Here is a 461373-nt window from a genome sequence, read left to right as displayed (position 1 = left end):
AGATTTATTCTTTCCTGGGTCACAAGATTATGTTGAAAAGTTAGATAAAGAAGGGCAAGTGGTTAATCAGTATTCTATTATTCGCCATATTCCAGTTATTGCTGTGCGTAAAGATAAAGTGGGGGATATTAAAACCCTAGAAGATCTTGCGAATAGTTCATTAAAACTAGGTATGGGTGATGCTAAAGCTATCGCATTAGGAAAAAGTGGCGAACAACTTATTGATGCATCAGGACAAGGCGATAAATTACGCGATAAAGTTGTGGTTCGCACTGCAACAATTAAACAATTGCTTATGTATTTATTAAATGGGGAAGTGGATGCTGCCATTATTGGATATGCAGATGCAATGAAAAATCAAGATAAGCTTGTTTTACTTCCAGTTCCTGAAGGTAGTCCAGAAGAAGTGGCAACACTTGCTGTTTTAAAAACATCAGCAAATCCAGAAGAAGCACAATTACTTGCTGATTATTTTACTCGCTCTGAAGGGATCAAGGCTTTTACTGATTATGGTTTTCTTCCTGTAATTTCGAAACCATAAATTTTTTCTCACATAAATTGTGTTTTTTGCCACCAACTCACTGGTGGCTTTTTTCATTATCACAATAAAATAAATATTTATCTTAAAAAAGGAAATAACGTGTTTCGATGGGCATTGATTCCACTCTTTTTATTGTTATTTCTGATCTTAGGATCACTAATTGCGCTGATATGCCAACTTTCTTATGTTGAATTGAGGCAAGTTATTATTGATCCTGAATTCCATTTTGCTATTGGTATGTCACTCAGTACAGCGCTAACTTCTTTATGTTTGGCAATTATCTTAGGTGTACCCGCCGCATGGGCAATGGCAAGAATTCCTTTTAAAGGGCATCGTTTCATTGATGCGTTATTAGATTTACCTTTGGTGACTCCTCCATTAGTTATCGGTATCGGATTATTATTGTTATTAGGAAATCAGGGGCCTTTAACAGGTATTTTTCCTGAGTTATCTCGCTCTCTTTTTTCACCATTGGGTATTATTATTGCTCAAACTTATGTTGCTAGCGCGATTATTATGAGAAACAGCCTTTCTGCTTTTAAGTCAGTTGATCCTGCTTATATTCAAACAGCACAAAATTTAGGATTAACACCAACAAAAACATTTTTCTTAATTGAAATACCACTTTGCTGGTCGGCGCTAATGAGCGGAAGCATTATTGCATTTTCTAGAGCCTTAGGTGAATTTGGCGCTACGTTAATGCTAGCTGGTGCAACAAGGTTAAAAACCGAAACGTTGCCTATGGCAATTTATCTAAATATCGCCAGTGGAGATTTCACTTTGGCAATAGGTTGTGCGCTCGTTCTTATCGCTATCGCGATTACTTTATTATTTGCGTTGCATCGTTTACAGCGAGAAAGGAAGGCATCATGTTAGAAATTCGTTCATTAACATCGGGCATATTAAAAGATGTCTCGTTAAAGGTAGAAAAAGGAACTTGCTTAGGAATAAGTGGTACATCAGGAAGCGGTAAAACTACACTTTTAAATGCGATTGCTGGATATACTTCGTACTCTGGAGATATCTATCTTGCAAATAAAAATATAAATGAACAGCCAGTGTGGTTGCGTTCTTGCCGATATTTAAATCAACGGCTTTATTTATTTCCGTTTATGACGGTGACACAAAATTTATGGCTAGCACAATATGGTGCAAAACAGAAAAGAAGTAAAGAAAGAGAAAAGGCGATATTAGAGCAAATGGGAATTGCACATCTTGCTGAACGTTATCCTTATCAAATATCAGGGGGCGAGCAACAACGTGTTGCATTGGCAAGAGCTCTTATTAGCCAACCCAAACTTTTACTACTGGATGAACCTTTTTCGAGTTTGGATTGGGAAACACGTTATCAACTTTGGGATTTAATGAGTTCCTTAAAATCTAAGGAGATAACGATGATCATGGTTACTCATGAGCCTCGTGAAATAAAAGCGCTAGCAGATAAAACGGTTTTATTGTCTAAAGGACAAGTTGTTACTGAAAATTCTATACTATGAAGTTATTGATTGCTTATTGATCACCAAGCCATTACTGACCAATGGATAATACGCCCCATAATTTTTACAGAACTTGTCTCCGCTGATTCATCAGGAAATTCGTCTTTATTATAACTACGTATAATCAATTTACCGCCTGGTTGACGATAGAGTAGTTTTATTCTAAACAAGGCATCTTGTTCGATAGCATAAATACCACCATCAACAATACGAGTATTGCCTGTATCGACAGTAACTGTTGAGCCATTTGGAATAACGGGTGACATACTGTCGCCATAAACAGAAAAGCAGATCACGTTCTGAGATGATGCGCCATAACGGCGTAATGTGCTTTTTGAAAATCTCAATTTATATCCATTATGATCTTCGTTAGTACAACAACCGTCACCTGCTGCGAGCTCGATACTTTTAAAATAGGGTATTTCTACTTCATCATCACCTAAAGGAGTATTACTGTCCCATTCACTTACAGGTTGCCATTCATTCTCTGGTGGAATTTCAGAAGTTGCATTGGTTTGTTCTTCACCTCCAAGTAGCCAAGCCAAATCACAATTTAACGCTTTTGCTAATTCAGGTAAAAAACGGGGACGTTTAGTTTTACCACTTTCTAGTTGTTCTATAGATTGCTGTGTCGTACTTGCTAAAGTGGCAAGTTCTGATTGTGTTAAACCTAACGCAATGCGTTTATCTTTGGTACGTTTCGCAATAGACATTAGTGACTCCTAATACGTGTCCTTACATATTCAAGTACAAAGAGTATATCGTAAAAAGAAAACAAATTAAATTGTATTTTACCTTAAGAATAAAATTAAGAATAGATTAATTACTTAATTTTGAAAACGTCATCTGCACTATCTGGTGGGGTGAGATAAGGATTTTCATCAGTGACTTCAGGATCTCTCAAGACTTCTCCACAGAAAATAATAAGGTCAGGTCTTTTTTGTTTTAAGTAGTTAAGTCGCGTTGTGCATTCATCTTTAGTATAAATTGTTTCTGTAACAGGAACAGCATCACAAGAATCATTTCCACAAGGACTTACCAACAATACATAACCGACCAGCATGAGCTGTGAAGTAAACATAAAATATCCTTTTAACTATTCATGTTTGGTCATCAAAATCAGACCGCTAGATTACCTATTTGTTGATAAAAAAGCAGTTTCTATTTGTCTTAAATAGCATTAATGATGCAAAAAAGTGTATTTGATCACAATTTTTCTAGTGTTTATTTGTATTTTTTTGTAATGTGTTATAGGCGAATAACCTAATCATCAGAGAATAATACGCTATTGATATATTGTGAAAACAAATAGAATTGTTTTTCAGTCTACTTACTTGTTGTAATATTGTTATTTGCATTATTTAAATTAATATTCCCATAAGATACTAATTTAAATAATGTTTATTAATTATATAAATTCAGTTAAAAAACAGATGTCTAGTATTTACTCAAGACTAAGTGTTTATTGGACAGAACTCGCCGTTATGACATGGTTAATAGAGAAGGGGCCTATTCCAAGAGAACTCGAAAATTAGATATACCATTTATTTCAGATAGAGAGCTTATTATTTCCAAATAACTTGATTAACACTGAAAATATTGTGTTTTATTTAGAACGAGAATAATTAATAATACATCCCACTTTCTAGTAATATAGAAAGTGGGAACTTTATTGTCGATTAACCTTTACCAGATTGAAAAGAGGAATAAAGTGTCATCCCTCCGTCAATAAAAATAGTCTGTCCTGTGATATAGGCTGATTGTTCAGATGCTAACCAAGCGGCTACATTAGCAACGACTTCTGGCTCAGCAGCATATCTCATGGGGATCATCTCTTCTAATTCTTCACGAAGCGTATCATCTTGCATTTTTTCTTTGTTGATGGGGGTATTTATTGCTCCGGGGCCAATTGAATTAATTTTAATACCCTGACTTGCATATTCAAGAGCGAGAGATTGAGTTAGCATTCTTACCCCACCTTTACTTGCTGCATAACTTGCAAAAGTGGGCCAAGGGATAATTTCATGAACTGAAGATATATTAATGATATTGCCTTGAATTTTATTTTCTACAAAATATCTTAGCGCAGAGCGGGCGGTAAGAAAGTAACTCGTTAAATTCACATCTATAATTTTACGCCAATCAGCTAAATCAACAGCATGGGAAGGTGTTTGTGTTTCAATACCAGCATTATTAATAAGAAGGTCGAGCTTGCCAAAATGATTGATGGCACAATAAATAAAATTATGGGCAACATCTTCGTTGCTAATATCACCCCCAAAAATAATGGCTTTACCTAAATTTAATTTATTTAAATCATTGGCAAGGGATTGAGCCTCTTTTTCGTCAGAATGATAATTAATCACGACATTCATTCCTTCAGCGACTAATCGTGACACAATAGCAGCACCAATTCCTCTTGATGACCCCGTAACGACAGCGACTTTTCCTTGAAGATCGTTGTACATACTTCCTCCGATATTCGATTTGAAAATTAAGCAAAAAGTAATATAAGAGATAAATAATATTATTTATCTAGCACTCTACTAAGCTTATGGTTAATATAGCCACTTATTTATTTTTCACTTCTCTTTAATTGTAGGTTGTTATTATGTAATACGCATTAAGGCACTGAAAAAATCGTGCAATTACAGAAAAATTAACTTACCAAGTTTATTTTAAAATTTGGTAGAACTTCTGTTACTTAATGAGTATTAAATAATGAATAATCAATCACAAAAATATGATAGAACTTATCACTATCCTTTTTCACCAGGCACAACAAACGACGATCGTATAAATGCGCAATGGTGGCAGGACATTTGTCAAATAAAACAACTTATCCATACAGAAAAACTAGATGGAGAAAATAATTGCCTAAATAAAATGGGGGTTTTTGCGCGTTCGCATGCAACTCCAACGCAATCAGCGTGGACATCTCAATTGCGTCAACGTTGGCAAATGATGAAAAATGATTTAGGTGAATTAGATATTTTCGGTGAAAATTTATATGCCATTCATTCTATTGAATATGCACACTTAGAAGAATATTTTTATGTGTTTGCGGTTCGTTATAAAGATAAATGGCTAGGTTGGGAAGAAGTGCAGTTTTATGCTTCTTTGTTTGATCTTCCTACTGTGCCAGAAATTAAATTGCCTGAATGTCAGGATAAAACAGAGTTTGAAAATATGATTGTTTCACAAGCTAAACAGGCAAGTTTTTTTCAATCTCAAGATGTTTTAACTCAAAAGCCAAGTCCAATGGAAGGTATTGTTACACGAGATGCACAGTCATTTTCTTTAAATGATTTTTCTCATCGTGTTTTTAAATATGTTAGAAAAGACCATGTTAAAACAGATGTTCATTGGAAAAAAAATTGGCGGCGAGCCTCTTTAATTTGGGAAAAAACACAGGAGTCTCAATGATGCTTCATAAAAAACTACACACTGAAATGTCATGGGAACACCTTTGTGAACTGTATGATGAAATAAATGATATGGCTGGTGTTATACAAGATCCTATTCATCATGCAGAAGGCGATGTGGCGATACATACACAAAGAGTAATCAATTCAGTGAAATCATTGCCAGAATATACGAGGCTAACTGAAAGAGAACAGCAAATTTTATGGATCTCGGCACTATTTCATGATGTAGAAAAACGTTCTACAACTCGGGAAGAAGAGGGACGTATTGTTTCACCAGGTCATGCACGTAAAGGTGAGCTAACAACGCGTCTTTTTCTGTATAAAAAAGTACCTTTAAGCTTTGCTGATAGAGAGCAGATCGCTGCTTTAGTTCGCTTTCACGGTTTACCGTTGTGGGTGATGGATAAACCTGATCCTAAAAAAGCTCTGCTTGCTGCATCACAGAGAGTAGATTGCTATTTATTAGCATTATTAGCTAAAGCTGATGTTTTAGGGCGAGACTGTGAAGATAAACCAGCTCTTTTTGATAAAATTGCGTTATTTACACTTTATTGTGAAGAGTTAAATTGTTGGCGTAGAGCTGCTCCATTTCCTTCAAATGATGCTCGTTTTCACTATTTTTATACAGACAGTAGTACGGATTGTAATTATGAGCCTTATCCTGAAAAAGGAAGTGAAGTGACAGTGTTATGTGGATTACCTGGTATGGGAAAAGATACCTTTATTCGCCAACATTGTGCAGATCTTCCGATTGTGAGTTTAGATGATCTCCGTCGCCAACATAATATTAAACCTGATAACAGAGATGCTAATGGTTGGATAGCACAGCAAGCAAAAGAACAAGCTCGTATATATTTACGAGAGCATAAACCTTTTGTTTGGAATGCCACCAATATTACAAGAAAAATGCGAGATCAACTTATCTCTTTGTTTTATCGTTATAATGCAAAAATTACGTTGGTATATATTGAAGTCCCTTATGCGCAATGGCAGAGGCAAAATAATGCAAGAAACGAAGCTGTGCCAGCTAAAGTAATGGAACGTATGTTGAATAAATTGGAAGTACCAACACCAGAAGAAGCACACAAAGTGATTTATTGGATTGAAGGTCAATCTCAGACCATATTTTAATTAATTGATTAATCTCGGTGAAATGTTAAGTCGGTTATAAAATAAATGAGGGTTACTTATAAAAATAAGTAACCCTTTTTTACTTATTGAGTAGGATTAATTCACAAGTAAAACAACGTACTCAATTTACTTTTTAACGTGATGGATAATATCGAAATAGACATTACGATCATCAGCATTTGGATAAATACGATAGGTGTACTCATCATCTTTAACTGTGATATTTTCTACATCACGGGAGAATAGTGTTTTACCTTCAGTATCTTTGGCAACTAAGGTGCGTATTTTGCCATCGTCTGACATTGACCAGTCACCTTGCATTTTTTGTTTACCTTCTGGCGTAAACATAATAAATGTGCCATTAGGGTAGTATTCTGCAAGCCCAAAATAGTTGCTAACTTGAGCATTATCTGGAGTTGTTTTATTTCCTTTTTCATCAATAGCGTCAGTTGTTATCCAAACTTTTTCTATCATGATTTTCTCATAATCGTTAAGTTCTTTTTGAGCCTGAATAACATCTTGAGTTTGAATATTAGTAGCAGTTGATGAACTTTCTGCAGCAAAGAGAGAAAAACTAGCGCTTAATAATGAGATTGCGATAAGTGATTTTATTTTCATTGATATATCCTTATTTTACGTTGTGCTTTTTGTCAGTAATTTATGTTATGTCTGACGGTATGAATAAATTTTAGTATAAAATGAGTGAAGTGCGAGGAAATAATTATGTCTAAATGTTTCTAAAAAAAGAATTTTTGACAAATCTAACTGGTTAAAAATATTCAATATACTATATTTATTGGCATTATTATCTCCATTTATTCTTATTGTAGATTTAATTGCTATAGGTGGCGTAATTAAAAAAAACAAATCATATTTATAGATAGCACAAAAAATAGATAAAAATCTTTCTTGATTTACAATATGAATTCAAAGATTGACTCATTGGTGAATTAAATAGACAAAGATGATGACGTTTTTATCTAACTAAATGTTACTTAGGTCACAAAAATGAAAGATGAAAACTGAGTGTGTTTTAAGCATTTCTTTTGCATTACTTAAGTAATTTACGTTCTCTGGTGAAAAGATAACATTTTCTTTGGTGTTTAATGATTAAAATGTCTTTATGGTAGATGTGTTTTAAAAATCAGAGATGATAAAAATAATTAATGCATTGCACGATTCAATTAGATTGTATTTTATTTAAGCATTATTACGGATAGTTTATAGTGATATAAAATGATTTCTTTTGTAATATCTTACATATAAAAATAAATTTTATTTTTATATGTAAATCAATAATATTATTTTCTGTATAAAAATAAAAAAACAATATTAAATTTATTTATATTAATAAGGTAAGACGACATTGTAAATTTACTCATTTTTTTCTAAAAAAAGTATAAGTTAAAAATTCATTTATTAAATTATCTTACTATTGTCATTGTTTATTTCTGTTTCTTTTTGTTTTTTATTTTTGTGTTTCTGCTTTTTTTTGCTTTTAATAAATAACATATGATTGTAATCACAATCCCATAACAACTAATAAACTAAAGTTGTTGCCATAGAGGTAACATTAAATGAAAGCAGAACGTCATAAAAAAATAATTAATCTGATTAAAGGTAATGGTGCAGTAAAAGTTTCTGTTTTGGCTAAAGAACTTGATGTTACCAAAGAAACAATACGATCAGATTTAAATACACTCGCAGAAAAAGGAATTATAAAAAGGTGCCATGGTGGTGCTTTTATAGAATTTGAAACATTAGATAAAGTTGCAAAAAAAGAAATTATACAATTTCTAGAATGTAATGATCAAATTGATAAAAACGATTTAGCAAACAAAACAGCAATAAATAAGGTGTGCGTACTGGGTTCATTTAATGTTGATATGATTAGTTATCTTCCTAGATTGCCAGAAGCCGGGGAATCCTTATTATCGAATAAATTTATCTTCTCACCAGGAGGTAAAGGTTGTAATCAAGCATTGGCGGCGAGTTATGCTGATGCACAGGTGCATTTTATAACTAAGATAGGTACTGATCAATTTAGTGATTATGCAGTTAATTTTATATCATCATCAAGAATAAAAACATCAACGATATATCAAACTGAAAATTATCAAACAGGAACTGCATCTATTTTTGTTTCTGAAGAGAGTGGGGAAAATATTATCTCTATTTATTCTGGCTCTAATATGGATATTACTGCTGATGAAGTAAAAATACAAAAAGATAAAATTATTGATGCGGATATAATTTTACTTCAATTAGAAACAAATATTGAGGCATTAAAAGAAATTATTGCTATTGGAAACGAAAATAATATACCTATTATTCTTAATCCAGCACCTTATAATAAAATAGTTAATGAATTACTTCCAATGATAGATGTATTAACACCTAATGAAACGGAAGCCAGTTTATTATCTGGAATAGAAGTACTCGATTTAGAATCTGCAAAAAATGCTGCAGTTTCTATTTATCAACAAGGCGTAAATAAAGTGGTTATTACGCTGGGTAGTAAAGGTTCGTTAGCTTATGACGGATATAAGTATATTTATTCGCCGGCATATCCGGCAGTTGTAAAAAATACAGCAGGGGCAGGTGATGCTTTTAATGGAGCGCTCGCTGCCTCGTTGGCAAAAGGAAAGCAGTTTTCTTATGCGTTACGCTATGCATCAGCTTTTTCATCATTAGCTGTTGAGACGAGTAATGCTTCAGAAATGCCTGAAGATATTAATGTCATGCATCGCATCAATCAAACAACATATTCACAGATTGTCACCCAATCCCCTGAATAAATAATCTTTTTTGAAAGAGGAATAAAAATGAAAATCTTATTTATTGGTGAGTCATGGCACATTCATATGATCCACTCTAAAGGCTACGACAGTTTCACTTCCAGCAAATATGAAGAAGGTTCTACGTTCTTATTAAGTTGTTTAAGAGAAAAAGGTGTTGAAGTTGATTATATGCCTGCTCATACCGTTCAGGTTGCATTTCCACAAACGGCTGAAGCATTGGCTAAATACGATGTCATTGTTATTAGTGATATTGGTGCAAATACGTTCCTTCTGCAAAACGATACGTTCTATAACATGAAAGTCATTCCTAACGCATTAGGATTAATTAAAGAGTTTGTAGTTAATGGCGGTGGCTTATTAATGATTGGTGGTTACCTGTCATTTATGGGTATTGAGGCTAAAGCAAACTACAAAAATACATTACTTGCAGAAGTTCTGCCTGTTGAAATGCTCGATGGCGACGATCGTGTAGAAGCGCCTGAAGGTGTATTTGCAAGTGCTGTAAATGCTGAGCATGCATCAGTAAAAGGCTTTGGTGAATGGCCTATGTTCCTTGGCTATAACAAAGTTTCAGCTAAAGAGAATACAGAAACCGTTTTAAATATTGGCGAAGATCCATTGCTGGTATTTGGTCAGTTCGAAAAAGGAAAAACAGGCTGCTTTATGAGTGATTGTTCTCCTCATTGGGGTAGCAAAGAGTTTTTAGCATGGCCTCATTATGCAGATATGTGGGTTAACATTCTTAAACAAATTGCCCGTTAATTTGAATTAAGAATAACTGTAATAAAAAGTAAAAAAGCGCAGAGTTGCCGCTCTGCGCTAATAAAACCGATTACTTGAAAAATAAAAAAAGAAATCACTCATAGCCAATAATCCAAAAGGAACATCTTATGAGTACAAAAAATTTATCAACACCATTGCTGATGTTAGCAACTGTGTTAGCAGGTATGCTATCACCAATGCAGTCTGCGGTGAATGGGCAGTTAGGGCATGTTTTAAAAGATGGTAACGCCAGTGCAGTTATCTCTTTTGCCAGTGGTTTAGTGGTGATGTTTTTTATCATTATGTCGAAAAAACAGTATCGCCAACAATTTGCTTCAATTCCAAGTTTAATTAAAACGCGCAAAATCCCATTATGGAACTGGTTTGCGGGCCTTTGTGGTGCAATGGTTGTTTTCTCTGAAGGAGCTTCTGCGAGCGCGTTAGGAATTGCAACATTCCAAACAGCATTAATTTCAGCACTGTTATTATCAGGTTTACTATGTGACCGCTTTGGTGTAGGTGTTGATGAGAAAAAATATTTCACACCATATCGTGTATTAGGTGCAATATTAGCTGTTGTTGCAACTTTATTTGTAGTTTCTCCACAATGGCACTCAACCTCATTTATTTATTTAGCAATCTTACCTTTTCTGGCTGGTTTATTAGCCGGTTGGCAGCCAGCAGGTAACGCTAAAGTTGCTGAAGCAACAGGTTCTATGATGGTGTCTATCACTTGGAACTTTATTGTCGGCTTCACTGTTTTAACGATTGCTCTTATTGTTCGCATGGCATTAGGTCATATCACTCTTGAATTACCAGGTACTTGGTGGATGTATTTAGGTGGTCCTTTAGGGCTTATGTCTATCGCATTAATGGCTATTTTAGTACGTGGTTTAGGCTTACTGATGTTAGGCGTTGCCTCAACAGCGGGTCAGTTGTTAGGTTCTGTATTAATTGACTTATTATTACCGTCATTAGGCAATACCGTTTATTTAGTGACAATCATTGGAACATTATTTGCGTTAGTGGGTGCGATTGTAACTACAATTCCTGAATTCAGAGCGACTAAGTCAGCAAAAGCGTAGGAGTATCGTAATGAAAGGTTATATTCAAACCGTAACTGGCCCCGTGAAAAAAGAAGATATGGGGCTAACATTGCCTCATGAACACCTTTTTAATGATCTCTCAGGTGTTGTTGATGAACCTTTTTATGAATTCTCGCATGTGTTAGTTGATAAGAAGGTGAGTGCAGATATTCAGTGGGGACTTAAATACGATCCATATTGCTGTTGCGATAATATGGATAAAAAGCCTATCGAAGATGTTATTTTTGAATTAAATAACTTCAAAGAGTTAGGAGGCAGAACAATTGTTGATGCAACAGGATCTTCATCAATTGGACGTGATATTAGAAAATTAAGACAAGTTGCAGAAATCACTGGTATTAACGTTGTTGCTTCTTCAGGACTTTATATTGAAAAGTTTGAAGGGAAGCGTTTGGCTGATGATATTGATGCAATGGCAAAAATCATTGATGATGAATTGAATGTAGGTATTGATGGTACTGATATTTGTGCTGGCATGATTGGCGAAATTGGCGTTTCTCCATTCTTTACTGATGGTGAAAAAAATAGCTTACGTGCTGCTGCTATTGCGCAAAATAGTAATCCTCATGTTTCAATGAATATTCATATGCCGGGTTGGCAACGTCGTGGCGATGAAGTTTTAGATATTCTATTAACTGAAATGGGATGTAACCCCGCTAAGATTTCATTGGCACATTCGGACCCATCAGGTAAAGATATTGATTATCAATGTAAAATGTTAGATCGCGGTGTTTGGCTTGAGTTTGATATGATTGGTCTGGATATCTCTTTCCCTAAAGAAGGGGCAGCACCAAGTGTTATGGATACCGTAGAAGCCGTCGCAACCTTAATTGAAAGAGGCTATGGTAGCCAAATCGTATTAAGCCATGATGTGTTCTTAAAACAGATGTGGGCGAAAAATGGGGGAAATGGTTGGGGATTTGTTCCTAATGTATTCCTTTCATTATTGGCTCAACGTGGCATTGATAAATCTATTATTAAAAAATTATGTGTAGATAATCCAGCTAATTTATTGGCTTAAATCTGAAGTAAATAACAATAAATATACCCCTTGAAGTAAATTTAGCGGCATCTTAATAAAGTGCCGCTTTTTTATGTTTCAAGGAAAAGAAGACAAAATGAAGCATTAACGTAAATGGAAATTTTCAATATAACGCAATGAATGCGTTGAACCATTAATGACTAAAGAGTGTGTTTGTAAGTATTGAGCTTGTTGATTAACACCAGATAAAAAATCACCTTTGGTAATTGCTGTTGCTGCAAACATAACATCTTGGTTACGTACTAATGTGTCTAATGACAATTTAATATTTACATCGGTACCCATTTTATGGCAACGAGCAATTTCAGAAACGGCATATTCTCTATTTTCCGCACTATTTCCTTTTGCAATATCTCGAGTAATCAAACGTGCTTGCATATCACCGCCTAATGCCTTCGCGATAGCCGCACTAATTACGCCCTCGGGTGCTCCACCAATACCATACATAACATCAATACTGTTATTAGGCATTGTGGCATATAAAGAAGCTAAAACATCACCATCAGGTAGTGTAATAATATTAATACCTTTAGCGCGAAGATCGTTAATAATATCGTGGTGACGCGGTTTATCTAAAATAGCGAGAGTTAACTGCTCAATAGATTTATTTAATGTTTGTGCGATAGCATCAAGGTTATATTCAAGGCAATGGTTAAGATCAATCACACCAGCAGCTTGTTTACCAACAATTAATTTCTCCATATACATGTCAGGAGCTTGTAAAAAACTGCCTTCAAAGCCAGCGGCTAAAATAGCTAGGGAATTATTTTCACCCATAGCGACCATGCGTGTACCGTCAATGGGGTCAACTGCAATTTCTATTTTATCGCCTTTCCCATTTCCTACTTTTTCGCCAATATAGAGCATAGGCGCTTCATCTATTTCACCTTCACCAATGACAATTTCACCATTGATATTTAGGTTATTTAAACGTTCACGCATGGCACTGACAGCAGCATCATCTGCTGCATTTTTATTTTGTTTTCCAATCCAAGGCATTGCTGCAATAGCTGCGGCTTCTGTTACAGAAGCGATAGCATTAGTTAATTCGTCATTTAATTTCATATTATGAGTGTGTTTTGCGATATAAATGGAAGATTAAGTTAGGTTACCGATCATACCTTTTTTTCGAAATTGTGTGCTAGGTTTAAATCAAGAGTTCTCGAAATAGATTATTTAGGAATAAACTAAGATAAATCTGTGAAAATTAAAGTATAACTAAGGGAAAGAGATTAAAACTATGTGATGCTTAACGCAAAAGGATTAGGTTTATGGACGACTTTTTGACGCTCATTGTTACAATATTTGTCGTGGTATCTTTGTATTGGCAATATCACGCTTATATAAATAGCAACTCATTGTTACATCGAATTAAACAGCTTGAAGAAAAGTTTACTGAGCAACAAGAGAAATTATTTAAGTTATTAAATAAAGATAACGCTGTGGATATTCGCACAGAGCTTGATACTCAGAAAAGTGAAGTTAAGGATTTATCTCGTGATATAAAAAGAGAGCCTCAACCAACGGGTTCAACTTATCAACCTAAAACAGTTGAATCTACTGACACAATAGAAAAGGTGCAAAATAAGGCGGAGAATAAAGGTACGCCTGTATATCAAGATGCACAAGTATCACAAGAAAAGGTATTTAATAAAGCTTTTCCTAAAGAAGAAAATCCAGTTGTTCAATCTTCTATGGTTAATAATATTAACCTTGAAAACAAACAACCTAATCAGCCCGAAATATCAACGATCCCTACACCTAAAGGATCTGAGCCTTATCAACCTAAGGTAGCAACAAGCCGTTTTGCTCATCGTTATCAACAAGAAGCAAAACAGACATCTGTTAAATCAACATCAGATCTGCTTGTAGAAAATAGAGCTAATGTTGCAAATGCAAGCCTTTCGGGATCTGAAACAGGTGATTTAGGAAATGCTACACCTCAAGTAAATAGACCTGCATCGCAATATAGACCTAATTTAAACCCTCGCCCAAAACGTCAACAAAAATCAATTTTAGGGCTTATTTGGAATTGGGTAGTAACAGGAAATCCGCTGGCTAAAATAGGGATGCTATTGCTCTTTTTTGGTCTGTCTTATTTACTTAAATATAGTATTGAGAATGAACTTGTCTCAGCATCAACACGTTTAATGATGGCGGGAACAGGATGTTTGGCCTTATTAGGTATTGGCTGGTGGCTTAGAAAGAAAAACCTGATTTACGCATTAATTTTACAAGGTGGCGGTATTGGTGGGCTCTACATTACTATTTTTGCTGCGACTAAAATTTATGATTTTGTTCCTATTGGCATTGCTTTAGCTATTATGGTCTTTATTTGTATTGTCAGTGTTATTTTAGCAGTTCTTCATCGAGCAATTAGTTTAGCTGTATTAGCTTCATTAGGAGGATATTTAGCGCCTGTATTATTGTCCACAGGAAGTGGCAATTATATTGCTTTGTTTAGTTATTATCTTATTCTTTCAATTGGCATTCTTATTATCAGCCATTGGCAAGTTTGGCGTTTATTAAATCTTATTGGTTTTGCTTTTACTTTTGGTATTGGTTTTATATGGGCGATACCAAATTATACTCATGCCGATTATTTACCTTGTCAGTTATTTCTAATTGCGAATTGGTTGATTTTTGGTGTTGCAACGGAACTTTCAACACTAAAAAATAAACTGAAACTTAATATTCCTTTTGATGCCACATTACTGTTTGGTACACCATTAATTGGTTTTATTTTCCAATATCGATTAGCCTCAGAATGGCCATATGGAGTTGCTATTGCTTCATCTCTTTATGGATTAGCTTATTTTATACTAAGTTGGTTTGCACTTAAGCGTTATCGTGAAGAGGGTAAATTGCTGGCAATTGCCTTCTTTATGCTCTCTGCCACCTTTGCCACTTTAGCCGTACCATTTGCATTCTCTGCTGAATGGACATCGATTGTATGGGCAATTGAAGGGATGATGATCCTTGCTTTTTCTGTTTTACAGCAGCAAAAGAAACCCGCTATTGCAGGGACTATTTTAGTTGCAGTTTCTTTTGTTTTATTATTTAACATGCCCGTTATCTCGTTGGGCGATTGGCTAATGCTGGTAACACAGGTAATCGTTGTATTTGCTGTCGCAGTACTGTGGTATCGAGCGCAATTTACTAATATTGATAATCGAGCTATTGGATATGTCACACTGTTTATTTCTGCTGTAAGCTGGGGATATAGTGTTTTACTTTTACAAGAATATGGTGAACATTGGCTCTCTCCAGAAGTAAAATCCATTACTTTTGCTTTTATTCTTATCAGCTGTTGGGGCATGTTCTTTGCAGGAAAGAAATCCCAATTTTTTGAGTTGGCAAGTTGCTCTATTTTATTATGGCCGATGTCAGCACTTATTATGTTGGTATATATCTATCTTGCAGGTTCGTTAATTGATAATTGGTTAAGTGCGATTATCTGGTTCGCAATTTTTGCTAGTGGTTTCTATTTACTTAAAGTAAATACATTATTGCCGAAACAAAGGATCAATAAAGCATTGCTCCACAATATACATCTTATCTTTATTGGTCTCTTCTTATTTACTGAAATTATTTGGTTAATGGATGTTACGTACCTTTATGTGAGTTTGCATTTTGCAAGCGTTATTTTTGTTATAAGTTTATTTATTGCAATAAGTTATATGCTAGCAATGAAAGTGAATTGGATAAAAGAGTACCAAGATGCTTATTGGGTAGTCACTTTACTTGCTTTGGGCTTACTGGCAATTTCTTTAATCTTTGCAAACTTTAATGATGGAACTGAAAGTGGTATTAAATTTATTCCATTATTTAATTTGATGGATCTAATGGGTATTATTGGAATATGGATTGGTTATCAATTTATTTCAGTAATAAAATACTCATCTAAATATCAAGCATTATTGCAAAATAACTGGCCTATATTGAATTACATTATTCCTGCGATGGTTTTCTGGTGGGCAAATGGTATTTTATTAAGAGGATTAGTCTTTGCAACAGATATTGATTGGTCGAGTTATACAATAATTAATTCCAAAGTTATCCAAACAGTATTAGCAATTATTTGGGCAATTACTGCATTAGTAACTATGGTGATGGCGACACGTAAGAAGTCACGTTCACAATGGTTTATTGGTGGTGTACTGTTGGCGGTGGTTATCGCTAAACTTTTCCTAATTGACACATCATTAAGTAGTGGATTACTCAGAGCATTGGCCTTTATTGGTGTTGCAATACTGATTTTATTAATCGGGTATTTCTCACCGTTACCACCGAAAAGGCAAAGTAACAATACAGGCGTGTAAGCAATATTTATGCTTGCATTGTGTTTATTTTATAAATTAAATCATGCATATAATCTTAAATGATTAATGCATGATTTAATGGAAAGGAGAACTATAATGCATCAAGGTCAATGTTTATGCGGTAAAGTTAAATTATCAACAACACAAGATATCTCTGCGCTCAGCGTTTGTCATTGCAGTATGTGTTTACGTTGGAATGGGGGGCCAGGTTTTTCAATTGATTGCAAATCAGATTTGAAGATTGAAGGTGAAGAATATATAACACGCTATGATTCATCTTCATGGGGTGAGCGAGCATTTTGTAAGCATTGTGGTTCTCATCTTTTTTACCTTCTAAAAGAAACTCATAATTACTATGTGTCAGCAGGATTATTTCCTGATGCGAAAGAAAGCAAACTGACAATGCAAATTTATATAGATAGCAAACCTCACTATTATAATTTTGTAGAAAAAACACCAATGCTAACAGAACAAGATATTATGAATATGTTCAATCAATAATATTTTATTTATTGATTTTTTTTATATTTTTTAAAAGGCTCTTTTCTATATGAGCCTTTTTTATTATAGTATAATAATTATGTTAAAATTTATGGAAAGTTGATTTAACATTCTTTGTTATATTTTAATTTAAAAGGAAAAAGTTATTGATAAATACATTGATAATAAGTCGAGTTGAAATATTTAGCTTGGGAATAAAAACACTTCTTAGTCAGATTAAAAAAATTAATGTTCGAAAGGTAATGAATGATGAAAGTGATGCATTCCGCTATTGCCGACAATTTTCGGTTAATCTTATTATTTTTTACTCATCACCTTCAGTCTCATTAATTGATTCTATAAAAAGAATAAAGCGTTCATCTTTATCAATTAAAATAATTATTATTTCACCAAAAACAGACTCTATATTATCAATAACACTTCTTCAATTGGGTATTGAAGGCTTTATTATTGTTGATACTTCTTGTGAAAATATTCTGCAAGCTATTCGACAGGTTTGTATCGGTCAACGGTATATAAGCCAAGAGTTAGCAATGGAAATCGCGCTAACAAAATTACAGCAAGAGTTAAATCCTTTACATCATCTGTCTGAAAGAGAATTGCAGATTATGTCGATGATCATCAGAGGGAAAAAAATCACACAAATCGCAAGTGAGTTGAATATTAATACAAAAACAGTAAATAGCTATCGTTACCGAATGTTTAGTAAACTTAAAATCTCAGGTGATGTAGAATTAACACATATAGCAATACGTTATGGGTTAATTGAGATAGAGAGTCATTTACAAAGTGGAAGACAAATTTGACGCCAAAGCATTCTTAAGCCGAATCACAGATAAACCGGGTGTGTATCGGATGTATGATGCGACAGACACAGTAATCTATGTAGGTAAAGCTAAGGATCTGAAAAAAAGGCTTTCTAGCTATTTTCGCACACAGGTAAATAGCCGTAAGACCGAAGCTTTAGTGAAGTGTATCGCAAATATTGATGTCACGATCACCCATACAGAAACGGAAGCTTTATTGCTTGAGCACAGCTACATCCAACGTTATCAACCTCGCTATAATGTATTGCTACGAGATGATAAATCTTATCCTTATATCTATTTAAGTGGTGATAAGCATCCCAGAATTGCTAGTTATCGAGGAGCCAAACATGCCAAAGGGGAATATTTTGGACCTTTCCCTAACTCTTTTGCAGTAAGAGAAACACTGGCATTAATGCAAAAATTGTTTCCTATTCGTCAATGCGAAGATAGTGTTTATCGCAATCGTTCAAGACCTTGTTTGCAATATCAAATTGGTCGTTGTCTTGCTCCTTGTGTAAAAGGCTATGTTTCTGATGAAGAATATGCCCAACAAGTTAATTATGTGCGACTTTTCCTTTCAGGTGATGATACGCAAGTTATTGACGGATTGGTTAAACGTATGGAAGAAGCAAGCCAAGAATTACGTTTTGAAGAGGCTGCTCGCATCCGAGATCAAATCCAAGCAGTAAGGCAAGTGACTGAAAAACAATTTGTTGCCAATATTGGTGATGATCTTGATGTGATAAGTGTTGCTTTTAATGGTGCGATTGCTTGTGTTTATGTTCTCTTTTTCCGTCAAGGTAAAGTGTTAGGAAGTCGGAGTTATTTTCCTAAAGTTCCTGCGAATACCTCAATTGATGAGGTTGTTCAGACTTTTATTGGTCAATTTTATTTACAAGGCAGTGCAATTCGTACTTTACCCACCGAAATTTTGCTTGATTTTAATTTAGAAGATAAAGTCATTCTTTCTGAATCTATATCTTCAATTGCAGGGCGAAAGATTCAAATTCAAACAAAACCGCGTGGCGATAGGGCGCGCTATTTGAAATTAGCTAGAACAAACGCAGCTACGGCATTGGCTTCAAAACAAGTCGAGCAATCGACAATTTCACAACGTTATACCTCTTTGATGTCTCTTCTTGATATGAAAGAGATAAAACGAATGGAATGTTTTGATATTAGTCACACTATGGGAGAGCAAACTGTGGCTTCATGTGTAGTATTTGACATGAATGGCCCATTAAAATCGGAATATAGGCGCTATAATATCAGTGGTATTACTCCTGGTGATGATTATGCGGCAATGAATCAAGTGCTCACTCGACGTTATGGTAAACCATTAGAAGACAGTAAGGTTCCAGATATTATCTTTATTGATGGTGGTAAAGGGCAATTAGCACAAGCAATAGAGGTATTTGATTCTCTTAATGTTGATTGGGACAAATCACACCCGAAATTAATTGGTGTTGCAAAAGGGAGTGACCGTAAGGCAGGGCTTGAAACCTTGTTTTTTGTGCCGGAGGGGGAAGGAATGGCGTTGCCTTCCGATTCACCTGCGTTACATTTGATTCAACATATTCGTGATGAATCGCATCGTCATGCGATAACTGGACATCGTCAACGTAGAGCCAAAGTAAAAAATACCAGTTCATTGGAGTCTATTGAAGGTGTCGGACCTAAGCGTCGTCAAATGTTGTTGAAATATATGGGGGGGCTACAAGCTTTACGAGATGCAAGTGTTGAAGAAATTGCGAAAGTTCCGACAATTTCGACTGCATTAGCAGAAAAAATTTTTAATGCGTTGAAACACTAAGTGTATTGATGCACCATATTAATAACTCTCACTTTTCTAGGTCGTGTAGAACGCTATGCAACTAAATATCCCAACTTGGCTAACTCTATTTCGTGTCGCTCTAATTCCATTCTTTGTTTTGGTGTTTTATTTACCATTCAAAGATGCTCCATTAGTCTGCGCTATTATTTTTATGGTAGCAGCTGCAACAGACTGGTTTGATGGCTATTTAGCACGTAGATGGAAACAAACTACCCGCTTTGGCGCTTTTCTCGACCCAGTAGCGGATAAAGTAATGGTTGCAACAGCACTTGTTTTAATTACTGAATACTATCATGAGTGGTGGATAACTTTACCAGCAGCAACAATGATTGCTCGTGAAATTATTATCTCTTCATTAAGGGAATGGATGGCTGAATTAGGAAAACGTAATAGTGTTGCTGTTTCTTGGATAGGAAAAGTGAAGACGACCGCACAAATGGGATCGTTGGTTGTGTTATTATGGCGTCCTACTATTGAAGCAGAGTGGTTTGGATTCGCTTTATTATATATCGCAACAGTGTTGACTTTCTGGTCAATGTTTCAATACTTGAGCGCTGCGTGGTCAGATTTGCGTGAAGGTTGATCGAAATGACTGAAAATTCACCGAACAGTCAAAAAGATGCAAATATAGTGTTGACTAGATTCAGGAAATCAGTAGAATGCAACGCATCGAAAGGCACAACGGTTTACGGAAATAAATAAGTAAATCAGCAAGTTCGGTAAAGCGGGAATAGCTCAGTTGGTAGAGCACAACCTTGCCAAGGTTGGGGTCGCGAGTTCGAGTCTCGTTTCCCGCTCCAATCTCTTATGAGATTGAGCAGTTGAGGCGCGTTGGCAGAGTGGTCATGCAGCGGATTGCAAATCCGTGTACCTCGGTTCGATTCCGGGACGCGCCTCCATTAATGCCCAGGTGGTGAAATCGGTAGACACAAGGGATTTAAAATCCCTCGGCTGTAAGGCTGTGCGGGTTCAAGTCCCGCCCTGGGCACCATCTCTTTAGATAAAGAGTTTGGTGCAAAAAAAAGTCCATTATAAATGGCAGTGAAGAATAAATAAGTCGTCCATACCAGTATCTTTCTTAGTAATAAGAATTTACGGGCGCACCACAGAATTTAGCCCAGGTGGTGAAATCGGTAGACACAAGGGATTTAAAATCCCTCGGCTGTAAGGCTGTGCGGGTTCAAGTCCCGCCCTGGGCACCATATAAATAGCGGACCTTAACTTAGGTCCGTTTTTTCTTCCTCTAGCGATAAGTTAGTGAGAAAAATCAAAAAACTGAAGTTAGTTGTTTTAGACATAACGTTTTAAATTTATTTGTTATTTAAATTGTATGATAAGTAAGTATTATGCGTAACAAGTAAATACAATTTAGCCCAGGTGGTGAAATCGGTAGACACAAGGGATTTAAAATCCCTCGGCTGTAAGGCTGTGCGGGTTCAAGTCCCGCCTTGGGCACCATATAAAAAACGGACCTCATTGAGGTCCTTTTTTTGATCATAAAAAATAAAAATCACCTTATCAGTTGTAGTAATAAGGTGATTTTCAGTTAATTATTGTTTTTTTAGTAATAGTCGATTAGTTATTTGTATCTAAAATAGTAACTCGATTTCTTAGTGCAATAAAACGAGTCAATACATCGTCTACCGTAAGAAGCCCTACAGTATCTTCAGGTGCTTTCAGTACTTCACTGGTAATATGCCATGGTCCCCAAAAATCAGCATCACTATTACCAAACATTGCTACTGTCGGCACACCAACACCGACTGAAATATGTAATGCACCACCATCGCTGGTTAGCATCTGATCACATAAAGACATACCCGCCATTAATTCTCGAAGATTTTGCGTAGGCACTGGCGTAATAGGGATATCTTTACATTGTTCGAGTATAAATTGTGCTTTTTCATCATCACCAGGATGCTGCTTATTATCATTGCTTCCTGGCGACCAAAAGAGAAGAACATGGCATTTTTCGCGTTGTGTTAATTGGTGTGCTAACGCGATAAATTTTTCTGCTTGCCAACGTTGTTGTGGTTTACGTGAGCTGATTTGTAAGCCGTAAACAGGAACATTTTCAGTTATTTTAATGCGTTGCCGAATTGTAGAGATCTCTTCGTCTTTAACATACAACTTCAAAGGGCCGGCTTTTTTCTCTATTCCAAGAGGATGAGCTAGTTGACAGAATAACTCAGCGATATGACCTTTGTTAGACGGTGTTGGAATGGGATCTGTCACTGCTGATGGCGCGTCATCACCAATAGCGATAATCCGTTTAGCACCAGATAATTTTGCCCATTGTAATGCTCTTTTGGCCCAATGATCGCGAGCAACAATTGCAATATCATAATGCTGACGACGCATATCAAAAATAATTTTTAAGCGACTTAGAATGAGCTTTAAGGACGATTGCCCTGATTTTTTATGATGTAACTTACTGTAAATATGTACATTTCCGACAGAAGGGTTACCTTCTAAGATTGCTTGATTGTAAGAATTTACGAGAAGATCAATTTTTGTATTGTATTCGTGGGCAAGAGCATCAATTAATGGTGTTGTAAGTATTAAATCACCAATGTTATCTCTTTGTATTATTAATATTTTGGTCATAATTAGATTTATTCATACTCGAATGAAAAAATAACACTGTAAGTAATAACTTAAGTGTTAATCATAATGTATGTTTATGATTATAAGCTATTCGATATGTTTAGGCATTACTATCAAAAAATTAATTATTTTTTTTGATTGGAAATGAGTAATTATTATGCTGACTTGTAGAAAGTAAGGTGATTATCTATAAATAATCACCTTACTTATGATACATTTTGATATGTAACTTGTTTTTAACAACTTACACAATAGTGATTTTTTAAAATCATCGTTAAAAACAAGCGTCTAAAATATTCAGGGCATTTTTTGTTGTTAATTTCCTATAGCCTTTATCAATAATTGTTATGAGTTGAGCAATACTTGGTAGCATCTCTCTTGTTGCTCCTAAGGCTTCTAATGATGTGATACGGCTATACTTCAACATAACCGTTTCGCCATAATGCGGTAATTCATCATTTAATTTAGCAAGAGAATTCTTTCCAAAATAAATAGTTGTCGGATTGTAGTAACAAAAATCGAATTACTGGTTTTGAGTTAATAATATTATTTTCTTAATCTCTTCAGATAGGCTCCATACGGTATAAAGTAATTAATATTGCAGTAGTTAAAATATTATAATGTATGAAATAAATTGTTGATAATTAATTGATTTTTTAATAAGGATTTTAGAAAGTAAACATGAAAAATAAGATAGGTAGTATTTAATAAATCACAGTTTTATCGGTTTATTATTTGTTGATTTCTCAGAAGTGAAAATAAATAGAACTGTATACCTCCGTAATAAAATGTAAAAAATAAAAAGAATCGTAATTCAGATTGAACCTGGTTTATTTTAACTATATATCTTAAAAAGAAATATTAAAAAGATATGGGTTATATGTGGGGTTTTATATGAAACAGATACTTATTATTACAGGAGGAGTGTTATCGCTGACTATTATGCTAGCTATTCTTGTCGCTATTTTAATAGAGTCTGTGATTAAAGAAAATACAGATGAGTTTTGGAGTGAAAGTCGTGAAGTGATTGAAAATTCGTCATCAACATTACGTGAAACTTTTTCTACCGTAGAAGCAAAACGCGATACGCTGATGGCTCTTTATCAATCTAAAAATAATAATGGAAGTTGCCAGCAGTTAGCCGAAAAACTAAACGATGTTGAAAAAGCGCTTTCTAATGGAAATTTAGTGCTGCCACGACCAGCAAAAGAACAAATTTCGACTATCAAAAATGCTTTTAATGGTTCAACATCACCTACGAAAAACATTGCTTGCGAACAAGCACTTCAAGTTATTAATGAATTAAGTCAGTAATCTCAATATCCTTTCTATTTTTATTTATCTTTTATTCAATAATAAGATTATTTTCGGTTATTAAATTAATATATCTTAACTTAATTCAATGAATACACGATATATTTTTTTTTAAAAGAGTAAATTTCTACTTTTCAATATAAAGTAATAACCGATCATTTATATCTACAGTTTTACTATTAGTAGATTATGTTAACGTTAAAAAGAAGTTGCTAAAGGGATTTAAAGTTGCGATGTGAATATGCTAAAATTAATAGCTGATTCGCTTTAGCAATGAAGTTTAGTGATAATTTTGTTTGTTTTTTATTTCTAATAAAATGTATTTTTATCTTTATGCTATTTTTTTATTTTCAATGTAATCAATCCATTTTAGCTCAAGTAAGAAAAGAAAATCAGACAAAACTTCTACAAAAAAACATGGTATATATATCAATATAATTTAAGAAAGTATCTATTAACTATGAATATCGCAACATCAAACGTAAATGAAGTTAGTCGTCAAACAGCGTGGATCAGAGTAATAATATTATCATTCGCGGCTTTCGTTTTTAATACAACAGAATTTGTTCCTGTTGCTCTGTTAAGTGATATTTCTGAAAGCTTCGGTATGCTCCCTGCCCAAACAGGTTTAATGATCACGATATATGCTTGGGTTGTTGCTTTAATGTCTCTGCCTTTAATGATAATGACAAGTAAAGTTGAGCGACGTAAGTTACTTATTATTTTATTTATACTTTTTATTTTAAGTCATATTTTATCTAGCGTAGCGTGGGATTTTAAATCACTGATAGTAGGGCGTATTGGTGTCGCTTTTTCTCATGCTGTATTTTGGTCTATTACCGCGTCACTGGCCATTAGAGTGGCGCCTGCTGGTAAACGTGCTCAGGCATTAGGCTTATTAGCAACAGGAACAGCACTTGCAACAGTATTGGGTTTACCCATTGGTCGAGTTGTTGGGCAGTGGTTAGGATGGCGTGCAACATTTATGGGTATTGGGATATTAGCCTTAATTACCATGTTTGCATTAATGCGCTATTTACCTTTATTACCAAGTGAGCATTCAGGGTCACTAAAAAGTGTGCCGATGTTATTAAAGCGTGGCCCGCTTATGGGGATCTTTCTATTAACGGTTATTGTCGTAACAGCGCATTTTACAGCGTATAGTTATATCGAGCCTTTTGTCGTTGATATCGTAAATTTGGATCAGAATTTTGCTACGTTAGTTTTATTGATTTTTGGTGGAGCAGGTATCATTGGTAGTGTGCTATTTAGCCGTTATAGTGCCAAAATGCCAACATCATTCTTACTTTCAGCCTTAATATTGCTTACTTTTTGTTTAGGCTTATTAATGATCAGTAGCCAGAATCTAACAGCATTTATTGTACTGATTATATTTTGGGGAATTGGATTTATGTGTATTGGGCTAGGAATGCAAGTTAAAGTGATTGATTTAGCCCCTGATGCAACAGATATCGCTATGTCTATTTATTCTGGTATTTTTAATATTGGTATTGGTGCTGGGGCATTGATTGGTAATCAGGTTATTTTACATGCCGGTATGACAAATATTGGCTATGCAGGAACAGTATTAAGTATTATTGCAGTGGTTTGGTGTGGTTTTATCTTTAATCGCTATCGTGTTTCTATGGGCGGGGAACCCCGTCAAAAAAACCAACTCCATCAACACTAAATAAGTATTCCCAAACTTCCATAATATAAAGGCACTTATTCAATAGAAAGAGTGCCTTTTTTATTTGTTGTAGATGAATATCCTTAATCTTGCTTGTGATAGAATTCACAAAATTGACTTTGTATAGGATTAAGACGAAAAAATGAATGGATTAACTTACCTAATGTTGGCAATTATATCTGAAGTCATTGCGACAACAATGCTGAAAGCTTCTGATGGTTTTAGCCGATTATATCCGTCTATTGTAGTCGTCATTGGTTACTGTTTTTCTTTTTGGGCACTTTCTCAAGTGGTAAAAGTTATGCCATTAGGCATTGCTTATGCAATATGGAGTGGATTAGGAATAGTTTTAGTTTCTGTTGCAGCGGTGTTTCTCTATCAACAAAAGCTCGATTTACCTGCCATTGTTGGTATGACTTTAATTATTGCTGGTGTTTTAGTTATAAATCTACTTTCAAAAAGTGCTTCACATTAATAGGAATAACTGGAAGAAATTAGGGTCTCTTTAATGCAAAAGAACTTTAAAATAGCTTGTTATCTATCTATGCTAACTAGCTTTGCTTTTATTGCAGGATGCAGTAATTCAGAACAGACACAACATCCATCTACACAAATAGTAAGTAAGAGTCGGACAATACCGATAACTAGTCCTGATATTCCCTTAGAAGAGTCAGCCAAGGCTACCTGTGTCTTTTCAGGTGGTGTGCCGTCTTTAAACTATGAATTGCATGGCGGTCAGACACCCGTGTGTCAGTTCGCTAATGGTAAGCGTTGTAGTGAACAAGCTTTAATAGAAGGGGCTTGTATTCCAGGTTAAAGTTTGTCTTTGGTTGAATATTTAATCGCTGTTTTTCTATTATAAAAATAGCCCTTAGTTTATCGCTAAAGGCTATTTTCTTTTTTATTCTTTTGTTTTAAAAGAACTTGTTATTTGGCTCACTAATACTAATAAACCTACAACAAAATAAGCAGAGAAAATAATAAGCATCCATTGTGGCATTTCTAAAGTTAAGAATTGCCATTGGCTGACAGAACAATCACCGGTTGCTTGGAATACAGCAGGGAACCAATCTTGCAAGGCAAACCAAGAAGGTAATGTGACAAAAAAGTCACAGGTTGCAAAAGGTGAGGGATTCAGAATAAGTTGTGTATGCTCCCAAGAGAGTTCAATTCCTCGGTATGCGGAATAAATCCATAAAAAACTACCGGCCATACGCATAAGTGTCATTTTAGGTGCGGATGCCCCAATCAATGCCGCAACTAAGATCCCTAATACCGCGATGCGTTGATAGACGCACATTACACAAGGCATTAATTCCATTCCGTACTGAAAATACAATGCAGCACCTTCAAGACCTATTGCAGTTAATGCAAGCAACAGCCATGAAAAACGGCTTTGGGACCAGTGACGAAGAGATGTCAGCATAATAATATCCATTTAAATATTAAATAAAATAAGTGTCTATTTTGCCCAAAAATCAAGCGCAAAAAAAGTTAAAATCCGTTATTTCACAAATATTTACATTGAAGCTTGTTTTTATGAAGAAAATAGGACTTTTATCGAATAAAAGTCCTATTTATGTGGTGTAACTGTGGAGCAATTGTTATGGAATAGCAACTAAACCAATGTCATAGAACCAATGTGTTGCAGGAACAAGCCAGAATTCAACCGCCAGTAAACCAAATAATGTCATCACAATAGTATATGGCAGTGCCATTATCACCATACGGCCATATGATAAGCGGATGAGTGGTGATAGTGCTGATGTTAATAAGAACAGGAATGCGGCTTGACCATTTGGAGTCGCAACAGAAGGTAAGTTTGTACCTGTATTAATAGCAACACCAATATGCTCATATTGTGATTGGCTAATTAACCCATCTTGCAACGCTGTTAAAGCTTCACTGATATAAACAGTACCCACAAACACGTTATCTGAAATAGCAGATAATAGGCCATTGAAGAGGTAAAAAAGAGACAGTTGTGAGGATTCTGAAGCTTGAAGAACAAACTGAATAATAGGGCCAAATAATTGTTGATCAATAATAACAGCAACAATAGAGAAGAAAACGGTCAATAATGCAGTGAAAGGCAAGGCCTCTTCAAATGCTTTACCAAGCGCATGTTCTTCTGTGATCCCACAAAATGCAGTGGCGAGAATAATAACAGATAAACCGATAATACCGACTTCTGCTAAATGGAGCGCTAAAGCAACAACCAACCAAATACCAATTAATGCTTGGATTATTAGTTGTGCTTTTTCTTGAGAAGTGCGTTTTTCACTGTTTTTCTTGTCGTATTCAGTTAGAACTTTACGAACCAAATCAGGTAATTCAGCGCCATAACCAAAGAGCTTAAAGCGTTCTACAAAGTAGCACACCGCAAGACCAGCAAAGAAGACTGGAATAGTCACAGGTGACATTCTGATAAAGAAAGTCACGAAATCCCATTCTAAATGTTTTGCAATAATCAGGTTTTGTGGTTCACCTACCATGGTCATTACGCCACCTAATGCAGTACCTACACCAGCATGCATCATTAAGCTACGTAAAAAGGCACGGAATTGTTCTAAAGTTTGTTTTTTTTCTGCGGTATCAATAAACCCATCATTACTTAATTCTGTACCTGATTGATTAGACGCAAAATTATGATAAATAGAGTAGAAACCGAGAGAGACACTGATTACAACCGCGATAACGGTTAAAGCATCTAAAAAGGCAGATAAAAATGCACTTGCAAAGCAAAAAGCAATAGATAACAGTCGTTTAGAACGAATAGATAACAGTAGTTTAGTAAAAGCAAACAGTAATAGTTGCTTCATAAAATAGATACCTGCAACCATAAAAACAAGAAGCAAAATCACTTCAAGGTTGTTGGCAATTTCATGACCAATCTGTTTTGGGCTAGTCATACCAATGATGACGGCCTCAATAGCAAGTAATCCTCCGGGTTGTAATGGATAACACTTTAGTGCCATGGACAGTGTAAAAATAAATTCTACAACTAATAGCCAGCCGGCAACAAAAGGGTCAACAAAGAAAAAAATCAGTGGGTTGATAATTAAAAAAGTAAGAATAGCAAGCTTATACCAATCTGGGGAGTTCCCCATAAAGTTCTTTAGTAGTGCTTGTCTTATACTCATATCCATTAGGTTTCTCATCCTCCAAAAAGAGATTTTTAGCGCAATATTATGCAATCTAACCATAGTACGCGCTAATCGCTGTGAAATTAAGCTCATTAGTCATAATTAATTAGTAAAACGACATCAAGTTTTATGATGCCATTCACTATTTAATGATGGTTGAGCTATATCAAAATTACGCATTCTGATATTATATTTTCCATTATTAGCAGAAAAGTCGCTTCGGAAGAAATAAAAATATGGTTATTAAGGCTCAAAGCCCCGCAGGTTTTGCGGAAGAGTATATTGTTGAAAGCATTTGGAATAATCGTTTTCCTCCTGGATCTATTCTTCCAGCGGAACGTGAGCTGTCTGAACTAATTGGCGTTACAAGAACTACATTAAGAGAAGTGTTACAACGCCTTGCTCGTGATGGTTGGTTAACTATTCAGCACGGAAAGCCAACGAAGGTAAACAATTTCTGGGAAACATCAGGCCTTAATATCCTTGAAACAGTCGCGCGCCTTGATCATGATCGAGTACCACAATTAATAGATAACTTATTGGCTGTCAGAACCAATATCTCTGCTATTTTTATACGTACAGCATTTAGAAATAGCCCTGAAAAATGTATTGAAGTTTTAAATCATGAACTTACTACTGAAAATAGTGCTGATGAGTTTAGTGAACTGGATTACAACATTTTTCGTGGATTGGCGTTTGCATCAGGTAACCCAATTTATGGTCTTATCTTAAACGGCTTAAAAGGGCTTTATACACGTGTAGGCCGTTATTATTTCTCAAATATTCAAGCCAAAGAACTCGCGTTAGCATTTTATAAAAAACTGGCTGTATTATGTGAGCAAAAAGATGTCGAGCATGTCATGGAATGTGTCCGCCAATATGGTAAAGACAGTGGTATTATCTGGCAAAGTTTACAGTCACCATTACCGAGTGACCTAGAAGAAGTAAAACGCTAATTAAGTTTGTTGTGTTATCACAATAAAAAACCAGTATTTACATAATTTGGGATACTGGTTTTTTTATGCATTTAAAAAAGTCCAACAGGTCATTTTTTTAGGCAATGCTTTAAATAGGTTATTTTTAGTAAAAAGAATAACCAAATCGAGTCAATTTAAGAATTAAAATCTGAAATATTGTTCAATATTAGATTTTAATAAAACTCTTATTTCCTTTCTCTACACATAAAACTTTCTTCAATTCAAAATAATTTATTAAGCAATATTTTTATAAATTATAGTGAAAATTATATCTTATTGATTTTACGTGTTAATTCAATATTTTTTTTTGAAAATTACTTATCGAATAACAATCAAGTGTGACTTAACTCTAAAATCTGTCTTTTTATTGGTCTAGATGATTATTCTATATTGGCTTTTTGTGTATGGAATATTATTCTTATGTTATATCAATGTAAATTATTGGAGTCTTGCCATGAAAGTGATCATCTTAGGTGGCGGCGTTATTGGTGTAACGAGTGCGTGGTATCTTGTGCAACAAGGCCATGAAGTCATTGTTGTTGATAGACAAAATAGTGCAGCAGAAGAGACTAGTGCAGGTAATGCAGGTCAAATATCTCCAGGATATGCAACGCCTTGGGGAGCACCAGGTATCCCATTAAAAGCAGTAAAATGGATGTTCCAAAAACACGCACCATTAGCGATTAAACCTGATGGCTCACTTTTCCAATTACGTTGGATGTGGCAAATGTTACGTAATTGTGATGCGTCACATTACACCATGAATAAAAGTCGTATGGTGCGTATTGCCGAATACAGTCGTGATTGCATTCGGCAATTACGCCAAGATACAGGTATTGAATACGAAGGTCGTCAAGGTGGTACTCTGCAACTGTTCCGAGATCAAAAGCAATTTGATAATGCAGCAAATGATATTGCTGTATTAAAGCAAGAGGGCGTTGCTTATGAATTGTTAACAGCCGATCAACTAAAATTAGCAGAACCCGCACTCGAGCATGTTAGTCACAAATTGACAGGTGGTTTACGTTTACCCAATGATGAAACGGGTGATTGCCAAATTTTTACGAAAAAACTCGCTAAAATGGCAGAAAATGCTGGTGTTACATTCTTGTTTAACAAAGAAATCAAACATTTGTTATTTGATGGTGATAAAGTAGCGGGCGTTCAATGTCATGATGGATTATTAACTGCTGATCATTATGTTGTGGCTATGGGCTCTTATTCAACAGAGTTTTTGAAAAACAAAGTCGCTATTCCAGTTTATCCCCTTAAAGGTTATTCGCTTACGATGCCGATTATTGACGCTTCACGAGCGCCAACATCTACTATTTTAGATGAAACTTACAAAATTGCGGTAACACGTTTTGATGAGCGAATTCGTGTCGGTGGAATGGCCGAGGTCGTTGGTTTTAATCTGAATATTTTAAAATCACGCTGTGAAACATTAAAAATGGTTGTACAAGATCTTTATCAAGGTGGTGGTGATATTGAGAAAGCCACATTCTGGACAGGTTTAAGGCCTATGACACCTGATGGTACACCTATTGTAGGACCTACGGCTTATCGCAATTTATCATTAAATACAGGGCATGGCACATTAGGTTGGACAATGGCATGTGGCTCCGGACAATTATTGGCTGATTTAATTTCAGGAAATAAACCTGCTATTGCTGCTGATGATTTATCTGTGTTTCGGTATATCGATGGCTTTAATACTAAATTGCTCTTACCAGGGCAAAAACTTGATGCGGCTTATTAATTGAGGAGAAACCATGTCCAGACCCACAAAAGTAACCATTAACCTCGATGCATTAAGTCATAATCTGTCTGTTATTAAAGAGAGAACTAAAGGCAGCAAAGTGTGGTCTGTTGTGAAAGCAGATGCTTATGGGCATGGCTTATCCTATGTTTGGCCTGCATTAAGTCATACTGATGGTTTTGCATTAATTGAGTTAGACAAAGCTATCATGTTAAGAGAGCAAGGATGGGTAGGACCTATCCTTTTGCTGGAAGGTTTTTTTAGGCCAGAAGATGTTTATTTATTAGAACGTTATTCTCTGACAACAACAGTACATTCTGATTGGCAATTTGATGCTATAGAAAATGCACAATTAGAAAAACCGATTAACATCTATCTTAAACTAAATAGTGGAATGAATCGGTTGGGTTACCGACCAGACACCTATAAACAAGCAATTGATCGTGCAAAAAGTATTAAAAATATTGGCTCTATCATCCAAATGTCGCATTTTGCTAATGCAGATACTGGCTTGAACATGGATGCACAAAAGACCACCATTAATCAGGCAATGGTAAATGAATTACCTCGATGTTTGGCAAATTCAGCTGCAACGTTATTTTATCCTGAAACTTATCAAGATTGGGTGCGCCCGGGCATTATTTTATATGGTGTTTCGCCTTCCGGTGTTTGGCAAGATATTGCTGATTTCGATTTACAACCCGTAATGACATTTAACAGTGAAATATTAGCTATTCAACAAGTTAAAAAAGGTGAGCAGATAGGTTATGGTAGCCGATATACCGCTGAGCGTGATATGCGGATTGGTGTTGTTGCCTGTGGTTATGCTGATGGTTATCCAAGACATGCACCAGATGGCACACCGGTTATTGTTAATGGACATAAAACACAATTGGTAGGGCGTATTTCTATGGATATGCTAACCATTGATGTTACGGATTTTCCTGATGTCAATTGCGGTAGCCCTGTTGAATTATGGGGGGAAGAACTTCCTATTGATGATGTTGCAACAGCATGTGGCACTATTGGTTATGAATTACTGTGTGCAATAGCACCAAGAGTAACTGTCGAAGTGATGATAAATTTACCTAATTCCACTTTTTCTGATCTAAATGAAAGTTGTTGATAATCACTAAACTAGAATAAGCTTAAATTTATTTTGATTTGGTGATCCTATGAGTAACGGCATTACATTGCGTGTGAAAGGAAAGGTTCAAGGCGTTGGGTTCCGCCCATTTGTTTGGCAATTAGCCTATCGTTTTGGTTTATTAGGGCAAGTAAGCAATGATAGTTTGGGTGTATTAGTACATTTAACGCTTTCACCTAAAAATTCACTCTTTATAGAAGCATTAAAAGCAGAGTGCCCACCATTAGCACACATTGAACGAATAGAAGAATCACCCTATCAATGGGAGCAGCTACCTACTGAGTTTATTATTGTAAAAAGCGGTGGTGGCGAAATGGATACACAAGTTGTTCCAGATGCAACGACTTGCCAAGCTTGTATTGATGAATTGTTTGATCCACAAAATCGTCGTTATCATTATCCATTTATTAACTGCACACATTGCGGTCCTCGTTTTACTATCATAAAAAAAATGCCTTATGACAGGCCTTTTACTTCAATGGCTGAATTCCCATTCTGTCCTGAATGTAAACACGAATATGAAGATCCTGCCGATAGACGGTTTCATGCCCAGCCTAATGCATGTCCTGTATGCGGCCCCCATATCTGGCTTGCAGATAATCAGGGTAAAGAATTAGCGACAAAAGAGCATGCATTAACTCAAGCCTGTGAAGCGTTACTTGCTGGAAAGATTATTGCAGTTAAAGGTATTGGTGGTTTTCATTTAGTGTGTGATGCACGTAATAATGAGAGTGTTGCATTATTGCGTGAACGCAAATACCGACCTGCGAAGCCATTAGCTGTGATGATCACAGGTATTGATCAAATCAAAGCAAATAAGCAAGATCCAGATTTTCTTCCAACAGCTATTCAAACATTACAAAGCACTGCTGCCCCAATTGTATTAGTCCCTAAAACTGTTGTCCCTAAACTTGCAGATCTTATTGCGCCAGGATTAACTGAAATAGGGGTAATGTTGCCAGCCAATCCTTTACAACATTTATTAGCGCGTGGTACGAATATTCCTCTTGTGATGACATCAGGAAATGCTTCTGGTCATACACCGGCATTAAGTAACGAAGAGGCCTTAACGCAATTGAAAGACATTGCGGACTTATTCTTAATGCATAACAGAGAAATCATACAAAGGGCTGATGATTCATTAGTTCGCATTGAGGGTAAACAGAGCGTTATGATCAGACGCTCTCGTGGTTATGTTCCTGATGCTATTTCATTACCTGACGATTTTGAACCACAACCCTCAGTGCTTGCCATGGGGGGCGATCTCAAAAATGTATTTTGTTTATTACGCCAACATCAAGCGATTATGGGGCCTCATTTAGGAGATCTTGATGATTTAAGCGTGAGACAACAGTTGGTAAAATCGTTGACTCTTTTCCAACAGATTTATCGGTTTACACCTAAAGCTATTGCAATAGATGCACATCCTAACTATATCAGCCATCAGTTGGGTAAGCAGTTTGCTCAAGAGCAAAATATTCCTGTTATTGAAGTCTCTCATCATCATGCACATATTGTTTCTTGCCTTGCTGAACATGGTCATACCCAGCGACAAGGTGCGGTCATTGGTATTGCTCTTGATGGATTAGGTTTTGGGCAAGATGGTACGTTATGGGGTGGAGAGTGTCTGCTGGTGGACTATAAAAGCTCAGAGCGGATCGGTGGACTTCCTGCTGTTGCGATGCCCGGAGGTAATCTTGCCTCTCTTCAACCTTGGCGAAACTGGTTCGCACATTTAGCTACTTTTTCTGAAGATTGGCAAGGTAGTCTGATTGCCCAAATGATGCCTAACCATGATTTACATATATTAAATAAGGCATTAGAACGTGGCTTAAACTCACCTAAAGCTTCTTCTTGTGGCCGTTTTTTTGATGCAGTTTCGGCATCATTAGGATTAGCTCCTAAAGAAATAAGCTGGGAAGGTGAAGCAGCCTGTTATCTACAAACTGCTGCATTAGCATGTCATAAAGAAAAACAGTCAGAAATAATTGAGCGATATGGGCATTTGATGCCTGTAAAAAATAGTGTGCTTGATTTGGGCGTTTTTTGGTCGCAATGGGAAAGTATAAAGCTTAATGTTAGTGAAAAGGCATGGCTATTTCATTATTTATTAGCTGAAAGTTTAGGCAATATCGCATTGCAATATGCCGATGAACATCAGATTGATACTGTTGTACTTACGGGTGGTGTGTTAAATAACACATTACTCAAACATATGTTTAAGAAAAAATTAAACAATAAAAAAGTACTAACCCCTATGATGTTACCCGTTGGAGACGGTGGTATTGCATTAGGGCAAGCACTGATTGCTACACATCTAGTGCAAAACTAAAATAATTATAGGTAAAATAATATCGGTTTTAGTTAATTGTGACTGAAATTGGTTTTTGGTTGCTACTTTATTAATGACAATATGGAAAATCATCGTGAGTAATAAGAAGATTATCATTTCTTTAGCCGTTATTGCAGGACTTAGCGCACCAGCAGCATTTGCTGGAGAATGGTCAATTGGTGGCTCGGTCTTAGCGCAAGTCACGCCTTATAAAGGGGCTAAATCAAAAGATTATTTATTACCCGTGCCACAAGTTAACTACCAATCAGAAAATTTCTATTTTGCGACATTAGCCGCAGGGTATTACTTGTGGAACACCCCTAAAGATCAACTTTCTGTTGATTTACACTATTATCCTCAAGCTTATAAACCAAGCGATAGTGACGACGAACAAATGAAAAAATTGAATCGTCGTCGTGACACAATGATGGGTGGCTTTACTTATAAACATCATGAATCATGGGGTAGCTTAAGAGCAATTGTATCGGGTGATATGCTAGGTAAAAGTAACGGTATTATTGCTGACGCTGCTTATTTATATCCTTTCAAATTTGGTAACTGGTCTTTACAACCAGGTGCAGGTGTTGTCTGGGAAAACAAAAAGCAAAACCGTTATGCTTATGGAATTAGCCACGCAGAATCACAACGCAGTGGTTTAGCAGAATATACGCCAAATGATAGTTGGAGACCTTATTTTGAAATCTCTGCTAACTATAAATTTGCAGAAAAATGGAATTTCTTTGCGATGGGACGTATTGACCATTTACCAAGTGAAGTGAAAGATAGTCCTATGGTGAATAAATCTGTGACTGCAATTATGTGGACTGGTGTGACTTACACATTCTAACTCACTAAAATTTAGTAAGATTTGCAATGATAAAAAAGCTTCGATTAAACTCGAAGCTTTTTATTGTGTAAGATACCAGTAATAATTTATTTTTCGGTTATATCTTTACGAACACGAACTACCAGAGATAAACGACCAGGATGAACGTTATCTGGTTTTAATGGTTGGTGAATACGAGCAGTTTCTACACAAGCCATTTTACGATAGCCACCTGCACTCATATCTTTCATTGAACTTGCAAGCTCTGCGCCGGGGTTCCAACAAACCACATCACTATGATGATAATGATGAACTTCAATTGTGCGATCCCAACCATCATCATGTATAAGGTTAAAATCCTCAGGCTCGGTATAAAGCCTGTCAGTGCGCCCATTAAAGCGCAATGAGGTTTCATCAGTGTAAACCTCTTTATCTGCCACTGTGTCAATGTAGTGGCTTCCTAGGCCGGTTACAGATACATTATCAATGTCACTCACATTAAAATAAGAGTGAAGGGCAGCTGTCGCTTCATAATCACCATAAGATTCTAATTCAACCTCACAGGTTGCTCCTAATTTAAAACGAGCAATAACAGTAAAGGGATGAGGCCAATATTTTTGTGTCTGCTGGCTCTCTTTTAATGTCATAGTGATGAGAACACCATCATCTTGTTCTGTATGGGCACTAAACTCCCAAGGAATAATTCGCGCAAATCCATGACTTGGTGTACCTGCTGAAGCAAACCAAGGCCAGCAAATAGGAATACCGCCACGAATGGCAACGCCAGGAGTGAAGAGAGAAGCTTCGCTTACCCAAAACACAGGATGTTCTTGTGCGGGTTGCCAAGCAATTAAATGCGCGCCTTGAAGACTGATAGCTGCGCGTACTTTAGGGTGTGAAATAACAAGGATAGAAAGCTCGCCTAATTGCCGACGACTTAAGTAAGGTGATATTTGTTCAATAATCGGCAAAGAAAAAATTTTCTCATTCATTATCTTATGACCTTATGTCACTGACTATTTCAATACAATAAACTGACTGGCTAGAAAATAAAAGAGCCACCGAAAGGTGGCTCTAAAAGAAATCGTGACTTTCTAAACTCTAATTATTTAGAGATGTGAGAAATCAGATCCAGAACTTTGTTTGAATAACCAACTTCGTTATCGTACCAAGCAACTAATTTAACAAAGTTATCGTTCAGAGCGATACCTGCTTTAGCATCAAATACTGAAGTCAGAACTTCACCATTGAAGTCAGTTGAAACAACTGCATCTTCAGTGTAACCCAGAACGCCTTTCAGTTCGCCTTCAGCTGCCGCTTTGATAGCGTCACAGATTTGAGCGTAAGTTGCTGGTTTTTCCAGACGTGCAGTCAGGTCAACAACAGAAACGTTAGGAGTAGGAACACGGAAAGACATACCAGTCAATTTGCCGTTCAGCTCAGGAATAACTTTACCTACAGCTTTAGCTGCACCAGTTGATGATGGGATGATGTTTTGAGAAGCACCACGACCACCACGCCAGTCTTTTGAAGATGGACCATCAACAGTACGTTGAGTTGCAGTTGTTGCGTGAACAGTAGTCATCAGACCTTCAACGATACCGAAGTTGTCGTTGATAACTTTAGCTAAAGGCGCTAAGCAGTTAGTAGTACAAGATGCGTTAGAAACGATGTCTTGGCCTGCGTATGATTTATGGTTTACGCCCATAACGAACATTGGAGTGCTGTCTTTTGATGGACCAGTCAGAACAACTTTTTTCGCACCAGCTTGGATGTGTTTACGAGCAGTTTCATCAGTTAAGAACAGACCAGTTGCTTCTGCAACAACGTCAGCACCGACTTCGTTCCATTTCAGATTTGCTGGATCTTTTTCTGAAGTTACGCGGATGGTTTTACCATTAACAACGAGGTGGCCATCTTTTACTTCAACAGTACCGTTGAAACGGCCATGAGTTGAATCGTATTTCAGCATGTATGCCATGTAGTCTGCGTCTAACAGATCGTTAATACCTACGATTTCGATATCTGAACGTTCTTGAGCAGCACGGAAAACGATGCGGCCGATACGACCAAAACCATTAATACCTACTTTGATAGTCATATGTATTCCACCAGCTTTAATTTAGTGAATTAAAAAGTTGATTCTAAAGTTACCAAAACCGCGCCAATCGTCAAGCGGAATCGTGTCAATAATTGCAAAAAATCAATTAAAAAAACACTTTTCGCTTAAAGATTGGTCGTTTTAGACAAATGTTACGCTGTGTATTATCGGGATCAATGCCGATAAATGAAGTTACCTTTGCTCTGTTATGTGAAACTCATCACATTTCAAAAACTAAAGATTACTCTTAGTGATTTTAGACTATATTTTTCAGATTTGTTGTTAAATCTTTGTTATTATTCACTGTTGTTTTAAAAAGCATTTTTCTGGGCAAGAGGTCTATATGGCAGATAATGAAAAGAAAGTGAATATTTCAAGTAATAACAATCACCTTGATTTATCAACACTCAACGAAATGCAACGTTATGTGACGCAACAACAAGGTACAGAGCCCCCATTTAGTGGTAAATTATTACACAATCGCGAAACAGGAATTTATCACTGTTTATGTTGTTCTGCTCCCTTGTTTTATTCAGATACCAAATTTGATGCAGGATGTGGTTGGCCTAGCTTTTATCAACCTGTTAGTGATAGTGCAATTCGCTATATTGATGATTTTTCTCATAATATAAAAAGAACGGAAATCCGTTGCCAACAATGTGATGCACATTTAGGTCATGTTTTTAATGATGGTCCTGCCCCAACTGGGGAGCGTTATTGTGTTAATTCAGCATCTCTTTCATTTACGAATAGTGAAACAGGCGAAAAACAAGCTGGTTAATTTAGCGAGTTAACAAAATAATAACAACTGAAAAAACGATTCAGCTATTTCAAGTGATTATTTAGCTTATGGAGCAATCAATGGAAGTTAATGAACTTATTTCGATGGTAACACCTGAAATATATCAGCGTATTTCAACCGCAGTTGAACTAGGTAAATGGCCTGATGGCGTTGCATTGACTGCTGAGCAAAAAGAGCATTGTATGCAGATTGTTTTATTATGGCAGGCGAAAAATAACCACACACCTGAGCATATGACAGTAGGCACTAATGGACAAATTACCATGAAGAGCAAACAAGAATTAAAAGCTCAGTTTCAATCTGAACGTTTAGCAACGTTAACGCCAATAGATGATGACTAAAACATGTGTTAAATGAATAGAATAGAGATAAAAAGGGGATATTTATTAATCAAGTTGGTTAATAGTATCTCCTTTTTCATTTTATGAGATAAAAAATAAAGAAACTACTGGACTACTGAACTACTGATTATTACGATTAAGCCAATGAGCTGAATCAATTAATGTTGCACCCTTTACTCGCATCTCTTCCAGTGCTTTTTCGCTATCGTCATTTTGAATATTTACACCGCGACAACCATCTGTAATGACTGAGACCTGATATCCTAATAACAGCGCATCTAGCACTGTAAATTTGACGCAGTAATCTGTAGCAATTCCTAAAATATAAAGATGTTTTATATTGAGCGTCTGTAAAAGGGTGTGTAAGCCGGTTTGATATTCATGGTCGTTATCAAAAAAAGCACTATAACTATCAATAAGGGGGTTTTGCCCTTTATAAATAATATGATTAATTAATGCTTGGTTTAATTCAGGATGAAATGCAGCACCATAAGAATGTTGTACGCAATGAACTGGCCACCAAACTTGTGGTAATCCATTAAGTGTACCGATTTCTCCCACAACAGTACCTGAATTTTCAGCAAAGCTAAGATGATTGGCTGGATGCCAATCTAAACTTGCAATAATCGGACTTTTAGTTTGCTTGAAACCATTAATAAGCTGATTGGCTGTTTGAATAACCCTCTCACTCTCGTTAACAGCTAAAGCTCCCCCTGTACAAAAATCGTTTTGTATATCAACCAGTAATAGCGCAGAGTTTTTCACTAAAGTTGCCCTTTTATTAAGCTTAGTCGTTATCGTTTAATGTCATTTCACCGCGAAGGTTTTGTTGCATTAAGCGACAAATTTCAGTGTAATTATATTGTTGGCTAAGGAGATAATGCAGTTTAGTTAATGTTGCCTCAAATGTCATATCATAACCACTAATAACACCGACTTCCGCTAATGCTTGGCCTGTTGCATAACCTTCCATATTCACTCGACCAGAAATACATTGTGTAAGATTAATAACCACAATGCCACGCTCTGTTGCTTCGCGCAGTGTAGAAAGTAAAGCAGGGTGTGATGGTGCATTACCGACACCATAAGAGCGCAATATTAAGGCTTTCACCGGTTGCATCAGAATATTTTTCACTACTACATCTGAAAGGCCAGGATAAATCGTGACAACACCGATAGGCTGAGGCGTAATATTATGTGCAATAAATTCCCCTTTCCCTTTGGGAAAGGAGTTAATTTTAAATTGTTTAATATTAATGCCCGCTTCTAACAATGGTGCGCTATTCGGTGACGCAAAGGCATTAAAGCCATCAGCATGTGCTTTTACTGTGCGGTTTCCTCGATACAACGTGTTATTGAAGAAAAGTGCTACTTCATTAATTGGATGATGTGCAGCGAGATAAAGTGCATTTAATAGGTTTGTTTGTCCATCAGACCGTAAGGCTTCTAAAGGAATTTGAGAGCCAGTAACGATAATAGGCTTGCTAAGATTCTCAAACATAAAAGAGAGTGCTGATGCGGTAAATGCCATGGTATCAGTACCATGAAGAATAACGAACCCATCATAGTTGTGATAATTTTCATTTATATCATCAGCGATAGATTGCCAATCTTCTGGGGTGATATTTGATGAATCAATTAAAGGAAGGTGCTCTTTGATTGTAAAATCGGGCATCTCTTCACGATGGAATTCTGGCATTTTAGCTAATTGGCGTTGTAAATGCCCTGATACAGGAATATAGCCATGTTCAGAATGTTGCATACCAATAGTACCGCCAGTATAAACAACGTAGATTGATTTTTTTTGCATCAGACAAAGCACTCTTATTCAGCTGTGAGAAATATCTGATTATAGGGAGTTTACAGAATAAAAAAAGGAAAGGATGCTAAAAAAATAAAATAGAGATTAATGAATATCCGCTTTAAATCATCGCGTTAAAAATATCATTGATAAGAATGAGTGAAAAATAATCGCCAGCATATTATGCCAAATAAAGTCAGAAATAAAAGAGAAAACACCCACCTTGAAAGGGTGGGTGTTGAGACTGAAAAGATTATTGAATATCCCCACAAGATAAACAATACGCATAGCGATTTAACGGGTCGTTCATATTGCGATAAAACTCTGTCTGGGTTTTAACTTCTTTTAAAACAGGTGCAGGTATATACGCTTGTAATGGATCAGGAAGGAGCGCTTTTGCATTAGACGATAAACTCATTATGATCTGCTCTGACAGGCTTAATTCAGGTTTCATCCAATCAACAACAGGCTGGTCAATTTTTGCCATTTTAGCCGCAGCATCAATAGCATCATCAAAATCACCAAACTCATCAACTAAACCCACATTCTTTGCATCTATTCCTACCCACACTCGACCTTGAGCAATACGGTCAATTTGAGCTGGCGTTTTTTTACGAGATTCTGCGACTAAATGAATAAACGTTTTATAACCACTTTCGATATTTAACTGTAAAAGTTCTGCAAACTCTTCAGGTAGTTTATTTGTGACAGATAATCCGGCTAAGGGTGAAGTTGTGACGCCATCAGTATAAACACCAATAGACTCTAAGCTGTTTTCAAAGGTATTAATAACGCCAAAGATGCCAATTGAGCCTGTTAATGTCGATGGGCTAGCAATAATCTTATTTGCAGGGGTTGAGATCCAATATCCACCTGATGCGGCTAAACCTCCCATTGAAACAACCACATGTTTTTTCTGTTGTTTAAAGGCGGCAACTTCACTGCGTATTTGCTCTGATGCAGAAACACTACCTCCAGGGCTATTTACACGTAATACAAGTGCCTTAATATTCGGATCTAAACGTGCTTGGCGAATTTGATTAGCAATAGTTGTCCCTCCTGCAGAACCCGGGATACTTTCACCATCAATAATGGCTCCTTGAACAACGACGACGGCAATATTCCCTTCATCATTTGCAGGTAATGATGAAGTTAATGTATCGGCATAATCATAAATGCTGATATTGTTAAATTGTTGGTTTTCTTTATCCCACTGGAAGGTCTCTGTCATATCTGCTTCAAATTGAGCGTATGAGCTTACAGAATCCACTAATTTACGATTTAGCGCGTAAGTTGCGTTATCGCCATCTGCATTGCGTAGCTGTGCAATCATCTCTTTTGCACCAGGGAAAACATCTTCTTTGGTAATGCTACGGTTTTCTGCAACTTGGGTTAAATAAGTAGACCATAGTGAATTAACTAAACGTAATGAAGCTTCCCGCGATTCTGCAGACATATCATTACGCATTAATGGTTCAACCGCGGATTTATACGTTCCTACGCGGAAAATATGAGTACTAACTTTTAAATTTTCTAACAGTGTTTTGTAATAGAGGTTTTGAAAGCCAAAACCATAAATGCCTACGGCACCTTGAGAAGTGAGGTAAATCTTATCTGCATAAGAAGCGAGATAATACTGTGGTTGACTGTAATAGCCACTTACTGCAAAAATCGGTTTGCCTGTCTTTTTAAATTCATTAAGTGCTTTACCAATATAATTTAGCGAAGGCTGGTCTGCGCCTGCAAATTCATCAAGTTTAAGCACCATACCTTTAATTTTGGGATCTTGAGTTGCTCGTCGTAACGTGTCGACAACTTCAAATAATGAATTTTCTTGAAGCTGACTACTAGAAACGCCTAAAAGCTCACGTCCAACTTCTCCTAAGGGATTTTGGGTTGCAGTTTGGTCAACAATGACACCTTTAAGGTCAACAAGAAGGGCACCTTCATAATCCATTGGTTTTTGTGCTTCCTTACTAATTAAGAAAATACCAATAACCATAAAGAGAAGGAAAAAGAAAATAACGTTTAAGATTAATTTCCTGATAAAGTTAATGGCTTGCCAACTGAATTTTAATATTGCGCCGATTAACTCCATAATTTTATTCATATTATCTCCACATCATGTAAAGCTAAAATTTAATCCTAAACAGTCATGCTAGAATTATTGGTAAGCAGGTTACATCCACATAATCTCATACTATTAAAACAAAGAATGTTGTTAGCAATAGAGAGAATAGCAATAACAATGAAGGAATATTCTAATATAGCTCTTATTGAATGTCTGTCATTGATTTTTAGGAAACCTCGAATGATAACTTTTTGCTTAAGATGTTATTAAGTAAAAAGTTATTTTACGTAAAAATAGCTAAATAAATTCACACAAAAAGGCATCAAACTAATATGAGAATCGTCGAATTAAAGATAAAAATAGACTTAAATTAACGGAGTAGGCTGATGTTAATCATTTTATGAACAATAATTTACGATTAAATAACCACATCGCTGACTTTTAGAAAAATTTCCGCCTAAATCTGTGGATGGTGGTAATATAACAGTTTGTTATACTGCGAATTGATAAGAACTGTCCATCCCCATAAGAATGGGATCTTGCTAAAATAAAATGCTGACAGGAGAATAAAAATGGATGCATTAACACTGCTTTTGAACCGCCGTTCAGCTTCCCGTCTGACTACACCAGCCCCTGATAGTGAAGCCCTCAATACTATTTTACAAGCTGGTATGCGCGCACCTGATCATGGTGCACTTAAGCCTTGGCATTTTGTTGTAATGCAAAATGAAGGTATTGAGCGTTTTAGCCAATTACTGCATAAAGCCGCGGTTGTGAGTAATTTAGGCCCCGAGGTTGAAGAAAAAGCAAAAAATGCACCTTTTCGTGCCCCATTGATCATCACCGTTATTGCGAAAGTGAAAGATCATCCTAAAGTGCCTGAATGGGAACAAGTTGTTGCAGCGGGGTGTTGCGTACAAGCAATGCAAATGGCCGCTGTTGCACAAGGATTTGGGGGAATTTGGCGTTCAGGATCTTGGACTCATGACGCAGTTGTAAGAGAAGGGCTTGGCTGTGCTGAACACGACCAGATTATTGGTTTCCTTTATTTAGGTACACCGGCTTTAAAAGCACCAATGACGGTTTCTCCTGCTGACTTAACTGATTTTGTGACTTATTTTTAAAAAAAAGGATGGCATGTTATGTCTGAAGCAATTCGTTTAACACAATACAGTCATGGTGCAGGTTGTGGTTGTAAAATCTCGCCAAAAGTTTTAGAAACCATTTTACACAGCGAACAAGCTAAATTTCATGATCCTCATTTACTTGTTGGTAATGAAACTAAAGATGATGCCGCTGTTTATGATTTAGGAAATGGTACAGGTATTATCAGCACCACTGATTTTTTTATGCCAATTGTTGATAACCCTTATGACTTTGGGCGTATCGCTGCAACAAATGCAATCAGCGATATCTTTGCAATGGGTGGAAAACCTATTATGGCGATTGCTATTTTAGGTTGGCCAATTAATAAACTGGCACCAGAAATTGCACGTGAAGTGATTGAAGGTGGTCGAGCTGCTTGTCAAGAAGCAGGAATTTCATTAGCTGGTGGTCACTCAATTGATGCACCAGAACCTATTTTTGGTCTTGCCGTAACGGGTGTAGTGCCTGTGAGTAAAGTGAAGAAAAACAGTGAAGCTAAAGCAGGATGTCAGCTTTTTTTAACTAAACCTTTGGGTATCGGTGTATTAACAACAGCTGAGAAGAAAGGTCTATTAAAACCAGAACACCAAGGTTTAGCGACAGAAATTATGTGTCGTATGAATAAAGCCGGTTCTGATTTTTCTGATATTGATGGTGTCACTGCAATGACTGATGTTACAGGGTTTGGTTTATTAGGGCACTTAAGTGAAATCTGTGATGGCTCTGGTGTACAAGCGACTATTCACTTCTCACAAGTACCAAGATTGCCAGAAGTCGAGTATTATATTGAACAAGGCTGTGTTCCGGGTGGTACAAGTCGTAACTTTGAAAGTTATGGTCATTTAATTGGTGAGATCACTGAAATGCAACGCAAATTACTCTGTGATCCACAAACATCAGGTGGCTTATTATTAGCAGTATTACCTGAAGCTGTGGAACAAGTTAAAGACGTCGCGGCTCGTTTTGATATTGAACTAACCTCTATCGGTGAGTTAACTAAGCCAGTGGCAGGAAAAGCGTTGATTGAAGTGATTAACTAACGTAATGAGATTATTTATTGCAGAAAAACCCAGCCTTGCTCGAGCTATTGCTGATGTATTGCCAAAACCTCATAAACGGGGCGATGGCTTTATTCTTTGTGGTGATAACCAGTATGTGACGTGGTGTGTTGGTCACTTACTTGAACAAGCTGAGCCGGATGCATACGACCCGCGGTACGCCCGCTGGTCGTTAGATGATTTGCCCATTATTCCTGAAAAATGGCAACTGAAACCCCGAGCTGATGTTAAGAAACAGCTGGAAACCATTAAAACACTGCTTAAGCAGGCACAAGAAGTGATCCACGCGGGAGACCCCGATCGTGAAGGTCAGCTTTTAGTAGATGAAGTGCTTAACTATTTAAATATTAGTGAAGAGCAAAGAAAACAGGCACGCCGTTGCTTAATTAATGACTTAAATCCCGCGGCTGTGACACGTGCTATTGATAAGCTACGGTATAACCATGAATTTGTACCATTATGTGTATCTGCTTTGGCACGAGCAAGAGCAGACTGGCTTTATGGTATCAACATGACGCGAGCCTATACACTCTTAGGCCAGCGCAATGGTTACCAAGGCGTATTATCTGTAGGGCGTGTACAAACGCCTGTATTAGGCTTAGTCGTTCGTCGTGATGAAGAAATTGAAAACTTCGTTCCTAAAGATTTCTTTGAAGTTAAAGCACACATTGTAACACCTGCGGATGAACGCTTTACTGCGATTTGGCAGCCAAGTGAACATTGTGAACCTTGGCAAGATGAAGAAGGGCGATTATTAAATCGTAAACTTGCAGAGCATGTTGTTGAGAGAATTAAAAACAAACCTGCGTATGTAACGGATTATCAAGATAAGCAAGAATCTGAAATAGCACCACTTCCTTTTTCACTTTCTGCATTACAAATTGAAGCGGCAAAACGTTTTGGTTTAAGCGCACAGCAAGTTTTAGATACATGCCAACGCCTATATGAAACACATAAGCTGATCACGTATCCGCGTTCTGACAGTCGTTATCTACCTGATGAACATTTTGCTGGTCGCCATGCTGTTATTAATGCGATTAGTACACATGATCCAAGCCTATTACCGCAAGCGACCCTAGATATTGATAAAAAGAATCGTTGCTGGGATGATAAAAAAGTTGATGCTCACCATGCGATTATTCCAACGGCAAAAACGAGTAATATCTCATTAAGTGAAAATGAGAAAAATATTTATTATCTCGTGGCTCGCCAATATCTAATGCAATTTATGCCTGATGCAGTTTATCGTAAATGCGTTATTGAACTTGATATTGAGAATGGCAAGTTTATTGCTAAAGCACGTTTTTTAGCGCAATCAGGATGGCGAGTATTACTAGGTGCGAAAGAGCAAGATGCTGAAAATGATGGTTCTGCATTGCCAATAGTGGCTAAAGGTGATGAGTTGCTGTGTGAAAAGGGTGAAATTGTTGAAAAGCAAACGCAGCCCCCAAGGCCTTTTACTGATGCAACATTGCTTTCAGCTATGACCGGAATTGCGCGCTTTGTTCAAGATAAAGAACTTAAGAAAATCCTAAGAGCAACAGATGGCTTAGGTACTGAAGCGACAAGGGCGGGGATTATTGAGCTATTATTTAAACGCGGTTTTTTGCAAAAAAAAGGGCGAGCCATTAATTCAACGCCGGCCGGTAGAGCATTAATTCATGTATTGCCCGATATGGCAACCTTACCGGATATGACCGCACACTGGGAATCGATACTCACGCAAATTAGTGAAAAGCAATTTAAATATCAAGATTTTATGATGCCATTAAATAACACCTTGATAGAGCTGATTACTCAAGCAAAACGTCGTCCGAATATTCAAGCTTTTAGAAATCTTCCTGCACCGGCGCATAACAAAAAGCGCAAGACAGCAACGAAAGGAAGTCATAAAGCAAGCGCCAAAAAAAATAAAGCGCAGAGTAAAGACGCAACAACTGAGAGTTAAGCACAAATAAAAAGCACTTTCTCTATATTTAGCGAAGTGCTTTTATTGAATTAAAATTTTATTTGATTAGATTTTAAATTCAGCCCATACAGGGGCATGATCAGATGGCTTTTCCATTCCACGAATATCGTAATCAATTCCTGTTGAAATACAATTATCCGCTAAACAACGACTGGCTAAGAGTAAATCGATACGTAGTCCACGATTGTCATCAAATCCTTTAGAACGATAATCAAACCACGAGAATTTATCATCTGCTTCAGGATGTTGTTGGCGGAAAGTATCTGTTAATCCCCAGCCCATCAATGTTGCCAGCCATTCCCGCTCTTCTGGTAAGAAAGAACATTTACCTGTTTTTAACCAGCGTTTCATATTATTTTCGCCAATACCAATATCTTTATCTGTTGGGCTAATATTTAAATCACCCATAATAAGTACTGGAGAGGTCGGTTTTAAGCTGGCAGTTAGGTAGTTTTGAAGGTCAGCATAAAATTTTTCTTTTGCTGGAAATTTAGTTTCATGATCACGGCTTTCACCTTGAGGGAAATAACCGTTCATCACTGTCAATAAACCCGCGGGTGTTTCGATATCAGCCATGATCATGCGGCGTTGAGCATCATCGTCATCACTAGGAAAGCCTTTACGTACTGCGACGGGTTTTTCCTTTGTGAGTAAGGCAACTCCATAATGCCCTTTTTGACCATGATAGAAAACATGATAACCCAAGGCACCCACTGTATCTAATGGAAACATATCATCATGAACTTTTGTTTCTTGAAGTCCAATAACATCTGGCTGATGTTTTTCTATGATAGCTTCAAGTTGGTGAGGACGAGCGCGTAAACCATTAATATTGAAAGAGACAAATTTCATGTGACTGTAACCATTTATATATTGAATAATAGGATGCCTTATACTAACAGGATCATAAAATGAATGTAAGCAAATCACTGAAATGATGGTACAACTTATCAAGAGAGAGATAAAATAAAGATTATTAAATAGAGTACGCCAATTTAATAAAAATAATTAATTACATAACAAAAAATATTAATTAAACAAACTAGAAACATAAACTAATCTTTGATAGAAGAATATAAGTATTATTATTCTTTATATGTGAAGAATGATGACATAATAAAAATAATATTGTAGTTATAAATTGTATTCATTAAAAGGAGGTAAAAGAATATTTATATAAAACTGCCTTTATATAAAATTAATTTTTAGATTAATTAATCACTATTTCATTTACATCAAATGAATTAATGAAATTATTTTATTCTACACAGCTAAGGAATGGTGAATTATGTTTTTTTCTCGTAAGTTAGAAGCCTTTATGGCCGTAGTCGAAAATGGCTCATTAAGTAAAGCTGCTCGGGTGATGAATCGCACAACGCCTCCCGTCGCTAAATCTATCAAAGACTTTGAAGCCGTATTAGGAAAGCGTTTATTTAAACGAGAGAAGTTTGGTATGAGTTTAACCCAAGAAGGGCTTGAGCTTTATAATGATTTGAAATCGCTCTATCTACAGGAAAAAGAGATAACTAAAAAACATATCTCGGGTATTATAAATAATAGCATTCATGTTTATTATGATTGGGGTAAAAGTCAATATTTAACTCAGCTTTATCAAGCAGCAAATAAAAATTATTCCCATATAAATATAATGCGATTCTCAAGAGAAAGCTTTGAAGAAATACCTGATTATGATGGTAATACATTAATATTAAGTTCTGATAAAATTATTAGTGAAAAATTTAGCCTTCTTCATAAAATAGAAAATAAACACTTGGGTATTTGTTGTCAAAAAACACTTGTAAATAGTGTAAATAATAATCTTGATAGACTTTTAAGTGAAAATATTTGGTTATGTGATCCGGCATTATACAAAACAACTAAGATAAAAAAATTAGAGAGTGAAATGGGGGATAAAGGAAAGACTGTGTGTGTCAGAATAATGGATGATCTTAATTGTTGTTTACGTTTTATTCAAACGCATAATTCTCTTTTATTAACAGATGAAAACCCATTGAAAGATGAGTATGAAGCAGACTTATGCTTTATACCATTAATTCAACCTAAGATACGATATAACTGTTACATCTATAAATCTAAGTATCACTCTAGTGTATTGAATCGATTTTTAGATTTAATTAATAAAATGGAATGAAAAGGATTTTTCTAGACTAAAAAGAAGAGGAGATGGTGGTGGGAGAAGGATTCGAACCTTCGAAGTCTGTGACGGCAGATTTACAGTCTGCTCCCTTTGGCCGCTTGGGTATCCCACCAACATTAAATTGTTTTGCTGTCCGTGACAGCGGGCGCAATAATACCAAATACCTGAGATCTGTAAAGCGCTATTTTACTAAAAAGAGTCTGACTGCTGTAAAAATGTGCGTATCGTTCAAGCTTTATGCGCTATCGTGTTGATTTTAATTAATATCATCTCTATTAATAAGGGATAAAAATAAACCGCGATATGCTTGATATCGCGGTTTACATTTAGATAGTCATGCTCGCGTTATTAGTGGCAGAAAACTTATAAAATGATTGTTCTGTTACCGTAAACGAATACACGTTGTGAAAGTACCCAATATAATGCATGACTAAGAACATTCTTTTCAACATCTCGACCCGCTCGCATCATATCTTCAGCAGAAAACGTATGGTCAACGTTGATCACATTTTGAGTGATGATTGGACCTTCATCTAAATTATCATTTACGTAGTGTGCTGTTGCCCCTATGATTTTAACACCGCGCTCATAAGCTTGATGGTAAGGACGTGCACCAATAAAGGCAGGTAAGAAGGAGTGGTGAATATTAATAATTTGATTTGGGAAGTTTTGTACAAATGCAGGTGTTAATACACGCATATATTTTGCGAGTACAACATAATCAGGTTTGTATTGATTAATTTGTGTAATTAACTTTTCATCATGTTGATCACGGGTTAAGCCTTCATGGCTAACAAGATGGAAAGGAATACCAAACTGTTCTACTAAATGTTTTAACGTGTCATGATTACCAATAACGGCGGCAATTTCAACATCCAAATCACCGAATGCACTTTTCATTAATAAGTCACCCAAGCAGTGTGCTTCTTTTGTCACCATAATGACGATGCGACGACGGCCTGCGGTATTTAATTCACGTTTTGAACCTTGTGGTAAGGCATCATCTAAATCGGCAAGAAAGGTTTCATCATTAAAGATACCTTCAAGCTCGGTACGCATAAAAAAACGACCTGTACGATGATCAACAAACTCACTATTTTGAACAATATTTAATTGATGTTTATAACAAATATTGGTGATTTTAGCGATAAGTCCTTTTGCATCAGGGCAAATAGTACGTAGTATTTTTTTTTGAATATTTTGGTGTTGCATGTATGGATAAATCCTTTCTTTTACTTCTGTGTTTGCAGTTATTTGATGTTATTTTCACAACATTTTTTGTATTTACGTCCTGAACCACAGGGGCAGGGATCGTTTCGTCCCACTTTCGGTTTCACACCGTCAATATAAAACCAACAGTCATCTATTTTTAGAAAACGAGAGCGTTCATGTAAGTACTGTTTATCATCGGCATTTCTTTCAATAAAGCAAGCTGAGAATTCAACATATGCCTCATTTTTATTTGTGCTCGCTTGCGATGAAATAACATTGAGTCCAAGCCATTGTGTATTTGGAAAGCCTGAAACTAATTCATCATGTAAGGATGCAACACGACAAGAGGGATGCCACGTTTTTATTAAGTAATCAGCATTATGCTTAACGAACGCGCTATAACGCGAACGCATCAATGCCTCTGCTGTTGGGGCGTTTTTTTGACCTAAATGGTAAGGCTCGCAACAATCAGAGTAGAATAATTGGCTATTGCAGGGGCATAAACTCGACAAAATAATGTCCTAACTCACGTTATCAGTATGACGATTTCCCATAGCGCGAAAAAAGTAACGATTGGGAATAGTTAACGTCAATGTTGAACTAAACTAATAATGTAGCGCTAATTTATCAGCATGTGAAACGATAGTTACCGGAGTCACCAATGAACAAAGCCTTAGTGGGTAAAAAAATTTTAATAATTGATGATGAGGTCGTTTTTCGCACAATGTTGACGGAATATTTCTCACATGAAAAAGCATGTGTCTATACAACAGATAACGGTAGCCAAGCATTATCTTTATTAGAAGGGGGATTGCTTCCTGATCTTATTTTATGTGATATCCGCATGCCGATAATGAATGGGCCCACTTTTTTGTATCATCTTGAACAACTTAAATTGGCTATTCCTGTTATTGCCATTTCATGTACAGATAATATGGCTGAAATAGATGATATGTTGCGTTTAGGAGCACAGGAGATTTTCCTTAAACCAATAATACATCTTGATAAATTAAAACAAAAAGTCATTGAAGTATTATGTCCTGGTTTTTTTGAATCAGTATTAATAGAAGGCATACACTTAAAACCACTTTGGAATAGCTTACAAAAAGATACTCATTATATTCAGTCGTTCATAAAACAGATGCAACCTCAGGTTAAGCAGGTTGTTGCGGGATATTGTGTTAATTATCGTCAATTAAATGATATAGCTAAGATGGGTTTATTATTTGACATTGCAGCTTTATCAGAAGATCAAATTATTTTCTATTGTGTTGATATATCGAGAGATGATGAAAATGGACTTTTAGTCGCTTTACTTTTACGGGTTGTTTTTAATGATGTATTAAAATCATCAGAAAAAGTACGATCTTTGCCAAGTATGTATAATATGTTGAATAAATTAAATAAAATGATTAATGAAATTGGGGTGAAAGGACAATTTCCTATTACAATTGGTTATTATCATACTCAGAAAAAAAATATCCTTTTAGCCTCAGCAGGCTTAAAAGCTGAAATAAAAACAGAAAGTAAAAAATTCAAATTAAATAGTGGTGTTCCCTTGGGCACCTTGCAACTTTTATATATTAATCAAATAAAATGTGAGGGAACAATTTGGCAATGTAAAATTTGGGATAACACAAATCAGATTAAATTAATGTTTTCTCCTATCTATAAAAGTTAAGTTTAGATTAAATAAAAATAGAATATCGTGCATATATTAAACATAAATGAAGAACTATCTCAATTAACGGGTAGGAGTCTGTTTATCCTTAGATATTAGCTGGTATACTCTGGCGATTATTTTTAATTGTACCCATTCACAATCTGAAAGTAGAACGGTACGAATTGCAGGAGAAATGTAATGTCATCAGCAGTGCGTAAAGTTAGAAAAGCGGTGATCCCTGTTGCTGGATTAGGAACAAGAATGCTACCTGCAACCAAGGCAATTCCAAAAGAGATGTTGCCAGTGGTTGATAAGCCTCTTATTCAATATGTAGTGAATGAGTGTATTGCAGCAGGTATTAATGAAATTGTACTTGTTACACATTCATCTAAAAATTCAATTGAAAACCATTTTGATACCAGTTTTGAATTAGAAGCAATTTTAGAAAAACGAGTTAAACGCCAGTTATTAGAAGAAGTACAAAGCATTTGTCCAAGCCATGTCACTATTATGCAAACTCGTCAGGGAATAGCAAAAGGATTAGGCCATGCTATTTTATGTGCTAAGCCATTAATTGGTGATGAACCTTTCGCTGTTATCCTGCCTGATGTCATTTTAGATAGATACAGTGCTGATTTAACCAAAGTTAACTTAAAAGAGATGCTTTCTCACTTTGAACATTCCGGCGCAAGCCAAATCCTTGTTGAACCTGTTCCTGAAGATGAAGTTTCTAATTATGGTATTGTTGATTGCATGGGCGAAAGCTTATGCCCAGGTGATAGCAAACCAATTACTCGTGTTGTTGAAAAACCTAAAAAAGAAGAAGCACCTTCGAATTTATCTATCGTAGGGCGTTATGTGTTATCTGAAAGTATTTGGCCACTCTTAGCGAAAACTGCACCAGGTGCTGGAGATGAAATTCAGTTAACTGATGCAATTGCAATGCTGATTGAAAAAGAAGCTGTTGAAGCTTATCACCTACAAGGGAAAAGCCACGATTGTGGTAATAAACTAGGGTATATGAAAGCTTTTGTAGAGTATGGAATACAGCACGAAGAGTTTGGCGAAGATTTTGCCCAATGGATAAAATCATTAAAAATACAATAAAATAAAGCTTATTAACCATCATTTATATAGTTAATTTCACTGTATAATTCCTGTCAATGTATAATGCATAATAAGTGATTATTTTGTGGGAAAAGCTAGATAAAGTGATTGTAGGAGATTAAGGTATGGCTCAATGCATATAGTATTGAGCCATGTTGATTTCTGTTATGTATGATGATGTTAAGCGTTATGATGTTTAATCGAGGTGATATTAAGTATGATAGCGTTGGCATAAAAATAAATTATTGGGCTATTTGAGTGATAATATGAAAATATTGGTAACAGGTGCGGCGGGTTTTATTGGCTATCATATGAGTCAGCGTTTAATCGAAATGGGTTATCATGTTGTTGGAATAGATAACCTGAATGATTATTATGATGTGCGCTTAAAAGAAGCTCGATTAGCTAAATTACAACAGCTAGAAAAATTCCATTTCGAAAAACTTGATATTGTTGATTCAGTAAAAGTGGCTCAATTATTTGCATCACACCAATTTGATCGAGTTATTCATTTAGCTGCTCAACCTGGGGTTCGTTATTCAATTGAAAACCCAATGGCATATATTGATGCGAATATTGTTGGTCATATTAATATATTAGAAGGATGCCGCCATAATAAAGTCGGACATCTTATCTACTCCTCATCAAGCTCTGTTTATGGTTTAAATCAGAAACAGCCTTTCTCAACAGAAGATAGTGTTGATCATCCTGTTTCATTATATGCGGCAACAAAGAAAGCCAATGAGTTAATGTCTCATAGCTATTCACATTTATATCAATTACCAACAACGGGATTACGTTTCTTTACGGTATATGGCCCTTGGGGGCGTCCTGATATGGCATTATTTAAATTCACCAAAGCAATGTTAGCTGGTGAACCTATTGATGTTTATAACGGCGGAAATATGACGCGTGATTTCACTTATGTTGATGATATCGTGGGATCAGTTGTTCGATTGGTTAATGTTATACCAGAAGCAGATGAAAACTGGACAGTAGAGAAAGGTGAAACATCTTCAAGTTCTGCTCCTTATAAAATCTATAATGTGGGTAATGGGCAACCAACTAAATTGATGGCATTTATTGAAGCGATAGAAAAATCATTAAATATTAAAGCTAAATTGAATTTAATGCCGATGCAAGATGGTGATGTTCTTTCTACTTGTGCCGATTGCCAAGACTTGTCTGAAACAATAGGTTTCTCACCGAATACAGAAGTAGAATATGGCGTAAAACAGTTTGTTGATTGGTATTTAAGTTATTATAAAAATTAATAATATTAGTTTCATTAAATCAAAGAAAAAGGGAGCGATAAAGCTCCTTTTTCATTATAAATAAAAATAAATAACGCAGTTATTACATTTTTTATTTTGTTTACCCTCATCGTTTACCCTCATCTAATACAAACAACATCAGCACATATTAAAATTAAACGCTTGTTTAATTAAATGGGATAAACAACAAAATACCCTTTTAAGTAATTAAAAGGGTATTTCAAATAGAGTATTGACTGTAAATTACAGCAGGAAATCTTCTAATGATTTGCCTTCTTCATCAATAGCACGTTTGATTACAGCTGGTGTACGACCTTGGCCTGTCCAAGTTTTAGTTTCACCATTATCATCAACGTAAGAATATTTAGCTGGGCGAGCTGCACGTTTAGCACGGCCAGTTTTATTAGTTGCACTTGCTTCAAGTAAGTCTGTTGGATCAATACCGGCTTCTTCTAACATTTCACGGTATTTTTGTAATTTCTGAACACGTTCTTCTTCAGCTGCTTTTTCTAATGAGAATTCTTCACGACGCTCATTAACGACAACTTCGAGTTTCTCCAGCATTTCTTCTAAAGTTTCTAAAGAAGTTTCTCTTGCCTGTGCGCGGAGAGTACGGATGTTATTTAATATTTTTAAAGATTCGCTCATTTTCCTGGTCTCAAATAAATGTTGTTGGCTGATGTAATACTAATAATAGATTGCTATTTAAATTTCTGCAATACCTAAATACAAACCTTACGTAAAATTTCTTTTTTTTAAACTAATATCTCAACGAAAAAAATAATAAAAGTTGAGGTATCTTTAGTCAATAAAGGAAATATTAGTAAGGAAATGCATCTTTTAAGTGATGATAGCGCTAATGCTAAAGAATAGAAAGCTTTGTTCATTTTTTTATAATAACTGACTTTTTTCTAAAAATGGAATCGGACTAACTTTCATACTTTAATAAAGGTATATCAAGGTGTGTTTTAATATGTTAAGTACTTATTAAAGCTATTTATTTTTTAAACAAAATTAGCATTAACAACAAACTTTATCTTTGGATGGTATATCTAGAATAGAAATAAAGGCTATAAATACTTGTTATAGATAACTTGTAGATTGTTTATGTTAGACTGTCGTTCGTGAAAATAAACACTATTTAAGGAGAGAGCTGATGGCTCAGCTTTACTTTTATTATTCAGCCATGAATGCTGGAAAATCAACATCTTTATTGCAATCCTCTTATAACTATAATGAACGAGGAATGCGCACATTGATTTTCACAGCGGCTATTGATACACGCTTTGCAAAGGGAAAGGTTAGCTCAAGAATAGGATTAAGTGCTGATGCATTACTCTTTAGTGATGATATGAATATTCGTGATGTTATTGTTGCTGAACATAACAAACAACCTATTCACTGTGTATTGATTGATGAATGCCAATTTTTAAGTAAGGCACATGTTGAACAACTTTGCGAAATAACGGATACCTATGATATTCCTGTTCTCACTTATGGATTAAGAACGGACTTTAGAGGTGAGTTATTTACTGGCAGTGCTTATTTATTAGCATGGGCTGATAAGCTTGTAGAGCTTAAAACAGTATGTTACTGCGGTAGAAAGGCAAATAAAGTACTACGCCTAGATGATAAAGGAAATGTTCTGAGTGATGGTGCTCAAGTTGAAATAGGTGGAAATGAAAAATATGTTTCAGTCTGTCGTAAGCATTATACGCAGGCAACGTTAAAAGGGTGTATTGAACAAGAGTAACTTTTTCAATTTCCCTCTTTTACTAATTTGTTAGGGTAAAAGAGGGGGATGAAATAAGAATTCAAATAAAGCGTTATATTATGTAATACCAAAAAATGTTTATACATTTTTAATTTTTAGCCAATTTGTTGGCTTTTTTTATATCAAAATGCGGTGAGTTTGATTTTCTTTTGTGAAGATATGTTATTTTTTTGACAGGAAAATTTATTTATTTCATCGATTTCATTATCATTAATCAAAAAAGATATAATCAAATATACGTAAGGTGTTTATTTTGTGATGTCGATATTGTTTTTTACAAATGATAAGAGAGAGGGACATTTGATTCATTTATATTGTTCATAGTTTAATAAAGTTGAATAAAGATAGGCGGAAAACACTAAAAGATATTTCGTTTATCTATGGTTAGTATAATGAAACGTTTATATCAGGTTTTATAGATGCTGATTATAGACTGTTTAAGTTATCATTGAATAAATAAAACACTTCATTTTGTAGCTGTTAATACGGATAAACAGGCTCTTCTCATACTCCTAAAGGAGTAAATTTCTAAGCGTAATGTACAAATAGCGACCTTTATTACGTTATTATTTCGGTAATAAGTTAATCAGCTTCATTCTGATAATACTTTATTGAAATTATATTTTTTATAAATCCAACGCGGTTAAAGATATAAAATATTTATATCTCCATATTTTAAACACAAATTAATAATCCAAATAATAAAGCCTATTTGTTTTATCGGATAAGAATGCAATTGTAAGAAAGCGTAAAGTAATCACGATGATTTCAAATAACATTTTGTTATCGTCATTATGTGAAGGATATAAGATAAGAGTGAAATGATTAAACTAACTAAATCAAAGAAGGGAGAGTTTGACGCGCCCTATAATCCACTATAAGGCATTTTTTATCATGTGGTAATACGTTGGTATGGCTTGAGTTATGAGTTGCTCAGCGTCTTTTCTAGAGCTAATTATGAATACATAAAGAAAGATGTTATTTTTAAAGTAAAAAGCAAACTTACAAACTAGGTATAACTACTTATATTTTATGGTTACATAGTGACTTATCACGCCTTATTCCTCAATATTAGAAAACAGTCGCAAATTATAGATAAGCAAATGAGAAGCCATAAAAAAACCCAGCCATAGTAGGGCTGGGTTTCTATTTAAGAATAAATAACCGAAATATTGAGGATCACACTAGTACAGTGTATTTCAATTATTTTTTACTGCTTTTTTTAGCTGGTTTTGTCTCTTCTTTTACTTCAACAACTGGATGTTCATTAAATTCACGACCATAGTAAGAATCTAATAACAGTTGTTTTAGTTCAGATATCAGTGGGTAACGTGGGTTAGCACCAGTACACTGATCGTCAAACGCATCTTCAGATAATTTATCAACCCTTGCTAAGAAATCACTTTCTTGGACACCCGCTTCACGAATAGAAGATGGAATTCCTAATGAAGATTTCATTTCCTCTAACCAAGCTAATAACTTCCCAATTTTAGCAGCAGTACGGTCACCCGGTGCTGAAAGTTCTAAGTGGTCAGCGATTTCTGCATAGCGACGGCGTGCTTGAGGGCGGTCGTATTGGCTAAATGCAGTTTGTTTTGTTGGGTTGTCATTAGCGTTATAACGAATAACGTTTGAAATTAATAACGCATTAGCTAAACCATGAGGAATATGGAACTCAGAGCCTAATTTATGCGCCATTGAGTGACAAACACCCAAGAATGCGTTAGCAAAAGCAATACCCGCAATAGTTGCCGCATTATGAACACGTTCACGAGCAACTGGGTTTTTAGCCCCTTCATGATAACTTGCTGGCAGATATTCTTTCAGTAACTTCAATGCTTGCAGTGCTTGTCCGTCAGAATATTCGTTAGCTAATACAGAAACATAAGCCTCTAATGCGTGAGTTACTGCGTCTAAACCACCAAATGCACACAATGATTTAGGCATATTCATAACAAGGTTTGCATCAACAATAGCCATATCTGGTGTTAATGCATAGTCTGCTAATGGGTATTTTTGACCGGTTTCATCATCAGTTACAACTGCAAATGGTGTTACTTCAGAGCCTGTACCTGATGTTGTTGTGATAGCAACCATTTGTGCTTTCACACCCATTTTCGGGAACTTATAAATACGTTTACGGATATCCATAAAACGTAATGCTAATTCTTCGAAGTGAGTTTCTGGGTGCTCATACATAACCCACATGATTTTTGCCGCATCCATCGGGGAACCACCACCTAATGCGATGATCACGTCAGGTTTAAAGCTGTTCATTTGTTCTGCGCCTTTGCGCACAACACTTAATGTTGGGTCTGCTTCAACTTCAAAGAAGACTTCTGTTTCAACGCCAAATTTTTTCAGTACACGAGTTACTTCATCAACATAACCATTGTTGAATAAGAAACCATCGGTCACGATAAAAGCACGTTTTTTACCATCTGTCGCAATTTCTTCCAGTGCGATAGGTAAACAACCACGGCGGAAGTAAATAGATTTAGGGAGTTTATGCCACAACATATTTTCTGCTCTTTTCGCCACGGTTTTAGTGTTGATAAGGTGTTTTGGCCCTACGTTTTCTGAAATGGAGTTACCACCCCATGAACCACAACCTAAAGTTAGAGAAGGAGCAAGTTTAAAGTTGTATAAATCACCAATACCACCTTGAGATGCTGGAGTATTGATTAAGATACGAGATGTTTTCATTTTATCGCCGAAATAGGCAACATGTTCAGGACAATTATCTTGGTCTGTATATAAGCAAGATGTATGACCGATACCACCCATTTCAACTAATTTTTCTGCTTTATGTACCGCATCTTCAAACGATTGAGCGTGGTACATTGCTAATAGTGGAGATAATTTTTCGTGAGCAAAGGGTTCTGCTTCTGTAGTTTCTTTTACTTCGCCAATTAAAATTTTGGTATTTACAGGTACTTCAATGCCAGCCATTTCAGCAATTTTTGTTGCTGGTTGACCTACAATAGCTGCGTTTAAGTTACCGTCTTTTAAGATGATATCTTGAACCGCTTTTAATTCTTTACCTGTTAGCATATAACCGCCGTGAGTTGAGAAACGCTCACGAACTTGTTTATAGATGCTATCAACAACGATAACAGATTGTTCTGACGCACAAATTACGCCGTTATCGAAAGTTTTAGACATTAAGATTGATGCTACAGCACGTTTAATATCTGCTGAGTCATCAATAACGACTGGCGTATTACCCGCACCAACACCGATAGCAGGTTTACCTGAACTATATGCTGCTTTAACCATGCCTGGACCACCTGTTGCTAAGATCAGGTTGATATCTTCATGGTGCATTAATGCGTTAGAGAGGGCGACTGATGGTTCATCAATCCAACCAATAATGTCTTTTGGCGCACCCGCGGCGATAGCTGCATTTAAAACAATTTCAGCAGCACGGTTTGTCGCTTCTTTTGCTCGAGGGTGTGGAGAGAAAATAATACCATTACGTGTTTTTAAGCTAATTAATGCTTTAAAAATCGCAGTAGAAGTTGGGTTAGTGGTCGGTACGATACCACAGATGATCCCAATAGGTTCAGCAATGGTTATTGTGCCGTAAGTGAGATCTTCAGATAAAATCCCGCAGGTTTTTTCGTCTTTATACGCATTGTAGATATACTCAGAAGCAAAGTGGTTTTTTATCACTTTATCTTCAACGATACCCATACCAGACTCTTTGACGGCCAATTTTGCAAGAGGAATACGAGCATCAGCGGCAGCTAATGCAGCAGCACGGAAAATAGCATCAACTTGTTCTTGAGAGAAATTAGCAAATTCACGTTGGGCTTTTTTTACACGAGCAACCAAATCATTGAGTTCAGTAACGTTAGTTACAGACATAAAGAGACTCCTGATAAAATGTTAAATTTTTTAAGCAAATTAGCCGTTTTCATCATAATTAATAAGAATAGCTTAGAAAGATGATAATGTGCTCAATTCGATAATAATTATTAGAGAGCATAATTTGCTTAAAAAACTTAAAAAAAACAATAATCAAGGAAAATATATTTTTGAAGTAACCCTCTTTCTTTGAATGATAACAGCTTACCATCTTTCTAATTAATTAACGTGATGTATATCACAAAATTTGCAAGCTGACACCTTTCAGCATGGCTTTTTATGAGAATGATTCTTATATGTAATAAATCTTCAACGATTTTTTTGTCGTACACTTGATTTCGATATAAAATTAAACCACTAGGTTTTAATCAGTTTACAATAGAATATTTTAGGTAAAAACTTGTTAACTAATAGAATTAACTGGTTTATTGATTTAAAGTAACGCGCATTTTTTGGAGTTAATCTATCCTTTCATAGATAATTCGCATGTTTATTAGCCAATAAGGGGCTTTTCATGGGGTCATTACTGGATTTATCCGGTTATATTAAATTTTTTGTCGGTCTTTTTGCGATTGTAAATCCAATTGGTATTTTGCCAGTCTTTATCAGTATGACGAGTTATCAAACTGATGCAGGGCGCAACAAAACAAACTTAATTGCGAATGGCTCTGTTGCAATTATTTTAGTCTCTTCTCTGTTAATCGGTGATTCTATACTGAATGTTTTCGGTATTTCTATCGACTCGTTTCGTATAGCTGGTGGGATACTGATTGTTACCATTGCCATGACGATGATTAATGGGCGTTTAGGGGAAGATAAACAAAACAACCAAGAACGAAACGAATCCTCGGTACGCAATAGTGTTGCTGTTGTGCCTTTAGCATTACCGTTAATGGCGGGACCCGGGGCAATCAGTTCCTGTATTGTGTGGAGCTCTCGCTGGGAAGGGTTTACTAATTTTATAGGACTAGCCGCAACCAGTATCTTTTTTGCCTTTTGCTGTTGGTTGCTGTTTCGCAGTGCAACACTATTAGTAAAATATTTAGGGCAAACTGGCATTAATGTGGTTACTCGTATAATGGGTTTATTATTAATGTCGTTAGGTATTGAATTTATTGTGACCGGATTGCGTTCTATTTTCCCTGGCTTATTAGTTTAAACACAGCGCAGAACAATTAAAAAGAGCAGTATTAATAATGCAATACTGCTCGGCTCTTTTCTTTTATTTATTCTCTTTTATCTCAATCGAGACGATGTATCCCTTTTGATAACGCCTCCCGATCATAATGTTGTGTTAGTTCACCATTTTCCATTAATGCGGCTCTATCCGACATATGTGCAATAACATCAGCATCATGGCTGACTAATAAATATGTCATATTATGCTCTTTTTTCAGGGTGTTAAGCAGATTTAAGATCTCGGCTTGTACTGACATATCTAGCGCTGAGGTTGGCTCGTCTAAAAGCAATAATTGAGGTTGTAATAAAAGAGCTCTGGCAATGGCGACGCGTTGACGCTGTCCACCCGAAAGTTGATGAGGATAACGACTTGTCACATCTGCAGGCAAACCAACTTGGGCCAATGCTTGCTTAATCGTATCTTTATCGAAAGGAATTTGATGGATTTTTAAAGGCTCGGAAAACGCACGCTCAATACGGTGTTGAGGGTGTAAAGAGGCGTAGGGATCTTGAAATACCATTTGTATATTACGGCGTAATGCGCCTTGAAAACGTTGTTGTGGTTTAATGGTTTGCCCTAAAAGTGACATGTTACCTTGCCAATGAGTTAATAATCCGGCAATCACTCGTAAAATAGTCGATTTTCCGCAACCAGAACGACCTATTAAGCTAAAAGTTTCACCTTGTTGAACATGTAAGTTGATCCCTTTTACAACGTGCTTTGCTTGTTTGCCTTGCTCAAATTGAACATGTAAATCATGAATGTCAATTAGCATGATGTAGCCCCTTGAAATTAAGCGTCCTATCTAATACCGGCAATTGCGTGCCATAAGTGCTTGCATTAGGTCTGCATGTCCAAAGTGTACGAGTATAAGGGTGCGTAGCTGTCGGTAGCGCTTTTGCATTGAGTTCATCCACTTGTTCGCCTTGGTACATCACCATTACACGTTCGCAATATTCGGCAACAAGAGGCAAATCATGGCTAATTAACAATAGGCCCATGTTGCGTTGTTCACATTGCATGGTGATCAGTTCAAGAATTTGATGACGCAACTGAGCATCAAGTGCTGATGTCGGCTCATCGGCAATTAAAATAGTAGGGTTATTGATTAGCGCAATAGCTATCATTGCTCGTTGCCCCATACCACCTGATAACTCTCCGGGATAGCGATAAATATTCTGTTCAGGTAAACCGACAGACAGTAGTGTATCGATGATAAGTTGACGTCTATCTTGGCGAGAAAGTTTTTGATGTTGTTTGACGGTTTCTTCTACTTGCTGATAAATGGTTTTTACCGGATTTAAGGCATAACGAGGATCTTGTAATACCATTGAAATCGTATTACCTCGGATGTTATTCCATTGGCGCGATGAGAAATCCAATAAATTATTTCCCTGCAAATTGAGTTTATCTGCACTGACTTTTCCCGGCTGACGAACTAATCCCATTAATGCACGAGCGGTCATTGATTTGCCTGAGCCTGATTCGCCAACAACCGCCAAACGCTCTTGACCTAAAGAGAAAGAAACATTATTGACAACTCTTGCTTTTGGGAAATCGATGCAGAGGTTATTGACCTCAATTAATGGTGTTTTATTCATGGGTATCTCCCAATACGTCGCGTAATCCATCACCCAATAAATTAAATGCCAGACTGCTGATTAAAATCGCTGTACCCGGAATAGCGGCTACCCACCATTGGTCAAAAATAACAGGCATACCTTCTGCGATCATTGCTCCCCATTCAGCCATAGGAGGGCGAGCACCTAATCCAAGAAAACCCAGACCTGCGGCAGCAAGAATAATCACCGCCAAATTAAGGGCTAAACGTACAATGGCTGACGGTAAGCATAGAGGTAAAATATGTCCCCATAAAAGTCGAATACCTTTAATTCCCATCATTTCGGCTGCAGCAAGATAATCACTATTACGCAAATGTTGAATTTCACTGCGAGATTGACGTGCATAAGCAGGCCATGCAGTTAAAGCCAGTGCTAATGCACCATTTAGCAGGCCAGGACCTAACATTGCGACAAAGGCAAAGGCGAGAATAAGAGAAGGCATCGACATTACAATATCGGTGATGCGCATTAAAATACGTTCAGTCCAACCGCCGTAATATCCAGATAAAATCCCGATCAACAATCCTAATGGTAAGGTGATAATAGCCACCAATCCCACCAAACCTAGCATTGGGCGAGTACCATAGATAAGGCGAGAAAGAATATCGCGTCCATAATTGTCTGTGCCTAGCCAATGTTCAGCATTGGGTGCTAACAAACGTTGGGCTGCATGTTGCCAATTGGGATCATAAGGGGCTAACCAAGGTGCAAAAATAGCAATGATTAACAGTAAAATAAGCAACGATAAACCGATAAATGCGGAAGGCGAACGCGCTATTTTTCTTAAAAATGAAGGTGACATTAGCGGAGCCTCGGATCAGTCAAACGAATAACGATATCGGTAATATTATTAATAAAGACAAAGCATAAACCGATAATTAAAGTACCACCCATAATAGCGGTGGTATCACCCGCAAAAAGTGCGGTTGTAAGATATCGACCGATTCCCGGCCAAGAAAAGACCGTTTCTGTTAATACCGCCCCTTCTAACATACCGGTATAAGATAGGGCGATAATAGTCATTAAAACACCACGAATATTGGGTAATACGTGATAAAAAAGAATACGTAACTCACCAATGCCTTTTGCTCTCGCTAGTGTGACATACTCTTTATTCATTTCGTTTAAACAGGCCGAACGAGTTAAACGAGTAATAGAAGCAAGGGCAAAATAAGCTAACAGAGAAACGGGCAAAATAAGGTGTGATAACGCGTTAAAAAAGGCATCTTTATCACCCGCTAATAAGGTATCGATTAACGCAAAGCCTGTTACGGGTTCAATCGTAAATTGATAGATATCGTCTAATCGTCCGGGGCCAGCAGTCCATTGTAATGTGGCATAGAAGATCAATAGCAAAATCAAACCTAACCAGAAAATAGGAACAGAGCTACCCAATAGCGTCAAAATGCGCAAAATAAAATCGAGAGGCGTTCCCACAAATCGCGCACATAAAACACCGAATAAAATACCGAGACTGGCACCAATCAGTAATGCAATCGTCGCTAATTCTAATGTCGCGGGGAATGTTGCTAACAAATCATCAAGCACTGGCTGGCCTGTTGATGTTGCTGTACCTAAATGCCCTTGTAGCAGTGCTTCCACATAGTGACAAAACTGCATATAGAGAGGTAAATCCAGCCCTAATTCATGTTTGACTTGGTTATAGGTTTCGAGGCTTGCATGATCACCAACAATTTGCAGAACAGGATCAACAGGGGAAAGTGCAGAAAGCGTGAAAGTAATTACAAGAAGCCCAAAAAGTGTAAGTACTAATGTCAATATTCCTTGAGCAAAAGTAATTAACTGACTTTTTAGACGAATAGGTAACGTCATAGCAGTATTCATACAGCAATAGCCTAGTGAAATGGCAAAAAATAGACCATCCACAATAACATGACTGTGGATGGTTTCAGGAGAAAATATTACTTAGTTACTTTGTCATAATAAACCATATCTGCATTTAGACCTTGGGCATAACCTTTAACATTATCGCGCATGACGATTTGGTTTTTACCTTGATCGATAAAGACATAAGGTGAACTACGTTGTAACTCTTTTTGCATTTCAGTATAGAGCGATTGACGTTTTGTTTTGTCTGCTTCATTAAGTGCAGCCAATGTTTGCTGGCTTAGTTCAGGAATTTTCCAACCATTTAACCAAGCAACAGTATTGGATTGTCCATCGTTATAAGCAAAGGCACTCGCATTTGAATGCGCATCAAAATAGTCTGGGATCCAAAAACGAATCGCGGCTTGGTGTTGTTTAGCGCGTACGCGGCTATACACTTGGCTACCTGCCGCTGGCAATAAATCTACTTGTACACCTGCTTGAGCAAAACTTGCCTGAATGGATTGTGCCACCGTAATATAAGGTACTTTGTTCTCAACATCTAATGTAAAGCGAGCATTGGTAATGCCTGCTTTGGCTAAAATTTCTTTGGCCTTCTTTGGATCAAAAGTGAATGGGTTATCTTTTAGTGCACCCGGTAAACCTACGGGTAAAAAACTTTGGTGAATAAAATACTGACCGCGCATTAGATCTTCAGTAATGCCTTTGTAGTCAACTAAATAACGAGACGCTTCCCAAAATGCAGGGTTACTCAGTGCAGGGTTTCCACTGGCAGTATTAAACGCCATATACACTTGTTCTGCAGAAGGGATATCTAAAATTTTGATCCCTGCTTTGCCTGCTAATGCGGCAGTTTGGTCAGTGCCCAGTTCACGTGCAATATCTGCATCACCTTTTTCAATCAATAAGCGACGTGATGCCGGATCGGGCACGTTTTTAATAATAATATTCGCCATTTTAGGCGCGCCAGTTGGTGAGAGAGGGTTTGCTTCTAACACTATGGCTTGACGTGGTTGATAAGCCCGCATTTTGTATGCGCCACTTCCGGCTGAGTTCATTTTCAGCCAGCTATTCCCAAAGTCATTATTTTTAATGTGAGCAGAAACTAGCTTTTCATCAACGATAGAAGCAATTGGGGTTGAGAGGATATTTAGCACAACATCAGGGCTGACATCCGCAGTCCAACGCACTTCTAATTCATTATCACTGACTTTTTTCAATAATGAAGTAATGTTTTCTGTTTTCCAACCTAAGACATTTAGAATAAAGGCTGGTGATTTATTCATGGTGATCGCACGCTGATAAGAGAAGATAATATCTTCAGGGCGAACGGTGTTACCAGATGCAAATTTTGCATCAGGTTTAATTTTGAATACGATAGATTTTTGTTCAGGATTTGCTTGCCAGCTTTCAACTAAAATTGGCTCATTAATCTCAGGATTATCACGATTAGGTTGAACAATACGCTGATATAAACTAGGCACAGTTTGAATACTAGACAGTTCATTACTTTCAGCTGGATCAAGGCTGACAATATCATCAAGCCCTTGTACCACAATTAATGTATTCGCAGGTGTTGCTGCAAATGCCGGTACGGAAAGGGCACCCACAACGAATAATGATAATAATTTTGCTTTCATGAGACGCTCCCTGAAATGGTGTAACTAAAGTCGTTATGTCAATAACTTATTACTTATTACTTTGTGAACTTAACTTAGGCAAAACGTGACCAATGCGCAAAGTTTTAATTACGCTTACATATAACCCTTCGTTATAAGTAGCCAAAATTAATTATGGTAGAAGAATAATTAACCGCAAGAATAGGGTGATGAAATATGTCTTTAGACGATCACTTTCCATTCAAATTAAACATTTAGATTAAATTTTAAAAACAAATAATAAAAGTGAATATTTAATAATCTATAAATATTTTTATATTAGAATTGTTATTCAGTTTAAAGATGAATTTATTGTTATTTTTAATTAATTTCAAAGAGAAATTCTTTACAAATAAAGCATCATAAAGTTCTGTAGGTTGAGTAAAACCCATCCTAATTATATTAAATTTGTGAGCTAAGTAGGTTTTCTATCTATAAAACTTGCATGATGTTAATTTAATGTTTATTTGTTGTTTTGTTCCTCTCGATATATATATTTTATTTTCTCAGGATAGAACTCTAGAGGGCTCAATAAAGTTAAGTGATAAGAATACCGCATTAATTGACAAAATTTACGATAAGTGTAAAAAAGAAGAGTGTTGGTATCATTTTTATCTCATAAATATCTTTAGAATCTTTAAGAGCCACAAATATTACAATCAAAATTTAACAACGATACATATCGTTAATTGAGCGACCCCGCTATAAATTATTGTTTATTAGGAGAGGTACCCATGAAAAATAAAGCCACGTTAAAAACAGTGTTCCCACTTAGTATTATGTCACTTGTATTAACCTCCTTTTTTTCTCATGCCATTACTCTTCCTGAAGGCACTACTCTGGCCAAACAACAGAATATTGTGATTAATAACGGTACTGAAGTTTCATCTCTTGACCCGCATAAAGTAGAAGGCGCACCAGAAACTAATATTATTTTAAATTTATTAGAAGGTCTGACTTATGTGGGGCCTAATGGCGAGAGTATGCCGGGCGTTGCACAACGCTGGGAAACGGATGATAACAAGGTGTGGACATTCTATTTGCGAGAAGATGCAAAGTGGAGTGATGGTACACCAGTGACCGCTGAAGACTTTGTTTATAGCTGGCGTCGAGTGGTCGATCCTAAAACAGGTTCACCTTATGCCAGTTATCTTGAATATGCTTATGTTGAAAATGTTGCAGATATTCTTAGTGGAAAAAAAACGCCTGAAGCACTAGGTGTGAAAGCGATAGATTCTCATACTTTGCAAATTAATTTAACCAAGCCAATTCCCTATTTAGTCGATATGGTCAGCCACACGCCATTAAAACCAGTTAAAAAAGAGGTTGTTGAAAAATATGGCGTGAATTGGACTCGTCCTGAAAATTTTGTCGGTAATGGTGCTTATGTTATTGAAAATTGGGTTGTGAATGAAAAGGTGACTTTAAAACGTAATCCACTTTATTGGGATAATAAAAACACCATTATTGAGCAAGCTACATTTTTACCAATTAGCTCAGAAACCAGCGATATTAATCGCTATCGTAGCGGTGAAATAGATATCACTAATAGCGCTATTCCTCCTGTTCTGTATAGAAAAATGAGGCAAGAACAGCCAGAGAATTTACATGTCACACCGTATTTATGTACTTTCTATTATGAATTAAATAATAAAAAAGCGCCTTTTGATGATCCTCGTGTTCGTGAAGCGGTGAAACTGACACTTGATAGAGAAGTTATTGCTGAAAAAATAATGGGACAAGGGCAAATACCCGCTTATTCTTTTACTCCCTCTTTTATTGGTAACGGTAATTTTAAAGCGCCTAAATGGGCTCATTGGACACAACAGCAACGTAATGAGAGGGCGCGTGAATTATTAAAAGAAGCGGGATTTGATGCTCAAAATCCTCTAACTTTTACTTTGCTCTACAATACGTCTGATCAAAATAAACAGCAGGCCATAGCTGCTGCATCAATGTGGAAAAAAAGTATTGGTGCAAATGTGACGTTGCAAAACCAAGAGTGGAAAACCGCATTAGAAAATCGTAATCAAGGAAATTATCAAGTTGCGAGAGCAACGTGGTGTGCAGATTACAATGAACCAACCTCGTTTTTAAATTCATTTCTTTCCACAAGTAGTCTTAATACAGTCTTTTATGAAAATAATGATTACGATGACGCATTAAATAATGCTTCAATTGCGGTTGATAAAGAGGCTCGACATCAACTCTATCAGCGCGCTGAAGCCTTGTTAGACAAGGACTCGGCGATAGTACCTGTTTATTATCGTGTCAGTGTTAGATTAGTTAGTCCAAAAGTAGGCGGATTTACAGGTAAAGACCCCTTTGATTATACGGACTTAAAGCGCTATTTTATAAAGGCAGATAACTAAAACTGGTAAATTATCGACATTCTATAGTTATGTGCGATTTAATTATTAAAAGTTATTTAAAAAGTAGTGAAACAATAAAAAACTACACAAAAAAGATAGCGGTATTAAAAAATTATAATGCTATCAGGCAATTAAGAACTGATGGCAAATAAGCAAAATTGATTTATTTTTTGTAAAAACAATAAGTTGTGTAAACCGTTCTAAAACACAACTGAACATCACAGAATGGTTGTCTAACAACCAGCTCACTAACTGGGAGTATTTTATAAGATGAGTAATTTAACTAAAAAGAGTGCGTTGGCGATTGCAATAAGCGCAATCTTTGGATTGTCAGCGCTAACAGCTAACGCTGCTGTTGTTCCTGACGGGGTGAAATTGGCTGAAAAACAAGTGCTGGTGCGTAATAATGGCTCTGAACCACAATCACTTGATCCTCATAAAATCGAAGGTGTACCCGAGTCTGCATTAGCGCGTGATCTTTTCGAAGGCATTACTATTGTTGGACCAGATGGTGAAATTTTACCAGGCTCCGCAACGAGTTGGGAAAATAAAGATTTTACTGTTTGGACATTTAAAATTCGTGAAGGCGCTAAATGGTCGAATGGCGAACCTGTTACAGCGCAAGATTTCGTTTATAGCTGGCAACGTTTAGCGGATCCTAACACTGCATCTCCTTATGAAAGTTATCTGCAATATGCGCATATCGTGAATATCGACGATATTATTGCAGGTAAGAAAAAAGCCACAGAATTAGGTGTTAAGGCATTAGATAACAATACATTAGAAATCACTTTATCTGAAGCTGTGCCTTATTTACCAAAATTATTAGCTCACTCTTCCATGTCGCCAGTTAACCAAAAAGTGATTGAAAAATTTGGTGAGAAATGGACGCAACCTGCTAACTTCGTCGGTAACGGCGCTTATCATTTAAAAGACTGGACAGTCAACGAACGTATTGTGTTAGAGCGTAGTCCAACTTATTGGGATAACAAAAATACTGTTATTGATCAAGTGACGTTCTTACCTATTTCATCAGAAGTCACTGATGTAAACCGCTATCGTGCGGGTGAAATCGACATGACATATAGCAATTTACCAATCGAATTTTTCCAAAAATTGAAAAAAGAGATCCCTGATGAATTGCGTATAAGCCCATATTTATGTACTTATTATTATGAAATTAATAATGAGAAGGCTCCGTTTAACGATCCTCGTGTTCGTGAAGCACTGAAACTGTCAATGGATAGAGATATCATTACTTATAAAGTGAAAAACCAAGGTGATATCCCAGCTTATGGCTTTACCCCTCCATTTACAGATGGAATTAAAGAGAGCAAACCTGAGTGGTTTGCGAGTTGGACTCAAGAACAACGTAATGAAAAAGCACGCCAATTATTAGAAGAGGCGGGCTATAACAAAGCAAACCCACTGAAATTTAAGCTTCTGTACAATACATCCGACTTACATAAAAAAGTCGCGATCGCCGCTTCTTCAATTTGGAAGAAAAACTTAGGTGCTGATGTTTCTCTTGAAAACCAAGAGTGGAAAACGTTCTTAGATACTCGTCACCAAGGAACTTATGATGTTGCTCGTGCCGGTTGGTGTGCAGATTATAATGAACCTTCTTCATTCCTGAACATGATGCTGTCTTACAGCAGTAACAACACTGTTCACTATAAAAACACAGAATTTGACGCATTACTCAAAGAGTCGTTACGTGTGAAATCTGATGATGAACGTGCCGCTATTTATCAAAAAGCTGAAGGTGTATTAGATAAAGATTCGGCCATTGTTCCACTTTACTATTATGTAAACACCCGTTTAGTTAAACCTTATGTGGGTGGTTATTCAGGTAAAGATCCATTAGATAATTTACATACTAAAGACTTGTATATTATTGCTAAATAATCGGGCGAGACCTTGTCTTATTAAGACGAGGTCTTTTTATCGTCACGCCTGAATAGGTTTGTATTATAGGAACGGGCAATGCTCAAATTTATTTTTCGTCGCTTTTTAGAAGCGATACCGACTCTATTTATTCTAATAACGATTTCGTTCTTTATGATGCGTTTAGCCCCGGGTAGTCCTTTTACGGGTGAAAGAAAACTCCCGCCTGAGGTTATGGCAAATATTGAAGCGAAATATCACTTAAATGATCCCATTTATAAGCAATACTTCGATTATTTAATTCAATTGTCGAAAGGGGATTTAGGGCCTTCTTTTAAATATAAAGACTACAGTGTAAACACCTTAGTCGGTAAAGCATTCCCTGTTTCAGCTAAATTAGGGCTGTCGGCATTTATTTTTGCTGTCATTTTAGGTGTGGGGGCAGGCGTGATAGCCGCACTGAATCAAAACACCAAATGGGATTATACCGTCATGACTTTTGCCATGACGGGGGTTGTAATACCGAGTTTTGTTGTCGCACCACTGCTAGTGCTTATTTTTGCGATTACCTTAAGGTGGTTGCCAGCAGGGGGCTGGAATGGCGGAGCGGTGCAATATATGTTGTTGCCAATGATCGCACTGTCGCTTTCTTACATTGCTAGTATCTCGCGTATTACCCGTAGTTCAATGATTGAAGTATTACACTCAAACTTTATTAGAACGGCAAAAGCGAAAGGCTTGCCGATGAAAAGAATTGTACTGCGTCATGCTTTAAAACCCGCGTTGCTACCTGTTATCTCTTATATGGGGCCTGCATTTGTCGGTATTATTACGGGCTCAATGGTTATTGAAACCATCTTTGGATTGCCGGGTATAGGACAATTATTCGTTAATGGTGCTTTAAACCGAGATTATTCATTGGTATTAAGCTTAACCATTATCGTTGGTGCATTAACGATCCTCTTTAATGCCATTGTCGATATTTTATATGCCGTTATTGATCCGAAAATTCGTTATTAATAGACACTGGAGCGCGTTATGTTATCACTGAAGGAAAACAGCGAAGCTCTGGGGAATTTCTCGGAGCAGCTAGATATTGAAGGTCGTAGTTTATGGCAAGATGCTCGTCGTCGTTTTATGCACAATAAAGCTGCGATCACGAGTCTTGTGTTACTTTTCTTTATTTTATTATTTGTTATTTTTGCCCCAATGTTATCGCCCTTTGTTTATGACGATACTGATTGGGAAATGATGTCGATGGCACCTGACTTTGCCTCTTCTCACTATTTTGGCACTGACTCATCAGGCCGTGACTTATTAGTACGGGTTGCGATTGGTGGTCGTATCTCATTAATGGTCGGTATCGCCGCCGCCTTTGTTGCTGTTATTGTTGGCACTCTTTATGGCGCAATGGCGGGTTATATTGGTGGGCGTGTTGATTCAATTATGATGCGTTTACTGGAAATATTAAACTCATTCCCATTTATGTTCTTTGTTATCTTACTGGTGACATTTTTCGGTCAAAATATCCTACTGATTTTCGTTGCGATTGGGATGGTATCTTGGCTCGATATGGCGCGTATTGTAAGAGGACAAACCTTAAGTCTAAAACGTAAAGAGTTTATTGAAGCTGCATTAGTTTGTGGTGTGTCATCACGCAATATCGTGTTAAGACATATCGTACCTAACGTACTCGGTGTGGTGGTGGTTTATGCCTCTTTATTAGTGCCTAGCATGATTTTATTTGAATCCTTCTTAAGCTTCTTAGGTTTAGGAACACAAGAGCCATTAAGTAGTTGGGGAGCACTATTAAGTGATGGTGCAAACTCAATGGAAGTTTCTCCTTGGTTGTTACTTTTCCCGGCTTCGTTCTTAGTTGTCACACTGTTTTGCTTTAACTTTATCGGTGATGGCTTACGTGACGCATTAGATCCGAAAGATCGTTAAGGAGAACAAAATGACAAATACAGCAAATAAGTCGTTATTAAGCGTTAAAGATCTCAGCGTCACTTTTAGTACCGCAGATGGTGATGTCACCGCAGTTAATAAACTCAATTTTGAATTAGCCGCAGGTGAAACTCTAGGCATTGTTGGTGAATCGGGTTCAGGTAAATCGCAAACAGCTTTCGCATTGATGGGATTATTAGCAAAAAATGGTCGCACAGCGGGTAGCGCAAACTTTAATGGTCGTGAGATCTTAAACCTTCGCCAAAGCGAATTAAATAAAATGCGTGCTGAAGAAATATCCATGATATTTCAAGATCCAATGACTTCATTAAATCCCTATATGAAAGTGGGTTCACAGCTTATTGAAGTCTTAATGCTTCATAAAGGCATGAGTAAAAACGATGCATATGCAGAATCTGTGCGTATGTTAGATGCCGTAAAAATGCCTGAAGCGCATAAACGAATGAGTATGTACCCTCATGAATTTTCAGGCGGGATGCGTCAACGTGTCATGATTGCAATGGCATTGCTGTGTAAGCCTAAACTATTAATTGCTGATGAGCCGACAACAGCGCTTGATGTGACGGTTCAAGCACAAATCATGACACTGTTAAATGAGCTTAAGAATGATTTAAACACCGCAATTATCATGATCACCCATGACTTAGGGGTTGTTGCAGGAATTTGCGATAAAGTATTGGTAATGTATGCAGGACGCACGATGGAATATGGAAATGCGCGTGATATTTTTTATCAACCATCACACCCTTATTCTATTGGGTTGCTACAAGCCGTTCCGCGTTTAGACGGTGAAGATGAGCGACTAGCGACCATTCCAGGAAATCCACCGAACTTATTGCGTTTACCAAAAGGCTGTCCATTCCAACCTCGTTGCCAGTATGCAACAGAGCAATGCTTAACGAGTGAACCTCAATTAGAGCAATTTGCACAAGGGCGATTACGTGCCTGTTTTAAAGCGGTGGAGGAATTGGTATGACTCAAGCCATGTTACAAGATAGAAAAGTTATTCTCGAAGTGAATGACTTAAAAGTTTATTTCGATGTTCAAGATAATAAACAGTGGTTCTGGCAACCTAAAAAAAGCCTCAAAGCCGTTGATGGTGTCACGCTGCGTTTATATGAAGGTGAAACATTAGGGGTTGTTGGTGAATCTGGTTGTGGTAAATCGACATTTGCGCGGGCCATTATTGGGTTAGTCAAAGCCTCTGGTGGAACAGTCACTTGGTTAGGTAATGATTTACTGGGAATGGGGAATAAGCAATGGCGCGATATTCGCCAAGATATCCAGATGATATTCCAAGATCCGCTGGCTTCTCTAAACCCAAGAATGACGATTGGCGATATCATTGCTGAACCATTAAAAACTTATCACCCTAAAATGAAACAGGCTGAAGTTGTTGAAAAAGTCAAAGCAATGATGATGCGAGTCGGATTATTGCCAAACTTAATCAACCGTTATCCTCATGAATTCTCTGGTGGGCAATGTCAGCGTATCGGTATTGCTCGCGCGTTAATTCTAGAGCCTAAATTAGTGATTTGTGATGAACCCGTTTCAGCATTAGATGTATCAATTCAGGCTCAAGTGGTTAACTTGCTGAAAGATATTCAAAAAGAGATGGGATTATCTTTAATCTTTATTGCGCATGATTTGGCAGTGGTAAAGCATATTTCAGATCGTGTTTTGGTGATGTATTTAGGGCATGCGGTAGAATTAGGAACCTATGATGAAGTTTATCATCACCCACTACATCCTTATACTAAAGCGTTGATGTCAGCAGTACCTATTCCTGATCCCGATAAAGAGCGTAATAAGCACATTGATTTATTAGAGGGGGAGTTGCCTTCTCCGATTAATCCACCATCAGGTTGTATTTTCCGTACACGTTGCCCGATGGCGGATGAAGAATGTGCAAAAACACGACCTTTATTAGAAGGAAGCTTCCGCCACGCAGTCTCTTGCTTAAAAGTGGATCCGCTTTAATACAATTGAATGATTTAATAACAAAGAAAATGCCCTTGATATTATTTTCAAGGGCATTGTTTCATTAATCAATAAGATAGATGTTGGATCAGATTAAATCCAATCTTTAGCTCTAAAGGCTTTTAATGTAGAAACGAAATAGCTCATCTCTTCGGGTGTGCCTAAAGTTAAACGGCTCCACCCCAAAGCAGGTGGAAATTCACGACCCACCATAATATTCGCGTCTTTCATTCTATTTTGATAGGTTTTTACATCGCCTTTAACTTTATGAAATATAAAGTTTGCATGAGAAGGTGCGTATTCAATATTCAGCTCTTTTAAGGCATCAACGACTATCTGACGTGAAACATCAATCGATTTACGACTATATTCCACATAAGCTTTATCTTTTAGTGAGGCTAATGCGGCAACTGCACCTGCAGTATTAGTATTATCAATAGAAACAAAGGAATCAATTTGTGAGATTACTTCTGGGACAGCAACGCCATAACCTACACGTAACCCAGCTAAGGCATAAATTTTTGAGAAAGTACGGGCGACAATCAGATTTTTATATCCTGCAGCAACTAACGAAATTGCACTGATAAATTCAGGTGTTGAAACAAACTCAGCGTAAGCTTCATCAATAATAAAAAAGACATTCTCTTTTGCTGATTTTACCCAGTTCGATAATTCTGCACTAGGGGTTAACATTGCTGTTGGATTATTCGGATTGCATAAATAGACCATACTGATACCGTCAAATTCTTGCGCTTTTTTCTGCATGGTTGTTAAATCGAAAGCTAGAGTATTATCAACGGGTACTTTAACGATTTTTACACCTAAAGGTTCAGCATAAAGCTCGGCATAGTTAAATGTCGGGTCAGGAACAATAAGTTGAACTGCTTTACCTTCTTTTTGTGCTTTGTTTGCCACAAATTGTACGGCTGCTTGAATTGTCTCAGATGAGCCATTTCCTAAGGTAATATGTTTATCTGAAAGTTTAAATTCTTTCCCTAATTCGCTAATTAATGCGCTACGTGCATCATCTGGATATCTGAAAGCATTGGGTAAAGCATCGATAATAGCCTGTTTCGCGTTTTGCGACATGCCAAGTGAATTTTCATTAAAATTGAGTAGTAACGGATTTTCTGCATTAAATACCAATTTATTTTTCAATGGTTCATTGGCATAAGCAGAGCTAACAAAGGAACTTAACGAAAGCCCCCCAATCACTAGGCTGGATGATGTTAAGAATGAACGACGATTCATGTGATGTTTTCCCAAGTAAATTATTTTATGTTTTATTAGTTCACATAGATTACTAAAAAGAAAACCAAAGTAAATAGTTATGTAATAAAAATAATTAAATATTCACTTTTTTCTTGCGTGGTTCTTTGGAAAACATTGTCTAACACGGTTCAATATAATAAAAAAGGGAAATCGTTTATCAGATTTCCCTTAGATATTAATGGCTATTTATAGCTTTTATTCAGGAAAAGTTAGTGTCGAGCCGGGTGCTTCACGACTAAGATGAATAAAGTTCAGGTGTTTTTCATATTGGTCTAAAATATCTGTAATAATTTGCTCTTTGGTGTAATCCATTAAGTCATTACCTTGTGTACCTTCCCATAAATAGGTCTCTAAACGGTAATAGTCTGATTTACCTCGACGAGCACGATAAGTAAATGCAGGTACTGAGTATTTCTGTGGCCAAATTTGATAAATAAAATTCTGCTCTTGCCCAAGATCGACCACAAGTTCTAAATGATGTAAGCGTTCATTATCTTCAATTGGGTAATAATTGAATTCAACTTTCGCTCCACGTAATAAAAGTTCTTTAGCCACATCTTGCATTGCTGGCATACAGGTTAAATCTAACATGCGTTGTGTATAGGTGGTTCCTGGAAAATTCATAACCCGCCCTAAACGCTGTTTCCAATTCATCGTCGTATTACCATAAAGTGGTGCCGGCGCATTGGTATTTAGCGAACTAACTCGTCTGAAATCTTCAACTTTTAATGACTTATAAAGTCCGGCCATAATAAAGAAAATAACAAAGCTAAAGGGCAATCCCATTATTATTGTTGTGTTTTGTAAGGCAGAAATACCATCTGCCATTAACATACCTAACGTTAATAAACCAATAGCAATAGACCAGAAAATGCGAAGCCAATTGGGTGCATCGTTATTAACATGGCTTAATTGAGAGGTGAAATTGCCTAATACTAATGAACCAGAGTCGGCAGAAGTGACATAAAATAATAATCCCGTAATTGTGGCGACAGAAGCTGTTAAACCAAAACCGGGATAGAGTTCTAATAAAGAATAGAATCCTTTTTCGGGGGCTTCTAATACGGTTTGTGCGAGTGCTTTATTGCCATGGATCACTTCATATAAAGCGCTATTACCAAAAATGGATAACCATAACAGTGTAAAAACAAAGGGAATAATTAAAGTACCTATGACGAATTGTCGAATTGTTCGTCCTCTTGAAATACGTGCTAAAAAGAGTCCAACAAAAGGTGACCATGCAACCCACCAAGCCCAGAAAAACAGCGTCCAGCTATTCATCCAATCTGTTGGTCTATCAAATGCAAAACTATTTAATGTCATGCTTAAAAAACGATTAGTGTAATCACCGACATTTAATACCAGCGCATTTAATAAAAACTCAGTATCCCCCGCAAATAAGATAAATAAAATAAGCCCCAATGCGAGTAATACGTTCAGTTCAGATAAAATCCTGATCCCTTTATTAACGCCCGATGTTGCCGAAATAACGGCCATAATAACGGATAATAGAATTAATCCGCCTTGGACGCCTAATCCTTGGGGCAAATCAAAAAGAACTTTTAAGCCATAATTAAGTTGTACAACACCAATACCTAACGTTGTTGCAATACCAAAAATGGTGCCTAACACCGCAGCAATATCAACTGTATGACCAATTGGGCCATAAATACGATTTCCAAAGATAGGATAAAGTGCAGAGCGTATGGTTAATGGCAAATTGTAACGATAGCTAAAATAACCGAGTGCAATACCAATAAGTGCATACATAGACCAGCCCGTCAGGCCATAGTGGAATAAAGTCCACACCATCGACTGACGGGCTGCTTCTATTGTTTCACCTTCGCCGGTTGGCGGTAACATATATTGTGTAATCGGCTCTGCTACAGAGAAAAACATCAAATCAATCCCAATACCGGCTGCAAATAACATCGCAGACCAACTTAAAACACTAAATTCAGGTTTCGATTGTTCAGGTCCTAATTTGATATTTCCAAAACGAGATGTGGCAACAAAAATAACAAAAACAATGTATAACGTGGCTGCCAATAGATAGTACCAACCAAAGGTTTTTGATACCCATCCCAGTGTTGCCACAATCCATGTATTTGCTGTTTCTGTCATCAAAATAGTGAAGAAAGAAAACGCTAAAATCAGCGTTGCTGAAGCGAAAAAAACGACAGAATTTAGCTTGTCTTTCTGTGGTTTTTTTGTGCTGTTAAGAGTTGTCATCAGAAATTCCAAAAATTTATTTATCTAAAAGTTAAAAGTTGCATTCTTTGTTAACTAATTGAATTAGTTGCAAAGATTCAAATTTTCACAATATCCTCCCATATAGAAATGTAAATTAATTGTGATAAACAATAGTTAATATTGATTGAATGTTCAATTAAAAAAACGTTTAATGAATGTGTTCAATGTATTTTTTAGGTCTTTAAAACATGCCGAAGATAGGAATGCAGTCGATACGTAAACAGCAATTAATCCAAGCGACGTTAGCAGTTATTAATGAGGTTGGAATGCAAGAGGCGAGCATCGCATTGATAGCTCGAAAAGCCGGTGTTTCTAACGGCATTATTAGCCACTACTTTCGTGATAAAAATGGATTGTTGGAAGCTGCCATGCGCCATATCCAGTATCAATTGGGTTTTGCGGTGGCGATACGTTTAAGAATGTTAAGCGATGCAACACCTAAGCTACGTATCCAAGCCATTGTTGAAGGTAACTTTGATACTACGCAAACCAGTGAAGCTGCCATGAAAACATGGCTAGCGTTTTGGGCGAGTAGTATGCATCAGCCTAATTTGAATCGTCTACAAAAGGTCAATGATAGAAGACTTTATTCCAATTTAAGTTACGAGTTTGGGCGTGTTCTTACTAAAGATCAAGCACGTTTGGCTGCGAAAGGTTTAGCCGCATTAATAGATGGTTTATGGCTACGAAGTGCATTAAGTAATGCACCATTTTCTCTTGAAGAGGCCAAAACCATTACTAATGAATATATCGATATGCAACTTACAAATCGGAGTCAAATAAAGACTTAAAAAACTAATAATAAAGGAGAAACTATGCCAAACCCACCGTTACATAAACTTTATATTCATGGTGGATATGTCGATTGTGCAGAGCCAGAGTGTGAACAATTTGATGCGATTAATCCTGCTAATGGCGAAGTGATTGCACATTTACAATCTGCAAGTGAAGAAGATATCAATTGGGCCGTCGAGAGTGCGAAGCAAGGGCAAAAAATTTGGCGTGCAATGACCGCGATGGAACGCTCTCGAATTTTACGACGGGCTGTTGATATTTTACGTGAACGTAATGATGAATTGGCTTATTTAGAAACCCTAGATACAGGCAAACCCCTATCTGAAACACGTTATGTCGATATTGTGACGGGCGCTGATGTTTTAGAGTATTACGCAGGTCTTATTCCTGCACTTGAAGGAGAGCAAATTCCACTAAGAGAAACGGCTTTTGCTTATACTCGCCGTGAACCATTGGGAATTGTTGCTGGTATCGGTGCTTGGAATTATCCGATTCAAATAGCGTTGTGGAAGTCTGCACCTGCACTTGCCGCAGGTAATGCCATGATCTTTAAACCAAGTGAGATGACTTCATTAACAGCATTAAAACTTGCCGAAATATACACTGAGGCAGGATTGCCAAAGGGCGTTTTTAATGTTGTTACAGGAAAAGCTAATGTGGGACAGTGGTTAACACAGCATCCTGATATCGCGAAAGTTTCTTTCACTGGTGGGATTGAAACGGGTAAAAAGGTGATGGCAAATGCTTCTGCTTCAAGTTTAAAAGAAGTAACCATGGAGCTTGGTGGAAAATCGCCTTTAATTATTTTTGATGATGCAGATTTAGATACCGCCGCTGATATTGCGATGATGGCGAATTTTTATAGTTCGGGGCAGGTGTGTACCAATGGCACTCGTGTTTTTGTTCCCGAAAGATTAAAGGCTGCATTTGAAGCGAAAATTATAGAGCGCGTATCACGTATTAGGATCGGCTCTCCTCTTGAGATGGACACCAATTTTGGTTCACTGGTCAGTTTTCCTCATCTTGAAAAAGTCTTGAATTATATTGAGTTAGGCAAAGCTCAAGGGGCAAGATTACTTTGTGGTGGTCATCGTTTGTTAGAAAGCAATTTTGTGCAAGGTGCTTATGTTGCACCGACGGTTTTCACTGATTGCACTGATGATATGAAAATTACGCAAGACGAAATATTTGGCCCAGTGATGAGTATTTTGAGTTATCAAACTGAAGATGAAGTGATTTCACGCGCAAATAATAGCGTTTATGGTTTAGCCGCAGGTCTTGTCACTAAAGATCTCACAACAGCTCATCGTGTTATTCACCAGTTGGAAGCTGGGATTTGTTGGATTAATACATGGGGCGAGTCTCCAGCAGAAATGCCAGTTGGTGGCTATAAACATTCTGGGGTGGGGCGTGAAAATGGTCTGGTTACATTACAAAATTACACGCAAATAAAATCTATTCAAGTTGAACTTGGGGAGTTTTCATCCGTTTTTTAATCCATTCTTTTTTTAATGACTGAAACAGAGGAGATAACAATGGTCTATGACTACATTATTATCGGTGCTGGTTCAGCCGGTAACGTTCTTGCTACCCGCTTGACAGAAGATCCTGAAGTTACTGTGCTGCTCCTTGAAGCTGGAGGTCCGGACTACAGGTTCGATTTTCGTACACAAATGCCAGCGGCATTAGCTTATCCGTTACAAGGCAGGCGATATAATTGGGCTTATGAAACAGAGCCTGAACCTTATATGAATAACCGACGCATGGAATGTGGTCGTGGGAAAGGGCTTGGTGGATCATCATTAATTAATGGTATGTGTTATATCCGTGGTAATGCGATGGACTTTGATGGTTGGGCAAAACTCCCCGGCCTTGAAGAGTGGGATTACTTAAGTTGTTTACCTTATTTTCGTAAGGCAGAAAGTCGCGATATTGGTGCCAATGATTATCATGGTGATAAAGGCCCTGTAAGTGTGACTACGCCGAAAAAAGGCAATAATATCTTATTTCAAGCAATGATTGAGGCGGGTGTACAAGCAGGATACCCAAGAACGATTGATCTTAACGGCTATCAGCAAGAGGGTTTTGGCCCGATGGATAGAACCGTCACACCTAAAGGCCGTCGAGCAAGCACAGCAAGAGGCTATCTTGATCAAGCGAAAGCACGCAAAAACTTAACGATCGAGACACATGCAACGACCGATATTATTGAGTTTGAAGGCAAAAAAGCCGTAGGCGTTCGCTATTTTTTAGGGAGAAATACCACTCCTCACCATGTAAAAGTCCGCCGAGAAGTATTGCTTTGCGCTGGTGCAATTGCTTCGCCCCAAATTTTGCAACGTTCTGGTGTTGGGCCTGAAAAAGTACTAAATGAATTTAATATTCAACCAGTACATGTATTACCTGGAGTTGGGGAAAATCTGCAAGATCACTTAGAAATGTATTTGCAGTATGAATGTAAAAAGCCTGTTTCACTTTATCCTGCTTTAAAATGGTATAACCAGCCTAAGATTGGTGCGCAATGGCTATTTCAAGGAACAGGGATTGGGGCAAGCAATCAATTTGAGGCGGGAGGGTTTATTCGCTCTAGCGAAAAGTTTGCTTGGCCTAATATTCAATTCCATTTTTTACCTGTTGCCATTAATTATAATGGCTCCAATGCGGTAGAAGTACATGGTTTCCAAGCGCATGTGGGCTCTATGCGTTCACCCAGTCGAGGGCGAGTAAAATTAGCATCTACAGATCCTCATCAACATCCCAATATTTTATTTAATTACATGTCCACAGAACAAGATTGGGAAGAGTTTCGTTCAGCTATCCGTATCACGCGAGAAATAATGGCTCAACCGGCATTAGATGCTTATCGTGGTGAAGAAATTAGTCCAGGCAAACATATCCAAAGTGATGAAGAGCTTGATGCTTTTGTTAGAGAACGTGCTGAAACAGCATTTCATCCTTGTGGCACGTGTAAAATGGGAACGGATGAAATGGCTGTTGTTGATGGTGAAGGTCGAGTACACGGCATGGAAAACTTAAGAGTTATTGATGCATCTATCATGCCACTAATAATCACTGGGAATTTGAATGCGACTACAATTATGATTGCAGAAAAGTTAGCTGATAAGGTGAGAGGGATTAAACCTTTACCTAAAAGTCAGGCAAAATACTATGTTGCAGATAATACTCCGGTGAGAAGGCGAAATTAAGCAAGTTATTTATAATATGCAAAAGAGGGATGAAAGTTCCTCTTTTGTGCGTTTATCAATAATTCCTTTTTATTGTTTTCAATTTAAATAAGAAATATTTATGTAAGTTGGGGTTTTCGAGAGAGGGAATGTGATTAATCTCTATCATAAATATTCCTAAATAAAATTACTTGATAAGTCGTATTCGAAATAACGAGATAAATTCAAGTAAAACAACGATTGTTCTGCCATTTCTGTGACGAATATCAACTCTCCATAAGTGAAGCATTCCATTAATTATAATAAACAGACGACGAAAACGTTTGCATAATATTTTTATGTAGATAGAATTCGTCAGATTTTTTTGGCCTGGTGAAATTAATAGGGGGTTAAAGTGTCTCAGGACAACAATTATAGTCAGGGCCCAGTGCCCATATCCGCAAGAAAGGGTGGATTAGCGTTAACCTTTGTGATGTTGGGATTAACGTTTTTTTCAGCCAGTATGTGGACTGGCGGCGCTCTTGGTACTGGTCTTTCCTTTAATGATTTCTTCCTCGCAGTTCTAATTGGTAATCTTCTTCTTGGTATCTACACCGCATTTCTTGGTTTTATTGGTTCAAAAACAGGTCTTACTACTCATCTTCTCGCGCGTTACTCTTTCGGTATTAAAGGTTCTTGGCTTCCCTCATTTTTACTCGGTGGTACTCAAGTTGGTTGGTTCGGTGTGGGTGTGGCAATGTTTGCCATCCCGGTAGGAAAAGCCACTGGTATTGATATTAATCTCCTCATCGCCGTTTCCGGCATTTTAATGACCATCACTGTATTTTTCGGCATTTCCGCTCTCACCGTTCTCTCTATCATTGCTGTTCCCGCTATTGCTATCCTTGGAAGTTACTCTGTTTATCTTGCCATACATGATATGGGCGGGCTTTCTACGTTAATGGCTGTTAAACCTACTCAGCCATTAGATTTTAATTTAGCGCTGGCGATGGTTGTCGGATCGTTTATTAGTGCGGGTACACTGACGGCTGATTTTGTCCGCTTTGGACGAAACCCTAAAGTCGCAGTGGTTGTTGCAATTGTCGCTTTCTTCTTAGGCAATACATTAATGTTTGTCTTTGGCGCAGCAGGCGCCGCTTCACTGGGAATGGCAGATATTTCTGATGTGATGATTGCGCAAGGATTATTGCTGCCGGCTATCGTGGTGCTAGGTTTAAATATCTGGACAACCAATGATAATGCGTTATATGCATCAGGATTGGGTTTTGCCAATATCACTGGTTTATCAAGTAAAAAACTTTCTGTAATAAACGGTATCATTGGTACGCTGTGTGCATTATGGCTTTATAATAACTTTGTTGGTTGGCTTACCTTTTTATCTGCAGCAATTCCACCAGTAGGAGGTGTTATTATTGCAGATTATCTGATGAATAAAGCACGCTATAACAGCTTTAATGTTGCTACAATGCAATCGGTTAACTGGGTTGCGTTACTCGCTGTTGCAATTGGTATTATCGCAGGGCACTGGTTACCGGGTATTGTGCCTGTTAATGCCGTGTTGGGGGGAGCAATAAGTTATGCTGTGTTAAATCCCATATTAAATCGTCGTACAGCTCGACAAGTGGAGATAAATCATGCTGGGTAAAAATATCGAACAAATTAACCATGCTCGTCTAGTTGGAAAAGAAGGTTTGTGGCGCATTACGCTAAAAAATAACAAAATTGAAGCGATAGAGCCTCAGCCTGAAAATAATTTTCATCTTGAGTCATTAGATGCGCAAGGTGGTTTAGTTCACGCTCCTTTTGTTGAACCTCATATTCATTTAGATACTACACAAACTGCAGGGCAACCGAATTGGAATCAATCAGGTACGTTATTTGAAGGTATCGAGCGCTGGGCAGAGCGAAAAGCATTGTTAACTCATGATGATGTTAAACAACGTGCATGGCAAACGCTTCAATGGCAAATTGCTAATGGTATTCAACATGTTAGAACTCATGTGGATGTTTCGGATGCATCGCTCACCGCATTAAAAGCGATGCTGGAAGTGAAAGAAGAAATTAAACCTTGGGTTGATTTACAAATCGTTGCTTTTCCACAAGAAGGTATTTTGTCTTACCCTAATGGTGAAGCTTTATTAGAAGAAGCATTAAAATTAGGTGCTGATGTTGTAGGTGCTATTCCACACTTTGAATTTACGCGTGAATATGGTGTTGAATCATTGCATAAAACCTTCGCATTAGCACAAAAATATGATCGTTTAATTGATGTTCATTGTGATGAAATTGATGATGAGCAATCTCGCTTCGTTGAAACCGTTGCCGCTTTAGCACATAAAGAAAATATGGGCTCAAGAGTTACTGCAAGTCATACAACCGCAATGCACTCTTATAATGGGGCCTATACTTCGCGCTTATTCCGTTTATTAAGAATGTCAGGCATTAACTTTGTGGCGAATCCTTTAGTGAATATTCACTTGCAGGGGCGTTTTGATACATATCCAAAACGTCGTGGTATTACTCGCGTAAAAGAGATGCTAGAAAGTAATATTAACGTCTGCTTTGGTCATGATGATGTTTTTGATCCGTGGTATCCATTAGGTACAGCAAATATGCTTCAAGTTTTACATATGGGGCTGCATGTTTGCCAATTAATGGGTTATGGTCAAATTGATAACGGATTACAGTTAATTAGCCACAACAGTGCAAAAACACTCGCTTTAACAGATTATGGTGTTGAAGTAGGAAATAGTGCAAACTTTATCATTCTACCCGCAGATAATGGATTTGATGCTTTACGTCGCCAAGTCCCAGTACGTTATTCCGTTCGTCAAGGTAAAGTGATCGCACAAACAGAACCCGCAAAAACAGAAATTATGTTAGACAAGCCAACGCAGGTTAATTATAAATAATCACATCATATTTTAGTGTAATAACAGAATAGGCTAAGGATGATCTTTATGGGTCATCCTTTTTTATTCTGTTTTATTAAGTTAAATTTCTAAAAATAAATAAAAAAGACACCTCTTATTTGATTAGTTGGAAATACGTAATTCTATCAATAAATTTAAATATATCTTATTTAAAACAGTAATCGTATTTTTGCCTAATTTAAAATTACTATTTTATCTATATACGATATATTATAAGGTTACATTCGTTAAATATTTTAAGTAACAAAACACTTTGCCACTAGACAAAATAATGGCGGTAGCATTACCAATACCATTAACAAAAAAATAACATCGGTGCATTTTTCAGACTGGTCGGCTGGTGAAAAATAGGCATAACAAAATGAAAATCAATTTATCTTTATTAAACGAGTTAAAAAAGGCATTAAATTTTACCTTATCAATTTATATTGAAAATAAGGCTTCTAAAGAAGAGATTGAGCATATTGTCAATGTAATTAGAAAAATAGAGCTCACGATTTTATTACAAGAAAAAGATATTTATGCGATTGGTGGAACTCAAGGTGCGGGTAAAACAACCTTGGTTAAGGAAATGTTAAATATATCAAATGACTGGCTAGAGGGTAATCCTGGGCGAGGTGAACAAGTCCCTTTATTTATTGAGCAAGTTGAAGATGAACAATTGACTGAACCTAAAGCAGTTTTTGTTTGTTTAGAAAAAGAAACAAGAAAAATTATAGAAAAAAACAATATAACCAAAGAAGAGTTAAAACAGGTATTGCAAGGTTGGAATGATTTCAATACTGAATTTAGTAATGAAAACTTAAGTATTCTCTACCCTAAATTATATATACCAAGTAAAAAAGCGTTTATTAAGGAAAAATTGAATTGGGTATTGTTGCCTGGCTATGAAAAAGAAAACTATAAAAATCATGTTTGGCAAAACCTGATGAAACATATTTTTGTAAATGCAAGTGGGATCATTATTGCGACAGATGGTGTTTTATTAGCTAACAATAACCAACAATATATTACACAAGATCTTTCCTGTTTTCTCTCTGAACGAAGCCCTATTATAGCGGTTACGAAAACCGAAAATATATCGCAAGAAGACAAAATACAATTAGCAAATACTGCATCGAGTGTTTTTAATAAAGAATATAATGAAAAAAATCATGAGATTAAAATAGACAATATCGTTTTAACAGGGAGTGGGAATAAAACGGAGTGGGCAACACAGCTAGAAAAAGCTATTAATAAATATATTCATTCGACTTCAAAAACAGAAACGCATCTACTTGACGCATTTCATACATTATTAGATGAAGATATCGAAAGAATATTATCCACAATTGATGATTTAAACAGCGATTGTAACCAAAAACATGATGGAAAATTAGGTATTGTTGAGGAACTTTTAAATGAATTTGATAAAAACGTCGAAAAATATAATACAAAATTACGCAAGAAACTAAAAGATAATATTCGTTATCATACACAATCAGCAATAAATGCATGCGAAGAAAAATATAAAGAGGAAGAAGAGGGCTTTTTTAATAATCTTAAAATTTTAGGACGAAGATTATCACTGCAAGGGCAAGATATTCAAAGAGAAAGGCTGAAAAGAGTTGAAGATGCTTGGAAAGATAAATACAGTAAAAAAAATATTAATATTATTACTGGTAATGTAATAACCCATTTAAATGGTACAGAATTTAGACTGAATGGATTTATTACCAGTAAAGTCGATGATCTTCTGATTGAAAATAGAACAACATCAGTTAATCAGCTTTTAAACTATAGTAATAATACTCTTGAAAATCTTCCTGTAAAAGAAATGCCTCTAAAAACATTAGAAAGTTTTCTATATGGGAAAAAGCAAGATTTAGATGAAATACAAGCACAAGATAAAAAACTTGCAATGGCATTAATACCCGTACTTGCCATGGAATTTATGCGTGGAAATTTAATTCGTTCAGAAAAAAATGAAACGGATACCATTTATCCAAATGAATGTAATCCTCAAACCTTTCTAGAAAAACTTTTTGATGGAACAGAACAAATCACACCAATCAAGAATTCAATAGCGGTATTGTTAGGGTTAGATCTGGCAGATGGTAAGTTAGATGGAAAATATGAACCTGAACCTGATACAAAATTTTCACCTATTGCTATTTTAGGAAAAGCTGCGGTAGCAATAACAGCTGCTTATACATTTTATCAATTAACATCTATTGTGAGAGAATCGGATCAAGTTCAAATTCAATTTATTAAAAGTACAATGCTTAATTTTGAAACCAGTTATATACAACATGTTGTTAGCATTTATGCAGATGCAATGGCTGATTTAAGAGAAATTATCGAAAATAATCTAAAGCAAATTTATGATATTCCTGATAATTTATCGTTAAAAAGTGATATGGCATTAGCCAGAATACGTTTAGAAAGCATTCAAAAAGCACTTCAGGAACATTTAATCGATGCAACAAACATTTTGGCATGATATTTATTCCGAACGCTTATTATGGGCCGAAAATGCGTATCAAAGTTTTATTGAAAAATTTGACTCTGATAGGTTAATAAATACGCATTTAAATAATAAAAAGCAAGCATCAATTATTATTTATGGCTCTACACAAGTAGGAAAAACAACGTTTATATTAACGTTGTTAGGTGTTGATGAAAATAAAATTTCTCAAGTTGATAAAGTATTAAGGGCAGGGCAAACATTAGGTAATTCTGCAACTTCACGTTCATCTCGCTATCGGCGCTCTGATGATCAATATTGGCATTTTAGTCATAGAAAAAAGGGCGAAGAGCAGTTTAATGACGAAGAAGCATTATTGATATTAAAAGAGTTACGAACTCAAGTCGAAAAGGGTAAAACGAAAGAAATATCAACAATAGATGTTTTTATTCCAAATATTTACTTTATACCCGATGCTAATCACGCCGTCGATCTGCTTATTCATGATCTACCAGGAATTAATGCACGAAACAAAAATGAAAATAGCTATGTAAAAGAGCTTGTTGGAAATTATATTAGCGCTGCGGATATGATCTTCCTGGTAGGAAAAATTGATGGTTTAGGTTTTTTGAAAAATGAAGAACTAGATAATCCATTGTTATCAGCTTGGTATTTTAATTCGACAGTTTATAAAGTTATTTTAACTCATAGTTTTTCTAATGCATCGATAAAAGATAAAATCATTAATAATGATATCAACTCATTAGAATCGTTCAATGATTATATATTTGAACAAATCAATACAATGGAATTGAGATTACCTCAAAGTATTAAAGAACAACTATATCCTATTGAATGTGGTCGCAGTTGGAATAGTCTTATAAAAGGTAATGATAAATTTACAGAGAGAAGCATTCAGTTAAGGAAAGTCATTTTAAATAAATTATACCAAGATATTGAAAATTCAATGAATCCTTTATCGCGTTTAAAAACAGGTTATATGTTGCCTGAATATTTAAAACAACAAAGAGAAAAAGAAATTGAAGAGTATAATATTTATATAGATAAATTAACCAAAGAGATAAATGAAATAGATGGAAAAATTGAAAATAAAAAAACGTATTATCGAAAAAATAAAAATAAAATTGAAGGAATAAAAAATGAACTTGATGATATCTCCAAATCGTTAAAAGAAAATAGAAAAAAGAAAAAAATACTTTCTTATGAAAATAAGAAACTTGAACCTATTTGTTTTCAATCCATTGGTTATCTCAGCAGTAGCAATAAATCAGTAGGAAATTTGAAAGCTTTTCTTTTAAATGAAAAGCAGAAGATAATTGATAGTTACAATGATTGGCTCGATTTTAATTATAAAATAATTGAAAGTGAGGATGATCCAAATAAATATTTAAATGATCCATTAGACTGTTTTTATTCTATATACCATAAGTTAGACGATTATACTATAGATCGCTATTTTTTTGATAGTAATTATGATAACGATGTTTCTTCAATACACTCCGCGATTAAGGAAGCACAAAAGGAATTATTTGAAGCAACCCAATCAGTTATAGATGCTTTTCTTAATAAACAGAAAAAGAAAAAGAAAATCGAAGAACGATCAATATCAAGAAAAATAGAGGAAAGTCAATATTTTATTACTAAAAATGAGCAGCATATTTTCGAAAAAAAAGAAGAATTGTCTTCCGTGAACGAAGTGTTTAAATTTAAATTGTTACAACTCGATGAAAAAATTTTAAATAGTCGTTTTTTCAATATTCATATCTATAACTCATATAAAAAAAGAGAACATGAATTAACTACTCTTTTTAAAAAGAGTGAAGGAAATAGAGAAAAACAACTTTCTTACCTTTTTTTAATCCGTATTTTAAGAAAAGATTTTTTATATATAAAAAATTTAGAACCTTTAATGTAATGAGATAAGTTTTCATGAAAAATAAAATTAAAGATAATAAAAAAGATTCATCAGAAAGAATGCTCGATGAACTTGTTCAAGATATTTTTGTTAGTTCTATTGAAGATAAATTCAAAGATAATTCAAATGTTTTGATGGAGAAGATTGATGAGTTAAGTTTTAATTTAAATGAAAATATAAAAGGAGTGAATAATAAAATTGGTTTACATAAAAAATCATTTGAAGCGTTAAATTCTACTACGGATGATATTAAATCATCACTCACACTTTTATCTCTTGAAGAGGAAACAAGACATCAATTCACCCAAGAGAATATAAATAACAAATTTGGTGAAACCAATAAACAGATAGATGAATTACAAGAAAATATTTTAGTTAAAAATAATGAAGTTATTAAAAAAATAAAAGAAAATGACTTTATACTGATTGAAAATAAAAAAGAGATTTTAGAAAAAATTGACGTTGTAAAAGGTTATCTTGATACCTGTTTTGATAAGACGCGTAAAGATCTTATTAATAAAGCTGATGGAATATCATCGGAGAATAATACTTTCTTTAGTAAAGAATTAACAAAATTTGCTGAAACTTTTAAAAATAGATTAGAAGAAGATAAACGCGCATTGAAATGTCATATTAATGATGGTGTTTATTTGCTTGAAGATAATTTACTCCAACACCTAAAAGAACATGATAAAAAAATAGATAAAACAGGTGATCAGCTTAACAAAAAAATAGAAGAGAAGAATCTCATTAATAAGAATGACTTTTTAAATTCTATTGAGGAGAGTAAGCGAGAAAGAGAAAATATCGTTGCTAAAATAGCTTATAATGATAAAAAGAGTAAAAATAGGTTTTTATGTTTAAGTATGTTCTTAGTTATTCAAACAGCTCTAATTATTTTTCTTATTCTAAAACAATATTGACTACTTAATTAAAAAGTCAATCTAACTGCCTATAAAGATAAAAAGTCAGGCTGTATTATTTAGTATCGAATTTAATTACTATCGTGTATTATACTCATTGTTAGACCCTCTCCGTATTACTGCGGCTGCTATCCCTTTAATCTGAGAGGTTTTTATGTCTACACAAAGAGATCGTGGTTGGCGCCAATGTGTTAACCGCAAAAATAAACATCAAGAAATGGGTTGTTCACGAGTGATGTTTAAACCAGAAAAAAAATGGTCTAATTTATATACTCGATCACTTAAAATGACCAGAGCTGCACAACTAGGAATTGAATACCCAAGAATTTCTCGTAGTCAGCGTCGATTAAATGCGTTATCTGATAGAGAGTAATAATGAATATCTTATTTATTTGCAGTAAAAACCAATGGCGAAGCCCAACCGCTGAACTATTGTTTGCAGATAGAGAAGGGATTAATACACTTTCAGCGGGTACGCGCAAAGATGCACAATGTGTTGTTGATAACGAATTGCTAAAATGGGCTGATTTAGTCCTTACTATGGAATCTAAACATTTAAATCGCTTATCTGCACATTTTCCTGCAACCATGCGCTATAAAAAAGCCCATGCATTGGGAATACCTGATAATTATCGCTTTAATGATCCGGCATTAATTGAACTCCTTGAACAGAAAGTTCAGCCTTATTTATCGATGGAAGCAAAGCTTTCAACTAAATAATTTATTTATCTTGATCAAAAACGCTCAGTTCAAAATATAAGACTGAGCGTTTTTTTATATTTGAAAGCCTTGAGTATAAAAAATAAGTTAAATTTTATTTGTTGTATTTATTGATTATTTTTTCTGATCAAGGCGGCTAATTTTGCAAGTTCTTCATCACTCGCTCGTTCAAAATCGTGAGATGAAAGATAACCTGGATATTTATCAAAGAAAATCTTCTGCTTATTTTCAATGGGTGTCCATTTAGTCATATCACCAGTGCCATGCATTGGACTAAGTTTACTGTGAACATGATCAACACCAAATCCTTCAAAAAACATGCCTGTACGGGAAACATCAGGGAATGTTTTATCTAAGATTTTTGCCACTTTTTTTGTGGCAATCACTAATAAAGCTAAGGCTTCATCACTAAGATCAAAAGCGTAACTTGGATAGTGTTTTTTAGGAATAACAACAGTAAAGCCTTTGGTGTTCGGAAATATAGACAGAAACGCAAGGTGGTGTTCGTCTTCCCAAATTTTATGGCAAGGTGCCTTTCCAGCAACGATTTGACAGAAAATACAATTATCCATAGTAACCTCATAGCCAAAAATGAGCTGATATCTCAGCAAAATTAATGTTGAAAAGATAGCCCTATGTGCAATTTATTTCAAAATTAAACTAAGTAATGACTAGAAAATCAAAATGATAAGAATAAAGGCAGTAGGCAAAAGAAAGAGGATATTACAAAGAAAAACCCTTAGCGAGTCATTTAACTTACTAAGGGTTTGTCATACTTGGCGAATTACAGTAGATTTCTTTCAGCTAAATCAAGTGCAAAGTAAGACAGAATTAAATCTGCTCCTGCACGTTTAATTGAACCTAAAGTTTCCATTACCACACGATCTTCATCGATTGCACCCGCTAATGCCGCAAATTTAATTTGCGCATATTCACCGCTGATTTGATAAGCGGCTAAAGGTAACAAAGTACGTTCACGCACATCGCGAATAATATCTAAATAAGCACCCGCTGGTTTTACCATCAGCATATCAGCGCCTTCTTGCTCATCAATTAATGATTCACGGATCGCTTCACGGCGGTTCATTGGATTCATTTGATAAGTTTTACGATCACCTATTAAGCGGGAGCCTGCTGCATCACGGAAAGGGCCATATAATGCGGAGGCAAATTTAGTCGAATAAGAGACAATGCCTGTGTCGCTAAATCCTGCTTTATCAAGCGCTGCGCGAATGGCTGCGACTTGGCCATCCATTGCCGCAGATGGAGCGATAAAATCGGCACCAGCTTGTGCTGCTGCAACAGCTTGAAGACCTAAATTATAGATAGTTTCATCATTATCAACATGTTCACCATGTAAAACGCCACAGTGACCATGTGAAGTGTATTCACAAAAACAGGTATCAGACATGACAATCATTTCTGGTACTGCATCTTTACAAATACGAGACATGCGAGAAACTAAGCCATCACTTTTCCAAGCATCACTCCCAGTTTCATCAAGATGATGGGATACCCCAAAAGTCATGACAGTTTTAATGCCAGCTTTGGCAATGCGTTCAATTTCATAAGCAAGACGCTTTTCAGGAATACGAACCACTCCCGGCATACTTTTAATAGGCTGATAATCATCAAGCCCTTCTTCAACAAAAATAGGCAAAGCGAGATCATTTTTAGTTAAGGTTGTTTCTTGAAAGAGAGCGCGCAGGTTTTCTGACTGGCGTAGTCTTCTTAAACGCTGGATGGATTGTTCGTTGCTCACAATATCTCCTTTTTATGGCCAGTACTAACAAGTATTTACCGAGGTATTATAAACCTTAATATTGATAGATAGATACTGCATAATTGATAATCGTTATATTTCAAGTTGTAGCGTTGTGATTATTCTTATTCACTTGTCGCCTAGCTATACCTTGAATTATCTAGAGTATGGAACGTTAGTTATAGAGAAAAAAGAGAAAGGAAAAATAAAAGGGAAGAAAAATAAGTGATGGAGAAGGCGAAATAAAAAAGAGCAGGATAATCTCTACTCTTTAAATTGATTTCTACCCACTTTTCATTGAGAAGATTATTTTTTTTGCTCTTCTAATGCAGAGATCATTTGAATTTTACAAGCGGCAACAATTTGAGTTAGGCCTTCTTGGAATTCTGCTCGAGAGCCAATTTCAGCTTTTGCGTCACGTAAAGAGTTAACAACTTCGATAGTGCCTTCAGTAAATTGAGCTTCAGTTGCTTCTAATTTTGCGAAATCAAATTTCTTTGCATTTAAAGAGGCTACTGCATCTTTGGCAATTTTCTCTGCTGGTTCTTTTGTATCATAAGCTTTAATTGAGATATCTTTAAAGGTATCGCAGTAATCATCAGCCATTTTTGTTGGGTTAGCAAAAGCAACTGCGGGCAATAATAGCAGAGATAAGAGAAGTGGTTTCATTTTAGCCTCATGTTTATTTTTTGGTACGTACTCATTGAGTGTAACATATAAATAGGAGTGACGATAAATCAGAATAAGTGTAAAAATATGAATAATTAATATTTTTAATCCTATTGATTTTAGCTATTTTGGTTATAATTGTGTTTAGGGACAATAAGCTAGCAATTTTTACTTAATAAAATTTAATTATTTACAATAAATAAATTAACTCAAAATATAATAATATTAGGATTTATCTTTATTTACATCTCATACAGCTATTTTTTATTTATGTTAAAAATAAAAATCTGCGCTTTAAATACAAAAATCAGAATAAAAAAGAGTTAAGTGAACATCAGCTATTGAAGGAATAAAAGAGAAAAAATCCCCTCTACAAGGATAGAGGGGTAGCTAAATGAATAAAGAATGGTTTATTTCGAGATTGAGTATATAGGAAGTTTTAAACCAACTTTTGTTTATTTGTGCAGCACAAAAAGTTTAGAAAATGGAATAAAAATATGTGCGAGTACTCTATTTGAAAATAAACATATTATTGACGATAGGCTGTTTTAATTTGGCTAATCGTATTACGGAAAGTCTCTGCTTGTTTTTCGTCATCAACTTCAGCAATAGCACGTTCAATATTTAAAATAACACGCCCAGCATCTGCTTGACCTAATGCTTTTAACATATAGGTGACTAGTGTTTTTAAGCAAGCCACTTCTTCTGCTAATGTTTCCACATCTGCTTGTGTTTTAAACTTCTCGTTCATTATTTACGTTCCTTTGTTTTCAATTTATAAATCATATCAAGCGAGATCATTAGAATAGCAAAGTCTCAGCAAGGTATGAATAGTGATAATGAAAGCATTTTATCATATTGAAATGGTTAGCATGATAAAGAGGCAAAATAGCCAGTGGCCCCATTTATTTGTTGAAATCACGCTATACTTTGAATGTTATGTTTTGAACGTTAATACAAACAGAATGTGGTAAAGCAATCATTGCAAGAAATCAGAAGAAATGCAGAAAAAACAGGGAGAATAATATGAATGAAGAACAACTATTACAGGCGATCACTCATTATCCCGCACTTTATCAGCGTAAATCAGGAAATACACATAAAGGGACATTTGGCACATTAGGCATTGTAGGTAGTGCGGAAGGAATGAGCGGTGCTATTGTGCTAGCAGGTAAAAGTGCATTAAAAGCAGGATGTGGAAAAGTATTTCTCGGTTTTGCTCAGCCACAACTTCCTCTCCCTTTTATTGATAGTGCACCAGAACTTATGCTTAAAACAGCACAAGAATTGATAAATCGGCAAGATATTTCTGCTTGGGCGATTGGCTGTGGATTGGGATTATCTGCAAATTCTGAAAAGATCTTATCAATAGCTTTAGCACAGCGTAATGAAAATAAACCTTATGTTTTTGATGCGGATGCATTAGTGTTAATGGCTAAATTTAAATCAGCACTCTCACTTAATCAGCACTGTGTTTTAACCCCACATCCTAAAGAAGCGTCTATTTTGCTTAATTGCACACTCAATGATATTCAAAATAATAGAGAAGAAGCGGCAAAAGAAATTGCGAAAACTTATCATTGTTGGGCCATTATTAAAGGTCAAAATACAGTTATTACTTCTCCTACAGGGGAGATAATAATTAATAGAACAGGCAACAGTGGATTATCAACAGCAGGGAGTGGTGATGTGCTAACAGGCGTGATGGGAAGTTTTTTAGCACAAGGGATGACAATGTCTGATGCGGTAAGAAGTGCAGTTTGGATACATGGAATGTCGGCGGATATCTTAGTTAAAAAAGGTATTGGTCCAATAGGATTAACTGCATCAGAATTGATTGATTCGATCCGCAATATTCGCAATCAAATATGGGCGGTAACACAGCAACATAATGCAAATTATTTTGAATAATCACTTTTATTTTTTATCTTAACATATTAATAATTAAAGTAGGTTTATATTAAGATTAGGTTGTTTTTAGTTAATTCACTCACAGTAATCTTTGGGTTATTGCGATAGGATTAAGGTAAATGGAGAGTTGAGAGGAGTTATTATGTATAAAACGATTTTAGTGCCTATTGATATTGTGGAAGAAGAGTTAACCAGTAAAGCGGTACGACATGCTGTGTATTTAGCAAAAGAAACAGGAGCTAATTTACATTTAATTCATGTTCTTCCTATCTCTTCAGCAATCATTAATGCTTATTCATTGGGTTATCCAGAAATCAAAGATAAAGCAACAGTAAAAGCAGAAAATGACATGCAAATATTGGTAGATTCGGTGGATTTGCCTGCTGAAAAGGTCGCTTATACGGTTACTTTTGGCTCGCCTCGTGATGAAATTTTAGTCACAGCAAAAGATATTCAAGCAGACTTAATTGTGATTGGCTCACGTAGACCTAATATTAGCACTCATTTATTAGGCTCTACAGCTGCGGGAGTTGTTCGCTATGCTGAAATTTCAGTTTTAGTTGTTCGTTAATATATTACTAATATGCTATGAGCATCCCTCATAGCATATTTTTTAGTTTTTTTGCGTAGCTTATCTTATTTATTTTATCAGCAGTTTATTGAATAAACAGTCTAGAAAGTGGATAAGAATGGAAAAATTTACCGAAGAACTTTTAAGGCTCGATCATTTTATTCTACGCATCTTACGCTATTATGTAATAGGCTCTATTTTCTTTTTTTTAGGATTATTACCAGGCGTATTAGGATTTTATTTAATTGAAGGGCATACCTTTATGGAATCTTCATTAAATGCAATCTCTATGTTAAGTGGTCAACCCGTAGAGCCAGCACCTGCAACCCCAACAGGACGCTTTTTTATTGCAATCTATGGTTTATTTCTTCAGTGTGTTTTTATTTTATCAATTGGGCTTGTAGTGACGCCTTTTATTCATCGACAATTGCATAAATGGCATCTTGAAGAAGATTAAATAAGCAAGCTGAGGGTTTAACGCTACAATAATAAACAGACAATAATCTGATAATGAGGAGTTGCTATGTACAAGACAATTCTAGTACCTGTTGATATTTCAGAAGATGAGTTAACGACTAAAGCCTTACAACATGCTGTTTATATTGCCAAATTAGAAGGTGCGAAACTGCATCTTTTCCATGCTATTCCTGATATTTCACGTTTCTCTATTAGTTATAGTTACCATTATGACATGCTCAGTTCTTTTGCAAATAAAGCACTTGAGCGAGTACAAGAACAACTGCAGGAATTAGCTAATAGTATTGATTTACCAAATGAACAAGTTGAATTTTCAGCTGTATTTGGTTCTGCAAGAGATAAGGTTTTAGAACTCGCTGAAAAAATTCATGCTGATTTGATTGTAATAGGCTCTCGTCGGCCAAGTATTTCAACACACCTATTGGGATCGAATGCATCAGGTATTGTCGCTTATGCTAAACAATCCGTGTTAGTTGTTCGCTAATATTTTTATAAAATTAGAAATTAGTACGCAACCCCTAAATCCCTATTTAGGGGTTTTTATTTTTGCATACAAGCATGGTTAATTTTAGATTGATTTGTGAATGTAATTGCTTAAGTTAGTTTATAAAGCACTTTGTATGAGTGTTTTTTATTAAACCAGTAATAGCTATTTGATTGAGCAAGTTAAAAATAAGAGAAGGTATTTTATCATTACACCGTACTTCTTATGTCAATATTTATAACCATCTATCTATAAAATTGATCTGCTTACTGCCTAAAATATTTTATTTGTTCATAATAGTAGTGAAAGATGATAGAGCGAGGAGCGGGCTATGCGATAAAGTTTATAGTCGTAATAGCTCGTTTTGATTAAAACTAAGGCATAGTATGGATAATGAGATAATGGCGGAGTGCACTGCCATTTCACAAGATAAACAGCGTGAAATTACTAAGTTATGTATTCAAACTGCGCTGTTGCTATTGCAACATGGTGCAGAAAGTATGTTGGTTGAACAGCTTTCAACTCGTCTAGGTTTAGCTTTAGGTGTACATCAAGTCGAAAGTGCAATTTCTGCTAATGCGGTTGTATTAACCACTATTGTTAACGGGCATTGCCAAACTTCAACACGAAAGATAGTCGACCGTGGCATTAATATGCATGTTGTGACAGAAGTTCAGCATATTGTTATTTTGGTCGAACATCACCTAGCAGATATTTATGAAGCAAGAAAACGATTTGAGCATATAAAACCATTACGTTATCCACGTTGGGCGATTATTTTTATGATTGCCTTATCATGTGGTTGTTTCTCTAAACTAAATGGTGGAAATTGGGATGGCTTTTTAGTTTCTGCTATTGGCGGTGGCCTTGGTATGTTTGTCCGCCAAGTATTAACACATCGTCAAATGAATCCATTAATTAATTTCTGTATTACGGCATTTGTAGCGACTTCAGTCTCAGGTCTATTATTAAAACTCTCTTATTTTCAAACTACGGCGACTATTTCAATGGCTGCCAGCGTCTTATTATTAGTTCCCGGATTTCCTTTAATTAATGCTGTTGCTGATATGTTTAAAGGGTACGTTAATACTGGCTTAGCGCGTTGGGCAATGGCAACAATGTTAACATTGGCAACCTGTTTAGGCGTTATTTTAGCTATGGCAGTATGGGGGTTAAGAGATTGGGCATAATAACGATAATCCTTACCTTGATTGAAGATATGGTTTTAGCAGCTATTCCTGCTGTGGGTTTTGCGATGGTATTTAATGTGCCTATAAGAGCATTAAAATATTGTGCACTATTAGGAGCAATAGGCCATGGCTCTCGTACTATATTAGTAATGAGTGGTATGAATATTGAATGGGCAAGTTTTTGTGCTGCTATTTTAGTGGGGTGCATTGGTATTCAGTGGTCACGCTGGTGGCTTGCACATCCTAAAGTCTTTACTGTTGCCGCTGTTATTCCGATGTTTCCCGGAATAAATGCATATATAGCGATGATCTCAGTGGTGAAGTTAACGCAAATTGGTTATAGCGCAGAAATTTTTGAAGCTTTAGTTACTAATTTCCTTAAAGCTTCATTTATTGTCGGTGCGCTTTCTATCGGGCTATCTTTGCCGGGATTATGGTTATATCGCAAGCGTCCGAGTGTATAATGACTTATATTGCGTGTTGCAGAGAGTTTAATGTAATATCCAATTCATTTTTATCGGAAATAATAATTTGAATTCGTAATTTATTTTCAGATTCTAAACTGGCATGTGCTTTAACATCTTCGTTATTCGCATGCTTTTTTGTTATTTCGACTAATTCATCCATCAAATTCAGCATATTCTCATTCATTTTTAAGTTTCTCCAAATCATTGATGGATTAAACCATAGCAAATCCCTTTTACGTTAATGTCGAGAATAACGGCTTTTTCTATCACCATTCACGCTTATTGTTTTATTTTTTATATAAAAAATAGCAAGAAAGATTGCCAAAAATAAATAAAAAAAAGGTAAGATTAGGCGAAATAAAAATAAGATTATCAGTTGGTTATTAAAGATAATTCTTATTGGGTTTAATAAAACAAAGAGTAAGGCAGATACCACTTTGAGAAAAATATTACACTATACCGCGATTGTGTTGGGTTTGTTTTTTATTACGCTAAATATTCAAGCACAGGCACCTGAAAATTTTACAAAAGCGAAAGAGATAGCAAAAGAACGTATTTATTATGATCAAAATCAAAAGTCACAAGGTACTATTTATTGTGGTTGTGATTGGAAATGGGTAGGTAAATCTGGAGGGCGTGTTGATTTAGCCAGTTGTGGCTATAAAGTCAGAACCCAGCAAACAAGAGCAGAACGTATAGAGTGGGAGCACATTGTACCTGCATGGGTTTTTGGTCATCAACGTCAATGTTGGCAAAATGGAGGCCGAACTAATTGTGTGAAAAACGATCCTATATTTGGCAAGATTGAAGCAGATTTACACAATTTGTCGCCATCTATTGGTGAAGTTAATGGTGATCGTAGCAATTTTAGTTTTGGGCAATTACCTGTACAAGCACCTTACCATTATGGTCAATGCCGTAGTCGCGTTGATTTTCCTTCACGAACCTTTGAACCTCGTAATGAAGTTAAAGGCCAAGTAGCAAGGGTTTATTTCTACTTACATGATCGCTATAACCTTTCTATGTCACGTCAGCAACAACAGTTATTAATGGCTTGGGATAAAGCTTATCCACCAACAGCATGGGAAAAAGAGCGTGATAATCGTATTGCTCGTATTGTTGGATATCATAATCCCTTTGTGACAGGTGAAATGAAATGGCAATTAGGGCATAAAAATAGTGGCGTCGGATTAGTTGCAACAAATAGCACGCAGACCACTAAAATTGAAACATCTAAACAAGTAAATGCATCACAATTTGAAGGTATTAAAGGTAATATAAATAGCAAGATCTACCATTTTGCACATTGCTCCGGTTATAAAACAATGTCAGATAAAAATGCGGTTTTGTTTAAAACGGAGAGTGAAGCAATTAAGGCTGGTTACCGTTTAGCTAATAACTGTAAACAACCCTAATCGTATTACATCCAACGACGAACGTGGCGACAATATTGTTGCCACGCTTGCGGAAATAACTCACTTAAGATTTTCTCTTCACGTACTATCGTATAGCGATCAGTAATAAAGTAAAACGCAATTGCTGCACCCAAAAATCCCCAATTACCAAAAATAAAAAACAACCCAATACTAATGTCTAAAAAGCCGAGATACATAGGATTGCGACTTATTTTATAAGGACCACTTGTTATTAATTGTCGGGGTGTGTGATTGGGATTAGGAGACGTTTTTTGTTTAATAAAAAATGAAAGACAATAAAAAAGCCAGATCCCAGAAGTCGTAATGGTGAGTAAACCGAGGTAAAAAAAGAAGCCCATTTTGAGAGAGCCAGAGTGAAGTTCAAAACCAATAAATGGAATTAGGTTAAGTAGTAACCAATAAATAAAAGGTAATCGCAAGAAATTCATTTACTCCCCCCTAAAATAACACTTATTGTTATTTTTATGTTAAGTTCATCTCGTTATAAATCATCTTAGTATTGAAAATATTTTTCTTTTGTCATTATACTGTCATAAAGCTTCGTTAATTTTCACTCTAACTCCATGATGGGGAATATGAATGACAGAAGCAATGGAAATATCTCGTTACTCACAGAAAACCGGCAACAACCGTTCATTGATGTTTAATGTTCAGGATTGTGACCGGTTTTTTTGTTTTCTGCGACTAGACAGAGTCTGAAGGGGACTCATCGGTAAGTGAATGGAATACAAACAGAGATGTCGATGACTTTTTGAAGACTAACAAGGGTAAATACCACTATGAGTAGACAAAAAGCAGCAACACGTTTACGCCGAGAAAATAAACGCACTTCACGTAAAGAACAACGTAATGGGGCATACCGAGATAATGTTATGGTTTTACCGGGATTTGGAGATATTGATACTATTGGCATGGCGAGAGAAAAACGTGATGAACGTGTGTTATCTCCTCGCAATGAAGTGCAGCGCCAATATATGAATGCAATAAAGCATCAGAATCTTATTTTTGCTACAGGGGAAGCCGGCTGTGGTAAAACGTTCCTCAGTGCTGCAATGGCTGCCGATGCTTTAATTCATAAAGAAATAGAACGTATCATTGTTACTCGACCTGTGTTGCAGGCTGATGAAGATCTCGGTTTCTTGCCTGGTGATATTGCTGAAAAGTTTGCACCCTATTTTCGTCCTGTCTACGACGTATTAGTGAAACGTTTAGGCGCTTCATTCTTACAATATTGTTTACGTCCTGAAATTGGAAAAGTTGAAATTGCACCTTTTGCTTATATGCGAGGCCGTACTTTTGAAAATGCATTTGTTATTTTAGATGAAGCACAGAATGTTACTGTGAATCAAATGAAGCTATTCTTAACTAGAATGGGTGAAAATGTCACTGTTGTGGTCAATGGAGATATTACACAGTGTGATTTACCTTCTGGTGTATCGTCTGGATTAGCGGATGCTCTTATTCGATTTGAGGCTAATAGTCGAGTAGGTGTGATTAAATTTATGCAAGAAGATTGTGTACGTTCTACATTATGCCAGCATGTATTAGCTGCTTATAATAATTAAATAGAACAGAAGAAATTTTATATTGAGTGAAAAAGACCACATTAATATGTGGTCTTTTTTATTGATTTTTTAGATTTTATTTTTATCTATTTTTTATTAACCAAGGAATAATTAATTCAAATAAATAATTCCAATGATGTTTTTTAGTATTTTTTTAGATTTGTTATTAATAAATTAACTGTTATTGTTTTTATATTTATTGTTTTTTGTGTTTATTATCTATGAATTTTGCAATGAAATTAAATTTTAATGTTTTATATGTTTGTAAAGAGTGGTTGCTAATTATATTTGACTTAAATCACAGTTTTTAAAAAATAAAAAATTTTATTTGTTGAGTTTTTAAAGTATGGCTAATATCAAATTGACTAGGGTATCCTTTCACACCTTTAGTTAATGATGGCAATAATAGAATCTTATTTTTGCTAATTAAATATTTATCTATTCTGGAGTTATATATGTTTAAAAATAAACTCCCACTGTCATTATTATCAGTGGCTATATTGTCGTCGTCGGCATTTGCTGCAACAAATAGCGCAGGGGGAATAATATCTTTCTCTGGTGCTATTAGTGATACCACTTGTACTATTAATGGAGGAAATAGTGCGGACTTTTCTATTCTATTAGATCCTATTACCGTAACGGATGCAGGAACAACAGCAAATACTGTTATTGCCAAAAATCAAAAAGAGTTTGCTTTGACATTCTCTGATTGCGCTCCAGCATCTACACCAAGTGGCAGTAATTTAAAGATACATTTCTCATCTGCAAATACTATTTCAACAAGTGGATTATATTTAGTTAATGATACTGCGAATGAAAATGATCCATTAGTTGCAAAGAATGTTGGCTTTAGTTTATCAACACCTGCTGCGCCAACAGTTGCTATACCTCTAAATGCAACTTTTGATACAGGTATTAAAGGCGATAAAACAGCGCCAGATTCAGATACTCTACGCTTAATTGCCAGTTACTATAAAACAAATGCAACAGCAGCTAAAACAGGACCCGTACACTCTAACGTTATTTATACAGTATCTTATTTATAATATAAAAAGCCAGACTCAATGGGTCTGGCTTTTTTGGGTGCTTATAATGAAAAAATTAATATTACTTTTAATTATCTTGATATTACCTTCAGCCGTATTAGCAAACATTATTATTAATGGTACCCGTGTTCTTTACTATGAAGGTGTTGATAGTGTTAATATCGAATTGACAAATAATGGTAATTTAGCTTCTTTGGTACAAAGTTGGATTGATGATGGAGATATAAACTCAACGCCTGAAGATGCGAACTCTCCTTTTTATTTATATCCACCGATTGTAAAAATTGCAGGAATGCAAGGGCAAACATTAAGAATAAAAAATTCCGATAAGATACCATCGGAAAATCTTGAAAAAGTATATTATTTAAATGTATTAGATATTCCAGAAAATGTGGAAGCATTAAAAGGAAAGAGTTATCTTCAATTAGCAATGAAAACAAGAATTAAAGTTTTTTATCGCCCCAAAGGACTTACTGATAACCCAGAGACTGTTAATGAAAAAATTACTTACCAATTAAATGGCAATAAAGTTCTAGTAAAAAATAACTCACAGTATCATTTCACAATAGCATCTATTTCTACACAAGAAACACCTCGTATTACGCTTGTTGATTCTGAAATGATCCCTCCGTTATCTTCTCGTGAGTTACCATTAATTAATACATTAAAAAGTAATTCCGTTGTTGTTATTTATGTTGATGATTTTGGTGTTTATAAATCACAAAATATTAAACTCTAATCGAGATAACATCGTGAATAATCCAAGATATCTCTCAATCCTTATTTTTTTAGGAATACAACATTACACTCAAAATCTGTACGCAGAGGGATTTGATACATCTTTGCTTGTTGGGAATTCAAAGAATGGAGATATTTCACGATTTTATATCGACGATAAAATCCCTGAAGGAAAACAACTTGTTGATGTTTATGTTAATCAAGAATGGAAAGGGCAATTTGAAATAAATGTAACGGGTGAACATGCAGAGGTTAGTTTTGAGCCAGTAGATGTAAATAAACTGGGCTTAAATTTATCTTTATCCGCAAAACAAAAACTTGTGCAACAAAAAACAATATTATCAAATGAATTGGCAAAAGGTGTGACATCGGTATTAGATATAAATAAATTGAGACTTGATATTAATGCTCCCCAAATTTCGGTGAAAAAATCAGAAGTCGGGTATGTTGATCCGAGTTATTGGCAACAAGGTATTTCTGCACTGATTTTGTCTTATAATTTAAATTACTATAACTATAAAGAAAAAAAAGGAAATAAAAGCAATAACGAAAATTTTTTTGCCAATATTCATTCAGGTATTAATTTAGGTGCGTGGCAGTTTAGAGATGAATCTAACTACTCTTATTATTCTCATGGTAACAGCCAATGGAAAAACAATACACGCTATGTTTATAAGGCGTTTAGTCAGATAACTTCGGGATTAACAATTGGTGATTTTTATACACCAGCAACACTTTTTACCAGTATTGCATTTAGAGGAGCATCGTTAGCAACAGAAATGGGAATGCTACCTAACTCAAGTCAAGGTTTTGCTCCAATTATTCGAGGTGTTGCACAAACAAACGCATTAGTTAGTGTTTATCAAAATGAAAATCTAGTTTTTCAAGAAAATGTACCTCCTGGGGAGTTTTCTTTTCGAGATATTCAACCCACAGCCGGTGGTGGTGATCTATTAGTGGTTGTTCAAGAAGCTGATGGTAGAAGAGAGTCATTTACGGTGCCATTTTCAGCCGTGCCCGACATGCTAAAAGAAGGTGTATATCGCTATAACGTGATACTGGGGGAATCACGGATTAATAATACTGATTACCGACCTAAATTTGCACAAGGTGAGTTTCATTATGGCTTAAGTAACCTTGTTACACTTTATGCTGGAGGCATTGCCAGTGAAGATTATTACTCTGCATTGATAGGAAGTGGCTGGAATTTTAGATTTGGGGCAATTTCAGCAGATATAACACATGCAAGTGCAGATTTACAGACGGGTAAAAAAACCGGACAAAGCTTTCGTCTCGCTTATAGTAAATATATGGATGCAACATTAACCAATTTAACATTGGCTGCTTATCGTTATTCTACTCGTGATTATTATAGCTTTGTAGATTCAATTTATGCCCATGACAACTATAAAGCTTGGAAAGATTATCAAAATGATATTGCTCAACAACAAAATAATAATGCAATATCTGATCTTGATTTATCAACGTTTGATGCACTACGAGGTTCTAGAGCAAAAAATACCTTTACTATAAATCTTAATCAATATTTGGGTGGACAACGTGGTGTTATTTTTCTTTCAGGGACACATCGAAACTATTGGAATACAGATGAGAGTAATCGCGAGTATCAGTTAGGCTATTCAAATAATTATAAGGATATTGCGTATAATCTTTCTGTCTCAAAGTTAAGAAATTACGATAATAAAGACGAGACTCGTTATTATTTTAATATTAGTGTGCCGATTTCATTTTTTGATAAAAGAGCCAATATTAATACTTCAATTTATGCGGCTGATTCACGTTACCAGCAATCTACAATTAGTATGAGTGGAACAGCAGGTAAAGATGACCTAGTTAATTATACTTTAACAGGTTCAAATCAAACGGGTGGAAATAATTTAGTCGGTGCAAATGTCAGTTATCGTCATCCATATAGCACATTATCTGCATCTTATACGGAAGCAAATAATTATCGCCAGGGGGGATTAGGTGCTCGAGGAACAGTTGTTGCCGTACCTAATCATATTGTTTTTTCAGGTAATACAGGGAATACCTATACTCTTATCGAAGCACCTATGGCCAATAATATGATGGTTAATGGAAATAAAGCCACATTAACCAATAATCAAGGAATAGTATTAGTGCCTAATAGTATCCCTTATCGTACAAATAATTATACTTTGACAAATACCGAAATGCCTTCAAATGCCGAGCTTGTTGGAAATACAACTCAGGTGGCTCCGTATTTAGGCGCAGTTAATTACCTCACATTAACAACGGATAAACGTAAGACATTTATTATTAAAGCATCTTTAGAAAATAATGAAAGTTTACCTTTCGGTACGGAAGTTTTAAATAGTAAAAAAGAGAGTATTGGTTATGTCGGACAATCAAGTGTGCTTTATTTAAAAAGTGATGAGTTACCTTCTTCACTCTTTATCAAATTAAATAAAGCTGAAAAGATGGAATGTGTTGTGGAGCATTTAATAAATACGATGGATAAAAATAGTAATATTTGTCGATAAAGGAAAGCGCTATGAAATCACCAGCTTTTATATTTATAATTTTATTAGGTGCGATAAGCCAACAGGCAATTGCTAATTGTAAACCTGAGGAAACTATTACGGCACCCAATATTAACTTTGATTTATCTGCAGATTTAAATGCAGCTTCAACAACTGTAACAAAAACGAGTAGAACAACATTTCCGGGTACCTTTAAATGTAATGCAAGAGGGGTATTATTTCCTAATACTGTGGGTATTGCCTCACCTTTTAATGATGGTCGAACGGGAACAATTGGTTTTAATGGTGGGAAGCAGTTTGTCTCTATTACATTAACGGCATTAGAAAAAGATAATGTAACGAATATTTCAGCGGGAACACACCCTGCATCAGATTTAGATACTAATTTCACCTTAAAATTTACGTTATTGAGTAGTAAACCCTCGACCAATTATAAAGAGGTGAGTGGAAATACAGCGGTTGTTAATCCTGTTATTTTAGCGTCAGATGCATCGAGTGTTGGGTTAGTTCAGTGGTTACTTAATATTGTTATTAAACTTGTGCAATTCTTATTAACGTGGCAATGGCCAGTTGATCAAAATGATATTTTCTTACAACCAATGCTAATTACTTATAATCCTGTCATGACAACCTGTAATTTTTCTAATGCGGGTTTAGTTGTTTCATTGCCATTAATCAGTGTAAAAGATGCAAAAACGGTAGATAAAGCAGGATACACGCCTTTTACATTAAATTTTACGTGCCAAGACTTTTTAAGTGGTTCAAAAGCGTCTAGAAATATTAAGATGTTTTTATCGAGCCAAAATTTATTGGCGACAGACAAAACTATATTAACTAATACAACAGCGCAAGGTGCGGGGGGGATCGGATTCCGTGTAGTAAAAAGTGATAATATCAATAGCCCCGTTATTTTTTCTGACAATATTAATTCTCAAGGCAGTGCGACCAGTATTTTCAGTGTTAATCAAGGTGGCAACTTATCCTCTGCATTTTCGATAAATATGGGGGCTTATTATTATCCTTATAGTGTTAATTCAGTTACTCAAGGGAAAATAACAAGCACTGCGACATTAGTGATGTCTTATGACTAAAGAGTGTATCTAATGAAAAAAATAATAAATGTTAGTTTTATTTTATTATTTACGCTTATAACATCCATAGCAAAGGCAAGTGTGGTACTTGAGCGTACACGTTTAATTTTCCCCATGGACAAATCAACACTATCATTGCAAATTTTTAATCGCAGTGAACAGCCAACATTAGTTCAATCTTGGATAGATGATGGTGATATTTCATCAACGCCTGAGACGACAACAGCACCTTTTATTGTAATTCCTCCTATAATGAAAGTCTCTGCTAATGGGGGAGCACAATTAAAAATACAACAATTAGAAAATAAATTGCCTCAAGATAGAGAATCTATTTTTTATCTTAATGTGCTTGATATTCCACCTAGACCTAACAGCAGCGAAAATGTCAATACGTTACAATTAGCATTACAAACTCGCATCAAGCTTTTCTATCGTCCTAAACAACTTGAATTAACCAGTAGCACTATTTTTAAACAGATTGAAATTATAAAGAAACAGCAGAATTTAGAGATTAATAATCCTTCAGCATATTTTTTTACGATTTCAAAAATGTATACACAAGAGAATATAGAGCAATCTTTAATTGAGCCCACCATGATAGCGCCTTTCTCAAAACAGGAAGTTGAATATAAAGGACGAATTAATACTAACCAAGTTATTACAGTCATCTATATAGATGATGATGGAAATTATCAGCAAGATAAGAAGAATATACATTAGTTATATTTTATAATAAAAAAGACTGCATATTACTGAAGAAGTTAATATGCAGTCCGTACAGCCAACGCTTAGTCTTTAATTATCGCTTAGCTTACGTCTTCGTTATCCATAACATGGTGACGTTCAGCGTGATAGCCTTCTTCGTCATAACCAAAACGCCAATAAGGAATAGCATAAATTAAGCTGCGATCGAAACCGTTATCACGGCGAATATGACGTCTTAATGCACGAATGATTTTGTCTTCACCAGCAATCCAAAATGCCACATCTTCAGTTGGTAATTTCCACGACGTAAATTCATTAATCAAGTTTTGAGTTTGTTCTTCAACAGAACCGATTAACCAGATTATCTCTAAGCCTTTAGGACGTTTAATTTCTTGGCGATGCGCTTCGTCCTCTACTCGTATAATGACTTTTCCTTGAACATTAGGTTGCATGGTTTCTATTAAAGCCATTAAAGCAGGTAATGAACTTGGATCAGCTGCCATATAGTAATGCGACGCTGGTGCTAATAAAGGAGCAGGTCCACCCGGATTAGTGATCCCAATATAGTCTCCTTGCTTAGCATTTAGTGCAAAATGAATAGCAGGGCCAGCATCGTCATGTATTGCAAATTCAATATCTAACTCTTTTTGTTCGGGGCGAATAGCACGAACACTGTAAGTACGTACAATCGATTTTGGTTCGCCTTCAGGCCATGTAGGGCCTTTCTCAGAAAAGCCTGGTACTGTTGGTTTAACTTGGCCTTCTAAAGGTAAGAATATTTTTAAATGTGCCCCCGCAGTATCTGCTGGGTAAGTATCTAAATCATCACTCGTAAAGGTGATACAGCGCATTCCTGGTGTAACATCAGTAATATGTTTTACTTGAACTAGGCGAGGAGGAGCGGGTTTATAAATGTTTTTTTCTTGAGATATTTTTGGGTTACTCACTTTTTTTTACCTGACTCATTTAATTTTTTATTGATGTAGATATTATCATTTTCAATTAATAATGATAGTCATTATCAATATTAATATTGATTTAGTAAAGGAATGCGTATTTTTTATTTATATAGTGTGATTAGGTTCAAATTAAAAATAAGAAGATAATAATCAATGTGATAAGTATGATTTGATAACGTTGAGGCATTAGCTAAAGAAGTTAAAGGTAAATAAAAATACGAAGCGCAATGTGGGATAAGATGAGTTGGTGTTATTTTCTTTAAAGAAAAGATGTTTTCAGATGGTCGTAATAAAGGCAGGAGAATAAATGAATACAGTGAGTAAACTTATTAGTAGGCACACTCACTGTATTGTTATATTAATTTAGTAATAGATTAAGCTTTAGGATCTGGGCCGAATCGGTTGTCACCTTTAGTACCTTCAAGGCACATAAAGACAAAAACAATTAATCCACCAACAGCAGGAATAAATGCAAGTAAGAACATCCAACCTGATTTATCTTGGTCGTGGAAACGACGAATAGTTACGGCAAGGCTAGGGATGATAATAGCTAAAGAGTAAATACCTAAAATGATACCAACAATTGAACCTAACCCACTCATTTCACCCGTATTCATGTCTATTGATGAAATCACAATAGCATATAGGATGGTAATAATAATGGTATTTACTAGAGTAAACATCCAATATTCTTTTCTACGAGCACGTCCTGAAAAGTTAGCATAATTATTTTTAATGACTTCCAAATACCAATTCATGATTTCATCCTTAATTTAGTAGCAACAATGAGTAAGCCTAGTGTAAGTGATCTTTCTTAGCAATTAAGATAAATCTAAATTATCAAAATATGTATTTTGAACAGAGATCATCTATTATCCACCCTTTTTAATAGGGAGTGGATTTAATTTTTGAATTAGTCATAAGGTATATCTAAATGACACATTTTTTGTGCCTTTATAGAATAATACAGATATGAACCTGCTAGGCGGCGATATCATAATTACTTTGAAAACTTAATTCAACATTCATTCCCGCTTATTTTTAGAAAAGATAGTTTTTACAGGATTTTCTATATTTTTATTTATCGAAAATGAATACATAAAAAAGATTTTATCTCTTATTATTAATCAAAAATGATGTAATTAAAGTGATTTTATCAAATAATTTGATTTAAATTTAGTTAATTATGGATAAATGAAAATATTTACTTTTGTGCCTTATTTTTATAACAAAAAACTTTATATAAAATAAGTTATTAAAAGATATTTAATAAGAATAGGTTAAGTTTTAATGACATGAAAGAGCAATCCACTATCTTAAATAAAGATAAAAGGGCCGAAGATAATTTCAGCCCTTTCTTTAATTTTATTTTATAGTTTACCGTATTCGGTGTTAATTATATGGCTGTATATACTTTACTTTTATTTGACTTTCATTCCGGCTAACGTCATTAAAAAGCGAAAGAGGGAAGAAACCGTGAATAAGGCTAAAACACTACAAAACCAAATAGTAATTAACCATCCCCATTTTTTTAATAATGAGGGTTTACTTTGTATTTGTGGATCAGTGATAACCTTCTTCATAATTTGTTTTTCCTCTGAAAACGTAATAACTCCAGAATGTGTAAACGAGAATAATAGGGATGATAAACAGCGCGCCAACTAACATAAATCCTTGGCTTTCTGGTGGAGCCGATGCATCTACAAAACTAATTGCAGGTGGAATAATGTTAGGCCAAATGCTTATCCCTAACCCAGCAAAACCCAAGAAAATTAAAGCGAGCGCGCCAAAAAAAGGAAGGTAATGCCCTTGTCTTTTCACTGAGCGCAAAATTAACCAAGTACTGTACAACACTAAAAGAGGAACGGGTAAAAAGAAGAAAAGGTTAGGCAATGTGAACCAACGTTCAGCAATTGCAGGTTGCGCTAATGGTGTCCATACACTGACGACCACAATAATGGCAAGCATAATGAGAGCAAGAGGTTTAGCAACCTTATATAGATTTTGTTGTAAATGATCTTCGGTTTTCATAATCAACCAGCCACATCCTAATAAGGAGTAGGCGACAACTAAACCAAAACCACAGAAAAGTGCAAAAGGCGACAGCCAATCAAAATAGCTACCTGCAAAGGCGCGATTAACAACCGGTAGACCTTGAACAACGCTACCAACGACAACACCTTGCATAAAGGTGGCTAAGATAGAGCCAAAGATAAATGATTTATCCCAAAAACCTTTGTGATTATTATCGGCTTTAAAACGAAATTCAAAGGCAACACCACGGAAAATTAGTGCGACAAGCATTAATGTTAAAGGCATTGCCAAAGCATCAAGAATAACCGCATAAGCTAATGGGAAGGCGCCAAATAATGCAGCTCCTCCTAGAACTAACCATGTTTCGTTACCATCCCATACAGGGGCAACAGTATTCATCATTACGTCACGATCTTGGTCACTTTTAATCAATGGATAAAGCATACCGATACCAAGATCGAAACCATCCATCACGATATACATTAGCGTACTAAATACAATAATGATGAACCAAATAACTGGTAAATCAATTCCCATGATGAACCTCCGGTGTACCTTTGCGGATCAGTTTTAACATATAGGCATATCCAACACCGAATACAGAGCTATAAACGACTAAGAAGATCAGCAGGCTTATACTCATATGCATTTCACCATGTGCAGATACAGCATCTCGTGTTCGCTGTATGCCATAAACAACCCAAGGTTGACGACCTACTTCCGTTGTAAACCAACCAGCAAGAATAGCGATAAGTCCCGAAGGCGCCATTAAAAACGTTAAGCGTAAGAAGGTCTTAGATTCATAAAGTTTCTTTTTATATCGCAGCCAAGTTCCCCAAACACCGACGAAAATCATTAATATGCCAAGGCCAACCATAATGCGGAAAGACCAGAAAACGATAAGTGAGTTAGGTCGATCTTCTTTAGGAAACTCTTTTAATGCTGGAACTTGTTTCTCTAAGCTATGAGTTAAGATCATGCTACCAAGATAAGGAATTTCTATTTTATATTTCGTTTCTTCGGCATCCATATCAGGTACACCAAAGAGAATTAACGGTGTCGCTTCTCCTGGTTCATTCTTCCAATGACCTTCAATAGCGGCAATTTTAGCGGGCTGATGTTTTAAGGTGTTTAAACCATGAACATCACCAATGAGTGCTTGAATTGGTGCTAAAATTAAAATCATCCATAAAGACATTGAAAGCATCTTTTTCATGGCTGATGTTTTATGGCCTTTGAGTAGATGCCATGAGGCAGATGCCGCAATAAAGAAGGCAGAGGCAAGGAAAGCGGCAACACCCATATGAGCAAGACGATAAGGGAACGATGGATTGAAAATAACGGCGATCCAATCTACTGGAACGACTTGGTTATTTATAATTTCAAACCCTTGCGGTGTTTGCATCCAGCTATTTGAAGCCAAGATCCAAAACGTAGACATTAATGTGCCTAATGCCACCATACAGGTTGCGAAAAAGTGAAGTTTTTCACCTACTTTATTCCAACCAAACAGCATCACGCCTAAGAAACCTGCTTCTAAGAAGAAAGCGGTAAGTACTTCATAAGTAAGTAGAGGGCCTGTAATTGACCCCGCAAAATCAGAGAAAAAACTCCAGTTGGTTCCAAATTGATAGGCCATGACCAAACCAGAGACAACGCCCATCGCAAAGTTAACAGCGAATATTTTTGACCAAAAATGAAATAGCGCTAAATAATCCTTATTGCGCGTTTTTAACCATAAACCTTCCAGTACGGCTAAAAAACTAGCCAGTCCGATAGTAATTGCGGGGAAGATAATATGAAAAGAAACTGTGAACGCAAACTGGATACGCGCCAAATCAAAGGCACTTAACCCAAGCATAAAAACCTCGTTTTATTGATATAAAAATGTAAATCGCAGGTAAATCGTGTGGATTAGTAGACCATATGACAGTAAGCTATAATAGTGACAATAAGTTTAAAAATAACTATAACAGTTTTGAGGTAAACAGTTTTATATGACTCGATATGAACAGCTTGCAGCGCAAATACGTCAACAAATTGAAGATAATATCTGGCAATCTGGCGACCGTTTACCTTCATTACGGGATACGGTGAAACAATCTGGTTTAAGTTTAATGACGGTTTTACAATCGTATCAGTTATTAGAAAGTCAAGGATGGATAGCAGCGCGACCACAATCAGGTTATTACGTTGCACATCGTAATAACCGTTTCGGTCAAGTGACAGCCAGCAAAGGGTTACACATGAGTGAAAATGTTGAAATAAGCACCTCTATTTTCAATGTACTTCAAGCGTGTAAAGATCCTGAGATTATTCCTTTTGGTTCCGCTTTCCCCGATCCCAGTTTATTTATTCAGCCTAAATTAAGTAGGGCGTTAGCTTCTGCTGCAAGACATTTAGCGCCGCAAAGTTCAGTGATCAATCTACCTCCGGGAAATGAAAAGTTACGCCGTAACATTGCACAACGTTATGCATCACAAGGAATTCATGTCTCTCCAGATGAAATTGTGATTACTGCCGGCGCAATGGAATCACTAAGTTTTAGTTTGCAAGCCGTTACTGAACCGGGTGATTGGGTTGTGATTGAATCACCTGCATTTTATGGTGCATTACAAGCAATAGAGCGTTTGCGATTAAAAGCGATTGCCATTAGAACAGATCCAGTAACAGGAATTTGTTTAGATGAACTCGAAAAAGTGGTTGAGCAATATGATATTAAAGCCTGTTGGTTGATGAGTCATTGTCAAAATCCATTAGGTGGAACAATGCCTGATGAAAATAAAATAAGGCTGGTGGGCATATTAGCGAAGAAACAGATAACGCTAATCGAAGATGATGTTTATGGTGAACTCTATAACAGCCAGAAAGCACCTATGCCAGTAAAAGGGTTTGATAAAACAAATAGCGTTTTACATTGTGCTTCTTTTTCTAAATGTCTTGCGCCGGGATTTCGTGTAGGTTGGGTTGCCGCTGGAAAACACGCAACAAAAATACAGCAGTTGCAAATGATGAGTACAGTATCTGCGAGTATGCCAACACAACAAGCTATTGCCGATTATTTGTCACAAGGTGGTTATGATACGCATCTTCGTCGATTAAGATCAGTATTAGAACAAAGACGTTATCGTATGTTACAGGCGATACAAACGTATTTACCAGAAGATGTAAAAGTAAATATTCCATCAGGAGGATATTTTCTTTGGTTAGAGTTTGAATCAACATTTGATGCGAATAAACTTTATCACTTTGCACTAGAAAGAGGTGTCAGTATTGCGCCTGGTTCAATGTTTTCCACTAGTTCCCAATTTGATCATGCATTTCGTTTAAATTCTTCTTTTCAATGGAATAGTCGTACTGAAAAAGGAATGGAAATAATTGGTGAAGGGTGCAAGAAATTACGACATAAATAGCTGACGTCAACGCACATTTTTAAAAGTTAACTATTGATTTATTGGCGGTAATCTCCAATGATTAATCCTTAACCTCATTATCAGACTGATAGCCAGATATTGCAGGAGGATACAATGAAGCTACGTTGTTTTGATCAACAAGAGTTACCGTTTATATCATGGAATAATCAAAAAGGCACAACGCAAGAAATTGTGTGCTGGCCAGTTAATAATGATTTTTCATGGCGAGCGTGTTTAACCTCTATCGAAGAAAATAGCTCATTAGGTCAGTTTCCTGATATTGAACGGCAAATAGTATTATTAGAAGGTAATGGTATCAATTTAATTAGTCCAGATTTTCTTAGTCATTCCGTTACAGACGCTTATCAGTCTTTTAATTTTTCAGGTGATACCTATGTTAAATCTGAACTTATTAAAGGCAGCGTAAAGTGCCTAAATATTATGGTGCGACGAACATGCTGGAAAGCAGAGACGACTTTAGTAACACAACCGCTTATTCTGCCTAGCTCTCATGCGGGGTTAATTTATGTCACTCAAGGTGAGTGGACTTTACTAGGCGCGACTTGCCAAAGTTTATCAAAAGGACAGGGGGCTTGGTGGCTGCCTGATATTCGAGAAGGTGAAATAAGACCGTTAACCGCAAATTGCCAATTATTATGGTCAGATATTCGACCACTTAAATAGAGGCATTCTCGTGGTCAAATACTGACTAGAATAATAAATAGTGCTTAGGATTAAGGCTAATTTAAAGCCAAATTAATTGCCGCAAAAGTGAGTAATCCACCTGCAATACCATCGTTATAGCGACGACGTTTTTCACTTAAACTGCCTTTTAAGCCAATATAAGCAAAAAAGGTGCCGAGTAGACCATAAATAATTAAACAAGTCGTGATAAATATCCCAGATAACAGCAATGATTGTGTTGCTATATCATTATGATGATCAATAAAGTTTGGTAAAATAGCGAGATAAACTAATAGCCCTTTAGGATTAAGAAAACTGGTTAAAAAACCTTTACGAAATAAGTGTGAGGTTTTTGAGGCATCGAGAGCTAATTGGCCTTTTTTGCAGGCGGATATCAACATTTTGACTGCAAGATAACTGATATAAAACACACCAACCCATTTAAGTAAATGAAATAAAATGGGGGATGCTGATACTAAGGCGGCAAGCCCTAATGCACTCAATAATGCATGAGTTAAATAGCCTGATATAACGCCAGTGTTGGCAATCCATGCTGATTTCATACCTCCGGATAGTCCTTGGGATGAGATAAAAAGAATATCGGGCCCAGGTGTACATATCAGCGGTAGAACAGTCAGTGCAAATAATAATAAAGTGTTAAATTCCATCGTTTCACCTGACAGAGATAGTTTAAGAGAAAGATCGTTTTTGCTGTGAAATTTAGCGGAAAGATTATATGATGTTTTCGAAAAAATCGGGTTGCTTTGTTGCTAACAAAAAGAATTAATTGGCAATAAAATTCCACAAATAGAATTAAGGTTAATCTTTGATGTCAATAAAATTAGATAAAATAGATAAACATATTTTGCAGGTGCTTCAGCGTGATGGCAAAATCCAGAACATTGAGCTAGCAAAAGAGGTTGGACTCTCACCTTCTCCTTGTCTTCGTCGCGTGCGTTTACTCGAAGAATCGGGTGTGATCACTCGTTATGTTGCTGTATTAGATGGTAGTAAGGTTGATGCGGGATTATCTTTATTTGCAAGAATTTGGTTTAGAGCTCAAGATGCTGAAACTATCGAAGAATTTGTAAAGGCGATCAAAGTATTACCTGAAGTGGTTGAGTGCCATTTAATGGCGGGTGAATGCGATGCTCTTATTCGAATAGTGACGAAAGATTTAGCAACATATCGTCGCTTTCATGCCGATTATTTAACGCAAATTCCAAGCATCCAAAGTATAAAAACAGAAGTACCAATGGAAACGGTAAAAGTGAGTTTTGCTTTACCACTTTAATTTTCTAATCATCTAGGTCTAGTTGATTTTTAATCATCACATAATATGTGAGTAGAGAAAGCCTCTAGTTCAAAATTGAACTGAGGCTTTTTTATAACTACTTTTTTGTAACTATAAGTTAAATAATCCCGCTTTAATAATGGAGCTAATAAATAGCTTTATTATTATATTTAATTTCTTGTTTAGATTATCAATAAAGAAATTTATTTTATTTGAGATGAATTGGCAAACTCTTTTGTGACAATTTCAGCAGCTTTAGCAATAATATCTTTACGGTATTTTGCATCTTTTTCTTGTTGTGTAAAATAGACGACTAAAATTAATGGCGCATGGTTTTCTGGCCAAATAACGGCAATATCGTTAGTTGTACCATAATCACCACTACCGGTTTTATCGCCAACAATCCAGTGTTTTGGTAAACCCGCTTTAATACTGTGATCACCTGTTGTATTACCTTTCAACCAAGTAACAAGTTGTTGGCGTTGAGATTGACCTAATGCGTCACCTAATGTTAATGCTTGAAGGCTTTTAGCCATGGCAATTGGAGAGGTGGTATCACGAGGATCACCATGAATGGCTGTATTTAATTCAGGCTCTTTGCGATCTAGGCGATAAGTTACATCATTAATTGAACGTGCAAATTGAGTAACGCTGGAAGGCCCTCCTAAATAATCTAGAATTTTATTCATTGCCGTATTATCGCTATATTGCAAGGTGGCTGCACTTAATTGAGCTAAAGACATTCCTGTTACTAAATGCTTTTCTGTAATAGGACTGTAAGCAACTAAGTCAGATTTTTTAATCGTAATGTTCTTATCTAATAATCCCGCTTGTTTTTCACTCTCTTTTAAAACAGCCGCAACAGCCATAACTTTACTTGTACTTGCCATCGCAAAACGTTCTTCACCACGGTATGTTATTTGTGGGTTATCTTCCGTGTTGATTAAAGCCACCCCTAAACGACCTTGATTGTATTTTTCAAGCTCACTTAATTGCGCTTCAATTGTATTATTGGTGTTAGCCCATAGAGTGGGGGAGGCCAATAGAGATATTAATGAAACTGCGATCGCAGCAGTTTGGTGAAATGTTTTTTTAAACATAGTTATTGTTGCTCATATTAATTTAATAAAGAAAATATCAATATAAATAGACAGTTATTGCGTAGATATAGAGTCGTTTATTTATACGGTGCAATATCCTATTTAATTGATTTATTGACAATCGATAATAAATCGCCTTAGCCTATAGAAAATCTAATGGCTTATAATATTATGCGAACACACCTTCCCCTCAATGCGCTACGCGCTTTTGAAGCATCCGCAAGACACCTTAATTTCACCAAAGCAGCATTAGAACTCTATGTCACCCAAGGCGCGGTGAGTCAACAGGTGAGAATGCTAGAAGAACGCTTGGGAGTGATGCTTTTTAAGCGTTTACCCCGTGGTTTGGAGATGACAGATGATGCACAGATCTTATTTTCGGTATTAACAACCGCGTTTAGTGATATTGAACGGGTGTTTAAACAGTTCGAGCGAGGAGAATACCGTGATGTTGTTTCGATTGCCGCTGTGGGAACATTTGCTGTTGGTTGGTTATTACCTAGATTGGTTGAATTCAGGCAACTCTATCCAAGGATAGAAGTAAATTTGAGAACCAATAATAATGTGGTTAATTTAGCTACCGAAGGATTGGATTTTGCTATTCGATTTGGTGAGGGGTTATGGCCATTGACACATAATAAGGCACTATTTCCTGCACCATTGACGGTGTTATGTTCATCAGATACAGCGAAGCGTTTACAACATCCGACTGACTTAATAAATGAAAATTTATATCGCTCATATCGAGAAGATGAGTGGTTAAAATGGTTTGAAAAAGCAGAAATATCACCGATAAAAATAACGGGTTCTATTTTTGACTCCTCACGTTTAATGATTGAAAGTGCAATTTATGAAGGGGGAGTTGCATTAGCCCCAGCAAAAATGTTTTCAAGAGAAATTAAGAATGGACAGTTAGTACAGCCCTTTAAAATAGAAGTTGAAATGGGTAAGTATTGGTTAACGTATTTAAAGTCAAAGCCAATGACTGCATCAATGGAAATATTTCAGCAGTGGCTAATAAATGAAGCACTAAAAGAGTGTTGTGAGTGATATAAAAAGCACTGATGAGTTTCAGTGCTATTTATTATTTTCACTCGCAGTATCTTCTTTCAATTACAAAGAAAAATGCTCTTTTACTATTTCTCGGCCTATTTCAATAGATGCCGTTGCTGCAGGTGATGGAGCATTACATACATGTAATGAACGTTTACCTTTCACAAAGTGGAAATCATCTACTAATTTCCCTTCACGAGTTAACGCTTGTGCTCGAACTCCCGCAGGGCCTGGATGAATATCTGCTTCACGTAAATCAGGAATGAGTTTTTGTGCATTTGCCGTAAATAGTTTTCGTGAATATGAGCGACGAAGCTCTGCCATTCCTTCACCTAAATAATTTCCAGCAATTTTCCAAAACCCTTTATAAGTGAGCACTTCAGCAAGATCTTTTAAGTTAATATCGCTTTTTTTATAACCTTCACGTTTAAATGCCAATACTGCATTAGGCCCAACATCGCGATGTCCGTTATACATACGCGTAAAATGTACACCTAAGAAGGGAAAGTCAGGGTTAGGAACGGGATAGATAAGATGGTTTACTAAGTAGTTTTTATTAGTATTAAGCATAAAATATTCACCACGGAATGGGACTATTTTCATACCTGTGTCATAGCCTGCCATTTTAGCAATACGATCGCTAAATAAACCGGCGCAATTAATCAACCATTTGCTTGTAAATTGATTATTGGATGTTGTGATGGTGACAGTATCATCGTTTTCATTAATGGCTGTAACCGCTTGTCCAAACGCAAATTTCCCACCTCGTGATTGAATAATTTCAACATGTTTCGCCGCAATTTCAGGGTAATTCACAATACCTGCATCCGGAACTAATAGAGCTGCAATACCATTGACATAAGGCTCTCTAACTTTAAGCTCAGCTTCCGTCATTTTGATCACTTCAAGCCCGTTTTCGATGCCACGTTGATAGATATTTTCTAATGCTTTTAACTCTGCTTCATTGGTAGCAACAATAACTTTGCCACAACGGTCATAATAGAGATTATGTTGTTGGCAAAACGCATATGTCGTAATATTGCCTTGTTTTGCTAACCTTGCTTTAAGGCTTCCTGGTGTGTAATAAATACCTGAATGAACAACATTACTGTTATGCCCACTTTGGTGAACAGCAGGGCCTGATTCTTTATCAATCACCAGTAATTTAAGTTCAGGTTGGCTTTCTTGTAATGCACTGGCAACGCCTAATCCAACTAATCCTGCACCGATGATAATAACGTCATAAGTCATAATATTATCCATTTTACAAAGAGTGAATTAACTGATTTTTTGTTGTAAACGCTTTAATTTGCCACGTACGTTGGTTAAATGAAGACGCATTCTATGGCTTGTTTCATCGTGATCTTGTTGGCGTATAGATTCAACAATTGCTTCATGTTCTGCAATAACACGTTCTGTTTCCATTTCTCGACCTTTATTTTGGCTTAATGAATACATTAATACCCCAAGATAAAGCTCATGCATGTTATCTAAAATCCGAACAAAAAAAGGATTATGGGAAGCGACCATAATAGATCGATGAAATTGATAATCTTCTTCATGACCAATATTTTTATTTTGCTTAGTTGCCAAAATAAAGGCTTGATGCGCGTTTTCAATAGTAAGTAATTCTTCAGGTGTCCGACGTAAAGCGGCAATAGCTGCCGCTTCATGTTCAATGACCTCACGCATTTCAAGCAAAGAATCTATCTCTTGAGGACGTGCAATTTCCATTACAATAGGTTCATATTTACTCAAGATAGAATGGTCTATAACACGTCGCCCTCCACCTTGACGAGAGGTAATAATTCCACTCGCTTCTAAGACACCTAATGCTTCTCTGATAGGGACTCGACTGACGCCAAAGGCGTCAGCAAGTACATTTTCAGAAGGTAACTTTTCACCAATAGGGTAAGTTCCGTTGCTAATATTTTGCTTTATCTGCTCAAGAATTTGATGCGACGCTTTTTGGCGTGAGATCTTTTGTATCATCTAGTTTTCTCCAGATACATGCCCCATATTGGTTAACTGTTTTTTAGACCGTAATAAATGGAATGTACCGGTTAATAGGATCAAGGCGACACCTAAAAGGTCGGTATATAAGCCTGGTTTAATCATTAGAATTGCCGCTGCTGCAAATGCAATACGCTCAAACCACGTTGTTTTAATCATCCAAAAGTTTGCTGTTGCGATACTGAGTGCATAAATTCCGACTAATGCAGTAATAATCATTAATCCAATGGAAAGTACACCTAAATTATCACCTTGCATCAGTAAAGCTGGGTTATAGACTAAAATAAACGGAATAATAAAACCGGGAAGTGCTAAGCGAACCGCATCCCATGATGTTTGCATTGGATCAGCTCTTGCAATACTCGCTGCGGTATAACTTGCTAATGCTACTGGTGGGGTAATATTGGATAAAGCACCAAACCAGAAAACAAAGAAGTGAGCCGCTAAAGGCATTACACCCGCTTTAATTAAAATAGGTGACACTGTAACGGCTACGACAATATATAACGCTGTTGAAGGTAAGCCCATACTTAATACGATACACACCAGCATAACGACTAACAAGATCATCCATAAGGTGTTATCTGTCATTGAAACAATATTAAAGGCGAGTGTTGCACCAATACCTGTCATCGTAACAACACAGATAATGACGCCAATGGCTGCACAAGCAACAGTCACTTGAACAGAACCACGAGCTGCTTCAGCTAAGGCGTCAGCCACTTTAGTTAATGTCATACGGACTGATTTATCAGGCGTTATCCAACTTGCAACAATAATGGTTAGAATACCTAAGAAACCGGCATAAATAGGTGTTTTCCCCACTAATAAGGTGCCAATAACAATAATTAAAGGTAGTAATAATAAACCTCGCGCTTTCAATACGGCTTTAACTTGTGGAATATTCTCTTTACTTAAACCTTTTAATCCTTGTTTTTTAGCTTCAATATCAATGGCCATAATTAAGGCTGCGTAATACAACAAGGCTGGAATAATTGCTGCAATAACAATGGTGGTATAAGAAATACCTAAAAATCCCGCCATAATAAATGCAGCAGCCCCCATAATAGGTGGCATTATCATACCGCCTGTTGATGCTGTCGCTTCTACGGCACCGGCAAAACGAGGTGTTAATCCAATGTTTTTCATTAAAGGAATGGTAAAAGTACCCGTTGTTGCGACGTTGGCGACAGCACTACCACTTAATGAACCGGTTAATGCGGATGAAATAACGGCAACTTGGGCAGGCCCTCCACGACGACGACCAGCCATAGCCAATGCTAAATCATTAAATAAAGCAGTAGCACCACTGACACTCAAGAATGAACCAAAGAGAATAAAGACCACAATAGCGGTGGAGGCCGTTGAAAGGGTAATACCAAAAATCCCTTCACTGGTCATAAATAAACGGTATAACAATCTTTCTACAGAAAATCCTGCATGACCGAAAATACCCATAAAATATTGACCAAATAAAGCATAGATAATGGCAAAAGTTGCAAGTCCTGGAATGAAATACCCAGTAGTTCTTCTTGCTGCTTCAAACAGTACAATAATTCCTAATATAGCCATGACATAATCGGTAGTATTTGGAATGCTTTTTCTCACAACGTGAAGATCAACGTAATTAAAGAAAAAGTAGCCATAACTGATTAATGTTAAAGCAATAAAAAGATAATCCCATCCATTAAATTTAGGCGTTGAAAAACGCTTGGAAAATGGAAACAAAATAAAGCCTAAAATTAAAATACCGCTAAGAAAAATCGTATTACGGTAAAATTCTTGAGTATTTGATAATGCGTTGGAATAAATAGCGTAAAGCGAAATTAATATTGCAAGAGTCGTGGTAATTTTCAGGTAAATACCTGCAAGTTGGCGATTGCCGGAGCTTGCTTCTTTATCTAATGCAGGTGGCTCTACCGGAGTTAGGTGGTCATTGTTAGTCATAACTCACTCCTGTTATTTATTATTAGTCTGCGTTTGAGCTTCTGGTGGAATAAGGTAATCAGGGATCTCTAACCCGATTTCTTTGTAGTAGCGGTAAGCCCCTAGATGTAATGGTACAGAAACACCTTTTAATGCATTTTCTGTGGTGATGTACTTAGCTGCACTATGAACTTGGTGAACCTCAGGAAGGTTCTCAAACATGGTTTTTGTCAACTCATAAACCAGAACGTCATCAATACTGGTTGTGGTCATTAAGATATTAGGTTGAGCAATCGTATTAACCATTTCAGTTTGACGAGGGTAGGTATTGGCGGGGATTTCAAAACGAAACCATGAATTCGCTACATGATTGATATCATCAAGCTGCTTATCTGTGACTTCGAGTAATTTTGCACTGACACCACTTGCGTACATATCAGTTACCGCAGAGGCGGGCACCCCAGCAGGTAATGCACCTCCATCAAGGCGACCATCTCGCATGGCAGAAACGGTATCGCCATATCCTAGATATTCAGGCGTGATATCTTTTTTAGTTAAATTAACGCCTTGAAGAATAATAATCGTGGATTGTTCAGTACCACTAGCTTGAGGGCCTACAGAAAAGCTAGTCGCACGAATATCGTCTAACGTGCCAGTTTTTACTTTGTTATCCATTAAAACAAAGTGTTCAACATTAGGCCATAGCATAGAAATTGAGCGCAGATCTTTTTCTGGTTTGCCTTCAAAATTACGCACGCCTTCATAAGCTTCTACGGCTAAAAGGCTTTGTAGTATTGAAAGTTGAGCTTCATTTTTCTGCATTAAATAGATATTTTCTATTGAGCCTGCAGAAGATTGTCCTGTGACTTGAACACCTCTATCCTTAAGATGTGTACTCCATACGTTTGCTAAACCTACTCCCATCGGATAATACGTTCCTCCTGTTGAAGCGGTTGCTACAGAGAGAAATTGTTTATTCGCATTCTCTTTTTTGCCGATTACTGCTAATGAGACAACAGCAATAACAGCAACAATACCGATGGCAAGCTTTGTTTTTCTTATTCTCATGATGTTGTTCCTGTACATAAAAACGCAGGTGAATGTTTCACACCAACTTGTATACAACATGACAACTTTTATAGAAATAAGGAACGTTAAGAAATTGTGAGGTGGGTTAATTAAATTGAAACAAAAAAATAACACTTTGTGATCAATATAGTAATTATGCAATTTTTAATCATAATTATGGTGATAATCATAAAATACAAAAGAAAATATTAATAACTTGCTAGCGAAACGATAAAATTAGCTAAAAAATAGCCTATTAATCGATAATAAAAAATAAAATGAAAAAATAGACGGATCAGAACATCGTTAAATCATCTGATAAAGAAAGGAGGAAAATAGGCTATTTTAGTGTTAAGAAAATAAGTAAAGTTTAGTAATAATTACAGACCTTATAGCGCAATGGAAAGTACACCTGTCGCAATCAGCACAAACATCGCTGACCAAATTAATGCAGAAATAGCACTGGTAATGTAAATACCGTATGTAGGTAGTTTTAGCAAACCGGCACTGAAAGGGGTTAAATAACGAAATACTGCAAGGAATCGAGAAATAAATAAAATGTAGTGAGTTTTATTTTTCAGTAGTTGCTGAACACGATTAATTTTTGCCTGATAACGCTTAACCCATGCTTTAAGTCGAGGAAATCGATAAATAGAACGACCTAATTCATAACTAATAATTGAGCCTAAAAGTGCGCCACAACTGGTTGCTAACCAAAGAAAAACGGGTGAATAAAAAGGTAAGCAGGCACTGAAAATAAAGATCAACATTAAAGATGCAGGAGGCAAGAATGAAGAAATACCAATAGTCGATTTTCCTGCGGTGATTAATATAATGGAAAGAAAAAGTGTAATAGGAGATAAATGACCCAATGAATTTAATAGAGAGTGAATAAGTTCCATTTTATTGTCTCCAACAAGAAAATAAACAACAACGAAGACTAGTAATAGATAAATAAATCTTAAGAGTATTATGAGTTAATTTGACGATTTTTATTCATTTCAACTAGCATTGTAGCCCATTCAATGGGAGAATTTTTAATCGGTAATTTTAACTTTTGGCTTAATGAGTATAGCGTAGGTGCAGGTATATCTGAAAGGGATTGCAGTGTTGAACTCATTAATACGCTTTCAGGGGAGCCATCAGCAATTAATTTGCCTGAAGATAAATGGATAATCCGCTGAAAATGACGCGCCGTAAAATCAAGATCATGGCTTATAGCAAGAACAGATGTGCCTAATGTTTTTTGTACCTGAAGCCAGTTCTCAAAGCATGTTAGCCAATATGCATCGAAATCACGAGTCGGTTCATCAAGCAGTAATATTTGAGGAGATAAAATACTCAAACTAGCGACGGCAACCATTCTGCGTTGACCTGCGTGTAAATCTAAAGGATGAACATCAGCAACATCACTTAAACCGCAAAGCATCAATGTTTCATCTAAACGTTTTTTAATCTCTTCTTTAGAAAATTTGCGTTGTTTTAGGCCAAATGAGACTTCTTTTTCTACCGTATTATGAAATATTTGTCGTTCAGGCTCTTGGAATAATACACCAATATATTGTGCACGTTGCTCAGCTTTCATTTGAGATAATGACTGATGGTTGAGTGTTACTTCACCTTCATTTGGCGTTAACAATCCTGCAATTAAACGTAATAAGGTTGATTTACCCGCACCATTATCACCAACGAGTGTTATCCATTCACCTTGATTTAACGTTAAAGATAATTGAGAAATACAGGGTGGAACATCCTCACTCCAACGATAAGTCACTTTATTAAGCTGTAACATAAAATTCCTTAAAAGCTTTAAGTAAAGCTTTATCGTTATGTACAATATTTTTATTCCAATGATGATTTTCAATTAACCAATTTAAAGCTAGCCAAGCATCAGGTGCATTAATTGTTGTAAATAAAAAAGGAAATATATCTTCTAAGGCGCCTGCTACTTTTGCTTTTCCTGCTTCTAACAATAAAAATTGTTCACTCAGTGTTATTGCTGGTAATAAATTACGTTCAAAAATAATCACACTACATTTGTGCTCTTGTGCATACTGTTTAATGCGTTGTTGCAATTGTTGTGTTGCATTCGGTGTTAAACGACTAAACGCTTCATCAAGTAATAATAATTTGGGGTGCATAGCAAGAGCGCTTGCAATCACAACACGCTGTGCCTCTCCACCAGAAAGAGTAGAAGGGGGGCGAAAACGAAGGTTGTCACATTGTGTTAACTTCATTGCTTCTTTTACACGAAATCGAACTTCATTATCACTTAGCCCTAAATTTTCAGGGCCAAAAGCAATCTCTTGCTCTACTGTAAAAGCACAACCTGAAAGTTGTAATTGAGGGGATTGTTGAACAAGTTGTCTTCCTGGGGCGAGTGATACTAACCGACTCTTATCTAGAGCAATGTTTTGTACAATACCCAAGCCTTGCACTGAGCCTGTTAATAAATCGGGATACCAACCTGCTAATAGCTGGGCAAGAAGGCTTTTTCCACTGCCATTTCCTCCCAAAACAACAAGCCATTCTCCTTGTTTTAGTTGCAGATCAATAGGGCCAAGAATAGGTTTTTCGTCGCCTTTGGGGGTAAAACTAAATTGCTGAAGATTTAATACCATAGCCAAATAACTCCTTCAACAAAGATAAGCAGTAAAATAAAATAGCGTAACATCTCTTGTAGTGGTGTATCGACAGGAGGAGAAAGCGTGGTGCGTTTTGCAATAATACGAAATCCTCGCATATCTAATGCTGCACTACGAATAGTCAAATCACTTAATACATGACTAATCAGTGGTAGGACAATGGCAGGTAATGTTATTAGACGTTGCCAGAATGAACCATCAAGAGGTACTCCTCGTGCTAATTGTGTTTCCCTTATATTGTGTAATTGTTGGCGTAGCTGTTCTACAAGTAACAAAGGACCTGCAAATAAATAGGAAAGGCTCATAGGTAGGCGGCTAGCAAATAAGGCTCTAATAAATTGTTCGGTTGTAGTGTACTGCAACCACAATTGAGCACCACTTATTATTGCTAATAATCTTAGCCATAGCGTTATTGCCATGGTTTGTTTACTGGTATCTAAAATGCCACCTGTTAACCAATAAGCAAGCCAACCGCTATGAACTAACCATAAACCTATCGCCATGGGGATCATCAGCCATGCAATAAGACGCCAACGCCAGCGAGAGGCTTTCCAAAGTAATAAGCCAATAAAAGTACCACTGCTGATAATCAACAGTGGTAAGCTTAGTGATAAGAAAAGCACACTGGCACTTAGCCAAAGCCATAGTGCCAGTGAGGTAAAAGGATGCATTATTAGCGAACCTTAGCCATTGCAGGAAAATTACGTTGTGTTCTTTGCGGTAATTGACGTACTAATAACCAAGCAATAATCGCTGATAATATTTTATCGGCAAGATTGGCACCTAATACAGTGATTGCAACGGATTCAATCAGCCCTTCACCAACCGCATGAAAATAAGCGACAAAGAAATCTGCACCACTACCTGTGGCACCACCAAATAAATAAGTACGAATTGGAACGGCAACGATCATTAATGCTAAAGTAATAATAGTGCCAGAGCCAATAACTCGAATTAATGAACGAAAACCGCCGGTACGCGCTAATAAACCTGCACTTAATCCTATCATCATGGCAACGGGTGCAAATGCAGCAGCGATTGGACCACTAATTAATCCCCATAATAAATTGGTCAATAATCCAGTAAATAATGCAACCCATGGGCCACCTAATAAGGCACAAATAAGTGTACCTATAGAGTCTAAAAAGATAGGAAGTTTGACCATTGAGGTGATTTGACCACCGATCATATTTATTGCAATAGAAACGACAATGAGTACAAGAGTGCGACTCGATATTTGAGGAGTTGTAGACATAGTTTAAAAACCTTTACAAAGGATAGTTATTATTGGTTTTATTATTTTGCGTCAATAAGGTTCTTTGTATAAAAAGACGATTAACGCGGTGTGATGACCAACTCCTCATAACCAGAGTATTCACAAGGCTGACGGCTAAAAGTCACTTGCTCTAACTCACCAATAACGAGTTCTAGCGTCGTGCGCACTGTACAACCTGGCATCATATGTCCACCACACATAATTCCATTTTCATCGGATACGGCTAAATGAAGATGCTCGCCGGTGGCATCTAATGTGCCAATCAGCGAAACAATTTCAAATTTACCTGTAAGATAGCGATTTTCTTCGCGTCCTGCAAAGCGCAATGCAACATCGGTTAGGCTACCTACACAACCTGCAATGTAAGACGATTGCAGTTGATTATCGGCGATTATCTGTCGTAATGCCACAATCACATCTTCACCTGGAATAAGGCGAACCGCAATAAAGCGGACATGAGAAGAGGAACGCTGTGTTTGAGACATGATGATTTACCTTATGATTAATTACACTGCATTAGTGAAGTTAGCTAATTCTAAAGGTTGTTATTATTAGGCGAGATAAGAGTAAATACAATTTATTCTGTTTATAAGATAGAAAAGGGCATATAACCTAATTTATCTTTAAACTCGATTTTGCAATATTACTCTCTATAATCGTTACCAGTACTATTGACTAAAGCTGTAGCATTCCAACATTTCATATTTACTATTGTATTGTACGGAATTTTGGCAAAGTGGATTTGCTTCCTGTTCTGTTGATAAGCAGATGGTTAGTGTGGTAACTATAAACGACAATGATTTTATAATATTTTAAAATCTTAATGTTGTTCCTTTTATTATAGCGTATTTGATTAATGATTTTTATAGTGTTTATGACATGAATATAAAACAGATTAAAACTATTTAATCTGTTTCGATATAATTATATAGGGGAACATCATGATTAACGCATCGCAACATTTAAAACCACATTCATCTAATAGTGCATCATCTGCGCCTGATTTGACACATAATAATCTATCTTTAAATAATACTTCTTTTCCAGGTAACTTATTAAGTTGTGAAATAAAAAATAAGGACATCATATTGAGTAATAGCAACAAAGGTTTTAAAAATAGAGAGTTCAAAGATATTAAATTTGATTTTTTAGTTTCTAACCTAAGTAATGTTAATTTTACAAATGACAATCTCGATGGTGTCGAACTTAATTCTAAAGCTAAATATTTTAATAAAACTGAAAGTGATTATCTCTTAAACGGAAAGTTAAGTGGTAATGCATTAAATAAATTAAATACAATAAGTGATAAATATAAAGAATTAAAAATAAAACTTGTAAAACAGATTATAGAATCAATAAATAATAGTGGTGAGATGAAGTTAGAATCATTTCCTATCGATTCAATAATTAATAATATAACGGCTAAAAAATATTATTTAGAAGATGGGGTTATTAAAGATTTCGCTAAGAAATTATTAGATATTAAGCACTTAAATGACGGCTTTAACATGTATTCTGATAAGCTCTCTTCTGGTACTTTATCCTTTATTTTAGATCTAATCAGTGAGCTTGGTAATGAAAAAATCAAAGAATACATGATGAAAAAAAATGGTTGTTTCATTAAATTGATGGCATTGACTGTTTATCATAATGACTTAGCTATTCAGGGAAAAGGAAGGTCCTTATACAATAAGTATCTTGAAATAGAAGAAATAAAAGGCTTTGCTAAAAAAGAAAACTTTGGGAATAATGAAAAAGTTTATTGGAGTGATAAGAAAAATAACAATTATATTATTGTAAGTGGTGATAAAACGATAGTTATTAGCCATGAAAATCTAGTAAATATGTTATTTCCTGATGAGATAGGGATGAATGCAAGTTGGAATAAGTTTCTTCTTTATATCAAAGGTGAAAGAAAACTTATTGAACAAACTAATTATTATGATTTATTTAATAAAGACTTTGAAATGTTTAAAGAAAGTTATAATGCACTCCACACAAAGTGAAGTTAGATAAGTTATTTTCGTTATTAAAATTAGAAGTTAGATATAATATTTAATCGACATATAACAATATATTGGACACGATTTAAATAAAAAATATTTTTAAATTGAGAATATGGCAGGAAGCCAAATATGAGTAGTTTTCGTTTGAAAAACACAAAGCTCATTTGTAGTGGGCTTTGTGTTTTGATTTTTGCTTTAATTCTTATTGGGGGCTTCTTTGTGATTAGTTCCGTATCATGCTAAATAATCAAATTATAATTTATATGTTCCATTAATTTAACGTTATCACAGTAATCGACGGGAATAGCAAGAACAGCAGGGCCATTAACAGCCATTGCTTCATGTAAAACGGTACGTAATTGAGAGGCACATTCAACAGAAAACCCTTTAGCTCCGAAGGATTCAGCATAACGTTTAAAATCAATTGCACCAAATTTTACGCCAGAATAACGACCATATTTTTCTTGCTCTTGCATTTCTACCATATTATAAGCGTTATCTACCCAGATAATATGCAAGATATTTGTATTTAAACGAACCGCAGTTTCTAATTCCATGGACGATTGCATAAAGCCACCATCACCAGAAACAGAAATAATTTTATCAGAAGGTCGAACAAAAGAAGCACCAATTCCCCAAGGTAATGCAACTCCCATAGTTTGTTGTCCATTAGAAATTAACATTTGTCTTGCTCTAAAGCTATAAAGATAACGTGCAAGCCATATATGAAAACTTCCCATATCAATACAGAGTGTTACATCGTTATCAATAATATTTTGCATCTCATGGATGATGGTTAAAGGGTGAATAGGGGAACCATGTCGAAAATAACTATTTTGTTGCAAAATTTCTCTTTGGTGACGAATTTTCTCTAAAATCTGACGAGTATTATTTGAGAGTGTAATTTGAGATGTAGATTGTTTAGCAAAATAATGAGTTAAATCATTAATTGTTAATTTGATATTACCTGTTAATTCTAAATCAGGACAGTAAGCTAAATCAATTTCAGCAGGGATCTCGTCTATATGAATAATATTGGCATTATTGTGGTTCCATAATGAGGGTTCATATTCTATAGGGCTATAACCCAAAGTAATCACTAAATCGGCATGAGATAATAACTCATCACCCGGTTGATTATTAAATAAGCCAATACGGCCAGCAAATAAAGGAAAATGGCGTTGAGCGATCGCACCTGCTGATTGATAAGTGCCTACAATCGGGAGCGGGCAAATATCGAGTAGTGATTGTAATGCTAATGCATTTTCAGGGTAACTAACTTGTAGTCCTAATAAAATAACGGGGCTTTTAGCATTCAGCAGTAATTTAACGGCTTCTTGGATAGCATCATTATTAGCGCCCCCCATATTAGATTTTGATTTTGGTACTAATATTGGGCTATCAACTTCATTATTTAAAATATCCATTGGAAAAGTTAAAAAAGCCGAACCAGGTCTTCCTGATTCTGCATGGCGAAAGGCATTAGCCATGGTTTCAGAAATAGATTTTGAAGAATCAATTTCTGCACAGAATTTAGTGATAGGATTAAACATGGTAACGGTATCCATGCTTTGATGAACTAGTTTTAATCTATCTGAGGATTTTACTGCTCCTCCCAATGCAACTAATGGATCGCCTTCTGATGTGGCTGTGGCGATGCCTGTCGCAAGATTAGAACATCCTGGCCCCGATGTTGCGATAGCGACTCCCGCTTTGCCTGTTAAACGGCCAACTGCGGCTGCCATAAAGGCAGCGTTAGCTTCATGACGAACCACGACTGTTTCAATAGTTGAATCAACAAGAGAATCAAATACACGATCTATTTTTGCACCCGGAATACCAAATACTTGTTTAATGCCATGTTGTTCTAATTGTTTGACAACTAAATCTGCACCACATTTCCAATGAGGAGTATTCATATAACCTTCTTTAATTTTGCAAGTGAATAAAAAATTAGATTGAGAATAAAATGAAGCGGCTTTTAAATTAATTTTCGGCTTGCTCTATTGCCTGGTGAAGATTATCTGGCATTAAGTTCGCTTGGAGGAAAGTTGAATGACAGGGTAAGTCAATAGTAAGGCGGGAAATAACACCGATTTGTAAGGTACCTTGTTTTAAATAATAATCAAGGACGTGACCACCACCTTGGCGTTGTTGATTAATATAATGTTCATGAAACCCTGCAACATTTATTCCTTGAGTAAATTGTGGTGAGCGAAATCCAGCAATAATTCCAGTCTCATTGTGAAATGTAAAAATAGGTTGATTTTCGATAGCCTCTAACATCGGAAGATAGGGTGGTGTTTGACGGGGGACGGTACGTGTTTTGACTAATTCAAATTCGCCTTCAATTTTGATCGCACAAAATAGATTGTCAGAAGGAACATACTGATTAATGATATTGTGTATCTCTTTTTGTGATGCACCATAAGAAAAGTGATGTTCAATATCACAATTAAAAAATGTCATTACAGCAAAAGGAGATTTTTGAGAATGCAAAGCTTCACGAGCACTACCATCAGAGCGTAATTGAAAAACATTATTGTCAAATGCAACGAGTTCGCCATCAAGTTGTTCAAATGTGCCTAAACCAAAATCACCATGCTTTAATAATTCAGCAATTGTGATATCACTATCATAAACACCTGCAATCAAGCTGCTCATTAATGAGTTTTGATAAACAGTACACTCAGGATGTTTATTAATATAATTATTTAAGTTTGTAATTATTTCTTGTCCACATTGACAATAATTATTTTTATTATTTTCTATATCACTATTATCTCGCATATTAGATTGAAAATTATTATTCATGGTAAATTCATTCCTTTCCTTTATTTAATAAACAATAATCATTAACTGATTATGAATTAAGTATTAGCCTTATTCATAAATATTTCAAATATTTTTTATTGTAATTAAATAAGAAGTGATAGTTATGATTTTGTAAATTAAATATAACTTAATCTTTATAATTAATTGTTTTTCAAAAGAAATTAATCAGTTGGATTTTATTAATAAGATAGAGTTATAATATATAATAAGTGAAAGAGCTAGCTAAAAAGAGTTAAATTAATAGTTTTATAGGTAGGTTACTAAAAAGGTAAGATAAATTATCTTTTGATGTCTAAAATATTCGCTTTGGATGATGAAAGTGTATGCGAATAGGTTCAGAAAAAGACGTGAATGTAATAGTGAGTATTGTCGTTTCTGTTTGTAATTATTAGTTAATGGAAGGAAATTTTTTTAATAATATTTAAATTAAAATGAAATATCGATAAAAAACCCACGAATTATTCGTGGGTTGAGATATGATGTTTAATATAAATAGCTATTACACATTAAATAAGAAGTTCATTACATCGCCGTCTTGAACGATATACTCTTTACCTTCTGCACGCATTTTACCTGCTTCTTTCGCGCCTTGTTCACCACCGTAAGTGATAAAATCGTTATAAGCGATAGTCTGAGCACGGATAAAACCTTTTTCAAAGTCAGTGTGGATTTTACCTGCGGCTTGTGGCGCGGTAGCTCCTACAGGGATTGTCCATGCACGTACTTCTTTAACGCCCGCAGTAAAGTAAGTCTGTAAGTTCAGTAATGCATAACCTGCACGGATAACACGGTTTAAACCAGGCTCTTCGATGCCCAAATCTTGCATAAACTCTTCACGTTCAGCATCTTCTAATTCAGCAATGTCGGCTTCAATCGCAGCACAAACAGGAACAACCACAGAGCCTTCTGCTTCTGCGATTTTGCGAACAGTTTCAAGATATGGGTTATTTTCAAAACCATCTTCATTAACGTTTGCAATATACATTGTTGGTTTTAACGTTAAGAAGCTTAAATAACGAATCGTTGCTTTTTCTTCTTCCGTTAAATCTAAAGCACGTAACATGCCAGCGTTTTCTAAATGCGGTAAGCATTTTTCTAACACTTCCATTTCTGCTTTAGCAATTTTATCGCCACCTTTTGCTTTTTTCTGATTACGGTGCATTGCACGTTCACAGGTATCTAAGTCAGAAAGTGCTAATTCAGTATTGATAGTCTCGATATCTTCAGCAGGATCAACTTTACCCGCAACGTGAATGATATTGTCATTTTCAAAACAACGAACGACATGACCAATCGCTTCAGTTTCACGGATGTTCGTTAGGAATTGGTTACCTAAACCTTCACCTTTAGATGCGCCTTTTACTAAGCCAGCAATATCAACAAATTCCATTGTTGTAGGTAAAATACGCTGTGGCTTAACAATTTCAGCGAGTTTATCTAAGCGAGGATCAGGCATTGGAACAACACCTGTGTTTGGCTCGATAGTACAGAATGGGAAGTTGGCTGCCTCAATACCTGCCTTAGTTAAGGCATTAAACAGTGTAGATTTCCCTACGTTAGGCAGACCGACGATACCACATTTAAATCCCATAAACGTTCACCTTGTCACATAAAAACAACAGAAGGGAGTATTCCTGTTGTGTGCTGTTAAAAAAAATTGGCGCTATTATAGAGCAAATCCCTGCTTGATTAAATCATCAGGAATTAATCGCACAAAAGAAGAGGGCATTTTACCCTCTGAATATTGAAACTGCTTAATTTATCAATGTAATGATTATGCTTTAAAACTATGCAAGCGGTTTATTGCTTTCTCATAACCATCACGCATTAAAATATCTGTGCACGAAAGTGCTTCATCGATAGCGTCATCAATTAATTTTTGTTCACTCATTGGTGGTTTGCCTAATACAAAGCCAACAACTTTATTTTTATCACCAGGGTGACCAATACCAATGCGCAAACGATAGAAATTTGGATTATTGCTAAACTTACTTTGAATATCTTTTAATCCGTTATGGCCGCCATTACCACCACCTAATTTCATTTTGACAACACCGGGCGGTAAATCGAGTTCATCATGTGCAACTAAAATTTCATCAAGTTCAATACGATAAAAATTCGCCATTGCTTGTACTGCTTTACCACTCAAATTCATAAAAGTGGTCGGAACCAATAAACGAACATCATTACCATTTAAATTAATGCGTGCGGTGTAACCAAAAAATTTGCTCTCTTCTTTTAGAGATTGCTGATGACGTTGAGCCAATAAATCTACATACCAAGCTCCCGCATTATGGCGAGTCTGGGCATAATCTGCACCGGGGTTTGCTAACCCGACGATAAGTTTAATTTTACTCACAATAGCCTTTCACTGTTATCGTCTTAAAAGAAAGACCATAGTTTACCCGTCTAAGCACAGAAGCACAAAATTGATTGCATAGAATGTTTTTTGAAATGATAGTCAGAGGGAATATCACTTCTTTGACTTAACAAAAAAAGCGAAAGTGACAAATTTGGCGCTATTTTCTTCTTTTGAAAGATAAAAACACATTTTTTGTTAAGAATTATCAATAAATTTCGGAGCGATGTGATCCCTTCGACAATAACTTCTTAGCATTTATGGCTATAATAACTACAAAGAATAAAAGGTTATTCGATGTATTTTGTTGTTGAATCGTCTGACGACGCGCTTGGAGGTGCAACATGAAATATAAACATGCATTTGCAGTTGGTAATTTATTTATGGCTACGGGGATGATAGTGATGCTCGGTAGTCTTGGTTATACGCTTCTTAGTCATATATTCCCATTAGGATTGCCTGAATTTTTAGCCGATATCTCTTTAATGGGGATCTTTATTGGTGCTCTGGTTTGGCTAGCAGGTGCCCGTATCGGGGGTAGAGAAACAATAGCAGAAAGATATTGGTGGTTACGTAATCATGATGAACGTTATCGTCGCCATGATAATCACCGTTATCCATAATGTTGTTATCACAAATAAATATCAGGACAGATAAAAAAACAAATAAGCTAAAACTGATATTAGGTGAATGAAAGTTGTCATTATGTGTTGTAATACACATCTATAGACCCGTTTAATAATAACGGGTTTTTTGTTGCCTAAAATTTTTAATCTAGAAAAAACAACAAAAAAACCCACTATAACAAACACTATAGTGGGTTTTTAGTTATCTCAAATTGCAATGAATGTTATAACAAATTAATGTTCAAACATCGCAGAGATTGACTCTTCATTGCTAATACGGCGAATTGCTTCAGCCAGCATGCCAGAAAGAGTCAATGAACGGACTTTATTTAATGCTTTGATTTCTGCTGATAACGGAATTGTATCGCAGACAACCACTTCATCAATAACAGAGCTTTTGATGTTCTCAACAGCATTACCAGAAAAGATTGGGTGAGTCGCGTAAGCAAATACGCGTTTCGCACCACGTTCTTTCAGCGCTTCAGCTGCTTTACACAATGTACCGCCTGTGTCGATCATATCGTCAACAAGGATACAGTCGCGGTTAGCAACATCACCAATAATATGCATAACTTGAGAAACGTTAGCACGAGGGCGACGTTTATCAATAATAGCCATATCAGTGTCGTTTAGCAGTTTAGCGATAGCACGAGCGCGAACAACACCGCCAATATCTGGAGAAACAACAATAGGGTTGTCCAAATCTTTTTGAAGCATATCTTCTAAAAGAATTGGGCTGCCGAAGACATTGTCAACCGGTACATCAAAGAACCCTTGGATTTGTTCTGCGTGTAAGTCACAGGTTAAAACACGGTCTACGCCTACACTAGATAAGAAATCCGCAACAACTTTTGCCGTAATAGGAACACGGGCTGAACGAACACGGCGATCCTGACGGGCATAACCAAAGTAAGGAATAACAGCAGTGATACGACCAGCGGAAGCTCGACGTAATGCGTCAACCATGACCACTAATTCCATTAAGTTATCATTAGTAGGTGCACAGGTTGATTGAATGATAAATACATCACCACCACGTACGTTTTCGTTGATTTGCACACTGACTTCACCGTCGCTAAAACGACCTACAGCCGCGTCTCCTAGGCTAGTGTAGAGTCGGTTGGCAACACGTTGAGCCAGTTCCGGGGTTGCGTTACCAGCAAAAAGCTTCATATCGGGCACGAGAAAAACCTCAGGCTTGCGTCCAGAGAGAGATATTGTTGACCTGTAAAGAACGTGTTTATGAACATAGGGTTTGTAAACATCATCTTACGGGTGCAATAACACAGGTATCCTTGAGCGGAATAAATGCAGAGGAGAAATGTTGACGCCTTGCGCTACAAACCCATGCACCCACTCAGGGGCGTTAATTAACACTTCACTAGCGGCAACTTGTGATCCGAACTCACCGAACACACAGGCACCTGTCCCAGTTAAGCGTGACGGTGCATATTCTAACAGCCACGAAAGCAGATATTCAACCTCACGAAAACGTTTTCTTGCGATCATTTCACAGTCATTCTCGAACGGAGCCTTTAATAATGCGCCAAGAGAGCGAATAGGAGAATTACGTTTTAATTCTGGATCTGTGAAGATTGTCGGGGTTGGAATGGAAATTCCAGGGTGTGCAACCAAATACCATTGTTCTTTTGGTTCTGCTGGGGTCAAAATTTCACCAACGCCTTCGGCGAACGCAGCATGACCTTTTACAAAAACAGGGACATCAGCCCCTAAACTTACCCCTAATCCGGCTAAGGTTTCATCACTTAAACCCGCTTGCCAGTGGTAATTAAGTGCAATTAATGTGGTTGCGGCGTTAGAAGAGCCTCCGCCTAAGCCACCACCCATTGGTAGCTTTTTATCAACACTAATATCTGCGCCTTGATACTTCAAAGGAATATGATGTTGTTGGCAATAATCACGCAGTAATTTAGCTGCTTTAATTATTAAATTATCTTTATCTTCTACGCCTTCAATCGGCGTTAAGATAGTTAACTGAGTATCATCACGAGGAGTAATCGTTAATGTGTCACCATAATCTAAAAATTGGAATAATGTTTGTAGATTATGATAGCCATCCGAGCGTTTCCCTGTGATATAGAGAAAAAGATTTAATTTGGCAGGCGAAGGCCAACTTAGAGTCATTGCTGTATATCCCAGTTATCCATTTTTAATTTGATGATGCGTTCGCCTTGTTTTAACTCAAGACGCTGTGGCAGGTTGGGTGTGGTACTTGAATCATAAGCTTGGTAAGTCACGATCCAATCACCTTCAGGTGCTGGTAATGTGACAGATTTTAATAAGTGATTAGCATCTAACTCAAAATGAGTTGCATCACCTGGTAAACCAACAAGCCAAGCACGTAGATTTTTGAGTGGAATAACCATGCCAGTAAGTTGGTAGATCATCTCTGCTGGGTTATCGCTATAATACTTTTTACCTTTATTGTCAGTGACTTCAATGACACCTGGCATAACATTTAAATCAAGCTCAGTGGTACCTAGCGGATTCGTCAATAATAAACGATAACGCTCATCTGCTTTGTCTTGCCAATAGAATCGGGCATAGGTTTTGTTTGTATCTTCGATATAAGCAAAAGCGCCTCGAGTTTCATATTGTGAAATTTTCTTTAATGCTTGTTGGCGAGCTTGCCATTGCATATCGTTATCAGATGCTGAACCTTGTGTCTTTATCTGATTTAGATTACAGGCACTCAGCAACAACGCCGTTAGCGGGATAAGGCGCAGGAGTTGTTTGGTTGAAAAAAAGCGTGAACGCATAGCTGAGACATTCCTTTAATTCGTTATTAGTTGAAAAAAAGAGTATCATAAACCTTATGATATAACGATATTTCGTTAAATTGTGTATAGAAATCTCTTATCACTCAAGTAAGCTCTTTTATTGAATCTGTTCATCAAGTAGAATGGCGGGAATGAAGAGTCCATACTAAATGCGCTGTTTTAGGTTTACACTAAGTCAAGTCGCGAGGCGGTATTTATTCATAACTCGATATAGTTGATATGACGTTATTAGCATTAGGTATTAATCATAAAACAGCCCCCGTTGCTTTACGTGAGAAAGTCTCTTTTTCTCCCGACACCATGGGTGATGCCTTAAATAACCTCTTACAGCAACCCGCTGTCAGAGGCGGTGTTGTGCTGTCTACTTGTAACCGTACTGAGCTTTATCTTAGTATGGAAGACAAAGAAAATAGTCATGAACAGCTTATTCGCTGGTTATGTCAATATCACCAAATAGAGCCAAATGAGCTGAAAAGCAGTGTTTATTGGCATCAAGATAATCAAGCTGTCAGCCATTTAATGCGAGTGGCAAGTGGTTTAGATTCTCTCGTATTAGGTGAACCTCAAATTTTAGGGCAAGTTAAAAAAGCCTTTGCCGATTCCCAAAATTATGACTCGCTCTCTTCAGAGCTGGAACGTTTGTTTCAGAAGTCTTTTTCAGTTGCGAAAAGAGTGAGAACAGAGACACAGATCGGTGCCAATGCCGTTTCTGTTGCTTTTGCTGCTTGTACATTAGCGCGTCAAATCTTCGAATCGTTATCCTCTTTGACTATTTTATTAGTGGGCGCAGGCGAGACGATAGAATTAGTTGCTCGTCATCTTCGTGAACATCAAGTTAAAAAAATCATTATTGCTAACCGAACTAAAGAGCGTGCTCAGCGTTTAGCTAATGAAGTCGATGCGGATGTTATTACATTATCAGAGATTGATGAATGTTTATCGCAAGCTGATATTGTTATTAGTTCTACCGCAAGTCCTTTGCCTATTATTGGCAAAGGGATGGTTGAAAGGGCGCTTAAAAAGCGTCGCAATCAACCTATGTTGCTGGTGGATATTGCGGTTCCGCGAGATATTGAACAAGATGTTGAAAAACTCAATAATGTCTACCTTTATAGTGTCGATGATTTAGAAGCGATTATTCAACATAACCGCGAACAACGCCAAGCGGCTGCTATTCAAGCCGAACATATTGTTCAACAAGAAAGTGGACAATTTATGGATTGGCTACGAGCGCAAGGTGCTGTGGGTGCGATTCGAGAATATCGGGACAGTGCTGAAATGCTACGTGCAGAAATGACAGAAAAAGCCATCACATTGATACAAAATGGCGCAGATGCAGAAAAAGTTATTCAGCAACTCTCACATCAATTGATGAATCGTCTAATTCACACACCTACGAAATCTCTTCAACAGGCTGCCAGTGATGGTGATATTGAACGCCTGAATTTATTACGCGAAAGTTTGGGTATTACCCATAATTAACTTTGTCTAACAGGATCTTAATCTACGAATGAAGCCTTCTATTGTCGCTAAGTTGGAAGCTCTACAAGAGCGTTATGAAGAAATACAGGCTCTTCTGTCAGAAGCCGATGTGATTGCCTCTCAGGAGCGTTTTCGTGCGCTTTCAAAAGAATACTCTCAATTAACCGACGTCACGGCTTGTTTTAGTCAATGGCGGAAAGTGCAAGACGACATCGAAGCAGCAGAAATGATGCTTGATGATCCTGAAATGAAAGAGATGGCGCAAGAAGAGCTGAAAGAAGCGCAAGCACTAAACGATGATTTAGAGCAACAGTTACAAGTGCTGTTATTGCCTAAAGATCCTGATGATGAATTTAACTGTTTCCTTGAAATTCGGGCAGGAACAGGTGGGGATGAAGCTGCATTATTTGCTGGTGATTTATTCCGTATGTATAGCCGCTATGCAGAATCACGTCGCTGGCGTATTGAAGTCATGAATGCTAATGAAGGTGAGCATGGTGGCTATAAAGAAGTCATTGCAAAAGTAGTGGGTGATGGCGCTTATGGGGTATTGAAATTTGAATCAGGCGGTCACCGTGTTCAACGTGTACCAGAAACAGAATCTCAAGGTCGTATTCATACCTCGGCTTGTACGGTTGCAGTATTAGCTGAAGTGCCAGAAGCTGAATTACCTGATATTAGTCCAAGCGATTTACGTATTGATACATTCCGTTCGTCAGGTGCGGGTGGTCAGCACGTTAATACCACCGACTCTGCTATCCGTATTACGCATATTCCAACGGGGATTGTAGTGGAATGTCAGGATGAGCGTTCACAGCACAAAAACAAAGCCAAAGCGATGTCTGTATTAGGCGCACGTATTCGTGCTGCTGAAATGCAAAAACGTCAAGAAGCCGAAGCGTCTGAACGTCGTAACTTATTAGGTTCTGGCGATCGTTCTGACCGTATTAGAACGTATAACTTCCCACAAGGGCGAGTGACAGATCATCGTATTAACCTCACATTTTATCGTTTAGATGAAGTGATGGAAGGGAAATTAGATCCTCTAATTCAGCCTATTGTCACTGAATATCAAGCGGACCAGCTTTCTGCACTTTCTGAGTTAAATTAATGAATTATGAACAATGGCTGCGTCAAGCAGCCTTGCAATTAATTGAAAGTGACAGCCCTAAACGTGATGCTGAAATTCTACTTGGGCACGTAACACAGCGTGCTCGAACGTACTTAATGGCTTTTAATGAAACGTTGCTTTCACAAGACGAATTAACACAATTATCGCAACTACTTACTCGACGCATTAAAGGTGAACCTATCGCTTATTTAGTGGGCGAAAGAGAATTTTGGTCACTGCCTTTAAAAGTCTCACCTGCAACATTAATTCCTCGACCTGATACTGAATGTCTTGTTGAACAAGCGTTAGAAAAACTACCAACAGAGCCAATAACTATTCTTGATTTAGGAACGGGAACTGGAGCTATTGCGCTTGCTATGGCATCAGAGCGCCCTGACTGCCATATTATTGGTGTGGATTTTCAAGCCGAAGCCGTAGCGTTAGCGCAAGAGAATGCGACCCGCTTAGCATTAAACAACACAGAATTTATGGAAAGTTGCTGGTTTAGTTCACTCTCTGGGTATCAATTTGGTATGATAATTAGTAATCCTCCTTACATAGATGAAAATGATGAACATATTCATCAGGGGGATGTTCGTTTTGAACCTTTAACCGCATTAGTTGCTGGTAATAACGGTTTTGCTGATATCGAGATTATCATTGAAACCGCCCGTCAGTTTTTAACTGATAAAGGCTGGGTATTACTGGAGCACGGTTGGCAGCAAGGTGAAGGTGTTCGCAAAATTTTTACTGATAAGGGTTACTGCTGTGTGGAAACTTTCCGTGATTATGGCGGTAATGAGCGAGTGACAGTAGGTCGTTGGAATTATGATAGAAACCATAGCTGATTACGAATTTAATAAAGCCCCTTTAGTTAAGGGCATGATCCTTATCTCTCAGGCTATTCGACCTGATTTTCCGACCACTTCTGTTGGTTATCAACTAGCACAACTTGTTGAACAAGCAGAAGCTGAAATTCCTAAGCAAGGAAACATCAAAGAGCAAATAGAAGCATTACTAAAACTGTTTTATAAGCAGTGGCACTTTAGTGGTGCAAGTGGTAAATATTGTCTTTCTGATACTTTATGGTTAGATAAAGTATTAGCGACTCATGTGGGTTCTCCTGTTTCACTGGGTTCGATTCTTATTTATATCGCGCAATTGTTAAATTTACCGTTAGCGCCTGTTATTTTTCCTACACAACTTATTATCAGAATAGATATTCCTAACGAACAACCGTTATTTTTAAATCCAATAAATGGCGAATATCTATCACAACATACCCTAGAAGTTTGGTTAAAAGGGAATGTAGGAAATAATTCGGTGTTATTAGAGGCTGATTTAGAAGAGTCAGAATACAGCTCCATTATTCGTAAACTTTTGGATACATTAAAAGTTTCTTTAATGGAAGAAAAGAATATGGAGCAAGCATTAAAAGCGAGTGAAACGGTATTAATGTTTGATCCTGAAGATCCTTACGAAATACGTGATCGCGGACTTATTTTTGCTCAGTTAGAGTGTAACCATGTGGCGATTTCTGACTTAAACTATTTTGTTGAGCAATGTCCTGAAGATCCTATTTCAGAGATGATCAAAATCCAAATTCATTCGATAGAACAAAATCCTATTGTTCTACATTAAAAATTTAAGAAACGTACTTGATTAATACAGTACATGACAAACAGTATAGGGATAAATATGCAACATAAAGTGGTGAATATTGGTGATATCAAGGTAGCAAACAACCTGCCATTTGTGCTTTTTGGTGGCATGAATGTATTAGAATCGCGCGATTTAGCCATGCGTATTTGTGAGCATTACGTCACTGTAACTCAAAAACTGAATATTCCTTATGTATTCAAAGCTTCTTTTGATAAAGCAAACCGTTCTTCTATCCACTCTTATCGTGGCCCAGGCTTAGAAGAAGGGCTGAAAATTTTCCAAGAGTTAAAAGAAACTTTTGGCGTTAAAATTATTACTGACGTTCATGAAGCTGTACAAGCTCAACCTGTATCAGAAGTTGTGGATGTTATCCAATTACCGGCATTTTTAGCGCGTCAAACTGATCTTGTTGAAGCGATGGCAAAAACAGGTGCAGTGATCAACGTGAAAAAACCGCAGTTTGTCAGCCCTGGCCAAATGGGGAATATCGTTGATAAATTTAAAGAAGGCGGTAACGACCAAGTTATTCTGTGTGATCGCGGCAGTAATTTTGGCTACGATAACTTAGTTGTTGATATGTTAGGTTTTCATGTCATGATGCAAGCGTCTCAAGGCGCACCAGTTATTTTTGACGTGACACATTCACTACAATGCCGTGACCCATTTGGTGCTGCATCGGGTGGACGTCGTGCACAAGTTGCAGAGTTAGCACGTGCAGGTATGGCTGTTGGTCTTGCTGGACTATTTCTTGAAGCTCATCCAGATCCGGATAATGCTCTTTGTGATGGCCCATCAGCATTACCGCTTGCAAAATTAGAGCCTTTCTTAGCTCAAATTAAAGCGATTGATGAAGTGGTAAAAAATTTCCCAGAGTTAGATACCAGCAAATAAAATGTGTTATGCAACTACACACGGTTGTTAATATGTTCGGCGCTGATCTTCAGCGCCGTTATCACGAAAAAATTCATAAAATCACCCTTCATGGCGGTTTCAACTGTCCTAATCGAGATGGTACATTGGGGCGGGGAGGTTGCACTTTCTGTAATGTCTCTTCTTTTGCTGATGAGCAAACACAATATCACTCAATTGAAGAACAAATTGCATTACAAGCTAAAAATATTAACCGTGCACATCGTTATCTTGCTTATTTTCAAGCCTATACCAGCACTTATGCCGAAGTAGAATACTTACGTACTTTATATGAAACCGCGCTATTACAAGCCGATATGGTAGGGTTATGTGTAGGAACCCGGCCAGATTGTGTGCCAATTAGTGTGTTAGATTTATTGCAAGGTTATCGTGATCAAGGTTATGAAGTGTGGTTAGAACTCGGTTTACAAACAGCTCATGATAAAACATTGAAGCACATTAATCGTGGGCATGATTTTCAATGTTACCAAGCGACGACTCGTGAAGCTCGCCGGCGTGGTTTAAAAGTGTGTACGCACCTTATTGTCGGGTTACCACGAGAAGATCATCTGCTTAATATGCAGACATTAGAACGAGTGGTTGAAACAGGTACTGATGGGCTTAAATTGCACCCTTTGCATATTGTTGAAGGCAGTACGATAGCTAAGGCATGGAAAGCAGGACGTATTAATGCATTGACGCAAGAACAATATGTTTATACAGCGGGTGAGATGATCCGCCATACTCCTCCTGAAATTATTTATCATCGTGTTTGCGCTAGTGCTAGAAAACCTACTTTATTAGCTCCTGAATGGTGTGAAAATCACTGGTTAGGAATGAACGCACTTTATCAAGATTTATTAAAAAAAGGTGTGCAAGGAAGTGGGATTGGTAAAGCATTTATTCCTTATTAAGTGAATTACTCATAATTAAAAACGCCTTCAATCTTTATTTAATATTGATTAAAGGCGTTAATTTTTTATCTTAAAAATCTAAATAACTACTGAATTAACTCCAGATCATCCAGTGCTTTTTGTAATGAAGGATAAAAATTAAGTTCTCCTTCAATAGGCGTGACTCTTGCTCTTGCCAATGTTTTTAATGGCTGGAAAGGAATATCACACACAATCACATGGGTATCATGTTTTACATCAGTAACGAAATGTTGGAACGCATGTAAGCCCCCTGCATCTAATACAGGAACCGCATCCCATTGCATAATAATGGTTTTATAACCTTTACTGCGTTCGCGTAACTCATTAAAAATACGTTCAGCAGCTGCAAAGAATAATGGACCATTAACACGCACAACTAATAACTGCTTATCATCATCAGTATAAGGGGATTCAGTTATTTTGGTCATATTGGCAATACGACGCATAAATAACAGTGAAGCTAATACAATACCGATAGTAATGGCAATGACCATATCAAAGAGAACGGTGAGTGATAAACATAACACTAAGACAATAATATCATCTTTAGGGGCGTGACGAATAAGATCAATAACTTTACGCGCTTCACTCATATTCCATGCAACAATTAGCAGTAGTGCTGACATTGCGGCTAAAGGTAAATATGAAAGAAATGGGGCTAATACCAGCAAAGTTAGTAATACCAACAATGAGTGAACAATGGCAGAAACTGGTGATGTTGCACCCGCACGCACGTTAGCAGCTGAACGTGCAATCGCTGCAGTTGCTGTTATACCACCAAAGAAAGGTGCGACAATATTACCAACCCCTTGTCCTAGTAATTCACCATTAGAGTGATGTTTTTTGCCTGTCATGCCATCAAGTACAACGGCACACAGTAACGATTCGATAGCGCCTAGCATTGCCATTGAAAAAGCTGCGGGTAATAAAGCAGAAACTGTGCTCCAATTTAATTCAAGAGATGCTCCAGTACTTGGTAAATTCCAAGGTAAAACAAACTGAGGCAAAATAGGTGGAATACCTTGCCCAGTTGATCCATCTGGAAGTAGATAACTAAACTGTGAGCCAATCGTTGCAACTTCATGGCCAAACATATTCACAATACCCATTACTGCAGTACCCGCGATTAAAGCGGGTAGATGCCCTGGTAGGCGTAAATTTAATTTTGGCCAGTAGATTAAAACAAACAGAGTTGTTAAGCCGATAAGCGTATCACCAAGGTGAATGGTTGGTAATGCAAAACCTAAGGCAATAATTTTATCGATATAAGTTTCTGGTACATGCGCCATCTCAAGACCAAAAAAGTCTTTTATTTGCATGGTCGCAATGGTGATTGCAATCCCTGAGGTAAATCCAAGTGTTACAGAAACAGGAATATACTCAATGAGTTTACCAAAGCGGGCTAATCCCATAACAACTAAAATAACGCCAGACATTAATGTGGCAATCAATAAGCCACTTAAACCGAATTGCTGAGATACAGGATAAAGTATCACAACGAAAGCCGCTGTGGGGCCTGAAACACTGTAGCGAGAGCCACCAGAAACAGCAATGACTATACCGGCAATAGCTGCGGTATAAAGACCGTATTGCGGAGGAACACCGCTACCAATTGCCAGTGCCATGGCTAAAGGTATCGCGATAATTCCGACGGTGATCCCTGCAATAATATCTTTTAATAAACGCGCAAAAGAGTAAGGCTCTTTTACACATGCATCAATAAATGCACTAAAGGGGCGAACCCGGTTAACTTTATGAGTTTTCATTTAGGATTAAACCAAAATAAGAAGTCAGATGCCGAATAACGGCGATAAGGAAAAGAGAGAATATCGCTTTTATTCGCTGATAATAATGTGATACATCAAATTATTAATGCATATCTTAAAGCTTAGTAGAAATAAAATCAATTAAACTAATAAGTTAACCTAAATAGATAATGTAATGTATCTTATTGTGTTTATTCTGTTGCTTGCATGAGAATAAAGTTTAAATTTATATTAAAATTATAAAAAGTGTTTTGTTTTAGAATAAATGTCGTTTATAAATAGGATAATAAAATCTTTTTATGCCATAAAAATAGGATAGATATAAATAACAACTACATAAGTTTTTTTAACTCATTAAAATTAATTATCAGAGATTATTAAATAAAATAATTAAGCAAAAATAAAATAAAAAATGTATTGTATGCTAACAATAATATCATTAAAAAAATGAAGAGTGATGGATATAAATAACTCAGTGAAGAGAAACGAGACTAGAAGTGTATATTTTTTTAAACCAAAAAATAGAGCCTAGCTAAAAAGCTAGGCTCTATTTTAGAATATGGCGGTGAGAGAGGGATTCGAACCCTCGATACGTTGCCGTATACACACTTTCCAGGCGTGCTCCTTCAGCCTCTCGGACATCTCACCGTATTGTTGTTGGATATGTACTTAACATCTCTCAACGGGGCGCTACTATATGGAAAAGGTTCATAGGCGTCAACAGCTAAATGCATTTTTCCTTTAACTTTTGTATCAAGCAGTCAAATAAAAAACAATATGCACAAATGCTAGACAAATTATGCAGTAAACCAATTCACGCAATAGGTTAGTGTATTGAAAAAAGAATTGAGAATTTCGTTAACTGGTTAACATTCTCAACATTTTTATTAACAACTTATTCAAAGAGACTTGAAATCAGAACGTAACCCTCGCACCCTATGATAAAAATGCTGGAGGAAGGCAAAATGAATATTATTTTTTATCATCCTTTTTTTGACGCAGAAACATGGATCAATGGTATGAAGGCGCGTTTGCCAAATGCCAATATACGCATTTGGGAACCTGGCGATAATCAACCTGCTGATTATGCTATGGTTTGGCTTCCTCCTTATGAAATGCTTGCCAGTCGTAATCACCTTAAAGGTATTTTTGCATTAGGGGCAGGTGTTGATGCTATTTTAAAGCAAGAACAACAAAAGCCTGGCACATTACCTTCAGGTGTTCCGGTTATGCGTTTGGAAGACACGGGAATGGGCCTTCAAATGCAAGAATATGCAATTGCGAAAGTGATGTATTATTTTCGACGTATGGATGATTATAAACGCCAACAATCACAACGTTTATGGAAACAGCTTCCTGCGCATTCTTATGATAATTTTGTGATCGGCGTTTTAGGTGCAGGTGCTTTAGGTGGGAGTGTTGCGACTAAACTTGCCGAACTTGGTTTTAAAGTTCGCTGCTGGAGTCGCAGTGAAAAACAAATTAAAAATGTTGAAAGCTTTTATGGTAAAGAGCAACTCAGTGATTTCCTCAAAGAGTGTAATTTACTGATCAATTTATTACCTTATACGTCTGAAACTCACGGCATTTTAAATTTTTCTCTATTTGAACAACTCAAACCTTCTTCTTATTTAATTAATCTTGCCCGTGGTGCGCATTTAGTTGATCAAGATTTACTCGAAGCGATAGATCAAGGATATATTTCTGATGCGACTCTTGATGTTTTCTCGCAAGAACCTTTAGCAGGAATGCACCCATTTTGGACGCATCCTCGCATTTCTATTACGCCACATATTGCTGCTTTTACCATTCCTAATATTGCAATGGATACGATTGTTGAAAATATTCATCGAATTGAAAAAGGCGATGTACCTTTGGGCGTGGTTGATATGAATAGTGGGTACTAATTCTATTTTATTTATTTTTAATTTTAGATAATAGACGGTAAAATTTAATTTACTGTCTATTTTTTTTATGTCAGCTTTCAAAAAAAATACTTTTCTTAAATTCCATATAATGTCATAAAAATCTGGTTGTAAAAAGATATCCTTTGCAGATTATCTTGTTGATTATTTCCTCATTATTTCAAAATGATGAGGTATATTATGGTTAATGAAATAAAAACGATAACCAGTAAATTAACACCTATGGGTACTTTTCATGGACGTAAAGAAGGAGATTTGGTAAGAAATGTAAAGAATAGCGATAGTGTCTATACTAAAAAGAGTGATAAGAAAAATGAAGAAAAAAAATTTAGCTTAAATAACGCTAATAACTATGTATATTTAGGCTCAACCAATACACCTTTACTTAATAATATGGGGATCACGCTTGCAGATGATGGTTCTTTGATCTTAATTAAAGGGAAAACACATGATTTATTTACAGGTTTATACCAAAAACATTTTAAAGGAGGATTTAAATATAATGTTTTTAATATAGAATCTCAAAATGGTGATAATATGAAGTTTAAAGAACTTTATGTTGATTATAATGGTTTTTTAATTGGAAGTAAGAGAAGTGAAAATAAATCCAATAGTATAGAGGAAACCAAGAATGAGTTATATAAAATTAAGTTTAATAAAATTGAAAAAGAATATGATTTAAATAGTGTTTCACCAAATAATGTTGATAGTAACTTTGTTGTTGAGTATGAAAAATATATAGTTAATGATGATCAAAAACAAGATTTATCAAGTATTAATAATGTTGTGGAATTAGAAGAAAATAATATATTAAAAATAAATAGAGAAGGCCTAAATATCACAGTTGAAGTTAAAGATAACCAGCTTTTCACAACTGGATTACCTGCAATACTAGAATTTAAATATGATCAAACTGACAATGCTAAAACTGAGAGTAATAGTAATATTGAAGCTGAAAAGCATAAAATAAAACTTCCATTGAAGAAAACTGATAAAATATTAGCTATTAAACCAATATTAAATCAGATTCAACTTATTGTTGATAAAGGTGATAAAATAAAAATATATTATCTAGACCCTTTCAATATTTTTGCGATTAAAGATTATCAGTATGAGGTTACTCGTTTAAAACAGGAGCCTCCTTTATCTTTTTACTCAATGGTTGGTGAAAATAATTATAAAAATTATCATTCAGGACAACCATTTTCGACTCAGACAGTCGGCAATTTTAGTAGCCGAAATATTCCTTTTTTATCATCTCTTATTGATAATATTAGAATAAATGTTAGTAAGGCTAGAGAGCAATATGCATTAAAAAAATACCAATCAATGTTGAAAAATATAGTTAAAGCTGCTGATCCTGGATTTAGAGGGACTGTTTGTAATATAAAACGACTTATTAATTCTTCGAACACTATATATAAAAGTAAGCCAATGGCATTATATGGTATTAAAGAGAATATAAGAAAAAGCTATGATGTGTTAAATCGTATTGTGAAAGGTGTAAAAAATGGTTTAACACAAGGTGAGGTGATTTATTCATTGGTTAAGGATCTAAAAAATAAAGAAAGTATTACAATCGAACACCATAATGAGCTTTTAGCTTTCTTTGGTATTAGTGCATTTAATTTACCATATAATATAGGAGTTAACGCCTTTATATTAGCTTCTTATGCAAAATCGCACTCAATCACATTATCAAAAAGTGAAGATAATATGATCACTTTTTCTTTTATTAATAATAAGGATAAACTTTTATCTACGGGGTTATCCGCGGGTATTGGTGGATATGAAAAAAGATGGGGTGTTAAAAGTGTTAACTATGGTTTTGTTACTCCTGTCATAGCAAGTGCTTTATTAAACGCTACTTATGCTAAAAAATCTAATTTCTCATTTAGCCTTGATATTAACGAGGTCAAAAATTTTATTAATCAAGGGATTAATTTAAATGAAAATGAATTAATCACTAAGACTACCCTTGAAATGGATAAAAAGATGAGTATTTCTATGGGGGCTGAACTAAGAAATGAAGTGAGTTTTGATGTTGATGTGGTTGCTAGTCCCAATATGGAACTAACCGTACCAAGAAATGCTATTGGTGTAAATTTTATTCTCAATTTATTAAAACTAAATTTAAATATTAATGAATTTATTGATAATGGTGAAACAGATGTTACAAAAAAAACAAAAAAGCTTGATCTCAGTTTAATCGAACTTGGTTTTGATTTTTATCGTGATTTGAGAGTTGTGCCTTCTAGAACGACTTCTGATAATACTGTTCAGTGGTATCCATTAACGTCTGTAAAAGATTTCGAATTAATGGTAAAAAAAAGAATAAATGGCTTATTAAACTTTACACTCTTTAAAAGTGAAAAATTAATAAAAGCAGAAAATCTGGAGAAAGATAATAAAAATATAAAGGGAATTTATAAAAAAGTATTAAAGTTAAATAAATTATTAGAAAGCTATCCAGAAAAATATCAACTTTCTAATAGTATTAATAAATTAAATGATGTCTATTTAAATTTATCATCAGATAAAAAACCAATTAATAAATTAAAAAACATTATTGATGAAAATGTTATTACTGTTCTACCTCAAAGTAAAGAAGAAGCTTTTCAGACTCAAATAACAAAAGAAAATAGACAATATAATATTAACCTTTTTCTAGCCACATTAAAGGAAAGAAAAGAGACTTTGTCTTCTCAGAAAAAAAGTAATATGAATGAAAAATTTAAGCCTTATTTTACATCCAGTTATCAGTTGAATAAACAAGGGTGCTCAATTCGTTCTGATTTAAAAAAGGAAATAAATCATCTAATTGAAGAGTGTAGAAGTAATGAAAAAATTGATTTAAATAAAATCAAAACAAAGCTGGATGATTTATATACTGAATATAAACAGCAGTTTACTAATGTTAAATATCAAATTGAATCTACAGATATTATGTCTATTAGTGAATATTCATACAAAAAGAAAGCATTGCCAACAGGGTTTATACGACCAAACAGTAAAAAAGCGATTATGCATACTCAAGTTAAAGGGAATATTAATTATATTTTTAATGGAGATGAAGAGAGAATCGAAAAAATATCAACCAATTATTATTTCTAAGGAAATAATTTGTTTTGCTTATAGTTAATGTAATGTAACTTATAAAATCACTCTTGCGTTAATAAGGATTTTAAAAAGATGAGTAGTGTTAAGTTTTGTTTAATCTATTATTTTTAATTCTTATGATATTTATCGCTAATTAATTGATATAATCGAAAAGATAAGTTTATTAAATTGTAATTTTGTTGAACTTGGTGATATAAAGTAGTTTCCCATGTTTATCAGGCAATATACCTAATGAATATAGCAAAACTTCTTGAGCAAATGGCAGAGAAAGGATGGTGTGTATGGGATAATTTCCTCACACCAGAAGCTGTTCAACAATTACGCGCTTGTTTTAATGGCGATGCACAACAAGCTCGTATTGGGCGTCATGAAAATCGACAGGCGGAGATAGCGATACGCAGTGATAAAATTTGTTGGCTAGAACCCGAAATGGGAACACCCGTTCAGCATTATTTAATGCAAATGGAGTCTATTCAACGTGCTGTGAATCGTGAATTTTTTCTTGGACTTTTTGAATATGAAGCGCATTTTGCTTGCTATGAAAAAGGCGCTTTTTATAAAAAACATTTGGATGCATTTAAACAGAATGTTACTCGACGTTTAACGACAGTATTGTATCTTAATGAGGATTGGAAAAAAGAAGATGGAGGTGAGTTAGTTATTTATGATTTGGAAGATAATGAACTTGCAACAGTCGCTCCTAAAGGTGGACGTTTGGTCGTTTTCCTTTCAGAACAATTCCCTCATGAAGTACTCCCTACTTATAAAGAGAGAATCAGTATTGCAGGGTGGTTTCGTGTAAATGGTGTAAGAGATAACTTTCTCGATATAGCCAGTTAAAAAGCAATAGAATGCTGTTGTCATAAAGTTGTTTTTAATATTTTTATAAAACTGCTTTAGAAGATAAGTAGCATGGGATTAGGCGCGTTTCTTATATTAAGTAAAAGACTTAATAATAAGAGCGCGCTTTTTCTGTTTTAAGCGATTAAAGAGAGTAAGCTTAATATTGACAATAAAAGAGATATGACGAAAAAAGTTGATTTTCTTATCATTAAAAGCACAATAACGCGAAACTTTTTAGGATAAAAATACAATGAATGAATTTTCAATAGTTTGCCGACTTTTAGGCACATTATTTCAGCGTGATCCCAAAGATCCTATTTTATCACCAATTATTAAAATGATTGCTGAAGGAAAACTTAGTCAGTTATGGCCATTAGAGCAAGATGAGCTATTTAATACATTAAAAAGTAGCGTCAAAGATTTGGCTATTGTTGAAGCTGATTATCAATCTCTTTTTGCTGGTGAAGCGCCAGCTGTGTCGGTTTACGCCCATGATTATGAAGAAATCAAAGAAGATGATATCCGCCAATTCTTAGTCACAAGAGGGATGCCTGTTACTGATAATGCAACAGACAGTTTTGGTGCTTTATTACTTGCTGCTTCATGGCTTGAAGATAATTCTGCGGAAGATGAAATATTAGCACAAATACAATTATTTGATGAATATTTACTACCTTGGGCTGGAACATTTTTAGGAAAAGTTGAAGCTCATGCAACAAGTGGCTTCTATCGTACATTAGCAGGTATTGCACGTGGTGCATTATCAGCATTACGCGAAGAACTCTCTGATGATGAAGAGAGTGATAAGGCAGAAGATCCAGAAGTAGAGTAATATAACTATTTCTTTGTAAAAGTATTTTATTATTCATAAAAAAGGCAAACCATTAGGTTTGCCTTTCTCATTAATGACGATAAATATTTTTAATCAACTCGCGTAACGATTAGAGTTGGATCACGAATTTACCCGGTTTAACTTCAATTCCTTTAGCCAGTTTAAATGCGGCAGCTTCAGCACTATTTTTTTCTGGATTAAGAACATATACAGGATGATTATCAAAGTAAGTCGTGATTGTGGTATCTAAATAAGGTTTTAGTGCGATAACCACGGCATCCATTTTTTCTGGAGAGACTTTGTAGCTATCAATAACCATTGATTTTATGTATATTGCTCCTTTATCAGCTTGATAAGAAGGTTGGCCTGATAACGTAAGCTCAACTTTAGCGCTTGTCTTGCCAAAAAATGAATTAATTATCAGGTCGGTTGTACCGGAAAGACTAATTTTACCCGGCTCAGTGCGGCCAATTTGAATGGAAAGATTGCTTAATTTAATATCTGCGGATACAACTTCATCTTCACCAATATGTTTCTGGAGATTTATTTTTTGACGGATGTAGTCATTAATAAGGTTTTCACTCACATCAAATTGCTTGAGCTGATCACACCCTGTGACTAAGCTTGTTAATACTAATATAGCTGTTAGAAAAATTGCTTTCATAAACACTCCTTGATCATTGATAACTAAAAGTTTACTCGATCTTTAAGGAGTAAGCATGGCTGTTTCTATTTTTTTACGATTAAATTGGCGATGTAATGCATAAAGTGTTATTAAACCTACGGTTCCTAGTAAGAACCAAGGTAATTCAGGCATATCAAATTGATTGCCTAAGTCATACATCCATCCACCACCTGTATATCCAATTGCACCACCAAACGCTAAGCCTAACCGGCTAAATCCCATATAACTACCACGAGCTCGAGGATCGGCAAGTGAGGCACTTAATGTTTCGCGTGCAGGCTCTGCTGTAATAGTACCAAGATAAAATAGGCCAATAATCAAGAAAATACCTTGTAATGAATGGATCATACCAACAGGGAACATGCTGATGCTCATTAAAAATAAGCCGGCCATTAAACGCTGTTCTAATCGGAAACGTTTCTCACTCCAGCGAGCAATCGGATAAAGCAATGTTAAAGAAAGCAGGGCTTCAATGGCATACATCCATTTTACTGCCGTTGGTGTACCCGCAATATCGTTGACGATGATAGGAAACATCAACATGACTTGAACGGATAATACAAAATAGCCTGTCAGCGTTAAGACATAACTGACAAAACGCTTATCAAGAAATACTCGTTTTAACCCTTCTTTAATTGGTGTTCGGGTTGTGGATATACGATAAGCGGGTAATAACCAAGCATTAAATAAGGCAGCGATAACAAAAACACCAGCACCAACCCAGCAAACTAAATGAAAATCATATTGTAATAACCAGCTACCGATGAGTGCACCAATCACGGCGCCAGCGCTATCTTGCATCAATAATAAAGAGTAAAAACGACCGCGCTCATAAGGACGGGTTAATTTGATAACTAGTGCTGTGCGAGGCGGATCAAATAACGTTCCACCTAATGCAGATAAAATGCAAGATAACCAAAGTATCCAAGGTTGATCTGCGATTGCCATTAAAGCAAAACCTAAAGCTCGTAATAACATGCCTGTTATTATCATTGGTTTTGCACCAAAACGGTCTGCAATAGCACCACCAAAAATGCCGAGGCCTTGTTGTACTAATTGTCTAAGTCCTAATGCAAAACCGACAATAACACCAGCCCATCCTAATTGTTCGACGAAACGAATAGAAATCAGTGGAAAAACGACGAAAAAACCTAAGACAACTAACATATTGTCAATTAGGAGAAAGTATTTACCCAAAGTACGGGCTTGTGTTACCAGCGCCATTACTCACCATCAATAAGCAAATAATTTAAATAAAATAAGGGAGGAATGAAATAATTTATTTCTTCGACTATTCTGTCTCTAAATGTGCATAATTCCTAGTAAATTAAAGATGATATTTTTTTATTAAGGTTAGTGGCAGAATAAGAAGAGTTGCTTCAGAATTAGACTTATTTATATCAAAGGATAATGAGATTGTAATGTTTGGTTATCGTGGCGGAATTCCTAAAATTCGTTTTGAAACACAAAGAATGGTCATTCGTTTAGCATACGAGCGAGATGCTGAAAGATTGGCCAATTATTATACATTAAACCGTCGTTTTTTAATTCCATGGGAACCCGTAAGAGATAAAACACATTATTTACCTTCTGGTTGGGAACATCGTTTACAATTTATGAATGAATTACACCGACAAGAAAGTGCTTTTCATTTTCTGCTATTAACACAAAAAGAGGATGAAATTATTGGTGTTGCTAATTATAGCAATGTTATGCGTGGCGCTTTTAATGCCTGTTTTTTGGGATATTCAGTCGGTGAAAAATGGCAAGGTCATGGCTATATGTCGGAAGCGTTAACGGAAACACTTCGCTATATGCAAAGACAACAAGGGATGCATCGTATTATGGCGAATTATATGCCTCATAATTTACGCAGTGGAAACCTATTAGCTAAACATGGTTTTGAGCGTGAAGGATACGCCAAAAATTATCTACAAATTAATCAAGAGTGGCGAGATCACGTACTGACGGCATTAACAACGCGAGCTTATTTTAAACGTTAATCATTACTTTCCGAATATAAACTCGATTATTGAGGGTGAGATGCACGCTATGCTGGAAGTAATGTTGAGAAAAATACGCACGAAACCATAAATAACTATTTTTTAATCGCTTTGGTTAGTCCAAGATAAGCTGGATCAGCATATTCTTAGCCAATTGAAGATTGATTTTTCGATGTTAGAGACGGAGTATAGTCCCTTTCTTTTTATTCTATTTAACAAAAACCTGAATGACTTTATGAATTTACTTAAATCACTTGCTGCAGTGAGTTCTATGACCTTATTTTCACGGGTGCTAGGATTTATTCGTGATGCAATTATTGCGCGTATTTTTGGCGCAGGTATGGCAACCGATGCCTTTTTTGTTGCGTTTAAACTGCCAAACTTATTACGTCGTATTTTTGCGGAAGGCGCATTTTCTCAAGCATTTGTTCCGATCTTGGCAGAATATAAAAGTCAGCAAGGCGAGGAAGCAACGCGTACCTTTATTGCTTATGTCTCGGGTATGCTGACGCTTATTCTAGCTGTGGTTACCGTAATTGGTATTATTGCCGCGCCTTGGGTGATTTATGTTACAGCACCAGGTTTTAGTAGTTCACCCGATAAGTTTCAATTAACGACAGATTTATTACGGATCACCTTTCCTTATATTTTCCTTATTTCATTAGCTTCATTGACGGGCTCTATTTTAAATACTTGGAATCGTTTTTCAGTACCCGCTTTTGCTCCAACACTACTCAATGTCAGTATGATCTTTTTCGCTTTAGTGGTTGCCCCTTATTGTAATCCTCCTGTTATGGCATTGGCGTGGGCGGTTGTTGCTGGGGGAATATTACAGCTAGGTTATCAATTACCGCATTTGAAAAAAATCGGTATGCTTGTTTTACCGCGTGTTTCATTTAAAAATAGCGGTGTTTGGCGTGTGATGAGACTGATGGGGCCGGCTATTTTAGGGGTGTCGGTTAGCCAAATATCGTTAATTATCAATACTATTTTTGCTTCTTTTTTAGTGTCCGGATCAGTTTCTTGGATGTATTATGCAGACCGTTTAATGGAATTACCGACAGGGGTATTAGGTGTTGCATTAGGTACAATCTTACTTCCTTCATTATCTAAAAGTTTTGCCAGTGGTAATACTGAAGAATATAGAAAATTGATGGATTGGGGATTAAGACTGTGTTTCTTACTAGCACTGCCTTGTACTATTGGTTTAGCAGTATTATCTGGGCCTTTAACAGCGTCTTTATTCCAGTATGGTAATTTTAATGCCCATGATGCACTAATGACACAACAGGCATTAATCGCTTACTGTGTTGGGTTAATGGGGCTGATCATCATAAAAATATTAGCGCCAGGTTTTTATTCACGTCAGGATATTAAAACACCAGTAAAAATTGCAATTGCTACATTGATACTCACACAATTAATGAATCTTGCGTTTATTGGTAGTTTAAAACATGTAGGTCTTGCGCTCTCAATCGGTATTGCTGCTTGTTTTAATGCCTCTATGTTGTTTTGGCAGATCCGTAAAAAAGATATTTATCAGCCTTTAGCTGGTTGGCCTGTATTTTTATTAAAACTTATTATCGCGCTTGCCGTAATGGCGGCTGTATTAGTTGGAATGTTGTGGATCATGCCAAGTTGGGATGTCGGCAACATGCTAATGCGTATCTTGCGCTTGCTACTAGTTGTAGTAGTCGGAGCAGGAAGTTATTTTGTTGCGTTATATGCGTTAGGATTTAGACCTCGCCATTTCTCACTACGTGCGTTATAACTGATAACACTGAACCCTCGCTTTTGTATAAAAGCGAGGAGTTGCAAAATTAACAATCTTTCAAACAATACAACTCTCCTTATTTAGAACCTTCCTCTATTTTTAGACTATTTTTAATGCCACATTGATCACACTTCTAACATTTAGTTATGTAGATTTGCCCCATCCTTTAAAAAAAGAAAAAGTGAGGAAAATGCAAAAATCTTTTTTCTCTCTATTTTTTTATTAAATTTTTTTTCCAATTTCTAAATGATTTATACAGTTTTTCGGTGTTGGAATGTGTTTTTTAATCAATATTGATAAATTTATCTAAACATTAATTATATCGAATATCTTTAGACAATTTGTTTACTAGTCGTGATATTCTACATAAAGTAAAAAAATAGACGCTATATTCTAGGTACTTACGGTTTGACGAATTATCTTTTTTTAGATAAACTCTCTTGTGTTGTGTAGGTTTAAAAATTGACACATCTGTTAAATATTTCTTACTTAATGATGAGATATTACGAATATTTCAAAATATTGCAGTATATTTTAAAACATTTGATTTTTTTGATTTAAGACATATTATTATTTCTTTATTCAGGTAGATTAACCGTGACTGTAAAGTTATTTGCTTGTTATCGTTCAGTACTACTGAAAGTGATCATATCTATTTTGTCTGCGCTTCAAATAGGTAACACGATTGCTGGGGATAAGCAGTAAACAATAAGTCGTGTGAATAATGAAATTAATGATAAATCTATTGTTAATAGATAATTAGATTACTGAAAATTCAGTATGGTACACTAATTACTGCTTTCATTTGTCCGCCATTGTTTTCTGTTTTTCCCTCTCTTTTCTATCCCTTCTCAATATTTCTTATTCATAGCTCAATAACTCAAATATTTCTCCATTTATTCGTTATACTCAAAACAGTTATAATCATCAGGTATTTTTAGTTTAAGACTACTAAATAATCACTTAGTGATTTTGGTAAAAATAACAATAAGAGAGTCAAGGAGCTACTATGAAAAAAGCAATTATCATTTCTGTATCATTAGCTACATTATTTCTTGCTGGCTGTACTGCTGACGGAAAAATTAAAACATCAAGATTGACGCCAGTGAATTGTGTCGGCGTTTTTGATAAAACGAATGAAAGAGTAAGCTTTACAGCGAAAGACGTTGACCAGCGCTTATATAGCCCCGACAAACCTATTGATAGTGTTGATGGTTGGATTGAAAGTAAAGATATCTCAGGATTATTGTGCCAAGATGTTATTACAGCTAACGAAGATTAATAATTAAGTTGTATTGGAAATTTGTTTGAGACATTGTTTGACGTATTTTTTAGCTATCTTGAATTAAAATTTAATGCACAAAAAACCGATGGTATTAACCATCGGTTTTTTTATCACTATTATTGGAAACAGTGATGATTACATTCTATCTACTGTTTCAATACCTAAAGTATCTAAACCTTGTTTTAAGGTTTTCGCGGTTAAACGAGCTAGTTTTAGACGGCTTTGACGAGTGTTTTCATCTTCAGCTGATAAGATAGGGCAGTTTTCATAAAAGCCAGAGAAAGCTTGTGCCAAATCGTAAAGATAAGCACACATAACGTGAGGTGTTCCTTCACGAGAAACTTGCATAATCGTCTCATCAAATTGGACTAAACGCAATGCAAGCTGTCTTTCATGAGATTGTGTTAGTACGATAGGTTGCGTTAGTGCATTTTCATCAATGTCTGCACGTTTGAAGATTGAAGCAACACGAGTATAAGCATATTGCATATAAGGTGCTGTGTTACCCTCGAAACTTAACATCAGATCCCAATCAAAGATGTAATCTGTTGTACGATTTTTAGATAAATCCGCATATTTAACAGCACCGATACCCACAACACGAGCAACGTTATTTAATTCGTCTTTATCCATATCTGGATTTTTTTCAGCGATTAATGCGCGAGCTCTTTCTTGGGCTTCATCGAGTAAGTCGGTTAAACGAATAGTGCCACCAGAACGAGTTTTAAACGGGCGACCATCTTTACCTAACATCATACCGAACATATGGTGTTCAAGTGACATTGAATCAGGAATGTAGCCTGCTTTACGAACAATCGTCCAAGCTTGCATTAAATGCTGGTGCTGACGAGAGTCGATATAATAAAGTACGCGATCAGCATGTAATGTTTCGTGACGGTATTTTGCACAAGCAATATCTGTCGTTGTATATAGATAGCCACCATCTTTTTTCTGAACGATAACACCCATAGGCTCGCCTTCCTTGTTTTTATATTCATCAAGGAAAACAACCGTTGCACCTTCACTTTCTACAGCAAGGCCTTTTGCTTTTAGGTCAGCAACAATACCAGGTAACATTGGGTTATAAAGACTTTCGCCCATAATGTCATCTTCGGTTAACGTGACGTTAAGACGCTGATAAGTTGCTTGGTTTTGTTGCATTGTGATATCAACTAGTTTGCGCCACATTGTACGGCAGTATTCATCACCACTTTGCAATTTCACAACATAATTACGGGCACGTTCTGCGAATACTTCATCTTCATCATAGTGTTTTTTCGCTTCACGATAGAACTCTTCGAGATCAGATAATGCCATATCAGCGGCATTTTCATTCTGTTTTTTCTCTAAATACGCAATCAACATACCAAATTGCGTACCCCAATCACCAAGGTGATTAGCACGAACAACATTATGACCCAAGAAAGATAAAGTACGTGCACTTGCATCACCAATAATGGTCGAGCGTAAGTGGCCAACGTGCATTTGTTTCGCAACATTTGGGGATGAATAGTCGATAACAATAGTTTGAGGTTCAACGGGGGTTATGTTTAGGTGTTCATCTACCAATGCGTCTTCAGCTTGCTTTGCAACCCATTGCGGAGATAAAAAGATATTGATAAAACCTGGGCCTGCGATTTCAACTTTATCTGCAATATCCGTAATATCAAGCTTTTCTAAGATCTTTTCTGCGAGTTGTCGGGGTGGGATCCCCATTTTTTTTGCAGCTCCCATGACACCATTTGCCTGATAGTCACCAAATTGTACTTTGGCTGACTGACGGACAAGAGGTTCGCTATCAGCGGGTGCGCCAGCAGCACACATTGCCACACTGATTTTTTCTGAAAGAAAAGCCTGAATATTCACCGGGTTACCTTAAATTATTGAGAAAATAAAACCTGAAGACAAAAGTCTGACAGGTTTCTTATAAAGAATTAGGATTAACCTTGAATTTATAACATATTCCGGCTAGAACATGCTACCATCTCGACCTTATCTTTAAGGTTTTTTCTCTGTTTTTTCATTAAGGTTATTCAAAATGGCGTTATTTTCTTCAATTTCTCAATTAAATGATTTAACTCGTGAGCTTTCTTTGTTTGAAGAAAATATGACACTATTGGCCGATAGTTTAGGTATGGATTTAGCTATTTATCCTACTGATCATGTGTCGTTACGTTGTCACGAATTGGCATTAGCGGAGCAGTGGCGAATAGGATTAAGTCAGTGTGGAAAGTGTATTTCTGATAATGTGATTAATGGGCGCCCAATATATCTATTTCAATTAGAGACACCATTAACGATTTTAAATCAATCAGTTTCAATTGTTGAACTGCCTTTTCCCACAAATAAAAAATATGAATATCAAGGTTGGGAGCATATTGAGCAAGTGATCTCCGTCGAACCAAGCGAGTTAGTAAGTAGAGTCATGTCTTTTTTACCCCAAATGTTACCGGAGAATGTGAGCTTAAAAATCAGTGAACCTAAAGGTGAGAAAGAGCGTTTACCTAATCCAACGGTGGCTATTTCTAATGGAAAAGTCACTGTGAAGTATCATCCTTATTCGTTACTTGAAATCGTAGAAAGTGAGTGTTGAACGACACTTTCAGAAAATAGTTTGCTTGTGTCAGCACAAAATTCTGATAGTGGAATTGAATGAATCACGATATTCGACAACTATTGTTAGTAATCGCTGAGAAATGATATTTATTTTCTGATTACTTTCTTTATTAAGGATGGAGAGGGATGATATGGCTACATTGGAGATTTGTTGTTTTGGCGCTGAATGTGCGTTGGTAGCAGAACGAGCAGGTGCAGACAGAATAGAGCTGTGCACGAGTCCGGCAGAAGGAGGTATTACGCCAAGCTTTGGAATGCTAAGACAAGTCAGAGATCTGGTTCGTATTCCCGTTCATCCTATTATTCGCCCTCGAGGGGGAGATTTTTGTTACACACAAGCTGATTTTTCAGCAATGAAAAATGATATTAGTCTGATCCGTGATATGGGATTTTCAGGGGCAGTTGTTGGTCTTTTAAATGAAGAAGGGCATATTGATTTGCCTAAAATGGAAATTTTAATGGAACTTGCAGGTCCATTAGCCATTACTTTCCATCGGGCTTTTGATATGTGCATTAATCCATTATTAGCGTTAGAACAACTGACTCAGCTGGGAGTTTCTCGTATTTTAACGTCAGGACAGCAACCGAATGCAGAACTCGGTCTGCCATTATTACGAACGTTAAATGAAAAAACACAAGGCCCTATAATTATGGCGGGTGCTGGTGTAAGGCTTAGCAATATCCAAAAATTCCTAGATACAGGATTAAAGGAAATACATAGCTCAGCAGGAAAAGTGGCACCTTCAACCATGATTTATCGTAAAGCCGGTGTCACAATGAGCTCAGACAGTGAAGTTGATGAGTTTACCCATTATTGTGTGGATGAAGATACCGTTGAAGCGATGAAAGATATTATGAGTATTTATGCGCCATTAGCCTCTTAGTTTTAATTAGTTTTAGTGGCCGATTTTAAAACTGCGCCTTTTATTGCGCAGTTTTTTTATGCAGTTTCATCTAATACTAAGGTATGTGTTATACCACAATGTTCAACAAAGGTTTCATCATGGGAAATCAGTAATAATGTGCCTTGATATTCAACGAGTAGATTTTCCAATAGTTGTTTAGATTCGATATCAAGGTGATTATCTGGCTCATCAAATAATAATACTGCAGGTGGCTTGGGGCTGTGTGTTAAAGCCAATAATGTTGCTTTTAATTGTTCGCCACCACTTAGTTTTTCTAGAGGGAGTAATGATTTATCACCTCTGATCCTTAACATACCCAGCCGTGTTCTCCATTGCTCGATAGAAATAGCGGGTTGATATTGGTGTAGTGCTTGTGCAACGGGTAATGTTTTATCAAGTAAAGCAAGATGTTGATCAAGATAACAATAATCTTTGTTGAGACGAAATTCACCAGCAAGTGGTGTGCACTGCTCGATCAAACATTTTAATAACGTTGATTTGCCACATCCATTTTTACCTTTAATATGCCAATGTTCGTTTCCATAAGCTGAAAATGAAATAGGGTATTGATAACCATACGGAAGCTGAAGATTATCCACAAATATATTCAAGCGATGTCCATCGCTTTGATAATTCAAGACTATTTTTTGCTGATGAACATGCACTTTCTCTTCATCGACACCTTGTTTTTTAGATTGCATATCTTCTATTACACGCAGATGCCGTTTTGCTACAGCTGATTGGCGTTGTTCTGCTCGATTTTTTTGCATATCTAATAAAAGTAAGCACTGAGAGCCACTTTTCCTAATTGACTCGCCTTGTCGTTTTCGTTGCGTTGCTTTTTGCAAGGTGGCTTGTTGTTGGCGTTTTTCATTTTTAATTTGGCTATTTAGTCGATCACTTGCTGCTTCTAACGATGCTATTTCTGCACGTTTTTGTGTCTCATATAAAGTATAATTTCCACCGTATTCAAATAAACCTTTCTCACTTAATTCAAGAATGGTATCAGCATATGAAAGCAAGTTTCGATTGTGACTAACAATAAGAGAGCCAGCTTTGTGCTGAGCCAACTGTTTTACTAGCCATTGTTGACCTTGATAATCAAGGTGATTATCTGGCTCATCCAAAAGAAGAAAACTCTCTGTTTGTAAAAATACACGGCAAAGTGCTAAACGTGTTTGTTCTCCGCCACTTAAATGCGCAATAGGGGTATCTAATGCGACAGGGAGTTGTGCTGAATCTAATAGATTCTGCCACGTAACAGGAAGTTGCCATTTGCCATCAAGCAACTCTATATCTTCTAATGTAGCAATGCCTGCATCAACGCGTTGGAATGCTTGATAAATTTCATGAATGTCTAACGCTTGAGCAAGTGTATTACCTTGTAATCGTGTTAATTGATCAACGTGAACAAAAGGCATATTCCAATTAACTTGCCCTGCTGAAGGCGTTATTTTTTGTGCTAATAATCTTAGTAGTATGGATTTCCCTTTACCGTTATGACCGATTAATGCATTTTGCTGACAAGCCAATGAGCGAGTTAATGGCGGAAAAAGACGTGCTTGATTAAACTCGATAGTAAGTTGTGAGAAGTGACAGGCTATTGTCATAGTAATACCTCCTAAGCGAAATAGGTGGCAGACAGCCGAGATCTTTTTCTAGATGCGACGAAATAAATTATTGTCTGCCAGTAACAGAAAATGAATACCCAAAAGGTATATGAAAAATTTTCTGGCAGAATTTAGTTCATCGTAGGGAAGTGCCTTCTTAAAAAGAGAAATAATAGGAGATATAACGTGTATATCTAAGCATGAATAAAGATGAGAAACAAGCCCAGAATAAGGTTATCTATATGTGGAATATTAAAATAATCGCTATGATGTGGAATTAAATAAAAATAGTTAATTTCATTTAAATATTGGGGCGTTAATGGGGGCGTTTTGATGATGTGGTTTCGACAAAGGACGAAAAGATAGGATCATTATATTTCTGACGCTTATTCTTTTGTAAAAGAGCGTGTTGTTTTTTCTGTGTTATTTTTTTTGAGTTGCAACTTTGCTCTTTGGTGTCTTTGCCATAGATTTCTTTAATTGTTTATCCGCAAATAAGAGGGCGTATAAGGTATCTTTAATAAAAATCAAGATGAATATTATGAAAGAAAGGGATATTGAATAACTTGATATCCCTTTAAATTTAGATAAAAGATTAAGGCTTAGTGGCAATTAATATCGCACGTTTAGGTGCGGGATAACCTTCAACGGTTTTGGTTTTATCATTAACATCTAAGAATGCTTCTAATGAATCCGTTATCATCCAATCTGTTTTACGTTGTTCATCCAGAGAGGTTGTGTTTTCATCGACAATACGCACATCTTTAAAGCCACATTTCTCTAGCCAAACTTTTAGCATTTTTGCCGATGGAATAAAATACACGTTACGCATTTGTGCATAACGTTCACCAGGGATCAGACATTGAAACTCATCACCATCCACAACGAGGCTTTCTAATACTAACTCACCGCCCGAAACTAATTGATTTTTTAATTGCCATAAATGATCAAGCGGTGAACGACGATGATAAAGTACACCCATTGAGAATACGGTATCAAAGGCTTTTAATTCCGGCATTTGTTCAATACCAACAGGAATTAAATGTGCACGTTGATCATTCCCTAATAATTTTCTGACGGCTTCAAATTGGCATAAAAAAAGTTGAGTAGGATCGATTCCCACAACAAACTGAGCACCTTCACCTAGCATTCGCCACATGTGATAGCCACTGCCACAACCGACATCTAATACTAAACGGCCTTCAAGAGGAGAAAGGTGGGGTAAAACACGATCCCATTTCCAATCTGAACGCCACTCTGTATCAATATTGACCCCATAAAGAGAGAATGGGCCTTTTCGCCATGGCATTAAGGATTTCAGAATATTATTTAAACCCAGTTGTTCGCCAGCGCTTAATGTAGGTGTTTTATTGGCAATTACTCCATTTTTTAAATCAAGTTCTGTAGGGGTTATTTCGGGCAAACCATCGAGCATTCTTTCCCATGAAGAAAAGTGACCGTGTAACGCATTTGAGCGCCATTCTGATAATTGAGCAGGTAATGTATCTAACCAATGAAATAAGCGCTCATCTTGCGCAATAAGTTGATAGAACGAGCCAAAATTAATCATTAGTTATTGCCTTTAATCGCTAAAAGAGAGCCGAAATTAAAACATTGGAACCAAACTTCTGCATGAGGGAAGCCCGCATTATGCAAGCGAGTTTTATGGGTTTCAACAGAGTCTGTCAGCATAACATTTTCTAACATGCTACGTTTTTGGCTAATTTCTAATTCGCTGTAACCGTTAGCACGTTTGAAATCATGGTGCATATTAAACAACAATTCACCAATTTCTTTATCTTCAAAACTGAATTTTTCAGAAAGTACTAACACACCACCGGGGTTAAGGCCTTGGTAAATGCGGTTTAATAATATTTGGCGATCGCTTGGTGCTAAGAATTGTAAGGTGAAGTTAAGCACGACCATTGAGGCATTATTGATCTCAATATCAAGAATATCCCCCTCAATAATATCGACGGGGGTATCTGCTTTATAGGCATCAATATGGCGTTGACAACGTTCTATCATAGCCGGTGAATTATCAACACCAATAATTTTGCAGCCTGTTACATCAATATTACGACGCATAGAAAGGGTTGCTGCACCTAAAGAACAGCCTAAATCATAGACTTGACTATTGGGCGTAACAAAGCGGCCGGCAAGCATACCAATCATGGAGATGATATTTGAGTAACCGGGTACTGAGCGTTTTATCATATCCGGAAACACTTCGGCGACTTTTTCATCAAAGCGCCAGTCACCAAGGTTAGCAATAGGTGTCGCAAATAAGCTGTCTTGTTGTGATGATTTTGAATTCGACATAACTGAAATAGATTTAAGGAATAAAAGAAGCACGCATTCTACCAGAAGCGACGGTGCTCACAAAGTTGCATTATTTAGAAAGAAATTGGAAAAAATAAATAAACCTTTTTGATACCTTGCCGTTATTAGACACAACAGCAAGGATGTCGGTTTTGATCATGGATGATCATGTTATTCCCACGAGGACTTAGTAATAAAAGGAAAAGATTTGTATCCAAGGAAGGAAATAAATATTAGCAATGATCATCAATACCATTGATAAGTAAGTGGCTGCCATTCCTGAACGACGCCAGCTAAGTTCTCGATGTTTTAATCCATAAGAGTGTAAAAAGCGACCTACGATTAAAATTGAGCCACAGATGTGTACCATCCAAACAAAAGCACCATTCATTTCCATCACCAGCAATAAGATCATGGAAATGGGGATATATTCTACTGCATTGCCGTGAACACGGATGGCTGTTTGTAATTCATAAAAGCCACCATCGCCATAAGCAACCCGATATTGTGTTCTGAGTTTTACGACATTGAGGGACAATTTAATCAATAACAGTGCGCCCAGTATGATATAAAGCGAGCTAACCATCTTTTCTCCATTGCCAAAGCCAAAAAACGGCGAATTAATGATAAACCTCAAAGCGACTTCTGTCGCTATAAATAATTATTATTAATTAATTGTTTGGGGATTAGCAAATCCTTGAAAAGATGTATCATATAAACTAGGTCTATACTCTTATCTCCGGAAAGAATTTTCGTTATAATGTCTGCCTTTTTTTTGACACTACTCGAAAAAGACTATTGCCAAAATTTCCGCAGCAGAAAGCACAACAAGCTGAGTAAAAGGATATTGTATGCGTACTAATTATTGTGGGCAGTTGAATAGCGCCCATGTGGGCCAAAAAGTGACTCTTTGTGGTTGGGTTAACCGTCGCCGTGATTTAGGTGGGCTTATCTTTATTGATATGCGAGATCGCGAAGGTATTGTTCAAGTCTTCTTTGACCCAGAGCAGAAAGAGGCATTTTCTCAGGCTTCAGAACTGCGTAATGAATTTTGTATTCAAGTCACAGGAACAGTACGCGCTCGCCCTGATAGCCAAGTTAATAAAAATATGGCAACAGGTGAAATTGAGTTAGCGGCAGAATCTCTGTCTATTTTTAACCGTTCAGAGCCATTACCGTTAGATAGCAATCAAACAAATACTGAAGAGCGTCGTTTAACTTATCGTTATTTAGACCTGCGTCGCCCAGAAATGTCAGATCGCTTAAAAACCCGAGCTAAAATCACAAGCTTTGTTCGCCGTTTTATGGATGGTGAAGGTTTCCTTGATGTTGAAACCCCTATGCTGACAAAAGCGACACCAGAAGGTGCGCGTGACTATTTAGTACCAAGTCGTGTACACAAAGGTAAATTCTACGCATTACCACAATCACCACAGCTTTTTAAACAGCTGTTAATGATGTCTGGCTTTGATCGTTACTATCAAATCGTAAAATGCTTCCGCGATGAAGACTTACGTGCCGACCGTCAGCCTGAATTTACACAAATCGATGTTGAAACCTCTTTCATGAGTGCAGATCAAGTGCGCGAAGTGATGGAGCGTATGATCCACGCATTATGGTTGGATATTCTTAATGTCGATTTAGGTGCGTTCCCTGTCATGACCTTTGCTGAAGCAATGCGTCGTTATGGTTCAGACAAACCTGATTTACGTAACCCAATGGAACTCAAAGATATTGCTGATTTAGTCAAAGATGTTGAGTTCAGTGTGTTTGCACAAGCAGCCAACGATGAAAAATGCCGTGTTATTGCATTGCGTGTACCTGGTGGTGCATCATTAACTCGTAAAAATATCGATGAATATACCCAATTTGTTAGCATTTACGGCGCTAAAGGCCTTGCGTGGATGAAAGTCAACGAAAGTGCTAAAGGCATTGAAGGGGTACAAAGCCCAATTGCCAAATTCCTGACTAATGATGTTGTTAACGCTATTTTAGAAACAACGGGTGCAACGGATGGCGATTTAATCTTCTTTGGTGCGGGTCGTAAAGGCACTATGAGTGATGCAATGGGTGCTTTGCGTTTGAAAGTGGGTCGTGATCTTGAACTGACTGACTTAAATGCATGGAAACCATTATGGGTTATCGATTTCCCAATGTTTGAAGAAGATGAAGAAACCGGTAGTTTAAGTGCAATGCACCATCCATTTACTTCACCAAAAGACTTATCACCAGCTGAATTGACTGCACACCCAGTCGGTGCTGTGGCAAATGCTTATGATATGGTTATTAATGGTTATGAGGTAGGTGGCGGTTCAGTACGTATTCACCGTAATGAAATGCAACAAGCGGTATTTGGTATTTTAGGTATTGCACCGAATGAGCAACAAGAGAAATTTGGTTTCTTATTAGAGGCTCTTAAATTTGGTACGCCGCCACATGCAGGTTTAGCCTTTGGTTTAGACCGTTTAGTGATGTTGTTAACGGGTACTGATAACATTCGTGATGTTATTGCATTCCCTAAAACAACAGCTGCAGCGTGTTTAATGACTAATGCACCAAGCTTTGCTAATGAAGATGCTTTAAAAGAGCTAGCGATTGCAGTAACTCAAAAAGAAGTTAGCGAAGATAAAGAGTAAATGATGAAATATAAGCGCCCGATATCCGTTTTAGTTGTTATTTATGCAAAAGAGAGTAAACGGGTGCTTATGCTAAAGCGTCGAGATGATCCTGATTTCTGGCAATCTGTGACTGGCAGTTTAGAAGAGGGCGAAACCCCTTTTCAAACGGCGTTGCGTGAAGTGCAAGAAGAAGTTGGAATTGATATCATAAAAGAAAATCTTGAGTTGGTGGATTGCCATCACTCAATTATTTTTGAAATTTTTGCACATTTTCGGCATCGTTATGCACCCGATGTTACTCATTGTCAGGAGCATTGGTTTACGTTAGCACTACCCGCAGAGCGAGATATTGTGCTAACTGAGCATTCTCAATACCAATGGCTAGACGCGCCACTGGCGGCAAAACTAACAAAATCCGCCAGTAATCAGCAAGCGATTGAAGAATTTGTTATTTAATGATTAGACCACGTTTGGAGATATTTCATGGCAGGTCATAGTAAATGGGCCAATACAAAACACCGTAAAGCAGCGCAAGATGCGAAACGCGGTAAAATTTTCACTAAAATCATCCGTGAATTAGTTACAGCAGCACGTTTAGGTGGTGGTGATCCTGCAACTAACCCGCGTTTACGTGCGGCAGTTGATAAAGCATTATCAAACAACATGACTCGTGACACCTTAAACCGTGCGATTGCACGCGGTGTGGGTAATGATGAAAATGATAATATGGAAACTATCATCTATGAAGGCTATGGCCCTGCGGGTACTGCTGTGATGGTTGAATGCTTAAGTGATAATCGTAACCGTACTGTTTCCGATGTTCGCCATGCATTTACCAAAACAGGTGGTAACTTAGGAACGGATGGTTCAGTTTCTTATCTTTTCACCAAAAAAGGTGTTATTTCTTACGCACCGGGTGTTGATGAAGATGCTGTTATGGAAGCTGCGTTAGAAGCAGGTGCGGATGACGTTGAAACTTATGATGATGGCGCTATTGATGTTTACACCACACCAGAATCTTTTGGTGAAGTAAAAGATGCGATGGATGCAGCAGGTTTTGTTGCTGAGTCAGCCGAAGTTTCAATGATCCCATCGACTAAAGCAGAATTAGATATTGAAACTGCACCAAAATTAATGCGTCTTATTGATATGTTAGAAGACAGTGATGATGTACAAGAAGTGTATCACAACGGTGATATCTCAGATGAAGTTGCAAAACAACTGGAAGATATCCTGTAATCGTTCTAACGATTATCGAAAATAACGGTGTTTAACGCTGTTATTAAAAGTGCGAAGAGAAGAGCAGAGCAGATTTTTTTGCTCTTTTCTCTCGCCATCGACCATATCGGCAACAGGAATTGATATGGCTATCATTCTAGGTATAGACCCCGGTTCGCGTGTTACAGGCTATGGCGTAATTCGACAGCAAGGGCGACAACTTATCTATTTGGGAAGTGGTTGTATTCGCACACAAGTTCCCGACCTTCCTAATCGACTTAAACGTATTTATGCTGGTGTTAGCGAAATCATTACTCAATTTTCGCCAGATGTGTTTGCGGTTGAACAAGTATTTATGGCTAAAAATGCCGATTCTGCACTTAAACTTGGGCAAGCGCGTGGTGTAGCAATACTTGCTGCCGTTAATAACGATCTTCCTGTTTTTGAATATGCCGCTCGTCAAGTCAAACAGACCGTTGTGGGTACGGGTGCAGCCGAAAAAAGCCAAGTACAGCATATGGTTCGTTCAATATTAAAATTATCTGCCGCACCACAATCAGATGCTGCCGATGCGTTGGCGATTGCAATTACACATTGTCACTTTAACCAAAATTTATTACGTGTAGGTGATCCGCGTCTGGTTTTAACGCGAGGTCGGTTAAGATAAGTTGTTATCTTGGTAAATGTCTTTGGTTTTTCACAAGCTGGATATACGTCCAGCTTTTTTTATGTTATAAACTTGACGTAATTATTTTTGCGGAGGCGTTAGGGTGATAGGTCGTATCAGAGGAATTATTCTTGAAAAACAGCCACCAGTGGTGCTAATCGAGGCAGGTAATGGTGTGGGTTATGAAATCAATATGCCAATGACCTGTTTTTATGAACTGCCTGATATTGGCCAAGAAGCCATTATCTATACGCAATTTATCGTACGTGAAGATGCTCAATTACTTTATGGTTTTAACCAAAAACAAGAGCGTGCACTCTTTCGTGAATTAATTAAAGTCAATGGCGTCGGCCCAAAACTAGCACTCGCTATTTTATCGGGTATGTCGGCTCGCCAATTTGTGACAGCGATTGAAAATGAATCTATCTCTTCATTAGTAAAATTACCGGGTGTCGGTAAGAAAACAGCCGAGCGTTTAGTGGTTGAAATGAAAGATCGCTTTAAAGGCCTTAATGGTGATTTATTCGAAAATAGTGATATCGAGTTACCAGAAAGCACTCCATCTAAAGCGCCAAAAGCGGCTGATATTGAAGCCGAAGCCTCTGCTGCATTAATCGCGTTAGGCTATAAACCACAAGAAGCTGCAAAAATGATCAGCAAAGTGGCAAAACTGGGTACAGATAGTGAGACGCTTATCAGAGAAGCGTTACGCGCGGCTATTTAGGAGTAACACATTGTGATTGAAGCAGATCGCCTGATTTCAGCAGAAATTCAACAACCTGAAGAAGAAATTATTGATAGGGCTATTCGCCCTAAATCTCTTGCCGAATATGTTGGGCAACCGCAAGTTCGAGAACAAATGGAGATTTTTATTCAGGCGGCTAAATTGCGTCATGATGCACTCGATCATTTGCTAATCTTCGGACCTCCCGGATTAGGTAAAACCACATTGGCAAATATTATTGCTAATGAAATGGGGGTTAATTTACGTACGACATCAGGCCCTGTACTTGAAAAAGCGGGTGATCTCGCGGCTATGCTAACTAACCTTGAGCCTCACGACGTATTATTTATTGATGAGATCCATCGTCTTTCACCTGTTGTCGAAGAAATTCTTTACCCAGCAATGGAAGATTATCAACTTGATATCATGATTGGTGAGGGGCCTGCGGCTCGTTCAATTAAAATTGACTTACCTCCATTTACCTTAGTAGGGGCAACTACAAGAGCGGGTTCTTTAACATCACCATTGCGTGACCGTTTTGGTATTGTTCAACGCCTCGAGTTTTATCATGTTGACGATCTTCAACACATTGTTTCTCGTAGTGCTAGTTTTATGGGACTAGAGATGACAGATGAGGGGGCTCGTCAAATTGCTATGCGTTCACGAGGCACTCCGCGCATTACTAACCGATTGTTGCGCCGTGTGAGAGACTTTGCCCAAGTAAAAGGCAATGGTGCTATTGATGAAGAAATTGCTTCTAAAGCGCTTGATATGTTGAATGTGGATGCGGCAGGTTTTGATTATTTAGATCGTAAACTCCTATTTGCCATCATCGATAAATTTATGGGTGGCCCAGTAGGATTAGATAACCTTGCAGCAGCTATTGGTGAAGAGCGTGAAACTATAGAAGACGTATTAGAGCCTTATTTAATCCAGCAAGGTTTTATTCAGCGCACACCACGAGGCCGTGTTGCCACTAATCATGCTTATCGTCATTTTAATCGGATTATGGAAGATTAATTTCCTCACAATAAATCGATAATTAATCATTAAAAATAACCCTCACTAGAAATTAATAGTGAGGGTTATTTTTTACATGAAATCTTATTTTATATTTCGATTACTGTTTAGCGGGTGCAAATAAACTTAAGATAAATAGGCAACTCGCAGCTAACACCACCGAAGGGCCAGCAGGAGTATCATAGAAAGCAGAGAAGGTTAAACCGCCAGTAATTGCCAACATACCAACAGCGATTGCAATCAGAGCCATTTGTTCTGGTGAGCGCGCAAAACGACGTGCCGTTGCGGCAGGAATAATGAGCAGTGAGGTGATAATTAATGCTCCAACAAATTTCATGGCTAAACCAATGGTTAGTGCAGTGATCATCATTAGTTTTAAGCGTTCTCGCTGAATATTTACACCATCAACAAATGCCATATCTTGATTAATTGTCATGGAAAGCAATGGACGCCATGAACGGATAATCACACATAAAACAATCACAACGCCAATAAAAATACTAATGACATCTTGATAGTTAACTGAGAGCAAATCACCAAATAGGTATGCCATTAAATCAACGCGCACATTGGACATTAAACTCACAACCACAAGCCCTAAAGAAAGCGCACTGTGTGCCATGATCCCTAAAAGAGTATCAACAGAAAGTTGTGGTTTTAATTCTAACCACACTAATAAAATAGCAAGAAGAAGTGTAACGGCAATAACAGCATAAAAAGGCTCGATATTAAACAGCAAACCAAAAGCAACACCAAGTAGTGAGGCGTGCGCTAGTGTATCACCAAAATAAGACATACGGCGCCAAACGACAAAAGAGCCCAAAGGGCCTGCCGCCATTGCTAAGAGCATACCAGCAATCCAACCCGGTAACAGCAACTCAATCATGACGACACTCCTTACTATGCTGATGATGATGACGATAAATACCAAGTTGCTCAGCACCACGACTTCCAAACATGGCAATAAATTCAGGGTGTGAAGAAACAACGTCAGGTGTGCCCGAACAGCAAATATGGCCATTTAAACAGAGGACTTCGTCTGTTTTTGCCATCACAAGATGAAGATCATGAGAAACCATCAAGATCGCACAACCTAATTCGTGGCGAAGCTGATTAATTAAATCATAAAGTGCTAATTGGCCATTAACATCAACACCTTGAGTGGGTTCATCTAAAACTAAAAGTTGGGGCTGGTTAAGTAAGGCTCTTGCTAACAATACACGTTGAGACTCACCACCAGAAAGTTTCTGCATAGGCTGATCGATTAATTTAGCCGCATTAACGCGTTCTAAAGCGGGGAGAATATCTTTATCATGAACACCCGGTTTTAGTGTCATAAACCGTTTAACGGTGAGTGGCATAGTGGGATCGAGATAAAGTTTTTGTGGCACATAGCCCACTCGTAGCGCGTTTTGACGCACAACTTTTCCTGAGGTTGGGTTTAATAAACCAAGAACTAAACGGATAACGGTAGATTTACCGGCACCATTAGGGCCAAGTAAAGTAAGAATACGGCCTGCCTTTAGATCAAAAGAGATATCTTTTAAAATTTCTCTTTCACCAAAAGAAACACAAACCGATTTTAAACAAATCAAGTCAGACATAAAATTAGCACTTGCAGAATCATTGAAACGTTATAATATAACATTCCCAATGATGATTCACGAGAATTCTTCCTATGTTACATAAAAACAACAAATTTGCGCATCGTTTTTTATTGAAATCATTTTTAACGACAGCGATGATAAGCTCATTCAGTGCTTCAGTGCAGGCTGATGTCGTCGTTTCCATTAGGCCATTAGGATTTATTGCGGCAGCTATCGCTGATGGGGTAACACCAACAGAAGTTTTATTGCCAGATGGGGCATCTCCACACGATTATGCATTAAAACCTTCTGATTTGAAAAAAATCACCTCCGCAGACCTGATGGTATGGGTGGGGCCTGATATGGAAGTGTTTTTAGATAAGCCATTAAATAGGCTTACTGACAATCATAAGTTGGCTTTAACGGAAACTAAAGAAATAAAGTCGCTTTTATTGAAAGATGAAGGTGACAATGTGCATAAACATGAGGAAAATCACGAACATCATTCTCACGGTGATTATAATATGCACATCTGGTTATCACCAGAAATTGCGTTGTCGTCTGCAAAACAGATCCACGAAAGGTTAATTACACTCTATCCAGATAAAAAAGAACTTCTGGACGTAAACCTAGGTAAATTCAGCGAACAACTCAAGCAAACTGATAAGAATCTTGTTAATATTCTGTCGCCTGTGAGAAATAAGGGTTATTTTGTCTTTCATGATGCTTATGGCTACTTCGAAAAACATTATAATTTAAAGCCGTTAGGTCATTTTACTATCAACCCTGAAATACAGCCGGGTGCACAGAAATTACATCAAATACGAACACAGTTGGTTGAGCAAAAAGCAACCTGCATTTTTGCTGAGCCACAATTTAGGCCGACGGTAATAGAAACAGTGGCGAAAGGCACTGGGGTTAAAATGGGTGTATTAGATCCCCTAGGAAGTGGGATTGCTCTGACTCAAGAGAGCTATATAAAATTCCTTACCCAACTAGCTAACCAATATGCGAGCTGCCTGAATGAAACACAATAAGGAATTAATAACGTGCAGCAGAAGAAATCCATTGCACAGGTATATTTAAGTTTACCACTCCCACATAAAATCATGCTTGGTTCATTAACTGCAGCAACACTGGCCGTCGCAATTTGGCGACCAGTGGTTCTTCAAAATGAGCAAAGCCGAGAAGTTCCTGTCAGTATTCAAATGCCTTCAGCAGTACAAAGTGAAAATACAGATGACATTATCACTGACAGTAGTGATCAACTTACTGATGAAGGGTTGGTTGGTGCGGAAGATGGTACAGATACAAGCACTGCAGTTGCACAAGTCCCTCATACTTATATTGTCTCTAGTGGTGATTCACTAAGTTCAATATTGACTCAGTTTGGTATTGATTCTTCTGATATCGCAACTATTTCTAATCAAAATAAAGATCTCAGAAATCTCAAGATTGGACAATCAATTAGCTGGGAACTTGATGATAATGGGTTACTTCAAGAATTAAACTGGGGTGTTTCTCGTCGTGAAACTCGCGTTTATACCCGAACAGAAACAGGATTCAAAGAAACAAAAGAGTTTCAAAAAGGAGAATGGAAGAACAGCGTTACCAGCGGTGTTATTCGTGGTAGTTTCTCTGTTAGCGCAACAAATGCAGGTTTAACTAATTCAGAAGCTCGTGCAGTGACTAAAGCATTGCAATGGCAAGTAGACTTTAAAAAACTACAAAGTGGCGATCAATTTGCTGCACTTTTTTCTCGTGAAGTGCTTGATGGTCGTACAGAGCAAAGTGAACTTATTGGTGTGCGTTTACGTAGTGCTGGTAAAGATTATTATGCATTCCTTGCTGAAGATGGTCGTTTTTACGATAGCCAAGCTGGTGGATTAGAGCGTGGATTTATGCGCTTCCCAACAGTGAAGCAGTTTAGAGTTTCCTCTCAATTTAATCCTCGTCGTATTAATCCTGTTACGGGACGTTTAGCTGCTCATAAAGGTGTCGATTTTGCTATGCCAGTAGGAACCCCCGTATTAGCAACAGGGGATGGTGAAGTTATTGTTGCGAAATACAGTGGTGCTGCGGGTAACTTTATCGCTATTCGTCATGGCAGCCAATACACGACACGTTATATGCATTTACGTCAATTATTAGTAAAACCTGGGCAACGTGTTAAACGTGGCGATAGAATTGCCTTATCAGGGAATACCGGTCGTTCTACTGGGCCTCATTTGCACTATGAGCTGTGGATCAACCAACAAGCAGTCAATCCACTAACGGCAACGTTGCCTCGAGCTGATGGTTTAACGGGTAAAGATAAACAAGAATATCTTGCTAAAGTAAAAGAGATTAAACCTCAATTAGTGCTAGCTGATTGACAATAAACATGATTTTAAAGACATAAAAGCGGATGATTGATATCATCCGTTTTTGTTTTAATGTTTTTTACGCCTATTTAGGGTATCAATTCAGAGAGTTATCTGATGAATAAAGAAAAAGATACAGATAGCAAAGCGGGTTATGTACCCACTTTTCACTGTGCTTATTTGCATCCTCGTCATTGGGGAACATGGTTAGGTGCAGGTGTATTAAGTGTTTTAGCTTATATGCCAGTAAAGTGGCGTGATCCATTTCTTGCTGCTATTGGTCGTTTTGTTGGACGTAAAGCGAAAAGCGCAAGACGTCGTGCAGATATCAACTTGAGATACTGTTTTCCAACATGGAATAAAACGCAGCGTGAAAATGTACTCGACAGCATGTTTGAAACTGCACCTCAATCCTTTGTGATGTTGGCAGAGCTTTGTTTAAGAGGGCCTGAGCACATATTAAAACGAACAAGCTGGCAGGGCTTAGAGATCATCGAACGTTTTAAAGAGCAAGGCCGTAATGTTATTTTTATGGTGCCTCATGGCTGGGCAGTTGATATTCCTGCCATGTTATTGGCCGCTAAAGGCCAGCAAATGGCGGCGATGTTTCACCACCAAAAAGATCCCGTGGCTGATTATTTATGGAATAAAGCCCGTCATCATTTTGACGGTCGATTACATTCCCGCGAAGCAGGTATTAAGCCTTTTATTTCTTCTGTGCGACAAGGTTACTGGGGCTATTATCTGCCAGATCAAGATCATGGAGCTGAGCACAGTCAATTTGTGGATTTTTTCGGTACCTATAAGGCGACATTACCTGCGATTGGGCGGTTAATGAAAGTATGCCGAGCGGCTATTGTACCGTTGTTTCCAGTGTATTGTCATAAAACACATCAGCTTCACATTATTATTCGTGAACCAATGGATGATATTGAAGATAAAGATGATACGTACATTGCACGCAGAATGAATGAAGAGTTAGAAGCACTCGTGACACCGACACCAGAGCAATATACGTGGATCTTAAAATTACTGAAGACACGTAAAGAGGGCGAAATAGAGCCTTACGCTCGTGAAAATATATTGGATTAGTCAGCTAATAAGTCAATATAAAAACGGGCACTTAATTAAGTGCCCATTTTGCTATTAAGATTGACAACTCGGTATTATTCAACAGTTAAAATACGGCATGTATTAGTGCTGCCGATTGTACCCATAAGGTCACCTTGAGTGACTAACACTAAATCACCAGAGACTAAGAAACCCTTATCACGTAAACGACCTATTGCTTCATTAGCCGCAGCAATACCATCAGTATGCGTACTACAATAAACAGGGGTCACGCCACGATAAAGTGCCGTTTGGTTTAATGTTTTCTCATGGCGAGACATTGAGAAAATAGGTAAACCAGTACTGATACGAGACATCATGCGTGCAGTACGACCTGATTCTGTCATCGCAATAATAGCATTAACGCCTTTCATATGGTTAGCAGCATACATGGTAGACATCGCAATGGCTTCTTCCACGGTATCAAACACCATATCTAAGCGATGCTTAGAAACATTAGCCGCTGGCATTTTTTCAGCGCCTAAGCAGACCTGTGCCATTGAAGCGACTGTTTCTGCTGGATATTGTCCTGCTGCAGTTTCTGCCGAAAGCATAACGGCATCAGTACCATCTAATACGGCGTTAGCAACATCCATTACTTCGGCACGGGTTGGCATTGGATTTGTTATCATTGACTCCATCATTTGAGTGGCAGTGATAACGACCCGATTAAGCTGACGAGCACGACGAATTAATTTTTTCTGTACGCCAACTAACTCAGGATCACCTATTTCAACGCCTAAATCGCCACGAGCAACCATAACTACATCCGAAGCAAGAATGATTTCATCAATGATTTCATCATTAGCAACTGCTTCAGCGCGCTCTACTTTTGAAACTATTTGGCATTCACAGCCTGCATCACGAGCTAAACGGCGAGCAAGGTTAAGATCTTCGCCCGTTCTTGGGAATGAAACAGCAAGGTAATCAACACCGATTTTTGCAGCGGTGATAATATCTTGCTTATCTTTTTCTGTTAATGCATCAGCAGAGAGGCCTCCACCGAGCTTATTAATGCCTTTATTGTTAGATAATGGGCCTCCGACAGTCACTTCAGTAAAGACTTTTAAACCATCTACTTTGAGGACTTTTAACTGAACTCGACCATCATCAAGAAGTAAAATATCACCTGGAACTACATCGGCTGGTAAGCCTTTATAATCAATACCCACTTGATTTTGATTACCTTCGCCTTTTTCGAGTGCTGCATCAAGTAAGAATTTATCACCGACATTCAGGAAAACTTTTCCATCTTTAAAGGTAGATACACGGATTTTAGGGCCTTGTAAATCCCCAAGAATAGCAACATGGCGACCTAATCTTGCAGCAATTTCACGTGTACGATTTGCGCGAGCAAGATGATCTTCCGCAGAACCATGAGAGAAATTTAATCGAACAACATTCGCACCAGCAATAATAATTTTTTCTAGGTTATTATCACGATCTGTTGCTGGGCCTAAGGTGGTAACAATTTTTGTTCTTCTGAGCCGTCTGGACATGTATTACTCCGTTGACCTTGAACGAAAGGTGTTGGCAATTGGATAAAACAGAAATCAGACTGTGTTTTGCCCAATATGTTAAGTGAAACGCTTCAAGCTAATTGCAACATACACTACTGTTTTCAGTATATGCGAGAGTTAGCTCGCAGATATGCTACCATTTTTCAAAAAGTTATCTAGTCAGGGGCACAATCGTAAGTGTGACAATACTAACAGAATAATTAAAAACGGTTACTTATCAAACCGTGAATCACGTAAAGCTTCTTTGACGCGCTTCAAGTTATCTCTGAATTTTGGTCCTCGGCGTAAAATAAATCCTGTTGCGAGAACATCAATAATAGTGAGTTGTGCAAGGCGAGAGATCATTGGCATGTAGATATCAGTATCTTCAGGCACATCAAGTAAAATAGGGAGGGTGGCTTCAGAGGCTAAAAGTGAGCCAGGTGTCGTAATAGCAATTACTGCGGCATCGTTTTCACGCGCAATTTTAGCTATTTCAATGAGATTTTTAGTGCGTCCTGTATGGGAAATAACAACGACCACATCACCATCAGTGCTATTTATGCAACTCATACGTTGCATAACAACGTCATCAAAGTAAGTGACAGGAATATTAAAACGAGAAAACTTATTCATGGCATCGTGAGCTACCGCCGCTGATGCGCCTAAGCCAAAAAAAGAGATTTTCTTAGCTTGCGTCAAAATATCAACTGCACGATTGATTGCGGCGATATCAATATTATTTTTAACGTCCTCAAGTCCCGCCATTGCAGATTCAAAAATTTTATTGGTATAAGAAGAGACCGTATCGGAATCATCAATATTACGATTTACATAAGGCGTGCCGTTAGCAATGCTTTGTGCTAATTGTAATTTGAAATCAGGAAATCCTTTTGTTGCCATGCGTCGGCAAAATCGATTAACAGTCGGTTCACTGACATCAGCCGTTTTAGCCATTAAGGCAATACTTGAATGGATAACTGTTTGTGGCGCAGTTAAAACAGCCTCGGCGACTTTTTTTTCTGATTTACTCAAGATGTCCAGATTAGACTGAACCCTTTCCAATATATTCATTAAATATACAGATCCTTGGCTTTGCCAATTTCAATAAAAGGAGAAATCTATAACGGTTTTATGAAAATATACTACGCAAAGAACAAGGCTTGCAGTGTAAACCATCGGTAAACAGGGCTTTTTTCGTTAAAGTATGACGTGTGTCTAACTTTCAATACTGAAAACAAGAAACAAAACTGTAGTAAAGTTACAAGAAAAGATAAAAACATGGGTCATAAAATGAAGCATTACAATATGTGTGGTAAGTTAGAGACTAAAATGTGCAAGTGTATTTACTGAATACATCCAAAAGAGTACATTAATACAAAATTCTGTAACAAAATTACAAAATCTCATCATGAGGAGACGTTCTATGGCAGCGATATCGACTGCTCAGGCCTGTGATCTGGTTATCTTCGGTACGAAAGGGGATCTAGCACGCCGTAAGCTCATTCCATCATTATATCAATTGGAAAAAGCAGGATATATTCACCCTGACTCTCGTATTATTGGTGTCGGCCGTGCTGATTGGGATGTTGAGGCATATAAAAATGTCGCTCATGAAGCGTTAAAAACCTTTTTAAAAGAAGAAATTAATCCTGAAATTTGGCAACGTTTAAGTGATCGTCTCGATTTTTGTAATCTTGATGTCAATGAAACAGACCATTTTATTGAATTATCAAAACACCTAAAACAAGATAAGTTACCTGCTATCTACTATTTTGCGATGCCACCTAGTACCTTTAGTGCAATGTGTCAGGGATTAGGTCATGCAAAATTAAATAAAGAGCCAAATCGCGTCGTAATGGAAAAACCATTAGGGACAGATTTAGCCTCTTCAGTTTCTATTAATGATAGTGTGGCAAAATACTTTAAAGAGAGCCAAATTTATCGTATTGACCACTATTTAGGTAAAGAAACGGTATTAAACCTTCTAGCTCTTCGTTTTGCCAATTCCCTTTTTGTTAACAACTGGGACAATAAAACGATTGATCATGTCCAAATTACAGTTGCAGAAGAAGTGGGTATTGAAGGGCGTTGGGGATATTTTGATCAAGCAGGCCAAATGCGTGATATGGTGCAAAATCACCTATTACAAATCCTGACTATGATTGCGATGTCTCCACCAGCTGATTTAACTGCTGACAGTATTCGTCAAGAAAAAGTGAAAGTTTTACGTTCATTACGCCGTATTGATAACACAAATATTCGCGAAAAAACGGTTCGTGGACAATATACTGGCGGCTTTGTACAGGGTAAAAAAGTACCCGGTTATCTTGATGAAGAAGGTGCCAATAAAACCAGCAATACAGAAACATTTGTGGCAATTCGTGCTGATATCGATAATTGGCGTTGGGCTGGTGTTCCGTTCTATTTAAGAACAGGTAAGCGTCTACCAAGTAAATGTTCAGAAGTTGTGGTTTATTTTAAAAAACCTGCGCTGAATATTTTCAGTGAGACTTATCAAGAGTTACCACAAAATAAACTGACTATACGTTTACAGCCAGATGAAGGGATCGATATCGAAGTGCTAAATAAAGCGCCAGGACTCGATCATAAACACCGTTTACAAACAACTAAGCTTGACTTGAGTTTCTCGGAAACATTCAATCAAACGCATTTAGCAGATGCTTACGAGCGTTTATTGTTAGAAGCCATGCGTGGCATTCAAGCGTTGTTCGTGCGTCGTGATGAAGTAGAAGAAGCATGGAAATGGGTTGATTCAATTATCAATGCATGGGAATGCGATAATGAGCTGCCTAAACCTTACCAAGCGGGTACATGGGGGCCTGTTGCATCTGTTGCAATGATCACTCGTGATGGTCGTTCATGGAATGAAATTGAATAATTGGTTTTGATTGTCCATTTTCAAGAGAAAACACCCAGTTATGCTGGGTGTTTTTGTATCAGCTAAACACCTTTAAGCATAATTCCAGCAATTTAGATGAATAAAACTACTGAAGGAGCGTAAAACTGTTGATTAACTATGCAATCTGATTTTGGCTAGAAACTAAAACTTAAATAAAACCAATCAATTAACAAAAATATTTTGCGAAAAGGCATTGCTTTAAATAATTTGGCATGATAGAAATATGATGTAACATTTAACCATCTTATATGAGGGTTCGGAGTATATCGTGCGGATGGTCTGTGCGATGAAAGAATAAATAATCATGACTAGCGCCAAAAGCGTCAAAGTTAAACGTTCTACCTATAAGTTATTCCTTTCTGCTATTTTATCCAGCGAACACTACTGGTGTGGCGCATTATAGAAATCTCTCATCTTAATTCCTGACGCAATCAGGAAATGACGTTGCCTTAACGTTCGGCCTTTATTGCCGCCAGAAAGACTATCTACATATTCTCTATCTTCCTGCGCAAGAAACGTTTCGGCGTATTTCAAATGTGTATGAGAGATGAAAAATGATTTATTGGATATTTTTAGCATTAGCAATCGTTTGTGAAGTTATCGGTACTTTATCAATGAAGTACGCCAGTGTAAGCGGTGGTTACACCGGTATGATAGTGATGTGGTTAATGATTGCCACTTCCTATATCTTTTTAGCCATAGCCGTTAAGAAAGTGGCATTAGGTGTAGCATATGCACTATGGGAAGGTATTGGAATTGTCATTATTACGACATTCAGCGTGCTGTGGTTTGGTGAATCGCTGTCACCATTAAAATTAGGTGGTCTAGCGATGTTAATTGCAGGGATCACGCTTATCAAATCAGGTACTAAAAAATCGACTGTTGCTAAGAAAACAACTGATTCGGTAAAAAGTATCGCCGGTAAAGCTAAGCACGTTGCCAGTGCTGTAAAAGGAGCAAATAAGCCAATTCCTGCTAATATCAAGGAGGCTTAATTATGTTAGCTCAATTTGAATGGTGGCATGGTGCATTCCTAATACTTGCCGTAGTGCTTGAGATTGTTGCGAATATATTCTTAAAAATGTCTAACGGCTTTAGCCGAATGGGATTAGGAATATTATCACTGGTTTGTGTGTTAGGTGCCTTTAGTGCACTGGCAATGGCTGTTAAAGGGATAGAACTTTCAGTTGCTTATGCACTTTGGGGGGCATTCGGAATTATTGCAACTATCGCCGCCGGTTGGATTTTATTTAATCAACGACTCAATTATAAAGGATGGGGTGGAATTATATTATTACTGGTTGGGATGGTAATGATTAAATTTGCCTAAATCTAACTAACTTAATGAGTAATGAATAGGTAAGGGCAACAAGGTAAGTATCACAATAAAATTAGAAAACAACAAAGGGCTGAGTTTTCTGAATTCAGCCCTTTATTTTATATCTAAGATATTATCATATTATTTTTTTAGTCAAATTTGTGTTTCTGATAGCAGTTAAATAAAGTGAAATTAAATATATTTAATATAAAATATATTTAACTATTCTTACTTTAAAATGTGATTATTTGAGATTATCGGAAAATGACAATGAAACTAAAATATATTGCTTTATGCTTTCCTTTATTACTAACAGCTTGTGGTGAAAAAACAGAACCTATCGGTTGTTCTTCAGAATTAACACAATCTTCTTTTATGGATGCTTTGAAAAAAACAACACTAGAAGAAATTTCTCGCCAAACAAGTAATTACTCTGATGTCACAAATCAATTAAAACGAGCAACGTTAGAAGAAATTAGCTTTAATGTGTCAGAAATAATGACTAAGGCGAATGATCCTAATAGTACGATGAAATCATGTTCTGCAATGGTGTCAATGACCATACCAGCAAATAATTATGAAACATTACATGATTATTATCGTATTGAATTCAAGAGCAATCTTGATAAAACCCTTGAAACCTTATCATTAGAGCAAAACGCGAATACTTTCTCTGCGAGAATAGATTATAGCGCTCAACCAACTGATGATAATAAAACTGTATTTGTAAATATTGCTCCAAGAAATAGTATTTCTAATGGTGCTGCTTTTATTTCCACTTTATCTATAATAAAACCAATTAAAGAACAACAAAGAATATTGCAACAACAGCAAGAACAAGAATTACAAAAGAAACAAGAAGAGCTTCGTCAACAACAATTATTAGATCAACAAGCAGAACAAGAATCACTACGTCAACAAGCATTGGAACAACAAGAAGTTCGTCGTCAAAGACAAGCTTTGCAAGAAATGCAAGAAACACAAGTACTTTCACTTTCTCAAGCAAAACAAGATTTTCTTACAGCAGATGCTGAATTAAATAATAAATGGCAAAGTTTAAGTAGTGAACAAAGAAAAGCTTTATTATTAGGTCAACGTCAGTGGATAAAAAATAAAGATCTTATTTGTGGAAAAGTCACCTCTGAAGGTAGCGATGAAAAATTAGCGAAAATATATAGTTGTCATGCTGAGACAATAAAAAGTAGGATCCCTGAATTAAAATAACATTATAAAAACAAGTTAAATCAAAGAAAATAAGCACCTATAAAAGTAGGTGCTTATTAAATATTTTCACATTGCCGCAATAATTTTAATTTCGACTTTATACTCAGGGTGCATTAATTGTGCTTGCACAGTACAACGTACAGGCGCACTACCTTTAGCAACCCAAGCATCCCATGCTTGATTCATACCTTCAAAATCGGCTTTATCAGCTAAAAAGATTGTCGCATCAAGAATTTTAGTTTTATCAGAACCTACACGCTGTAACAAAACGTCAATTGCCGCTAATGTGTCTGCTGTTTGTTCAATAATATCGTCTGATAAATTTTCTGGCACTGCAGTGTAATAAATTGTGTCGTTATGAATTACGGCTTCGGACCAGCGATCTTCAGGGTCGATACGCTTAATTGTCATTATGATTTCTCCTTTGTATTAACGGCGTAGGTGGTACTTTAGGCTATCCACTGGCATAATTTACGTCTTATTTTATAAAAAGAGTATGCCTGTGTCAGACGATTTTGCAGAAAACGGGATTTTAACCCGCACTATTCCTGGATTTCATCCCCGTGAAGCTCAACGACAAATGGCGAAATCAATAACGGAAGTTATTGATAAGCAAGGTGTACTTATCGTTGAAGCGGGTACAGGTACAGGAAAAACATATGCTTATCTTGTGCCTGCGTTACGTTCGGGTAAAAAAACCATCATCTCAACAGGTTCTAAAGCCTTACAAGATCAATTATATAGTCGAGATTTACCCACAATCATTGAAGCGATTAATTATGATGGTAACACCGCGTTATTAAAAGGGCGTTCTAACTATCTCTGTCTAGAACGACTTGATCAGCAAATGCTTAGTGGTGGTGATCTTGAAGCCGAAGTTTTGTCTGATGTCATGTATGTACGACAATGGTCAACACAGACCGAAGATGGTGATGTTAGCCGTTGTCATAGTGTTGCGGAAGATAGCCGAGTTTGGCCATTAGTCACGAGCACTAACGATAACTGTTTAGGAAGTGATTGTCCTCGCTATAAAGAGTGCTATGTTCTGAGCGCACGTAAAAAAGCAATGGATGCAGATATTGTCGTCGTTAATCACCATTTATTTATGGCGGATACGGTCGTTAAAGATACCGGTTTTGGTGAGCTAATTCCGGAAGCTGAAATTATGATTTTTGATGAAGCTCATCAAATTCCAGATATTGCTAGCCACTATTTTGGGCAACAGCTTACCAGTAGACAGCTTCTTGATCTCGCCAGAGATATGACCGTGGCTTACCGTACAGAAGTCCGTGAGCAAGCTCAGTTGCAAAAAAGTGCCGATCGATTAACTCAAATGGTAATGGATTTTCGTTTAGTATTAGGTGAAACAGGTTATCGAGGGAATTTACGTGAACTGCTACAAGGTGGTGAAACAAAACGTTTTCTTACGTTACTGGATGATGCTTTAGAACTGAGTTATGACGTAATGAAACTTTCGTTAGGGCGAAGCCAATTACTCGATAGTGCTTTTGAACGAGCCACTGTTTATCGCAATCGCTTAAAACGTTTGATTGATACCTCAATTCCGGGTTATAGCTACTGGTTTGAAAGTTACGGTCGCCATTTCTTACTGGCTATTACGCCACTTTCTGTCGCTGATAAATTTCGTGAATTAATTAAATCACATAAAAGTAGTTGGGTATTTACCTCGGCAACACTCTCTGTGAATGAGCAGATGTCTTATTACACAGATAGATTGGGCTTAGAAAATGCGACAACACTAATTTTAAACAGCCCGTTTGATTATCAACATCAAACATTACTCTGTGTACCACGTTATTTGCCACCATTAAATCAACCGTATACGGCGAAACGTTTAGCTACTATGCTAACGCCTGTTATTTTAAAAAACCAAGGTCGCTGTTTTTTTCTCTGTACTTCGCATGTCATGATGCGTGGACTTGCTGAAGAGTTTAAAGCCAGTTTGCCATTACCCGTATTGATGCAAGGTGAGATGAGTAAAACACAATTACTGCAAAAATTTGTCTCATCAGGAAATGCGCTTTTAGTTGCGACCCAAAGTTTTTGGGAAGGTGTTGATGTACGTGGCGATACACTGTCTTGTGTGATCATTGATAAATTACCCTTTACTGCACCTGATGATCCTTTATTAAGGGCTCGTATTGAAGATTGTGAGTTGCGGGGCGGAGATGCTTTTAGAGATGTCCAAATTCCTGATGCTGTCATTAGTTTAAAACAAGGTGTTGGACGATTAATTCGTGATGTGCACGATTATGGCGCAATTATAGTGTGTGATGATAGATTGGTTTCTCGTGCATATGGCGAGGTTTTTTTAAGCAGTTTACCTTCATCACCACGAACACGCTCACTCGAAAAAACAATGAAATTTTTGAGCCAACGCGCACAGCAGAATGAAATACAAGAAATATCGGATTCATAATAGCGATCGCACAGAATGTGTGTTTATTCTGTTGAACACTATTATGATATTATTCTTCCTCTTTTAATTATCGAATTTGCCGGAGTTATGGCGTGTCACTGCGAATTTTAGCAATTGATACTGCGACAGAATCTTGTTCAGTTGCAGTTTGGAATGAAGGCGTTGTTGCTTCACGTTTTGAGATTTCTCCTCGTGAACATACACAAAAGATTTTACCTATGGTGAAAAGCGCCTTAGAAGAAGCAAATATCACATTACAATCATTAGATGCACTTGCTTTTGGTCGAGGTCCAGGAAGTTTTACTGGCGTTCGTATTGGGGTGGGGGTTGCACAAGGTATTGCGTTAGGTGCTGAATTGCCAATGATTGGCATTTCATCACTTGCCACAATGGCTGAAGGTGTCTTTAGAACAACGGGTATTAAACAAGTTCTCGTAGCAATAGATGCGCGTATGGGTGAAATTTATTGCGCTCGATATCAGCGTAATGATGCAGGTGTTTGGGTGGGAGAAGACACTGAAGCGGTGATGAAACCTGAACAATTTATTGAAACATTACAATCAACGATGGGAACATGGGCAATGGCAGGTACAGGCTGGCAAGCTTACCCTGATTTAAAAGAGACGCTGCCTTTTACTGTTGTTGAAACTGAAATTACGCTTCCTGCTGCACAAGATATGTTACCCCTTGCTGTAAACGCTTGGCATAAAGGTAAAGCAACGAAAGTTGAAGACGCTGAACCTGTTTATTTACGTAATGAAGTGACGTGGAAAAAACTGCCTGGCCGTGAATAAATTTATGAGTATCTATTAGAGGCCTAAAAGCTAAGCTATAATATTATTATAGAGTAACGTTAATATTGACTTGCAATGAGGTGGTTTATGAACAGACAATTAAACTACCGTTTGGTAAGCAAAGCGCTATTTCTATCTGGTGCTTTGTTTCTGGCGGGATGCGTCTCTATACCTGAATCAATAAAAGGTACATCAGCAACGCCTGTTACTGATTTAAATAGAGTTTTTGTTGCACCTGAGCTTTATATTGGTCAAGAAGGGCGTTTTGGCGGACGTGTGATTGATGTTAAAAATCTTCAATCATCAACACAGCTAGAGATTGCTGTTATGCCTCTTTCTCAATATGATGCAGCACCCGAATTGCGACAGCCTTCTATTGGGCGTCTCTATGCTAATGTTATGCATTTCTTAGATCCTACCGATTATAAAAATCAGTATGTAACAGTTGTTGGTACTATCAAAGGTGTTGAATCAGGCAAAGTAGGTGAGGCCACTTATCCATTTTTACGTATAGATGTGACGGGTATGAAACGTTGGACACTGACACAGCAAGTCATTATGCCAGCACCTGTTATGACATGGGGATATTATGGAGATGGCCCATATTGGTGGGGTTATCACAATGGATATGGCGGTTATGGTGGATATCCATATGGAACTGGTCAGGTTGTGCCCGTTTTAGAATAAAAACAGGGTATCAGATTATATGACGATATAATATTTTATCTCCATTCGTGTGAAACGGTGTATAATCAACATCTATAATATATTAGGTAACTATCTAATAGCGTTATTAAAGTTGAATAAAAATAAAAGAGAGGGCGGTTTTGACCGCCTTCTTTTTTTGTTAATCTAAAAATAAAATATTTAGTGACACACTTCGCATCTTCACAACAGAAAATTGTTTGTGCTGGTAGGATGAGTTAATACTTTGTTAAAAAGAAACATAATATTAACCCAAGAAGTGCGATTAATCAGGAGTACTACTTTGGAAAAAGTCTGGCTTAAACGTTATCCGGCAGATGTTCCGGCTGAAATTGACCCGGACCGTTTTGCATCCCTTGCTGAGATGCTTGAAAACGCTGTCGCAAATTACGCAGATCAACCCGCCTTTATCAATATGGGCGAGGTCATGACTTATCGCAAACTTGAAGAGCGTAGCCGTGCATTTGCAGCATATCTACAAAACGGCTTAGGATTAAAAAAAGGTGATCGTGTTGCCTTAATGATGCCTAATTTATTACAATATCCTATCGCGCTTTTCGGTATTCTTCGTGCAGGCATGGTTGTCGTAAACGTAAATCCACTTTACACGCCAAGAGAACTTGAACATCAGTTAAATGACAGCGGTGCAAGTGCTATTGTAATCGTCTCTAACTTTGCACATACGCTCGAAAAAATCGTATTTAATACCAATATTAAACACGTTATTTTGACCCGAATGGGGGATCAATTATCTCGCCCTAAAGCAACACTCGTTGATTTTGTTGTTAAGTACATCAAACGATTAGTACCTAAATATAATTTGCCTGATGCCATTTCATTTCGTAGAGCAATGCATTTTGGCTATCGTATGCAATATATTAAACCTGAAATTACAGGAGAAGATTTAGCCTTCTTACAATACACAGGTGGAACAACGGGAATAGCTAAAGGTGCGATGTTAACGCATCGCAATATGTTGGCAAACCTTGAGCAAGCAAAAGCGGCTTATGTCCCAGCACTAAATATAGGAAAAGAGCTGGTGGTTACAGCGTTACCTCTGTATCACGTTTTTGCTTTAACCGTAAACTGCCTACTCTTTATTGAAATTGGTGGTAAAAATTTACTTATTACCAATCCGCGTGATGTGAAAGGTACTGTTAAAGAACTAGGGCGTTACCCTGTCACGGCAATTACGGGTGTAAATACTTTATTTAATGCTTGGTTACACAACCCAGAATTCCGTCAGCTTGATTTCTCCAAACTAAACCTCTCTGTTGGCGGTGGTATGCCTGTACAAAGTAATGTTGCCAAAGAGTGGGAAGAGTTAACAGGTAAACATTTGTTAGAAGGTTATGGTTTGACTGAATGCTCTCCGTTAGTCACTGGTAACCCTTATAATCTGAAAAAATATAGTGGTAGCATTGGATTACCGGTACCTTCAACAGACGTTAAGTTTATTGATGATGAAGGTAACGAAGTTGACCGCACCGTAGGCGGTGAAATGTGGGTTCGTGGTCCTCAGGTCATGAAAGGTTATTGGAACCGTCCTGATGCAACTGATGAAGTTTTACATGATGGGTGGGTTGCGACTGGTGATATCGCTACAATGGATGATGAAGGCTTTATCCGCATCATTGATCGTAAAAAAGATATGATCTTAGTTTCCGGTTTTAATGTATATCCTAATGAAGTGGAAGAGGTTGTCTCTGCCCATCCTAAGGTTTTAGAATCGGCTGCGATTGGTGTACCAAGTAAAAACTCGGGTGAAACAGTTAAAGTTTTCATTGTGAAAAAAGATCCATCATTAACAGAAGATGAGATAAAAACACATTGTCGTCGTTACCTAACAGGTTACAAAGTACCTAAAATTATTGAGTTTCGTGATGAATTACCAAAATCAAATGTTGGTAAAATTTTACGCAGAGAGTTAAGAAATGAAGAAAAAGAGTTGAAAACCTCAACTGAATCTTGATACAACACTCAATAACCTTTTTCAATTTCGCCGGTTTATACCGGCGTTTTTGCGATTAAATAAAAAGTCATTAGACATAAAAATAAGAGAAACCTGTTTTGAATTATCAATTGATTACGACAGACACAGCACTAGATACCGCCTGTAAAGCCGCTTCAGAGGCTTCACAAATTGCTTTAGATACAGAGTTTGTCCGCATACGTACCTATTACCCACATCTTGGTTTGATCCAGATGTATGACGGTAAACAGATCTCTCTTATTGATCCATTAGCAATTAAGGATTGGGCTCCTTTCGTTGAGCTATTAACAAACCAGGGTATTATGAAGTTTCTCCATGCTGGAAGTGAAGATCTTGAAGTCTTTTCTCACCAGTTTGGCTGTGTTCCAACACCGATGATAGACACTCAAGTGGTTGCTGCATTTTTAGGTCATCCCATTTCTTGTGGTTTTGCGACATTGGTTGAGAAATATGAAAATGTTGCACTAGATAAAAGTGAATCCCGTACAGATTGGTTAGCGCGCCCTTTAACTGAAAAACAGTGTCAATATGCCAGTGGTGATGTTTTCTATTTGCTACCTTTAGCAGAAAAATTAATTAAAGAAGCTGAAGAAGCAGGTTATATGGATGCTATTGCAGATGAATGCGAAATGATTGCAGAACGTCGACAAGAAACTGTAGTACCTGAACTTGCCTACCGTGAAATAAGCAATGCATGGCAATTAAAAGGTCAACAGCTAGCATGTTTACAAATGCTTGCTCAGTGGCGTTTAAATCAAGCTAAATCTCGTGATATGGCATTAAACTTCGTTGTAAGAGAAGAGCATTTATGGTCTGTTGCTCGTTATCTTCCTTCATCATTAGCAGAGCTAGATGCATTGTCGCTTTCAGGCCAAGAGATCCGTTGCCATGGTCGTCGTTTATTAGATTTTGTTGTTAAAGCTAAAGAAATTAAAGATGAAGATTGTCCAGAGCCTATTGGCAATTTAATCGAACAACCAAACTACAAAAAAGCGTTTAAAGCGATTAAAGCAGTTATTCAAGAAATTAGTGAAGATAAACGTTACAACCCTGAGCTGTTAGCGTCAAGAAGACAGATTAACCAATTATTGAGCATTCACTGGAAAATAAAAGAAGGGCAACCTGAGTTGATCTCACGCTGGCGTAAAGCCTTATTAGAAGAGAAAGTGACAGAAATTCTCGCGCAATATCCATAGTCTTACTCATTGTTTATTTTTTAATCCCTAATATCCTAAATAACATAGGGTTGCTAGTTCAATAAATAATAATAAATAGGAGTCTCTTTTGAGGCTCTTATTTTTTATACACGAAATAACTAGCCTTCTGTGACTTATCACCAATGATGAAAATAGTAGCGAGATATAGCCCTATTTTCGCGTTCAGGTGAATTCAAATTGTATATAATTAAACACAGAGCCAATCAAATTAATTATAGTTCATGGTTGGCTCTGTGAATAATGGCTTATATAAAGCGTAAAATATGATTTACTTTGTAGGTTCTTCACTCTCAGGTAAAGTCACATTGAGCTCTAATACAGAGATATCATCGCCTTTCTGTTCAAATTGAACTGAAAGCATATCTGGATCTATCTGCACATATTTACAGATGACACCTAATAAATCTCTTTTCATATCAGGTAAATAAGCTGGCTCGCTATCACCACGGCGACGTTCTGCTACGATAATTTGTAGACGCTCCTTGGCAATATTAGCTGTCGACTTTTTACGCGACAGGAAAAAATCTAGTAAAGCCATCTTTTACCCCCCAAAAAGGCGTTTCAGAAAGCCTTTTTTCTCTTCTTCAATAAAACGGAATGGATGTTCTTCCCCTAACAAACGATTTACTGTATCTGAATAGGCTTTACCTGCATCAGATTCGCCATCTAAAATAACAGGTTCACCTTGGTTAGATGAACGCAAAACAGATTGATCTTCTGGAATAACACCCAATAGTGGAATGCATAGAATTTCAAGGACATCTTCCATACTTAACATATCACCGCGGCTAACACGACCAGGATTATAACGAGTTAATAGCAGATGTTCTTTAATTGGATCTTCACCTCGTTCAGCACGACGTGATTTAGAGGCAAGAATGCCTAAAATACGGTCGGAGTCACGTACAGATGATACTTCTGGGTTTGTTGTGATAATCGCTTCATCTGCGAAGTAAAGGGCCATTAATGCACCACTTTCAATGCCCGCAGGAGAATCACAAATAATAAAATCAAAACCCATCTCATCGAGTTCATCTAATACTTGTTCGACACCATCACGGGTGAGAGCGTCTTTATCTCTTGTTTGTGAAGCAGGGAGAATAAACAGATTTTCTGTACGCTTATCTTTAATCAAAGCTTGATTTAAAGATGCATCACCCTGAATAACATTAACAAAATCATAAACAACTCTACGTTCACAACCCATGATAAGGTCTAAATTACGTAACCCAATATCAAAGTCGATAACAACCGTCTTATGACCTTTTTGAGCGAGGCCGGTAGAAATGGCCGCGCTGGAAGTTGTTTTACCAACCCCACCTTTACCTGACGTAACAACAATAATGCGTGCCATGGAGTGATTCCTTGTCGATGCTCTAAATTAAGTTCTCGATTGTTAATTCATTCTCTTGCAGACTCAGTTGTACTGATTTACCAACAAAGTCTGTAGGAATTTGGTCGCTTAGCCAATATTGACCAGCAATAGAAACAAGTTCAGCAGACAGATGTGTACAAAAAATATGGCTCTCATTATCACCCGATGCGCCTGCAAGGACACGTCCACGCAATACACCGTAGACATGAACATTACCATCAGCAATTAATTCAGCGCCTGCACTCACATTACTAATAACGACTAAATCGCTATTTTGAGCATAAATACGCTGACCTGAACGAACAGGAGTGTGGATGATTTTTGTTTTTTGACGAACAGCTGTCGGTGCTTCATTCGTTTTATCGTTATTTGCCTGAGTGCTTGGCTTTACTATTTTACCTTCATTTAAGATAGGTAACTGTGCGGCAATTATCGCTTCTTTCTGTTGGGCGTCTGAACTACCACTAATTCCCACGACTCGTAAGCCAGCATCTTCTACAATTCGCCTCAGTTTTTTAAAATCAATATTTTCATCTGCTAAAGCAGAAACATTGATAACTACAGGTGCGTTTTTCAGAAATTGAGGCGCTTGTGCAATTTTTTCTGAAATAGCCTGACGAATAACTTTCGGTGTTCCATCGTTTAAATGGAGTACTGAAAGGGTAAAATTACTGCCTTTTAACTCAATGGGCGTGTTTGACATCTATCTGACTCAGTAAATTTTTTATAATCTGGCACAAAAAACCAGAGACGATATTACGAAAGTATATAAGCATGTTATATTTACTAAAATATTCAGGCAAGTCGCTTATTTTAATAATTAGAGTTTAATGAAAATGATTTGTGCAATTTACCGTAGTACCAAACGTGATCAAACTTATTTATACATCGAAAAAAAGGATGATTTCTCTCGAATTCCGGACGAATTATTACAAAGTTTTGGCGAGCCGCAGTTTTCAATGTTGCTTAATCTCGCGGATAGACAGCGTTTAGCGCATGCTGACATTGAAAAGGTCAAAAAGGCATTAGTTGAGCAGGGTTTTTACTTACAAGTTCCACCACCTGTCGAAAGTATGTTAAATGCTTATTTAGATGAATTAAAAAAATCAGAAAAAACTGAATAAATCATCGAGATAAAAGGAGCATAAATGTTCAAATATTCATTCATCGCTGTGATTGTTTCCGGTTTAATGTTATCTGCGTGTACAAATAGCCAACAAAAGTTGGCTGAAAGACAAATTATCCCACCAGAGGCAACGGCAGTTGAAGCACAAAAAACACCTCGATGGAAACAAGTGGATGTTGCATCGTTAGAACAAGCGTTTCCTAAAGAAACTCGTACTTCTGCACAATTTCCTGCTTATGTTGACGCGTTAAAATTGAAAGCAGCTCAGTTAGGATATAAACCAGAAACAATAGATTTTGCTTTTTCAGAAGCACATTTTATTGAACGAGTGATTAAATCAGATCGTAATCAACCGGAAAAGAAAATTACACTCGATGTTTATTTACCACGCATTGTCACCAATGGTCGTTTAAGCCAAGGGGCTAAGCTTTATCAAGAGCATCAAGATACCTTAGAGCAAATCAGTAAAAAATATGGTGTGCCTGCTAACTATATTGTTGCGTTATGGGGGCTTGAGAGTGGCTTCGGTAAAGTGCAAGGTAAAGAGGATGTTGTTTCTGCACTTGCAACGCTGGCATTTGAAGGCCGTCGAGAAGCGCTGTTTACTCGTCAATTGATGGCTGCATTAGAGATTATTGAAGAAGGACATATCCCTCAAGGACAACGTCTCAAAGGCTCATGGGCAGGAGCAATGGGACAAACTCAGTTTATGCCATCATCCTTCCTAACTTATGCCGCAGATGGCAATGGTGATGGAAAAATCGATATTTGGAATACTCAAGAAGATGCATTTGCTTCGGCTGCTAATTATTTAGCGACTGAAGGTTGGGAAAGTGGACTCCCTTGGGGAGAACAGGTTACTTTATCGGTAGGTTTCAACCAACAGCTTGAAGGCATTAAGACTGAACAGAAAAAAACGGTCGCACAATGGAAAGCATTGGGTGTTCAATTACCTGTAAATAGCCAATTAAACGATGCTATGTCTGTATGGTTAATTATTCCTGATGATGATTTACATAGAAGCTATTTAGTGACACAGAACTTCCGTACGATTATGCATTGGAATAGCTCTTACTTCTTTGCCCTTAGCATTGTCACAATGGCTGATGGCGTTGCTAATAAAATAAATTCACTGCCTCACGCGAGTTAATTGCGTTTTGCCATGAAATAAAACACAGCAATTTACCTAAAAGGAACACAATATGTATCAACATCGTGATTGGGAAGGTGCGTTACTTGATTTTCCTGTTAATAAAGTAATTTGCGTTGGCAGTAATTATGCAAATCACATTAAAGAGATGGGTTCGGTTCGTTCAGAAGAGCCTGTGATTTTTATCAAACCAGAAACAGCTATGTGTGATATTCGCCAACCTATTGCTATCCCAAGAGATATGGGAGCGGTTCATCACGAAATTGAATTAGCAGTACTTATTGGTCAGCCACTTAAGCAAGCTAATGAAGATAGAGTTGATCGTGCAATTGCGGGTTTCGGTATTGGTCTTGACCTGACATTACGTGATTTACAAGGTAAATTGAAAAAAGCAGGGCAACCGTGGGAAAAAAGTAAAGCGTTTGATGGCTCAGCACCTTTATCTGGTTTTATCCCTGTCAATTCATTTGGCGATCCGCAAAATGCAGACTTAATGTTACGTGTTAATGGCGAGATTCGTCAGCAGGGTAACAGTCGTGATATGCTAACGCCTGTTTTACCCCTTATCAGCTATATGTCGCGCTTTTTCACCTTACGTCCTGGTGATGTGATTTTAACGGGGACACCAGAAGGTGTGGGTCCTCTTGAATCAGGTGATATGTTGGTATTAAGCGTTAATGAACATCAGCTGACAACACGGGTTATTTAATTCGTATTAGATGAGCAATAAGGTAATAACGTAGAGATGACACAGGCTTTTTGGCAGACTAAAACATTAGATGAAATGAGTGATGAGGAGTGGGAATCGCTCTGTGACGGGTGTGGACAATGCTGTTTACACAAGTTAATGGATGATGATACTGACGAGATATACTTTACCAATGTCGCTTGTAATCAGCTAAATATTAAAACCTGCCAATGTAGTAATTACGAAGATCGTTTCCGTTATGAGCCAGATTGTATAAAGCTTACGCGGTATAATTTACCAACATTTGAGTGGTTACCAATGACTTGTGCGTATCGTCTGTTAGCTGAGGGCAAAGCGTTACAAAGTTGGCATCCTTTAATTGCTGGTAATAAAGCAAGAATGCACCAAGACAACATTTCAGTAAGATATATTGCGGTGCCAGAAACGGAAGTTGAAGATTGGGAAGATCATATTCTTAATCGTCCGAAGGGACGTGGTTAATTTCTTATTTTTATGAAAAAGGTCACTCAATGGGGTGACCTTTTTCAATATAGTTAATAACTATAGTTAGCGGCTCTCAAAGTTAATAAGCTGGTGGCGCTGATTAAAAAACTTCTTATAGGTTAAATAGCAAGCAATAATGGTTGAAATACTGGCTGTTGCCATCAACATAAAAGTCACCATAATTTGATATTTAACGGCTTGTAATGGATCAACACCAGCAAAAATAAGTCCTGACATCATGCCTGGTAAACTTACAATACCCACAGTTTTCGCCGCATCAACGGTCGGAATTAATGAAGATTTAATGCTATCTCGAATAATACTCATTGAGGCTAGTTTAGGTGTAGCACCAAGACTTAACATTTCTTGCAATTGCTGTTGTTGATTTTGAAAACGTTGACCCAAATTATTATAACAGAGCCCTGTTGCTATCATGGCATTACCGGCAATCATCCCTGTAATAGGAATAATTTGAATTGGGGTAAAAGCAATTGAACTGGTGAGTAATAAAATCGCTAAAGTTAATAATGCCCCTGTTGTAATAGCAGTAAAAGAGATCAGAAAAATATCTTTAACGTATTTACTTCGCTTTTTGGCATTATAAGCTGCGTTATAGCAGATAAATAACACCATTAAGAAGGTGAGTATAAAATGGTCGACATGGAAAATATAGGTCAAGACATAGCCAACAATTAAGAGTTGAATAATGGCTCTTGCTGTACTCCAAATAATGTCTTTTTCTAAAGCTAGTTTTTCTTTGCGACTAATAAAAATAGCCACGAGAACTAATAAAAGCGAGAAAATCAGAGATTCATTGCTTATCGTATGTTCGTTCATAATATTATGTTCGCTCATAACAAAAGGGTGGCTGATAAAGAAATAAAAAATCAGACATCATTGTGAGAAGATAATGAGATCACATCATCAGCATGTTTTATTTCATTTTGATCGTGCGTGACCCATAACACGGCGAGATTTTGATCTTTAACGTAGTGGTGAATAATATCATTCACTTTTGTTTTGTTGTTTTCATCTAATGCACTTGTGATCTCATCAAGTAATAAGATTTTTGGCATAAATTGTAGATTTCTTATCAGTGAAATACGTTGTTTTTCACCCCCTGAAAGTTCATTAATTCCTTTTTTCATAATCGATTCAGGTAAACAAAAATAATCCAAATCATGTGCCAGTTTCTTATCATCCACTGGGAGTTTTCGTAAGAAATAAGGAAATTTAAGGTTATCGTAAACAGTCTCACCAAATAACATGGGGGTTTGGGTACAATAAGAAACCTGTTGGCGATATTCTTCGGGGGACAACGTTAAATAGTCTTTATTTTCAAAGAAAATTGAACCACTTGTGGGTGATAGTAGTGAAGCGACAATCTTGAGTAAGGTACTTTTACCACAACCTGAGGGGCCTGTGATAAGTTTAAATTCAGAAGGTTGAAGTTCAAAATTGATATTGTCGAGGATAGTTTTGTTATCAATTCGATAACTTACTTTATCAAGACGTAAAAGTGAAGTCGTACTTTCCATTCTTATCCCAAACTTAAAAAAGAAAATAATTATCATTATATAGAATTAACGATATAAAGATCCTGCTTTAAATCAGTTAGTAAGCAGTTCTATTACTCTTTCAGTATAGGAGAATGGGAATGTAAGCCAACATAAAAGATAAATTTATTTCGTGTATTGCGTATACCATTGTTGTATATCATTAATTATTTTATTCGTTAAACGCTCACCTTGTTCATTATAAAACCCATGATCTAATTTCTCATATTTAATAAACTTCACATTAGGCTGATTAATATCTCGGTTTAGTTGATAAAATGCATCAACAAACACATTATTTTTAATGCTGTTACAGTCAGAGCCTTGCATTAATACTAATAGAGTTTGATTTTTTTCAGCTCTTTTATCCATGTAATAGCTAATTTCACTGCCATCTTTCCGTGGGAGTAGATGTGTTGATATTTCTGCATAACTTGCAAAAGAAGGAAGTAAAAAAGCAGAGAGTAAAAATAGAAGCGAAGTGCGCATGATCACCTTATTTGTTTTTGTAGGGATGTAATAAGAAATTTTTCAATAATTAGTAAACAGCTGACTTAGTGAATTATTTATTGTACAGAAAAAAGCGATAAAACAGTTATCGCACAGTAGCCTTTATAAAATGAATCTACTCTTAATAAAATAGCCTGAAAACTCAGGCTATTTAAAGATCATTAATGAATAGGAACAAAATAATCAATTTCTAAGGTTTTGGGTAATTCCATTAAATCAATATTAGTTTCTATACTGACGTATCTTTCAATATCAGCGCCTAAGCGACGACATAAACCTAATGCGGGCAGGGTATAAAAATAAATTTTCATCGCAAATTGTTTATATTCTTCCAGCGTTCCTTTAAATTGGAATCTGACATAACGTCCTGCCTCAATCACTCTTTTTCTAAAACCGCTGGTTTTTGTAAAATGATCTAAGCTATTTAACCCAATTTCATAATCAATCTGGATTTTATTTTTACGTAATGTGTTTGGTTGGTATGAGATAAGCACAGTACTCTCTGTAAAATTTTTGTCCGTATACAGTAAAAAATCATTCCAAAATTGGTGACGTATATCTTCGTGCAATTTACCTATATCTTCGATAGAACAAAAATATTGATATTGCATCCCATAAACATAACTTTCAGGTAACTCCATAATTTTAGGAATAGGTAAATCAACAACATCAAAATTGATTGGTGGCTGAAAATTATTGCCACAAAGATTATCAAGTTTACGGTATTCTGTAGGTGTGACACCAAATGTGGCTTTAAAACGACGTGTAAATGATTGCTGAGAATCAAACTGATAACGTAATGCTACAGTCAGAATAGGCAATTTGGTTAAACGTAATTCTGTCGCTGCTTTTGTTAAGCGTCTTCCTCGAATATACGAAGCTAGTGTTAATCCTGTTGCTTGCTTAAATACGCGTTGTAAGTGCCATTTGGTATAACCGGAACGGATCGCAACATCATCAAGTAGCAACGGTTTTTCTAAATTCACCTCAATCCAGAGAAGAAGTTCTTTGATAATTTCTATATTAAAAGAGGATAAGGTATTTGAGGGGATAAGCCCATTGTACTGAGATGACATGATAATTTCCTGAAAATATTTTGTTCAGTTTACACGAAACTGATACCCATATATTATTACATACTTATGGTATGTATTTAGGGTTTTATCATGGAAATAAAATCACGGCAACAAGAGAATTCAGAACAAACGCGTTCTGCATTACGTGAAGCCGCACAAGAACTATTTATAAATCAGAACTATTGTGATGTTTCCGTTAATGAAATATCACGTCACGCAAGAGTAACTAAAGGGGCTTTCTATCACCACTTTAGTAATAAAAAAGCGCTATTAAAAGAGTGCTACCTTTTTCAGGTTGATAAAGTCGTCGAAAAACTCGTTCAAATTCCTACCTATGATGATCAGTGGCAAGAGTTAGAAGTTATTTTTAGTGTTTGTGTTGATCATATTTATCAACATAAAGATAAGCTTATTCCTTTACAAGAAATAATTTCGGTTCTAGGTTGGAAGGAATGGGATGCGATTGATTCACAAATTCTTATTCCTCGAATTAAAAAATGTGTAGATGTTCTCTATGAACAACAAGAAATTTGTACTTATTCTTCTGATATTGTTGTGAATTTGATTTATGGATTTATCACGCATATTACGATTAATTTAAAGAATGAAGCTACATTACCTGAAAATGCTTGTAAGGACTTTAAAACGATATTTTCTGATTTTTTGATGGGGATAAAACAATCTTCGTTAAATGCGAAAAACCATCAATAGCACAAACATAATGATAGATGCGATGTAAATTGGATAAAAATAAATAGAGCAAAGGATCAGAATATTATGACAATAGAAGTACCTAAGAGTCATTTCACAGCAACGGGCGTTGTATTCGATGGACAGGGCAAATTCCTTCTTCATTTACATTCTAAAATAGGCTGTTGGTTACCACCTGGTGGTCATATAGAAGAAAATGAAGAGCCACAAGATGCAGTATTAAGAGAAATAGAAGAAGAAACAGGTTTATTGTGTGAGTGTCTTTGTTACCAACCTGAATTTAGCCTTAACCTAAATAACGATGATGTTATTGAGCTTGTAAAACCTCTCGCCATTTTAAAAGAACCCATTCACGATAAAAAACAAGGGTTTCATTATCACATCGATATGATTTATCTTTGCAAACCGTTAAAAAATAGCCAATTAACAAATAAATCTTTCCAATGGCTTTCTTTGGAAGAGGTTAAAAAAAGAAAAACGCCATTAAATGTGATAAGACTTATTGAACTAACTGAAAAACTATTAATAAAAAAAATTATTTAAATTTCTTAATAAAACTAAATGGCTCATAATAAATAAACAATTAAAGCGGTTTTTAGAAACTGCTTTATTATTATTGGAAATAAAAAATTTTAAAACTCACTATAAATTAATATTAGAATTAAATAAATTAATGTTAATAAGTAGATATACCTATTAAAGCTTAAGATAAAATATACAAATAAAATTATAAAAACTAAAAAATAATTAATAAATTATCTTTTTCTGAGTGAAATCACCTTCATCGCGGGATATTATGTGAGTAATTTGTCTATGGATGGATAAAATAATTGTTTATTTCATAAGTGAAAAATGGTTTTCACTGTACTCTAAAGTTTTCCCTCATTATTACCGACATTATAAACGAAGGCAGATCCTACGAGCCTTTATATTCTAATGAATAAATTTTAGCCTTATTTTATTTACACTAGGGAATATGCTCTTTGTCAGAGAAAAAGAGTGCATTCTGATATCTTACAAATGTACAGATAAAAAATTCTGTATATTTTGATGGAATATGACCATGTTTAAAAATATCAGTATAGAAAAGACCGTTAAGGTCATGCTGGCCATTTTATTTGCGTTGATTATGAGCATTATTTATTTTAGTTATGATGCTTCCACTCGATCTTATAATAATTTCGTTTCATCAAATAGCCTAAGTCAGCAAATGTTACTTATGGGCAAAGCGCGATATCAAATGGCCGTGATCAGGGCAAATATTAATGGTTTAGATGGGCAATTAAGGGTTAATGAAAAACCATCCGCAAAATATTTTCATCAAACAGCCGAGTATATTGAAATAACCCGCGAAGAGATCCACCGTTGGGCAGATACGGAAAAACTCACCTTAGAGGGGCGAAAATTAGCTGATGATATGACGAAGCGTTTTGATGAACTGCTTGATATTTTCACCGGTGCACTCGATAGACTGCGTAAAGGTGAGCTAACAACACACTCGGCCAGTGCTAAAATGGACGAGTTAAATGATATTACTATGAAATATTATGCGGTTGCTAATGGTATTGAAAATAGTTATATCGATATTGCAAAAACATCTCAAGAACGCTTGATGATGGTGTCAATTTCTACTGGTACTATCGTTATTCTCTTATTTATCTTTATATTGCGTTGGTTTTCCCATACATTTATTAGCAATATTAGAGTGTTAATCAATATCTTTAGTAAAATGAGCCAAGGCGATTTAAGTATGCGTGTAGAGAATCACGGTACTAATGAATTTGGTCTGTTATTCAATGAAATGAATAAGATGAAGAATTCATTAAGCCATATGATTTCTTCCGTAAAGAATGCCGTTAATACCATTAGTATTAGTGCAAGCGAAATCGCGACAGGAAATACCGATTTATCTTCCCGTACTGAAGAGCAGGCTAGTGCATTACAAGAAACGGTTGCGAGCATGGAGCAAATTAAAACAACTGTTGAAAAAAATGCGGATAATTCACGAGAAGCAAGCAAATTAGCACTAACAGCAACGGCATCTGCTCAAAATGGTGAAAATGTGATGGACAGTGTGGTTGAGACTATGCATTCAATCTCTGAAAGTGCGAAGAAAATTGCAGATATCAATGACATTATTAACAGCATTGCTAATCAAACGAATATTTTGTCATTGAATGCGGCAGTTGAAGCGGCAAGAGCGGGGGAGCAAGGTCGTGGATTTACCGTTGTCGCATCTGAAGTGCGCAATTTAGCCAGTCGTAGTGCGGAAGCTGCGAAAGAGATCAATGAGTTGATTACGCACTCTGTTAATAAAGTGAATGTTGGTTCGCAGCAGGTTGCGCAAGCTGGACGTTCAATGTCAGAGATCGTTACGACAATTAATCAGGTGAATGACTTTATGCAACAGATTGCTCTTGCTTCTAATGAGCAGAGTATGGGCATAAATCAAATTGCGTTAGCCGTCAGTGAAATGGATACAGTTACTCAGCAAAATGCAGCATTAGTTGAAGAATCAGCGGCTATCACAGCGAATATGGATGATGAAGCTCATCAATTAGCTAAATTGGTTTCACAATTTAAAGTAGATGAAGAGAAAGAAGTCCTTTCACGTTTTGATTCAATGCAATCAACAGAAGCTATCGATATTCAAGAAAAATAAGTGTTGTATCGATAATAAATAAAATAAGCCCCTTTGGCTAAATAATGCGAAAGGGGCTTATTATGATTTTTATTCTTAATATTTAGAACTAAGCTTTTATCTGATTAACGCACTCAATGCCTGAAGCAACTTCTTTAATGTTGTGCAGTGTCGTTTCACTAATACTAATTAAGGCTTCTTCTGTTAAGAAGGCCTGATGTCCCGTGAACAACACGTTATGACAAGAAGAAAGACGACGAAAAATATCATCTTGGATCACGTCATTTGATTTATCTTCAAAGAAAAGATCGCGTTCATTTTCATAAACGTCCATTCCCAATGCACCAATTTTGCCTTGTTTCAATGCATTAATTGCAGCTGCAGAGTCAATCAATGCACCACGACTAGTGTTAATAATCATTACACCATCTTTCATTTGTGTAAAAGCAGTTTCATTTAATAGATGATGATTATCTGCGGTTAATGGGCAATGTAATGAAATGACATGAGAATTTTTGTAAATTGTTGCTAAATCGACATATTCGGCACCTAAATCCAGTACTGCTTGATTTGGATAAGGATCATAGGCTAGTAATTTCATGCCGAAGCCTTTTAATATGCGTAATGTCGCTAATCCTATTTTACCTGTACCAATAATACCGGCAGTGCGATTATGCATATTAAAGCCAGTTAAGCCTTCTAATGAGAAGTTAGCATCACGAGTACGTTGATAGGCTCTGTGTATACGACGATTAAGTGATAGCATCATGCCAACAGCATGTTCTGCAATAGCTTCTGGCGAGTAAGCAGGGACACGGACAACTGTTATGCCTAATTCAGTGGCAGCTTCTAAGTCAACGTTATTGAATCCTGCACAGCGTAATGCGAGGATACGTATATTAAGGCTAGCAAGTTCTTGTAAAACCACACGATTCGCATCGTCATTGACGAAAATACAGACAGCATCAGCGCCAACGGCATTTTTTGCGGTTTGTTCTGTTAAATTAAAATCGAAATATTCAATATCATAATGATATCCATTATGTTGATTGACCCATTCCATGTGCTTACGATCATAATGTTTAGTACTATAGGAAACGATTTTCATTCAGTCTTCTCTACTCTCGATTAAATTTTTATTCAGAGACTGGAAAAACAAGAATTATCCAGCCCCAATATGAAAGAAATTAATACTATCATTATAAACAATTTAACGAGGTAATTGGATGATTCAGGTTTGTTTAAAAGGAATATGATGTGTTGTTAAGAAAAACAATCAAATGGACAGGGATGATACTACTAGGCACAGGTCTAATAGGCACTGCTTTATGGGTATCTATTCCTCGTTGGTTGCCAGTTGTTGCCGATTATTACTTACCTGAAGGTGTAACACTTTCTTTATCACGGCCCAAGTTACAGCGTATGGGTGTTTCAGTTGACAATATCGCATTAAAGACAGATAGCTGCACTTTAGCTAATATTGATAACTTCGCGTTCTCTTATCAAAAAGAGCAGATTGATAAACTTCAATTTAATAGCCAGCAACTTGCCATTGATGAAAAATGTTTTTCAATGATCCCTACAAGTAAGCAAGAAGAAACGGCAACTATTCCTCTTGAGATAAATTCACTACTAACCTCAATACCTCATTTATCTGTCAATATCGACAATGTGCTTTTAAAAGAAAATAGCCGTTACCAAGGTGAGTTACAGCTAAAAACCCAAAATAATGGGCGTTTAATTTCTTACCAAGGAAAAAATGCTCAACTTGCTATTTTTATTAGAGATAATAAGTGGCTTGATATTAAACAACTTAAAGTGAATTTACCTGATGACAATAATATTGAACTTGCTGCTGAAATAGCGCTTCCTCTGGATATTGCGTCATTACCTGAAAAAGGAACCATTAATGCCACGCTATTAGCTTCTCAATATGCTCATCCTTTAGTTTTTATTCTTGAATGGATAGGACAATCGGGCACTATTTCAGTTGCTGAACAAGGTGGTGGTCACGCATTGGCTTTATTACCATGGACAGTCACATCTGAAACTATTGTTATTGAGCAAGGCCGTTGGGAATGGTTTGGATTAGACCAACCTTTGCGAGGCGGTATAAATATTAATATTGCTCAATGGCAAAAAGGATTGACGGATTTAAGATTAACTGCACGATTAAACGTGATGACAGAAGGTAAAGCGGGGAAAGGAAACTTAGTGATATCGATCCCTGAAACGGCTGTTAATTGGTTAGATGCTCAAATCCCTATTCAAATCACAGGTATTATTAATAAAGAGTTAATGCAAGCTAGTGCACAATTGCCAGTTAAAGTTACTGGTATGTTGACTAATCCTACTATTGAATTTCAATCTGGTTCTTTATTTCGTTTTAAAGGACCAGTCACTGAAACGCTCACTGTCACTGATGCTCGTTTACCTTTAGCTGGAACCACTCTTTCATCAAAAGGTTTTAATGGGCGTTTAAATGCGATAGTTGTTGCCCAAGATAGTATTTGGGGGGATTATCGCATTCATTTTCAAGGTAAAGCCAGTGACTTTTTACCTGATAATGGAACTTGGCAATGGCGCTATTGGGGGGATGGAAATTTACTACCATTAAAAGCGCGTTGGGATATTGCAGGGACAGGTTATTGGGCTGATAAATTAGTGAGTTTTGAAAAACTCAACACAGGTTTTGATGTTTTAAAATATCAACATACTGTAATGACGGCACCACGATTATCTTTGCTGAGCCCATTTCATTGGAACAGAGATGATAAAACCTCGACATTTAATGGAAAGCTAAAGTTAACGAGTCAGCGCATTGATTTTCCTGCTGGTGGTTTTTTAGATAAGACAGATTTTATTGCTACGGTTAATGGTGAATCACCTTTTAATTTTAATGTAAAAGGTGAGCTAAGTGCTAAACCCAACATAGGACCAATTGCAATTAATACTCGTTGGGATGGTGCAAGATTAAGAGGTAAAATGCGTTGGCCGTTACAACCAATTAATGTTTTTCAATCACTTATCCCCACAGATTTAGGAATTACTCTTGATAAAGGTGAACTCTACACTCAAGCAGATTTTTCTATTGCACCAGAACAAGGACTTGTTGCTGGTGGACATCTTGTTGTTAAACAAGGTGGAATGTGGCTTAAAGATGGAGTTTTAGAAGGGTTAGAATTTATTTTACCTTGGCGTTTAAACGGTGATGAATGGCAACTTGGTGTAAAAGAGCCTGTTCAGTTACGAATAAAGCATGTTAATAATCTTTTTGAAATGACCGATATTACAGCCGATCTTCAAGGTTTTTATCCAGCAACTGAAAGTAAGCCATTAGTCTTATCTAACGTTAATGTAGCAATGTTGGATGGAACACTATCTTTAGCAAAATTAGCAATACCACAACATGATGCAGCGATTATTTCTATTGATAACATTCAATTAAGTCATCTGTTTACTTTATTAAAAGTGACTCAGTTTGCTGCATCGGGTAAAGTTAGTGGTGAATTTCCATTTTTTATTAACAATAATCAATGGATTATTAAAGATGGTTGGCTGGCTAATTCATCTTATTTAACATTAAGACTTGATAAAGATTTTGTTGATTCAATCGATGATAATAACATGTCAGCTGGTGTGGCTATGGCATGGTTGCGTTATCTAGAAATCAGTCGTTCTTGGACTCGAGTGAATTTAAGTAATTTAGGTGAGTTAGTGCTAGAGGCTGAGATTCAAGGAACAAATCCCCTTGAAGATAAGCGTCGTCAGGTTAATTTCAATTATCGGCATGAAGAAAATGTCTTTCAATTATGGCGAAGTTTACGATTTGGTTCACAATTGGAAGAGTGGTTAGAAAAAAGCTTATCAGATTTAGGGAGTGAGTCAGAGTGAAACCATTATTCTTAAAAAATCTATTTTTATTCACGATCATGGCAATGGGAATATCAATTTTAACCGGATGTATTCGACTAGAAGTCGCAACACCTGATAAACCGATAAATATTAATATGAATGTAAAAATCGAACATGAAATTAATGTAAAAATAGATAGACAAGTAGAAGATCTCTTAAAAAATAACAGCGCCATTTTTTAAAGGATAAATGATGAATTATAAAAAATATCTCTTAAGCTTTGGTTTAATGATAGCTTTAACGAGTGTTAATGCCATAGCATTGACGCTTGATGAAGCGAGAGCACAAGGGTTAGTAGGAGAGACCTTTAGTGGCTATATTGAGCTTGTGCAGACAAACAACAAACAAGCTCAACAACTTGTTGATGAGATAAATCAAGCTAGAAAAGCAAAATATGCTGAAATTGCCAAAACCAATCAAATAACACCCGATTCTGTTGCTCGTCTTGCAGGTGAAAAATTAGTCGCAAGAGCTAATGAAGGTGAGTTTGTAAAAGGAATTAATGGGCAGTGGATTAAGAAATAATATCCACTACCCAAGTAGCGTGGTAATAAAAGGGAGACTAAATTATTATATTAGCATTGATATATTGATGATATCTATTATTACTTTATTATTTTAGTCTTCGTGATCACTTATATCTATCAATTTATCTGATTCGATAATTTGATTGTTCGCTTCTATAGTAAAACTAATATGAGTACTTAACTTTCCTGGCATTGGTGGACGAGCATCTTTTTTCACATAATTTACTGAAAAATAAAAATGTGCTTCATTATGTTCATCAATAATTTTAGTGAATATATTTTTATTGTTTAAATTAATGGGGTTATCTTCATCATCAAACAATTGAAATGTAATATTATCACTTGCTGTAGGACCTGTAGCATGATTGATAAGGTAGCCATTATTAAAATCAATATTTTTATTATCAATACTTACGGTTATTTCAGTGTTATTTTCCGAACAATTTTCAAACGATAGCATAATCATTTCACTATAGTCCTTATCAGCTAATGTTCCTGAAAAGTCATCAGTATGTATATCATCAAGTGTAGTAGTATAAGGTATGGAAATATCACAGCTTACTGTCGGTGGTAAACTTCCTCTTCTATTATCAGATAAAGCAATAAAAGGGAAGTATAGTAATAATAGCGGAATTAAAAGAGTTATATTTATTGATTTCATAGAAATACCTTACATAAATATACAAGAATAAAAATTATTCATTATTGGCAATCAACTTGTTTCTTAATAAGTGAATTGTTTTTACTTTCATTTTTTATGTTATAACGGAAAAAACATTGTTGCTTCTCTGTATTTCCCCATTTTACTTGTACCGTTCCGGTTTCTTTTATTCCTGAGAGGAATATTCTATTATGGTCATAGACAAAATCACTAGAAATGAGATTATTATTGTCATCAAATACCATTACATTGGCAGCAAAGGGGATAGGTGTATTTGAGATAAATAAAACATTATAGCCCATATTTAGAGGGAAATTGATTTTTGCTACCGCACCTAATGTGGGAACAATAGTTTTACTTTGAGTTTTAGTATTACTAAACTCAGGTAACGAACTTATGTTTAGTCCAATAGTATTTTTACGATATGGCATGATGTACGGTAATATTAAATTACCGTTATTGTCTGTAGTGGCTTGTGAAGAACGATTAGTTTTAATTCCAGCAATGCCATTCGTATTTACAATAGCAAAAGTATTACCTAAATTAGGTGCCAACGTTATTCCACTTTGATGTATAACTATCGCACCATTAACTCCTAACCTTAAAAAGGTGTTATTAGGTGAGTTAGTTGTATTAATAGAATAAGATTGGTATTTCCCTCTATATTGAGCATTTACTGAGGTATGATGGTTAACATTCGGGTTGCTAAAATCCCGTTGATAATTAATAGAATAGCCTAAGCGATAGTGTTCTAGTAAACTCCCACCTATAGTTGTACTATTTATATAATTTTTATTATTTGAATGATAATTAAATTGATTGTTTATCCAATGATAAGAATGAGATTTACTTATTAATGGAATGCTAAAATTTAAAGAAAAATGGTTGTCATTATAATATTTTTCATTTTTATATTGATATTTTATACTATAATTCATTTTTTTTATAGAAGATGATAGAGAAGTATTGATTGTAAAGTCATTTTTTCTTTCGGTAAAAGAATCTTGATGGTAACCAATAGAAAATCTCCCAAAAGATCCAATCGGTTGAAAAAGAGAAATTGTATAGCTATTTTTTATTTTGTCTTTTTGATTTTTTCTAAAGCTAACACTATCAGATTTTATTGATTGATAATAGCTAGAAGATATATTTAAAGAAGTACCAGTATTGTTCCAGCGTTTATGGTAGCGCAATTGATATTTTAATAGGTTATTATAGTTAAAATAACTAATGTCGCTCGCTAATCCCCCCCAATGACCTAAATCTAATGATAATCCTGAAAAGAAAGTATTGCTATTCAGCTTCTTTCTAATTGCACCATAAGCGGTTATTTTTTGATTAATGCCATAAGAGAACTCACCCAGTAAAAAAATAGGTTTATTATTTTGATTATCAAACTGGTTATATCTATCATAAGAATATCCAGAAATAAAATTATATTGATAGCGACCTTTTTTTAGCTGGTTTGGCATTGTAGTAAAGTAATGCGTACTTTTTCTTATACGTCCATCAGCCTCTTTTATTTCTAATACTAATTCATTGCTACCTATAACAGGTAGATCATTTAAAATAAAAGGCCCAGGAGGAACAATAGTTTCATAAATGATTCTTCCTTGTTGTTTCACTTTAATTTCAGCATGAGATTCTGCAATCTCTTCTATGATAGGACTATTCATATAGAGGTCATTACCAGAGAGTAAATTACTAGATATAAGTTGAAATCCAATTAATTTATCTGTTGATAACATTCTACTGGTTGGTCGAAATTCCCCCACATTAAGCGTTGCTAACAGCGTATTTAATTGGCGATAAGCGTATAATGAGTATAGCTTAAATTGCTGTTTCTTATCCGTGTGATGATAATAACTTTTACTACGCAATCGCCAAGCACCTAAGTTAGCACCTGAGTTAAAATTGATTTTGTGTTCTATCTTATTTTGATTGTTATATTTACCAAAATAAGAATACGAGCTAAATAAAGCAGGGACACCATCATCCCATAAAATTTGGCTAGCTAGATTATTTTTTTTATTATTTAAGGCTTTTTGTGGAATAGTTAAATATAATGATTGTGAAGAAAAATCATACTTAAAATCAATATTATAATTGCTTAATAACAAATCAGAATTTAAATCAATAGGAATATTATAAAAAGATACGTCAATATCCAAATGAATTAAATCATTAATATTAATTCTTGGTGTTAATATACCTTCTCTATTTTCATAATATAAAATAATAGTTTCTTTTTTCTTTTTGTTGATATAAATATTTGTTGAGTAATAGCCATCAGGATGTTCATTATTTAATAACTTGTCGATGGTTTTATTATCAATATTTGGCAATACACTTTGATATAGAGGATGAATATTATTGTTAGCAATAGCAAAGAAAGGGTATGCATTTAATATCAATAGCAAAGATGTTTTTAGCCTAAAATTTATCTTACTCATAAACAAGTTCCTTTGGGGTTGCAATGATAGTCTGCTCGTACTCATCGACTCTCTTCCAATGTACTTTTTTATCTTTAATATTTTTAGTTATTTTTTTATTTTTTATACTGTAATCTTTAAATGGTGATATAGTTATTCGCTCATTTAATATATCAATGCCATCTATCTTTGCCTCTGCTATGGTAATAAAATAAGGAGTGGGGTTGTTTATTTTAATAAAATTGTCATCATTAATAAAAAAATTAATATCTTTATTATGGTTTTTATCAATAATATTATTAGGTGTATAGAAAAGATTATATATTGAGTTTAAAGAGATAAGAAGCAGGTTTTTATCAGCCATCTCATCATCTATAACTGGAACTAATTTTATATTTACTCTATATACAGTTTCTTTGTTGATTTCTTTTATATCATCCGTTTTAATAATTTTTAATGTGAAATTTTCATTGGGTGGTAGTTTTATTAAACTAGGAGATATAATAAATGGCGCCTCACTATTATCTTCTTTGTTATAGTGTGATACCCAACTTTGAATAATATAGCTTTCTTTTTCGCTTTTATTTTTTATATCAAATAGAATTTCCTTATCTTGTTCTTTATAAAAAAATCTATCCTTATTAATTTGAATAGCAGCATAAGATGAGAATGTAAAGACAAAGGATATTATATAAATAATGTATTTTTTAATCATATATTTTTTAATTAACCATTAGCTAAGTTGTTTATTTTATTAATCCATAAATAAAAAGCCGGTATTTCCCCGGCTTTTTATTTAGTTAATAATTAAAGCAGAATTATATTTAATTTTGGCCTTTTTTAGTGGATATCATCAGTGACATAAGCATCAAGAGATAAGCTAGCATTGAAAGCACCTGCGGTAATAGCATCATCCACCGATTCTGGTTTATCATATTTTAATGAAAATACTAAGCTACCATTATCACCGACAACATCCGAAGTAAATGTACGTTGTTCATTATTACCATTAAGTGGAATGGTTTCACCTTCAACATTTAATAATGCTACTCGAGCATTGGTATCATTTACTTTCTCACCACTATTCACTAAATGAGTACTGGCTTGTCTTGCAATAACTACTTTAACTTTTTTAGGTATATCTATATTAGAACAGCCAGTAAAATTTACATTAAACTGTTTCTCAGGAGTATTTTCAAAAGAATTAATGTAAGCATTCTGTAATTGAATTGCAGCAATAGGTTCAACGGTACAAGTTAGGTTATCTTGAAGGACTCTGCCGCTGATAGTTATATTTTGACTACCAAGGGTAATCTCTTGTGCAATAGCTTGTGTTGATAAAGAAAGAGTAGACAGAATTAACAGTGAAAATAATGATTTTTTCATTTTAAAGTCCATTTAAATATTAAAATTAGTTACAAGTTTGCTCATAATTAAGAGCGAGATAATAATATTTATTTACGTAAAATTTGGCAAGTTATATGTAATTATAATTAATATTGTTTTATTAAATAATTAGCAAAGAATACTTTCTATGATAGGTGACTTAGATTTAAATTTCGAAGTATAGGTAAGGCGTGAAGGATTTATCTGTTGAGGATTTTTTTAAAAAAAAGTAGAGGTGTTTTTTTTATAATTGTATTTATAAATAAATAGCACCTTGATCAAGAATACTAATAAATATAGCTTTATTTTATCATTATTTCTTTATTAATAATTAAGCGAATTTATTTTTCTTCTTAATTATGTGACGGTTGTGCATATTTTTCGCCGATAACAGCACCTTCGATTAAAATAAATTGTACATTATTAATATCAATAAATAATAAAAACAGTGTTAGGAAAGGAACAATCAGATCAGAAGGTTGTTCTTTATAAAAACTGCCATGGTTGGTTAATCGTTCAAATATGCTATTCAAATTTATTGATTATATACATTTATGTAATAAGAAAATTCATCAACCCTTTATGTGCAAATTGGCTGTTGTGATATCATAACTACAATATTATTTGGTTAAATAAACCTCAAAAAGGATAGCAAAAGGTGGCATTATCATCTGCGGTGCTCTACAAAGAAATAGAGCAACTTTCGTTGCGGGATCAGCAACGATTAAAAAAACGTCTACGTGGCGTCGCTAAAATTAATAATGAAGAGTCTAAACAAGCGGTATTAAGTGCAATTAAAGACAATATTACCACAGCACAACAGATGATAATTCACCGTCGTGCTAATTGTCCTGAAATTACTTATCCAGAAAATCTTCCTGTTAGCCAAAAGAAAGGCGCTATTTATAATGCAATAAGAGATAACCAAGTCGTTATTATTGCAGGGGAAACCGGCTCAGGTAAAACAACACAAATCCCTAAAATTTGTCTTGAGTTAGGACGGGGGATCAAGGGTTTTATTGGACATACTCAGCCTCGTCGTTTAGCTGCACGTTCAGTGGCTGAACGTATCGCTCATGAATTAAAAAGCACGCTAGGAGGAGCTGTCGGTTATAAGGTTCGTTTTAGTGATCATGTCGGTGATAATACCCTCGTTAAGCTTATGACAGATGGTATTTTATTAGCTGAATTGCAACAAGATAAACTATTACTACAATATGACACTATCATTATTGATGAAGCCCATGAGCGTAGTTTAAATATTGACTTTATTCTTGGCTATTTAAAACAGCTATTACCTAAACGTCCTGATTTAAAAGTCATTATTACGTCAGCAACCATTGATCCTGAGCGCTTTTCTAAACACTTTAGTCAAGCTCCAATTATTGAAGTTTCTGGTAGAACTTATCCTGTTGAAGTGAGATATCGCCCAATTGGTGGAGATGAACTGGATAGCGATAAGGATATGACAGATGGGATTATCGATGCTATTGATGAATTAAGCAGAGAAAGTGCGGGTGATATTCTTATTTTTATGAGTGGTGAGCGAGAAATTCGCGATACTGCTGATGCTCTGAATAAACTACAACTTCGTCATACTGAAGTATTGCCTTTATTCGCTCGTTTATCTAATAGTGAACAAAATCGAATTTTTCATCCTCATAGTGGTAGGCGTATTATTTTAGCAACTAATGTTGCTGAAACTTCATTAACTGTACCGGGTATTAAATACGTTATTGATACCGGTTTTGCACGTATTAGTCGTTATAGTTATCGTACTAAAGTACAACGACTGCCAATAGAGCCTATTTCACAAGCGTCAGCAAATCAAAGAAAAGGGCGTTGTGGACGTGTTTCTGATGGTATTTGTATTCGCCTTTATTCAGAAGATGATTTTATTTCTCGTTCTGAATTTACTGATCCTGAAATATTAAGAACCAACCTTGCATCTGTTATTTTGCAAATGACGTCGATAGGGTTAGGTGATATTAGTGCTTTTCCATTTGTACAGCCACCTGATAAACGTAATATTCAAGATGGTGTTCGTTTATTAGAAGAGCTAGGTGCATTACAAGAGGGAACAGATAATAAAGGTGCTTATCGTTTAACCCCTATGGGAAAACAACTTGCACAACTTCCTATTGATCCTCGTTTAGCAAGAATGGTACTTGAAGCGCGTAAATATGGTGCTGTTAAAGAATTGATGGTCATTACTTCCGCACTTTCAATTCAAGATCCTCGTGAAAGACCGATGGATAAACAACAAGCTTCTGATGAGAAACATCGGCGATTCCAGAATAAAGATTCTGATTTCTTGTCTTTTTTAAACATGTGGGATTATTTAAAAACTCAACAAAAAGAATTGAGTCATTCTCAGTTTAGAAAACTGTGTCGCCAAGAGTTTTTAAATTTTATGCGTGTTCGAGAGTGGCAAGATGTTTATACGCAATTACGACAAGTTGTGAAAGAATTAGGTTTTCCTGTCAATAGTGAGCCAGCTGATTTTAGAAGTGTTCATGTTGCACTCCTAAGCGGTTTATTGTCGCATATTGGACAAAAAGATGCGGATAAACAAGAGTTCACGGGTGCAAGAAATGCTCGTTTTTCTATTTATCCAGGCTCAGGTCTATTCAAAAAACCACCTAAATGGACAATGGTGGCGGAGCTCGTTGAAACATCTCGTTTATGGGGGAGAATTGCAGCTCGGATTGAACCTGAGTGGATTGAACCTATTGCTGAACATTTGGTGAAACATCAGTATAGCGAACCTCATTGGTCAAAAGCGCAAGGCGCTGTAATGGCAAATGAAAAAGTGACCTTGTATGGTTTACCAATTGTTGCTTCTCGACCTATCAATTACAGCCAAATTGATCCGCTCTTATGTCGTGAGCTTTTTATCCGACATGCGTTAGTGGAGGGAGATTGGCAGACTCGTCATGCATTTTTCCGTGACAATTTAAAATTACGAACAGAAGTTGAAGAATTAGAGCATAAATCTCGTCGTCGAGATATTCTTGTTGATGATGAAACAATGTTTACTTTCTACGATCAACGAATACCTCAGGATGTTGTTTCGTCTCGACATTTTGATAAATGGTGGAAAGAGGCTCAAAGAGCATCACCTGATCTGCTTAACTTTGAAAAAAGTATGCTTATTAAAGATGATGCTAAACGTGTTAGCGCATTAGATTATCCAAATTATTGGCATCAAGATAATCTAAAATTACGTTTAACCTATCAATTTGAGCCGGGTACTGCGGCTGATGGTGTCACTGTTCATATACCATTACCTATTTTAAATCAGGTAAAAGACGAAGGCTTTGATTGGCAAATTCCAGGTATTCGTCATGAATTGATTGTGGCCTTAATTAAGTCATTACCAAAACCTATCCGTCGTAATTTTGTACCGGCACCTAACTATGCTTCTGCTTTTTTAGAGCGAGTACCCCAAGTTGAAGGCAATTTACTCGATAGACTTGAAAAAGAATTACGTCGTATGACGGGAGTGTCGGTTGATAGAGAGAGTTGGCAACTTGACCAAGTTGCTGATCACTTAAAAATGACATTCCGTGTTGTTGGTGATAAAAATAAAACGCTGGCAGAAAGTAAAGATCTCAATAAATTAAAAGAGAATTTAAAGGAAAAAGTGCAAGAAACATTATCAGCAGTAGCTGATGATGGTATTGAACAACATGGTTTACATATTTGGAGTTTTGGTGATTTACCTCAGCGTTATGAGCAGAAACGAGGTGGCTATTCAGTGAAGGCTTATCCGGCACTGGTTGATGAAAAAAACAGTGTAAGCATTAAGCTTTTTGAAACAGAATCTGAACAACAATTTTCGATGTGGGAAGGGGTAAGGCGATTACTATTATTAAATATTCCATCACCGATAAAATATCTACATGAGAAATTACCGAATAAAGCAAAACTTGGTCTTTACTTTAACCCTTATGGCAAAGTATTAGAGCTAATTGATGATTGTATTGCTTGTGGCGTTGATAAATTAATGGCGTCTTATGGTGGTTTAATTTGGCAAGAAGATGAATATCAAAAACTGCAAGAATATGTCAGATCTGAATTAAATGATGCAGTGGTTGAAATAGCAAAACAAGTTGAAGCGATTTTAACTCAAGTGTTTGCTATCAATAAACGTTTAAAAGGGCGGGTGGATATTAGCGTTGCTTTTGCATTATCTGATATTAAAGCTCAACTTGGTCAATTAGTTTTTCCTGGTTTTGTTACCTCGCATGGATGGAAACGTCTGGCGGATATTCCTCGTTATTTGAGTGCAATTGAAAAACGAATGGAAAAATTGGCCATTGATCCTAACCGTGATCGCGCTCAAATGAGTCGAGTTGAAAATGTTATTCAACAATGGCAACAGTGGTTAGGTAAGTTATCAGAGAAACAAAAACAGCAAGAAGAAGTGCAAAATATTCGTTGGATGATAGAGGAACTTAGAGTAAGTCTGTTTGCTCAGCAGATAGGTACACCATATCCAATATCAGATAAACGTATATTGCAGGCAATGGAACAAATGAGTTTTAACTAATTTAATAGTGAGATGTTTTTAGGCCCACGGGAACTTTATACTTCCTGTGGGTTTTTTATTATCTAGCTAATTAATAATTACCTACGAATTAGTTACAACATACTATGTATTCCATACTTTTTAAGTACCTAACCAACTGTATTAAAAATAACAGCTTAGCAGAAAAAATTTGATTTAGGTGGGATCTTGGGAAGTAAAGAATGATAAGAGTAGGAGAGGTACTGTTTCTCTAGTACCTCTCAGATTGTTTTTAGTAAATAATTAAGTAACCTAATGCAGGAATAGCGCCAAATAAGACAAGAGCTAACAGGATCTTTTCACTCAATAATAGCGGATTTTTGTCTTTATATTGTTTTCGTGTGTATAGAAATATCAGAATACCTGGTGCATACAAAACGACAGAGAGCAATAAATTAATAACACCTGATGCATAAAGTAGCCATAAACCATATAAACTTGCAGGTATAGCTATTAATAATAAAGCACGACTGCTGCGTGCGATTGCGACTTTAAATAAAAATGCACCGACAAGAAAGTAAGGGACAAGGATCATCTCTGATGCAATAGTCAGTAATGTATTGTAGTTACTTCCTGTCAACCAAATTAAAACTAAAGAGAATTGGACAGCACAATTGGTAAACCATAATGAAGATGAAGGAGCATCATTTTTATTCTGTTTTCCTAATTGTTTAGGGAATGAGTGATGCAAAGCAGCAATATACGGCACTTCTGCCGCCATGATAGTCCAGCTTAAATAAGCACCACATACAGAGAGAATAAGACCTGCTGCGATAATTATCTCGCCTATGCTACCAATAAGCTGAACCAGTAACGGCGCCATTGATGGGTTTTTCATCGTTGCTAATTCTGCTTGGCTAACTAAACCTTGCGATAATAAAGTGACAAGAATATAGATAATTAATGCGATAACAACGGCAAGTACTGTTGCTAAGCCAACATCACGACGATTTTTGGCTCTTGCGGAGACTACGACTGCACCTTCAATACCAATAAATACCCACAGTGTAATCAGCATGGTATTTTTGACTTGGTCCCAAACGGGGACTCCCATATTTACACCTTTAAAATCAAGAGTAAATATATCCATATTGAAAGCCAATAGAGCAACAATAATAAATAATCCTAAAGGAAGGAGTTTTGCCATTGTCGCCATTAAATTAATGCTGGCTGCAGTTTGAACACCACGTAAAACAAGAAAATGGACAACCCAAAGTAAAATTGATTCTCCAATTAATGCCTGCCATGTATTCCCATCACCAAAAATAACGTTCTCTGGTGTATCTGTAAAAAAACTAACGGCAGCAAAGACAATAACAAGATAAGAAACATTAGCGACAACTGCACAGACCCAATAACCCCATGCAGAACAAAAACCAATAAACTCACCAAATCCTTCTTTAGCGTAAGTGAAAATACCACCATCAAGATCAGGTCTAAGGCGAGAGAGAAGCAATAAAGACGTGGCAAGAAAGAGGATCCCAACACCCGTTATTACCCAGCCAATAATCAATGCAGCAGGGCTAGCAACTTCAGCCATATTTTGAGGCAAACTGAATACACCTGCACCAACCATTGAGCTTAATACTAACGCGGTGAGTGATATTAAGCCAAGTTTCTTATTCAAGGATAATTACCTACGTGATTAAAATTGTAAATAAATAGCGTATTTTCTTGTTTTTCGGTCAATAAATAGAATAAATATGAATATCTCAAATTTAAATAAAGATAAAAACACTAAAAAACAGCGAGATTTTACGGAGAGTTAACTTGGTTGTCTATGCATTAAATCATAAAAATTATGCACTTTTACAAAATGTAGTTTGTTTGATTATATTTTGAGTAAAAAAAACCTTGCATAAGCAAGGTTTTTTTAATTAGGGCATTTTATTACTTAAATAGGTCAGCAGTAATAGTGACTGTACCACCATCACTTTGCCATTCATTTGTAATATGGTAATACTTGGCACCTTTTGCGGCAGCACGTTTAGCAACCTGATAAGAAATTTCTGGTGAGTTTACAAAGTATCCGCTAAAGGTAATGGTATCAAAAGGATCCATTAACGCAGCGGCTGCTTTATTGACTTCTTGGATTTCAGTGCCATCAGGTAATGTTACAGTGTAACGACCACTTGCACCCGAAGTTTGTGTCTCAGCAAATGTACCTACGCTTCTATCAAAATCAGTGTTTGATGCAAGACCTGGCTTCTCAACTTTATTGGCAGCAGCTCCGCCTTCTGCAATAAGAGCGCGACCAGCATCAGAATCATAGGGAACAACCGCTTCTGGTGCTTGAATAGCGCGTTTAGGTGCATCTTTTTTGTAGATATAAGCGGTAACTTCTTGGTTGCCACCATCATTTGTCGATACATTACGTACAATAAAGAATGATGCAGCACCTTTTTTAGCAGCCGCTTTTGCAATTGCATCGTTAATATCAGGTGTTGTTGGGAAATAACCACGGATAGAAACAGTATCAAAGGGTTGTAACAGAATTGCTTCAGGTTTTGGTAATTCAGTTACGCCATGAAAAACACGATAGCTTTCTTCTTCTGCTTTTGGTGCATCTTTATGGTATAGATCAGCAGTAACACTCATGTTGCCACTATCACTGATATCATCTAGACCTTGAATATAGAAACCATCAGCACCGACTTTATCCGCACGACGAGAGACCGCGTCAGCGGCTTCATAAATAGCGTTAAAACGACCGATAACTGTAATTCTCTCAAATGGTTTTAGTTCTGCAGCTTGTTCGGGTGTTAATTCCTGAGCAGCCTGCGCAACAGTGATATTAGTTAAAGACAACATCGCTGCTGCGATGACTGAGGTTTTCAGCTTCATACAAAATCCTTCCGCCTTGCGCAATTAATATTGGTCATGTGCTGAACGTAGTGGTTTATCACATAGAGATTAATTATTACATGTAATAATAGCATTTGTCGCATTATTTTATTTAGTGAATCACCAAAGAGTCAAATGACCAGTATATGTTACCAGATATTTACCTGAATATAGTGAATAATTCATAAATATGCCTTTTCGACTAAAATGATCCAATTAAGTTCAATTTTAGCTTTACACAGATATAGATTATTGGTTTTATTTTCAGTAGGTTATTAGAGCTCCGATTAATGGCATGCATATTATTATTTTTAACATTTTTTTTGCATGAATGTGAAGTTAATGGAGAAATTTTAACAGATCTCTATGGATAAGAAGGGAAAATTATGCGAATTGGTATACCCAAAGAGCGACTTTCTAATGAAACAAGGGTTGCGGCAACACCTGCCACAGTAACTCAACTCATAAAATTAGGATTTACAGTCGCAATTGAAAATGGTGCTGGTATTGCTTCAAGTTTTGAAGATAACGCTTATCAGGAAGCTGGCGCTGAGATCCTCGACCTTCAAAATGTTTGGCAATCAGACATTATTTTAAAGGTAAATGCACCACTGGATAATGAAATTGAGTTACTACAAGATGGCGCGACATTGGTGAGCTTTATTTGGCCAGCTCAAAATGCGACATTGCTTGAAAAGTTGGCTAAAAAGAATATTAACGTTATGGCAATGGATAGTGTGCCACGTATTTCTCGTGCACAATCTCTCGATGCGTTAAGTTCTATGGCAAACATTGCAGGTTACCGTGCTGTTGTAGAAGCTGCACATGAATTCGGAAGATTCTTTACCGGACAAATTACTGCTGCTGGTAAAGTACCACCAGCTAAAGTGATGGTCATTGGTGCGGGTGTTGCTGGTCTTGCTGCTATCGGTGCCGCAGGTAGTCTTGGTGCTATTGTTCGTGCTTTTGATACTCGCCCTGAAGTTAAAGAGCAAGTTCAAAGTATGGGTGCTGAATTCCTTGAACTTGATTTTAAAGAAGAAGCGGGCAGTGGTGATGGTTATGCTAAAGTAATGTCAAAAGCATTTATTGATGCTGAAATGGCATTATTTGCAGAACAAGCAAAAGATGTTGATATCATCATTACAACCGCATTAATTCCAGGAAAACCCGCCCCTCGTTTAATTACGAAAGAGATGGTTGATTCAATGAAGCCGGGAAGTGTTGTCGTCGACCTTGCGGCTCAAAATGGTGGTAACTGTGAATATACCGTTCCTAATAAAATCTTTACGACAGAACACGGCGTAAAAATCATTGGTTACACTGACTTAGCCGCTCGTTTGCCTGCACAGTCATCTCAACTCTATGGCACTAACTTAGTTAACCTATTGAAATTATTGTGTAAAGAAAAAGACGGCAATATCAATATTGACTTTGATGATGTTGTTATTAGAGGAGTGACTGTTATTCGTGCTGGTGAAGTAACATGGCCAGCGCCACCTATTCAAGTTTCTGCACAACCTAAAGCCACTCCTGCTACAAAACCACAAGAGAAACCCGTTGCTAAACCTGTTTCATCTTGGAAAAAATACAGTTTATTAGCGGTAGCCTTCTTATTATTTGCATGGCTTGCAAATGTTGCACCGAAAGAGTTTTTATCTCACTTTACTGTATTCGCACTTTCTTGTGTTGTAGGGTATTACGTTGTTTGGAATGTAAGTCATTCATTGCATACGCCATTAATGTCAGTGACAAACGCAATCTCAGGCATTATCGTTGTTGGGGCTTTGCTCCAAATTGGTAGTGGTGGCTGGGTCAGCCTATTTTCGTTTATTGCGATATTGATTGCGAGTATTAATATTTTTGGTGGATTTACTGTTACTCAACGTATGTTGAAAATGTTCCGTAAAGGATAAGGGAGACAATTATGTCCAGCGGCGTTGTTACAGCGGCATATATTGTCGCCGCGATATTATTTATTTTCAGCCTTGCCGGCTTATCAAAACATGAAACCTCTAAACAAGGTAACTATTTTGGTATCGCAGGGATGGCAATTGCATTGTTCGCAACCATTTTCGGTCCTTATGCTGGTAATGTGGGTTGGATCATTATTGCAATGGTAATCGGTGCCGTTATTGGTATTCGTTTAGCTAAAAAAGTCGAAATGACTCAAATGCCAGAATTGGTCGCAATCTTACATAGCTTTGTAGGTTTAGCGGCGGTTTTAGTGGGTTTTAACAGTTATCTTGACCACAATACGGCAATGGATCCTGTCATGGTGAATATTCACCTAACAGAAGTTTTTTTAGGGATCTTCATTGGTGCGGTTACATTTACTGGTTCAATTGTCGCTTATGGTAAATTAAGCGGGAAAATGTCATCTAAACCGATGATGTTACCTAATCGTCATAAATTAAACCTTGCAGCTTTGGTTGTTTCTTTTTTATTGATGGTTTGGTTTGTTAAAACTGACAGTATTGGTTTACAAGTTTTCTTAATCATTGTCATGACCGTAATTGCCTTGGCTTTTGGTTGGCATTTAGTTGCATCGATTGGTGGTGCAGATATGCCAGTGGTTGTCTCGATGCTGAACTCTTATTCAGGATGGGCAGCAGCGGCAGCAGGCTTTATGTTGAGCAATGACTTGTTAATTGTAACAGGTGCATTAGTGGGTTCTTCAGGTGCTATCCTTTCTTATATTATGTGTAAGGCGATGAATCGTTCTTTTATTAGCGTAATAGCAGGCGGATTTGGTACTGATGGCTCAGCTTCAACAGAAGAAGGTGAAATGGGGGAGTACCGCGAAACAACCGCTGAAGAAGTGGCTGATATGTTGAAAAACTCAACCTCGGTTATTATTACACCAGGTTATGGAATGGCGGTTGCTCAAGCACAATACCCTGTGCATGATATTACGGAAAAATTACGTCAACGTGGTGTGAAAGTGCGTTTTGGTATTCACCCAGTAGCAGGGCGTTTACCGGGCCATATGAATGTGTTGTTAGCAGAAGCTAAAGTGCCTTATGATGTTGTATTAGAAATGGATGAAATCAATGATGATTTCTCCGACACTGATACGGTTTTGGTTATTGGCGCTAATGATACAGTAAACCCAGCAGCACAAGATGATCCAAATAGCCCAATTGCAGGCATGCCAGTATTAGAAGTGTGGAAAGCGCAGAATGTTATTGTGTTTAAACGCTCAATGAATACAGGTTATGCAGGTGTTCAAAATCCACTATTCTTTAAAGAGAATACACAAATGTTGTTTGGCGATGCTAAAGCCAGCGTGGATGCAATTTTAAAAGCGCTGTAGCTGTAATAGATACAGATAGCGAATAGCAAAAAGCCAGTCAAAATTTGACTGGCTTTTTTAGTATACAGAGTAATAAGTTTAATCGTGATCACTATCAACAGTAATAGGGCAGGTAAAACCATCAGGTTTAATGGCCAATAAATCACATTTGATATGGTCTATCAGTTGTTCTGCGGTATTCCCTAAGAAAGCCGCTGAAAGACCCGTTCTTCCTAAAATACCTAAAACAACAATACCCGCATTTAACTCTTCACAAACTTGAGGAATAACTTGTTCTGGTAATCCTTCTTTAACATGTGTCTTTTCTTCAGGGATGCCGAATTTCTGACGAAGTTCTTTCATCGCAATAAGATGCTGACCACGAAGTGCATTGTTATAAAGATTAGGATCAAAATCAGGTAACTCAATCGCTATATTGATAGGTGCAACAGGGTAAGCGCTGAGTAGATGAACATCAGGATCTTTTTGTATGCGATGAGACAAATCAGTTGTCAATTCAATCAGTTTTAAGTTAAGTGCATCATGATACGATTCTTCATTTGATAAATTGGCTGCCACGACAATTGTGCCATATTCAGGCCACTCTTTATCTTTGACCATCCAAACAGGGCAAGGGCATTTTCTAAGCAGTTGCCAGTCAAGGGGGGTAAAAATAAGCGAACCTAATTTGTCATGTTGGTGAGCCATTTTAATTAGCAAGTCATGTTGATGTGCAACGACTTCTTCAATAATTGCCTCATAAGGGCGATTATGCCAAATGACTTTTATATCAATCTCTATGCCAGCTTCAAGGTAATAGCGTGCTTGTTGTTTGATCCAAGCTGCCTTTTGGCTGATAACACCTTTACGCATTGCATTACGTTCATCGGGAGATAAAAGGGTTGTCATGTCATAAGAGAGATCATAAACAGGTAGAAAAGCTTTTATCCGCCCACCATTACGCTGAACGATATAGACAGCACGGCGAAGTGCTGGTTGGTCATCTTGGTTAGGATCAATGACAACGAGAAGGTTTTGATATTTTTCCATTGTAATATCCTCTTTAGGGCTGGATTTATCCATCTACAATTTAAAGATAACCCAAGAAGATAAAATGCAATAGCACAAAATAGAAAACGGGGCACAAATTTGTGTGCCCCGTTATAAAATTAGCGAGTGAAATGTAACAGATTAAACTTCAGCTGACGAAGGAAGTTTACCAGCTAGTTCACTTAATAACGTACTATCTTCAATAGTAATGTATTTGCCTTTAACGCTTAACATGCCACTTTTCTGGAAGCGACCCAGTAAGCGACTAATCGTTTCTACGGTTAAACCTAAGTAATTACCGATATCACCACGAGTCATGGTTAAGCGGAATTCACGAGGCGAAAAACCACGCTGTGCGAAACGACGAGAGAGGTTATAAATAAAAGCAGCCAGACGTTCTTCTGCATTCTTTTTCGATAACAGTAAGATCATCTCTTGGTCGCCTTTGATTTCACCACTCATTAGGCGCATCATTTGTTGACGTAAGTTAGGCATTTTGCCTGACAGGTCATCCAACGTTTCGAAAGGAATTTCACAAACCATAGAGGTTTCTAAAGCTTGTGCGAAACTTGGGTGTTCAGTATTAATAATGGCGTCAAAACCAACCAAATCACCAGCAAGATGAAATCCTGTTATTTGCTCGTCGCCTTCTTCCGTAATGGTATAACTTTTAATTGTACCGGAACGTATGGCATAAAGTGATTTCAGCTCATCACCTGCTTTAAACAAGGTTTGACCTTTTTGGATGGGCTTTTTACGCTCGATAATATTATCGAGTTGATCAAGCTCATGCTCGTTTAAAGTAAACGGGATGCAGAGCTGGCTAATACTGCAATCTTGACAATGGATTGCACAACCGCCAGATTGGATTCGGCGAACGACGCGTTTTTCTGGGATCATAAGCTTGCTCATTACAAATAAAAATATTGATATGCGTCAATTTTAACACATATTGAAGTAATTAGTAAGGGAAATAACGGTACGTGTGGAAATAATTCCGAATGTAACAAAACATGTATCTTGATAAAAACAATGTTTTGCTTAAAGGTTTATTTAGAACAATTTGCGCTAACCCTATACTCAATTGGTATATTATTCGATTTTCTGACGAAGTCATAGTGCTATTACTAAATTATCCGTGTCAAAAGCCAAAAATGAAGGGGTGCTTCAATATTTTCTATCTTTATATTGACATTTTATTTACGGCTTTATCTTATCTTTGTATTTTTTATGTATAACTCGTTATTTTTATAACAAAAAATTAGGAAAAGCTAGCTTAATGTATTTTTGATGCAACTTAATGCTACCTTGAGTTAGCTTTTCCTTATAAAAGATGGGGAAACTGCAAAGAAGTGCGGAAAATTGAAACATTCTATTACCTCTTTAGTGGTATTGATGTGCATCAATGATGGTTTACCACTATACCCTATCATTTTTACTAATGAGAGTTGTTATGTGAGAATGATAAGCTAATGAAAAAAATAGAAAAAAATAAGGAGAACAAAGGGATGATGTCGTTAAGTCGTCGCCACTTTGTTCAATCAAGTGCTGCATTAGTGACAGTGCCATTTTTCGCACGAAATGCACAAGCTAATGTAGATGAAAGTTTACCCATTGCAAAAATAAATGGAGAATCTTCTACTGTTGTTGCTACATGCAGTACTTTTGACTGTGGTGGTAAGTGTGATATTCGTGCACATATAAAGGAAGGTATTGTTACTCGTATTACTACGAGACCAGATAATGAATTAGATGAAGCCATGCCTGTTATGAGGGCATGTGTACGTGGACGAGGTTATCGCAAGTTTTCTTATCATGCTGATAGATTGAAATACCCAATGAAAAGGGTCGGCAAACGTGGTGAAGGTAAATTTGAACGTATTTCATGGGATGAGGCAACAACGCTTATTGCGGAAAATGTGACACGTTTAACGGAGAAACATGGTGCTGCAAGTCGTTTTTTAACAGTGAGCACAGCAGTAACAGGGGGGATCTTCTCTGGTGATACCATGATGAAGAAACTCTTTAATTTAACAGGAGGCTATCTTCCTTATTACCATTCAGTTAGCTTGGGTAACACCTTAAAAGTAACGCCTTATACTTATGGTATTGCAAAAACAGGTAGCTCTTTAGACACCCTTGAAGACACACCACTAGTGATCTTATGGGGTCATAACCCTAATGAAACCATTTTTGGGCATACTAACCATTATTTTCAAAAGATGAAAAACAATGGTACTAAATTTATTGTGGTCGATCCTCGTTATTCTGATACCGCCCAATCTCTTGCTGACCAATGGATACCGCTTTTACCAACAACCGATAATGCTTTAATGGATGCAATGATGTATGTCATTGTCACCGAAAATCTTCATGACAAATCTTTTATTGATAAATATGTTATTGGCTTTGATGAAGAGCATATGCCAGAAGGTGTTCCTGCTAATGAGTCTTTGGTCGCTTATTTGACAGGTAAAAAAGACGGAATAGAAAAAACACCTGAATGGGCAGAAAAAATTACTCGAGTACCTGCAAATACTATTCGCCAACTTGCACGTGAATATGCCATGACAAAACCTGCCGCCTTAATTCAAGGTTGGGGGCCTCAACGTCATATTTGTGGTGAGCGTAGTGCCAGAGGCTCATCATTACTCGCCGCCATTACAGGAAATGTTGGTAAGAAAGGAGCGTGGGCAGCTGGATATGGTGGTATTGGTAACCGTCAATCTATTCGTGGTCCTAATATTGGCGAAAATCCAGTAAAAGCTAAAATCTCTATTATGAACTGGATGCAGGCTGTTGAAGATGCAAGTAAAGTTCGTGTTGAAGATGGTCTTTTAGGTGTTGATAAACTCGATACCAATATCAAAATGATCTTCTCATTAGCGGGTAATTATTTAGTTAACCAAAATCCTGATGTGAATGCAGCTGCAAAATTATTAGCAGATGATTCAAAAGTAGAATTTATTGTTGTTAGTGATCTCTATTTGTCACCTTCTGCAAAATATGCCGATCTTGTTTTACCTGAAACCAGTTTTCTAGAACGTTGGAACATTGGTAATACATGGGGGACGGGTAACTATTTTCTTCTGTCTGAAAAAGTTATTGAACCCGCTTTTGAACGCCGTTCTGATTATGAGTGGATTACGGAAGTTGCTGAAAAAATGGGTGTAAAAGAAGCGTTCACTGAAGGCCGTAGTGAGAAAGAGTGGATTGCTCATCTTGTTGATACCAACAAAACACGCTTTGAAGATAGACCTGATTTTCCTAATTTTGACGAGTTACAAAAAACACGCCGTTATCTTTTTAAAGATAAACCTTTCGTTGCCTTTGAAAAAAACATCAGTGACTTTGAGAATAATCCATTCCCAACACCTTCAGGTAAAATTGAGATTTTTTCTAAACGTCTTTATGACATGAATAATCCGGATATTCCGGCGTTGTCTCATTATGTGCCAGCAATTGAAGGCCCAGAAGATAAGTTAACAGAAAAATATCCATTACAAATGTTGACTTGGAAAGGAAAAAATCGAGCTAACTCAACACAGTATGCTAATCCTTGGTTACAAGAAGCTCAACGTCAAGAGGCGTGGATAAATCCAATTGATGCTGAAAATAGAGGTATCAAAAATGGTGATATGGTGCGTATTTATAACGACCGCGGGATCACTGAGATCCCTGCATTAGTAACACAACGCATTATTCCTGGTGTTGTTGGTTTACAAGCTGGTGCTTGGTGGGCTCCCGATGAAAACGGCGTTGATCATGGGGGATGCCCTAACGTTTTAACATCGACACGAATGACACCATTAGCACATGGTAATTCACATTTAACTGTTTTAGTTGAGGTAACCAAAGCATGAGTGACTTTAAAGAATATGCGCCGGTAAGTGATGAACAGCTCGGTTTCTTTATTGATTCCTCTCGTTGTTCTGGTTGCAAAGCTTGCCAAGTAGCATGTAAAGATAAAAATAATTTAGAAGTTGGTCGCCGTTTTCGTCGTATTTATGAAGTAAAAGGAGGCGGTTTTGCACCAACAGGGCAAGGAGGTCTGGTTAATAATGTGTTTGCATATACATTAACGATTTCTTGTAACCACTGCGAATCGCCCGTTTGTGTGAAAAACTGCCCAACAACAGCAATGCACAAACGTGAAGGTGATGGCATTGTTCGTGTTGATACCTCTAAATGTGTAGGTTGTGGCTATTGCGCATGGTCATGCCCTTATGGCGCACCACAAATGAATGAAGAGACTGGACAAATGTCAAAATGTGATTTTTGTATTGATTTACTATCAGAAGGAAAAAATCCAATTTGTGTTGATACATGCCCGCTAAATGCGATTAAGTTTGGAAAAATTAAAGATCTAAGAGCGAAATATGGGCATTTAAGCCAAGTTCAAGGATTGCCTGACTTTACGATGACAAATCCAAATTTAGTTATCAAACCTCATACTGGTGCGACGAAAAAGGGAGGAGTTCAAGCATGAATGAATGGCCATTAGTGACCTTTACTTTATTCGTCCAGAGTTCTGTTGGCGTAACACTTTTTTCAGCTCTTTATTTTTGTTGGTTAGAAAAAGAGATTGGTAATCAAAGAGCTACGGTTGCTATGCGACCCGTGTTATTAACTGCCGCTATTTTAGGATGTTTAGGATTATTAGCATCAACACTACATATGGGATATCCATGGAATGCTTTTCATGCATTACGCCATATTTCTTCATCATGGTTGAGTCGTGAAATCATATTTGCTGCCGTTTATCTTGGTGCGTTATGCCTTTATACCTTAGTGGTTTTGATTAAAGGGCACATGAACAAAACTTTATTAGCGGTTATTGGTTTGCTTGGCATCATTGACATAATTTGTATGGCATCATTGTATTACAATACTTCGATGCTGACATGGATGCACATTAATACTTACTTTATGTTTATAGGCGCACTATTTTCAACAGGGGCAGCTATAGCGCTATTAATTACTGCATTTCGCGTTAAAGCCTTTATAAATAGTGAACTAGCAAAAAGAATTGTAATTAGTGCTTTAGTCGTTATTTTTCTTGCAGTGACATTACGTATGGCGGAACAACCCTTTTATTTAGAATGGATGTCATCAGTCATTTCAACAAATGATGCAATAACGTTCCCTCATACGCCTATCATTGCGTATAATGAAACATTCGGATTAAGAATATCTGCATGGATTTTGTCAATTCTTGGTATGTTAATGATGGGATACAGCGTATGGAAATATCGTAATGCTGTATTTACTTCAGGATTGCGTATGGTGTTAGCAAGTAGCGCAACAATACTGGTTGCAGAAATTCTCAATCGTTTTGCATTCTTTATTGTAAAGTAGTGGAGTAGTGAAGTATGAGGCGTTTTATTAAGGTGGATCTTCCTCCTGAACCAATTATTAATGATAAATGTGTGAGAAAACGCCTCAAACAAAGCCTATGTGATAGTTGCTCTAAAGTTTGTCCTGTGGGCGCTATCACTTTTGCTCATTTAGATGTAAAAATAGACAATGAACGCTGTTTTCAATGTGGCAATTGTCTATTTACTTGTCCCGTTGATGCGATAGAAAATATCGCGCCTCATGAAAGAACATATCAAGATAATTACCTTGTTGTTAATCATGATGAACCATTAGCAAGCACAGAAGAATTGTTAGTGTGGCACCGCCAATATCAAATTAGAGGAATGAAGATAGCACAGCCTTTAGTGGATAAATGGCTTCCTGTTTTAGCCAACTTAAATCTTCAATTAAAAACATTACAAGAGCCTATTTGGCAATTAATTATCACAGAACCTACTGATATTGATAGTGGGCGCCGCTTTATGCTTTTTCGTCAAAAACTAGATGAAAAACCACTTAATAAAGATCAAGTAAGAACAGGATTAAATGCAAGAAAACAACTTTATCCAGAAGACAGTTGGTTTCAAATTCAGTTAGATACCGAAACGTGTATTCTTTGTTCCGCATGTGCAAAGGTCTGTGATGAAGGTGCGATTGAACTTGAAAATAATATATTCACGCTTGATGAAAAACGTTGCACTGGTTGTATGAGTTGTGAAGTGGTTTGTTTTCCTAAATCTATTCATGTTAAAGAACATGTCGCTAAAAATAATGAACCCACTCTTTATCACTATTATGATGCCCACTGTGAAAAATGTCGGTTAGCTTTCTTATCATGGAAATCTGATGCAACATTATGCCCGATTTGCATACAACATCAGAAGCAAGGTTGGTTATAATCTCTCAAATACACTTAGGTTATTTATTGCTGGATAATCGACTATCCTGATTAAAATGAGAAACAGCGTGTTTATTTATCATTAAATACGAGAGTGATTAAATAAAATGGGAGCCTATGATGAATACTGTTTTACCTGCGGATATGTTAGAGATTGCCATTACAGAGCCAGGCGGTATAGATAAATTAAAACCCCAACGATCACCGATACCTTCACTTCCTCCTCATTATCTTTTAATTAAAGTTGCCGCCTCAGGTGTTAATCGACCTGATATCTTTCAAAGGCAAGGAAGCTATCCGCCACCAGCAGATGCTTCACCTATTCCAGGCCTTGAAGTTGCTGGAGAAGTTGTCGCATTAGGGGAAGGTTGCACTAAATGGCAATTAGGAGATAGAGTTTGTGCATTAGTTGCTGGAGGTGGTTACGCTCAATATTGTATTGCACATGAAGACATTGCATTACCGTCAATGAATTTAACGGATATTGAAGCCGCTGCATTACCTGAAAATGTTTTTACTGTTTGGGCTAATTTATTTCAGTTAGGGAAGCTAAAACAGGGAGAATCTGTTCTGATTCATGGTGGAACGTCAGGAATTGGATCAACGGCTATAATGCTTGCTCACACAATAGGTGCAACAGTCTATACAACGGTAGGCTCTGAAGAAAAAGCTGCCGTAGCACGTGATCTCGGCGCTGATTATGTCATCAATTATAAACAAGCCGATTTTGCTAAGGAAATTCCTATCTTAACTGAAGGGAAAGGTGTTGATGTTATTCTTGATATTATTGGTGGGGATTACGTAGAAAAGAATTATCAAGTTGCCAGTAAATTTGGGCGCGTTATACAAGTGGGTATGATGAAAGGAATGCCTAAAATTTTAAATATGATGCCAATGATGATTAAGCGTTTAATTCATACTGGTTCAACGATGCGATCTCGCTCAATAGAAGAGAAAGCACAAATAGCGCAAGAACTAAAACAGCAAGTGTGGCCACTTATAGCTGAAGGAAAAATCAAACCAATGATTAATGCTATTTTTCCATTAAAAGAAGTGGGGAAAGCACATAAATTAATGGAGTCTGGTGATTTGATTGGTAAAGTGATGCTTGAAACTTTGTCTTATAACGAAAAAGAGTAAAATTAAGGGTGTTTGAAACTTATTTGATATAAGAGCCAGAACTTATTTTACTTTCTAAAAAACGAATATTCCGAAAAACACATGTCCATATTTCATGTGTTTTTTTATATATTGAAGAAAAAATAAATAACATTTAAATAAACAAATTCTTATTTTAGATAAGTAATTCAATATCTGTTCTTTTTAATAGCAGTTAAGCGATAGAAATATTCATTAATTCTTATTAAGGTAGATTTAAGTATCGACCTTAGCAAAAATAATATCACATTTATAGTAATATAACTTAAATCAAAATTGATAATAAATTAAAGAAACTAACAAATAAAGCTAAATCATTTATCATCAAAACATCATTTAATTAAATCAAATTAGAAAAATATTAACTGATATCAATAAAATAAAGAAGATTCTTACTCATCATGTAGTATATCATTTGAATAAAGATTAATTATTGACGATTAATAAACACAATTCTCATTAAAACAGATAATAAAAATTTATATATAGGTGCGATGATGGCAAATTACAAACAAACCTGTCTGAGTGCTACAGAGCGTGTATACCATACCCGAACCATTGATACTCTCACATGTTATTATCGAGAGATGATAAATATACTAATGGATAGTGAGTATTCTTTTCCTAAAGCAAATAAAATGAAAAGAAATAATAGCGAGAGTTTAGACGCTAAAATAAAAAGTAACACTATTGAAAAAAAAGCAGTAGATAATGCTTATGAAAGTATTTTAGAGACTTTAAAACAGCAAAATAATTATAATCAATCTGATATTGAACCTTATTTTTCCCATCATCATTCTCAAGTGATGCAATTGGCGAAATTCGGTTATCTTTCTGCATTAGCATACAATTCAGATAATGTTTTTAATAACCACTCCCCCTTATTAAAAGAACAAGAAAAGAAAATTACAGATGATCTCTGTAGATTAATCGGTTTCACATCAGAAGAAGCATTTGGCCATATCACAACAAGCCACACTCTTGCTTGCTATGAAATATTATGGGCGCTCAGAAATTTAAAGACATTACCAATGGCAATTGCTCGTCACCCAAAATCACGCGATTTAGTTGCAGATAAAAAAGCCTTTGAGTTATTCAATATGTCTGTTACGGATATTTTAGCAATCAGCGAACAACTCAATGAGCGTGGGATTTTTGATGATGTTATCCATTTAACATGCCGAGGAACGGGCATGACAAAAACAATGCATTTAGGAAAATTGCTTGTTCCAGTTTCCCGTTTTGAATTTTGGAAAAAAGCAATGGATATACTTGGTTTAGGGTATGACAACCTTATAGCATTGCCTATTGATGAAACATTTAAAACTGATATTGAAAAAACACGTAGTATTGTTTTTCGTTTAATTGAACAAGGAGAGCCCATTCTAGGCGTTATAGGAATATTAGGTGCACCGTCTTATGGCTGTGTTGATAAGTTAAAACCACTTTTTGAATTAAGAAAAGAGTGCGAGGAAAAATACAATAATTCATTTTACATTCATATTGATGCTTCGCAATTTGGTTATATGAAAAGCTTATTTCTTGATGATAATTATGATCTTATCCCTTATCAGACTTTATGTAAGAAATTAAAGAAAGAAGCCCCATTACTCGAGTTGACACCTGAAATATATGAAAGCATTACACAACTTTCTCTTGCCGATTCAGTTTCTTTTGAACCATTTCAAGCTGGATTTTCACCATATCCTACTGGTGTAGTATGTATTAAAGATGCTCGTATTAGTCGTTTTTTAAGCAATCCCCCTAAATTATGTCCAGAACAAGACGATGATGTTCCTGAAATTGATGGTATTCAATCCGCACCAGCGGTAGCGTCAATGTGGAGTGTGCATCAACTTTATCCTTTTACTTCATCTGGATATGGAAAATATGCACAAATTCAATGGGAAACACGCATCAAACTTGAGCAGCTTTTTAATCAAGCAGCTGCTTTCGAAAAAGAAGGTGAGCACTATTATATTCGTGTTTTATCTGCATCAGACTTTAATAAACTAAATTTTGCCATTGTAAAGAAAGGAAATAAGGATCTAGAAGCACAAAATAATCTTAATAAAACAATCTATGAGAACTTGGTGATAAAAAGCCATCATAAACAAGATTTAAGTTTATTAACGCTTTGTGCTCGCAATAGCGATGATGCACCCGCGCAGTTTTGTTCTGAGTGTGGTTTTGATAACAATGAGTGGGAAACTATCAAACACTTAAACTTGCTGCAGCTTACTATAAAAAATACTGAAATCTGTGATGAACAACAAATTGAGGCAGGATATCAATATATTAAGAAAGTCGTTTTGTCCGCATTAGACAAGTAACAATATTTCGCTTTTGTTATATTTTCTCAAATTGAAATAAATTTTGTTAAAAAGCGAAGTAGTGGGTTATTACTCATTATCTTCGCTTTTTAACAGATAAAGGTGACCTTGTCACTTATCGTATTCTAAATATCTTTTATTGTTCTGTGTGTATTTTAAGCTAAAAGTGCCTATTTTTTATTCCTCTTTATTAATAATCTTCTTTTATTTTCATCGATAGCACATAAGAGCAAATTAGAGAATGATAATCATTCATAATTATGCTTATTTTTGAGTAATTTAATCATAGATAAATCATATTGTTAATAAGCTAATCGATTCAGATGCGCATTTAGATATATCTAAAGCTTGATCATTTAGATATATCGGATTATATTGCACGGTATAAATTCGATATATCTAAAACAATGAGGGAATATTTATGATGATTCGAGCATTAAACTCACTATATCAACAACGTGCTGAAAATGGTGAATATGGTCATGGTCACGGAAAAGGGCGTTGCGGTGGTAAAGGTAAACATAACCGACACCAAGAAAATCATGGTGAGCAATGTTGTCATGGTGAGCATAGTCATGCACACGAAGGTCGCAGTGAGTGTTGTCATGGTGGACATGATCAAGGACACGAAGGTCGTGGTGAATGTTGTCATGGTGAACATCGTTCTGATGGACATGGAAAGCAACGTGGTCGTGGATGCGCAAGTAGGGCAAAAGGGCAAGGTCGCCAGTTAAAACGTATGTTTGATCATGGTGATTTACGCGTTCTGCTACTTAGTATGATCTCGAAAAAGCCAAGTCATGGTTATGAAATTATTAGAGAAATAGATGAGGCTTCTTCAGGATTATATGTACCTAGCCCTGGTGTGATTTATCCAACGTTAACACTACTTGAAGAGCAAGATCTATTAGTTGCTACGATTGCTGAAAAAGGTCGTAAAAACTACAGCATTACATCTGAAGGTGCTGCATTTTTAGCAGAACATCAAGATATAGATGCCAATATCCAAAGAAAACTGGCTTATGCGAGAGATTTGTCTCAAAACGCGGGTGGTGTTTCTGAGGAAATTGAATCTGCTGTTGGTAAATTAAAAGCAGTTTTACGCCATAAATTAGTGTTAAAAGAGCTCTCTGTGGAAAGAGCTGGACGTATTGCTTCTATTCTTAATGAAGCAGTTGAGAAAATTGAAGCTATCAATGAGGCATTGATCTCAGAGGAAAGAGAAGATGAATAAAGCAGATACTCGGCTACAAAATTCAAGAAGAAATAATGAAATAGACAAAGAAGATTTGGAAAACAATCCAGCAGTAAAAGAACAAATTTGCCCTAAAATGCCAGTTTCTTACTTTCGTAGAGCATTACGTAAACCTGGCAGAATATAATAATAATGGACAGAGGTTATAATGATATAATCTCTGTCACTTTCCCCTCTATTATGCAAATTCTCTCCATTTATCACCTTATAAAATATATTCTAAATATCAAAACGTCTCATTCCTGATAAAACATTTCTTATCTCTATTTATCTGTAATACATCATTTTTTGATGGGTGGTTACATTGATTTTCTCTGGTTATTGTACTGACCTCAAAAAAATCACAAATGATTGTGGAAATGTTCCACATTAGCGATTATTTTATTTAGATTAGTGAACCCATTATAAAATTTGAAAACGAAAACCAGAGATATGTTTGAAATAATAAATTAAATACCGAATAAAAATAATAAACGTTTGTAAGTACTTAAACGAGAATAAGTACCTTTGCTCAAACGTAGCCTTACTTATGATGTTGGAAGATAATCAACATATCGGTTTATTTATTATTAAGAATATAAATAATGATGCGAATAACTGATTGATATTTATAAAAATATTATCTAATCACTATAACAATACGCTCATCAGATAGAGCAATCGACCAACTAAATTGATTGCTATGCATTTGCCGTACCTGTTAAGCCAACATTTGCTAACTTAGGAATATTCGAATGAAAGTTAAAGCATTATCTGCTGTGATAAGTTTAATCCTCACCGCGCCATTATGTGCAAACGCACAAACCGATATAAGTGCAATTGAAGCAAGGTTAAATGTACTTGAACAACGGGCAACCGCCGCTGAAGCTAGAGCCGCAGCAGCAGAACAAAAAGCGGCTCGCCTTGAGCAATTAATTAATTCCAACAGCTTATCTCAAGAAAAGAAAGCATCAAATAATGTTACAAACGTCAACATGGAGCAACGCGTTGCTCTATTAGAAAAGCAATCTGATGAGGCTCAAGCCAAAGTAGATATAACACAAACGCAACTTAATGAAATCCAGCAAAAACAATCAACTCAGCTTGCTAGTACGAAAAGTAAAGACGGTTCAGGTTTTTTCTCTACCAATACAAATTGGGGTGATCTCAAATTATATGGTGACGTTGAATATAATATTGATGCAGCTAGTAAGAAAGGGCAACTAACATCGATGAGAATGATGCCCGGTAATCAAAAAGATTTTGATGATAATGAAAAATGGTCACTTAATGGGCGTATTTTAATTGGTGTGGATGGTGAACGAGAATTAAAAAACGGTAATTATGCTGGTTTCCGGGTTCAGCCTATGGCTGACATGACAGGTAAAATGAATCTCGATGATGCTGTTTTCTATTTTGGGCAACGTGATAAATGGCAATATAAAATTGGTCGTTATGAAGCTTATGACATGTTCCCTCTAAACCAAGATACATTTGTTGAGTATTCAGGTAATACAGCAAATGATTTATATGGTGATGGCTTTGGCTATATCTATATGATGAAAGAAGGACGCGGTCGTAGTAGTGATGGTGGTAGTATGATGGTTAATACATACTATAACGACTGGTATTTTGAGCTAAATGCTTTAGTTGAAGATGGAACTTCTGTTTTTAAAGATGGTGAGTATCATGGGCGTAAACTTGATAATCGTAAAAATGTTATTTATATGCGGCCTGTTGTTGCATGGCAAAAAGATAACTTCACGATTGCGGGAGCAATAGATGCGAATGTGATAAGCAAAGCTTATGGCTATGATGATGAAAATGGAAAATTCCAAGATCAGTCACGACGTACAGGTTATGGCTTAACTGTAAAATGGGACACTTTAGCTGATGATCCTATTAACGGTATTGTTGCAAATTTAAGTGCTGCTTATCTCGACGCTAAAGATGAAAATGATTTTTCTATTGGTAGTAATGTGTTGTGGCGCAAATTTCAACTTGGTTATATTTATGCTCATAATGATATTAAAGCTTACTATCAAAAAAGCGGAAACGGCAGTGGTCAAAATGACACCTACTTAACACTTAATCCTGGAAAGTACAATATCAACACAGTATTTGCTTCTTATGAATTACCTAATATTTTAGATATGGATAATTTTAAGACTTATTTAGGTGCTTATTATTCACATATAGATGGTAAAGATGATATTAATGTACATAGTAGTGATAAAGATCGTTACGGGGCTCGTGTCCGCTTTAAGTATCTATTTTAACTTTATTTTTAGTACTTTTTGTTAGAGACTCATTTTGTATAAAGACTTCAAGAGACTATGTATTATTGGTTAATTGAGGTCTTTAAATTTTTATATAGTCTTCATAGTTGTTGGAGTTAGATAGCTGATTTTTCTCGTGCTATTGTTTTATTTCCTGCGATAATCAGTTTAACGTTTATAGACGTTTAACTAGCGTATTGTGGGTGATATTTATCAGGAAATAATTCAATGCCTTTCTATATACAAAGCAGTAATTTAAATATCGACAAGACCTATAAGAAAAATAGAATAAAAACACTATTAATAGGCTTATCCTTAATTCCTTCATTTGGGTTTGCTCATGATCTTTCTCAATTACCACAAAAGGAACGCGTAGCTTACTTTACGCAAGCCCAGCAAGCAGGGATCACCGGTGTGGCAATTAAAACCAAACCTGTTCTAGCAAGACCCGCGAAAGAAGGTGAGATCATCACAACTATAATTAAAGGTGAAGGGATTGAAACAATTTCAGAACCCGCAAAAGTAGGAGATTGGGTAGTACAAAATATTTGTCCAGAAACAGGTAATGAGGAGATCTTGGTAAGAAAAAACAAATTCGCTCAACGTTATAATATCGCAGAGAAAAGTGAAATTAATTTAGCGTCTTATCCTAGTAATTATCGGCCTTTTACTCCAAAGGGGAGCGAAATGAATTACTTTATTATACCGGATGCTACACCTCCATTTGCAATGAAGGCGCCTTGGGGAGAATTGCAACGTTTTCAATCGGGCGATGCTGTTGTGCAATCCACAATAGATAGTCAAGATATTTACCGTATTCAAAAGGCAGCATTTGAGTGTACTTATACTATCCTTAAACCTGCTAAATTAGCACAATAATATTAAACTAATCTGTGGTAGATTGAATTATTATTTTTATAATTCATAATGTTATAATCATATCGCCATTTAAGGCAAAGATGTTAAATAGAGAGAGTAGTTGATAGTAAGTAAGGCATATTGCATGGTTGTTTAATTGCATTAATAGCTACATTTAGTTAACCTATCTCTATCAATTTCTTCAACTCATTAGGTAAAACCTATTGAACTGATAGTAGGAATGTATTAGCTATTCTCAAGTGGAATAGGTACATTAGTTCCCATACCAAACAGGAGGAAATACAATGTCTTTAATTAATACCCCAATCAAACCATTCAAAAACATGGCATTTAAAGACGGTCAATTCGTAGAAGTGACTGAAAAGGACGTCGAAGGAAAATGGAGCGTTTTCTTCTTTTACCCTGCAGACTTCACTTTTGTGTGCCCAACCGAATTAGGTGACTTAGCTGATCATTATGCTGAGTTCCAAAAAATGGGCGTAGAAATTTATTCAGTTTCTACCGATACACATTTTACCCATAAAGCATGGCACAGCAGTTCAGAAACTATCGGTAAAATCAAATATGGCATGATTGGCGATCCAACTGGTGCATTAACTCGTAACTTTGAAAATATGCGTGAGAACGAAGGTCTTGCAGACCGCGGTACTTTCGTTGTTGACCCACAAGGTATTATCCAAGCAATTGAAATTACTGCTGAAGGTATTGGCCGTGATGCATCAGACCTGCTGCGTAAAGTTAAAGCGGCTCAGTATGTAGCTAGCCACCCAGGCGAAGTTTGCCCAGCAAAATGGAAAGAAGGTGATGCAACTTTAGCTCCATCACTGGATTTAGTTGGCAAAATCTAAATAAGAATTAAGCCACTAAAAAAGTTATTTATCGGGTGTTTCGGCACCCGATTTTATTGAGGGTGCAAAAATGTTAGATAATAATTTAAAAGCTCAATTGAAAGCTTATTTAGAACGATTAACTCAGCCAGTTGAGTTAGTAGCAACATTAGACGACAGTAAACATTCAGCTGATATTCAAGCGCTATTAAAAGAAATCGAACCATTATCCGATAAAGTCACTTATCGTGAAGATAATAACGCTGATGTGCGTAAACCATCTTTTCTTATTACTAACCCAGGAAAAGAAACGGGTGTTCGCTTTGCTGGTTCGCCATTAGGCCATGAATTTACTTCATTAGTTTTAGCTTTGCTACAAACTGGCGGTCACCCATCAAAAGAAGCGCAAGAATTACTTGAACAAATTCGTCAGTTAGACGGTGAGTTTCATTTCGAAACCTATTATTCGCTCTCTTGTCATAACTGCCCAGATGTTGTTCAGGCATTAAACTTAATGGCGATTTTAAATCCGAAGATCACACATACTGCGATTGACGGAGGCATGTTCCAAAATGAAATTCAGGAACGTAATATCATGGGCGTTCCTGCTGTATTCTTAAATGGCAACGAGTTTGGTCAGGGTCGTATGACCTTAGCTGAAATCGTTAACAAAGTAGACAGCAATGCAGAAAAACGTACTGCAGAATTATTAAACCAAAAAGATGCATTTGATGTATTAATTGTGGGAAGTGGCCCTGCGGGTGCGTCGGCAGCTGTTTATTCAGCTCGTAAAGGTTTGAATACTGGCCTTATTGGTGAACGTTTTGGTGGTCAAGTTCTTGATACTGTTGATATTGAAAACTATATCTCAGTACCAAAAACTGAAGGTGCAAAACTTGCAGGTGCTTTAAAAGCCCATGTTGATGATTACCAAGTGGATGTGATTGATAGCCAAACAGTCAGTCGTTTAATTCCTGGCGCATCAGAAGGGGAATTACACCAAATTGAAACAGCATCAGGTGCGATTTTAAAAACCCGTAGCTTAATTATTGCCACAGGGGCTCGCTGGAGAAATATGAATGTTCCCGGTGAAAATGAGTACCGTACTCGCGGTGTAACTTATTGTCCACACTGTGATGGTCCACTATTTAAAGGTAAAAGAGTTGCTGTTATTGGTGGTGGTAACTCAGGTGTTGAAGCGGCAATTGACTTAGCTGGCTTGGTTGAACACGTAACAGTATTAGAATTCGCTCCAGAAATGAGAGCCGATGCGGTATTACAGAAAAAACTGCGTAGCTTAAGCAATGTAGAGGTTATCTTAAATGCCCAAACTACAGAAGTGTATGGTGATGGTACTAAATTAACCGGTCTCAAATATAAAGATCGCACCAATGATTCTATGCACGATATTGCGCTAGCCGGTATTTTCGTGCAAATCGGTTTATTACCTAATACACAGTGGTTAGAAGGTACAGTTGAGCGTAATAAGATGGGCGAAATTATTGTTGATGCTCGCGGTGAAACCAATATTAAAGGTGTATTTGCTGCGGGTGACTGTACAACAGTACCTTATAAGCAAATCATCATTGCTGCAGGTGAAGGTGCAAAAGCCTCACTTAGCGCCTTTGATTACTTGATTCGCACGAGTGCAAAGAATTAAAAATTAGTTATTAGTATTATTGCTAGTATTGTATGTAAAAAGCATCTCTATTGAGATGCTTTTCCTATTTTGCACTTTTTACTTATTGAAAATTTTCTTTCATTAACCTGAAAAATTATCACATAACTCTTGGAGTTTGTTGATCATTCTAGCTATGTGGAAACCATCACATGTAGCATGGTGCACTTGAATGGATATCGGTAATAAAAACTTGCCACTCTGAAGGGTGTATTTTCCCATAGTAAAAATAGGAGGAAAATAATCTTTTACATTCGCTACATTTAAATTAAATCCATCAAAGCTTACCCAAGGGATCATCGAAATGCAAAAATGATTTTCGGGAAAATTAGCCTTTGCGGATAAACTCAGATTATCTTTATATTTTTGATGATCTTGATTATATCCTTGTGAAAAAGAATGCCAATCCTCAAAGTACTCACTCCATAACTCAGAGAAAGTCTCCGTTTTAGGATGAAAAATAGTGTATGCCGGATTGATATAATCCCAAATAACTAATTCATTATCCTTGATCGCCATTCTAGACTCAGGGTAGCTATTAACTGTTTTTGCAATCAAATAGATCATTACCGGATAAAGCTTAAGATTATTTTTATCTAATACTGTTTTTAAGACAGTAATATCTATTTTGGTGGTTAAGCTAAAGCCACACTGCACGTTGTGTCGATAATGTAAGAAATGCTCTTTTCTATTCCATTGTTCTAAATCGACTTTTTTATAATTCATATTTAAAGCCCTTCTTGTTAAGTAATAAATTTGTTTTTAACGAAGAAGGGCAAAACGGGTTGTCTGAATAGATAGCATCGTAACTCCTTATGTATTTTATATTTTAGTTAAATAAAGGAAAGTATTGAGAGAAGATTATCACATTAAATATCAAAATTTGAAGGTATTTTTGTGCTTTCATTAGATGATGACATAAGTGTATCATGATAAAAACTATAAAATTACTATTTAAAATGAAGGGATTTATTATGCAAGCTAAACTTGCTTATCAATGGAAACAACAAAGGCGTGGGAGACTTTCTTTTTTAGGACTGGAAATTGCGTGGACAATTTTATTTTCTATTGCAGAGAACTTAGCATATCGATGGTATATATCACTTTATCCTGATAAAGTAGAGTTAATCACTGAAAGAGATTTTTACTACTTATTCTCTTTTACACCATATGGCTTAATAGAAATAATATTTTTAATAACACAAGTCTACATATTTACACTTATTTTATCTCAACGAATAAGAGATATAGGTATAAGCTACCCCGTTATTATTTCTCTTATTTTAACAGTTAGTCCTATTTTATTAACCCCATATTTATTATTTAATGCACCATCTATGTTAATGGTATTACTTTCTATTTTATTAATAACAGGGCTGATCGCTTTACTTGCACCATCAGCCTATAAAGTTGACATCAATAAAGACTCAAAAGAAAATAATAATGAAGTAAATGGTTAAACAGTATTTACTAATTTGAGACTCTTGAACAGAATGAATAAGATGGAAATGAGTATGATTCAACTTAGACTCGCTGAACCACAAGAAGCTAAAAGATTGTGGTATTTACGCAATCAAGCACTGCGATTTGGTTGTAAGAATGTTTATCCATCTGAGATTTTAGCTGCTTGGACCCCTGATGAAATGCCTGAAGGATATCGGCAGGCTATTATTGGTAATCCATTTTATGTGATTGATTATCAAGAATACAATATTCCTGTTGCTTCGGGTTTTTTAGATGTTAAAACTGGTTTTGCTGAAGCTATTTTCACATTACCCGAATACATGAGAAAGGGATTTGCTGGACTCATTTTAAAACAATTGAAACATGAAGCAATTAAGAGAGGGCAATCCAAGTTATTTTTAGATGCAACACCTAATGCAGTATCATTTTATTTAAAGCAAGGCTTTAAAGTATTAGAAGGACGTGATTATTATTCTGATTTAGCGAAAGCAAATCTACATTGTTACCGCATGTGTATTGATTTAGAGTAGTTGTTTGTATTTTAATCATCTCAAAAGGATGATTTTTATAATAGACTAAGAATAAAAAAGCTATTCTTAAAATGCGATATAAATTTATTGTTATCATTTTTTGAATTAGTTTTTATATTAATAACATAAAATAGCAATCCGCATGATGTTGCGATATTGTAAAGTATCACGATATCTCTAGGATAAAGACTATGCAAAATGTGTTATTAACGTTATGGCCGTTATTTGCGTTAATTGGGCTCGGTGCAATTTTAAGAAAAAATAAAACATTTGAACCCGCATTTTGGGTAGGGGCTGAAAAGCTTAACTATTTTTTACTTTTTCCTGCCTTATTGCTCAATAGTTTAGCAAATGCACCTTTATCTGATCCTCAATTACCTCATCTTGCTGGAGCTATTTTTTCTGTAGTCATTATTGTCACTCTCTTGTGTATTATTTTAAAAAAAATAACAGGCTGGTCAGCTGGCCGTTTTGGTGCGATCGTTCAAGGCAATATTCGATTTAACACTTATTTAGGTTTAGCTATTGTCGCTGATTTATTTGGTGTTGAAGGATTAGGAATAGCCGCCTTGATATTAGCAACACTAGTTCCTCTATCAAATGTCACTTCAGTACTTTGTTTAACCGCAGGGCAAAATGTGACATTGCGTCAACTAATAGTACCTATCATAAAAAACCCTTTAATCATATCTTGTGTTATGGGGATCATAATAAATCTGTCAGGCGTTGGGCTTCCTTTTGGTAGCGATCAGTTTTTGAAGTTATTAGCCGCAACCAGTTTACCTTTGGGGCTTATTTGTATAGGTGCTGCATTACATCTTTCGACGCTAAAAGCTGAAAGTAAAATGATTGGAGTAAATACAGTTACTCGTTTGCTTATTGTGCCGATAGTAGCATATAGCGTTGCTTATTTTTTAGCTTTATCTCCGTTAGTCATGATGCTTTTGGTTATATTTTTTTCGATACCAACGGCACCTACTTCTTATATTCTAACTAGACAATTAGGTGGGGATTCTAAACTTATGGCGGGAATCATTACTTCTCAAACGATATTTGCTTCGATTACATTACCTATTATTTTAAGTTTTTTATTACCATAGAAAAATTCTCGTTATTAAAAAAGTACTTTTAAAATCAAATGGTATTTTTTTTATATCATAAATTTTATTTCTTGATATTTTAAATTTGATAAATTTAGACTTAGGTATAAAAATTATGGAAATCAATGGTGTCTCAATTTCCCGTTGCAGAATAGAGAAGATAAAAAATGCAGATGATCCATTAATGGCACGAACGTTATGGGAAAAAATAAAAAACTGGTTTGGTATTGGACAAGAAGTGACTGTTATTTTATTAATTAAAGATACTTTTTTTAATCTTGAAACAACTGCATTGGATAAAATAAAAGGATTTTGTCAATTAATGAATTTTTCATCTGATTTGTATAAAGAGAAATTTTTCATTGAAAAAGAAGAAGATAGGGTAACTTTTTCTATTCTTTTGAATGAAACTCACAATGATGAAAAAATAGAGTTTTCATATAATATTAATGAGGATGGATTTCAAGGGATAAAATTAATCGCGGACATAATCATAGCATTGAAAAAGAATGGGTTTAATGATTTACTTATTGATGCTATAAATAAATTTTTAAAAATCGATGTGAAAGATAACGAAAATGATAAAATTAAAAAAGAAATTATCATTGGATTAATAAAAGATAATATTGATAGATTCAAGGGTGAGAGTAATTTCAATAGAGATTATATATTAAAAAATAAATTGTATAAAGAATCCAAATTTGATTGTGATCTATTTCCATATAAATTAAAAAATCTGATTGAAAATGAAGAAAAAGAAATAGACAAATCAATACATAATAATCTATTGGAAAAAATAGAACTTGAATTATTTAAAGATCTATCAAGGATGAACTTGAGTATTAATACTATTCCAATTGCTGACCTAGAAAATAAAACACAAGGTTTAGATGAGATAAAATTCAAAGAAATGGAATTTGAAAAATTAAAGAATGAATTTACAAACTTGGATGAAAATGATAAGGAAATAATCTACTCATTATTATATCAAAAAGGAATTCTTGAATTTAAATCATATTTGATAGAACAAGACCCATTTGCAGGATTAATTAATGTTCCTTATTCAGGAAAAACAACAATAAATGTTATAAAAGAGGATAGTAAAAATAAAATAAGAATTGAAATAGAAAATAAAAAATCATTACAAGATAAAAGTACTAATAATATAGAAAACATAAAGAATTTAATAAATACAGAGTTAGCATATGTTAACGAACAACACTATAATTTAGTTAACCTCGTTACTGAGGAGCTTGTAGGAAAGCCATTTTCATTGGATAAATATTTGAAGGTTACTGAACTTGACACTAGTCTTTCAGAGTTATTATTAGTCGGAAATAAAATTACGTTAGAAGATCATACAAAATTAATTTTCGAATATGATTTTGAAAATAAAACACTTATTCTCGATAATAAAAGCAAATATGAATATGCGATCTTGAAATATTGACTATTGGGCTAAACAGAGCTTCTTGCTATCATGTAGACAAACCAATAATAAGCAAGAGGCTCTTTTATGTCACAACCTCATGATCCAGAGATTCAAAAAATTATTAATCAATTAAAACAACAATATCAAAATGCGGTTGATGCTTTACGCAATGCAATTATTGATTTTGCCCAAGATGGAAAATTACCAGATATAAAACAAAGAGCTGAAGGTATATTTGCTTATCCTCAATTAACTGTACATTGGTATGGTGAAGTTAAAATAGAAGATAAAACACGCGCTTATGGTCGATTATCAAAATCAGGTCATTATTCTACCACAATTACTAATCCTGCCTTATTTGAGAATTACTTATCAGAACAACTTCAATTTATTACTGATGCTTATCATGCTACTTTTGAAGTAACCGCTTCAAAACAAGAAATTCCTTATCCTTTTGTGATCGATGGAACAGGTATTGGTTTTGATAGAAAGATGAGTGCCTCTTTAGCAAAATATTTTCCAACAACTGATTTATCTAAAATCGGTGATGAAATTACTGATGGTTTAATTTGTGATAGGGAAATGTTGCCACTTTCTCATTTTGATGCGTTACGTACTGATTTCTCATTAGCGCGTTTAAAACATTATACAGGTACATTACCTGAAGACGTTCAACCCTATATTTTATATACGAATTATAATCGTTATGTTGATGAATTTGTTCGTTGGGCTTGCGATCAAGTTGCGGATGAAAATAGTCCATATTGTGCACTTTCCTGTGCTGGGTTTCAGCGAATTACAGCAGAAACTGTTGATCCTGAAAAGTTAATATCTGATTTAACTTGGAAGAAATATCAAATGCCAGCCTATCATTTAATAGCTAAAGAAGGTCCCGGAATAACATTAGTTAATATTGGTGTTGGCCCTTCAAATGCTAAGACAATTTGTGATCACCTAGCTGTTTTACGTCCTCATGTTTGGTTAATGATTGGTCATTGTGGTGGATTACGTGAAAGCCAACAACTTGGTGATTATGTTTTGGCTCATGCTTATTTACGCGATGATCATATTTTAGATGACATTTTACCTCCTGATATTCCTATCCCTAATATTGCTGAAGTACAACGTGCACTTTATGATGCGACGAAAATGATCAGTGGTAAGCCGGGGCATGAAATAAAACAAAGATTAAGAACAGGAACTGTTGTTACAACGGATGATCGCAACTGGGAATTACGTTTTTCGGTTTCAGCAAGAAGATTTAACTTAAGTCGCGCTGTCGCTGTTGATATGGAAAGTGCCACAATTGCTGCACAAGGTTATCGTTTTCGGGTTCCTTATGGCACTTTATTGTGTGTATCAGATAAACCATTGCATGGTGAAATAAAATTACCAGGTCAGGCTAATCATTTTTATGAAGGGGCTGTATCCGAACACCTGCAAATTGGTATTCAAGCTATTGAATTACTTAAACAAGAAGAGAGTAATTTACACTCTCGTAAATTAAGAACATTTAATGAGCCACCGTTCAGATAAAAAGTAAGCAATAAAAATCCCTAATTATGAACGGAAACCGATAATTAGGGATTTTTAAGAAGTATTATCAAAATAGCTATTTTTGATAATACGATATTTGGAAATAAAATTTAAAAACGTAAATGTCTCGCGGCTTTTCTTAAACGATCATCTCCACGCCTATCATAACGTTGAGTCGTCATAATACTAGCATGTCCCATGGCATCTTTTACTGTGACAATATCTTCACCGTTATCAAGCATTGCAGAGGCAAATGTTCTTCTTAGATCATGAGGAGCAAATTTATCAATACAACTTTCTTGTTGTCGATTTTCCAAAATATAGTAAATGGCCTGATCAGTGATCCGTTCATCAGTGACATCATCGAATCGACGTATACGAGTGAAAAGAGGGCCATCTTGCGTGCCTCTTATTTCATTAATCCATAATTGAACGCGATCCCAAGTATCATCAGGCATATAAGACATTCGTTCTTTATTACCTTTACCTCTAACAAGAAAAGCTTGATCGCGAAATTGAATATGCTCGTAATTAAGTGCCACTATTTCTGAACGACGTAATCCACAACCTAATAACACACTTAATATTGCGGCATCTCTTAAGCCTTTCGATGAATTGTCTTTTTCACAACTTCTAAATAAAGCACGAATTTCATTGCTAGTGAGTGCTCGGCCTTTAGGTAATCGACTTCCTCTTACAGATTTAACTTGGCGGATATGCTGATAACTTTCAGTATCCATTTGTTTCATTGCCCAAGCTTCTAAAGCAACACCTTTTAATGCTGCAAGATAAGTATTGATAGTGGCAGGGGCTTTATTGGCATCAGATAACATATCAATAATAGCTTGAATATGATGGCGACGAAGAGCTCCCCATTGGCAATTTTTAAGAGAAGAAAAACCGATCATCTTAGCAACAATAGTTAGAAATGATCCCATTGTTTGACGACTACGTTTTGAACCTAAACTCATTAAATAGGCCATTGCTGGATTAGTATGAGCGGGCGAGGTGAATGTTGCATTCAAATCCAATAATGCTTGTTTTTCAGGCAAGACTAGCGATGTTTCAGGTGTTAAGTCCTGATCGTCGTGGTGAAATTCCACTGCTATTTCCTTATTAAATCAACATAACCATGATGAATATTCTAACAGATCCAAAAAAGAAAAAAGCTACTTTTTCAAAGGATCATTTTAATAAGTAGAGACGATCTTGTTTGTTTTATCGTCAGTAAGGTTGTTGTATGAGCTTTTTTAGTGCGAATAACAGTCAAATTAGATTAATGAAAAAATAGGGTAAATAGTGTTAAGAAAAAGAGTAGGGAATAAGAAGGGATAAAAGGCGTTTAGATCGTTTTCGCACCCAAGATTTTCACCTTTTATCGACTTAAAAATAATGAAGATAACAGTAAAAATGGGTGCGAAATAATCAATGGTTAGTTAAATTACTCTTTATAAATTGCGACAACAGGTTTTCCATCATTACCAATTGTGCCACGATACATACCTTCAGAATTAAAACTCATTGTGTAGTTACCTGTTTTATCTAATACGATAACACCACCACTACCATTGATCGCTTTAACTTCATCAAGTGCATTTTGAGCAGCTTCTTCTAAAGGTAAATTTTTATATTTAACTTGGGCTGCGATATTGAAGGCAGTTAATGTTCTGATAAACATTTCACCAGATCCTGTTGCAGATACAGCAACAGTTTCATTATCAGCATAATTACCTGCCCCAATAATTGGGGAATCACCAACTCGGCCATAACGCTTGTTTGTCATTCCTCCCGTAGAAGTTCCCGCTGCTAAGTTGCCATGTTGGTCAAGAGCAACTGCACCAACGGTGCCATATTTATAATCATACATCATAGGATCAACAAAAAGAGCAACCGTTTTACCATCATGGTCTAAAACGACTTGTTCTTTTTCTATTGCTTTTTGAAGCTGTTGCCAACGATGTTCAGTTCTAAAATAGGACGGATCAACAATAGTAAGCCCTTGTTCTTTAGCAAAATGATCAGCACCAGTAGAAACCATCATAACATGTGGGCTTTTTTCCATCACAGCTATGGCGGCATTAATTGGATTTTTAACCGTAGTTACACCTGCAACAGCGCCAGCTTTACGGGTTTTACCATCCATAATAGAAGCATCAAGTTCATTACGACCATCATGGGTAAAAACGGCGCCTTTCCCCGCATTAAATAATGGTGAATCTTCCATGATATTAATCGATTTTTGAACCGCTTCTATACTGGTTCCTCCACTATTTAGAACAGCATATCCAGCATTTAGTGCTTCAGTTAGTTTTTCTTTATATTCTTTTTCTTGTTCTGGCGTGATGGTGTCTTTAGTGATTGTCCCAGCACCACCATGAATGACAAGGCGAATAGGAGGAGCGTTATTTGAAAAAACAGAGGTAGTAAATAGGGTGCAAAGTGTCATTGTGGCGAGTTTATACTTAATATTATTCATATATAACCCTTCTTTTTTAATTAAAATTAACGCGGTATTATCATATGGATTTTACGATCTTGATCTTAAACTCTAATTAATTACATCTATGTACTTTGATAACTAACTGCAATAATCACTATATAAAAAGTTTAAGACATAAGTGGTCTGAACACTTAATTTTCTTTTTAATTTATCGTGTGTTATAGCCTGCTTTTTTATCATTTTAAAATGATAATCAATACGTTGTGTTCTTTTTGTGTTTCTTGGTTTAATGAAGGGAATAAATATAAAATGTAGTTAATAATATTTTTTTAAAAAACAAAATAATATTGTTGTTTTTATTTTTTGTTTTTATTTTATATGATTAAATTTAAAAAAATAAAATTTACTCAATTGTACAATAAATAAATTTTTAATAATGTTAAATAGGGAAATAAATCTATTTTGTATTGAAATGTTTATCAAAAAGCTAAGTAATCTTTAATATTGATTTATCTTTTATAACGTTTTGTTATTGTTTCATCTGTATTTTAATGTAACTAAATTTGGTTTTCTATATACAATTTGTGTGTTTCCTCGAATAATCAAAAAGGGATAATGGATTCTGTGATAAAAGTACTACATTAATTTGAGTTAAAGCTCTATTATAATAACATAATATTTATAATTCATAAGGTTAGCATTTAATATTTTATTTTTTTATAGTGAGTTCGTTAGCTTTATCAACACAAATGAACTATTTTTAAATAGATATAAAATAAAAATTAATACGTCTCATTATTTAACTATTTTCTTACATACAGTGGATAAACATATTTTTGGTGTTCTTTTATGACTAAAGGAAGGTTAAATAATTTATATGAAAAATCAAAACAAGAGTCGTTTTTTTGTTTATAGCATTATTATTGTCGTGGTTGTTGCCGCGGGAATTTTTTGGTGGAAATCTCAAACACCAACACTCCCTTCAGGATTTGCTCAAAGTAATGGGAGAATAGAAGCAACAGAAATTGATATTTCAACGAAAAGTCCAGGAAGAATAGACTCTATTTTAGTTCAAGAAGGAGATTTTGTTAAAGCGGGGGACGTGTTGGCAAACATGGATACTCGAACACTAAAAGAACAACTTCATGAAGTTCAAGCCCAATTAAACCAAGCAAAAAGTAGTGTGGTCACTGCACAATCTGCATTATCACAGCGTAAAAGTGAACAACTTGCAGCCCAAGCCGTTGTTCGTCAACGTATTGCTGAGCTTGATGCTGCACAAAAAAGACTTAATCGTTCTCGTGCATTAGTAAAAACTAATGCTATTTCTATTCAACAATTAGATGATGATATAGCAAGAACAGAAGGAGCAAGGGCTGCAGTTGAAGCAGCTAAAGCTCAAGAAACCGCCACTATTGCAGCAATAGAATCGGCTAAAGCGGGGATCATTCAAGCTAACACAAAAGTAGATGCAGCAACGGCAACCGAAAGACGCATTTTGGCAGAATTGGATGACAGTATTTTAAAAGCACCGCGTAATGGTCGAGTTCAATACCGTGTCGCAGAGCCTGGTGAAGTTTTAGGTGCTGGCGGCCGTGTATTAAATATGGTTGATTTAAGTGATGTTTATATGACTTTCTTTTTACCAACAGAAGCTGCCGGTAAAGCGGCATTAGGAAGTGACGTTCACATTATTCTAGATGCAGCCCCTCATATTGTTATTCCTGCAAAAACAACCTACGTTGCTAGTGTCGCTCAATTTACACCGAAAACCGTTGAAACTGATAATGAACGATTAAAACTTATGTTCCGTGTAAGAGCGCGTATTTCACCTGAATTACTTGAAAAACATCTTGAATATGTAAAAACAGGTTTACCAGGTCGTGCTTATATTCGCTTAGATAACAACCAATCTTGGCCAACTGATTTAGAGGTGAAATTACCACAATGAGTCAAACAATGAGAACGAAAAGTCATTCTCATATCATTGAATTGACTCATGTATCCCAACATTATGGCGATACCAAAGCGCTTGATGATGTGACATTGGCTATTCCTGCTGGGAAAATGGTCGGGTTAATTGGCCCAGATGGCGTAGGGAAATCGAGCTTGATCTCGCTTATTTCTGGTGCGAGAGAAATCCAAACTGGGCAAGTAATTGTGTTAAACGGTGATATGAATGATGTTGAACACCGAAGAGCTGTCTGTCCTCGTATTGCCTATATGCCTCAAGGATTAGGTAAAAACCTTTATCACACGCTTTCTGTTTTTGAAAATGTTGATTTTTTTGGCCGTTTATTTGGTCAATCAAAACAAGAGCGGGCAGAACGCATAAATGATTTACTTGAAAGTACTGGTTTAGCCCCATTCCGTGATAGACCGGCGGGTAAACTTTCTGGGGGAATGAAACAAAAATTGGGTTTATGTTGTGCACTTATTCATGATCCAGAATTACTTATTCTTGATGAACCGACTACTGGCGTTGACCCATTATCGCGAGCGCAATTTTGGGAATTAATTAACCGTATACGTAAGCGTCAAAAAAATATGAGCGTGTTAGTTGCGACCGCTTATATGGAAGAAGCTGAGCGTTTTGACTGGTTGGTTGCGATGGATGCAGGAAAAATATTAGCAACAGGCCATGCTGATGAATTAAAAGCCCAAACACATACTGATGAACTAGAAGCTGCCTTTATCGAATTATTGCCAGAAGAGAAAAAGAAAGATCACCAAAAAGTGATTATTCCACCAAGAGATAAAAGTGATGATGATACCATCGCTATTGAAGCGCAAGATTTAACTATGCGTTTTGGGCAATTTGTTGCAGTAGACCACGTAAGCTTCCGTATCCCTAAAGGAGAAATTTTTGGGTTTTTAGGATCGAATGGTTGTGGTAAATCAACCACAATGAAAATGCTGACAGGTTTACTTGAAGCGAGCGAAGGGCGGGCTTGGTTATTTGGTCAAGAAGTTGATCCTAAAGATATTGAAACTCGTCGCCGTGTTGGCTATATGTCTCAAGCATTTTCACTTTATAGTGAATTGACTGTACGACAGAATCTTGAATTACACGCCAAGCTTTTTCATATTCCAGAAGAAGAAATTCCTCAACGTGTTAAGGAAATGAGTGAGCGTTTTAATTTAACTGATGTTGAAGAAATGATGCCCGATGGGTTGCCATTAGGTATTCGTCAGCGTTTGTCACTCGCAGTTGCTGTTATCCATAAACCTGAAATGCTGATATTGGATGAACCGACTTCAGGGGTTGACCCCATTGCGCGAGATATGTTTTGGAACTTGATGGTTGACCTATCTAGACGTGACGGTGTCACTATTTTTATCTCAACTCACTTTATGAATGAAGCGGCACGTTGTGACAGAATGTCACTAATGCATGCTGGTAAAGTATTAGTCACAGATACACCGGCAAATTTAGTTAAAAATAGCCAATTTGATACACTTGAAGAAGTCTTTATTGATTACCTTAAAAAGGCATCGGGTGAACAAGAAGCTTCTGAACTTAATGAAAAAAGCCTACAACTTCCTGCATCTAGTGATGAAAGTGCAGAAAAAGCGTTAAAACAGCGCTTTAGCCTACGACGTCTATTTAGTTATAGTATTCGTGAAGGTATGGAGTTACGCCGAGATCCTGTGCGTCTTACTTTAGCACTATTAGGTACGGTGATCCTGATGTTTATTATGGGTTACGGTATTAGTTTGGATGTTGAAAATTTACGCTTTGGTATTATGGATCGAGATCAAACAGGGTTAAGTCAGGCATATAGCCAAAACCTTTCTGGCTCTCGTTACTTTATTGAAAAAGCACCAATTACAGATTATGACCAACTTGAACGGAGACTCCGTAGTGGAGATATTACGGTTGCGATTGAAATTCCGCCTAACTTTGCTCGGGATATTGCTAAAGGTCATACTGTAAAAATAGGTGTTTGGATTGATGGCGCAATGCCTAATCGGGCTGAAACAGTTCGCGGTTATATTCAGGCAATGCATTTAACATGGATGCTTGATATGGCTATGCGCCAACCAACTAATGTAGTTGATAAATTATCACCCATTAATATAGAAACCCGCTATCGCTATAATCCTGATGTAAAAAGTTTACCTGCAATTGTACCTGCTGTTATTCCTCTTTTATTAATGATGATCCCCGCAATGTTAAGTGCGTTGAGTGTGGTTCGTGAAAAAGAGCTTGGTTCTATTATCAATCTTTATGTTACACCTGTCACTAAAGCAGAGTTTTTGTTAGGCAAGCAATTTCCTTATATCTTATTGGGTATGTTTAACTTCTTTATGCTCTGCGCGCTTTCTGTCTTTGTGTTTGGGGTGAGTTTTAAAGGAAGTATGTTAACGCTTTCTTTAGGTGCATTACTCTATATCACTATTGCTACAGGAATGGGATTACTTATTTCTTGCTTTATGAAAAGTCAGATTGCCGCTATTTTTGGTACTTCAATTATTACCTTAATTCCAGCAACACAATTTTCAGGAATGATTGACCCTGTTTCATCACTGGAAGGCATAGGTAAATGGATAGGGCATATTTATCCTACATCTCACTTTTTAACTATCACAAGAGGGACATTCTCTAAGGGATTAAACCTTTTTGATTTACCTTGGTCTTTTATTCCTATGCTTATCACTATTCCAATTGTTATTGGATTGAGTATCTTTTTCTTGAAAAAGCAGGAGGCTTAAATGTGGCGCACAATTCAAAATGTGTTTAATTTAGGCGTAAAAGAACTGCGCAGTCTCTCTCGTGATAAAGCGATGCTGGCATTAATTGTATTTGCTTTTACTGTGTCAATTTACTCATCTGCGACTGTTACACCCGGTTCGTTACATCATGCGCCGATTGCCGTTGCTGATCAGGACAAATCTCAGCTATCCGCACGTATTGTAAATAGTTTTTATATGCCTTATTTCTTACCTCCAGCCGATATTACGCCTGAGCAAATTGATGGTTTGTTAGATAGAGGTACTTATACCTTTGCACTTGATATCCCGCCTAATTTTCAGCGTGATCTTTTAGCGGGTCGAAAGCCGGAAATACAAGTTAATATTGATGCAACGAGAATGAGCCAAGCTTTCTTAGGTAATAGTTATATTCAAAACATTATAATGGGTGAAGCGAAAACCTTTTTAGCGAAAAATAGAACCAATGATCCACTGCCAGTTGATTTGGAAGTTAGGATGAGTTTTAACCCGAATCTGACACAATCTTGGTTTGGTTCTGTTATGGCAATTATCAATAATATCACTATGTTATCGATAGTATTAACAGGAGCTGCATTAATAAGAGAACGAGAGCATGGCACTATTGAGCACTTACTGGTTATGCCAGTTACTCCCTTTGAAATAATGCTCTCTAAGATATGGTCAATGGGATTGGTTGTATTATTGGCATCAGCTATGTCACTGGTATTAGTCGTGAAATCTTTACTTCATGTTCCTATTGAAGGCTCTGTTCTACTGTTTATGTGTGGTGTTGCTTTAAGCTTATTTGCAACAACCTCGATAGGTATTTTTTTAGGAACAATGGCTCGTTCAATGCCTCAATTTGGATTATTGATGATTATGGTATTATTGCCATTGAATATGTTATCAGGAGGGATGACATCGCGGGAAAGTATGCCTCAGTTTGTTCAGGATGTTATGCAAACAATGCCAACTACACACTTTGTTAGCTTAGCTCAGGCTATTTTATATCGTGGTGCTGACTTCTCAATTGTGTGGCCTCAATTCATTATCTTAATTGTTATTGGCTCGGTGTTTTTTTTATTAGCTTTATTACGTTTTAGAAAAACCATTTCGGCTATGGCCTAATAAATTTAAATATTAATCGATAAATTAACCTATTTTCTTCTATTATTAAATATAGAAGGGAATAGGTTTTTTATTAATTTAATTATCTAAGGTTGGTGTTTTTTACTTAACGATGATATTTCAATGATGATATTTCAATAAATAATATTCACGAAGGTAAATAATCTATTTAAGGTAAGGCGTTAATTAAAATTAATTAATAAAGGATTTTATCCATTACTTGAATGACATAGTTTATATGTTTTTTTAATAAGGCTAATTTTATGAGAATAATGAAATTATTAAAAAAAGCAATAAGAGAAAGGAAATTTAATAAGGAAGAAAAAATTGGCATAGATATAATGGATGTGAAACCCATTAGAGATAAATTATAATTTGTTATTTGGGCATCAACGTTTTTTAGACAATAATACTGGTTTAACAATAGGTAGAAGTAAATAGCATTTTGTTTTTAATCCTGATGGTGTTTTATCAAATAATAGACATACAGTCGGATATATATGCTTAGAATCATAACCTAATGGTGATGCAACAATTGAAGGTCAATCTGTGATACTCAAAGAGAACTGTAAAATGATGGTGGTTTTTTGGCTAACCAACAGCGCCCTTGATGACACCTTAATGCTAAGAGATTGCCTGAAAAAAGCATAGACTATTTTTAGGAAAAGTCACTGAAACATAAGGAAATAATTGCGAAACCTTGCCTTGCGTTAGATTTATTACATTTCCCTTTGAAAAGTCATATACATCTGCACTATAAAAGATAAGATTTTCTTATTGGTTTTTGATTTATTAGTTTCTGGTAAGGGCGGAAACTAATTGAGAGAAAACACATTAAGTCACTTATTCTGTTTTTTTTATCATTGCTATAATTTAAGAGGCTAAATATGTCATCTACACTTAAGCTTAATGATGGTTTATCTGATATCGGTTCGATAATACATTATGGTATCAGTCAGATCCCAGTGATTGGAGGTGTACTAAGCACCATTTTTGGCCTTTTATGGCCAACAGATAAGGAAGATATATGGAGTACAATTAAACAGGAAGTGCAAAGCCTTATTAATGAAGATATTCAAGAGGACGACTGGAATCGCCTTGTGGCCGCAGTAAACGAGCTTCAGGATAAAGTATCATTTATCAATGACCAGTTAATTAATGCCCAGTATGATACTGCGGGCCCTGAACTGATGACAGTGGTTGTAGATATAATTGGAATTGAAGAAAACTTCAAAATAGAAGGGACTAATTTCAAATATGCATTTGCTCCACTTTTTGTCGCCGCTGTGAATTTAAAAATTGCCTTATATCTTGAAGGGATTAAATACTCTAATCATTTAAGATTAAGTCAAGATCAAGTTAATCAATTAAAGTCATTGCTTCAAAAAGATGTTCAAAGCGCCAAGAGTTATTTATCTCCAATAAATTCGGCAATAGGCAGTACTTATCTTAACAACATACAGACCTACTTTAGTGTTAAGTTATATTATGAAACAAGCGTGTCTTTATTTAATGAACTATGGTCAGGGGATTATGACGACTATAATGCTCCTGCACCGCTGGAAAATTACTACGTTCCAGTCATGGCAGCTGGATCTTTCTATAAGCTTATAAGCCTAGACGGGCAAAATTTCTCAGTGCCTATGGCATTTGCTGAAGTAGCTGATAACTCAATGATGCCTTCTACAAACATCCTGGGATCTTTATATCAGGAGCCAACATCTTATCCAGATGGCTATATTAATTTTATCGATGTTTATACAGACTTGTCAGTGTCACATCGAACTACTGGGTTAATGTTTACCTGTAGTGGATCTGATGAACAATATGAAATGGGTATGACGCCAAATAACAATGACTCATTCAATGTTGGACAAAACACCATGAGTATTAATGTTGAGGGTGGTGAGTTCATTAATCAGGTGTCTGTGAGAGCGGACTCTTTTGTTTCACAAATTGAGTTCACCACTAATCTTAATAATACAATGGTAGCAGGTCAGCATCCTGATGATGACCCTATGCAAGAAGTCACTTTAGTCAGCCCATTTTCAATTAACTCCATGTATGTGGTCTCTGATGTTGCAGGATATATACAATCATCTGGCCATCAAATGTGCGGGATAGCGATTTCAGCAATATATAATAATGAACTTGCGATGCAATATGTCAGCAGTCTATATAAAAACAGTTAAGGAGGTGCGTTATGTCGACTAATTATGTTATTCAACCTTTGGAAACAGTTACAGTATGGGACGATGCTGAGCCTATCATTCCAACAGTTACTAAAAGTGTAATTGTGACTAATAATGGTGAAACGAAATTAGAAGTTGTGAATTACTGGGCACCACCGTCACATGTTTTTTATCCCGATACCACATATTGGGTTGAACCCAATGACACGATTATCGTTCAAGCACCCGAACGATCATTTTACTACTACAGAGTTAATGTAACTAACTCGGATGATACCAAGGTGGGTGCGGCTATCGTTGAAATTGTAGATTAGCATTTACTTGATGGTCAGGAGGTTCAATTACCTTTTTTGAATCTCCTGCCATGAGTAGTGGCAAGAGTTGATCAATGTACTCAAATGTCACTTGTGGTGGGATTTTGAGTTTAGTTAAGGCATAAATCGATAGCCGATCCCTGTTTCTGTCATAAAATGCAGCGGACATGCGGGATCGGTTTCTAGTTTTTGGCGTAAATGTCCCATATAAATGCGCAAATAGTGACTATGTTCAACGAAATTAGGCCCCCAAACATGTTGCATTAAATGCCGTTGAGTAAGTACTTTACCACTGTTATTAACTAATTCACTTAGTAAACGAAATTCTGTCGGCGTTAAATGAATGGGTTCATTTTGACGAGTAACAATACGATTAACCCAATCAATCGTAATATCACCAAAAGTAAATTGTGTACTTTGTGTTTCTTGTTTAACAAAACGGCGTAGTGATGCTCTGATTCTGGCGAGTAGTTCACTAATACCAAAAGGTTTCGTCAGATAATCATCCGCTCCTGCATCAAGTGCTTTCACTTTATCTTGCTCTGAATCTCGTGCTGAAAGTACGATAACGGGTGTACTACTCCATTGGCGAAAATCTTGAATAAAACAGAGACCATCTTTGTCTGGCAAACCAAGATCAAGAATAACTAAATCAGGTTTTCTTGATGCGGCTTCAATTAATCCTCGTTGGCATTCATTGGCTTCATAAACACGAAATCCTTCGTTCTCTAAAGCTAGCCGAACAAAGCGTAAAATCTCTTTTTCATCTTCAATAATTAAAATGTTATATGGAGTCACTGTTTTATTTCAATCTCATCAATATCAGGGAGTGATTTTAAAGGTAAAACAAAGTGGAAGCTTGCTCCACCTTTTTTATTGTTTTCAGCCCAAATTTCACCTTCATGTAAGTGAATAATGGCGCTACATATGGCTAAACCTAATCCAACACCAGGAATTGCGGATTCTTTTACTGCACGTGAAAATTTATTAAAAATAAGTTGTAGTTGGTCGGTTGGGATCCCATGCCCCTCATCCCATACTTCAACATGAATTTTAGCGACATCAATATAGGCTTTTACTCCAACTTTTGTGTTTGATGTCGTATATTTCACTGCATTTTCAAGTAAGTTCGTGATAACTCGTTCAATTAAATTACCATCGCAATAAAGCAATAAATCAGCAGAAATATCAATTTGTAATGGATGTTTATCAAGTAAATAAGAGAGAGAACGAATGGCACTTCCCGTTATTTCTTGTAGCGAATTCCATTGTAAATTCACTTGAATGCCACCGGATTGAATACGTGCCATATCCAGTAAATTATTGACTAACCGTGAGGTTGTCAGGATCTGCTGTCGAATTTGGTTAACTTGCTCTGTATGGGATGAACCTTCAGCACTTAAATCGAGAAGCAAAATCTCTGATTGTCCAAAAAGCACAGTAAGCGGTGTTTTTAAATCATGAGAAAGTGCGGCTAATAATGCATTTCTTAATTGCTCTCTTTCGATATTAATTCGAGATTGTTCTGCAATTTCAGCCTGTTGTAATCGCTCAAGGGCATTAGCAATTAAACCATTAAAAGTTTGCAATAGCTGCTGTTGCTCCGGGATAAGTAGTTGACGAAGATTATTCGGTTCAATCGCTAAAATAGCTAAAACTTGTTGAGAGGCGGTAATAGGATGTAATTGGTAAGGCACACTTGGTAGAGTATCTGTGCCTGCACCAGCAATTTGATCTTTATCACAACACCAGCGTGCAATGGCATTATCGATAGGTAAAAGCCCCATGCCTTGTGCATGAAAAGGTGTTAATTCACCTTGTTTGTTGGGTAGTAATAAACACACTTTGGCATCAAAGGCACTTGATAAAAAATGATAACTAGTGCGAACAATTTCTTGTAACGTTACCGCTCGACCCAGTTCTCTCGTCATTTCAAATAAGTGGCGAGTGCGCTGTTCTCGATAACGGGCGACGCGGGTTTGATAACGCATACCCGCAGTTAAATTACCAACCACTAATCCGACAATAAGCATCACTGTAAAAGTGACCAAATACTGCATATCGAGTACAGCGAGCGAAAAGTGAGGCTGTACAAAAAACAGGTCAAAACTAATAACATTAATTAATGCCGCAAAAATAGAAGGGCGACGACCAAAAAAGAGTGCAATTAATACAACACCCAACAAATAGAGTGTGACTAAATTGGCTTTATCAAGTGCTAATAGAAATGTGCGTGAGAATAAGGTGATCGCTAAACATAATCCAATCGCTGTAAAATAACCTTTTATCTCTTGTCGCCATTTATCATTTTGTAGTGGTGCTGTTTTGGTTTTATAACGTATGTCCTCATCATTGAGGGCGACACTGATAACATGGAGATCAGGTGCATAACGCGCTAATTTTTCTGCAAAACGCATCCGTATCCAGCGTTTTAACCATTGCCATTTTTGGTAAGCACGTTGACCAATAACCACTTTTCCAAGATTATGCTCTCTGGCGTAACGGATCACGGCCTTTTCAGCTTGGTTATCAGAAAGGATCGCCGTTCTCGCACCTAGATGTTGTGCTAATTTTAGAGAGTGTAAGATAGCTCGGCGTTTATGCTCTCCAATTTGATGAAGCTTAGGCGTTTCAACATAAATAGCATGCCATTGGCAACCAAAGGCGGCAGCATAACGCGCTGCCGTGCGAACTAATTTGTCGTTACCGCCATGAGCGCCGAGACAAACCATCAGACTATCTGTGGTGTGCCAAACAGGGGCCGTTCCTTGGCTATCTCGAAACTCTTTAACTTGTGTATCAACTCTATCTGCCATACGGCGTAAGGCTAATTCTCGTAGTGCGATTAAATTACCTTTACGAAAAAAGTGTTCAATCGCACGTTCTGCTTGTCCAGCTAGATAGACTTTGCCTTCATGTAAACGTTGTTGTAGATCATCAGGTGGTAAATCCACCATAACCACTTCATCAGCACTATCGAAAATATAGTCAGGGATCGTCTCTTGGACACGAATTCCTGTAATACTCCCGACGATATCATTAAGACTTTCAATGTGTTGTACATTTATTGTGGCAAGTACATCAATACCTGCATCCAATAGTTCTTCCACATCTTGCCAGCGCTTAGGATGTCGGCATTTATGAGGATTACTAAATGCCAGTTCATCCATTAAGATCACCGCCGGATGCCTAGCTAATGCGGCATCTAAATCAAACGCGACAAGCTTTCTACCGTGATGGTGAATACGTTGTAGTGGTAATAAAGGTAATCCGTGCAGTAACGCAGCCGTTTCTTGCCTTTGGTGCGTTTCAACAACACCAGCAAGGACATCAATACCTTGCTGATGGAGACGTTGAGCTTCTTGTAACATGGCGTAAGTTTTCCCTACACCTGCACAGGCACCAAAAAATATTTTTAAACGCCCACGAGTTGTTGTTCGCGTTGAAGCGAGTAAATCATCAGGAGAAGGGCGTTGCCATTGCTGATCGAGTTCCATTTTATTGAGTACTCACTTTTTGCTGCTTTTCTGCACTTAATTTATCAAGTGCTTGATTTAGCATAAATACATTTACAACAGGGTCACCCATAAATGACATCAGCGGTGATGTTGTATTGTCTTTTATTAACTGCTCAATTTCATTTTTAGTGAGTTGGCGAGAATAAGCAATATTTTCAATTTGATAATAAGCTGCTTGTAATGAAATATGAGGATCAAGTCCACTTCCTGATGCTGTGACTAAATCAACAGGAACAACATGTTGATTATGCGTTGCTTTCTTCCATATTTGAATACGTTGAGTTACCTCATTAAGTAATAATGGATTTGATGTTGCTAGTTGGCTGGCACCTGATGCCATGCTGTTATAGGGCATTTCGGATGTCATTGATGGGCGACTTTTAAAATAATCATTCCGCGTAAATTGTTGCCCAATCAACTCAGAACCAATAAGTTTATTATCTTGATAAATCAGTGAGCCGTTCGCTTGCCATGGAAAAATAAGGTTGGCTAATCCTGTAACAAACAAAGGATAAGCGAGTCCGGTTATTAGTGTGAGTAATAATAACATCACTAATGATGAACGAAATAGATGCATATAGAACTCCTTAAAACCCAATAAACGCTAAGATCATATCGATGATTTTAATGCCAATAAAAGGGACTAATAATCCACTGATCCCGTATAAAGAGAGGTTACGACGTAATAATGAGTGCGCAGAGACAGGACGATAATGAACACCTTTAAGAGCAAGAGGGATCAAAAAGATAATAATTAAGGCGTTAAAAATAACCGCAGATAGCATTGCAGATGCGGGTGAATGTAAGTTCATGATATTAAGCATGTTGAGCTGTGGATAGGTGACAGCAAAAGCAGCTGGAATAATAGCGAAGTATTTAGCAATATCGTTGGAAATACTAAATGTTGTTAAAGCGCCTCGTGTCATTAGCATTTGTTTACCGATATGTACAACTTCGATTAATTTTGTTGGATTAGAGTCTAAATCAACCATATTGCCTGCTTCTTTGGCGGCTTGAGTACCTGAGTTCATCGCAACAGCAACATCGGCTTGTGCTAATGCAGGGGCATCATTAGTACCATCACCTGTCATTGCAACTAATCGACCTTCTGATTGATATTGACGAATTAATGCTAATTTTGCCTCAGGTGTTGCTTCAGCCAGAAAATCATCTACACCAGACTCTGCTGCGATAGCTGCCGCCGTAAGATGATTATCACCCGTGATCATGACGGTTTTTATCCCCATTTGGCGAAGTTGAGCAAAGCGCTCTTTAATTCCACCTTTCACAATATCTTTAAGTTCAACAACACCTAAGATTTTCTGATTTTCAACTACCACCAGCGGTGTCCCACCCGTTCTGGCGACTTGTTCGACTATCGCGGTGACTTCATCAGGGAAATGGCCGTGACTGACTTCAATATGACGACGAATAGCATCAACGGAGCCTTTGCGGATCAAGCGCTCTCCTAAATTAACGCCGCTCATTCTTGTCATTGCAGAAAAGGGAATAAAAGATGCTCCAATTGATGCTAAATCACGTTCGCGCAAATTAAAACGCTGCTTAGCGAGGATCACAATGCTTCTGCCTTCAGGCGTTTCATCTGCAAGTGAGCTTAGCTGTGCCGCATCGGCGAGCTGTTTTTCACTAATACCTGAAAGAGGGATAAAACGAGAAGCTTGGCGATTACCCAGTGTAATTGTGCCTGTTTTATCAAGTAGTAAGACATCAACATCACCTGCGGCCTCAACCGCTCGCCCACTGGTTGCAATCACATTGGCATCAAGCATTCGGCTCATGCCTGCCACACCAATTGATGAAAGTAAACCGCCAATCGTAGTAGGAATAAGACACACTAATAAAGCGATTAAAGTGACAACTGAAATAATATCGCCATGCCCTTGAAATTCGACAGCAAACACACTGAATGGATAAAGAGTAACGCACGCCAATAAGAAAATAAGTGTCAGGGCTGTTAATAAGATAGTTAAAGCAACTTCATTCGGCGTTTTTCTACGCTTCGCACCTTCTACCATTCCAATCATGCGGTCGAGAAATGAATTACCTGCCTCAGCAGTACAGCGAATAATTAGCCAATCGGACAATACTCGAGTACCGCCAGTCACAGAAGAAAAATCACCACCTGACTCACGGATCACGGGTGCTGATTCGCCCGTAATCGCACTTTCATCAACAGAGGCACCACCTTCTATGACTTCACCATCACAAGGAATGACTTCACCCGCGTTAACTAAAACAATATCACCTTTATGTAATGAGAAAGAATCAACGGTTTCTTTCGGTGCATTGATGTCAGCGTGATGTAAACGTACTGCTTTAGATTGTCGTTTAGCGCCACGTAAGCTAGCAGCTTGTGCTTTGCTTCGACTTTCTGCTAATGACTCAGCAAAATTGGCAAATAACAATGTTACCCATAACCAAAACATTACTTGTAAAGTAAAGTGATTATCATCAGGGAAATAACCTAATAATGAAGCAATCCAAATACTGGTCGTTAAAAGCGCGCCAACATAAACAATAAACATCACCGGGTTACGCCATTGCGCTTGAGGTGTACATTTTTTTATCGCATCAAAGAAAGCCGATATCACGGTTTTTTTATCAAATAGTTGAGTTGTTTTCATGATACGTTTCCTTATTTCGCCCAAAACAGCTGTAAGTGTTCTGCAATAGGGCCAAGGGCTAATGCCGGAACAAAAGTCAAAGCGCCGATCATTAATACCGTGAGGATCAATAACAAAATAAATAGCGGTGAAGTGGTAGAGAGTGTTGCCAAGCTTTCTGGCTGACGCTTTTTCACGGCTAAACTACCTGCGATAGCTAAAACAGGTAACATGACACCAAAGCGACCAATGAGCATTGCGATACCTAATAACAGATTATAAAAAGGTGAATTAACATTGAGTCCTGCAAAAGCACTACCGTTATTGTTCGCAGCAGAAGTAAAAGCATATAACACTTCGCTAAAGCCATGAGGACCTGGGTTTAAAATGGCTTCACGACCAACATCAGTAAATAAAGCGAGAGTTGTACCTAATAAAACAACGGCTGGAGAAATTAAAATGGCAACAGCTACCCATTTCATTTCAGCAACACCAATCTTTTTACCGAGATATTCCGGCGCACGACCAACCATTAATCCAGCGATAAATACAGCTAATAACACATAGAGGATCATGCCGTAAAATCCTGATCCTACACCGCCAAATACTACTTCGCCTGTTTGCATTAACCACATTGGTACCATGCCACCTAATGCTGTTAGTGAGTCATGCATCGCATTAACAGCACCACAAGATGCCGCTGTTGTGACGGCAACAAAAATAGCGCTACCTATAATGCCAAAGCGTGTTTCTTTACCTTCCATATTCAACGAACTATCTGTACCCGCAAAGATAAATTCGGGATTTCCTTGCCATTCAGCCCAAGTGATCACACTAACAGCAACAATGAAAATTAACGTCATAGCCCAAAGCAAGGTATGGCCTTGGCGTTGTGTTCCACTTAAACGACCAAAGGCAAAACATAAGGCAGTAGGAATAAGAAAAATAGCGAGTATTTGTAAGAAGTTACTTACTGAAGTTGGATTTTCATAAGGATGTGCAGAGTTTGCCGCAAAATAACCACCGCCATTTGTGCCGAATAACTTAATTGCTTCTTGAGACGCAACAGGCCCCATTGGTAACCATTGTTGTTGCCCATCAAGGCCTTGACTTAATAGTGCTGGGTGAAAGTTTTGTATCACACCTTGGCTGACAAATAACAGTGACCAAATAATAGATAAAGGGAGTAGGACATATAATGTAATGCGTCCAATATCAACCCAAGCATTGCCTAATGAAGTACAAGATGACTGTGTTAGCGCTCTAATTAAAACAAAAGCGACAGCTATACCTGTTGTTGCAGATAAGAAGTTTTGCACAGCAAGCCCCGTCATTTGGCTTAAATAGCTGACAGCCGTTTCACCGCTATACGCTTGCCAATTAGTATTTGTGACAAAGCTAATTGTGGTATTGAACGCTAAATCCCAATTCATATTAGGGGCAAATTGAGGATTTAAAGGTAAGTAGCCTTGGTTAAGTAGTATGACAAATAATAGAATTGCGCCCATTAAATTAAAAATAACTAGGGCGAGCATATAGTGATACCAGTTCATCGGTTGGATTGCTTTGCCTGCGGGCTTGAAACCACAGCAACGCCAAATAACATGTTCAGTTTGAGTAATCCAATGAGGTAAATCACCTTCGATAAGGCGAGCTAAATAATGCCCAAGCATTTTCCCTATCACAAATAATGTGATCAGAAAAACAGCAAGATATATCAACATTGTTGTTGCCATTTTTAAAATGCCTCTGCGTTAAATAACACATAGATAAGATAAGCAGTGAGCAAAACAACTAACGTCACAGCACCAAATATCAACATTAGAACTATCCTTCATCTATTTAGATTCAGTAAGCGTAATTAAAGGTCTGTAAAGATGTTGATAAAAGAGATAGGGGAAGTGTAAAAAAAGTATAAAAATGACTTGATAGGCAGTTAATTACCTGTTGATTTGTTGAAATAATGTCATCAGTTTGTTAGATATAATTATGAGTTTAAATAGTATGCTAATTAAGTAAGTCAAAATTAGCATTTTCTAGGAGATATTGAATGAATACTCTCTATTTAAAGAGCAAATGGTTTTTATACTTCTTAGGCTTATTAATAATTTCATCTATCTTTATGGTTAAAGTGATGGCTAATTCTGATAAAGCATATCTGGTTACATTGGCACAAGAGGGAAACTTATCTGAATTGAAACGTCAGATAGAACAAGGTGCTAATATAGAACAACGAGATCTAAAATTGCGCACTCCTTTAATGGCTGCCACACATGCTAACCAAATTGAGGTTGCAAAATATCTGATTGAACAAGGTGCCGATGTTAATGCTCGTGATGCGATTCAAGATTCACCTTATCTTTATTCGGGAGCGAGAGGGTTGCAGGAGATCTTAGAATTAACGTTATCACATGGTGCTTCTCTTAAAAGTGTTAATCGTTATGGTGGAACAGCATTAATTCCAGCTTCTGAGCGAGGACATGTAAAAACGGTAAAAACATTAATTGATGCGGGTGTGGATGTTGATCATATTAATCGTTTAGGTTGGACGGCTTTAATCGAAGCTATTATTTTAGGTGATGGTAGCCAAAAATATGAAGAGATTGTGACTTTACTTATTGAAGGTGGAGCTAACGTTAACCTCGCCGATGGCTCTGGCCACACACCATTAACCTTAGCTAAAGATAAAGGCTACACAAATATTGTTAATATACTTGAAAAAGCGGGGGCAAAATAATGTCAGATAATCAATTTATACAACAAGCCATATCGCTGGCAATGGACAATGTGAAAGTGGGGGGAAGGCCATTTGGCGCGGTCATTGTGAATAATGGTCAAGTAATTGCAAATGCAGTCAATCAAATAGTAACGACAAATGATCCCACTGCCCATGCTGAATTATTAGCATTACGGGAAGCTGGTAAAGTATTAGGGCGAACAAAGTTAGATGATTGTATTGTTTATGCCAGTGGACAACCTTGTCCAATGTGTCTTGCCGCTATGCGCATGGCGGGGATTTCTAAGATTTTTTATGCCTATTCTAATGAGGATGCCGAGCCTTACGGACTATCAACAGCCAGCATTGCTAAAGCATTAAGAAAGGCACCAGAACAACAAGAAGGCCTTCAATTTACACAGATAAAAACCGAAGATGAAACACAACCTAGGCTTTATCAATTTTGGTCGAAACAATCTTAAGAACGTTAACTATTTATATATCAAAGCCCTAAAAGCGAGAGTTTTTTCCGTCTTTAGGGCTTCACATTTTTATGGTCTATTGTAAATCAACAAAATAACTGTTTTTCAGCAGGGGTCACATTTAACTGTGATTGCCAACTTTTGAGCGTTAATGTCGCCAACATGGCTAAACCTTCGTAATAAGGGAATGCCCCTTGCAAAGATAACTTTTCTAAATAACGATAAGCCCACGGCAGAAGGTGTTCGGCTAATAGCTCATTGAGCTTTTCAGGACGAGTTTCTGCAATCCAAGCTACCATCATCACCATTAAACCAAAGTGATCTTCAGGCTCATTTTGAGTTAACGCAATATCAATACCATTTTCTAGCATCCATTCGCGTAAATCTAATGTTGAGTTACCGAATAATACATTTTCATGATCAAGGTAAACCGAGCCCCAAGGTGGCGCAGGTAGTGCGTAAGGGCCGATAAATAAACGTTGATATGCTTGTGCTAAAGTTTCTTCTGTCAATGTGGTTTGTGAAAGAAGGCTAGCAATGCGCTGCTTCTCTTCCTCATTGCCATATGGCCATTCTTCAACCCACTTTTGACTCGACAGCAGCTCGACAATGTCACTTTTCTCAGTAGGCGCATAATAAAACGCAGCACCTAAAATACGGGCAGTGAGAGAAATATCAGTAATAAGTTGTTGTTCCATAATATTTTTATAATCCGCTTAGATTTATTGTCTTTACTATATGCGATTTTCTATCTAAACATAATGACGAAGATTAAAAAAGAGTGATACCGCAATATAAAAGGAAAACCGCCATAACAGATAAAAAGTGCGGGCTTTTTAACTATTACAGCGGTTTAAAGGCAGCGTTTTTAATTAACCAACCACCGCCATACCGACAGTCATATGTAAACCATAGAATACACCGCGTCCGATAAACTCACCGGCAAACATTAAAATAAAGCCCAATGCTAATAAAGCAACAGAAGGGTTATTTTTACGCAGAAGTGGTGCAATCCAGCAACTTAAGCCTAAGACTAAAGCCACTAATTTAATTCCCATTAGCGCACCATAGTTAGGGACTAAATCTACTGCTTTTTGCACAGAGGTTTGAATAGCGCCTAATTCAAAGCCTTGTGATGTTGCCACAATCGCACTCACAACAATTGCGATAACACTTAATAATGGCAATGCACTAACGCAGTTTAAGTTAAAGCCTGCAATGCGCATTAAGAGCGCTGCTAAAATAGGACCACTGATAAAGGCTGTCAGCACAAAATTAAATGTGGTATAGCTGTTATACCACGTTGGCACGGTATCAATTTGGTATACACGAGAGATCGCGATAATAAATAATGCGGCTAATACCATAACCAGTGCGACCCATAATTTGCCTAATGCAGCAGGCATTTTATTAAGTACAGCCAGTAACCAGTAAATCCCCCCCAGGGCAAAGAAAATTGAACCGCTGGCTATTTCATTACTTAATGATGAGTGACCAAGACGAAATAATGAGTTAAATGCGCGTAATGGGGTTCCCATATGCATCATAGATAATAGGAAGCCAATTCCCATTAATGCCCAGAGTCCAAACATGCTGTAATGTACTTTTCGGTTCATTTCTGCGGAGAGTTTACCCGAAAGAATAGCGCATCCCATGATAATAAAAGCGCCAGCAACACTTTGACCGATAACTGTAAAGAACATCAGTGGCCATTCATGCAATCCCACCATCTTACACCTCCTCTGGGTTTGCCAGATGACCGGTGGTATCACCCACAGGACGGCTATTGGCATTTAATTTAAGGACAATATTTGGCTTGGTGTATTTTGCTGAAGGAAGTGGGGCAATTTCAGCTAAATCACCGTATTTAGCGCGTAATTCTTCAATTGGTGCCATATCTAATGCACGTAGTGGACAAGACTCAACACAAATCGGTTTTTTGCCTTCAGCTACACGTTCATAGCAACCGTCACATTTGGTCATATGACCTTTAACTTCATCAAATTGTGGTGCGCCATAAGGGCATGCCATGTGACAATAACGACAACCGATACAAATATCTTCATTAACGACAACAAAACCATCTTCACGTTTATGCATTGCACCACTTGGGCAAACTTTTGCACAAGCAGGATCGTCACAATGGTTACATGAAATAGATAAGTAATAAGCAAAAACGTTCTGTGTATAAACACCATCTTGCTCTGTCCAATCACCACCGGCATATTCATAGATACGGCGGAAATTGACTTCAGGGGATAAATTTTTAAAATCCTTGCACGCCAGTTCACAGGTTTTGCAGCCGGTGCAACGACTTGAATCAATGTAAAAACCATATTGCGTTGACATAACCAGACTCCTTACGCCTTGACGACTTCAACAAGATTACTGTGAGAAGGATTACCCTTGGCTAGTGGCGAAGGGCGTTGTGTCGTTAACACGTTAATGCTACCAGCGTGATCAATGCGGTTACTATCTGGGTTATACCAAGCACCTTCACTTAAACCGACTACACCGGGTAAAATACGAGGTGTCACTTTTGCGTTGATCCTAACTTCACCACGATCGTTATAAATACGCACTAAATCACCGTGTTTAATACCTCGTTTTGATGCATCAACAGGGTTTATCCATATTTCTTGTGGACATGCCGCTTTTAAAACATCTACGTTGCCATAAGTTGAGTGAGTACGTGATTTATAGTGGAAACCCGTCATTTGTAATGGATATTTTTCCATTGCCGGATCACCATAGCTTTCAAAACCAGCAGAATAAATCGGCAGTGGATCAATGACATCGTCAGATGCAAGTTCCCATGTCGCTTTAATGTCAGCAAGTTGAGAAGAATAAATCTCAATTTTGCCTGATGGTGTCGTTAATGGGTTATTTTCAGGATCTTCACGGAATTTGCGATAAGCAACATAGTGACCTTCTGGGTCGCGTTTTTTGAAGATCCCTTGAGTACGGAATTCTTCAAAAGTTGGAAGTTCGGGTAAGTTTTGACGAGATTGTTCGTAAAGGTGACGTAACCATTCTTCTTGAGTACGATTTTCAGTGAATTTTTCACCTACACCCATGCGTTTTGCAATTTCGCTGGTCATTTCATAGATATTACGGCTTTCAAAGCGAGGTTTAATTGCTTGATCTGCAAAAATGACATACGCCATATTACCCGCCGATGCATCCATACAGAAATCCATCTGTTCTGATGCAGTGCAATCAGGAAGTAGAATATCGGCATATTTAGCAGATGCTGTCATATGGTTATCGATCACCACAATCATTTCGCATTTTTTATCGTCTTGCAAAATGTCGTGAGTACGATTGATTTCAGAATGTTGGTTTACTAAACAGTTACCTGCGTAGTTCCATACCATTTTAATAGGCACATCAAGTTTGTCTTTACCACGAACACCATCACGAGTTGCTGTCATTTCTGGACCACGTAAGATTGCATCCGTCCACATAAACATGGAAATGCTGGTGGTGACAGGGTTAGTGAATGTAGGCATACGAACAAAAGGAATGCTGTAAGAGCCTTCGCGAGCACCAGTGTTACCGCCATTGATGCCCACATTCCCCGTTAAAATAGAGAGCATCGCAATAGCACGAGAAGCAAGCTCACCGTTAGAACGGCGTTGAGGCCCCCAGCCTTGTGTAATATAAGCAGGTTTCGCTGTTGCAATTTCACGGGCTAATTTAACAATGCGTGAAGCAGGAATACCGGTAATTTGCGCTGCCCATTCCGGCGTTTTAGGCTGACCATCTGCGCCATCACCTAAAATATAGGCTTTATAGTGGCCATTTTTTGGTGCACCTTCTGGCATCGTCGTTTCATCGTAACCAACACAATATTTATCTAGGAAAGGCTTATCGACTAAGTCTTCTTTGATCATGACATACGCTAAGGCATTGACTAATGCGGCATCAGTTCCTGGACGAATAGGGATCCACTCATCTTCACGACCTGCACCCGTATCGGTATAACGCGGATCGATGATAATCATTCGTGCATCAGATTTCTCACGGGCTTGTTCAACGTAATAGGTAACACCGCCACCACTCATACGTGTTTCACCTGGATTATTACCGAACATCACGACAAGTTTGGTGTTTTCAATATCTGAAGGGCTATTACCATCTGCCCAACCACCGTAGGTATAATTTAAACCCGCTGCGATTTGTGCCGTACTGTAATCACCGTAGTGATTAAGATAACCGCCACAACAATTCATTAAACGTGCAATTAGCGTTGCACCTGGTGGCCAAGATTTTGTCATGGTGCCACCTAAAGTTCCTGTACCGTAGTTTAGATAAATAGATTCATTACCATAATCTTTGATTAAACGTTTCATGGTATCTGAAATAGTATCAAATGCTTCATCCCATGAAATACGTTCAAACTTACCTTCGCCACGTTTACCCACACGTTTCATTGGGTAGCGTAAACGGTCAGGATTGTAAACACGACGACGCATTGAGCGACCACGTAAACAGGCACGAACTTGGTGTAATTCTTCGTAGACATCATTGCCTGTATTGTCAGTTTCTACATATTTAATTTCGCCATCAACCACATGCATACGTAATGGGCAGCGGCTACCACAGTTTACTGTGCAGGCACTCCATACTATTTTTTCGCTGTTTATTGTTGATTGTGTTTCTGAGGCAACAGCTTGATGAAAGGGAAGGGATAATCCACCCGCAGTTATTGCTAAACCACCCGCTGCACCTGTTTTTACAAAACGACGGCGAGATAAGGGAGTGGAAAGTAACGCCATCTCTTTGATGTTTTTCATACATTACTCACTTGATTATTCACATTTTAAGAAGAAACAGAAGCCAACAAGCTTATAAAGAAATAATTATTGTTATTGTTGTTAAAAAATAACCACTTTAACGTAGGTAATAAAACCCAACTGTTAATGTGGATACTACGTATTTCCTAAAAGTTGTAGTTGCTTTACATCAAAGAAAAGTGATTTATAACAAGAGTTACCAGTTTTTAAAGGTTACCTTAAGTTTTTGTATTAGCTATATTTAATCATTTGATTAACATCTTTGTATAAATAAATATATATTGATTAGTTAAGTGTTCTGATGTTATCAGTAACATTTTTAAAGTCTGCTTATTCATTTCTATCTATATGATTTTGTTAGTTCAATAGTCATTTTTATCTAATACTCAAAAGTCATTTTTAGAAGCTATAATTATCTAACAACCGATTAACCTGTTTAGCTAAACAACAAATTAAAATTTGTTTAGCTAAACGTTATTTTTAACTATTTTTAAAAGTCAAAATATGATTAATAAATGTACTTTTTTGTAACTTAGATCACAATTAAAAGCCTTTTAACTGAGTTTTCATTGCTATCTTGAATTGATTTTTATTTAATCTAATTGTTAGCTAAACCGGTTTAGTTTTTTTGATTAAACTAAATACTCGCTACATAAATAAAAAAGAATCACAGAGGCTATGATGAATATTGAAAAAGTGGCTCACCAGCTTGTACCTTTATTAGGTGGTGCTGAAAACATCGCAAGTGCAGCACATTGCGCTACACGCCTAAGGCTTGTTCTTGTTGATGACTCAAAAGCAGATAAAGAAGCAATAAACAAATTAGAGGGGGTGAAAGGGTGTTTTAGTAATGCTGGGCAAATCCAAATTATCTTTGGTACTGGCTTAGTCAATAAAGTACATGCTGCCTTTATTGCTGCGGCGGGCATTGGTGAATCGAGCAAATCCGAAGCAGCTAATATTGCGGCTAAAAAGCTCAATCCATTTCAACGAATAGCAAGACTGCTCTCTAATATCTTTGTGCCCATTATTCCTGCCATTGTGGCGTCAGGTTTATTAATGGGGCTACTTGGGTTAATGAAAACTAACCAGTGGGTGAGTCCTGATAATGCACTCTATATCATGCTTGATATGTGTAGCTCTGCGGCATTTATTATTTTGCCTATTTTGATTGGTTTTACTGCGGCAAAAGAGTTTGGCGGAAACCCTTATCTTGGTGCAACACTCGGTGGTATTTTAACGCATCCTGCATTAACTAATGCATGGGGTGTTGCCGCTGGCTTTAACACCATGAATTTCTTTGGGTTAGAAGTTGCCATGATTGGTTACCAAGGTACTGTTTTCCCAGTATTACTTGCCGTTTGGTTTATGAGTGTATTGGAAAAACAATTACGTAAAGTTGTTCCTAATGCTCTTGATTTAATTATCACGCCATTTTTAACCGTTATTATTTCGGGCTTTGTGGCGTTATTAGTCATAGGGCCTGTTGGTCGCCTTTTAGGTGATGGTATCTCATTACTATTAAGCACCTTAATTACACAAGCGGGTTGGATAGCAGGGCTAATTTTTGGTGGCCTTTATTCTGTGATTGTTATTACGGGTATTCACCACAGTTTTCATGCTGTCGAGGCGGGTTTATTAGGTAACCCTAATATTGGCGTTAACTTTTTATTGCCGATTTGGGCAATGGCGAATATTGCTCAAGGAGGTGCTTGTATTGCTGTTTGGTTTAAAACTAAAGATGCAAAAATTAAAGCAATCACAATCCCATCAGGTTTTTCCGCGATGTTAGGTATCACTGAAGCGGCAATTTTCGGGATTAATTTGCGTTATGGAAAACCTTTTATTGCTGCGTTAATTGGTGGTGCAGCTGGGGGTGCTTGGGTTGTAGGCTCACATGTTTATATGACAGCTGTAGGATTGACTGCTATTCCGGGTATTGCAATCGTGCAAGCTGGTTCAATTATGAATTATATTATTGGCCTTGTGATTGCTTTTGTGACTGCGTTTGTTATCTCTCTTTTGCTGAAATACAAAGTGGAGTCTGCATAAATGAACACAAACGAAGAGTTATCTGCGATTTTACAATCGGTCATGCGTAATAGCGCTAAAGCCATAAAAGATAAATATTATCCATATTGGCATTTAGCGCCAGTAACTGGGTTATTAAATGATCCTAATGGGTTTTGTTTTGATGGTGAATATTATCATCTGTTTTATCAATGGAACCCTTTGTCTTGTGAACATAAACATAAATGTTGGGGTCATTGGCGTTCAAAGGATTTGATTACTTGGCAGCATCAACCTATTGCTTTACTGCCTGATGAAATTTATGACAAAGATGGCTGTTATTCCGGTAGTGCTGTGATCCACCAAGGGCAATTAACTCTTTGTTATACCGGTAACGTCAAATTTGAGGATGGCTCTCGTACTGCATGGCAATGTTTAGCCGTTGAAAATCAGCAGGGAGGTTTTGATAAGTTAGGGCCTGTATTAGGGCTTCCTGATGGCTATAGTGGTCATGTCCGTGATCCGAAGGTTTGGCAATATAATGATATCTGGTACATGGTATTAGGCGCACAAAACTTAGATAAACAGGGTAAGGTTTTGCTCTATCGTGCGTCTCATTTATATCAATGGCAATTAGTCGGTGAGTTAGCCGGAAGTCATGTAGGGGGCTTAAAGGATGCGGGTTATATGTGGGAATGCCCAGATCTCTTTGAGCTTAATGGACATTTTATTTTATTAACTTGTCCCCAAGGTATAAAAAGAGAGCAACATCGATTTTTAAATTCGCATCCCAGTGCTTATTTAATAGGAAGCTTTGATTATTCAACATTACAATTTCAGCATGGTGAGCTAATCGAACTAGATGCAGGTTTTGAGTTTTATGCGCCTCAAACAACATTAGCGAATGGCAGACGTCTATTATTTGGTTGGATGGGAGTTCCTGATGGTGAAGAGATGTATCAACCAACCATTGCTAATGGTTGGATACATCAAATGACTTGCCCTCGTGAATTACATATAAAAGAAAATAAGCTTTATCAACAACCTGTAAAAGAGTTACAGCAACTCAGACAAAATCCAGCATATTGGCAGGGTATTGCTGATGATGCACCAGACATTAATGGATTTTCGTTTGAACTTGAAGTAGAACTATTCGGCTCTCTGACTATTCATTTTTCTGATACTCTTGCTTTAATTATTGAAAATAACCAAGCCGTGTTAAAACGTCGTAGTGTTAAAACTGGAGAATGGCAATCACGTTTCTGGTCTGGTGATATAAAACATCTTCAAATATTATGTGATAACTCTAGTGTGGAAATTTTCTTTAATGGTGGTGCCGGTGTGATGAGTAGCCGTTTTTTCCCTTCAGAAGAGCAGACAATCTGTTTCTTGGGAAAAGACACAATAAACCTCACAACTTGGCAATTAAAGAATGCATGACTTAGTTAAATACAATTATATAAACGATAAAATAGTCTACGCTCAGCGAATGTAACATTAAGTTGAATAATAGTGAAAAAACAAAAACGTATCACGATCACCAATATTGCAAAGTTAGCAGGCGTTTCAAAAACAACGGCAAGTTTAGTATTAAATGGCCGAGGTAAAGAAATGCGCGTTTCTGATGATACTATTGCGCGTATTACGGCTATTGCTGAACAATATCAGTATCAGCCTAATATTCATGCTCGCTCTTTACGTGATAATCGTAGTTATGCATTAGGATTGGTTATTCCTGATATTACTAACTATGGTTTTGCTTCTGTGGCGTATGAACTAGAAATATTATGTAGAGAAGCGGGTATTCAATTACTTATTTCTTGTACAGATGAAAATGCGGCTCAAGAAACGCTGGCGATAGAACATCTCTTATCACGTCAAATCGATGGTTTGATTGTTGCCTCATGTTTACAAAGTGATGTTGAGTATCAGCGTTTGAGTCAACAAATTCCAGTTGTGTTATTTGACCGTTATTTTGAAGGAACAACGCTGCCTTTTGTTGTCACCGATTCAATAACTACGACACAACAACTTATTGCTGAGATTGCTTCAACAAAAGGTATTGATGAATTTTTTTTCCTAGGTGGGCAATCAACGCTTTCACCAACTAAAGATCGCCTTTTAGGTTTTACGCAAGGACTTTCACAAGCACAAATCAATCTAAAATCAGAGTGGATCATTCATGGACATTACCACTCAAGTTCCGGTTATGAAATGTTTGGCTCTTTGTGTGCCTCTTTAGGGCGCGCGCCTAAGTTTGTTTTTACGTCTGCTTGTGGCTTATTGGATGGCGTGTTGCGTTATCTAAGTCAAAATAAAATTATGCAAAATGAAGTCTATTTAGCGGGTTTTGATGATCACTATTTGTATGATTCATTATCAATTCCAATAGATACTGTTGCACAAAATAATCCTGAATTAGCATCACACTGTTTCCGACTGGTTATGGGATTAATTAACCAGACAAACTTAGAAGTTCATCAAATTTTTGTTCCAGCAAAAATACACCAACGGCATGGGTGAGGTTGAGCAATTTTATGCAAGCTGAATATTTGCATCAAACTTTTTTACACCACACACACGAAAGCTTTTAATAGCAATTTTATACAATCCCATTTATCTTTACTGACTGATAATCATTCTCCATAGAATTAATGTATTAGACGTGAAGACAGGTAAATGGAAAAAATCAAAAATAACACTGAAGATAAGCAAACCATGCGTGCCTTTGGTTTAGGCGCTTTGCATGTTTTGCCTTTATGCCTTGCGGTGATCCCCTGGGGAATACTCGCAGGTTCAATGGCGGTTGATGCAGGATTAACTTTTGCACAAAGTATCGGAATGTCTGCCATTATTTTTGCAGGTGCGGCGCAATTAGTGACATTAGGGTTAGTTGTTTCTGGTGCAGGGATGCTGACAATTATTGTTTCTGTCTTTTTTATTACCGCCCAACATCTTTTATATGGTTTAACCTTACGCCCCCATGTTGCTCATTTAAAATGGTATCAACGTATTACGATAGGTTTCTTATTAACGGATGAGCTTTTTGCGGTTTCAGCACAACCTAAAGTGAAACTAACACCTGCTTATATGATCGGTGCAGGATTATGTTTTTATTTAGCATGGGTGGCGGTCAGTATTGTTGGCATTATTATGGCAAGCCAAGTTTCTGATTTATCGCGTTATCATCTTGATTTTTCTATTGTTGCCACGTTATTGGCAATTGTGATCCCGTTAATAAAAACATTCAGTACATTAGTGGGTGTTATTGTCTCTTTTTGTCTCTCAATTATTTTCAGTTGGTTGAATATAGAAGGTGGCGTCGTTATTGGTGGGTTAACAGGCATGTTTGTTGCTGTTTGTGTTGCTAGAGTCAGAGGGGAACAAAAATGACATGGTCGTTATTATTAATTTTGGCACTCGTCATTTTCCTGTTGCGTTATTTCTTTCTTGAACCGGCGATCCCCGTCAAATTGCCGTCAGTGATCAGGCAAGCATTAGGCTATTCTGCACCTTGTTTATTAACCGCCATTTGTGCACCCATTGTACTGTTAGAAAAAGGTGAATTTAAAGGTATTTTAGATAATCCTTATCTTTGGGGAACCTTATTATGTGTAGGATTAGCGCTTAAAATACGCAGTACATTAATGGTGGTTTTACTGACCTTAGTGGGCTTTTATCTGCTTAATGGTTTGTTAAACTAATTACCAACATAATTATATTTAACATTATATTTACATTTAAGAACTATCATTTTTTGTAATAATATAAGTCGTTATTTTATCAGCCGTCTTTGAACGGCTGATCTTACCTCTCTTTTCTTAATCACTATTCTTTATTCGACTCGTTTCACCTCTCATTTTTAACGTATACCAATTGATGTTGTGTTAAAAAAATGTGATCTAAATTGCGTCGATTTGGTTTTGCTTCTGTTTTTGGTTTTTTGTTTTGAATACCATCGCAGAATCACAGACCTGATCTCCTTATTCTCGTTAGCAATGATACGGAGGCACTTTATATGTTTTCAGAAGAACGGCGACAGGAAATTTACACCATCATCAGGGAACAAAAGAAAGTTAAAGTGGCTCAACTTGCGGAAAAATTCAGTGTCACATTGGAAACTATTCGCAGTGATTTGAAATACCTTGAAGGAGAAGGGTTGATCAAACGTTGTCATGGTGGCGCCATACTAGGGAAACAAGAAATTAAAAAAATAAGTAAATTTAGTGATAGTTTCGATATTTCATGTTTATTGCACGATTTATTAATCGTAAGAGAACGAAAAGATAGAAAGCCTGAAGGCAAAGTCTGTGTACTTGGGTCGTTTGTAGTAGATATTATTGCTAATGTCGAATCTTTTCCAAAAGTCGGTGAATTAATTAATTCAAAAAGCAATTCGATAGGCCCAGGTGGTAAAGGAACAAATCAGGCGATGGCAGCCAGCTTTTCTGATGCCAAAGTCCATTTAATAACGAAAGTCGGTGAAGATCATTTTAGTAAATATGCTTATAAATATTTACAAGAAAGTGGCATTGATTCTTTCACTATTTTTCAAACAGAAATAGAGCCGACAGGCAGTTCAATTAGCTATTTAGCAGATAAAACACAAAACAATATTACAGCAACTTATTTAGGTGCAAATAACACTTTTTCTGAACAAGAAATTGATATTTCATTGCCGTATGTCAGTGAAGCCGATGTGTTATTGCTCCAAGGCGAAATTAATATAGATGCCAATATTAAAGCCGCCTTATTTGCTAAGTCGGTTAATAAGATCATCATATTGAATGTTGCGCCTTATAACGAAAACCTAAAACAACTTTATTCACATCTTGATTTTATTACCTTAAATGCGAATCAAGCATCACATTGGGCTGATATTGAAATAAATGACATTAATGACGCTAAACAGGCTATTGGTGTTATCTCTGGTGATGAAAATAAGAAAGTCATTATTTATATGGATGAGCTTGGTGTGGTTTATTTTGATGGTCGAGCCACATTCCATATTCCACCTATGCCATCGTTACGTGTGGATACGATGGCAGCAACAGATGCGTTTAATGGCGCATTTGCATCAAAGATAGCAGCAGGAGGCACAATGCATGAGGGTGTATTATTTGCCAGTGCTTTCCTCTCTGCATTTATAGAACAAAAAGGCGTAACAGCAATGCCGGTTCTTTCCCAAGTTCAGGCTCGCCTTAAATCAAGGCTTGAAGATATTCGGCCACAAATAATCTGCAATGAGAAAAGGTGCATATAATGAAAAAAACACTTCTGGCATTTACCCTATGCAGTTCCATTTTTACACTTCCGGCTTTCGCTCAATATCCTGAAAAACCGATTACTATTGTTGTTCCTTGGGCTGCGGGCGGTAATACCGATACGGTTGCACGTTTAGCAGCAAAAGGGCTACAAGAAGAGTTGGGCGTTACTGTTAATGTGGTTAATAAAACAGGTGGCAGTGGTGTTGTAGGTCATGATGCCATTAAAAATGCAAAACCTGATGGCTACACATTAGGAATTGCAACGGTTGAAATTACCATGATGCATCATCAAGGGATGACTAATTTAACGTATCAAGATTACACACCGATTACGCGTCTTGCTGTTATTTATGGTGGATTACAAGTTGGGAAATCTTCGCCATTTAAAAATGCACAGGAAATTATTGATTACGCGAAAGCCAATCCGGGTAAATTAAAAGCTTCCGGTAGTGGTTTAAATTCAATCTGGCATTTGAATACTATTGGTATGTTGCGTGCAGCTGGATTACCCGATAATGCTATTCGCTTTATTCCTTCTCAAGGTGCGAGTGCGGCATTACAAGAATTAGCATCAGGGGGTGTTGATATAGTGACATCTTCATTAGGTGAAGCCGACAGTATGGTAAAAGCGGGATTAGTAAAACATATGGCCATTATGTCCGATGAGAAATCCGCTTTTTATCCTGATGTACCATTATTTAAAGAAGCCACATCTTATAATTGGGATTTACAAGCATGGAATATGTTAGTTGCCCCTAAAGATCTTGATAAAGAAATACAAGACAAACTTACTGCTGCAATGAAAAAAGTGTATGCCTCTGGTGAATTAGCCGAGTTTGCAAATAAACAAGGATTTGAAGTTATTGAACTATATGGCGATGATGCCACTCAATTTATGGCCAATGAAGATAAAAAGTTTGGCGAAATTATAAAGAAATAACTGAGGAAACGGCTGAACAACAGCCGTTTTTATGCCTATGCTAAATCGTCATATTCTATCGCTCATATTTTGTTGCTTTGGTTTATTTCTTATTGTTTATAGTGCGTATTCATTAGGTGATTTTAGTGAATATGGTGCCGCATTTATGCCTTCTATTATTGGCGGTGGCATGATTATATTTTCATTAATAGATATATTTTCACGTAATCAAGAAAGTGATATTCCATTAGTGACGTGGCATGAAATAAAGTTTGTGTTATTCATTATTGGCATTATTCTTTTTTATGTGCTTGCATCTGATTATTTAGGATTTATTTTAACTGGGTTAATTATTACAGCACCACTAATGATGAAATATGCAACAACAAAACCTATATATAGTTTTATTATTTCAGCCAGTGTGGTGTTAGGAGTGTATTACTTATTTACCGCTGTACTGTTAGTACCGCTACCTCAGCTATTTTCATAAATAGAGAACAACAGTATGGATATATTAATTAGCGCATTTGCTTATATTGATTACACAACAATATTTGTCGTTATTGGTGCTTGTTTATTTGGTTTATTTGTTGGTGCAATTCCTGGGTTAACATCAACAATGGCTATCGCATTAATGGTGCCATTTACTTTTTTTCTTGACCCCATTCCTGCATTAGCTTTAATGATTTCTGTCGGAGCGTCTTCTATATTTGCGGGGGATATTCCGGGAGCCTTATTAAATATTCCGGGTACGCCTGCATCGGCAGCTTATACCAATGATGCACATACCTTAGTTAAAGAGGGTAAAACAAACCGTGTATTAGGTATGTCGTTAACAAGCTCAGTGATTGGTGGCGTTATTGGCACGATTATATTAGCTTCAACAGCCCCCATTTTAGCTGAGTTTGCTTTAAAATTTAGCTCTTACGAATATATGTGGTTGTCTTTAATCGGTTTAAGTTGTGCAACTATTGTTTCAGGTTCACATATTCGAAAAAGCTTATTAGCACTGTTTTTTGGTATTGCATTAGCCACCATTGGTTATGATGAGTTTACAGGTCAAGCCCGCTTTACTTTCGGTGAAGTTTCTCTAATGCAAGGAGTCAGCTTTATTCCGGCAATGATAGGGTTATTTGCTATTTCTGGTGCTATCAAATATTACGTTGAACGTTGGAAAGAAAAACAAATTACACTAACAGAAATGCATGTGGAAAATAACTCTTACAATATCTTTAAAGGTGTGGGAAGTGTTGTTCGTCAACGTAAGAGCGGTATTTTCCGTAGCGGAATAATAGGAACATTAATTGGTGCTTTACCCGGCGCGGGAGCCGATATTGCAGCATGGATCTCTTATGCCGTTTCAAAGAAACTCTCTAAAAAACCAGAGAAATATGGTCATGGCTCTGAGGAAGGTATTGTTGATGCTTCAGCGAGTAATAATGCAAGCTTAGCCGGAAGTTGGATCCCATCTCTAGTCTTCGGTATTCCCGGTGATTCTGCGGCTGCAATTATTATCGGTGTACTGTATATGAAAGATATGCAACCAGGGCCAACACTATTCTTATTTAATCCCGATAAATTGTATGCTGTTTTTATTATCTTTTTTATTGCTAATATTGTTTTACTGCCGATTGCTTTTATTGTTGTCAATTTATTGAAGAAGATTGTTGCTATTGATAATGCGATTATTTACCCAGCAATCATTCTATTTAGTATCGTTGGTTCATATGCAATCACAAATACGATGTCTTCTATTATTGTTATGTTAGTAATGGGTGTTATCGGTTATTTCCTTCAAGAACGTAAATTCCCCATATCACCTATTATTTTGGGCATGATCTTAGGACCAATGTTAGAAAAAAATTTACTCTCATCATTAATGAAAGCTGATGGTGAGTTAATTAACTTTGTTAATAGACCTATTTCGATGGTATTAGCCAGTGTGTTTTTATTTATTGTTATTATGCAAATTAGAGGTGCATTTAAAGCTAAATAAATAACCTATTTAATATTAATTATTTAATAATAAGCATTTATTTATAGAGAGATACTTTTTAAGTATCAGGGAAAACTCATCTTAAATAAAATTAATTTAAGATGTCAGAAATCAGTAGATAACTAAAAATATCGGGTGATCACATGAAGAAAATATTAAATAAACCAGAAAATTATGTCGATGAAACATTAGCGGGTTTATGCCTTGCTCATAGTGATATTTATTGTCAACCACAGCCAAGATTGATTACTCGTTCAAAAAAAACAGATAAGCCGAAAGTGGGTATTGTAACAGGCGGAGGTTCTGGTCATTTGCCAGTATTCACTGGATATGTCGGTAAAGGCTTATTAGATGCAGCTGCTGTGGGAGATGTTTTTGCTTCACCTTCCGCCGATTTAATGGCAGATGCTATTCGTGAAGCCAATAGTGGCTTAGGTGTATTGCTACTTTATGGCAATTATGGTGGCGATATTATGAATTTTGATATGGCAACTGAAACGGTTGATTTTGAAGATGACATTCGTTGTACAACTGTTTTAGCTACTGACGACGTCGCTTCTGCAAAGCCAGAAGAAGCGCACAAACGCCGTGGTGTTGCTGGGATGATTTATGGTTTTAAAATGGCGGGCGCCAAAGCTGAAGAAGGGGCAACGCTTGATGAAGTGACACGTATTGCTCAAAAAGCCATGGAAAATACACGAACTATTGGTTGTGCGTTGACATCTTGCACCTTACCCGCAGTAGGGCATCCCACTTTTGAAATTGGTGAAGATGAAATGGAAATGGGTATGGGTATTCACGGCGAACCGGGAATTTGGCGTGATAAATTACGCAGTGCAGATGATATTGCACAAGAGATGTTTGAGCGCTTACAAACAGAATTATCATTAAAAACGGGTGATAAAGTCTCTGTATTAGTTAACTCTTTAGGCGCTACACCATTAGAAGAACTTTATATTTTGTACAACAAAATTGCACAGCTGATTGATCAAGCGGGTGCAACAATTGTGCATCCATTAGTTGGCCGTTATGCCACTTCTATGGAAATGACGGGAGCAAGCTTAACGTTGTGCAAATTAGATGATGAGCTAGAAATTTTGATGAATGCACCAGCTCATTGTGCATTTTGGAGGGTATAGCGATGACTATTACGCTTGAAATGCTCAAACAAGCGGTGAACCGAATCGCTATCGCTTGCGAAAAATTTCAACCAATGTTGTGTGAAGCCGATAGTCGCCTAGGTGATGGAGATTTGGGGATCACCATGCAAAAAGGCTGGCGACAAATTGCAGACGATTCACAAGATTGGCCTGATGATCTAAGCAAAGCACTTTTTCAATGCAGTAAATCATTACAAAAAGCTTGTGCATCTTCTTTTGGCACATTGCAAGCAACCGCTTTTATGGCAATGGCAAAATACTGCAAAGAAAACCAAATTAAAGAAATATCGTCTTCCGACATTTCACCACTATTAACCGTTGCATATCAAAGTATGATGGCGAGAGGAAAAGGGGAATTAGGACAAAAATCCGTACTCGATATTCTTTACCATTTATCTGAAGCACTGAAACCATTAGCTATCGATGATCTAAAAGTAGCGGCCTTACAAAGCGTCGAAAGTACACTTACTGAATTTCGTCAAAAACCTAATTTATTAGGTCGAGCGCGTATGTTTCCAGAAAAATCTATTGGTTTAGATGATCCTGGCATGTTGGCAATTAAAGTTATTGTTGAAGCAATCTGATTTAATAAAGGTCTTAATATGAAAAAATTATTTGGCGTTACAGTGGCAATGGTTACTCCGTTTGATTCAAATGATCAAGTCGATATTAAAGCATTATCTGCATTAACTGAAATGCTAGTAACCAAAGGCGTTGATTGCCTTTATCCTTGTGGCACAACAGGGGAAATGTTGCGTTTATCTGCATTAGAACGTAAAAATGTTGCGAAAACCGTTGTTGAAACAGTGAATAAGCGTTTACCGGTCTTTATTCATGTTGGCGCAATGACATTAATCGAAACCATTGAATTAGCGAAACATGCCGTTGAAATTGGTGCCGATGGTATTGGTGTGGTGACGCCACAATTTTTTGGTGCGACAGACAGAGAATTAGAAAACTATTTTGTGACAGTGGCAAATAGCGTGCCAGATGATTTTCCTGTTTATTTGTATAATATTCCACAATGTGCCGCAAATAATATCAAGCCAGAATTAGCGGCAAAAGTACAACAACAGTGTAAAAATGTAATTGGTATTAAATACAGTTTTGCTGATAACAATACAACATTAAGTTATCTTGCGATTGCAGACGGTTTTTTTTCAGTCCTTCATGGCTACGATAAATTATTCTTAGGTTTATTAGATGCAGGCTGTGACGGTGCGGTTTCAGGTTGTGCATGTGTATTCCCTGAGCCATTTGTGAATATGTATAAAGCCTATATTGCAGGTGATCATCAAAAAGCAAAACACTGGCAACAATTTTGTGTGAAATTTAGTGATGCACTTAAGTCTGGCGCGAATATGGCAATATTTAAATCAGCATTAACTATACGTGGTTTAGATGGCGGTCATATGCGTTTGCCTCAGCTCGATTTATTGCCTGAAGAAAATCAAAAATTAAAAGAGAATTTAACGCAATTGTGTAAAGAAGCGGGGATCACTTTTGCACTTAATTAAAAAAGACTAAGCAAAAAACACCTTCGTTATCTTAATTGAATGGCAATATATTTATGATTTTAAGCAGTATGAAAACAATCCATACTGCTTTTTTAATTGTTAATAATATCTTTTTATTGTGCTAAAAAACGACCATATTGCGCAATATCGACATTACCACCACTAATAATAATGCCTATTTTCTCACCTTTTAATTTATCACCAAATTGACGAGCTGCCGCCAAACTTAAATAACCCGTTGGCTCTACAATCATTTTCATTCGCTGGGCATAGAACTGCATAGCCGAAATTAATTCTTCATCTGTCACGGTTAAAATATCGTTCACATTGTTACGAATGATCTCAAAAGTATAATTGCATAGCAAGGGTTTCAATATTTTGTAGTGTAAGATGTGAGGCCATTGTGTTTTCCTATTTTACTTAAAGTAGATAAAATGTACATCTGGCTGCACATAATGTCTATCATTAGATTAATGGTTTATTTTTCACAAAAAAACAAGAGTATGTTTAGAATAAGGAGAAGGTTGAGTTAATTCATTTTTAGGAGTAACCAATGTTCGTTCAGCTATTTCTTTAACTGCTTCTTTTATTTTAGAAAAATCAACTTTATTTTCTGATAAGAAATTATAAATATATTCAGTTATTAAACAATGAGTTTCATATTTTAAATATGAATTCTCAGAGCTCCCCAAGTCATCTATTGCTTTTACGACTTCAGGGATATCTTGTAAATGTTGGATCATTGTACTTTGCGCAGCATTCTCATCTAAATTTAGATTAAATTTTTTAGAGATTAAAAAAAATAAAATATGTTTAGTTTCTTTTTTTATAATAATTTTGTCATTTTTATATAAATTATCAATAGTCCGATTAATTATAGATGAAGGAAGAATTTTTATTTCATCTTTCCACCAGCCTAAAATATTTTTATCTATTTTTTTATAAGCTTTATTTAATAGTTTTATTGATTCTTCTTTGTTTTCTTTACTAATTCCGTGAGATGATGTTTCTGTAGGTGTATAAATTTTTAGTATTTTTGATAGTAAGGCGCGACTAATTTCTGTAATATTTACACTAACTTTCTTTCCATTACAACCACTAGGAATGTCTATTAAAGGGGTGTTTTTAATATCTTTAATATTATTTAAAAGTTTCACATAACCTTTTAAATTATCGTTATTAAAAACATTTTCTGTATTTTTTCTTTTAATTGCAAAGATATTTGAAATACTTTTCATAAAAACTCCTTTTTTATTAAAAGAAATTTTGACAGAAAAAATAATAAAATATTTCATAAATAAAACAAATTTTCTTAATAAAAAGAAGTGAAGATATAACATCTCTTTTTGAATCTATTTTAGAAACTGTAAGACGTTGCGCTTACCGTATAAAAATGTGTTTTGAATGTTCCAAAATAGTAACCGAGCAATAAAGCGCAGTTACTGTTCTACCCTTAGAAATTTAGCTTAGTTTTTACAATGTAATCGCAGAAGCTTTCCAAATTCGTTGCATATATTCTGTTACCGCACGATCCGCAGAAAAATAGCCCATCTGACTGATAGTTAACGCCGATTTTTTCAACCAAGCCTCTTCATCTTGATAGAGAAGATCAACACTATCTTGAGTATCAACATAGCTACGATAATCGGCTAATACCTGATAATGATCGCCAAATTCAATTAAGCTATCGAAAATTGATTTGTACTTATCAGGATAAGTTGGATTAAAGAAACCATTAGCTATTTGATTAAGCGCAGTATGTAACTCAATATCTTCATCGTAATAGCGACGAGGGGAATAACGCTGTCTTAACTCTGCCACTTCTTGTGCATTGTGGCCAAAGATAAACATATTATCAAAACCAATATGTTCACCAATTTCAATATTAGCACCATCAAGTGTGCCGATGGTTAATGCACCATTTAGGGCTAGCTTCATATTTCCTGTACCAGAAGCTTCTGTTCCTGCTAATGATATTTGTTCAGATAAATCTGCCGCTGGGATAATATGTTGCGCTAAACTTACGCCGTAATTAGGAATAAAGATCACTTTTAGTTTGTTTTTAATACGCTCGTCATTATTAATCTTGCTTGCAATATCGTTGATAAGATTGATAATTTTCTTCGCGTTATAATAAGCTGATGCAGCTTTACCGCCCAAAATAAATACGCGAGGCATCCAGTTTTTATCTGGATTTTCTAAAATGCGATTATAACGAGTGATAATGCCTAACACATTGAGAAGTTGACGCTTATATTCATGAATACGTTTTATTTGCACATCAAATAGTGCATTAGGATTAATATCAATATTTAACTCATCCTTAATGAGCCGAGCAAAACTTTGTTTATTGATACTTTTTGAATCTTTTAATTGGTGCAAGAAATTTTTATCTTTTATCAATGGCATTAATTCACCCAATTGCTCTAAATTTGTTCGCCAATTTGTACCAATATGGCTATCAATTGTTTTAGAGAGAGAAGGGTTTGCTAATGCCAACCAACGACGTGGTGTGATCCCATTAGTTATATTGCAAAATTTCTTAGGATAGATCGCCGCAAAATCAGCAAATAAAGATTGCACCATTAATTGGCTATGAAGTTCAGAAACCCCATTAACCTGATGACTAATAATAACCGCTAACCATGCCATACGGACATTACGACCATTTTCTTCATCAATAATAGAAACACGACGTAATAAGTCGTTATCATTAGGATATTGTTCTCTAACTTGCTTTAAGAATTTATCATTAATTTGGAAAATAATTTGTAAATGACGAGGAAGCGAACGACCTAGCATCTCAACAGGCCAAGTCTCTAATGCTTCACCCATTAATGTATGGTTGGTGTATGAAAATATCTGAATAGTTTGCTTCCATGCCTCATCCCAGCTAAATTCATGCTTATCCATCAATTGACGCATTAACTCAGGAATAGCCAGCACGGGATGAGTATCATTAAGATGAATTGCAATAAAATCTTTGAGATTATCAAAACGTTGATGCAGATGGTAATGACGTTGCAAAATATCTTGAACAGAAGCACTTACTAAAAAATATTCTTGTTGTAAACGCAACATTTTACCTGACATTGTTGAATCATCAGGGTAGAGAATACGAGAGATATTTTCAGAGCGATCTTTTGCTTCGGTTGCCTCTAGATATTCACCTTTATTAAATTTACCTAAGTTAAATGCAACATTTGATTTGGCTGACCACAAACGAATGGTATCTGTCGCTTGTGTGTTATAACCTGGAACAATAGAATCATAAGGTTGTGCTATAACATTGAAGGTATCAACCCAATAACTTTTCTCACCTTCTTGTTGTAAACGCCCACCAAAATCGACTTCAAATTGCAGATCATAACGAGGGAATTCCCAAGGATTACCTTTTTCAAGCCAGTTATCCGCAACTTCATGTTGTTCGCCATCTTTAATTTGCTGGCGGAACATGCCGTATTCATAACGAATACCATAACCTGTAACGGGATAACCTAGTGTGGCACATGAATCAAGAAAGCAAGCAGCCAAACGACCTAAACCACCATTACCTAAACCTGGGTCTGGCTCAAGTTCGATTTGCTTTTCAAGATCAAGCCCTAATTCTTTTAATGCTTCTTTGACTTCGTGATAAACACCTAAAGAGAGCATGGCGTTTGTTAAAAAGCGCCCCATAAGAAACTCCATCGAAATGTAATAAACCTGTTTTACTTTCGGTGAAAGTTCCGCTTTGGTCGATTTTAACCAACGTTCAACTAAGCGGTCTCTGATAGCATAAGAAGTTGCATTTAACCAATCTGTTGGGGTTGCATATTTTGGCGATGTACCAACGATAAACATTAGTTTGTAAACAATAGAACGCTTTAATGATTCAATATCCTTATCAGGGGATAGATAATCAAACTCACATAAATTTTTCATTATAAATCTCTTTTATGATCCACTGGTTCAAATAGACTTCATGTCTATAAATGTTGATACAGTGTTGCATACGTTTTCGCAGCGGTTTCCCAACTAAAAATAGTCTGATTCATGCCATTAGTTTGAGTTTGTTTCCACTGCTTTGGCATACTCCATAAGGTAAAGGTACGATTTATAGCCTGACGTAGAGAATCAGGTGTCGCATCATAGAAAACAAAACCCGTAGCTTGGTGATGCGCTAAATTTTCTAATGAACAATCATTAACCGTATCGGCTAATCCACCAGTGTGTCTCACTAAAGGTAGAGCGCCATATTTCAAGCCATATAACTGAGTTAACCCACAAGGTTCAAAACGACTAGGCACCATAATTACATCAGCGCCCGCGACAATTTGGTGTGAAAAACTTTCATCATAGCCAATATGAACTGCTACATTTTGCGGATATTGTTGTTGTGCGTGTAAAAATGTTGCTTCAAGATGACTATCGCCAGTACCTAATAAAACAAATTGACCACCTTGTTTAGCGATATCTGGGAGCGTTTCAATCACTAAATCGAGCCCTTTTTGCGAAGTTAAGCGACTTACAGCCGCAAAAAGAGGGGCATTGTTGTTGACAGGTAAACCACATTTTTTCTGTAATACGGCTTTGTTATCTAAACGCATATTCAGGTTTTGAACATCATAACGACGCGTAATTAACCTATCTATTGAGGGATCCCAAACCTCCTCATCAATACCATTTAAAATGCCACTTAATCGCTGTTCATAAGCACGTTGACGCAATAACCCCTCTAAGCCGTAACCACATTCGTGAGTGGTTATCTCCTTGGCATAAGTTGGGCTGACAGTCGTAATATGGTTAGCATAAAAGAGGCCTGCTTTTAGGAATGAAATCTGTCCGTAATATTCCAATCCATTAATTGAAAAACAGTAATCAGGTAATTCAAGTTGATGCAGATGATAAGGTGAAAACTCACCTTTATAAGCCAGGTTATGAACAGTAAAAACAGATTTTGCAGAGTAATGTTTAATCGCTAAATAAGCACAAGCTAGTCCTGCATGCCAATCATGGGCGTGAACAATATCCGCTCGCCATAAAGGATCCAACCCCGCTGATAGTTCACTGGCAACCCAACCTAATAGGGCAAAACGAAAAACATTATCATCATAAGCATGTTGATGTTGATCGTGATAAGGACTACCTGTACGTTGATAAAGATGAGGTGCATCAATAAGATAAATATCAACGCCTCGGTATTGTCCGTAAAGCAGAGAAATATTACCTGCAAATGTATCGATATTAGTTACTAATTTGAGTTCGGGAATATTATCTTTGATAGCAGGAAATGCTGGAATAACAACCCGTGCATCTAAACCGATCCTTTTCTGCGCTAAAGGCAAAGAACCCATAACATCGGCTAATCCCCCTGTTTTTAGCAGAGGGAATAATTCAGAACAACAGTGAAGGACATTCATGAAAATGCCTCCTCATTTTGAAGTTTTTGTTCTGCATTTTTTTCTATTGGATTTTCTTTTTCTTTACGTGCTAATTGCTCCAGCATTTCTCTTGTTACAAGCACGATACCTTCTTCAGTGCGGTGGAAACGTGCAGAATCTTCTTCAGCATTCATCCCAATAACTGTACCTTCTGGAATTGTACAGCTACGTTCAATAATACAGCGTTTTAAATAGCAATGATGGTTCACTGTCACATCAGGTAAAATGACAGAATCTTCAATGTGGCAGAAAGATTCAACGCGAACTAATGGAAATAGAACAGATGAATAGAGCGTTGAACCATTGATAATACAACCGTCAGCAATCAGCGAGTTCATCATTTGTCCATGTTCATCATGATTATCTTGAACAAACTTGGCTGGCGGTAAAGAGGTTATAAAGGTGCGGATGGGCCAATCTTTTGCATACATATCAAGCTCTGGTGTTACAGAAGCTAAATCGAGGTTAGCAGACCAATATGCTTCAATGGTTCCTACATCGCGCCAGTAGGGAGGAACTGAAGGGTCTGAGCTGACACAAGAGAGTTCAAAAGGGTGCGCAAGAACATCACCACGTTCCGTGATTTTAGGAATAATATCTTGGCCAAAGTCATGGTGTGAATTTGGATCACGGCTATCTTCTTCTAATAAATCAAAAAGGTAATCTCTATCAACCACATAAATACCCATACTTGCTAATGAGTGTTCAGGATCATTAGGAATACAAGGCGGGTTCGATGGTTTTTCTAAGAAATTAAGTACTCTACGATTTTCATCGATATCCATAATACCAAATTGGAATGCATTTTTTTTAGGAACACGAATACAAGCTACAGTGAATTTTGATTTGTGTTCAACATGATCAAGCAATAAACGTGCATAGTTCATTTTATAAATATGGTCGCCAGCTAAAATTACGACATATTTTGCTTGGTAGTTACGAAGAATATCGAGATTTTGATAGATAGCATCAGCTGTACCCATATACCAATGTTCAGTATTACGACGTTGCTGAGCGGGTAATAAATCAACGAACTCATTCATACCTTCATTGAAAAATGACCAACCACGCTGAATATGTTGAACCAGCGAGTGCGACTGATATTGAGTGATTACACCAATACGACGGATCCCAGAGTTAAGACAATTTGATAACGTAAAATCGATAATTCGAAATTTTCCACCAAAGAAAACCGCCGGTTTTGCACGTTTTGAAGTCAATGCTTTTAAACGCGTACCACGACCTCCCGCTAAAACGAGTGCAATTGCCTCTTTAGGGAGTTGTTGTGCCAACATTAATTTTTGGCCTTGTTCTGTAGTCATCATAGTTATAGCACTCCAATCAAATCACTTAACCTGGGAGGAAATAATGGGTAATTTTTTAGTAGAAGACTGAGTATAAAAAACACGCTTTCGCCAAAGAGTGATACTGTTAGGTTGTACTTCACAATGCTCAAATTGAGCCGGATGACAATCAGGCCAGCTAGTCGTATCAAGCAAGCAAGACCAATACCCTTCAGGTAAAGAAAAAACTATGCTGTTTCTTAATGGGTTAAACATTAAGATCCATTGTTGAGCGAAAAGAAGTTGTAATGGTGAAGGGGGAAGTTGTTGCCAATCTTCATGGCTCATAGGTTGAGCATTCTGATTTAACCAAATAATATTTTGGCTATTTTCCTCCCACCATTTAAGCGAACTTAAAGGTGTAATTTGGTGACGTAATTCAATGAGATGGTGAATGTAATCAGTTAAGTTGTAAGGCCGTTTAAACCATTTGATCCAACTGACTTTATTATCCTGACAATAAGCATTATTATTACCATATTGCGTATTCCCCACTTCATCACCGGCGAGTAAATGAGGGGTTCCTCTAGAAAGCAGTAAAGTTGCCAGCATATTCCTTGTTGCAAGCAATCTGTGTTGATTTGTTTTTTCGTTAACTATCAAACCTTCTTCACCAAAATTCACACTATAATTGGTGTTATGCCCATCTAGGTTTGATTCACCATTCTCTTCGTTATGTTTATTCTGATAACTCACTAAATCTCGCAGTGTAAAGCCATCATGGCTCGTTATCATATTGATACTAGAATAGGGAGGCCGACCGTTTTTATGGTATAACTTTGCAGAGCCCGTAATATTGTCTGCAAATGTCGCAATAGAGACGTCACGCCACAACCAAAAACGACGAATAACATCGCGATAGCTATCATTCCATTCTGTAAATGGAACAGGAAAATTACCAACTTGATAACCATCAGAGCCTAAATCCCAAGGCTCCGCAATAAGTTTAATACGAGATAACAGCGGATCTTGTCGTATCGCTGTTAGTAGTGGTGATTGAGTATCAAAATAAGGGACTCGACCAAGACTTGTCGCTAAATCAAAACGAAAACCATCAATATGAAATTCTGTCACCCAATAGCGTAGGCAATCCATCACCCATTGCACCGTTTCAGGGCGGTTTAAATTGAGTGTATTACCACAACCCGTCCAATTTTGAGCTTTGTTTTCGTCGTTTAGCCAATAATAGCTTTGGTTATCAATACCACGTTGCGAAACAATATAACCTTCAAATTGATCACTTAATTCTGCAGTATGGTTAAATACCACATCTAAAATTACCTCAATATTGGCTTTATGTAAGCATCTTACGGCTTCCCGAAATTCATCAATAATATTCCGACCTAAATTAGAATAATATTGAGTCGATAAAGCGAAAGGCGCTAATACGTTATAGCCCCAATAGTTTTTTAAACCAATTTTATGAAGATGTGGCTCTGTTAAATGATATTGAATAGGCAGCAATTCTAATGCCGTAATACCTAGTTTTTTCAGATGTGAAATAAAAGCAGGATGCCCTAATGCTGCATAAGTACCCTGTAAATTTTCGGGTATTTCAGGATGCAGTTTTGTCAGTCCTTTTACATGTCCTTCGTAAATAATAGTTTCTGACCATGGCGTATTTAAAGGTTGATAAGTACCTTTTTCTTTATAAGAATGGCAAAAGCAACCGCTATCATCCGTAATAACTGCTTTAGGTGTAATCGCACTATCATCATGCTCTAATGCATTAAAAACAGGAGAGGTGTAAGGTAATGTATTGTCAACAATACCTGTCACTTGTTTTGCATAAGGATCTAATAATAGCTGCTGAGGTTGATAGAACAATCCTTGATCAGGGTTCCATTCGCCTTCTACACGATAACCATAATGTAACCCAGGTCCAGCACCGGGCAAATATCCATGCCAAATTGCGCCTGTTTTACCCGGTAATGGGTAGCGGATCTCTTTGCCTGCTTTATCAAACAGACAAAGAATGACTTTAGTGGCGTTTTCACTAAAGAGTGTGAAATTTACGCCATAGCCATCATAATGACTCCCCATAGGAAAAGGACGCCCATAATCTAAAGACATATTAATCCTTCAATCTTAAATACAGTGTCGCAAGCGGAGGCAGCGACAATGACAATGAATAAGGTTTGCCATTAAATTCACTTGCGGTTGTTTCTATTTCACCTAAGTTTCCTACGTTACTGCCGTTATAAAACTCAGAATCACTGTTGAGAATTTCCCGATATGTACCTGCTTTATTTACACCAACAACGTAATTGTGATGCACAACAGGCGTGAAATTACTGATGACAATGACTTCATTGTCTTGTGTATCTTTACGACAAAAAGCAAAAACAGAGTTATCGCGATCATCAACGGTAAGCCACTCAAAGCCTTCGCGCTCAAAATCACATTCATAAAGCGGAGCATTAGCTCGGTAGGAAAGATTCAAATCTCGCACAAAATGTTGAATACCTTGATGCGGACTATTTGGCTCTTCAAGAAGATGCCAATCTAAGCTACAGTCATGGTTCCATTCATGCCATTGTGCAAACTCACACCCCATAAAGAGTAATTTTTTGCCAGGATAAGCCCACATAAAGCCGAGATAGGCACGTAAATTGGCAAATTTTTGCCAATCATCGCCAACCATGCGACCAATCAATGAGCCTTTGCCATGCACAAATTCGTCGTGAGAAAGAGGCAAAACAAAGTTTTCGTTATAGGCATAGAGCATGCCAAAGGTCATTTGATTGTGGTGGTATTTACGATAAATAGGATCACGTTGCATATAAGCTAACGTGTCATGCATCCAACCCATATTCCATTTGTAATTAAAACCTAAGCCACCATCATCAGGCGGTAAGGTAACACTTGGGAAATCAGTTGATTCTTCTGCAATTGTGATCGTACCCGGACAAGTTGCACCTAATAACTTGTTGGTATGACGAATAAAATCAATGGCTTCTAAGTTTTCCCGTCCACCGTGTTTATTTGGGATCCATTCACCTTCTTTTCGGCTATAGTCACGATAAAGCATTGAGGCAACAGCATCGAAACGAAAGCCATCTAGCGCAAAGTGTTCATGCCAATACAATAAATTGCCTGAAAGGTAATTCAGTACTTCATTGCGTCCATAGTTATAAATCAACGTATTCCAATCGGGATGAAAACCTTCACGTCTATCTGCATATTCATAGAGTGATGTGCCATCAAAATTACGTAAACCATAATCATCTTCGGGAAAATGACCAGGAACCCAATCTAAAATGACATTAATTTCAGCCTGATGAGCTGCTTCGATAAAATCACGAAAATCCATAGGTGAACCAAAGCGACGAGTTGGTGAATATAACCCTAACGGTTGATATCCCCATGAGCCATCGAAGGGGTGCTCATTAATGGGCAATAGTTCGATATGGGTAAAGCCCATTTCTTTAACGTAGGGAATTAACTGTTCGGCTAGTTCACGATAACTTAACCAACTTTGATCGTCAGTGTGTCGGCGCCATGACCCTAGATGAACTTCATAAATAGAGATAGGTGCATTACGTTGATTCGCCTGCTGACGCGATAATGGCATTGGTTTGATGGGGGGTAATGTATTGATAATTGAGGCAGTTTCAGGGCGTATTTGTGTTTCAAAAGCATAAGGATCTGCTTTTAAACGACGTTCACCATTCGCATCAAGGATAGAATATTTATAGCAATCCCCAAGATGCGCTTGGGGAAGGAAAAGCTCCCACATTCCACTTTCACGACGTAGTCGCATTGGAAAACGTCGTTCATCCCAGAATGAAAAATCGCCTACAACGCTTACGCTTTTTGCGTTGGGTGCCCATACAGCAAAAGTAATACCATCAATATCACCCAATTTGGCAGGGTGAGCGCCTAAACATTGATAAGGGCGGGAGTGATGGCCTTGTGCTAAAAACCAAATATCCATTTCTTGCAATAAAATGCCAAATTGATAGGGATCATCAACAACACCTTGTGCATTTTCCCACGTTATATCTAAACAGTAACTAAAACGACGTTTACGTCGAGGAATCGCTCCACAAAAAAAACCACTGGGGTGTATGCGCTCTAGTGTTGCGACTTTTCGTCCATTCTTTCTATCAATAACACTAACTGCAACTGCATCTGGTAAAAAAGCACGAACCTCTAAGCCAACTGATGTTTCATGCATACCAAGAAGTGCAAAAGGATCAGGCTCATATCCATTAATTAGTTTTTCTACTGATTTTTTGGTTACAGCTACAGACATCTTATCGTCCTTCGTTGTCAGCAAATAAATTAATAAAATTTATATTTAGATATCAGCATAGAACGTTAATTTAAGTTAAACAATAAGTGTCTATAACCGATTATTTAAAATTAAAATAATTTATATAGGTTAATTTTCTTATTTATTGACAATATTTAATTGAATTAAAACAATTTTAATGTATTTGGTATAGAGGGGGTATGAATTATAAAAATAGCACAATTAGCTTTTTCAGATATTCATAAAAAAAGAAGTTATCATTAGGTATTCTTAATATATTGGCTGGTGGATAGTTCTAAAAAGTGTCATTAATAGGATTTAAATCGCCATTTTTATGAAAAGAAATTAATTGCTTCATTAATAACTATTAACTTTTCTGTTGGGTGAGCCATTGTTCAAAATCAAGATGTGTTTTGTTTTTTTGTACTCCTAATGGTGTTAAAGCGTAGTAACTTATCGGTGCAATTTGGATATCAGGAAATAATACTTTTAAAGTACCGTTATTTATTTCATTCGATAAAATAGAAACAGGACCAATGCCTAGACCTAATCCTTCAATAATGGCTTGAAGAGAAATATGAAAGTGATCAAATCGATAGTGACGTAAGAATGAGCGTTGTGTATTAAGATGGGTTGCCATTAACCATTGCTGCCAATGACCAGGACGAGTAAGCGTATCAATAACAGGACAGTCAAAAATATCTTCAAATTTAGTGACACTGTAACGTCTTAAGAGTTTTTCAGAAGCAATTAAACAATGCTTATCCTCTAAAAAAACAACAGATGAATACTCTTGTTGCTGAGGTTGAGGGCGAATAATCAGATCATCATGACTAATCAAATGAAATCGTTCACTATTTGCAGAGGCAATTTGGATATTTGCATTAGGGTATTGAAGATAAAAATCCTCCATTCGCGGAATAAGCCATTTTAAACAAAGTGTTGTAGGAACACTGATATTTAAAATATCGTTTTTTCCACCATTACCATAACGAAAACCAATATCATTTAATTTATCAAAAACATCACTTAACTCTTGCGCCAGTGTCAATGCATAAGGAGTGGGGACTCGACGCAAACCTTGTTTATTGAATAAAGTGACACCAAACCATTTTTCTATAACTTGGATATGACGGCTGATTGCTCCATGAGTGACACATAATGTTTGTGCGGCTTCAGTGTAACTTTGGCTATGACAAGCGACTAAGAAAGCACGCAATGAAGGTAGTGGAGGAAGATTTCTCATCATAATTTCTCATTATGGTTTATTTATCATAAATAAAGCGACTATCTGATTAAAATTCACAATACCGTGACATTTTATCACAGGTAAAAATAAAGAAGATAGGTATGATACAGCGTCTTTAACTTATTGAACTTTAAGGATGATAATGAGTTTTATCGCAGTTATTTTATTGGCAATCTTGTCTGGCTTAATCAGTGGCGTTGTGGGAACGGGATCTTCTATTTTATTAATACCTGCTTTAACTTATGTATTTGGTGCCAAGGAAGCCGTACCTATCATGGCATTAGCTTCAGTAATGGGAAATTTATCTCGCATTTACTTATGGCGTCATAGTATCCGTTTTAAGCCACTTTTTTATTATTTATTACCTGGTATTCCTGCGGTTATTTTAGGTGCCAATACATTATGGGTTATGCCTGAAAAATGGCTCAATATCGGGATGGGGCTGTTCTTCATTTTGATGATCCCCGTGCTCCACTTACTACGCAAATATCAAATCCAAATGAAAACCTACCAAGTTATTATGGCTGGTGCTGTTATCGGCTATTTAACGGGAGTGGTGTTTTCCACAGGACCATTAACGATCCCTATATTCTCGGCATATGGTCTAACATTAGGATCATTACTTGCGACTGAAGCTGCTGCCTCATTTGTTATCTATCTCACCAAAGCTCTGACATTTAGCCAACTTGGTGCAGTTAATAGCTTTATCTTAATTAGCGGGGTATTAGTAGGTTGTGGCTTAACAGTAGGAAATTATCTTGGCAAGAAACTGGTATTAAAACTAACACCAAGACTTTTTCAATGGTTATTGGATGCCATGTTGATCTTTGCAGGTAGTTCACTGTTTATTAATGGAATTATCAATTAGTTAAATTTTTATATTGTTAAGTAAGATGTGTAGTATTTTATAAGTAAATTTGTGCATTAAAAAAGAAGGCTCAATAGAGTGATTGAACCTTCTTATGAAATTATTTGTTAATAAAGCTTAAATAGTTAAAGAGTGGTTTAAAACCAAATTTACGATAGAGTGCCAAACCATCTGCTGATGCATCTAAAAAGCAGCGTTCTACACCTTGCTCACGACAAAACTCTAACACATGCTTAATCAAATGAGTTGCATAACCATTGCCTTGATAAGCAATATCGGTTCCAATATCGTCAAATCGCGCTAATTTATCATGTAATGTTAGCGTTAATGACGATACAGGTTGACCTTCAACTAATAAAGCATAATGGAAAATAGTGGCACCATTATCTAATGCTTTCTGGTGATAGCGAATATATTCATTAACAATCGTATCATCACTATCATCTCCCACTGGAAACGCTGTTTTTAATGGGCGCGCCCACTGCTCAAGATTGTGATTGGTTAAAATAATATCGCAAGGATTATTACTATAAGACGGGAATACTGCTTCCGATAATGTTAAATACATTGCTGTTGTCATACCATCACCAGTATAACCTGCATTTTTTATTATTCCTTCAAATTCAGGTAATAATGTCTCTGGTAATACCAAAATATGGTCTTTTTTCTGTGAAGTAAAAAGGATGCTGGCTTGCTGAAATGAGCTTTCTGTTGCGCCTTGGCGTAGATAAATAAAGTTAAAAATGGCAGCATCCATAGGTGTCATAAAGCAATGAGTATGATCACCAATACGAATATTGTTTTCACAAATTTCTGACCAAAAAGCTTTTTCTACTATTTTAAATTCTTTATACAGTTGTGCATCCATAATGGTTCTCTAGCTGAGTCGTGATACGCGATATGGCGTTAATAAAGGTTCCGCTTTTTGTAAATGCGTGTTGTGCAACGCATTTGTAAAATAAAGGTGACAATGTCACGATAGCGTGCATAGTAACAATATATCCCCTCAGATAAGGAGATATTTCTCCAATAATTAGCATTTGATCTTTAGGCATAGACCTTTCACTAACTGTTTTATTGTTAGTTTACCTGTTTGCATAAAATTATCATAAAAAATCGTTTATACATGGCATACAATACGTTCAGGGTGATGTTCATCACTATTATCAATGTAATAGGTGAGATTGTTTTAGTTTTAAAAGTAGTACATAGGTTCAAGATCACAAAAAGAATAATAAACCATAACAAAAAACAAACAATAGAATATTACATCCAATTATAACCAAAAATACAGATTATAATTCTATATATTAGTTTTTAGGTGATTATTAAATCTGTAGAAAATTTAATTTCAGCATCATACTATAACGCATATTTAAACTGGTTTTTAACTCTAAAAAATAAAATAAAAAAAGAGTTATAAACTGCTTTTTATATTGAAAGATGGAGTAATTAACTTATCTTTATTAATTATAAAGATTATTGTTTTACAAAAATATTATTATGGATATGATGGCTCACATATTCAGCATGTTATTTTTTTGAAAAAGGCGTCGTATGTTAGAAAGTATCGGTATTTCAAATATTTGGACATACCTTTTAGGCGTTATTTTTATTACCTTAGTACCAGGTCCAAACTCGATTTTCGTTCTTACTTCCAGTGCGAAGCATGGCGTAAAAGGGGGGTATAAAGCCGCTCTTGGTGTTTTTACGGGTGATGCATTATTAATCTTTTTGGCATTTTTGGGGGTTGCTTCATTAGTCAAGACTTCACCCGTTTTCTTTATTATTATTAAGTATGCAGGTGCTCTTTACTTAACCTATTTAGGATTAAAAACGTTATATACAACGTTTCAAAAGAAAAATGAGACACCAGAGCAAGTCACTGAAGTTACAGTAAAAGCAAAAGATGGTCTTTATGTTAAGGCGTTATTTTTGAGCATGCTTAACCCAAAAATGATCATTTTTTATGTTTCTTTCTTTATTCAGTTTATCGATCCTAAGTATGAAAATGCAGGTATACCATTCTTTGTATTAGGTGTTATTTTAGAAATATGCAGTATGCTTTATTTATCAGTCCTTATTTTTGGCGGTGTTGCAATTACCAATAAAGTAAAACATAACAAACGGTTAGCTTCATTATCAAATAGTTGTATTGGTGCTGTGTTCTTGCTTTTTGGTGCAAAGCTGGCATTAACTGCATGATTTTATTAAACAAAAAAGCCACTTTAAAAAGTGGTTTTTTTTAGCTAAAAATAAATGATCATTTCAATAAATTATTTAATACAGCCTCTAATATTGAGTTGTATGTTTCTGTTTTAATCATTTTGTTTGCTGGAGCAAGAGAATAGCGAGAACCTTCCGATTCATAAATATACTTTCAGATGCTAATATTCTTAATATTCTATTTAGAACATAAGGAATTGAATTCGTTTTTTTGCAAGTTCATTTATATCTTTAGGTCCTTCTTTTAATAAATCAGCTGTTTTTAATAATGGTTTTTTCCATAATTATTTTTAATAACTGAAAATAAAAAAGCAAGAAATGGAGTGCATAATACCTTATTTCTCAAGTTATACTGTCATCTAGTATATTTTAATATGAGATAGCTATGTATTTTCAATATGGCGAGAAAGAGATAAATACTTTAAAAAATCGTGATAAGCGTTTAGCCGCGCTTATTGAAAGAATAGGAGATATTAAACGGCCTCTTACTCCTGATTTATTTACAGCATTAGTTAAAAACATTATTGAACAACAAATTTCAGTTTCTGCTGCCGTAACCGTTAATCTGCGATTACTCAAATTATGTGAAGGGCTTTACACACCAGAACGTATTGCAAAATTATCAGAACAAGAGATACAGCAGTGTGGAATGACTATGCGCAAAGCCGGTTATATTATCGGTATTGCGGACGCAATTATTTCAGAAAAACTAAATTTAAATAAAATTCCTGATATGACAGATAAAGAAGTTATCGATACTTTAATTCAATTAAAAGGTATTGGGGTTTGGACTGCAGAAATGCTATTAATCTCTTCGCTTAATCGGCCAGATATTTTAAGTTGGGGAGATTTAGCTATTCAACGTGGAATTATGCGTCTTTATCGTCATAAAACATTAGATAAAGTACGCTTTGCACGCTATCGAAAACGCTATTCACCCTATGGTTCTACGGCATCGCTTTATCTATGGGCATTATCTAAAGAACCAGAGTAATTGAGCAATAAACGGAGTTCTTTATTCATTATATTTTGTTACTAATGGCTATAATTCTGCATTTAAAGGACTACCATAATGGAAAATAAACATAATCAACTTATTGAGCAAGCCTGCCGTTTTATTGAAAAAAATAACGGTGACGTGTCGCTAACCAGTATTGCAGAGCATGTGATGGCAAGCCCATATCATTTCCATCGCTTATTTAAATCAACGATGGGGATCACTCCAAAAGATTATGCTAATGCTTATCGTCAAAAATTAATAAAAAAGGCGTTAGTTCAAGATGGCAGTATTACAGATGCGATTTATCAATCTGGCTTCAATGCTAATAGTCGTTTCTATGAAAATGCAAAAGCAATATTAGGTATGACACCAATGAATTGGCGTACAGGAGGTAAGAATATTGCTATCTTTTTTGCTATCGCGCAGTGTTCTTTAGGAAGTATTCTTGTGGCGCAAAGTGAAAAGGGGATTTGTGCCATTATGTTAGGTGATGATGCGGCGTTGCTATTAGACGATTTACAAAAACAATTCCCTCTGGCTGAATTAATTGGTGCGAATGAAGAATTTGAGCAAGTCATTGCACAAGTTATCGGCTTTATTGAGTTACCCAAACAACCCTTATCTTTACCTCTTGATATCCAAGGTACTGTATTTCAACAGAAAGTTTGGCGGGCATTATTAGATATTCCTTTTGGAAGCACGATGACTTACCAGGAGATTGCCGATAAAATTGGAGCACCTAAGGCATATCGTGCTGTCGCTAATGCCTGTGCGGCTAATAAGCTAGCAGTTGCTATTCCGTGTCATCGTGTTATTCGACAAAATGGTGAATTATCAGGTTATCGTTGGGGGATTGAGCGTAAAGCTAAGTTGCTTCAGGCAGAGGCGTTGAATAACCCTAATTTGGGCAAAAAAGAATAATAAGTCATTATTGCATGATAAGATAATCAGCAGATTATCAATAAATTTATGAGTCAATATTATGTCGGCAATACCAACAGAAATTACTTTTTTCGAACGTTTAATTCCTTCTATTCTTGAAGAAAAAAAAGTGATTACTATCCGAGATGAGAGTGAAAGTAATTACAAGCCAGGAAGCATTGTTGAATTATTTGCTAATGAACATCGTACTTATTATGGAAAATTGAAAATCATAACAGTATCACCTTTACGTTATGACGAAATCAATGAGTATCATGCGCAACAGGAAGGCATGGCACTCCCAGTATTGAAAGCGCTTATTAAAGATATTTATCCGACGACACAATCGTTATATCTTATTGAATATCAGCTAATAAAATAAGAACAAATAAAGGATCGCGTCGTGATCCTTTTTGCTTAAGCAAAATCTTCTTAAATTATCTTAAGTGTAAAGTGTGAATAATCAATAATTTTCATTTCGGTTGGTTTACATCAGCCATGGTGTTTACCTTACACCAATAGAATTGATCTTGTTATTGCATCAATATATCTTGAAATAGTGACGTTTTAACACTCTAAATCATAGAATTTCATCATTTTATCGTAATTTTTCTCAGATAAGAACTATCTACCTACATTGGGGGTTTTTATCATGATATATTGCTACCTATTCGCTATAGCTGTCCTATAAAAGGTTAGAAAATGAGTAAATTAAGAGTCGCTATTATTTTTGGTGGTAAATCCACAGAACATCAAGTTTCATTACAGTCAGCAAAAAATATTATTAATGAATTAGATCGAACGAAATTCGACCTTTGCTTAATCGGTATTAATGAACAAGGTCAGTGGCATGAATATTCAGAAACTGATTATTTACTAAATAGCGATAATCCTAAAACTATTTCATTAAGTAAACCTTTAAGGGCAGTTGCTATTATTCCAGGTAGTGTAAAAAAACAATTTATTTCACTTGAAGATGGTCAGGCATTACCTCAAATCGACGTGGTATTCCCAATTGTCCATGGTGCATACGGTGAAGATGGGACACTCCAAGGCTTATTACACATGATTGATATGCCTTATGTGGGGCCTAATATCATGAGTTCAGCAGCTTGTATGGATAAAGATATTACTAAACGTCTACTTGATGGTGCAGGATTAGCGGTTGCACCATTTATTACCATTATGGCACATCAAATTAATGATATTCATTACAATAAAATGGTGCGTCAATTAGGACTTCCTTTATTTATTAAACCTGCGAACCTAGGCTCTTCAGTAGGAATTAGCAAAGTTAATAATGAAGAAGAATTCAACGCTGCATTAGAAATGGCTTTTGAATACGATCTTAAAGTAATTGTTGAAAGTGCTATTGTAGGTCGTGAAATAGAGTGTGCTGTTTTGGGTAATGAAGATCCAGAGGTTAGTCCTTGTGGTGAAATCGTATTAAACGATGCTTTCTATGCCTATAACACAAAATATATTGATGAAGATGGTGCTAAAGTTGTTGTTCCTGCGGTAATGGATGAAAACACAAGTTTGCATATTCGCCAAGTTGCCTTAAAAGCATACCGTGTTCTTAATTGCTTAGGTATGGCTCGTGTAGATGTGTTCTTAACACAAGATAATCGTGTTGTGATTAATGAAATAAACACGCTGCCTGGTTTTACTAATATCAGCATGTATCCTAAATTATGGCAAAGTGCAGGTTTAGGCTATCAATCATTAATTACTAAATTAATTGAGTTAGCACTAGACCACCATAGAAAAACGGCTGTTTTAAAAACGAAGTGTGAACTTTAATTGATGTATAAAAAGTGGGTGCTTGATAAAAATTACATACCTCAATCAATTTAGTATTAACAGTTGCTGATGTTCAGATAACCTGTAATTTTTATCGCATGCTTTAACGTTATTACGTTTAAAGAAGTACGCAAAGCACTCACTTTTAGCTCTCAAAAAATAAATATTCATCAAGTAGGGATAGAGCATCAGGGGAATAACTATCTCGTCCTTGATTGTTCTGATTAGATAAAATCAATGTTCCAGATAATGTGTCTGTTTTAGAAGAAAAACTAATTGGTGTTATTGTTGATGTATTCAATTCAAAATCAGAATGTTGACTACGACTCATGATAATCAAACATTTTGCTTAATTTTTTTTTTTTTGCAAACTATATTTATTTCTAAAAACATAAATATTTAAAAGTATTAACATGGTTACTCAGCGTTAAATACTATTATCTAAAATAGAGTTATTTTTCCTTGTCTTTACTTAATTGCCATATAAAAACTTTGTTAAAATGATAAAGAACTTATTTTTTATCTTCTAAAACTATGTTTTTAATCAAAAAATGGACGGTGCGATGAAAAAACTTATCCTATTCGGTACAATATCTGGCGGTATACTATTTTGGTCTATACATTTACAAGCAGATAATTTTGATTGTCGAAATGCTGCGACTCAAACTGAAATTAACCAATGTGTATATCAAGATTTTCAGCAGAAAGATGAAGAGCTTAACCATATTTATCAGCAATATTATGCTAAGTTAGAAGGTGTTCGAAAAGATCAACTTAAACAAGCTCAGTTGGTTTGGATTAATTTTAGAGATCTCTCTTGCCAATATGAAGCTGATTATTATCAAGGTGGTAGTTTAGCACCAATGGTGTATAGCAGTTGTTTAAAAGATAAAACAACAGAAAGAATTAGTGATCTTAAAAATTACATTGCTCTATATTAACTGGAAACATTAAACCTAAAAAAATATATATTAAAAATATCTTCTTTTTATAATGGTTAAATAAATATAGTGATCGTCATAAAAATATTTTATAAATGGTGAAAATGTAAATTCTGTATTATTTTGAAACATAAAAAATCTTGACTAATCATTATCAAAAAGTAGTCTGATGCGCAAGTAATAAGCAAAAAGAACAGAATATAATGAATAAGATATTAAAACTTGGGCTAGGATTACTTTTTTTATCGCTACCATTTGCTTCAGTATCATCAGATATTAAACTCGAATATGGCGTAAATCTTATCGATTTTAATGGTGATGGTATTCCTGATGTTGTTGTTAAATCTAGACGATCATTTGATGATTCAACATCTGTTGATATGACAACTGTTTATATCAAAGGAAGTGATCAAAAGGTTTATATTGTTCCGTCTATCTATGCTAACGCTTTGAGTCTTTTTAACAATAAGATTAAAGGTGCAAATATCACCATCTCTGATTTCAAATTTATTGAGAAAAAAACACACATTATATTGTTAAGTGCTGAAAAGATAGGAAACAATCTACAAAAACCCACTCCAGTTCGCTTTTCAAGCCATTCTATTTCAGAAAATAAAAAAAGTGATGAAACTCAGTTTAAATGGCAATTTGATACTTATTGTGTAACTGAATCAGCCTATCTCAGCGTAGAAGATGCATATTCTGATAATTGTATAAACAAAATCATTAATGAATAAATTTACAAATTAAATTGCAAACACATCATATTATGATGTGTTATTTTTTTATTTTATAAAACAATGTATTGTAAAAATATAAGCAATATTCTTTTCTTTATATGCATTGGGGACTTGTATCATTTCTTATTCCTTGTTATTAATCTATTGTTAGGATGATTCTTAATCAAAATAATTTTTATGGCACTGTTTTATCAAAGTTTGTTTTAGAGGGAGATATGAAGGAAATTATTACAGGTTTACTTCTAGCCTCAATATCATTATTTACTGTATCTTGTACACAAGAAGATACGCATAAAGTAAAAGTGGCAATTAATACAGGGCCTGATCAAGTGATTTGGGATGAAGTTATTCGTTTAGCGAAATTAACAGAAGGGTTAGACGTTGAAGTTGTCGTTTTTAATGACTATGTACTTCCTAATAAGGCATTAAATAATAAAGAAGTTGATGCGAATGCATTCCAATCCATTCCTTACCTTCAAACACAAATGAAAGAAAATGGTTATAAATTTCATATCGCGGGTAAAACCTATATTTTTCCTTTAGCTGCATACTCTAAAAAAATTAGCGATATAAATGAGTTACAATTAGGATCTCTTGTTGCTATCTCAAATGAAGCTAGTATGAGAGGCCGAGCACTTCTATTATTAGCAGACAACCATCTTATTACTCTCAATGAGGGCGTAGGTTTCACCCCAACAGTAGACGACATTATCTATAACCCCAAAGAAATTAAGTTTATTGAAGTCGATACGCCACAGCTCACTGAGGCACTAAATGATCCAACAATTACAATAGCGATTATTAATAATAATTTTTCGTCTCAAATTGGATTAATTGCAACTCGAGATGGATTAATTCTAGAAAATAAAAATTCACCTTATGCCAATGTTATCGTAACCCGTGAAGATAACAAAGATGATGAAAATATAAAGAAGTTGATTTCAGTGCTTCACTCACGACAAATCGAGTTGAAGTTTAAAGAAATGTATAAAGGTGATGCACTAAGAGCATGGTAACGTCTTAACTTAAAGATAGAGAGAATTCTTTTTATCTTTAAGTTTTTATTCCTAATTTCGCTATTTTTATATAACTGCTAGTTTTTATACTTTATAAAACATTCTAACAACATGAATTTTTTTCAGTATGATAACTCATCCTCCATTCCACAGAAGAAATAAAAAAATGGCTGACTCTCAACTAAAAAAACAATATATCGGTGAACATAAACTATCACCTGAAACACTTATGATGAGTTATGGCTATGATCCATTACTTTCTGAAGGTTCAGTAAAACCACCTGTGTTTTTAACATCGACCTTTATTTTTAAAAGTGCAGAAGAAGGCAAAGCTTTCTTTGATACAGTGAGCGGAAGAAAGCCTTTACCAGAAGGTGAAAAAGCAGGTTTAGTTTATTCTCGTTTTAATCAACCTAATAGTGAAATTGTTGAAGACAGATTGGCTGTTTATGAAAATACGCAATCTTGTGTATTATTTTCATCAGGAATGTCTGCAATTACCACAACATTAATGGCATTAACGCAACCTGGTGATGTTATTTTACACTCACAGCCACTTTATGGCGGAACTGAGACATTAATTGCCAAAACACTGGCTAAATTTGGTATTCAAGCAACGGCATTTACTGACGGATTAAATCTTTCACTTATTCAAGAACAAGCAGAGAAAGCCAGTCAAAAAGGGCGTGTATCTGTTATTTTTGCAGAAACGCCTGCAAACCCAACTAACTCATTAGTAGATATTGAAGCATTAAAAAACGTTGCTGATCAATTAGAAAAAACGCAAGGTTATCGTCCTATTATTGTTTGTGATAACACACTACTTGGTCCTCTATATCAGCATCCGATAGAACAAGGTGCTGATATCTCAGTCTATTCTTTAACTAAATATGTCGGTGGGCACTCAGATTTAGTTGCTGGTGCTGCAATGGGCTCTCGTGAGACTATTAATCAAATCAGATTATTAAGAGGAGCTATCGGGACTCAACTGGATCCGCATTCTTGCTGGATGTTAGGTCGTTCATTAGAAACGTTACAAATTAGAATGGAAAAGGCCAATCAGAATGCATTATTAGTTGCAGAGTTTCTGCGTGATCATGAAAAAGTAAAAGCTATTCACTATTTGCCTTTTGCAGATAAAAACTCGGTTGAAGGTCAAGTATTTGCAAAACAATGTACAGGTGCGGGTTCAACATTCTCATTTGATATTGTGGGTGGAGAGAGTGAAGCTTTCCGTTTTCTTAATGCTATGAAAATTTTTAAACTTGCAGTTAGTCTGGGAGGAACAGAGTCTTTAGCCTGCCATCCTGGCTCAACAACTCATTCTGGCGTACCGATAGCATTACGTCATAATATTGGTATTCAAGACACTACCATTCGTTTATCTATTGGTATTGAAAATCCTCAAGATTTAATTGCTGATTTATCCCAAGCATTAGCAAGTGCTTAATTAAATTGCCGTATTAATATTAAAAAACACCAGATAATGTGAATTTCACAATCTGGTGTTTTGTTTTAATCGGTCTGTTTTTGGATTTCAATCCATTCATCTTTAGTTAAGCGACAAATATTTTCAACTTTCACTTCATCTAAAAATTCCGTGTACTGTTCTTCAATAACGTGATGAAATTTAAATCCACATTTTTCTTGTGCTTTTTGTGATTTCTTATTATCAGCAAAATAGCCACACCATAAATTATCTAATTCCAATGTTTCAAAGCTATGCCGACTGATTTCTTTTACGGCTTCTGGTATTAAACCTTTGCCCCAAAAAGGAACACCAATCCAATAAGAAACTTCAGCATCATTATCCCCAATCAGGAAATTACTCTCATTTGCAAAAGATAGTCCAACCAAGCCAATGGCAAGATCGTCATCAATTAACGTAACAGCATAAACTTCATCACGCATAAATATAGTACGAATAATTTCGGCACTTTCTTCAACACTTTTATGTATTGGCCAACCTGCAATTGGCCCAACTCGTTCATCTTTTGCATATTGATACAAACTTGACGCATCAGAAAGTTTCCATGGGCGTAATGTAAGTCTTTCCGTTTTTAATGTTTTCATTTAATAAGCTCTCTTAATTTTTAAATATTTTGCAGTTTATCTTGCGTCTTTAAGATGTGTTTATTCTAAAGAAAACGACTAAAAAACGAATGTCATAAAAAAGGTAAAATCGGTACTTTTGATAACTAAATAGAAGGAAATACTTGTTATTAAGTTCAATATCATCAAATATAAAAACAGCAAATGAGCTAGGTAAGAATTAAAAGAGGTTAATTGATTTATGTTGAGTCAAGTTTTGTCACAACTAAATGCATCATCGCAACATGTCATAATGGGTGAAAGTAATATGACGAATGAAATAAGTTGTCCTCTACCACTATCTTATATTGTGATCATGATTTGCTTAGAAGGAAGGGCTATAATCAATATTGGTTTTCAAAAACAGGCGATCAAAGCGAATGACATTCTTATTTTAGGTAATGATATGATGGCGGTTTTGCGTCAAAAATCAGCAAACTTCCGCTTATTTTACTGTTTTCTGGATAAATCTTTTGCCTCAGAAATTGCTTACTCTCTTTCTAATACTTTATTTGCTTTTCTCCATGAAAATCCCATTTGCTCCCCTCAAAAAGAACAAAAAGAAGCCTTAAATAGATGGATAGAACAACTAAAATATATAGATAATCATTATTCTGAATATCGAAAGTTGATGTTAAAAAACCATCTACAAAATCTCTTTTTTGCAATCACAGAATTAATACCAACATATTTCTCTATCGCTAAAAAAGAATTTAGTCGCAAAGAAAAACTTTGTTGGCAATTTTGGGAATTAATTGGAAAACATTGTTTAAAACATAGAGAAGTTGCTTTTTATGCAAATTGTCTTAATATTACGCCGTTTTATTTATCACAAATAACAAAACAATTTTTTAATGATTCACCTAAGACGTTGATTAATCGTCAAGTTATTCTTGAAATAAAAGCATTATTAATGCACACTTCACTTTCAGTAAATGAGATATCAATAAAACTTCATTTTGATGATCCTTCTTATTTATGCCGATATTTCAAAAGAGAGACGGGGCATTCTTTATCTGGTTACCGTCAACAACATCAACGACAATAAAACAGATGATATTGTACTTATTGTTCTATTTTTAGCGAAAGGAGGTAATTATGTTGAAAAAATATCACTATACAGACCGATGGAAAATACTTTCTTAAGGTTAAGATTTTTATTACTTATTAAGAACTTACTATGATTTACTTTACTTCTGATACACATTTTTGCCATTCGAATATCCTCAATCTTTGTGATCGTCCTTTCAATAGTGTAAGCCATATGAATGATACATTAATCCATAATTGGAACGCTTATGTATCTGAATATGACGAAATCTATATTTTAGGTGATTTCCTCTATCGAGGAACAGGGCAAGATGCTAACCGAATTTTACGTCGGTTAAATGGTAAAAAGTACCTTATCCGTGGAAATCATGACAAATTTCTCGATGATCCAGAATTTGACGCATCAGTATTCGAATGGGTGAAAGACTACTTTGAATTGGATTATAAAAAACGAAAAATCGTGATGTTTCATTATCCTATATTAGAATGGGGTGGTTTTTTCCGTGACGCTATTCATTTATATGGTCATGTGCACAATTCACAAAAAGATCCAACTCAACGTAAACGTTTAGATGTTTTAGGAAAAAATGCAATTAATGTCGGTGTTGATGTGAATGACTTTTTCCCCATTAGCATTGAAACTATTCTAAAAAGAACATCAAAATAATTTGAGTATGTGGTATTTTTATTTTAATTAAGGTAATAGCATTAATTCACCGTATAACTCAGCTTTGAAAAGAAAAAATAGAGACTAATAAGTCATCAAATTTCTATCTAAAACCCATAAAAAAGACACCAAGGTGTCTTTTTAGTACGCTAAATTGATCAAAACTAAAGAGCAATAGTTCTTTCTTTATGGACATTCATACCTTGGATCATACAAAACCAAGCTAATGCAGATACTACCATTAAAATAGCAAATAAAGAGGCTGGCGGAAATGCAGTTAAAATAAAGCCACTAGCAAGCGGATTAAGTGCTGCACCTAACCAACCGAGTGATTGCGCAGAAAAATAACTGGCTTTCATCCCTAATGGTGCAATGTTATCAATCATCATATACTCACCAGGTGCATAAATTAACTCACCAAAGGTAAACACAGCGATAGCTAACGCCCAAAAGATTAAATTGTCGCCTGCAAACATAAACCCAAGCAAACCCAACATAAAAAATAGCGTACCAAGCGTCATTAATTTACGAAGTCTTTCGGCTGTAACATGCTTACCTACAATATATTGTAGCGAGACAACAATGGCAGCGTTTACGGGTAATACAACCGCAATGACAGACTCTGCTAATTTTGCATCGTAAACCACTAAAATATATTGCGAAATACACGAAGCAAAAGAGCCAAATGTTAATGTACCGAAAAAAGTAGAGAGCACAAACCAACTTAATGCTCTGTCTTTTAGCATTATTTTTGGATCCCATTTCACACTATTTTCTTCACCAACATTTATTGTTTTAGAACGTTGAACAAATAACTGGATCATAAAAAGTGGAACACTGGCAGAAATAGCTGCAAGCCAAAACGGTAATTGTGTTCCATACATTAATAATAAAGTGCCAATAGGTGGGCCAACCGTCCACCCCATATTAATAAAGGTATAGTTTAGAGAAAATATTTTAGGTTTTGCTGAAACTGACAACGTTTCAGAAAAATAGGCCTTTAACACGGTTGAGAATACTAAATAAGAGCAGTTAATCACCGAGAAAAAAATAACGACTAAAACAGTACTATGAACAATAGGTATTGCCGCAAATCCAAAGATAAACGTTATAATAGAGAGGAGCATATAACGTTTTTTCTCAAATTTATCAGCAAGCATCCCAAAGCCAAGGCTGAAAAAAATACCAGTTGTTAATGCAATAGACATGGCAATACCAATATCATCAACAGGTAATTGATACTCCCGCGATAAATAGATCGCCATAAATGGTAATGTTGCACCTCTTCCTATTGTAAGAAGAAGTGATGAAAATAACAGTGCAGTTGTTGATCGTGTTTTTTTTGAGAACATATTATCTTTATTCTAATTATTTGTATTTTATGAGCTGTTTTATAAATTTTGCGATTATTTACGGGTGAAAAATGAATAAATTCGCACTGTATATTAATACATGACTTAATAATTGCTGTATAGCCTAAAGTTAGAGAAAAAGCTCTTTTTGATCTTGTCTTTTTTCTTGCTGATCTTGTAATAAGGTTTAATTATCCCATTTTTGATAATAGTGTTTATCAAATTCCTCTCTATCAACACATTGTTCTTTTTTCTAAACTGCCAATTATTGTTTTATTTACTGCATTAAATCCGAGGTAGTTATGTCTTTTATTCATCTTGAATTTGAAAAACCCATTGTTGAATTAGACGAAAAAATAGATGCATTGCTCACTTTTAAGCAATCTCAAGATGAACCAACAGGTATTAATTTAGATGAAGAAATCGCACGTTTAAGGCAAAAAAGTCTTTCGCTGACCAAATCTATTTTTACTGATTTAGGTGCTTGGGAAATTGTGCAACTCGCTCGTCATCCCATGCGTCCATATACCCTTGACTATATTAAAGCGATTTTTACTGACTTTCAGGAGTTAGCGGGTGATAGGGCTTATGCCGATGATAAAGCGATTGTTGCGGGTTTAGCGCGTTTGGACAAAAAGGCAGTTATGGTGATTGGACAACAAAAAGGGCGTGATACAAAAGAAAAAATTCTTCGCAATTTTGGTATGCCATCACCAGAAGGTTATAGGAAAGCACTTCGTTTAATGAAAATGGCTGAACGTTTTCATCTACCCGTTATTATTTTTATTGATTCTGCGGGAGCTTATCCTGGTGTTGGTGCTGAAGAACGAGGGCAAGCAGAAGCTATCGCTCGTAATATTCTTGAAATGTCACGATTAAAAACACCTATTATTTGCACTATTACTGGTGAAGGATTCTCTGGCGGTGCGCTAGCCATTGGTGTTGGTGATAAAGTTAATATGTTGCAATACAGCACTTATGCAGCAATCTCACCAGAAGGCTGTGCTTCTATTTTATGGAAAAGTTCTGATAAAGCGCCAATAGCGGCAGAAACCATGGGAATGACTGCACCTAAATTACAATCATTAGGCATTATCGACGCTGTTATTCCTGAGCCATTAGGTGGAGCTCATCGTGATCATCAACAAGCTGCTGAATTTCTTAAGCAACAATTATTAACCGACTTAACCTTATTAAAAAGCTATTCAACCGAGGAACTTTTAGATAAACGTTATCAAAAACTCATGTCTCATGGCTACTGTTAATTATTAACGAGATAAAAGAAAATGAATGATACACTGCCTATATTAAGCAATAGAAAGACAGTAGGCAGTGAATTATTTATGCAAATCGATCTTAATTTATTACGTATTTTTTCTGCCGTAGCAGAGCAAGGACAATTTGCCGCGGCTGCTCGATTATTATCTATGCCTACCTCAAATATCAGTCGCGCAATTAAACAGCTTGAACAGCAACTCAATTGTAAACTTATTGATAGAACAACGCGAAAGATGCGTCTTACTGAACAAGGTAAATTACTCTATCAGCAAGGAAAGAAAACCTTAACTGAATTAGACAATGTTGTTAGCAATATTACCAGTGATGGGCCATTAACGGGCACTTTCCGTTTAACTATTCCAAGTGAATATGGTAGTGAACTACTGGCTGATATTTTGGCTGATTTTGCTGCACTTCATCCTAATTTACTTATTCAATGTGATACCCAATTAATGCCAAGAAATATCATCGATGATGATATGGATTTACTATTAACTTTTCATCGCGGAAATCTAGCAGATAGCAGTTACCATTCGCGATTAATTAAATCGTGGCGCAGTATTGTTGTTGCATCTAATGAGTTATTAGAAAAAACAGGCGTTCCAACTCATATTGAACAATTAAGTCAAATGCCTTGTATTTCTAGTTTAAGCGCACTAGAAGGGCAGCCTTGGATATTTATTGATGAACATAAAAAACCAATAAAAGTTACTATTAATAGCCATTATCGAGTAAATAGCGCCATATTGGCAAGAGCTGCGGTATTAAAAGGATTAGGGTTTGCTATTTTAGCTGAGCATTGTTGCTTTGATGCAATTAAAGCAGGGGATTTGCGAGCTATTGAATTTCCTCAACAGCCCGCCAGTATCAATTTAATCGCAATATATGCAAGTCGTAGTGCGCTTTCTCGTAATATTGGATCTTTTCTTGAGTTTCTCACTCAACGTTTATAAATATTAATCTGTGATTTGTTGGGTAAGTATTTTATGTTTTGCTTAACCGGAAAGAGCACAATAAATAAAGTCACAAAACATGAGATACCCGCGGTTGCAATTGCATAAGCAAACCCAGAATTAAATGCCTCTGGTAGTAAAGTGGTGAATCCTTTGTCTAAATTGCTCGTAGCATTTTCAGTTACCAGGCTGACAATATCGATATAGTTTACAGATATTCCCAATGTCTGACTTTGCATAACCATATAATGGATTGCTTGTTGCACCATTAATGTACCGAGTAAAGCAATCCCCATTGTCATTCCTGTTTGTCTTAATGCATTCATGGTTGCAGACGCCATACCAGAGCGAGATGGTGAAACACTTTTCATCACTAAAGCACCAATTGCAGGTGTTGACAAGCCCATTCCAGCACCTAATACAAATAGGTAACTTCCAGTTATTCCATAGTGGCTATTTGTTGCCAATGTTGCTAATAAGCAAGAAGAAATAGCAATAAACAAGAAACCACAGATCATGAGTTTTCTGACTGAAAAATATGCAGATAAACGTCCAAAAGACATAGAAAACAGTGCCATCGCAATAAATTCAGGTGCCATTCTCCAGCCAGTTTCTAATGCACTCCAGCCTTGTGCTTTTTGCAGAAAAAAGGCAATAAAAAAGACATTACTATAAGTGGCAAAGCCCAAAGTGAAAGAAGAAAGGTTATATTGAAAAAATGCACGATCTTTAAATAAAGTAAGTGGTAATAAAGGGCGTTTAACGCGTTTTTCTATCATTAAAAAAAGGACAAGGAATATAATGCCCACAATCAATGTCGATAAAGTTCGATAATGCGACCAACCAACCGATCCGGCTTCAATTAAACCATAAGTTATCAAGCCTAATCCTAACATACTGGTTAATTGACCAAAGGGATCGAGTGCAACATTTTCAGGATCGGCACTTTCACTTAATCCATACCAACCCAGTAATACAGTAATTATGCCTATAGGAATATTAATAAGGAATATACTTGCCCAACCATTAGTATGAACTAAAACACCACCTAAAATAGGACCAATGATGAGTGATAATGCACTAACAGAAGACCATATTCCTATGATGCGAACCCGTTCAATATCAATAGGAAAAGCATGAGTGATTAAAGACAGTGCACCCGGAATAAGTGCAGCAGCAGCAATACCTTGAATAATACGTCCAAGAATTAATATTTCATGTTGCTGTGCAATTGCACAAATTACTGAGCCTAATGTGAAGATAATCACACCCCATAACCACACTTTTTTTCGTCCAAAGCGGTCACTTAAAGGGCCTGATGACAAAATACAGGCCGATAAACAGAGCGCATAAGCATCGACAATCCACTGTAAGGTTGCCATATCAGCATGGATATCATTTTGAATAGTGGGTAATGCTACATTTACGATACTAATATCAAGTGTTGCCATAAAAGTACCTAAACAAATGGCACAGATAAGTGACAGTCGTTTCAAATAAGTCATAAGATTTATTGCCTTAATGATGAATAATAATGGCATAATAATACTCGACTGACCGTCGGTCAATTGGTATTGATAATGAGTTTCATTTATCATCATTGTGAGTCGTTTTAATATAGAGTACGCTTTACAAGCGCCTTTGAGGGAGATAAGTAATGTCATTAGAAGAACAAACAACAGATAAACCAAGAACAAAACCCGCCGAGGTTCGTTTAGAAGAGTTAATGAATGCGGCAGAAACGTTATTTCTTGATAAAGGTTTTGATGTCACAACCGTTAGCGATATCGTAAAAAAAGCAGGGGTAGCCAAAGGAACGTATTACCACTATTTTTCTGCCAAAACAGACGTTCTTGATGCACTCAGAACACGTTATATGGATTGGTATTTAAATAAAATAGATAACGCAATGGACGCCTGCTCACAACAAGATCATCGTGAAAAATTAAAACAATGGTGTGAAATTAGCGTTATTGCTTATGTTGAGAAAAAAGCATTACACGATATGCTTTTTCATCAAGTATTTCATCAAAGCAGTAATATTCATGAAAATAGGGCATTACAGCAAATTAAAACACTGTTAATTTCAGGTTCAGAAAATAAAACTTGGCACGTAACACAACCGGAATTAACCAGTACATTAATTTATCATGGTATGCATGCAGCTGTTGATAATTTAGACCATAGCAAAGAATATACCGCAAAAACATTAGGTAATATGTTATATCAGCAATTTACTCAATTGCTAAAATAAATGAAATCTTATCGTGACAGTGTCACGACATAAGGTTTTGATAAGAGAAAAGGGTAAAATTACCCTTTTTATTTATTCTGTCGAATTACGTAGACTGTTTAATAAAGTATCTAATGTTGATTTAGCCTGCTCTAGTTGAGTTTTACCATCAAGACTATTCGCTATCCATAAAGCAGTCGCTTCTAAACTACCATAAATAAATAGAGCCAACATTTTTGAGTCGGTTTTGATAAGTATTTTATTTTCGATAAGTTTATCAATCATATTGCTCATTGATATTACACAATGAGTGGGGAGTTCCATCAATTTATCACTTAATACGGCACGTGAATCTCGCATAATAATACGTTGAATTTCAGGCTCTAAAGCCATTTCTAAATAGGTATGACAACGCATTGAGAATGCCAACCAAGGATCATCAATAATATCGGAAATAGCCTGCAAACGCGCATCCATCTCTGCATCTATTTGTGCAACAACAGCAGATAACAATCCTTTTTTATCACCAAAATGGTGATATAACGCCCCCCGAGTTAATCCTGCTTGCGCCGTTAAGTCATCCATTGATGCTTCTGCATAACCTTGTTCACAAAAGACTTTTCTCGCTGTTTGTAGCAATAATAGTCGTGTTTCTTCCATTTCGGCACGCGTACGTCTAGCCATTTCATCTCCTTTTTCAAATATACATACGTATTGTTTGTATATTTACATTCAGTTCGTATGTATATATGATTTATACATACGCAATGTATGTATTATCTTTAACCCTCGTCAAAATGGCAAGGGTAAACATAAGGAAAACGATGATAAGCACTTATCGAACACTGTTTAGCTATAAAGGCACTCTATCTTTCACCTTAGCGGGAATGGTTGCAAGATTACCATTACCAATGATGGGGATTGGTATCATAATGATGATTTCACAACTTACAGGGAGTTATGCATTAGCGGGAACAATCTCTGCTAGTTTTGTATTTACTTATGCAATTCTATCACCCCAAATATCACGTTTAGTTGATAATTATGGGCAATATAGAATTTTACCTTTATTCACATCAATTAGTGTGATTGGGATCGGGGGGATGCTATTAGCCACATGGTTACAGTGGCATATTAGTTTATTATTTATTTTTGCAGTACTGATTGGTTTTATGCCGTGTATTTCTGCCATGATCAGAGCGAGATGGACTGCAATTTATAAAGAAGATAGTCGTTTACAAACAGCTTATTCATTAGAAAGTGTGTTTGATGAAGTGACATTTATTATTGGTCCACCCATTTCAGTCACATTAAGTGTCGCTTTTTTCCCTCAAGCAGGGTTATTACTAGCCGCTTTTTTTCTTATTATTGGTGTGTTATTACTCGTTTTACAACGTGATACAGAGCCGGCAATAATATCAATATCGTCTGAATCAACATCTCATAAAACACACTCTGTGATCCGTTTTTCTCTTGTCAAAATCTTAACTGTTATTATGATTTTTATGGGCGTTATTGTAGGTACTATTGATATTTTTAGTGTGGCTTTTGCCAATGCCCAAAAAATACCCGCAGGAGCCAGTTTTGTATTAGCAGCCTATGCGGTTGGCTCTTGTTTTGCAGGCTTATTTTTTGGCACGTTAAAATTATCAACACCTTTACACCATTTATTATGCTTAGGTGGCATCGCAACTTTCCTTACTATTTTGCCTCTTATTTTCGTCGGCTCTATTTATAGCTTAAGTTTTGTCGTATTAATTTCGGGGATCTTCTTTGCTCCTATGATAATCGTGACTATGTCACTTATTGAGAAAAATGTACCAGAAAATCAGCTAACTGAAGGAATGACATGGTTACTTGCAGGGTTAAATGTAGGTACAGCAATTGGTGCAACATTAACAGGACAACGGATTGATTATTCCGGTGTTCAATCTGGTATATGGGTTGCAATTGGAGCAAGTGCTTTAGTGATGTTAATTGCATTTTTAGGTTTTCAACGTATTAATCATAAAAACAGTAAAAGTTATGTGTGATTAATAACGCACAAAGCCTAAGATATCAGCAAAAATTAATGACAATATCTTAGGCTTTTTAAATCAACGGCTACGATTTAACAACATTAAACAAAGGAAATAGCTACCACCTAAAATCGCCACCAACGTTCCTGCTGCAATTTGAGTGGGATAAATAAATATTTGCCCAAGCCAATCAGCCCACCCCATTGAGGTAAATTAATTTATGCAAAAATATCTATAAATGATAATTTTTGGGGTTAATTAATTGTTTATATCAATTCAAGTCCGCCTTCCTCCGACAGAAGTGCTGCTATGCTACGCATGATGGGTTAAACATAAAGTTCGCATTCCTGCTACCTGCTGTAAATACTAAGCTCGAGCGCGCATTAAAGTGCGTTGGCCACAATGGCGTTAAAATCACCATCCATTAATCCTGCAGGATAATCATTATGTTCGGGTGCACCGTTATAGTGTTTTATTGAAAAAATAGTAGGGCAAAATTATTGTGATCTTTTTGATAACAATAAAAAAAGCTTGATAAAGAGTATCAAGCCTCATTTATTTATTGCTCTAATTTATTATGAAATTAAAGTGTAATGCCTTTTTTCGCAAGGAACTCATCATAAGTACCTTGGAAATTAGTTACTTTTTCAGGTGTAATTTCAATAATACGATTTGCCAATGAGCTCACGAATTCACGGTCATGAGAAACAAAAATCAGAGTACCTTGATAAAGCTCTAATGCCATATTCAGTGATTCGATAGATTCCATATCCAAGTGGTTGGTTGGTTCATCCATAATCAGAATGTTTGGTTTTTGCATCATCAGCTTACCAAATAACATTCTGCCTTTTTCACCACCAGATAACACTTGAACTGATTTTTTCAAGTCATCTTGAGAGAACAGTAAACGACCTAACACGCTGCGTACAGATTGCTCGTCATCTTCTGGTTTCATCCATAAGCTCATCCAATCAAACACTGTCATATCTACTTCAAAATCAGTAGCGTGATCTTGTGCATAATAACCAATATTTGAGTTTTCAGACCATTTTAAACGGCCTGTATCTGGTGTTAATTCACCGACTAATGTTTTGATCATCGTCGATTTACCTACACCGTTATTACCTAAAATAGCCACTTTTTCACCCACTTCAAGCATCATATTGACGTTTTTAAACAGTGGGGCATTATCATCATAACTTTTAGAGATATTTTCTACTTCAAGCGCATTACGGAATAATTTTTTCTCTTGTTCAAAGCGAATGAATGGGTTTTGACGACTAGATGCTTTAACTTCAGCTAATTGAATTTTCTCAATTTGTTTTGCACGAGAGGTCGCTTGGCGTGATTTAGAGGCATTAGCACTAAAGCGACTTACGAAAGATTGTAATTCACTAATTTGTGCTTTTTTCTTCGCATTGTCCGCTAATAAGCGTTCACGCGCTTGGGTTGCAGCAAACATATATTCATCATAGTTACCTGGATGAACAGCAAGTGCACCATAGTCTAAGTCAGCCATGTGCGTACATACCATATTTAGAAAATGACGGTCATGGGAAATAATGATCATGGTACTGTTACGTTCATTTAGCGTTTGCTCAAGCCAACGAATGGTATCAATATCCAAGTTATTCGTCGGTTCGTCGAGTAACAAAATATCAGGATCAGCAAACAAGGCTTGTGCAAGTAACACCCGCAATTTCCAACCTGGAGCCACTTCACTCATAGGACCATTATGTTGTTCTAATGGAATACCTACGTTTAGCAATAATTCGCCAGCACGAGATTCAACGGTATAACCATCCATTTCACCAAATTTGACTTCAAGATCGGCAACACGTAAACCGTCTTCTTCACTCATTTCAGGTAAGCTATAGATGCGTTCACGCTCTTGCTTAACTTCCCAAAGTTCAGTGTGACCCATAATTACCGTATCAAGCACAGTAAATTCTTCATAAGCAAACTGGTCTTGTTTTAGTTTACCAAGACGTTCATTAGGATCGAGGAATACGTTGCCACTAGTTGGCACTAAATCACCACCTAAAATTTTCATAAAGGTTGATTTACCGCTACCATTGGCACCGATTAAACCATAGCGATTTCCGCCACCGAATTTGACAGAAATGTTTTCAAACAGTGGCTTTGAGCCAAACTGCATAGTGATATTATTGCTGATTAACAAGACGAATACTCATTATTAGTGAATGACAAAAGGTAATGGGGCGGCATTATGCCACAAGTTCCCCCTATTAAGACAGTAAAGCGACGAATGTCTATTAAGAAATTATTGCCATAAGAGAAAAATTCATCTTTAAGTGAAATATTAGAAAAACGAGAAAGATTAAAGTTTCAATCAATTAGTCACAATTAATATGTTATTTTAAGTGCCATAAATACAGACTATTTTAATACTAAATAACAAAGAGAGTGTTGTTATGCCTATATGGGTTGATGCTGATGCATGTCCAAAAGTAATCAAAGAAGTGTTATATCGAGCAGCCGACAGAGAAAAAGTGATTATTACTTTTGTTGCTAATCAACGATTAACCGTACCCGCATCGCCTTTCTTACGTACATTACAAGTTTCTGCGGGGTTTGATGTAGCTGATAATGAAATTGTCCGCCGTACTAATAAAGATGATTTGGTTATTACCGCTGATATTCCATTAGCAGCCGAAGTCATAGAAAAGGGCGCAGTAGCTCTGAATCCTAGAGGTGAACGTTATACTGAAGCAACTATTCGAGAACGTTTAAATATACGTGATTTTATGGATACAATGAGAGCAAGTGGTATCCAAACTGGCGGGCCTGCAAGTTTAAGTCAACGTGATCGCCAACTTTTTGCGAATGAATTGGATAAATGGCTTTTGCAACAAAAGAAACACGCTTAATTACTCAGAACTAAACGCGTTAAATAAACGACAAACGGGCATAGTCATTATTGCCCGTTCTTCCTTAAGATAAACTTTATCTTAATTCTTTTTTAGAATGAGCTCAGACATAACGCTTTGTACCTAAAATACTCGGTTTCTTCCCTTTAAAAATATGAGGGCCATCCATCGTTAATTTAAGCTCATCACCAATACGAGTTAACCAAGGAGTGGCTTCACTGCCTGCTCTTGATGTCACCCCTGAAGGTTTTAACGTAATACTGTCTTGATCGATTTCAATAATACCAATGACATAGGTGTAAATCATATTATTGAAAAAGCCTTTTTTGTATTCACAAGAGCACTCAACGATTTGATTACCATACTCCATGCGCATTGTTGGTTTTAATGAAGCAACAGAAACACAACCATTACTAATAGCAGAGTAAACACTACAAACTAATGCCACTTTTCCGCCCATTAATTGAGAAATAGCAGGGTTTATTTCAACTGTTTCACAGCCGGGCTGATCTTGACTAACACTGACCACATCACCAGTATGGAAAACAAAAGGATCTGAATGAAAAGCACCACTTTTATCTGGAGCTTGAATAATAGACATTTGACCATTAGGGCGCAAAATACCCACACGAAGATCTAAATCATCGTTATCCTTACCATCACCATTATCTATCCACGTTGCACTGACTAAAATGCGCTTAGGTGCATCACTCCCTTTTAGTAAAGAAACACGGTGGCTACTATCTGGTTTTGTCAGTTTCACCACACTTTTTTGTATATTAACAGGTGGTGTTGACACAGGTGCAATAACGGGGGCAGGCTCTTCAACTTCAACACCATAAAGGTTACATAAACCAGCAAGCCCAGAAGCAAAACCTTGCCAAACAGAACGAACTTTATTTTGATCATTTCTAACATAAAGCTCTAAAACGATAATACCTGTCTCTTGTGAAAACTGGCTTGGGGCTAACTCAATAACTTCATTATTTAGCAACACGTGTGCTTTTAACTGCTGAACAACAGCAAAACCGCCAGCACTGCCATCTTGCGTTAATGTGATGGCTATTTTAGTAATATTTGAAGGTAAACGAGAAAAATCAAAATCAATACTATGAATAACTGTTGAGCCTTGGGTTATCGGTGAAATAAATGAAGCAGCACCAGAGGCATGATGAGGCGCATTGAAGAAAACCATATCCTCGTCATTAACGACTTTTCCTGATCCTGTTACTAAAAATGCAGTCAGATTAATATCAAGATTATCGCCTACAGCATGAGAAACTTTAACTTGTCCTTTATTTTCGTTAAGTGATGTATTTTCACCAGGTTGCAACGTTTTACTCATAATACCGCTCCTTGATTGTTAAGACTAACTGCAAAAAATTTAAGCCACAATGTAATGATAATCTTAATTAATTATTTATTCGGTGATCACATTCACTTTCAATTGATATCAAAAGCCAATGAATTTATTTATAATCTTAAGGAAATTTTCCCATCAAGACGAGAGGTAATGATGTCATTTTCTAAATCTATGCTTGCTTTGGCTGTAATGGCGATCTCATTTTCTAGTTACGCGACAAAACAAGCTGATTTGATGATAGTTGACGGCACAGTTCTGACTATGGATCAGCAAAATAAAATCATTGAACAGGGTACTGTTGTCGTAAAAGAAAATAAAATTATTGCCGTTGGTGGCCCTGAGCTTTCCAAAGAATATCAAGCTAATAAAGTATTAGATGTAGATGGTGATATTGTAATGCCAGGTTTAATTAACACCCATACTCACGGATCAATGACTGTATTTCGTTCATTAGCCGATGATGTGCCAGATCGACTTCATCGTTATATTTTCCCACTTGAAAGCAAAATGGTTTCTCGTGAAATGGTCAGAGTGGGTGCTGATCTAGCAAATATCGAAATGGTAAAAGGTGGCGTAACAACTTACGTTGATATGTATTATTTTGAAGATGAAGTCGCCAAAACGGTTGATAAAATGGGGAATCGAGCGGTATTAGGCGAATCTGTGATTAATTTCCCTGTTGCCGATGCAAAAACACCTGAAGAGGGTATCCAATATGCAGTAAACTTTATTAAAGAATATAAAGATCACCCTCGTATTACCCCTGCATTTGCTCCACATGCTCCTTATACAAACACTACAGAAAACCTTCAGAAAATTGCTAAATTATCAATAGAACTTGATGTTCCTGTTATGATCCACTTAGCTGAAACTGATCGTGAAAAAGAAGAAATCGCCAAACGTACAGGAGGTAAAAGCCCTGTTCAATATATGGCAGATATCGGAGCGTTAAATAATAAAGTTATCGCGGCTCATGCAATTATGGTGGATGATAAAGATATTGATTTACTGAAAAAATATGATGTTGGTGTCGCTCATAATATCAGTGCAAATACTAAATCAGCGAAAGGTGTAGCGCCTGTCGTCGCGATGCTAGAAAAAGGTGTCCGTGTCGGTTTAGGGACTGATGGCCCAATGTCGAGTAATACGCTAACAACCATGAACGAACTCAATCTTGTAGGTAAGATCCATAAATTAGAGAATAAAGATCGTGCTGCTATGCCACCATTAACTGTTGTAGAATTGGCGACAATGGGTTCGGCGAAAGTCTTGCATATGGAAGATAAATTGGGCTCATTAGAATCAGGCAAACTTGCAGATATTATCGTTGTTGATACTAAATCACCTAATATGGTGCCTATGTATAGCCCTTATGCGGCATTAGTGTATGGTGCAAATGGCAGTAATGTTCGCCACACCATTGTAGATGGAAAAATCTTAATGGAAGATCGCCAACTATTAACAGTTGATGAGAAAGCGATTATTAAAGAGGCACAAGATTTCTCTGATAAAGTACGTAAAACTGTTATCGACAGCGGTGAAGTTGTTAAATAAAAATTGATAACAAACATCTTGATCCTAGGCAGTTTGCTTTTAAACTGCCTTTTTATTATGGCAAAAATGAATTTGTTACTTAGCTGAGCTTTTCGTGTATTTTAATAGAAAGCTGATCTTGGGCTCTCATTTTTTCGACTAAACCAAATTAATGCAGGTGTTCCACTAGCCACGGCTGTCACCCACTTCAATAAAAACGATTTTTATTTGATAAGAATAGCCATGTATTTTTAAGTGAAAAAAATAAAAATGATTAGAGATGCAATACTATCTCAATATACTTATGCAATAGTGCATTCTTATTTAGCATCCTGACAACACTGTTCATCAACTATGGATAGAATAAAAATGATGATTAAACCTAATAAACTCACTCTGTCACTTTTTATATTATCAATTATTAGTACATCTAACGCTTTGGCTAATGAACCTAACTCAGCAGAGCTAACTAAAGCGCTTTATCAAGATGTAAAACTTAATCAAGCCACTATTTTCTTACGAGGCGCAGAGCTTGAAAATAGTACAACGCTCAATTTGCCTGCAGGGCAAAGTGAAGTTGTTTTATCCAATGTTGCAAATAATATTGATCCTAAGAGCTTATCAATTAGCCTTGATAATGACGATGTAGTTATTAACACAATTAACGTTAAAAAAATTCCTATTGCCCCTAGTTATCCTTCTGCAATTACCGTATTGATGGAAAAGCAGAGAGATCTTAACAAGAGAATTGAAGAGCTCAACATCAATATTAATGTGGGCGATGAACAAATTGCCTTACTAAAAGATCAATCTTTTTTTGGTTATGGCGAAACTCAGTCATTAGAACAATCATCACAAAAATTTGATTTTATTAGCAAAAAAATGACATCTATTTTAAATCAGCAAAAAATGGCACGTGAAGAAATTGCTGAACTGACAGAAAAACTTGAAGAATTAAGCCGACAATTAGAAATTGATATGCCTATTATTGCCAAAGAGAAAACACAAATTGTTCTATCTTTAGGTACATCAAAAAATCTAACCAGTAAAATGCGTATTTCTTATATAACACCAGATGCAGGGTGGTCGCCCGCTTATGATATTCGAAGCCAAGGAATGGGTAAGCCGATATTACTCACCTACAAAGCAGATGTTATTCAAAATACAGGTCTAAATTGGGATAAAGTAAAATTGGTTTTAACATCAACTAATCCATCACTTAATATTACTGCACCAACTTTATCACCTTGGTATCTCGCTCTTTATAATGATAATACGAAATTTAGAAGCAAAAGTATGAGCATGGAGATGGCAGCTCCAGTAGTCCCATCCCCAGCATTAATGGGAGAGGAAAGCTATGAAAAACAATTAAATAAAGGCGTAACAAGATATGTAACAACAAATAACAATGGTATTAATTTAAGTCATACCATCGCGTTACCTTACACCTTAAAAAATAGCACAAAGTCTAATACATTAGTGATTAATCAAAAAGAAGTTACTGCAGATTATCGCTATTTAACCACACCAAAATTAGTTGAAGAAGTCTATTTACAAGCTGAAGTAAAAGATTGGGAAAATTTAAACTTACTCAATGGTCGTGCGAATATCTACTATATGAATAGCTTTGTAGGTAATACTTATATTAATACTAATGAATTAACAGAATTACTTAATATTCCGCTTGGAATAGATAAAAACATTCAAATTAGTCGCATTAATAATGAAAAAATAAGAAAAGAACCAATCTTTATTGGCACCACAATAGAACAAAAAGAAAGCTATACCATTAAAGTAAGGAATACTTATGACACACCGGTTAAAGTGACAATTTATGATCAATTACCACTTAGCCAGGAAAATAATATTAACGTGGCGAACGCTGATTATAAAGACGGCGTACTTGATAAAGATACAGGTGAAATAGAGTGGAGTATCACGTTAGGGGCAAAACAAGAAAAATCCTTACCATTAAATTATACGCTTTCTTACCCTAAAAATAGACAAGTTATGGGGCTATAATTACATTTTTCAGGTCGGTAAAAATAGAAGAGGGTGCAATTGCACCTTTTTCTATTTTAAGGAGGTCAATTTTATATTTTTTATCATATTATCTATTTTTTTACCTACTAATTAAGCAAAATTTTTTCCGATCCAATTGCAAGTAAATCAACATCATAATTTCACGATTAAAGTGCATTTTATAAATTTATCAGAACATAGTGATATCAGATAGAACTTAACTCATCTGCTGATATACTCATGCTTATTTTGTTATTCACTTTGTTATGTAGAGATATTTCTATGCCGTGGACTTTTTCACATCCTTCCATTGTTTTCCCGATAAAACAGTCCCGAATAGGTAAATACCTTAATTTACCTGCATTAATTGTAGGAAGCACTTCACCTGATTTACTCTATTCTTTTGGTTTATATCAATCAGCAACAACAGCACATGGTTTATTGGGCTGGTTTTATACTGCATTTCCTTTTTGTATCTTCGTTTTTATCTTAAATTACTTATTCAGAAATCCATTAAAATGTGTATCACCCATACCTTTATATGATCCCCTAAAATTCAATCTTCGGACATTGAGCCTATTTGTTTTATCTCTGTATATTGGCGCAATAACACATATTATATGGGATTCATTTACCCATGAAACAGGAACTGCCGTTAGATTTTTTTCTGTATTACAGGCACAATTATTGCAAGGAATGACAGATAGCCAAGAGATTGCTATTTATAAATTATTACAACATTTAGGCTCGGCATTAGGGCTACTTTATTTGTGTTGGAAATACATTCAATATCAGCGTAAACAAGACCATCTAATACAAAAAGAAAACCGTATTAAATTATATCGCTTAGTTGGAATAGGCTTCCTGTCTGGGTTATGTGCTTTACCTTTAGCTTTGCAATTCTCAAATAGAGGGCAGGGAATTAACATTAACCGGTTTATTTTCTTAGAACTATCTTTAGCTGTACCTTTTTTCTTTAGCTTAATGATAATTTTAGGGATATGGTTATATCGAACTAAAACTTAACCAAGTAAACTAAAAAGCCCCGTAATATAAATTTACAGAGCTTTTCTTCGGTATATGCATTTAATACAAGAAATCTTAGCTATCTACTAATTTTTAAACCACTGCATGACTTCTTCGTAACTTCCTTGGTAAATAATTTTATCTTCCTTTTTGCTTAATTGATAACGATACATAGGATCGTAATACTCTTTAAGTAAAGGGATTAACCAAGAAAAATGTGCCTCTGTGTCGGACACTTTTTTCTGTATTTCTAAGGCATTATCTAGCAACTTGGTCAATTCCATTGCTCTTTGAGATCCCAATCGGCGACGGATAGCAAATAAACCATGGTGCAAATAATCACTGTATGCTTGCCAACCTTTTTCTTCGCCATACGCTTCCAGATAATCATGTGTCATGCGATCAAAGTATTCTGCCTTCAAACGTTCTATGCGTCGTTCGAAGGGATCATCAACAACAACTATTGAAGCCTCAAGCATTTTTACTCGTAAACATTCAGGTAATCCATTAGCACCAATAGCGCGACCTTCATCCTCAAGTACCCATCGTGTATATTTTGGTGCTTTCTGTAACATTTCAACACCAAGGTGGTTTTCAAATGTAGCTTGAGGAAATTGATCTTCTACTATGCGGCCAAAAGATGAGCCTCGATGGTGCGCAATACCCTCAAGATCAATACCTTCAGGAAGCGAATGCACTAAAGTCGTTTTTCCATTACCTGTACATCCACCAATTAAGATAATAGGCCGTTGAACTAATTCATTTGTCATTTCAATGATAGTCTGTCTTATTACCTTATATCCACCTTCAATTAATGGATAATCTATACCTATTTCTTTAAGCCATTGCTGAACGATATGAGAACGCATTCCTCCTCGAGCACAGCAAATATAACCATTGGGAAATTGCTCACAAGCTTCACGCCACGCTGCAATGCGCTTATCACGAATTTCACCACTAACCAATTGATGACCTAAATCGACCGCTTTTTGTGAGCCTTGTTGTTTATAACAAGTCCCCACAGCAGCACGCTCTTGATCATTCATTAAAGGCAAATTGATCGCATTAGGGATAGAGCCTTGATTAAATTCAATAGGCGCACGCACATCAATAATAGGTGTGTTATTAGCAAGAATATGTCGAATATTTTGAGCAGAAAACGCTGATTCCATAATAAAAATTGTAATATCTAGTCAGGCTGAAAGATTAGCTACTATACTCTTAAAATCATATAACGCCCATGATTACAGTCATATTGAAAACGACACTCCACTTTCAATAAGAAAAATTTAAGATAATGTATGGATTGATGAATGAAAAACATCTAACATCTATTCGATATGATGTTTTTGATTAAGTCATTAAACAACTGTAAGTAAAAACACTATAGTGTTTAAACGAATAATAAAATTTATCTAAAAATGACAGGTACATTACCTTGGACATAATAAGAAAATATTATCATATTATTAGCTTGAGTATAATTGCATTGCTATTGTCTGGTTGTTCTCAAGGTCATTCTCCTTTTATTACTATGTTAGGCGCCTATTTTCCATATTGGATGCTATGTACCTTTATCGGCTTATTAGGAGCCTTGATAGTACGTGTATTACTTATCTATTGGGGTATTGATGATAAATTACCGCTCCCTTTAATTTTTTATTTTGCGATATTGTTATCAATTTCTTTAACTATCTCTCTATTTTATTTTTCTTATTAAATTATGGATAAAAAAATCAAAAAAAAGCTGGCGCTCATAATCACTGTGATTGTTTTTACGATTACATTCATCTTATTGTGGAAGAATATTCAGTTATCAGCGCTAAATCCACTCAGCGAAGATGCAATAATTGATGCTAACAAAATTAATATATCATCAACTGTACCTGGACGAATTAGCGCTATTTATGTTAAAGAAAATAGTAAAGTCAATAAAGGGGACTTATTGTTTACTATCGATCCCACCATGTATGCATTAAGAGTTCAGCAAGCGAAAGAACAACTCATGATTGCTGAAGCAACATTAAGTAATAAACAGCGCATTATTATTGCAGAAACATCAAATTCAGAAGTTGCAGAAGCGCAAATAAAACGAGCTCAAGTCAATTTGTTATTAGCAACTCAATCTCTTAATAGATTAGAGCCGTTATTGGCAAAGGGATTTGTGACGGCACAACAAGTTGATGATGCAAGAACATTAAAACACGATGCAGAAGTCACATTAAAACAGGCACAGAAACAAAATGTCGCCTCAGAAGCCTTAATTAATAACACTGATTCAGAAATAGCATTAGTGAAATCGTTAAAAACCTCTCTGGCAATGGCTGAATGGGAATTAAGTAATACAGAAGTAAAAGCACCAAGTAATGGCTATGTTGCTGGATTAGTATTGTCTCCTGGTGAATTTATTCTTTCTGGGCAATCTGTCTTTACCTTAATTAACTCAGACAGTTGGTATGCTTCAGCTTATTTTAAAGAGACAGATTTAAATAATATAAAAATAGGTGACTGCGTGGTTGTCTATTCAATGATTGATAGTAAACATCCTATTAAAGGCAAAGTAGAGGGAGTTAGCTGGGGGATCATGTCAACTGATCTTATTAATATTCCAAGGGACTTACCTTATGTGCCTAAATCACTGAATTGGGTTAGAGTTCAACAACGATTTCCTGTTAAAGTTACTATCACCAATCCACCAGAATATCTTATGCGGGTTGGCGCTACAGCAACTGTTAATATAATAGCCAATGACGATGATTGTTAAACCCTCACTAATAGTGAAACAAGTCAAAAAAGACTTGTTACCCTTTGACTTTCGTTTAGCGACGACTTGGCGCATAGCATTGCTTTGCGCCTTAATGGCTGCTATTGCGATGGTATATGAAATTCCCGAATCTGCTATAAGTTGCTATTTGATTATTTATTTAATCAAAGCTGATGCAGTACAAAATATATTATTATCTATTGGTGTTATTATTTTATGTTCCATTGTAGTGTGTGTTATTTTTTTACTTTTTAATCTCACGATACAAAACATTATTTTACGATTCTTTTTTATGGCTTTGTTTTCAGCCATTTTTATGTATTTAGCCTCTGCAAGTAGCCTTGGTGATATTGGTAATTTAGTTGCTTTAGTTATCGCCTTTTTAATGACTTTAATTGATGATATTCCTGTTGGAGATGTGGCAACAAGAGCACTGCTTTATGCGTTACTTATGGCAGTTTCTCCAATGTTATTGGTCATTTTATTTAATTACTTTTTTGGAATTAGTCCTAGAAAATTGCTATTAAACAAAATCGCCACACGCTTTTCTACTGCAAGTGATTTCTTTTTAGGAAGAAAGGAAAGTCAACTCGATATCAGTGAATTATTAAGTACACAAACAGAGTGTAAACGCTATTTAATGTTTATTAAGATATTTTATTTACGAGGAAGAGAAGATATTCACTGGTTGGAGAATATGGTTGACAACTCTTATCAAATATTGATTATGTCATTAACTTTTGATAAAAAAACGCCAGCTTCTATACGTTTTCTTCTTTCTAAAAAATGTTTATATCTTTTAGACTGTTTCAAGCATCATCAAATAGAAAAAATAAAAGATAAAATACAAACTAAAAATAAAATAAGTAAACTACACTTATTAAATACTTTTAATAAAGTTCTATTTACTGAAAGAGAATCTAAACCTGTACAGAAAAAAACACCTTTCTTTTTTAGTGATGCGTTTACAAATCCTAACCATAAGTACTTTGCCATTAAAACCACGATAGCCGCCATTCTATGTTATATTTTTTATGATTATTTTAAATGGCAGGGTATTCATACTGCAATGATCACTTGTTATGTTGTGGCATTAACATCTGTTGGCGAAACGGTCCATAAATTAACATTACGGATCACGGGTTGTCTAATTGGAGCGCTAATTGGCATAATTTCACTGCTCTATATTATTCCTAATTTATCTGATATTTTTGAATTGATGGTATTGATCTTTTTCTGCCTATTGCCCGCAGCTTGGGTTGCTGTAGGTAATGAGCGTATCTCTTATGCTGGTGTACAAGTCGGGTTAGCATTTTTATTGACAACATTACATGGATTTAAACCTAGCTTTGATATGAATGTAGTGTCTGATCGTATTCTAGGAATTTTGTTAGGTAATATTGTCATGTACATCATTTTTACAAAAGTGTGGCCAACGAGCATTATTAATACAATATATAAACAGATTAGTTCTATTCTAGATAATTATACTGAATTAAGATATTCAACAAATAAAAATGACATGTTGGATTTAGTTTCATCCGTGAATGAAGCTATTACACAATCAAAAGACAACATAGACTTACTTATCTTCGAAAAAGAAGATAGAGAAAGAAATAAGAATATAATGTTTTTTTTCAAGGAATCATTAAATAAAATTTCTTATATTAGCTATCACAATTATGCTCATAAATTTATTTTTGAAGATAAGCTCTCTTATTCAGAGATCAATAAAGAGCCAAAAGATGTATTTAAAATAAATATTCTTAATAATGAAATAAAAACATTACCAACAAATGAAAGAGAGCTTGTATTTAAACATTTAATAAGAGAAAAATCATAATGGTAAATTTAATCATTAATAATAAGAAAAACATTCTGCCATCTCTGTTAAGCCTATTACTTGTTGGTTGTATTGACACAAGCAGTTCATTTAAACAATATTCTCAACAACCTATTAATTATGATAATACCAAATATATTGCCTCACCCTCTGAGCAATATTTATCGTCAACTCAAGTGAAAACGATTAAATCTAGTTATTCGTTAGCCGATCTTATCGATTTAGGACAACAAAATAATCCAGATACACGTATTGCATGGGAGTTAGCAAAAAAATCAGCGACTGATATTGGTATGGTAGAGAGTACATATTTGCCAATTATCACAGCAACAGCACTCGCAGGGTATCAACACGGGAAAATTGATTTACCTAAAAATCCTATTGTTGATGATATAAAAACATCTAGTAGCGCTTTTATTCCAGCACTCACATTTAGATGGCTTATTTTTGATTTTGGTAAAAGAGGGGCATTAGTTGATGCTGCCAAGCATGCTTCTTTAGCGACAAACCTTAATTTTAATCTGATGCATCAGAAAATTATTCATGATGTCTCTGTTGCATATTTTAGCTATGGTGCGGCACGAAAAAAGGTGAATATCACCCAAAAAGCCCTTCAGAGAAGTAAAGACATTTTATATGCTGTTGAACAAAAACGAATCAAGGGATTAGCAACAGTATTAGATGTAGCATTGGCTAAACAACAAGTGGCACAAGTTGAATTACAAAATGTGTTAGCCAAAGGTCATGAAAAAGATCAATATCAAATCTTATTGTCAGCTATTGGCGTTTCACCTTTTGAAAAAATAACCATTAATTATGCCGATGATAATTTTCTTCCGGATGATATTTCACCATTAACTCATGATGTGATAAAAAAAGCACTTGCACAACGTCCGGATGTTTTAGCGCAATATGAATTACAACAAGCCGCAATCAAGGCTGCTAATTCCGTCGAATCTGACTATTTTCCTAAAGTATATCTTGCTGGTGCACTTGCTGGAGGAACAGGTAGCTTTGATGTTCAGGGGCTTCCTGATATTAGCCAAAGAACATCATCTTCTAATATTCTGATTGGGGTAAGTATTCCATTATATGAAGGAGGAATGCGTCAATCAAGAATGGTAAATGCACAGTCAGAAATTAGGCTAGCACAAGAAAATTTACGCAAAAGCCAAGATATGGCGATAAAAGAGATTTCAATTAGTGAAAATGCTCTGAAATCAGCGCTTGAGGCAAATAAAGCATCTAAAAACTTAGTAGAAACAACACAGTTAACCTATACCGCTAGTGTGGAATTTTATCATAATGGGTTAGGAACAGTAACCGATATTAATACCGCAGAGATTGCATTATTAAATGCACAAATGTCTCAGATTGATGCCTATACAGGCTCACAAATTGCGGCTGTTGATTTAGCATTTGCATTAGGCGAAATAGATAAAGCATTGCCTAATTCTGCATTACATTAAACTATTTGTTTTATATATTGATATTTTAGTAGAGGTGGCGTTAATAATAAGCCGCCAGCCTCTAATGCAACGATGAAAGATTATTTATTCAAGTTAATCTGTTCAAAAACAGGTTTATTCATATCTTTAAACTGTGAAAGAGAATATTCGGTATAGTTCATATCGTTATAGCCTCTTATTTTCATTACACCATTCGTTAAATCAGATAACGTTGTCCAAACAGTGTATTCCGTTTGAAGTTGATTACTGGTGCTTTGACTTTCTCCCATGATATCAGCCGTGATATTTTTTGTTCTATCAAAGCGATTCATAATGTGCGCTAGGGTATTCATCGCTTCAGGTGTCGATTCGGCTGTTGGTGCGTAGGTTGAAAAATAAACCGCGCGAATAAAACGGCCAACAGACGTATCTGATGAAGGTAATTGAGATGTTGCAATGCCGCTATCAGGCTGTACAACATTGATATTTGCTAATTTTCCTGAAGATTTATCGATATTAGTTAATTGACTATAGTTGTTAAGGTTTGTTAAATGCCAAGGAAAATCTGGACCATTTGTCATTACACGGGTTGGATTTTGATAAACGTGTAATTTACCGTTTGTGGCTTCAACGACAATACTGCCACCTTTTTTATCATAGAAAGCATAGTGAAAAGGCGATTTTAGATTACCAAAGTTTTTTAACACGGGAGCCCAAAAATAACCTGACTCAACCGCTTTTTGTACTTCTTCAACCGTTGAGAAATTAGCTAATGCCCATTCACCTAACGAAGTAACGGGAATGGCTTTATCATAATCATTTTTATCAAGTGGTGATAATTCAGCTTCTGTTATCATGTTCGCGCTAAATGATAACCCCGCACTATTTAAACCTTGTAATAAGTTATGATCATCACCATCAAAAAAAATATCTGTTGTAACAGCTAATATGTCATATTTATTGCTATAGCTTAGGCCATTTTCACCATTAGGCGTTTTTTTTGTAAATTGGGTATTTTTAGGGTAATAAGTGATCCATGAAGGTAAATCAGCCGTTAGTTCAAGAGTTCTACCTTGATAAACGTTATTATTTTTATCAAGTATAGCCAAACTAGAACAGGCTTCACTAGCCATAGAAATAGAGAGTAATGAGGATAATAGAGCAACCAATATTTTATTGCGTTTCATTATGAATTCCTAAATTAAAAAAACTCCTTTAAATTTAGTTCAAATAAAAAAGACAACAACTATTTGGTATATTAAGTGACAAGTATTTTTAGAAATATCGGAGATTTTGTGATATTTGAAATCAGCAGAACAATTTTACATTACGGGTTACATTTTTTAGTGCCTATTTTATTAGGGTATCTTTTCTGGCGTAAAAATTGGAAGTTTGCCTCACTGCTTATGATAGGAACAATGGCGATTGATATTGACCATTTGTTAGCAACACCTATTTTTGATCCCAATCGTTGTAGCATTGGCTTTCATCCATTACACACTGTTTGGGCCGCTTTGGTTTATTTGGGTGTATGGTTTTTACCCTCATGGAAATTAAAAGCCATTGCAGTAGGATGCTTATTTCATTTATTTACCGACTCGGTTGACTGCTATTTAGGTGGGTTAAGACCCAACCTAACAATAATGAGTTGTGATAAAAATTACTTTTTATCTGATCTAAATGATAAATAGGGATTACCAACGCACATTGAACGAAAATTATTACAACACTTATTTTCTCTCTTTTAAGCCCCATAATCTGATGGTAATTGCAAAAAGCTTGATGTAGAGTGCTCAGTCTTTTTTTAATGAAAGTCTATTGGGGAGGCTAAATGTTTATTGGCTTTGACTACGGAACATCAAATTGTTCTGTTGCAATTATGAAAGAGGGAAAACCCACTCTTTTGCCTTTAGAAGGTAATGATGTCTATATTCCATCGACCCTTTGTGCGCCAACCCGTGAATCTGTTTCTGAGCACTTATTTCGCCATTTAAATATTAAACCTTCCAGTGAAATTGGCGAACAATTACTAAGAAAGTCGATTGCGCTTAATCGAGAAGAAGATATTGAATTAGTACCCGAAGATATTCTTTTCGGACAATCCGCACTAAGTTTATATCTACGTGATCCTCGCGATGTCTATTACGTTAAATCGCCTAAATCCTTTTTAGGTGCTTCAGGCCTACACGATATACAAATTAGCTTCTTTGAAGATTTAGTTTGTGCCATGATGGCAAATATTAAGTACCAAGCAGAAAAAAGTACACAAGAAGCGATCACAGATACTGTTATTGGCAAACCAATTAACTTTAATGGGTTAGGTGGTGAATCTTCAAATAAACAAGCAGAAAGTATTCTTATCCGCGCAGCTAAAAGAGCTGGGTTTAAGAATATTATGTTTGAATTTGAACCTGTTGCTGCTGGGCTTGAATATGAATCGACGTTGACTAAAGACCAAACTGTATTAGTCGTTGATATTGGTGGTGGTACAACTGATTGCTCATTAATTCAAATGGGGCCGAGTTATCAAGGAAAAACTGACCGTTCCAACACCTTACTTGCCCATAGTGGACAGCGTGTTGGTGGTAATGATCTTGATATTTATCTTGCTTTTAAACAACTTATGCCTTTATTCGGTATGACAGGATTAACTTCTTCTGGTATTAAATTACCGCTGAAACAGTTCTGGGACCCTATTGCGATTAATAATGTCGAAGCGCAAAAAGATTTTTATTCTCGTCAAAATTTGGCTGCATTAAATCAACTTAGACGAGATGCAAAAGAACCAGAGAAAATAGCTCGTCTAATCGAAGTGTATAATGAAACACTGGGTTACAGCATTGTTCGACGTGCTGAAGAGGCTAAAATTGCCTTATCAGATTCTCCTGAATATATTGCTAATATCGCCTTATTAAATGAAACATTAGAATGTACCATTGAGCGTGAACAAATGGTGGAATCGATTGAATCCCCTAAAAGTAAAATGATTGAATTAGTTAATGACGCTGTTCGACAAGGGGGAATAAAACCTGACGCTATCTTTATGACTGGTGGCTCAGCGCGTTCACCGATTTTATGCCAAGCAATAGAACAACAATTACCTAATATTCCTATTGTGAAAGGAAATGACTTCGGTTCGGTTACCGCAGGTTTAGCGCGTTGGGGCGAGGTCTGCTTTAAATAACTTACTTTTTCAAGATATTAAAGCGCTTTACATTTAATCGATGTATTGATTAGATGTAGAGCGTTTTTCTTTATAAAACACGATAAAAACACAACATTCGACAGGAGAACACATGTACCGCTTCCAAAATGATTATAATGAAATTGCACACCCTGCGGTCATGAAGGCAATCACGGATACAGTGGGGCAACGCTATGATGGATATGGCATGGATATGCTTTGTCATCAAGCGGCTCAATCAATAAAACAGCGTATTCAACAGCCTGATGCGGATATTCACTTTTTTAATGGTGGTACCATCACTAATTTAACCGCGATTTCTCATTTTTTACGTCCACACCAAGCAGTTATTTCTGTGAGTACAGGACATATTGCTACACATGAAACTGGCGCTATTGAAGCTACAGGGCATAAAGTTATCACCACATTTTCTGCTGATGGCAAATTAACTCCCGCATTGTTAAAACCTATTCTGGCTGAGCATAATGATGAACATTGGGTGCAACCTAAGCTTGTTTATATAACCAATGCCACAGAAATTGGTACGGTTTATCGCAAAGCGGAGTTACAAGCGCTACGTAACTTCTGCAACGAGCATAATTTATGGCTATATCTTGATGGTGCGCGTTTAGCCGCAGGATTAATGTCCACACAAAGTGATCTGACTATTGAAGATATCGCCAGTTTAACCGATGCTTTTTATATTGGTGGTACAAAAATTGGTGCAATGTCAGCTGAAACCTTAGTGATTTGTCATCCTGCATTGAAAACTGATTTCCGTTTTAGCTTGAAACAAAAGGGTGGATTACAAGCAAAAGGCTGGTTATTAGGCGTGCAATTTGAAGCTTTATTTAAAGATGATCTCTATTTTAAATTAGGTAAACACCTTAATGAAATGGCATCACAATTAACTGAATTCTTTACTGCACAAGGTTTTGAATTTTTAGCACCGCCAGAATCTAACCAAGTTTTTGTTATTTTGCCAAATACACTTGCGGAAAAATTAACTCAACAATTTGTTTTCCATCGTGTTTTACTTGAAGATCCTAATTTAAGTTGTTTACGTCTTTGTACTTCGTGGGCAACAACACAGCAAGACATTGATGAATTTAAAGCCGCATTTCTTCAATTAGTTTAATTTGTTATTTAAAGTTATTGTTTATGCATTACGCACATATTCAGGCGTAATGCATCTTTAATGTAATAAGAAATTAATTACCCAAATTTAAAATATAATGATGGAGAGGTGTCTTAATAATGCTATATTAATAGCTCCTCACTCAACATAAGTAGGGTAATAGAATGAAGAAACTGACACTCCAAGAAATGACAGATGCCCAACAAATGCGAGTAAGAACCCGAATAGGTCAAGAGAAAAAGAAATTAGGCCGTGAGTTAACTAACGCCGAAATGAATAAAGTCAAAGACTCCATTATTACCGAAATCTCCCTCGAAGTTGAAAAAGCCACCAAAAAAGCACAAGCCCTCAAGAAGAAGCAAAAACTAGCCCCTAGTGATGAAACCTACAGTTGGTCAGCTAAAAACCATACTCGGGGATATCGTTAATTATTGATAAAATGGCGCTAACTTTATAAATAAAAATTAGCGCTATTAATTTACCCTGATATTGACGCAATATTGTTATATTTCCATCGTCTCTATTAATGAATATAACTTTTTAAAAGCATGATATTTTTTTTCGTATGTTTTATGTTTTTCTAAATTTGGAGTATGGCGTTGTTCAAGCTTAGGTTGAGAAAGAATAACGTGTGATGAATAAGCTGGATTTACGGCTAATTGTGCTAGTCTTGCAGCACCAAGAGCGGGACCAACATCACCACCTTGACGATAATCGAGATTTTTCCCAGTAATATCTGCAAGAAGTTGTCGCCAATATTCACTTCGGGCACCACCGCCAATTAACGTAATATTATCAGCTAATTGTCCAGCATTATCAGCAACTTCAATCCCTTGTCGTAATGCAAAACTCACACCTTCAAGAACAGCTTGGCATAAGTCAGCCCGTTGATGCTCATGGGTTAATCCCCAAAAGACACCTTTCGCATTAGGGTTGTTATAAGGTGTCCGTTCACCAGAAAGATAAGGTAAAAACAGCAGGGGACTCTTAGCAAAAGTAGCGTGTTCAATTTCTTCAAACATCGCACTCACGCTCTCAATTCCTGTCAATTGACACACCCAATCAAGACATGATGCTGCACTTAACATCACTGACATTAAATGCCAAGTATTGGGTAATGCGTGACAAAAACTGTGTACTGCGTTATCACTATTTTGGAGAAACTTTTCGCTAACAACAAAATAAACGCCTGAAGTACCCAAAGAGAGCATTGCCTGACCAGGTTGATAAACACCAACACCAATTGCCCCTGCCGCATTATCTCCAGCACCAGCAATAATAGGTACTTGCTTCATTTGCCATTTTTTAGCAATATCAGCCAATAGATAGCCCGTTATTTGATTACCTTCAAACAATGTTGGCATCTGCCGACGTGTTAATCCTGTCGCATTTAAAAGTTCATCACTCCAATCTCGCTTTTGCATATCTAACCAAAGCGTACCGGCTGAATCTGACATATCACTAGCAAAATTACCGCTCATCTTCCAACGTAAAAAATCTTTAGGTAATAAAACATGTGCAATACGTTGAAAGACTTCAGGTTCATGTTCAGCAACCCATTGTAGTTTTGGTGCTGTAAAGCCGGGCATAACTAAGTTACCAGTGATTTTTTTAAACTGAGGATATTGCGCCTCAAGCGTCTGACACTGTTTAAAACTACGCCCATCGTTCCATAGGATGGCGGGACGCAGCACCGCTTGTTGTGCATCAAGTAAAACGGCGCCATGCATTTGTCCGCTTAATCCAATCGCTTCGATTTTATCCATCGGATAACTGCGCCCAAGCTGAAGAATGGCTTCTTCCGTTGCTTGCCACCATTGCAGTGGATCTTGTTCTGACCATTGAGGGTGAGGGCGTGATATTGCTAAAGAAACAGAATGACTGGCAACAACGTCGCCTTGCTCATTCATGATGATCGCTTTAACGCTTGAAGTGCCTAGATCTAGCCCTAAATACATGAAATTACCTCATGACCTGTATCTTATTAATAAACACAGCGGAAAAAACCGCTGTGTTATTACGTTTATACTATTAACCAAAAATATAGCGATTCACTAAACTTTCTAGCATTTCTTGGCGTCCACTTTGTAACTGTGGCGCTAATGTATTGCTTTGTGCGTATTTCGCCACATCTTCAAGGCTTAATTTGCCTTGTAAGATATTTTGACCAAACTCCGCACTCCAACCTGAATAACGTTGTGCCGTAAATTTATCAAGGCCGCCATCTTGGATCATTTTTGCCGCAATGCGTAATGCCATTGCCATTGTGTCCATTCCTGAAATATGCCCGTAGAATAGGTCATATTTATCATTGCTTTGGCGACGAACTTTAGCATCAAAGTTTAATCCACCTGTAGTAAAGCCACCTGATTTAAGAATTTCATACATGACTAGTGCATTTTCTTCTACGCTATTTGGGAATTGGTCTGTATCCCAACCTAATTGAGGATCACCACGGTTAGCATCAACAGAGCCTAAAATGCCTAACGCAATTGCAGTTGCAATCTCATGGTGGAAACTATGTCCTGCTAATGTCGCGTGGTTTGCTTCAATGTTTACTTTCACTTCTTTTTCAAGACCAAACTGCTTTAAGAAGCCATAAACGGTTGCGGTGTCATAATCATACTGATGTTTTGTTGGCTCTTGAGGTTTGGGTTCAATCAATAATGTGCCTTGGAAACCAATTTTATGCTTGTGCTCGACCACCATCTGCATAAAGCGGCCAATTTGCTCCCTTTCTTGGCGTAAATCAGTATTTAGTAGGGTTTCATAACCTTCACGCCCGCCCCATAATACATAGTTTTCACCCCCCAGCGCTTTTGTCGCTTTCATCGCTTCACACACTTGTGTTGCAGCCCATGCAAAAACATCAGGATCAGGATTTGTTGCCGCGCCCGCGCCATAACGAGGATTAGTGAAGCAATTTGCCGTTCCCCATAATAGCTTAACATTAGTCTCTTCTTGTTTTTCCGCTAATACGTCGGTGATCGCCGTCATGTTAGAAATATATTCATTGATGTTATTCCCTTCGGAAATCACATCAACATCATGAAAACAATAGAAAGGAACATTTAGCTTATGAAAGAATTCAAAGGCCACATCGGCTTTACGTTTAGCTTGCTCTAAAGCTTCACCTGGTGTTTGCCATGGTCTATCAAAAGTACCGATACCGAACATATCAGAACCATTCCAGCAGAAGTTATGCCAATAACAAGCTGCGAATCTTAAGTGATCTTCCATTCGTTTACCCAAAATAATCTCATCAGGGTTATAGTAACGAAACGCTAATGGGTTATCGCTTGTTGTGCCTTCATATTGAATTTGTTCAATTTTATCAAAGTAAGACATGGAACCGTCCTTATTTAGTATCAAGTTGTAATTCTGAATGTGATCCAAGTTCAGCAGTCATTTCTTCCTGCTCTTCTGGTGTTAATTTGGCAATGCCAAAGCCCGTAAAACCCCACAGCATGGCAAAGAAGATGCCACTCCAGCACAATACAGCCCAAGGTAAGTAACTTAAGGTTGCAACACCTAATGTACCCGCCATATAAGCGCCGGCAGCGGTCCACGGTAAAATAGGTTCAAAGATAGTGGCGGAGTCTTCTACAGTACGTGCCAGATTTTTAGGATGTAAGCCTCGTTCAATATAGGCACCACGTAACATTTCGATAGGAATAAGGATTGAGATTTGTCCATTACAGGTCACGCCAATCATAGTTAGTCCACAAACAATCGTGGCTAAGATCATCGAACCTGTTGAGTGCACCATTTTTAACAATGCATGAACAATCACTTCTAATGCGCCACTTAGCGATAAAGTACCAGCAAAAGAGAGGGCGCAGAAACAGATAAGCAGAGTACTCATCATGGAGTTCATGCCACCACGATTTAGCAAGTTACCTAACAATTCAGGAACTTCTTTACCTTGGATCATCGAGACATTGAAACCATCAACCGCACTTTTTACTATGTCATGTAAACCAAAGCCTTGAATAAGATAGGCGTTAAACATCGCAATTGCGGCAGAGGCTAGCATCACAGGGATAGTGGGCTTTTTCGTTACTGAACCATATAGAATCACCAATACAGGAATGAGAAGAATAAGATTGAAGTTATAAACATTCTCAAGACCATTGGTAATTAAGGTCACTTTTTCTGGCACACCTTGACCCGCTAAATCGCCATTCATGCCATAAACAGTCATCACAATCGCCGTTAAAATTAACGAAGGCAGTGTGGTATAAAGTAAATGCCAAATATGTTGATAAAGATCGATCCTTGCTGCCATTGCGGCAAGGTTGGTATCACCTGATAATGGTGAGAGCTTGTCACCAAAATAAGCCCCTGCAACCACAGCACCAGCTGTTGCCGCAAGGTTTGCTTCCATGCCCACGGCAACGCCCATAAATGCAACACCAATGGTTCCAGCAGAACCCCATGATGTTCCCGTACAGACCGATACCAATGACGTGACCAATAATGCTGTGACATATAGCATTTCAGGGCTAATCATTTTCAAGCCGTAATAGATCATCAGTGGAATGGTGCCACCAATCATCCATGTGCCTATTAACAAGCCCACACTGATTAAAATCAGCAATGCAGGCATAGTTTTAGCAATCTTTTGTGAGATAGCGGTTAAGATCTCGTCATAGCGATATCCCAACCGTTTTACTAACAGTGCAGCCACAACAGTCGAAAGCACCATTAATGGTTCTGGTGGTAAATCAAAAGCGGCGTAGCCTCCTCCTAATAACACCACCATAGTGAGAATAGGAAAGAGTGATTCAAGAAGCGTAGGCGTTCTTGGGCTGTTTATCGTTTGCGTTTTCATTGTAATTTATTCCAAACTGGCGTGAGGTAAGGTACGAATAAGCCGAGTGAAAGCGGTTTCTAATATTGAACGAGGTGTCGCAATATTAATGCGGAAAAAACCATCCCCAACCGCACCAAAACCGCGCCCCCAACTCATCTCCACTTCAGCTAATGAAACAAACCAATGTTTTAGTTGTTTTTCGGTTAACTGCATTTTTTGGTAATTAACCCATAGCATGTAGGTGCCATGACTTTGTGTGACAACCCAATCGGGAAAATAACGTTCACATTGTTCTTTTACCCAACGTCGGTTATCAGCAAGGTACGTTTTTAATTCACCAACCCATTGTTGGCCTTGTAAAGTGTAAGCTTGTAAAAAAGCGGGAACTGAAAAATAACCAGGATTATGAATACCTGCAGCAATTAAGCATTGCTTGAATTTTTCACGATATTCAGGGTTAGCAATCACAATATTCGCTATCTCTAGTCCTGCTAAATTGAAAGTTTTAGCTGGAGATGTACAAATAAAAGAGTGTTGTTCTACATAGGTGTTTAAGGATGAAATAGGGTGATAGAGAGCATCATCAAAAACAAAATCTGCGTGTACATCATCAGAAATAATAAAAACGTGATATTTTTGTGCAAGCTTCGCTATTTTTATTAAATCAGTTTGTTGCCATACCGTACCTGTTGGATTGTGTGGTGAGAGCAACATAAAACAGACCGATTGTTTAAACTTATTTTCTAGATCGTCAAAATCAATTTCATAGTAACCGTCACGATAAATTAACGGGCTTTCTAATAACTCGCGGTTATTTACACAAACAGCATTACTAATAGGATGATAAGCTGGAGATAGCGTTGTGATTTTATCGCCTATTTGTGTGAAATTCTGGATATAAAGTGAAACCGCTTGTATAACACGAGGACAAAATACAATCGTCTCAGGAGCAACTATCCATTGATATTGGCTTTTAAACCAATTAGCAGCAACGTTATTCCAATCATGGCTAAGATCGGTATAACCATAAATTCCCTTGTGATTAAATTCAGCAAGTTTGTTTGTAATAAAATCAGGCGCAGCAATTTCCATATCCGCAACAGATAATGGAATAACATTAGCGTTACTATTACACCATTTTGCGCTATAGGTATTTTGCCTAGAAATTAATTTATTAAAGTTATTCTGATACATGAAAAATCTCCTCGGCAATCGTGTTTAAAAACAAAATACTCGTTGTTCTTAACATTGGTTATTCCTATTTTTTACTTTGCTATTACGAAATTTGGCTTGTGTGATAGTAATCACATAGCGATGAAAGCAAGTTCTAGCAATATTAAAGCTGTGGTTTAATGCGTAGCTGGATAATCAGGTAGAGTAAAATGAAAAAAGATAAATACTTTCGTATTGTGCTGTTATTTAACGCTAATAAAGTCTATGACCGACAAGTAGTTGAGGGTGTTGGAGAATATCTTCAGGCATCGCAGTGCCATTGGGATGTATTTATTGAAGAAGATTTTCGTACTCGAGTGGATAATATTAATCACTGGGTTTGTGACGGTATTATTGCAGATTTTGATGATCCGATTATTGCGAAACATTTAAGCCAATCATCGTTAGCGGTAATTGGTGTAGGTGGCTCTTATCATCAAGAAAAAAGTTACCCGCCTGTACCTTATATCGCCACTGATAATTATGAATTAGTTCAACAAGCCTTTTTACATTTAAAACAGAAAGGGCTGAAACACTTTGCTTTTTATGGCCTACCAGCAAAAGATCATCCTCATTGGTCTAATGAACGTGAGCACGCTTTTCGCCAATTAGTCACCAGTGAAAAATATCCAGGCATTGTTTATAACGGCATGGATATAACGCAAGAAAATTGGCAACACGCGCAAAATCGTTTATCTGATTGGATACAAACTTTACCGCCACAAACAGGAATTATTGCTGTCACTGATGCACGAGCGCGTCATTTACTGCAAGTCTGCGATAATTTAAATATAAATGTACCTGAAGAAATAAGTATTATCGGTATTGATGATGAAGATATGACACGTTATTTATCTCGTATTGCATTATCTTCTGTTGTGCAAGGTTCACGACAAATGGGATATTTAGCTGCAAAGCTATTACATCAAACCCTAGAAGGGCATGTAACAGATAAACAGCAAAGAATATTAGTTCCCCCCGTTAAAATTGTTGAACGGCGCTCAACTGACTTTCACTCATTTAACGATCCCACTGTTGTTCAAGCTATGCATTATATTTATTACAATGCCTGTAAAGGGATAAAAACAGAACAAGTTTTAGATGCAGTTAATATGTCGCGTTCTAATTTAGAGCAACGGTTTAAAAAAGAAATTGGCAAGACAATTCATACTGTTATTTATGAAGAGAAACTCAAACGCGCTCAAAATTTATTAGCCACAACAACACTCGCAATCCAAGAAATTTCAGTGATGTGTGGCTATCCGTCATTACAATACTTTTATTCTATTTTTAAAAAAGAATTTGGCATGACGCCGAAGGAGTTTAGAGATGAGTGAGAGTAATATTTTCGGTACTATTTTATCGATTCTAGATATTTTACTTTCGACGGCTATTCGCCCACGGATCACAATCTGGATGATCGATCACTTCAATCACATCATCAATATCAGCTTCAAGAGAATCAAGATAAAGCGCTTCTACTTCAGCCCGAGCCCACGGAGTTCTACGCAAAAATTTTAAGCTCGATTTCACGCTAGGATCACTTCTAAAGCAGTTAATTTTGATAAGCTGTCCTAATTTAGCCCAACCATATTTTGCCACTAGCGCATTTACTTGCATTTCAAGAGTAACGCCGTGTAGCGGATCTTTAGAACGATGTCCTGTCATGATTTTCTCAAATACGTTTTAATTATTTCAAAGGTAAGAAGCGGTGCAGAGTACAAGAAAGCCATAGTAGTATCAATAAAAGGTATCGAATAAAATAAATATGGCATGTATTCTAAAGCCAAGCCATTAAATTAATCTATTTAATAAGCTTTAATGACTTGGTTACTGCTAATTACTTCTTACGCGAAAAAGCAGAAAAAGAATGAGTCACTTTTTTAGTACTAATTATTTTATCTAATTGTTGTTGCAGCTGTTTATCATCGATTGTCGCGCGATCATGTTGACGAAGATGCTCAGCCCAAGAAGCTACCATAAACGTTTCCATATAAGTTTGAGTATTATTTTCTGTAATCGCATCAGATGAAACAAACAATCCCCATGAATAACCACCATCTCTTAAACGAACCATTTTTAACCGATTCATTAAACTTAGGAATTGCTCGCGGTAGATTGTTTCAATTTGATAATTTACGGTAATTAATACAGGGTCTTTATCTGTTGTGATCTCAATAAGCCCCTCATCAAGAATAAAGTGTTCTGAATGCTGTAAGTTGATGTTGTCATGGTCTAATTTGACACGTAAAACACATAACCAAACTAAAATAATCCCGACCATTGCACACAGCAAAGCTACCGTTACTGACGTATGTGAAGCGATTTGTCCCCAAATAAGAGAGCCTAACGCCATAGCGCCTGAAAACACAGTTAAATAGAGTGCAAGACCTCTCGCACGAACCCAATTAGGCAATGCTGTTTGTGCAGAGACCATTAATGTGGAAAGGGTGATTATCCAACTAAATCCTGCAAGCATACTGGCGAAAATAGCGAGATATTTTGAAGTCGCACTAGCAAAAATAAATAATACCAATGCAGTCACCACAGTGCCAACAGCGATTAGAGTGCTGGTACTCAATTTTTCACGCAATGTTGATAAGCTAAATGCACCAGCCACTGCACCAATACCAATGCTGGTGGTAAGTAACCCGTATAATGTAGCATCACCATGTAGTGAGACCCGAGCGACTAGCGGTAACATTGCCCAATAAGCACTCGCAAAAATAAAAAAGCTGGCTGCTCTTATAATCGTTTTTATTAATGCAGGGCTATAACGTGCATAGCGTAAACCAGAGATCATTGCAGCCACAACAGATTCAGTAGGGAGTTTTTCCTCTTCTTTTTTTTCACCATCCCACCACCAGACAGCCAGAATAATGGCGATAAAGCTTAAAGCATTAAGTAAAAATGGAAGATAAAGACCGACTTGGGAAATCAAAATACCTGCAAGTGCTGGGCCTATTGCGCGACTGATATTAATTCCCATACTGTTTAAGGCAATACCTGATTTTAGTTCATTGGGCTCGATAATACTTGGTACTATCGCTTGCCATGCAGGACCTAAAAATGCCGCACCAGAGCCCAAAACAAAGGTAATTAATAATAACCAGCCAATGCTGATAACATCGAAATACACTAAAACAGCCAATAATGAAGCCGCACAGAGCATTAACATATTGACGAAAATAAGCAGTTTTCGTTTATCGAAAATATCAGCAATCGCGCCAGCCGGAAGTGCCAATAAGAAAACAGGTAATGTTGTCATGGCTTGAATAGCGGCAATCATTACGGGATCAGGGCTTAGATTTGTCATCAACCAACCAGCACCCACATCATTCATCCAAGTACCAATATTAGAAAATAGCGTTGCCATCCATAATACGAAAAAAATACGATTACGTAAGGGCGACCATGCAGAGGTGCGTTGCGTTGTCATCGTCTTATCTCTCTTTGTTTGAGATGGCTGGCAAATAATCACCAACCATTGTTATGATAAAAATTAGAATGCAAAGCAAGAACAGCCTAAAGCGCCCCAAAATGCATTATCATCTGAAACAGGAATGGATGATTGGCGAGCGATATCATGTTTATGCCCATGAACATGGCAGGCACCACAGCATTGATGTAGCTGATTTAATACCGCTGTTTTTGTCTCTTGTTGCAAATAAGAATAATGACCTGGTACTTTGATCACCGGCGACCAATCAGGTAATACAGGAATAGAAGGCGGTGTTAATGATGAAAAATCACCATTTGCATACACTATCTTGCCATCTACGACGGTTAAAAGTGATTCAATCGCTTTGATTTCATTTTCCGGTACTCGAAAATAATCAGCAGAAAGGGCGATAAAGTCGGCAAGTTGACCTGCTTTAATTTGACCTTTTTTACCTTGTTCATTGGAGAACCATGAACTTCCCATCGTCCATAACATAAGCGCTGTATCTCTGTCTAAACGATTATCGCCGTCATACATTTGCATGCCACCCACAGTACGCCCCGACACTAACCAATAAAGCGCTGTCCACGGATTGTAACTAGCAACACGAGTTGCATCTGTTCCTAATCCAACAGGAACTTGTGCATTTAACATTTTGGCGACAGGGGGTGTTTGTTTCAGTGCTTTTATACCATAACGTTGTGCAAAATATTCGCCTTGGAATGCCATACGATGTTGAATTGCTAATCCACCGCCAAGTGCTTTAACGCGTTCAATATTTTTTTCACTGATGGTTTCAGCATGATCGAAAAACCAATGCAAGCCATCGAAAGGAATGTCTTTATTTACTTTTTCAAAAACATCTAACATGCGACTAATGGATTCGTTATAAGTGGCATGTAAACGAAATGGCCAGCGATGTTCGACTAAATGACGGATCACTTTCTCTAATTCTGCTTCCATGTTTTCAGGAAGATCAGGCCTTGGCTGTAAGAAGTCTTCAAAATCTGCCGCAGAAAAAACCAACATTTCACCGGCACCGTTATGACGATAAAAATCACTGCCATCACCGGGTGATACCATTGATGTCCATTGTTGGAAATCTTCAAACTCTTGCTTTGGTCTTTGAGTAAATAAATTATATGCGATACGAATCGTTAATTGATTATTCTTAGCAAGCTCATCAACAACTTGATAATCTTCAGGGTAATTTTGAAAACCACCACCTGCATCAATAGCGCTAGTGACACCAAGACGATTTAATTCTCTCATAAATTGGCGGGTTGAATTCACTTGATATTCAAGGGGTAATTTAGGGCCTTTTGCTAATGCAGAATAGAGCAACATCGCGTTGGGTTTTGCTATCAATAATCCGGTAGGATTGCCATGTTCATCACGCTGAATTTCACCACCTGGTGGATTGGGTGTCTCTTTGGTATAACCAATCGCACGCAATGCTGCTTTATTTAGCAATGCGCTATCATAGAGGTGTAATACAAAAACAGGCGTATCAGGGGAAACCGCATTAATTTCGTCTAGCGTTGGCATGCGACGCTCTGCGAATTGAAACTCGCTCCAACCACCAACAACACGTACCCATTGCGGTGACGGTGTCACTTGGGCTTGAGCCTTTAACATATCAAGGGCAATAGAAAGAGAAGGGACGCCTTCCCACCGTAATTCTAGGTTGTAGTTTAATCCACCGCGGATCAAATGAAGATGAGAGTCATTAAGCCCAGGAATAATAACGTGTTTTTTTAGATCGATGATTTTTGTTTCTGCATTTTGAAATTGCATCACTTCATCATTTGAGCCAATAAAAAGAAATTTACCCTGATAGACAGCTATCGCTTGAGCGAGAGGATTTTCTCTATCAAGTGTATGGATCTTGCCATTGATAAATATTTCGGTCGCGAAAGTTTTATTCATGATTTTTGATTTCCTATTTAAAAGGAATTAACCCTTTATTAAGTAAAAGGTGTGATCGTACCGAGCTGTATTAGCAATACAGCTAACTATTTATTTTTAAAAATAAATTAAAGATAAGAAGGCAGTTTTTTATATTTATTCCAGCAGGTTTATTAAATTGTAGCTTAAGTTTATTTCATTACCATTTAAAACATTTGCTTTAAGAGATCAAAAAAAATGAATAAGATAAAAATGAGCTAATCTATTGATATTTAATTGAATAATAAGAGTTTCACCTGAGCATGGTTTTAACACAACATCTAAGATAGAGAAGTGACTATCAATAAGAAAGAATATAAAGCGTTAGTTCAATACTTTAATATCAAAAATAATCAGTATTAATAGGGCTTAAAGATGATGATACGCATACCTAGAATAAAGTTATACACTATAATTTAACATAATATACATTATGCGAACCTTGATGGCTCGATACGGATAGACTTCAAATCTGGCGATTTTACTGTTCATGATGTCGCACAAGATTACTTAGATTGTTTTTTTATAATTACACTATCGTATCCATCGTTCGTTAATGAATAGCCCCACATTAAGGGGTTATTTTTATAAAAATGAACTATGGAACAGAAAACACCTTATCCTATTAGTGTTATTAACTGCCATTTGATGCCAAACAAAAATATCACTTTGTATTACTTCTATAATGACCAGCCTATTCATTGATACAGACGTGATCACATGGTTAACAAACTGAATCTTAATTGGCCTGAATTTTTAGAAAAATACTGGCAAAAGAAACCTGTTGTACTGAAAAATGCATTTCCTAATTTTGTCGATCCAATCACTCCAGATGAACTGGCAGGTCTGGCAATGGAACCGGAAATCGACAGCCGCCTTGTCAGTTTCACTGGCAACAAATGGCAGGCAAGTCACGGCCCGTTTGAAGACTTCAGCGAATTAGGCGAAGAAGGCTGGTCACTACTGGTACAGGCAGTTAACCATTGGCATATGCCAGCAGCTGAACTGGTAAAACCATTTCGAGTGTTACCTGAATGGCGTCTTGATGATCTGATGATCTCCTATTCAGTGCCCGGAGGTGGTGTCGGACCTCATATTGATAACTATGATGTTTTTATCATTCAAGGAATGGGACGCCGTCGTTGGCGCGTAGGTGACGCTCTGCCAATGCGTCAGTTCTGCCCACATCCTGCATTACTGCATGTTGATCCATTTGAGCCAATTATTGATGTAGAAATGGCGCCGGGAGATATTCTGTATATTCCACCAGGATTCCCTCACGATGGCTTTACTTTCGAAGATACCATGAACTATTCTGTCGGTTTTCGTGGACCCAATGGCCGTGATTTGCTAAGTAGCTTTGCAGATTATGCACTTGAACAGGATCTGGGCGGAATAAATTATGGCGATCCTAATCTGACAGTACGCGATAACGCAGGAAGAATGGAGTCTCATGAAGTTGAACGCCTGCGCGCTATGATGATTGAAATGATCAACAAGCCTGATGATTTTGAACAGTGGTTAGGCCGTTTTGCAACCACACCACGCCACGAACTCGATATTGCACCTGCAGAACCACCATATCAGCCAGACGAAGTACTAAGTGCGTTAAATGCGGGTGAAAAACTGAACCGACTAAGCGGACTGCGCGTCCTACGTATCGAGAATGATTTCTTTGTGAATACAGAATCTTGGGCTACCAAGGAAATGAAAGGAGCAGATGCATTATGCCAGTTTACGGAAGTTGGCACAGATGAACTCGGTGAAGCATTGAAAAATCCGGCCTTTGTTGCGGAATTAACCGAATTTATCAATCAAGGATATTGGTACTTCGAAGAATAAATAATAATTGCTGAATATGATAAAGCACCTGCTTACGGGTGCTTTATTTTTTCGTTTCCGCCCTTTCTTTCTCAAGCCCTGTGGTGTTGGCTGATTAATTACAACAAGAAAACCCCGCCTTAACGAGGCTTCTATTATCCTAAAAATAGTTAATAAACTCTCTTTTATAACAGCCTATTCCCTTTTTCATCGATAACATTTTGTCCATCTTCTTTTGAAAAGGCACCTTTCTGTGCTTTTGGAAGAATATCTAAGACGACTTCTGAAGGCCTGCATAATCGAGTTCCTAAAGGTGTCACAACAATAGGTCTATTGATTAATATTGGATATTTCAACATATAATCAATAAGTTGCTCATCAGTAACATTAACATGATCAAGTTCTAATTTATCATAAGGTTCAACATTCTTTCGTAATAGTGCTTTCACCGAAATTCCCATATCAGCAATCAATTTCTCTAAAACATGCTTAGAGGGTGGCGTCTCAAGATAATGGATAATTTCAGGCTCTATACCACTGTTTCGTATCATTTCAAGCGTATTTCGTGATGTGCCACAATTAGGATTGTGATAAATTACAATGCGATTCATTTTTTCACCACTAATTCATTAATGTAAGTCTAAGTGCTAATGCAATCAGAGTTACTGTAAGCACAGGGATGGTCATAATAATGCCCGTTTTAAAATAATATCCCCATGTAATGGTCATGTTTTTTTGCGACAAAACATGTAACCACAATAATGTCGCTAAACTTCCTATTGGTGTAATTTTAGGACCTAAATCTGCACCTATGACATTGGCATAAATCATTGCATCTTTAATTAAACCGGAGGCATTACTGCCTTCAATTGATAAGGCTCCAACAAGCACTGTCGGCATATTGTTCATTATTGATGATAAAAATGCGGTGATATATCCCGTTCCTAGTGTTGCAATCCATACGCCTTTACTTGATAGAAAATCGAGAATTTCTGATAGATATTGAGTCAAACCTGCATTACGTAATCCATAAACAACAAGGTACATGCCAAGGGAGAAAACCACAATTTGCCAAGGTGCTCCTCGTAAAACTTTTCGAGTATTAATCGTCTTTCCTTGTGCCGCAATAAACCACAAAATTACAGCACCAATAGCAGCAATAGCACTAATTGGAATACCCAAAGGTTCCAGTATGAAAAATCCAAGTAATAAAAGAAACAATACCAACCAACCTGCTTTAAATGTTTTCACATCTTTAATCACTGTCGCTGGTATCGCTAATTTAGAGGTGTCATATTGCTGAGGAATATCTTTGCGGAAAAACCAATGCAACATAATTAATGTCGCGATTATCGCCGCAATATCAACGGGAACCATCACGGAGGCATATTCCGTAAATCCAATATCAAAAAAATCAGCAGAAACAATATTGACTAAATTTGAAACAATTAAAGGCAAGCTTGCTGTATCTGCAATAAATCCTGCAGCCATAACAAAAGCTAATGTTGTTCCTTTGCTAAACCCGAGTGCTAATAACATTGCAATCACAATGGGCGTTAAAATCAGTGCAGCGCCATCATTGGCAAAAAGTGCCGCAACAGATGCGCCTAATAAGATAATATAGCTAAATAAAAGACGACCTTTACCACCGCCCCATTTTGCAACATGAAGTGCAGCCCATTCAAAGAAACCACTTTCATCAAGGATCAGGCTAATGATAATAACAGCAACAAATGTAGCGGTTGCGTTCCAGACAATATTCCAAACCACTGGAATATCTTGGAGATTAATGACACCGAGTAATAATGCGATTAACGCACCAATTGTTGCACTCCAACCAATCCCCAATCCTTTGGGCTGCCAAATAACAAAAGTAATTGTTAGAACAAATATTAATACTGCAATAAGCATAAAAACCTCTTTCAGAAGACTCTTCCTTTAACTTTTCATATCTGCTTTTTCATATATATTAAGTTAAAAAATTTTATTCAGGGCAACAACTCACACCCCCCTTCTTTTCAATAGATTGAAGTAAATCTGCTATTTTATTTTTCTCAGTCTCATAGGTGACTTCAATGATATTTTTCACCCACGGCAATAAGGTAGGAGACAAACGATAATGAACCCATTTCCCGTGTTTAGAATCAAGTAATAGTCCACTTTCTCGCAACATAGCTAGATGGCGAGAAGTTTTCGGTTGGGATAAATTTAGCGCTGTATAAATGTCACAAACACACAATTCGCCAGATGCTTTAAGTAGCAATACAATATCTAGCCTTGTTTGATCACTTAATACCTTAAATAATTGCAACGGTTCCATATTTGCTCCTTTCTTTAAGAAATTCTAACGTACCCTCGGAACATAAATCTGTCAAACCATATATGTTAGAATGGTTATTTTCTTAACCTCACATCATCAAATAAGCATATCCCGTTGACTTATATCAAATGAACCAACGTTAAATGAATCGATTCATCTCATTGGTGAGCGACTTCCTTGACTTAATAATCAACGAGGTGAGAATGCACTAATACTTTAATTTATTTTAATAATAATCTGATATTGGAAGGTTTATCATGAGCTATCGTATATTTGATTACTTGGTACCGAATGTTAACTTTTTTGGTCCTGGTGCTATCTCTGTTGTTGGCGAACGTTGCAAATTATTAGGCGGTAAAAAAGCCCTATTGGTGACAGATAAAGGTCTACGAGCGATAAAAGATGGTGCCGTAGATAAAACTATCAGTTATCTAAAAGAAGCGGGTATTGATGTTGCCGTATTTGATGGCACTGAACCTAATCCCAAAGACACGAATGTGCTTGAAGGCCTTGCAATGTTCCGCAAAGAACAATGCGACATGATAATTACAGTGGGAGGTGGCAGTCCACACGACTGTGGTAAAGGTATCGGTATTGCAGCCACTCATGAAGGTGACCTTTATAATTATGCCGGTATTGAAACACTAACAAACCCACTTCCACCGATTATTGCAGTGAATACAACTGCCGGTACAGCAAGTGAAGTCACTCGCCACTGTGTTCTGACCAATACAAAAACTAAAGTTAAATTTGTTATTGTGAGTTGGCGTAATCTCCCTTCTGTTTCTATTAACGACCCATTGCTGATGATTGGCAAACCCGCCGGACTGACTGCAGCAACAGGTATGGATGCGCTAACTCATGCGGTTGAAGCTTATATTTCTAAAGATGCTAACCCTGTCACTGATGCTTCAGCTATTCAAGCAATCCGTTTGATTTCTCGTAATTTACGCCAAGCCGTAGCCTTGGGGACAAACCTAAAAGCTCGTGAAAATATGGCTTATGCTTCTCTTTTAGCAGGAATGGCATTTAATAACGCTAACCTTGGTTACGTGCATGCAATGGCTCACCAATTAGGTGGCTTATATGATATGCCACACGGTGTGGCCAATGCCGTATTACTCCCACATGTATTACGTTATAACCTGATCGCGAATCCAGAAAAATTTGCTGATATTGCTGAATTTATGGGGGAAAATGTCGCAGGTTTATCTGTCATGGATGCAGCTGAACGTGCTATTGCAGCTATCGCTCGCCTCTCTGCGGATATCGGTATTCCGCAACATTTAAGTGAGTTGGGTGTGAAAGAATCTGATTTCCCATATATGGCGGAAATGGCACTTAAAGACGGTAATGCATTCTCTAATCCTCGTAAAGGTAATGAAAAAGAGATCATTGAAATTTTCCGTCAAGCATTCTAATTTTTTAAAAGAAATACCAATAAACATTAACCCACTATAATGTGGGTTAATTTAAGAATTTTCTCTCCGTTGTTCCCGAATATTCCGATCCTAGTATAAATACGATAGGTTTATTTTTATATTGTCCTTTATATCGGAGTTTATAAAAATGAATATCACGTTAAAAAAGATTGGAACACTGTGTGTCGCTTCTGTTCTGCTTTTTTCACTTGCGGGCTGTTCTAGCATGACAAAACGCGATCGTAATACAGCAATTGGCGCCGGCGCCGGCGCTATCGGTGGTGCTATTTTAACAGATGGTAGCGCATTAGGTACCATTGGCGGTGGTGTCTTAGGTGGCGTTATTGGCCATCAAGTCGGTAAAAAATAACTGACATTGCCTTATTCAACTAGGCTGGGTTTTTCTCAATAAACCCAGTCTTCGAGTCGTTAATTGCCCTATCTTCCCCTTCTTATATTGCAGTTTAAAACAAAAATCTTATTTATTATTAAAGATAAAAATCTTTCATATAAGAAAACGAGCTGATTTTTAGCCTGATTTATCTCAAAGCCGCGTTTTAAACTTGACTCTTTCTAGTGATAGCCTTTTACTTTCAATTATTATAACTATTGAGGGGAAATTAAATGATTATTTTTATCACGGGTGCTTCTGCTGGCTTTGGTGAAGCCATTGCTCGTCATTTTATCAGCCATGGGCATAAAGTTATTGGTACTGCTCGTCGTTTGGATAAACTTAATAGCTTACATAAAGAGCTAGGTGAACAATTTTATCCATTGCAGTTAGATGTTACTGATAAAAAAGCCGTTAGTGAGGTTTTCAAGCAATTACCTGAAAAATGGCATGAAATTGATGTATTAGTCAATAATGCTGGCTTAGCCTTAGGTTTAAATACCGCTGATAAAGCAAGCCTTGATGACTGGGATACAATGATCGAGACAAACAATAAAGGTTTAGTTCATGTCACTCGTGCTATTCTTCCTTTTATGGTCGAAAAAAACAAAGGTCATGTTATTAATATCAGCTCAACAGCAGCGTCTTGGCCTTATCTAGGTGGTAATGTTTATGGCGCCACTAAAGCCTTTGTTAAGCAATTTAGTTTAGGATTACGTGCTGATCTCCAAGGTAAAAAAGTCCGCGTGACCGATATTGAGCCGGGGCTGGTTGGTGGTACAGAATTTTCATTAATTCGTTTTAAAGGTGATAATGATAAAGTTGAACAGACTTATGCTAATGCAAATGCGTTAACACCTGAAGATGTGGCTGAAGCGGTATATTGGACAGCAACATTACCTGCTCATGTGAATATCAATACGCTAGAAATGATGCCAGTGAGTCAGTCATTTGCAGGGTTAAGTGTCCATCGTCAAAATTAAACACACTGAAAACACATTTTTTATTAAGGTATCAGCTATAATTATTAAGATATAATCGTCATTGAGAGTAATAGCTACATAACTTTAGAGGATAGCAACCATGATAAACACACTAACTAAGAAACAAGCCATCAGAACCATGATGTTCTCTTTATTTCTTGGTTTATCAGTGTCTTCTTTTTCTTCTGTTGCCGCTTCGACTAATGTAACCATTAATGGCGATGGCTATGACAATGTTTTAGATAAAGAACAAGCTCGACAAATGAAAGAAGATTGGGATCAAAAGCGTGAACTTCGTACCCAAATCAATCAGCGGGAAAAAATCGAATTTAATAAAGTAGATAAAGCCATTGATGAGCGAGATGCTTGTCTGAAAAGCGCAAATATCTATGCATATTGGGAATCAGAAACGCGTCGTTGTTTAGACAGTAATACTGGTCGCCCTGTTAACCCATAAGTAAATAGTGTAAAACAGTGATGTTTTTGCCCGCTAAAACAAGGAGAGAATAATATGAAAAAATATGTATTTGCTGTAATGACCGCACTGGTTGCGTTTGTACCTTTAGCTGCGAATGCAGGTTGTGATGAAGTCGTTGAGTCTATTCAACAAAAAATCATTAATAATGGTGTGCCAGCCGCTAACTTTACTTTAACTGTCGTTGAAAACGACCAAGTAGCACAAACAGAAGGTAAAGTTGTCGGAACTTGTGAAAATGATAGCAAGAAAATCATCTATACCCGTCATTAATCTATAGTTAATAAAATCTTGTGATTAAAAAAGGGCGCAATATTAGCGCCCTTTCTCTTTGTCACTATTTATCAACATGTTAACTAATTCATTCTATATTATTTAGCCTTAGCTTTATGTGTCATTTTATCATTAGTTATACTTGAGACTAAATCAGAAAAAACAAAAACACCCAATGAATTTACTCATCAGGCGCTTAAAAGTAACAAGTTTGGTATCGTTTAAAAACTGATAGCAATCCACTTGATTACTTATTTATATTCTCTCTTAAGCAGGTACCGCGATTTCTAACTGACTTAAATCGAGGTAACAAGAGAGATCACGTTCTTCAGGACGTAACAAATACGGGATTTCACCAATCAACGGTGCAGGAATATGCTGAGACAGCCTTTCCACAATTTTCGCGTAATAAGGTAATCCTGGATTTATTCTGTTCGCAACCCAACCTACTAATTTTACACCATCATTGATAATAGATTGCGCAGTTAATATTGAGTGATTGACACAGCCTGGTTGAATACCAACAACCAAAACGACTGGGATTTGTTCTTTCACCACCCAATCAGAATAAAAGGTATTATCATCAAGTAAATAACGCCAACCACCATTACCCTCGATAACAACACACTCTGCTTTTTTACTTAAATTGTCGAGTTCATTTGAAATTTTATTAAAATCAATTTCATTTTCACTAATATAACAATTATCAAGCAAAATAGGATTAATTTCGTCGTAGCGAACTTCAACTGGCGATGAATTATGAATAATCATAGCATCACGATTACGTTCACCTTCAGCCGTTTCATGCAATTCTGTTGCAATAGGTTTATAACCCACTGCCGTTGACCCGCCACGATTTATTGACTGAAGAAGTGCTCGGGTTACAACAGTTTTACCCACGTTGGTATCTGTCCCCGTAACAAAAAAGCGTGTTAACATATAATTTACTTCCGTTATGACAGATAAATCAGGTTCATAAAAAATGACAGAGATTAGAGTTTAGGGTAACACTGTTTCTGGTGGCTTGAGATAGCTCAATTTTTTAGTTAATTGGTCGAAAATAGAGAATTCGTTAATGATCAATTGGGGTATTTACGCTTGCAAAACACTTCCGTTACGATTTTTTACACTTCATTTAGCCTTGCATCAATTCAATTAACAAAGAACCATTGTACAGGGCCTCTTTAACTAATGAGGCCGCGGGTAAAGTACCTTTGTTTCTTAACTCTGTTTCTTCAATAGTTAAAGACTGAGCATAACGTGGCATGACATGCTGTTGAATTTGGTTCAAAATCAAAGGAAAAAGAATAGATTTAGCGCGACAAAGCGGTGAACCTATTAATATTTTTTGTGGATTAAAGATATTAATCATCACAGCCAAAATAAAACCTAATCGCTGAGCGACTAAATTAACAATTTCTAGCGCTGATTTATCGCCAACTAATATTGCATCACACAATGTCTCAACAGTAATAGGATATTTGTTTAGCAACGAAGTGGGATCTTCTTGTGCTAATAATTGAGCTTTCTTAATTAATTGAGGTATAGCGATTTCGGTTTCTAAACATCCCTTCGCCCCACAATAGCAACTATTTTCAGAGTCGATGACTTTAGTGTGTCCAATTTCAACCGCACTGTGACTGTGAGAATGTAATGTTTTTCCATTGCTTATCACGCCAGCACCAACAATATCATCGATAACAATTTGTAGAACATCTAAATTGTTTTTTGCCGCACCATATAAATATTCGGCCATTGTCCATGCGGTTACGCTATGCTGTAAAAATACAGAGACACCTGTTTTTTCATGGATTTTATCGGCAAGTGGTATGTCTTTAATATCATAATAAGGCGAGCTATAAATAACACCACTAATGGGATCAACAATGGCATTCATTGTAATGCTTATGGCCGTCAGTCTTTCAACATGAGATTGATAACGTTCAAAGAATTTATCAATTGCAACTAAAAAGTGATTAAGAAAATCATCGCTATATTCTTTGGGAAAATCAAACGTATCTTCAGTAACCAGTTTGCTGTCTAATTCTCTTAAACTAAAAAGCAAGTTACCTTTATTGACGCGGATACAGAGAAATTGCCAGCCCTGACTTTCTAATTTTAATCCAACTGCAGGTCTGCCACGAAATCCTACATCTGGGAACTCCGTTTCATGAATAAGATGCGCTTCAACTAATTCTCGCGTGATCTTAGTAATACTTGCTGGTGCAAGCTCTGCCTTTTTCGACAATGAAATACGCGAAATGGGACCATGTTCATCAATCAAACGAAAGACTGTGCCAAGATTAAATTGTTTTACGTGATCGATGTGGCTAGGTTGGTTCCCCATTGAATGCTTCCTTAATTAAAGAGCCATAATTAATTCGAGGCTCCAAATAATTCATTACCGATTATGTCGTCAATTTGTGATAATTGTACAATACTTACATAAAAATCGTGATCAAAAACACAGATAAATCAAGATTTTTGGTGATCTAGGATATTTTTTAGCAGTAATTGCGTTAATCGATTCGCCGCTGCGGGTATAGCACGTTTATTATGTGAAACTAACCAAACTTCAGAGAACGCTTGAGAATTGGCAAAATGTAGATAATGCACCCCATCAACTTTCATTCGCGTAAATGATTTTGTCACAATGGAAATACCAAGCCCAGCGGCAACTAATCCTAAAATCGTCATGGCTTCACCCGCTTCTTGTGCAATAGTTGGCGTAATTCCTGACAGGCTAAGTAGTTGAATAATCTCATCATAAAGTGCTGTACCGACATCTCTTTCAAAGAAAACAAAAGGATATTGTCCAATATCGTGAATATTGACTCCCGTTTCTTTGTAAGCAAGCAGAGGATGCCCTTCATAAACCGCCAAAATAAAAGGCTCACGAAATAACAGCTGGTGGTGCAAATTTTCGGGTAATGCCGTGTTTCGCATGATCCCAAGATCAATACGCCCAGTCAGCAACGGCGATATCTGTTGTTTTGTATTCATTTGATGCATATGAATACCGACCTCTGGGTAATTTTCTCTAAACTGCCGCAAACTTAAGGTGACTAAATGCATAAAAGGCGTTGTTGAAGTAAAACCAATTGAAATCTCGCCTAACTCACCTTTTTCCATTCTAGCGGCGCGCGTTGTGGCTGCGTTAACCTGCGCCATTATTTGATATGACTCTTTTAAAAACATTTGTCCTGCGGGTGTTAACGAAACGGAACGGTTAGTTCGTTCTAAGAGTCTAGCGCCGATTTCACTTTCAAGTGCTTGTATTTGTTGGCTCAGCGGTGGTTGCGAAATGTTTAATCTTTCGGCGGCTTTGCCAAAATGAAGTTCTTCGGCAACAGCAATAAAATAACGTAAATGCCTAAGTTCAATATTCATATTTTTCTCATATTGTTATTGATACTTTAAAAGTCTTATTTCTAATGATTAATATATTAGACAAAAAAATCAAATATTTTTAACATTGACATAAATCAAATTTAAGTAATGGAAGTTTAATCAATATGGACACTCACGAAATAGACAGTAAAAGTATGAGCTTAGGCACTGATATTTCAGATAATACATCAAGTATAGAAAAGCCTGCTCATCGCCAATCTAATCCTAAACACTATATTCAGCGTGATGATGCACTGTACATAAAAGTGACAGTGTCATTTTTTATGGTCGGTTTAGCGACATTCGCCTTACTTTATTTTGTGCAACCCATATTACCAGTGCTATCTAACGAATTTTCTATTAGTCCAGCAACCAGTAGTCTGGCGCTCTCACTTTCAACCGCTTTAATGGCATGTGGTTTATTAATCACCGGACCACTTTCAGACGCTTTTGGGCGTAAAAATGTTATGGTTATCGCACTGTTTTGTGCCGCATTTTTTACATTATTAAGTGCAACCATGAATAGCTGGACAGGTATTTTAATTACGCGAGCTTTAGTTGGACTGTCATTAAGTGGTGTTGCTGCGGTGGCAATGACTTATTTAAGCGAAGAGATCCATCCGGCCTACTTAGCTCTATCAATGGGGTTATATATTAGTGGCAACTCTATTGGTGGGATGAGTGGTCGTGTCATTACTGGGGTATTAAGTGATTATTATTCTTGGCGTTTATCTGTCGTTATTCTCGGTATTTTTGCCCTTTTTGCTGCGATTACTTTCTGGAAGATATTACCTGCTTCACAGCACTTTAGACCGACAGCATTAAAGCCTCGTAATCTTCTTATTACCACTAAATTGCATTTTAGAGATAAAGGGCTGCCTTTGTTATTTATTGAAGGTGGTTTATTAATGGGCGGTTTTGTTACTTTATTTAACTATATTGGCTATCGTTTATTAGATGCACCTTATTCATTAAGTCAAACTACAGTAGGGCTGATTTCTATCGTCTATTTAAGTGGTACTTATAGCGCATCTAAGGCGGGCTTATTAACCACTAAATACGGTTTAGGCAAGGTCTTTATTGCAGGCATTTCAATGATGTTAATTGGCATATTGATTACCTTGATTGAATCACTGCCCGTCATTTTTATTGGGATGCTTATCTTAACAACAGGTTTCTTTGCGGCACATGCTGTCGCAAGTAGTTGGGTTGGTCGTCGTGCAAAACGAGGACGAGCCCAAGCCTCTTCCCTTTATCTTTTTACTTACTATGCAGGCTCTAGTCTTGCAGGTACCGTAGGTGGATTATTCTGGGTGAGTTTCGGTTGGCTTGGTGTAGGATTATTTATCGCCATTTTAATGTTAACTGCCTTATTAATAGCATTACACTTAAACAAAGTTGCCCAATAAATTTATTGATAATGAATAAAGTGCAAAAGCAGATTAATACGGTTTAATGTTGTCGGTTTTGCACTCCTTTCTTAAGGTATAAACTTATTCTTTAAGAAGGAACAACGATTATGTCTATTATAAAACTATCCTTTACTCTGTTATTTCTCTTTTTTACATCTCTGACGAGTGCGTCTACAGAACACTGCCCACCAACAAAACCAGATTGTGATGTTACTCATGATCCATTAGCACGACAGAGTGAAAAACAGACTGTTCTTGATTTAAAAACCATCAAATAATCTCTTTTTAGGAAAAACACCATCCTAATATGCCCTTTTTACGGTATACTGTATAAATAAACAGTATACCGTGTTTTTGGCATTTATCTCTATTAAGCAATGTACTTTCTTCTGAAGCTGATGTATTGTTTTAAATAAAGGCTAATTGTATGTTGTAACTAAATAAGGATATGAAAGTGAACAAATATGATTTAATCGAGCAATTTAACCGTTGCTTTAAATTGTTAGAAACAGAGATTGAGGCTTTGTCGACCTCGCTTAGAAAGCTGACTTTATTACCTTCTGCTGTATTTGAATTACCCGATGTGAGTAAAGAAGAAGAACATGATGAAGTTGCTTATGTTACAGTGTCACCAAGCTACAACGAAGATGCATTGAATCTTACCTTAAAACTTATTGCCAACCTGTTTATTTATGATAATGCCCCACATATCAGTAGTAAACGCGCTATTCGTTTACCTGGTGTGCTTTGCTTTAGTACCAATAACCAAACATTTAAATCTGTAAAAAAACAAGTTGAGCAAATTAATTTATTAAAAAAACAGCTTTCTGATATTGTTACTAAAGAGTCAGGTATATCGAAAGAAGAACGCTTTGATTTCGTCCATAATCAATTAAAAGGCTTAATTACGCTCAATGCTTATCGTACCCTCACCCTGCTATCTGATCCAGATACTGTACGTTTTGGTTGGGCGAATAAGAATATTATTAAAAATTTAACGCGTAATGAGGTATTAACTCAATTAGAAAAAAGCCGTGAGGCTAATCGTGCCGTTCCACCTTATACCAGTGAACAATGGGCTGAACGTCTGGACAAAGAGATTATCACTCTTTCCCAATTACCTGAAAATGCAAAATTAAAGATAAAGCGTCCCGTAAAAGTACAACCTATTGCGCGTGTTTGGTATTCAGAACTTCAAAAACAAGTGCAATATGCATGCCCCTTGCCTTTATTAGCTTTCTATATTGATAAAGAGAGCGACTTTAAACCGATTATTGGCGAACTACCTGATTATGATGCCGATAACATTCAAATTCGCCATCGCCCTAAAGCTAAAAAGCTACAATTAATTATTCCAAGAATGCATTTGTATCTTGAAAAGTAGAGAATATCTTATTTTTCAATAAGTTTAATTGAGCTTTCTTGAAGAATTTGCTGAAGATAATCATTAAGCTGAATAAAGTGATTGTCTTCAATATCTAAATAGATTGTTATTACCACATTGTTTTTTAATGTAAGGGTAATATTTTTTCGATCAAGAGTAATTTTTACGAGCGTATTAATGGCTTCAATATCAGATAAATGAGTCATTAAACCAATTGAATTATCTATATCTTCATCTTCTTCATCAAATCTTGAAAGAATAATGAAATGATCAGGAGAAACAACATCATCCCCTATTCCAATAATGGTGACATCGTCTTCGACATAGCAATTCACTTCTGTCGCAGTAAACCTAATTTCTTCAATCATTATTTTTCCTATAAGATCTAAAAATCCCGCCATGATAGCGGGATTTAATATCGGTTAAATAAGTGTGTTTAACACTTATTTTTTCATACTACCAACCATATCTTCTGGACGTACCCAGCTATCGAATTCTTCCGATGTCAGGTAATTCAGTTTCAATGCAGATTCTTTTAGCGTTAAGCCTTCTTTATGCGCTTTCTTCGCAATTTCAGCGGCTTTATCGTAACCAATATGAGTATTTAACGCAGTAACTAACATTAATGATTCGTGCAATAGTTTATTGATACGTTCACGGTTTGGCTCAATGCCAATTGCACAGTGCTCATTGAAACTACGCATACCATCAGCCAGTAAACGCACTGATTGTAAGAAGTTATCAATGATCATTGGACGATAAACGTTCAGTTCAAAGTTACCCGATGCGCCACCAATATTAATTGCAACATCATTACCCATTACTTGAGCACATAACATTGTTAATGCTTCACATTGTGTTGGGTTAACTTTGCCTGGCATGATTGAACTACCGGGTTCGTTTTCTGGGATCGAGATTTCACCAATACCACAACGAGGGCCAGAAGCTAACCAACGCACGTCATTAGCAATCTTCATTAATGATGCCGCTAAACCTTTTAATGCACCATGAGCATGAACTAATGCATCACAAGTTGCTAATGCTTCAAATTTATTAGGTGCTGTTACAAAAGGCTGACCTGATAATTCAGCGATGCGCTTAGCAACACGCACAGCATATTCTGGATGGGTATTTAATCCCGTACCTACTGCTGTACCACCTAGCGCTAATTCACAAACATGAGGAACTGAGTCATCGATATGTTTGATGCTATGTTCAAGCATAGCAGCCCAACCAGAGATCTCTTGGCCTAATGTCAGGGGTGTCGCATCTTGCAGGTGAGTACGACCAATTTTAACGATGTCATGGAAAGCTTCTGCTTTCTCTTTGAATACTTTCAGCAGTGATTTTAATTCTGGCAATAAATCCTGACGTAATGCAATAACAGCAGCGACATGCATGGCAGTTGGAAACACATCATTTGAACTTTGACTTTTATTAACATCATCATTCGGATGGATTTTGCGCTCCATGCCACGGATACCACCAAGTATCTCACTACCACGGTTAGCTAACACTTCATTCATATTCATGTTTGATTGAGTGCCAGAACCGGTCTGCCAGATTGCTAATGGGAATTCAGTTGGGTGTTTACCTGCAAGCACTTCGTCTGCAGCTGCGATAATTGCATCAGCGCGCTCTTTGGGTAATAAACCTAAATCCATGTTAACACCTGCGGCTGCTTTCTTCGTGAGAGCAAGCGCATGGATAAGTGCAACAGGCATTTTTTCAACTGAAATACGGAAGTGTTCAAGAGAACGCTGCGTTTGAGCTCCCCATAACTGGTCAGCTGGTACTTCGATTTGTCCCATTGAGTCTTTTTCAATGCGAGTGGCTGCCATTTCAATCTCCTTAAGTACACAGAATAATTGATTAATTCCGAATCACTTTCTAGTAAATAACTCGGATACCAGTATCATGCCATAAACAGAATAATAAATATGAGAGCTAAAGCGAGCTTATGAAATTTATAACAGAATGAAATCTGTTGATTTTTTGGGAAAAGTACGATTAGCAATCTTATTCTATTGTCAATGTTATTATTTAAGCTTTCATATTTATATCCATACTTATTATGAGCCTTTATTATTCATCATAAATAGAATCACATCACAATTAAATATTGTTCAAATCGAAAAATGAGTAAAAAAAGAGAGTTTTAATGATTATTTGAATTATCTTATAAATCATATCCATTTTGCTTTAAACTCATTATGTTAGCGAGTAACTAAGTAAGTTCTGATTGCGATTTTATTCCACTAAATCTATATTTACAGTTAATATAGGTGGCGATGTATATATGTGGATTATCTATATTTAAATTTAGTAAAATTTATCACCAATTTATCGGGTTGTTTAAGGGTTACAAAACAGCCTTTATAACGTACATCGCCAGATGTACACAGAGGATGGACTAGAATTATGAAGAAATCGCTTGTCGCTGTTGGTGTTATCGTCGCACTAGGTGTTGTTTGGACTGGTGCGTCGTGGTACATGGGCAGCAAAATTGAAAGTCGCTTACAGGAAGAAACGAAACTAGCAAATGTCCAATTAGCGCAACTTGCTAAAACTGCACAATTTGGTGCTGATATTAAACTTGAAATTCGTGACTATAAAAAAGGGGTATTCACCTCTAATGCAGACTTTGCTGTCGTGATTTCAAAAGATGCTAGTGAAATTGTTGAAGACCAGGATAAAAAAGTAGAAGAGATTATCTTCACTACTGATATTGATCACGGTCCATTCCCTCTTTCTGATTTGGCTAGATTTAATTTAGTACCAAAATTAGCGGCCATGAATAATACGTTGGTCAACAATGATACAACTAAAGAATTATTCAAGCTGACTAAAGATAAATCTCTTTTTGATATCCATACATCTTTAGCTTTTGATGGTGCAGTATCAGGTGAAGCTAAACTAAATCCTATCGATTTCGCTGAAAACGGTGGCACAGTTAAAACAACACCATTAACAATTGAATTCTCATCAGATAAAACCGCAACCAACTTCACTACCGCCGTAAAAGGTGATCAAGTTGTTGTCACTAAAGATGGTGAAGAAACTTTCACAATTAAAAATATTGCAGGTTCTGTTGCTGGAACTAAAGTTAACAACGATCAATATTTATTTAATGAGCAGTTATTAAGTTTTGCTGAAATTACACATACTAGCAAAGAAAAAGCATCGGATTTCTCACTGAAAGATTTTTCTCTGACAACCAAAAGTAATATCAAAGATAAGCTCTTTAACATTTCTCAAACTTATTACTTTAAGTCACTGAATGTTGCGGGACTAGAATTTGGTGCTGGTAAATTTGGCTATTCAATTGATAAAGCTGATCCAGATGCAATGTTGTTATTAACCAAAGTTTATAACAACTCATTATTGCCATGGAATAAAAATCATTTCGACAATTCTGAAATGGTTGAACAAGCCGTTCGTGATGTGCTAGAAAAAGGCTTAGTTTTCCGTATTGATGAAGCTTCTTTAACCAATAAAAGTGGTGCAAGTAAGTTAACCTTTAACTTAGACTTAAATGCTTTTAACGTTAAAACATTAGAAAACCAAGAGAAATCACCAGCAGAGTTATTTAATTATCTGTTTAAAAACATCGATTTCAATATTGATTTATCTCTTCCAATGTTAGCTGAGTTCCGTAACACCACTCAATATCTTGATGCTGCTCGTTACCAAGAAACCGCATTGACAGATGAAGAGAAAAAAGAGATCGAAGCAGCAACAGCAACAGATATTGAACAATTAAAAACTGAATTACAGCAAAATATCAACCAAATTTCTCAAGATGAGAAAGATGCATTACCTCTGATGCTACTTGCACAAGATGGTAAAGCATTAAGCATGAAACTGAACTATGCGGCAGATAAATTTACCATGAATGGTAAAACTTATACTTTTGATGAGTTTATGGAAGTAACCCAAGCTCCACAAATGTTAGGTTTAGCAGCCATGTTATTCGGTATGGGCGCATCATCTTATGATTACGATGATTCTGATTATTCAGAAGAAGGTTATCAAGAAGAAATGACAGAAGATCCAGCCATTATCGAAGAACAAGATATTTTAATTCCTGAGCAACCTGTACAAGCTCAATAATTAACTTTTTGTTAGAACGGTCAGTCGTTAAAACAATAAATACCCCATTTGTGAATAACATAATGGGGTATTTTTTTCACATCGTGTTTTAATTAACAATCGCGATCTTTAGCTGGAATATGGTGATTACTCCATTCCTCTTTACAACAAGAATCAATAGTTTTATTAATTATTCCCGCAAGAGTATTTACGGTTGAAATAATAGAAGTGAGTTGTGAGCAGATCTGACTACAGTTAGATGTTTTTTCATCCGGCTTAGGAATATTCGGTAACGTCAAGCTATCGCAGAGTATTTCTTGTAATACTAATGAGAACTGTGCAATGCCTGTAGTATAGATATATGAACGCCCTCCTGTCTGTTTTGCTAAGCGCTCATATTCTTTTGTAATACTATCTCTATCAGCAATACTTGGGAAACGATCTAAATTCGTTATCTTATCGTCAGGTGTTCCTTGATAGGTATAGACTTTAACTTTTTCGTTCTGAGCTACAGAGATAGCTTCATCATTCTTTCTAACTGCATCATTTGTAAGAACACCACCTCCTCCTTCCATCCCTTCATCACCCAACACAAAAATAGCGCGACGAGCACCGTCACGCCAATCAAAATACTTACTTAAATCAATCACTGCACGACACAAATCCTCTTTATTGCCCGCATGATCACGCCCATCAGCCTCTTTAAAGGGTTTTCTTGCCTGTAAACGATTTTCAGGAACCCCTAGAGCTTTTAAATAGTCACTAGCTGATTGATCAAATTTAGTATCATCCCATGTACCTTCTATACCTAAAAAGGTCACTCTCAGTTTTGATGGACATTTTTCAAGTGCAGCTTGTATTGCATCATCCACTTCTTTACTTAAATCCGACGATTCATCAGACATTGAACCGCTGGTATCAATCACAACAACTAAATCTAACGCAATCATACCATCACCAGTAACGACTTGTGATCCATAAGTAAGATTATTTGAGGATGAAGGTGGAAGTATTTGGGACATTAATTGGTCTTTTATTTTATTATTTTTATTTTCAAAACTAAAATCAGAATTCTCATTCATATTTATTTCCCTTAACTTTAAATAAATAGAGATCTATTAAAAAATCATTATGTAAATAATTACATTCAGCTAAATACATCTAGTTCACAGCAACCTATTATGGCAATAATCACCTATCATTTAATCCTTATTTAATAAAAGAGATGTTCTATTTTTTAGTTCCATTTTATTTTCTATAAATAAACTCAAATATAAATTAACTTTATTATTTTTATAGAAATAATTTTTTATTCTTTGTCTGAAAATCATCTCAAACCAATATAAACAACAATTTATCAAATAAAATTATGATCAAATAATATTTCAGCCGTTTTTACACCGCTTTCACTTAACACTATCAATGTAGCTGATAAGAGATTTCAATTATAATGATAAATCTTTTCCAAATTAATATTTAATGTATCAATTTACCTGATAATACACGTCAATTAGATTGAATATTGTAGCTAATAAATAAACACCTCTTTTTTCTATTTTTTATTTTTTAACTTAAAATTAAGAAAAAACTGTATTTTTAGTTTTAAAAATAACCAATTTAAGTTTATTTATTAGTGAATAAAATAAAAATCAGTCATAATAATCTGCAACTCATTTATATTTACCCGATTATAAGAAAATCACTATAAACGATAGATTTTCATTATTTCTATTAAAAAGGAAAATAACACGTGATTGACACACAGTTGCCTTTAACCGATTTACATCGTCATTTAGATGGTAATATCCGCCCACAAACTATTTTAGATTTAGCAAAACAACACAATATTGCACTCCCTGCTTATGAGTTAGAAGCTTTGCGTCCTCATGTGCAAATTACAAAAAATGAGCCAAGTCTTGTGAGCTTCTTACAAAAATTAGATTGGGGAGTGGCGGTTTTAGCAGACTTAGATGCGTGTCATCGTGTTGCTTATGAAAACGTGGTGGATGTGGTTAATGCGGGTATTGATTACGCTGAACTGCGATTCTCTCCTTATTATATGGCAATGAAACACCAGTTGCCTGTTGAAGGTGTCGTGGAAGCCATTGTTGATGGTGTGCAAAGCGCACTGCAATCACATGATGTAGATATTCGTTTAATCGGTATTTTAAGCCGTACTTTTGGTGAAGATGCTTGCCAACAAGAATTAAATGGTTTGTTGAAACATCAAGATAAAATTACTGCGCTTGATTTAGCGGGTGATGAATTAGGTTTTCCGGGTCACTTATTCCAATCTCATTTTAATCGTGCTCGTGACACAGGCTGGAATATTACTGTTCATGCTGGTGAAGCGGCGGGTGCTGAAAGTATCTGGCACGCAATTAAAGAATTAGGCGCAAGTCGTATCGGTCATGGTGTTAAGGCTATTGAAGATCCTCGTCTAATGGATTATCTCGCAGAACATCAAATTGGTATTGAATCTTGCTTAACCTCAAATATTCAAACCAGTACGATCAATTCATTAGCAGAACATCCTCTAAAAACCTTCTTAGAGCATGGCATTATTGCATCGCTTAATACCGATGATCCTGCTGTTGAAGGCATTGAATTAAAGCACGAATATAACGTTGTAGCACCGGCTGCTGGATTAACACCAGAGCAAATTCGCCAAACTCAAATTAATGGTTTAAAAATGGCGTTTATTAGCCAAGCAGAACGTGAAACATTAATTAAAAAAGCCAGTCAACGTTAATATAAAATAGTTTAATAGAAAAGCATCTGTCTTAAACTGCCCCCTGTTTATTGAACAGTTTAAATTAGAGAGATGCTTTTTCAATTAACTACCGTTTAGTTTCATATTGTCTTTAAATTTACTACCATCAGCATAAATTTATTTTTTTTCTGTCACTTTATTTTGATTAGCGTAGCGCTGTGCTAATACCGCACAAACCATTAATTGGATCTGATGGAATATCATTAGTGGTAATAGCATTACTCCAACAGTCGCTGCAGGAAATAATACATTCGCCATGGGTACACCATTTGCTAAGCTCTTTTTAGAGCCACAAAAAACAATGGTGATTTCATCTTCTTTATTAAAACCAAGCAACCTTGCACTGTACACATTCACAAAAATCACAATCGCTAACAAAATACAACTTACTACTGCAATCGTTAATAGCGACCAACCATCAATTTTATGCCAGATCCCTTCAACAACTGCCTCACTAAATGCCACATAAACCACCAGCAAAATAGACGAGCGATCCGTTCTATTAACTAATTTTTTATGATTATCAACCCAACGACCAATCAAAGGGCGAGATAAATGGCCAATAATAAAAGGCACCATTAATTGCAGTAAAATAGATTGAATAGCACCGACAGTATCAAAGTCACTTGCAGAGCCTTGCGTTTGCATTAAAAAACCGACTAATACCGGTGAAAGAAAAACACCAAGAATACTGGATGCAGATGCACTACAAATAGCCGCAGCGACATTTCCCCCAGCCACAGAAGTAAAGGCAATCGCAGATTGCACCGTCGCTGGTAACGCACAAAGATATAAAAAACCCATATAGACAGTTGGTGACATCCATTCAGGCACAATCACTTGTAATCCAAGACCCAAAATAGGGAAAAGAATAAAAGTACTGGCAAATACGGTAAGATGTAAACGCCAATGCCCAAGCCCTGCCAATATCGCTTCTCGAGAAAGCTTTGCGCCATGCAAAAAGAACAGCAGTGCTATCGCGCCGGTCGTAAGATATTGGAATAGGACTTTAATATCGCCTTGTGCGGGTAGTAGCGTTGCTAGTGTCACCACACAAATCATTATCATGAGAAAAGGATCGAGTTTTAATTTTTGCCACCAAGACATTAGATTTAGCACTCCCTTTAGCTTATAGCGTAATAGTTTGTTTTAAACGATTTGAAATTTCGCCAGCTTCAATCAAACGCATAATGGCTGTTGCTTGTATTGGCGTAACGGGATTGTCTTCACCCAATGTAATTGCACGATAAATTTGTTGATAGTAAGCGGGATAATCACCAGAAAGTGTAGTTAGTGTCGTTGTCTCTAATTCACCAGACTCTGATAGTATTGTTAATTCACCATCACTATGATCCATTCCCCAATTATAAGTTTGATTAGGAAGATAACCGGCTTTTAAGGCATCTTCTTGGGTATCTAACCCATATTTAACATAACTTCCTTTTATTCCATGAATGGCAAAAATAGGTGTTGGAGATGCGACGAGCATAGAAGCGTGAAGAACAACTCTAAGATTGTCATATTCTAATAATGCATGAAAATAATCGGCATTTTTTGCATTAGGACGTAATTGAGCAATATCTGCAGTAATTGCTTTAGGCTCCCCAAATAGGCAAACAGCTTGATCAAGAACATGGGGCGCTAAATCATACCAAAGCCCGCCCCCCATTCCGGCATCTTCTCGCCAACGTTGACGCACGGTTGGGCGAAACCGATCAAAATGCGCTTCATAGGCACTAATCTCACCGAGTGTTTTATCTGCTAAAAGTTTTTTAACTGTTAAGAAACCAGAATCCCAACGACGATTATGAAAAACAGAGAGGAGTTTACCTGCATCGGTTGCTTGCTGAGTCAATTTTTCAGCTTCTTCCAGTGTCAGTGTAAACGGTTTATCCACAATGACATGTTTACCTTTTTTCAGGGCCTGCGAAGCCAGTGAATAGTGAGTATTATTCGGTGTAGGGATAATGATTAAATCTATTGAAGGATCATTAATAAGTGCTTGAGGATCTGCATAAACCGTAATCTGAGGAAAATCTTGTCTGACTTTATTTTCATCAGAACTTGAAATTGCACTAAGATTTAAGCCATCGGTTGTTGTTATTAGCGGTGCATGAAAAGTTTTACTTGCATAGCCATACCCGATAATTCCAACATTGAGTTTAATTGCCATAACCCTATCCTATTTTTATATGCTTTTTTTATTAACAAAAATCACTTTCACTTTTGTAGTTAAATAAATAATAACAAAGTTTGTGATAATATCCCGTTTAGTTCTATACATACGAGTAGGAATAATTAATTAATGAAATTTGATCTCAAAGCAAACACGCAGAATAACCTTTCAGGAAAAGCGCCTATTACCGGGTGGTTGCTTGCGCCATTGGCTTATATGATCTTGTCAGTTATTGGTTCTGGGTTGATGTCTGTTCTCTATATTATTAAATATTTTTCAGATTTTTCGATCCTCCACCAGCTTCCTTTTCATTTGATATCAAGCTGGTATCTTTCCGCGTTAACAACATGGGTAATGTTTAGCTTTACACTTTACCTACTAAGACAATTTTTTTATCGTGCTAAAAACTTTCCGCGCCTATTTATTTTTTGGTTGCTTATCAACTTACTATTAGCAATTAAGAGCTTTGGCTTTGCGCCCGTAGATGACCAAACAGCATTACAATCCCTTCTATGGTCTGTTTTCTCGACTGTCTGCTTTGTGCCCTATATCAAGTACTCTAAACGTGTGCGTGAAACTTTCACACAAGTTCGATAACTTCGCGTCTTTACCCTTGATATTATATACACTTGTTTAGCCTCTTTATTTCAGGAGGCTTTTTGTTTCTCTGTTTAACAATTTTGGCATAACAATGACTGATTACTTGCTTCTATTCGTCGGCACCGTATTGGTGAATAACTTTGTACTCGTCAAATTCCTAGGTTTATGCCCATTTATGGGTGTATCAAAAAAATTAGAAACCGCGATTGGAATGGGATTTGCGACGACCTTTGTTATGACTCTCGCCTCGATTAGTTCTTGGCTGATGGATAATTTTATTTTAGTTCCTTTGGACTTACTTTATTTACGCACACTGAGCTTTATTTTAGTTATTGCAGTAGTTGTACAATTCACCGAAATGGTCGTAAGAAAAACAAGCCCGACACTCTATCGTTTGTTGGGGATCTTCTTACCTTTAATTACCACAAACTGTGCTGTCTTAGGCGTTGCGTTATTAAATATCAATCAAGCACACACGTTTATGCAGTCGGCTGTTTATGGTTTTGGTGCAGCAGTAGGTTTTTCTCTTGTGATGGTATTATTTGCCGCCATTAGAGAAAGATTAGCCGTGGCAAATGTCCCTGCGCCATTTAAAGGTGCTTCAATTGGTTTAATTACCGCAGGTTTAATGTCTCTCGCCTTTATGGGTTTTAGTGGTTTGGTGAAACTGTAATGAATTCTTTATGGATAGCAATTGGCGTACTCGGTGCGCTAGGTCTTATCTTTGGGCTAATTTTGGGATATTCCGCACGCCGTTTCAAAGTGGAAGAAGATCCTATTGTTGAAAAAATTGACGCGATATTACCGCAAAGCCAATGCGGACAATGTGGTCATCCGGGGTGTCGCCCTTATGCCGACGCGGTTGCAAACAATGGTGAAATGATTAACCGTTGTGCACCGGGCGGCGAACAGGTGATGTTAAAAATCGCAGAATTGATGGGTGTTGATCCTCAACCGCTTGATGGTGACGAAGAAGCGTTAAATCCAATTAGAAAAGTCGCCTTAATTGATGAAGATAATTGCATAGGATGCACTAAGTGTATTCAAGCGTGCCCTGTTGATGCCATTGTCGGTGCAACGCGCGCAATGCATACGGTTATTGAAGACTTATGTACTGGATGTGACTTATGCGTTCCTCCTTGCCCTACTGACTGTATTACCTTAGTGCCCGTCAAAGTAACAACCTCAAATTGGAAATGGGATTTAAATACCATCCCGGTAAAAAACATTCCAGCAGAGCCGGAAGAAACACCTGAAGATGAACCGTCATTAAAGACGGAGGATAACGCTCATGTTTAATCTCTTTTCGTTATTTAAAAAAGATAAAATCTGGGATTTTAAAGGTGGTATTCATCCTCCTGAAATGAAATTGCAGTCAAGTCGTACACCAATGCGTATAGCGCAATTACCTGATGAAGTCATTATTCCTATTCATCAGCACTTAGGTGTACCGGGTCAACTTTGTGTCAACGTAGGCGAACATGTATTAAAAGGTCAACCGTTAACAAGAGGGGTTGGCAGGACATTACCTGTACATGCCTCTATCTCTGGTATAGTTACAGCAATAGAACCTTTTCCAAGTACTCACCCTTCTGGGTTACCTGAAATTGCAGTAAGAATTCAATCTGACGGTAAAGATGAGTGGCGTGAACAATTCCCTCTTGTGGATTATCAATCACAAAGTAAAGAGGTTTTACTCACTCGTATTCATGAAGCGGGTATAGCGGGATTAGGTGGAGCTGGATTTCCAACAGCCACAAAATTAAAAGGTGGTGGCGATCTTATTAAAACACTTATCATCAATGCAGCAGAATGTGAGCCATATATTACTGCCGACGATCGTTTAATGCAGGAGCATGCTGATGAAGTGATTGTAGGGTGTCAGATCTTAATTCACCTTCTCTCTCCCGATGAAGTATTAATTGGTATTGAAGATAACAAGCCTGAAGCTATCGAGTCATTAAAACATGCCTTAAGTGCAGTACCTGATGAAAAACGTATTTTCATTCGTGTTATCCCAACAAAATACCCATCAGGTGGTGCGAAACAACTCACCAAAATCTTAACAGGCAAAGAAGTGCCATCAGGTGGTCGTTCATCTGATATTGGTGTTTTGATGCAAAACGTCGGTACTGTTGTTGCCATCAAACGTGCCATTATTGATGATGAGCCTTTAATTGAGCGTGTTGTCACGGTCACTGGTAATGGTACCAAAACACCAGGTAACTTCTGGGCGCGTTTAGGTACCCCTATTTATTCATTGCTAAAACAAGCGGGATTTGTTGCTGGCTCTGAACAAATGGTGATTATGGGTGGGCCATTAATGGGCTTTACCTTACCCGACTTAAATGCCCCTGTTGTTAAGATAACCAACTGTCTACTTATCCCTTCTGTTGAAGAGATGGATACAGATAACCTTGAAGAAGCCTGTATCCGTTGTGGTCATTGCGTTGATGCTTGCCCTAGTGGCTTATTACCGCAACAACTTTACTGGTTTAGTAAAGGTAAAGAGCATGAGAAGGCACAACAACATAATTTATTTGATTGTATTGAATGTGGTGCTTGTGCATTTGTTTGCCCAAGTAATATTCCGTTAGTTCAATACTATCGCCAAGAAAAGGCTGAAATTCGTGAAATTGATGCGGAAGCCAAACGAGCAGCTGAAGCTAAAGCGCGTTTTGAAGCCAAAAAATTACGTATGGAGCGTGAAAAACTTGAGCGTGAAGCAAGGCATCAACGTGCGGCAGTTAAACTTGATGATAAAGAACACAGTGAAGTTCAATCAGCACTTTCTCGTGTAAAAGCGAAACAAAGTATCGGGAAAATTATTTCTGTTAAAGCGGGAGAAGAGCCGGATAACGCAGCCGCTATTGCCGCACGTAAAAAACGTAAAGAAGAAGTTAGAGCAAAACAAGCGGCTAAATTAGCACAGCAAAAGGCACTAGAAACCTCAAGTGAGAGTATAGCGAGTAAGAGCGAAGATGCTGATCCACGTAAAGCTGCTGTTGCCGCCGCTTTGGCTCGTGTGAAAGCAAAGAAAGCACAGCAAGCTTCCCAAGCAACGCCAGCCGTTGAAGCGCCTGTTGAAAACACTAAAGCCGAAGATGTCGATCCACGTAAAGCCGCTGTTGCTGCCGCTATTGCCAGAGTAAAAGCGAAAAAAGAAGCCGAACAAGCCTCTCAAGCAACACCAGCCGTTAAAGCACCTGTTGAAAACGCTGAAGCCGAAGATGTCGATCCACGTAAAGCTGCCGTTGCCGCTGCTATTGCCAGAGTAAAAGCGAAAAAGGAAGCCGAACAAGCCTCTCAAGCAACACCAGCCGTTGAAGCGCCTGTTGAAAACGCTGAAGCCGGAGATGTCGATCCACGTAAAGCCGCTGTTGCCGCTGCTATTGCCAGAGTAAAAGCGAAAAAAGAAGCCGAACAAGCCTCTCAAGCAACGCCAGCCGTTGAAGCGCCTGTTGAAAGCGCTGAAGCCTGAGATGTCGATCCACGTAAAGCCGCTGTTGCCGCTGCTATTGCCAGAGTAAAAGCGAAAAAAGAAGCCGAACAAGCCTCTCAAGCAACGCCAGCCGTTGAAGCGCCTGTTGAAAGCGCTAAAGCCGAAGATGTCGATCCACGTAAAGCTGCCGTTGCCGCTGCTATTGCCAGAGTAAAAGCGAAAAAAGAAGCCGAACAAGCCTCTCAAGCAACGCCAGCCGTTGAAGCGCCTGTTGAAAGCGCTGAAGCCGGAGATGTCGATCCACGTAAAGCCGCTGTTGCCGCTGCTATTGCCAGAGTAAAAGCGAAAAAAGAAGCCGAAAAACGTCGAGCTAAAGAAGAAGTTACCTTGGATTAATCACAGATGAAATTTAGACCGATACAAAATAACAACAGTAAATTAAAAATTGCGAGTTCCCCTTTTACGCATAATCAGCAATCCACCAGCCAAGTTATGCTATGGGTAACATTAGCAGCACTGCCGGGGATCTTAAGCCAGATCTATTTCTTTGGCTTAGGCACTATTTACCAAATTGTGTTAGCTATTATTGTGGCGCTTGTCACTGAAACACTCTGCGTAAAGCTTAAAAAAGAAGATCCTTTACTTTATTTGAAAGACAATTCAGCACTACTGACAGGCGTATTACTCGCCATTAGCATTCCACCTTTAGCGCCTTGGTGGATCATTGTTTTGGGTACTTTTGTTGCGATTGTTATCGCAAAACAGATCTATGGCGGTTTAGGGCAAAATCCATTTAACCCTGCAATGGTAGGGTATGTAGTTTTACTGATCTCATTCCCAGTACAAATGACATCATGGATGCCTCCTGTTGAATTACAAGCAGTTTCTTACAATGTCATGGACAGTTTAAGTATCTTCTTTACAGGTCATACCTCATCAGGTTTAACACTTGAAGATTTGAGACGCTCTGTTGACGGCATTACACAAGCAACACCTCTAGATAGTTTTAAAACAGGCTTACTCACGCATTCTATTGATGAAGTCTTAGCGACACCTATTTTACAAGGTGAATTTGCCGGCATTGGGTGGCAATGGGTGAATGTCGCTTATTTAATTGGTGGATTAGTTCTACTTTATAAACGCATCATTAGCTGGCATATCCCTGTTGCGATGATTTCTGTATTAGCGCTATGTTCGGTTATTAGCTGGGGTATCGACCCTACTCGTTACTCACAACCGTTATTACAGATTTTCTCTGGAGCGACAATGTTAGGCGCATTTTTTATTGCTACTGATCCTGTTAGCGCCTCAACAACACCTAAAGGTCGTTTAATTTATGCGGGAATGATTGGTTTATTAGTTTGGGTTATACGTGTTTATGGCGGATACCCAGATGCCGTTGCCTTCTCTGTATTACTAGCCAATATTGCTGTACCTCTTATTGATAGCTATACACGCCCTCGTGTTTATGGGCATTAATTGCTAAGGAGAAAATGATGATCGAAATCTTAAAACGCCATGGACTCACATTAGCTATCTTTGCAGCTTGTACTACCGGTTTAACCGCTGTGGTATACCACTTAACCGCAAACACCATTGCAGAACAAGTGGCTATAGAGAAACAGAAATTATTGGATCAGGTGATCCCTCAAGCAATGTATGACAATGAGCTTTCTAAAGATTGTTATCTACTTACGGCCCCTGAATTGGGAAATTCAAAACCTCATAAACTTTATGTTGCGCGTTTAGAAGGTAAACCTGTTGCAGCAGCCTTAGAATCTACCGCGCCAGATGGCTATTCAGGTGCAATTGAGCTTCTTGTTGGCGCTGACTTTAAAGGCAACGTGCTAGGTGTTCGTGTAACCGCACATAACGAAACGCCAGGTCTGGGTGATAAAATTGAGACACGGATTTCCGATTGGATCACAACGCTGAGTAATAAATTCATTTCCAGTGAAAACGATCCACACTGGGCAGTAAAAAAAGATGGCGGAGATTTTGATCAATTTACAGGTGCGACAATCACCCCCCGCGCTGTCGTTAACTCATCAAAACGCACAGCATGGCTAATACAATCATTACCAGAGAAACTCGATACACTCTCTGTCTGTGAGGCGAATTAATATGAACTCCATTAAAACGCTCTTTGCTCAAGGGTTATGGACAAACAACTCAGCCTTAGTGCAATTACTTGGTCTATGTCCTTTGCTGGCGGTTTCCTCTACAGCAACAAACGCCTTAGGCTTAGGTATTGCGACAACATTAGTGCTATTTTGCACCAATGTGGCTGTTTCTAGCTTACGTCGTTGGGTTCCCTCTGAAATTCGTATCCCAATTTATGTTATGATAATTGCGTCTGTCGTCAGTGCTGTGCAATTACTGATCAACGCATATGCCTACGGTTTATACCAATCGTTGGGGATCTTTATTCCATTAATAGTCACCAACTGTATTGTTATTGGCCGTGCTGAAGCCTTCGCTGCTAAAAATGAAGTCTTTCCTTCTGCCATTGATGGTTTAGCAATGGGATTAGGCGCAACAGCCGCACTCTTTGTGTTAGGCGCGATCCGTGAAATTTTAGGTAACGGAACATTATTTGACGGTGCAGATTTATTGTTAGGTGAATGGGCTCAAGTATTAAGAGTTGAGATAATACATTTAGACTCACCCTTCTTACTCGCCATTTTGCCACCAGGTGCTTTTATCGGCTTAGGCTTTATGTTGGCAGCAAAATACCTTATCGATGAAAGACAGAAAAAGCGCAGCGCTTTGACAACGAAAACTTACGAAAAAGAGCAAGGCTGTGGTAGTCATATCGTTAAAAATTAATTTGTGAGCATAATGAATCAAGCAAAACGTATTGAAATTCTAACTCGGTTGCGTGATAACAATCCGCAACCTACGACAGAGCTAAAATTTGACTCTCCGTTTGAACTATTGATCTCCGTGTTACTCTCTGCACAAGCGACCGATGTGAGTGTCAATAAGGCAACTGCTAAACTTTATCCAGTTGCCAATACACCACAAGCGATACTCAATTTAGGGGTGGATGGTCTTAAAGAATATATTAAAACCATTGGCCTCTATAATACTAAAGCTGAAAATGTGATTAAGACATGTCAAATCTTAGTCGATAAACATAACAGTGAAGTTCCTGAAAACAGAGAAGCCCTAGAAGCCTTACCTGGTGTTGGTCGCAAAACAGCAAATGTCGTTTTAAACACAGCATTTGGTTGGCCAACCATTGCTGTCGATACACATATCTTTAGAGTAAGTAATCGCACAGGTTTCGCCCCCGGTAAAAATGTCAATGAAGTAGAACAAAAACTGTTAAAGGTTGTTCCGGCAGAATTTAAAGTTGATTGTCACCATTGGCTTATTCTTCATGGTCGTTATACCTGTATTGCACGAAAACCACGGTGTGGCTCTTGTATTATTGAAGATCTGTGTGAATTTAAAGAAAAAACAGATCCTGAATAATTTTTTACCGATTTATCTGTTTTTCTGATGCAATATTACTTGCGTCACTACATACAATCGAATAAAACTATTGCCCACTTTTATTATTAAAACTGCCGACTTTCCGGAAAAATATGTTTCAAGACAATCCGCTGCTTGCACAGCTAAAACAGCAACTCCATGCCCAGACACCGCGCGTGGAAGGCCTTGTAAAGGGAACAGATAAAGGCTTTGGCTTCCTTGAAGTTGATGGTCAGAAAAGCTATTTTATTCCCCCTCCGCAAATGAAAAAAGTGATGCACGGCGACCGAGTTATTGCTGCCGTTCATACAAACGGTGATAAAGAATCGGTTGAACCCGAAGAATTAGTCGAACCTTTCTTAACACGTTTTGTCGGCCGTATTCAGAAAAAAGAAGGTGATAACCGTCTGTGGATAATCCCAGACCATCCTCTTTTAAAAGATGCGATCCCTTGCCGTCCAGCTCAAGGTTTAACGCATAGCTTTGTGGATCAAGATTGGGCGGTTGCCGTAATGCGTCGCCACCCACTGAATAAAGGTGATAAAGGTTTTCAAGCAGAAATAACTGACTATATTACGGATAAAGATGATCACTTCGCGCCTTGGTGGGTGACCTTAATGCGTCATCAACTTGAACGTGATGCCCCTGAAATGGGTGACGAAGCGCTAACATTACATGACGCATTACCTCGCGAAGATCTGACTTCTCTCTCCTTTGTCACTATTGATAGTGCCTCAACAGAAGATATGGATGACGCGCTCTTTATTCGTAAAGAAGATAACGGCCAATTAACACTATTTATCGCAATCGCCGATCCTACGGCTTATATTCTGCCAAATAGCGAATTAGATAAAATTGCGGCACAACGCGCGCTCACTAACTATCTGCCTGGCTTTAATATCCCAATGTTACCTCGTGAGCTATCTGATAACATTTGCTCATTACGTCCTAATGAAAAGCGCCCAGCATTAGTCTGCCAAGTCAGCATTGCACAAGATGGTGCATTACATGAAGACATTCACTTCTATTCTGCATGGGTAGAATCAAAAGCTAAACTGGTTTATGACAACATTTCAGATTGGCTAGAAGGTGAAAACTCACAATGGCAACCTGAAAATGAAATGGTTCATGAGCAAGTGATGTTATTAAAAGAGATGTGTGAAAAACGTCATGAATGGCGTGAAAAACATGCTCTAGTCTTTAAAGAACGCCCTGATTACCGTTTTATTCTTGATGAAGGCGGTAATGTTTTAGATATCGTTGCAGAAAAACGTCGTATCGCAAACCGCATTGTCGAAGAAGCAATGATCACAGCCAATATCTGTGCAGCTAAAGTGCTGGCGAAAAACTTAGGCTTTGGTGTTTATAACGTTCATACTGGTTTTGATCCACTCTATATCGATCAAGTTGTACAGACCTTAAAAGATAACGGTATTGAAACAACATCTGAACGTTTATTAACGCTTGAAGGCTTCTGTCAATTACGTCGTGAACTTGATAACCAACCGAATCAATTCCTTGATAGTCGTATTCGTCGTTACCAAAACTTTGCTGAAATCAAATCAGAGCCAGGCCCACACTTTGGTTTAGGTTTAGAAGCTTATGCAACATGGACTTCACCAATTCGTAAATACAGTGATATTTTAAATCACCGTTTACTCAAAGCGATTATCAGCAAAGAACCCGCTGAAAAGCCACAAGAAGAAGATGGTATTCGTATTGCAGAACGCCGTCGTGCTAATCGTATGGCTGAGCGTGATGTGGGTGATTGGTTATATGCACGTTTCTTAAAACCTTTTGCTGGTACTGAAACATCATTTAATGCAGAAATTATTGATATTACGCGTGGTGGTGTTCGTGTCCGTTTAGTTGAAAATGGTGCGGTCGCCTTTATTCCGGCTCCTTTCTTACATGCTGTGCGTGATGAAATTCAATGCAGTCAAGAAACGGGGACAGTGATTGTGAAAGGCGAAAGTGCTTATAAACTTAATGATATCATTCCTGTTCGTATCGAAGATGTAAAACTGGAAACACGTAATATCGTTGCTCGCCCTATCTAATTAGTCTGTGGTCGGTATACAATAAAACTGATGGCTCATTTTAAGCCATCAGTTTTTTTATGCCCCTTATCTTTGCTAGACACAACACTAGAAATTTAAAGGGAATAAAAAGGGGATCTTTTATGGTATTAAGAAAATAAAACACTCAAACCATAAATTTAGTAAATAACGAATGGATTGAATTAATGAAAGACAAAGTACAAATTAGTCGTTTTTTAAGCTATATATTACGTCATGCCCCTGAAAGTATTGGTTTAACATTAGATGATCAAGGTTGGGGAGAAATATCAACATTAATTTCATTAGCACAGAAAAATGGAACACCACTAACCCTTAAGTTAATTAAAGACGTTGTAGAAACCAATGATAAAAAGCGTTTTGCTATCTCAGAAGATGGACTTTTTATTCGTGCCGTTCAAGGACACTCTCTTAAGACTACGGTTGATTACCAAGCTATTACTCCTCCTAAAATACTTTATCACGGCACGGCTACTCGCTTTATCACCAGCATTTTTGATCAAGGCTTAATACCAAATGGTCGTCAATACGTTCACCTTTCACAAGATTATAAAACAGCCGTGAATGTCGGCAATCGTCATGGAAAAGCCGTTGTTTTAACGGTGGATAGTGAAAAAATGTTTAGTGAAGGTTTTGAATTTTATCAAGCAGATAATGGTGTTTGGCTAACACTTTCAGTACCAGCTAAATATCTAAAAATCGATGAGAATGAATAGAATGAAATGCAAAAAAATAGGTGACAATGTCACCTATGATATTATTGATGAACTCGCTGTTTTACTAATAATTAATCAGAATAACCTGTGATCGTAATTTTAGAGCCTTTCTTATCTTCTTCCATACTATAAATCAGCCACCAGCAAGTTTAACTTTCATTCCTTTGGCTTCTAATAGCGATTTAATTAAATCACGCTTATCGCCTTGGATCTCAATTAAACCGTCTTTGACACTACCACCACAGCCACATTTTTTCTTCAATTCAGCCGCTAGTTTGGCTAACTCTGCATCATCCAGATCGATACCTGAAACAACACAAACCCCTTTGCCTTTACGTCCACTAGTTTGGCGTTGAATACGCACAATACCATCACCAGCAGGGCGTACTGGCTTTTGTTCTTCTTCTTTTATGCGACCTGTATCTGTGGAATAAACCAAACGAGAGTTATTATCCATTTACATACCTTGTATAGAACGATTAATTTGTTGCAATGTTTCAAGAGGATTATCACTACGTGTAATAGGACGTCCAATCACCATATAATCAACCCCTGCTACAATGGCTTGTTCTGGTGTCATGACGCGACGCTGATCGCCAACATCACTTCCTGCAGGGCGAATACCTGGTGTCACTAATAAGAAATCATCACCACAAACTTGTTTAAAACGCGTTGCCTCATGAGCAGAACAGACAACACCATCAAGACCACAAGATTTTGTCAGTAATGCCAAGCGCTCTGCTTGTTCTGCAGGCGTCAATGTTATTCCCAATTCAATCAAATCAGATTGATCCATACTGGTAAGGACAGTCACTGCCGTTAAAAGAGGCGCATCTTTACCAAAGGCTGCAAGACTCTCTTTAGCCGCACGCATCATACGACTTCCACCACTCGCGTGTACATTGACCATCCATACACCTAAATCAGCCGCCGCTGCAACTGCTCTTGCAACGGTATTGGGAATATCATGAAATTTTAAATCTAAGAAAATATCAAACCCTTCTTTTTGTAATTGAGTCACAAATTGAGGTCCAAAACGGGTAAACATCTCTTTACCAATTTTTAAACGACAAGATGAGGGATCAATACGCTGTGCAAAATCTAATGCACTTTTTTGGTCTTCATAGTCTAGTGCCACAATAACGGGCGCGCAGGTAAGCTCGGGCGATTTTTTATCACAATGAAATGACATTTTAGGGCCTTTATTTATAAAGAGACTATTAAAAAAGTGACATCATCACTGACCATCTAAACCGCGAATAGGTTTAACGGTATCCCATGAACGACAGGATGGACAATGCCAATATAATGCATGAGAGGTAAAACCACATTTATGGCATCGATAATCTGGTTTTGTGCGAATTTGTTCTCCCACCATATAGCGCAATAAGATAAGGCTCTCTTTGGCACGTCCTTCTTCCGCTTCAGCTAAATGGTAACGCATTAAACGATAGAATAGACGCATGGTTGGATGACGTTCTAATTGACGATTAATGTATAACTGAGCCGCTTCAATACCTTCTTTAGCTTCAATAATGTCTGCAAGGTAAAGCTCCGCAATTGCACCACAATTACTATCTACACATTGACGTAAATAAGCTTCCCAACGAGAAGTGTCACCTTGAGCTTGGAAACATTCAAAAAGCATAGGTAAGGTTTCACTGACCATCTCTTTATCTTGCTCAATAACTTTCATTAAAACATCAATAGCTTTTTGTTTATCATCACGAGCAATATAAATACGACCATACATAATTGAAACACGGGCACAAAAAGGATCCATTTGCCCTGCTTTTTGCAACAAATTAAGCGCGCTATCAAGATTATCACTGCTCATTTCTTGAAGTGCCAATTCACAATAAAAATGTGAAATTTGTTCTTTTAATTCATGCTGACCTAATTTAACTAATTTTTCAGCCGTCTCTATAGCTTTTCCCCAATCACTGGTTAACTGATAAATAGCCAACAAGGATTGTAGAGCACTTTGGCGAAATTCTTGTTCATCAATAAGTTGCTGAAACATATTTTCAGCTCGATCGTAAACACCCGCCGCCACATAGTCACGACCTAACTGTTGAACAGCAAGTAGACGTTGATCAAAGGAAAGCGCAGCACTCTCCATTAACGATTGGTGGATACGAATAGCTCGTTCGACTTCGCCACGAGAGCGAAAAAGATTACCTAAAGTAAGATGAGCTTCAAAAGCTGAACTATCTTCTTTAAGCATTTCGAGGAAAAGATCAACAGCTTTATCTTGTTGATCAGAGAGTAAAAAGTTAACACCCGCCACATACTCACGTGACAGGCGATCGGCATTCTGCTGTTTGTCCTGTTGAGCGCCGCGACGCCCCATATACCAGCCGTAAGCCGCCGCGACAGGTAATAACAGAAACAGCAATTCTAGCATCAGCTATCGTCCTTATTTCGTAGCGGAAGCAACCGTTGGGCGACTTTCTTGGCTTTCTTGTTTTGTTTGGGCGCTTTCAAGACGTTTAATTTTACGCTTTGCTCGGCCTAGTGATAAGCGTACACGTAGATAAAAAACACCACTTACAATCCAACCAAGTACAAAGCCCACACCAAACAGGGTCGCTAACAAGGTAGAAATACGATATTCACCTTGAGCAATAAGGTAATTAAATGTGACTACCTGATCGTTATTTGAGCCTAAAGTCATGGCAATCACCACGATGGCAAGAACAAGAATAACCAAAATAAAAAGTAGGACTTTTTTCACATTATTTCCTTTTTTATTCTCTTTTCTTTAGTAGACAGATAAAGGTAGCATTTTCACTGCGCACAAAGAAAGTCATTTCTTAGAATCATCTGATTTTCGTATATTTTTTCACATAAATATCGAAAAAGACATTCTGTATCTCAAAAATAAGGGCTATCGTCAGGATTTGAGCAATAAACGTCGCTCAATCACCTTAAATGCACACCAAACCAGCACTGTGCTAATAAGAATACCGACAATCACATCAGATGCCCAGTGCATTCCTAATACAATACGCCCTACCGTGACATCTATCCCCCATAATAACCCGAGTGACGCTAAAAAATAATGACGACGCAACATAAAAAGGACAAAAACAAATAATGCGAGTGTGGCTGAAAATAAACTATGACCAGACGGAAAAGCATAACCCGTTTCAGCTTTCCAATATTGAAGTTGCCATTCAGGGATCACCGATGAATTAACTAATCCATTTTGGAGTAATTGTTCTCGCTCAGGTCTTGATACTTGATAAAAAGCCTCTGGTGTAATGTGTAAATTTTCGCTGACCCAAACAACATAAGGACGAGGTTCTTTTACTGTATTTTTAACCGCAACCTTAATTAATTGGCCAATAGATAATGTAATAATAATTATCACTGCCAATTGAATAAAATGGTTACGTTTTAATTTCAAAGCGATAAAGAGTAACGCTAAAAAAATAATAACCGTCACAGTTCCCCAAGGTTTCGCAGCACTATCTGCTATCCATAATGTACTTATACCACCGAAAGGGTGATCAGTAGGTTGCCATTTCCAACCCAATATCAACACGGCACTTGGTATGATTAAGAGCAACATACTACCTAATAGAATCAACTTTGACATTTGCTTACTCAATATATTGTCCCTTCTCAAATACAAATGTTATCTTCCACTTACAGCTAAAGATTATCAGTATAAACGATGCAAGTTTAGCAATAAATCATTATGCAAGAAGGTGCAAAATCTGATAATTTGTATTGGTGTGAATTTATAAGTGTGTGTTATCCAATTTCCTTGCCTATCAGACATGGAAGTATTTCAGTGTTTTATTTCTCTTTGTTCTCGTTATAAAGTGTATAATCTTGAACTTGAACGAGAGTTTCACCTGAAATTATGAGTCAAAAAATAATGAAATTAAGACGTATCGCAGAAGCAAAACTACCTACTCCTTTTGGTGAGTTTTTAATGGTTGGTTTTGAAGAAATCGCAACAGGTAAAGATCATGTCGCCCTTGTTTATGGCGATATTTCAGGCTCAGAGCCTGTATTATCTCGTATTCATTCAGAATGTTTAACGGGTGATGCTTTATTTAGCCTACGTTGTGATTGTGGTTTCCAACTTGAAGCCGCACTTTCACAAATAAGCAAAACAGGTCGGGGCGTATTACTTTATCATCGCCAAGAAGGGCGAAATATTGGATTACTAAATAAAATACGTGCTTATGCGTTACAAGATAAAGGATTAGATACCGTCGAAGCAAACCTCGAGTTAGGTTTTAAAGCTGATGAACGTGATTTTACCCTTTGTGCTGATATGTATAACCTATTAGGTGTTCATGAAGTTCGATTATTAACCAATAATCCGAAGAAAATTGAAATAATGAAAGCTGCGGGGATTAATGTTATTGAAAGAGTTCCTTTGATCGTCGGACGTAATCCAAGTAATGCACATTATCTTGATACTAAAGCCGATAAAATGGGCCATCTTTTATTTAAGAAAGTGCAATAATACAGCAACAACACAGCATTAATTCTTTTCAAATCCGAGTCTAAGCGCTCGGATTTTTTATTTATTCCTTTTATTCTATTAATTAGTAAACTTATGTTTCATAAAATGTCCTTTTTATTAATTAAAGCTTTTATTATTACCAATAAAAAATTTAATAGCTTAATTTTAGTATCTATTCTATTTGAAATAGAAAGACGGTATTTTCATTGAGAGTAAAACTTACCTTACACCTATATTACTTATAGAAAGTGTATAAAATTAATAACTAGTGATTAAATTTAATCTCAATATAAATTAATAGGCTAATTTCACTTTATTATCTAACATAAAAATTAATTTATTATTTTCATCTGCTTTAACTGAAACATTAGCACCATTCCCATATTGATCTCGAATAATACAATCCATTTTGTCTTCTTTCTTACTTGAAGAAAATGGTAGACCATAGTTTATACTATAAGTCCAGAAACATAATCCTACTCTTTCTTTATTAATTGATGTTATTTGAATTGAGGACATTTTATCAAAATGGAAATTCTTTGTATAATAACCAGAAGGATCGAATAAAACCGATTGATCCGTTGATGTACCTATTAATTGATAATTATTTTTATGATAATAATAAAAATCTTTATTTTCCTCACACTCTGCACTTGTTGTTATTGCACCGCCATTACCATTAAATGCAAGGTAATACTTAGACAGCGTTCCACCGGGCATTAACACATTTTTTTCTACTTCTGGGTATATTAGCGGATCAATATCCATATCCTCTTTTGTAAAAACGCGGGGCGGTATCACATTTAATGTTACAACACTCTGCCGATATATAGGACTATTAGGTCTAAAAGCGGTTGTATATTTTGTGCCATTGGCAGTAAATTGTGCACATAGTTTTAAAGTATCCATGATTTTATCAACAGATACATACCATATACATGCTGAATAATTTATTTGCTCATAATAATTATCACTGTGAGGATAAATATAACCCTTTGCTTCTTTAGAAATATGTATATCTGAATTTAACGCTTCATTTTTATCATCAACAATAAAAATATTTTTATGCATTTCTTCTTCTGACACTTTAAAATGTCTTTTTTCTTTATCTAGTACAATTAAACCAACACCGATAGGAACTTGATGTTTACCATTTACACAAATATTTGATTCTTGATCCAGGTGATTAATATAAAAAGTAAATTGTATTACACTTTCAATATCTTCCCAATTACCTATATAATATTCAATTTTTTCATTACCTGATATGACGGAATTCCCTTCAACAATAGCATCATTAAAAACAACCGCATTACCTTCAATTTTTGCATTTCCTCTAACACTAGCTCTATTTTTAATGCTCGCGTTTTGTGTGACTACAGCAGAATCATATATTTCTGCATTATCAGATACTGATGCATTACCTGAAATTATCGCATTATCATAAACTTTAGCATTTTTAGATATTATTGCATTTTCTATCACTTTCGCATTACCAAATACCATTGCATCATCATAAATAAAACAACCACCTTCTCGACTTAAATTACTTTCATTTTCAATCCATCCCCCTGGACTACCAGTATATACTCTTTTAATTTTAAACAGGGTAACACCATTATATTCTTTTGATTCATTTGTAATAATATATTTTTTCATTATACGCCTCGCGTCTATTTAATATAATCTTATTAAAATAGAAAATCCTCCAAAACAAGAACCATTGGAATAATATAAAGAAAAAAATAATTAGGTAACATTAAATAAAAAAATAGACCTATTAATTTAAAATAGAAAGACAGTATTTAAAATTTTAAATACTGTCTTTTATGATAATAACTTAATGTTTTTTATCTATGTTATTAGAATATTATTTATAACATATTTCTAATCACATAATGCAATATGCCACCATGTTGGAAATAAGCTAATTCGGTTTGAGTATCAATACGACAACGCGCCATAATAGTTTCAGTACGATTATCTGCAAAAGTAATATTAACCGCGATATCTTGGCTCGGTATTAATGCATTAAGCCCTGTGATCTCAATTTTCTCATCCCCTTTTAAGCCTAATGTTTGACGAGATACCCCTTTAGGAAACTCTAAAGGTAACACCCCCATACCGATTAAGTTAGAACGGTGAATACGCTCAAAAGAGCCTGCAATGACAGCTCGTACTCCTAATAAACGCGTTCCCTTCGCAGCCCAATCTCGGCTAGAACCAGAACCATATTCACTACCGGCAATAATCACCAGTGGCGTATCTTCTTGTTGATAACGCATGGCTGCATCATAAATAGCCAGTGTTTCGCCGGTTGGAATATGCTTAGTAACACCACCTTCAACGCCTGGCACCATCTCGTTACGAATACGAATATTGGCAAATGTGCCTCGCATCATTACTTCATGATTCCCGCGTCTTGATCCATAAGAGTTGAAATCTTTCGGCTCGACACCATGTTCACGTAAATAAAGCCCTGCTGGACTATCCGCCTTAATATTACCTGCGGGTGAAATATGATCCGTTGTCACCGAATCACCTAAAATAGCCAAAATACTGGCTTGATGAATATCTTTAATCGGAGCTGGCACTTTTGACATTCCTTCAAAGAAAGGAGGATGTCGAATATAGGTAGAATCTGGTTGCCAATCATAAACAGGAGTATCTTGTATTTTCAGTGATTTCCATGTCTCATCACCTTCAAACACGGCGGAGTACTCTTTATGGAACATCTCTGTTTTCACTTTTTCGACAGCATCAGCAATCGCCTTACTGTCTGGCCAAATATCTTTTAAATAAACAGGAGCGCCCTGTTTATCTTTACCTAATGGCTCTTTAGTAAGATCGATATTCATATTTCCTGATAAGGCATAAGCGACCACTAAAGGCGGCGATGCTAACCAGTTGGTTTTCACTAAGGGATGAATTCGACCTTCAAAGTTACGGTTACCAGATAATACAGCCGCAATAGTTAAGTCGTTATCCTTAATCGCACTTTCAATCGGTGCTAATAAAGGTCCTGAGTTACCAATACATGTTGTGCAACCATACCCCACAAGATTAAACCCTAATTTATCAAGATAAGGTGTTAGTCCTGCTAAATTAAGATAATCCGTCACCACTTTCGAGCCTGGAGCCAAAGAAGATTTAACCCAAGGTTTACGCTGTAATCCTTTTTCTACCGCATTTTTAGCCAGTAATCCGGCTGCCATTAAGACATTAGGGTTTGATGTATTGGTACATGATGTGATTGCCGCAATAACGACAGCACCATCGGTTAACTCAAAAGCAGGATAATCATCAATTTTTACTTGAGGAAATTGCACCAGTGGTTTCTTATTGGTTTCAAGATCGACTGCGGCTTTAAATGCCTTAGGTACACTCGGTAAATTAACTCTATCTTGAGGACGTTTAGGCCCTGCAAGGCTTGCCTCAACGGTTCCCATATCTAGCGATAATGTTGACGTAAAGATAGGTTCATCGCCTGTGTGTCTCCATAGACCTTGCTCTTTGCTATACGCTTCAACAAGTGCAATCTCTTGCTCTTCACGTCCTGTTAAACGCAAATAATCAAGAGTGATATCATCTATTGGAAAGAATCCGCAGGTCGCGCCATATTCTGGCGACATATTCGCTATTGTTGCACGATCGGCTAAAGGTAATGATGCTAAACCATCGCCATAAAACTCCACAAATTTACCTACAACACCATGCGCACGCAACATCTGTGTGACGGTTAATACCAGATCAGTTGCCGTGATCCCTTCACGTAATTTTCCTGTCAGTTTAAAACCAACAACATCTGGAATTAGCATAGAGATAGGTTGACCTAACATTGCAGCTTCTGCTTCAATGCCTCCTACCCCCCAACCTAACACGCCAAGGCCATTGATCATGGTGGTATGAGAATCCGTACCGACTAATGTATCAGGATAAGCTACATGATGCCCATTTTGCATTTCAGACCAAATAGCTTTACCTAAATACTCAAGATTTACCTGATGACAAATTCCTGTCCCTGGCGGCACGACACGGAAGCGTTCAAAGGATTGTTGTCCCCAACGCAAGAAAAGGTAGCGTTCATAGTTACGCTCCATTTCAATTTCCACGTTTTCAGCAAACGCATTTTTACTGGCATATTCATCAACCATAACAGAGTGGTCAATAACTAGATCAACGGGTGATAATGGATTAACTTTATCCACTTGCCCACCCAAAGATTTCACAGCTTCACGCATAGCCGCTAAATCAACAACCGCTGGCACACCTGTAAAATCTTGCATCAGCACCCTTGCAGGTCGATACGCAATTTCACGTGATGCATGAGCTGTTTTTTGCCACTCAACTAGCGCCTTAATATCCTCGTCAACAACTGTATCACCATCGAGATGACGCACTAAGTTTTCTAGTAACACCTTCAGTGATTTAGGAAGACGAGTAATATCACCTAATTGGCGAGCAACTTCTGAAAGACGGTAGTACTCATATTTTTGAGATCCGACTAAGAGCGTGGAATGGCTCTCTTTCTTCAAACGTAACGACATAGCTCCTCCTTCTTATTTTTATACTGACAGCATGTTCAAACTATCAAAATAGGTAAGGTTATTTATTAAACATACCATATAACGTTGAATTTCGCTTAAAGACCACACAATTTGTAAACACAATGTTATGGCTGTCATATTGTTAATAAATTTTGGTCTCTAAATTTTCACTTAATTAAGTTTTAATGAAGGAGGTATAACTACGTAAGGATAATATTTATGACTAATAAACAATCTGATTTACTCAAAAACATTATGAATGCTGATCACTATTTTGCGGAACCTGTTACTCCTCCTTTTCCACAAACCTTATCGATGAATGCATTACATTCTCAAAATATAAAAGATTCAGAAGGTTTGGTGCAATTTATCATTGCGTCACCAAAACCTTTTGAGCCTTCTGAAATAGAAAAAATGTCACAACTTAAAAATATCCAAATTGGGCTTATTTCTATTATGGCAAACCATCTTGCCGCATTAAAAAAAGAGGATGATGAAGCCTATTATCGTCCCGAACATTGGTTAGACACGCTCAACCATCTACCACTTCTAGGGCACAATAAAGTTGAGACAAAGAAACTTCATAAACAAACCTTTGATTTTTCTGTTGCTCAAGCGTTTATTCAATTATTACTAGGAGCTGCAATTAATGCCACTTCTCCTGCACTTGGAGAATTTATTGATTTTTTACGAACTCAAGGACAAAAAATAGAAGTTGGCTTACAAAAATCATTAGACAGCTATCAAACGATAACTATTGCGGGGATCACGGAGATCCTCAATCATAATAATCATCTTATTTTTGTTCCAAAGCTGAAAATTTTGAGCCTACGTTTTTCTTATCAATCAGCGAAAATGCTACTCGCTAGCTGTATAGGTAGTAAATTTACCCTCTCTTTAGAGTACACCACCATTACCTCTATTTTTGATACTAGTGCTCTTGATGATCCACTGATTAATCAGCAGTTTTATGATTTTTTGAATAAGTATCGTCAGCTAAGTATTGCAAAATCAGACGCTTTTTTTAGTGGGGATTTTTATTTGAAATGAGTAATCACAACAATTAGGTTTATGAACACGCTTGAAGGCGGGAATAACCCGCCTTTCAGTATTACACTAATGGTAATTCAATATCTTTAAATAACTCTTCAATCTCTTCATTTGTTCGTAACGCAACAGCTTGCTCAATCAAATTACGCGTAAGATGAGGGGCAAAACGCCACATAAAATCATACATATAACCACGTAAGAAACCACTGCGTCGAAATGCAATTTTAGTGGTGCTATAACTAAATTTATCACGCATATCAATAGCAACTAAATCACTATCAAGTACGGGATCAAATGCCATACTGGCAATTACACCAATACCTAAATGCAGTCTCACATAAGTTTTAATGACATCCGCATCAGTTGCAGTGAAAACTATTTTAGGTTTTAACCCTACTTTACCGAATGCATCATCAAGATCTGAACGCCCTGTAAAACCTTGGGTATAAGTAACGATATCGTAATCCGCAAGCTCTTTTAACGTCACTTCTCGTTTTTGTGCCAGTGGATGATCTTTTGGCACCACCACAATACGGTTCCAACGATAACAAGGTAGCATCACTAAATCGTTATAAAGATGCAGCGATTCTGTCGCTATCGCAAAATCACTTTTACCTCTGCATACATCTTCAGCAATTTGCGTTGGCGAACCTTGGTTCATATGCAGTGAAACATCTGGATAGCGCTCAATAAATCCTTTTATTACAGGAGGTAATACATAACGAGCTTGCGTATGCGTTGTTGCAATCGATAGTGAACCTCTATCTGGATAAGTGTGTTCGCCCGCAGCTGAACGAATAGCTTCTGTTTTTGATAAAATCTCTCGAGATAGCCTTACAATTTCTTCACCCGCTGGTGTCACATGCGTTAAATGCTTTCCACTACGAGAAAATATTTGTATACCGAGCTCATCCTCTAACATACGAATTTGTTTACTTATTCCCGGTTGAGATGTATACAAACGCTCTGCCGTGGTCGAAACATTTAAATCGTTATTCACCACTTCAACGATATAACGCAACTGTTGTAATTTCATGGAGAGGCTATCCCTTCAACAAAAGACTTATTATTCCGTTATTCTATTTATATTCATATAACTAAAAAGAATAATAAAGATGTAATATATAACCACTATATCATTTATTTCATTTCGGTCTAACGTAATTAATAGTGTTATTTAGATTTTGTTATATCGAATAGTTATAAGCTATAAAGAAGCATAAAAAAAGCCGACCTTATTTGTCAGCTTTTACCCCATAATAATAGTGGCACTAAATTATTTAATCACACCACATGCCATTCTTGCGCCACCACCGCCAAGAGCCTCAGGATCATCAGAATAATTGTCCCCTCCCACATGCACCATAATTGCTTTATCTTTTACTTGCTCAAGCTTAGTGAGTTTTGGTGCTAATACTGCGTAATCAGCAACACCTTTATCATTGACAACTAATCCTGGTAAATCGCCTAAATGCCCATCTTTATTATAAGGCCCCAAGTGAACACCGACTTTTTCAGGATCTAAATGCCCTCCCGCTTTTAAAGCCGGCACAGGTTTGCCATCTTTCATATCTGGCTCACAAGAACCATTAGCATGAATATGAAAACCATGAATACCCGGTGTTAATCCGGCAAGTTTTGGCGTAAATAACAGCCCATAATCAGTTTCAGTGATAGTGACAACACCAATATCGTTACCAGCACCCGTTGGTAACGCTTCTTTTAACGTGACATCTAACGTTGCAGCACTTGCCACTGAAGTGAAGAGTAAGCTAGATAGTAACAAAGGTATCAGTTTCATAGTATCTCCGTCTTATTATTAGCAAAGTGAAATATCAGACAAATAGAAATTAACCATTCATACTGTTTTGGTATATTTAATTAGCATACCTTCTTAATACAAAAAAGCGACTAACTCTCATTAGTCGCTTTTTTATTTACCACGTAATGTCAATGTTATTTGGTTTTTTCAACCCACTTGCCATCGACATAAAATGCAGACCAACCTGTTGCTTTACCCTCTTTCTCTGAAGAAACATATTGCTGTTTTGTTTTACGACTAAAACGCACAATAGTTGGGTTTCCTTCAGGATCAGCCACTGGAGCTTCTGCTAAATAACGCATTTTCTCTGCTAAACGGTCTTTAAAGCGCACCAGTTCTTCTACTTTTGGTGCTCGCGTTTCTCTTGATTTAGGGAAGGTATTTGCGGCTAAGAATACACCCGCGGCACCATCACGTAAGACAAAATACGCATCCGATTTTTCACACGGCAACTCAGGAAGCGGTACAGGATCTTCCTTTGGTGGCGCAATTTCACCACTTTTTAAGATTTTACGGGTATTTTTACATTCATCATTAGTGCAACCCATGTATTTACCAAAACGCCCCATTTTCAAGTGCATTTCAGCGCCACATTTATCACACTCTATGACTGGCCCTTCGTAACCTTTTAAGCGGAATTCACCCTCTTCGACTTCATAACCATCACATGCAGGGTTATTACCACAAACATGTAATTTACGATGCGTGTCAATCAGGTAACTGTCCATTGCAGTACCACATTTCGGGCAACGACGACGAGCTCGTAATGCGTTAGTTTCTGCATCTTCCCCTTCCAGAATATTCAATAATTCATCTTCAGGAATAAGGTTAATAGTCTGTTTACAACGCTCTTTAGGCGGTAAAGCATACCCAGAACATCCTAAGAATACGCCTGTTGTCGCCGTTCTAATTCCCATATGACGAGAACAAGTTGGGCATTCAATCGACGTGATCACCATTGGATTTGGCCGCATTCCACCTTCTTCAGGATCTTTTTCAGCGACCTCTAGTTGCTGACTAAAATCGCTGAAGAACGCATCTAATACTTCTTTCCAGTTCTCTTCATTATTGGCAACATGGTCAAGGTGATCTTCCATCTGCGCAGTAAAATCGTAATTCATTAAATCGCTAAAATTCTCTTCTAAGCGATCGGTTACAATTTCACCCATTTTTTCTGCATAAAAGCGACGGTTTTCAACTTTCACATAACCACGATCTTGAATGGTAGAGATAATAGATGCATAAGTTGAAGGACGACCAATTCCACGTTTTTCTAATTCTTTAACTAACGTTGCTTCGCTAAAACGTGCTGGTGGCTTGGTAAAGTGCTGAGTTGGCTCTAACTCAGCTAAAGCCAGTGTTGCCCCTACATCAACTGCAGGTAAAGTTTTATCTTCATCTTTATTCCGCATCGCTGGCATGACTTTCGTCCAACCGGCAAAACGCAAAGTACGACCTTTAGCCCGGAGTTTATAATCACCTGCTTCGACGGTTAATGTCGTTGAATCGTATTTTGCTGGTGTCATTTGACAAGCAACAAATTGATTCCAAATCAGTTGGTATAAACGTTTGGCATCGTTATCCATATCTTTTAAAGATTCAGCGATAACATTAATATCAGAAGGACGGATAGCTTCATGCGCTTCTTGAGAATTTTCTTTGCTCGAATAAACATTTGGCTCTTTCGGCAAATATTTAACACCAAAATTCTCATTGATATAATCGCGCGCCATTTGAATGGCATCCTGACTTAAGTTAGTTGAGTCAGTACGCATATAAGTTATATAACCAGCTTCATAAAGGCGCTGAGCAAGCATCATCGTCTTTTTCACACCAAAGCTTAAACGTGTACTTGCCGCTTGCTGTAAGGTTGATGTGATAAGCGGTGCACTTGGTTTACTTGATGTTGGTCTATCTTCACGATCTTTTACCGTGAAGGCCGCATTTTGTAATGCCTTAACCGCTACCTGCGTTTCATCAGATGAAACAGGGTTGAAGGCTTTATCATTATAATGCGTGACTTCCATGCGCAGAGGCTGTTCATCAGGCGTTAATAATGATGCATGTAATTGCCAATATTCTTCAGGAACAAAGGCTTTAATTTCACGCTCACGTTCAACTAAAAGACGCACAGCAACTGATTGAACTCGACCCGCAGATAATCCACGAGCAACTTTTTTCCAAAGTAAAGGTGAAACCATATAGCCCACAACACGATCCATAAAGCGACGTGCTTGTTGCGCGTTAACGCGATCTATATTTAACTCACCTGGAGTTTGGAAAGCTTGTGTAATGGCATTTTTAGTGATTTCGTTAAAAACCACTCGACTAAATCGTTCATCATCACCGCCGATAACTTCGCGTAAATGCCACGCGATAGCTTCTCCTTCGCGGTCAAGGTCCGTTGCGAGATAGACATGATCAGCTTTCTCAGCCAATGCTTTTAGTTCAGCCACGACTTTTTCTTTGCCGGGTAGAATTTGATAATTCGCATTCCATCCATTATAGGGATCAACGCCCATACGACTGACTAAGGCTGACTTCTCATCCTTTTTAACTTTTTTCACGCCTTTCGTGGCGGATGAGTTTTCGCTCTTCTGGCTGCCAGAACCACTCTTTGGCAAATCACGAATGTGACCCACGCTAGATTTAACTACGTAGTCATTGCCAAGATATTTATTGATCGTTTTGGCTTTAGCCGGGGACTCCACGATAACAAGAGCTTTACCCATAATTACCTTTACCTAATTAAACTTTGTTATGACGGTATTGTTTAATACCCTCAACTAAAAAAATGTTTAAAATCTCTTTTTTATATTGCGTTAGTTTTGCAATATATCAACCTGTTTTTATTCAAAGCTTTTGTTTGAGCTCAAAACTCATGCCTTTTTTTGAGGTATTTTAATTACCTCACAGCCTTGATCAGGAACAGGCAAATCATTGTTTGCTACATATAGAGTAGCTAAGCTTTTAAAAATGCCACACTCTACCTGATAAAAAGTGAGGCGCAACAAATTATTTTTCTAAGGAGCACAGATTATGTCAAAACAAACTACACCGATTACAACAGAGATGCTACTTGAAAAAGCGAATAAAATCATATGTGAACATGAAGATTATTTACAAGGTATGCGTGCTGATTCAGTTGAACAGAAAGGTAATGTCCTCGTATTTAAAGGCGAATTTTTTTTAGATGAACAAGGTTTACCTACAGCAAAAAGTACCGCAGCATTCAATATGTTTAAACATTTAGCTCATGTGTTATCTGAAAAATATCATTTAGCATAAATCACATTCGTGATTATTTTTATTGGCTAAAGTAGATAAATTTACTCTTTATTAATAACAAAAAAGAGACTTTTCTTGCCAGTTATTGCCATCATCAAAACACCAACAACTGGCATAATTAAACAAAATAAAAGAATAAAAACTCACTTTTATGGTAAAGCGGCATTATCTGTCACATCTTAATTCACGATTACACTTGCCTATCAATACAATCAGTAATATCAATTATTTTTATTTTCTGTTTACAGCTATATTGAAAGCGCCTAGAAAGAGGAAATATTTATTCTGTTTTTATAATTAATATCAATTATTTCTCTGATTACCAGTGACATTTTCACTGGTTTTTTTGCTTTATCGGAATGAAAATTAGAATATTTATTCGGTAAGTTTAAGGATCATGTTTAGTAAGGAAGAAGGAAGGATGATATCAGCGATAACTTGTATCACTGATATCATGTATTACATCTTTATTTGGCTTATAGAAGTGGTTTTTTACTTCTTTGTACCCAACGCATCATCAATTTATCGATGCTTTCCATTGCACCACTTGTAACGCGCTCAACCATTTTCTTCTTGGTAACATATTGGACAGAGAGAACTTCAAAGTCATTAATATGATTGATCAACCAATCATCACTCACTCCAACCTCATCAATTAAGCCTCTATTTAACGCTTCAGAGCCGTACCAATATTCTCCAGTTGCAACACTATCTATATCAAGTTGGGGGCGGTATTTATGCACAAATGATTTAAATAATAAATGCGTTTCATTTAAATCTTGCTTAAATTTCTCACGGCCTTCTTCTGTGTTTTCGCCTAACAAAGTCAATGTACGCTTATATTCGCCAGCAGTATGTAACTCAACATCAATATCATTTTTCTTAAGCAAGCGGTGAATGTTAGGGATCTGAGCGACAACACCAATCGAACCAATAATCGCAAATGGCGCAGCAACAATTTTATCTGCCACACATGCCATCATATATCCCCCACTAGCCGCCACTTTATCGACAACGGCGGTCAGTTTAATCCCTTTTTCTTTTAGGCGAGTTAATTGAGCTGCGGCTAATCCATATCCGTGAACCATGCCACCAGGACTTTCTAAACGCAGTAACACTTCGTCATTTGCTTGTGCAACAGAAAGAATGGCACTAATTTCTTCGCGTAATGCACCCACTTCGTGTGCATCCATACTACCGTTAAAATCAAGCACATATAAACAAGGTTTTACAACGCCTTTTTTCCCTTCTTTTGCATTGTTTTTACTCTGTTTATTCTCTTTTTTCTGCTGCTTTTTAAACGCTTTATACCAGACTTTTAATTCAGCATCGTCCATTTTTGCTTGTTGCATAACACGCTGTTTTTCTTCGTAAGCTTCAGCAAGATCTGTCACTCTTAACGTCCCTTTACGATTTTGTTTTTTATTTCCAATCACAACGAAAAACAACACGATAGCGATAATCGCCACAACAACAGTGGCAATCTCTGCTAAAAACAGTCCATATTGTAAAATATACTCCACAAAGACCTCTTTTTAAGGTTAATAACACTGACTAAAACCAATATGCCTAGTTTAACGAAATTCTGCTTTAGCGCCAGCAACAAAGACATGATTATGTTTAATACCATAAAGAAAACAGCCATAAATTGTAAACAAAAAATCTGGCAAAACTGGTCGGTAGACAAATAAGACGTTACACTTTATTTACTTTTTACTAGACAGGATATCAATATGTTGCAATATCAACCCGATCATAGCGTGCTAAAAGATAAAATTATTCTAGTAACAGGTGCTGGTGATGGTATAGGAAAAGAAGCCGCACTAACTTATGCGCAATATGGCGCAACACTTATCTTATTAGGACGTACTCTATCAAAACTTGAAGATGTTCAAGAAGATATCATCACATCAGGTGGTCAACCACCCATGTTATATCCACTTGATCTACTTACAGCAACAGAGAACGACTTTCAACAGTTTGCTGACACACTCGTTAAACGTTTTCCCCATCTTGATGGTGTATTACAAAATGCGGGCTTATTAGGCGTTATCGAGCCTATTATTAATCAACCAAGTAACCTTTGGCATGACGTGATGCAAGTCAACGTCAATGCAACTTTTATGCTCACGAAAGCACTATTACCATTGATGCTCAAGGCACCTCATGCAAGCCTTATTCTCACTACATCCAGCGTTGGTCGCCAAGGACGCTATGGCTGGGGGGCTTATTCTGTTTCTAAATTCGCTACAGAAGGCTTTATGCAGGTACTTAATGAAGAATATAACGAAAGTACCTTGCGTATTAACTGCATTAATCCTGGTGGTACTCGTACTGCAATGCGAGCAAATGCCTTCCCTGATGAGAACCCACAAAAACTAAAAACACCTAAAGATTTGATGCCCTTATATCTCTATTTAATGAGTGATGACAGTATTGATGTGAAAGGACAATCTTTAGATGCACAACCTGGTCGTAAAGCCGGTCCCGCTGAATAACGTAATTTAAGTTTGAGGTAGCAAAATGAATAATGCACAACACCAAAAGCGCCAACAACGTTTAAAAGAGAAAGTCGATACTCGAATTGAGCAAGCTCAACGAGAACAAGGTATCTTGATGATCTTTACAGGTAATGGTAAAGGCAAAACGACGGCAGCGATGGGTACAGCGACACGCGCAGTGGGTCATCAAAAAAAGGTCGGTGTTGTGCAATTTATTAAAGGAACATGGGAAAACGGTGAACGTAATTTATTAGAACAGTTTGGTGTCCCTTTCTATGTGATGGAAACAGGATTTACTTGGGAAACTCAAGATAAAAGTACAGATACAGCAGCTTGTTTAAATACTTGGCAATATGCACTCAAACTACTTAATGACCCAGAATACGATCTAGTTATTCTCGATGAAATTACCTATATGATTACCTTTAACTATTTGCCATTAGATGAAGTTATTTCAGCGATTAGCTCTCGCCCTGCCCATCAAAATGTCATTATTACTGGAAGAGGCTGCCATAGAAAATTAATCGAGTTAGCAGATACAGTGACAGAAATGCGTCCTATTAAACACGCTTTTGATAGTGGGATAAAAGCACAAAAAGGCATAGATTGGTAACCACTATGTAAAGAACTCGAATATTAAATAAGAATGGGCTCCCCTAAAATACCAGCACCAAATATACGCCCATTTCTTTTAATAAAATCTAAATACATCTCTCTATCAACAAAAATATGACTTCTTATTTGTTGATCATAGAGTATTGCCATCTTCATGATATGCTTATGATACTCACTATAAAATAATTTTCTTTCTGCAGGATCTCTTGAAGTTAAATATTTTTTAACTACTTCATGAATGCTTATCGCTTCTTTCATCAATTTTTCATCATTGAAGCTAAAGTTATCATCTAACGGAGATAAACTATCTGTTCGTGTATTATTTTTATCGATCCAATTAAAATTATCTTCTGTTATATATTGAGTTAATAAATCATGCTCAGAATAAAATTTAATACCATAGGGAAATTTAATAATATATTGATAAAAATCATCTTTTGTAAAACATTTGGTCAATGCACTTACTTTTTCATTACCTTCCCAATCAGATAAATAAGTAGGTAGTGGTTCATCGATTGGAATATCACAACTAAAAATATTATTATCAATAAAGAGAGAGTCAGAACTATTAATCGCACCTCTTAAAAGAATACCATTAACCCATACAGTACGTTCATCTATACGGATTTCCTCAGATGGAGGATATTCTTGTTTAAATAACGTGGTGAAACTATAATAGATATCTCTATTGGGATTAATTATTCCTCCTCGGTTTCCGGGGTAAATCATAAATATACTTTGTTTACCTTGACTATCAATAAGTATATGTTCGCCATTATTAAGTTTAATTTTTTTTACTTCGCCTTTCCCCATCACAAATTTAGTATTATCAATTTTAAACTCTAAAGGTTCCAATTGATTATTGTTGATGTAGAAAACACCATTTTGTTTTTCTCTTATAGCAGGATAATCACACCCCGTGACTAAAGAGGCTATATATAACACAGCAATTAAATGAAAATAACGATACATATTATTTTGAATACCTTATCGTTAAATATAAAGTTATTAATAAATACACCCTAATAGGGTCATCATAAATAGATTTATAAAAAAAAGAAAGTAGTCAAAAAAATAATCGCCCTATTAAAATAGAGCGATTATTTTCAAAATGATATTTTAATTTAAAATAATAAATAATTATTCGCTAATTACTTTTTATTTCCTGCTGATTGACGACGACTTGATGCTCTTTTAGCAGGCGATGTTGAAGTGCGTGTTGAGATTTTAGTATGACGCTTAACTGCACGACGGATCTGATTTGCTTTGATGCGACGCTGATCTTTTTCCACTGCAACTTTTGTTACTGTTTCGTCGTTTAACTCAACTAACTGACGTAAATAGTTGATTTGAGCTAACCCTAATTCAACCCAGCCACCGCGCGGTAAACCTTTTGGTAAATCAATATCACCATAACGAACACGAATAAGACGGCTAACTTGTACACCAACAGCTTCCCACATACGACGCACTTCACGGTTACGCCCTTCAGTCAGTGAAACATTGTACCATTGGTTAATCCCTTCACCACCACGGTAAGAAACAGAACGGAATGAAGCAGGACCATCTTCTAATTGTACACCTCGCGTTAATTGACGAATTTTCGCATCATCGATTTCACCAAAAACACGAACTGCGTATTCACGCTCAACTTCGCGGCTAGGATGCATTAAACGGTTAGCCAATTCACCATCTGTGGTAAATAACAGTAATCCACTGGTGTTTACATCAAGACGACCAACAGCAATCCAGCGAGCACTGTTAAGACGAGGAAGACGTTGGAAAACAGTTGGACGACCTTGCGGATCACTGCGAGTACACAGCTCTCCCTCAGGTTTATAATAAGCAAGCACACGACAGACATCTTTTTGTGCTTCACGAATATTTAGAATACGACCATCTAAGCGGATTTTTGCTGTAGAGGTGACATCAATACGATCACCTAATTTTGCTTTTGTACCATCAATGCTGATACGTCCTTCTTGAAGGTAACCTTCAATCTCACGACGAGAGCCGTGACCAGAACGAGCAAGGATTTTTTGTAACTTTTCAGTACGTTGCGATTTATCGCTCATGAAACAACCTCATTTGTCGCCTTCACAGGCGTCATAAAATAGAATTAATTTTTAAAAATCAATTAAGTAAAAAATAACCCATGTTTATTAACATAAGAAATAAACACAGGTTTATTGATTCAATAGTGAACAATATTGACGATTTTTCACATCAATATTGTGATAAATAGTGACGATAAAACGATGTTGGTAAAAATCCTAACGACAATTAGTCGTTGTCTGCAGACCGAGTTATTGTATTTAGCGTTTAAAATACGCGTTGATATAACCGATTTCAAAAATAAGCACCATGATTTTTATCGCAATGTATAAATTTAACACAAGCGATACATCCCTTCACCTTTTATCTCTTTATCTTGCGATAAATTTCTTCACTATCGAGTCATTTGCTTTTAATCCCGTTTAATCAACTCAATGATTTACTGAAATGGCGTAATATCACCCGTACCTTCACGCACGATGACAGGGGTATCTTCTGTTAAATCAATTACCGTTGTCGGTTTTTGCCCTAAATAACCACCATGGATAACCAAATCAACTTGTTTGCTTAATAAATCTTCGATTTCTTCCGGATCAGATTCAGCAAAATCATTGCCTGGTAAAATCAGGCTTGTTGACATTAATGGCTCACCAATATTTTCTAACAATGCCAATGCAATAGGGTTAGAAGGAACACGCAAGCCTATAGTTTTACGTTTATCATTCATCAAACGTTTTGGTACATCTTTAGTCGCTTTTAAGATAAAGGTGTAATTACCTGGCGTGTTATTTTTTATTAAACGAAATACCACATTATCAACATAAGCGTAATTGGCGATTTCTGATAAATCACGGCACATCAGTGTAAAATTGTGTTTTTTATCTAATTGGCGAATACGACAAATTCGCGTCATTGCATCTTTATTTTCTAAACAACAGCCAATAGCATAACCAGAGTCTGTTGGATAAATCACCACTCCACCTTTGCGTAAAATATCAGCACTTTGTTCAATTAAACGAGCCTGCGGATTATCAGGGTGAATATAAAAAAGTTGGCTCATACATCCCTCAACGAATTTCTGATGTTACTCCTGCCATAGCGACCAAACTGGTTCAACGCCACCGGGTAACCATAAATTACGCCCCAACTCTATCCACGAGCAAGGACGATGAAAATCAGAACCTAACGAAGCTTTTAGCTCATAAGATTGAGCTAATGCCGCGTGTTGTTCTCGTTCTTGTGGTGGTTGTTGGCATTGTGCCACTTCGATTGCATCACCACCTTGTTGTTTAAAATAAAGTGTTAATCGTTTTAACCATTTAGAAGATAGACCATATCGACCCGGATGTGCTAATACTGCAACACCACCAGCAGCATGAATTGCTGTGACCGCGTCACCTATTGAGCACCATTGCGGGGGTACATAGCCTGTTTTTCCTTTCGCTAAATAACGTTTAAATACTTTATTAACTGAAGCAACATGTCCGTCATTCACTAAAAATCGGGCAAAGTGTCCTCTTGTTACTTGCCCACCATGCGCTAGCGCTTTAGCGCCTTCAAAAGCATTGGCAATACCTGCTTTTTCTAATCGCTCACCTATCATTATCGCACGTGTTTCACGACATTGGCTTTGTGATGAAAGGAGCGATTTCATCGCGTTATGGTCAATATCAATATTTAATCCAACAATATGGATTTCTATATTCTCCCACAAAGTCGATATTTCGACACCTGATATCAGAGTAAGAGGCAGATTTTTTTCTGCAATATAATGCTTAGCTGGTGCAATTGCCGCTGTTGTATCGTGATCCGTAATCGCTAAAACATTAATTTGACGCTCTATCGCTCTATCAACCAATTCTTCTGGTGAAAGCTCGCCATCTGACGCGGTAGTGTGGCTGTGTAAATCATAAATCACTCTCAAATCAGATAGCCCTTCAGTCATCACGTCTCCCTTTTCACCTTAACAAAATAATAATTTTTAAAGAGTATGCCATAAAGTACTTGACGAACCTAACGCAATCCAGTTTACTAGTACGCAATACGAGCTAGTTCACTTTCCATTTATTCGTCGTTAGCTGTAAGGAGATTTTATGAATATCAATCAACATCTTATCGCTCTTTGGTGGCGCAACACTCTTTTATGGGCGGTTTGATCTCCGGCTTAACGTCAGTGATATCTAAAACCCGCCTACGCGGGTTTTTTTATGCTTTAAAAACAGTAAATAAAGAAAATAATATAGAGCGATAACAATGAATACATCACTTGCATTCTCATTTAATACCAAGGCAATGCCACTGCCTTATCACAGAGAACCAGCTTTGCTTTTCAATACATTATGTGAAAATCAACATTACACATTATTGTTAGAATCCGCACAAATCGACACTAAAGCGAACTTAAAAAGCTTATTAATTGTTGATAGTGCATTACGCATCAGTGCAGTAAAAAATCAAGTCACTATTGATGCATTAAGCGTTAATGGACAAGCGTTATTGCCCGCATTAAAAATCGCACTAAAAGAAAAAGCTAATTTGACGTCAGAAAACGACAAACAGTGTGTCTTTACTTTTGCAACGCCTTCACAAGAGACCGATGAAGAAAGCAAATTAAAATCTGCTAGCGTATTTGATGCGTTACGCTTCTTTCTTGTTAATAAAGATACTAAAGATGCAAACTTTATCTTTGTTGGTGGCTTATTTGCGTATGACTTAGTCTGCGGATTTGAATCTATTCCTGAATTAGAAAGTGATTTTTCTTGCCCTGATTATTGCTTTTATTTAGCTGAGCAATTAATCGTGATCGACCATCAAAATGAAGATAGTCAGTTGGTTTCCATTGCATTTACCGATGATAAAACAGAATGCCAACGTCTCACTTTACGACAAACTGAGTTAATTTCGCTGGCTAAACAACCGTTAAAACACCCTATTCGCCACGCTTTAACAGCAGAAGGATCAACAATACACACCAATATGGACGATAAAGGCTATGGTGATATCGTTGAGGCAATGAAAACCTATATTCGTCGTGGTGATATTTTCCAAGTCGTACCATCTCGTCGCTTTCAAGTAGCTTGCCCTTCACCACTTGCTGCATATCAAGTGTTGAAACAGAAAAACCCAAGCCCGTATCTGTTTTATATGCAAGATGCGCTATTCACTGTTTTTGGTGCATCACCAGAAAGCGCACTGAAATATCAAACCAGTGATCGCCAAATTGAAATTTACCCTATTGCGGGAACTCGTCCTAGAGGGCGCAATGCCGATGGTTCAATTAATGCAGATTTAGACAGCCGTATTGAGCTAGAAATGCGTACTGACACCAAAGAACTTTCAGAGCATTTAATGTTAGTTGATTTGGCGCGTAATGATTTAGCACGCATTTGCCAAGCAGGTAGCCGTTATGTCGCGGAGTTAACAAAAGTTGACCGTTATGCTTTTGTGATGCACTTAGTCTCTAGAGTGGTTGGAAAATTACGTGATGACTTAGACATTTTTCATGCTTATCAAGCTTGTATGAATATGGGAACGTTATCGGGAGCGCCTAAAGTCAGTGCTATGCAATTAATTGCTCGTTATGAAAAAACGAAACGTGGCAGCTATGGTGGAGCCATTGGTTATTTTACTGGTGCCGGTGATTTTGATACTTGCATAGTTATTCGCTCTGCTTATGTTGAAAATAATATTGCCACTATTCAAGTCGGAGCCGGAATTGTGCTCGACTCAGATCCCAAAATGGAAGCGGAAGAAACCCACAATAAATCACAAGCTGTAATCAACGCTATTTTACAAGCGCATACGGATACACAACAGCAGGAGGCTTGTTAATGGCGACTATCTTACTGCTCGATAACATTGACTCATTTACTTATAACCTTGTTGATCAATTACGTAGCCTTGGTAATAACGTGGTGATTTATCGCAATAGCGTCACAGCTGATTTTATTGAACAGAAACTGCGCGAACTCGATAACCCTATTTTACTGTTATCTCCGGGGCCTGGTGCACCTTCACAAGCGGGCTGTATGCCTGAGCTGTTAAAACGCGTATTAGGTACATTACCTGTTGTTGGCATCTGTTTAGGCCATCAAGCCATCATTGAAGCTTACGGTGGCAAAGTTTCTTCATGTGGAGAGATCTTACACGGTAAAGCGACATTAGCTGAACACGATAACAGTGAAATGTTTGTGGATCTACCTAACCCTTTACCCGTTGCTCGTTATCATTCACTTTCAGGAGAACAAGTTCCAGAACAACTTATTATTAATGCTTGGTGCGATAACACTGTTATGGCGGTGCGTCACCGTCAACATAAAACATGTGGTTTCCAGTTTCACCCAGAATCAATTTTAACCACCAAAGGCGCACAACTTTTAGAACAAACAATCGCATGGGCATTAACTCCTAAAGGAGACGCATAAAATGGAAACTATCTTCAACAAATTATTTGGCGCGCAACAGTTAACATTAGAAGAAAGCCAAACCTTGTTTAGCGCGATTATCCGTGGTGAATTAACAGAATCACAATTAGCCGCTGTATTAATTAGCATGAAAATGCGTGGTGAACATCCACAAGAAATCGCCGGTGCTGTACGAGCATTACTTGAAAATGCACTACCATTTCCTCGTCCTGATTACACTTTTTGCGATATTGTTGGCACAGGTGGCGACGGCGCGAACAGCATCAATATCTCAACTGCTAGCGCATTCGTAGCGGCAGAAGTCGGCATTAAAGTTGCCAAACACGGTAACCGTAGCGTATCTAGTCGCTCAGGCTCATCAGACTTACTCGCTGCTTTTGGTATTCCATTAGATAGAAGTGCAGATGATGCACGTCAATTATTAGATGAAGTGGGACTTTGCTTTTTATTCGCACCGCAGTATCACAGTGGTTTTCGTTTTGCTGCTCCTGTGCGCCAACAACTAAAAACACGCACTTTATTTAACGTATTAGGTCCCTTGATTAATCCAGCTCGCCCACCATTAGCATTAATTGGTGTTTATAGCCCTGAGTTATTAATGCCTATTGCAGACACACTAAAAGTATTGGGTTATGAACGCGCCGCCGTGGTACACAGTGGCGGTATGGATGAAGTGTCGTTACATGCACCGACTCAAGTCGCTGAATTACGTAATGGTGAAATTACGCGTTATGAACTCACACCAAGTGATTTTGGTCTTCGTCCTTGTTCAATGGCCGATTTGGAAGGTGGTACACCTGAAGTTAACCGGCAATTATTGGCGAATTTACTGCAAGGCGAAGGAAAAAGAGCACATACCGAATCTGTCGCAGCTAATGTCGCTTTATTAATGCGTTTACATGGGCAAGAAGATTTAAAAATAAATACTGAAGTTGCTATGCACACCATTTATAGCGGTAAAGCAATAAATCGTGTTACCGCATTAGCCGCGAGAGGATAAAAACATGACTGTATTAAACGCCATTGTAAAAGATAAAGCAGAATATTTGATCGCACGTAAAGCAAGCCAACCGTTATCAGAATTTGTGCAGCAAATAGTACCTTCAACGCGCTCGTTTTATCAGGCATTAACTCAACCTAATACGGTTTTTATTTTAGAATGTAAAAAAGCATCGCCCTCAAAAGGATTAATTCGTGCTGATTTTGATCCCGCTACAATTGCAAAAATTTATCAGCCTTATGCTGCAGCAATTTCGGTATTAACCGATGAAAAATATTTTCAAGGAAGCTTTGATTATTTACGTCAAGTCAGCCAAGCTGTACATCAGCCCGTTTTGTGCAAAGATTTTATTATTGATGAATACCAAATCTATTTAGCACGTTTTTATCAAGCAGATGCCATTTTATTAATGCTTTCTATCTTAGATGATGAACAATATCGCGCGCTATCAACAGTTGCTCATCAATTAAATATGGGTGTATTAACCGAAGTCAGCACCGAAGAAGAGCGTCAACGAGCAATTAAGCTTAATGCCAAAGTTATTGGTATTAATAATCGCGACTTGCGTGATCTCTCTATCGATTTAGTTCGTACCCAACAGTTAAGCCAAGGATTGCCTAAAGATGCAATTGTGATCAGTGAATCAGGTATTCATACCCACCAGCAAGTTCAAGAGTTAAGCCAATATGCTAATGGTTTTTTAGTGGGTAGTGCCTTAATGTCACAAGAAAATATTGACCAAGCAGTAAGAGCACTCGTTTTGGGAAAGCATAAAGTGTGCGGGTTAACTCGTACACAAGATGTAAAAGCGGTTTATCAAGCCGGTGCTTACTATGCAGGATTAATTTTCGCAGAAAAATCTCCACGTAAAGTGACATTGTCACAAGCTCAAGAGCTGATAACACAAGCCCCCTTAGCGTTTGTCGGTGTTTTTCAAAACCAACCTATTGAACTTATTTGTGACTATGCAGAAAAACTTAATTTATCTGCCATTCAATTACATGGACAAGAAGATGCTCAGTTTATTGAGCAACTTAGACAAAAAATTCAACCTAGCTGTGAGATTTGGCAAGCCATAAATATGGCAATTCACAGTGATATTCTCCCCGTTTCACACGTTAATAAATATGTACTTGATAACGGCACAGGCGGTACAGGAACAACATTTAATTGGCAAAAAATTCCAAACACAATACGTGAAAAAGCATTACTTGCAGGTGGTCTTAACAGTGAAAACTGTTTAGATGCAGTTAAAACAGGCTGTATCGGGCTTGATTTTAACTCTGGAGTAGAATCGGCTCCTGGAATAAAAGATGCGCAACGTCTGAACCAAGTCTTTGCACAATTATAGCGAAACTAAATTTCACAAAGATAAAATTTTAAACAGGATGACATCACAATGAGAAAACTTAACCCCTACTTTGGCGAATTTGGTGGCCAATATGTACCTGAAATCTTAATTCCTGCGTTGGATCAACTCGAACAAGCTTTTATTGATGCACAAAACGATCCCTCTTTTCAGCAAGAATTCCAAGATTTATTAAAAAATTATGCAGGTAGACCAACAGCATTAACTCTTTGCCGTAATTTAACAGAAGGCACGCGGACTCGTTTATATCTAAAACGTGAGGATTTACTGCATGGCGGCGCTCATAAAACTAACCAAGTATTAGGCCAAGCCTTATTAGCAAAACGTATGGGTAAAACCGAAATTATTGCAGAAACGGGGGCAGGTCAACATGGTGTTGCAACGGCTTTGGCCTGCGCACTACTTAACATGAAATGTCGTATTTATATGGGTGCAAAAGACGTCGAACGTCAATCACCTAACGTCTTTCGTATGCGTTTAATGGGTGCTGAAGTTATTCCCGTTCATAGTGGTTCATCTACTTTAAAAGATGCCTGTAATGAGGCATTGCGCGACTGGTCTGGCTGTTACGATCGCGCGCATTACTTATTAGGAACAGCAGCAGGCCCTCACCCCTATCCAACTATTGTCCGTGAGTTTCAACGTATGATTGGTGATGAAGCCAAAGCGCAAATTCTAGAGCGTGAAGGTCGTCTACCTGATGCTGTTATTGCTTGTATTGGTGGTGGTTCTAACGCTATCGGTTTATTTGCTTCCTTTATTCCAGAAACATCTGTGCAACTCATTGGCGTTGAACCTGCGGGTAAAGGCATTGAAACAGGTGAACATGGCGCACCTCTGAAACATGGAAAATTAGGGATCTATTTTGGGATGAAATCCCCAATTATGCAGACTGATGAAGGACAAATTGAAGAGTCATATTCAATTTCAGCGGGTCTTGATTTCCCATCAGTTGGACCACAACACGCACATTTAAACAGCATTGGTCGTGCTGATTATGTTTCTGTTACCGATGACGAAGCCATAGAAGCATTTAAAGCACTTTCTCGCCGAGAAGGAATTATTCCAGCTTTAGAATCTTCTCATGCATTGGCTTATGCACTGAAATTAATTGCACAAAATCCTGACAAAGAACAGTTATTAATTGTGAACTTATCAGGCCGTGGTGATAAAGATATTTTTACTGTAAACGATATTTTAGCAGCAAGAGGAGAAATCTAATGAGCCGTTATCAAGTATGCTTTGAGGCATTAGCACAACAACAGCAAGGCGCATTCGTTCCTTTTGTCACATTAGGTGATCCTTCTCCTGAGCTGTCATTACAAATTATTGATGCATTAATTGAAGGTGGCGCAGATGCATTAGAAATTGGTATTCCTTTTTCCGATCCTCTTGCTGATGGTCCTACTATTCAAGGTGCTAATTTACGTGCCCTCAATGTTGGCGTAACTCCCACTGATTGCTTTGCACTTTTAGCTAATGTACGCAAAAAACATCCTAATATTCCTATTGGCTTATTAGTTTATGCCAATCTTGTTTTTAGTAATGGGATTGATAATTTTTATGGTAAATGCCAACAAGCTGGTGTCGATTCTGTCTTAATTGGTGATGTGCCCTTACGTGAATCAAAAGCGTTCCGAGAGGCAGCAAAGCGAGCGAATATCGCTCCAATTTTTATTTGCCCGCCTAATGCTGATGATGAGCTTTTACAAGAGTTAGCAACGTCAGGTAAAGGTTATACCTATTTACTATCAAGAGCAGGTGTAACTGGCACAGATAAACGCGCAGAACAATCACTAACACATCTTACTGACAAGCTAAAAACCTGTAATGCGCCCCCAGCATTACAAGGATTTGGCATTTCAGAACCAAAACAAGTGAAAGAAGCGATTGCAAATGGTGCAGCGGGTGCTATTTCAGGATCAGCTGTTGTACAAATTATTGAGAAAAATCTTCATCAACCTGAAGTGATGCTTAAAGCGCTTACTCAATTTGTCCAAGAAATGAAAGCAGCTACACTCTCTTAACTATCGTAATCAATCCGCTTTAGGAGAATAGTTTGCTATTTTTCTAAGCGGATTACTCTTAATTCATTATTAATTGACTCACGCTTTTGGGGACCCGTTTTGGTGCTTAGTCCGCATGAAATGGTGCAATCCCTCTTATTTCTCCATTTAAAGTAACATAATCAATACCTATAAAAATTTGGCAAAATTTTATTTTTTGCACATACTTTATAAAGCGCTTTATGTTTTCTTTTCAAAGATACTCAATTAATTACGCAATGTATAAGGAGTTTGATAATGAAACTATGGGCAAAAATCTCCGCTGTTATGGCGGCATTACTGATGGCATTTACGTTGTCTGCATGTTCTCCAACTGCAACATCAGAAGGTACTGGGGGTTATTTTGATGACTCCGTGATCACTACCAAAGTTAAAACGGCACTAATCGGTGAAAAAAATCTTAACTCAACACAAATTAGCGTTGAGACTTTTAAAGGTAAAGTTCAATTAAGTGGTTTCGTTTCTTCTCAAGCGGATGCTAATCGTGCCATTGAAACAACCCGTAAAGTGACTGGCGTAAAAGGTGTTGTCAACTCAATGGTGATCCGCTGATCCCTTTTTTATTCTAGTCTTCCTTTAGCCTTACTTTTTAGACCACCTTTTCGGTGGTCTTTTTTTGTCAAGTACTCCATTCTCAGTATTAGCTTTTATCATAAAGCAGATCAATTTTTATAAAAAACGTAAATAGATTAAAAAAGAGTATTTTCACTTCGACTTAAAAAAATGTTCGTAAAGAGGGCAATTAAAAAGAATAATTAATCATTTAATGATTAAAAACCAATCTTCTTATTTTTATGAATATTGCTTCTCTTAACCCTCTTTTATTCTTTTTTTATTTCTTTCTCTTGATACACAAAGCACTTCCACTAAAACCAAATATAGTTGCATTTAAAATGCAACTATATATTACCCTATTTTATTTATAAAAAGACCATTGGTTTTTAATAAATAAAAATACACTTTTTTATCTTATTAAGAAGGTAAAAACAAAAGATATATATAAGATATATTTTTATTAATGTTTAAATATTATATTTAAAATACATCTTTTGTTTTATCTCTATTTTTAATTACTCATAAATGATGTATTCAACAATAAAACAGAGAATTTATATAATCTAAAAGTGAAAGGCTTGGTTCAAATTTAAAACATAAAAAAAGCGAAGATAAACTTCGCTTTTTCATTATAAGACATTCTTTTAAAGAAAGAATAATTAGAAACGGTAGCCCACACCAAACATAAAGACAAATGGGTCTAAACGTGTGCTGATTGATTGTCTATCTTCACCTGCTTTAAATTTAACATCCGTTTCGATATTCATCCACCAAACAGACGCATTCAGCATCCAGTTTTTATCGAGGTTATAATCTAAACCTGCTTGTGCCGCAAAGCCCCATGAATCCTTAAGATCTAGGTCAGATAAACCAGCACCTTTACCCGCTGAATTGAATTTTTCATCAAAGAAAGTGGTAAAGTTAAGACCTGCACCTAGATAAGGACGTAATTTATCTTCACCATTGCCAAAGTAATATTGTGCCATTAATGTTGGTGGTAAATGTTTGACTGTCGCAATTTCACCAAAGTTTGTTAATGATACTTTGTGCTCAAAAGGAGTAGCTGCTAATAGCTCAACACCAATATTATCAGTGATCATATACCCAAAGGTTAAACCTAATTGGGTATTATTATTAGCTTCAAAATGCCCAATACCTAATACATTATCAGAACCTGCATTAGGACGAACAGTTGCAGTACCTGCACGGAATAAGAAATCACCTGCTTGGTGAGCAAAAGAAATAGAAGGCGCAAGAGTTGCAGCCGCTAAAATAAGCGCAGAAAGTTTTTTCATTATTTAACCCATTCCTGTAATAAGTAAAATCTCCGCTAAAAATATAACCATTTATTGATAATTATGATCTAATACCGATCACAACTTTGGAATTATTTTTGCAGAAAGTGTTATTTCTCTTATTATTATTTATCAATGCGATTATTTATAATTGATCTGCATCAAATTACCGATTAATACAATTTTTTCTTATAATTAAATTTATTTTTATTAATAATTTTTGAATAAAAATATCCTGAAAAATGTAATTAAAAATAAGGTTATTTTTATGTTAAAATAATGTTTTATTTATTTTAAATAATAAGTATATTCTAATTACTGATAACAAGAAAAAAACCAAATAAGAGAAGTAAGAGAAAATATCCCATTTTGTTGTTGTAGAAGGTACAATAGCGCGCATTGACACAGTCTATTTTTTATAGGAGCAGTTTCATGCCTACCACGGCACGCACAATCTACCGAGACAGTCTGAATTTTTATAAGAATGAACGACGTAGCATTGTTACACTTTCCGCTATCCTTGCTGTTATTTTAGCGATAATTCATGTCTTAATTGGCCCCAATCCTCAAGAATACCAAGTGATGATTGAATTTGTGGCTAATTTTAAAAATACACAGCTTTCCTCTGCTTCTCCTGCGGAGTTAGAAGCAATGTCAAACAGTGTCGTGGGTATTGCCAAAAAAGTGTTATCACTGTATGCATTTGAAACATTACAGCAAAGCATCTTGGTTCTCACCTTATTGATGTTCGCTATGGCAATCTCTGCTGGTCACAATGTTACTCTTGGGCAAACATTTAACGCATGTTTACCTCGCTTACCAAAAATGTTTTTATTAATTGTTCTGTGCTCTATTTTAATTAGCGCAGGTTTTATGGTGATGATTATTCCTGGCATCATTTTGCTTATTGGTTTTGCATTAGCACCCGTTGTTTTAGTGCGCCAACAAAATATGGGTAGTGCAATTCGTTTAGGCTGGAAAATTGGCTTTAGTGAATCTGGCTCACTTATTCCTGCTTTAGGTATTTGGATCTTATTGCAGTTTGGCATTGGTTTTGTGAGTAATCTAACTATTCAACTACCTGATCTTATCCATAATTTCTTATTCTACCTTCTGAAAAATATGGCTTCAGCGTGGATGATTATTTACCTATTTCGTTTATTTATGTTGGTTGAAAACAAATACACAACGCAACAAATGCGCTAATTTATTCAAAACATAACTCCCCATAAAACTTATCGATAAAAAATCCCGTGTATAAGCTAACGACTTATCACGGGATTTTACTGTTTATTTATTACCACTCATAAACTTAGCTGGAATGCTTAAGGTGTTGAAGTCTGACTCTCTCTTGATACTTCTGATATCGATGTTTTATTACTCCCTGTTTCTTGGCTTTCAGCTTCTTGCTTTAACGCTTCTTTTCTTGCTTCTTTCTGTTTTTCTTTGATCTGTTGTCGGCTTTGATAAAGTCTGATCACAAAATAGAGATCAGGAGCAATAATCAAGTCATCTTCATTGAGCGAAATTTTGTTACGTTCAATCCAGCGATTTAACTCTGTTCTCCGTCCTGCCAAAACCAATTTAACGCCTTTTATTCGCAACTCTCGTATTAGTTCATCAATAGCAGCAAATACACTGACATCATCATAGGTAAAGCTTACAGCTGCATCTACTGCTAACCAAGCTGGACGTTGAGGTGCATTATCAACAAGTTGAAGTACCCGTTTTTTAAAATAACCCACATTAAAATAAGTCAGTGGTGAATTAAAACGATACATCATTAAGCCATCAATAGGTTCAATACCATTATCCTTATTCATTGAGTGAACCATTCCTTGCTCATCGATACCCAATAGCTGATCGCTTGGTCGAAAAACAATACGTAAAAATTGTAATAAGCCTAATAAGACCGCAAAGCCTATACCATTAATCACCCCTGCTAATAACACTGCTAACAAGGTGAATGATGCCAATGTAAATGCTTGTTTATTACGTTTACGATAAGACCAAATATGACGAATACTCAGCAGTGACCATGAAGAGACGATCAACACAATTCCAAGTGAAGATAATGGAATATAGGCGAGGAAATCTGTCATAAATAATAACACCAGTAGAATAACCAGTGCTGCGATAATAGAAACTAATTGCGTTTTACCCCCGACAGAATCATTGACTGCGGTACGACTACTTGCTGCACTTACAGCAAATCCTTGTGAAAGTGCTGCCGCAATATTGGCAATACCCAATGCTTTTAATTCTTGATCTGCATCGACATCATAACCATTTTTACTGGCAAAACTGCGAGCTGTCATCATAAAACTCACAAAGCTAATGACAGCCAAGTTTATAGATGGAACCAATAACTCTCGTAATACACTAGGATGAAATCCACTCATCGACACGACTGGCAGAAATAGATCAACATTTCCTGCTTCTTTATTCACAATAGCAATACCATAACTTGCTAAATCAAATTGCCAGCTAAGATAAGTCATTACAACCATAGCAATTAGTGGTGCTGGCCATCGGCTACGAAAATAACGAATACCTAATAATAAAGCGAGTGTTACCACTGACATCAATACCGTAGGTAAATGCGCATCCATTAATCGAAATGGAACTTCAATAAGTTTTTCAATTAGGTGTTCTGGAGAAGTGTCAAAACCAAATATTTTACTAATTTGCCCGACCATAATGGTGATAGCCACACCATTTAATAACCCTTGAAGAATAGGACGAGACAAAAAGTCAGTGAATGCCCCTAATCGAAAATGGCTAGCTAAAATACACCAAAACCCCGTCATTGCAGTCATAATAATGGCAAGTTGCCATCGTGTATTTTCATCACCAGCAGATAATGGAATAACGACTGCCGCAATAACGGCACATGTTGCTGCATCTGGTCCCGTAATTAATTGGCGAGAAGTACCAAATAATGCATAAATAATCATGGGAAAAATACAGGCATACAATCCAACAATAGCATTAATGCCTAATAATTCAGTATAAGCAATAGCAACAGGTAGCGCGACGGCAGCAACCGAAAGCCCTGCTTTTAAGTCATAGCCAAAATATTCACGCTTATAGTTAAATAATAAGCCTAATCCTGGCATCCATTTTATTATTCTTTTTCCGTTCATTGATTTCCTCTTATCAGAATATACATTCATCAAAAAGTGGCGGATGATAATGATGAGTAACTAAATCATATACTAGAGTTATATTTAAATCCTCTTTCATAACTCAAGCTTGAGTTTTAATTTTACATAAACACAATTACGTTGATTTTTCATTGGGTTAATTCAGATAAAAATAGCGTTTTTTGTATAAATTAACTCTCTGTCGTTAAAGATATGCAATTGTTTACCCATTTTCTGTCGCTTTGCATTAGAATAGCCAAGTTTATGAATTTAATAACCATAGGTTCCTATCTGTTATGAAAAATGGCTGGCTTAAGCAATTACTTGATTTTGCTCCACTATTAGTGTTTTTTATCTTTTATAAATGGCAAGATATTTTCTATGCTTCAGGTGCATTAATTATCGCGACGTGGATCTCAGTCGGTTTGACATGGCTTATTTTCCATAAAGTTGAGAAAGCGCCACTCATTACTGCTATCGTGGTCACTATTTTTGGCTCATTAACGATCTTCTTCCATTCTGCTGATTTTATTAAATGGAAAGTGACCGCTATTTATGCCATTTTTGCCATCGTTTTAATTGGTATGCAGTTATTTACGCCAAAAACGTTAATGGAAAGAATGTTAGGCAAAGAACTTGCTATGCCACCCGCAAATTGGAAGAAACTCAATATTGCATGGGTGATTTTCTTTTTTGCTTGTGCTCTTGGTAATATTTATGTGGCATTTTCTTTAGCGGAAGAGACTTGGGTTAATTTTAAAGTCTTCGGCTTAACTATTTTAACCTTTATCTTTACAATCGCTAGTGTGGTTTATATCTGGAATAACCGTTTACCAGAAGAACAAACTAAAGACGAAACTACAGAAAATAGTGAACACAAATTATCAGATGATATGGTAAAACAAGCATCTAAACCGACATCACATGATGCTCATTCAAAATCTGAATAATCATTTTTATTTTATTGGAGGATATGTACTCTAAATAATTCGAGGTGTAGTTAGGCGACAAGTGAATGAAACACTAGGAGCATACATCAGTATGTGACTAATGCGAATAAACGAAGTCAACAACGCTACAGCTTGAAGTATGACGAGTAAATATCTCCTTGTTTTCAACATTATTTACAGATACTTTATTTTCATGACTGAACAACAATCTTTGCCTAATGGTGAGCTCGTTTTACGTACCCTTGCCATGCCTGCTGATACTAACGCCAATGGTGATATTTTCGGTGGATGGTTAATGTCTCAAATGGACATCGGTGGTGCAATTTTAGCAAAAGAAATTGCGTTAGGTCGTGTCGTTACTGTAAGCGTGACAGGCATTACCTTCCTTAAACCTGTGGCTGTTGGCGATGTCGTTTGTTGCTATGCACGTTGCTTAAAAACAGGTAATTCTTCAATTACGGTTAATATTGAAGTCTGGGTTAAGAAAGTTGCCACAGAACCTGTCGGCCAACGCTATCGCGCAACAGAAGCGGTGTTTACCTACGTTGCCGTTGATGAGAACAATTCAGCTCGCCGCTTACCTGAAGGTAAGGCTCACTTTACGTTAACAAGCACAATGGAATAAAACGCCATTACGATAATTTGATTACGGCGCTAATAGCGTGACAGGATTAAAAATTGAGTACTAAAAAAGGCACTTATTAAAGTGCCTTTTATTTATCTGGTATTAAATAATAATATCGCTTTGTGTAACTGCTAACTTTATAAAGATTAGCTTGCTGATATCCCTGTCATTTTAAACTCAATAAGAACCACTTTTCCTTTATAAGGAATTTTTTCATAACGCCATTGGCGCATAGCTCTTTTAACATCTCTCTCAAATACATTCTTAGGATCAGCAGAAAGTATTTCTACATTATCTACTCGTCCATCAGCATCAACATCAAAACGAACTTTTATAGACCCTTCAATACCCACAGCTCTTGCTCGCGAAGGATATTCAGGTAAACCTTGGCGTACTGCATTTGGTACTCTGCCTTCACCACTGCTTGCCACTGCAACTGGTTTTTCATCGCCTTTATCGCTTGGCTTTGCCGTCGGGTTAAGATTTTTGAGATCATTACCTTTATTAACAACTAAAGGTTGTGGTCGCTCAACAGGCGGTTTGGGTTTGTCCACAGGTTTTGGTTTCGGCTTTGGTTTCGGTTCAGGTTTTTTCTCTATTGGTTTTTCGATAACAGGTTTTACATCAGGAATAGGTTCTGGCTCAGGTTCTGGTTCAACAACCGGCTCAGGTTCTGGCGGGATAACTTCTTCAACCACAGGCTCTGGTTCACCTGCAGGCTCATCTGTTGCAAATGCCAACATCTGTATAGAGATAGGCTCAGGTGTAACTGGCTTATCTTCTACAACATATAACATCGCAGCCGCAACAAGTGAGGCATGTAGACAAAGTGATATGAGTACCCAAAGCTTCCAACGCATAACTGATCTTATTTCACCTAAAGAAAAAATATGCCCCTAGTTTAAATGCAAATAGCAATCATATTCAATAAGGTTTAGCAAAATGATTGATATTAACTGTTAAAAAGTGAAATTATGAGTTCCATTCTATGTGTTGTACAAATAAAAGTGCTCTATGTTTTCTAGAAGTATCAAGTTTACGCAGCTTATAAATTCGGAAATTACGGCGAGATTGCCCTTCTAGCCATCGGCGTCGTTTACGTATAGCTTGTCTCATCATTCGCCAACGAGCTACTTCAGTCCTACTGTGTCTCATACTATCAGCACCTATTTTTTCGAATAAGTGGACTATTATAAGACGTTCATTTTGTGATCCAAGGGGGGATTTATGGTTTGCTTAAATTTCACCCAGCATTTAAGCATTTCTCACAGAGAAAAAATGAATAAAGAGTTGTATCTTATTACTTATTTAATACTTATCTCTTAAGAAAGAGATTTGACAGAGATAATAATCCTGATTTAATAACAACATTCGGCAAATAACAAAAATAATGAACTATTTTTAGTAAATTGCCTTTAGCATATCCATGCAATTCATTTTCAACGGAAAATAGCTCTACTATGACAACATTTTATACTGTATTGAGTTGGCTAACCTTTTTCTTCTATTGGCTATTAATTGCAGGGGTCACATTTCGTGTCCTAATGCACCGACGACCGGTTACATCAACAATGACATGGTTATTAATCATCTATATTCTGCCATTAGTCGGAGTTATTGCGTATTTTGCTTTTGGTGAATTACACCTAGGAAAACGACGCGTTGAACATGCTAAACAGATGTGGCCTTCTGTTGTTGCGTGGCTTGAAGACTTGAGAAAATGTAAACATATCTTTGCTACAAGTACGAGCGATATTGCAACCCCTCTTTTCCAATTAACCGCTAAACGCCAGGGTATTAGAGGCGTTAAAGGTAACAAAATTGAACTGTTAACTACCTGTGAAGATTCGCTAAATTCAATTACACGCGATATTAATAACGCTCGTGATAACATTGAAATGGTCTTCTATATTTGGCAATCAGGTGGTTTAGTCGATGAAGTCACCGATGCCTTAATCAGAGCCGCTAAACGCGGTGTAAAATGCAGAGTCATGGTTGACTCCGCAGGTAGTTGGAATTTCTTCCGTACTAATGGCCCAGATGTAATGAGAGCCGCAGGTATTGAATTCGTTGAATCACTGCATGTTAATTTATTCCGTTTCTTCTTACGCCGCATGGATTTGCGTCAACATCGAAAAATCGTATTGATCGACAATTACATTTCCTATACAGGAAGTATGAATATGGTTGACCCTCGTTATTTCAAGCAAGATTCCGGAGTAGGTCAATGGATTGATATTATGGTAAGAATGGAAGGCCCTGTTTCTACAACATTAGGTATGATTTATGCTTTTGACTGGGAAATGGAAACGGGTGAGCGCCATTTACCTCCTCCTCCTGATGACAATATTATGCCTTGTGAACAAGAAAGTGGTCATACAACACAAATCATTGCCTCAGGCCCAGGATTTCCTGATGAACTAATTCAGCAATCACTTATTACAGCGATTTACTCTGCAAGAAAAGAGCTGGTACTCACAACACCATATTTTGTACCTAGCGATGATCTGGCTCATGCAATCTCAACCGCTGCGATGCGAGGAGTTAATGTCAGTATTATTATTCCTCGCAGTAATGACTCTTTCCTTGTGCGTTGGGCAAGCCGTTCTTTCTTTACAGAAATGCTAGAAGCAGGTGTTAAAATATTTCAATTTGAAGATGGTTTATTACATACCAAAAGTGTGATGGTTGATGGACAACTCAGTATGGTAGGTTCAGTTAATCTTGATATGCGTAGCCTATGGTTAAACTTTGAAATTACCGTTGTCATTGATGATGAAGGTTTTGGAAGTGATTTAAGCATCGTGCAATATGATTATATTGCACGCTCAACAGAATTAACCATGGATGAATGGGAAAAACGTCCCTTCTTAAATCGTGTATTAGAGCGCATCTGCTATTTCTTTAGTCCTCTGTTATAACAGAAATGTTATAATCAATAGACTACTAAGAACTGATAAGATATAACGGTGCTAAATTAGTAAAAATGCGATACCACTAACGCGATAATGATTGAAATAATAGACAGGCATTACCATGAATGAACCAACTTTAATAAGTGAAGACGACGCTTTAGAACAAGCTTATGATCTATTTTTAGCCCAAGCAGCTGATAATTTAGATGTTGCAGACCAATTATTGTTTAACCTGCAATTTGAAGAAAGAGGTGCTGCTGAAGTAGTTCCATTAGGTAATGATTGGCAATTTATTGTTGGCCTACCTGTCACATCAGCCCGTTTTAGCGAAGTGATTATTGGTCTCGCTCCAGACGATGATTCTGATATTGATGATATTTTTGGTCGTGTTCTAATTAGTCGTGATCCACTACAACCTATGTTCCATATTATTTGGAAATCATGATCTCTTGTCTCTTCACCTGCTTATCTTTTAGCAAAATCCGCCGTAAACCCTCGCCTAATGTGGGCGAGGAACAGCCACACTGTTGTTAGGTATTACACGTAATATCTGTTACTCGAAGCATTTAGATGAATGTGCGATAGTTAAAAACATGGTGCCTTCTTTTGTCAGTGTACTTTCTTGTTTTATTGGCGATGATTTGACCATTCTATCTATTTCAGTTGAAGAAAATTTATCACTTGCTTCATTATAAAAACACAAACATTGATCTTTGCTCACATTACTATAGATATTTAATGTATCCATACAATATTCAATAACTTTATTTTCTTGTGATTCAGAGCAAGAGGGTAATAAAAATAAAGAGAAAATAACAATTAAGGTTTTTTTCATAACTATTCCACTATTGTGTTAGATTTATTTAATTATGAAAAAATTATTTCATTAAAGTAGATAAGTTATCACGATATAAATCAAGTTTAAGTGGATAATTATTACTTGCATAAGATAAATAAAGAGAGTTTTTACTTTTCTCCCTATTTTATATCTTTAACATCTCTTTGTTTAGTATTTATACTTATTTTTATTTAATCTTAAATGTAGCAATGGAAAAGGATTGCCTTGTCCATCTAATTCTGAACGCCCTACTTGCTCAAATCCTATATAAAGATAAAAGCCAATCGCTTGAAGATTTTGCTCATTGACATCTAGCTCATCAATATCCAGTGTATTTATCGCGAAAGTTGTAAGCAACTTTCCACAACCATACCCTCTAGAATTTGCATCAACAAATAGCATTTCTAACTTATTTTCTGCTGTGCCTAAAATCCCGTGAATAATATTATTATTATCTATCGCAACATATGTATTAAGCATTGGAAAATAGTGTTCTACAATATCTTTTTTAAGCGAGAAGATGATATCTTCAGACAAAAATGTATGTGTAGCCCTAACTGACGATTCCCAAACCGCAATCATTTCATTATAGTGCGAAGGTTCTGCTTTTATTACAGTTAACATATTTTCCTCTATATAAAATATGGCATCATAAAGATCCTTTATCGACAGTCAAGCAACCTGAATAAAAAAAACACATTTAGTGTATATTAAATGCATTTTGATAAGTTACATCTCAAATATAGCGATAAACATTTATATTAATAAAAAGGCCACATTACGTGACCTATTAAAAATACTATTTATTAACTTAAAATTAGAAACGATAACCAACACCTAACACCCAACTACCAAATTTCATATCATCTAATTTTGAGTATTCATAAGATGCATCGATGGCTACATTTGGAATTGGATTGATTTGTAAACCTAATCCATAACTTATAGATACTTTGTTTTCATGCTGTTCTTCAGAGGGAGCTTTATAATTAGCATTAAAAACACTGGTACCGATTAAACCATACGCATTAATATATTCATTAAAACGATAACTTGGTCCAACCGAAAATAAATAATAATCTACATCAGTATGCCCTACATTTTTATCATTATTATCATAGCAATTATATTTTTTATTATTATAAACAAATGAACCTATAAGACCAAAATCATTATTTATCTTGCGATCATACTTAATATTAAATCCTTTAGGATCTTCATCTACCTTCTCGCCATCTACTTTTATCTGACTTTGTGCATAGCCTATAGACAATGTGTTTTTCAATGTAGCAGATGCATTAAATGCCGTTATTGATAAGAAAATTGCTGTAATTGGTAATAATAATTTATTTTTCATTATATATCTCAATATTATCTTTAGTTAATAAAATAAGAAACAGCAATAAAAATAGTTTAAATTGCAATTAATTCAACACTATAAATCGCTGCTTCCACTCAAAATAATAAATCAAAGTAAAACTTATATAAATAATTTAATTTTAATGGAAAAATAATAAAGAGAACCATCCAAATAAAGGTAAATAAATAAAATATTTATTTGAAAAATGAAGGTGAATAGATTTTAAAATTAAACAAAATGATTTATTTTAATATTATTTAATTTATATTTTATAAAAAATAAAAAGGCCACGTTACGTGACCTTTTAACAATATTATTTATTAACTTGAAATTAGAAACGATAACCAACACCTAATACCCAAGTACCAAATTTTGCATCATCAAATTTTGAATACTCATAAGATGCATCTATTGCTACGCTTGGAATTGGATTAATTTGTAAACCTAATCCATAAGCAACGGATGTTTTGCTGTATGTATCATTAGCATAATAATATTTATCTTCTTGACTAGCGTGACCAAAACCAATTAAACCATATGCACTAAAATAGTCATTAAAACGATAACTAGGACCAGCCGTTAATGAAACATAGTCAATTTCACTTGAACCAATTTTTCCCCAACGACTATAATAATTATAGGTTAATTTTGTATACGTCAGTGATCCAATAACTCCCAAATCATTATCAAAATCATGATTATACTTAAAGTTAATCCCTTTAGGATTATCATCTATTTTATCATCATTCAATTTAATTGAGCTTTGAGCATACCCCACTGATAAAGTATTATCTAACGCGGCTTGTACATTAAAAGAAAGTGTAGAAATAGCTAACAACGAAGTAGACAGAAATAAATTACGTTTCATTTTTATTCTCTATATAAAAGCAAAGGATAGAAAAAGGAACTAAAATAGAATTTAGCTTTCTTATCAAATTGAGTTTAATGCTCAATAAATTTTATTTATAAATAATACGTTATTAATTAATTTTTATAAAGAAATTCTTATGATTAAATTGATAATTAAAAGACCATCCGCTCTAACAATAAACTTACCTTATTTTTCACTATTACTAAGCAAATATTAAGATCATAACGTTATTAAAAAAGAAGTAATTTCAATTTATCATTAGTTTCAGCCGTAATTTAAATATGATTAAAGCTTCGATTGAAATTCTATTGGTTACTAATCAGTAAAATAAAAGACACTTACTAAGTAAAATTAATTTGTCTTAACCTATATGATATTGATTAATATTTAAGTGTATTTTTAATCTGGTATCTAAGATAGATAACCTTATTAATATTAATGTGTATAAAAAAGCCACTCTATAAGTGGCTTTTCCTTTCATATATTATTAGCAAGTTGCATTTTTAACCAAAAACTTAGCAGGCATAAATTAAAAAATTCTTTTCTACAAGGAGAAATCAGTTTGTTATTCGACTCTACAATTTCCCTAGTAATGCTTCTGTTTTAATAAAATCTTAAGCAATGACTTTTAACATTGCATTTCCCTTATCATCATTGTTCGACATAAACACTGTATAATAAAAAGTTAAATATAATCTAGTTAACTTAAGAGACCTACTCTCTTTACAGAAGAAAAGTAGATCTTTTTAAATGCTCATAACAGGGTGTAATCCATTGAAGTATTAACAGGGTACTGTTTCAAACAGAAAGCAGTAAGCATCAAACATTTATCTTCTATCTGAGTGAAAATATGCGTTTAAATAATGCGGATTCTCTTTATATAATAGCAATTCATTAAGTAATACAGAGAAAGTAGGATTGGGGGTTAACGTGTGGCTTGAACAATTTGGTGTACTCAATATCTGGACATACCTTGCAGGCATGTTTTTTATTATCCTCGTTCCTGGCCCTAATACACTCTATGTGCTAAAAACAAGCGCATCAGGCGGTGTTCGTGACGGGTATCGTGCTGCATTTGGTGTGTTTTTAGGTGATGCGATTTTGATTTTTCTCGCTTTTATCGGTGTCGCATCTGTTATAAAAGCCTCTCCTATACTCTTTACTATTGTTCGTTTTTTAGGTGCTTTTTACCTCCTTTATTTAGGAATAAAAATTATCCATGCCACTTTTTTCTCCAAAAAAGTACATTCAGAACAAACAACAACAGTACAGAAACACGTTTTTAGAAAAGCACTTACATTAAGTATGACTAATCCTAAAGCGATTCTATTCTATATTTCATTTTTTGTTCAATTTATCGATTTTAATTATGCACATACTGGATTATCTTATTTAATCCTCGCTTCCATGCTTGAAGCATTTAGTTTTATCTATCTCTCTTTTCTAATATTTGGTGGTGTAGCCCTTGCCCGTTTCTTTGGCTCACGTAAAAATATCGCTAAATTAGGTAATGGTGTTATCGGGCTTTTCTTTATGGGGTTCGCAACTAAATTAGCAACATTATCATCATAATTTTTGGTGACAGATATCCATTAAAGAGACGGTAATCGAAATAATTTAGAGCTTGGTCAGAAATTTCAAATTGATATCATTAAATGTGATTTATGTAATCATAGAGAACAAGGCTCTGCTTATGTTGAGTGTTGCCCTCAAAATGTCTTAATTTTTTCTCTGATGATGAATTGTCACAATTGACCGCTGAACGTAGAAAAATGCTATTTTACGTGAACGACTAACGATGCCTTATTAAGGTTTATATCTATCAATAATCGTCGCGTGATACAAAAAGTAATAGCCTTATTCCGTGTATAAAATTATTACTTTTTACCGCCTTGAAATCGCTTAACTGTAGTTATCTATATCGAAACTACCCTACCATCTGGTATCATTGGCGACTTATCCATATTCTTGCCATAAATAACTTTGTTTTTCACACAACTTATTATTTGAATCTATAAAATATTTTATTGATTTATCATATTGTTAAGGTATCCAAGATACCGAAGAACAAAGCCTTGGTTAGCAAGTTACAGAATAATCAGCAACGATATAGAACCGTAAAAAATGAGCATCCCAAAAGAGCAATATAATTTCAACAAACTACAAAAACGCTTACGCCGTGATGTTGGGCAAGCTATCGCTGACTTTAATATGATTGAAGATGGCGACAAAATCATGGTCTGCCTTTCTGGTGGTAAAGATAGTTACACGCTACTTTCTATCCTAATGAATCTGCAAAAAAGTGCGCCAATTAATTTTTCACTTATTGCAGTCAATTTAGACCAAAAACAACCCGGATTCCCTGAGCATATTTTACCTGAGTATTTAAATGAACTTGGTGTGGAATATAAAATTGTTGAAGAGAATACCTATGGAATTGTTAAAGATATTATTCCAGAAGGTAAAACAACCTGCTCTTTATGCTCACGTTTACGTCGTGGTATTTTATATCGCACAGCAACAGAACTTGGTGCGACTAAAATTGCTTTAGGCCACCATCGTGATGATATTTTAGAAACATTATTTTTAAATATGTTCTATGGTGGCAAGCTTAAAGGTATGCCACCTAAATTAATGAGTGATGATGGCAAACAAATCGTTATTCGTCCTCTTGCTTATGCTCGTGAAAAAGATATTGAGCGTTTCGCACAAGCTAAACAATTTCCAATTATTCCATGTAATCTTTGTGGCTCACAACCTAACCTTCAGCGTCAAGTTATTAAAGAGATGCTAAGAGATTGGGATAAACGTTACCCTGGTCGTATCGAAACCATGTTTAGAGCAACACAAAACATTGTTCCATCACACTTATGTGATACTCAATTATTTGATTTTGTGAATATCAAACATGGTGATGAAGTCATTAATGGTGGCGACTTAGCTTTTGATAAAGACGATATTCCAACCGTTCCAGTGATGTTCCAAGACGAAGATGATGAACGTCCTGACTTTAGTCAAAACAAACTCGATATTGTTGAAGTGAAATAATCGACTATCTCCTAAGCCTTGTATTCAAGGCTTAGGATTTTTATGACCAAATAATCGCCAATAATAAGTTTAAGCAAAAAAAAACCGATGTTAATAAACATCGGTGTAATAATGGTCAATTATTCTGTATTAAGAACTCAATATGAGAAAAACTACAATTATGGAGCACAACGTTCATCGCTCAACGTTGTATTCACCTGCGAGAGTTATAATGCCAGATGTTCTATTTTAAAAAATTGATATATCTCAAACAGGGTTAGAGAATTCTTTTTTAAATCCATTTAGTTACGATTAATTTTCTGAAAATTTACAACCACCTGCTACGTTTTAACCACCAAGTAACAATCACAATCAAAACAAAGAGAGATAAACAAAAAATGGCAAAACCATAAGGAAGTTCATTTCCAGGGATCCCGCCTAAATTGACACCAAATAGCCCTGTTAGAAAAGTTGTTGGTAAAAATAACATCGCCATTAATGACATAGTATAAGTACGTCGATTCATTGCATCAGCCATCATTGATGTTATTTCATCAGCAATCACTGCCGTACGAGAAATACTACTGTCCAAATCCTCTAAACGTCGAGAAAGTCTTTCTGAGATTTCTAACATCGTAACCCGATCGCTATCACTCATCCACGGTAATTTTTCAATGGAGAGTCTTGAGAATACATCTCGTTGCGGGGCCATATAACGCCGTAAAACAATCAATTGTTTTCTTAATAATGCAAGTTCACCTCTTGCTGGTATTTGTTGGTCGAGGATCATATCTTCGAGTTCAATTAATTGATCATGTAAAGTTTCAACAAATTCACCTATTTCATCAGTAACAGCATCTGCCATAGTTATAAGCCAATCACCGCTACTTTCCGGCCCACTGCCTAACTCTAAGGTATGAATAACAGAATCCACCGAGTTAACTCGACGATGACGACTCGAAACAATTGTTTGGCTGTTAATATAAATTCTGAATGCGACTAGTTCATCAGGCCTATCATTAGGATTATTATTAATTGTTTGCAAATTGATGACGACACCTTCACCAATGCGTTGTGCTTTTGGTCTAACATTCTCTGCAAGTAAGATATCTTTCGCAATAGGAGGAAGTAATTCTGTTTCTTCTATCCATTTCGCACTTTGTGGCTTACGATAGTCCAAATGTATCCAATAAGGATTATTGTTTGTAGCAATTGTATCTGCTGTTATTTCTATTACCCCACCATGACCATCAAGTTGTGTGGTATAAATTGCATCTGAATCTTGCAAAATAGAGTCATTAATTGTTTTCACTTAGTTTCCTCCATACTCTTGCTTTAGTCGCTATAGATTAATTAATCGTCTCTTTATTTAATTATTTTTCAATATGTTATTTTATACTTTTTTCTAATTCACTGTATATCAACACTATTTTTGTATAATTAATCTAAAACTTCTATTTATATTTCCTACTTTAGGATTATTACACTAAATCCAATTCGGAGAATTACATTAGTATATTAATACTAGAAATATCTATAGGTAACTTACTTTATTTATAGGAAAAATTTTATCTACTGTAATTTATAATAATTAGATCCCTAGTGTATACTAAATATTATCTTATACATTTATTGCAACCTAAAAATAAGGTCATCAATATGAAAAAATTTCTCGCTATTCCTTTATTTTTGCTTTTAGCCGGATGCAATGATGCAACATCGACTGAAAGTGCTAATTCTGCCTCTACTTCTGATACAACAAAAACACTTCTGGTCGATTCACAACTTTATGACTGTGTCGGTGTTGCACCAATGAAATGCATGAAGGTGAAAGAACTCCCTTCAGGCGAATGGTCCCTTTTCTATCAAAACATTGAAGGTTTTGAATATAAAGCGGGTACTGAATACACATTAAAAGTAAATGTTACAGATATTCCTAATCCACCAGCTGATGCACCTAGTGTAAAATATACACTGGTAGAAATTGTCGATAAAAAGTAATTTTTTACTTAACTCAAACTCACAATAGGCTATATTCGCTATTGTGAGTAATTCATCTATTAATATTATTCTTCTAATAGTTGCTTATTTACAAATTAATAAACTTATTAATGAGCTATTTATGTAATCTCATTTTTATTATGCATTAAAGATAAGTCTGCTAATTTTTTTTAAGAGTAATTTCAATCAATTAACATTGAAATTGTGCTTAAACTTACTAAAAATAGAGTTCTTTACATCAACATAGAACCTCTATAATGAATAAATTAATAATTATTTTAATTAGCTTAGTTTTACCTTACTCTTCTACATTATATGCCTACAATGAATCACATACTGTCTATAGTGGCTATATTTATGGAAAACTAAAAGGAGATACCGCCAAAGGCCCTATAATCAATTATCGTTATGAAACAGGAAATGCTTGGGGTTTATTAATTTCTCTACTCTATTTAAATTCAAACCATAAAGAACCCTTTAAAGATCCTCGTTTTATCACTCCATCAATAAAACAATATAAAACTAAAACTACCGCTCTATTAATCGGCCCTACTTATAGAATAACACCTAAATTTTCTATTTATGCCCAAATGGGGCCCAATAAATTAAAACACCAAGAAGATAAATTTCACCCTGAAATAAATACTACAGACACGCATAGAGTGGATACAACAAGTGTTATTGGCCAAATAGGCATCGATTATAACCCCATAAAAGAGGTTGCAATTAACTTTGGCTATCTTTATTCCGATACCACTGCAAACAAACGCCATATTGAATTAAATAGTATACAATTATCTTTAGGTTATCGCTTTTAAAGTGCCCTTATAAACTATAATTTAATTTAACAATGCATCGAAGCCAAGAGGTAGCTTTATCTATAAATGGCTTAAATATAATAATAAATTTATCATTTTTTATCATCTTTAAGGGATTATACCTATAAATAATATGAAATATAATATTTAACATCGAACACATTGCACAATTAGTCAAAACAAAGTGGCAAAAATGTATTAACATCTTTTCTGCAATGTTTATTCCTTTTGAGTCTCCTTCTGTTTTTATAACAGAGGGATTTTTTTTATAAATATTTTATTAACCACTGTAACAGTTAGACACAATAAAAAACGTGCAAATAGAGCATAAAGAATATAATTTATATCCAGACAATAAATCATCCTGCTTTATTTTGCTACGCCCCTTTTTAAAGGGGTTCTTTTTTATACTTTTTTATTTTCTTAGCTTATCGACTAACAATATATCAATTTATAAATTAAAATATTTTCATTTTTACTATTGATAATAGAATAAAAAAACACCTCAAAATAAATTTTAATCTTGAGGTATTATTTATACTCAATGACTTTATTACTAAATTAAAATGTTTATATTAGCTTAATTTTAAGCTTCTAATTTAGTCTTTAAATTAATGTTTAAGAATATAAAACGTATGACTATAAGCAACATCTTCTGGGTTATCAATGGGATACCCTTTTAACCATGGTTTTATTAAGCGTCCATTCGTATATTGATAAATAGGCGCGATTGGCGCATCTTCAGCAATCATTTGCTCTGCTCGGTTATACAAATTATTTCTTTCATTTGAATCGATAGTCATACTTGCGAATAGTAATATTTCATCATATTGTTCATTTTGATATTTCGAAATATTACCTGCATGTTTAGAGTTCAACAGACTTAAAAAAGTAGAAGGTTCATTATAATCACCAACCCAAGATGCTCTTATAACATCAAAATCACCCGAATTTCGGCTATCAATATATGTTTTCCATTCTTGGTTACGTAATTGGACTTTTACCCCTAACTTTTTCTTCCACATAGAAGCAACAGCAATAGCAATTTTCTGATGATTCTCTGAATTATTGTATAGCAATGAGAGTGTTAATGGATTATGAGGGCCATATCCAGCAGCCGCTAACAAGATCTTAGCTTGGCTATCTAATTCATCTTGAGTGTATTCATCATAAATTGTGGGTTCTGGGGTGAAGCCCGCCGTGACATCAGGTGTAAAACGGTTTGCTGATTTTTCCCCTGTACCTAATACCTTATCAGTGATAATTTTTCTATCTATTGCCATCGCTAACGCTTTACGTACACGAATATCTTTTGTTGGCCCCGATTGGGTATTAAAAGCATAATAATATGTTCCTAATTGATCTGGGATATAAACCTCATTAGGAATATCTTTCATTAACTTATGATATAAATTTTTAGGGAATGATTCTGTTATATCAATATCACCTGCTAAATAACGTTTTGTCGCATGTGATTCATGATTAATAGGAACAAAAGTCACTTTAGTTAATACTGTATTTTTATGATCCCAATAATAAGGATTTGGCGCTAATACAATCTTTTCATTAATCACTCTGTCTTTTAATACAAAGGCGCCATTACCCACTAAATTACCAACTTTAATCCATTCTGAACCATATTTTTCAATACTATGACGAGGCACTGGATATAGTGAAAAATTAGTCGTCAAACTTGGAAAATAGGAAACAGGCCTCTCTAATGTCACTTTTAGTGTTTTTTCATCTATCGCTTCTACACCTAATGATGTTGGTTTTAATTTTCCATCAATAATCTTTTGTGCATTTTCAATAGATGCAAGTGATGCATACCATGCAAAAGGTGAAAGATTCTTAGGGTCAACTAACCTTTGCCAACTATAAACAAAATCTGTTGCTGTTACTTTTTCGCCATTAGACCATTTTGCATTATCACGCAAAGTGAAGATCCATACACGATTATCTTCTGTACGCCAACTTTGAGCAACACCCGGAATGGGACGTCCATGCTCATCTTCTATCGTCAACCCTTCAAATAAATCACGTTGCACTTGAGCTTCTGTTAATCCTACTGCATTAATAGGATCAAGTGATGCAGGCTCATCTTTTAAATGTCGAACAACTTCTTGCTTTTTATCGAGTATCGTTCCTGCGGGGACTACTGCCGCATTTACCTGCGACATGATTGATCCTTGAACGACAAGTGCACATGAGATGACGAATATTTTGCGCATGTCTGTTTCGTCCTGTAATCTGTATGAGAATAAACAGCACAATTATAAGAGCCTGATAAAAAGGCACAATCACTGATTACAAATATTTTATAAATTTTTATGTTTTTGGTGGTGACTATGCCAATAGTGGCAAATTTTAATTATGGTTAAGCATTAACGAAAATTATCGTTAATAATGAGTATTAATAACAGTTAGTCTGACAACTAATAAAGGAGAACAACAATGGCACATCAAGTTACTTTACAAGGAAATGCAGTGACACTAGCGGGTAATTTCCCAGCAGTAGGTCAAAAAGCTGCAGATTTCTCTCTTGTTGGTAAAGATCTTAATGATGTTTCTTTAGCGAATTTTGCAGGTAAACGTAAAGTTTTAAACATTTTCCCAAGTGTAGATACGGGGGTTTGTGCTGCGAGTGTTCGCCAATTTAATAAAGTTGCGAATGAATTAAATAACACTGTTGTTTTATGTATTTCAGCTGATTTACCTTTTGCTCAAGCACGTTTTTGCGGTGCTGAAGGCTTAGCTAATGTAGTAACATTATCTACAATGCGAGGCACTGAATTCAAAGAAAACTACGGTGTTGCAATTACATCAGGTCCATTAGCTGGCTTAACAAGCCGAGCAGTGATTGTTTTAGATGAAAATAACACTGTTATCTACACCCAACTGGTTGATGAAATTACAACTGAACCGAATTATGATGATGCGTTAAAAGCACTGAAATAATACTGATAAAAAAATAGACGAGTATTATGCTCGTCTATTTTTTATTATGCACAAAATCTTATTACTCCATTAGTCTTCAGGCTTATCACTCTTTTTATTCGTAAGATTATATTCTCTGAGTTTATTCGCAATAGCAGTATGAGAAATACCTAAGCGTTTAGCTAACTTACGTGTACTTGGATAATCATGGTATAAACGCGCTAAAATAGAAGCTTCAAAACGTTTTGTCATCTCATCCAACGAACCTTCTAATAGGTTCTCATCAAATAATGCTTCATCCGTATGCTCTGGTAACGTAATATCTTGAGCACGCAATGTATTTCCAGCTAACTGTGCCATTGCTTGATAAACAGTATTACGCAATTGGCGAATATTACCAGGCCAAGAATATTGTATTAAATAATTGGAGAAATCAGCAGAAATAGATGGTACACCTATTTTTTGTTCTTGGCAGTACTGATTAATAAAATGAGTTGCCAAAGGAATTATATCGTCCTTTCTTTCCCTTAATGGCGGTAATATTAATGTTAATACATTCAATCGATAATAGAGATCTTCTCTAAACAACCCCTTTTGCACTAATTCCCACAAATTTTTCTGAGTAGCACAAATAATACGCACATTTACATTAACTTCGTCTTCTTCACCCACTCTACGGAACGTTCCATCATTTAAAAAACGTAGAAGTTTGATCTGCATTTGTGGCGACATTTCACCAATTTCATCTAGTAAAACAGTACCACCATTGGCTTGCTCAAAAAAGCCCTTTTTCCCTTCAATGGCATTAGGATAAGCACCCGGAGCATAGCCAAATAACTCACTTTCAACAACATCATCAGGCATTGAAGCACAATTTAAGCCAAGAAATGGATACCTTAAACGGTTACTTAATAAATGGCAGGCTTTTGCCAATAAATCCTTTCCTGTACCAGTTTCCCCCACTAATAACAATGGAGCATCCATTATTGCCATTTTCTTTGCGCGAGAAATAAGCTGCTTCATTTTAGGTGTTACAGCAATAATTTGGTCAAAACCACTTTGATCATTAGCCATTAATTTAGGGTGATCATAAATAATAGAATGGTATTTCAACAAAACAAAAGCGCCAACACAATGATTATATTGATTATCATCCGTGAGTTTTATTGGGACAATTTCCATTTCAAAATCTTGTTTTTTCAGCGTAATAGGCACCATCTGAATAAAATGCTCTTTTTGCTCTAAAAAACGATGGATATTAAAATTTGGGATCAATTGGTTAAAGGTTTTCTCAGAATTATCATCTGGAGATAAACCAAACAGTAGTCTCGTTGCGGGATTTAGTAATTTAACCTTACCTTTTGTATCTATAGAAAAAACAGGTACTGGTACAGATTCTAATAATGTCCAAATTGCACGATGTTCTTGCTCAGAAGGCATAAATGCAACCGTACGTACATCAATAACACCGTCTATTCTACGGATTTCAGCCATTAACGGCTGAAAAATATCAAAATCAATCTGTGAAAAATTCAGGTAAATCAGACCTATTGGGAATATTTCAATTCCACGTAAATCTATATTTTTTAATACCAGCAGATCTAATAATTCACGGGTTAACCCGATGCGATCTTTACAAGTGACCTCTAAACGCATTATGAACCTTCTTAATACTGAGTGACCCTGAACTAATTCTAGATATTATACATAAATATCAACGAAATAAAGAGGCTTGTCAGCAAAGGTTGACACTACTAGCATTTATTTTTACACAATTAAATTAATTTTTTGATTTTTAACCCTGATTATTTATGTCTTAAAAAAATCAAATAACGAAAAAGAAGGGGTTCTTATTATTTTTTTCAATTCAAAATCGATAAGATATTCGACATCTTTCACCAAAGGACTTAATTCTTGACTAATCACTTTTTTGATGATTTTACATCCATTATCAAAACAAAAAAGTAAAAACTCTAATGCATTTATTGCCCTTTCTTTCTTATCTGACTCAGCTAAATATTCAAAAAATTGGGATGCCTTTTTTATTCGAAATGGCTTAGATTGCTTTTGATATTGTCTCTTTTTAATCTCACTAATCGTCTCACTAAGAATAGGGATTAAAATGCTGAGTTGGTTATCAATATTTGAGATATTAAATGCCGAACTCAGATAAAGTTTACGTCTTGGTTTAGAGAGTTTCTTTATTACTGATATTTGTATTTCTTTCATTTTTTAACCTTGTTATAAATATTATTTAGTCACTTCTTATATTTTTTACAAATGAAATCCATCACTATTTTTTGATTAGTAAATTAATCAAAAAATAAGCATATTAAAAGATATCAAAAAAACTATAACAATTACCTTGGGGTGATATTTAACGCTATTTATTACACTAAAATCAATACTATTTTCTATCAAAAAAGAAATACTGTGATTAAAAGCATAAATATGTCGCTAAAGAAACAGATATTAATCTTTATATACAAGTAGTTATAACAGTCTTATTCCTTTAAAGAATCGACTATTTTAAAAATTTCTTATCACGATAGTTTCATTTTAAAATAATAACATCTTTGGTAATAAGGAATTAAAATTAATTTATAGCATTCAGTTTATTATTTTAATAACAATATTTCTTTTTCTTTATCGTTAGGGTTATTTTATATAAACAACACGTTGTTAATATTTATATAAAATAACCGCAGAATAACTTCTACGGTTTTTATTTAAAAGAATAGAAAGGTTAAATAATGATTTACTCTTTCTTTTTATTACCAATGGTATTTTTTAATTTCCCAATTAACTCTTTTCTAAAATCGCCTAGTTTAGGTTTATTATCATCAATCCATGGTAAAGGACGGCATAATTCCATTGCCTTTATTCCTAATCGTGCAGTTAATAACCCAGCACCAATACCTTGAGCGGCTCTAGTTGATAACCGTGCTGCAAGATCTTGTGAAAGCCAGTCCATTCCGACTTCTCTAACCAGCTCCGTCGCACCAGCAAATGCAATATTGACCAAAACAAGACGAAATAGTTTTAAACGACTATAGTAACCTAACTCGATACCGTAAATTTCGGCAATACGATTAATTAAACGAATATTGCGCCAACCAATAAAGGCCATATCAACCATTGCCAGTGGACTGACAGCGATCATTAAAGTTGACTCCGCAGCAGAACGACTAATTTCAGCTCTTGCTTGTTTATCCAAAATTGGTTGAACAAGTTGGCTATAAAGTTCTAATACTTCTTTGTCATTATGTGTGTCATGTAATGCACTCTGCCAGCGAATTAATGCCGGATGTTGTGAGCTAATACCTGCTTGTTTAGCGAGTTTTTCACAAAATGGCCTGCCATTTCCCATTGCATGGCTATAAAGTAATTCTTTTGCTTTATCTCTTTCATCAGCGCGTTGGCGTAAACGATAAATACGGCGCCACTCTGTGATAATTGATCCAATGCCAGCAGCAACAATTAACCCACCTGCACTTGCCGCACCCAACGCAATCCAGTCAGAATTTATCCATGAGTTGAAAATCCATTGTCCAGTTTGGGCAATAACACTAATTCCTAAAATGGTACTCGCGATCGTTAATAGACGTTTCCAGACACTTTTTTTCGGTTTTAAAATTGATTGAACATCGCCTTCTAATTGCCCTTCATTCTCCTCATCCAATTGTGGATCAATAGGCAAAAATTGTTCATTTTTATTAAAGCCAACACCTTTTTTTAAGGTGACTTCTTCTTGAAGTATGGGCTCTTTAAAATCAATTCGCGATTTTAATGGCTCATTCATTTTAATTTATCCCCTAACAAGAATTCCATTGCACTATCCATGCGAATATGAGGAATCGCACTATCTCTTGATATTTGCTGAGGTCTAAAAGATTCGAAACTAAACCCCTGTTTTTCCCAAAATGCTTTTTCAGGTAATCGCTTAGGAACCTCACCAGGGAAATACACCAATGGTGTGTTATCGTTTAGGCGAAAACCTTTTAAGGCTGGTATTTTTTCGCCATGATGATCAACTATTCCGCTTTCAGTTGCCGCAATAGAAGCGAGTCCCATGCAATCAATGCTGATCCCTTCAAAAATAGCATTTTGTTTAGCATCTTGAATAAGCTGTTGAAGCAATGACACTAAATTTTCATGTTGATCAACCGTGATATGGTCGGCTTTTGTGGCTGCAAATAGAAGTTTATCGATACAAGGTGAAAATAAGCGTCTAAGTAAGGTTCTTTTTCCATAATGAAAACTGCGCATTAATTGTGTTAATGCTTGGCGCATATCATTAAAAACATCTGCACCTTGATTTAAAGGTTGTAAACAATCAACTAAAACAATTTGTCTATCAAATCCTTGGAAATGATCGCGATAAAAACCTTTTACAACATGCTGTCCATAATATTCATAGCGCTGTTTTAGCATACCAATATTAGTACGTTTATCTGCGTTCTTTAATTTGGCAATATCGTATTTTTGTAAATCAGCCCATGGGAAAAACTGCAAAACAGGTGCTCCAGCTAATTCACCGGGTAATACAAAACGCCCTGGCTGAATAAAATGAAGCCCCTCTTCTTTACATGCTAATAAATAGTCAGTGTAAGCGGAGGCAATATCAGCTAATAATGTTTCATCCGCTGGCGCAAAAGGATCACATTTTTTAAGGAGTAATTGCCAATGTTGTTCAGGTGACGTTCTTTGGCGATTGATCTTATTCATTTGCTCTGACCATTCAAAATAGTCTTGCTCAAGCATAGGTAAATCTAATAGCCATTCACCAGGGTAATCAACAATTTCTAAATAAAGAGAAGATGTCTCTTTTATAAAACGAGTTAACGATTCATTAGAGCGATAACGTAGTTGTAAACGAATTTCACTAACCCCTTTTGTAGGAACTGGCCAACTTGGGGGGGTATGATAAAGAGATTCCATTCCCTCATCATAAGTAAAACGTGGAATATTAAAATTATGTTGAGGAATACGTTTTACACCTAGTAGCTGTTTATTTCGTGCAGCCGAAAACAGCGGTAAACGCGCACCTGTATGTACATTAATAAGTTGATTAACTAAAGAGGTGATAAATGCTGTTTTACCACTTCGACTTAATCCGGTTACGGCCAAACGAAGATGTCTATCAACACCACGATTAATAAAAGCTGTAAGTTCATTTTGTAGGCGTTTCATGTTTCTCCCAAGACACTTGACGCGATAGCTTATTAAAGCCTGCTTTGATAATAGGTTCAGCTATCAATAGAACCAGCCAACGTAACGGTTTACTACTTACTCGTTTTAATATTCCGCCTGTGATTGCTGCTGGTCCAAATAAAGTGAATAACATTAATCCAAATGTTAACCCTTTTTTAGCTAATTGGGCGAGTTTATTTGTTTTTAAAGAAACGAATACTTGATTGAAATTCACAATACACTCCTCAATCAGAAATTTTACTCTCTCACAATACAAGCGTTGAAAAAGATAAATAGGCTGAAAGAAAGACGCTCCTAAAATGGAGCGTCTTATCAGATTAAATGGCAAAAATATCACAAATCTCGAAAGCGTTTATTTAACTGATAAGTGGAAGAGGTAATATAGCGTTCCATTTGTTGCAGACGTTTTTCGCCTTGCATCAATTGGTTATCTACTCCGCTTAAAATTTCTTTTAAGCTCTCTTGCTGATCTTCGCCTTGTTGATAATTAGCAGGTGCTGGCTCCATAAAGAAACTTAAGACAAGATAAGCAATAATAGTTAAACCGAAAAAACCAGCAAACAGCGCAATCACCGCAATAACCCTGACAAGTAAAACAGGAATATTAAAATAATGGGCTAGGCCTGCGCATACGCCACGGATCACGCCCTCTTGTGGCAAGCGATACAATTGTTTGCTCTGCATCGTCATTATGATTGCCTCCAGTTAGGATGTTCTGCATCAAGTATTTGTTCTAACGTCTTAATGCGCTCCTGCATTTGCTGAGCCTTATCCACCAGCGCGTTCAGTCGCTGCATTTCTTGTTGGGTTAGCTGAACATTACCTCCGCCTTTCTGGCTGTTGTAATGTAACCACAGCCAGATAGGGAGAATAAACAAAATAAAAATGGTCAGTGGTATTCCCAGAAATATATAGCCCATTACATATCCTTTATAAGATGGTTATTACGTTTGCTGTTACTCTTTGTTGATATTGATTTTAGCTTTTAATGCCGCTAATTGCGCGCTAATTTCATCATCAGCTTTTAATTCAGCAAACTGTTGGTCTAATGATTTTTCTTTACCTAGCCCGTAACTTTGAGCCTCACCTTCCATATGATCAATACGGCGTTCAAACTGTTCAAAACGTGCCATTGCTGCATCCATTTTACCACTGTCTAATTGACGACGAACTTGGCGAGATGAGTTTGCAGCTTGATGACGCACAACTAAAGACTGCTGTTTTGCGCGAGTTTCAGTTAGCTTATTTTCTAACTCGCTAATTTCACCTTTTAAGCGAGTTAGCGTTTCATCAATGATAATCAGTTCATGTTTCAATGTATCATTAACTGATGCTACACGTTGTTTTTCGATTAATGCTGCACGAGCTAAATCTTCTTTTTCCTTAATAAGAGCTAATTCTGCTTTATCCTGCCAATCTTTCATCTGTTTTTCAGCTTGTTCGATACGGCGCTCTAATCCTTTCTTTTCAGCTAAAGTACGTGCTGAAGTTGTACGGATCTCAACTAACATATCTTCCATCTCTTGGATCATTAGGCGGATCATTTTTTCAGGATCTTCCGCTTTATCTAATAAAGAAGCGATATTGGCATTAATTATGTCAGCAAAACGTGAAAATATACCCATGATGTTATCCTTAATAGCTATGCTAATTAGTGACGTTAAATTATTTCAATAATGGCGTACTATCGTAACGCCCGTATACTTTAGTTAATACAATTTGCGTGCCAACTTTTAAAAATTACTTAAGCTATTAATAATAGGTGACTTATATTATTCGCCTGTTTTTCGAACACCTGATAAACTGGCAAAAAATACCTCAATATGGTGAATTTAACCAATGAATGAGAATTTAGAGACAATAATCGGCGTTGATAGTCAATTTATTGATGTATTAGAACAAACTTCAGCACTTGCTCAATTAAAAAAGCCTGTATTAATTATTGGTGAACGAGGTACAGGTAAAGAGTTGATTGCCCATCGATTACACTACCTTGCACCTTGGTGGCAAGGGCCTTTCATTTCAATCAACTGTTCTGCACTCAATGATAATTTACTTGATTCTGAGCTGTTTGGTCATGAAGCAGGCGCTTTTACTGGCGCTAAAAATCGTCATCAAGGGCGTTTTGAACGTGCGGATGGAGGTTCTCTTTTTCTTGATGAACTGGCGACTGCGCCCATGCTTGTACAAGAAAAGCTTTTACGTGTCATTGAGTATGGTCATTTAGAGCGCGTTGGAGGTAGTCAATCTCTGCATGTTGATGTTAGGCTGATTTGCGCGACAAATGCTGATTTACCAGCAATGGCGGAAGAAGGTAAATTTCGTGCTGATTTACTGGATAGATTAGCTTTTGATGTAATTAGACTCCCTCCATTAAGAGAGCGACGCGCAGATATTATGTTACTTGCTGAAAATTTCGCTATCTCAATGTGCCAAGAGTTAAGTTTACCTTTTTTTCCTGGTTTCAGTGATAATGCACGCCAAGCACTTTTAGATTATTCATGGCCAGGTAATATTCGTGAGCTTAAAAATGTTGTTGAACGCTCAGTTTATCGTCATGGAACTAGTGATAGCGTACTCAACAATATCATTATTGATCCCTTTGCTGGTATTCAAACGTCAAAAAAATCCGAATTAAAGAAATCGTCTCAAGAAAATTTTTCACTCCCTACATTACCGTTGGATTTACGCCAATGGCAAAATGAGGCGGAAAAAAAATTAGTTAATAATGCATTAAAAGAGAGCTTATATAACCAGAAAGAGGCGGCTGAAAAGTTATCATTAAGCTACGATCAATTTAGAGGGCTAATTAAAAAACATCAAATAACAACTTAATCTATTGATATAGATGTTTTTAATTGCAAGAAAACTCTATAAACAATAGGCAAAAAAAAAGCCAGCACCCGAGCTGGCTAGTAAAAAAATACTGGAAGCAATGTGAGCAATGTCGTTCCCTCTGCGGAAAACCTCTTACCGCCGAAGGACAATACGGATGATAATCTTTATCATTAGCATTTGTAAAGCATTTTATTGAGAATTTTTCTCACTTTGTTTTTTTGACTATTTTGGGATAGAAAGTTTTTTAAGTTACAATAGCAAAATCGTTTCTCTAAAAGACATTATTTATGCGCCCTATTTTATTTATTGGTACTTTGCTATTTACCTTTACAAGCGCAACTTGTATCGCGGATGTAGCACCAAAAACACAAGCACCATCTATAACGCTTGAGCCAACTCCAATTAATCAAAATGGTTTTGTTTATTGTGTTGATGGCAGTGTAAATACCTTTAATCCACAGTTATCAAGTAGTGGATTAATTATTGATCCTCTGGCTGCCCAGCTCTATGACCGTCTTTTAGATGTTGACCCTTACACTTATCGCCTGATCCCTGAAATCGCAGCTCGATGGGAAACATTAGATAACGGCGCAACATACCGCTTTTATTTACGTAAAAATATCTCTTTTCAACAAACGTCTTGGTTTACACCAACACGTAAACTCACCGCTGATGATGTTATTTTTAGTTTTGAAAGGATGATTAATCCCAAAAATCCTTTCAATCAAATTAATGGTGGAAAATATCCCTATTTTGATAGCTTAAGTTTTGCCGACAATATCCAATCAATTAAAAAATTGGGTCAATACACAGTCGAATTTAGCCTAAAAGAGCCTGACGCCTCTTTTCTGTGGCATTTAGCAACACATTACGCCCCTATTCTTTCCACTGAATATGCACAAAGCTTAGAAAAATCGGGCAACCAGACTCAACTTGATTGGAAACCAGTAGGTACGGGTCCTTTCTTTCTTGATGAATATCAACCAGGCCAATTTGTTCGTTTATTCAGAAATGAAAACTATTGGAAAGGCCAGCCTAAAATGCAACAAGTTGTTATTGATATGGGGGCTGGAGGTACAGGTCGCATATCTAAACTATTAACAGGTGAGTGTGATGTTTTAGCCTATCCTGCGGCTAGCCAATTAAAAGTATTGCGTGACGACCCGCGACTAAGATTAACGTTGCGTTCTGGTATGAATATCGCTTATTTAGCCTTTAACACCAGTAAGCCACCACTAAATGATCTTAAAGTTCGTCAAGCTATTGCTTATGCCATTAATAACGAACGTTTAATGGAATCTATTTATTATGGTACGGCGGAAACGGCAGCATCAGTGCTTCCTCGTGCATCTTGGGCTTACGATAACAGAGCCAAAATTACAGAATACAATCCTGAAAAATCGAAACAAATTCTTAAAGAGCTAGGCCTTGATGAGCTGAAATTAAATCTTTGGGTACCTAGCGCCTCACAATCTTATAACCCAAGCCCATTAAAAATGGCGGAACTTATTCAAGCAGACTTAGCGCAAGTGGGTATTCAAATGAATATTCGTCCTATTGAAGGACGATATCAAGAAACGAGTATGATGGATCGCACCCATGATATGACCTTATCTGGTTGGTCAACTGACAGTAACGATCCTGATAGTTTTTTCCGCCCTCTCTTTAGTTGTGCAGCAATTGGCTCACAAACTAACTTAAGTCATTGGTGTTTACCTAACTTTGATGACATTTTGAAAAAAGCGCTTTATAGTCAGCAACTTGCATCAAGAATGGATTATTATCATCAAGCTCAAGATATACTTGCTCAAGAGTTACCTGTGTTGCCTTTAGCAAACTCTTTACGTATGCAAGCATATCGTTATGATATTAAAGGGTTGGTATTGAGTACTTTTGGCAATGCGTCTTTTGCTGGTGTTTATCGAGAGGCAGAAGTAGATGAACAAAATCACAAGAAAGAGGCTGTAAAATAATCCATGATTATTTATTCAATACGTCGATTACTTTTATTACTTGTGACACTGTTCTTTTTGTCGCTAGTGAGCTTTAGCCTAAGTTATTACACACCAAATGCCCCACTAAGTGGTGCATCACTCACTGATGCCTACTTTTTTTACGCCCATAATATGATCCATTTTGATTTTGGTATTTCCTCTATCAATGGTGAACCTATCAAATTGCAATTGATAGAAGCACTTCCCGCGACCATGGAGCTTTGTACCTTAGCCTTTCTTTTCGCTCTGATTATAGGTATTCCAGCTGGCATTATTGCGGGGGTTTGGCGTAATAAATCCGCCGATATTATTATCAGTAATTTCGCGCTCTTAGGTTTCTCTGTGCCTGTATTTGGGCTTGCACTGCTGTTAACTCTTTTCTTCTCACTAAAATTAGGCTGGCTACCTGTTTCAGGCCGTATTGATTTGCTTTATAACTTGCAACCTATTACAGGCATTGCATTAGTTGATGCGTGGTTATCTGATTCTCCTTATCGCCAACAAATGATCATTAACGTATTACAGCATTTGATTTTACCCGTAATAACTCTGGCTATTGCACCAACAACTGAAGTTATTCGATTAATGCGAAACAGTACTGAAGAAATCATGTCAGAGAACTACGTGAAAGCAGCCGCAACTCGAGGTCTCTCACGTTTTACAATTATTCGTCGCCATATTCTTCATAATGCTTTACCCCCTATCATTCCTAAATTAGGCTTACAGTTCTCCACCATGCTGACACTAACTATGGTGACGGAAATAGTGTTTAACTGGCCTGGACTTGGTCGTTGGTTAGTTACAGCAATCCGCCAACAAGATTACTCAGCTATTTCAGCTGGTGTAATGTTGGTGGGTTCAATGGTCATTATTGTTAACGTTTTATCAGATATTGTGGGCGCAATGAGTAACCCAATGAAACACAAGGTGGGATATGCCTTTAGATAGCCAATTTTATAAAGAGAAAAAAACACCTTCACCCGCCGCGGTGATTTGGCAATGTTTTTCTAAAGACGTTATCTCAATGGTAGGGTTTTATGGCGTTCTTTTTCTCTTAGTACTCAGTATCATAGGGCCTCATATTGCGCCTTATGCACTCGACCAACAATTTTTTGGCCATCAACTAACTCCCCCATCTTGGTATCAAAACGGCAATGTCTCCTATTTCTTTGGTACCGATGATTTAGGGCGTGATGTATTTAGCCGAATTTTAATTGGTACAAGCATGACCTTTGGTGGTGCATTTATTGTCACTTTTGCAGCGACATTAATGGGATTAATTATCGGCTGTTTTGCAGGTATGACCCACGGCTTAAAATCCGCCGTTCTCAATCATATATTAGACACACTGTTATCAATTCCATCCTTACTACTTGCTATTATTGTTGTGGCTTTTGTAGGAACAAGTCTTGGTCACGCAATGATAGCAATTTGGCTGGCACTATTACCTCGTTTAGTCAGAATGATTTACTCTGCTGTTAATGATGAATTAAACAAAGAGTATGTTATTGCTTCTCGTCTTGATGGCGCATCGAATATCTCTATTTTATGGTACACCGTACTACCTAATATTACGCCTGTACTAGTTTCTGAATTAACACGTGCCTTCTCAATTGCTATTCTTGATATTACAGCATTAGGTTTTCTCAATTTAGGAGCCCAACTCCCTTCACCAGAATGGGGAGCAATGCTAGGTGATTCTTTAGAGTTAATTTATGTTGCTCCTTGGACAGTCTTAATTCCGGGTGCCACTATTATGATAAGTGTTTTACTGGTAAACCTTTTAGGTGATGGTTTACAGCGTGCTATAAATGAGGGAGTGGAATAATGCCTTTATTAGATATACGCAATTTAACCATTGAATTTATAACACCAGATGGCCCAGTAAAAGCGGTAGATCGTGTTTCTATAACCTTAAATGAAAGCGAAGTAAGAGGCCTTGTTGGTGAATCGGGATCTGGTAAAAGCTTAATTGCAAAAGCGATTTGTGGCGTAACAAAAGATAATATCAGTGTGACAGCCGATCGTTTTCGTTTTGATGATATCGACTTACTTAAATTATCACCAAAAGCGCGACGCCGTGTCATTGGTCATAATATCTCAATGATTTTCCAAGAGCCACAATCTTGCCTTGATCCTGCTACAAAAATTGAGCAACAACTTATACAGGCAATTCCTCGCTGGACTTTTAAAGGCCATTGGTGGCAACGCTTTCATTGGCGGAAACGTCGCGCAATTGAGCTATTACACCGTGTCGGTATTAAAGATCATAAAGACATTATGCGCAGTTACCCATATGAATTGACTGAAGGTGAATGCCAAAAAGTGATGATTGCTATTGCTATTGCAAATCAGCCTCGATTACTGATTGCGGATGAACCTACTAACGCTATGGAGCCAGCAACACAAACCCAAATCTTTCGTTTGCTGACTCGACTCAATCAAAACAACAATATGACCATTTTGTTGATTAGTCATGATTTGCAATGGATGAGTAAATTAGCGAATAAAATTACGGTTATGTATTGTGGCCAAACTGTCGAAACAGCATCTCCTGACGAGTTATTAGTCACACCTTATCATCCTTATACTCAAGCTTTGATCCGCTCTATTCCCGATTTTACCAACTCATTAGCCCATAAAAGCCGTTTAAATACATTACCGGGCGCAATTCCCTCTCTTGAGCATTTACCTGTAGGTTGTCGGCTAGGGCCTCGTTGCCCTTATGCGCAGCGACAATGTATTGAAGCACCTCGGTTACGTTTATTTAAAAACCATGCCGTGGCTTGTCATTTTCCGTTAAATGTGGAGCCAACTGATGTTCGATAAACTGCTTGAGGTAAAAAATTTATCAAAAACTTTTCGCTATCGTACTGGATTATTTCGACGTCAGCAGTTAGAAGCCGTAAAACCGGTAAGTTTTACGCTAGAACCCAAGCAAACTTTAGCTATTATTGGCGCTAATGGTTCAGGGAAATCTACACTAGCGAGAATGTTATCAGGAGTAACTGAGCCTACAGGTGGTGATATTTTTATTAATGGGCATCAACTGACTTTTGGTGATTATCCTTATCGTAGCCAGCGGATTAGAATGATATTTCAAGATCCCACTAACTCATTAAACCCGCGCCAACGTATCGGTCAAACATTAGAGATACCTTTACGCCTAAATACGGAATTAAGCGCTATTGAGCGTGAGAAACGAATTTATCAAACATTACGTCAAGTGGGTCTTTTACCTGAACATGCAAATTATTATCCTCATATGTTTGCATCAGGTCAGCGCCAACGAATTGCACTTGCACGAGCATTGATATTACAACCTCAAGTCATTATTGCCGATGAGGCAATAGCTTCGCTAGATATGTCTTTACGTTCACAAATTATAAATTTGATGTTAGAACTGCAAGAAACTCATGATATTGCCTACATTTATGTGACACAAAACTTAGGCATGACAAAACATATTAGCGATAAAGTCATTGTGATGGATAATGGCGAAGTTGTTGAACGTGGTAATACAGCAGAAGTCCTTGCATCACCATTACATGAAGTCACTCGAAGATTGGTAGCAAGTCACTTTGGTGAAGCCTTAACAGCAGAAGCTTGGCGCCAAGATTTGACTTAAGTGTAAACAATATAAGCATAATGTTGATTGCACATTATTTCACCCTTTTCCCTTAACTCCTCGGAGGTGCTAGGGAAATTAAACAAATTTACAAATGTCGTGGTAGAATCAGCCACGTTTATTAACAATAAGCGTGATAACCTAACAGATAAATAAAACTGTGAATGATGTTATTATCGCGATTTACGAAAAAACAAGGATACAGCTATGGGCTTTATGACCGGCAAACGCATTCTTATTACTGGTGTTGCTAGTAAATTATCAATTGCTTATGGTATTGCCAAAGCTATGCGTGACCAAGGTGCAGAACTTGCATTTACTTACCAAAATGAAAAACTGAAACCACGCGTTGAAGAGTTTGCAGCATCATTAGACTCAAATATCGTATTAGAGTGTGATGTGTCAAAAGATGAAAGCATCGATACTATGTACGCAGAACTTGCAAAAGTTTGGCCAAAGTATGATGGCTTTGTTCACTCTATCGGTTTTGCTCCTGCTGACCAATTAGATGGCGACTACGTTAATGCAGTAACTCGTGAAGGCTTTAAAATTGCTCACGACATCAGTGCATACAGCTTCGTTGCTATGGCGAAAGCAAGCCGTGAAATGCTAAATCCGAATTCAGCTCTATTAACTCTAACTTATTTAGGCGCTGAACGTGCAATCCCTAACTATAATGTTATGGGTCTAGCGAAAGCTTCTTTAGAAGCTAACGTTCGTTATATGGCAAATGCTATGGGTCCTGAAGGTATTCGTGTTAACGGTATTTCTGCTGGTCCAATCCGTACATTAGCGGCATCTGGTATCAAAGATTTCCGTAAAATGTTAAGCCATTGCGAGTCAGTAACGCCCCTGCGTCGTACTGTAACAACCGAAGATGTTGGTAATACAGCAGCATTCCTATGCTCAGACTTATCTGGTGGTATTACAGGTGAAATCGTTCATGTAGATGGTGGTTTCAGCATCGCCGCAATGAATGAATTAGAACTAAAATAATCCTGTTATATAAATAATAGAAGCCAGCCTTACTATTAAGGCTGGTTTTTATATTGTCTCTACTGTTTTAACTCTTAATTCTATTAACTATCAAATTTTTATCTGATACCTGACTTTTTTCTTTTATTTTAAATATCATTGCTCGTTAGATAAATTTCACTTTTTTAGTTTATTCTTATAATCCTTTCTTTATATTAGCGATAAAATAATCACATATTAATAAAAGAATTTAATGTATGAAGAAATTTAGATTTCTGTTTTATATTTTTTCCCTTATTGGTGTAATTATTTTTATTGTGGCTTTATTTTTTATTAAGTCTGAATTAAGTTTTGTAAGAAACGGTGTTGACAAAAAAAACGAAAATTTATTACCTTGATATTTCATTTTTATCTTCTTTTGAAGGATCATAATAAAATACGCCTTATATGTTATAAATATAAGGCACATTTACTTTCGAGTGTTTTCATCAATTAATCGTTTTGTTCACAAATTTACAAAAGCCTTTTTTATTCGCACCATTTGAGTTTGCTAATTTCTTAGAACCACTTATCATCTTATCTTAGTGAAGATATTCTAATATCTGTAAGTTAATTCACCACCTCATTGATAGGGAGCTATTCAATATGAAATTGTACTACACGCCTGGTAGTTGCTCGCTTTCCCCTCATATCGTTTTACGTGAAACTGGTTTAGATTTCTCAATAGAACGAATCGACTTACGTGCTAAAAAAACAGAATCGGGGAAAGATTTTCTAACCATCAATCCCAAAGGCCAAGTTCCTGTTCTTCAATTAGATAATGGTGATATTTTGACTGAAGGTGTTGCAATTGTTCAATACCTTGCTGACTTAAAACCTGATAGAAATTTAATTGCATCGCCAAAATCACTAGAACGCTATCATCAAATTGAATGGTTAAACTTTCTTGCTAGTGAAGTGCATAAAGGCTATGGCCCTCTATTTTCACCAGATACACCTGAAAGCTATGTACCTATTGTTAAAACTAAATTAAAAAGCAAATTCGCCTATATTAATGATGTATTGAGCAAACAAAAATGTGCATGTGGTGAGCATTTTACGGTTATTGATGCCTATTTATTTACATTAAGCCAATGGGCACCGCATGTTGGTTTAGATTTAACTGATTTAACACACCTACAAAACTACCTAAAACGTATTGCACAACGACCTAATGTACATAGTGCACTAGTCACTGAAGGGTTAATTAAAGAGTAAATTAAAACTCAATAAAAAATAATCTAAACACAATTAAAAAGCGGATATCACATTAATATCCGCTTTTTCTTCTGTTAAAAGTTGATTGATTTAATCTAGCTGTGTTGCGCAGAATCGGTGTGTTGGATGCACCATTTGATCTTGAGCTGCAACGAGTTGTAGTTCGTATTCATTCATCTCTTTTGTTTTTAGCATCACTTCATAAACTGCTGAGGCAACGTGCTCTAATGCGGTTTGTAATTCAATACCTTTGAGTAAATCCACCAGCATTAAACCACTAGTTAAATCACCGACACCTACTGGTTGACGCTCACCAAAATCAACTAATGGGCGACTAACATGCCAACTATGTTCTGCGGTTACTAACAGCATTTCAAAACGATCATGACGATATCCAGCACGTGATAAGTGTTTTACTAATACAATTTTAGGGCCTTGTTTACACAATTCACGGGCAGCATTTAGGCATTCATCAACGTTGTGAAGTGCTTTACCACCACTTAATGTTTCAAGCTCTAATAAATTAGGAGCAATGATATCGCTAATAGGTAATGCATCTTCACACAGCACGCCTGAAACAGCAGGAGGAACAATACAGCCTTTCTCAGGATGCCCCATCACAGGATCACAGAAATACCATGCGTTAGGATTGGCTTGTTTTACTTTTTTAACGATATCAACAATGCGCAAACCTTGTTCAGCCGATCCCAAATAACCACTTAGTACAGCATCACATTGTGAGAGCTTGCCGATTGCGGCAATACCATCAACGATCTCAGTAATGTGTTCTGCTGACATAACACAACCAGTCCATTTTTCTGGATATTGAGTGTGATTTGAAAATTGCACTGTGTTTAAAGGCCAAACGTTTACACCCATGCGACGCATTGGAAACTCAGAAGCACTGTTACCCGCGTGACCGAAAACAACATGAGACTGAATAGAGAGTATATTTTTCATGACATAAACCGATTATTGTGAATACACACAACACCCAAGCTTTATTATCATAGGCGAGGTATATACATTTATTTATTGTTATTAAGAAAAAGGGCAACTCACCGGCTGCCCTTTACTTGTCAATTATTTCCAGATAACAAGGCAGTAGTGTTTTTTACCGCGACGTAAAATAGAATAATGACCAAATAAGAAATCTTTTTCTTCAAAGATGTATTCAGGATTGTCTTGTTTTTCGCCATTAATTGAAACTGCGTTAGAGCCAATCATTGTACGAGCCTGACCGCGAGAAGGAACTAATTCTGCGTTAACCAGCGCTTGTTGCAAATCACTGCCTTTTTCTAACTCAATTGTTGGCATACCATCTTGTGCTAATTGTTCAAGATCAGCTTGTGTTAAGTCTGCAATTGCACCAGAGAATAAGCTTTCTGTAATACGTTTAGCGGCGATTAAACCGTCTTCACCATGAACTAAACCTGTAACAAGTTCTGCTAATACACGTTGAGCACGAGGCGCTTGACCACTATTTTTATCTTCTTCTTCAAGTGCATTAATTTCTTCAATGCTCATAAAGGTAAAGAATTTTAAGAAGCGATAAACATCAGCATCTGCTGTATTGATCCAGAACTGATAGAATTTGTATGGGCTTGTTTTCTTAGGATCTAACCAAACCGCACCGCCTTCTGTCTTACCGAATTTAGTTCCGTCAGATTTAGTAATTAATGGTACAGTCATACCAAATACTTGTTTCTGATTGAAACGACGGGTTAAATCGATACCTGAAGTGATATTACCCCACTGATCAGAGCCACCGATTTGTAATTCAACACCTAAATGCGTATTTAATGACGCGAAGTCATAAGCTTGTAATAGGTTATAGGCGAATTCAGTAAAAGAGATACCCACATCGTCACGGTTTAAACGCTGTTTAACCGCTTCTTTGTTGATCATTTGGTTCACAGAGAAGTGTTTACCGATATCACGCAGGAATGTCAGCACATCCATTTGACCAAACCAGTCATAGTTGTTTGCTAATTCCGCACTGTTTTCACCACTGTCGAAATCTAAGAAAGGTGACACTTGTTTACGAATTTTTTCTACCCATTCGTGAACAGTATCTTGGGTATTCAGTTTGCGCTCGGTGGCTTTAAAACTAGGATCACCAATCAGACCCGTTGCACCACCCACCAACGCCACAGGCTTATGCCCGGCTAGTTGGAATCGTTTTAAACACAGCAAAGGAACCAAATGCCCCAAATGCAGGCTATCAGCGGTAGGATCGAAGCCACAATAGAGAGCGATAGGACCTTGCTCCAAACGCTCGACTAAAGCTGCCTCATCCGTAACCTGAGCAATTAGCCCACGCTCCTGCAATTGTGTGATTAGGTTCTTGCTAGACATCAATGACTCCATCGGTTTATTGTTTTTTGTCTATTTAAAATATAAGTGAAACACGAGTGGTATAGCATAAAGCGCCACTACATTAAGTACCAGTAGAAAAAGACTTTTTGAGGCAAATTTATTAACACTCTATTAAGGTGCTAATCGCTCAATGTCCCATCCTTGTGGTGATTTCTGATAGATAAAGCGATCGTGTAGCCGATTTTCTCTTCCTTGCCAAAATTCAACAGAATCAAATGTCACACGATATCCCCCCCAGAAACTCGGTAATGGCACTTCCCCATTTTGAAATTTCTGCTTTAATTCTAGAAACTTACTTTCTAACACGCCTCTTGCAGAAATGCGAGAAGACTGTCGAGAAGCCCACGCTGCAATTTGACTATCTTTAGGGCGACTATGGAAATATTTAATAACTTCAATAGGAGACAGTTTTTCGGCTTTCCCTAAAAAACAAACTTGTCTTTCTAATGGATACCAAGGGAATAATAAACTAACGCGTTGATTGTGCTCTAAATGGCTCGCTTTGCGACTGCCCAAGTTGGTGTAAAAAACTAAGCCATGTTCGTCAAAGTGCTTTAATAACACGATACGCTGGTAAGGTTGTCCATTTTCATCAACAGTTGCAACACACATAGCCGTAGGATCGCTTAAACGCGCTTCACAAGCTTGTTTTAGCCATTTCTCAAACAATACCAATGGCTGTTCAGTTAATTCATGACGTCGTAATCCACCTTTCATATATTCACGGCGTAAATCAGCAACATCAATAAAATCAAGATCTGTCATTTTTCACTCTCTCTTTTGAGAAACTGCATTCAGCATATCACGCTTAACGAGGATTTGTAGGGTAAATCGCCCCTAAAACAGTTTCTCTCGATGCCCCTGTTACAGAAGGTAAATTCCCTGATTCATTTGCAATAGTGCGCGCGGCTAACCAAGCAAATGCCAGTGCCTCCATATCATCGCCACTTAAACCATATTTATCCGTTGTTGCGACTTCTGTACCGGGTAATAGTGAAGCTAATCGATGCATAATTTGCCCATTTCGCGCCCCACCACCACAAACGAGTAAACGTTCACATCCACCGTTTAATTGTATCTGTTGCACAATACTTATCGCGGTTAATTCCACTAGTGTTGCTTGTACATCTTCAGGAAAAACATTAGGTACTCTTGCTAAATGGTAATTTAACCATTGTGTATTGAAATATTCTCGCCCTGTACTTTTAGGTGCTGAACGCGAAAAATAAGGATCCGAAAGCATATCTTTCAATAAAGTTGGGTTTACAGTACCAGTCACAGCCCATTTGCCATTATCATCATAGGGTGTTTGGTTATGGATCCAATTCCAGCTATCTAATAGCATATTTCCTGGTCCTGTATCGTAGCCTTTAACGGCAATACCGGGTAATAACAATGAGATATTGGCGATGCCACCAATGTTTAAAATAATACGTTTTTCAACAGGATGTCCTAATACGGCAAGATGAAAAGCAGGCACTAAAGGCGCCCCTTGTCCACCGTAAGCAATATCTCTGCGGCGAAAATCACCGACCGTCGTAATTCCTGTTAGTGTAGCAACACGGTTGTTGTCACCAATTTGCATAGTAAATGGCATATCACTTTCTGGCTCATGCCAAACAGTTTGTCCATGACACCCTATTGCCGTAATATCACTCGCGCTAAGTTTTGCTTTTGAGAGTAATTCTATGATTGCTTGCGCATAAAGTTCACCTAATTGAGCATCTAATAGACCGATTTCATGCAAGGTAGTCGATTGCCCTTGGCAAACAGCTAAAATTCGTTGGCGTAGATTCTGAGGATAAGGCAGAAAGTGATTTTCTTGTTGTGCAACGAACTTATTATTGATTGCAGCTAATACAACATCAACACCATCTAAGCTTGTGCCAGACATCACACCAATGTACCGCCCTGCTATCATGTTCTTTTCCTTATAATCAAGATGATGCAAATTTTTAACATATAATGTTATATTCTCTTTTTTTCAGAAATCTCTTCTGTTTTTACTATCGGCTTTTACTATATAGTAAGCTATATATTATTAAAATCAGTCTCGACATACGCAAAAAACAAGCTATAACTGATAATAGACAACATTGGTATAATCTGAGCAATTTACCTCAGGTTTTCTTTAGGAGTGACTATGTTTAAGCATTTACTTATTGGCCTTTTCACAATGACTGTACTTACTGGTTGTGTGAATACAAGTTCACTATCAGGTGACACTTATACTGCAAGTCAAGCCAAACAAGCTCAAAATATTACTTATGGTACAGTGGTTTCTGTACGTTCAGTCAATATTCAAGCGGGTAGCGATGAAAATATTTTAGGCGCTATCGGTGGTGCCGTTCTCGGCGGTATGTTAGGTAACACTGTTGGCGGAGGAACAGGTCGTAACCTTGCAACAGCCGCTGGTGCAATTGCAGGTGGTATGGCAGGACAACAAGCACAAGGTGCTTTAAATATGACTAAGGGTGTTCAAATTGAAGTTCGTTTAGATAGTGGTAGAACTGTCGCTATCGTTCAAAAAGCAGATAACACTGTGTATAGTCAAGGTCAACGTGTTGCAGTTATCGGTAATGGAAATAACTTAACTGTTTCTCCTCGCTAATTAGTAACAAAAAAACAGGCAACTTTAATGTTGCCTGTTTTATTTTATGACCCAATAATAATTAATCTAAAGAGAGAGCAAAATATATAATCTAGTTATTATAATTAGGAATATATAATGATTTTTGTTATATACTCGTCAATTTTCAATATTATTGATATCGTTTACTCGCACCAATTGCATATTCTATATGTCCCTAGTGACTCATTCACTTGTTATCTAGCTGAACATTGGATTATTGAGAGTATTGTTATCATCATATAATTAATATTATTTAATTAGAATATATATTAAATTTGAAATTATTAGTCATTTAACCTATTTATATTTTTTTCTAGTTTTTGGATTGTACTTATTAGTCTTTCTATTTCCTCTAGTTGAATACCACCTAATATTTCTCGTCTCGTTTTTTCTATAACAGCATAAACCTCATTAATAAAAGGTTCAGATTCTTTTGTTAATTTTATACGTTTTGCTCTACGATCATTTGCACATGTATGCCGACATATCAGTTTTTTCTCTTCCAGTTGATCTAAGGTTCTCACTAAAGACGGCTGTTCGATTCCTATCGCTTTTGCCAATTGGATTTGTGACTGCTCTGGAGGTAATTGGCTGATATTGTACAAAGTAATCCAATGGGTTTGAGTTAATTTTAATGGTTTGAGACGATGATCAATTAAAGCACGCCATAATCGAACTAAACGCGCTAAATCAGCTCCTAATGTTGATTCCACTTATCTCTCCTTAATTAGCATTTTCAGTCAACTTATTACAAAGTTTAGATATTCATTTTTAATACGATATTTACCTATTCTTTTTAATTAAAACATTACCTTTAATAACTAATATAGTTATAATCCCATTTATTAGATAAGTAATTATTTTCCAGACATAATTAAACCATTTCTTTCTAGCCATGAAAGTTCATAAAGAATAACCTTGTTATAAAAACTAATCTATATTTTTTTACATAATAATAATTATTATTTTACAGACAATAGCAGAAGCAAAAAAAACACACTTATAATCAATCAATTAAAAACAATACAGCATGGTAACAATTTAAAATATCAACCTTACATTAATAAAGAAAAAATAATAAACATCATAACTACAATAAATAACAATAATGAATTAAAAAGATAGTTAATTATTATTTTAATATTAAAAAATAAGTAGAATATTTAAAATAAATTGAGTTGTTTATTTTCTTTTTCAATTGTAGAACCCAATTTCTTTAATGATCTTAAATAACGTTGCTGACAAAGCCGTAATACATTTCTTTTCTCTTGTTGATTCATTGTTGACCAATTAAACCGCTCTTGACGGCTACGATAGCAGCCAACACAATATCCTTGCATATTCATTTCACAACGCCCAATACAAGGACTAGGAATATCAAAAAATTCTAATTGTTCCTGCATTTGATTTTCCCTCCCTATTGTTTGTTACAATAGAGTATAGTTAATAGAGATATTATCTGCACAACATGATTTATTGAACTGTTAAAAGCGTAGTAAAATTGAACTTTAGGGCTTTAACGCGTTATAGTACCCCGCCATCAGTTTATCTGTAGGGTTTAATCATTAAAAAACACAAGAGGTTTATATGCGAGTACTTCATACCATGATCCGTGTGGGCGACTTACAACGTTCTATCGACTTTTATACCAAGGTTTTAGGTATGCAACTTCTACGCACTAGCGAGAATGAGGAATATAAATACTCGTTAGCTTTTGTTGGTTATGGTGATGAAAGCACTGGTGCAGTTATCGAATTAACCTATAACTGGGGTGTAAATAGCTACGAAATGGGAACAGCTTTTGGGCATGTAGCATTAGGTGTTGATGATGTTGCCGCGACCTGTGAAGCCATTCGCCAAGCTGGCGGTAATGTTACCCGTGATGCTGGCCCAGTAAAAGGTGGCTCAACAATTATTGCTTTTGTTGAAGATCCTGATGGATATAAAATCGAGCTCATCGAAAATAAAAGTGCAAGTCACGCTCTAGGTAACTAATTTTTATAAAAACCAGAAAGATACATATGTTATCTTTCTGGCCTTACTGATTATCAATTTCCGATATTTTATTTTTATCGGATAAGTACAACTTAATGCCTGATATAAATAATCCCAATAAGCTTTGTAACCGTTTTCGGGGTTACTACCCTGTAGTTATTGATGTTGAAACAGGTGGATTTAATGCGAAAACAGACGGTTTACTTGAAATCGCCGCTATTACATTAAAAATGGATGAACAAGGTTGGCTAAAACCTGATAACACATTACATTTTCATGTTGAACCTTTTGAAGGGGCTAACTTAGAACCTGCTGCCTTAGAATTTACAGGCATTGATCCAACAAATCCACTTCGTGGCGCAGTCAGTGAATATGAAGCTTTGCATGCTATTTTTAAAATGGTACGTAAAGGAATGAAGGATGCAGATTGTAATCGCGCCATTATTGTGGCCCATAATGCAAATTTTGATCACAGCTTTGTCATGGCTGCGGCTGAACGTGCTGGATTAAAACGTAATCCTTTTCACCCTTTTGCCACCTTTGATACTGCGGCTTTAAGTGGGTTGGTATTAGGACAGACAATTTTAGCTAAAGCCTGCATCACCGCTGGCATTCCTTTTGATAGCAAATTAGCGCATGGTGCATTATATGATACTAATCGCACATCATTACTTTTTTGTGAATTAGTTAACCGCTGGAAAAAACTGGGTGGATGGCCATTACCTACACCTTGAAGCCATAATTTCGCTGATACATTTATGAATAATAGAAAAAGCCAGTTTATTAATGAACTGGCTTTTTCTTGAAGAACTCATTATTTTTATGCGTTTCAATAGCGAAACGATAAAAATTTAATTACTGTGCTTCTTCTTCACCACGATATTTATCAGCAGTCTCTTTTAATAACTTCTGTAATTCACCGCGCTGATACATTTCTAAAATAATATCACATCCACCGACTAATTCACCATCTACCCATAATTGTGGGAAGGTTGGCCAATGCGCATATTTTGGTAATTCTGCACGAATATCTGGGTTTTGCAGGATATCAACATACGCAAAACGCTCACCACAAGCAGAGATAGCTTGAACTGCCTGAGCAGAAAAACCACAACTTGGTAATTTTGGTGAACCTTTCATGTATAAAATAATTGGGTTTTCGTTGATCTGGCGTTCAATTTTTTCAATAGTCGTCATTTATTAAGTCCTTACAGCCTTTTTATATTCAGTATGTTTTATATTGAAGAAAACATGAAAGAAGAATACCACTTTATATAAGAAAGCTCTATATAAGTTTAGTTATGTTTTAAAATCAATAAATTACAGATAAATTTCCATATAATCGACGAAAAAAACACGATAATACATGACAATGTAAGGACAAATAAAACAAGGTTAATGTCAATTTAGCCACTAGTCGCGTCGCAGATAAAGAGCACTTAGATAAGTGTATTAATGCCTAATATCACTTCCTAGAAAGAATAAATATTATTTATCACGTAAATAAGTAGTTTGAACTAGATTTTCTAGTAATATCTCATTTTTAATCACCTTGAAATTTAATGGCTGTTTTAGTTCGCCAAACAAAGGTGTTCCACCCCCAAGTAAGATCGGAAAGCGGGTGATAATCATTTGATCTATTAAGTCTTCATTTAGAAAGTTTTGCACTGTCACACCGCCATCAATATAAAGTTCATTAAACCCCTTGGCATTCAATTCAGTAATAATGTTTTGTAATTCACCTTTGACTAAAAATACTTTCCCGTTATAACCATTTGGAACAGTTGTCATAGTATTACTCAGCACGAATACGGGCTTTGTATAAGGCCAATCACAATTAAAACTGAGTATCGTGTCTAAAGTATTACGCCCCATAACTAACGCATCAATTTTCTCCATTAAAGCGATAAAACCAGTATCAATATTATTTGGATTTGGTATCGAATATAACCAATCTAGCTTACCTTGCCTGTCTGCAATATAACCATCTAAGCTCGTTGCAATAAATACAATATTTGCCATACATATCTCATCAAATTCTTTGTAATTGAATAAATTCAAACTATTACTTACAATAATTCTACACCGTAGAATTTATATTGAGCTTATTGGAGTTATTAGATGAATGTCAATGAAAAAAAACAAGGAAGACCCACAAGAGCACATTCACAGTTAAGCGCTGATGCTATTTTAAACAAAGTCAAGATTTTGATGGAAAACGACGGAAAAGTACCTAGTATTCGATCTTTAGCAACACAATTAAATGTAGATCCCATGGCAATCTACCACTACTTCAAAAATAAAAATTCACTGTTAGAGACACTCGCTACATCACTTACAGAGGAGATCTATATTCCTCAAGAGTATTCTGACTGGAAAGAGGAATTAAAAAATTTATGTGTCAGTTATGTGGAAATGTTATGTAAATACAAAGGATTACTGAATATTATACTGACTATGTCGTTGCAAGGCCCTGCTCAAATATTCGCCAAACGATTTAAAATTATCACCGCTCCTTTAGCTCTTCCTAAAAAAATTGAAGAAGATAGCCTAAATTTAATCGCTGATTATTTGCACGGTTTCTCTATTTCAATCAATTGTAACCATGATAAAAGTATTATTAAAAATGAAATGATGTATGGCCCATTAAAGCTAATTTGCCATTCATTAGGATCTTTGACATCCTCCCCGCCTTAAAGTGAAGGACAGGGGTTTTACGGCGCACCTGATAAAATAGATTAATACAGTAAATTTATTCCTTAAGCCATATAACTCTTCTGTTCTGTCGAATAACACTTCCATCAAAATGAGATATTATTTCTAATAGGGATCTGCCATTATCATGGTTTAGCCAACACACTTACTGAAACTTATGAGTATTTAGTATGGAAATGATTTTACTGTTTTTGATTGTGGGATGTATAACTGGATTTTTTGCCGGATTATTAGGGATTGGGGGCGGAGCCATTATCGTTCCTATTGTAATGTATGTTGTTAGCCAACAAGCTATCCCTGCTGACATGGTAATGAAAATCGCCCTTTCAACCTCTTTTTCTGTCATTATATTTTCTACCGCCTCTTCCGCTTATTCGCATAATAAACGCAAAGCGATTTTATGGTCACAATTTCCGCTCCTCGCTTTAGGTACTCTTCTCGGTATGCTTGTTGGGACATTTCTAGTACAAAAACTCTCAAATACACTATTACAAATTATCTTTTGTATTTTTATGGCCTATACCATATATGGATTACTGACCAAGAAAAAAGAAGCCGAACGTGTTGAGAATGCACAAGACCCCGTTATTTCAAAACCAGCACTTACTACTGGTGGTAGTTTAGTAGGTTTTATTTCAAGTTTTATTGGTATAGCTGGGGGCACAATAACAATACCACTATTAAGCTACTGGGGATTTAATACCCGTAAATGTATCGCAACATCATCAATGCTTGGTGTAATTATCGCCACTATTGGGTCGATTATGGGGATCGTTTATGGTTGGCAACAAACTGAATTAGCTAACTATTATTTAGGTTTTATCTATCTGCCTGCTTTTATTGGCATCAGTATCACCAGTATACTTACAGCTCCTATCGGCGTAAAAGTCGCCTATCGACTCCCTATTGCCAGAGTACGCCAAATATTTGCCCTATTCCTATTAATCGTCATGATTAAAATGTTATATACACTGATATTAGGATAATGTTTTAACACTTTACGTATATCTTGGTGAGAGATACTCTTATCAAAATAACTAATCTATATGTTCTATACTAATAGATAAAAGATATTTAGCTGTTATTTCAATGGATTTTTGTTAAAATAATTAGCAAAATAGTAACAAATTAGTGATTCATTTGCCTCATTCTATCGATTCAAATGGTTTTGATGGAATGATTTCAGGCACAAAACCCGAAATAGATAGTTTAAAGGAGTACGCAATGTCTTTCGAATTACCAAAATTACCTTATGCGTTAGATGCTCTTGAGCCACATATCTCTAAAGAAACTTTAGAATATCACTACGGCAAACACCACCAAACCTATGTAACTAATTTAAATAACCTAGTTAAAGGTACTGATTTAGAAAATAAATCTTTAGAAGAAATCATCAAGTCTACCGATGGTGGTATTTTCAATAACGCGGCACAAGTATGGAATCACACTTTCTACTGGAACTGCTTAGCACCAAATGCAGGTGGTGCACCAACAGGTAAAATCGCAGAAGCAATCAATAAAGCATTTGGCTCTTTTGAAGAGTTCAAAAAACAATTTAATGATGCCGCAGCAAAAAACTTTGGTTCAGGTTGGACTTGGTTAGTTAAAAAAGCAGATGGCTCATTAGCCATTGTTAACACCTCTAACGCTGCAACACCTGTTTCTGGCGAAGATAAACCATTGTTAACCGTTGACGTCTGGGAACACGCTTACTATATCGACTATCGTAATGCACGTGTGAAATATTTAGAAGAGTTCTGGGCATTGGTTAACTGGTCATTTGTTGAAGCTAACCTTGCTTAATTTAGATTGATAATCAAAGGTGAATGATTGAGATTCATTTTTGATGACATAATAACAAAGGGCCTTGAGCCCTTTGTTATATTCAGTATTCGATAATCTATTACTTAAATTAATCGAGTACTTATTAAAACATGATTAGAAAAGCAGAGTAGAAAAAATAACAATCATAACCAGCGCTGCTACTGCTGTACTCAAACCAAATTTCAGATCCGTATCCATCTATTCTCCCTCAAAATGATTATAATACACATTATTAACCATAACCTTGTCATGGTTAATTATTATCACATATCAGAATTTGTTAAAATAGCGACTAGTGCACAATTTATAACATTGATTAATACTTTCACTTTTGAGCTAGATCATACAAAATTCACAGCTAATCGCTAAATTATTGCCAGTGTTTGCCCTATGTATGACTATACTGGCAGTTAAACCATAAAATTAGATAAAAGAGACCAATGAAGGTCAGGAGTTTTCCACACCATGGCAACAATAAAAGACGTGGCAAAACGCGCAGGCGTATCAACCACGACTGTTTCTCATGTGATCAACAAAACCCGTTTTGTTGCTGAGAACACACGAGCAGCAGTTTGGGCTGCTATAAAAGAATTAAATTATTCGCCAAGTGCCGTTGCGCGTAGTTTGAAAGTCAATCACACCAAATCTATTGGCCTGTTAGCCACGTCCAGTGAAGCTCCTTATTTCGCTGAAGTGATTGAAGCAGTTGAAAATAGTTGTTATAGCAAAGGCTATACTCTGGTTTTATGTAACTCACATAACAATCTTGATAAGCAAAAAGCGTATTTAGCCATGCTGGCACAAAAACGTGTTGATGGATTATTAGTCATGTGTTCTGAATATCCTGATCACCTTCTAACTCTTTTAGAAGGCTATCGTAATATTCCCATGGTTGTCATGGATTGGGGAAAAGCGCGTGGTGACTTTACCGATACCATTATCGATAACGCTTTCCATGGTGGCTATATCGCAGGTCGTTACCTTATTGAGCGTGGTCATCGCGATATCGGTATTATTCCTGGACCATTAGAGCGCAACACTGGCGGTGGTCGTCTACAGGGCTTTCTAAAAGCTATGGAAGAAGCCAAAATCACAGTAAAAGATGAGTGGATTGTACAAGGTGACTTTGAACCTGAATCCGGTTATAAGGCGATGTATCAAATGCTAAACCAAAAACAACGCCCTACTGCAGTTTTTTGTGGCGGTGATGTCATGGCGATGGGTGCAATTTGCGCTGCGGATGAACTTGGTCTACGTGTTCCTCTAGATATTTCTATTGTGGGCTACGACAATATTCGTAATGCACGTTATTTTACACCTGCGCTAACAACCGTTCATCAACCAAAAGAGCGTTTAGGCCAAATGGCATTATCAATGTTGCTTGATCGCATCGTAAATAAACGCGAAGACGCCCAAACAATCGAAGTTCATCCGCGATTAGTTGAGCGCCGTTCAGTTGCCGATGGTCCTTTTATCGACTACCGTCGTTAATTCTTATCTATCCAGCTATCTGATTTCTAGCGAAGCCATTCCTCATTTAAGGTTTGGCTATCTCCAAGATAATCTAACAACCATGTCAAAGCAGGCGATTCACTTTTATCGACCCACGTCAGGCAGCATGGGCTGTCTGGCAATGGCTGTGCCAGTTGCAAAGTAACTAACTTTCCTTGAACTATCAATGGCTCAGCACGATGCCAAGGCACCATTCCTACACATAATCCTGCCAACAAACATTCAAGCCCCATATCCCACGTTGGTACAACCATTCTACGTTGGTTATTTAACGCCCAAGTGTCACGCTTTGGTAAACTACGTGATGTATCCTCTAAACATAGGCTAGGATAAGGTCGCATTTCATCATCCGTTAGTGGGTGTTCCGCTTTAGCTAATGGGTGATCAACATGACAAACACAGCGCCAAGGCATAAAACCCATATCCCTGAAACTATAACGTTCACCAATCGGTGACGCTCTTGTTGCACCAATGGCTAAATCAACACGACCATTAACTAAGGAGTCCCACACCCCATTAAACACTTCTGGGTAAACATACAACTCAATATCAGGAAAATGACGATAAAAATCGAGAATAAGTTGTTGTGTTCTTTCGGGTTTAACAATGCCATCAACTGCTATACTAAATTGACCACGCCACCCATTGGAAACCTGTTGACATAGATGTCGAGTGTCATTCATTTTTTTGATAACAGATCGTGCTTCTTTAATGAAAATTTTACCTGCATCGGTTAATTCTACATCACGGTGACGGCGCTCAAACAGAGGAACAGCAAGCCATTCTTCTAATTGCCGAACAGTGTAACTAACGGCGGATGGCACTCTGTGCAATTCTTGCGCAGCTGAGCTAAAACTTCCTGTTCTTGCAACTGCATCAACAACTTCTAAAGAGTATTCTGACCACATAGAGTTTATTCCTTTGAAAATTTTTCACAGCATTAACCAAATATTCCCGTTTCACAAGTAAAATAAGTCTTAGTTACAATACATAAAATGTTCTACATCACATAGCATAGAAAATAAAATGAATACTAAAACGTCCACACAATCAAAAACACCTATGAGCTTCATGGTGTACCTAGCTGGTTTGAGTATGCTAGGTTACTTAGCAATTGATATGTACTTGCCTGCATTCGGTATGATGCAGCGTGAACTCGCTATCAGCGAAGGCGCTATCAGTAATAGCTTAAGTATCTTTTTATTTG

At 36.5% G+C, this 461373-nt stretch carries 415 protein-coding genes, 7 tRNA genes and 2 pseudogenes (2 of these 424 running past the window's edge); 244 read left to right on the top strand and 180 right to left on the bottom strand.

What is annotated here, in order from left to right; translation table 11 throughout:
- The 3 genes from modA to DK861_RS14740 form a co-directional block, all read left to right on the top strand.
- On the top strand, positions 1-541 hold the 3' portion of the coding sequence (gene modA, locus DK861_RS14750) for a molybdate ABC transporter substrate-binding protein (RefSeq protein ID WP_109400602.1). Its footprint begins 215 nt before the window's first position; only the last 541 of its 756 coding nucleotides appear in the window; its start codon lies off the left edge, out of view; the stop codon is at positions 539-541.
- A 99-nt stretch (positions 542-640) separates the two neighbouring features.
- Complete coding sequence (locus tag DK861_RS14745; RefSeq protein ID WP_072064134.1) at positions 641-1417, top strand: ABC transporter permease; 777 nt, start codon at positions 641-643, stop codon at positions 1415-1417.
- Positions 1411-2037: an ATP-binding cassette domain-containing protein gene (locus DK861_RS14740; protein WP_109400601.1), complete on the top strand. Its 627-nt coding sequence runs from the start codon at positions 1411-1413 to the stop codon at positions 2035-2037. The genes DK861_RS14745 and DK861_RS14740 overlap by 7 nt, the downstream gene beginning before the upstream one ends.
- 20 nt (positions 2038-2057) lie before the next feature.
- Here DK861_RS14740 and DK861_RS14735 read toward each other — a convergent pair whose 3' ends face one another.
- The 3 genes from DK861_RS14735 to DK861_RS14725 form a co-directional block, all read right to left on the bottom strand.
- A complete protein-coding gene (locus tag DK861_RS14735; protein WP_072064132.1) occupies positions 2058-2750 on the bottom strand; it encodes a helix-turn-helix transcriptional regulator in 693 nt (230 codons plus the stop codon).
- Between the two features lie 110 nt (positions 2751-2860).
- Positions 2861-3118 (bottom strand): hypothetical protein, encoded by a 258-nt coding sequence (locus tag DK861_RS14730; protein WP_006532995.1) that lies wholly within the window; start codon positions 3116-3118, stop codon positions 2861-2863.
- A 598-nt stretch (positions 3119-3716) separates the two neighbouring features.
- Positions 3717-4505: a glucose 1-dehydrogenase gene (locus DK861_RS14725; RefSeq protein WP_109400600.1), complete on the bottom strand. Its 789-nt coding sequence runs from the start codon at positions 4503-4505 to the stop codon at positions 3717-3719.
- Between the two features lie 253 nt (positions 4506-4758).
- On the opposite strand from DK861_RS14725, the gene DK861_RS14720 reads away from it, so the two are divergent.
- Both DK861_RS14720 and DK861_RS14715 read left to right on the top strand, forming a co-directional pair.
- Positions 4759-5463 (top strand): RNA ligase family protein, encoded by a 705-nt coding sequence (locus tag DK861_RS14720; RefSeq protein ID WP_109400599.1) that lies wholly within the window; start codon positions 4759-4761, stop codon positions 5461-5463.
- Entirely contained in the window at positions 5460-6596 is a 1137-nt protein-coding gene (locus tag DK861_RS14715) for an AAA family ATPase (protein WP_109400598.1), read from the top strand. The genes DK861_RS14720 and DK861_RS14715 overlap by 4 nt, the downstream gene beginning before the upstream one ends.
- A 126-nt stretch (positions 6597-6722) precedes the next feature.
- Here DK861_RS14715 and DK861_RS14710 read toward each other — a convergent pair whose 3' ends face one another.
- Positions 6723-7214: a DUF4822 domain-containing protein gene (locus DK861_RS14710; protein ID WP_109400597.1), complete on the bottom strand. Its 492-nt coding sequence runs from the start codon at positions 7212-7214 to the stop codon at positions 6723-6725.
- A gap of 959 nt (positions 7215-8173) precedes the next feature.
- Here DK861_RS14710 and DK861_RS14705 point away from each other — a divergent pair.
- The 4 genes from DK861_RS14705 (at position 8174) to DK861_RS14690 (ending at position 12286) form a co-directional block, all read left to right on the top strand.
- Positions 8174-9394, top strand: coding sequence for a PfkB family carbohydrate kinase (locus tag DK861_RS14705; RefSeq protein WP_109400596.1), 1221 nt, complete (start codon positions 8174-8176; stop codon positions 9392-9394).
- Between the two features lie 27 nt (positions 9395-9421).
- Positions 9422-10159, top strand: a complete 738-nt coding sequence (locus tag DK861_RS14700; RefSeq protein WP_006532984.1) for a glutamine amidotransferase — start codon at positions 9422-9424, stop codon at positions 10157-10159.
- 128 nt (positions 10160-10287) lie between these two features.
- Positions 10288-11244 carry a DMT family transporter gene (locus tag DK861_RS14695; protein WP_109400595.1) on the top strand — a complete coding sequence of 319 codons (957 nt, stop codon included), beginning with the start codon at positions 10288-10290 and terminating at the stop codon, positions 11242-11244.
- Positions 11245-11254: 10 nt separating this feature from the next.
- A complete protein-coding gene (locus DK861_RS14690; protein ID WP_109400594.1) occupies positions 11255-12286 on the top strand; it encodes a methylphosphonate esterase in 1032 nt (343 codons plus the stop codon).
- Positions 12287-12391: 105 nt separating this feature from the next.
- Here the strand turns inward: DK861_RS14690 and glpX are convergent, their stop codons facing one another.
- On the bottom strand, positions 12392-13372 hold the full coding sequence (gene glpX / locus DK861_RS14685) for a class II fructose-bisphosphatase (protein WP_109400593.1): 981 nt from the start codon (positions 13370-13372) through the stop codon (positions 12392-12394).
- A 206-nt stretch (positions 13373-13578) separates the two neighbouring features.
- On the opposite strand from glpX, the gene DK861_RS14680 reads away from it, so the two are divergent.
- The 10 genes from DK861_RS14680 to DK861_RS14635 all read left to right on the top strand — a co-directional run bounded on the left by DK861_RS14680 (position 13579) and on the right by DK861_RS14635 (position 21231).
- On the top strand, positions 13579-16629 hold the full coding sequence (locus DK861_RS14680) for a DUF2339 domain-containing protein (RefSeq protein WP_109400592.1): 3051 nt from the start codon (positions 13579-13581) through the stop codon (positions 16627-16629).
- 96 nt (positions 16630-16725) lie between these two features.
- Positions 16726-17130, top strand: coding sequence for a GFA family protein (locus DK861_RS14675; protein WP_109400591.1), 405 nt, complete (start codon positions 16726-16728; stop codon positions 17128-17130).
- Positions 17131-17372: 242 nt separating this feature from the next.
- Complete coding sequence (locus DK861_RS14670) at positions 17373-17936, top strand: LuxR C-terminal-related transcriptional regulator (protein ID WP_239452187.1); 564 nt, start codon at positions 17373-17375, stop codon at positions 17934-17936.
- Positions 17920-19752 (top strand): excinuclease ABC subunit UvrC, encoded by a 1833-nt coding sequence (gene uvrC, locus DK861_RS14665; protein WP_109400589.1) that lies wholly within the window; start codon positions 17920-17922, stop codon positions 19750-19752. The genes DK861_RS14670 and uvrC overlap by 17 nt, the downstream gene beginning before the upstream one ends.
- A 55-nt stretch (positions 19753-19807) precedes the next feature.
- Positions 19808-20356, top strand: a complete 549-nt coding sequence (gene pgsA / locus DK861_RS14660; RefSeq protein WP_109400588.1) for a CDP-diacylglycerol--glycerol-3-phosphate 3-phosphatidyltransferase — start codon at positions 19808-19810, stop codon at positions 20354-20356.
- A 141-nt stretch (positions 20357-20497) separates the two neighbouring features.
- Positions 20498-20573, top strand: a tRNA-Gly gene (locus tag DK861_RS14655).
- Positions 20574-20598: 25 nt separating this feature from the next.
- Positions 20599-20672 (top strand) — tRNA-Cys (locus tag DK861_RS14650).
- A gap of 5 nt (positions 20673-20677) precedes the next feature.
- A tRNA-Leu gene (locus DK861_RS14645) sits at positions 20678-20764 on the top strand.
- 124 nt (positions 20765-20888) lie between these two features.
- A tRNA-Leu gene (locus DK861_RS14640) sits at positions 20889-20975 on the top strand.
- Positions 20976-21144: 169 nt separating this feature from the next.
- Positions 21145-21231: transfer RNA gene (locus tag DK861_RS14635), tRNA-Leu, on the top strand.
- Positions 21232-21348: 117 nt separating this feature from the next.
- Here DK861_RS14635 and DK861_RS14630 read toward each other — a convergent pair.
- Together DK861_RS14630 and DK861_RS18320 are read right to left on the bottom strand one after the other, a co-directional pair.
- Complete coding sequence (locus DK861_RS14630) at positions 21349-22380, bottom strand: glycosyltransferase family 9 protein (RefSeq protein ID WP_204101273.1); 1032 nt, start codon at positions 22378-22380, stop codon at positions 21349-21351.
- Positions 22381-22654: 274 nt separating this feature from the next.
- Complete coding sequence (locus DK861_RS18320) at positions 22655-22807, bottom strand: hypothetical protein (protein WP_204101272.1); 153 nt, start codon at positions 22805-22807, stop codon at positions 22655-22657.
- Positions 22808-23274: 467 nt separating this feature from the next.
- Between DK861_RS18320 and DK861_RS14625 the strand changes: the two genes are divergently transcribed.
- The 4 genes from DK861_RS14625 (at position 23275) to DK861_RS14610 (ending at position 26201) form a co-directional block, all read left to right on the top strand.
- On the top strand, positions 23275-23694 hold the full coding sequence (locus tag DK861_RS14625) for a hypothetical protein (protein ID WP_109400587.1): 420 nt from the start codon (positions 23275-23277) through the stop codon (positions 23692-23694).
- A 460-nt stretch (positions 23695-24154) separates the two neighbouring features.
- Positions 24155-25384 (top strand): sugar transporter, encoded by a 1230-nt coding sequence (locus DK861_RS14620; protein ID WP_109400586.1) that lies wholly within the window; start codon positions 24155-24157, stop codon positions 25382-25384.
- A gap of 142 nt (positions 25385-25526) precedes the next feature.
- A complete protein-coding gene (locus DK861_RS14615) occupies positions 25527-25859 on the top strand; it encodes an SMR family transporter (RefSeq protein ID WP_006532970.1) in 333 nt (110 codons plus the stop codon).
- 33 nt (positions 25860-25892) lie between these two features.
- The gene (locus tag DK861_RS14610; RefSeq protein ID WP_109400585.1) at positions 25893-26201 is read left to right on the top strand and encodes a DUF333 domain-containing protein; all 309 of its coding nucleotides are present in this window, start codon (positions 25893-25895) and stop codon (positions 26199-26201) included.
- An 84-nt stretch (positions 26202-26285) separates the two neighbouring features.
- Here DK861_RS14610 and dsbB read toward each other — a convergent pair whose 3' ends face one another.
- On the bottom strand, positions 26286-26810 hold the full coding sequence (gene dsbB, locus DK861_RS14605) for a disulfide bond formation protein DsbB (RefSeq protein WP_072064118.1): 525 nt from the start codon (positions 26808-26810) through the stop codon (positions 26286-26288).
- A 178-nt stretch (positions 26811-26988) separates the two neighbouring features.
- On the bottom strand, positions 26989-28533 hold the full coding sequence (gene nhaB / locus DK861_RS14600) for a sodium/proton antiporter NhaB (protein ID WP_109400584.1): 1545 nt from the start codon (positions 28531-28533) through the stop codon (positions 26989-26991).
- Positions 28534-28766: 233 nt separating this feature from the next.
- Here nhaB and fadR point away from each other — a divergent pair, with 233 nt between their 5' ends.
- From fadR to DK861_RS14575, 5 genes are all read left to right on the top strand, one after another.
- Complete coding sequence (fadR, locus tag DK861_RS14595; RefSeq protein WP_072064116.1) at positions 28767-29486, top strand: fatty acid metabolism transcriptional regulator FadR; 720 nt, start codon at positions 28767-28769, stop codon at positions 29484-29486.
- 475 nt (positions 29487-29961) lie between these two features.
- The gene (locus DK861_RS14590; RefSeq protein WP_072064115.1) at positions 29962-31266 is read left to right on the top strand and encodes a D-amino acid dehydrogenase; all 1305 of its coding nucleotides are present in this window, start codon (positions 29962-29964) and stop codon (positions 31264-31266) included.
- A 13-nt stretch (positions 31267-31279) separates the two neighbouring features.
- Positions 31280-32392 carry an alanine racemase gene (gene alr / locus DK861_RS14585; protein WP_109400583.1) on the top strand — a complete coding sequence of 371 codons (1113 nt, stop codon included), beginning with the start codon at positions 31280-31282 and terminating at the stop codon, positions 32390-32392.
- Positions 32393-32441: 49 nt separating this feature from the next.
- A complete protein-coding gene (gene hypF, locus DK861_RS14580; RefSeq protein WP_109400582.1) occupies positions 32442-34745 on the top strand; it encodes a carbamoyltransferase HypF in 2304 nt (767 codons plus the stop codon).
- Between the two features lie 94 nt (positions 34746-34839).
- On the top strand, positions 34840-35592 hold the full coding sequence (locus DK861_RS14575) for a MipA/OmpV family protein (RefSeq protein WP_109400581.1): 753 nt from the start codon (positions 34840-34842) through the stop codon (positions 35590-35592).
- Between the two features lie 86 nt (positions 35593-35678).
- Here DK861_RS14575 and DK861_RS14570 read toward each other — a convergent pair whose 3' ends face one another.
- Positions 35679-36563: a D-hexose-6-phosphate mutarotase gene (locus tag DK861_RS14570; protein ID WP_109400580.1), complete on the bottom strand. Its 885-nt coding sequence runs from the start codon at positions 36561-36563 to the stop codon at positions 35679-35681.
- A gap of 113 nt (positions 36564-36676) precedes the next feature.
- A complete protein-coding gene (gapA, locus tag DK861_RS14565; protein ID WP_109400579.1) occupies positions 36677-37672 on the bottom strand; it encodes a glyceraldehyde-3-phosphate dehydrogenase in 996 nt (331 codons plus the stop codon).
- A gap of 343 nt (positions 37673-38015) precedes the next feature.
- On the opposite strand from gapA, the gene msrB reads away from it, so the two are divergent.
- Together msrB and DK861_RS14550 are read left to right on the top strand one after the other, a co-directional pair.
- Positions 38016-38453 carry a peptide-methionine (R)-S-oxide reductase MsrB gene (msrB, locus tag DK861_RS14555; RefSeq protein WP_109400578.1) on the top strand — a complete coding sequence of 146 codons (438 nt, stop codon included), beginning with the start codon at positions 38016-38018 and terminating at the stop codon, positions 38451-38453.
- Between the two features lie 80 nt (positions 38454-38533).
- Complete coding sequence (locus tag DK861_RS14550) at positions 38534-38815, top strand: DUF1315 family protein (protein ID WP_072064107.1); 282 nt, start codon at positions 38534-38536, stop codon at positions 38813-38815.
- Between the two features lie 120 nt (positions 38816-38935).
- Here DK861_RS14550 and pncA read toward each other — a convergent pair whose 3' ends face one another.
- The 3 genes from pncA to sppA all read right to left on the bottom strand — a co-directional run bounded on the left by pncA (position 38936) and on the right by sppA (position 42726).
- Positions 38936-39580: a bifunctional nicotinamidase/pyrazinamidase gene (gene pncA, locus DK861_RS14545; RefSeq protein ID WP_109400577.1), complete on the bottom strand. Its 645-nt coding sequence runs from the start codon at positions 39578-39580 to the stop codon at positions 38936-38938.
- A gap of 22 nt (positions 39581-39602) precedes the next feature.
- Entirely contained in the window at positions 39603-40625 is a 1023-nt protein-coding gene (ansA, locus tag DK861_RS14540) for an asparaginase (protein ID WP_072064105.1), read from the bottom strand.
- 244 nt (positions 40626-40869) lie between these two features.
- Entirely contained in the window at positions 40870-42726 is a 1857-nt protein-coding gene (sppA, locus tag DK861_RS14535; protein WP_109400576.1) for a signal peptide peptidase SppA, read from the bottom strand.
- 533 nt (positions 42727-43259) lie between these two features.
- Between sppA and DK861_RS14530 the strand changes: the two genes are divergently transcribed.
- Genes DK861_RS14530 through DK861_RS14520 form a run of 3 tightly spaced genes read left to right on the top strand, consistent with a single transcriptional unit; the run spans position 43260 to position 46839 of the window.
- Positions 43260-43811 (top strand): NAD(P)H nitroreductase, encoded by a 552-nt coding sequence (locus DK861_RS14530; RefSeq protein WP_109400575.1) that lies wholly within the window; start codon positions 43260-43262, stop codon positions 43809-43811.
- An 18-nt stretch (positions 43812-43829) separates the two neighbouring features.
- The gene (gene selD, locus DK861_RS14525; RefSeq protein WP_109400574.1) at positions 43830-44873 is read left to right on the top strand and encodes a selenide, water dikinase SelD; all 1044 of its coding nucleotides are present in this window, start codon (positions 43830-43832) and stop codon (positions 44871-44873) included.
- Positions 44874-44877: 4 nt separating this feature from the next.
- Positions 44878-46839 carry a DNA topoisomerase III gene (locus DK861_RS14520; protein WP_109400573.1) on the top strand — a complete coding sequence of 654 codons (1962 nt, stop codon included), beginning with the start codon at positions 44878-44880 and terminating at the stop codon, positions 46837-46839.
- 66 nt (positions 46840-46905) lie between these two features.
- Here the strand turns inward: DK861_RS14520 and xthA are convergent, their stop codons facing one another.
- Complete coding sequence (xthA, locus tag DK861_RS14515; RefSeq protein WP_109400572.1) at positions 46906-47712, bottom strand: exodeoxyribonuclease III; 807 nt, start codon at positions 47710-47712, stop codon at positions 46906-46908.
- A gap of 436 nt (positions 47713-48148) precedes the next feature.
- Between xthA and DK861_RS14510 the strand changes: the two genes are divergently transcribed.
- Entirely contained in the window at positions 48149-49012 is an 864-nt protein-coding gene (locus DK861_RS14510; protein WP_109400571.1) for a LysR family transcriptional regulator, read from the top strand.
- A 33-nt stretch (positions 49013-49045) separates the two neighbouring features.
- On the opposite strand, the gene DK861_RS14505 is transcribed toward DK861_RS14510, so the two are convergent.
- From DK861_RS14505 to DK861_RS14495, 3 genes are all read right to left on the bottom strand, one after another.
- Positions 49046-49130: transfer RNA gene (locus DK861_RS14505), tRNA-Tyr, on the bottom strand.
- A 251-nt stretch (positions 49131-49381) separates the two neighbouring features.
- Positions 49382-50230, bottom strand: coding sequence for a formyltetrahydrofolate deformylase (gene purU / locus DK861_RS14500; RefSeq protein WP_072064098.1), 849 nt, complete (start codon positions 50228-50230; stop codon positions 49382-49384).
- 38 nt (positions 50231-50268) lie between these two features.
- Entirely contained in the window at positions 50269-50742 is a 474-nt protein-coding gene (locus DK861_RS14495; RefSeq protein ID WP_109400570.1) for a YchJ family protein, read from the bottom strand.
- Between the two features lie 149 nt (positions 50743-50891).
- Between DK861_RS14495 and rssB the strand changes: the two genes are divergently transcribed.
- From rssB to DK861_RS14480, 3 genes are all read left to right on the top strand, one after another.
- On the top strand, positions 50892-51911 hold the full coding sequence (gene rssB, locus DK861_RS14490; protein WP_072064096.1) for a two-component system response regulator RssB: 1020 nt from the start codon (positions 50892-50894) through the stop codon (positions 51909-51911).
- A gap of 180 nt (positions 51912-52091) precedes the next feature.
- The gene (galU, locus tag DK861_RS14485; RefSeq protein WP_006536427.1) at positions 52092-53000 is read left to right on the top strand and encodes a UTP--glucose-1-phosphate uridylyltransferase GalU; all 909 of its coding nucleotides are present in this window, start codon (positions 52092-52094) and stop codon (positions 52998-53000) included.
- 266 nt (positions 53001-53266) lie between these two features.
- Complete coding sequence (locus DK861_RS14480; RefSeq protein WP_006536428.1) at positions 53267-54274, top strand: NAD-dependent epimerase; 1008 nt, start codon at positions 53267-53269, stop codon at positions 54272-54274.
- 243 nt (positions 54275-54517) lie between these two features.
- Here DK861_RS14480 and hns read toward each other — a convergent pair whose 3' ends face one another.
- Positions 54518-54922, bottom strand: coding sequence for a histone-like nucleoid-structuring protein H-NS (gene hns / locus DK861_RS14475; RefSeq protein ID WP_006536429.1), 405 nt, complete (start codon positions 54920-54922; stop codon positions 54518-54520).
- Between the two features lie 508 nt (positions 54923-55430).
- Here hns and DK861_RS14470 point away from each other — a divergent pair.
- Positions 55431-56027, top strand: a complete 597-nt coding sequence (locus DK861_RS14470) for a thymidine kinase (protein ID WP_006536430.1) — start codon at positions 55431-55433, stop codon at positions 56025-56027.
- Positions 56028-57251: 1224 nt separating this feature from the next.
- On the opposite strand, the gene adhE is transcribed toward DK861_RS14470, so the two are convergent.
- Positions 57252-59918 (bottom strand): bifunctional acetaldehyde-CoA/alcohol dehydrogenase, encoded by a 2667-nt coding sequence (gene adhE, locus DK861_RS14465; protein WP_109400569.1) that lies wholly within the window; start codon positions 59916-59918, stop codon positions 57252-57254.
- A gap of 514 nt (positions 59919-60432) precedes the next feature.
- Here adhE and DK861_RS14460 point away from each other — a divergent pair.
- A complete protein-coding gene (locus tag DK861_RS14460; RefSeq protein WP_109400568.1) occupies positions 60433-61077 on the top strand; it encodes a YchE family NAAT transporter in 645 nt (214 codons plus the stop codon).
- 82 nt (positions 61078-61159) lie between these two features.
- Here DK861_RS14460 and DK861_RS14455 read toward each other — a convergent pair whose 3' ends face one another.
- The 5 genes from DK861_RS14455 to DK861_RS14435 all read right to left on the bottom strand — a co-directional run bounded on the left by DK861_RS14455 (position 61160) and on the right by DK861_RS14435 (position 66208).
- Positions 61160-61873 carry an ABC transporter ATP-binding protein gene (locus tag DK861_RS14455; protein WP_006536435.1) on the bottom strand — a complete coding sequence of 238 codons (714 nt, stop codon included), beginning with the start codon at positions 61871-61873 and terminating at the stop codon, positions 61160-61162.
- Positions 61863-62699 carry an ABC transporter ATP-binding protein gene (locus tag DK861_RS14450; protein WP_072064092.1) on the bottom strand — a complete coding sequence of 279 codons (837 nt, stop codon included), beginning with the start codon at positions 62697-62699 and terminating at the stop codon, positions 61863-61865. The genes DK861_RS14455 and DK861_RS14450 overlap by 11 nt, the downstream gene beginning before the upstream one ends.
- Positions 62692-63522, bottom strand: a complete 831-nt coding sequence (locus DK861_RS14445) for an ABC transporter permease (protein WP_006536437.1) — start codon at positions 63520-63522, stop codon at positions 62692-62694. The genes DK861_RS14450 and DK861_RS14445 overlap by 8 nt, the downstream gene beginning before the upstream one ends.
- Entirely contained in the window at positions 63522-64565 is a 1044-nt protein-coding gene (locus DK861_RS14440; RefSeq protein WP_109400567.1) for an ABC transporter permease, read from the bottom strand. Before DK861_RS14440 ends, DK861_RS14445 begins: the two co-directional genes overlap by 1 nt.
- Positions 64566-64642: 77 nt before the next feature.
- Positions 64643-66208, bottom strand: a complete 1566-nt coding sequence (locus DK861_RS14435; protein WP_072064089.1) for an ABC transporter substrate-binding protein — start codon at positions 66206-66208, stop codon at positions 64643-64645.
- 752 nt (positions 66209-66960) lie between these two features.
- Between DK861_RS14435 and DK861_RS14430 the strand changes: the two genes are divergently transcribed.
- The 6 genes from DK861_RS14430 to oppF all read left to right on the top strand — a co-directional run bounded on the left by DK861_RS14430 (position 66961) and on the right by oppF (position 74433).
- On the top strand, positions 66961-68598 hold the full coding sequence (locus DK861_RS14430) for an ABC transporter substrate-binding protein (RefSeq protein ID WP_109400566.1): 1638 nt from the start codon (positions 66961-66963) through the stop codon (positions 68596-68598).
- 270 nt (positions 68599-68868) lie between these two features.
- Positions 68869-70506 carry an oligopeptide ABC transporter substrate-binding protein OppA gene (gene oppA, locus DK861_RS14425; RefSeq protein WP_109400565.1) on the top strand — a complete coding sequence of 546 codons (1638 nt, stop codon included), beginning with the start codon at positions 68869-68871 and terminating at the stop codon, positions 70504-70506.
- 78 nt (positions 70507-70584) lie between these two features.
- Positions 70585-71505, top strand: a complete 921-nt coding sequence (gene oppB, locus DK861_RS14420) for an oligopeptide ABC transporter permease OppB (protein ID WP_072064086.1) — start codon at positions 70585-70587, stop codon at positions 71503-71505.
- Positions 71506-71523: 18 nt separating this feature from the next.
- Positions 71524-72432, top strand: coding sequence for an oligopeptide ABC transporter permease OppC (gene oppC, locus DK861_RS14415; RefSeq protein WP_006536448.1), 909 nt, complete (start codon positions 71524-71526; stop codon positions 72430-72432).
- 10 nt (positions 72433-72442) lie between these two features.
- Positions 72443-73429, top strand: a complete 987-nt coding sequence (locus DK861_RS14410) for an ABC transporter ATP-binding protein (protein WP_109400564.1) — start codon at positions 72443-72445, stop codon at positions 73427-73429.
- Positions 73426-74433: a murein tripeptide/oligopeptide ABC transporter ATP binding protein OppF gene (gene oppF, locus DK861_RS14405; protein WP_072064084.1), complete on the top strand. Its 1008-nt coding sequence runs from the start codon at positions 73426-73428 to the stop codon at positions 74431-74433. Before DK861_RS14410 ends, oppF begins: the two co-directional genes overlap by 4 nt.
- A gap of 93 nt (positions 74434-74526) precedes the next feature.
- Here oppF and DK861_RS14400 read toward each other — a convergent pair whose 3' ends face one another.
- Together DK861_RS14400 and DK861_RS14395 are read right to left on the bottom strand one after the other, a co-directional pair.
- Positions 74527-75684 carry an aminotransferase class I/II-fold pyridoxal phosphate-dependent enzyme gene (locus DK861_RS14400; protein ID WP_109400563.1) on the bottom strand — a complete coding sequence of 386 codons (1158 nt, stop codon included), beginning with the start codon at positions 75682-75684 and terminating at the stop codon, positions 74527-74529.
- Between the two features lie 216 nt (positions 75685-75900).
- Positions 75901-77937 (bottom strand): choline transporter, encoded by a 2037-nt coding sequence (locus tag DK861_RS14395; protein ID WP_072064075.1) that lies wholly within the window; start codon positions 77935-77937, stop codon positions 75901-75903.
- A gap of 209 nt (positions 77938-78146) precedes the next feature.
- Between DK861_RS14395 and betI the strand changes: the two genes are divergently transcribed.
- The 10 genes from betI (at position 78147) to DK861_RS14345 (ending at position 90896) form a co-directional block, all read left to right on the top strand.
- A complete protein-coding gene (gene betI, locus DK861_RS14390) occupies positions 78147-78749 on the top strand; it encodes a transcriptional regulator BetI (RefSeq protein ID WP_109400562.1) in 603 nt (200 codons plus the stop codon).
- A 24-nt stretch (positions 78750-78773) separates the two neighbouring features.
- Entirely contained in the window at positions 78774-80249 is a 1476-nt protein-coding gene (gene betB, locus DK861_RS14385; RefSeq protein WP_109400561.1) for a betaine-aldehyde dehydrogenase, read from the top strand.
- A 39-nt stretch (positions 80250-80288) separates the two neighbouring features.
- Entirely contained in the window at positions 80289-81959 is a 1671-nt protein-coding gene (betA, locus tag DK861_RS14380; RefSeq protein ID WP_109400560.1) for a choline dehydrogenase, read from the top strand.
- Between the two features lie 373 nt (positions 81960-82332).
- Positions 82333-83583 (top strand): cytosine permease, encoded by a 1251-nt coding sequence (gene codB, locus DK861_RS14375; protein ID WP_109400559.1) that lies wholly within the window; start codon positions 82333-82335, stop codon positions 83581-83583.
- Complete coding sequence (locus DK861_RS14370; RefSeq protein WP_109400558.1) at positions 83573-84850, top strand: cytosine deaminase; 1278 nt, start codon at positions 83573-83575, stop codon at positions 84848-84850. The genes codB and DK861_RS14370 overlap by 11 nt, the downstream gene beginning before the upstream one ends.
- A gap of 382 nt (positions 84851-85232) precedes the next feature.
- Positions 85233-87353, top strand: a complete 2121-nt coding sequence (locus tag DK861_RS14365; protein WP_109400557.1) for a hypothetical protein — start codon at positions 85233-85235, stop codon at positions 87351-87353.
- Complete coding sequence (locus DK861_RS14360) at positions 87331-89253, top strand: dynamin family protein (protein ID WP_109400556.1); 1923 nt, start codon at positions 87331-87333, stop codon at positions 89251-89253. Before DK861_RS14365 ends, DK861_RS14360 begins: the two co-directional genes overlap by 23 nt.
- Positions 89254-89267: 14 nt before the next feature.
- A complete protein-coding gene (locus tag DK861_RS14355; RefSeq protein ID WP_109400555.1) occupies positions 89268-90176 on the top strand; it encodes a hypothetical protein in 909 nt (302 codons plus the stop codon).
- 154 nt (positions 90177-90330) lie between these two features.
- The gene (locus DK861_RS14350) at positions 90331-90549 is read left to right on the top strand and encodes a hypothetical protein (RefSeq protein WP_109400554.1); all 219 of its coding nucleotides are present in this window, start codon (positions 90331-90333) and stop codon (positions 90547-90549) included.
- Positions 90550-90551: 2 nt separating this feature from the next.
- Entirely contained in the window at positions 90552-90896 is a 345-nt protein-coding gene (locus DK861_RS14345; protein WP_109400553.1) for a phosphotyrosine protein phosphatase, read from the top strand.
- 107 nt (positions 90897-91003) lie between these two features.
- On the opposite strand, the gene DK861_RS14340 is transcribed toward DK861_RS14345, so the two are convergent.
- The 4 genes from DK861_RS14340 to DK861_RS14325 all read right to left on the bottom strand — a co-directional run bounded on the left by DK861_RS14340 (position 91004) and on the right by DK861_RS14325 (position 94081).
- Entirely contained in the window at positions 91004-91468 is a 465-nt protein-coding gene (locus DK861_RS14340) for an HIT family protein (RefSeq protein WP_109400552.1), read from the bottom strand.
- Positions 91469-91680: 212 nt separating this feature from the next.
- Positions 91681-92658, bottom strand: coding sequence for a porphobilinogen synthase (hemB, locus tag DK861_RS14335; RefSeq protein ID WP_072064069.1), 978 nt, complete (start codon positions 92656-92658; stop codon positions 91681-91683).
- A gap of 306 nt (positions 92659-92964) precedes the next feature.
- Complete coding sequence (locus tag DK861_RS14330) at positions 92965-93327, bottom strand: hypothetical protein (RefSeq protein ID WP_006536483.1); 363 nt, start codon at positions 93325-93327, stop codon at positions 92965-92967.
- 529 nt (positions 93328-93856) lie between these two features.
- A complete protein-coding gene (locus DK861_RS14325; RefSeq protein WP_269669713.1) occupies positions 93857-94081 on the bottom strand; it encodes a DUF2594 family protein in 225 nt (74 codons plus the stop codon).
- A 272-nt stretch (positions 94082-94353) separates the two neighbouring features.
- Here DK861_RS14325 and DK861_RS14320 point away from each other — a divergent pair, with 272 nt between their 5' ends.
- The 6 genes from DK861_RS14320 to DK861_RS14295 all read left to right on the top strand — a co-directional run bounded on the left by DK861_RS14320 (position 94354) and on the right by DK861_RS14295 (position 98424).
- Complete coding sequence (locus tag DK861_RS14320; protein WP_109400551.1) at positions 94354-95238, top strand: NAD(P)H-hydrate dehydratase; 885 nt, start codon at positions 94354-94356, stop codon at positions 95236-95238.
- 142 nt (positions 95239-95380) lie between these two features.
- On the top strand, positions 95381-95809 hold the full coding sequence (locus tag DK861_RS14315; RefSeq protein ID WP_006536486.1) for a universal stress protein: 429 nt from the start codon (positions 95381-95383) through the stop codon (positions 95807-95809).
- A gap of 118 nt (positions 95810-95927) precedes the next feature.
- Positions 95928-96266 (top strand): hypothetical protein, encoded by a 339-nt coding sequence (locus tag DK861_RS14310; protein ID WP_072064066.1) that lies wholly within the window; start codon positions 95928-95930, stop codon positions 96264-96266.
- Between the two features lie 66 nt (positions 96267-96332).
- On the top strand, positions 96333-96770 hold the full coding sequence (locus tag DK861_RS14305) for a universal stress protein (protein WP_109400550.1): 438 nt from the start codon (positions 96333-96335) through the stop codon (positions 96768-96770).
- Between the two features lie 386 nt (positions 96771-97156).
- Positions 97157-97960 (top strand): threonine/serine exporter ThrE family protein, encoded by an 804-nt coding sequence (locus DK861_RS14300; protein WP_109400549.1) that lies wholly within the window; start codon positions 97157-97159, stop codon positions 97958-97960.
- The gene (locus DK861_RS14295; RefSeq protein ID WP_109400548.1) at positions 97951-98424 is read left to right on the top strand and encodes a threonine/serine exporter; all 474 of its coding nucleotides are present in this window, start codon (positions 97951-97953) and stop codon (positions 98422-98424) included. Before DK861_RS14300 ends, DK861_RS14295 begins: the two co-directional genes overlap by 10 nt.
- A gap of 4 nt (positions 98425-98428) precedes the next feature.
- Here DK861_RS14295 and DK861_RS14290 read toward each other — a convergent pair whose 3' ends face one another.
- Positions 98429-98611, bottom strand: coding sequence for a hypothetical protein (locus DK861_RS14290; RefSeq protein WP_069369016.1), 183 nt, complete (start codon positions 98609-98611; stop codon positions 98429-98431).
- Positions 98612-98864: 253 nt separating this feature from the next.
- On the opposite strand from DK861_RS14290, the gene DK861_RS14285 reads away from it, so the two are divergent.
- Positions 98865-99842, top strand: a complete 978-nt coding sequence (locus tag DK861_RS14285) for an endonuclease (protein ID WP_109400547.1) — start codon at positions 98865-98867, stop codon at positions 99840-99842.
- A gap of 5 nt (positions 99843-99847) precedes the next feature.
- Here DK861_RS14285 and DK861_RS14280 read toward each other — a convergent pair whose 3' ends face one another.
- Positions 99848-100291 carry an isoprenylcysteine carboxylmethyltransferase family protein gene (locus DK861_RS14280; RefSeq protein ID WP_072064063.1) on the bottom strand — a complete coding sequence of 148 codons (444 nt, stop codon included), beginning with the start codon at positions 100289-100291 and terminating at the stop codon, positions 99848-99850.
- Between the two features lie 351 nt (positions 100292-100642).
- On the opposite strand from DK861_RS14280, the gene phoH reads away from it, so the two are divergent.
- The 6 genes from phoH (at position 100643) to DK861_RS14250 (ending at position 107548) form a co-directional block, all read left to right on the top strand.
- Positions 100643-101428 (top strand): phosphate starvation-inducible protein PhoH, encoded by a 786-nt coding sequence (gene phoH, locus DK861_RS14275; protein ID WP_006536497.1) that lies wholly within the window; start codon positions 100643-100645, stop codon positions 101426-101428.
- A 455-nt stretch (positions 101429-101883) separates the two neighbouring features.
- Positions 101884-102474, top strand: coding sequence for a fimbrial protein (locus DK861_RS14270; RefSeq protein ID WP_072064062.1), 591 nt, complete (start codon positions 101884-101886; stop codon positions 102472-102474).
- Positions 102475-102520: 46 nt separating this feature from the next.
- Positions 102521-103213, top strand: coding sequence for a molecular chaperone (locus DK861_RS14265; protein WP_109400546.1), 693 nt, complete (start codon positions 102521-102523; stop codon positions 103211-103213).
- 13 nt (positions 103214-103226) lie between these two features.
- Positions 103227-105737 carry a fimbria/pilus outer membrane usher protein gene (locus DK861_RS14260; RefSeq protein ID WP_239452186.1) on the top strand — a complete coding sequence of 837 codons (2511 nt, stop codon included), beginning with the start codon at positions 103227-103229 and terminating at the stop codon, positions 105735-105737.
- A gap of 11 nt (positions 105738-105748) precedes the next feature.
- Positions 105749-106828, top strand: a complete 1080-nt coding sequence (locus tag DK861_RS14255; protein ID WP_109400545.1) for a fimbrial protein — start codon at positions 105749-105751, stop codon at positions 106826-106828.
- 12 nt (positions 106829-106840) lie between these two features.
- Complete coding sequence (locus DK861_RS14250; protein WP_109400544.1) at positions 106841-107548, top strand: molecular chaperone; 708 nt, start codon at positions 106841-106843, stop codon at positions 107546-107548.
- Positions 107549-107634: 86 nt separating this feature from the next.
- Here DK861_RS14250 and DK861_RS14245 read toward each other — a convergent pair whose 3' ends face one another.
- The 5 genes from DK861_RS14245 to DK861_RS14225 form a co-directional block, all read right to left on the bottom strand.
- Complete coding sequence (locus DK861_RS14245) at positions 107635-108480, bottom strand: siderophore-interacting protein (protein WP_109400543.1); 846 nt, start codon at positions 108478-108480, stop codon at positions 107635-107637.
- A 386-nt stretch (positions 108481-108866) separates the two neighbouring features.
- Positions 108867-109250, bottom strand: coding sequence for a DUF805 domain-containing protein (locus DK861_RS14240; RefSeq protein ID WP_006536506.1), 384 nt, complete (start codon positions 109248-109250; stop codon positions 108867-108869).
- A gap of 663 nt (positions 109251-109913) precedes the next feature.
- Positions 109914-110075 carry a DUF2474 domain-containing protein gene (locus DK861_RS14235; protein ID WP_006536508.1) on the bottom strand — a complete coding sequence of 54 codons (162 nt, stop codon included), beginning with the start codon at positions 110073-110075 and terminating at the stop codon, positions 109914-109916.
- Complete coding sequence (cydB, locus tag DK861_RS14230; RefSeq protein ID WP_109400542.1) at positions 110056-111063, bottom strand: cytochrome d ubiquinol oxidase subunit II; 1008 nt, start codon at positions 111061-111063, stop codon at positions 110056-110058. Before cydB ends, DK861_RS14235 begins: the two co-directional genes overlap by 20 nt.
- A complete protein-coding gene (locus DK861_RS14225; RefSeq protein WP_109400541.1) occupies positions 111053-112387 on the bottom strand; it encodes a cytochrome ubiquinol oxidase subunit I in 1335 nt (444 codons plus the stop codon). Before DK861_RS14225 ends, cydB begins: the two co-directional genes overlap by 11 nt.
- Before the next feature lie 136 nt (positions 112388-112523).
- Between DK861_RS14225 and DK861_RS14220 the strand changes: the two genes are divergently transcribed.
- Both DK861_RS14220 and DK861_RS14215 read left to right on the top strand, forming a co-directional pair.
- Positions 112524-113939 carry a PLP-dependent aminotransferase family protein gene (locus tag DK861_RS14220; protein ID WP_109400540.1) on the top strand — a complete coding sequence of 472 codons (1416 nt, stop codon included), beginning with the start codon at positions 112524-112526 and terminating at the stop codon, positions 113937-113939.
- Positions 113940-114053: 114 nt separating this feature from the next.
- On the top strand, positions 114054-114623 hold the full coding sequence (locus tag DK861_RS14215; protein ID WP_006536514.1) for a HutD family protein: 570 nt from the start codon (positions 114054-114056) through the stop codon (positions 114621-114623).
- 56 nt (positions 114624-114679) lie between these two features.
- Here the strand turns inward: DK861_RS14215 and DK861_RS14210 are convergent, their stop codons facing one another.
- Complete coding sequence (locus DK861_RS14210) at positions 114680-115291, bottom strand: LysE family translocator (RefSeq protein ID WP_109400539.1); 612 nt, start codon at positions 115289-115291, stop codon at positions 114680-114682.
- Positions 115292-115452: 161 nt separating this feature from the next.
- Between DK861_RS14210 and DK861_RS14205 the strand changes: the two genes are divergently transcribed.
- A complete protein-coding gene (locus tag DK861_RS14205; protein WP_023582027.1) occupies positions 115453-115917 on the top strand; it encodes an Lrp/AsnC family transcriptional regulator in 465 nt (154 codons plus the stop codon).
- A 203-nt stretch (positions 115918-116120) separates the two neighbouring features.
- Here DK861_RS14205 and bla read toward each other — a convergent pair whose 3' ends face one another.
- The gene (bla, locus tag DK861_RS14200) at positions 116121-117017 is read right to left on the bottom strand and encodes a class A beta-lactamase (RefSeq protein WP_109400538.1); all 897 of its coding nucleotides are present in this window, start codon (positions 117015-117017) and stop codon (positions 116121-116123) included.
- Between the two features lie 171 nt (positions 117018-117188).
- Between bla and DK861_RS14195 the strand changes: the two genes are divergently transcribed.
- The gene (locus tag DK861_RS14195) at positions 117189-118067 is read left to right on the top strand and encodes a LysR substrate-binding domain-containing protein (RefSeq protein WP_109400630.1); all 879 of its coding nucleotides are present in this window, start codon (positions 117189-117191) and stop codon (positions 118065-118067) included.
- A gap of 63 nt (positions 118068-118130) precedes the next feature.
- Here the strand turns inward: DK861_RS14195 and lhgO are convergent, their stop codons facing one another.
- The 10 genes from lhgO to DK861_RS14145 form a co-directional block, all read right to left on the bottom strand.
- Positions 118131-119333 (bottom strand): L-2-hydroxyglutarate oxidase, encoded by a 1203-nt coding sequence (gene lhgO / locus DK861_RS14190; RefSeq protein ID WP_109400537.1) that lies wholly within the window; start codon positions 119331-119333, stop codon positions 118131-118133.
- Between the two features lie 15 nt (positions 119334-119348).
- The gene (locus DK861_RS14185; RefSeq protein WP_109400536.1) at positions 119349-120062 is read right to left on the bottom strand and encodes a FadR/GntR family transcriptional regulator; all 714 of its coding nucleotides are present in this window, start codon (positions 120060-120062) and stop codon (positions 119349-119351) included.
- Positions 120063-122030: a TRAP transporter permease gene (locus DK861_RS14180; RefSeq protein WP_072064049.1), complete on the bottom strand. Its 1968-nt coding sequence runs from the start codon at positions 122028-122030 to the stop codon at positions 120063-120065.
- Between the two features lie 12 nt (positions 122031-122042).
- Positions 122043-123077 (bottom strand): TAXI family TRAP transporter solute-binding subunit, encoded by a 1035-nt coding sequence (locus DK861_RS14175; protein WP_109400535.1) that lies wholly within the window; start codon positions 123075-123077, stop codon positions 122043-122045.
- Between the two features lie 389 nt (positions 123078-123466).
- On the bottom strand, positions 123467-123979 hold the full coding sequence (locus DK861_RS14170; RefSeq protein ID WP_006536526.1) for a VTT domain-containing protein: 513 nt from the start codon (positions 123977-123979) through the stop codon (positions 123467-123469).
- 68 nt (positions 123980-124047) lie between these two features.
- A complete protein-coding gene (locus tag DK861_RS14165) occupies positions 124048-124869 on the bottom strand; it encodes an ATP-binding cassette domain-containing protein (protein WP_109400534.1) in 822 nt (273 codons plus the stop codon).
- Entirely contained in the window at positions 124856-125698 is an 843-nt protein-coding gene (locus DK861_RS14160) for an energy-coupling factor ABC transporter ATP-binding protein (RefSeq protein ID WP_109400533.1), read from the bottom strand. Before DK861_RS14160 ends, DK861_RS14165 begins: the two co-directional genes overlap by 14 nt.
- On the bottom strand, positions 125689-126393 hold the full coding sequence (locus DK861_RS14155) for an energy-coupling factor transporter transmembrane component T (RefSeq protein WP_204101271.1): 705 nt from the start codon (positions 126391-126393) through the stop codon (positions 125689-125691). The genes DK861_RS14160 and DK861_RS14155 overlap by 10 nt, the downstream gene beginning before the upstream one ends.
- A 2-nt stretch (positions 126394-126395) precedes the next feature.
- Positions 126396-126977, bottom strand: a complete 582-nt coding sequence (locus tag DK861_RS14150) for an ECF transporter S component (RefSeq protein WP_109400532.1) — start codon at positions 126975-126977, stop codon at positions 126396-126398.
- 80 nt (positions 126978-127057) lie between these two features.
- Entirely contained in the window at positions 127058-127483 is a 426-nt protein-coding gene (locus DK861_RS14145) for a PPC domain-containing DNA-binding protein (RefSeq protein WP_109400531.1), read from the bottom strand.
- A 456-nt stretch (positions 127484-127939) separates the two neighbouring features.
- Here DK861_RS14145 and DK861_RS14140 point away from each other — a divergent pair, with 456 nt between their 5' ends.
- A complete protein-coding gene (locus DK861_RS14140) occupies positions 127940-129004 on the top strand; it encodes a hypothetical protein (protein ID WP_109400530.1) in 1065 nt (354 codons plus the stop codon).
- 239 nt (positions 129005-129243) lie between these two features.
- Here the strand turns inward: DK861_RS14140 and alsS are convergent, their stop codons facing one another.
- From alsS to pth, 4 genes are all read right to left on the bottom strand, one after another.
- Entirely contained in the window at positions 129244-130923 is a 1680-nt protein-coding gene (gene alsS / locus DK861_RS14135; protein WP_109400529.1) for an acetolactate synthase AlsS, read from the bottom strand.
- A 67-nt stretch (positions 130924-130990) separates the two neighbouring features.
- The gene (budA, locus tag DK861_RS14130) at positions 130991-131818 is read right to left on the bottom strand and encodes an acetolactate decarboxylase (RefSeq protein WP_109400528.1); all 828 of its coding nucleotides are present in this window, start codon (positions 131816-131818) and stop codon (positions 130991-130993) included.
- 520 nt (positions 131819-132338) lie between these two features.
- Positions 132339-133430 carry a redox-regulated ATPase YchF gene (gene ychF, locus DK861_RS14125; protein ID WP_023582042.1) on the bottom strand — a complete coding sequence of 364 codons (1092 nt, stop codon included), beginning with the start codon at positions 133428-133430 and terminating at the stop codon, positions 132339-132341.
- Positions 133431-133613: 183 nt separating this feature from the next.
- Positions 133614-134198: an aminoacyl-tRNA hydrolase gene (gene pth, locus DK861_RS14120; protein ID WP_072068240.1), complete on the bottom strand. Its 585-nt coding sequence runs from the start codon at positions 134196-134198 to the stop codon at positions 133614-133616.
- A gap of 344 nt (positions 134199-134542) precedes the next feature.
- On the opposite strand from pth, the gene ychH reads away from it, so the two are divergent.
- On the top strand, positions 134543-134821 hold the full coding sequence (gene ychH / locus DK861_RS14115; protein WP_109400527.1) for a stress-induced protein YchH: 279 nt from the start codon (positions 134543-134545) through the stop codon (positions 134819-134821).
- Positions 134822-135058: 237 nt separating this feature from the next.
- Here the strand turns inward: ychH and prs are convergent, their stop codons facing one another.
- The 3 genes from prs to lolB all read right to left on the bottom strand — a co-directional run bounded on the left by prs (position 135059) and on the right by lolB (position 137604).
- Complete coding sequence (prs, locus tag DK861_RS14110; protein ID WP_036912921.1) at positions 135059-136006, bottom strand: ribose-phosphate diphosphokinase; 948 nt, start codon at positions 136004-136006, stop codon at positions 135059-135061.
- Between the two features lie 87 nt (positions 136007-136093).
- Positions 136094-136969 (bottom strand): 4-(cytidine 5'-diphospho)-2-C-methyl-D-erythritol kinase, encoded by an 876-nt coding sequence (gene ispE, locus DK861_RS14105; protein WP_109400526.1) that lies wholly within the window; start codon positions 136967-136969, stop codon positions 136094-136096.
- Positions 136966-137604, bottom strand: coding sequence for a lipoprotein insertase outer membrane protein LolB (gene lolB, locus DK861_RS14100; protein WP_006536558.1), 639 nt, complete (start codon positions 137602-137604; stop codon positions 136966-136968). The genes ispE and lolB overlap by 4 nt, the downstream gene beginning before the upstream one ends.
- A gap of 240 nt (positions 137605-137844) precedes the next feature.
- On the opposite strand from lolB, the gene hemA reads away from it, so the two are divergent.
- Genes hemA through DK861_RS14070 form a run of 6 tightly spaced genes read left to right on the top strand, consistent with a single transcriptional unit; the run spans position 137845 to position 143703 of the window.
- Positions 137845-139107: a glutamyl-tRNA reductase gene (gene hemA, locus DK861_RS14095; RefSeq protein WP_109400525.1), complete on the top strand. Its 1263-nt coding sequence runs from the start codon at positions 137845-137847 to the stop codon at positions 139105-139107.
- Positions 139108-139135: 28 nt separating this feature from the next.
- Complete coding sequence (gene prfA, locus DK861_RS14090) at positions 139136-140218, top strand: peptide chain release factor 1 (protein WP_072064034.1); 1083 nt, start codon at positions 139136-139138, stop codon at positions 140216-140218.
- Entirely contained in the window at positions 140218-141066 is an 849-nt protein-coding gene (gene prmC, locus DK861_RS14085; RefSeq protein ID WP_006536563.1) for a peptide chain release factor N(5)-glutamine methyltransferase, read from the top strand. Before prfA ends, prmC begins: the two co-directional genes overlap by 1 nt.
- A complete protein-coding gene (gene sirB1, locus DK861_RS14080) occupies positions 141050-141859 on the top strand; it encodes an invasion regulator SirB1 (RefSeq protein ID WP_167426104.1) in 810 nt (269 codons plus the stop codon). The genes prmC and sirB1 overlap by 17 nt, the downstream gene beginning before the upstream one ends.
- Positions 141860-141916: 57 nt before the next feature.
- A complete protein-coding gene (kdsA, locus tag DK861_RS14075; RefSeq protein WP_109400523.1) occupies positions 141917-142771 on the top strand; it encodes a 3-deoxy-8-phosphooctulonate synthase in 855 nt (284 codons plus the stop codon).
- Positions 142772-142779: 8 nt separating this feature from the next.
- Positions 142780-143703 carry a TIGR01212 family radical SAM protein gene (locus DK861_RS14070; RefSeq protein WP_109400522.1) on the top strand — a complete coding sequence of 308 codons (924 nt, stop codon included), beginning with the start codon at positions 142780-142782 and terminating at the stop codon, positions 143701-143703.
- Between the two features lie 86 nt (positions 143704-143789).
- Here the strand turns inward: DK861_RS14070 and dauA are convergent, their stop codons facing one another.
- Positions 143790-145490: a C4-dicarboxylic acid transporter DauA gene (dauA, locus tag DK861_RS14065; protein ID WP_109400521.1), complete on the bottom strand. Its 1701-nt coding sequence runs from the start codon at positions 145488-145490 to the stop codon at positions 143790-143792.
- Between the two features lie 560 nt (positions 145491-146050).
- A tRNA-Ser gene (locus tag DK861_RS14060) sits at positions 146051-146138 on the bottom strand.
- A gap of 317 nt (positions 146139-146455) precedes the next feature.
- On the opposite strand from DK861_RS14060, the gene ghrA reads away from it, so the two are divergent.
- The 4 genes from ghrA (at position 146456) to DK861_RS14040 (ending at position 152210) form a co-directional block, all read left to right on the top strand.
- Entirely contained in the window at positions 146456-147397 is a 942-nt protein-coding gene (ghrA, locus tag DK861_RS14055) for a glyoxylate/hydroxypyruvate reductase GhrA (protein ID WP_109400520.1), read from the top strand.
- A gap of 198 nt (positions 147398-147595) precedes the next feature.
- Positions 147596-150529 (top strand): hypothetical protein, encoded by a 2934-nt coding sequence (locus tag DK861_RS14050; RefSeq protein ID WP_109400519.1) that lies wholly within the window; start codon positions 147596-147598, stop codon positions 150527-150529.
- A 237-nt stretch (positions 150530-150766) separates the two neighbouring features.
- Positions 150767-151375 (top strand): 2OG-Fe(II) oxygenase, encoded by a 609-nt coding sequence (locus DK861_RS14045; protein ID WP_109400518.1) that lies wholly within the window; start codon positions 150767-150769, stop codon positions 151373-151375.
- 253 nt (positions 151376-151628) lie between these two features.
- A complete protein-coding gene (locus DK861_RS14040) occupies positions 151629-152210 on the top strand; it encodes a molecular chaperone (RefSeq protein WP_109400517.1) in 582 nt (193 codons plus the stop codon).
- A 109-nt stretch (positions 152211-152319) separates the two neighbouring features.
- On the opposite strand, the gene DK861_RS14035 is transcribed toward DK861_RS14040, so the two are convergent.
- Together DK861_RS14035 and mdtH are read right to left on the bottom strand one after the other, a co-directional pair.
- Positions 152320-152874, bottom strand: a complete 555-nt coding sequence (locus tag DK861_RS14035) for a lipoprotein (RefSeq protein WP_109400516.1) — start codon at positions 152872-152874, stop codon at positions 152320-152322.
- A 42-nt stretch (positions 152875-152916) separates the two neighbouring features.
- Positions 152917-154119, bottom strand: coding sequence for a multidrug efflux MFS transporter MdtH (gene mdtH, locus DK861_RS14030; RefSeq protein WP_109400515.1), 1203 nt, complete (start codon positions 154117-154119; stop codon positions 152917-152919).
- A gap of 197 nt (positions 154120-154316) precedes the next feature.
- Between mdtH and rimJ the strand changes: the two genes are divergently transcribed.
- From rimJ to DK861_RS14015, 3 genes are all read left to right on the top strand, one after another.
- Positions 154317-154898 carry a ribosomal protein S5-alanine N-acetyltransferase gene (gene rimJ, locus DK861_RS14025; protein WP_072064025.1) on the top strand — a complete coding sequence of 194 codons (582 nt, stop codon included), beginning with the start codon at positions 154317-154319 and terminating at the stop codon, positions 154896-154898.
- 235 nt (positions 154899-155133) lie between these two features.
- Positions 155134-156669 (top strand): murein biosynthesis integral membrane protein MurJ, encoded by a 1536-nt coding sequence (gene murJ / locus DK861_RS14020; RefSeq protein ID WP_109397592.1) that lies wholly within the window; start codon positions 155134-155136, stop codon positions 156667-156669.
- A 1012-nt stretch (positions 156670-157681) separates the two neighbouring features.
- Positions 157682-157954: a hypothetical protein gene (locus DK861_RS14015; protein ID WP_006536582.1), complete on the top strand. Its 273-nt coding sequence runs from the start codon at positions 157682-157684 to the stop codon at positions 157952-157954.
- Positions 157955-158092: 138 nt separating this feature from the next.
- Here the strand turns inward: DK861_RS14015 and argS are convergent, their stop codons facing one another.
- Positions 158093-159823, bottom strand: coding sequence for an arginine--tRNA ligase (gene argS / locus DK861_RS14010; RefSeq protein WP_109400514.1), 1731 nt, complete (start codon positions 159821-159823; stop codon positions 158093-158095).
- A 172-nt stretch (positions 159824-159995) separates the two neighbouring features.
- Between argS and DK861_RS14005 the strand changes: the two genes are divergently transcribed.
- On the top strand, positions 159996-160550 hold the full coding sequence (locus DK861_RS14005) for a VOC family protein (RefSeq protein WP_006536584.1): 555 nt from the start codon (positions 159996-159998) through the stop codon (positions 160548-160550).
- A gap of 154 nt (positions 160551-160704) precedes the next feature.
- On the top strand, positions 160705-161457 hold the full coding sequence (cutC, locus tag DK861_RS14000) for a copper homeostasis protein CutC (RefSeq protein WP_109400513.1): 753 nt from the start codon (positions 160705-160707) through the stop codon (positions 161455-161457).
- 56 nt (positions 161458-161513) lie between these two features.
- Here the strand turns inward: cutC and DK861_RS13995 are convergent, their stop codons facing one another.
- The 4 genes from DK861_RS13995 to DK861_RS13980 all read right to left on the bottom strand — a co-directional run bounded on the left by DK861_RS13995 (position 161514) and on the right by DK861_RS13980 (position 165996).
- The gene (locus DK861_RS13995) at positions 161514-163088 is read right to left on the bottom strand and encodes an ATP-binding cassette domain-containing protein (protein ID WP_109400512.1); all 1575 of its coding nucleotides are present in this window, start codon (positions 163086-163088) and stop codon (positions 161514-161516) included.
- A 595-nt stretch (positions 163089-163683) separates the two neighbouring features.
- Positions 163684-164658 carry a tRNA 5-methoxyuridine(34)/uridine 5-oxyacetic acid(34) synthase CmoB gene (cmoB, locus tag DK861_RS13990; protein ID WP_109400511.1) on the bottom strand — a complete coding sequence of 325 codons (975 nt, stop codon included), beginning with the start codon at positions 164656-164658 and terminating at the stop codon, positions 163684-163686.
- The gene (cmoA, locus tag DK861_RS13985; RefSeq protein WP_072064240.1) at positions 164658-165410 is read right to left on the bottom strand and encodes a carboxy-S-adenosyl-L-methionine synthase CmoA; all 753 of its coding nucleotides are present in this window, start codon (positions 165408-165410) and stop codon (positions 164658-164660) included. Before cmoA ends, cmoB begins: the two co-directional genes overlap by 1 nt.
- 187 nt (positions 165411-165597) lie before the next feature.
- A complete protein-coding gene (locus DK861_RS13980) occupies positions 165598-165996 on the bottom strand; it encodes an MAPEG family protein (RefSeq protein ID WP_109400510.1) in 399 nt (132 codons plus the stop codon).
- 265 nt (positions 165997-166261) lie between these two features.
- Between DK861_RS13980 and aspS the strand changes: the two genes are divergently transcribed.
- From aspS to DK861_RS13965, 3 genes are read left to right on the top strand one after another with little or no spacing between them, the layout of a single operon-like run.
- Positions 166262-168046, top strand: a complete 1785-nt coding sequence (aspS, locus tag DK861_RS13975; protein WP_072064018.1) for an aspartate--tRNA ligase — start codon at positions 166262-166264, stop codon at positions 168044-168046.
- A 3-nt stretch (positions 168047-168049) separates the two neighbouring features.
- Entirely contained in the window at positions 168050-168484 is a 435-nt protein-coding gene (nudB, locus tag DK861_RS13970) for a dihydroneopterin triphosphate diphosphatase (protein WP_072064239.1), read from the top strand.
- A gap of 27 nt (positions 168485-168511) precedes the next feature.
- Positions 168512-169267, top strand: coding sequence for a YebC/PmpR family DNA-binding transcriptional regulator (locus tag DK861_RS13965; protein ID WP_006536597.1), 756 nt, complete (start codon positions 168512-168514; stop codon positions 169265-169267).
- 12 nt (positions 169268-169279) lie between these two features.
- Here the strand turns inward: DK861_RS13965 and DK861_RS18590 are convergent, their stop codons facing one another.
- Entirely contained in the window at positions 169280-169402 is a 123-nt protein-coding gene (locus DK861_RS18590; protein WP_275425648.1) for a hypothetical protein, read from the bottom strand.
- Here DK861_RS18590 and ruvC point away from each other — a divergent pair.
- The 3 genes from ruvC (at position 169392) to ruvB (ending at position 171657) form a co-directional block, all read left to right on the top strand.
- On the top strand, positions 169392-169913 hold the full coding sequence (gene ruvC / locus DK861_RS13960; protein WP_006536599.1) for a crossover junction endodeoxyribonuclease RuvC: 522 nt from the start codon (positions 169392-169394) through the stop codon (positions 169911-169913). The two genes, DK861_RS18590 and ruvC, sit on opposite strands and share 11 nt — an antisense overlap.
- Positions 169914-170016: 103 nt before the next feature.
- The gene (gene ruvA / locus DK861_RS13955; RefSeq protein WP_072064017.1) at positions 170017-170637 is read left to right on the top strand and encodes a Holliday junction branch migration protein RuvA; all 621 of its coding nucleotides are present in this window, start codon (positions 170017-170019) and stop codon (positions 170635-170637) included.
- Between the two features lie 12 nt (positions 170638-170649).
- Positions 170650-171657, top strand: coding sequence for a Holliday junction branch migration DNA helicase RuvB (ruvB, locus tag DK861_RS13950; protein WP_109397580.1), 1008 nt, complete (start codon positions 170650-170652; stop codon positions 171655-171657).
- 100 nt (positions 171658-171757) lie between these two features.
- Here ruvB and znuB read toward each other — a convergent pair whose 3' ends face one another.
- Both znuB and znuC read right to left on the bottom strand, forming a co-directional pair.
- Positions 171758-172543 carry a zinc ABC transporter permease subunit ZnuB gene (gene znuB, locus DK861_RS13945; RefSeq protein ID WP_109400508.1) on the bottom strand — a complete coding sequence of 262 codons (786 nt, stop codon included), beginning with the start codon at positions 172541-172543 and terminating at the stop codon, positions 171758-171760.
- The gene (gene znuC / locus DK861_RS13940; RefSeq protein WP_109400507.1) at positions 172536-173261 is read right to left on the bottom strand and encodes a zinc ABC transporter ATP-binding protein ZnuC; all 726 of its coding nucleotides are present in this window, start codon (positions 173259-173261) and stop codon (positions 172536-172538) included. The genes znuB and znuC overlap by 8 nt, the downstream gene beginning before the upstream one ends.
- 74 nt (positions 173262-173335) lie before the next feature.
- Between znuC and znuA the strand changes: the two genes are divergently transcribed.
- The 3 genes from znuA (at position 173336) to lpxM (ending at position 176698) form a co-directional block, all read left to right on the top strand.
- Complete coding sequence (gene znuA / locus DK861_RS13935) at positions 173336-174280, top strand: zinc ABC transporter substrate-binding protein ZnuA (RefSeq protein WP_006536605.1); 945 nt, start codon at positions 173336-173338, stop codon at positions 174278-174280.
- Positions 174281-174292: 12 nt separating this feature from the next.
- The gene (gene mepM, locus DK861_RS13930) at positions 174293-175618 is read left to right on the top strand and encodes a murein DD-endopeptidase MepM (protein ID WP_109400506.1); all 1326 of its coding nucleotides are present in this window, start codon (positions 174293-174295) and stop codon (positions 175616-175618) included.
- Positions 175619-175723: 105 nt separating this feature from the next.
- Complete coding sequence (gene lpxM, locus DK861_RS13925) at positions 175724-176698, top strand: lauroyl-Kdo(2)-lipid IV(A) myristoyltransferase (protein ID WP_006536607.1); 975 nt, start codon at positions 175724-175726, stop codon at positions 176696-176698.
- Positions 176699-176772: 74 nt separating this feature from the next.
- On the opposite strand, the gene pyk is transcribed toward lpxM, so the two are convergent.
- Both pyk and DK861_RS13915 read right to left on the bottom strand, forming a co-directional pair.
- The gene (gene pyk / locus DK861_RS13920; RefSeq protein ID WP_006536608.1) at positions 176773-178215 is read right to left on the bottom strand and encodes a pyruvate kinase; all 1443 of its coding nucleotides are present in this window, start codon (positions 178213-178215) and stop codon (positions 176773-176775) included.
- 231 nt (positions 178216-178446) lie between these two features.
- Positions 178447-179289, bottom strand: coding sequence for a MurR/RpiR family transcriptional regulator (locus tag DK861_RS13915; RefSeq protein ID WP_006536609.1), 843 nt, complete (start codon positions 179287-179289; stop codon positions 178447-178449).
- 352 nt (positions 179290-179641) lie between these two features.
- Here DK861_RS13915 and zwf point away from each other — a divergent pair, with 352 nt between their 5' ends.
- The 4 genes from zwf (at position 179642) to DK861_RS13895 (ending at position 183680) form a co-directional block, all read left to right on the top strand.
- Positions 179642-181117, top strand: coding sequence for a glucose-6-phosphate dehydrogenase (zwf, locus tag DK861_RS13910; protein WP_109397573.1), 1476 nt, complete (start codon positions 179642-179644; stop codon positions 181115-181117).
- A gap of 575 nt (positions 181118-181692) precedes the next feature.
- Complete coding sequence (mdtJ, locus tag DK861_RS13905; protein WP_072064011.1) at positions 181693-182133, top strand: multidrug/spermidine efflux SMR transporter subunit MdtJ; 441 nt, start codon at positions 181693-181695, stop codon at positions 182131-182133.
- A 2-nt stretch (positions 182134-182135) separates the two neighbouring features.
- On the top strand, positions 182136-182468 hold the full coding sequence (gene mdtI / locus DK861_RS13900) for a multidrug/spermidine efflux SMR transporter subunit MdtI (RefSeq protein ID WP_006536614.1): 333 nt from the start codon (positions 182136-182138) through the stop codon (positions 182466-182468).
- A 258-nt stretch (positions 182469-182726) separates the two neighbouring features.
- Positions 182727-183680 carry a lysozyme inhibitor LprI family protein gene (locus DK861_RS13895; protein WP_162556785.1) on the top strand — a complete coding sequence of 318 codons (954 nt, stop codon included), beginning with the start codon at positions 182727-182729 and terminating at the stop codon, positions 183678-183680.
- A 66-nt stretch (positions 183681-183746) separates the two neighbouring features.
- Here the strand turns inward: DK861_RS13895 and DK861_RS13890 are convergent, their stop codons facing one another.
- On the bottom strand, positions 183747-184091 hold the full coding sequence (locus tag DK861_RS13890) for a RidA family protein (protein ID WP_109400504.1): 345 nt from the start codon (positions 184089-184091) through the stop codon (positions 183747-183749).
- Between the two features lie 85 nt (positions 184092-184176).
- On the opposite strand from DK861_RS13890, the gene DK861_RS13885 reads away from it, so the two are divergent.
- The 5 genes from DK861_RS13885 (at position 184177) to rnd (ending at position 190808) form a co-directional block, all read left to right on the top strand.
- Positions 184177-186120, top strand: coding sequence for an ATP-dependent DNA helicase (locus DK861_RS13885; RefSeq protein ID WP_109400503.1), 1944 nt, complete (start codon positions 184177-184179; stop codon positions 186118-186120).
- A 92-nt stretch (positions 186121-186212) separates the two neighbouring features.
- Positions 186213-186914, top strand: a complete 702-nt coding sequence (tsaB, locus tag DK861_RS13880) for a tRNA (adenosine(37)-N6)-threonylcarbamoyltransferase complex dimerization subunit type 1 TsaB (protein WP_006536621.1) — start codon at positions 186213-186215, stop codon at positions 186912-186914.
- 87 nt (positions 186915-187001) lie between these two features.
- Entirely contained in the window at positions 187002-187601 is a 600-nt protein-coding gene (locus DK861_RS13875) for a Slp family lipoprotein (RefSeq protein WP_109400502.1), read from the top strand.
- A gap of 301 nt (positions 187602-187902) precedes the next feature.
- Complete coding sequence (gene fadD / locus DK861_RS13870) at positions 187903-189591, top strand: long-chain-fatty-acid--CoA ligase FadD (RefSeq protein ID WP_072064006.1); 1689 nt, start codon at positions 187903-187905, stop codon at positions 189589-189591.
- Between the two features lie 98 nt (positions 189592-189689).
- A complete protein-coding gene (gene rnd, locus DK861_RS13865) occupies positions 189690-190808 on the top strand; it encodes a ribonuclease D (RefSeq protein WP_109400501.1) in 1119 nt (372 codons plus the stop codon).
- Positions 190809-191097: 289 nt separating this feature from the next.
- Here the strand turns inward: rnd and minE are convergent, their stop codons facing one another.
- The 3 genes from minE to minC are packed head-to-tail and all read right to left on the bottom strand — an operon-like array spanning position 191098 to position 192907.
- Positions 191098-191367 (bottom strand): cell division topological specificity factor MinE, encoded by a 270-nt coding sequence (gene minE, locus DK861_RS13860; RefSeq protein ID WP_006536628.1) that lies wholly within the window; start codon positions 191365-191367, stop codon positions 191098-191100.
- A gap of 3 nt (positions 191368-191370) precedes the next feature.
- A complete protein-coding gene (minD, locus tag DK861_RS13855) occupies positions 191371-192183 on the bottom strand; it encodes a septum site-determining protein MinD (RefSeq protein WP_006536629.1) in 813 nt (270 codons plus the stop codon).
- 22 nt (positions 192184-192205) lie between these two features.
- The gene (gene minC / locus DK861_RS13850; protein ID WP_072064004.1) at positions 192206-192907 is read right to left on the bottom strand and encodes a septum site-determining protein MinC; all 702 of its coding nucleotides are present in this window, start codon (positions 192905-192907) and stop codon (positions 192206-192208) included.
- Between the two features lie 133 nt (positions 192908-193040).
- Between minC and DK861_RS13845 the strand changes: the two genes are divergently transcribed.
- The 4 genes from DK861_RS13845 to DK861_RS13830 are packed head-to-tail and all read left to right on the top strand — an operon-like array spanning position 193041 to position 195669.
- Positions 193041-193328, top strand: coding sequence for a YcgL domain-containing protein (locus DK861_RS13845; RefSeq protein WP_069369136.1), 288 nt, complete (start codon positions 193041-193043; stop codon positions 193326-193328).
- A 24-nt stretch (positions 193329-193352) separates the two neighbouring features.
- Entirely contained in the window at positions 193353-194480 is a 1128-nt protein-coding gene (locus tag DK861_RS13840; protein WP_072064003.1) for a lytic murein transglycosylase, read from the top strand.
- Positions 194481-194532: 52 nt separating this feature from the next.
- Positions 194533-195189: a fumarylacetoacetate hydrolase family protein gene (locus tag DK861_RS13835; RefSeq protein WP_006536634.1), complete on the top strand. Its 657-nt coding sequence runs from the start codon at positions 194533-194535 to the stop codon at positions 195187-195189.
- Positions 195190-195225: 36 nt separating this feature from the next.
- On the top strand, positions 195226-195669 hold the full coding sequence (locus DK861_RS13830; RefSeq protein ID WP_109400500.1) for a YcgN family cysteine cluster protein: 444 nt from the start codon (positions 195226-195228) through the stop codon (positions 195667-195669).
- A 66-nt stretch (positions 195670-195735) separates the two neighbouring features.
- Here DK861_RS13830 and fetB read toward each other — a convergent pair whose 3' ends face one another.
- The 4 genes from fetB to DK861_RS18585 form a co-directional block, all read right to left on the bottom strand.
- Positions 195736-196509, bottom strand: a complete 774-nt coding sequence (gene fetB, locus DK861_RS13825; protein WP_072064001.1) for an iron export ABC transporter permease subunit FetB — start codon at positions 196507-196509, stop codon at positions 195736-195738.
- Between the two features lie 50 nt (positions 196510-196559).
- Complete coding sequence (fetA, locus tag DK861_RS13820; RefSeq protein WP_109400499.1) at positions 196560-197210, bottom strand: iron ABC transporter ATP-binding protein FetA; 651 nt, start codon at positions 197208-197210, stop codon at positions 196560-196562.
- A gap of 144 nt (positions 197211-197354) precedes the next feature.
- Entirely contained in the window at positions 197355-197717 is a 363-nt protein-coding gene (locus DK861_RS13815; RefSeq protein ID WP_109400498.1) for a hypothetical protein, read from the bottom strand.
- A gap of 182 nt (positions 197718-197899) precedes the next feature.
- Positions 197900-198814: a helix-turn-helix domain-containing protein gene (locus DK861_RS18585; protein WP_109400497.1), complete on the bottom strand. Its 915-nt coding sequence runs from the start codon at positions 198812-198814 to the stop codon at positions 197900-197902.
- 90 nt (positions 198815-198904) lie between these two features.
- Here DK861_RS18585 and DK861_RS13805 point away from each other — a divergent pair, with 90 nt between their 5' ends.
- The 3 genes from DK861_RS13805 to DK861_RS13795 all read left to right on the top strand — a co-directional run bounded on the left by DK861_RS13805 (position 198905) and on the right by DK861_RS13795 (position 202187).
- On the top strand, positions 198905-199525 hold the full coding sequence (locus tag DK861_RS13805) for a TetR family transcriptional regulator (RefSeq protein ID WP_109400496.1): 621 nt from the start codon (positions 198905-198907) through the stop codon (positions 199523-199525).
- A gap of 66 nt (positions 199526-199591) precedes the next feature.
- A complete protein-coding gene (locus DK861_RS13800; protein WP_109400495.1) occupies positions 199592-200068 on the top strand; it encodes an NUDIX domain-containing protein in 477 nt (158 codons plus the stop codon).
- Between the two features lie 520 nt (positions 200069-200588).
- Entirely contained in the window at positions 200589-202187 is a 1599-nt protein-coding gene (locus DK861_RS13795; protein WP_109400494.1) for a methyl-accepting chemotaxis protein, read from the top strand.
- Between the two features lie 88 nt (positions 202188-202275).
- Here the strand turns inward: DK861_RS13795 and DK861_RS13790 are convergent, their stop codons facing one another.
- A complete protein-coding gene (locus tag DK861_RS13790; protein ID WP_109400493.1) occupies positions 202276-203274 on the bottom strand; it encodes a 2-hydroxyacid dehydrogenase in 999 nt (332 codons plus the stop codon).
- Between the two features lie 149 nt (positions 203275-203423).
- Here DK861_RS13790 and DK861_RS13785 point away from each other — a divergent pair, with 149 nt between their 5' ends.
- The 3 genes from DK861_RS13785 to DK861_RS13775 are packed head-to-tail and all read left to right on the top strand — an operon-like array spanning position 203424 to position 206606.
- Positions 203424-206060: a YdbH family protein gene (locus DK861_RS13785; protein ID WP_109400492.1), complete on the top strand. Its 2637-nt coding sequence runs from the start codon at positions 203424-203426 to the stop codon at positions 206058-206060.
- A complete protein-coding gene (locus DK861_RS13780) occupies positions 206057-206263 on the top strand; it encodes a YnbE family lipoprotein (protein WP_006536650.1) in 207 nt (68 codons plus the stop codon). The genes DK861_RS13785 and DK861_RS13780 overlap by 4 nt, the downstream gene beginning before the upstream one ends.
- Positions 206264-206273: 10 nt before the next feature.
- Positions 206274-206606: a YdbL family protein gene (locus DK861_RS13775; protein WP_109400491.1), complete on the top strand. Its 333-nt coding sequence runs from the start codon at positions 206274-206276 to the stop codon at positions 206604-206606.
- Between the two features lie 93 nt (positions 206607-206699).
- On the opposite strand, the gene DK861_RS13770 is transcribed toward DK861_RS13775, so the two are convergent.
- The 5 genes from DK861_RS13770 to DK861_RS13750 all read right to left on the bottom strand — a co-directional run bounded on the left by DK861_RS13770 (position 206700) and on the right by DK861_RS13750 (position 211620).
- Positions 206700-207269: a fimbrial protein gene (locus DK861_RS13770; protein ID WP_109400490.1), complete on the bottom strand. Its 570-nt coding sequence runs from the start codon at positions 207267-207269 to the stop codon at positions 206700-206702.
- Between the two features lie 41 nt (positions 207270-207310).
- A complete protein-coding gene (locus DK861_RS13765; RefSeq protein WP_109400489.1) occupies positions 207311-209722 on the bottom strand; it encodes a fimbria/pilus outer membrane usher protein in 2412 nt (803 codons plus the stop codon).
- Entirely contained in the window at positions 209715-210416 is a 702-nt protein-coding gene (locus tag DK861_RS13760) for a molecular chaperone (protein WP_109400488.1), read from the bottom strand. Before DK861_RS13760 ends, DK861_RS13765 begins: the two co-directional genes overlap by 8 nt.
- Before the next feature lie 125 nt (positions 210417-210541).
- Positions 210542-211099, bottom strand: a complete 558-nt coding sequence (locus DK861_RS13755; RefSeq protein ID WP_109400487.1) for a type 1 fimbrial protein — start codon at positions 211097-211099, stop codon at positions 210542-210544.
- A gap of 341 nt (positions 211100-211440) precedes the next feature.
- Positions 211441-211620: a hypothetical protein gene (locus DK861_RS13750; RefSeq protein ID WP_109400486.1), complete on the bottom strand. Its 180-nt coding sequence runs from the start codon at positions 211618-211620 to the stop codon at positions 211441-211443.
- 125 nt (positions 211621-211745) lie between these two features.
- Between DK861_RS13750 and hrpA the strand changes: the two genes are divergently transcribed.
- Complete coding sequence (hrpA, locus tag DK861_RS13745) at positions 211746-215642, top strand: ATP-dependent RNA helicase HrpA (RefSeq protein ID WP_109400485.1); 3897 nt, start codon at positions 211746-211748, stop codon at positions 215640-215642.
- 250 nt (positions 215643-215892) lie between these two features.
- On the opposite strand, the gene DK861_RS13740 is transcribed toward hrpA, so the two are convergent.
- Positions 215893-217287: a basic amino acid/polyamine antiporter gene (locus DK861_RS13740; RefSeq protein WP_109400484.1), complete on the bottom strand. Its 1395-nt coding sequence runs from the start codon at positions 217285-217287 to the stop codon at positions 215893-215895.
- 263 nt (positions 217288-217550) lie between these two features.
- Entirely contained in the window at positions 217551-218504 is a 954-nt protein-coding gene (gene ydgH / locus DK861_RS13735; protein WP_006536660.1) for a DUF1471 family protein YdgH, read from the bottom strand.
- A gap of 386 nt (positions 218505-218890) precedes the next feature.
- On the opposite strand from ydgH, the gene pntA reads away from it, so the two are divergent.
- Complete coding sequence (gene pntA / locus DK861_RS13730) at positions 218891-220420, top strand: Re/Si-specific NAD(P)(+) transhydrogenase subunit alpha (RefSeq protein WP_109400483.1); 1530 nt, start codon at positions 218891-218893, stop codon at positions 220418-220420.
- An 11-nt stretch (positions 220421-220431) separates the two neighbouring features.
- On the top strand, positions 220432-221820 hold the full coding sequence (pntB, locus tag DK861_RS13725; RefSeq protein ID WP_072063984.1) for a Re/Si-specific NAD(P)(+) transhydrogenase subunit beta: 1389 nt from the start codon (positions 220432-220434) through the stop codon (positions 221818-221820).
- Between the two features lie 78 nt (positions 221821-221898).
- Here pntB and uspE read toward each other — a convergent pair whose 3' ends face one another.
- Complete coding sequence (gene uspE / locus DK861_RS13720; RefSeq protein WP_072063983.1) at positions 221899-222849, bottom strand: universal stress protein UspE; 951 nt, start codon at positions 222847-222849, stop codon at positions 221899-221901.
- 141 nt (positions 222850-222990) lie between these two features.
- Positions 222991-223749, bottom strand: a complete 759-nt coding sequence (locus DK861_RS13715; RefSeq protein WP_036936742.1) for an FNR family transcription factor — start codon at positions 223747-223749, stop codon at positions 222991-222993.
- A gap of 572 nt (positions 223750-224321) precedes the next feature.
- Here DK861_RS13715 and DK861_RS13710 point away from each other — a divergent pair.
- The 12 genes from DK861_RS13710 to ahpF all read left to right on the top strand — a co-directional run bounded on the left by DK861_RS13710 (position 224322) and on the right by ahpF (position 239475).
- Positions 224322-226712 carry a DMSO/selenate family reductase complex A subunit gene (locus DK861_RS13710; RefSeq protein WP_109400482.1) on the top strand — a complete coding sequence of 797 codons (2391 nt, stop codon included), beginning with the start codon at positions 224322-224324 and terminating at the stop codon, positions 226710-226712.
- Positions 226709-227338: a DMSO/selenate family reductase complex B subunit gene (locus tag DK861_RS13705; protein WP_072063982.1), complete on the top strand. Its 630-nt coding sequence runs from the start codon at positions 226709-226711 to the stop codon at positions 227336-227338. The genes DK861_RS13710 and DK861_RS13705 overlap by 4 nt, the downstream gene beginning before the upstream one ends.
- Positions 227335-228207, top strand: a complete 873-nt coding sequence (locus tag DK861_RS13700) for a DmsC/YnfH family molybdoenzyme membrane anchor subunit (RefSeq protein ID WP_109400481.1) — start codon at positions 227335-227337, stop codon at positions 228205-228207. Before DK861_RS13705 ends, DK861_RS13700 begins: the two co-directional genes overlap by 4 nt.
- Before the next feature lie 14 nt (positions 228208-228221).
- Positions 228222-229106, top strand: coding sequence for a 4Fe-4S binding protein (locus tag DK861_RS13695; protein WP_109400480.1), 885 nt, complete (start codon positions 228222-228224; stop codon positions 229104-229106).
- A 116-nt stretch (positions 229107-229222) separates the two neighbouring features.
- Positions 229223-230245, top strand: coding sequence for an NAD(P)H-quinone oxidoreductase (locus DK861_RS13690; RefSeq protein WP_109400479.1), 1023 nt, complete (start codon positions 229223-229225; stop codon positions 230243-230245).
- Positions 230246-230760: 515 nt separating this feature from the next.
- The gene (locus tag DK861_RS13685; protein ID WP_109400478.1) at positions 230761-232596 is read left to right on the top strand and encodes a tyrosine decarboxylase; all 1836 of its coding nucleotides are present in this window, start codon (positions 230761-230763) and stop codon (positions 232594-232596) included.
- 421 nt (positions 232597-233017) lie between these two features.
- The gene (locus tag DK861_RS13680) at positions 233018-233830 is read left to right on the top strand and encodes a PadR family transcriptional regulator (RefSeq protein WP_109400477.1); all 813 of its coding nucleotides are present in this window, start codon (positions 233018-233020) and stop codon (positions 233828-233830) included.
- The gene (locus tag DK861_RS18315) at positions 233823-233978 is read left to right on the top strand and encodes a hypothetical protein (protein WP_006536676.1); all 156 of its coding nucleotides are present in this window, start codon (positions 233823-233825) and stop codon (positions 233976-233978) included. Before DK861_RS13680 ends, DK861_RS18315 begins: the two co-directional genes overlap by 8 nt.
- 607 nt (positions 233979-234585) lie before the next feature.
- Positions 234586-236109, top strand: a complete 1524-nt coding sequence (locus DK861_RS13675; protein ID WP_109400476.1) for a carbohydrate porin — start codon at positions 234586-234588, stop codon at positions 236107-236109.
- A 228-nt stretch (positions 236110-236337) separates the two neighbouring features.
- On the top strand, positions 236338-236988 hold the full coding sequence (locus DK861_RS13670) for a hypothetical protein (protein ID WP_239452185.1): 651 nt from the start codon (positions 236338-236340) through the stop codon (positions 236986-236988).
- A gap of 284 nt (positions 236989-237272) precedes the next feature.
- The gene (gene ahpC / locus DK861_RS13665) at positions 237273-237836 is read left to right on the top strand and encodes an alkyl hydroperoxide reductase subunit C (protein WP_006536680.1); all 564 of its coding nucleotides are present in this window, start codon (positions 237273-237275) and stop codon (positions 237834-237836) included.
- Positions 237837-237906: 70 nt separating this feature from the next.
- Positions 237907-239475 carry an alkyl hydroperoxide reductase subunit F gene (gene ahpF / locus DK861_RS13660; protein ID WP_109400475.1) on the top strand — a complete coding sequence of 523 codons (1569 nt, stop codon included), beginning with the start codon at positions 237907-237909 and terminating at the stop codon, positions 239473-239475.
- A gap of 102 nt (positions 239476-239577) precedes the next feature.
- On the opposite strand, the gene catA is transcribed toward ahpF, so the two are convergent.
- Positions 239578-240219: a type A chloramphenicol O-acetyltransferase gene (gene catA / locus DK861_RS13655; protein WP_109400474.1), complete on the bottom strand. Its 642-nt coding sequence runs from the start codon at positions 240217-240219 to the stop codon at positions 239578-239580.
- 248 nt (positions 240220-240467) lie between these two features.
- Here catA and DK861_RS13650 point away from each other — a divergent pair, with 248 nt between their 5' ends.
- The 5 genes from DK861_RS13650 (at position 240468) to DK861_RS13630 (ending at position 245555) form a co-directional block, all read left to right on the top strand.
- The gene (locus tag DK861_RS13650; RefSeq protein ID WP_072063973.1) at positions 240468-240953 is read left to right on the top strand and encodes a hypothetical protein; all 486 of its coding nucleotides are present in this window, start codon (positions 240468-240470) and stop codon (positions 240951-240953) included.
- 48 nt (positions 240954-241001) lie between these two features.
- A complete protein-coding gene (locus DK861_RS13645; protein ID WP_109400627.1) occupies positions 241002-241487 on the top strand; it encodes a GNAT family N-acetyltransferase in 486 nt (161 codons plus the stop codon).
- A gap of 191 nt (positions 241488-241678) precedes the next feature.
- Positions 241679-242587, top strand: coding sequence for an AEC family transporter (locus DK861_RS13640; protein WP_109400473.1), 909 nt, complete (start codon positions 241679-241681; stop codon positions 242585-242587).
- Between the two features lie 115 nt (positions 242588-242702).
- Positions 242703-244037, top strand: coding sequence for a hypothetical protein (locus DK861_RS13635; RefSeq protein ID WP_109400472.1), 1335 nt, complete (start codon positions 242703-242705; stop codon positions 244035-244037).
- A gap of 66 nt (positions 244038-244103) precedes the next feature.
- On the top strand, positions 244104-245555 hold the full coding sequence (locus DK861_RS13630; protein ID WP_109400471.1) for an AMP nucleosidase: 1452 nt from the start codon (positions 244104-244106) through the stop codon (positions 245553-245555).
- Between the two features lie 110 nt (positions 245556-245665).
- Here DK861_RS13630 and DK861_RS13625 read toward each other — a convergent pair whose 3' ends face one another.
- On the bottom strand, positions 245666-246658 hold the full coding sequence (locus DK861_RS13625; RefSeq protein ID WP_109400470.1) for a tyrosine-type recombinase/integrase: 993 nt from the start codon (positions 246656-246658) through the stop codon (positions 245666-245668).
- Between the two features lie 338 nt (positions 246659-246996).
- Complete coding sequence (locus tag DK861_RS13620) at positions 246997-248031, bottom strand: isoaspartyl peptidase/L-asparaginase (RefSeq protein ID WP_109400469.1); 1035 nt, start codon at positions 248029-248031, stop codon at positions 246997-246999.
- A gap of 841 nt (positions 248032-248872) precedes the next feature.
- On the opposite strand from DK861_RS13620, the gene DK861_RS13615 reads away from it, so the two are divergent.
- From DK861_RS13615 to DK861_RS13595, 5 genes are all read left to right on the top strand, one after another.
- Positions 248873-249946, top strand: a complete 1074-nt coding sequence (locus tag DK861_RS13615) for an HlyD family efflux transporter periplasmic adaptor subunit (RefSeq protein WP_072063968.1) — start codon at positions 248873-248875, stop codon at positions 249944-249946.
- An 8-nt stretch (positions 249947-249954) separates the two neighbouring features.
- A complete protein-coding gene (gene rbbA / locus DK861_RS13610) occupies positions 249955-252711 on the top strand; it encodes a ribosome-associated ATPase/putative transporter RbbA (RefSeq protein ID WP_072064234.1) in 2757 nt (918 codons plus the stop codon).
- Positions 252712-253839: an ABC transporter permease gene (locus tag DK861_RS13605; protein WP_109400468.1), complete on the top strand. Its 1128-nt coding sequence runs from the start codon at positions 252712-252714 to the stop codon at positions 253837-253839.
- 887 nt (positions 253840-254726) lie between these two features.
- Complete coding sequence (locus tag DK861_RS13600) at positions 254727-256031, top strand: insecticidal delta-endotoxin Cry8Ea1 family protein (protein ID WP_109400467.1); 1305 nt, start codon at positions 254727-254729, stop codon at positions 256029-256031.
- 11 nt (positions 256032-256042) lie between these two features.
- On the top strand, positions 256043-256345 hold the full coding sequence (locus DK861_RS13595) for a hypothetical protein (RefSeq protein ID WP_006536752.1): 303 nt from the start codon (positions 256043-256045) through the stop codon (positions 256343-256345).
- A 114-nt stretch (positions 256346-256459) separates the two neighbouring features.
- Here the strand turns inward: DK861_RS13595 and kdpE are convergent, their stop codons facing one another.
- Genes kdpE through kdpA form a run of 5 tightly spaced genes read right to left on the bottom strand, consistent with a single transcriptional unit; the run spans position 256460 to position 264223 of the window.
- Positions 256460-257143 (bottom strand): two-component system response regulator KdpE, encoded by a 684-nt coding sequence (kdpE, locus tag DK861_RS13590; RefSeq protein ID WP_109400466.1) that lies wholly within the window; start codon positions 257141-257143, stop codon positions 256460-256462.
- Positions 257140-259842 (bottom strand): two-component system sensor histidine kinase KdpD, encoded by a 2703-nt coding sequence (kdpD, locus tag DK861_RS13585; RefSeq protein ID WP_109400465.1) that lies wholly within the window; start codon positions 259840-259842, stop codon positions 257140-257142. Before kdpD ends, kdpE begins: the two co-directional genes overlap by 4 nt.
- A 1-nt stretch (position 259843) precedes the next feature.
- The gene (kdpC, locus tag DK861_RS13580; RefSeq protein ID WP_109400464.1) at positions 259844-260440 is read right to left on the bottom strand and encodes a potassium-transporting ATPase subunit KdpC; all 597 of its coding nucleotides are present in this window, start codon (positions 260438-260440) and stop codon (positions 259844-259846) included.
- Between the two features lie 10 nt (positions 260441-260450).
- The gene (gene kdpB / locus DK861_RS13575) at positions 260451-262508 is read right to left on the bottom strand and encodes a potassium-transporting ATPase subunit KdpB (protein ID WP_109400463.1); all 2058 of its coding nucleotides are present in this window, start codon (positions 262506-262508) and stop codon (positions 260451-260453) included.
- 11 nt (positions 262509-262519) lie between these two features.
- The gene (gene kdpA, locus DK861_RS13570) at positions 262520-264223 is read right to left on the bottom strand and encodes a potassium-transporting ATPase subunit KdpA (protein ID WP_109400462.1); all 1704 of its coding nucleotides are present in this window, start codon (positions 264221-264223) and stop codon (positions 262520-262522) included.
- A 314-nt stretch (positions 264224-264537) separates the two neighbouring features.
- Between kdpA and DK861_RS13560 the strand changes: the two genes are divergently transcribed.
- Complete coding sequence (locus tag DK861_RS13560; RefSeq protein WP_109400461.1) at positions 264538-265224, top strand: ankyrin repeat domain-containing protein; 687 nt, start codon at positions 264538-264540, stop codon at positions 265222-265224.
- Positions 265224-265685 (top strand): nucleoside deaminase, encoded by a 462-nt coding sequence (locus DK861_RS13555; RefSeq protein WP_109400460.1) that lies wholly within the window; start codon positions 265224-265226, stop codon positions 265683-265685. The genes DK861_RS13560 and DK861_RS13555 overlap by 1 nt, the downstream gene beginning before the upstream one ends.
- 86 nt (positions 265686-265771) lie before the next feature.
- Here the strand turns inward: DK861_RS13555 and dmsD are convergent, their stop codons facing one another.
- From dmsD to dmsA, 4 genes are all read right to left on the bottom strand, one after another.
- Complete coding sequence (gene dmsD, locus DK861_RS13550; RefSeq protein WP_006536761.1) at positions 265772-266383, bottom strand: Tat proofreading chaperone DmsD; 612 nt, start codon at positions 266381-266383, stop codon at positions 265772-265774.
- A 174-nt stretch (positions 266384-266557) separates the two neighbouring features.
- Entirely contained in the window at positions 266558-267415 is an 858-nt protein-coding gene (locus tag DK861_RS13545; RefSeq protein ID WP_109400459.1) for a DmsC/YnfH family molybdoenzyme membrane anchor subunit, read from the bottom strand.
- Between the two features lies 1 nt (position 267416).
- Positions 267417-268034: a DMSO/selenate family reductase complex B subunit gene (locus DK861_RS13540; RefSeq protein WP_023582154.1), complete on the bottom strand. Its 618-nt coding sequence runs from the start codon at positions 268032-268034 to the stop codon at positions 267417-267419.
- Positions 268035-268045: 11 nt separating this feature from the next.
- Positions 268046-270484 (bottom strand): dimethylsulfoxide reductase subunit A, encoded by a 2439-nt coding sequence (dmsA, locus tag DK861_RS13535; RefSeq protein ID WP_109400458.1) that lies wholly within the window; start codon positions 270482-270484, stop codon positions 268046-268048.
- 681 nt (positions 270485-271165) lie between these two features.
- Between dmsA and DK861_RS13530 the strand changes: the two genes are divergently transcribed.
- The 12 genes from DK861_RS13530 (at position 271166) to DK861_RS13475 (ending at position 283353) form a co-directional block, all read left to right on the top strand.
- A complete protein-coding gene (locus tag DK861_RS13530) occupies positions 271166-272536 on the top strand; it encodes a sucrose-specific PTS transporter subunit IIBC (RefSeq protein WP_109400457.1) in 1371 nt (456 codons plus the stop codon).
- Positions 272537-273934, top strand: coding sequence for a sucrose-6-phosphate hydrolase (locus tag DK861_RS13525; RefSeq protein WP_109400456.1), 1398 nt, complete (start codon positions 272537-272539; stop codon positions 273932-273934). It begins immediately after the preceding gene.
- Between the two features lie 69 nt (positions 273935-274003).
- A complete protein-coding gene (locus DK861_RS13520) occupies positions 274004-275017 on the top strand; it encodes a LacI family DNA-binding transcriptional regulator (RefSeq protein ID WP_239452192.1) in 1014 nt (337 codons plus the stop codon).
- A 156-nt stretch (positions 275018-275173) separates the two neighbouring features.
- On the top strand, positions 275174-275887 hold the full coding sequence (locus DK861_RS13515) for an AzlC family ABC transporter permease (RefSeq protein WP_237612092.1): 714 nt from the start codon (positions 275174-275176) through the stop codon (positions 275885-275887).
- Positions 275884-276198: an AzlD domain-containing protein gene (locus tag DK861_RS13510; protein ID WP_109400454.1), complete on the top strand. Its 315-nt coding sequence runs from the start codon at positions 275884-275886 to the stop codon at positions 276196-276198. The genes DK861_RS13515 and DK861_RS13510 overlap by 4 nt, the downstream gene beginning before the upstream one ends.
- A 314-nt stretch (positions 276199-276512) precedes the next feature.
- Complete coding sequence (locus tag DK861_RS13505; RefSeq protein WP_109400453.1) at positions 276513-277757, top strand: ribokinase; 1245 nt, start codon at positions 276513-276515, stop codon at positions 277755-277757.
- Positions 277757-278701: a tripartite tricarboxylate transporter substrate binding protein gene (locus DK861_RS13500; protein WP_109400452.1), complete on the top strand. Its 945-nt coding sequence runs from the start codon at positions 277757-277759 to the stop codon at positions 278699-278701. The genes DK861_RS13505 and DK861_RS13500 overlap by 1 nt, the downstream gene beginning before the upstream one ends.
- A gap of 31 nt (positions 278702-278732) precedes the next feature.
- Positions 278733-279170, top strand: coding sequence for a tripartite tricarboxylate transporter TctB family protein (locus tag DK861_RS13495; RefSeq protein WP_109400451.1), 438 nt, complete (start codon positions 278733-278735; stop codon positions 279168-279170).
- Between the two features lie 15 nt (positions 279171-279185).
- The gene (locus tag DK861_RS13490) at positions 279186-280676 is read left to right on the top strand and encodes a tripartite tricarboxylate transporter permease (RefSeq protein ID WP_109400450.1); all 1491 of its coding nucleotides are present in this window, start codon (positions 279186-279188) and stop codon (positions 280674-280676) included.
- A gap of 143 nt (positions 280677-280819) precedes the next feature.
- Positions 280820-281815, top strand: coding sequence for a dihydroxyacetone kinase subunit DhaK (locus tag DK861_RS13485; protein ID WP_109400449.1), 996 nt, complete (start codon positions 280820-280822; stop codon positions 281813-281815).
- Between the two features lie 2 nt (positions 281816-281817).
- Positions 281818-282420: a dihydroxyacetone kinase subunit L gene (locus tag DK861_RS13480; RefSeq protein ID WP_006536785.1), complete on the top strand. Its 603-nt coding sequence runs from the start codon at positions 281818-281820 to the stop codon at positions 282418-282420.
- Between the two features lie 18 nt (positions 282421-282438).
- Positions 282439-283353 carry a dihydrodipicolinate synthase family protein gene (locus DK861_RS13475; protein WP_109400448.1) on the top strand — a complete coding sequence of 305 codons (915 nt, stop codon included), beginning with the start codon at positions 282439-282441 and terminating at the stop codon, positions 283351-283353.
- A 113-nt stretch (positions 283354-283466) separates the two neighbouring features.
- Here DK861_RS13475 and DK861_RS13470 read toward each other — a convergent pair.
- The 8 genes and pseudogenes from DK861_RS13470 to DK861_RS13435 all read right to left on the bottom strand — a co-directional run.
- Positions 283467-283715, bottom strand: a pseudogene (locus DK861_RS13470) (pyridoxal-phosphate dependent enzyme); the annotation flags it as partial.
- A 123-nt stretch (positions 283716-283838) separates the two neighbouring features.
- Positions 283839-284591 carry a hypothetical protein gene (locus DK861_RS13465; RefSeq protein WP_162556784.1) on the bottom strand — a complete coding sequence of 251 codons (753 nt, stop codon included), beginning with the start codon at positions 284589-284591 and terminating at the stop codon, positions 283839-283841.
- A 235-nt stretch (positions 284592-284826) separates the two neighbouring features.
- Positions 284827-287277: a glycogen/starch/alpha-glucan family phosphorylase gene (gene glgP / locus DK861_RS13460; RefSeq protein ID WP_109400446.1), complete on the bottom strand. Its 2451-nt coding sequence runs from the start codon at positions 287275-287277 to the stop codon at positions 284827-284829.
- A 44-nt stretch (positions 287278-287321) separates the two neighbouring features.
- The gene (gene glgA / locus DK861_RS13455) at positions 287322-288755 is read right to left on the bottom strand and encodes a glycogen synthase GlgA (protein WP_109400445.1); all 1434 of its coding nucleotides are present in this window, start codon (positions 288753-288755) and stop codon (positions 287322-287324) included.
- A complete protein-coding gene (glgC, locus tag DK861_RS13450; RefSeq protein WP_109400444.1) occupies positions 288752-290101 on the bottom strand; it encodes a glucose-1-phosphate adenylyltransferase in 1350 nt (449 codons plus the stop codon). Before glgC ends, glgA begins: the two co-directional genes overlap by 4 nt.
- Before the next feature lie 21 nt (positions 290102-290122).
- The gene (glgX, locus tag DK861_RS13445; protein WP_109400443.1) at positions 290123-292192 is read right to left on the bottom strand and encodes a glycogen debranching protein GlgX; all 2070 of its coding nucleotides are present in this window, start codon (positions 292190-292192) and stop codon (positions 290123-290125) included.
- Between the two features lies 1 nt (position 292193).
- The gene (gene glgB / locus DK861_RS13440; protein WP_109400442.1) at positions 292194-294377 is read right to left on the bottom strand and encodes a 1,4-alpha-glucan branching protein GlgB; all 2184 of its coding nucleotides are present in this window, start codon (positions 294375-294377) and stop codon (positions 292194-292196) included.
- 367 nt (positions 294378-294744) lie between these two features.
- Complete coding sequence (locus tag DK861_RS13435; RefSeq protein ID WP_109400441.1) at positions 294745-295626, bottom strand: LysR substrate-binding domain-containing protein; 882 nt, start codon at positions 295624-295626, stop codon at positions 294745-294747.
- 142 nt (positions 295627-295768) lie between these two features.
- Between DK861_RS13435 and DK861_RS13430 the strand changes: the two genes are divergently transcribed.
- Positions 295769-296494, top strand: coding sequence for a sulfite exporter TauE/SafE family protein (locus DK861_RS13430; protein WP_343377238.1), 726 nt, complete (start codon positions 295769-295771; stop codon positions 296492-296494).
- Between the two features lie 100 nt (positions 296495-296594).
- On the opposite strand, the gene DK861_RS13425 is transcribed toward DK861_RS13430, so the two are convergent.
- Positions 296595-297362 carry a GNAT family N-acetyltransferase gene (locus DK861_RS13425; protein ID WP_109400439.1) on the bottom strand — a complete coding sequence of 256 codons (768 nt, stop codon included), beginning with the start codon at positions 297360-297362 and terminating at the stop codon, positions 296595-296597.
- A 689-nt stretch (positions 297363-298051) separates the two neighbouring features.
- On the opposite strand from DK861_RS13425, the gene leuE (DK861_RS13420) reads away from it, so the two are divergent.
- From leuE (DK861_RS13420) to ddlA, 5 genes are all read left to right on the top strand, one after another.
- Positions 298052-298699 carry a leucine efflux protein LeuE gene (gene leuE, locus DK861_RS13420; RefSeq protein ID WP_072063941.1) on the top strand — a complete coding sequence of 216 codons (648 nt, stop codon included), beginning with the start codon at positions 298052-298054 and terminating at the stop codon, positions 298697-298699.
- 406 nt (positions 298700-299105) lie between these two features.
- Positions 299106-299714: a DNA-3-methyladenine glycosylase gene (locus DK861_RS13415; protein WP_109400438.1), complete on the top strand. Its 609-nt coding sequence runs from the start codon at positions 299106-299108 to the stop codon at positions 299712-299714.
- A 78-nt stretch (positions 299715-299792) separates the two neighbouring features.
- On the top strand, positions 299793-300641 hold the full coding sequence (gene ada / locus DK861_RS13410) for a bifunctional DNA-binding transcriptional regulator/O6-methylguanine-DNA methyltransferase Ada (protein ID WP_109400437.1): 849 nt from the start codon (positions 299793-299795) through the stop codon (positions 300639-300641).
- Between the two features lie 61 nt (positions 300642-300702).
- A complete protein-coding gene (gene yqfB, locus DK861_RS13405; RefSeq protein ID WP_109400436.1) occupies positions 300703-301023 on the top strand; it encodes a N(4)-acetylcytidine aminohydrolase in 321 nt (106 codons plus the stop codon).
- Between the two features lie 320 nt (positions 301024-301343).
- Positions 301344-302444 (top strand): D-alanine--D-alanine ligase, encoded by a 1101-nt coding sequence (gene ddlA, locus DK861_RS13400; protein ID WP_109400435.1) that lies wholly within the window; start codon positions 301344-301346, stop codon positions 302442-302444.
- A gap of 145 nt (positions 302445-302589) precedes the next feature.
- Here the strand turns inward: ddlA and DK861_RS18210 are convergent, their stop codons facing one another.
- The gene (locus tag DK861_RS18210) at positions 302590-302775 is read right to left on the bottom strand and encodes a hypothetical protein (protein ID WP_162556783.1); all 186 of its coding nucleotides are present in this window, start codon (positions 302773-302775) and stop codon (positions 302590-302592) included.
- Positions 302776-303007: 232 nt separating this feature from the next.
- On the opposite strand from DK861_RS18210, the gene DK861_RS13395 reads away from it, so the two are divergent.
- The 4 genes from DK861_RS13395 to DK861_RS13380 all read left to right on the top strand — a co-directional run bounded on the left by DK861_RS13395 (position 303008) and on the right by DK861_RS13380 (position 306591).
- On the top strand, positions 303008-303385 hold the full coding sequence (locus tag DK861_RS13395) for a lysozyme inhibitor LprI family protein (RefSeq protein WP_229096593.1): 378 nt from the start codon (positions 303008-303010) through the stop codon (positions 303383-303385).
- A 203-nt stretch (positions 303386-303588) separates the two neighbouring features.
- Positions 303589-304122 (top strand): hypothetical protein, encoded by a 534-nt coding sequence (locus DK861_RS13390; protein WP_109400434.1) that lies wholly within the window; start codon positions 303589-303591, stop codon positions 304120-304122.
- 218 nt (positions 304123-304340) lie between these two features.
- Complete coding sequence (locus DK861_RS13385) at positions 304341-305141, top strand: MetQ/NlpA family lipoprotein (protein ID WP_109400433.1); 801 nt, start codon at positions 304341-304343, stop codon at positions 305139-305141.
- Positions 305142-305307: 166 nt separating this feature from the next.
- Positions 305308-306591, top strand: a complete 1284-nt coding sequence (locus DK861_RS13380; protein WP_109400432.1) for a cystathionine gamma-synthase family protein — start codon at positions 305308-305310, stop codon at positions 306589-306591.
- Positions 306592-306656: 65 nt separating this feature from the next.
- Here DK861_RS13380 and DK861_RS13375 read toward each other — a convergent pair whose 3' ends face one another.
- Positions 306657-307214, bottom strand: coding sequence for a GNAT family N-acetyltransferase (locus DK861_RS13375; RefSeq protein WP_109400431.1), 558 nt, complete (start codon positions 307212-307214; stop codon positions 306657-306659).
- A 220-nt stretch (positions 307215-307434) separates the two neighbouring features.
- Here DK861_RS13375 and DK861_RS13370 point away from each other — a divergent pair, with 220 nt between their 5' ends.
- Together DK861_RS13370 and DK861_RS13365 are read left to right on the top strand one after the other, a co-directional pair.
- The gene (locus tag DK861_RS13370) at positions 307435-308280 is read left to right on the top strand and encodes a helix-turn-helix domain-containing protein (protein WP_109400430.1); all 846 of its coding nucleotides are present in this window, start codon (positions 307435-307437) and stop codon (positions 308278-308280) included.
- A gap of 132 nt (positions 308281-308412) precedes the next feature.
- The gene (locus tag DK861_RS13365; protein WP_109400429.1) at positions 308413-308949 is read left to right on the top strand and encodes a metallophosphoesterase; all 537 of its coding nucleotides are present in this window, start codon (positions 308413-308415) and stop codon (positions 308947-308949) included.
- Between the two features lie 164 nt (positions 308950-309113).
- On the opposite strand, the gene ydeE is transcribed toward DK861_RS13365, so the two are convergent.
- Positions 309114-310301: an efflux MFS transporter YdeE gene (gene ydeE, locus DK861_RS13360; protein ID WP_109400428.1), complete on the bottom strand. Its 1188-nt coding sequence runs from the start codon at positions 310299-310301 to the stop codon at positions 309114-309116.
- Between the two features lie 302 nt (positions 310302-310603).
- Between ydeE and accA the strand changes: the two genes are divergently transcribed.
- On the top strand, positions 310604-311566 hold the full coding sequence (gene accA / locus DK861_RS13355) for an acetyl-CoA carboxylase carboxyl transferase subunit alpha (RefSeq protein WP_109400427.1): 963 nt from the start codon (positions 310604-310606) through the stop codon (positions 311564-311566).
- 78 nt (positions 311567-311644) lie between these two features.
- Positions 311645-312532 carry a LysR family transcriptional regulator gene (locus tag DK861_RS13350; protein WP_109400624.1) on the top strand — a complete coding sequence of 296 codons (888 nt, stop codon included), beginning with the start codon at positions 311645-311647 and terminating at the stop codon, positions 312530-312532.
- Here the strand turns inward: DK861_RS13350 and DK861_RS13345 are convergent.
- Positions 312520-314037 carry an MFS transporter gene (locus DK861_RS13345; protein WP_239452184.1) on the bottom strand — a complete coding sequence of 506 codons (1518 nt, stop codon included), beginning with the start codon at positions 314035-314037 and terminating at the stop codon, positions 312520-312522. The genes DK861_RS13350 and DK861_RS13345 overlap by 13 nt on opposite strands.
- Before the next feature lie 152 nt (positions 314038-314189).
- Between DK861_RS13345 and DK861_RS13340 the strand changes: the two genes are divergently transcribed.
- Entirely contained in the window at positions 314190-314786 is a 597-nt protein-coding gene (locus DK861_RS13340) for a TetR/AcrR family transcriptional regulator (RefSeq protein WP_109400426.1), read from the top strand.
- Between the two features lie 72 nt (positions 314787-314858).
- Here the strand turns inward: DK861_RS13340 and DK861_RS13335 are convergent, their stop codons facing one another.
- A complete protein-coding gene (locus DK861_RS13335) occupies positions 314859-315449 on the bottom strand; it encodes a TetR/AcrR family transcriptional regulator (protein WP_109400425.1) in 591 nt (196 codons plus the stop codon).
- A gap of 140 nt (positions 315450-315589) precedes the next feature.
- Here DK861_RS13335 and DK861_RS13330 point away from each other — a divergent pair, with 140 nt between their 5' ends.
- Entirely contained in the window at positions 315590-316798 is a 1209-nt protein-coding gene (locus tag DK861_RS13330) for an MFS transporter (protein WP_109400424.1), read from the top strand.
- A 63-nt stretch (positions 316799-316861) separates the two neighbouring features.
- Here the strand turns inward: DK861_RS13330 and DK861_RS18580 are convergent, their stop codons facing one another.
- Positions 316862-316987 carry a hypothetical protein gene (locus DK861_RS18580; RefSeq protein WP_006536833.1) on the bottom strand — a complete coding sequence of 42 codons (126 nt, stop codon included), beginning with the start codon at positions 316985-316987 and terminating at the stop codon, positions 316862-316864.
- Positions 316988-317366: 379 nt separating this feature from the next.
- Entirely contained in the window at positions 317367-318965 is a 1599-nt protein-coding gene (locus DK861_RS13325) for an ABC-F family ATPase (protein ID WP_109400423.1), read from the bottom strand.
- Between the two features lie 253 nt (positions 318966-319218).
- Between DK861_RS13325 and DK861_RS13320 the strand changes: the two genes are divergently transcribed.
- Positions 319219-319674 carry a YaiI/YqxD family protein gene (locus DK861_RS13320; protein WP_006536837.1) on the top strand — a complete coding sequence of 152 codons (456 nt, stop codon included), beginning with the start codon at positions 319219-319221 and terminating at the stop codon, positions 319672-319674.
- Between the two features lie 103 nt (positions 319675-319777).
- On the opposite strand, the gene DK861_RS13315 is transcribed toward DK861_RS13320, so the two are convergent.
- On the bottom strand, positions 319778-321019 hold the full coding sequence (locus DK861_RS13315; RefSeq protein WP_109400422.1) for a TerD family protein: 1242 nt from the start codon (positions 321017-321019) through the stop codon (positions 319778-319780).
- Between the two features lie 171 nt (positions 321020-321190).
- On the opposite strand from DK861_RS13315, the gene DK861_RS13310 reads away from it, so the two are divergent.
- From DK861_RS13310 to DK861_RS13300, 3 genes are all read left to right on the top strand, one after another.
- Positions 321191-322591 carry an amidohydrolase gene (locus DK861_RS13310; protein ID WP_109400421.1) on the top strand — a complete coding sequence of 467 codons (1401 nt, stop codon included), beginning with the start codon at positions 321191-321193 and terminating at the stop codon, positions 322589-322591.
- Positions 322592-322939: 348 nt separating this feature from the next.
- Complete coding sequence (locus DK861_RS13305; RefSeq protein ID WP_239452183.1) at positions 322940-324592, top strand: DUF4139 domain-containing protein; 1653 nt, start codon at positions 322940-322942, stop codon at positions 324590-324592.
- A gap of 282 nt (positions 324593-324874) precedes the next feature.
- Positions 324875-325618 carry a DUF4184 family protein gene (locus DK861_RS13300; protein WP_109400420.1) on the top strand — a complete coding sequence of 248 codons (744 nt, stop codon included), beginning with the start codon at positions 324875-324877 and terminating at the stop codon, positions 325616-325618.
- A gap of 86 nt (positions 325619-325704) precedes the next feature.
- On the opposite strand, the gene mnmH is transcribed toward DK861_RS13300, so the two are convergent.
- Positions 325705-326790 (bottom strand): tRNA 2-selenouridine(34) synthase MnmH, encoded by a 1086-nt coding sequence (mnmH, locus tag DK861_RS13295; RefSeq protein ID WP_006536850.1) that lies wholly within the window; start codon positions 326788-326790, stop codon positions 325705-325707.
- Between the two features lie 362 nt (positions 326791-327152).
- On the opposite strand from mnmH, the gene DK861_RS18495 reads away from it, so the two are divergent.
- From DK861_RS18495 to DK861_RS13275, 4 genes are read left to right on the top strand one after another with little or no spacing between them, the layout of a single operon-like run.
- Positions 327153-327338 carry a membrane protein gene (locus DK861_RS18495; RefSeq protein WP_006536851.1) on the top strand — a complete coding sequence of 62 codons (186 nt, stop codon included), beginning with the start codon at positions 327153-327155 and terminating at the stop codon, positions 327336-327338.
- A 3-nt stretch (positions 327339-327341) separates the two neighbouring features.
- Entirely contained in the window at positions 327342-328382 is a 1041-nt protein-coding gene (gene mdtN, locus DK861_RS13285; protein WP_109400418.1) for a multidrug transporter subunit MdtN, read from the top strand.
- Entirely contained in the window at positions 328372-330225 is a 1854-nt protein-coding gene (locus tag DK861_RS13280) for an FUSC family protein (RefSeq protein ID WP_109400417.1), read from the top strand. The genes mdtN and DK861_RS13280 overlap by 11 nt, the downstream gene beginning before the upstream one ends.
- Positions 330225-331694 (top strand): TolC family protein, encoded by a 1470-nt coding sequence (locus tag DK861_RS13275; protein ID WP_109400416.1) that lies wholly within the window; start codon positions 330225-330227, stop codon positions 331692-331694. Before DK861_RS13280 ends, DK861_RS13275 begins: the two co-directional genes overlap by 1 nt.
- Positions 331695-331774: 80 nt before the next feature.
- Here the strand turns inward: DK861_RS13275 and DK861_RS13270 are convergent, their stop codons facing one another.
- Positions 331775-332863: a linear amide C-N hydrolase gene (locus DK861_RS13270; protein WP_161669293.1), complete on the bottom strand. Its 1089-nt coding sequence runs from the start codon at positions 332861-332863 to the stop codon at positions 331775-331777.
- Positions 332864-332968: 105 nt separating this feature from the next.
- Between DK861_RS13270 and DK861_RS13265 the strand changes: the two genes are divergently transcribed.
- From DK861_RS13265 to DK861_RS13250, 4 genes are all read left to right on the top strand, one after another.
- Entirely contained in the window at positions 332969-333364 is a 396-nt protein-coding gene (locus DK861_RS13265; RefSeq protein WP_109400414.1) for a DUF6122 family protein, read from the top strand.
- Positions 333365-333504: 140 nt separating this feature from the next.
- Positions 333505-334857, top strand: a complete 1353-nt coding sequence (yegD, locus tag DK861_RS13260; RefSeq protein WP_109400413.1) for a molecular chaperone — start codon at positions 333505-333507, stop codon at positions 334855-334857.
- Positions 334858-334969: 112 nt separating this feature from the next.
- Positions 334970-335995, top strand: a complete 1026-nt coding sequence (locus tag DK861_RS13255; protein ID WP_109400412.1) for an aminotransferase class I/II-fold pyridoxal phosphate-dependent enzyme — start codon at positions 334970-334972, stop codon at positions 335993-335995.
- 164 nt (positions 335996-336159) lie between these two features.
- On the top strand, positions 336160-336423 hold the full coding sequence (locus DK861_RS13250) for a DUF3811 domain-containing protein (RefSeq protein WP_072063915.1): 264 nt from the start codon (positions 336160-336162) through the stop codon (positions 336421-336423).
- 75 nt (positions 336424-336498) lie between these two features.
- Here the strand turns inward: DK861_RS13250 and xylB are convergent, their stop codons facing one another.
- From xylB to DK861_RS13230, 4 genes are all read right to left on the bottom strand, one after another.
- On the bottom strand, positions 336499-337953 hold the full coding sequence (gene xylB / locus DK861_RS13245) for a xylulokinase (protein WP_109400411.1): 1455 nt from the start codon (positions 337951-337953) through the stop codon (positions 336499-336501).
- A 73-nt stretch (positions 337954-338026) separates the two neighbouring features.
- On the bottom strand, positions 338027-339343 hold the full coding sequence (gene xylA / locus DK861_RS13240; RefSeq protein WP_109400410.1) for a xylose isomerase: 1317 nt from the start codon (positions 339341-339343) through the stop codon (positions 338027-338029).
- Between the two features lie 10 nt (positions 339344-339353).
- Positions 339354-340829, bottom strand: a complete 1476-nt coding sequence (gene nhaC / locus DK861_RS13235; protein ID WP_006536869.1) for a Na+/H+ antiporter NhaC — start codon at positions 340827-340829, stop codon at positions 339354-339356.
- Positions 340830-340835: 6 nt separating this feature from the next.
- Entirely contained in the window at positions 340836-342005 is a 1170-nt protein-coding gene (locus DK861_RS13230) for a MalY/PatB family protein (RefSeq protein WP_109400409.1), read from the bottom strand.
- A 188-nt stretch (positions 342006-342193) separates the two neighbouring features.
- On the opposite strand from DK861_RS13230, the gene DK861_RS13225 reads away from it, so the two are divergent.
- Entirely contained in the window at positions 342194-343360 is a 1167-nt protein-coding gene (locus tag DK861_RS13225; protein WP_072063911.1) for a XylR family transcriptional regulator, read from the top strand.
- Between the two features lie 40 nt (positions 343361-343400).
- Here the strand turns inward: DK861_RS13225 and DK861_RS13220 are convergent, their stop codons facing one another.
- The 3 genes from DK861_RS13220 to DK861_RS13210 form a co-directional block, all read right to left on the bottom strand.
- Positions 343401-343691 (bottom strand): VF530 family protein, encoded by a 291-nt coding sequence (locus tag DK861_RS13220; RefSeq protein WP_109400408.1) that lies wholly within the window; start codon positions 343689-343691, stop codon positions 343401-343403.
- Between the two features lie 172 nt (positions 343692-343863).
- Positions 343864-345462 (bottom strand): MFS transporter, encoded by a 1599-nt coding sequence (locus tag DK861_RS13215; protein WP_109400407.1) that lies wholly within the window; start codon positions 345460-345462, stop codon positions 343864-343866.
- A gap of 63 nt (positions 345463-345525) precedes the next feature.
- Entirely contained in the window at positions 345526-347394 is a 1869-nt protein-coding gene (locus tag DK861_RS13210) for an amidohydrolase (RefSeq protein WP_109400406.1), read from the bottom strand.
- A 738-nt stretch (positions 347395-348132) separates the two neighbouring features.
- On the opposite strand from DK861_RS13210, the gene DK861_RS13205 reads away from it, so the two are divergent.
- On the top strand, positions 348133-349254 hold the full coding sequence (locus DK861_RS13205; protein ID WP_109400405.1) for a cupin domain-containing protein: 1122 nt from the start codon (positions 348133-348135) through the stop codon (positions 349252-349254).
- Positions 349255-349418: 164 nt separating this feature from the next.
- Here the strand turns inward: DK861_RS13205 and arsC are convergent, their stop codons facing one another.
- The 3 genes from arsC to DK861_RS13190 all read right to left on the bottom strand — a co-directional run bounded on the left by arsC (position 349419) and on the right by DK861_RS13190 (position 351553).
- Entirely contained in the window at positions 349419-349844 is a 426-nt protein-coding gene (gene arsC, locus DK861_RS13200) for a glutaredoxin-dependent arsenate reductase (protein ID WP_109400404.1), read from the bottom strand.
- 10 nt (positions 349845-349854) lie between these two features.
- Positions 349855-351144 carry an arsenic transporter gene (locus DK861_RS13195; RefSeq protein ID WP_109400403.1) on the bottom strand — a complete coding sequence of 430 codons (1290 nt, stop codon included), beginning with the start codon at positions 351142-351144 and terminating at the stop codon, positions 349855-349857.
- 73 nt (positions 351145-351217) lie between these two features.
- The gene (locus tag DK861_RS13190) at positions 351218-351553 is read right to left on the bottom strand and encodes a metalloregulator ArsR/SmtB family transcription factor (RefSeq protein WP_109400402.1); all 336 of its coding nucleotides are present in this window, start codon (positions 351551-351553) and stop codon (positions 351218-351220) included.
- A gap of 257 nt (positions 351554-351810) precedes the next feature.
- On the opposite strand from DK861_RS13190, the gene dhaT reads away from it, so the two are divergent.
- The 5 genes from dhaT (at position 351811) to DK861_RS13165 (ending at position 355096) form a co-directional block, all read left to right on the top strand.
- The gene (dhaT, locus tag DK861_RS13185; RefSeq protein WP_109400401.1) at positions 351811-352974 is read left to right on the top strand and encodes a 1,3-propanediol dehydrogenase; all 1164 of its coding nucleotides are present in this window, start codon (positions 351811-351813) and stop codon (positions 352972-352974) included.
- Between the two features lie 148 nt (positions 352975-353122).
- Positions 353123-353344 (top strand): osmotically-inducible lipoprotein OsmB, encoded by a 222-nt coding sequence (osmB, locus tag DK861_RS13180; RefSeq protein WP_006536908.1) that lies wholly within the window; start codon positions 353123-353125, stop codon positions 353342-353344.
- Between the two features lie 254 nt (positions 353345-353598).
- Positions 353599-354348, top strand: coding sequence for a bifunctional NADP-dependent 3-hydroxy acid dehydrogenase/3-hydroxypropionate dehydrogenase YdfG (gene ydfG, locus DK861_RS13175; RefSeq protein ID WP_109400400.1), 750 nt, complete (start codon positions 353599-353601; stop codon positions 354346-354348).
- Positions 354349-354448: 100 nt separating this feature from the next.
- Positions 354449-354805 (top strand): DUF1283 family protein, encoded by a 357-nt coding sequence (locus DK861_RS13170; protein ID WP_109400399.1) that lies wholly within the window; start codon positions 354449-354451, stop codon positions 354803-354805.
- Between the two features lie 54 nt (positions 354806-354859).
- On the top strand, positions 354860-355096 hold the full coding sequence (locus DK861_RS13165; RefSeq protein WP_006536912.1) for a DUF1161 domain-containing protein: 237 nt from the start codon (positions 354860-354862) through the stop codon (positions 355094-355096).
- A 267-nt stretch (positions 355097-355363) separates the two neighbouring features.
- On the opposite strand, the gene bioD is transcribed toward DK861_RS13165, so the two are convergent.
- The 3 genes from bioD to DK861_RS13150 all read right to left on the bottom strand — a co-directional run bounded on the left by bioD (position 355364) and on the right by DK861_RS13150 (position 358486).
- Entirely contained in the window at positions 355364-356035 is a 672-nt protein-coding gene (gene bioD, locus DK861_RS13160; protein ID WP_072063901.1) for a dethiobiotin synthase, read from the bottom strand.
- A 196-nt stretch (positions 356036-356231) separates the two neighbouring features.
- Complete coding sequence (locus DK861_RS13155) at positions 356232-357443, bottom strand: ROK family transcriptional regulator (protein ID WP_109400398.1); 1212 nt, start codon at positions 357441-357443, stop codon at positions 356232-356234.
- Positions 357444-357571: 128 nt separating this feature from the next.
- Positions 357572-358486 carry a LysR family transcriptional regulator gene (locus DK861_RS13150; protein ID WP_072063899.1) on the bottom strand — a complete coding sequence of 305 codons (915 nt, stop codon included), beginning with the start codon at positions 358484-358486 and terminating at the stop codon, positions 357572-357574.
- 125 nt (positions 358487-358611) lie between these two features.
- Here DK861_RS13150 and DK861_RS13145 point away from each other — a divergent pair, with 125 nt between their 5' ends.
- From DK861_RS13145 to tus, 3 genes are all read left to right on the top strand, one after another.
- Positions 358612-359895, top strand: a complete 1284-nt coding sequence (locus DK861_RS13145) for an MFS transporter (protein ID WP_109400397.1) — start codon at positions 358612-358614, stop codon at positions 359893-359895.
- A 110-nt stretch (positions 359896-360005) separates the two neighbouring features.
- Positions 360006-360176 (top strand): hypothetical protein, encoded by a 171-nt coding sequence (locus DK861_RS18205; RefSeq protein WP_162556782.1) that lies wholly within the window; start codon positions 360006-360008, stop codon positions 360174-360176.
- Between the two features lie 176 nt (positions 360177-360352).
- Positions 360353-361282, top strand: coding sequence for a DNA replication terminus site-binding protein (gene tus / locus DK861_RS13140; protein ID WP_109400396.1), 930 nt, complete (start codon positions 360353-360355; stop codon positions 361280-361282).
- Positions 361283-361290: 8 nt separating this feature from the next.
- On the opposite strand, the gene DK861_RS13135 is transcribed toward tus, so the two are convergent.
- Together DK861_RS13135 and fumC are read right to left on the bottom strand one after the other, a co-directional pair.
- Positions 361291-361650, bottom strand: coding sequence for a hypothetical protein (locus tag DK861_RS13135; RefSeq protein ID WP_109400395.1), 360 nt, complete (start codon positions 361648-361650; stop codon positions 361291-361293).
- A 75-nt stretch (positions 361651-361725) separates the two neighbouring features.
- Positions 361726-363123: a class II fumarate hydratase gene (gene fumC / locus DK861_RS13130; RefSeq protein ID WP_006536921.1), complete on the bottom strand. Its 1398-nt coding sequence runs from the start codon at positions 363121-363123 to the stop codon at positions 361726-361728.
- Positions 363124-363703: 580 nt separating this feature from the next.
- On the opposite strand from fumC, the gene DK861_RS13125 reads away from it, so the two are divergent.
- Positions 363704-365395, top strand: coding sequence for a YdgA family protein (locus DK861_RS13125; protein WP_109400394.1), 1692 nt, complete (start codon positions 363704-363706; stop codon positions 365393-365395).
- 92 nt (positions 365396-365487) lie between these two features.
- Here the strand turns inward: DK861_RS13125 and DK861_RS13120 are convergent, their stop codons facing one another.
- Positions 365488-366396: a VWA domain-containing protein gene (locus DK861_RS13120; protein WP_239452191.1), complete on the bottom strand. Its 909-nt coding sequence runs from the start codon at positions 366394-366396 to the stop codon at positions 365488-365490.
- 728 nt (positions 366397-367124) lie between these two features.
- Between DK861_RS13120 and add the strand changes: the two genes are divergently transcribed.
- On the top strand, positions 367125-368126 hold the full coding sequence (gene add / locus DK861_RS13115; RefSeq protein ID WP_109400392.1) for an adenosine deaminase: 1002 nt from the start codon (positions 367125-367127) through the stop codon (positions 368124-368126).
- Between the two features lie 138 nt (positions 368127-368264).
- Here add and DK861_RS13110 read toward each other — a convergent pair whose 3' ends face one another.
- The gene (locus tag DK861_RS13110) at positions 368265-369254 is read right to left on the bottom strand and encodes a bile acid:sodium symporter family protein (protein ID WP_109400391.1); all 990 of its coding nucleotides are present in this window, start codon (positions 369252-369254) and stop codon (positions 368265-368267) included.
- 22 nt (positions 369255-369276) lie between these two features.
- A complete protein-coding gene (locus DK861_RS13105; RefSeq protein WP_109400390.1) occupies positions 369277-370320 on the bottom strand; it encodes an oxidoreductase in 1044 nt (347 codons plus the stop codon).
- Positions 370321-370452: 132 nt separating this feature from the next.
- Here DK861_RS13105 and DK861_RS13100 point away from each other — a divergent pair, with 132 nt between their 5' ends.
- From DK861_RS13100 to DK861_RS13055, 10 genes and pseudogenes are all read left to right on the top strand, one after another.
- A complete protein-coding gene (locus tag DK861_RS13100) occupies positions 370453-370920 on the top strand; it encodes a DUF2569 domain-containing protein (protein WP_088495674.1) in 468 nt (155 codons plus the stop codon).
- 94 nt (positions 370921-371014) lie between these two features.
- A complete protein-coding gene (gene rsxA / locus DK861_RS13095; RefSeq protein WP_006536930.1) occupies positions 371015-371596 on the top strand; it encodes an electron transport complex subunit RsxA in 582 nt (193 codons plus the stop codon).
- Positions 371596-372222, top strand: a complete 627-nt coding sequence (rsxB, locus tag DK861_RS13090; RefSeq protein WP_006536931.1) for an electron transport complex subunit RsxB — start codon at positions 371596-371598, stop codon at positions 372220-372222. The genes rsxA and rsxB overlap by 1 nt, the downstream gene beginning before the upstream one ends.
- A pseudogene (gene rsxC, locus DK861_RS13085) lies at positions 372215-374761 on the top strand (electron transport complex subunit RsxC). Before rsxB ends, rsxC begins: the two are co-directional and overlap by 8 nt.
- Positions 374762-374767: 6 nt before the next feature.
- Positions 374768-375844, top strand: coding sequence for an electron transport complex subunit RsxD (rsxD, locus tag DK861_RS13080; protein ID WP_109400388.1), 1077 nt, complete (start codon positions 374768-374770; stop codon positions 375842-375844).
- Between the two features lie 17 nt (positions 375845-375861).
- Positions 375862-376488 (top strand): electron transport complex subunit RsxG, encoded by a 627-nt coding sequence (rsxG, locus tag DK861_RS13075; RefSeq protein WP_109400387.1) that lies wholly within the window; start codon positions 375862-375864, stop codon positions 376486-376488.
- Position 376489: 1 nt separating this feature from the next.
- A complete protein-coding gene (locus tag DK861_RS13070) occupies positions 376490-377194 on the top strand; it encodes an electron transport complex subunit E (RefSeq protein ID WP_072063886.1) in 705 nt (234 codons plus the stop codon).
- 12 nt (positions 377195-377206) lie between these two features.
- Positions 377207-377845, top strand: coding sequence for an endonuclease III (gene nth, locus DK861_RS13065; protein WP_006536938.1), 639 nt, complete (start codon positions 377207-377209; stop codon positions 377843-377845).
- Positions 377846-377958: 113 nt separating this feature from the next.
- A complete protein-coding gene (locus DK861_RS13060; RefSeq protein ID WP_109400386.1) occupies positions 377959-379905 on the top strand; it encodes an exoribonuclease II in 1947 nt (648 codons plus the stop codon).
- Between the two features lie 185 nt (positions 379906-380090).
- Positions 380091-380639, top strand: a complete 549-nt coding sequence (locus DK861_RS13055; RefSeq protein WP_109400385.1) for an RNA 2'-phosphotransferase — start codon at positions 380091-380093, stop codon at positions 380637-380639.
- 133 nt (positions 380640-380772) lie between these two features.
- On the opposite strand, the gene yciH is transcribed toward DK861_RS13055, so the two are convergent.
- The 5 genes from yciH to pgpB form a co-directional block, all read right to left on the bottom strand.
- The gene (gene yciH / locus DK861_RS13050; RefSeq protein WP_006536941.1) at positions 380773-381096 is read right to left on the bottom strand and encodes a stress response translation initiation inhibitor YciH; all 324 of its coding nucleotides are present in this window, start codon (positions 381094-381096) and stop codon (positions 380773-380775) included.
- On the bottom strand, positions 381097-381831 hold the full coding sequence (gene pyrF, locus DK861_RS13045) for an orotidine-5'-phosphate decarboxylase (RefSeq protein WP_006536942.1): 735 nt from the start codon (positions 381829-381831) through the stop codon (positions 381097-381099).
- A 45-nt stretch (positions 381832-381876) separates the two neighbouring features.
- On the bottom strand, positions 381877-383046 hold the full coding sequence (lapB, locus tag DK861_RS13040; RefSeq protein WP_006536943.1) for a lipopolysaccharide assembly protein LapB: 1170 nt from the start codon (positions 383044-383046) through the stop codon (positions 381877-381879).
- Positions 383047-383058: 12 nt separating this feature from the next.
- Positions 383059-383376 carry a LapA family protein gene (locus DK861_RS13035; RefSeq protein WP_109397367.1) on the bottom strand — a complete coding sequence of 106 codons (318 nt, stop codon included), beginning with the start codon at positions 383374-383376 and terminating at the stop codon, positions 383059-383061.
- A 159-nt stretch (positions 383377-383535) separates the two neighbouring features.
- Positions 383536-384243: a phosphatidylglycerophosphatase B gene (gene pgpB, locus DK861_RS13030; RefSeq protein WP_239452182.1), complete on the bottom strand. Its 708-nt coding sequence runs from the start codon at positions 384241-384243 to the stop codon at positions 383536-383538.
- 285 nt (positions 384244-384528) lie between these two features.
- Between pgpB and ribA the strand changes: the two genes are divergently transcribed.
- A complete protein-coding gene (gene ribA, locus DK861_RS13025; protein ID WP_109400383.1) occupies positions 384529-385128 on the top strand; it encodes a GTP cyclohydrolase II in 600 nt (199 codons plus the stop codon).
- A gap of 294 nt (positions 385129-385422) precedes the next feature.
- Here the strand turns inward: ribA and DK861_RS13020 are convergent, their stop codons facing one another.
- Positions 385423-386787 carry a transferase gene (locus DK861_RS13020; RefSeq protein WP_109400382.1) on the bottom strand — a complete coding sequence of 455 codons (1365 nt, stop codon included), beginning with the start codon at positions 386785-386787 and terminating at the stop codon, positions 385423-385425.
- 215 nt (positions 386788-387002) lie between these two features.
- Positions 387003-389675, bottom strand: coding sequence for an aconitate hydratase AcnA (gene acnA, locus DK861_RS13015; RefSeq protein ID WP_109400381.1), 2673 nt, complete (start codon positions 389673-389675; stop codon positions 387003-387005).
- 219 nt (positions 389676-389894) lie between these two features.
- On the opposite strand from acnA, the gene DK861_RS13010 reads away from it, so the two are divergent.
- Positions 389895-390725 (top strand): hypothetical protein, encoded by an 831-nt coding sequence (locus DK861_RS13010; protein ID WP_109400380.1) that lies wholly within the window; start codon positions 389895-389897, stop codon positions 390723-390725.
- Positions 390726-390786: 61 nt separating this feature from the next.
- On the opposite strand, the gene cysB is transcribed toward DK861_RS13010, so the two are convergent.
- The 3 genes from cysB to topA all read right to left on the bottom strand — a co-directional run bounded on the left by cysB (position 390787) and on the right by topA (position 395279).
- Complete coding sequence (gene cysB, locus DK861_RS13005) at positions 390787-391761, bottom strand: HTH-type transcriptional regulator CysB (protein ID WP_109400379.1); 975 nt, start codon at positions 391759-391761, stop codon at positions 390787-390789.
- 240 nt (positions 391762-392001) lie between these two features.
- The gene (gene sodC / locus DK861_RS13000; protein ID WP_109400378.1) at positions 392002-392526 is read right to left on the bottom strand and encodes a superoxide dismutase family protein; all 525 of its coding nucleotides are present in this window, start codon (positions 392524-392526) and stop codon (positions 392002-392004) included.
- A 155-nt stretch (positions 392527-392681) separates the two neighbouring features.
- Positions 392682-395279: a type I DNA topoisomerase gene (gene topA / locus DK861_RS12995; RefSeq protein ID WP_109400377.1), complete on the bottom strand. Its 2598-nt coding sequence runs from the start codon at positions 395277-395279 to the stop codon at positions 392682-392684.
- A 307-nt stretch (positions 395280-395586) separates the two neighbouring features.
- Here topA and DK861_RS12990 point away from each other — a divergent pair, with 307 nt between their 5' ends.
- Positions 395587-395835 (top strand): YciN family protein, encoded by a 249-nt coding sequence (locus tag DK861_RS12990; RefSeq protein WP_109400376.1) that lies wholly within the window; start codon positions 395587-395589, stop codon positions 395833-395835.
- A 476-nt stretch (positions 395836-396311) separates the two neighbouring features.
- On the opposite strand, the gene sohB is transcribed toward DK861_RS12990, so the two are convergent.
- The gene (gene sohB / locus DK861_RS12985; RefSeq protein ID WP_072062507.1) at positions 396312-397358 is read right to left on the bottom strand and encodes a protease SohB; all 1047 of its coding nucleotides are present in this window, start codon (positions 397356-397358) and stop codon (positions 396312-396314) included.
- A 213-nt stretch (positions 397359-397571) separates the two neighbouring features.
- Here sohB and DK861_RS12980 point away from each other — a divergent pair, with 213 nt between their 5' ends.
- Positions 397572-398333, top strand: a complete 762-nt coding sequence (locus DK861_RS12980) for a YciK family oxidoreductase (RefSeq protein WP_204101274.1) — start codon at positions 397572-397574, stop codon at positions 398331-398333.
- Positions 398334-398358: 25 nt separating this feature from the next.
- Positions 398359-398949 (top strand): cob(I)yrinic acid a,c-diamide adenosyltransferase, encoded by a 591-nt coding sequence (gene cobO, locus DK861_RS12975; RefSeq protein ID WP_109400374.1) that lies wholly within the window; start codon positions 398359-398361, stop codon positions 398947-398949.
- 23 nt (positions 398950-398972) lie between these two features.
- Here cobO and DK861_RS12970 read toward each other — a convergent pair whose 3' ends face one another.
- The 4 genes from DK861_RS12970 to DK861_RS12955 form a co-directional block, all read right to left on the bottom strand.
- The gene (locus tag DK861_RS12970; RefSeq protein WP_072062508.1) at positions 398973-399923 is read right to left on the bottom strand and encodes a hypothetical protein; all 951 of its coding nucleotides are present in this window, start codon (positions 399921-399923) and stop codon (positions 398973-398975) included.
- A gap of 179 nt (positions 399924-400102) precedes the next feature.
- The gene (gene rluB, locus DK861_RS12965) at positions 400103-401026 is read right to left on the bottom strand and encodes a 23S rRNA pseudouridine(2605) synthase RluB (protein WP_072062509.1); all 924 of its coding nucleotides are present in this window, start codon (positions 401024-401026) and stop codon (positions 400103-400105) included.
- Positions 401027-401445: 419 nt separating this feature from the next.
- Entirely contained in the window at positions 401446-402066 is a 621-nt protein-coding gene (locus tag DK861_RS12960; protein ID WP_072062510.1) for an L-threonylcarbamoyladenylate synthase, read from the bottom strand.
- Positions 402067-402090: 24 nt separating this feature from the next.
- Positions 402091-402951 (bottom strand): PHP domain-containing protein, encoded by an 861-nt coding sequence (locus DK861_RS12955; RefSeq protein ID WP_109400373.1) that lies wholly within the window; start codon positions 402949-402951, stop codon positions 402091-402093.
- Between the two features lie 308 nt (positions 402952-403259).
- Here DK861_RS12955 and DK861_RS12950 point away from each other — a divergent pair, with 308 nt between their 5' ends.
- From DK861_RS12950 to DK861_RS12920, 7 genes are all read left to right on the top strand, one after another.
- Entirely contained in the window at positions 403260-404837 is a 1578-nt protein-coding gene (locus DK861_RS12950) for an anthranilate synthase component 1 (RefSeq protein ID WP_109400372.1), read from the top strand.
- Positions 404837-405430, top strand: coding sequence for an aminodeoxychorismate/anthranilate synthase component II (locus DK861_RS12945; RefSeq protein WP_109400371.1), 594 nt, complete (start codon positions 404837-404839; stop codon positions 405428-405430). Before DK861_RS12950 ends, DK861_RS12945 begins: the two co-directional genes overlap by 1 nt.
- Before the next feature lies 1 nt (position 405431).
- Positions 405432-406430 (top strand): anthranilate phosphoribosyltransferase, encoded by a 999-nt coding sequence (gene trpD / locus DK861_RS12940; protein ID WP_109400370.1) that lies wholly within the window; start codon positions 405432-405434, stop codon positions 406428-406430.
- A gap of 4 nt (positions 406431-406434) precedes the next feature.
- Positions 406435-407781 (top strand): bifunctional indole-3-glycerol-phosphate synthase TrpC/phosphoribosylanthranilate isomerase TrpF, encoded by a 1347-nt coding sequence (gene trpCF, locus DK861_RS12935; protein ID WP_109400369.1) that lies wholly within the window; start codon positions 406435-406437, stop codon positions 407779-407781.
- Between the two features lie 48 nt (positions 407782-407829).
- On the top strand, positions 407830-409020 hold the full coding sequence (gene trpB / locus DK861_RS12930) for a tryptophan synthase subunit beta (RefSeq protein ID WP_069369250.1): 1191 nt from the start codon (positions 407830-407832) through the stop codon (positions 409018-409020).
- Positions 409020-409826, top strand: a complete 807-nt coding sequence (gene trpA, locus DK861_RS12925; protein WP_109400368.1) for a tryptophan synthase subunit alpha — start codon at positions 409020-409022, stop codon at positions 409824-409826. The genes trpB and trpA overlap by 1 nt, the downstream gene beginning before the upstream one ends.
- Before the next feature lie 276 nt (positions 409827-410102).
- Positions 410103-410417, top strand: a complete 315-nt coding sequence (locus DK861_RS12920; protein ID WP_109400367.1) for a BON domain-containing protein — start codon at positions 410103-410105, stop codon at positions 410415-410417.
- A gap of 662 nt (positions 410418-411079) precedes the next feature.
- Here the strand turns inward: DK861_RS12920 and ompW are convergent.
- Positions 411080-411715 (bottom strand): outer membrane protein OmpW, encoded by a 636-nt coding sequence (gene ompW, locus DK861_RS12915; RefSeq protein WP_006536979.1) that lies wholly within the window; start codon positions 411713-411715, stop codon positions 411080-411082.
- A gap of 432 nt (positions 411716-412147) precedes the next feature.
- On the opposite strand from ompW, the gene DK861_RS12910 reads away from it, so the two are divergent.
- Complete coding sequence (locus DK861_RS12910) at positions 412148-412921, top strand: YciC family protein (protein WP_109400366.1); 774 nt, start codon at positions 412148-412150, stop codon at positions 412919-412921.
- Between the two features lie 119 nt (positions 412922-413040).
- Here DK861_RS12910 and DK861_RS12905 read toward each other — a convergent pair whose 3' ends face one another.
- On the bottom strand, positions 413041-414861 hold the full coding sequence (locus DK861_RS12905) for a SulP family inorganic anion transporter (RefSeq protein WP_239452181.1): 1821 nt from the start codon (positions 414859-414861) through the stop codon (positions 413041-413043).
- A gap of 296 nt (positions 414862-415157) precedes the next feature.
- Between DK861_RS12905 and DK861_RS12900 the strand changes: the two genes are divergently transcribed.
- Entirely contained in the window at positions 415158-415811 is a 654-nt protein-coding gene (locus tag DK861_RS12900; RefSeq protein WP_109400365.1) for a septation protein A, read from the top strand.
- Between the two features lie 193 nt (positions 415812-416004).
- Positions 416005-416436 carry an acyl-CoA thioester hydrolase YciA gene (yciA, locus tag DK861_RS12895; RefSeq protein WP_006536988.1) on the top strand — a complete coding sequence of 144 codons (432 nt, stop codon included), beginning with the start codon at positions 416005-416007 and terminating at the stop codon, positions 416434-416436.
- Between the two features lie 146 nt (positions 416437-416582).
- Here yciA and tonB read toward each other — a convergent pair whose 3' ends face one another.
- Both tonB and DK861_RS12885 read right to left on the bottom strand, forming a co-directional pair.
- Positions 416583-417296 carry a TonB system transport protein TonB gene (gene tonB, locus DK861_RS12890; RefSeq protein ID WP_109400364.1) on the bottom strand — a complete coding sequence of 238 codons (714 nt, stop codon included), beginning with the start codon at positions 417294-417296 and terminating at the stop codon, positions 416583-416585.
- Positions 417297-417408: 112 nt separating this feature from the next.
- Positions 417409-417591, bottom strand: a complete 183-nt coding sequence (locus DK861_RS12885) for a YciY family protein (RefSeq protein WP_036913581.1) — start codon at positions 417589-417591, stop codon at positions 417409-417411.
- Positions 417592-417896: 305 nt separating this feature from the next.
- Between DK861_RS12885 and cls the strand changes: the two genes are divergently transcribed.
- Positions 417897-419357, top strand: a complete 1461-nt coding sequence (gene cls / locus DK861_RS12880; protein WP_072062521.1) for a cardiolipin synthase — start codon at positions 417897-417899, stop codon at positions 419355-419357.
- 115 nt (positions 419358-419472) lie between these two features.
- On the top strand, positions 419473-419796 hold the full coding sequence (locus DK861_RS12875) for an HI1450 family dsDNA-mimic protein (protein WP_006536991.1): 324 nt from the start codon (positions 419473-419475) through the stop codon (positions 419794-419796).
- 108 nt (positions 419797-419904) lie between these two features.
- On the opposite strand, the gene DK861_RS12870 is transcribed toward DK861_RS12875, so the two are convergent.
- From DK861_RS12870 to DK861_RS12855, 4 genes are all read right to left on the bottom strand, one after another.
- A complete protein-coding gene (locus DK861_RS12870) occupies positions 419905-420186 on the bottom strand; it encodes a hypothetical protein (protein ID WP_109400363.1) in 282 nt (93 codons plus the stop codon).
- Positions 420187-420357: 171 nt separating this feature from the next.
- Positions 420358-420813 carry a GNAT family N-acetyltransferase gene (locus tag DK861_RS12865; protein WP_109400362.1) on the bottom strand — a complete coding sequence of 152 codons (456 nt, stop codon included), beginning with the start codon at positions 420811-420813 and terminating at the stop codon, positions 420358-420360.
- A gap of 193 nt (positions 420814-421006) precedes the next feature.
- Positions 421007-421546 carry an Ail/Lom family outer membrane beta-barrel protein gene (locus DK861_RS12860; RefSeq protein WP_109400361.1) on the bottom strand — a complete coding sequence of 180 codons (540 nt, stop codon included), beginning with the start codon at positions 421544-421546 and terminating at the stop codon, positions 421007-421009.
- A gap of 334 nt (positions 421547-421880) precedes the next feature.
- Positions 421881-422417 carry an Ail/Lom family outer membrane beta-barrel protein gene (locus DK861_RS12855; protein WP_109400360.1) on the bottom strand — a complete coding sequence of 179 codons (537 nt, stop codon included), beginning with the start codon at positions 422415-422417 and terminating at the stop codon, positions 421881-421883.
- A gap of 933 nt (positions 422418-423350) precedes the next feature.
- Between DK861_RS12855 and leuE (DK861_RS12850) the strand changes: the two genes are divergently transcribed.
- Positions 423351-423992: a leucine efflux protein LeuE gene (gene leuE, locus DK861_RS12850; protein WP_109400359.1), complete on the top strand. Its 642-nt coding sequence runs from the start codon at positions 423351-423353 to the stop codon at positions 423990-423992.
- Between the two features lie 552 nt (positions 423993-424544).
- Positions 424545-425468 (top strand): tRNA 2-thiocytidine(32) synthetase TtcA, encoded by a 924-nt coding sequence (gene ttcA / locus DK861_RS12845; RefSeq protein ID WP_006536998.1) that lies wholly within the window; start codon positions 424545-424547, stop codon positions 425466-425468.
- Between the two features lie 307 nt (positions 425469-425775).
- Here ttcA and zntB read toward each other — a convergent pair whose 3' ends face one another.
- Entirely contained in the window at positions 425776-426759 is a 984-nt protein-coding gene (gene zntB / locus DK861_RS12840) for a zinc transporter ZntB (RefSeq protein WP_006536999.1), read from the bottom strand.
- Between the two features lie 347 nt (positions 426760-427106).
- Between zntB and DK861_RS12835 the strand changes: the two genes are divergently transcribed.
- Both DK861_RS12835 and DK861_RS12830 read left to right on the top strand, forming a co-directional pair.
- Positions 427107-427448 (top strand): DUF4377 domain-containing protein, encoded by a 342-nt coding sequence (locus DK861_RS12835; protein WP_109400358.1) that lies wholly within the window; start codon positions 427107-427109, stop codon positions 427446-427448.
- Between the two features lie 257 nt (positions 427449-427705).
- On the top strand, positions 427706-428266 hold the full coding sequence (locus tag DK861_RS12830; protein WP_109400357.1) for an Ail/Lom family outer membrane beta-barrel protein: 561 nt from the start codon (positions 427706-427708) through the stop codon (positions 428264-428266).
- A gap of 611 nt (positions 428267-428877) precedes the next feature.
- Here the strand turns inward: DK861_RS12830 and DK861_RS12825 are convergent.
- Positions 428878-430497: a peptide ABC transporter substrate-binding protein gene (locus DK861_RS12825; protein ID WP_109400356.1), complete on the bottom strand. Its 1620-nt coding sequence runs from the start codon at positions 430495-430497 to the stop codon at positions 428878-428880.
- A 223-nt stretch (positions 430498-430720) separates the two neighbouring features.
- On the opposite strand from DK861_RS12825, the gene tpx reads away from it, so the two are divergent.
- The gene (tpx, locus tag DK861_RS12820) at positions 430721-431224 is read left to right on the top strand and encodes a thiol peroxidase (RefSeq protein WP_006537004.1); all 504 of its coding nucleotides are present in this window, start codon (positions 430721-430723) and stop codon (positions 431222-431224) included.
- Between the two features lie 69 nt (positions 431225-431293).
- Here the strand turns inward: tpx and tyrR are convergent, their stop codons facing one another.
- The 8 genes from tyrR to pspA all read right to left on the bottom strand — a co-directional run bounded on the left by tyrR (position 431294) and on the right by pspA (position 438042).
- Entirely contained in the window at positions 431294-432859 is a 1566-nt protein-coding gene (gene tyrR, locus DK861_RS12815) for a transcriptional regulator TyrR (protein WP_109400355.1), read from the bottom strand.
- A 153-nt stretch (positions 432860-433012) separates the two neighbouring features.
- A complete protein-coding gene (locus tag DK861_RS12810; protein ID WP_109400354.1) occupies positions 433013-433432 on the bottom strand; it encodes a hypothetical protein in 420 nt (139 codons plus the stop codon).
- 529 nt (positions 433433-433961) lie between these two features.
- Positions 433962-435005: a YcjF family protein gene (locus tag DK861_RS12805; RefSeq protein WP_109400353.1), complete on the bottom strand. Its 1044-nt coding sequence runs from the start codon at positions 435003-435005 to the stop codon at positions 433962-433964.
- Entirely contained in the window at positions 435002-436396 is a 1395-nt protein-coding gene (locus tag DK861_RS12800) for a YcjX family protein (protein WP_109400352.1), read from the bottom strand. Before DK861_RS12800 ends, DK861_RS12805 begins: the two co-directional genes overlap by 4 nt.
- The gene (locus tag DK861_RS12795; protein WP_157955972.1) at positions 436377-436631 is read right to left on the bottom strand and encodes a peptide permease; all 255 of its coding nucleotides are present in this window, start codon (positions 436629-436631) and stop codon (positions 436377-436379) included. The genes DK861_RS12800 and DK861_RS12795 overlap by 20 nt, the downstream gene beginning before the upstream one ends.
- A gap of 119 nt (positions 436632-436750) precedes the next feature.
- On the bottom strand, positions 436751-437107 hold the full coding sequence (gene pspC / locus DK861_RS12790) for an envelope stress response membrane protein PspC (RefSeq protein WP_072062533.1): 357 nt from the start codon (positions 437105-437107) through the stop codon (positions 436751-436753).
- Positions 437107-437337 carry an envelope stress response membrane protein PspB gene (pspB, locus tag DK861_RS12785; protein ID WP_006537012.1) on the bottom strand — a complete coding sequence of 77 codons (231 nt, stop codon included), beginning with the start codon at positions 437335-437337 and terminating at the stop codon, positions 437107-437109. Before pspB ends, pspC begins: the two co-directional genes overlap by 1 nt.
- A gap of 36 nt (positions 437338-437373) precedes the next feature.
- Positions 437374-438042, bottom strand: a complete 669-nt coding sequence (gene pspA, locus DK861_RS12780) for a phage shock protein PspA (RefSeq protein WP_072062534.1) — start codon at positions 438040-438042, stop codon at positions 437374-437376.
- Between the two features lie 214 nt (positions 438043-438256).
- Here pspA and pspF point away from each other — a divergent pair, with 214 nt between their 5' ends.
- The 8 genes from pspF (at position 438257) to gstA (ending at position 447109) form a co-directional block, all read left to right on the top strand.
- A complete protein-coding gene (pspF, locus tag DK861_RS12775; protein ID WP_109400351.1) occupies positions 438257-439252 on the top strand; it encodes a phage shock protein operon transcriptional activator in 996 nt (331 codons plus the stop codon).
- A gap of 290 nt (positions 439253-439542) precedes the next feature.
- Positions 439543-441228: an ABC transporter substrate-binding protein SapA gene (gene sapA / locus DK861_RS12770; protein ID WP_109400350.1), complete on the top strand. Its 1686-nt coding sequence runs from the start codon at positions 439543-439545 to the stop codon at positions 441226-441228.
- Between the two features lie 3 nt (positions 441229-441231).
- Positions 441232-442197: a putrescine export ABC transporter permease SapB gene (gene sapB / locus DK861_RS12765; protein ID WP_072062537.1), complete on the top strand. Its 966-nt coding sequence runs from the start codon at positions 441232-441234 to the stop codon at positions 442195-442197.
- A complete protein-coding gene (gene sapC / locus DK861_RS12760; RefSeq protein ID WP_072062538.1) occupies positions 442184-443077 on the top strand; it encodes a putrescine export ABC transporter permease SapC in 894 nt (297 codons plus the stop codon). Before sapB ends, sapC begins: the two co-directional genes overlap by 14 nt.
- Positions 443077-444078, top strand: a complete 1002-nt coding sequence (sapD, locus tag DK861_RS12755; RefSeq protein ID WP_109400349.1) for a putrescine export ABC transporter ATP-binding protein SapD — start codon at positions 443077-443079, stop codon at positions 444076-444078. Before sapC ends, sapD begins: the two co-directional genes overlap by 1 nt.
- The gene (gene sapF, locus DK861_RS12750; protein ID WP_006537025.1) at positions 444068-444877 is read left to right on the top strand and encodes a putrescine export ABC transporter ATP-binding protein SapF; all 810 of its coding nucleotides are present in this window, start codon (positions 444068-444070) and stop codon (positions 444875-444877) included. The genes sapD and sapF overlap by 11 nt, the downstream gene beginning before the upstream one ends.
- A gap of 207 nt (positions 444878-445084) precedes the next feature.
- On the top strand, positions 445085-445873 hold the full coding sequence (gene fabI / locus DK861_RS12745; protein WP_006537026.1) for an enoyl-ACP reductase FabI: 789 nt from the start codon (positions 445085-445087) through the stop codon (positions 445871-445873).
- 624 nt (positions 445874-446497) lie between these two features.
- Positions 446498-447109 (top strand): glutathione transferase GstA, encoded by a 612-nt coding sequence (gene gstA / locus DK861_RS12740; RefSeq protein ID WP_006537028.1) that lies wholly within the window; start codon positions 446498-446500, stop codon positions 447107-447109.
- A gap of 90 nt (positions 447110-447199) precedes the next feature.
- Here the strand turns inward: gstA and pdxY are convergent, their stop codons facing one another.
- The 4 genes from pdxY to anmK all read right to left on the bottom strand — a co-directional run bounded on the left by pdxY (position 447200) and on the right by anmK (position 451409).
- On the bottom strand, positions 447200-448069 hold the full coding sequence (pdxY, locus tag DK861_RS12735; protein ID WP_072062540.1) for a pyridoxal kinase PdxY: 870 nt from the start codon (positions 448067-448069) through the stop codon (positions 447200-447202).
- A gap of 123 nt (positions 448070-448192) precedes the next feature.
- Complete coding sequence (tyrS, locus tag DK861_RS12730; protein ID WP_072062541.1) at positions 448193-449467, bottom strand: tyrosine--tRNA ligase; 1275 nt, start codon at positions 449465-449467, stop codon at positions 448193-448195.
- Positions 449468-449599: 132 nt separating this feature from the next.
- Positions 449600-450253: a pyridoxamine 5'-phosphate oxidase gene (gene pdxH / locus DK861_RS12725; protein WP_072062542.1), complete on the bottom strand. Its 654-nt coding sequence runs from the start codon at positions 450251-450253 to the stop codon at positions 449600-449602.
- A gap of 43 nt (positions 450254-450296) precedes the next feature.
- A complete protein-coding gene (gene anmK, locus DK861_RS12720) occupies positions 450297-451409 on the bottom strand; it encodes an anhydro-N-acetylmuramic acid kinase (RefSeq protein WP_109400348.1) in 1113 nt (370 codons plus the stop codon).
- A gap of 222 nt (positions 451410-451631) precedes the next feature.
- Between anmK and DK861_RS12715 the strand changes: the two genes are divergently transcribed.
- Entirely contained in the window at positions 451632-452099 is a 468-nt protein-coding gene (locus tag DK861_RS12715) for a glycine zipper 2TM domain-containing protein (protein WP_109400347.1), read from the top strand.
- Between the two features lie 305 nt (positions 452100-452404).
- Here DK861_RS12715 and slyA read toward each other — a convergent pair whose 3' ends face one another.
- Positions 452405-452833, bottom strand: coding sequence for a transcriptional regulator SlyA (slyA, locus tag DK861_RS12710; RefSeq protein WP_006537035.1), 429 nt, complete (start codon positions 452831-452833; stop codon positions 452405-452407).
- A 450-nt stretch (positions 452834-453283) separates the two neighbouring features.
- Entirely contained in the window at positions 453284-453523 is a 240-nt protein-coding gene (locus tag DK861_RS12705) for a DUF1289 domain-containing protein (protein ID WP_109400346.1), read from the bottom strand.
- 184 nt (positions 453524-453707) lie between these two features.
- On the opposite strand from DK861_RS12705, the gene gloA reads away from it, so the two are divergent.
- Together gloA and rnt are read left to right on the top strand one after the other, a co-directional pair.
- Complete coding sequence (gene gloA / locus DK861_RS12700) at positions 453708-454115, top strand: lactoylglutathione lyase (protein WP_036937247.1); 408 nt, start codon at positions 453708-453710, stop codon at positions 454113-454115.
- 95 nt (positions 454116-454210) lie between these two features.
- Positions 454211-454849 (top strand): ribonuclease T, encoded by a 639-nt coding sequence (gene rnt, locus DK861_RS12695; RefSeq protein ID WP_006537038.1) that lies wholly within the window; start codon positions 454211-454213, stop codon positions 454847-454849.
- 121 nt (positions 454850-454970) lie between these two features.
- Here rnt and DK861_RS12690 read toward each other — a convergent pair whose 3' ends face one another.
- On the bottom strand, positions 454971-455312 hold the full coding sequence (locus DK861_RS12690; protein ID WP_006537039.1) for a Grx4 family monothiol glutaredoxin: 342 nt from the start codon (positions 455310-455312) through the stop codon (positions 454971-454973).
- A 291-nt stretch (positions 455313-455603) separates the two neighbouring features.
- Positions 455604-456137: a dihydrofolate reductase family protein gene (locus DK861_RS12685; RefSeq protein WP_109400345.1), complete on the bottom strand. Its 534-nt coding sequence runs from the start codon at positions 456135-456137 to the stop codon at positions 455604-455606.
- 99 nt (positions 456138-456236) lie between these two features.
- Between DK861_RS12685 and DK861_RS12680 the strand changes: the two genes are divergently transcribed.
- The 4 genes from DK861_RS12680 (at position 456237) to purR (ending at position 460145) form a co-directional block, all read left to right on the top strand.
- Entirely contained in the window at positions 456237-456812 is a 576-nt protein-coding gene (locus DK861_RS12680; protein WP_109400344.1) for a TetR/AcrR family transcriptional regulator, read from the top strand.
- Positions 456813-457000: 188 nt separating this feature from the next.
- Positions 457001-457816: a sulfite exporter TauE/SafE family protein gene (locus tag DK861_RS12675; protein WP_109400343.1), complete on the top strand. Its 816-nt coding sequence runs from the start codon at positions 457001-457003 to the stop codon at positions 457814-457816.
- A 238-nt stretch (positions 457817-458054) separates the two neighbouring features.
- Complete coding sequence (gene sodB, locus DK861_RS12670) at positions 458055-458633, top strand: superoxide dismutase [Fe] (RefSeq protein ID WP_109400342.1); 579 nt, start codon at positions 458055-458057, stop codon at positions 458631-458633.
- A 486-nt stretch (positions 458634-459119) separates the two neighbouring features.
- Entirely contained in the window at positions 459120-460145 is a 1026-nt protein-coding gene (gene purR / locus DK861_RS12660; protein WP_072062547.1) for an HTH-type transcriptional repressor PurR, read from the top strand.
- A 26-nt stretch (positions 460146-460171) separates the two neighbouring features.
- On the opposite strand, the gene punR is transcribed toward purR, so the two are convergent.
- Entirely contained in the window at positions 460172-461074 is a 903-nt protein-coding gene (gene punR, locus DK861_RS12655; RefSeq protein WP_006537046.1) for a DNA-binding transcriptional activator PunR, read from the bottom strand.
- Between the two features lie 118 nt (positions 461075-461192).
- Between punR and punC the strand changes: the two genes are divergently transcribed.
- Positions 461193-461373: the 5' portion of a purine nucleoside transporter PunC gene (gene punC / locus DK861_RS12650; RefSeq protein WP_109400340.1), read on the top strand. It continues 1037 nt past the right edge of the window; the window shows 181 of its 1218 coding nt (coding positions 1-181); the start codon lies at positions 461193-461195; the stop codon falls past the right edge of the window.

The organism is Proteus sp. TJ1640, assembly GCF_003144445.1.
Lineage (GTDB): Bacteria > Pseudomonadota > Gammaproteobacteria > Enterobacterales > Enterobacteriaceae > Proteus > Proteus penneri.
Note: the sequence above shows the minus strand (reverse complement) of the source record. Positions and strands in the feature narration are given on the sequence as shown.

What these genes read in the sequence shown, in the direction of transcription:
- ychH (WP_109400527.1), top strand. Translation starts at nt 134,543, where the DNA reads ATGAAATATAAACATGCATTTGCAGTTGGTAATTTATTTATGGCTACG.
- lpxM (WP_006536607.1), top strand. Translation starts at nt 175,724, where the DNA reads ATGAATAAAGAAAAAGATACAGATAGCAAAGCGGGTTATGTACCCACT.
- betI (WP_109400562.1), top strand. Translation starts at nt 78,147, where the DNA reads ATGCCGAAGATAGGAATGCAGTCGATACGTAAACAGCAATTAATCCAA.
- DK861_RS14150 (WP_109400532.1), bottom strand. Translation starts at nt 126,977, where the DNA reads ATGTCTACAACTCCTCAAATATCGAGTCGCACTCTTGTACTCATTGTC.
- zwf (WP_109397573.1), top strand. Translation starts at nt 179,642, where the DNA reads ATGGCAGCGATATCGACTGCTCAGGCCTGTGATCTGGTTATCTTCGGT.
- DK861_RS14460 (WP_109400568.1), top strand. Translation starts at nt 60,433, where the DNA reads ATGGGGTCATTACTGGATTTATCCGGTTATATTAAATTTTTTGTCGGT.
- DK861_RS13835 (WP_006536634.1), top strand. Translation starts at nt 194,533, where the DNA reads ATGTATCAACATCGTGATTGGGAAGGTGCGTTACTTGATTTTCCTGTT.
- mdtN (WP_109400418.1), top strand. Translation starts at nt 327,342, where the DNA reads ATGGATAAAAAAATCAAAAAAAAGCTGGCGCTCATAATCACTGTGATT.
- DK861_RS13515 (WP_237612092.1), top strand. Translation starts at nt 275,174, where the DNA reads ATGGAAAAAATCAAAAATAACACTGAAGATAAGCAAACCATGCGTGCC.
- glpX (WP_109400593.1), bottom strand. Translation starts at nt 13,372, where the DNA reads ATGAAATTAAATGACGAATTAACTAATGCTATCGCTTCTGTAACAGAA.
- oppA (WP_109400565.1), top strand. Translation starts at nt 68,869, where the DNA reads ATGAGTAATTTAACTAAAAAGAGTGCGTTGGCGATTGCAATAAGCGCA.
- accA (WP_109400427.1), top strand. Translation starts at nt 310,604, where the DNA reads ATGTCTTTTATTCATCTTGAATTTGAAAAACCCATTGTTGAATTAGAC.
- DK861_RS18590 (WP_275425648.1), bottom strand. Translation starts at nt 169,402, where the DNA reads ATGATAGCCATATCAATTCCTGTTGCCGATATGGTCGATGGCGAGAGA.
- mdtI (WP_006536614.1), top strand. Translation starts at nt 182,136, where the DNA reads ATGTTAGCTCAATTTGAATGGTGGCATGGTGCATTCCTAATACTTGCC.
- glgX (WP_109400443.1), bottom strand. Translation starts at nt 292,192, where the DNA reads ATGTCTTTAGATTATGGGCGTCCTTTTCCTATGGGGAGTCATTATGAT.
- DK861_RS13010 (WP_109400380.1), top strand. Translation starts at nt 389,895, where the DNA reads ATGACTAATAAACAATCTGATTTACTCAAAAACATTATGAATGCTGAT.
- DK861_RS14045 (WP_109400518.1), top strand. Translation starts at nt 150,767, where the DNA reads ATGAATATAGCAAAACTTCTTGAGCAAATGGCAGAGAAAGGATGGTGT.
- DK861_RS14700 (WP_006532984.1), top strand. Translation starts at nt 9,422, where the DNA reads ATGAAAATCTTATTTATTGGTGAGTCATGGCACATTCATATGATCCAC.
- DK861_RS13315 (WP_109400422.1), bottom strand. Translation starts at nt 321,019, where the DNA reads ATGAGTAAAACGTTGCAACCTGGTGAAAATACATCACTTAACGAAAAT.
- sapF (WP_006537025.1), top strand. Translation starts at nt 444,068, where the DNA reads ATGTTCGATAAACTGCTTGAGGTAAAAAATTTATCAAAAACTTTTCGC.
- DK861_RS13980 (WP_109400510.1), bottom strand. Translation starts at nt 165,996, where the DNA reads ATGGTTAGCTCGCTTTATATCATACTGGGCGCACTGTTATTGATTAAA.
- ansA (WP_072064105.1), bottom strand. Translation starts at nt 40,625, where the DNA reads ATGCAAAAAAAATCAATCTACGTTGTTTATACTGGCGGTACTATTGGT.
- DK861_RS14670 (WP_239452187.1), top strand. Translation starts at nt 17,373, where the DNA reads ATGAATGATGAAAGTGATGCATTCCGCTATTGCCGACAATTTTCGGTT.
- betA (WP_109400560.1), top strand. Translation starts at nt 80,289, where the DNA reads ATGGTCTATGACTACATTATTATCGGTGCTGGTTCAGCCGGTAACGTT.
- DK861_RS13370 (WP_109400430.1), top strand. Translation starts at nt 307,435, where the DNA reads ATGTTGAGTCAAGTTTTGTCACAACTAAATGCATCATCGCAACATGTC.
- DK861_RS13560 (WP_109400461.1), top strand. Translation starts at nt 264,538, where the DNA reads ATGAATACTCTCTATTTAAAGAGCAAATGGTTTTTATACTTCTTAGGC.
- ydfG (WP_109400400.1), top strand. Translation starts at nt 353,599, where the DNA reads ATGATTATTTTTATCACGGGTGCTTCTGCTGGCTTTGGTGAAGCCATT.
- DK861_RS14445 (WP_006536437.1), bottom strand. Translation starts at nt 63,522, where the DNA reads ATGTCACCTTCATTTTTAAGAAAAATAGCGCGTTCGCCTTCCGCATTT.
- DK861_RS14430 (WP_109400566.1), top strand. Translation starts at nt 66,961, where the DNA reads ATGAAAAATAAAGCCACGTTAAAAACAGTGTTCCCACTTAGTATTATG.
- DK861_RS13765 (WP_109400489.1), bottom strand. Translation starts at nt 209,722, where the DNA reads ATGAGTAAGATAAATTTTAGGCTAAAAACATCTTTGCTATTGATATTA.
- murJ (WP_109397592.1), top strand. Translation starts at nt 155,134, where the DNA reads ATGAATTTACTTAAATCACTTGCTGCAGTGAGTTCTATGACCTTATTT.
- DK861_RS14730 (WP_006532995.1), bottom strand. Translation starts at nt 3,118, where the DNA reads ATGTTTACTTCACAGCTCATGCTGGTCGGTTATGTATTGTTGGTAAGT.
- DK861_RS13170 (WP_109400399.1), top strand. Translation starts at nt 354,449, where the DNA reads ATGATAAACACACTAACTAAGAAACAAGCCATCAGAACCATGATGTTC.
- DK861_RS14710 (WP_109400597.1), bottom strand. Translation starts at nt 7,214, where the DNA reads ATGAAAATAAAATCACTTATCGCAATCTCATTATTAAGCGCTAGTTTT.
- hypF (WP_109400582.1), top strand. Translation starts at nt 32,442, where the DNA reads ATGAGTAACGGCATTACATTGCGTGTGAAAGGAAAGGTTCAAGGCGTT.
- DK861_RS13840 (WP_072064003.1), top strand. Translation starts at nt 193,353, where the DNA reads ATGTTCAAATATTCATTCATCGCTGTGATTGTTTCCGGTTTAATGTTA.
- DK861_RS14270 (WP_072064062.1), top strand. Translation starts at nt 101,884, where the DNA reads ATGTTTAAAAATAAACTCCCACTGTCATTATTATCAGTGGCTATATTG.
- DK861_RS13335 (WP_109400425.1), bottom strand. Translation starts at nt 315,449, where the DNA reads ATGGCTAGACGTACGCGTGCCGAAATGGAAGAAACACGACTATTATTG.
- rnt (WP_006537038.1), top strand. Translation starts at nt 454,211, where the DNA reads ATGCCTGATATAAATAATCCCAATAAGCTTTGTAACCGTTTTCGGGGT.
- kdpC (WP_109400464.1), bottom strand. Translation starts at nt 260,440, where the DNA reads ATGCATCTATTTCGTTCATCATTAGTGATGTTATTATTACTCACACTA.
- DK861_RS14625 (WP_109400587.1), top strand. Translation starts at nt 23,275, where the DNA reads ATGAAACAGATACTTATTATTACAGGAGGAGTGTTATCGCTGACTATT.
- DK861_RS13425 (WP_109400439.1), bottom strand. Translation starts at nt 297,362, where the DNA reads ATGGATGCACAACTGTATAAAGAATTTAAAATAGTAGAAAAAGCTTTT.
- glgC (WP_109400444.1), bottom strand. Translation starts at nt 290,101, where the DNA reads ATGATGACTACAGAACAAGGCCAAAAATTAATGTTGGCACAACAACTC.
- DK861_RS14070 (WP_109400522.1), top strand. Translation starts at nt 142,780, where the DNA reads ATGCAACTACACACGGTTGTTAATATGTTCGGCGCTGATCTTCAGCGC.
- budA (WP_109400528.1), bottom strand. Translation starts at nt 131,818, where the DNA reads ATGAATAATAATTTTCAATCTAATATGCGAGATAATAGTGATATAGAA.
- nhaB (WP_109400584.1), bottom strand. Translation starts at nt 28,533, where the DNA reads ATGGATATGAGTATAAGACAAGCACTACTAAAGAACTTTATGGGGAAC.
- cmoA (WP_072064240.1), bottom strand. Translation starts at nt 165,410, where the DNA reads ATGTCGAATTCAAAATCATCACAACAAGACAGCTTATTTGCGACACCT.
- DK861_RS13650 (WP_072063973.1), top strand. Translation starts at nt 240,468, where the DNA reads ATGCAAGCTAAACTTGCTTATCAATGGAAACAACAAAGGCGTGGGAGA.
- DK861_RS13805 (WP_109400496.1), top strand. Translation starts at nt 198,905, where the DNA reads ATGGAAATAAAATCACGGCAACAAGAGAATTCAGAACAAACGCGTTCT.
- dhaT (WP_109400401.1), top strand. Translation starts at nt 351,811, where the DNA reads ATGAGCTATCGTATATTTGATTACTTGGTACCGAATGTTAACTTTTTT.
- DK861_RS13500 (WP_109400452.1), top strand. Translation starts at nt 277,757, where the DNA reads ATGAAAAAAACACTTCTGGCATTTACCCTATGCAGTTCCATTTTTACA.
- DK861_RS13885 (WP_109400503.1), top strand. Translation starts at nt 184,177, where the DNA reads ATGCCTGTGTCAGACGATTTTGCAGAAAACGGGATTTTAACCCGCACT.
- yegD (WP_109400413.1), top strand. Translation starts at nt 333,505, where the DNA reads ATGTTTATTGGCTTTGACTACGGAACATCAAATTGTTCTGTTGCAATT.
- DK861_RS14160 (WP_109400533.1), bottom strand. Translation starts at nt 125,698, where the DNA reads ATGGTATTAAATCTTCAGCAATTTAGTTTTACCCCCAAAGGCGACGAA.
- DK861_RS13615 (WP_072063968.1), top strand. Translation starts at nt 248,873, where the DNA reads ATGAAAAATCAAAACAAGAGTCGTTTTTTTGTTTATAGCATTATTATT.
- DK861_RS13510 (WP_109400454.1), top strand. Translation starts at nt 275,884, where the DNA reads ATGACATGGTCGTTATTATTAATTTTGGCACTCGTCATTTTCCTGTTG.
- DK861_RS13710 (WP_109400482.1), top strand. Translation starts at nt 224,322, where the DNA reads ATGAAAAAAATAGAAAAAAATAAGGAGAACAAAGGGATGATGTCGTTA.
- minC (WP_072064004.1), bottom strand. Translation starts at nt 192,907, where the DNA reads ATGTCAAACACGCCCATTGAGTTAAAAGGCAGTAATTTTACCCTTTCA.
- DK861_RS12960 (WP_072062510.1), bottom strand. Translation starts at nt 402,066, where the DNA reads ATGAGCCAACTTTTTTATATTCACCCTGATAATCCGCAGGCTCGTTTA.
- mnmH (WP_006536850.1), bottom strand. Translation starts at nt 326,790, where the DNA reads ATGGAATCAGCGTTTTCTGCTCAAAATATTCGACATATTCTTGCTAAT.
- DK861_RS13620 (WP_109400469.1), bottom strand. Translation starts at nt 248,031, where the DNA reads ATGAATAATATTAAGTATAAACTCGCCACAATGACACTTTGCACCCTA.
- trpA (WP_109400368.1), top strand. Translation starts at nt 409,020, where the DNA reads ATGAGCCGTTATCAAGTATGCTTTGAGGCATTAGCACAACAACAGCAA.
- pspF (WP_109400351.1), top strand. Translation starts at nt 438,257, where the DNA reads ATGAATGAGAATTTAGAGACAATAATCGGCGTTGATAGTCAATTTATT.
- DK861_RS14170 (WP_006536526.1), bottom strand. Translation starts at nt 123,979, where the DNA reads ATGGAACTTATTCACTCTCTATTAAATTCATTGGGTCATTTATCTCCT.
- tpx (WP_006537004.1), top strand. Translation starts at nt 430,721, where the DNA reads ATGGCACATCAAGTTACTTTACAAGGAAATGCAGTGACACTAGCGGGT.
- sapC (WP_072062538.1), top strand. Translation starts at nt 442,184, where the DNA reads ATGCCTTTAGATAGCCAATTTTATAAAGAGAAAAAAACACCTTCACCC.
- DK861_RS13815 (WP_109400498.1), bottom strand. Translation starts at nt 197,717, where the DNA reads ATGCGCACTTCGCTTCTATTTTTACTCTCTGCTTTTTTACTTCCTTCT.
- DK861_RS13755 (WP_109400487.1), bottom strand. Translation starts at nt 211,099, where the DNA reads ATGGACTTTAAAATGAAAAAATCATTATTTTCACTGTTAATTCTGTCT.
- ahpF (WP_109400475.1), top strand. Translation starts at nt 237,907, where the DNA reads ATGTTAGATAATAATTTAAAAGCTCAATTGAAAGCTTATTTAGAACGA.
- DK861_RS13795 (WP_109400494.1), top strand. Translation starts at nt 200,589, where the DNA reads ATGTTTAAAAATATCAGTATAGAAAAGACCGTTAAGGTCATGCTGGCC.
- DK861_RS14310 (WP_072064066.1), top strand. Translation starts at nt 95,928, where the DNA reads ATGGAAAAATTTACCGAAGAACTTTTAAGGCTCGATCATTTTATTCTA.
- DK861_RS18495 (WP_006536851.1), top strand. Translation starts at nt 327,153, where the DNA reads ATGTTAGGCGCCTATTTTCCATATTGGATGCTATGTACCTTTATCGGC.
- DK861_RS13320 (WP_006536837.1), top strand. Translation starts at nt 319,219, where the DNA reads ATGCCTATATGGGTTGATGCTGATGCATGTCCAAAAGTAATCAAAGAA.
- znuC (WP_109400507.1), bottom strand. Translation starts at nt 173,261, where the DNA reads ATGTCTGACTTGATTTGTTTAAAATCGGTTTGTGTTTCTTTTGGTGAA.
- nth (WP_006536938.1), top strand. Translation starts at nt 377,207, where the DNA reads ATGAATCAAGCAAAACGTATTGAAATTCTAACTCGGTTGCGTGATAAC.
- DK861_RS14255 (WP_109400545.1), top strand. Translation starts at nt 105,749, where the DNA reads ATGAAATCACCAGCTTTTATATTTATAATTTTATTAGGTGCGATAAGC.
- DK861_RS13465 (WP_162556784.1), bottom strand. Translation starts at nt 284,591, where the DNA reads ATGAAAAGTATTTCAAATATCTTTGCAATTAAAAGAAAAAATACAGAA.
- DK861_RS13895 (WP_162556785.1), top strand. Translation starts at nt 182,727, where the DNA reads ATGAAACTAAAATATATTGCTTTATGCTTTCCTTTATTACTAACAGCT.
- DK861_RS14155 (WP_204101271.1), bottom strand. Translation starts at nt 126,393, where the DNA reads ATGCATCCTTTTACCTCACTGGCACTATGGCTTTGGCTAAGTGCCAGT.
- DK861_RS13775 (WP_109400491.1), top strand. Translation starts at nt 206,274, where the DNA reads ATGAATTATAAAAAATATCTCTTAAGCTTTGGTTTAATGATAGCTTTA.
- pgsA (WP_109400588.1), top strand. Translation starts at nt 19,808, where the DNA reads ATGCAACTAAATATCCCAACTTGGCTAACTCTATTTCGTGTCGCTCTA.
- DK861_RS13385 (WP_109400433.1), top strand. Translation starts at nt 304,341, where the DNA reads ATGAAGGAAATTATTACAGGTTTACTTCTAGCCTCAATATCATTATTT.
- oppB (WP_072064086.1), top strand. Translation starts at nt 70,585, where the DNA reads ATGCTCAAATTTATTTTTCGTCGCTTTTTAGAAGCGATACCGACTCTA.
- yqfB (WP_109400436.1), top strand. Translation starts at nt 300,703, where the DNA reads ATGTCGGCAATACCAACAGAAATTACTTTTTTCGAACGTTTAATTCCT.
- DK861_RS14705 (WP_109400596.1), top strand. Translation starts at nt 8,174, where the DNA reads ATGAAAGCAGAACGTCATAAAAAAATAATTAATCTGATTAAAGGTAAT.
- DK861_RS14615 (WP_006532970.1), top strand. Translation starts at nt 25,527, where the DNA reads ATGAATGGATTAACTTACCTAATGTTGGCAATTATATCTGAAGTCATT.
- DK861_RS12885 (WP_036913581.1), bottom strand. Translation starts at nt 417,591, where the DNA reads ATGAGACACAGTAGGACTGAAGTAGCTCGTTGGCGAATGATGAGACAA.
- DK861_RS14315 (WP_006536486.1), top strand. Translation starts at nt 95,381, where the DNA reads ATGTATAAAACGATTTTAGTGCCTATTGATATTGTGGAAGAAGAGTTA.
- ydeE (WP_109400428.1), bottom strand. Translation starts at nt 310,301, where the DNA reads ATGTTCTCAAAAAAAACACGATCAACAACTGCACTGTTATTTTCATCA.
- DK861_RS14005 (WP_006536584.1), top strand. Translation starts at nt 159,996, where the DNA reads ATGGCGTTATTTTCTTCAATTTCTCAATTAAATGATTTAACTCGTGAG.
- DK861_RS13020 (WP_109400382.1), bottom strand. Translation starts at nt 386,787, where the DNA reads ATGAAAAAATATATTATTACAAATGAATCAAAAGAATATAATGGTGTT.
- DK861_RS13110 (WP_109400391.1), bottom strand. Translation starts at nt 369,254, where the DNA reads ATGTCTTGGTGGCAAAAATTAAAACTCGATCCTTTTCTCATGATAATG.
- pspB (WP_006537012.1), bottom strand. Translation starts at nt 437,337, where the DNA reads ATGGGCTATATATTTCTGGGAATACCACTGACCATTTTTATTTTGTTT.
- DK861_RS12715 (WP_109400347.1), top strand. Translation starts at nt 451,632, where the DNA reads ATGTTTAAGCATTTACTTATTGGCCTTTTCACAATGACTGTACTTACT.
- DK861_RS13760 (WP_109400488.1), bottom strand. Translation starts at nt 210,416, where the DNA reads ATGATTAAAAAATACATTATTTATATAATATCCTTTGTCTTTACATTC.
- DK861_RS13300 (WP_109400420.1), top strand. Translation starts at nt 324,875, where the DNA reads ATGCCGTGGACTTTTTCACATCCTTCCATTGTTTTCCCGATAAAACAG.
- DK861_RS13845 (WP_069369136.1), top strand. Translation starts at nt 193,041, where the DNA reads ATGATTTGTGCAATTTACCGTAGTACCAAACGTGATCAAACTTATTTA.
- trpD (WP_109400370.1), top strand. Translation starts at nt 405,432, where the DNA reads ATGGAAACTATCTTCAACAAATTATTTGGCGCGCAACAGTTAACATTA.
- DK861_RS13060 (WP_109400386.1), top strand. Translation starts at nt 377,959, where the DNA reads ATGTTTCAAGACAATCCGCTGCTTGCACAGCTAAAACAGCAACTCCAT.
- pgpB (WP_239452182.1), bottom strand. Translation starts at nt 384,243, where the DNA reads ATGTCAAAGTTGATTCTATTAGGTAGTATGTTGCTCTTAATCATACCA.
- DK861_RS13995 (WP_109400512.1), bottom strand. Translation starts at nt 163,088, where the DNA reads ATGACAATAGCCTGTCACTTCTCACAACTTACTATCGAGTTTAATCAA.
- DK861_RS13435 (WP_109400441.1), bottom strand. Translation starts at nt 295,626, where the DNA reads ATGATGAGAAATCTTCCTCCACTACCTTCATTGCGTGCTTTCTTAGTC.
- DK861_RS13605 (WP_109400468.1), top strand. Translation starts at nt 252,712, where the DNA reads ATGTGGCGCACAATTCAAAATGTGTTTAATTTAGGCGTAAAAGAACTG.
- DK861_RS13540 (WP_023582154.1), bottom strand. Translation starts at nt 268,034, where the DNA reads ATGTCAACGCAATATGGTTTTTACATTGATTCAAGTCGTTGCACCGGC.
- prfA (WP_072064034.1), top strand. Translation starts at nt 139,136, where the DNA reads ATGAAGCCTTCTATTGTCGCTAAGTTGGAAGCTCTACAAGAGCGTTAT.
- DK861_RS13555 (WP_109400460.1), top strand. Translation starts at nt 265,224, where the DNA reads ATGTCAGATAATCAATTTATACAACAAGCCATATCGCTGGCAATGGAC.
- anmK (WP_109400348.1), bottom strand. Translation starts at nt 451,409, where the DNA reads ATGATAGCAGGGCGGTACATTGGTGTGATGTCTGGCACAAGCTTAGAT.
- DK861_RS14215 (WP_006536514.1), top strand. Translation starts at nt 114,054, where the DNA reads ATGAAGCTACGTTGTTTTGATCAACAAGAGTTACCGTTTATATCATGG.
- DK861_RS13365 (WP_109400429.1), top strand. Translation starts at nt 308,413, where the DNA reads ATGATTTACTTTACTTCTGATACACATTTTTGCCATTCGAATATCCTC.
- DK861_RS12990 (WP_109400376.1), top strand. Translation starts at nt 395,587, where the DNA reads ATGTCAAAACAAACTACACCGATTACAACAGAGATGCTACTTGAAAAA.
- pntA (WP_109400483.1), top strand. Translation starts at nt 218,891, where the DNA reads ATGCGAATTGGTATACCCAAAGAGCGACTTTCTAATGAAACAAGGGTT.
- DK861_RS12970 (WP_072062508.1), bottom strand. Translation starts at nt 399,923, where the DNA reads ATGTATCGTTATTTTCATTTAATTGCTGTGTTATATATAGCCTCTTTA.
- znuA (WP_006536605.1), top strand. Translation starts at nt 173,336, where the DNA reads ATGTTACATAAAAACAACAAATTTGCGCATCGTTTTTTATTGAAATCA.
- kdpA (WP_109400462.1), bottom strand. Translation starts at nt 264,223, where the DNA reads ATGGCAACAACAATGTTGATATATCTTGCTGTTTTTCTGATCACATTA.
- oppC (WP_006536448.1), top strand. Translation starts at nt 71,524, where the DNA reads ATGTTATCACTGAAGGAAAACAGCGAAGCTCTGGGGAATTTCTCGGAG.
- DK861_RS12870 (WP_109400363.1), bottom strand. Translation starts at nt 420,186, where the DNA reads ATGAAAAAAACCTTAATTGTTATTTTCTCTTTATTTTTATTACCCTCT.
- tyrR (WP_109400355.1), bottom strand. Translation starts at nt 432,859, where the DNA reads ATGCGTTTAGAGGTCACTTGTAAAGATCGCATCGGGTTAACCCGTGAA.
- DK861_RS13595 (WP_006536752.1), top strand. Translation starts at nt 256,043, where the DNA reads ATGTCGACTAATTATGTTATTCAACCTTTGGAAACAGTTACAGTATGG.
- prmC (WP_006536563.1), top strand. Translation starts at nt 140,218, where the DNA reads ATGAATTATGAACAATGGCTGCGTCAAGCAGCCTTGCAATTAATTGAA.
- selD (WP_109400574.1), top strand. Translation starts at nt 43,830, where the DNA reads ATGTCTGAAGCAATTCGTTTAACACAATACAGTCATGGTGCAGGTTGT.
- DK861_RS12875 (WP_006536991.1), top strand. Translation starts at nt 419,473, where the DNA reads ATGAATGAACCAACTTTAATAAGTGAAGACGACGCTTTAGAACAAGCT.
- minE (WP_006536628.1), bottom strand. Translation starts at nt 191,367, where the DNA reads ATGGCTTTACTAGATTTTTTCCTGTCGCGTAAAAAGTCGACAGCTAAT.
- uspE (WP_072063983.1), bottom strand. Translation starts at nt 222,849, where the DNA reads ATGGAAAAATATCAAAACCTTCTCGTTGTCATTGATCCTAACCAAGAT.
- bla (WP_109400538.1), bottom strand. Translation starts at nt 117,017, where the DNA reads ATGTTTAAAAAAACATTTCACCAAACTGCTGCGATCGCAGTTTCATTA.
- cydB (WP_109400542.1), bottom strand. Translation starts at nt 111,063, where the DNA reads ATGGGAATTGATTTACCAGTTATTTGGTTCATCATTATTGTATTTAGT.
- glgB (WP_109400442.1), bottom strand. Translation starts at nt 294,377, where the DNA reads ATGTCTGTAGCTGTAACCAAAAAATCAGTAGAAAAACTAATTAATGGA.
- DK861_RS14620 (WP_109400586.1), top strand. Translation starts at nt 24,155, where the DNA reads ATGAATATCGCAACATCAAACGTAAATGAAGTTAGTCGTCAAACAGCG.
- DK861_RS13280 (WP_109400417.1), top strand. Translation starts at nt 328,372, where the DNA reads ATGATTGTTAAACCCTCACTAATAGTGAAACAAGTCAAAAAAGACTTG.
- DK861_RS14455 (WP_006536435.1), bottom strand. Translation starts at nt 61,873, where the DNA reads ATGCTAATTGACATTCATGATTTACATGTTCAATTTGAGCAAGGCAAA.
- arsC (WP_109400404.1), bottom strand. Translation starts at nt 349,844, where the DNA reads ATGAATCGCATTGTAATTTATCACAATCCTAATTGTGGCACATCACGA.
- rimJ (WP_072064025.1), top strand. Translation starts at nt 154,317, where the DNA reads ATGTTTGGTTATCGTGGCGGAATTCCTAAAATTCGTTTTGAAACACAA.
- cutC (WP_109400513.1), top strand. Translation starts at nt 160,705, where the DNA reads ATGGCTACATTGGAGATTTGTTGTTTTGGCGCTGAATGTGCGTTGGTA.
- DK861_RS12825 (WP_109400356.1), bottom strand. Translation starts at nt 430,497, where the DNA reads ATGCGCAAAATATTCGTCATCTCATGTGCACTTGTCGTTCAAGGATCA.
- DK861_RS14185 (WP_109400536.1), bottom strand. Translation starts at nt 120,062, where the DNA reads ATGATACAAAAGATCTCACGCCAAAAAGCGTCGCATCAAATTCTTGAG.
- tonB (WP_109400364.1), bottom strand. Translation starts at nt 417,296, where the DNA reads ATGCGTTGGAAGCTTTGGGTACTCATATCACTTTGTCTACATGCCTCA.
- DK861_RS12800 (WP_109400352.1), bottom strand. Translation starts at nt 436,396, where the DNA reads ATGAAACGCCTACAAAATGAACTTACAGCTTTTATTAATCGTGGTGTT.
- hns (WP_006536429.1), bottom strand. Translation starts at nt 54,922, where the DNA reads ATGAGCGAATCTTTAAAAATATTAAATAACATCCGTACTCTCCGCGCA.
- fumC (WP_006536921.1), bottom strand. Translation starts at nt 363,123, where the DNA reads ATGGCAGCCACTCGCATTGAAAAAGACTCAATGGGACAAATCGAAGTA.
- DK861_RS12955 (WP_109400373.1), bottom strand. Translation starts at nt 402,951, where the DNA reads ATGACTGAAGGGCTATCTGATTTGAGAGTGATTTATGATTTACACAGC.
- DK861_RS14395 (WP_072064075.1), bottom strand. Translation starts at nt 77,937, where the DNA reads ATGACAACTCTTAACAGCACAAAAAAACCACAGAAAGACAAGCTAAAT.
- DK861_RS13220 (WP_109400408.1), bottom strand. Translation starts at nt 343,691, where the DNA reads ATGACAGGACATCGTTCTAAAGATCCGCTACACGGCGTTACTCTTGAA.
- DK861_RS14320 (WP_109400551.1), top strand. Translation starts at nt 94,354, where the DNA reads ATGAATGAAGAACAACTATTACAGGCGATCACTCATTATCCCGCACTT.
- osmB (WP_006536908.1), top strand. Translation starts at nt 353,123, where the DNA reads ATGAATATCACGTTAAAAAAGATTGGAACACTGTGTGTCGCTTCTGTT.
- ispE (WP_109400526.1), bottom strand. Translation starts at nt 136,969, where the DNA reads ATGACTCTAAGTTGGCCTTCGCCTGCCAAATTAAATCTTTTTCTCTAT.
- DK861_RS13215 (WP_109400407.1), bottom strand. Translation starts at nt 345,462, where the DNA reads ATGACAACGCAACGCACCTCTGCATGGTCGCCCTTACGTAATCGTATT.
- DK861_RS12945 (WP_109400371.1), top strand. Translation starts at nt 404,837, where the DNA reads ATGGCGACTATCTTACTGCTCGATAACATTGACTCATTTACTTATAAC.
- DK861_RS14225 (WP_109400541.1), bottom strand. Translation starts at nt 112,387, where the DNA reads ATGCTTGGGTTAAGTGCCTTTGATTTGGCGCGTATCCAGTTTGCGTTC.
- DK861_RS14695 (WP_109400595.1), top strand. Translation starts at nt 10,288, where the DNA reads ATGAGTACAAAAAATTTATCAACACCATTGCTGATGTTAGCAACTGTG.
- pdxY (WP_072062540.1), bottom strand. Translation starts at nt 448,069, where the DNA reads ATGAAAAATATACTCTCTATTCAGTCTCATGTTGTTTTCGGTCACGCG.
- trpB (WP_069369250.1), top strand. Translation starts at nt 407,830, where the DNA reads ATGAGAAAACTTAACCCCTACTTTGGCGAATTTGGTGGCCAATATGTA.
- adhE (WP_109400569.1), bottom strand. Translation starts at nt 59,918, where the DNA reads ATGTCTGTAACTAACGTTACTGAACTCAATGATTTGGTTGCTCGTGTA.
- ydgH (WP_006536660.1), bottom strand. Translation starts at nt 218,504, where the DNA reads ATGAAGCTGAAAACCTCAGTCATCGCAGCAGCGATGTTGTCTTTAACT.
- DK861_RS13275 (WP_109400416.1), top strand. Translation starts at nt 330,225, where the DNA reads ATGGTAAATTTAATCATTAATAATAAGAAAAACATTCTGCCATCTCTG.
- cmoB (WP_109400511.1), bottom strand. Translation starts at nt 164,658, where the DNA reads ATGATTAATTTTGGCTCGTTCTATCAACTTATTGCGCAAGATGAGCGC.
- nudB (WP_072064239.1), top strand. Translation starts at nt 168,050, where the DNA reads ATGAAATATAAGCGCCCGATATCCGTTTTAGTTGTTATTTATGCAAAA.
- DK861_RS14590 (WP_072064115.1), top strand. Translation starts at nt 29,962, where the DNA reads ATGAAAGTGATCATCTTAGGTGGCGGCGTTATTGGTGTAACGAGTGCG.
- glgA (WP_109400445.1), bottom strand. Translation starts at nt 288,755, where the DNA reads ATGAATGTCCTTCACTGTTGTTCTGAATTATTCCCTCTGCTAAAAACA.
- DK861_RS13490 (WP_109400450.1), top strand. Translation starts at nt 279,186, where the DNA reads ATGGATATATTAATTAGCGCATTTGCTTATATTGATTACACAACAATA.
- DK861_RS13675 (WP_109400476.1), top strand. Translation starts at nt 234,586, where the DNA reads ATGAAAGTTAAAGCATTATCTGCTGTGATAAGTTTAATCCTCACCGCG.
- sapB (WP_072062537.1), top strand. Translation starts at nt 441,232, where the DNA reads ATGATTATTTATTCAATACGTCGATTACTTTTATTACTTGTGACACTG.
- DK861_RS13505 (WP_109400453.1), top strand. Translation starts at nt 276,513, where the DNA reads ATGTTTTCAGAAGAACGGCGACAGGAAATTTACACCATCATCAGGGAA.
- sodB (WP_109400342.1), top strand. Translation starts at nt 458,055, where the DNA reads ATGTCTTTCGAATTACCAAAATTACCTTATGCGTTAGATGCTCTTGAG.
- DK861_RS14740 (WP_109400601.1), top strand. Translation starts at nt 1,411, where the DNA reads ATGTTAGAAATTCGTTCATTAACATCGGGCATATTAAAAGATGTCTCG.
- trpCF (WP_109400369.1), top strand. Translation starts at nt 406,435, where the DNA reads ATGACTGTATTAAACGCCATTGTAAAAGATAAAGCAGAATATTTGATC.
- gapA (WP_109400579.1), bottom strand. Translation starts at nt 37,672, where the DNA reads ATGACTATCAAAGTAGGTATTAATGGTTTTGGTCGTATCGGCCGCATC.
- DK861_RS13195 (WP_109400403.1), bottom strand. Translation starts at nt 351,144, where the DNA reads ATGCTTATTGCAGTATTAATATTTGTTCTAACAATTACTTTTGTTATT.
- DK861_RS14210 (WP_109400539.1), bottom strand. Translation starts at nt 115,291, where the DNA reads ATGGAATTTAACACTTTATTATTATTTGCACTGACTGTTCTACCGCTG.
- DK861_RS13705 (WP_072063982.1), top strand. Translation starts at nt 226,709, where the DNA reads ATGAGTGACTTTAAAGAATATGCGCCGGTAAGTGATGAACAGCTCGGT.
- alsS (WP_109400529.1), bottom strand. Translation starts at nt 130,923, where the DNA reads ATGAATACTCCTCATTGGAAATGTGGTGCAGATTTAGTTGTCAAACAA.
- fetA (WP_109400499.1), bottom strand. Translation starts at nt 197,210, where the DNA reads ATGGAAAGTACGACTTCACTTTTACGTCTTGATAAAGTAAGTTATCGA.
- DK861_RS14035 (WP_109400516.1), bottom strand. Translation starts at nt 152,874, where the DNA reads ATGAAAGCAATTTTTCTAACAGCTATATTAGTATTAACAAGCTTAGTC.
- DK861_RS13770 (WP_109400490.1), bottom strand. Translation starts at nt 207,269, where the DNA reads ATGAAATCAATAAATATAACTCTTTTAATTCCGCTATTATTACTATAC.
- DK861_RS13640 (WP_109400473.1), top strand. Translation starts at nt 241,679, where the DNA reads ATGCAAAATGTGTTATTAACGTTATGGCCGTTATTTGCGTTAATTGGG.
- pyrF (WP_006536942.1), bottom strand. Translation starts at nt 381,831, where the DNA reads ATGTCATTTCATTGTGATAAAAAATCGCCCGAGCTTACCTGCGCGCCC.
- DK861_RS13480 (WP_006536785.1), top strand. Translation starts at nt 281,818, where the DNA reads ATGACTATTACGCTTGAAATGCTCAAACAAGCGGTGAACCGAATCGCT.
- DK861_RS14050 (WP_109400519.1), top strand. Translation starts at nt 147,596, where the DNA reads ATGGTTAATGAAATAAAAACGATAACCAGTAAATTAACACCTATGGGT.
- ribA (WP_109400383.1), top strand. Translation starts at nt 384,529, where the DNA reads ATGAAATTAAGACGTATCGCAGAAGCAAAACTACCTACTCCTTTTGGT.
- DK861_RS13055 (WP_109400385.1), top strand. Translation starts at nt 380,091, where the DNA reads ATGAAAGACAAAGTACAAATTAGTCGTTTTTTAAGCTATATATTACGT.
- DK861_RS13125 (WP_109400394.1), top strand. Translation starts at nt 363,704, where the DNA reads ATGAAGAAATCGCTTGTCGCTGTTGGTGTTATCGTCGCACTAGGTGTT.
- DK861_RS14725 (WP_109400600.1), bottom strand. Translation starts at nt 4,505, where the DNA reads ATGTACAACGATCTTCAAGGAAAAGTCGCTGTCGTTACGGGGTCATCA.
- lolB (WP_006536558.1), bottom strand. Translation starts at nt 137,604, where the DNA reads ATGCGTTCACGCTTTTTTTCAACCAAACAACTCCTGCGCCTTATCCCG.
- mdtJ (WP_072064011.1), top strand. Translation starts at nt 181,693, where the DNA reads ATGATTTATTGGATATTTTTAGCATTAGCAATCGTTTGTGAAGTTATC.
- DK861_RS13475 (WP_109400448.1), top strand. Translation starts at nt 282,439, where the DNA reads ATGAAAAAATTATTTGGCGTTACAGTGGCAATGGTTACTCCGTTTGAT.
- pdxH (WP_072062542.1), bottom strand. Translation starts at nt 450,253, where the DNA reads ATGACAGATCTTGATTTTATTGATGTTGCTGATTTACGCCGTGAATAT.
- DK861_RS14330 (WP_006536483.1), bottom strand. Translation starts at nt 93,327, where the DNA reads ATGAAACCACTTCTCTTATCTCTGCTATTATTGCCCGCAGTTGCTTTT.
- DK861_RS13800 (WP_109400495.1), top strand. Translation starts at nt 199,592, where the DNA reads ATGACAATAGAAGTACCTAAGAGTCATTTCACAGCAACGGGCGTTGTA.
- DK861_RS12810 (WP_109400354.1), bottom strand. Translation starts at nt 433,432, where the DNA reads ATGAAAGAAATACAAATATCAGTAATAAAGAAACTCTCTAAACCAAGA.
- gstA (WP_006537028.1), top strand. Translation starts at nt 446,498, where the DNA reads ATGAAATTGTACTACACGCCTGGTAGTTGCTCGCTTTCCCCTCATATC.
- rsxB (WP_006536931.1), top strand. Translation starts at nt 371,596, where the DNA reads ATGAATTCTTTATGGATAGCAATTGGCGTACTCGGTGCGCTAGGTCTT.
- DK861_RS13695 (WP_109400480.1), top strand. Translation starts at nt 228,222, where the DNA reads ATGAGGCGTTTTATTAAGGTGGATCTTCCTCCTGAACCAATTATTAAT.
- DK861_RS14440 (WP_109400567.1), bottom strand. Translation starts at nt 64,565, where the DNA reads ATGAATACTGCTATGACGTTACCTATTCGTCTAAAAAGTCAGTTAATT.
- DK861_RS14205 (WP_023582027.1), top strand. Translation starts at nt 115,453, where the DNA reads ATGTCAATAAAATTAGATAAAATAGATAAACATATTTTGCAGGTGCTT.
- DK861_RS13305 (WP_239452183.1), top strand. Translation starts at nt 322,940, where the DNA reads ATGATGATTAAACCTAATAAACTCACTCTGTCACTTTTTATATTATCA.
- DK861_RS13915 (WP_006536609.1), bottom strand. Translation starts at nt 179,289, where the DNA reads ATGAATATATTGGAAAGGGTTCAGTCTAATCTGGACATCTTGAGTAAA.
- purR (WP_072062547.1), top strand. Translation starts at nt 459,120, where the DNA reads ATGGCAACAATAAAAGACGTGGCAAAACGCGCAGGCGTATCAACCACG.
- punR (WP_006537046.1), bottom strand. Translation starts at nt 461,074, where the DNA reads ATGTGGTCAGAATACTCTTTAGAAGTTGTTGATGCAGTTGCAAGAACA.
- DK861_RS14410 (WP_109400564.1), top strand. Translation starts at nt 72,443, where the DNA reads ATGACAAATACAGCAAATAAGTCGTTATTAAGCGTTAAAGATCTCAGC.
- DK861_RS14360 (WP_109400556.1), top strand. Translation starts at nt 87,331, where the DNA reads ATGCAACAAACATTTTGGCATGATATTTATTCCGAACGCTTATTATGG.
- DK861_RS14450 (WP_072064092.1), bottom strand. Translation starts at nt 62,699, where the DNA reads ATGAATAAAACACCATTAATTGAGGTCAATAACCTCTGCATCGATTTC.
- DK861_RS14720 (WP_109400599.1), top strand. Translation starts at nt 4,759, where the DNA reads ATGAATAATCAATCACAAAAATATGATAGAACTTATCACTATCCTTTT.
- DK861_RS13680 (WP_109400477.1), top strand. Translation starts at nt 233,018, where the DNA reads ATGATGATTCGAGCATTAAACTCACTATATCAACAACGTGCTGAAAAT.
- DK861_RS13415 (WP_109400438.1), top strand. Translation starts at nt 299,106, where the DNA reads ATGTATTTTCAATATGGCGAGAAAGAGATAAATACTTTAAAAAATCGT.
- DK861_RS18205 (WP_162556782.1), top strand. Translation starts at nt 360,006, where the DNA reads ATGTCTATTATAAAACTATCCTTTACTCTGTTATTTCTCTTTTTTACA.
- rsxG (WP_109400387.1), top strand. Translation starts at nt 375,862, where the DNA reads ATGATCGAAATCTTAAAACGCCATGGACTCACATTAGCTATCTTTGCA.
- xylA (WP_109400410.1), bottom strand. Translation starts at nt 339,343, where the DNA reads ATGTCTTACTTTGATAAAATTGAACAAATTCAATATGAAGGCACAACA.
- cysB (WP_109400379.1), bottom strand. Translation starts at nt 391,761, where the DNA reads ATGAAATTACAACAGTTGCGTTATATCGTTGAAGTGGTGAATAACGAT.
- DK861_RS14165 (WP_109400534.1), bottom strand. Translation starts at nt 124,869, where the DNA reads ATGTTACAGCTTAATAAAGTGACTTATCGTTGGAGTGAGGATGTTCCA.
- tyrS (WP_072062541.1), bottom strand. Translation starts at nt 449,467, where the DNA reads ATGTCTAGCAAGAACCTAATCACACAATTGCAGGAGCGTGGGCTAATT.
- DK861_RS13135 (WP_109400395.1), bottom strand. Translation starts at nt 361,650, where the DNA reads ATGATTGAAGAAATTAGGTTTACTGCGACAGAAGTGAATTGCTATGTC.
- rluB (WP_072062509.1), bottom strand. Translation starts at nt 401,026, where the DNA reads ATGAGCGATAAATCGCAACGTACTGAAAAGTTACAAAAAATCCTTGCT.
- ada (WP_109400437.1), top strand. Translation starts at nt 299,793, where the DNA reads ATGGAAAATAAACATAATCAACTTATTGAGCAAGCCTGCCGTTTTATT.
- DK861_RS13600 (WP_109400467.1), top strand. Translation starts at nt 254,727, where the DNA reads ATGTCATCTACACTTAAGCTTAATGATGGTTTATCTGATATCGGTTCG.
- xylB (WP_109400411.1), bottom strand. Translation starts at nt 337,953, where the DNA reads ATGTATTTAGGGCTAGATCTAGGCACTTCAAGCGTTAAAGCGATCATC.
- DK861_RS13380 (WP_109400432.1), top strand. Translation starts at nt 305,308, where the DNA reads ATGGCTGACTCTCAACTAAAAAAACAATATATCGGTGAACATAAACTA.
- DK861_RS13330 (WP_109400424.1), top strand. Translation starts at nt 315,590, where the DNA reads ATGATAAGCACTTATCGAACACTGTTTAGCTATAAAGGCACTCTATCT.
- DK861_RS14340 (WP_109400552.1), bottom strand. Translation starts at nt 91,468, where the DNA reads ATGGATAATTGTATTTTCTGTCAAATCGTTGCTGGAAAGGCACCTTGC.
- DK861_RS13100 (WP_088495674.1), top strand. Translation starts at nt 370,453, where the DNA reads ATGAAATTTGATCTCAAAGCAAACACGCAGAATAACCTTTCAGGAAAA.
- ghrA (WP_109400520.1), top strand. Translation starts at nt 146,456, where the DNA reads ATGAATATTATTTTTTATCATCCTTTTTTTGACGCAGAAACATGGATC.
- DK861_RS14240 (WP_006536506.1), bottom strand. Translation starts at nt 109,250, where the DNA reads ATGAATTGGTATTTGGAAGTCATTAAAAATAATTATGCTAACTTTTCA.
- DK861_RS14300 (WP_109400549.1), top strand. Translation starts at nt 97,157, where the DNA reads ATGGATAATGAGATAATGGCGGAGTGCACTGCCATTTCACAAGATAAA.
- lapB (WP_006536943.1), bottom strand. Translation starts at nt 383,046, where the DNA reads ATGCTAGAATTGCTGTTTCTGTTATTACCTGTCGCGGCGGCTTACGGC.
- DK861_RS12680 (WP_109400344.1), top strand. Translation starts at nt 456,237, where the DNA reads ATGAATGTCAATGAAAAAAAACAAGGAAGACCCACAAGAGCACATTCA.
- minD (WP_006536629.1), bottom strand. Translation starts at nt 192,183, where the DNA reads ATGGCACGCATTATTGTTGTTACGTCAGGTAAAGGTGGGGTTGGTAAA.
- mdtH (WP_109400515.1), bottom strand. Translation starts at nt 154,119, where the DNA reads ATGGCGCTGGTAACACAAGCCCGTACTTTGGGTAAATACTTTCTCCTA.
- DK861_RS13310 (WP_109400421.1), top strand. Translation starts at nt 321,191, where the DNA reads ATGTCATTTTCTAAATCTATGCTTGCTTTGGCTGTAATGGCGATCTCA.
- DK861_RS14520 (WP_109400573.1), top strand. Translation starts at nt 44,878, where the DNA reads ATGAGATTATTTATTGCAGAAAAACCCAGCCTTGCTCGAGCTATTGCT.
- rbbA (WP_072064234.1), top strand. Translation starts at nt 249,955, where the DNA reads ATGAGAACGAAAAGTCATTCTCATATCATTGAATTGACTCATGTATCC.
- DK861_RS13635 (WP_109400472.1), top strand. Translation starts at nt 242,703, where the DNA reads ATGGAAATCAATGGTGTCTCAATTTCCCGTTGCAGAATAGAGAAGATA.
- DK861_RS14715 (WP_109400598.1), top strand. Translation starts at nt 5,460, where the DNA reads ATGATGCTTCATAAAAAACTACACACTGAAATGTCATGGGAACACCTT.
- DK861_RS13165 (WP_006536912.1), top strand. Translation starts at nt 354,860, where the DNA reads ATGAAAAAATATGTATTTGCTGTAATGACCGCACTGGTTGCGTTTGTA.
- cobO (WP_109400374.1), top strand. Translation starts at nt 398,359, where the DNA reads ATGAATAATGCACAACACCAAAAGCGCCAACAACGTTTAAAAGAGAAA.
- leuE (WP_072063941.1), top strand. Translation starts at nt 298,052, where the DNA reads ATGTTAGAAAGTATCGGTATTTCAAATATTTGGACATACCTTTTAGGC.
- aspS (WP_072064018.1), top strand. Translation starts at nt 166,262, where the DNA reads ATGCGTACTAATTATTGTGGGCAGTTGAATAGCGCCCATGTGGGCCAA.
- cls (WP_072062521.1), top strand. Translation starts at nt 417,897, where the DNA reads ATGACAACATTTTATACTGTATTGAGTTGGCTAACCTTTTTCTTCTAT.
- nhaC (WP_006536869.1), bottom strand. Translation starts at nt 340,829, where the DNA reads ATGAAAACGCAAACGATAAACAGCCCAAGAACGCCTACGCTTCTTGAA.
- DK861_RS13645 (WP_109400627.1), top strand. Translation starts at nt 241,002, where the DNA reads ATGAGTATGATTCAACTTAGACTCGCTGAACCACAAGAAGCTAAAAGA.
- DK861_RS13145 (WP_109400397.1), top strand. Translation starts at nt 358,612, where the DNA reads ATGGACACTCACGAAATAGACAGTAAAAGTATGAGCTTAGGCACTGAT.
- DK861_RS13375 (WP_109400431.1), bottom strand. Translation starts at nt 307,214, where the DNA reads ATGAAAACATTAAAAACGGAAAGACTTACATTACGCCCATGGAAACTT.
- gloA (WP_036937247.1), top strand. Translation starts at nt 453,708, where the DNA reads ATGCGAGTACTTCATACCATGATCCGTGTGGGCGACTTACAACGTTCT.
- purU (WP_072064098.1), bottom strand. Translation starts at nt 50,230, where the DNA reads ATGCAACACCAAAATATTCAAAAAAAAATACTACGTACTATTTGCCCT.
- DK861_RS12675 (WP_109400343.1), top strand. Translation starts at nt 457,001, where the DNA reads ATGGAAATGATTTTACTGTTTTTGATTGTGGGATGTATAACTGGATTT.
- DK861_RS14365 (WP_109400557.1), top strand. Translation starts at nt 85,233, where the DNA reads ATGAAAATCAATTTATCTTTATTAAACGAGTTAAAAAAGGCATTAAAT.
- sapD (WP_109400349.1), top strand. Translation starts at nt 443,077, where the DNA reads ATGCCTTTATTAGATATACGCAATTTAACCATTGAATTTATAACACCA.
- DK861_RS14680 (WP_109400592.1), top strand. Translation starts at nt 13,579, where the DNA reads ATGGACGACTTTTTGACGCTCATTGTTACAATATTTGTCGTGGTATCT.
- DK861_RS14015 (WP_006536582.1), top strand. Translation starts at nt 157,682, where the DNA reads ATGAAAAAAGCAATTATCATTTCTGTATCATTAGCTACATTATTTCTT.
- DK861_RS12920 (WP_109400367.1), top strand. Translation starts at nt 410,103, where the DNA reads ATGAAACTATGGGCAAAAATCTCCGCTGTTATGGCGGCATTACTGATG.
- DK861_RS13345 (WP_239452184.1), bottom strand. Translation starts at nt 314,037, where the DNA reads ATGACTTATTTGAAACGACTGTCACTTATCTGTGCCATTTGTTTAGGT.
- DK861_RS14355 (WP_109400555.1), top strand. Translation starts at nt 89,268, where the DNA reads ATGAAAAATAAAATTAAAGATAATAAAAAAGATTCATCAGAAAGAATG.
- DK861_RS13670 (WP_239452185.1), top strand. Translation starts at nt 236,338, where the DNA reads ATGCCTTTCTATATACAAAGCAGTAATTTAAATATCGACAAGACCTAT.
- dsbB (WP_072064118.1), bottom strand. Translation starts at nt 26,810, where the DNA reads ATGCTGACATCTCTTCGTCACTGGTCCCAAAGCCGTTTTTCATGGCTG.
- sppA (WP_109400576.1), bottom strand. Translation starts at nt 42,726, where the DNA reads ATGAATAAAATTATGGAGTTAATCGGCGCAATATTAAAATTCAGTTGG.
- DK861_RS13340 (WP_109400426.1), top strand. Translation starts at nt 314,190, where the DNA reads ATGTCATTAGAAGAACAAACAACAGATAAACCAAGAACAAAACCCGCC.
- pspC (WP_072062533.1), bottom strand. Translation starts at nt 437,107, where the DNA reads ATGACGATGCAGAGCAAACAATTGTATCGCTTGCCACAAGAGGGCGTG.
- DK861_RS14145 (WP_109400531.1), bottom strand. Translation starts at nt 127,483, where the DNA reads ATGTCTCAAACACAGCGTTCCTCTTCTCATGTCCGCTTTATTGCGGTT.
- DK861_RS14280 (WP_072064063.1), bottom strand. Translation starts at nt 100,291, where the DNA reads ATGAATTTCTTGCGATTACCTTTTATTTATTGGTTACTACTTAACCTA.
- DK861_RS12910 (WP_109400366.1), top strand. Translation starts at nt 412,148, where the DNA reads ATGCCTACCACGGCACGCACAATCTACCGAGACAGTCTGAATTTTTAT.
- DK861_RS12705 (WP_109400346.1), bottom strand. Translation starts at nt 453,523, where the DNA reads ATGCAGGAACAATTAGAATTTTTTGATATTCCTAGTCCTTGTATTGGG.
- DK861_RS14350 (WP_109400554.1), top strand. Translation starts at nt 90,331, where the DNA reads ATGTCTACACAAAGAGATCGTGGTTGGCGCCAATGTGTTAACCGCAAA.
- DK861_RS14220 (WP_109400540.1), top strand. Translation starts at nt 112,524, where the DNA reads ATGACTCGATATGAACAGCTTGCAGCGCAAATACGTCAACAAATTGAA.
- sapA (WP_109400350.1), top strand. Translation starts at nt 439,543, where the DNA reads ATGCGCCCTATTTTATTTATTGGTACTTTGCTATTTACCTTTACAAGC.
- DK861_RS12865 (WP_109400362.1), bottom strand. Translation starts at nt 420,813, where the DNA reads ATGTTAACTGTAATAAAAGCAGAACCTTCGCACTATAATGAAATGATT.
- DK861_RS14550 (WP_072064107.1), top strand. Translation starts at nt 38,534, where the DNA reads ATGGAAGTTAATGAACTTATTTCGATGGTAACACCTGAAATATATCAG.
- DK861_RS14530 (WP_109400575.1), top strand. Translation starts at nt 43,260, where the DNA reads ATGGATGCATTAACACTGCTTTTGAACCGCCGTTCAGCTTCCCGTCTG.
- msrB (WP_109400578.1), top strand. Translation starts at nt 38,016, where the DNA reads ATGGCAGATAATGAAAAGAAAGTGAATATTTCAAGTAATAACAATCAC.
- DK861_RS13530 (WP_109400457.1), top strand. Translation starts at nt 271,166, where the DNA reads ATGAATATTGAAAAAGTGGCTCACCAGCTTGTACCTTTATTAGGTGGT.
- DK861_RS14610 (WP_109400585.1), top strand. Translation starts at nt 25,893, where the DNA reads ATGCAAAAGAACTTTAAAATAGCTTGTTATCTATCTATGCTAACTAGC.
- pspA (WP_072062534.1), bottom strand. Translation starts at nt 438,042, where the DNA reads ATGGGTATATTTTCACGTTTTGCTGACATAATTAATGCCAATATCGCT.
- hemA (WP_109400525.1), top strand. Translation starts at nt 137,845, where the DNA reads ATGACGTTATTAGCATTAGGTATTAATCATAAAACAGCCCCCGTTGCT.
- DK861_RS14570 (WP_109400580.1), bottom strand. Translation starts at nt 36,563, where the DNA reads ATGAATGAGAAAATTTTTTCTTTGCCGATTATTGAACAAATATCACCT.
- galU (WP_006536427.1), top strand. Translation starts at nt 52,092, where the DNA reads ATGTCATCAGCAGTGCGTAAAGTTAGAAAAGCGGTGATCCCTGTTGCT.
- DK861_RS13120 (WP_239452191.1), bottom strand. Translation starts at nt 366,396, where the DNA reads ATGTCCCAAATACTTCCACCTTCATCCTCAAATAATCTTACTTATGGA.
- ahpC (WP_006536680.1), top strand. Translation starts at nt 237,273, where the DNA reads ATGTCTTTAATTAATACCCCAATCAAACCATTCAAAAACATGGCATTT.
- DK861_RS14140 (WP_109400530.1), top strand. Translation starts at nt 127,940, where the DNA reads ATGATTAACGCATCGCAACATTTAAAACCACATTCATCTAATAGTGCA.
- DK861_RS12805 (WP_109400353.1), bottom strand. Translation starts at nt 435,005, where the DNA reads ATGAATGAGCCATTAAAATCGCGAATTGATTTTAAAGAGCCCATACTT.
- DK861_RS13350 (WP_109400624.1), top strand. Translation starts at nt 311,645, where the DNA reads ATGCAAATCGATCTTAATTTATTACGTATTTTTTCTGCCGTAGCAGAG.
- DK861_RS18580 (WP_006536833.1), bottom strand. Translation starts at nt 316,987, where the DNA reads ATGGGGTGGGCTGATTGGCTTGGGCAAATATTTATTTATCCCACTCAA.
- xthA (WP_109400572.1), bottom strand. Translation starts at nt 47,712, where the DNA reads ATGAAATTTGTCTCTTTCAATATTAATGGTTTACGCGCTCGTCCTCAC.
- DK861_RS13230 (WP_109400409.1), bottom strand. Translation starts at nt 342,005, where the DNA reads ATGTATCAGAATAACTTTAATAAATTAATTTCTAGGCAAAATACCTAT.
- rsxA (WP_006536930.1), top strand. Translation starts at nt 371,015, where the DNA reads ATGACTGATTACTTGCTTCTATTCGTCGGCACCGTATTGGTGAATAAC.
- DK861_RS13485 (WP_109400449.1), top strand. Translation starts at nt 280,820, where the DNA reads ATGAAGAAAATATTAAATAAACCAGAAAATTATGTCGATGAAACATTA.
- fabI (WP_006537026.1), top strand. Translation starts at nt 445,085, where the DNA reads ATGGGCTTTATGACCGGCAAACGCATTCTTATTACTGGTGTTGCTAGT.
- alr (WP_109400583.1), top strand. Translation starts at nt 31,280, where the DNA reads ATGTCCAGACCCACAAAAGTAACCATTAACCTCGATGCATTAAGTCAT.
- ruvC (WP_006536599.1), top strand. Translation starts at nt 169,392, where the DNA reads ATGGCTATCATTCTAGGTATAGACCCCGGTTCGCGTGTTACAGGCTAT.
- DK861_RS13525 (WP_109400456.1), top strand. Translation starts at nt 272,537, where the DNA reads ATGAACACAAACGAAGAGTTATCTGCGATTTTACAATCGGTCATGCGT.
- DK861_RS18585 (WP_109400497.1), bottom strand. Translation starts at nt 198,814, where the DNA reads ATGTCATCTCAGTACAATGGGCTTATCCCCTCAAATACCTTATCCTCT.
- DK861_RS12830 (WP_109400357.1), top strand. Translation starts at nt 427,706, where the DNA reads ATGAATAAATTAATAATTATTTTAATTAGCTTAGTTTTACCTTACTCT.
- DK861_RS13150 (WP_072063899.1), bottom strand. Translation starts at nt 358,486, where the DNA reads ATGAATATTGAACTTAGGCATTTACGTTATTTTATTGCTGTTGCCGAA.
- DK861_RS14630 (WP_204101273.1), bottom strand. Translation starts at nt 22,380, where the DNA reads ATGACCAAAATATTAATAATACAAAGAGATAACATTGGTGATTTAATA.
- DK861_RS14435 (WP_072064089.1), bottom strand. Translation starts at nt 66,208, where the DNA reads ATGAAAGCAAAATTATTATCATTATTCGTTGTGGGTGCCCTTTCCGTA.
- DK861_RS13790 (WP_109400493.1), bottom strand. Translation starts at nt 203,274, where the DNA reads ATGAAAATCGTTTCCTATAGTACTAAACATTATGATCGTAAGCACATG.
- sodC (WP_109400378.1), bottom strand. Translation starts at nt 392,526, where the DNA reads ATGAAACTGATACCTTTGTTACTATCTAGCTTACTCTTCACTTCAGTG.
- DK861_RS12685 (WP_109400345.1), bottom strand. Translation starts at nt 456,137, where the DNA reads ATGGCAAATATTGTATTTATTGCAACGAGCTTAGATGGTTATATTGCA.
- DK861_RS14250 (WP_109400544.1), top strand. Translation starts at nt 106,841, where the DNA reads ATGAAAAAAATAATAAATGTTAGTTTTATTTTATTATTTACGCTTATA.
- DK861_RS13105 (WP_109400390.1), bottom strand. Translation starts at nt 370,320, where the DNA reads ATGGCAATTAAACTCAATGTTGGAATTATCGGGTATGGCTATGCAAGT.
- DK861_RS14175 (WP_109400535.1), bottom strand. Translation starts at nt 123,077, where the DNA reads ATGAGAATAAGAAAAACAAAGCTTGCCATCGGTATTGTTGCTGTTATT.
- DK861_RS13630 (WP_109400471.1), top strand. Translation starts at nt 244,104, where the DNA reads ATGTCACAACCTCATGATCCAGAGATTCAAAAAATTATTAATCAATTA.
- DK861_RS13965 (WP_006536597.1), top strand. Translation starts at nt 168,512, where the DNA reads ATGGCAGGTCATAGTAAATGGGCCAATACAAAACACCGTAAAGCAGCG.
- DK861_RS14370 (WP_109400558.1), top strand. Translation starts at nt 83,573, where the DNA reads ATGCTGGGTAAAAATATCGAACAAATTAACCATGCTCGTCTAGTTGGA.
- DK861_RS18315 (WP_006536676.1), top strand. Translation starts at nt 233,823, where the DNA reads ATGAATAAAGCAGATACTCGGCTACAAAATTCAAGAAGAAATAATGAA.
- bioD (WP_072063901.1), bottom strand. Translation starts at nt 356,035, where the DNA reads ATGTTAACACGCTTTTTTGTTACGGGGACAGATACCAACGTGGGTAAA.
- DK861_RS14510 (WP_109400571.1), top strand. Translation starts at nt 48,149, where the DNA reads ATGTTTTTTTCTCGTAAGTTAGAAGCCTTTATGGCCGTAGTCGAAAAT.
- DK861_RS13250 (WP_072063915.1), top strand. Translation starts at nt 336,160, where the DNA reads ATGAAGAAACTGACACTCCAAGAAATGACAGATGCCCAACAAATGCGA.
- fadR (WP_072064116.1), top strand. Translation starts at nt 28,767, where the DNA reads ATGGTTATTAAGGCTCAAAGCCCCGCAGGTTTTGCGGAAGAGTATATT.
- DK861_RS14400 (WP_109400563.1), bottom strand. Translation starts at nt 75,684, where the DNA reads ATGAATCGTCGTTCATTCTTAACATCATCCAGCCTAGTGATTGGGGGG.
- rsxD (WP_109400388.1), top strand. Translation starts at nt 374,768, where the DNA reads ATGAAATTTAGACCGATACAAAATAACAACAGTAAATTAAAAATTGCG.
- DK861_RS13875 (WP_109400502.1), top strand. Translation starts at nt 187,002, where the DNA reads ATGAACAGACAATTAAACTACCGTTTGGTAAGCAAAGCGCTATTTCTA.
- dmsA (WP_109400458.1), bottom strand. Translation starts at nt 270,484, where the DNA reads ATGAAAAACATCAAAGAGATGGCGTTACTTTCCACTCCCTTATCTCGC.
- dauA (WP_109400521.1), bottom strand. Translation starts at nt 145,490, where the DNA reads ATGAAAACTCATAAAGTTAACCGGGTTCGCCCCTTTAGTGCATTTATT.
- DK861_RS12690 (WP_006537039.1), bottom strand. Translation starts at nt 455,312, where the DNA reads ATGACGACTATTGAAAAAATTGAACGCCAGATCAACGAAAACCCAATT.
- topA (WP_109400377.1), bottom strand. Translation starts at nt 395,279, where the DNA reads ATGGGTAAAGCTCTTGTTATCGTGGAGTCCCCGGCTAAAGCCAAAACG.
- DK861_RS14690 (WP_109400594.1), top strand. Translation starts at nt 11,255, where the DNA reads ATGAAAGGTTATATTCAAACCGTAACTGGCCCCGTGAAAAAAGAAGAT.
- DK861_RS18320 (WP_204101272.1), bottom strand. Translation starts at nt 22,807, where the DNA reads ATGTTGAAGTATAGCCGTATCACATCATTAGAAGCCTTAGGAGCAACA.
- DK861_RS14040 (WP_109400517.1), top strand. Translation starts at nt 151,629, where the DNA reads ATGAATGAATTTTCAATAGTTTGCCGACTTTTAGGCACATTATTTCAG.
- DK861_RS13070 (WP_072063886.1), top strand. Translation starts at nt 376,490, where the DNA reads ATGAACTCCATTAAAACGCTCTTTGCTCAAGGGTTATGGACAAACAAC.
- DK861_RS14480 (WP_006536428.1), top strand. Translation starts at nt 53,267, where the DNA reads ATGAAAATATTGGTAACAGGTGCGGCGGGTTTTATTGGCTATCATATG.
- glgP (WP_109400446.1), bottom strand. Translation starts at nt 287,277, where the DNA reads ATGAAAAATTTATGTGAGTTTGATTATCTATCCCCTGATAAGGATATT.
- DK861_RS13205 (WP_109400405.1), top strand. Translation starts at nt 348,133, where the DNA reads ATGGTTAACAAACTGAATCTTAATTGGCCTGAATTTTTAGAAAAATAC.
- DK861_RS12860 (WP_109400361.1), bottom strand. Translation starts at nt 421,546, where the DNA reads ATGAAAAATAAATTATTATTACCAATTACAGCAATTTTCTTATCAATA.
- DK861_RS13390 (WP_109400434.1), top strand. Translation starts at nt 303,589, where the DNA reads ATGAATAAGATATTAAAACTTGGGCTAGGATTACTTTTTTTATCGCTA.
- DK861_RS12950 (WP_109400372.1), top strand. Translation starts at nt 403,260, where the DNA reads ATGAATACATCACTTGCATTCTCATTTAATACCAAGGCAATGCCACTG.
- oppF (WP_072064084.1), top strand. Translation starts at nt 73,426, where the DNA reads ATGACTCAAGCCATGTTACAAGATAGAAAAGTTATTCTCGAAGTGAAT.
- DK861_RS14290 (WP_069369016.1), bottom strand. Translation starts at nt 98,611, where the DNA reads ATGAATGAGAATATGCTGAATTTGATGGATGAATTAGTCGAAATAACA.
- ompW (WP_006536979.1), bottom strand. Translation starts at nt 411,715, where the DNA reads ATGAAAAAACTTTCTGCGCTTATTTTAGCGGCTGCAACTCTTGCGCCT.
- yciH (WP_006536941.1), bottom strand. Translation starts at nt 381,096, where the DNA reads ATGGATAATAACTCTCGTTTGGTTTATTCCACAGATACAGGTCGCATA.
- yciA (WP_006536988.1), top strand. Translation starts at nt 416,005, where the DNA reads ATGACTGAACAACAATCTTTGCCTAATGGTGAGCTCGTTTTACGTACC.
- DK861_RS18210 (WP_162556783.1), bottom strand. Translation starts at nt 302,775, where the DNA reads ATGAGTCGTAGTCAACATTCTGATTTTGAATTGAATACATCAACAATA.
- DK861_RS13430 (WP_343377238.1), top strand. Translation starts at nt 295,769, where the DNA reads ATGAGTTTTATCGCAGTTATTTTATTGGCAATCTTGTCTGGCTTAATC.
- pyk (WP_006536608.1), bottom strand. Translation starts at nt 178,215, where the DNA reads ATGTCCAGACGGCTCAGAAGAACAAAAATTGTTACCACCTTAGGCCCA.
- catA (WP_109400474.1), bottom strand. Translation starts at nt 240,219, where the DNA reads ATGAATTATAAAAAAGTCGATTTAGAACAATGGAATAGAAAAGAGCAT.
- DK861_RS13155 (WP_109400398.1), bottom strand. Translation starts at nt 357,443, where the DNA reads ATGGGGAACCAACCTAGCCACATCGATCACGTAAAACAATTTAATCTT.
- DK861_RS13830 (WP_109400500.1), top strand. Translation starts at nt 195,226, where the DNA reads ATGACACAGGCTTTTTGGCAGACTAAAACATTAGATGAAATGAGTGAT.
- lhgO (WP_109400537.1), bottom strand. Translation starts at nt 119,333, where the DNA reads ATGGATAATATTATGACTTATGACGTTATTATCATCGGTGCAGGATTA.
- DK861_RS13225 (WP_072063911.1), top strand. Translation starts at nt 342,194, where the DNA reads ATGAAAAAAGATAAATACTTTCGTATTGTGCTGTTATTTAACGCTAAT.
- DK861_RS13685 (WP_109400478.1), top strand. Translation starts at nt 230,761, where the DNA reads ATGGCAAATTACAAACAAACCTGTCTGAGTGCTACAGAGCGTGTATAC.
- DK861_RS13210 (WP_109400406.1), bottom strand. Translation starts at nt 347,394, where the DNA reads ATGAATAAAACTTTCGCGACCGAAATATTTATCAATGGCAAGATCCAT.
- dmsD (WP_006536761.1), bottom strand. Translation starts at nt 266,383, where the DNA reads ATGGAACAACAACTTATTACTGATATTTCTCTCACTGCCCGTATTTTA.
- DK861_RS12905 (WP_239452181.1), bottom strand. Translation starts at nt 414,861, where the DNA reads ATGAACGGAAAAAGAATAATAAAATGGATGCCAGGATTAGGCTTATTA.
- DK861_RS12900 (WP_109400365.1), top strand. Translation starts at nt 415,158, where the DNA reads ATGAAAAATGGCTGGCTTAAGCAATTACTTGATTTTGCTCCACTATTA.
- DK861_RS14180 (WP_072064049.1), bottom strand. Translation starts at nt 122,030, where the DNA reads ATGACTAACAATGACCACCTAACTCCGGTAGAGCCACCTGCATTAGAT.
- DK861_RS13190 (WP_109400402.1), bottom strand. Translation starts at nt 351,553, where the DNA reads ATGGAACCGTTGCAATTATTTAAGGTATTAAGTGATCAAACAAGGCTA.
- fetB (WP_072064001.1), bottom strand. Translation starts at nt 196,509, where the DNA reads ATGAACGAACATACGATAAGCAATGAATCTCTGATTTTCTCGCTTTTA.
- DK861_RS13715 (WP_036936742.1), bottom strand. Translation starts at nt 223,749, where the DNA reads ATGATCCCAGAAAAACGCGTCGTTCGCCGAATCCAATCTGGCGGTTGT.
- ttcA (WP_006536998.1), top strand. Translation starts at nt 424,545, where the DNA reads ATGAGCATCCCAAAAGAGCAATATAATTTCAACAAACTACAAAAACGC.
- DK861_RS14195 (WP_109400630.1), top strand. Translation starts at nt 117,189, where the DNA reads ATGCGAACACACCTTCCCCTCAATGCGCTACGCGCTTTTGAAGCATCC.
- DK861_RS14675 (WP_109400591.1), top strand. Translation starts at nt 16,726, where the DNA reads ATGCATCAAGGTCAATGTTTATGCGGTAAAGTTAAATTATCAACAACA.
- DK861_RS14235 (WP_006536508.1), bottom strand. Translation starts at nt 110,075, where the DNA reads ATGAAGAAGGTTATCACTGATCCACAAATACAAAGTAAACCCTCATTA.
- DK861_RS13495 (WP_109400451.1), top strand. Translation starts at nt 278,733, where the DNA reads ATGCCTATGCTAAATCGTCATATTCTATCGCTCATATTTTGTTGCTTT.
- ddlA (WP_109400435.1), top strand. Translation starts at nt 301,344, where the DNA reads ATGAGTAAATTAAGAGTCGCTATTATTTTTGGTGGTAAATCCACAGAA.
- DK861_RS14735 (WP_072064132.1), bottom strand. Translation starts at nt 2,750, where the DNA reads ATGTCTATTGCGAAACGTACCAAAGATAAACGCATTGCGTTAGGTTTA.
- DK861_RS13545 (WP_109400459.1), bottom strand. Translation starts at nt 267,415, where the DNA reads ATGGTGGGATTGCATGAATGGCCACTGATGTTCTTTACAGTTATCGGT.
- DK861_RS14345 (WP_109400553.1), top strand. Translation starts at nt 90,552, where the DNA reads ATGAATATCTTATTTATTTGCAGTAAAAACCAATGGCGAAGCCCAACC.
- DK861_RS12855 (WP_109400360.1), bottom strand. Translation starts at nt 422,417, where the DNA reads ATGAAACGTAATTTATTTCTGTCTACTTCGTTGTTAGCTATTTCTACA.
- betB (WP_109400561.1), top strand. Translation starts at nt 78,774, where the DNA reads ATGCCAAACCCACCGTTACATAAACTTTATATTCATGGTGGATATGTC.
- DK861_RS14470 (WP_006536430.1), top strand. Translation starts at nt 55,431, where the DNA reads ATGGCTCAGCTTTACTTTTATTATTCAGCCATGAATGCTGGAAAATCA.
- DK861_RS13890 (WP_109400504.1), bottom strand. Translation starts at nt 184,091, where the DNA reads ATGACAATTAAGCGTATCGACCCTGAAGATCGCTGGTCCGAAGCCGTA.
- acnA (WP_109400381.1), bottom strand. Translation starts at nt 389,675, where the DNA reads ATGTCGTTACGTTTGAAGAAAGAGAGCCATTCCACGCTCTTAGTCGGA.
- pntB (WP_072063984.1), top strand. Translation starts at nt 220,432, where the DNA reads ATGTCCAGCGGCGTTGTTACAGCGGCATATATTGTCGCCGCGATATTA.
- kdpB (WP_109400463.1), bottom strand. Translation starts at nt 262,508, where the DNA reads ATGAAAACAACTCAACTATTTGATAAAAAAACCGTGATATCGGCTTTC.
- DK861_RS13395 (WP_229096593.1), top strand. Translation starts at nt 303,008, where the DNA reads ATGAAAAAACTTATCCTATTCGGTACAATATCTGGCGGTATACTATTT.
- kdsA (WP_109400523.1), top strand. Translation starts at nt 141,917, where the DNA reads ATGCAACATAAAGTGGTGAATATTGGTGATATCAAGGTAGCAAACAAC.
- DK861_RS13700 (WP_109400481.1), top strand. Translation starts at nt 227,335, where the DNA reads ATGAATGAATGGCCATTAGTGACCTTTACTTTATTCGTCCAGAGTTCT.
- DK861_RS14265 (WP_109400546.1), top strand. Translation starts at nt 102,521, where the DNA reads ATGAAAAAATTAATATTACTTTTAATTATCTTGATATTACCTTCAGCC.
- DK861_RS13690 (WP_109400479.1), top strand. Translation starts at nt 229,223, where the DNA reads ATGATGAATACTGTTTTACCTGCGGATATGTTAGAGATTGCCATTACA.
- DK861_RS13255 (WP_109400412.1), top strand. Translation starts at nt 334,970, where the DNA reads ATGTACCGCTTCCAAAATGATTATAATGAAATTGCACACCCTGCGGTC.
- kdpD (WP_109400465.1), bottom strand. Translation starts at nt 259,842, where the DNA reads ATGGAACTCGATCAGCAATGGCAACGCCCTTCTCCTGATGATTTACTC.
- DK861_RS14305 (WP_109400550.1), top strand. Translation starts at nt 96,333, where the DNA reads ATGTACAAGACAATTCTAGTACCTGTTGATATTTCAGAAGATGAGTTA.
- znuB (WP_109400508.1), bottom strand. Translation starts at nt 172,543, where the DNA reads ATGATTGAGTTGCTGTTACCGGGTTGGATTGCTGGTATGCTCTTAGCA.
- DK861_RS12835 (WP_109400358.1), top strand. Translation starts at nt 427,107, where the DNA reads ATGAAAAAATTTCTCGCTATTCCTTTATTTTTGCTTTTAGCCGGATGC.
- phoH (WP_006536497.1), top strand. Translation starts at nt 100,643, where the DNA reads ATGAGTAGACAAAAAGCAGCAACACGTTTACGCCGAGAAAATAAACGC.
- ychF (WP_023582042.1), bottom strand. Translation starts at nt 133,430, where the DNA reads ATGGGATTTAAATGTGGTATCGTCGGTCTGCCTAACGTAGGGAAATCT.
- rssB (WP_072064096.1), top strand. Translation starts at nt 50,892, where the DNA reads ATGAACAAAGCCTTAGTGGGTAAAAAAATTTTAATAATTGATGATGAG.